Below are 461373 nucleotides of genomic sequence, written 5' to 3' on the forward strand. Positions count from 1 at the left end.
ACCTGCAATAAAACGCAAGCGAGTTTTACTGCAAACTTCCCCTACTTCCCGTAAAAAGCCGAGATCTAATGTAAGTTCCTGTTCTTTTCTGCTTCTTAAGTAGTCTAGTAACTCATCTACCACAAGCATAAGCCCTTGGTCCGGAAATGCCTCTTGGAAAAGCCCCATCATTTCCGTAAGTGCATCTTTATTATTGCGGACTTGATCTATAGACGGGAATTTAAAATCAACCCCCATATCATATAGTCCCTCTTCTAATGCTTCACATAGTATATCTCTCAGTGAAGTCCGAACGCTGCCAATTTCAGTACGAATAACTTTAAATTGCCCTTCGATTTCTTTTGCCTTTTGTGCAACACGCTCATTCTTGATATAATTGCTTGCACCGTCCATTTCAGCAATCGTTGAAATGACACTCATTAAGTGTGATTTACCTGTTCCATAATTACCGACAATGAATAATCCCTTATTATCTACTGGCCGACGGAACTGTAAATGTTCAATGACAGCTTCATTTAGCTGCTCCGCCATTCTTTCTGAAATAACATATGTATCAATTAAATGAACTGCTCGATCCTTATCATTTGCATCTGTTAATTGAATAACCGATTCAATTGGTTCAAATTGGACTAAATCACAATATTTCATTTGTCTCTTCCCCCTTTATTCCGTCACTACAATTCCATCGAATTCTTTGCACTCATAATATTCAGGATGCCCAGGCACCGCATACGCAAAACGTCGGCCGTCGTAACTGCCTTTCCATGAAACGACTAGCGTATAGTTCCTGCTAAAAGACTGTAAAAGCTGAATGACATCTTGTTTTAAGGTCGGGTCAAATAATACCTCAATATGATCCAAGCAAAGTGTTCTTCTCCCCGCATTTCTTAAGATATCGCTTAGGAGGTTATGGACTCTTCCGGCCATACGCTTACTTGGATACTCTTTTAATTTTTCACTTAACAGCAAACTAATATTTAGAAGTGGTATTCCCAAATTTTCAGCAGCGTTTTTAACAGCGATTCCTTTAGGATGCTCACAAACAAGAATCATTTTATAATATTTTGATGAGATACTACTTAACTCCTGCTCAATCTTTTTTACGAGGTCAGCACTCATTACAACACCTTCAAAGTATTTATTTCCTTCATTAAATTCTACCTAATTTCAATGATCTTTGGTATATGTGTTCAAAAAAATTATCCCAGTTCCCTATCTTTCCAATATATATCCAACCGGTTCGGACATTCAACAATCGGGAATAACAATGGACACATACACTCATGTATTGCCAAACATGCAAAAGAAGCTGCCCAGCAGTTTGAGCAGCTCATTAAGTAAATAATATGTAAATCTGACATTGTATCCATTTGGTGTCCGCTTAAATAAGCTTTGCGGATTTTAGGACAGAAAACCTTCTATTCACAACTGCAAAAAAAGCATCAAAATCCTTAATATAACTGGTTTGGCGGGACTGTGTGGGAATCGAACCCACCTGACCTGGCACGCAGGTCACAAGCGGTTTTGAAGACCGTGGGGGACACCAGTGCCCCATCCAGCCCCATTTAGAAAACAAAGGTGCCATTCCTATTAAAATCTTTAATGCATTTCCTATATTACAATAGAATATAGTATTAATCAATGAAACAGCCTAAATTGTCAATCATGCGTCATTACGACTATTCAAATTAAGCAAGCAGTCAAACAAACTATTCCCTTTCTTTTAGTGAATACTTGTCTTTTCTTCCTTAAAAATACTATAATTTATCTAACGATATTATTTGTAGGTGAAATAGAGATGCTTCATGGTTGGTTTTTATGGTTTATTCTTTTTTGGGTTGTGTTTCTCGTTGGGTCAATGGCAATCGGCGGATTCTTTATGTTCCGCAAGTTTTTAAAGAAATTGCCAAAGGAAGACGGCAAATCGGACATGGAATGGGAAGTCCATTATGTAAATGAGTCGCGTCACCTTTGGGGACCGGAAGAAAAATCGCTGCTAGAAGATTTAGTCAGTCCCGTTCCAGAGTTATTCCGTGATGTGGCAAGACATAAAATTGCCGGAAAAATTGGCGAACTTGCCCTAAAGGAAAAGGCACCCAAAATCACCGAAGATCTTGTCATTCGCGGATATATCTTGGCAACGCCAAAGCGGGATCACAAATTTTTACGAAAAAAATTATTTGAGAATCACATTGATGTCACTCCATATGAGCATTTATTCTAACCGTTCCATCCTGGGACGGTTGTTTTTATACTAAAAACACTGACCGCTGCCGATCAGTGTTTTAAAATTAGACCATTTTGATTCCATGAAGCTCTTTATAAAGCTTCATATAGGAACGATACATGGCCACCCGCCACGGTACAATCATGCTGTAGGCAAGCAGGAAGAACATCCCGCTTAACTGGCCAATATCAATGGTACTGCTTAAAATGCCCTTCAAGGCAAGACGAATCACTAATAACCCAATGAGAATAAAGATAAACGCCTTGGACCGCTTTAAATAAATATCATTGTCACGGATTTCAAATTTAGAGGTTTTGATCAGCAGGATGGAAAATAGCATTCCCACCACAACAGCCTCGAGAATTTCCATTGGCGTTAATCTAAATTGCGGCATTGTGTACATGATCGCCCCAGTCGACATAAAAATGGGCGGTAAAATTATTTTTTTCACACTTGTCGGTTTCTTCGCTGCTTTCATCCGAACAAACAGGACGAAGAAGCCCATAAAAACTGCACCTATCGAGGAAAAAACCACATAATTCATACTTTACATTCTTCCCTTATTAACGTATTTATGTTACTCATTATACTTTAAAAGCTATGAAATTGAGAAAGATTTTTACTTATTTTCTGTTCCCAAATTTTCATGAACGAAGGAATCGGATACATAAAAAGGAAAAACCATCTAACTTTACGTTAAATGGTAATGAATGGGTGAAACTATCTTACTAGTACTTAAAACCCGGTAAAACCGCCAAACAAACTTTGAAAAATATTAATAATCTTTGTCATCCAGTCAAAGTATAAGACAATTCCCATAACAATCATAATGTAGCCGCCGACTTTCATGATTTTACCGCTATGCTTCCGAATCCATTTCATCCGGCCGATAAAGAATGATAAAATTAGGAATGGTATCGCGAAACCGAGGATATAAGCGATCATATAGATCATCGCTGAGCCGGGATTCGTCGCAGCAAGCATAATAACAGCCGTTAGTATGGGGCCGGTACACGGTGTCCAGCCCGCTGAGAAGGCCATTCCGATTAACGCCGAGCCAATATATCCCGAAGGACGGTTTTTAAATTCGAAGCGGCGGTCCTTCATCAGAAATTCCGGTTTTAAGATACCTACAATCACCAATCCAAAAAAGACTATAAAGATCCCGCCAAGCTGGCGAATTAAATCTTTGTATTGGGTGAAGAAGTTACCGACAAATGAAGTGGCAAATCCCATTGCGATAAAAATAACCGAAAAACCCAATAGAAAGAAAATGGTATGTAATAGGCTGCGTTTTTGTAGTAAAGCATTTTCAGTTTGCAATTCCGCTACCGACATCCCGGTAATATATGATAAAAATGCGGGATATAATGGCAAGCAGCACGGAGAAATAAAGCTTAAAAAACCGGCTCCGAAAGCTAAAAATATATTTACATCAGACATATTAACACTCCCAATATAGTCGATACCCTTTCATTCTAACAAAACATTTACTTAAAAGATAATAATTATTATGAAAGAAACACATTTCCATTCATTTGTTCACAAAACGTTCAATAATTAAATCTTTGGTTAAAGAATTTTTTATCCGCCTCCTTTGAAATATTTTACAACTTAGGTTATACTAGTAAAATAGTAACAAAAGAGAAATGAATACTTCTTTTCATATCATTTATCATGATTTTCCAGAAAGGACATCGGCTGTGCTAAAAAATGAATTAATTGCTCTAATTGAAAAAAAACGCGCTGAATTAGTTCAGGCTGCTAATATGAACGGCTTCACCTCCACCATCGCTATCCGCCGAAGTCAAGAACTGGACCAATTAATCAACGAATATAATCGAAATTATATAAAGAAGGTCCCTTCTCAACCTATTAGTGGCTGGACAAGAACCAAACAACTCATGTAAATATCGGAAAAGCCTGGAACTTGCTCCAGGCTTTCCTTTTTAATTGGCAACATCTTCGAGATGTTCCACGCCCCCATTCTGCAGCAAGAACATTTTATGATACAATCCTCTTTGTGCCAGCAGCTCTTGATGGGTACCGCGTTCAACAATTTCTCCCTTGTGAAGAACAAGAATTAAATCGGCATCTTGAATGGTTGATAAACGGTGGGCGATGGCAATCGTTGTTCTTCCTTTACGCATTTTCGCCAACGCTGTTTGAATCGCTTCTTCTGTTTCTGTATCGATATTGGCAGTTGCCTCATCGAGAACTAGGATTTTCGGATTGGCGGCAATTGTCCGTGCAAAAGCAATTAACTGCCGCTGGCCGCTGGAAAAAGTGGCGCCCCTTTCGACCACCTTATGATCATAGCCATCCTCAAGGCGTTCAATAAATTCCTGCGCCTGAACAAACCTCGCTGCCTCCTTTACCTGTTCATCCGTCATATTACTTTGATGGAGACGAATATTATCTTTAACTGTCCCATAGAACAAAAACGGATCTTGCAAAACTAATCCCATTTTCTTTCTTAACTCACTTTTTGAATAATCGCGAATCGACTTCCCATCGATGAAAATCTCCCCCCGTTCAAACTCGTAAAATCGCATCAACAAATTAATGATGGAACTTTTGCCGCTTCCGGTATGACCCACAAGCGCGACTGTTTCCCCGGGATTAGCCGTGAAAGTAATATTTTTTAACACATCACGCTTTCCATCATAGGAAAAGCTTAAGTTGTTGAACTCAATTTTCCCGTCAGTAATTGAAACATGCGGGTCATCACTTTGAGCCGGGGCTATTTCCTCCTCATCCAATAATTTGAATACCCGGTGCCCGGCGACAATTGCTTGCTGATATAAAGATAACCGCATCATCATTTGATTAACCGGTTCAAAAAAGCGATCCAAGTAATTAATAAAGGCATAAATAACCCCAATTTGAATCGACTGGTGCATCGAAGTAATCCCAAAGTAGCTTAAAACGATTATCAAGGCAAAGATATAAATCAGGTCAATCGCCGGCCGCAGCAGCAAGCCATCTATTTTGATATTCTTCATTCCAGCATTATAATGCAACTCATTAATGTCACCAAATTCTTTGCGCAGTCGTTTTTCCTGACGAAATACTTGGATAATCGACATTCCTTGAAGTGACTCGCTTAGCTTGGCATTTAGTTGACTCAATCTTTCACGCATATCGAGATAGAATCGAGAGCTCCATTTTCGGTAAACCACCATGACCAAAAGCAGGATTGGAATAAGAATTGTACAAAAGATCGCTAATTTTACATTCAAAATAAACATCGCAATAAATATTCCGAAAAGCAGAAAACCGCTTTGAATAAAAGTAGAAATAACGGTGACAAACATATCTTTAATTGCTTCGGTATCATTCGTGACCCGTGAGACAATGCTTCCGGCAGGCGTTTTATCAAAATATTTTAAACCAAGCGCCTGTACCTTTGAAAAAACATCAATTCTCAGCTGTTGAATGATATACAAGGCAATTTCCTGAAATTTAACTAGTTGAAAAAACAGTAGGATCGCTTTGACAATTTGAATTCCCATATATGCTGATCCGAGAAGCAGCAACGGCTTAAATTCTAGTCTGCCGGGCTGGAGGTAGTCATCAATAAAAATCGCCACCAAGATTGGCAGGACAATATCGCCAATTGTCGTTAACAGCAGCAAAAAGAATGCCCAAATGATAATCCGTTTATGCGGCTTTGTATAGGAAAGCAGGCGCACTAACACCTTTCGTTGTTCACGTCCAGAGAGCTCTATTTTCTCTACCATATTAATGTCCCCCCTGCTCGACAAGTTCTTCAAGCTGTTGATGTAGGTACATATGCCTGTACCAGCCGTCCAATTCCATTAATTCCTCGTGAGTACCGCTTTCGATTATTTTTCCCTCTTCCAAAACGATAATCTGATTCGCATGTTGGACAGCACTTAGACGATGTGATGTTATGATTGTTGTTTTTCCTTCACGATTTTGTTTCAACGATGATAAAATCGCTTCCTCTGTTTTTGCGTCAACAGCTGACAAGGAGTCATCCAGAATTAAAACTTCCGGATTCATTAACAGGGCACGGGCAATTGAAATTCTTTGTTTTTGTCCGCCCGATAATGATACGCCGCGCTCCCCGACGACGGTTTGATAACCGTCGGTAAATTGAAGGATATCCTCATGAATATTAGCTATTTTTGCTGCCGCTTCTATTTCCGCCTTGTCAGCATCCGGATTGGTGAAGGCGATGTTTTCCGCTACGGTAGCTGAGAATAAAAAATGATCCTGTGGGACATAGCCGATAGCTTGGCGTAATTTATCGATCTTGTAATCTTGTAATCTTGCACCACCAAACCAAATGTCCCCTTGATAACCTTCAAATTCACGGATTAACAGCTTCAATAAGGTGGTTTTTCCCGCACCTGTTTTACCGACAATCCCTAATGTTTCTCCGCGGTTAAGTGTAAAATGGATGTCCTTTAAAACTGGGGCCGTTTCACCTGGATAGGTAAATTCTCCAATCCTGTATTCAATATCACCGTGTGGAACAAGATCCAATGCATTTTCTTGATCGATGATTTCTACTTTTTCCCTCAGCAAGGCTGAGACACGGTCATAGGAAGCACGGCCGCGTTCAACAATGTTAAATAACCAGCCAAAAGCCAGCATCGGCCACACTAACAGCCCTAAATAGGTCGTAAACGAAATGAGTTCTCCAATTGTTAGTTCACCAGCAAGGACAGACTTAGCTCCAAAGACAATCGACAAGAAAAAGGAAATCCCAACAATGATGGAAATGGTTGGATCATAAAGAGAATCAATTTTAGCAACAAGCAAATTCTTTTGAACGACATCTTCCGATTGCTTGCGGAAATCTTCAATATCTTCTTGTTCCTGTCCAAAAGTTTTGATAACTTTTATTCCCATTATACTTTCCTGGGTTTTATCGTTTAAAGAAGAAAAGGCTTCCTGCGCCTTATAAAAACTTCTATGCAGCATCGTTCCAAACCAACTGGTTAACATCGCCATAAACGGCATCGGAATTAAACAAATAAGGGTAAGTTTCCAGCTTATCGTAAAGGCCATGGCAATGATGACAAAACCTCCGGTCGAAAGCGAGTCAACCAGTGTTAGAACACCCGATCCCGCAGTCTGTTGAATCGCCGCCAAGTCGTTAGTTGCATGAGCCATTAAGTCGCCAATCCGGCTTTTTTGGTAAAACGCTGGGGACATATTTGTAAAATGATGGTATAATCTATTTCTCAAAATTTTGCTTAGCTTCACAGACGAACCAAAAATCATTATTCTCCAATAATACCTTAAGACATACATCACAAGGCCGACAGCTATGAGCACGAATACCCACTCCGCAAGCAGCTTCATCGTCATGGTTCCTTCATTAATATGATCAGCGACAATTCCAATAATTTTTGGAGGCACCAGTTGCAGCAGAGCTACCAGCAATAATAGGAAAACTCCTAATAAATACGACTTTTTTTCTTGTTTAAAAAACCAGCCTAGTTGAAAAAACACTCTCATCACAACACGCCCCCCACACAGTTGAAATCTTTGTTCTATGTAAATTAACACCATTATCAGATATTTAGTCTATCGAAGTTTAATTTTATCAAACATTAGCAAAATAATAAAGATTAAGACATGTGGTTTAAAAATGAAAAAAAGCACCCAATTGTGAGTGCTTGTCCAGTTTCCTCATTTCATTTGCTTATTCATGGCGTTCATCATTTGTCGGATCTTCTTTTCCGATGGTTTCATACCCATTTGGGGTTTTTGGAAGTACAGATATTATAATGATTTGCTAAAATAGTAAGTATTCTTCTTAGAGATAACCTTTCTTTTATACTCAATATGACTTACAACTTTAACGCTATATTCAAGCCTTTGAGCATTAGTCCATTTAAAATACATTTTTGATTTAACGACTGCCCCACTCTTTATTTTGCTATATTTTATTTCGGATGCCCTTCCAGCAAAGTACAAGACAGCACCAGTGCCTGACAATAGCTTTGTCAATGTTGATGCTTTGAGAAGTTTAAACTTTTTCTTCCCTGCAAGTCCAGTAAGAACACTTCCCATTACAAGGTCATTTCCAATAGCAATCATTTCACTATTTTCTTTTTTAATATCTGATACCTTCTTAGTCATTATTTGGAAGTACTTATATGAAGTTTGAGTTTTTGGTGCATATGTTTTGTATGCCCATTGGTGAAGTTTTGAATCCTTTGGTGGCAAAGCTGAATATCCCGAGTCTGCAGATACACTACTTGTAAAAGTGCCTACACCGGTGAATGTACTAAATGCTAGGAACGAGGGTAATGCTATTCTTCCTAACTTGTTGAATTTCATTGACACGTCACCTCTTCTATTTTTATTGCGATATTTTCCTATATATGTAAAATATCAGCAATAATAGTATACTTTTAAAATAGAAAAAAAGCAAAATTTCCCTTGTAAAATAATAACAAATTTTGCTTTTTGGTATAAAAGTACTATTATAGAAAGGCTAATAAGACTAAAATAACACCTAATACTAATTGCATATAGTCTTTACGTTTATTTTCAGAACTCACCAATGTTTCTAACCCGGTAATGATAAATAATAATCCTGCTCCAGTCATTAATAATGGACTTTTTGACATATCTCTTGTAAATAACCAGTAACACGCAACAACTATAGCAATAATAGTAACAATAATTTTAAGTATTTTAAGAATCCTCATAACGTTAAACCTCTATTAAGTGTAAGATATATTATTTCTCTTGCTCGTCTTATTTCGTCCATTTTGTAGTCCATTTGTATATTCACCACTCCTACATCATAAAATACTAATTGTTACTAATTCATTGTCCCATCTATTGGTATCTTTTATTATATCATCTACTTCATTTTCTGACCAACCACGATAATCTGCTACAGAATCAACGATTGCAGGGTTCAAACGGTCTGCCCAGTTTACTTGTAATGCAGAAATGAATCAATCATTGCCTCCAGATATTAAATTTCATCCATAATAAAAAGCCACTTTTTCTGTTGAATTTTTGGTCAATCCTTCATCAGAAAATGTGACTTATGGTATAAATTTTAAAATGAGTGAGAAGGTTTAAGCATTTTTTAGGTTTTTTCAGGGAAGGTTTCAGAATAAATGGTCTTTTCCGTTTCCATAACCCAAAATGCTGTTCCGATTAAAACGCTCAAACCCTTGATAATTAACGCTTGTCCAGTTTCCTCATTTCATTTGCTTGTTCATGGCGTTCATCATTTGTCGGATCTTCTTTTCCGATGGTTTCATACCCATTTGCATCATCATCGTCTTTAACATTTGTTCATTAATTGGTGGATTTTTCTTCAAATAGCTCATCATATATTTGCGAGCGATGAAAAATCCTAGTGCTACACCAGCAAGTAATGCCAGTATACCAACTAGAATATACATACCCATTAAACTTCCTCCTTCATGTTGTCTACCATACAACAGTGTACTAGAAAAAAAACAATTAGACAATATTTCATTTCATTGAAACAAATTTTCTTTCTTTTATTGGCTTTAACCAGCCAAAGCGCTCATGTTCGAGATCGATGGCTAAAAAGGAAGCTTCACATTTCCGCAGAACCTCAAAGAAGGCAGTCTCAGCTTCATAACTACCTTGAGCTTCCACAGTAATCAAGTCTTGATAAACTTCTAGCTTGGCCCTGCTTATTTTTCCACTTATCTCAATGGTATATGCACCACGTTCTGCTTTATAGCCCCTCATCCGGCCCAATTGTTTTTGAATCAGTTGATGAATTTTCAAAACTTCTAATTTCTTTGTTATAAAGTCGATTTGTTTATGTATAATGAATTTCAGCTCGCCGTTTGCGTTTTGATATTCTTGAAAAAGCCGAAAAAATAACCGTTCTCTTCCGAAGTAATGAGTGGCAAATTCCTCTTCAATTAAGTATAGTTGATATTTTCTCACACGGACCTCTCCTTCGCAGACAACCTTTTTTCCATTATAGAAAACAAGCAACAAAACATTTGTCTTACGGCGGCAAAAAACGACACTAATTTTGTCGAAACCAGGATGAAATCCCTATTTTTATTAATTCGCTGTCTTTACAAAGAATCCTTTAATTTTCCCAAAAAAATGAGAATGGAATTAATCCATTCTCATCGCTTCAAAACTGTTCATTATAATAGGCTCTTTACGAGCGAAACCACATTGTTTACATTAAATCCATATTCCTCCATCACCTTTTCACCAGGAGCAGAGGCGCCAAATTTATCAATCGCTAAGACAGCTCCTTCATCGCCGACATATTTATGCCAGCCGAATGAAGCACCCATTTCAATGCCAAGGCGTTTTTTCACACTCTTTGGCAAAACAGATTCTTTATACTCTTGCGATTGCTCTTCAAAGCGATCCCATGAAGGCATGCTAACGACGGAAACATGGACACCTTCACTTGCAAGGACCTTTTGCGCTTCGACTGCCAAACTTACTTCGGAACCGGTCGCTAATAATAAGGCATCCGGAGTTTCCTTATTTGCAGGGGAAACCACATATGCACCTTTAGAAACACCTTCATAAGCATTTTGATCCGTTCCTTTTAAAGTAGGCAGATTTTGGCGGGTTAATACAAGTGCCGTTGGTTTGTTAGTAGACTCCACTGCCAATTTCCATGCTGCTGCTGTTTCATTCCCATCTGCCGGACGAATTACTGAAAGATTAGGCATTGCTCTTAATGCTGCCAACTGCTCAATCGGTTCATGTGTCGGTCCGTCTTCCCCCACAGCAATACTATCATGAGTGAACACATAAGTGACAGGTAAACCCATTAATGCTGCCAGGCGAATGGCCGGACGAAGATAATCGGAGAAGACAAAGAAAGTTCCGCCAAATACCTTCACTCCACCGTGCAGGGCAATCCCATTCATCGCTGCTCCCATGGCAAACTCACGAACACCAAACCAGATATTGCGGCCTTCATATTCGCCAGGTTTAAAATCACCCGTTCCTTTTATTGTTGTTTTGTTGGAACCGGCAAGATCTGCTGAGCCTCCAATTAGGATTGGCAGGTTTTTAGCGATGCCGTTAATGACTTCACCAGAAGAAGCACGGCTTGCCAGGCTCTTTCCTTCGCTATAAACCGGAATATCTTTATCCCAGCCTTCAGGCAATTCATGTTTGATTGCCGCTTCCAGCTGGCCGGCGAGTTCTGGATATTGGTTTTTGTACTGGGCGAAAAGTTCGTTCCATTCTTTTTCCTTTTTCGCACCATTTTCACCAATTAGTTTATTGAAGTTTTCATAGACACCCTCTGGAACATAGAAATCTTCCTCAAACGTCCATTTATAGGCCTCTTTTGTCAGCTTTAATTCATCGGCACCAAGCGGAGCACCATGAACACCGGATGTGCCGGCACGGTTTGGTGAACCATAGCCAATAATCGTTCTTACCTCAATCATGGTCGGATGTTCCAAATCATTTCTTGCCTCTTCAAGAGCAGCGGCAATTTCCTCAAGATTATTCCCATCTTCAACACGAAGATATTGCCATCCATATGATTCAAAACGGCCTTTAACACTCTCGGTAAAGGACTTATCTAGATCCCCATCAAGTGAAATATCATTTGAATCATAAAGAACTACTAAGCGGCCTAATTTTAAATGGCCGGCAAGTGAAGCGGCTTCAGCAGAAACGCCTTCCATCAAGTCACCGTCACCGCAAATGCTATATGTAAAATGGTTGACCAGTTCATATTGATCCTTATTATAGACACTGGCAAGATGTCTTTCAGCCATTGCCATACCAACCGCCATGGCAATTCCTTGTCCCAGAGGACCTGTTGTAGCTTCTACTCCTTCAGTATGACCGTACTCCGGATGACCAGGTGTCTTGCTGCCCCATTGGCGAAATTGTTTTAAATCATCCATTGTCAAATTATATCCCGATAAATGCAGCAGGCTGTACAACAACGCAGAACCATGTCCTGCCGATAAAATAAAACGGTCGCGGTTAAACCAATGCGGATTTTTAGGATTGTGGTTCATAAATCTTGTCCACAAAGCATACGCCATTGGGGCTGCCCCCATCGGCATTCCCGGATGTCCGGAATTCGCTTTCTCGATTGCATCAATCGCAAGCGTCCGGATGGTCGTAATGGATAAATCATCAATAGTATTAAACATTATTTACATCCTTTCTATCCCTAGGATTATGAATACATCATTAATAATATAGTGACATAAAATTTAATTCAACAAATTACACCAATTCAGGTAGTTTGTTATTATTTTGACACAGAAATTCTTATATATGTAGAAAAAGGAATACAGCATGATTGTATTCCTGGTTAACTTAATGAAGTTTATTTTGTTTTCTTGCTTTAAGTTTGGCCGGTGTTACATCGTTCCCCAGTGGATCGATAAATGTCGCATTGGTTAACGTGTCAAGCATATTGGCCCGAAATGCTGCCAAATATTCACTTCTTAACTTTGATTGTTCTTTTGCTTCTGATTCTGTTAATCCGGTTGTTTTTGCTTTCCTGGCAAGTTCATTAATTCTTGCGATTTTCACTTTGGATAGCATTGAAGCACATCCTTTCAAAAACTGATTGCAAGAATTAATGTACTAAAAAAACTCCGTTCTGACAAGGGAAAGGATTACTCATCCTTATTTTCTATATATTCCTGATATCTTCTATGTACAGTAGCTTTTGATATCTTATAGCCGAATCCCCTCATTGTGGCGGCAATTTCAGCAAAAGTTAACCCATTTTTTCGCAGTCTGTCAATCTCTTCAATTGGGACTTCAATTTTTTCTCTCCCTGAATGCTCGCCAAGATTCTTTAAGTTTCGCTGCGGCTTATATCCATGCTCGACAGCACGCTTCATTCCCCGTTTTATCTTCACATTATGAAGCTTTCGCTGATACTCTTCCACCATTCCGACAATTTTTAATACCATTGAATCTGATTCGGAAAGCTGCAATTCTCCATTATGTGCGATGCTGTAGAGCTTGATTCCTTCTTTTAAAATACAATGCAGCAGCGCTATTTTGGCGTTGCCCCTTCCAAGCCGAGTTTCATCTCTGAATTAATACAGCTTGGACTTCGGGGTCCTTGATTCTTTCCAGCAGTTCAAGGATGCCTTCCCTGTCAAAATCATAGCCGCTTGCCTGCTCTTTAATAATTTTGTCAATTTCAAATTGATTCTGCTTGGCTAGTTGGATTAATTCTTCCTCTTGACGTGCAAGAGAAGTTTCCTGTGTTTCCTTATTCGTGCTTACACGACAGTAAATAATCGCTTTCATTGTTAATTCCTTTCTATTGTTTAGAGACGCTTGCAAGCTCAGTAGCGGCAGGAGCTTTATTTGAAACAGGTATAACAATCTTTTCGCCTGGATAAATCTGATCATCAACTTTTTCATTATGCCTTTTTACCCAGTTAACGAACTCAGCCTTTGATAGTGAATGCTGTCCGGAATACTGTCCTGCTATTTTCCAAAGTGAATCTCCTTCGGAAACAGTTACCTGCAAATAATCGTTTTGATCTTCGGATCCATGTTGAAAGGATAAAATGATGGCAAAGGAAAAGCTTAGTAAAATAAGAATAATAGCATACGAGAATTGGTTCCATAGTTTTTTCATTGAAAACACCTCTTCAAAGAATATACGTTCGCTTAATTTAGTTTTATTATAAAACGAACATTTGTTTTATGTCAATATATTTTCGAACTTATGTTTGTATTTACGGTCAGATCATGGTATAATTATGGTAACAAAATGAAGATGAGGTGCATTTTATCATGGTAAAAATATCAAAGCGGCAACGGGATATTCTTGATTTCATTAAAGACGAGGTTAAGAGTAAGGGCTATCCCCCTTCCGTTCGAGAAATTGGCGAAGCTGTTGGACTAGCCTCCAGTTCGACTGTTCATGGTCATTTGGCTCGTTTAGAAAGCAAAGGACTGATCAGACGAGACCCTACGAAGCCTAGAGCGATCGAAATTTTAGAAGTGGATGAAAATGCCCATATACCGAAAAACAAAGTAGTAAATGTACCGGTTGTCGGGAAAGTAACCGCCGGTCTGCCGATTACGGCGATTGAAAATATTGAAGAATATTTCCCGCTTCCCGAACGGCTTGCACCTTCGGAAGAACAAGTATTTATGTTGGAAATCATGGGCGAAAGTATGATTGAAGCCGGCATACTTGATGGCGATTATGTAATCGTCAAACAGCAGCAGACTGCTAATAACGGTGATATTGTCGTGGCGATGACTGAGGAAGATGAAGCGACATGTAAGAGATTTTTTAAAGAGAAGGATTATATCCGCTTACAGCCGGAGAACTCTACAATGGATCCAATTATCTTAAAAAATGTTTCCATTTTAGGAAAAGTCATCGGTGTCTATCGGCAAATTCATTAAACAGAAAAACGCCTGGCAATTATTTTAGTTGCAGGCGTTTTTTATGGGGCAATTTTGGGGCAACCTAAATTTTTACCTCGATAAATACGACCTGCCCCACAAAAGAAAAAGCCCAAACGCTTAGAGCGTCAAGGCTTTCCCAAATTAATACATGCTCATATATTGCTCACGTTCCCATGGGTGTACAACTGACCGAAACATATCCCATTCTATTTCTTTGGCATCAATAAAGCGTTCGAAGATATGACCGCCAAGTGCACTGACAATTACTTCATCCGATTTTAGGAGATCTAATGCATGTGCTAATGTAGCCGGCAGATCGATAATCCCCTCTTCTAACCGTTCCTCCTGGCTCATCACATAAATGTTACGATCAACGGCTGCTGGTGGGGTAAGATTATTTTTAATCCCATCCAATCCTGCTTTGAGAAGGACTGCCATGGCCAGGTATGGGTTCGCTGACGGATCAACACTGCGCACCTCAATCCGCGTACTTAAACCGCGGGATGCCGGAATTCGAACTAGTGGTGAACGATTTTGCGCGGACCAAGCAACGTAGCACGGTGCCTCATAGCCGGGAACCAAGCGCTTGTAGGAGTTAACAGTCGGGTTGGTTACAGCTGTAAAGCTTGGGGCATGCTTAAGGATTCCGGCAATAAATTGACGTGCCGTTTCACTCATTTGCAAATCACCCGTTTGGTCATAAAAGGTATTTTCACCATTTTTAAATAATGAAAGGTTCATATGCATGCCCGATCCCGCAACTCCAAACAACGGCTTTGGCATGAAGGTAGCATGTAAGCCATGCTTCCGGGCAATTGTTTTGACCACCAGCTTAAAGGTTTGGATTTGATCACAAGCGGTTAAGGCATCAGCGTATTTAAAGTCAATTTCATGTTGTCCGGGTGCAACTTCATGGTGGGAAGCTTCAATTTCGAAGCCCATTTCTTCCAATTCAAGGACAATATCACGACGGCAGTTTTCACCAAGATCTGTTGGCGCAAAGTCAAAATAACCGCCTTTATCATTAAGTTCTAATGTCGGTTCACCCTTATCATCTAATTTAAATAAAAAGAATTCTGGCTCAGGTCCAAGGTTGAAATCAGTGAAGCCCAGCTCCTTCATTTCTTCTAGTACACGTCTTAGATTATTGCGCGGGTCCCCGGCAAATGGAGTGCCATCAGAATTATAAATGTCACAAATTAAGCGGGCCACCTTGCCTTTTTCCGCTGTCCACGGGAATACAACCCATGTATTTAAGTCCGGATATAAATACATATCAGACTCTTCAATTCGAACAAACCCTTCAATCGATGAGCCATCAAACATCATTTTGTTTTCCAAGGCTTTTTCCAATTGACTGATTGGAATTTCTACGTTTTTAATCGTTCCCAGAATATCTGTAAATTGTAGACGGATAAATTTTACATTTTCCTCATGTGCCATCCGTCTAATGTCTTCTTTTGAATACTTTGCCATTTTCCCTTACCTCCGCTGATTTTGAGTTTAGTGAAAAAACCTTGAAAGATCGCTTTGCCGTAATGATGAGCGATTCAATCTGCCTGCGTGCAGCAATTCATTTCGCAGCAGCCTGCGCAGCTCCTCATCTGTTAAATCACGCTTAACTTTGGTTTCATGCTGTTCCTTCCCATTTGCATGCTGCTCCTTGACCAAGAAGAGCTGTTTGATGCCTGCCATGTTCACGCCTTGATCAATTAAATCTTTGATTTCTAATAATCTGTCAATATCATTCAAACTGAAAAGCCGCCTATTCCCCTCAGTTCTTGCTGGAGAAATTAATTGGTGTTCTTCATAATATCTGATTTGCCTTGCTGAGAGTTCAGTCAGCTGCATAACTGTACCGATGGAAAACAGCGGCATGGAACGGCGAATCTCCTTTCCACTCACCTTAATTTCTCCTCCCTTCAAAATTTATAATGTCATTATATTCTGTGTAAGGAAAGGTGTCAAGTTCATGTTAGAAAATCTAACATAGAAATTTTTATAAAAAGAACAGCTTGGAAAAAAGCTGTCCCATGGGTTAAGCAAGTGTAATTAATTGTTTCTCAAGTAAATCATCGATGGCCAGACAAACCGCCAGTTTTACATGTTCATATGTCAGTCCGCCCTGCACATAGGCAACATAGGGAGGGCGTATCGGGCCATCAGCAGTCAGCTCAATACTCGCTCCTTGAATAAAAGTACCAGCGGCCATAATGACATCATCTTCATACCCCGGCATATAGCTTGGCTGCGGCGTAACATAGGAATTAATCGGCGAGGCAAATTGAATGGCCTGGCAAAAAGCAATCATTTTATCGGGATCATCAAATCGTACCGACTGAATTAAATCTGTTCGCTCTGCATCCCATCTTGGCGATGAATTCATTCCCAATTTTTCAAGGAGTGCGGCTGTAAAGACTGCCCCTTTTAACGCTTGGCCAACTACGTGGGGAGCAAGAAAGAAACCTTGATACATTTCCAATAGGCTATATAGGGATGCACCGGCTTCAGCGCCAATCCCTGGGGAAGTCAAGCGATAGGAGCAAGCTTCCACCCACTTTTTCTTGCCGACGATGTAACCGCCGGTTTTGGCGACACCGCCGCCGGGGTTTTTAATCAAAGAACCAGCCATCAGATCTGCGCCTACGTGACAAGGTTCCTGTTCTTCTACAAACTCGCCATAGCAGTTGTCCACAAAAACAACCACATCCGGTTTTATTTCTTTGACGAAGCGAATCATTTCTTCGATTTGCCGGATGGTAAAAGAAGGCCTGGTGGCATAGCCTTTGGAACGCTGGATTCCAATCATTTTCGTATTTGAAGTAATTTTGGAAGCAACCTGATCCCAATCTACTTGGCCATCAGCCGTAAGTGCAACACTATCATAAGAAATGCCGAATTCCTTTAACGAACCGACACCATTTCCACGGATGCCGACGATTTCTTCAAGCGTATCATACGGCTTGCCGGTCATGTAAAGCAGTGCATCGCCAGGGCGAAGGACACCGAATAGGGCCGTCGAGATCGCATGGGTCCCGGAAATAATTTGTGGACGAACGAGTCCGGCCTCGCCGCCGAAAACATCAGCATACACAGATTCGAGCGTATCTCTGCCGATATCATCATAACCATACCCTGTCGACGGAGTGAAATGAGTATCGCTAACCCGGTTTTTTTGAAAGCTTTGTAGCACCCGGAATTGATTTATTTCCGTCCGCTGATTAATTTTTTTGTGCACCTCAGCGATTTGTTGTTCAACTTCGATTACAATCGGCTGAAGTTTTCCCCCATTTTTCAATTGTTGAAACATGATTATTATTCTCCTATCTCGGCTTGATATTTCTGTAATTGTCCAGTAATTTGATGGTCAGAAAATGAATACCCTTTACAGCAGTATACCTGTTTTTCTTCGTCAAACCTCAGTTCCCGTAAGATTGTTTCATTTTTAAGTTGTGACAGCAATTTCCCTTCCGTCGACGGAATTTGGACCTCGTATGGTTTCATCATCGCTACCATCATTTGTTCAATTTTCACCTTTAGATTGTGACGGTCCTCCTCGTTAAAGGCACTGATAAAAATGCTAGGCGAGTTGGCCGTCGGAACGAAATCAGGATGCCGGATATCCCGCTTATTATAAATAGTCAGCTGGGGAATATTTTTTACATCCAGTTCCTCTAAGAGTTTGCCAACCGTTTTTTCATGCTGATAATAATCAGGGTTGGACATATCGACAACATGAAGAATAAGGTCTGCCTCCTTCACTTCCTCAAGGGTTGAACGAAATGCGGCAATCAACGTTGTTGGCAGGTCCTGGATAAACCCGACTGTATCAGTAATCAGTGTGTGAAAACCGCTTGGTAAAATCATTTTTCGCGTCATCGGGTCAAGCGTGGCAAACAGTTGGTTTTCTTCATAGGATCGCGCTTCCGATAGACGATTAAATAAAGTGGATTTGCCGGCATTTGTATAGCCGACGATTGCCATTTGGAAGGCTTTATTCTTCTTCCTTCTTTCGCGATATCTTTCCCGATGCTGGACAATTACGGATAGCTGTTCCTTGATATCATTTATCCGGCGGCGGATATGTCGCCGATCCGCCTCAAGCTTTGTTTCCCCCGGTCCTCGGGTTCCAATTCCCCCGCCAAGACGAGATAATTCGGTTCCCTGTCCGGCCAGTCTTGGAAGTATGTATTGAAGCTGTGCCAGTTCCACCTGGAGTTTTCCTTCTTTGGAGCGGGCCCGAGTAGCAAAAATATCTAAAATAAGCTGCGTACGGTCAATAATGCGAGCATTGATTTCATGAGCTAAATTGCGCTTTTGACTTGGTGATAATTCATCATTAAAGATCACGATTTCCGCTTCTAGTTCATCAACAAGTACTTTTAGTTCTTCCACTTTCCCTTTCCCAACATATGTAGCCGGATGTGGCCTCTCCCGTTTTTGAACGACAGTAGCAACAACCTCCCCCTGTGCTGTTTCCGTTAAGGAGGCAAGCTCTTCCATGGAGTAATGAAAACGTAAATCATCCTCTAATGTTTGACAGCCGACCAGAACCGCTGTTTCCTTTGTATCCTTTTGCTCCAAACATATCCTTCCTTTCCAAAAGGTCTCTAACACATCATAACAAAAAATTCCCTGATACTCTAATACGATAAAAAACAGGTAAATTGCTATTTTTCCAAATGAATCAATTAAGAGTTTTTTATTACAACTTCTATGTTTTAATACAATATTAAACAAGAATTGTCAGCACATATCCAAACAACGCAAATAAAACGGCAGCAACTCCTGGTTAGTGATGTCCCCGAATCCTGCTTGCACGATCGAAACAGTGCTCGCATAGATTTTCTTCTTCAACTGCGTAGATGAGCACATCATCCAAACGGTCATGTGGAAGTAGCCGTTTATTCACGAAGAAAATTAATGATAAAAGGCTATTCGTGATGCGTACCGAAAAGGATCGCTTATTTTTTATATTTCGGGCTTACCAAGAATTAGCCAAAATGATATTGGTTGCATAATTAACAAACGAATTCAGAAAAATTAAAAGGTTTAAGTCAAGTGTAATACCTAACCTAAACCTTAGAGTTTTCCTAAACAAAAATCCATGTATAATAATTTGGGAAAAATTCATTGAAAGATGGTTAGTTTTTCCACCAACCGTTTACTTCATATTCACATTTTATTAGGTAATAAGATAATTGAGCACCAATGGCTATTGCATTACCTTTTACTCCTAATTTTATTAGTTTTTTAGCTGCAAGTTTATATTGTCCATCAACAATATATGTTACGATAGAAGCTATTGCATTAACTGATAGAATTTCACCAATTCCATTTTTTATTTTTTTCTCAATACAACGATCTACTTTGATATCCATTGGTGAAATAATACTTTTGTCTCCTTTAGTAGGGATTAATCTACTCTGCATTAAACTCATATCCTGTTTTAATTGTTCTAACTCTGGACTTGAACCAAAATTGTCTTCGATCATTTTAAAATCTAACGTTAATAAATTTCCATTGCTATCTTTAATCGCCGCATCTTCAAAAATAAATTCTAGCTGTTCAGCCATTTCCTGAATCTGATTTTCCTCTGCTCTGCTAATTTCCTCAGCCCTTGCAATCGTAGAAAAAGAACTTCCGAATAAAGTAAGTACAAATGTTATTAATAAAATAGTTTTTAATCTTTTTTTCATTTTAATACCAATTCCTTTCACTTACTCAAGTGATAACAATACACATTTTATCTGTTTGTGCTCCTTGAGCGTATTTTTATTAATCTTGTGTCATCGGTGTTAACTCCAATTCCCGCGAAAATGTGTGGACATTTCTATTTATGAAATAATCCGATTTGTCATGCCCCATATTTAGTGAATAACTGTAAGTAATATTTCTGATATCCTCCTCTCTTATTTTATTATCAATTAATATATTACCATATAAAACCAATTTTTCAATTATTTAATATAATTTGAAAAAAACTAGGATTATGGTAATATAAGTTTATTAGATTCAAACATTAGGCATATTGAAACTCATACAATACTGCACCAGTATAGAACTTTATCGACTCTGAATTTAAGCGTCTCATTCCCTCCCTACTTCTTAAGGAAATTTAGCTTACCAGCAAAAATCTCATCAAAAAGATGGGCATCAAGGAAAAAAACGCCACTTAAAGTAATAGTAAAAGTGGGATAATCTATACAGCAAGGTATAACAAGTAAACTTTTTATAATTTTGATTATCGAGGAGGAATAGTTTGAAAGAGCGATGTACTTCATCATTAATAATATATGGGCATAGCAAAACAAACCTACCAAATAAGTAACATGGAAAGGATTGTATTAATTTTTAGATTCTATACGTACGTAAGCTTATCGGGGATCTGATAACCTAGATTTTCTAGGAAACGTATTGCTATTTCTTCTGTTATCAGGGGGTAAGTTGGTTTTGGCCTAGACTCTATATTTTATAACTATTCTTTAAATGGCAGGTTTTATCCGGTATATGGTAAATAAAAATGAATATCTTGTATGCTATTGCAATAATCGCATTAATTCTCTTTCATTAAATTTTGTAACTTGGGCACAGCGAAAGGAATGATACTTAATATGAAGTTTCTTTATAAGAATATTATTTTATTTATATCAATATTTATAGTTTTGATTTTTTTTGATTACTATAGGGATAATACTTTTAATTGGCTTGAGAATATTATACAATCTTTACTCTTTGTTTTGATTTATAGTTTGTTTATGTGGTTGTTAGATAGTAATAAGAATAAATAATACATGAATTATTCATACTTCCTTACAAGTGGAAAATTAAAGCCCTGCCTGGAAATTCTACGCCCCTTTGGTAATAATTCAGGGGGAGATCTCTGAATTATCGGAAATACCAAACTGTGGGCTTAGAAAAACTACTGTTTTTGGGTATACTTCCCCCTTGGTCTAAAAACAGGTTTAAAAAAAATGGCTGTTTTCGTATTGTTTGTAGTTTTTGCGGATTAACAGCGACCGTTCCTTTCCCAAACCTATTAAATAGCAATAAAGTTTACGAAAACAGCTTTCATTTTTTGGGTGCATAACTAATTTAGCTGGATTCCTTGATTGGTATGCATTTTTAGGTGATCAGAGAATTTTCATGAATAATTCAGGTAATAATATAAAAATCATTAGCAAACAGATTGACCTTAACAATATGATTTCGTAAACACCGACACCAATATCGATACCTAATTATTCTTAATCCAAAGTATGGACGAAAAAATATACAATTAGTATTGATATTGGTGTAAATACAACCAGTACTTTTCCAATACCTGATACAAGTATATGGAAATTAAAGAGACATCTCATGTCTGACCATTTGCAAATGATTGAGACTTTCCCATCAAAGATTTCTGAATCCCCAGATTAATGAGAAGAAAAATGATGCTTGAGCATTATATGATAGCCAGCGCTTTTGACGCTGGCCAGTAGAATTATATCTTTTGTGTTAAAAAAAATTTGAAAGAGAATTAAGGGGTTGATCCTAACCATCTTCTTCAAATACCAGATCATTGCTCCTGATGGTCATTAAGTCATGACGGTCATAGCTGTTGAGCATTAATAGCCGCATCGCCTGGGCGCGAATCGACTTTTCAATGATATTCCGAACGTAGCGACCGTTGGAAAAACTGTTCGGACTTAAGACCGACTTTACCCAGATAAGGTGATCCTTTAACTTTTTTTCAGCCCCGTGACTTAGCATATACTCCCTTTCCACAAGCATTCGCGCCGAAATCTCCATTAGCTGATCGATATTGTAATCAGGAAAATCAATAACTAGGGGAAAGCGTGAATGGAGCCCCGGGTTCAATGATAAAAAGTAATCCATTTCCCGCGAATAGCCAGCAAGAATCAGGATGAATTCATGCTGCTTATCCTCCATATGCTTTACCAGCGTATCAATTGCTTCTTTTCCAAAATCCTTTTCTCCACCGCGTCCCAAGGAATAAGCCTCATCGATAAACAAGATTCCTCCCTGTGCCTTCTTAATCAAGTCTCTTGTCTTTTGCGCGGTATGACCGATATATTCACCAACAAGATCCGCTCGCTCCGCTTCAATTAGATGTCCTTTTGAGAGGACATTCATTTTTTGGAACAACTTTCCAATTAACCTGGCAACTGTTGTTTTTCCAGTACCGGGATTTCCTTTGAACATCATATGAAGCGCCTGCTTTTTGGCTTTTAAACCCATTTCCTCACGTTTTTTATTGACATAAATCCAGGCATAAATTTCTTTTATCATTCGTTTCATTTCTTCCATTCCAACTAATGCCTCAAGCTCCGCTTCAATTTCTTTAAGGGCCGAATGCTCAGGGGGAATGTCCTTTGGAGCAACTTGAAAGTCAGGTAAATCTTTCGTAATCGCTTTTCGTGTTTGGGAATTGAGAACAATGCTTATTTGTCCGTTGCTTTTCATGCGAATCGGTTGTTCCAAAGCTTTCACCTCTCAATCTGCGAACAACATGGCGAATTTTGCATAATCCTTCATTTTATTTGTATTCACAATTTGCTGAAATCATTATTATTTCCTAGATAAATAAAAAGAGCCCGAAAAAGGGGCTCAGGGTTCGTTCATCTATTTTATTGCTGTTCCAGTTCAAGCTGGACATTTCTTTGCGGGGCAAAGGTTGAAATCGCATGTTTAAACACTAATTGTTGTTTTCCCTCTGATTCAATTAGGACCGTAAAATTATCAAAGCCCTTAATTTGACCGCGCAATTGGAAACCGTTCAGCAGAAAAACCGTAACATGAATATTTTCTTTTCGGCACTGATTTAAAAATTGATCCTGAATATTAATCGTCGTTTTCATTATATATATCCTCCTCTTTTATCTCTACTAATATGTATTCGATTTTACTTGAAGCTTTCCTTCAATATATTGTGAAATTTCCATTTCTTTTTTTGACAAATCGTTCACATTTGTTAGATCAAACCACTTTACCTCCATTTTATTCCGAAACCAGGTTAATTGTCTTTTAGCATAACGGCGCGAGTTTTGTTTTAACTTCTCGACAGCTTCTTCAAGTGAAATTTCACCGTCCAAATATTGATATATTTCTTTATAACCGATGGCCTGGATGGATTGACAGTTCCTCAAGCCCAGCTGATACAGCTGCTTAACCTCCTCTAAAAGTCCCTCCTCCATCATGGAATCAACGCGGGCATTAATTCGTTGATATAGCTGCTCCCGGTCCATCGTCAAGCCTACAACAGCAGCGTTGTACAGAATGTCGGCAGGGCCGATGTTTTCGAACTCGTTCCTTGGCTTACCCGCTTGATAATAAATTTCAAGAGCTCGAATGACTCTTCTAACATTATTTGGATGAATCGCTGCGGCACTAATCGGATCAACTTTCATTAACTCTTGATGTAACGCTTCATGCCCGATTTCCTTTGCTCTTTGTTCAAGCTCCTGCCGTAATTTTTCATCACCGGACACATCTGAAAAGCGATAATCATAAATAACCGACTGAATATAGAGTCCCGTGCCGCCAGCTATAATCGGCAGCTTTCCTCTTCCGGCGATCTCCGCTATTTCTTCGCGAACAAGCTGTTGAAATTCAGCGACGGAAAAACTTTCGTTTGGCTCCTTTATATCAATTAAATGATGGGGAATACCTTCCATTTCATCCTTTCTGATTTTAGCTGTACCGATATCCATCCTACGGTATATTTGCATCGAATCTCCGCTGATAATTTCACCATTAAAACGTTTTGCCATTGCAACACTTAGCTTTGTTTTTCCTACAGCTGTAGGTCCGATGATGACCAGTAACTTTTGCTTTAGATTCAATCTTTTCACACTGCCTCTTGTTTATTTTCAATGGGAAAAATATTCCGTTACTCATATCGTAACATAAAATTAAAAAGCAGTTGAACATCAAATAAGTATATACAATAATTTCGGTTTCTATGCGTGATTTGATTTATTTTTACGATTCTGTATCAAAATTAGAAATCCTTTCCTGCTTGATTACATTTCCTTGACGGTTTATTTACAATCTACATTCTACCCTCAAAACCATGTTAACCTTGTTCGTATGTTATTTTGTAAAAACACGAATGTCAGCAACAAGACAATTTTTGCAAAAAAATATGAAAAAAGGTGAAAGTATGTTATCAGGATTTGATATTGGAATTGATCTCGGAACAGCAAATATTTTGGTATATAGCAAGAATAAAGGAATTGTGTTCAACGAGCCCTCGGTTGTTGCCATTGATACGGTTACAAAAAATGTCGTAGCGGTTGGCTCGGAAGCGAAAGAAATGATTGGTAAGACTCCGGAAAAAATTGTTGCACTCCGTCCCTTAAAGGATGGAGTTATTGCTGACTTTGATGTAACAACTGAAATGGTCAAGCTGGTGATGCGAAAGGCTTCAAAAAAAGCAGGGATTTCACTGCGTAAGCCGAATGTTGTCGTTTGCTCTCCGTCCGGTTCTACCAGCGTCGAAAGGAGAGCCATTCAGGATGCCATCAGAAATGCCGGTGCAAAAAAAATAACCATGATTGAAGAGCCTGTTGCTGCAGCGATTGGTGCCGGATTGCCGGTCGATGAACCAGTTGCTAATGTAGTGGTTGATATCGGCGGCGGTAATACCGAGGTGGCAATTATTTCCTTTGGTGGTGTCGTTGCCTATCATTCCATTAAAATTGGCGGTGACCGTCTCGATGATGATATTGTTCAATACGTCCGTAAAGAATACAATGTTTTAATCGGTGAAAGAACTGCTGAAAATATAAAGATAGAGATCGGCTATGCCCTTGTAGATCACGCGGAGGCCTTTATGGACGTCCGCGGTCGTGACCTGGTAACGGGTTTGCCGAAAACCGTAACTCTATCGTCCTATGAAATTAGGGATGCAATGAAGGAAGCATTACTGCATATTTTGGAAGCTGTCCGCGCGACATTAGAGGATTGTCCCGCTGAGATGAGCGGAGATATCGTTGACCGCGGGGTGATTTTAACTGGGGGCGGCTCCCTGTTAAAAGGGATGGAAGAGTGGCTAAGCAAGGAAATCTTTGTTCCCGTTCAGCTTGCCGAAAACCCGTTGGAGTCGGTAGTACTTGGTACCGGAAAAACGCTGAAATATGTAGATAAGATTGTAGCTGCAACTGCCACGAAATAAGTAGGATTGGCTTGATGAAGGACTGTTCTTCTATTTTTGGATAACGTTTTGTCCTTCATTAGCTTGATGAAAGACAGTTGTATTGTTTTTAAACATTGTTTTGTCTTTCATTCACTTAATGAAGGACAGTTTTCTGGGGTTTAACTGCAGTTTTGACTTTCATCCGCCTTTTGAAGGTCGGCTGCCTTGTGTTCAAACGCCTTTTTGACTTTCATCGGTCTTTGTGGGTCATTCCCCATGTTTTTAAGCAATGTGTCTCTCATCAATGCCATGAAAAAAAGGAAGTCCGATTACGCAAATTGGACTTCCTTTTTTAATCATTTACATCACTCGTTTGAACATCTTTTCCATCTCATAAATCGAGTAGTGGATGATGATCGGTCGGCCATGTGGGCAGGTAAAGGGATCCGACGCCTTTCGCAAATCATCGAGCAGCGTTTGAATTTCATCATTACGCAAATGGCGGTTGGCTTTAATCGAGGCCTTGCAACTCATCATGATTGCTGCTTCTTCCCGCAGTTTCTTGATGTCAACCTTTTTCATCGCTAATAACTGTTCAATCATTTCCTCGATAATCTCCTTTTCCTCACCCTTTGGGAACCATTGGGGATGAGCACGAATGATAAAGCTGTTCACCCCGAATTCCTCCAAAAACACCCCCACCTTCTCCAGTTCGGCCCGGTGTTCGATAATCTTCAAATACTCATCCGTAGAATATTCAAAAGTTAAAGGAACCAGCATTTCCTGTAATTCGGAGGCAACCTGTCCCACTTTTTCACGAAAATATTCATATTTTAACCGTTCCTGGGCTGCATGCTGATCAATGATATATAAACCATTTTCGTTTTGAGCGAAAATATAGGTTCCATGCATTTGCCCGATTGGATACATACGCGGCACACGGCTTTCCTCTTGTTTGGCTATGGTTGGTACTTCGGGTTCACCAAACGGTTGAAAATCCTCGATTGCCGGCCCGCTATGAAAAATAGGCTCCCCATTTGACCATGCCTGTTCTTGGTGATGGCTATCAACCGGATCAGGACTCGTTAATTCCAGTTCACAAAAGCCCGGTTCTTCTTCCTTTTTGCTAACAGATGTCCCCAGATTGGGCTGCTCCTCACGCAATACCGCCGCAGATTCCATCGCTGCAGACGGCTTAGATTGTGGTGTCCCTTCATTAAGATCCAAAGCGGTCTGTTCGGAAACCTCAATTTCTTTTTTCACAGAAGAATAGGCAGTTGGAATGAGGATCTTGGATTTAAATACATTTTTTATCGTTTCCGAGACCAATTGATTGAGATCAGCCTCTTTACTAATCCTCACTTCCATTTTCGCTGGGTGAACATTCACATCGACCAGCAGCGGATCCATTTCAATATTTAACAGCACAATCGGATAGCGGCCGATCGGCAGTAATGTATGATAGCCATCCTGAATGGCTTTAACAAGCGGATAATTTTTAATGAACCTGCCATTAATCATCGTCGAAATATAATTTCGCGATGCCCTAGTCACCTCAGGCATTGAGGCGTAGCCGCTGATTTTAAAATCCAATGACTCTGCAAAAATAGGAACAAGTTGCTTAGCTATACTCATTCCATAAATGGCGGCAAGTACTTGACGAACATCACCATTGCCGCTTGTTTGCAGCAGCTTCCGCTCATTATGGATTAACCGAAAGGCGACATCGGGATGGGCCAGTGCCAACCGGTTGACGAAGTCGGTAATATTCCCAAGCTCAGTATGAATTGTCTTCATATACTTAAGCCGGGCCGGAGTATTGTAGAACAAATCAGTAACGGTGATGTCGGTCCCTCTTCTGCTTGTAGTTTTTTCAAACGTGACCACCTTGCCGCCTTCGATGACCACAAGACTACCAGGCCCTTCCCCCGTGGAGGTCTTCATTTCAAGTTTGGAAACAGAAGCGATACTTGGCAGAGCCTCACCGCGAAAGCCAAGTGTGCGAATCCGGAATAAATCCGTTTCGTCTTTGATTTTACTGGTCGCATGGCGTTGAAACGCCAGCAGGACATCATTCTTCTTCAATGCCATTGCCATTATCAATAATCCGGATTTTTGCCAAACCGGCCTCTTCTACCTCAATTTCGATCACGGTACTTCCGGCATCTACGGCATTTTCCACCAATTCTTTTACAACTGAGGCGGGGCGTTCGACTACTTCTCCCGCCGCTATTTTATTAGAAAGGACATCATTTAATTGAATGATTTTCCCCATATTTTCCGCCTCCTAACTTTTCAGCCTTTTAACTTTTTGTGTAGCTCATACAACATGTTAATTGCCTGAAGCGGTGTGACATCTAATAAGTCCAGTTCGCGGATTTTATCCAGCACCTTTTTCTCCTTGGAGGAAAATTCCGGTTTCTTAACTTCCTTCGGTTCATCAAAAAAGGATAACTGGGCAGCCTGTTCAGAAAAATTCTCGACCTGTACAGCTGGTTCACTAGGTTTTACTGCTTCCTTCACGGTTGGAACCGTCTCCACTGGAGACTGTTCAAGGGCTGATAGTATTTCATTGGCGCGGTCGATTACTTCCTTTGGCAAATCGGCTAACTGGGCAACATGGATTCCATAACTTTTGTCGGTTGGACCCTGTTTAATTTTATGAAGGAACACTACCTTGCCATGATGTTCAATCGCACTGACATGAATATTTTTCAATTTACTAAGCTCTTTTTCTAAAACTGTTAGCTCATGATAGTGGGTTGAAAATAAGGTTTTCGCGCCAATTCGGTTATGAATATATTCGATAATTGCCTGTGCCAATGCCATGCCATCATAGGTCGAGGTTCCGCGACCGATTTCATCGAATAAAATTAAGCTGTTTTGCGTAGCATAAGCAATCGCATTCTTTGCTTCCAGCATTTCCACCATGAAGGTACTTTGACCGGAAATTAAATCATCAGCCGCACCGATGCGTGTAAATACCTGGTCAAAGATGGGCAGGACCGCCTCACTTGCGGGAACGTAACAGCCAATTTGCGCTAAAATCGCCATTAAGGCAATTTGCCGCATATACGTACTCTTACCGGACATATTTGGCCCTGTAATCAATAGAATTTCCCGTTCGCTGTCCATATAGCAATCATTGGGAACGTACTCCTGTGAGTTCAGCACCTTCTCCACCACCGGATGCCGGCCATCTTTAATGACGACCCGGCGCTCGGCAGAAAATTGTGGTTTAATATAGCGGCGGTCTTCACTCACCTGGGCAAAGCATTGCAGAACATCAAGCTCGCTGACGACCTTGGCAAGCGCCTGCAAGCGGGGAATATACTCCTTAACAATTTCCCGTATTTCCGTGAATAAATCATATTCGAGTTCGCTGATTTTTTCTTCTGCTTGTAAAATTAACGCTTCTTTTTCTTTTAATTCCGGGGTAATAAAGCGCTCGGCATTCGTCAGTGTTTGCTTCCGTTCATATCTGCCCTCTTCTAAAAGATGAAGGTTGGCCCTAGTAACCTCAATATAGTAGCCGAATACCCGGTTATAGCCGACTTTCAATGACTTAATTCCGGTCTTCTCCCGTTCTTCCCGTTCCAGTTGAGCAATCCATGTCTTGCCGTTGCGGCTGGCATCGCGATATTGATCCAGCTGTTCATTATATCCGTCACAAATGATGTTTCCTTCCTTTAACGAGATTGGAGGATTTTCGACAATTGCCCGCTCCAATAAGTCCGTGACTTCTTCGCACGGATCAAGACCTTCCGCCACTTCGTTCATTTTTTCATTTTTCATGTTTAATAATATTTGCTTTAACGATGGCACTTGCATCAAGGAGCGTTTCAACTGTACTAAATCGCGAGCATTGACATTGCCAAAGGCAACACGGCCAGCCAACCGTTCTAAATCATACACTTCCTTTAATTTATCCCGCAGTTCTTGACGTTCAAAATAATGGTTAAGAAATACAGCGACCAATTCATGACGATGCTCAATTTTTTCACGATCAATTAACGGCCGGTCGATCCAGTGCTTTAACATCCGGCCGCCCATCGCCGTAATCGTTTCATCCAGGAGCCATAGCAATGACCCTTTCTTTCCTTTTGAACGGATCGTTTCCGTCAGTTCGAGATTCCGTTTGGAATAATAATCAATTTTCATATACTGATGAATTTGATAGGTGGCAACGGGCTGCAAATGGTCAAGACTTCTCTTTTGGGAACGAAACAAATAATTCAGCAGCCTTGCGGAAGTTTGCTTTAATTTTTCCTGATTGAGTTGTTCCAGCAGTTGGGCAAATTGAAATTCTACGGAACTATTATCCTCAAATGAAATGACCAATACATCGCGTTCCCGCAGTTTTTGCTGCAGCTCGCCGGGAAAGTCGCTTGCAACGACAACTTCCTTAGCCCCTAAAACAGCGATCTCATTCAACACTTCTTCAAAATGATTGGAAAGCAGGGTTACTCTGTTTTCTCCGGTAGAAATATCAGTGTAAGCTAAACCATATGTCCGATCTTCAAAGGCGGTGACCGAAGCAATATAGTTGTTCTCTTTTTCGGCTAGTCCTTTGCCTTCCATCATCGTTCCCGGGGTGATTAGCTGAATGACTTCCCGCTTTACCATGCCCTTTGCTTTTTTAGGGTCTTCCATTTGTTCACAAATCGCCACTTTATAGCCTTTGGAAATAAGCTGTTCAATATAATTGGAAGCGGAATGATAAGGAACGCCGCACATTGGAATTCGTTCCTCCGCCCCGCCGTCACGTCCAGTCAAAGTAATTTCTAATTCCTGTGAAGCTTTGATCGCATCATCAAAAAACATTTCGTAAAAGTCGCCTAAGCGAAAAAATAAAAAGGCATCCGGATAATCTGCCTTAACTGATAAATATTGCTGTATCATTGGCGTGTAAGCTGTCATCATGACCCTCCACTGCTTTAAATTCTTCGAGTATCTTCGACAATCTATTATAACATAAACTGAGCTTACATTATGAGAATGAAAAATCTTCTTTAAGTGAATAGGCCGATGAGACATATAAATGCAGAAATTAATGTCGTAATATTCAGATTCAATTTCTTTCCATTACATGCTATGATTTTATTAGGGATGGTGGGCAATATGGAGTGGTTTGGCGGCAGCTATAAGGAAAATCCATTTATAATGTTTTCTGCTAATCATTTTATTATGTTAGCATTTCTCTTGATCATTTCGGCTTGGATTTTTTTATTTCGGACAAAACTAAGAGCGAAGGATTGGCGTTCTAGCGAAATTGGATTAGCGATATTGCTCACTCTTTTTGAAGTTACCTACTATGTCTGGTTGATCCGAAATAGAATCTGGCATGTCAGTGACTCGCTTCCATTAGAATTATGCAGCATTAGTTTACTTTTAACGATTATTTTGTTATTAACCAAGAAAAAATGGGTTTATGAAATTCTGTTATTCACTGGGCTATTGGGGGCAACTCAAGCATTAGTTACACCACTCTTGTATTATGATTTCCCACATTTTCGCTTTTTGCATTTCTTTTTTACTCATTTTATGATGATTTGGGTGCCGTTGTATTTTACCTGGGTGAAAGGCTATCGGCCGACCATCTGGTCTGTGGTAAAACTGCTGTTGTTTTTGAATGTGTTACTGCCGATAATCATGGCCGTTAATAAACTGGTGAACGGCAATTATATGTTTTTACGCCATAAGCCAGAGAGTGCCAGCTTGCTGGACTATTTAGGACCTTATCCTAACTATATTTTTTCGATGGAAGGACTGCTTATTGCCTTAAGTTTACTCATTTGGCTGCTATTTCGAAAAAAAGCAGGAAATAAACCGATTCGTCCAAAGGGTCTTCCCCGTTAAAAATTTTTATTTGACGTTTCCGGGCTAACTCTTTATAATAGATAACGTTCCATTAATAAGTTCATATTTGTCCTAGTAGCTCAGTTGGATAGAGCACGATCGAAATTGCTGCCCTGACTTTGCTACAGCGTACTGATCGAGCCGCTCCTTGAGTAGTCTTTCTGAGATCAGGACGACAAAGAACAAGGTATTAGTGAAACAAAAAGTTAATAAATTATTATCATGTCCTAGTAGCTCAGTTGGATAGAGCAACAGTTTCCTAAACTGTAGGTCGGAGGTTCGAATCCTCTCTGGGACGTCACTGAAACCCTTGCATTGCGAGGGTTTTTCTATTTTTTGTATTAAATTTCACTATTATCCTTCACTCCAAGTATTCTTCCCTTAGCACACACCTTGTTTTTTCTGTCCACATTTTAAAAGGTACTTGTGTTATCATAAGAGTGGGACTCTATGGGAGAGTATCAAGAATCCAAACGAGGAAACATGAAAGATATCATTTAAATAAATAAATTTAAATATGAGGAGGAATAAGAAATGACTGTAGAACAAATGTTCGAACGGCTTTTGAAGGAAATCACTGGGGTAAAGGATGATCTTGGTACTGTTAAAAATGATCTCGTTGCTGTTAAGGATGAACTTGGTACTGTTAAAAATGATCTCGTTGCTGTTAAGGATGAACTTGGTACTGTTAAAAATGATCTCGTTGCCGTTAAGGGTGAACTTGATACTGTTAAATCTCAACTCGATGAAAACACAGAATTGATAAAAGCTGTAATCCACCGACAAGAGGAAACAAACGCAAAGTTAGAATCTCTTTCAATGGATGTTCATAAAGTGCACGGCGAACTAACCTCCTTAAAAGAAGGTCAAGAACGACAAGATAAGATTCTCGAATCATTGGCCTTGCGTTCACTTGAACAAGAAACAGAACTTCGTGAATTAAAAAGAGTAAAATAAAAAAGAATTGGACCGTTCGAAAATATTATGGCATGCCCGTAGAAAGTAACTTGCACGCGTTGATGCGTGTTTTTATTTTATACAAACAACAAACAGGAGAGAAAAATTACGTAAAGAAATTTATTATAAGAAGAATTGAAAAATGGCTCATGGGGCTGTCCGATAAGTCCCTAAAATAAAGCAAGTGGAGAAAAACGACACGTTTTTCTCCACTTGCTTTTGTATTTTTTCGACTTTTATCTGAAAGTAGCTGGCGGATGCCTGCTACTTTCAGTATATTGTGGGCTAATGCCACAATCCCAAACTCGATATGCACCTTGTCGAGCCCCCGCAATGAAAATCTGCGGAACGACCGATTGCCCTTGATGTGACCGAACACACTTTCTACCTCGATTTTGCGTCGAGCGTAGATAGCGGCTTTTTCTTCACATTCAAGGGCTGTTTTTGCCTTCGCTTTCATTTCTTCGAAGACGGTATTCCAGTGAACCTGCCGATTTCCCTTTGCCTTTGTGCATTTTGCTTTCAACGGGCAACCTGTACAGTCTTCACATTCGTATATTTTGAAGCTTTGCTCATAACCGGATTGATTCTTTTTGTTTTGGTATTTTTTAAACGTCACTTTCCTTCCATTTGGGCAAATAAAGCAATCATCTTGCTCAAGATAAGTCCAGTTCTTCGCGTTTTTGATGTCATTTTTGTATTTACGCGTCTTTTCTTGCACATAGGAACCATAAGGAATGAGAAAATCAAATCGTGGTTCTTTCTCGTCTCCAATCGCATAGACATAATTTTCCTCACTTCCATAACCTGCATCAGCTATGACTGTTTTGGGCATTGGTAAAGAAGTAGATGCCAGTTTCTCCAAATGTGGGATAAAACAGCGCGTGTCTGTAGGCCGTTGATGAATGGTATAAAACAAGATAAACTGGTTTTCCGTGGCCACTTGCACGTTATACCCCGGTTTAAGCTGGCCGTTTTTCATATGATCTTCCTTCATGCGCATAAAGGTCGCATCTTTGTCCGTTTTGGAATAACTGTTACGGTCACCAAAAATTTCGTTCTGTTCCTTGTATTTAGCCAGTCGAGGTAAGAAGTTTTCTCGAATCAGCTTGAGAGGTTTCTTCCATTTACTGCGTTCTTGGCGCTTCTCCTTACGTATCTTTGTATCTGTTTCCTTTTCAATTTCTTCTGTAAGTGCTTCTACTTTTTCTTCTATTTCTTTCGCGACTGCCTCAAGGTCCTGTTCGTTGATTTCTGTATTTTGTTCAGATTTCTTTTCTTCCATTCCAGCTTCTATTTGTGTTAATTCATGTATGTGTTGTAAGGTTTCTTTGATTTTTTCTTTTAGTTGGGCTTCAAATTTGGCAGTTGATTTTTTCCAGACGAAAGAATACTTATTGGCATCTGCTTCCATCTTAGTGCCATCCAAAAAGTAGTTTTCCATGGTTATGTATTTTTCTTCCATCAATTTTAAAATCATCGCTTCGAATAACTCATCCATTAAGACTTTCATCCGCTCGCCCCGGAATTCATTGATTGTACGGAAATCCGGTTTTTGCATTGCCGCTAACCACATGGCGGGAATGTTCTCGGTTATTAGCTTTTCGATTCCCCGACAGGAGTAAGTCTTTTGTGAATAGGCAAACAGAATAATTTTAAGCATCATTTTAGGATGAAAAGAGCTTCTTCCGCCACCTTTATAATGAGAAAATAATTGTTCATCTGGGACAGCTTCGACCATTTCATCCACCACACGTGCGGGATGATTTTCTGGTATCAGTGCTTCAATATCATAAATAACTTGAATTTGACGGTTGTCATAAGGTTTGAAAGTAGGGGCTAATTGTCTTTTGGGAGTCTTTTTTTCCTCTGTCTCTGGAAGAAATGTCATTTGGGTGTTATAATTTTCAATAGTAATCATTTGATTGCTCATAAAAATCGTCCTTTCTAAATTGTTGGTTTGGTTACTTACAATTTTACAAGAAATGACGATTTTTTTGTGCAATTTTTTAGAAAAAAAATAATGAGGACTGTCCTCAAAAGTCATTTTTCAATGACTTTTTGGACAGCCCCATGATTTGACGTGGGATGGCCGTTGGACATTAGCCACGTCCCAATACTTCCTTTGCTTTTTGTAAAGCAAACTCGACAACATTGTCCATATCGTAATATTTATATTCGGCTAACCGACCGCCAAAAATGACGTTGCTCTCGGCATTCGCCAGCGCCTTATATTCTTGATATAGGGCGCTGTTTTTTTTATCATTGACAGGATAGTAAGGCTCATCGCCGCGCTTCCATTCAACGCTATACTCACGACTGATGACGGTTTTAGGCTGTGTGCCAAATTCAAAGTGCTTATGCTCAATGATACGGGTATATGGGGTCTCGCGATCAGTATAATTGACGACCGCATTGCCCTGGAAGTTGGACATGTCGACAATCTCAGTTTCAAACTGTAAACTTCGGTATTCCAAAACTCCAAATTGATAGTCAAAATAAGCATCAATCGGGCCCGTGTAAACCACCTTATCGGCAATGCTGTCCCATTTATCTTTGGCGGCCAAATAGTCTGTATTGAGTACCACTTCAATTCCTTCGATCATCCGCTCTACCATCGCGGTATAGCCGCCAATCGGTATGCCCTGATATAGAGCGTTAAAGTAGTTATTATCGTAGGTAAATCGAACCGGCAGCCTGCGGATAATAAAGGCCGGAAGTTCATGGCATGGGCGCCCCCACTGCTTTTCGGTGTAGCCGCGAATTAATTTTTCATAAATATCAAGTCCAACAAGATTAATCGCCTGCTCCTCTAAATTTTGTGGCTGCTCCACATAATTGGCACGGCGCTGCTCGTCAATTTTCCGCTTAGCTTCTTCCGGTGTTACTACGCCCCACATTTTGTTAAAGGTATTCATATTAAATGGCAAATTGTATATTTCGCCATGGAAATTGGCCACCGGGCTATTGGTATAGCGGTTAAATTCGGCAAATTGGTTAACAAATTCCCATACTGCTTTATTATTCGTATGAAAAATATGGGCTCCATATTTGTGGACCTGAATACCTTCCATTTTTTCAGTATAGATATTTCCTGCAATATGACCGCGTTTATCAATGATGAGGCAGGATTTTCCGGCTTTTTTCGCTTCATGGGCAAACACCGCACCATAAAGACCAGCACCAACAATTAAAAAATCATATTTACTATTCAATAAGATCATTCTCCAAACAAATAGTTAAGCTATTTTTTATTTTTGACTGTTAATTAAAGCCCACCATTTTTTGTGATATTTTGTATGCTCCGACAGAGATGCTGCGACCAACCCGGCCGGGTAAATTAATCATTTGTCCCATAATACCGTATTTGAGACTATGGTAAAGCAGTAAATCCTTTTCCTTAATATAGTTCCACAATTCTTTTTTCTTTTTCAGATTCTCTTTTGTTCCTGAACGTATTAACAAAATAGCAGACACGACGGTCACAATTTCCAAATGGTGGAGCAAATACTGACGAAGCTTTGGATTTTCAATACTTTCAATTTGTACCTGCTCAATCATTAACTTATTTACTTTGATCTGTTGATCGATTCTTTTGATCATGACACTTTCATGAACCGATTGGTCTTCCCTACCGATAAAATAGCGATAAAAATCGACATTGAGATAATACATTCTCTTAACATGCGGAAGCGGAACATAAACAAACAAGTTGTCTACATAGAAGGTGTGTTTTGGCAGTTCTAACCCGCAATCTCTTAATAGTTGAGTTCGGTAGATAACAGAATGCATTAAAATATATTGTCCTTTACGAAAATTCCTAATCTCATTCCAGGTAAAAACCTTTCCTTCAGGAAGAACATTTTCATATTTCATCACTTTTTTATAATGTGTACCTTCTTTTTCATAAACAAAATTGCTGATGATCATATCAACCATTTTTTGTTCCGTTACAAATTCACTAATTTTTTGCAAGAGTTTAAGATACGCTCTAGTATCTACCCAGTCATCACTATCGACGACCTTTAGATAGCGTCCGGTTGCATTACGGATACCGGCATTTACGGCTTCACCGTGTCCACCGTTTTCCTGGTGAACCGCCTTTACAATCGTGGGATATTTTTTTGCATATTCATTGGCAATTTCAGCTGTTTGGTCAACGGAACCATCATTTATAATCAACAGCTCTACGTTTTCCCCACCTGGTAGAAGCGATTCTATACAATACCTCATATATTCTTGTGAATTATAGCAAGGAATGACTACAGATAATAATTTCATATTTTCCCAACCTTTACTATTTCTATTAAATCCCTTCATTTAAGAAGGTTTCCAAATATATAAATCGAAAATTTTATTTTAAATGATTTATGTCCTATACGATTAATCCATAGGATAATAATACACCGTTTGCAAAAAAGTAACACGTTTATACAATAGAATAACAGGAAATGCATAATCTTGGAATACTTGGACTAATTTTGTTCCATAATATTATTGTACCCTTTTATATTATACTATGATATTTGGTTTTTTTGTTAGTCACATTTTACCTTTGCCTTGGCTGCTTTTTCTCGGTATACCCGATATGAAAAGTACCCACAGCCCTTTATGACACTCTCCGCTATTATGTTGGCACCAGTCGCTAAGTGATCCAATAAAATAAAACTAGCTATATCATTATAAAATGACCAGAAGTGATAAGGAGTGGTTATATGGGAGCCATTAACGGAAAGGAATTTATTGAGCGGATTGACTGGCTTCATGCAAATATTTGGCTTGACGGCAAAAAAATAGACGGAAAAATTTCTGAGCATCCCGCCTTTAGGGGACTTCTCCAAAGTAAAGCATCCCTTTACGACCTACAGCATTTACCGCACCTCAAACGCAAATTAACCTATATTTCCCCAGAAACAGGCGAAACGATTGGGCTCTCTTATTTACAACCAAAATCATGTGAAGATTTAATGAAAAGACGAACGATGATGGAAATTTGGGCGAGACATACCCATGGGTTGATGGGAAGAAGCCCGGATTATATGAATTCAGTTGTGATGGCTTTTGCCTCTTCTGCAGGCGCTTTGGAAGGCAAGGAAAACTGTTTTCCCGATAATATTCGCTCCCTGTATAAACGGGCTAGAGAAAACGACTTATCATTTACCCACACCTTTATAACTCCTCAGGTGAACCGCTCTCAGATTAATCTAGATTTTTCAACAGAGCCGATTTCGGCACGTGTAATAGATAAAAATAATCAAGGGATTATTGTAAAAGGAGCCCGCCTGTTGGCGACACAGGGCGGTTTGACCGATGAAGTGCTGGTTTATGCTGCCGGGGGATTTTTTAATGAAGCGGAGGCCTTTGCTTTCTCTATCCCTACAAATACAAATGGGTTAAAGTTTATTTGCCGGGAATCGTTTGTGGGTGGAGATTCTTCCTACAATTATCCGCTCAGCTCGCGTTATGAAGAAATGGACACCATTCTCGTTTTCGACAACGTCTTGGTTCCATGGGACCGGGTCTTTTTTTACGATAATATCGATGCGGCCAATGATTTCATCCAGCAAAGCTCTTTCCATCATTTTGCCACCCACCAGGCCGTGACAAGGCAAATCGTAAAAACAGAATTTATCCTAGGGCTGGCCGGGCTTTTGGTCGAGACAATCAATGTCAGCAGCTATCAACATATACAAGAGAAACTGTCTGAGATCATTATTGGCCTGGAAACGATGAAGGCCCTATTAATCAAGTCGGAAGTAGAGGCAGAAATAGATCAATGGGGATATATGCGGCCCAGTATGACAGCACTGCAAGTTGCAAGCAATATTTTTCCAAGAATCTATCCGCGCTTTAGTGAAATTATTCAATTAATCGGGGCAAGCGGAATGGTGACCTTGCCGACAGAAGAAGATTTTAAATCAATGATTCGAACAGATTTGGACCAATATCTTCAAGGTTCCTGTCGATCTGCTGAGGACCGGGTAAAAATCTTCCGCCTTGCCTGGGAATTGACGATGAGCTCCTTTGGTACCAGGCAAACCCAATATGAAAGATATTTTTTTGGGGACCCCATACGGCTTTCCAGTCTGCTTTACAAAACCTACCCAATCGAGCAACATATTACGCAAGTCACCGACTTTTTAAAAATTGCAGATTAACAGCACCATGTGATCTATTCACATGGTGCCAGAAACTACCTGCTTTTTGGATAGTAAGGGTCTATTATTCTCCCAAATGACATTTACCGGAATATCGAAGTAACTGGAAAGCTGCTCGCTTGACAGCATTTCTCTCGTATTTCCGGCAGCGAATACTTGTCCTTTTTTTAACAATAGGGTTTTGTTGAAAACAGGCAATATTTCTTCGACATGATGGGTGACATAAATGATCGTCGGCGCCTTCGGTTTGGCGGCAATTCTTTCGATAGATTCCAACAATTGTTCCCGGGCAATAAAGTCCAAGCCGTTTGTCGGTTCATCGAGAATGAGCAGAGACGGATCTGCCATTAAGGCCCGGGCTATTTGCACCCGTTGTTTTTCCCCCTGTGAAAGTGTTTCATATCGTCGGTTGGCATAATCGTTACATCCCAACTCCTCGAGCAATGCACCTGCCTTTTGTCTCATTTCATCAGTAGGTATTTCATAGAGACCAATGGAGGCAAATGCCCCGCTTAAGGTGACTTCAAAGGCATTATCATTTGGATATAATTTATCCTGCAATGATGAGGAAACAAAACCAATTTGCTTGCGAAGCTTCTCGCCTAAGTAAGTTTTCCCAAATTCCATCCCAAGAACGGTGATCTTTCCTCTGGTAGGAAAATGATAAGCATTTAGTAAATTTAAAATGGCGGTTTTCCCGGAACCATTTAAGCCGAATAACACCCAATGTTCTCCTTGCTTTATTTCCCAGTTAATATTTTCTAAGATCCATTGCCCGTCCCGTTTTAAAGAAACATCCTCTAGCTGTAAAACCATTGCCATTCTCCTCTCAACTGATAGAACTATATCCTATATGGTATCAAAATTTTCAAAAAATAAAAATGAAGAATCTTGATTTTTCATATATACAAGAAATACCAGCAAACACTCAGGGTTATGCTGGCATTTCTCAAACGCGAACTATTCTTTTGCTAATTGTCTGTATTTCCCACTAAAATAAATAAGCGGTTCTGAATCTTCCATATGAATGTTTGTCACTTTCCCAATAAATAGCGTGTGATCTCCCTCTTTGTGGGCAGCAGATACTTCACAGGTTATTTGCGCAATGGCACCTGGTAAAACAGGAGCATCACCAAGGCGGTTAAATACAATATTCCTGTCTTCCTGCTTCATTTGTCCGGCAAATATCATCGACATTTCTTTTTGATCAGCTGCTAGAATATTTACCGAGAACTTGTTGCTTTCTGTAATTTTACCAAGCATTTGCGCTCTTTCGTCAATCGAGATAACTACTAGTTTTGGGTGTAATGATACAGACATAAAGGCATTCGCGGTCATCCCATGAACATGACCCTCCACCTCTGTTAATACCACGGTTACTCCGGTGGCGAATTTTCCCATTGCATTGCGAAATTGACGATCATCCAATTTATATACTCCTCCTTAGCGGCAAATTCATTGTTTTACTTCTATATTATCAGAAAGGCGTGAATAAACAATTAATTTTTATTTTTCTTATGGGTGTTATGAGAAACTCTTCGTTCTCAAAATAACAAGACTAACTAAAATAAAGGAATCTCTTTATTTTTATGACCTGCCAATATACACTAGAAGAAGGACTTGAATTGGAGGTGACAAAGTGACGTTCCCTATTTTAGACACTAAAAGATTAAAATTAATTGAAATTACCCATTATCATTTGGACAGCATATTCACTATTTTATCAATGGAAGAAGTGACTAAATACTACGGAACCGATCCGTTGACATTACCGGCAGAGGCCACAAAATTAATTGATATGTATCATAAAAATTTTATCGACAAACGGGGAATCCGCTGGGGAATAAAATTAAAGGAAAACCAACAGATTATTGGTACGATTGGCTTAAATGGACTTCAGTTAAAAAACAAACGAGCTGAAGTCGGGTATGAACTCCATCCGGCGTATTGGCGGCAAGGATATACGACAGAAGCGTTAAAAGAAGTGCTTTCCTTTAGTTTTCGGCAGCTGGGATTACATCGGGTTGGAGCATTTGTTTACCCAGATAACATCATTTCTCTAAATCTCCTGCAGAAGTTCGGCTTCACCAATGAAGGTTTGCTCCGCGGCTATATGTATCAAAATAATCAATTTCATGATACTTACGTCCTGTCGTTGTTAAAGGATGAATGGGAAAATAGCCAGGAAGGCTAGCCTGGCTTTTATTCTTCAAAATAATTTTTAAATTCCTTGGGGTTCTTTGCTGCCTTGCCTTGACAATAAGGATTATGTTCAGTTACATTTTTTCTATCTATTACTTTTCAACAGGTATCGAATTATTTGTCTGGCCAAAATAGGCCTCTTGCACCTGGGGATTATTTAATAGCTCCTTTGAAGTCCCAGAAATGGCTATTTTCCCATGAGATAACACACAGCCCCGGTCGGCTACTTTTAAGGCTGCTTTTACATTTTGCTCGACAAGAATAATCGTTGTGCCCATTTCCTTTGTCAGTGTTTTTAATATGTTCATAATATCTTTAACAATTAATGGAGCAAGCCCTAATGAAGGTTCATCGAGCATCAATACTTTTGGCTTTGCCATCAGTCCTCTTCCGATTGCCAACATTTGCTGTTCCCCACCAGATAATAAACCGCCAGGGCGGTCTAACATTTGCTTTAACCGTGGGAACATGTCTACAATTTCTTTATATTCCTTATGAATCTTTTTTTTATCCTTCTTATAGCGGTGATAGGAACCCAATAACAGATTGTCTTTAACCGATAATGACGAAAAGATTTGCCGGCGCTCCGGTACTAAACAAATTCCCTTTGAAACCACTTTTTGAACGCCATATTTTGTAATATCCTCGTTTTTATATGTGATAGAGCCTTCTTTAGGTGGATAAATACCAGCTAGTGTACCAAGCAGAGTACTTTTTCCAGCCCCATTGGAGCCTACAATTGCCAACAATTCCCCTTCATTTAATTCAAAATCAATTCCCTGTAGAACATGGAGAAAGCCATGATAAGTGTGAAGATTTTCAATCTTAAGCATATACTCCCTCCTCCTCATCACCTAAGTAAGCAGCTATTACCTTTGGATTTTGATAGATTTCATCCGGAGTTCCTTCACCAATCTTGACGCCATTATCAACCACTACAATTCTGTCGGAAATCGCCATAACTGTTTCCATATCATGTTCGACAAAGATAAAGGTCATCCCAGCTTCACGCATTTTTAAAATAACATCTACCAGTTTCCAAGACTCCTCTGGATTTAACCCTGCCATCGGTTCATCCAGTAAAATTAATTTTGGATTTGAAGCGGCTGCTCTGGCTATTTCCAATAGTCTTTGATTCCCGTACGGCAATGTAACAGACAATTCGTTCGCCAAGTGTCCTATTCCGACTCTATCCAAGCATTCCATCGCTATATTCACGATCTTCATTTCCTCTTTATGAGCCGTGTGCAGTCGCAAACCAGCAGTTAATAAATTGGTTTTCATCCTTATATGGGCACCCGTCATGACATTTTCAATAACAGTCATGTTACTAAATACTTCCAAATTCTGAAACGTTCGGGTTATTCCGGTATTGGCAATCTGGTATGGTTTTTTACCAGTTAATTTTTTATTTTCAAAAAGGACTTCACCGCTTGACGGAGGCAGTACACCTGTAATCATATTAAATAACGTTGTTTTTCCTGCACCATTGGGGCCAATAATCGCTAAAATCTCCCCTTCTTTCACTTCGAACGAAACATTGTCAACAGCAATAACTCCGCCGAATTGTTTAGTTAAATTTTCAACCCTTAAAATGACCTTTTCTCTGATCATTGGTTCTCACCGCCCGAGGCAATCTGTTTCTTCCTAACTTGTAAAGAAGGTTGCTTGCCTGCTTTTTTCCTATTAAACTTGGAAAATAGCCTTTCTAATTGTGGAGCTAATCCGTGAGGCATATAAATCAAAGTCACTACTAATAACACACCGAAGAAGACAATTTCAAATTCCCCACCAGTACTTGGAAGCAAAATTGGAATATATTGTTTAAGTGTTTCACCAAGAAGCACATAAGTACAAGCCCCAATAATAGAGCCCCAGATATTTTGGGAGCCTCCAATAATCACCATAATTAAGAAATAAATAGAGGTCATAACCCCAAATAAATCAGGATTAATAAAGGAGACGTAATGAGCTAAAAGGGAACCAGCTAAAGATGAAGACATGGCACTTAATACAAACACTTGAAGCTTATAGCTCATAATATTTACCCCGACAGCATCGGAAGCAATTTCGCTTCCTTCAATCGATCTTAAAGCACGGCCAATTCTGGAATTAATTATATTCCGAGAAAAAATAATCCCAAGGATGACGAATAACCATACTAAATAAAAATATCGGGCATCACTATTGAATTCAAATCCGAAAAAACTTATGGATGGAATCCCAAAAAATCCGTTCGACCCGCCTGTTAAATCTCGAAACTCCTTGAACAAAGTAAAAACAATAATACCAAAACCTAATGTAGCCAAAGCTAAATAATGTCCTTTTAATTTAAAGGTTGGGATCCCAACTACTAATGCTACAATAGCTGCAATAATCATTCCCACCAAGATACCAAGCCACGGAGAAAGACCATAGGTTGCAGACACAATTGCCGAGGAGTAGGCCCCGATTCCATAAAATGCGGCATGGCCCAAGGAAATTTGCCCGGCATATCCAATAAGCATGGTCAATCCATTACAAACAATTGCATAAATACCAATCATGATAAATACTGCAAAAATATAGTTTGAGTTGACAACAAAAGGCATGATTCCAACGATAACGAGGAGAATGAGAAGACCAATTGGACTGCTGTTATAAATCTGTTTGAGATCTTTTTTATCCATAATCCTTTCTTCCTCCCCTAAACACGTTTTCCTGAAGCTTTTGAGAATAAACCTTCTGGCTTAAGAAATAAAATAATTAATAGTAAAGAGAAGCTGACAACATCCTTCAATCCTGAAGACCACAACCCTTCGGCAAACGCTTCTAAAATACCAATGAGGAAGGCACCCAAAATTGCGGCCGGAACATTTGTCAGACTGCCTACAACTGCCGCAACGAAAGCTTTTAAACCAATCATCATCCCCATATCGTATGTAGCACCAGAAATGGGAGCCATCACGATTCCAGCAAGAGCACCAAGCCCTGCACTTGTTGAAATAGCGAGGAGGGACATTTTCTCCGGCTTGATCCCCATTAATCTTGCGGCAAACTGGTTTACTACACACGCAGTCAAGGCTTTCCCTAGAAAGGTTTTATTGAATAAAACAAACATCATAACCAAACTGATTATCGATAACCCTATTGCCCAAATATTTTGCGGCAGCAAGACAGCATTTAAAAACTTTATCGGGGTATTATCGGTAAATGGAGGCAAGCTTTGTGGCTGAGTTCCCCAAATTAAGATAGCTATTCCCTTAAATGCTATTGATGCACCAATAGTAATGATAATTAGCGTTGGCACCGATGAATTGCGGGCCGGATAAATAGCGGTCCTTTCAAATAAAGCACCAATAACGATAACAATCGTGATACTTAAGATAATGGCTGCCCAAAGAGGCAACCCCATTTTAACAAAAGATATACTGATTAACGCACCGAACATGGCAAATTCACCTTGGGCTAAATTCAACACACCCGTTACATTGTATATAATGACAAAGCCAATAGCGATCAAAGCATAAATGGATCCGATGGTTAATCCAGAAAACAGTAGCTGAATGATCTGGCTGGAAATCTCCATAGTATCCCTCCATTTTCTTAATTTTAGGTGAATTTTGTCATCAATCGCCTTTTCTTTATAAATTTGTTCTAACCATTACTCCTCGAAAGCCCATTTACCTTCTTTAATTCTAATCATCACAAGGCTAGTGTCAGCTGTTAATCCATTATGATTTTTTTTATTGATGTTAAAGATACCATAGAGTCCAACGTACTCTCCCAAATCATTTTCAACATAATCCCTGATTACCTTAGGGTCGGCACCTTTCGCTTCAACTGCTTTTACAAGCATATAAAAGCTATCCCAAACATGTGCCCCATATAAACTTACGCCTTTATTATATTTTTCTTCATACATCTTTATATATTTTAAAAGGAGTTCTTTCTGTGGGTCCGAATCTTTTAATTGATCTGCAACAAGCAATTTTCCTCCGGGAAAAACTACATCATTGGCAACATCGCCCGCTAAAGCTATCAATTGTTCGGAACCAATTGCATGACTTCCTAAAATCGGTAATTCAATGCCTAATTCATGAATGTTTTTAATGACTACTGATGACTCCTGAACTGTTCCCCATACAATAATTGCTTCCGGATTTGCTTTTTTGACACGGGTCAGCATCGGTTTGGCATCCTTAACAGTCACTTCAAATTCATCTTCAATAACTGGTTCTACCCCATAATCAGGAGCCATTTTTTTAAACTCAGTATGCGCGCCTGTTCCAAATGAATTGGCAACATTTAACCAAGCAACCTTTTTTATACCTTTAGATTTTAAGTATTGTAGAAGTTTTTCAACGGCATGTCGATCATCCGGTGCTACCTTATATATCCATTCGCGTGATGAGCCATCATCCTTTTGGTAAATTTGATAGCTTGAAGCTACAGCAAAGAATGGTACTTTATTTTGTTCAGCCAGTGGGAGCATCGCCAGCGCATTACCGCTGATTGTACCACCAATTACAGCGCTTACCTTATCCCGTGTAACCGCTTTCTTCATCGCTAATACGGCTTCATTTTGATCCGACTTATCATCATAAGTGATCAATTCAATCTTCTTGCCATCAATTCCGCCTTCTTTATTTTGATTGTTAACCAACATTTTTAATGTCTCCAGTTCCGGTTCTCCTAAAGGTGCAGCACCGCCTGATGAAGAAAAGATTCCCGCAATTTTAACTATATCTGATTTCTTTCCATTTGAAGAGGTTTCTTTGCTAGAATTACATGCACTCAACATTAAAATACTTATTAGAAACGATACCGTAATAATCCATCTTCTTTTCATAAAAACCACCCCTTTAATTCTAAAAAATTTTTGCATTTTAAGAAAGTTAATGCCACTTTTTTGAATATAATTTATATTCCGAATTATTATTCTAAAAAAAATAACTCCTTCCTTTTGTTTTTTTAATCATTTTTATTTTGACCCGAGATCATTCTATTTTTGAAAGCAGTGATGGTATTGAATCTATGCTGGCGGACTACTTCTTCAATCTCGGCTTTAGGAGCTTTTCTCTCAATTAAACGAATGATTTTCGCATGCTCCTCAATGGATTGACGGGCTCTTTGCGGCACAAATGTAAAAATGGAGCGGCGGACACGGTCCAGCCGCAACTGTGCCTGGCGAATTTCTTCTTGCAGGAAAGAATTCCCGCACTCTTGATAAATGGTGGCGTGAAATTGGCGGTTTAATACCCCGAATTGTTCAAATTCAAACTGATGCAGTGCATCTTCCATTTGCTTGTTCAACTCTTTAAGTTTCTCAATATGTGATTCTTTAATATTTTGAGAACTTAGAGCTGTCGCATAACCATCCAATACCGCAACGACGGACAAGGTTTCAATATACTCGATCTCATTGATGACGCTGACAATCGCACCGCTATACGGTTTGTATTGAATTAAACCGTCTACCTCCAGCTGGCGAATGGCCTCACGAACGGGAATGGTGCTTGCCACCAGTTCTTTAGCGACTTGATCAATAATAATTCGCTGTCCTGGTCCATAGTATCCATCTAAAATCTGAGTTCGAAGATATTCGTAAGCGTATTGAGTTTTACTAATCGATTGGTTTTGATTATTCTGTCTCATATCCAAATCATATACTAAATCATATATGATTTCAAGAAATTTTTTTAATTCTTATATCATTTTTTAATTTTGGTAATAGTATATAGGTGGGGCTTTTAGGAATAATCTTAAGCTAAACAAATTGAAAAGGCAGCTAAGTACCTAATTGTACTTAACTACCTTTATTTACTTAATTCGTATATTTTTCCGGGTTCTTCTTCTTATCTTCTTCAGCAGAGGGGTATTTGGGATTCATGGCAAAAACAACTAACAGAAAGGGTCTATCGACACGTTTATGATAAAACGGACAGTGCGGCGTTCCTTTTGGCACAAAAATCGTCGTGTTTTTACTGAATGTATGGGCTTCCCCGCCAATATGAAATTCTATTTCTGCCCCCAGGTCATGGGGATTTTCCGGATCTGAACCAATAAAACAGAGGACCTCATCAAAATCATGTGTATGCTCCCACTCAACTGGATCCGGATCTGGAACGCTGAATCTCCAGCCAATATCCACTACGACAGGACTTCCCTCAAGGATGGTTCCATCAAGATATATCTCATCCGGGAACGTTACACCCTTTACATTGTTCATTGGATGATAGGCTACATTCTCAACCTTTGGCTCGCTAATAATATATTTACCATACTTTCCTTTAGTAGCAGTCATTTTACAATCAAACCTCCACTGCTTGATCGTTAAACTTCCAGAATTCCGATTGTGCCTTGAGAACTTTTTCAACCGCTTCTTTTTGATGTGCAGCTAAAACATCTGAAGGCAAGCCTTTTATGACTAACTCATATGGATCTTCTTCCACTTTGCTTTTTGCCCCTTTCAGTGCCTCAATGACTCTAAGGGTACAAAATGGCACATAGGCTGTACTGTAACCGCCTTCATGGCAAACAACCAAACGTCCATCACAATGGCGCTCGGCGATTTCTTTGACTGCCTCAGCCATTTTGCCGAATCCTTCTGCAGTTACCATCATTTGCGCAAGCGGGTCAAATGGGCTTGGATCCTGACCAGCAGAGACAATGATTAATTCTGGTTTAAATTGGTCAGCGATTGGGCCAACTATTTTTTCCAACGCATATAAATAGCCCGCATTTCCTGTACCTGCTGGCAAAGGAATATTAACATTATACCCTTTTCCGGCATCTTCCCCGATATGCTCTACAAAGCCCCTGTCAGGCGGGAAATTAAATTCCTGATGCAGGGAAATGAATAATACCTCAGGATCATGATAAAATGCCGTTTCAGTGCCATTCCCATGGTGGACATCCCAATCCAAAATCATAATTCGTTTTAACCCGTATTTTTCGCGGGCATAGCGGGCGGCAATGGCTACATTATTGAAGATGCAGAAGCCCCGTCCATATTCTGGTTCGGCATGATGTCCTGGCGGTCTCGTTAAAGCGTATACATTTTGCACTTCTCCAGACATTACTGCATCGACACCGGTTAAAGCACCACCAGCTGATAGAAGGGCAATTTCATAGGATCCGACACCCACGATCGCAATTTCACCAGCATCTCCGCCGTTAGCATCGCTTAATTCTTTCACCTTATCAATATATGAAGGGACATGATTTAGTTCAACTTCCTCTCTCGTGGCGGCCCTTGGAGCAATAACCTCCAGTTCCTTAATGAAACCGCTGCGCTCCAATAGATTTTTTGCACGTCTTTTTGTTTCGGGATTTTCGCTATGCGTATCGGCTTGGATCCATCCCCCCGGTCTAAGACATAAGGCGCCATTTCCCGTATCATGCCAAAAATAACTTTCATCGTAAATAAATCCTGTCTTATCACTCATGTTTCTCTTCCTCCTTCTATTTATACTGCTTCCTAAAAAAATAGTAGAATACTATCATTATAAAAAATCTACCTTCAGCCATATTGGAAAAAACGGAATGACTGCGAAATTTCTTAATAATTTAATTCCCTTTACAAAGGCCTGTATTCCTATTCTAAGTTTCTTAACTCTCAATCCATTTCAACATTCCTCTTCTGCCAATCCCTGCCGTATATCCGCCATCGATTTGAATATCTTCACCCGTGATATATTTGCAATCATCTGCAGCAAGAAAATGGATTAAGGCGGCACATTCTTCAGCTGTACAAAAACGCCCAAGCGGCCAGCAATATTGACCCATGGCTAATTCATTTTCACAGCCTTCTTGGTATAACATCGGGGTATCAATGCTGGCAGGACATATAGCGTTTACTCGTATTTTTCTGTCTGCCAACTCAAGAGCTGCGGTCTTTGTCAGCCCATTAATCGCTGCTTTTGAAGAATTATAGGGTCCATATCCAGGAAAAGTTTGTACACCGGCATTGGAAGACACATTGATAATCGATGCCTCATCCGGCATATACGGAACCGCATGTTTGATCCCGTATAAATAGCCAAAATAATTCACATCAAAAATTTCTTTGGCCGCGGCACTATCGGTGTGAATGATGTCGTTCTCCGGAATAATGATCGCCGCATTATTGACTAATACATCAATTCTTCCATACATTTCTGCCGTCGTTTTCATTAATTGGGCCACTTCTTCTTCGATACTGACATCTGTTTTTATAAAAATACAGCCCAGCTCTTTTGCAAGCTGTTCAGTTTGGCTGCTTCTGCTCGCCATAACCACCTTGGCCCCAGCAGCGGCAAATCTTTTCGTCGTTGCCAGCCCGACTCCCCGGGAAGCACCGGTGATCACACACACCTTATCTTTTAGCGAAAACATGTGCGCACCCTCCTTCCTCTATCTAACAGCTATTTATTAGCCACTAGGTCTTTCATGTCGCTATACTCTGTTTTATTCAATATTGTTGCATAAGAGCCAACAGGGAAGTTGATCACTCGTCCGACGGAGTAATCTTCATAGCCATAAATTTTTCCGTACGACCGCATAACATCAAAATCCTCCAGTACAATTCCCACGGTTGGAATGACTTTTTCATTCCACACGAATAAATAAAGATTTTCAGCAATCTGATAATAATAACAACGGTCTGTATCACATAATCCTTTTTCATTACCGGCAATACAATGCCAGCTATAGCTATGTTCATTTAAGTAAATATGTTCATACATATCCTTGGAGCTATAGACGAACTGCACTCTTTTTCCGACAAGGTCCTTCGTTTTTGGATGTTTTGTTGTGTTATCTGTAAACGGGGCATCAACGGATACATGTTCGAAATAAGTTTTTACTGCTGTTAACGGCAGTGCTTGTTCAGCCCGTTTCAACATCGGAATCAATAATTCTTCCGTGGCAGGCAAAACACCGGTAATGATCGTGGCGATTTGTTGTTTGGTTTCAAGAATGATCGATAAAGATTTGCTATCTCCAAAGGAAACAATGAAATTAATAAAATAAATATTTTCCCTTGGCTTAACGGCTGTATAACTGCAAATCATTTTTTCGTGTTTGCCATTTTCTTTTTTCGTCCATTTGAGCGTTTCTATATCAACAAAAGAAATTTCCGCTTTGCTGCCGTTTTCATAATAAAAACAGAATTGTTCGCCAATCAAATCGCTTGTCGGCTGCATCATATTTTCGCTAAATCCAACCGATAATTCTCCTACACTAATAAACTCCTGATTATTGCTGCCAATATTCATCTGCTGACACTTCCTTTCTAAAAATACCATTTTTACAGAATGTAGGAGCTGTTCCCTAACAGCTCCACACAAATTCAGTTTATAGACTTTCAAATAAAACGATCAACTTGTTTGTAATAGGTGACTCTCCAAATACGTCAATGCATAATCCAAGGCATCAACCGCCTTATCAATATCTTCCTTCGTTACGTTTAATGAAGTCCCGATTCTTAAGGTATTCGGCATCACGCCGCCAATCAGAACCCCTTTTTCAATCGCCTTAGCCCTAACAATATTGGAAGGGAAGGTGGTCGGGTCTGCTTCATGAGTGAAGTTCCGATCAATCTCCACAAAAGGAGTCATTTTATCATCTTTTACAAGCTCTACAAGCCATAGAACCCCATATCCGGCCACTTTGCCAATACAACAATGCTTTTCCTTTAAGCCTAATAACTTTTGTTCGAAATAATCCCCAACTTGTTTTGCTTTTTCTACTAAATTTCCCTCAAGAATATAATCTAAATTCGCACAGACTGCGGCCATTGCAATAGGGTGGCCGGAATAGGTGGAAACTGTCTCCCAGCGATATTGATCCATAAACTCAGCAATTTCTTTATTGACAACCACGGCGCCTGCAGGGATGGCAGAGCTTGAAATCCCCTTAGCCATTGCGACAATATCAGGTTCAACCCCATAATGTTGGTAAGCAAACCATTCACCAGTTCGGCCAAATCCTGTTAATACCTCATCAGCAATCCATAATACATCAAGATCCTTTGTCATTTGACGGATTTGTGGAATATACTCTTCCGGCGGATGCACGGAACCTGCTCCTTGAGTTACTTCGGTAATGACCGCTGCAACTTGTTCCGGCCCTTGGTTTTCAATCATTCTCCTTGTGTATTTTACACAGGCCAACTCTCCATTTTCGTCATGGCAGGATCCATATTTATGGCCAAGTGAACAACGCATACAGTTTGGTGACGGAGCTACAGCAACCACTCCGCTATCATTGCCAGGTACATGTTGCGGACGAGTACTTGGAACGGATTCTGTTACACCGCTCTTGCTTCCCTTTAATCTTGTTACGATAGAGGATCCCTTTGTCCAGCCATGGTAGGCATATTCTCTAGTTACCACTAGCGGTCTACTTTTATATAATTTGGCGATCATCAGAGCCGTTTCTACCGCTTCACTTCCTGTTGATACAAACCGCACCTTCCCTGGCCAGCTTTCATTACCAAGGACGTCCTCAATAATCAATTTTGCTGCTCTTGCCTTATAATCCGTTGTATAGGCATCTTGCAGGAAGCCATAGCGATCAAGCGCTTCTTTTATTGCATTATTAATCTTTTCGTTCTTTTGACCGGCATTTACACAATAAAGCTGATTAAAACAGTCTAACAATCTAGTGCCATCCGGCATAATCAGATAATCTCCATCCGTAGACTCAATTGGGATCGGTTGATACTCTTCTTGCGTGGAAAACGTTCGTAATATATATTTTTTATCCCACTCTTCCACCTGTTTCCAATTAATTTCTGTCATCTTAGTCCCTCCTCTAATTTTATCCAAAAGACTATTACACCCCTTCTATAAAACAATCTTAGCAAAGGCAGGAAAACACTTATTGTAAAAATCGGTCTACTAGTAATATTCAGATATCTCGCTGTTCGACTTATTAGATGCCTTGACAAATTCCTCTGAAGAGTCAGGAAGCCCTTCTAAAACTTTTTCTATCGGTGTAGTTTCAAACAATCTCTTTTTCATTGATAACTTTACCCACAATGCAGAGTAGACGATCGTAATTAAAAGGAACACGATTGCATACTTAAATATTTGACCTTTCACAACCGGATCCGGATATATATTTATCATCATATAAACGATCCCAATGATTCCAATAATCGGCAAGCTGATACCAAGTGGCGTTTTAAAAGCCCTTTTCACCTTAGGATATTTAAAGCGCATGATAATGACATTTAGATGGGCAATGATGTAGGTAATCATCCAACAAAAAGCTCCGGCTAAAATAAAAGTTGTAATCGATGCAGAGCCTGATATTCCAATCAAGAAAACAAGGAAAAGACTTGACATAAAAATAATTGCCACCCAAGGTGAGCCCCACTTATTTAACTTTCCAAATATTCGTGGCATTTGATCCCTTTTAGCCATAGAATAAAGCATTCGTGGAATGGAACAAATCAAAGTATTGATTGTACTGGCGGTAGCTAGAAAAGTAACAATCCCAATCCAAATTTGACCCGTCTTACCTAAAATAGCAGTACCTGCCTCAACATGCGGTGATCCGGACTCCGCCAAAATATCAAGGGAAACATATTGTATTGCAGCACTTCCAAAGATCCAATCGGTTACTAATATGATTAATAAACCTAAAATCATCGCTAAAGGAATATAAATCTTGGGTTTTTTAATTTCTTCAGCCATCGGACAAACAAACTCTATTCCGACAAAAAGCCAAAATGCCAATGCTGATAAACCAACAACCCCCCATCCCATCGAGTTGAATTCAAGTGATGTTTTCAAAGATTCCCCACTTCCGGTACCTGTTAAACCAATAATTCCAATAACAATTATGGAAAAAATCATCCCACCCGTTAAAATCATTTGTGACCAACTAAAAAGCTCAATACCACGTAAATTAATTAGACAGATGATAATTAAAAAAATGGTGGAAATTAATGTCGAGGACACAGAAGGGAAAAAGATGTCATGTAGAACTGTACCGGCAATATGGGCTTCTGCACTTCCAGCAAACATATTAACCAACACATATCCGCTTAATACCGACACCATACCAATGAATGGGCCCATGGTAGGAAGGGTATAATCGTTAATCCCGCCGGCACGTGGAATCATGGATGATAGCTCTGCAAACGAGAAAGCAACAAATAAATTTAAAATCATTGCAATTGCCATTGGAATGATGAATGCACCACCAGCTATTCCGAATCCTTGACCGAGTGATACCATTGCCGAAGAGGCTACCACGATCCCAACAGCAGTTGCAACAGTTGGCCATAAACCTACCGTTCGTCGTAATTGATTATTCATCATTTATAAAGACCTCCTAACGCTTATTAAAATTAAATATTTCCTTTAACTATGCTTCTTTTCTATAATCAACCCTCCTAGATAAATTTTTGGTATGATTAATAGATTAAAAATACCTAAAGATATAGTATCAAAATTCACATAAAGAATAATTGTAAAATACGGAATATTCAAAATGAAAGAATAACGAAGTTGAAAATTCAAGATTGTAACACCTTTCAACAAATACGGAACAAATAAACCAACTACAAGAATCTTCTATAAAAAAGAAGCTAGCCGTCTACATTTCGTAGACACCCAGCTTCTTTGTTACCTGATATTGCTCAAAAAGCCAATGCTCTTATATATATTTCTAATTATTAATATTTATTTACAATACTTTCCACGCCTGAATAGGCAATTTCTAAAATGTTAAGGATATCTTCCTTAGTAACCTTTGTTGGGTTAGCCATTATACTAACTTCTTCTCGCAATGTTGCTTCAGCTAATATTTCGAATTGCTCTCGTTTTACTCCCAGCTCACTTAAAGAAGGAATTTGAAGTCTCTTCGATAATGCTTTAACTTCTTCTACCGCCTTTACAGAAGCTTCAGCATCACTAAGTCCCTCCACGTTAATGCCCATTGCACGTGCAATATCTTTATTACGGCTTTGTACTTTTTCAGCTCTCGCATTAAATTCCATACAATACGGAAGCGTGGCAGCATTAGCAACACCGTGCGGAAGTCCACAATAGACACTAAGCGGGTGCGCAATCGCGTGAACAACTCCCAATAATGCGGAGTTAAAGGCATAACCAGCTAGCATACTGCCAAGAAGCATATTCGTTCTAGCCCCAATATTACTGCCGTTTTTATAGGCTTCTTCGATATTATTGTAAATTAATTCGATGGCTTTAAGAGAATTTATTTCACTTGGCACCGATGCGAAATTAGAAACATAGGACTCAATCGCATGGGTAAGGGCATCCAAACCAGTTGATGCTGTAATAGCCGGAGGAAGTCCAATCGTTAACTCTGGATCTACTAACGCAACATCTGCACCGCAGTAACGTCCGGCAATGACCATTTTCTTTTGTCTTGTAGTATCAGTAATAACTGTAACATTGGTTACCTCACTGCCTGTGCCAGAAGTAGTAGGAATAGCAATTAATGGTTTAGTTGGGTATTTGACCGTATTAATGCCATCGTACTGGTTAATGGGCCCCGGATTAGTTACTAAAATATTAATCGCCTTAGCCGCATCAATGGAACTGCCACCGCCAACTGCAACTAATGCTTCCACATTTTCACTTTTAGCTAATTCAGCGCCCTCTTGTAGAATCGTATCTGGAGGATTTGGCACGACATTGGAAAACTCGATAGCTTGAATATTGCTATCTTTTAAATAAGAAAGAATCTTGTCCACTATCCCTGCTTGCTTTACACCTTGATCATAGACGAATAAAACCTTTGAAAGTGACATTTCTGCTAATACTTGACCAATATTCTTAGAACAACCGGAACCGAATGTTACTTGACTTGGTATACTAAATTGAAATTGCATTTTTAATACTCCTTTAAAAATTTGTCTATGAATCTAATTAAATACCATACCAATTTAATCCTTCATCACTTAGATCAACCCATACATGCTTTGTTTCTGTATACATATCTAATGCTTGTACGCCTAACTCTCTTCCAAATCCACTTTGCTTTGTTCCGCCAAATGGCGCCGCACTATCCAGCATACTGAATGTATTTACATATACAGTACCGGCCTTTAAACCTCTTGCCATTCTATGAGCACGCTTCAAATCACTTGTCCATAATCCGGAAGCCAAACCGTAAAGTGTATCATTTGCCTTAGCCAATGCATCTTCTTCATCAACAAATCGGATGACAGACAATACTGGGCCAAAAATTTCTTCGCGAGCAATCTTCATCTCATTGGTTACATTTTCAAAAATAGTTGGAGTGAAGAAATATCCGTTTCCAGCTTTATGATTTCTTTCACCGCCTATGACAAGGTTTGCGCCTTCTTCCAGACCTGCAGTTACATACTGTTGAATTCTTTCTAATTGCTGTAAAGAAACCTGAGGACCCATTTGAGTTGACTGATCCAATGGATTTCCTACACGAATGGATTGAGCTTTTTTAACGAAGGCTTCCATAAATTTATCGTAAATACTTTCTTGAACGAAAAGTCTTGAACCTGCCGCACAAACTTGTCCTTGGGCAAAGAAAATACCAAATAATGAGCCTTTAACAGCATTTTCAATATTTGCATCGTCAAAAATGATGTTTGGTGATTTTCCACCCAGCTCCAAACTAATTGGCTTAATATTCTTACTAGCAGCCTGCATAATTAAACGACCTGTTGTTGTTGAACCAGTAAACGCAATTTTATCAACGTCAGGGTGGGAGGAAAGAGCTGCACCGGCAACATTACCAAAACCTGGAACAACGTTAATAACCCCATCAGGAATGCCAACTTCTTGGAAAATTTTAACCATTTCCAGAACACTAACCGGGGTCTGTTCTGCCGGTTTAATAACGATCGTGTTACCTGCTGCAAGAGCTGGAGCTAATTTCCACATGGTAAGCATCAATGGGAAATTCCATGGAACAATGGCTCCCACTACTCCAACAGGTTCTTTTAATGTATAATTTAAACGATTAGAAGGGGAAGCAAGTACTTTTCCTTCAATTTTATTGGCTAATCCTGCATAAAATTCTAAAACATCAATCATTGCAGGCATAGCAATAAACTTTGTTTCATTAATAGGAAGACCATTATCCATTGTTTCTATTTCCGCAAGCATATCTGCTTTTTCCCAAAGAGCTTGAGCAACTTTATATAGTAGGCGGCCGCGATCTCCAGGAGCCATTTCAGCCCATGGACCGCTTTCAAATGCTTTGCGGGCTGCCTTTACTGCTAAATCAACATCTTCCACACCAGCTTCAGCTACAATTGCATTTACTTCTCCAGTTGCCGGATTTAAAGATTCAAATACTTTACCAGATACTGAATCAACCCATTTTCCATCAATAAATAACTGATACTTTTTTGTCATAAATATCTCTCCTTTGGCCGTAAGTTTTATTTCATAGTTGAAATGTTTTGAAAAATCCGGTCCTTAATTCCGGTCAATTCTTAACATCCCAACTAATTTGAAAGTTTGTTATATTAAATTGCAAGAATCGTGCCACCTGAAAAAATCCGCCATCATCACTTTGAATAAAAAAGAATGCTCCAAATTGGAACAAAACTGTGTCAAATCAGAGCACAATCAGGAGAACAGTTGAAGTCAAATTTACTATCTAACTGAGCACCAACAAACATCTCTTAACTCAATTATTTTACTCCACATATTTCCACTCTTTTCCCGCTATTTAAAATCTTTGTTCATTTGGTGATAAAGACAGTAAAAATAGAAATTAATTTGTATAAGAGAAAAATAATAAAGCCTCCACTAAATTCAATAAGTGAAGGCACTGGGTTTATTTATGAATTACAGATATTTATTTTCAAGGTAGTTATCACGTTAACTCTTTAATTGTTTCTTTGCTAATGACGCCCCATCAACATTGACATCGCCTGTTCCAATGACTCTTCGCCACTGATCGGTATCTGTATATCCAACAAACTTCGTGATTTTTCCGTTCTCAATTGTCCAAACATGAGCAGCTTGCGCGTTTAGTCCTTTACCTGATTTTGTTTTACCAACATATCTCCCTAGCATAATTACAACATTTCCCGATTCGATAAATTGTTCATTCTTAACTTCGAACTCTTCAAAGTCTTCGGCAATTTTTCCGAATACACCTTCGATAATACTTTGAGCTCCAACGAATATCGTACCTATATCATAAGGAGAGTTTTCCGCTTCATGCCATTCGATATTCTGATCAAATGCTTCTAGAATAAAAGGTGTGTTACCTGATCCACTAGCCTCATAGACCGATTTAACAAAGCTTATAAGTTTCACTTAGCCACGCACCTCCATTATAGTATTTCTATTTTCAGTAATCCTTCATAAGTTTCTGGTCTTCTATCCCGAAAAAGTCGGAAGAAATACCTATTTTAAGAATAAAAACCTTAAATAGTTTTAGTTTTCATCCTTTCACTTTCGATTCCTGTTTTCTTTTTACGCGGATTTGTTTCAATTAAACCAAGTCCTATTACAGCAATTAACAAGGCTGCTATTGTTGCAATAATCATGACAATCGGCAGTCCATATACGTCTGCTGCTGCGCCTGCACCAGCAACAACGAATGCTGCTCCAAAAATTTCTCCTACACCAATAATTAGAGCACTTGTGGTAGCTTTTAAATGCGGCGGCATCGTTTCCTCTGGAATAATACTCATATAAAGAGGAGCAATTGCGCCAAATAACCCACCGAATAAAATGAGCGATCCACTTCCAATTGCAGTCGATGGAAACAAATATAACCCAAGCGGAGATAAAGCTGCAAAAACTGAAAATAAGATCAATCCCGGCTTCCTCCCAAAATAATCAGAGAACAGTGGCACTAAAATACAGGTAATAATCGTAACTATTCCCATCATAGACATTATGAAACCCATATTTTCAATGGAATGTTTACCGACTGAAGTTAAATATAATGGTGCAAATGCAGCTTGAATCCAGAAACCTGTCATAACCATAATCCCAATAAATAGACTTACAATGACGTTTCTGTATTTTAAGATTTCAGCAAAGCTAACTTTTTCCTTCTTATTTTCTACCTTACCGTCATTTATAGGCTTTACTTCATGCGCAACCTTCCATATTAACAAAGCTAAGATTAAGCTTGGGATACTCACAAGGACAAATGCTAAATGCCAATTTGTCCATGCCACAATTTGTGTAACTAATGTTGGACCGAGTGTTCCCGAAATAACGCCAACCCCTGCATTAACAATACCAACATTTCGGCCAAAATGCCCTGATAAGGAAGCTGATGCTACCAATGTGACTGCTAAAGGTAAAATTGGGCCTTCACTGGCACCAACTAAAAAGCGAACAACCAGTAAAAGCGGATAAGAAGTCGCTAAAGCTGAAATAGCAGAAAAAATTGAAGTTGAAATTACTGCTCCAATGAGTAATGCTTTTCTTATACTTGTTTTATCTGATATCATTCCAATTATTGGTCCGGCTATGGCATAACCAATTGTTTGCCACATATTAATTTGGCCAACCTGCCCATTTGTTAAACCCAATTCATTCACCAATACAGGTGTGATATAAGAAAGAGCTGTTCGATCCAAAAAGACGAATCCCCATGTTAAAAAAATAATTGCAACAATTTTTAACTCATAAGCCCGTGGATTTTTAATGACATTCCCCATTCTAATCCTCCTATTCCTATTTGTTCCAATACTCCAAAGACCTTTAATCTCATAATGGTATTGACCCCCTTAATGACAACTGATTGTTGGTGCTTACAATAATTGCAGTACCCCCCTTTTAATAGTTTAAAGCGTTCACTAACTGAAAATAAACCTATGAAGAATTGCTTATACTTAAATTATTGCAAATATTGTGCCAATCCAAAAATGCATTAAATCAACTTAATAATTCTCTAAAGTGTTCCATCTTAGAACATTATGTGTTAAAATAGAACTCGATTATTCAAACTAATCAGAATATACTAAAAATAAATTTAATGACTACTTAGATAATTATTTACATTGTTATGGAAGGGAGTACTAAAGAATTATGCTTATTCCTCAACCAAATGAGCAAGTTATTAAAGATTCCTGGAAGCGCTGTCAGGACTTAGGATTAAATCCCTATAGCCCGGCGAAGAAACAAATTATAACAAGTGGACATTTAAAAGAATTAAAACTTGAAAACGAAAAATTAATTTCCTACGCTGATCAAGTATTTGATAAGATTCATCATTTCATCAATAATTCCTATCATCGGTTCGATTTACTCGATAAACATGCACGGCTCATTTATTCTATTGGAACCTATCGGGAAACCTTTCCAGCCAACCCAGGAATCTCACATATGGGAATTTGTTGGGATGAAAAACTCCGGGGAACCAATGCGGTATCCTTATCCTTATTAATGAAAGCACCCGTTTCACTTAATGGAAAAAATCATTACCTAGAAGAGAATCGTTCTTTATTATGTGTTGCTTATCCTATTCTAGGATTAAATGGAGAGATTGTTGCGGTTATTAATCTAAGTAGCGAAACAAAAGATTTTAATCATTCCTTTCTTCCCCTATTACCGATGACTGCGAAGTCTCTCGAAGATAAAATACTTCTTGACGAAGAAAAAAAGACAAAAACTTTAATTCTTCGGGATCTACATAATATTACCAATTTTCTCTCAAAACCAATTATTACTGTAAATAGCGAGAATGAAATAATTCATGCGAACCATATTGCCCAACAAGTGCTGGGTTCGGACTGCATAGGAACAGAGTTTATTCCAAAGCGTAATCTTTCCATTGAAATTATAAGTGATTCTACCAATAAATTTTGGAAAATTGCCGCTATACAGCGGCCCTCTAAAGGTAAAACAGATGCTATCCAAAACTTTACATTTAAGGACATTAAGGGATATTGCCCTAAACTGGAACATGCAGTTAATCTTGCTAAAAAGGTTGCAGTTACAGATTTCTCTGTTTTAATTCATGGAGAAAGCGGAACGGGAAAGGAATTGTTTGCTCAATCAATTCACTCTCATAGCCCTCGTGTATCAAAACCTTTTATAGCTGTAAATTGCAGCGCAATTCCTGATAGCTTAATAGAAAGCGAGCTGTTTGGCTACGAGCCTGGCTCCTTTACGGGAGCTAATCCAAAAGGAAGTATGGGAAAATTTGAGGCTGCTAATGGAGGAACTATTTTTCTCGATGAAATAGGGGATATGTCATTAAGAGCGCAAAGCAGCTTACTGCGTGTCTTGCAGGAGAAAGTCGTAACAAGAGTGGGGGGAACAGAAAAACGACCAGTAGATGTTCGAGTTATCGCTGCTACTCATCGTAATTTTCAAGAAGAAATTAATTCAGGACGTTTTAGGGCCGATTTATTTTATCGATTAAAAGGAATTCAAATCAATTTACCTCCCCTACGGGAACGAAATGACATTATACTATTGGCAGAATACCTATTAGATGAAATTAGTAGAGGCACAAAGACATTATCCGATGAGGCTAAAGAATTAATAAAAAATTATCATTGGCCAGGAAATATACGAGAACTAAAAAGCTGCCTTATTCAGGCTTCTTTCTTAGCAGAAAGAGATATTATTCAATATTCAGATCTTCAGCTCGAAGCCGAAAATGAATTGATTATTTCAAGTACATTGAAGGATACTGAAAATATCTTAATTAAAAAAACGTTAGAAGAATGTAACTGGAATATTAAAAAAACTGCCGAAAAACTTAATATTGGCCGAAACACATTATATCGGAAAATGAAACAGTATAATATTTCCAAAAACGCAACTGTAACCTAGCCCTGAAACACCCTTTTATAAAAGTTCCTTATCTTGCCGTAAAAAGAATTTGAATACAGTATTGCTTATATAATTACTAAAGGCACAACTGGCTTATCTTTCTAGTTGTGCCTTTCAACTAATTAATCATAGCTTATTTCATATGACTTTGAGAATTGTCCGGATTTAAAAGAAAGTATTTGATGACTTTTTTTGGAGTTTATAAGGTGATGGGTAACCAAATTTCCTGAACTCATTAATCAAATGCGCCTGATCATAGTATCCATTCTCCATAATAATATCATTTACAGAATTATTATTTACTTTTAATATCATGTGTAATGAATGCTGGAATCTAATAATCTGACTAAATAATTTTGGGGAAATTCCAACCGACTCTTCAAATTTCTTACGTAAATATCTAGAGGAGTATCCGATCTTATCCGCTAATTCATTGATACTAATGTTTCCTTTCCTAGAATAGATTTTATTTAAGGCGTATCTTACGATATTGGGTGCTGACTCATTAGGAAAAAAGATACTGTCAAACATTTGATGGAACAAGGAAATTCTCTTTTGAAAGCTGTTTTCCTTGATTAATCTTTCAATTACTGATTCATTTATTGAAACGATTTCATTTAGGGGGATTTCTTGCTCAACCAATTCTTTCATCGTATAGTTTGAATTCTTAGCCATTTGTTCCGGCACAAATCTGACCCCAAAATATTCACAGCCAGTCTGAACCTTAATCCGTTTCGTTTTTAAAACACTGCCGCAGACATTTGCTGAGGGAATCTGCTTATTACATGAAATTAATATGTCAATACACCCATCTGGAATAACAGAAATTTCATTTTCAAAACCATCACATATTTGGAATTGATAAAATACAACTGTGGAATGATTTTCAATATCCATTTGCTTGTATTCTACATAGTATCCTGTATTCATTTCAAAATCTGGTTGGAATGGATAAAAGTGATTGCCTTTTGCAATTTGAAGCATACTACCTCATCCTCCTAACTCAAACAGATTAGCCTATCTGAAAATCATTATGTAAGGTAATTTTGGGGCCATTTTTCATTTTAAAAAGGCAAAACTAACGTAAAAATACTATTTGTAGTAGTATGGGAGCGCTAACATAAATTAAATCATTATATATAATTTAGATTATTCATAATTATCAGTCTATTTATTATAATGATATACTATATCAAATCATATATGATTTCAATTTGTTTTTTCAAAATAACAGCACCTTACTAATGAAGATGCTGTCAGATTATATAAATAGTTGCTTTACAAAACTGTTAGCTTTTTTTAAAGCGTTTGTGAATATTATTATGCTTGTAGGTCCCTGCCTCACTGAATTCAACCAATTCCAGAGACAAAGCCAAGTAGCGTTTTGTATAAAGGTCGAAAAAGTGATCCTTGATAACTTCAAACAATGTATCACAGGTTTCTTTTTTATCTTCCACTGAACGGCCGGCGCCGATTTTTACTGTAACATGGACAAATGCATCATCCTGAGTCCCATCTGCCACACAATAATCATGAAGTTCAATTGCCCGGGAACGAACACCTCCAATGGGAAATAAATGGCTTCTTGTAGTAAACACATGATTAATCTTTTTTAATAGATTCGAAATATCAGCTTCCGACTTAATATTGTCAGTATATTCAATAATAATATGGGGCATTCCATCACTCCTGCCCATTATAGTCCAATTTAGCAACAGCTTTTTGTAAAGAATTTGAGATATGAAATGTTTCGTCCCCTACAATCGTATTAACCAGTCTGCCAATCCCTTCAATTTCGGTTACAACTTCATCGCCAACCTTCGTATCGACCGCTCCTTCCGGTGTGCCCGTAAGAATAATATCGCCCGTATCTAATGTCATAAAGCTGCTTAAATACTCAATTAATGAAGGAATATCAAAAATCATATCCTTTGTTGATCCTTGTTGTGTCATTTCGCCATTAACATAAGTCCTTAAAGTAAGATTCATAGGATCTTTGATATCCTCTTTTTCTACAAACCATGGACCGATTGGGGTGCAAGTATCACGGTTCTTAACCCGAAGATTGGGCCGGTAATAGTTTTCCAAGTAATCACGAATAGCATAATCATTTGCAACAGTGTATCCTGCTATATAATCATAAGCATTTTCACGCTTAACTTTTCGTGCGTGACGGCCAATTACCACTGCAAGCTCGCATTCATAATGCATATATGTAGCATCAGCAGGCCTTCTTGTCTGTGCCTTGTGACCAATAAATGTTTTTGGTCCTTTTAGGAATACCAGCGGTTCCGTTGGCGGCTTGAATGCCAATTCTTTTGCATGGTCCGCATAATTTAAGCCTAGCGCAAAAACAGTTCGAGGTTTTACCGGTGGAAGCCAAATAACTTCCGTTTCTTCTACAATCCGGCCATCATTAAGCTTAAGACCGTTTTCTGCCGGGACAGCCTCATGAATGGCTCCTGCATATGCTACTCTTGCCCGTTTCATTGACAAACACCTCCCGCAATAAGGTCTTGTTCGCAAACAACATGATTATCTAAGCTGCCGACACCAGTTATTTCGATACGGATATGATCACCTGCTGTTACTAAGGGGGCATTTTCCGGAACTCCCACAAGGATAACATCGCCTGCTTCCAATGTCATAAATTCCGTTACATCTGCAATCAGCTTTGAAACGGGGCGGATCAGATTAGCAGTGGTAGTTTCTTGTTTCAATTCTCCATTAATAAATACCCTTACTCCCAATTTATCAGGATCTTTGACGGCTTCTCGTTCTACCACCCAAGGGCCGACGGGGCAAAAACCATCACGGGCCTTCTGACTAATGGCCGGGCGATATATACTGCTGTGCGGTATAGTCACATCATTCACAACTGTAAACCCTTCCACATAGTTTAGTGCATTCTCCTCGCTGACCCGAGTTGCCGTTCGACCGATTACGACCCCTAAGCAGGCTCCGACTTCCAGTTCCGACACTTCTGCTGGAAGAGGGATGGGTGCCCCATGCCCGCTAATTGTATTTATAGGTTTTATATAAAGAATCGGCGCCTTCGGCGGTTGTTTATACGGTTGTTCAAAAATAGCCTTCCCTAATGCAACCAGTTCATCTTTATAATTTAAAAGCGTACCATAAATAGTGCCCGTTACAGGTGACGCCAATTTTAATTGGCTGAGCTCATATAATTTTCCGTTATGGTTAAATATTTTATTATCCGGATTCACGTTGACCTCTTCATTAAGGCTTTTGCCGAAGAACATGACTCTCGCCTTACTCAATATGTTCACTCCTTTTCTGTTTTGTTAAAATAGCAAGATAAAAAGGAGGAGCGGGCAGAGGCAATTGTTCTACCCTATATTCCCTACACCTCATATTCAGCATCATAAAATAAATTCTGGCTTAACTTTTTCTAATTTCGCCTCGGAAATAGCAATTTGTTCACCTGTTTCAATATCTAAAAATGGCGAGGTTTCATTAAACCAGCTGTCAGGAGCTTTATGCCCCCAGAAGGTTTGACGTCTTGGATCATCCAAATCCCAGCGAATTGGTTTGAAATCTGGATCACTTGTCAAATAATCGCCATTATAAAGCTCGATGCGGTACCCATCCGGGTCCCGTAAATAAAGGAAAAAGGCGTTTGAAAGCCCGTGGCGTCCCGGCCCTCTTTCAATATTATCCCCGTAGCCAAGTGAAGCAAGAACATCACAGCAGTGAATAAGGGCTAACGGATCAGGGAGCCAGAAGCCAATATGATGGAGTTTGGGACCTTCCCCATTCATAAATGCCTGGTCATGGACACCTTGTTTGCGGTGCAGCCACGCAGCCCATATTTTCTCGTCTCCTGTAGCAGTATACTCGGAGCAAGCAAAACCTAATTCATTCATGAAAAAATTATATGCTTTCTCAACATCCGTCACTGAACAGTTTACATGGTCAATCCGCTGAATTCTTGCCCCACGGTAAAGCTCATATCGCTGCAACAGTCGCTCGGCGCCTTCCATTTTACAAAAAAACTCTAATGGCATTCCCGAAACATCATGTACATGCAAGGCTCTTCCAACTGCATGTTGACTGCCTTCCTCCAGCCATTTTGTTTTCAAACCTTTCGATTCAAAAAGAGCTGCTAACTTATCTAAATCCTCTTCCTTTACAACTTTATAACCAAGGGCATGAACCCCTAATTTATCGGATTTCTTTAATACTAAACTATGATGGACATGTTCTTCCAACCCCCGAAGATAAATATGCTGATCATCACTTTCTGTTTCAACAAAGCCTAGGGCATTTACGTAAAATTCGCGTGAGCGATCTAAATCACTTACATTAATAACAACTCTGGCAATGCGAATAATATTAAAATCCATTTAGCGACCCTCCGATTACTATTTTCATAAACTTTTCCCCAAAAATAATAATAGCTTGCGATTAATTCTTCGCTTTACCGAACTGTGGAATATAGTGATCTCCTAAAGCAACATGAATGACCTTTGGCTCTGTATAGAATTCAAAGATGGCATAGTGGCCTCCTTCTCTCCCAATTCCACTGGCCTTCGTACCGCCAAATGGAATGCGAAGGTCCCTTACATTCTGTGCATTAATCCAAATCATGCCAGCCTCTACAGCATGAGCAATACGGTGGCCTCGTTTAATATCACTTGTCCAGACAAATCCTGCCAGGCCATACTTGACATCATTTGCAGCGGCAATTACTTCTTCTTCCGTTTCAAATTCAATGACAGCCATAACCGGACCAAAAATTTCTTCCTGGCACACTCTCATGCTATTCTTTGCATTTAATAGAAGGGTCGGAGGTACAAAATTTCCCGCTTTTACTTCTTCAGGCACTATTCCCTGAACCACTTCACAGCCCTCTTCCTTCGCAAGTTCAATATAACTTCTTACCTTATCGAAGTGTTCTTTTCCAATTAGAGGCCCAAGTTCCGTGGAAGGATCCATTGGGTCACCAATCTTAATATTGGCTACTCTTTCTTTAAGTGCCGCAACGAATTTATCTTTAATATTTTTATGAAGGAAAACGCGGGCATTTGATGTGCAGCGTTCACCATTAAAGGAGAAAATTCCCCAAATCGCCGCATCAAGTGCACGATCCAAGTCAGCATCATCGAAAACAATTAAAGGAGATTTTCCGCCCAACTCCATGGAAGTCTTCTTTAATGTATCCGCTGAATTCCTAATAATGGTCGATCCGGTAGTTGTTTCACCTGTAAAGGAAATTGCTTTCACATCAGGGTGTTCAACTAGTCTGGCTCCTGCAATCTCACCAAATCCGTGGACCACATTTAATACTCCATTTGGAAGCCCGGCTTTATCAATAATTTCGGCAAGTTTGTTCGCTGTTAATGGAGATAACTCACCTGGTTTTAAAATGACTGTATTACCAGTCGCTAATGCCGGTGCTACTTTCCAAGTCTCAAGCATAAATGGTGCATTCCATGGTGTAATAAGACCAACTACTCCTAGTGGTTTATATATTGTATAGTTTAGAAACTCATTATCAACCGGATAGGCTTCGCCATGTAATTTTGCTTGAACCATTCTTGCATAAAAGCGAAAATTTTCTGCTGCACGAGCAGCTTGATTTCTTGTTTGACTAATTGGCAGGCCAGTATCCAAGGATTCCAAAGTGGCAATTTCCCCGATTTCCTCATCGATTAAATCTGCAATCCGATTAATATATCTCATCCGCTCTGCCACCTTCATGGTGCCCCATGGCCCTTTTTCAAAGGCGTATTTTGCTGCTGCTACTGCCTTATCCATATCTGCTGCACGTCCTTCAGCAACATAATTGTTTAACTGATTTGTAAAAGGATTAATATTTTCAAAGGTAAGACCGTTTTCGGCATCAACAAATGCACCATTGATATACAATTTAACATCTTCAACCCGCTTATGAATGGCCGTATCTTTTAAATCCTTTATTTGAGTATCCATCTTTTTCACGTCCTTTATTTTTGTATCAGATAAACCTCACTAGTAATCTAGGAGGTTTATCCAGCGAATAATGTATTTAACTATCTTGAAGGCTGGTGATCCGGTAATTCAATGTATTTCTTTAGCACTTCACGAATTTTATCTTGAAGTTCCTGTGTCGACAAATTCATCGGTTTACGTAATACCGGTTTTATTTTACCCATCATTCCAAGCGCAGCCTTCACTGGAGCTGGGTTAGTATCCGCGAACAAAATATCATTTAATGGCATCAGTTCATAGTGAAGTTCAAGAGCTCTTTCGTAATTTCCTGCTTCCCAAGCATTGTGCATTTCTGCCACTTGAGCCGGTACAACGTTTGCTGTGGCACTTATGGAACCTGCACCGCCTATCGTCAGCATTGGATAACATAAAAGTTCAATACCGGAATATAAGAGGAAATCTCTACCGCAATTTAATAAAACGCGGTTGACATGTTCAAAATCTTTATTAGATTCCTTAGCTCCAATAATATTTGGACAATCTTCTACTAATCTTTTGTATGTGTTAATTTCAAGATTTACTGCTGTACGTCCGGGAATATTGTAAATAATAATCGGAATATCTACTGAATTTGCAATCGTCCTAAAATGTTTATATAGGGCATGCTGTGATGGCTTGATGTAGTAAGGAACAATAACCATGGCAGCATCTGCACCGAGCTCTTGTGCGACCTTTGTTAAATGAAGTGCTTCTTGATGATTGACAGATCCGGTTCCTGGGGCAAATGGAACTCTTCCATTAATGGTTTTGGCTGCATTCTCCATAACCTGTTCCCGTTCTTTAACTGTTAAAGAGCTTGGTTCACCTGAAGTACCTGTAACTGAAATAGCGTGGCTGCCGCTTTCAATTTGCCAGTTAATCAAATCACTCATTGTTTTAAAGTCAATCGACTCATCTTCATTAAATGGGGTAATAACTGGGGCAATTGATCCTCTTAAACGTTTTTTTACATCTTCAAACATGGCCATTCCCTTCCTTTGTTTAAATTTTATATATTTTCAGACTAATTGAGGTAAAAAAATATAATACTCTTTACAAAGAGCCGATATTTTTTATACAATTAAATCATATACCAAATCATATACGATTTCAATAAAATTATTCAAAAAATCATATATGATTTTTATTTACTTTGAGTTTTTTAATCATATCCATAATTCATTGAAACCATTAAAAGGAGCCACTATTTTGGGGCTCCCTGTAGAAACTGCCTATGCTTTTTCATACCGTTTAATGGATTCAATCGGAAGCAGTTGACCAGTAAGAATGTCTTCAACTGGGACCGCTTCTTTTTTCCAGCTGTCAGGCGGGAGTGCTCCCCAGAATGTCGCCCTTTGTGGATTATCCAAATGCCACTTGATTGGTTTCCAATCAGGATCATTGGTAAAATAATCACCTGTATATAATTCAATTCTATTGCCGTCCGGGTCTCTTAGGTAGACAAAAAAGGCATTTGAAGTCCCATGTCTTCCCGGTGACCGCTCTATGTTAGCATAATAGCCTAATGAAGCAATATGATCACATGCATCTAAAATTGCTTTCGCGTCATCCAGCCAAAATCCCGTATGATGGTAGCGCGGGCCTTTTTCGCTGATAAGTGCAAGGTCATGAACGCTGGGTTTTCTATGCATCCATGCAGCCCAGATATTTTCCTCTTTCCCATGTCCGTTTACGGTAAATTCAGATGTTTTAAAGCCTAAGTGATTACTATACCAATCATACAGTTCTCCGATATTTGTAACTAAACAATTTGCATGATCAATCCGCTTAATTTTAACGTTGCCCTGGAGGTGATATTTTTGCAGCATCCGATCCGCTTTTTCCATTTCAAAGAAAAATTCAACGGGGATGCCTCCTGGATCCTGAATTCTAAGTGCGCGACCTTGTCCCCACTCTTCACTTGGGGCGACCCAGCGTTTATTCACGCCTAATTCAGTGAATAATTCATCCAGCATATCCAGATCTTGATCCTGGCTTACTCGGTAGGCAATATGTTTTAAACTGGCCTGGTTTCCTTTTGTTAAGACCAGACAATGGTGATTTGCATCCTCTAAAGCTCTTAAATAAATATGATTTTTATCCGACTCAGTTTCTATTAAGCCTAAACCTTCACAGTAAAACTCCCGCGACTGCTCTAAATCAGTCACCGTAATTTCAGCATGGTGCAAACGCACAATATCAAAATTTTTTCTTATCATTTTGATACACCCTTTCAATATGAAAATTTATTACTTTTAGAAAGAAGGATAGAACATGACCGGGAAGATACCAAAGTTATGGACTAAATCTTTTATTTTCATCGTTTTTACTACTTTTCTTTTTTTCTTCGACTTACATATGTTAAACGCAGGGTTTCCGATATTTATAACCCAAATGAAGAGTAGCCCAATACTGGGTGGAACGATGACGACTGCCTTTATGTTTGCTGCGATCGTTACCCGCCCATTTATAAGCGTATTCCTGCCAAAGCTTGAAATAAAGAAATCTATTATCTATACTTTAATAGGGATTTTTGGATGTATTTCTTTCAGTATAAATAACTATTCCATTCCCATTTTGATTTCCTTAAGAGTTTTACCAGGCATCGGCTTCGGGATAATTACTACATTACTGGCTACATTAGCTACTACCATTATTCCAAAGAAACGGCTTGGTGAGGGTATTGGTTTTTTTGGTATGGCTACCAGCTTGGGAGCCAGTCTTGCTCCAGCAGCGACAATTGCTATTTTTCATTCGTTTTCATTTCTGTACGTTCTATTATTTTCACTCATTGTCGAACTTTTGATTTTCGGATGCTTCCTATCTATGCAAACAAAGCCTTCATATACCCTAATGCCGGAAACCGTTCCAATTTCTAGAAAAGAAGCCATGATTGATTATATTTTTGATAAAAAGATATTGCTGCCATCCATTTTAGTTTTTTTCTATGCATAACATTTGGTGGAGTTTTTAATTTCATCGACGGTCTTGGTAAAGAATCCGGACTTGGTACAAAAATCTCTTTGTTCTTTCTTGTTTTTATGGTGATGATGATTATCATTAGACCTATTTCTGGCATTGTGTTTGATCGCTTGGGGCATAAAATTTTAGTTTTTCCAGCATGCTTATTTGGAATAGCTGCACTGTTACTTTTAGGAATAACAAACAATGTCACGATATTATTACTTTCCGCTTTTTTTTACGGACTTTCATATGGAGTTTTGCAACCGACCTTACAATCATGGGCGGTAAGTCAAGCCGGTCCGAATAATAAAGGAACGGCTAATGCCATGATTCTAACAGGAATGGATTTGGGTATGGCTTTAGGGTCACCGTTACTCGGATGGATTGCCGGTAAAGCGGGGTACAGTGCAATGTTCGGATATTCTTCCTTATTCCTTCTATTGCTTCTACTGGTTTACATATTTCATAGTTTTCAGTCAAAAAATATGATATCGATAGAGAAACAAAAGAAATATTTGTAGGAAAGTCCACGGCAAGACTTAACAAAACGTCTTCCTTTTTTTGTTCCTCTTAAATAATTAACTCATCGTAATCTAAATATTTGCCCATATCAAAAACTTCCTTTTGTTTTCCAAAAATTTTTTCAAGCCAAATGACTTTTACCCGTTTTTGATGGGCATTGATAAAACAATTTGATACATGTACTAATAATGAAACATAGTTATTTATTAGCGAGATTTGGTGGCAGATACCCCAATATCGTTTTCCTTCTAATTCTACGATCACTTTATACACACTAGGTGAAGGAGACCTGTATTGATCAATCAAAATTTTTAAGAACTGATGGTTTTTGTAATAGATGGAGGACTGTTGTACCTGCCCGCTTACCACATAATAATCGCCAAGAAAATGAGGAATTGTTTGGACGTTTCCTAGGGAAAGTAATTCTCGAATTGCCGTGGAACTTATTTTCTTACCTTCGTATTCCAGTTTTGAAACCATTGTTACCGAAAAATTACCTTTACCGTAGTTTGTTAACATTTCTATATCCCCTTTTCCCATTCGCCCATAATGGTAATCAAATCCAGCAACAACATGCCTGCATTTGACCCCAATAATATAATGTTCAACAAACTCTTCGGGTGAAAGGGATGAAAAGTAAGGATCAAATTGGACAACAAACAACTTTTCAACCCCCATCTCAAGAAAACGCTCTTCTTTGCTGACCATTGGCGTTAAATATCTCATCTTCAGCTTTGGATTAATAATCTCACGAGGATGCGGAAAAAAGGTCATTACGGCAAAGATGATTTGATTACGTTCAGCAATTTCCTTCGTTGTTTGCAATAATTTCTGGTGTGCCTTATGAACTCCATCAAAAAATCCTAATGCAAGGGCACATGGTGCCATTTGGTTCTTCAAAGTTTCCGAAATAGGATGCTGAATATGAATGATTTCCATCCCTTTCACCTCCTCTTAATTAATGTCAACCAGTTTGGCTATTTCACAATATTTCCCTTCATAAAATGTTAACGGATCTCCATCGCGAAGAACAAGATCCGTTACTTCACCGACAAATAGTGTATGATCCCCTTCAACATGTTGGCTATATACTTTGCAGCTAATGTTCGCTAACGATTCCCTAATGACCGGCAGCTCTCCCAAGCGGTCAAATTCAATCTCTCGTTTTTCTTTGATTTGTCCGGCAAACAGCATAGAAATTTCCTTCTGATCCTCCGACAATATATTGACAGCGAATTTTTTTGAGGCATTGATTTTACCCAGCATCTTTGCATTTTCACTAATGGAGATTAATACCAATCTTGGATTTAAGGAGACTGACATAAATGCATTGGCAGTCATACCATGAACTTCTCCATCTAATTCTGTCGTAACAATCGTTACTCCTGTTACGTATTTCCCCATAGCATTTCTAAACATACGATCATCCATTATTAAAAAAGCCTCCATTAAAAATTTTTAGATAAAATAGGGACTTCTTCATTTCATTATGGGCAATATCTTTTCAATTACGTGTCCCTACTATTCTCGTATTTTTTAGAGCTTAATCTCAGAGTCTTGTGTCAACTCGGATCTATTTAAAAAATCCTTTATACGGTCGACATACCCCTGTTTCGGATAACCATTGTATAAATTGCTTGCCATTCTTACTGGATCCCCAAAGAAGAAACGCTCATAAAGTGTTTGTCTTGATCCGAATGCACTCATACAAACATCCCATGCAAGACGGAAAAGTCTTACGCGGTTATAGGCATCACCATTTGCTGCTTGTAAATACTTATCCAAGTCAGGACGGATTTCAGAATTAAAATCGGCTTCATTTGGAATCGCCATCAAGCCACTAGCCCCCAATAGCTGCATAATTTCACTAAATCTTGGATAAATCTTAGGGAAATAGTGGCGTGCAATATTCAATGGAGTAAAGTCAGGTGTCATCACTCCCCATTTGTCAACCTTTGCATTTGCTTCTGCAGCAATCACATATGCTTTCATCGTTTCTAAGGTAATAATTACTTCAGACATCTTTTCTTGGACATGTTGAAATTGTCCAATATTAATGGTCTCAACCAGTGACTGCAGAATTCCAAGAACAAATTCCGTTTTCATGATGTTTTTAGACACAACCTGGTGGGTCATATGAACGACAGCATTACTTTCATTGTAGGCCTGGTTGCACACTCCCACATCACCCAAAGCAAAAACGCGATTCCAAGGTACAACGACATCATTAAATACGACAATCGCATCTATTTCCTCAAAACGTGATCCGAGCGGATGATCAAAATTGGACTTCCCATAATCAAAAGATTCACGACAGATAAATTTTAAACCTGGAGTATTATTTGGAATGGCAAATGCATAGGCATAGGGATTCTCCTCTTCTACTTGCTTTAATAAGGTCGATGGAAATACCATGATTTCATTTGTCATTCCGCCTTGTGTTGCTAAAAGTCTGGCTCCGCGAATGACAACCCCTTCAGATGTCTTTTTAACAATTCTTGCTGCAATATATGGATCAGACAATTGTGCAGAATTAACTGCCCGGTTCACTTGCGGCTGTATTAAGGTATGAGTTAAAGAAATGTCATTTTCCCGGCAATATTCATAGTATTCCTGCATATTTTTTGCATAAAACGGGTCCTGTTTCCCGAACATTTCTGATGCATTTCCATAGGCCATAATTCCTGTGTTAATATAGTCAGGCGAACGTCCCATCATCCCCCCATTAAATTTTGCCCATTCTTGAATCATTTTCCGTCGTTTCTCCAAGTCTTCTTTAGTACTTGGTGTAATATAGGATGTACCAACCGGGTCACCTGAGGTTGGCGATGTATACGTCATATAATCCTTCTTGTCGGGATCGTGTTGCATATCGTACAATTCAGCCTGTGACTTCATTACTCCTTTAAAAGCTGGATGCTCTGATATCTTTCCTTTTATTTGCTCCCCATCAATCCAAATGTTTGCTTGAGCTTGGTCTACTCTTTCAATATACTGTTTTCCTGTTTTTGCTGGCATTCTTTCCATTTCTCCTTTCAAATCTTTTTTTAAGCAGTTATGACCATTAGTAATTAGTAATGATATTCAAAAAGTAAAAATGTAACCGCTTAAATTATAGAATAATCTGAATTTTGCTTACAATATTACTTTAACATGTGTTATCATATATGAAAAATACAAAAAAAATTGGTTTAACATACGAAAAACATATATATAATGGAAAAGGAGGAATATAATTGGATCTAAAACAGCTTCGTTATTTCTCAACCATTGCCCAAGAAGGGCAAATCACGCGAGCGGCCAAAAAACTACATATGGCTCAGCCACCCTTAAGTCAGCAGTTAAAATTGTTAGAACAAGAACTTGGCGTTACTTTATTGGAACGTAATGGGAAAACTATTGAATTAACTGAAGCCGGAAAAATATTATTTGAAAAATCCCAAGATCTTTTACAACGATTTGAAGACACTGTTTCCGAAGTTAAAGAAGTTGGAGATGGTTTGAAAGGGCTTTTATCAATTGGTTCAGTAAAAACTTGCTTTTCTTTTATACCAGAAAGGATTAAATTTTTTCGAGAACGTTACCCATTAGTGACTATTAGGCTACATGAAGGAGATTCTTCTCTCTTAGCGAGCTATGTAAGAAACCGGGACGTAGAACTTGCTATTGTTCGTCTTCCATTAGACCTTAATGATTTTTCGGTGCTTTCACTTCCAAAAGATCGTTTTGTTTTAGTTATACCAGAGACCTGGTCAAATGTTAAAAAAATGAAATTGGAGGAGATAGCTGATTTGCCATTAATGCTTTTACATCGGATAAAAGGGGTTGGATTGTTTGAACTGGTAATCAATCGTTTTAGAAGTCGCGATTTGATTCCAAATGTTGTTTGTCAATGTCCCGATGCTGCAATGCTTCTTTCGTTAGTTAGAGCGGAGGTTGGTGCTGCCATTCTCCCTAAATACACTTTGCTTTCATTTCCAACAAATCAATTAAAAGTCATAGAAATTGAGGACAGTGCCATTGAATCAGAATCAGCAGTTATATGGCTTAAGGATCGTTATCTGTCAAAAAGTGCACTCCGCTTTATAGAGACATTTCAAAAGCAGTTATCTGAAGATGAGCAGACTTAAAAATTGAACAAATCTGTTTAATCGTAAAATGGGCTAGGGATAATTCCTGGCTCCACTTTTCCATACATGAAAAAAACTAGGAAGCAAAAACCTCCTAGTTATCATTATTCTTCTTCACCGCCGACAAGGAAATCCGGGTTTAGTTCTTCGAATTCTTCATCGTCAACATCCATTCCCCAATCTTCTTCCTCTTCTTTACAGCCATCCGGATTGACACGAACACAAACCTTTGTCTCTCCGATGACTTCGACGAGGAACTCCCTTTCTACATGGACGATAATTCTGTTGCCGTTCGGGGAAATAACCGCTTCGCAGGTATTGGGCTGCTGCAGTACTTTAGCGACAATTTCGTTATCATCCAGGCTATCGTTGTCACGATACTTTAACTTAATGACATCGGTATATTGAACACGTTCGGTAACAACCTCTGTTTTGGTATTATCATTAAAAGAGTACCAAACGTTGATGTCATAGGAGCCATGGATCTCTACTGTTTTGCCAACTTTTTTCGCGTTGTATTTATGGTTGATAACCCAACAGCCAAGTATGCTCGATGGATTATGTGCCGGGCTAATCGTATGATTGGACTGAGTATATTTACGTCCTTTCGCGACTACGGCCTTCGCAAATATCTCTCTGTATTCTCCCATTTCGCGCGAACCTCCTCATTTCTGTTTCATTTCATCCTATGCGAATGTCTAGACTAGTGTGAGTTGATTTTTTTCTAAATACTGGCTAAAAGTTTAGTCAAGACATTTTATGCAGGATAAATAGAGGTGTTCCGCTTCATCATTAGGCAGAATATGCTGGGAGATGAAAATAAACCAGGCTTTTAACAGCCTGGTTTACATGATTAATGTTCGTGGTCACAATCTCCGTGACCGTCACATGAACCGCCGCTTTTGATGCTAGCGCCAGTTTCGCCGCGCAAGACGTCGCCACCGGTAGAAATAATGATTTCGTCCGTTACCGTATTGGAAATGGTTGAAGCAATGAGTTGCAGCAGTTCATTGACTTCAAGCTGTGATTGCTTAAATTCCTGAACAATGGGGATCTCATCCAATTCCTTTTCAATTTCCGCAATTTTTTCCTCAACCTTTTTTAAAGCTTCCAGTTTGCCGTAATGCTGAAGATTGACTGCTTGTTTTTGCAGTCCTTTGATATCAGCAATTAATGTTTTCACCTTTGGATTTTCATGAATATGGGCTTCTGCTCGCTTAAAAAAGTCCACTTCATCCGTTTCCGCAATCATTCGTGCTAATTCCGCAGCACGAGCGACGATATCGTCTTTTGTATATTTCGCCACCTTATTTCACCTCAGCTGGTTCTATTTCTTCTACCATTTCTCCATTTAAAGACCAGGTTTTCGCTTCTGTAATTTTCACCTTGACAATTTTGCCAATTGCTGATTTAGGTCCGATAAAGTTTACTAGCTTGTTTTTCGTTGTGTAACCTGCAAGGACATCCGGATTGTTCTTGCTTTCCCCATCAACCAAGACTTCAACAATTTGACCCTCGTATTTTTTCATTGCTTCAGCAGAAAGCTCATTCACGAGGTTATTTAGACGCTGTAAGCGTTCCTTCTTGACTTCCATCGGAACATTGTCTTCCATTTTCGCCGCTGGTGTTCCTTCCCTAGGGGAATAAATAAACGTATACGCTGTTTCATAGCCGACTTCCCGATAAAGTGAAAGCGTCTCTTCAAATTGTTCGTCGGTTTCGTTTGGATAACCGACGATAATGTCCGTTGTTAAGGCAACATCCGGAATCGCGGCTTTGATTTTTCTGACAAGCTCTAAATATTGTTCTCTTGTATATTTTCGAGCCATAATTTTCAAGACTTCTGTTGAGCCTGATTGTACTGGCAGATGAATATGATTCATCAAGTTTCCACCCTTTGCAAGAACTTCAATCAGACGGTCATCAAAGTCGCGTGGATGGCTTGTTGTAAACCGCACCCGAGGAATATCGATTTTCCGGATTTCATCCATTAAATCACCAAGACCATATTGAATATCTTCAAAGTCTTTCCCGTAAGCATTTACGTTTTGACCTAGAAGTGTTATTTCCTTATAACCCTGAGCCGCCAGTTGACGGACCTCCTGGATAATTTCCTCTGGACGGCGGCTGCGCTCTTTTCCGCGTGTATAAGGAACGATACAATACGTACAGAATTTATCACAGCCATACATAATATTTACCCATGCCTTAATATGACCGCGGCGTTCTTTTGGAAGGTTTTCAATAACGTCCCCTTCCTTAGACCATACTTCCACCACCATTTCCTTAGACATGTAAGCTTCATTTAAAATGTATGGCAGACGGTGGATATTATGGGTTCCAAAAATCATATCAACATGTTGGTATGTTTTTAAAATTTTGGTAACAACAGATTCTTCCTGTGACATACAGCCACAGACACCAAGTAATAAGTCTGGGTTCTCCATTTTTAATGCCTTTAAATGACCCAATTCACCAAAAACTTTATTCTCGGCATTTTCTCGAATGGCACATGTGTTAAGCAGGATAACATTGGCATCCTCAGTCCGATCTGTAGGTTCATATCCCAATGCCAAAAAGATGCCAGCCATAACTTCCGTATCATGCTCATTCATTTGGCAGCCATACGTACGAATATAGAATTTCCGTCCCTTTCCCAAGCCTTTAAATTCTTCGGGGATTACAAAATCATTATGGTATTGAACTTCTTCTTTACCGCGTTTTTTAGCATCTTTTAATGAAGGCGCTGTAATGATTTTGGTAAAATACTTGCTATAATCCTTAGCGGATTTTTTGTCCGAAGAATTAGCCGTATTTACTTGCTGACTTTCTAAACGTTGTTTTTCATTCATGTATGAAAAAACTCCTTTCTTTGCAAAATAACCATTAACACAAACTTTTCATAAGCAACGTGAAAAAGGCACATCTGCACATTATAATAGTATAAAGGTTTCATTGCTTGAAAACAATAGAAAATCCCGGGACCATATCATCCCGGGACTCTCAGTATAGATAATATTACATAAATTCTGCCACTAATTTATCAAAGTGTTCTTGGTTAAGGCTTAGGTCTGCTTTTGCTAATGGAGCTTCAGAGTATCCATGAACTAACTCTTGATAAGAAGGATGCTCTTTATTTTGGTAGATAAGCCCTGTTACCAAGCCATTATGCTTCATCAATGTTTGCATGGCCATTTCACGGTTTGCGGGGTCATAGCCTTCAATATCACTTAATTTCGTTAAGTTTTCTTTAAACCAATCATACGTGTTGACTTTATTATAAGTAACACATGGACTAAACACGTTGATTAAAGAGAAACCTTTATGTTTAATCCCCGCTTCGATCAAAGCTACAAGTTCTTTTAGATCAGTTGAAAAACCTTGGGCAACAAACGTTGCTCCGGCAGTTAGCGCCATTTCCATCGGATGAACAGCTTGTTCGATGGAACCCATTGGTGTAGATTTTGTTTTAAAACCTACTGCTGAACGTGGCGATGTTTGCCCCTTTGTTAAGCCATAAATTTGGTTATCCATTACGATATAAGTAATATCGATGTTACGGCGGATGGAATGAATCGTATGAGCCATACCAATAGCATAACCATCACCATCACCGCCGGATGCAATAACGGTCAAATCACGATTGGCCATTTTTACTCCCTGAGCAATTGGCAGAGAACGACCATGGATTCCATGGAAGCCGTAAGAATTAATATATCCTGAAATACGACCGGAACAGCCAATACCAGAAATGACAGCCAAGTTTTCCGGTTCCAAGCCGACATTCGCCGCTGCCCGTTGAATCGCTGCCTGTACAGAGAAGTCCCCACAGCCAGGACACCAGTTAGGTTTTACATCATTTCGAAAATCTTTAAAAGTGGCCATTTAGAACAACTCCTTACATTTTGAATGTACTTCATGAGGCAGGAATGGATTGCCATCGTATTTAACAAATTTCGTAATTTTATCGGCATAGCCTACATTCATTTTTAAAATATTGGCCAATTGACCTGTAGCATTATTTTCAACTACCAGTACCTTCTTCGCAGAACGAACAAGCGGAAGCAATTCGTCTGTTGGGAATGGGTGAATTAAACGGACATGAGCATGGTTTACTTTCAATCCATCCTTTGCAAGCCGATCCATCGCTTCTTCAATAGCACCTCGAGTAGAGTTAAAACCAACGATTAATAAATCAGCCTCTTCATGTGGTGCATTTTTATATACAGGTGTTTTGAAATGAATATTTTCAATTTTACGTAACCGTTTATCCATTTGCTGAATCCGGTTTGCTGCCGATTCAGAAGGTTTACCAGTTTCCGCGTGTTCAACCCCGGTAACATGGTGAATACCGTTCTTCATCCCAGGGATAGTACGTGGTGAAATGCCATCCTCTGTTACTTCATAGCGTTTAAAGTAACCTTTGTTTGGAATCTCTGGAAGTTCTTCTGTCACGAGTTTACCGCGGCGAATTTCTACTTTGGAAAAATCAAGCGGTTCCACCGTTTGTTTACCAAGAGACAATTGTAAATCAGATAGAACAATAACAGGGCATTGATATTCCTCGGCAAGGTTAAAGGCTTCAGCAGTATCATAGAATGCCTCTTCAACCGTGCTTGGAGCAATCACGATTTTTGGAATTTCACCATGAGTGCTGTAAATCATTGCCATAAGGTCAGATTGTTCTTGCTTTGTCGGCAGACCAGTAGAAGGACCACCTCTTTGCGTATCAACAATGACAATCGGCACTTCGGTTATACCAGCAAGACCAATTGCTTCCGTTTTTAATGATAGTCCAGGGCCTGATGAAGCTGTCAGGGCACGAACGCCGCCGTAAGCAGCACCAATAGTCATCGTACATGCGGCAATTTCGTCCTCCGTTTGGATAACCGCACCGCCGAGTGCCGGTAATTTTTTGATTAAATATTCCATAATATCAGATGCTGGTGTAATCGGATAGGCAGCCATGAAACGGCAGCCGCCGGCAAGTGCGCCTAACGCGATGGCATCGTTGCCAATCATAAACATACGGTGTTTACCGTCTGCTTTTTCAAGCTGCATGGTTGGAACCTTACCATCCATTTTCTCTTTCGTATAGCTGAAACCAGCATTAATCGCATCCATGTTCTTGGCAACAACCTGATCCCCTTTTTTGCCAAAAATCTCACGAACTACTTCTTCAAATACGTGAATATCTAAATCCAAAATAGCTGAAGTAGCACCAATCGCTACCATGTTTTTCATTAATGAAGTTCCTAATTCTGTTGCAATTTCCGTAAATGGAACGGCATATAATGAGCTTTGCGTGTCTTCAGGTTTTTTCGGATTAAATTTTGCATCTGCAAGAATAACCCCATTGCTATGTAGCTCTTTGTAGTTTAAATCAATAGTTTCCTGGTCGAATGCCACAAGGATATCAAGGTCATCAGAAATAGAACGAACTTGTGTCGTACTTACTCTGATCTTGTTGTTGGTATGACCGCCTTTAATACGTGATGAAAAGTGACGATAACCATACAAGTAATATCCCAGGCGATTCAGTGCAATTGCAAAGATTTCCCCCGTACTTTCAATACCTTCCCCTTGTTGTCCGCCAACTTTCCATGAAAGTTGATTGATCATTAGTTACACCCCTTTGGATATGTAAAAAATAAGTAGCTTGAATCATGTATTAGAGTAGCACATTTCCGAGCAATTCGCTAAAAATTAACATAACATTGTTAAAAATAGAGAATTTACTAGAATTAAGGCCACCTCTAAACGCTTTCAATTCTAGACCTATGTTAAAAAAAATGCAACCCTTCTGCCTGAAATATTGTCTAAAATATGAATATTTTTTTATAATTTTAAATCAGCACTTTGGTTTGCGAGATTTTTAGCCTAAACAAATGGGAGAAACCTATATTCTTAAATATTTTCCCCTTCATTTTTATAGCAAATAATCCCTTCATTTTAAAACAGAAAGTTTTATTGTAGAATAATATTTTTTCGTGCAACTCGATTATTTTCCAAAATGAAAACTCGCCGACTGACGAGTCCTTAAGGATGAAGACAGAGGCGTAGTTGAATTTATGCGACATAAGAAATTATAAAATTCGGAAAAATTTTATAATTTCTTATTAACTAAAAAAGGGAGGAACCTAACCATGCATGAAAAAAACCTGCTTGTTATAAACAACCAGGCAGCCATTTTTAAATTTTTGCGTCGTGTTCTTCGCTTGGATTTTATTGTTTTTAGCGTGGCTCTACAATTAACTTTATAGCTGTGCGTTCTTCCCCGTCAATTAAAATATCGGTAAATGCCGGGACACAAATTAAATCAACTCCGCTAGGTGCTACAAATCCTCGAGCAATGGCTACTGCCTTTACGGCTTGATTCAATGCACCCGCGCCAATTGCCTGTATTTCTGCCGCACCTCTTTCACGCAGAACTCCGGCAAGTGCACCAGCTACAGAATTAGGATTAGATTTTGCTGAAACTTTTAATATTTCCATTCCTAGCTCCCCCTTGTAAAATCCCGATTCCGCATGAGCAGTATCATGAACAAATCAGGTATATATCATTCCACTCCTACTATATTCAAGAGACAATAGACATATTCCGGCTTGGACAAAAAAAGGCGTCAGACGACTATGTTTGTTTCTTACATAGTGGCTGACACCTCTATTATGAATAAAACGGATGATCATCATTAATCAGAATTGGTTCAATCTTTTTAGCAAGGCCTGTTTTGGAATCCAATTCTATCGTTACAGCGCTTAATTGGTTTCTGCCGCCAGTAGGCACCTCAAAGCGGACTGGAAGACTGGTAAGGAATCGTTTTAATACTGCAGACCTCTCCATCCCGAGAATGCCATCATACGGCCCTGTCATCCCGACATCTGTGAGATAAGCGGTTCCACCTGGCAAAATCCGATGATCTGCCGTTTGAACATGTGTATGCGTCCCGACGACCGCGGACACTTTACCATCAAGATACCAGCCGAGAGCCTGTTTTTCACTCGTGACTTCAGCATGAAAGTCAACAAAGATAAAAGGGGTCCTTTCCTTGGCAATTGAAATCAGTTCGTCCGCCTTCTGAAATGGACAATCGATTGGATTCATAAAGGTACGGCCTTGTAAATTAATGATCGCTACCTCGACTTGATTCATTTTGATAAAAACAAGTCCCTTTCCTGGTGTACTTTTAGGAAAGTTTGCCGGCCGGACTAAATACTTTGCGTCATCAATAAACTCAAAAATTTCCCGGTTGTCCCACGCATGATTCCCAAGCGTTATCGCTTGTGCACCTTGTTCGAGAAACTGACGGTAAATTTTTTTAGTAATTCCCCTTCCTCCTGCAGCATTTTCTCCATTTATAATGGTTATCTGCGGGCTATATTTTTCCTTTAATTTAGGTAAATACTCTTTTACCATATCCCTTCCTGATGATCCGACAACGTCGCCGATAAATAGTAAGTTCATCTATATACCCTTTCATTAATAAAATTAAGTTTGTTCGCATCGATCATTAGAAATAACGAAAGCGGTGCAGATGCACCGCTTATTTTGCGTATTCTACAGCTCGGGTTTCACGAATTACTGTCACTTTAATATGGCCTGGATAATCCAGTTCATCTTCAATACGCTTGCGAATATCACGTGCCAAGCGATGTGCCGCCAAATCATCAATAGCATCCGGTCTGACGATAATCCGGATTTCACGACCTGCTTGGATGGCATAGGATTTTTCCACACCCTCATAGGATTCCGAAATCTCTTCAAGTCTCTCAAGCCGGCGGATATAGTTTTCCAGCGTCTCACTTCGTGCGCCTGGTCTGGCAGCTGATAAAGCATCAGCAGCGGCAACTAACACAGCAATGATCGAAGTTGGCGCAGTATCGCCATGATGTGAGGCAATACTATTGATAACCACTGGGTGCTCCTTGTATTTTGTGGCAAGTTCCACTCCAATTTCTACGTGGCTGCCCTCTACCTCGTGGTCAATCGCTTTACCGATGTCATGGAGCAAGCCGGCACGTCTTGCCAGCATTTCATCCTGACCGAGCTCAGCAGCAAGCAAGCCTGAAAGCTGGGCGACTTCCATCGAGTGTTTTAAGACATTTTGACCATAACTTGTACGGAATTTTAACCGCCCCAATATCTTGATCAAATCTGGATGAAGGCCATGAACACCTACTTCAAAGGTGGTTTGTTCTCCCACTTCCCGAATATACTCATCCACTTCCCGGCGGGATTTTTCGACCATTTCCTCAATTCGCGCTGGGTGAATACGTCCGTCCTGAACAAGCTTTTCAAGTGCTAATCTGGCTGTTTCACGCCGAATAGGATCAAAGCCTGAAAGAATAACAGCTTCAGGGGTATCATCGATAATCAAATCAATCCCAGTTAAAGTTTCAAGGGTACGAATATTTCTGCCTTCACGTCCAATGATTCGTCCCTTCATCTCATCATTTGGAAGATTGACGACCGATACAGTCGTTTCCGCAACATGGTCAGCAGCGCAACGTTGGATTGCAAGCGATAGGATTTCTTTCGCTTTTTTGTCAGCTTCCTCTTTCGCACGATTTTCGCTTTCCTTAATCATCATCGCAGTTTCATAAGAAAGTTCTTTTTCCATCCGGTCTAAGATGATCGTTTTCGCTTCTTCGCGCGTTAAGCCCGAAATTCGTTCGAGTTCAGTTTGTTGTGTACTTACCAACTCGTCCACTTTGCTTTCCATCTCTTCAATATGCTGTTGTCTTTGGTTTAGAGAATCATCCTTCTTTTCTAAAAGATTTTCACGCTTGTTTAACGTTTCCTCTTTTCGATCTAAATTCTCTTCTCTTTGCAGTAAACGATTTTCTTGTTTTTGCATTTCAGTTCTTCGTTCACGAACCTCACGTTCTGCTTCAGTCCGAAGCTTGTGAATTTCATCCTTTGCTTCAAGCAAAGCTTCTTTCTTTAAAGCATCAGCATCACGTTTCGCATCTTCAATAATCTGTTCAGCAGCATTTTTTGCACCCGTAACTTTTGCTTCAGCAATGGATTTATGAACAAAATAGCCAACAACGGCACCGACGATAAGGCCAAGCAAAATGGAGATGATTGTAAATGGTTCCATCGTTACACCTCCTCTTGCTATGAACTTTTGATACAATTTTTTAAGTGTCGGCATGTACATTGTTTAGACTCAACATACAGCAAGCACTAAGGCTTTTCGCAATTGTAATATTACCAAAAATGTAAAATATACAATCTAATTGTAAAGGTGTACATATTCATTGTCAAGGTTTACTCCTGTTGGCACTTTGAAATATTTTGAAATTAGTATAATAAGTATGTATTGATTATTCATAACCACGTATAAATATTTATTATAAACAAAGAGCAAAACCACCTTGGGCTTTGCTCTTGCAGGTTAATCCAGTAATTCAAATTGTTCGTCATCATTGCTTTCGACGATGGTCTTTTCACTATCTAAACCATAATGCTCACGGATTTTCTGCTGGATTTCCATACGAATATCAGGATTTTCTTTTAGATAAAGCTTCGCATTTTCGCGGCCTTGTCCCAATCTTTCATCATTATAGGAATACCATGCGCCGCTTTTTTGAATAATATCCAATTCAGCACCAATATCAATAATTTCGCCTTCCTTAGATATTCCTTCTCCATACATAATATCCACTTCCGCAGTACGGAATGGCGGTGCCACCTTATTTTTGACGACTTTGATTTTTGTCTTGTTCCCCACCATGTCATTGCCTTGCTTTAATGTTTCCGCACGGCGGACTTCAAGGCGAATCGTCGAGTAGTCGAGTAGGGAGCCACCGCCTTGCCTTCTTTCGAAAGCAGGTTTGTGTCACCCTCTCGCAGAACCGTACGTGATGCTTTCACATCATACGGCTCCCCGTTTTACCTGTATCTAGAATGCCAAATCGTTATTCTTAGACTCTGATGCTTGCATTTTCTTGTGCTGGTCCAGCTTGCCTGAATGCAGTTTTCTGTGGCAGTTATTTTTTGACCCATCCGCACAAAGTACCAGTGTTTTACGATTTCTGTAAATGTGCATTAACTCCCAGAACTTTTTGTTCTTTTTATTCTTAATGTTTTTTAATTTTCTAATGTGGTGGACTTCAAACGGCCCTTTATCGTCCCCACACCATTCACACTTGTTCGCCCGCATACGCTGGACAATTTCTGTTCTGGCGTAATTGGTTACTATGTGTTTTTCATTAATGACATTAATATTGGAGTCTACATTTTCCAGTTCTTTTACAACTATAATATCTCTATAAGGGAACAATTCCGCAAAAGCAATATACTCCTTATCATCTTTACCGTTTTTTATGAAGTGCACTCCCCAATTTCCATTGTCATTCACATATGCTTTCACTTTAGTTCCATTGAATTCCATATATTTATTCCGAAGTTTACTGACTTTTGTTTTATGTTTCCCTGCAAGGGTTTTTGCAAAACTTTGACTAAACAGTTGATGAACAGAACCTAGTTTTTCTTTGACATCAAAGGCAAGTTTGTAATATTGGTATAATCCGCCAAACTCTGAGTTATACTGCCTAAGGATTTCTAAAGGGCTGTTTACTAACAGGTAAGGTCTGTGGATTGCTTTCCATCTACCGTCGTTAGTGATTTTAATCATCCTTTTATCGACTAAAAAATCCTTAATCTTATCGTGTGGCAAAGAGAGCTTGATGTTTTTTGAGTCAACCCTCTTTTTAACCATACGTCCACTATTTTTTGTCAGAGCCACTTTTCCTTCGTGTCTAGTTCCTACGAAGATATCGTATCCAAGAAATCTAACTTTCTTAGAGTTATGTGTGATCAGCGTTTTTTCTTCACTCAGGTCAAGACTAAGTTCTTCTTTTAGAAATTCACCTAGTCTTTCCTTAATCATTTTGGCGTCTTCTTTCGTACCAATGATACTAATGAGGAAGTCATCCGCGTATCTTACATATTTCAATCTTCGATAGTTTTCATCGAATTCATCCATTGCCGGTAGTTTTCTCATTTTCAGTTGAAGCTCTCTAATTTCTTTGGTTTCTTTCTCGCGTTCTTCAGGTGTTAACTCCTTTAGTTCTCTGCGGACTTTGTATATGATTTTTGACAAATACTTATAGTGTCTATCTTTTTCGGCTATTTGTCCTTGGAGGTGGGTTAAGCGATACTCGTTCCGCTCTTGAAGAAGCTTTTCAAGTTTTTCTTCTAATGCCTCTTTTTCTTCCAGAGTCAGCATTTTTAGCTTTTTCCGTCTGGCATAAATCTTATCAGCGATAAGTTTATATTCGTTGTTCGCTCTTCGTTGTCGCTTTGTAGTGTTATATTCCAAGGAAATTTGCTTTACCTTTTTATCAAGTTCATTCAGGTAAATGTTGGCCAGGATAGGCGATACAATCCCTCCTTGTGGAGTTCCTGCATACGTTTTGTGTAATTGTCTTTCATATACATAGCCAGCCTTGAGAAATTTCCTTACCAATCTTAAGAATTTCTCATCCATAATTCTTTTCCGTAAGAGTTCAATCATTTTGTTGTGGTTGATATTATCGAAGAAGCCTTTTATGTCTCCCTCGATCCACCATTTGGTTCCTGTGAACTGTTGTTTTACTTGATACAGTGCTGTGTGACAACTTCTATTTGGTCTGTAACCATGTGAGGTGTCTTCAAACACTGGTTCGTAAATGACCTCGAGAATAAAAACCATAACTTGTTGAACAAGTTTGTCGTAGAAGGCAGGTATGCCGAGCGGTCTTTTCTTTTTTGGGTCATTTTTCTTAGGGATTTCAACTCTTCTTACGGGTTCGGGTTCGTATGATTCATTCTTGATTGCTTCTATTAGAGTTTCAACATGTTTCAGTGAGAAGCCGTCAATTGTTTTGCTGTCAGTTCCTTCGGTCATATTTCCTTCTTTGGAGTAGATTTTTGCATATGCTGCTTCATAGAATTCGATATTATAGAAGTGTTTGATTAACTTATCGAAACGATATGTTTCGTCCTTGGCTCTAGATTCCAGTATCTGTAATACTTGTAATGGATTTCTCAAGGTCTCTCACCTTTTCCTTTCATTTCTTACAGATGTGTAAAACTGCTGTCCTTCGCCAGCACCCTCTCTATCTTTTAAGCGTCATTTACCACCGGTTTAAGGGGGAATGATTTATATTAATTTCCCCGTGGTCTGACATTGTAGATCAAGATGGTGTCATACATCCTTCGATGTATGTGTGGGCGGCTTTCCCGCTTCCGTATTTACGGCAATCCCTGTTAATTCAGGTTCCTCAGACTACTATGACAGCTCCGTAACCATATTGGGTATTCAGTTTCAGATAAACATAGCTAGTTTTCTCTAGCATCCCAACTTAGGTCATCCCGATGTCTCATATATTCGATAATTTAGCGATTTCTACTTAGGTTCCCGTTCGACACTATATCCCTTATAGGATTGCTCACGACTTCATTCCGTCTAACCAAACGCAAAATTCTAATACGCTGGCGTAGTCGTGTACCCTCCTGTGATAGCCTTTCGTAAGGAGGATAGCTGCGCTTACTAGCCGCAGTGTCTAGGTTTAAAGCAGTGTAGCCTTGACCATATAGAAATCTTTTTCATTTAGACATTCAGTTGCAGATTTGAAAGGCTAATCTGACTTATGCCGTTACCAGCAGGCGATACTCCCCCTTAGGTTTCCCTTTGGGATAAGCTGGTTGATGATACGAGAGACGGTTCTCGCAGTCTTTTGCAGACAATCGAAATATATGCCTCATCGGCACACAAACTTCAGCGCGCGACCCCCAGGAGTTGTCTCGGGATTTCCGAACATAACCCCTACTTTTTCCCTAATTTGGTTTATAAAGACAGCAATTGTTTTCGATTTGTTGATAGCACCTGATAGTTTACGAAGAGCTTGGGACATCAAGCGTGCTTGAAGACCAACATGGGAGTCTCCCATTTCACCTTCAATTTCAGCTTTTGGTACTAATGCTGCGACAGAGTCAATGACAATGATATCAACAGCACCACTTCGTACAAGCGCTTCAGCAATTTCAAGCGCCTGTTCACCAGTATCAGGCTGGGAAAGTAATAATTCATCAATGTTAACACCTAATTTTTGCGCATATGCCGGGTCCAAGGCATGCTCAGCGTCGATAAACGCGGCTTGTCCACCGATAGCCTGCACTTCAGCAATGGCATGAAGGGCTACGGTGGTTTTACCAGATGATTCAGGCAGTATTGTTATCACAAGGCTTTTTATCCTTGCTTCTGGAGGTCACCCTCATTATTACACGCTCTGGTGTTTTACGTGTAACTACAGCTGGTCATTTCCAGCTCAGCTCAGCGTACATATTCTCCCTCAGCTTAAACCTGTTAGGGAAGGGACACTCTTGCCAAGATTATATTCTACTTAATTGTAGGTTCACTTGGTACGCGTTACGGTGCTGGATGCTTTTTACTTCACCCAGTTACCTCGGAATTTTCTCTTATATAGAGATGTCTTCCGATTTTGCCCCTTTCATTCTATTGGTCTCCCAACAAGCGGGCGATCTTTCGTTTTACATTTGGAAAGTCGTTCTTCACATCATTTAGATATAGGAGAGACTTTCCATTAAATAAACGAATCATTCACCATAAATTTCAATTATTCTTCCCCGAGGATATCCCCCGACTCCGAGTGCTGCGTCAAGTGCCAGGGAGCCGCTTGGTACGGTTGAAATTTTTGTATCCGTCTTTTCTCCCATTTTCATAATGGAACCTTTACCGAATTGTTTTTCTATTTGTTTTAGCGCCATTTCTAACGCGGCCTTACGGTCACTCACAAATAGACCTCCTTTATAAAAAATTTATTTGATTGCTGGAATCTATGAAAATGAAACCTATTATTAATATACCTTTTTTCGTGCCATTTGTCGAGTAAAAATACGAACATTCATTCGAATCGTTTGCCGTAGGTTTTAATGGAAAAACAGCCATATTTCACAACTTCTTGCAGCTATCGCAAAGATTTTTCCTTAAAAACCGCTTTTTCACTTATTATCAGACAATTCAATAAAAAATCACAGAACACTAATCAAGTATTCTGTGATTCCTGCAATCTCTTTATTAAAAAATAACAGCCATATTTAACGGTCCGAATTCGATTGGCTTCCCTTGGACCCCCAAGGGTAATTTTTTCTACAACTGTCGGCCTGCCTTTAATCGACATGCCAATATAAACTGTCCCGACCGGTTTTCCTTCCAATGGATCTGGACCGGCAACTCCTGTAAAACTTATGCCAATGTCCGTACCAAAAATTCTCGCGGCATTCTCCGCTAATTCCTGAGCACATTGTTCGCTGACAGCGCCGTACTTTTCTAACGTCTCCTGCTTAACCTGTACAACCTGCTGCTTGATTTCATTTGCGTAACAAACAACTCCGCCCTTAAAAATCGAGCTGGCACCGGAAATTGAAGTAATTTCCTGTTGGAATAAGCCGCCCGTTAAACTTTCCGCAGCTGTAATCGTCAGTCTTTTCTTCTTTAACACTTTTGTCAATTCCTCCAAGAGTGAGGAATTGTTGTACCCATATAAAAACTCCCCTGCCCGCAGCTTGATTTTGTCTTCGGCTTCATCAAGCATGGACAATGCCACAGCTTCATCGGTATGTTTAGCGGTCAGCCTTAAGGTCACTTCACCATCGCCAGCAAGCGGGGCAATGGTCGGATTACTTTGGTTATCGATCAGATCAATAATTGCTGTTTCCAATGCAGATTCACCAATTCCAAAAAAGCGCAACACACGTGACACAATTTTATGATTGGACTCTACTTCTGCGGAAAGCACCTTGCTCCCATATTGCAAAAACATCGGTTCCAGTTCCTTTGGCGGCCCAGGAAGAAGCATATAAACATGCTGTCCCTTTTTCAATACCATTCCAGGTGCCATGCCATGATCATTTGGAAGAACTCTTGAACCCTCTATTACCAACGCTTGCTTTCGGTTATTTTCGGTCATTTGACGGTTTGTCCGTTTAAAGAAAAGCTCGATCCCAGATAATGCCGCTTCATCCATTACAAGCCGTTTTCCAAGAATGACGGGCAATCGTTTCCTTGGTTAAATCGTCTTTGGTCGGTCCGAGCCCGCCGGTAAAAATGATGATACTGGCCCGCTGTTCAGCAATTTCAATTGCCGACTCCAGCCTGTTGGCGTTATCTCCAACAACAGTATGAAAAAATACATCAATTCCTAGCCCGGCTAACTGTTGAGACAAAAATCTGGCATTCGTATTGACGATTTGTCCCAGCAGCAGTTCCGAACCCACTGCGATAATTTCAGCATTCATTCCCATTCCCCCTTGTCTAAATAGGCTTATATTGAATTTTTAAATACATGGGTGTTTTTCGCAAAATAATCCCAGCCGGACCAAATTGTAAAAAATAAGGCCACCCATAATGCTAAAATATCAAAACGGAATGGGATAAGCGCAAAAATAATATTATGTAATAAACTTGCCGAAATCGCGATAATTTGCGTCCAGGTTTTAATTTTCCCCAGCATATTAGCGGCCACAACCTCGCCTTCACCTGCGAGCAGTAAGCGAAGACCTGTGACAGCAAATTCCCGGCTAATAATAATGATGACAATCCATGATGGCGCATAAACATCATTTAGTTCAACTAAAACAATTAATGCCGACGCGACAAGCAGTTTATCTGCCAGCGGGTCCAGAAATTTCCCCATATTCGTTACCAGGTTATGTTTACGGGCATAATGACCGTCAATCCAATCGGTTGTCGAAGCGATTATAAAAATTAATGCACCGACAAAATGGGTAACGGGAATATCTGCCCCCAGCAAGTGGATTCCCCCCCAATGAAAGGGAACAAGCATTACAATTAAAAATAAAGGGATTAATAAAATTCTTGAAACGGTTATTCTGTTTGGTATATTCATTTGATTTCCTCCTAAAGCACACAAGAAACTCCGTGTGCTTTAACACATTGATAAGAAAGTGAAAAATAGCCATCAGCAGATGACTATTCGTTCTTCGGAACATATTGGATCGTAATGTTCTGCTGAACTATTTTAGCCGGATCCACTGCATACTCAAGCTTTTGGTCATTGATAAAGATTTCTGTATTAACAGCATTGCCGACAATAATATAGGCACTGCTTTCTCCTGTTAAATCAACAGTTTTACTTCCAGCTTGCTCAGTTTGTAACATCCCAGAATAAAAGGTTTTCCCTTTGCCGTTAGTAATGCTTACCCAGGTCTTCCCCTTGGAAACCAGTTTTACAACAAATTGATCAGCATTTTTCAACTCAAAGGTTGTCCTCTTGCCTTGACTGTTTACAACTGAAAGTTGTTGCTGAGTTTCCGCTGGAGTAGTGGTCGTTTCCTCCTTAGAGCCTTCATTATCACCATTATCTTGATTCTTATTTTGCGGCTCCGCTTTTTCAGTCGTCTTGGCCTGATTAAGGTTATTTTCTACCTTTACCTGTTCATTTTTATTGTTGTTTGATTCTTTTGCATCGTTACCAGCAAAATAGGGTAAAAAATAATACAAGATCCCCATTACACCAATAATAAAAACCCCAATAAGAACTTTGGGCAGGACATCAAATATTTTTGAATTCCCTTCTGTAATGGACTTATGGGTATTTACACGTGAAAGCTGCTGCGGCAATTCTTCATTAAAAGATGCCGGGATCTCACTCTTATAGGTCTCAAAGATTTCTTCAGGATTAAGTCCCAATGCCTCTGCATACTGCTTAATAAAGGCCCTGACATAGAAATTTCCGGGCATACTCGAGTAATTGCCCTCTTCAATTCCAATTAAATATCGTTTTTGAATTTTTGTGATCGATTGCAAATCATCTAAACTTAAATTTTTGGCTAAACGGGCTTCTTTTAATCGATTCCCTAATTCAGTCACTAACAAACACCTTCCAATTTATTAAAAATTAAAGTCACCAAAATCTGATCCGGAGAACATATTATGTTCATCTACAACGTCGTAAGTAATCACTTCATCCGCATAATTTCTAAGCTCAATAATATAATCGAAATCGTCAAGTGTGTATTCAGAATTTTGCACAAAAATATCGGGATGTTCAATTACTTTTACCGCCGGCATGCGCATTATTTCTCTAACTAGCTGCCAATGGCGTTCATTCGCACGTCTTGTAGAAACAATGCCATCAAAAATAAATAAATTATCGGCGTTGTACTCATCCTTAATCAGTTGGTTGCGAATCGTTTGCTTTAAAAGAGTGGAAGAAACAAATAGCCACCTTTTATTGGCACAAACACTTGCAGCAACGAGCGATTCCGTTTTTCCTACCCGGGGCATTCCACGGATGCCAATTAGTTTGTGCCCTTCCTGCTTAAATAATTCTGCCATAAAATCCACTAACACACCAAGCTCGTCCCTAACAAAACGAAAGGTTTTTTTATCATCCGCATCTCTTTGAATATATTGTCCGTGGCGGACGGCAATACGGTCACGAAGCTTCGGTTCTCTTAATTTAATTACTTTTATTGTATCCATTTTATGTAAAATTGACTCAAGCCGTTTTATTTGATCACCATCATTTGCTAACATGAGCAAACCGCGTCTACCTTGATCTACTCCGTTTATGGTTACAATATTGATAGAAAGCATTCCCAAGAGGGAAGAAATATCACCTAGCAAACCAGGGCGGTTTTTTTGAATCTCATATTCTAAATACCACTCTTTTTTCATTTAGCCCCCCTTGATAGTTTCGACAATATTTTCACTTATCCGTACCTAAACCCTATCATAAATGATTTCATGGCAAAATGAAAGAAAAAACACGATGATTCAAGTAATATTTAAAAAAAGAGAGGGAGGATGACCTCCACTCTCTTTACTGTTTCACAAGTTTAACCATTACATTAGCAATTGCCTGCTGCTCTTGTTCATCGGCAACCGACCACATGTCTGCAAGAACTCGCTGCTGCTCATTTTTGGGGTCCACATTTTCGGCAAGATAGTCCCCAATTTGGTGAGCCAGGTTGCTAATGGCCCCCTCACTCATCCCCTGACTTTGTGCATTTTCGAGCCGGTTACCAAGAAAGTCCTGCCACTCTTTCCAGTTATCTAAAACAGACATCGTTTACCCTCCTTTTGGTATGGTACAAAGTTATTTTGCGAAAAGAAGATTAGATCTATGCATCTTATCTTGTAAAATTTTTCAGCTGTACCAGCCGCCGTTAACCGCCAGTATTTGTCCGGTTATATAGCTGGCTTTGTCAGATAACAGAAACGCTGCAGCATCAGCGATTTCCGCAGGAAACCCGAGCCTTCCCATTGGAATCTCAAATGCGATCCGGTCAACCTCTTCTTGGGAAAATCCCTCCATCATGGGGGTGTCAATTGCCCCCGGAGCAATCCCATTGACTCGTATTCCGTTTAGCGCCAATTCCTTGCTTAGTGCTTTGACAAAGGCAATTTGAGCACCCTTAACTGCAGAGTAGGCCACCTCACAAGCTGCACCTGTTTGCCCCCAAATAGAGGTAATCACAATGATATTTCCCGCGCCCTTAGCTAATAATTTGGGCAATAATTCTTTTGTTAGCATAATCGGGTTTAAAACATGAACATTCATTAACGCCTCTAGATCTGCAAGCTGTAAGTCCATTAATAAGCCATATTGACTGTTTCCACCACAATGAATGATGCCATCCAATGAGAAGATTTGTGAGACAATTTGTTTATATCCATCCGGCACAGCCAAATCTGCCTGGATGGGTATATACTCTCCCCCAAATAATTGAAGCCTATCTAATAAACTATTGATCGCTTGTTCATTTTTATGGTAATGAAGATATAAATGATAGCCTTGCTGGGCTAAATGATAGGCAATCGCTTGTCCGATTCCCCCGCTTGCTCCCGTAATTAAGATGAATTTCTTCATTTCGTCCACTCTTTTCATACTTTAGCATGTAAATATTGGCAGGAAAAAGCACCGCTGTTTGCGGCGCTCGCCTATTTTTATTGATTCGGAACTACTTGACAGATAGAGAACCGTTCTTCGGCAATAACCTCCTCTGCCAATGATTCAACATCACTTAAAGTGATTTCCTCCAGTGTCGGTACGATTGCAAAAAAGTTCATTTCATTAAATGCATAGCGGGTAAACTGATTGGCAATATAATCAGGTGAGTTAACAGACCTTAAAAATGCGCCAATTTTTTTCCGCTTCGTTCTTTCCAATTGTTCCTCGGTAAAAGTTCCCCTTTTTTTAGCACTAAGCAGAATCTGTTCAATTCGCTCCGCGAGCATATCAGGATCTTTTGTATCCCCGCCAATCATCGCAAATCCAAATCCTTGTTCCTGTGTATAATCATATGAAAAAGAATCGTCCACTAAACCATCATTATATAGATTGTTATAATGTTCAGAGCTTTTACCAAATAAAAGATCGAGAAGCAGGTTCATCGTTAATTCATTTTTCAGCATTTCTGCTCCTATTTGATCGACATGGAGCGCCTTTATTCCAACTAAGCATTTCGGGGTTTGCACATTCATTTGCATCACTTGTTTTTTCTCGGCCGCTTCTGTTGGCTCTTCAGCAAATTGACGTTGTATTTCTGGCATATCCTGATAATCTTTTCTCGCTTGATTTTCACGGACCTGATTCATAATCTTGTCAGGGTCAACAGGTCCGACAATAAACAGCAGCATATTGCTTGGATGATAAAAAGTATTATAGCACTCGTACAGCCAATCCTTGGTAATATGGGATATGGATTCAATGGTACCGGCAATATCAATCCGGACAGGATGATTTTTGTATAAGTTTTGAATTAAACCAAAATATAAGCGCCAATCAGGATTATCATCATACATCGTTATCTCCTGGCCGATGATACCTTTCTCCTTTTCCACCGTTTTGTCGGAAAAATAAGGACTTTGCACAAAATCAATCAGCGTTTCCAAGTTTTTTTCAACTTCAGCCGTGCTGGAAAATAAATAGGCCGTTCTTGTAAAGGAGGTAAAGGCATTGGCTGAAGCACCCTGTTTACTAAATTGCTGAAAGACATCACCGTCTTCCTTTTCAAACAGCTTATGCTCTAAAAAGTGGGCAATTCCATCGGGTACTTTCACAAATTCACTTTTACCAAGCGGTACAAACGTATTATCTACCGAGCCATATTTCGTTGTAAAGGTAGCATATGTTTTATTGAAGCCTTTTTTTGGCAAAATATAAACTTCCAGACCATTTGCCATTTTTTCATGGTAAAGCTCTTCCTTCAACTGATCATAAGTAATTTGCTCCATTATTTGCCCTCCTCTGATCCAGTTAAGAAATAAATCGTATCCAGGTCGATTTTGCCCGCAACTTGAATGATTTCATTCCTTGTTACTTTCTCCATTTCCGTCAACCAGTCATTTATTGTGATATCTTTATGGGCTACGACATTGTGATAGAGTATTTCCAGCAAGCCTCTAGATGTATCAAGAGTTTCTAAAATTTGATTACGGATAACAGCCTTTGTCTGTGTTAATTCTTCATCCGTAAAATCGCCTTTTTTCATGGCTTCCATTTGTTCATGAATAATCCCAACAGCTTGATCATAGTTTTTTATATCGATTCCGGACATAACCATCATCAACCCTTTATGACTTTCCAGACGGCTGGCAGCATAATAAGCAAGGCTTGCCTTTTCCCGTACATTAATAAATAATTTTGAATGCGAAAACCCGCCAAAAATCCCGTTAAAAACTTGCAGCGTAAAATAATCAGGCTCGCCATATTTACTATTTGTCCGATAACCAATGTTTAATTTTCCTTGCTTCACGTTCTGCACTTCTTTAACCTCATTAACCTTGGATCTCTTCTCGACATCTTGGGTGGTGGCCATCTGCGGTGTCCGGTTATCAAATTGAAGCAGCCCGGAAACGATTTCGGTAACTTCCTCTGCTTTAACATCGCCAACTACGTATAAGTCCATTTCATCTTGTGAAAATGCCTTTTGGAAGTAAGCAAATAAATTTTCAGGGGTAATCGAATCAACATCCTCCAAGTCGCCATTCACCTGAAGCGCATACGGCTCACCTTTACACATTTCCTCAATCAGGCGAACATTTGAGTAACGCATTTTGTCATCATAGACGGATTGGATTCGCTGTTTTAACGTTCGTTTTTCCTTTTCCACGGTTTCACGGTCAAATCCATGTCCGGATGCATTGGGATTTGTTAATATTTCCGTTAATAATTCCAGTCCTTTTTTCAGTAAAGGAGTGGGGTCAGTCAAAAATTTCTCGTTGGCAATTTCAATTAAAAAGCTGATGACGTGATATTCGCCTTTTTTTGCCAAATCCACAAATAGCGTCGCCCCATATAGTTCATCGAGATAGGCCCGCAGTATGGTTGTTGATGGATATTTTGCTGAACTGCTTTGCAGCACCTGAGGAAGTAGCGCTCTTTTGGTAACATCCTCTTTTGTTAAAGGAGCTTTCATTCTCCAAACAAGCGTATTGGTCTTATATTTTTCCGTTTCAATCACATGAAGTTTATAACCCTGCATTTCCGTGATTTTTTCTGTGGCTGCAGCCATTTAGTTTCCTCCTTTAAATAGGCTCTTTATTTATGATATGTAAACATTTTTCTTTATATCTTTTCCCCTTAAATAAAAGCTATACTAATGGCTATTATTTTACAAGTTATAGGTATTAAAAAAGGACTCCCAAAAAAACCGGGGGTCCTGGTATCTTTAAGATTATCTACCGCCCTTGATGTAGTGGGTACCATCTGCTTTTGGAGCTTCGGCACGACCGATAAATCCAGTCAAAGCTAAAATGGTTAAGACATAAGGGGCAATTAACAAATAGACATTAGGGATATCCTTCAAGAACGGTAAACTTGAGCCGATAATACTGATACTTTGGGCAAAGCCAAAGAATATTCCAGCGCCAAGAGCACCGAGTGGATTCCATTTACCAAAAATCATTGCCGCAAGTGCCATAAATCCTTGTCCACTGATGGTGGCGTGGCTGAAATTGTTGGCAATAGATTGTGCATAAATAGCACCGCCGATACCGCCAAGCGCCCCGGAGATAATAACTCCTAAATAACGCATTTTGGTGACATTAATCCCCATTGTATCAGCTGCCATTGGATGTTCACCAACCGAGCGCAATCTTAATCCAAATGGAGTTTTAAAAATAATATACCAGGCAAAAATGGCGACGATGATAGCTAAAAAGGATGTCCAATACGTATCCTGGAAAAAGATTTTCCCAATAATTGGGATATCTTTTAGCACCGGAATATCAATCTTGTTGAACCCTTTACTAATAATCGCTGTTTCCCCTTTACCATACATTTGCTTAACAAGGAACATACAAAGTCCAGCCGCCAGCAAGTTGATAGCTACCCCGGAAACGGTATGATCGGCACGGAAGGTAATCGCTGCTACCGCATGAATCAAAGAGAATAACGCACCAGCAGCCATCGCCACAATTAAAGCAACCCAAGGTGTTGCATTTCCGAATGTACCAACAAATGTTAAGTTAAACACAATCGAGGTAAACGCACCAATCAGCATTAAACCTTCAAGACCAATATTAACAACACCAGAACGTTCTGAAAAAATTCCACCCAACGCAGTGAAGATAAGAGGAGCTGCCCATAGTAAGGTGGACGGAACAACAATAATTAAAATTTCCATTAAGCTCATCTTATTTCACATCCTTCTTACCGAATCTGTTAAGAACTACTCTTATGATGTAACTTGACGCCACAAAGAATACAATTAAAGCTATAATTATATCAACTAGTTCATTTGGTACACCGGCCTCAAGCGGCATGTTGAGTGCTCCAACTTTCAAGGCACCGAATAAAATGGCGGAAAAGAAAACTCCCAGCGCCGTATTACCGCCGAGCAAGGCAATCGCAATTCCGTCAAAGCCTACTCCGGTAAAACCACTTTTAACGGTGACATATCCAAAAGTACCTAAACCATCCATCGCACCTGCCAATCCGGCAAATGCCCCGGAAATAACCATGGATAGAATAATCGTTCTATTTACATTCATCCCGGCATATTGGGCGGCATCCTGGTTAAAGCCGACAGCACGCAGTTCAAAGCCTTTTGTCGTTCTTTCCAGTAAAAACCACATAATGAAACAACAGATCACTGCGATGATAATCCCCCAGTGCAGCCTTGAATAGTCCGTAATGCTTTGTAACCAATCAGATCGTAACGAGGCAGATTCTTTAATCATCCCCGTTCTATCCTTATGATTGGTCAAAACATTTTTGATTAGATAGTTTGACACATGTAAGGCTGTATAGTTCAACATAATCGTAACAATAACTTCGTGAACGCGTAAACGCGCTTTTAACAGCCCTGGAATATATGCCCAGAGAGCCCCGGCAACTGTTGCTGCGATAATCGCCAGAGGTAAATGGATAATCTTGGGAAGATCAAATGAAGTTCCTACCCAGACTGCCGCAAGCCAGCCAACGATAAACTGGCCCTCAACCCCGATATTAAATAACCCAACACGGAAGGCAAAGGCTACCGCCAATCCGGCTAAAATATACGGTGTAACCTGGCGGACAACTTCTCCAAAATAATAAACTTCCCCAAAAGCACCATTCCACAATGCGTTATAAGCGGAAATTGGATTGTAGCCGCTGACTAACATGATAATCGTTCCAACGATAATCCCCAATAAAACGGCAATAATAGGTGTGATAATCCCCTGCAAACGTTTAGACATTAGTACCAGCTTCCTTTCTGCTCGACCCAGCCATCAACAGCCCAAGTTCTTGTTCATCTGTTTCTTTAGGATCTACTACTGCCACAATTCTACCTTCATAAATAACAGCAATTCGGTCGCTGACACTCATAATTTCATTTAACTCAAATGAAACTAGTAAAACAGCTTTTCCATGATCGCGCTGCTCAATCAAGCGCCTGTGAATAAACTCAATGGCCCCAACATCCAGTCCACGGGTTGGCTGGGCTGCAATTAATAAATCGGGATTGCGATCCACCTCGCGGCCAATTATCGCTTTTTGCTGGTTTCCCCCGGAAAGTGCACGAGCCAAGACATATTCACTTGGTGTACGAACGTCAAACTCACTAATTAAGCGCCTTGCCTGATTATAGATTTCTTTAAAATTTAAAATCCCGTTTTTGGAATATGGCTTTTGATAATAGTTTTCCAGTACCATATTTTCGCCAATCGGGAAATTCAACACAAGACCATGTTTATGCCGGTCCTGAGGAATATGGCCAACACCCGACTCCATAATTTTCCTTGGTTTATGGTTAATTAACTCTTTCCCATTGACTTTAACACTGCCACTCTCCGCCTTACGCAGTCCGGTGATGGCCTCAATTAATTCGCTTTGACCATTACCGTCAACACCGGCAATGCCAACAATTTCCCCGGCACGAACCGATAAATTAAGGCCGTTTACGGCAGTAAGCCCCCTTGAATCCTTAACCACTAAATCATTGATTTCCAATACGTCTTGCTTCGGTTCAGCAGGTTTCTTTTCAACCTTAAAGACAACATCATGTCCCACCATCATTCGAGCCAGCTCGTTCGGATTGGTTTCACTTACATTAACTGTCCCAATCCCTTTTCCTTTACGAATAACAGTACAGCGGTCGGCCACTTCCATGATTTCTTTTAATTTATGAGTAATCAGGATGATAGATTTACCTTCTTTGATAAGAGTTTTCATGATTTGAATTAATTCAGTAATTTCCTGAGGGGTTAATACTGCCGTCGGTTCGTCAAAAATTAAAATTTCCGCACCGCGGTACAGCGTTTTTAAGATTTCAACTCTTTGCTGCATTCCAACTGAAATATCAGAAATCTTAGCTTGCGGGTCAACAGCTAAACCGTATTGCTCGGAAATTCTTCTTACTTCTTCTTCGGCCTTTTTAATATCAATCCGGCCGCCTTTGGTAATCTCTTTTCCCAAGATAATATTTTCGGTAACAGAAAATACATCCACTAACATAAAGTGTTGATGCACCATTCCAATACCGAGATCATTGGCGACGTTAGGGTCTGTTATTTTTACAGGCTGCCCTTTTACCCGAATTTCGCCCGCTTCCGGCTGATATAAGCCGAACAGAACATTCATCAGAGTTGATTTACCGGCGCCGTTTTCTCCAAGCAAAGCATGAATTTCGCCCTTTTTTACTTGAAGGGTAATGTTATCATTGGCGACAAAATTACCAAACTCCTTACGAATGTTCAGCATTTCAATCACATAATCCATTCATTTCTCACTCCCCATGATAAGGTGGAAATTTTGTCCATTAGTAGTAAGAGGTCAGACCTTTATGAGTTTTAAAAAAATCGGGATATGCCTCCCTCTGAAACCCTAACCGAAAAGTAGAAAGTATGAGTATTTCTGCTTTTCAGTTAAGCTTCCATATAGGCAGGAATAAGTGGGAACAACATTCCCGCTTATTCCTGAAAAACATCGTTATTTGGCTTTAAAAGTCTTTAATTCCTTAAGAGTACCTGGAACTTTTACAGCACCAGATTTAATTTTGTCTGTCCAATCTTTTATCGCCTTTTCGATATCAGCTTTGTTAGCTACGCTGCTATTAATTGGCGCTGCGGCAACACCATCTTCAGCCAGGCCGTACAAGGTAACTTTTCCGCCAGGGAAATTACCTTCTTTAGCTTTAGTGGCAATGTCTTGCACAGCTACGTCTACACGCTTAACAGCAGAGGTTAGCACAACATCTTTACCCATATCTGATTGGTCGCGGTCTACACCAATTGTCCATACGGTAGCATTTGGATTTTTAGCTTTCCGGTCATTGGCTTCTTTAAACATACCATTACCTGTAGCACCAGCGGCAGCGAAAATGACATCTACACCTGAAGAGTACATTTTAGAAGCAATGGATTGACCAAGTTCTGCCTTGTCAAATGCACCAGCATATTGAACATCAACAGTTGCTTTTGGATTAGCTGCTTGAACACCAGCTCTGAAACCAGATTCGAAGCGCTCAATAACTTCGCTTTCCACACCGCCGATGAAGCCGATTTTATTTGACTTTGTTGTCATTGCAGCAGCAACACCAACTAGGAACGAAGCTTCTTGTTCTTTAAAGAGGATGCTGGCAACGTTTGGTTCCTTTACTTCGGAGTCAACAATCGCAAAATGTTTATCTTTTTGCTGTTTGGCAATTTCATCAACGGCACCTTGCATCATGAAACCAATACCAAAGACTAGGTCAAATTTTTGCCGTGCCAATGTATTTAAGTTTGTTGAATAGTCCGAGTCAGACTTGGATTGAAGATAGGTATAACCGCCTACACCTTTTTTCATCCCGTTATCTTGACCGAACTTTTGCAGACCTTCCCAAGCGGATTGGTTGAATGATTTGTCATCGACACCGCCAACATCAGTAACCATGGCAACAGAAAAGGCTGCTTTCTTGTCTCCATTTTTAGCTGTGTCGTTCCCTTTGTTGTCATCACTCTTTCCACATGCACCTAATATTGTGCCAGCAGCGAGAACTAGTGATAGCGCCAGTCCAATTTTACGCTTTTTCAAGGTATTTACCCCCTAAATTGTTGTTTGATTAAGCAGAAGAGTTTAAAGCCAGAATTGGTTGCGTTTTCAAAAGCATACTTAAATTATACGCTTCCTTAGAACATGAAAACGGAACTTATCTGCTTTAAAGTAGTTTACCGAATAAAGGACAGCTTCATCCATTTCATCGAAATGCATTTGTTTTAAAACTAACAAAGCAGTTTCCGGATCACATTCAAGAATTGGGGAAACTTTTTCGTGATAACCAATTGGTTCGATTTCAGCGACCGCGTATGTAATTTTTCTGTTTGCCTCTTCATCCAAGACATGAAACATTGATTCCTCTCCATGAGAAAAGGTTTCCGGTAAAATGTGTGCTGGAACCTTGTCAATGCAGTATACAACAGGTTCACCATTTGCGGTCCTTACTCTCTCGATCACGACAATTTCCTCATTTTTTAAACATGAGAAACGGCGAATATCCTCCTCGGTAGGCTCTTGTTTTGATGATCTTAGGAAAATGGTCCCCGGCTTCATGCCAGCCTGTTTAATCATGTCAGTAACACTATTTAATTGTTCGATCCCTGAGGTAAATAATGGCTTAGAGTTTACAAAAGTGCCAACGCCGTGACGTCTTATAATCACATTTTCTTCTTCAAGGATTCTAAGTGCTTCACGGAGAGTTGCCCTGCTGACACCAAGCTGTTTAGCCAAATCGAATTCGGAAGGTAATTTTTCTTTTTCTTTATAAACCCCTTTTTCAATGTCATCCTTCAGGTGATCAATGACTTGTAGATATAAATGCCGGTTATCTGACTTAATAGACATCTGTTTCCTCCAGCCTTTTTCCTAAGACATCAGACCTCTGATATCATCCCTGCTAATCGAGATTAATATTACCATTTTTTCTTGGATAAATAAATAGGATTTCATGATTTTGTCGAAAAAAGGATAAAGGAAAACAGTTGTCAAAAAATCGCCATAGCGTTTTAGAAAAATCTTGATATAATCTTACTTTGTCTGCAAAAAAATTATGAACTTTGTTCCTCGTTAATTGGTTTGGACACCAGCACGGCACGAGGTTTACTGCCTTCATAGGGACCTACTACGCCGCGCGCCTCCATTTCATCAATCAGCCGGGCAGCCCGTGTATAACCAATTCGGAAACGGCGCTGCAGCATCGAAACAGATGCGGTTTGCATTTCGATAATTAATTCTACCGCTTCAGCATATAATTCATCTTCAACTGAATCTGTAATTTCCGGTAAATCATCCGGAATCATTTCTTCCTGGTATTGGGCCTTTTGCTGGGAAATGACAAAATCGACGACTGCCTCGACTTCCTCATCGGAAAGAAACGCCCCTTGGACACGAACGGGTTTCGATGCACCTACCGGCATAAACAGCATGTCACCTCGGCCAAGCAGTTTTTCCGCCCCCCCATATCCAAAATCGTGCGTGAATCGGTAGCGCTTGAGACTGCAAAGGCGATTCTAGATGGGATATTGGCCTTGATAACACCTGTAATAACATCGACTGAAGGTCTTTGTGTAGCAATAATCAAGTGGATTCCGGCCGCCCTAGCCATTTGAGCAAGACGTGTAATCGCATCTTCCACATCGCCTGAGGCCACCATCATTAAGTCGGCCAGTTCGTCGACAATCACTACAATATATGGCAGTAATGGCTGCTTATCATTCTCGTCGAGATTATGCTTTCTGATATGCTCGTTATATCCTTCAATATTTCTCGTACCAGTATAGGAAAAGAGTTCGTATCTTCGCTCCATTTCACTGACGACCTTTTTCAGTGCCTGCGATGCTTTTTTGGCATTGGTGACAACAGGCGCCAATAAATGGGGAATTCCATTATAAACATTTAATTCCACCATTTTCGGATCAATCATCATTAATTTAACCTCATGAGGCTTTGCCCGCATGAGAATACTGGTAATGATCCCGTTAATACAGACACTTTTCCCGCTCCCTGTTGCTCCGGCAACAAGTAAGTGCGGCATTTTATTTAATTCAGCATCAACCGCTTCACCAGTAATATCTCGGCCTAAACAAATTAATAATTTTGAATCGGGCTTATCATTTTGTGTGGCTTCTAATACTTCTCTTAGCGAAACCACAGCAATTTCGGAGTTAGGAACTTCTATCCCAATCGCTGATTTTCCCGGAATTGGCGCTTCGATTCGGATATCTTTAGCGGCCAGCGCCAGTGCCAAATCATCACTAAGACTGACAATTTTACTAACCTTTACGCCAACATCCGGATGAACCTCATATTTTGTTACCGCCGGTCCTAAATGAACCTGGGTTACGCGGGCTTTCACACCAAAGCTCTGGAAGGTCCGTTCAAGCTTAGCGGCATTCGCATGAATCAGCTCGTACTCTCCCGTCTGATCCGTTTTCTTCGGCAGTTTTAGCAGTTCAAATGGAGGTAATTGGTAATCAACATTTTCCACTTCGGTAAAAGTGATCGACGGTGAAAGATCATCGTCCTCTTCTTCGGGAGCAGTCTTAATCCTTTTTTGAGCTTCTGCCTGCTTAGGTTCCCGTGGCAGTTCCTCATGATATGCACGGTCTGCAAAGCTGGAAATAATCGGCTCCGGATTTGTAATTTCTTCTATAGGTGGCGGCCCTTGAGGCGGGGTTGACACCATTTCCGGCTGCTGATTTTCATGTGCTTGTCTTCTTTGCCTGCGTTCATTTTTCTTTTCTTGCTGCTTTTGCTTCCATTCTCCTAGGTCGTTCTTAAAAGCACCCCATTGATTTTTGGAAAAGTCGAAGCCCGCAGTCATCACTTTAGCGACAAGATCACCAAGCGATTTTCCTGTTAGTAAAATAAAACCGATGATAATGAAAATAAAGGCAATGATTTTTGTACCTGTTTCGGCAAAAAGATAGTGGAATAAAGCGAACAATATTGCCCCTAAGATGCCTCCACCAAGGTCGGAAGTACTAGTTTCCCCCCTAAGTTCCATCATAAACAATTCCCACGTATTTCTAATCACACTTGGATTCTTAAATTTACCGTCATTGGTTAGAAGATGAAATAAGGTTACATGGCTCAAAAGGAGGAGTGCGGATATGATAAAATAGCTTCCAACTAGTTTGAGATGAAAAAGAAAGGGGATTTTCCTTTTCCACATTAAGTAAACACTCAGTAATACGAGACCGATTAACCCGAGCATGTACCATTCGCCCATCCAAAAACGGAAAAAAAGCACGCTTGCCCTGCCGACCGCCCCAAGCTTTGCTATGGATATGATAGATAATGCTAAAATTGCCAAGGCCGACAATTCATATTGAATGGTTCGTTTCATCTTTGTTTCTCGTCTTTTAGCTTGTCTTCTCTTTTTTTGGCCATTTAATCACCTTATCATTGGATTATGGTTTCTAAAGCCGCTATAGGTTGTCCATAATGGCTTAGTTTCCCTTGAAAGGAAAAGCAGCCCGATTGGCTGCTCTTGTTCACCTAACCCGATTATACCATAATTAACATCTAGAAGAAGACTTCACCATCAAGGCTGGCAAAAGAAATTTTGGCCCCTGGGCTAACCCTCGAGTCCATATAATGCTGTGGGTCACTGCTTATATTTCTGATAACCTGTACATGGTTGCCATCCACCTGTTCTACAATCAAGGGGATCCCTTGGAAACTCGCCATTTGCTGTTTACCGAAGCTGTCCATTTCAGGGGGAAGACAAGCTCTTGTGGCATCATTGTATAAAGAATCATTGAATCAGCCCTTCTTTTTCATTTTTTCTTAAGTCTATTAATTCATTTAACTTTTTCATTGCCTGACCAATACCGCCCACTTCATCAATTAACCCGTATTTAACGGCATCGACACCAATTACGTTTGTTCCGATATCCCGCGTCAGGTTCCCTTTGGCAAACATTAAATCTTTAAAGGTTTCTTCCGTAATGTTCGAATGTTTTGTGACAAAGCTGACGACCCGTTCTTGCATTTTATCCAAGTATTCAAAGGTTTGCGGGACGCCAATGACCAATCCTGTTAACCGGACAGGATGAACCGTCATCGTAGCGGTTTCGGCAATAAATGAATAGCTGCAGGAAACTGCAATTGGAACCCCAATGGAATGTCCCCCGCCCAGAACAATGGAAACAGTTGGTTTGGACAACGATGCCAGCATTTCTGCAATTGCCAGTCCTGCTTCGACATCTCCACCCACTGTATTTAAGATGATGAGGACTCCTTCAATATTGGGATTTTGTTCGATTGCTACTAGCTGTGGGATTAAATGTTCGTATTTTGTTGTTTTATTTTGCGGCGGAAGCGCCAAATGTCCTTCTATTTGACCAACAATTGTCAGACAATGGATTTTGGAATCACTGGATAGTTGCGGTACATTGGTTTGTCCCAGCTGTTGGATCTTATCAATAATCGCGGAAGAAGGATTTTCCTCTTTCTGAGGCTCACTGCCCTCCGACGGCTGTTCGGTTGCATTTTTTTGTAAATCCTGATCCATTCTGATACTTCCTTTCCAAGCATGATATTTTTTAGTATTTACTTAGGAGCTAAATTCATGCTTAGAATTTCGCCAGAAAAAAAGCATCCGATGGCTTGAAGAGGTCACCTCTTTCGCTATCGAATGCCTATTATTTATCTATTAAATCTCCATAATAATTGGCAAAATCATTGGCCGTCTCTTTGTTTTATCAAATAAAAAGCGGTTCAATTCATCACGGATTTCCTGCTTTAAACTTGCCCAATCAAACGAGTCCTTTGCAATATTTCTTTCGACAATCTCTTTCACTAATTTCGTAGAATGATCCATCAATTTTTCCGATTCCCGTACATAAACGAATCCTCTTGAAATGATTTCCGGACCGGAGGCTATTTTCTTTTCTTGCTTTGTTAAGGTTACGACAACGATAAGAATACCATCCTGTGATAATAGTTTTCGATCCCTTAGAACGATATTGCCGACATCGCCAACACCGATCCCATCAACCAGGACATTCCCCGATGGTACTTTTCCGGTAATGGAAATTGTTCCATCCTTCCATTCAACGACATCTCCGCTATCAGGTATGCAAATTTGCTCCTCATCAAGGCCCAATTCCAGCGCGAGTTTTCGGTGTGCCATCAACATCCGATATTCACCATGAACAGGGATAAAGAATTTTGGTTGCATTAAATTGATCATGAATTTCAATTCTTCCTGACTGCCATGGCTGGATACATGAACGGTTCGTTTTCCAGAGATGACATTAGCTCCTGCCCTAAGAAGCATGTCGACTGTTTTGGCTAGAAACAGCTCACTTCCCCTCAGTGGTGAGGCAGCTATCAATACGGTATCTCCCTGCTGAATATTCAACAGTTTATGGCTTTGTTTGGCCATTTTCTGCAATGCCTCGATTGGCTCTCCTTGACTGCCCGTCATCAGTATGACCAGATCTTTATCTTCATAATCCTTGATTTCATTGATTGGAATAATTAAATCATCGGCAACCTCCAAGTAGCCTAAGTCAAGAGCAATATGATAGATGCGTTCAAGACTTTTCCCAACCACTGCGACCTTGCGCTGATTCTCTTTTGCCGCATCAAAGATGTGTTGAATCCGATTGATATCCGATGCGAAGCAGGCGGCAATAATTCTTCCTGGAGCATTATAAAAGGCGTTTGACAATTCACGGGTAACGATTGCTTCAGATGTCGTGTATCCAGGTTTTTCTGCCTCGGTGCTATCTGACAGTAAACATAAAACACCTTGTTCACCAATCGAAGCCATTTTCCTAATTTCTGGTTTATAAAGTGTTGTTGCCGCTTGGTCGAATTTAAAGTCGCCGGTATAGACAATCACACCTTCAGAAGTATGGATACAGACACCAATAGAATCAGGGATGCTATGATTCGTTCTGAAAAAACTGATGTCAGCAGATCCCATCTCAATGATATCGTTTGAATCAATCTCGATAAAATTCGCCTTCCCTTTATACTCCTGTTCCTTAAGCTTTGCAAGGGCCAGAGCCAGCGTTAATTTCGTCCCGTAAACCGGGACATTAATATTTTCGAGAAGGTATGATAATGCGCCAATATGATCCTCGTGTCCATGTGTTAAAAATATTGCTTTTACCCGATCCTTGTTTTCCCTTAAATATGTAATATCCGGAATGACCATATCAATGCCAAGCATTTCTTCCTCGGGGAACATTAGGCCGGCATCAATAACAAAAATGTCCTTGTCCACCTCGACCAGGTACATATTTTTTCCGATTTCTCCTAAACCACCAAGTGCAATGAACTTAATGGAGTTATTTTTTTTCTTTCCCACTAACTGAACCTCCTATGTTGTATATCTGATTTTTTCTATAAAACCTTTTAACTGTCTATTCCCGGCTCCTTTATCAATAGAGTGTTGTCACGTTACTAATTGGTCCGATCGAATTCAGTTATGACTATTATACTTGAAATTTGAAAATCATTACAACCATTAATCAGATACACAGTCACAACGGTGTGTTTTTAGATCGAAGTACCGCAAAATAAATGACTTTTTTTCAGTTGAAAAAGCCCGGTCCATGAAAAAAAGAGCCAACGACTGTAATTGATCGTTGGCTTCTTTTATATGATGATTAAATTTCATTTAACAGTGCGTTTAATTTTGCCCGTTCCTGCTCCGTAAGGCCTACAAGCGGAAGCCTCACTGTTCCAACATCCAAGCCCTTTAACTGTAATGCCGTCTTTACCGGGGCAGGGCTTGGAGCAGTGAATAATCCTTGCATAATTGGCAATAGTTTCTGATGAAGTTGAGCTGCCTGAAGATAATGGCCCTCAAAAAATGCTTGAACCATCTCTTGCATTTCGTTGCCAATGACATGGGAAGCAACAGAAACGACCCCTGTTCCACCAATTGAGAGCACCGGAATGGTTAAGCTGTCATCGCCGCTATAAAGCAGAAAATCATCAGCAGTATGAGCGATGATCTGAGCCATCGCACTTAAATCACCGCTTGCTTCTTTTACTGCTATAATATTTTCAACCTTGGAAAGCCGGATAATCGTCTCAGGGTGAATCGTTACCGCTGTACGCCCGGGGATATTATAAATCATAACCGGAAGTGTGGTTGCCTCTGCAATCGTTTTAAAATGCTGATACAGTCCTTCCTGATTGGGTTTATTATAATAAGGGGCTACCAGCATAATCGCATCAACACCAAGCTGTTCCGCTTTTTTGGTCATTTCAATCGATGCATAGGTATTATTGCTGCCAGTACCGGCAATAACAGGGATTCTTTTATTGACAACCTTAACCACATGGCCAAATAAAGCCAATTTTTCCTCTTTTGATAAGGTCGGGGATTCACCGGTTGTTCCCGCAACAACCAGCGATTCTGTTCCATGATCGATTAAATAATTGATCAATTTTGTCGTTTTGGCGAAGTCAATATGCCCTTTTTTATTAAAAGGGGTAACCATGGCTGTAGAGATGCGCCCAAAATGAACCATTTTCTCTTCTCCCTTCGAAAACAGCTGATCTCCCAAATCAGCCTTTTTCTTCGAATCTAGCTCTTGCGCTTTTTGTTCTTAGTCCATGTTTTTTAAAGAGGCTTCAATGTCCGAAGGTTCAATTTCAAGTGACTCTTCTTCTAATTGAAAAGCATCATGTAAGGCATTGACTGATTGAACCAAATCATCCTGCTTTACCAATACCCATATGGTTGTATGGCTGTCTGCAGACTGCAAAATGCGAATACCTTTATTGGAAAGAGCGGTGACGATTTTAAAGGTAACTCCCGGCACACCAGCAATTCCGGCACCAACGACGGAAACCTTGGCACAATGGCGTTCAACAATCGGCTCATACCCCATTTCCGTTAAAACCTTTACAGCACGATCTGTCATTTCTTCCGTAACCGTATAAACAACGCTGTTAGGAGAAATGTTAATAAAGTCGACGCTGATTTTTTCATTCGCCATTGCCTTGAATACTTCTGCCTGCAGGTAATACTGATCCTTCTTAGCTAAAACCTTTATTTGCGTGATATTGGCAACATGAGCTATGCCGGTTACAAGACGTTCTTTAATATCACTGCCACGATTATTGCGATTGATGGTAGTGACTAAAGTACCCTTCTTATCAGAATAGGTTGAACGAATCCGGATTGGTACTTTTGCCTGCATGGCAATCTCGACAGCTCTTGGATGAATGACCTTTGCCCCCTGATAGGCCATATTACAAACCTCAGTATAAGTCACAACTGATAGTGGGCGTGCATTTTCCACTATTCTTGGATCGGCCGTCATGATCCCTTCTACATCTGTAAAAATATCAATCCATTCCGCATTAAGGGCTGCTCCAAGAGCCGCAGCTGAAGTATCACTGCCGCCCCGGCCTATGGTCGTAGTATCCCCATTTTGGGCCGCACCTTGAAATCCGGCAACAACCACGACATCATGGTGCTCTAATTCCCGGAGGAGACGGTCACACTTCATTTCAACAATTTTAGCATTGGTATGGTCGCTGTTTGTCCGGAAGCCTGCCTGAGCTCCTGTTAATGCTACTGCGTTTATGCCGCTTTCAAGCAGCATATTTGTAAAAACAACACTGGAGATAATTTCTCCGCAAGACATTAATAAATCGTGTTCTCGTTTAGAAAGCTTGCCTGTATTACCGCCGATCAATGATAGCAGGGTATCCGTTGCATAGGGGTCGCCTTTCCTCCCCATTGCCGATACAACCACTACCACTTTATAACCATCGGCTAAAGATTTTTCAATATGCCTCTGTGCATACTTCCTGCTTTCCTCGTCTTTTACAGATGTTCCGCCAAATTTTTGAACAATGATTTTCATGATGACAATTAAACCTGCCTTTTTTTAAGGTTACTTGGATTTTACAATTCCTAATTCAATTAATCTTTCAGCGATTTGAACAGAGTTCCAGGCAGCACCCTTCAGAAGGTTATCCGATACAACCCACATATGAAAGCCTAATGGCTCGTCAAGATCCTTTCTAATTCTGCCAACAAAAACATCATTTTTTCCGACACAATCAGCAGGCATTGGATAAATTTGATTTTCCGGATAATCTTGTAAAACGACACCAGGGGCATCCTTTAGCAATGCTTTTATGTCATTTGCCTTGACGCCTTCAGTCTCAATTTCAAAATAAACTGATTCAGAATGACCGACTGCAACTGGCAGACGCACGCATGTTGCGGCCACTTGAAGCTCCGGTAAGTGCATGATTTTCTTTGTTTCATTGATCATTTTCATTTCTTCAAAAGTAAACCCATTTTCTTGGAACTTATCAATTTGGGGAATCGCATTAAAGGCAATTTGATAGTGTTTTTTATCAGATTTTACTGGTAAAATATTGGCTTCAACGTTATCTTTATTAATAATTGCCTTTGTTTGCTGCATCAACTCTTCAACCGCTGCAGCACCTGCACCTGAAACTGCTTGATAGGTCGAAACAAGCACTTTTTTCAGGCCGTATTTTTTGCGAATCGGTTCTAAGGCAACAACCATTTGAATCGTTGAGCAGTTTGGATTCGCAATGATCCCATTGTGTTCATAAAGATCAGCTTCATTTACCTCTGGTACAACTAATGGGGTATTTTCATCCATCCGAAACGCACTTGTGTTATCGACAACAATCGCGCCGCGTTTTACCGCTTCAGGAGCCAATTCCTTTGATACACTACCGCCGGCACTGAATAGGGCAATATCGACGCCTTCAAAGCTCTCGGGTTTTGCTTCTTGGACCGTTATTTCCTCACCATTAACCGTCAATTTTTTTCCTGCGGAACGTGCTGATGAAAGCAAGGTTAGTTTTTTAACAGGAAAATTCTCTTTAACTAATGTTGAAAGCATTTGTTGTCCAACCGCTCCCGTTGCTCCTACAACTGCAACGTGAAATCCGTTTTGCTGACTCATGTTTCGTTCCCCTTTCATTTACACTGGCTAAGTTATTTCAATATTAGAATCTATTTTTGAATGCCAGCATTCATTATCTTTATTTTTATTTCAACAGTAGGAATCATTTCTGTCTACTGTTGAATGATTATTTTATTTTAACATATTCTAATAAAGAAATAACCATTTTTAATAAAAGGTAGGGGATTATTCGTTATATTTATACTTCTCGATAATGACCGGCTGGTATTGTTTTCCTTCTATTGCTGCTTCTACCGTTTCCTTTAATAAAGTCATTTTTGCAACCAAAGAATTTGGTTTTTTAAAGGGGTCATCCTGGCCATATGGAATGAAATAAATATTTTTGGTTGCCATTAATTTCATTAAATTTACTCCATTTAGTCCCAGTGCATCATTGGTGGAAATGCCAAGAACGACCGGTTTTAAATTTCTTAATGTGGCCTTTGCTGCCATTAGCACCGGGCTATCATTAATGGCATTGGCAAATTTACTCATCGATACCCCGGTTAGGGGGGCAATTACCATACAATCAAGCGGGTACTTTGGACCTAAAGGTTCTGCTTTTACGATCGAGTCAATGGCTTCATGGCCGGTTAATTTTTCAATTCGCTGGATCCAGTCCTCTCCGTTACCAAAGCGTGTTTCAGTGTTTTTAACTGTAAAAGTAACGATCGGAATGACCTCAGCCCCATCCTGTACCAGCTTTTCAATTTCTGGAAAAACTGCATCATACGTACAATGGGAGCCTGTTAGTCCAAAGCCAATTCTTTTACCCTGTAAACTCATGAAGCATTCCCCTTTCCTTTTTTTAGCGTTTCTTGGAGCAGCTGGGTGAGAACATCCGCTAAGATTCGCCCAGCGGTTTTTGGAGCGACGATTCCTGGCAAACTTGGGGCAAGCAGCGCTTTAATACCACGTTTTTCGGCATAGCGAAAATCAGTTCCTCCCGGTTTGGAAGCTATATCAATGATGAGAGTATGCGGTGGTAATTTAGCGATCACACTTGCACTTACAATTAATTGAGGGACTGTATTGATTAAGATGTCTGTAGTGACTACTTCCTTTTCGATATCGTTTAAATGAAATGGGGAAAGTCCCATTTCCGTAATTCTGGCAAGATGTTCACTTTTTCTGGCACCAACCTTTACCTTCGCTCCCAAGGCATGAAAGGCTCTGGCGATACTCATTCCGCAACGGCCCAGCCCCAGTATGGTGACATTAGAACCATGGATGGTAAAGTCAGTATGTTGAATTGCCATCATGATCGTCCCTTCTACGGTAGGAATGGAATTATAGATGGCAACATCATCCCTTGAAAATAACTGAACAAGTTTCCTTCCGGACTGGTCAATAATCCCATCGAGATAGGGGTTGCTGATTCCGGAGTAAATCATGCAATGTTCTGGAGTCTTTGCCAGGATTTCTTTTGTCAACACTACTTTTTCGTTAGAAAATATGGTTTCTACCTGTCCTTTTAAATTCGTTCCGGCCACTGGTAAAATAACGGCATCTATCAAAGAAAAGTCAACCTCATCTATTTTTTCCTTTACAGCACCTGTGAAGGCGTGGTCAAGCTGTTCGAAGCCAATTAGAGAAATCCGGGCGTCTAATTCCGTTAACTTTCGGATTATCTCCAGTTGTCTGGCATCTCCACCAATCACGGCTATCTGCATCCCTGTCAGCATGAAAACTTTCACCTTCTTTTTAAAAACTTTTATAGGATGAACAAGCCAGTGTTTCCTTTAGAAACTCATCGAAAATATTACCCCTGCTTCATATTACTTCCTCATCATATGTAATAGCGGTTCAATCTGTGAGTTTTCCCTTTGCTGAAAAAAAATTAGCCCAAGCAAAATTCATTTGCTTGGGCTTTAGGGTATTTTATTCTTCTTCAGGTACATCAATAATGATCATTTCGGATCCTATTTTTTTTATATGATTCCATGGGACCCTAATTTCTTCCCCTTGTTTGCGAAATCCAAACCATTTTAAAGAAGGAATCAATAGTGCCTGAATTTGTCCTGTATTTTCATTAATCTCCAAGTCTGTCTGTCCAAGTATACCTAGCCGCTCTGCCTTTTTTACATCGACGATCTCTTTTCCGCTTAATTCACTCAGCCTCATTTGAAAAACCCCCCTTTCAACCTCTTTTCTATAAGTGTATCGAGGGAAGTCCTTATTTAGAATAAGAAAAGCGTAAGCGCCTTGGTCATCGCCGTACAAACTGGAGGGGCTTCGACTGAGATAAAGGAAACACGATGAACAGAGTGAATCGATGTTGACTTATCGTAGGGAGGAGACCTGAAGTTTGCTAGGCGATAGTCGCTGGAGCTGGACAATAAAGAAAAAACAGTTCGAGAAGCGAACTGTTTTTAAACTATGTTATCTGGCATTTCCTCATTAGGGCTGACAAGTGAAATAGAATATTGATCAGAAAAAATCCTTCTGGCCATCTCATTTATACCATTTTTCGTGACTTTGTCGATTAGTTCAATGATTTCATTTAATGAACGGTGACGTTTTAACAGCAGTTCATTTTTGCCGTTGCGGCTCATACGGCTATTGGTACTCTCCAAGCTCAACATTAAACTGCCCTTCAGCTGTTCTTTACTATTAGTTAACTCTTTATCGGTAATTCCATCCTGCTTTAATTTTGTTAACGTTTCCTGGATGGTGTCAAATAGTACGTTGAGCTGACTCGCTCCCGTTCCACCATAAATGGTAACAATTCCACTATCTTGATAGGCCGAATGGTAGGAGAAAACAGAGTACGCTAAACCTTTTTGCTCACGAACTTCCTGGAATAATCTGGAACTCATGCTGCCGCCTAAAATATTATTCAGGGTAATTAGACTGTAAATATCCTCATGACCGACTTTTAATCCTTCAAAGCCAATGCATAAATGAGCCTGCTCGGTTTCTTTTTTCCGGAATATTTTATTGGTGTGAAACGACGGGATATTCTCTCTTATTTCCCGTTTCTCTCCTTGATAAGATCCGAAATACTGTTCCACATCTTCAATAAAGGATTCAGGCACATTACCAGCGATTGATACGACAACATTTTCCGGAATGTATCTTTCCTGAATATATTTCCTCAGTGAGTCACCATTAAAGGTATTTAATGTTTCTTCTGTTCCTAAAATTGGATAACCTAATGGATGTTCACCATAAACAGCTTGACTGAGCAAATCATGAACAATATCATCAGGAGTGTCCTCATACATTTTAATTTCTTCAAGAACAACATTTTTTTCTTTCTTTAACTCCGTCTCCTCAAATGTTGAATGAAAGAACATATCAGCAAGCACATCTAAAGCCAATTTAGCATGTGTATCCAAAACTTTTGCATAATAGCATGTATACTCTTTAGAAGTAAAAGCGTTAACCTGACCGCCAATACTATCAAAGGATTCAGCAATTTCTTTGGCAGTTCGGGTGGTAGTGCCCTTAAAAAACATATGCTCAAGGAAATGGGAGATCCCATTCGTTTGTGGATTTTCATGTCTGGATCCGGTACCAATCCAAATACCGATCGCAACCGATCGGACCGTTGGAATTTGTTCTAATACAATTCTTACTCCATTTTTACATGTATGTTTGTTTATCATCAACTTCCTCCTGTCTATCACAGCAGATGCTTCCACCCCAATGTACATTATACCTTTTATAGCTACTTTCTCCAACTTTTAACTAATTTGTTTTGTTTATTATTATCCTTTCTTCCTTTAATAAATCAGATACCGTTCCAATTTTATAGTTTTTCTGCTTAATCAGGGTAATTAATCGATCAAGAGAAGCTGCTGTTGGTTCAGTTGGATGCATCAGAATCATGGCGCCATTATCTATTTTATTCATTACACGGTTAATGAGCGTTTCCGGTGTCGGTTTTTTCCAATCCACTGTATCAACTGTCCACATAATCGTCTTCATCTTTAATTCATCGGCTATTTTTACCGTTTCATCCCGGTAGCTTCCGCTTGGCGGTGCAAATAAATGACATTTCTTTTCAGTTGATGCTTCTATGATTTCATTTGTTTTAACCATTTGTTCTCTAGCATGGGCTGCTGTTAATTTTGCCATATCTGGATGAGAATAGGAGTGATTTCCAACCTCATGACCAGCACTTACGATCATTTTTGCCAGTTCCGGATTTTTTTTCACCCAATTGCCCTCCAAAAAAAAGCTCGCTGAGACGTTGTGTTTTTTTAAAGTGGCCAGCATATCTGATAAATACTCATTTCCCCATGCCACGTTAATGATAAACGAAACCATTGGTTTATCCGGATGCCCCCGGTAAATAGGAGAAGCCGGCAAATCATTTAAATGAACTTTGGGTCTTATTTGGGTGAAAACAAGTTTTTTTTCGTCAAAAACACCATTTTTTTTCATATTTTTATATGAAGCGCGAATATCAACCTTGATTCCATTGTATCCCGGTATAGCTTTCCAAACTCGATCTATTTTTGCATCCGAAGGCGGCTTTTCATATGTAGGTGCATTATTTTTAATGCTTTGGTAGAGCGAATCTGTCTCTTTTATTGCAGGCAGTGCTTGATGATTTAAACCAGCAACATATTGCTTCACTATGGGAGTATTGACAAACCCCCATGCAGCAATACAAAAACCAAATATAATCATTGCCTTTTTCATTCTATTTTTCCCTCCTTCCATACAAATTATGTATGACAGGGACAAGGTAGAACATAAAGTAAAAGCGCCTCGGTTACCCCCGACAAGCAAATGTTCTTCGCCCCTAAAAGTCCGCTTTTCGACTTTTGGGGGCGAAGGTTATTTGACCTCGAGGGGGTAGGCGCTTGAACTGGATTAGAACATAAAGTAAAAGCGCCGTAGAAACAAGCACAGCTTGTTCCTGCGAAGCTTATTCTCTCAGTATCTTTCCTTAGCGGTCGCTGAAAAACTAAAAAAAGCCAGAGACTTAAAAGCCCCTGACCTTCTTACTACTTCTATTTAGAAGATTAACTATGTTCTTCTGCTTTTTCCCGCTGCTCCTTTAGGACTACTTTACGGGATAAATTAACACGTCCGTGCTTATCGATTTCCGTCACTTTTACCAAGATTTCGTCGCCAAGTTTGACAACATCCTCCACTTTACCTACCCGTTCTTCGGCTAGTTCAGAAATATGAACTAAACCATCTTTTCCAGGGAAAATCTCAACAAAAGCACCAAATTTTTCAATTCGTTTGACTTTTCCGAGGTAAAGCTGGCCAACTTCAACTTCACGGACAATGTCTTCAATAATTTTCTTTGCTTTTTGATTCATGTCCGTGTCGGCAGAAGCAATAAAAATGGTACCGTCCTGCTCGATATCGATTTTTACCCCAGTCTCTTCAATAATCTTATTGATTTGTTTTCCGCTTGGTCCAATCACATCACGAATCTTATCCGGATTGATGGTCATCGTTAAAATCTTCGGTGCAAATTTCGAAAGTTCCTCTCTTGGTTTGGCAATGGTTGAAAGCATATGTTCTAAAATCTGCATTCTTCCTTTTTTCGCCTGCTGCAGAGCTTCCTCCAAAATTTCACGTGACAGCCCCTTAATTTTGATATCCATTTGTAAGGCCGTTACACCTTTAGCTGTCCCTGCTACTTTGAAATCCATATCTCCAAGGTGATCTTCCATTCCCTGGATATCAGTCAGAACGGTATAATGTTCACCAGATTTGACAAGTCCCATGGCAATTCCGGCAACAGGAGCTTTAATAGGAACACCGGCATCCATCAATGCCAACGTACTTCCACAAATACTTGCCTGCGATGTAGAGCCATTCGATTCCAATACCTCAGAGACCACCCTGATGGTATACGGAAAATCCTTTTCCGATGGAATTACTGGTTCTAAGGCACGCTCTCCCAAGGCTCCATGGCCAATTTCCCGACGGCCTGGCCCACGGATTGGACCGGTTTCCCCGACACTGAAGGATGGGAAATTATAATGGTGCATCCATCGCTTTTCTTCTTCAATTCCAAGTCCGTCCAAGATTTGTACATCACCCATCGCCCCAAGGGTACAAATACTGAGAGCTTGTGTTTGTCCCCGGGTAAATAATCCTGAACCATGGGTACGCGGCAAAACGCCTACTTGTGAGGATAATGGACGGATTTCGTCAATTTGACGTCCGTCTGGGCGAATTTTTTCAACCGTGATTAGACGGCGGACTTCTTCTTTAACAATCTTGTCCAAGATTTGTTTTACTTGTTTAAGGTCATCTTCAGTCGCTTCCTGCTCTTCGTACTTTGCCAGGATTTGATCTTTTATTTCTTTAATCGCATCCTCACGGGCATGCTTTTCCGGTACTTGAATCGCTTTAATCATGTCTGCTTCACATAATTCTCGTACTTCAGCCTCAAGCTCTTTATCGATTTCAAAAAGCGTTACCTGCAACTTTTCCTTACCGACTTCAGCAACAATATTCTCTTGAAATTCTATTAGCCGTTTAATTTCTTCATGGCCAAACATGATCGCTTCGAGCATGATTTCTTCCGGTACTTCATTTGCCCCCGCTTCGACCATGTTAATCGCATCTTTTGTGCCGGCAACCGACAGATGGATATCACTTTTCTCCGATTGTTCAACAGTCGGGTTAATGACAAACTCGTTGTCTACTCGGCCGACCACAACACCAGCAATTGGTCCTTCAAACGGAATATCTGAAACACTGAGTGCCAAAGATTATCCGAACATTGCCGCCATTTCAGGGGTACAATCTTGATCTACGCTCATTACCATGCTGATAACTTGTACCTCATTACGGAATCCGTCAGCAAATAGCGGACGAATCGGCCGGTCAATGAGGCGGCTAGCTAAAATCGCTTTTTCGCTTGGCCGTCCTTCCCGTTTAATAAAGCCGCCAGGAATTTTCCCAACTGCGTATAAACGTTCCTCATAGTTGACCGTTAACGGAAAAAAATCTAAATTTTTCGGTTCCTTCGAAGCGGTTGCTGTACTTAATACAGCCGTATCACCGTAACGGATTAAAACTGCTCCATTGGCCTGCTTGGCCAGCTGTCCAATTTCCACTGTCAGCTTGCGTCCAGCCCAATCGATGGAATATACATGTTTCTCTTGATCCATATTTTTACCCCTCTCATCTTAACTACTTTGGAGGATGATACGAAATAAATATTTCGCTGTAATCATCTACTTTTGGAAAATATAAAAAAAGCCGTTAAAAGCTTATGTTGTCATTTCAAATTAATATTAGTATGCTCCATTTAGTCCAGTCTTAAAAATATGTATATAATATTCATTTATCTTTTTTCACTAATAAAAAAGCGGGAAAATTCCCGCTTCTGTAAACTAACGACGTAGACCAAGCTTATTAATTAACTCACGGTAACGTTGAACATCCTTGTTACGAAGGTAAGTTAAAAGATTACGACGCTTACCTACCATTTTCAACAGACCACGACGTGAGTGATGATCTTTCTTATGAACGCGTAAATGGTCGTTCAAAATGTTGATTTGTTCAGTAAGGACAGCGATTTGAACCTCTGCAGATCCAGTATCATTCTCATGAGTTTTGTACTCATTGATGATTTCGTTTTTACGTTCTTGTGTCAGTGCCATCCAAGTTCACCTCCTATTATCCAAATCACCTGTTACTGAGCATGCGTTGGTGAGGCGACATGCCAAGTAAAGGTTCATTTAATACGTAGTTAAGAATACAACGTTTTCCGTCAAAATGCAAGTTCTATCACTAATAATATCCAAGATATTCTCAATTTAATCAACCTTGGTAAAAAGTGTACCCGCTTTTCTAAAGTATTCGGAAGCATTTTGTTTGTCCTTTTCAATTTGCTTGATCAAATCATCAACCCCTGAAAATTTTTGTTCTTTTCGTAGGTATAGATGCCATTCAACCACTGCCTCTTCCCCATAGATGTCCTGGTCGAAATCAAAAATGAACACTTCGATTGAAATCTTTTGGTTGTCCCTATGAAATGTTGGTTTATAGCCCACATTGCATACTCCCTGATGCCATCTATCTTTAACCTTTATTCTGACAGCATAAACTCCAACCGGGGGTATACTATATTCATCATTTAGTTCGATATTGGCTGTTGGAAACCCAAGTGTTCTCCCGCGTTTGTCTCCTTGGATGACAATCCCAGTTGTCGTATAATATCTTCCTAACAGGCTTGGAATAGAATCAATTTTTCCTTCCTTCAGCAGACCGCGAATTCTTGTCGAGCTTACTTTTTCATGGTTATCTGTATATTTTGGTACTACTGTATAAGTAAATTGCTCTCTCGAATGAAACGGCAATGTTTCCATATTGCCTTTCCCCATTCGTCCATACGTATAATCAAATCCAGCGACTACATGCTTTACATTCAAGCCGATGATATATTGATCAACAAATTCCTGAGGCAGCAAGTTGGCAAATTCCGCAGTAAAATGAACAATAAATAAATAGTCCACTCCAAGCTGTTCCATCACCTTAATCTTTTCAGATAATGGCGTTATATATTGTACCTGCTTTTTTTCCCTCGCTAACACTACCGAAGGATGCGGATCGAAGGTCATCACCGCACTGCTCATGCCCTTGTTCATTGCCTGTTTTTTTGCTTCAAGAATCACCTGTTGATGTCCCAAATGAACACCATCAAAATAGCCCAGAGCCATTACCAATGGCGGTATCTCTTGTTTCGTTATGTTTAAAGGAAACTCTAACTTCATTACTTCCAATGGAAACTCACCTTTTCTTTACCTTAACCTTTATTCTGGATTGCTCCTCAATACCTTAACAGGTTTTAATAGATCTGACTTGCTAGGATGCTTCGCATAAATAGCCAACGCCAGTCCATCTTTTGTTTCTACAACAATAGGCCCGGTACATGATTTTAAATTTTCTGGAATGGCTAGTAATACACCATTTTTCACTTTCTCTGCTACTTTATCATTTATTTTTAATTTGGGCAAATGAGAAAGCGCCGTTTCAAGCGGCTTTAAAATGGTTTCCACTTTTCCCTCTGCTGCTAATTCTTCAACTTCTTCTAAGGTAAAACAGTCCTCCAGTGAAAACGATGCCGATCGAATCCTCGTTAAGCTTGACATATGCGCCGGATAACCTAATTTTTCACCGATCATAACCGCCAACGTTCTAATATAGGTCCCTTTACTGCAGTCTACTTTAAACCTAAAACGGATCGTTTCTCCGGTCCACTTAGAACAGTTGTCCAGAAGTTGAATCGAATAAATGGTTACCTTTCTCGATGGTCGTTCAACTTCAATTCCTTTTCGAGCATACTCGTAAAGACGGACTCCTTTGACCTTCACTGCCGAAAACATCGGTGGTGTTTGAACGATTTCGCCTGTTAATGAATCGAACACCTGTAAAATATCATCACGCAAAATCGGTTTCATAACAGGTTTTTTGGCAACTATTTCCCCAGCAGCATCTTCTGTGGTCGTAGAATAGCCAATCGTTACCTCACCCTCATAAGCCTTTCCGGCATCTGTCATATATTCAGCAACCTTGGTTGCTTTTCCAATACAAATTGGGAGAACACCGGTGACTTCCGGATCCAAAGTACCCGTATGACCAATTTTTTTGGTTTTTAAGATTTTTCGTAATTGATAAACACAGTCATGACTCGTTAACCCAGCTGGTTTAAACAATGGTAAAATTCCTTCCACCATTCATTCTCTGCTCCTTTCGTCCCAAAAAAATGGATAGACGATTGTCTATCCATTTCACCTGTTCAATCGAGGTGTATCATGTCTATTGATTTTTTTCTTCCTCATTTGTTTCCACAGATTTTTCTTCTGTATGGAGTTCATGAATGAGTGATTCAATCCGATTTCCATAATCGATTGATTCATCAAATTCAAAAATGATTTCAGGTGTTTTGCGCAGCCGAATACGGTGGCCAATCTCGGATCGGATAAATCCTTTCGCCTTTGCGAGTCCTTTTAATGTATTTTCTTTCTGCTCATCATCACCCAATACAGAAATAAATACTTTGGCTTGCTGAAGATCTCCTGTTACTTGAACGTCCGTCACCGTTACAAAACCGATCCGCGGATCTTTAATTTTACGGCCGATTATGTCACTTAGTTCTTTTTTCATTTGCTCTCCAACACGATTTGGTCTATGGCTCATCACATTCACCTCTTACTTTAAAGCCATTCTATTTCGGTGATCGTTCTTTCTATTTCCGGAAACGAATCGATAAATTTTAATACATTTTGCAGCTCTTGTTCAGCCCCGATCCGCGCTTCGGAAATAGCAGCGATGCCAATTTTTGTTCGCTGCCATACATCTTGAAAGCCAACCTCAGCTGCGGAAACATTGAATTTTTGCCTAATCCGGGTAAGAATTCGCTGCAATACTGCCCGTTTCTCTTTTAAGGAATGGGCATCATAAATGATGCATTCACAGTCGGCAACGCCGATGATCATTTACGTTCCACTTCTTCCATTACAAATGCCTCAATGATGTCTTCCTCTTTAATATCATTGAAGTTTTTGATGGTAATACCACATTCATATCCTTGTGCCACTTCTTTTACATCGTCTTTGAAGCGTTTTAGGGCATCTATTTCACCTTCGAAGATAACCACGCCATTGCGGATCACGCGGACACCGCTGTCACGTGTAATCTTGCCATCAGTGACATAGGAACCGGCAATTGTTCCAACTTTGGAAACCTTAAAGGTCTGACGAACCTCGGCCTGACCAATAATTTTTTCTACAAATTCAGGATCAAGCATTCCCTTCATCGCAGCTTCCATTTCCTCAATAACCTTATAAATGATACGGTGAAGACGAACATCAACTTTTTCAGCTTCCGCAGCACGTTTAGCATTGGCATCCGGACGGACATTAAAGCCAATTACAATGGCATTGGAGGCAGCAGCAAGGGTGATATCCGATTCATTTATAGCCCCTGTACCATTATGGATAATTTTAATATTGACACCTTCTACATCGATTTTATTTAATGATGCAGCTAATGCCTCTGCGGAGCCTTGAACATCAGATTTTAGAACAACATTAAGGTCCTTCATTTCTCCTTGCTTCAATTGTTCAAATAAATTATCTAGGCTGACGCGCACTTTTTCGCCGCGCTGGGCAACCAATGCCTGCTGAGCACGAGCTTCACCAACATGACGGGCTGTTTTTTCATCATCGAAAACAACGAACCGGTCACCCGCCTGCGGCACATCATTAAGGCCGGTAATTTCGACTGGAGTAGATGGTCCAGCATCCTTTACACGCCGACCTTTATCATTTACCATTGCCCGGACACGGCCGAATGTATTACCGACAACTATTGGATCGCCAACCTTTAATGTTCCATTTTGAATTAGCAATGTAGCGACAGATCCACGGCCTTTATCTAAGCGAGCCTCAATCACAGTACCCAATGCTTTGCGGTTTGGATTTGCCTTTAATTCCGCAACTTCGCTAACAAGTAAAATCATTTCCAGCAAGTTGTCGATTCCATCGCCATTTTTTGCGGAAATAGGAACAAAAATAGTATCACCGCCCCAGGCTTCTGCCACTAAACCATATTCGGTCAACTCCTGCATAACACGATCAGGGTTGGCTGCTTCCTTATCTATTTTATTGACGGCGACTATGATTGGAACATCCGCTGCTTTGGCGTGGTTAATCGCCTCAACTGTTTGCGGCATAACCCCATCATCAGCAGCGACAACAAGAACAGTGATATCGGTAATTTGCGCTCCGCGAGCCCGCATTGTTGTAAATGCCGCATGCCCAGGAGTATCAAGAAAGGTAATTTTTTTACCGTTTTCAACTACTTGATAGGCACCGATATGCTGGGTAATTCCGCCTGCTTCGCCTTCCGTTACTTTCGTATTCCTAATCGAATCCAGTAATGTTGTTTTTCCGTGGTCAACGTGACCCATGATGGTGACAACTGCCGGCCGTTCCACTAAGGATTCTTCTGGATCAGGAGTAAAATACACCTCTAAATCGGTAGTATCAACTCTGACTTCTTCTTCGACCTCAACACCATACTCGCTGGCAATCAATTCAATGGCATCTTTATCTAAATCTTGATTGATTGTTGCCATTACACCGAGCAAGAAAAGCTTTTTAATAATTTCAGAAGGCTCTCTGTGTAATTTTTTTGCGAGTTCAGCGACCGTTAAGGATTCAGTAAATGTAATCTTTGCCGGAAGTTCTTTTTCCTTCTTCTTTTGCGGAGGAGTCTCCACTTGTTGATAGTTTTTCCGCTTATTATGATTACGATTTTGATGATGATGAGGTCTGGACTTTCCTTTATTAGACTGGAATGCTTTATTCTCTTTTGATTGGTACTCCTGATCGTGCTTCTTTCCTTCTTTACTTTTTGGTGAAGCAGCAACCTTAATCTTGCTCGGTACAGCTACGGTATCTTCTTCGTCTTCAAAAGCCTTTGGTGACGCTTTTGCTGCTACCTTTGGCTGTGCATCTGGTTTTTTCGTTTGTTTTGGCTGAGAAGGACGGCCGTTCCGTTTTGCTGAAGATGAAGAATTTGCCGGCCTTTTCGGCTTTTGATTTACCTGTTTCTTCTCTTGGGTCTTTCTTTCACTTTTATTATAGACATCATCAAGCTTTTTAATTTGAGCCTCTTCTAATGTTGCCATATGGTTTGTAACTTCTATATTCATTTCTTTTAATTTTGAAATGATTTCTTTACTTGAAAGATTGTGTTTTTTTGCATATTCATAAACGCGTAGTTTACTCATTGTTTTCACCCCCGCTAGAATTAATCGAGCAACGTTACCAGTTTCTTAGCAAATCCATCATCCAATACAGCTACAACAACGCGGGCTTCTTTGCCAATCGCCTGGCCAAGAAGATAACGATTTTCCACTATTTTTAATGGAACATTGTATGAATTACATTTATCTGTAATCTTTTTCGTCGTATTTTGTGAGGCGTCACTGGATAATAAAACGAGCTTTGCCTTTCCGCTCCGGATTTCGTTAATACTTAACTCCTCGCCCGAGATAATTTTTCGTGCCCGATTGGCCAATCCAAGCAATGATAACCATTGATTTTGTTTCATTTGGATGACCCGTTCTCCTTCTCAATTAATGAAAGCAGTTCTTCATAGATTGCATCTGTTACAGGTACTTCTAAATGATTAGATAAAATATTTTTCTTCTTCGCTAACAGAACTGCTTCCTTATCCCTTGAAAGGTATGCCCCTCTTCCCGATTTTTTTCCGGTTAAATCGATCGAGACTTCCCCTTCTTTTGTGCGAACGATGCGAACGAGTTCTTTTTTCGGTTTCATTTCACCGGTAGCCACACATTTGCGCATAGGAACTTTTCTCTTTGTGTTCACAATCATTCACCTTACCTTTAATCAAACTTTTCTTCTTCTTCAAAGTTGGAATCAATTTGATCATCAAACAACTTGATCATTTCTTCCCGTGGATAGATTTCCAGTTCACGTGCTTCCGTTTCCGACTTAATATCAATCTTCCAGCCGGTTAATTTCGCAGCAAGACGAGCATTTTGTCCTCGCTTGCCAATGGCCAGGGAGAGTTGATAATCAGGAACCACGACTGTCGTTGCTTTTTCATCCTCGTTTACAATCACATCCAGCACTTTGGAAGGACTTAAGGCATTGGCCACAAAAACAACCGGGTCATCCGACCATTTGACAATATCGATTTTTTCGCCTTTTAATTCATTTACCACAGCCTGTACCCTTGCTCCTTTTAATCCAACACAAGAACCAACCGGATCCACCTCAGGATTATCCGAATGAACGGAAATTTTTGAGCGGTCACCTGCTTCGCGGGCTACAGATTTAATTTCGACTGTCCCATCATAAATTTCCGGTACCTCAATTTCAAATAAACGTTTTAATAATCCTGGATGAGTGCGTGATACAAAAATTTGTGGTCCTTTTGTTGTCTTTTCTACTTTTGTAATAAAGACTTTAATTCGGTCATGCGGTTTATACCGTTCATTTGGCATCTGTTCATTTACTGGCAATAAAGCTTCGATTTTTCCTAAACTGACATAAATAAATTTGGAATCAAGCCTTTGAACAATTCCGGTCATGATATCTTCTTCGCGGTCGATAAATTCGGAGTAAATAATTCCTCTTTCCGCTTCCCTTACACGTTGGGTGACAACTTGCTTGGCTGTCTGTGCGGCAATTCTGCCAAAGTCTTTAGGTGTCACTTCCATTTCGACGATATCTTCTATTTGATAATTTGGATTGATACGCTGGGCATCCTCCAACGAGATTTCCAGACGTGGATCAAAAACTTCTTCTACTACCTCTTTGCGGGCAAAAACCCGCATTGAACCGGTTTCTAAATTTAAATCAATTCTAACGTTCTGAGCCTGATTAAAATTTCGACGATACGCCGAAACCAGTGCTGCTTCTATTGCTTCTATTAATACATCTCTGGAAATGCCCTTCTCTTTTTCCAGAACGGTAAGAGCATCCAATAATTCGCTGCTCATTTTTTTGTATCCCCCTAATCCTGTTATTTTTCTTTTGGGTAATCATTACGAAAAAGTGACAGCAAGCCTTGCAGCAGCGACTTTTTCATAAGGAATTTCAATGGTTTCTTTTCGGGTTTTCATTTTCATTTCGAGTTTAATCTGTTGACCATCAAATTCAAGTAAAATACCTTCAAAGCTTTTTTCACCATTAATTGGTTCATACGTTTTAACTAAAATATTTTTACCAATCGCCTTCTCAAAATCCTTTTGTTTTTTTAATGGTCGTTCAGCACCAGGAGATGATACTTCCAAAAAGTAGTTGTGTGGAATGGGATCCACTTCATCCAGTTTCTCACTAAGACGTTCACTTACCAAACCGCAATCTTCAATGTCCACACCAAGCTCTTTATCAATAAATACGCGAAGAAACCAGCTTTTTCCTTCCTTCACATATTCTATTTCCACCAGTTCTATGTCAAGCTCTTGACAAATCGGTGCGGCCAGTTCTTCGACCACTTCCGTTACTTTGCTCATGCCATACCTCCTTTTCCACCCAGACCGATCTTTAGCGGAAGCTTTATCAAAGTAACAAAAAAACCACTGTAAACAACACGAAAGAGTGGGAGAATCCCACTCTTAGATACGAGAGTAATCTTTAGTATTTCCAATAAAACTATACCATAACCATATTGTTTATGCAAATCAGAAAAGCGGAAGCACCCCTAGAATAAGGAGAGTTGGTTTTGTTCTGGCAGTGATTCCAAACAGCCCTGTTTATCCAAATATTCCAGGATGGTTTTGGACACCTTTCCACGTTGCTGCAGGTCTTCCTTTGATAAAAATTCCCCTTCTGCCCGAGCCTTGACGATATTTTGGGCGGCATTAGTGCCAAGACCTGGGATAGAATTAAATGGCGGGATTAATGAATTCCCATCAATGATAAACTCTGCAGCAGCCGATTTGTATAAATCGTAATTTTGGAAAGAGAAACCTCTCTGGGTCATTTCCAATGCCAATTCTAAAACAGTTAGCAAGCTTTTTTCTTTATTTGAAGCTTCTAATCCTTTGGCATTGATTTCTTCCATTTTGGCCCGAATCGCTTCTGGCCCACGTGTCATGATTTCAATATCAAAATCCTCAGCCCGCACGGTAAAATAGGCAGCATAGTATAAAAGCGGCAGATGAACTTTAAAATAGGCAATCCGTACCGCCATTAATACATAGGCAGCAGCATGGGCTTTAGGGAACATGTATTTAATTTTTTTACAGGAGTCAATATACCACTCAGGGACATTATTCCTGCGCATCTCCGCTTCCATTTCTTCCGTTAACCCTTTTCCTTTACGGACAGATTCCATTATTTTAAACGCAAACGAAGGTTCAAGCCCCTGATAAATCAGATACACCATGATATCATCCCGACAGCCAATCACCTCACTTAAGGTACAAGTCCGATTTTGGATCAATTCTTGGGCATTGCCCAGCCAAACATCTGTGCCATGTGACAGACCGGAAATTTGGACAAGTTCGGAAAAAGTGGTTGGTTTTGTATCTTCAAGCATTTGCCGTACAAATCTTGTCCCAAATTCAGGAATTCCAAGTGTTCCGGTTTTACACATAATTTGTTCCTCAGTTACCCCCAGTGATTCGGGACTGCTAAAGATTTTCATGACTTCGGGATCATCCGTTGGAATCGTTTTAGGATCAATTCCGCTTAAATCCTGAAGCATTCTGATTACCGTCGGATCATCGTGACCAAGAATATCCAGTTTTAGGACGTTATCATGAATGGAATGGAAATCAAAATGGGTTGTCCGCCATTCCGAATTCCGGTCGTCCGCCGGAAACTGGATCGGGGTAAAATCAAATACGTCCATGTAATCTGGAATAACGATAATTCCGCCTGGATGCTGACCGGTTGTCCGTTTAACACCCGTACAGCCGGCAGCGAGCCGTTCCACTTCGGCATTGCGGATATGCAAATTATTATCCTGTTGATACGCTTTTACATAGCCAAAAGCTGTTTTTTCAGCCACTGTGCCGATTGTTCCCGCACGGTAGACATTGTCTTCTCCAAACAACACCTTCGTATAATTATGAGCTCTTGGCTGATATTCACCGGAGAAGTTCAAATCAATATCAGGAACCTTATCCCCTTTAAAACCTAAAAAGGTCTCAAAAGGAATATCGTGGCCGTCTTTGCGATACTTCGCCCCACATTGTGGACAATTTTTATCAGGTAAGTCAAATCCCGATCCGACTGAACCATCATTAAAGAACTCTGAATGTTTGCATTCCGGACAAACATAATGTGGCGGCAGCGCATTCACTTCGGTTATTTCCGTCATTGTTGCCACTAACGAAGAACCGACAGAGCCCCTTGACCCGACAAGATAGCCGTCATCAAGAGATTTCTTGACTAATTTGTGGGCGATTAAATAAATAACCGCAAACCCATGGCCAATAATACTTTTTAATTCTTTTTCCAGCCTTGCCTCAACAATTTCCGGCAGCGGGTCGCCGTATATTTTATGGGCCATTTCATAGCTCATTTGCCGAATTTCTTCTTCCGCACCTTCAATTCTTGGTGTATATAATTCATCCTTTATCGGCTTGATCACATCTATCATATCAGCAATTTTATTTGTGTTGGTGACAACGATTTCCTTAGCCTTTTCTGCTCCTAAAAAGGCAAAGGCATCGAGCATTTCATTGGTTGTCCGAAAATGAACATCGGGAAGTTGATGACGATTGAGCGGATTGGCACCGCCCTGAGAATTAATCAGGATTTTCCGATAGATCTTATCATTTTCGTTCAAATAATGGACATTCCCGGTTGCGACAACTGGAATCCCCAGCTTGTCTCCCAAAGCGACGATGTTGCCAATAATTTGCTCGAGCGCCTTTTCATCACGGACCAGTTCCGTTTCAATCAACGGTGCATACACTTGCTTTGGCATGACCTCTAGATAATCATAAAAACGGGCAATTTCCATGACTTCCTCCGGAGGCTTTTGCATCATTCCTTCAAACACTTCACCTTTGTCGCAGGCCGAGCCAACAATAATTCCTTCGCGGTATTTTTGCAGAACTGAGCGAGGGATCCTTGGCACACGGTAAAAATATTCAACATGAGCAATCGAAATTAATTTAAATAGGTTTTTTAAACCCGCCTCTGTTTGGGCCAAAAGCGTGCAATGATAGGGTCTGGCTCGTTGATAAGCATTGCCTTTTCCCATATATTCGTTAAATTCATCATGATACAGAATCCCTTTTTCATGGGCTTCCTTTAACATTTTCATTAACAAATAACCTGTCGCCTCAGCATCATAAATGGCTCGGTGATGCTGTGTTAATTCGACATCATATTTTTTCGTCAATGTATTTAGGCGGTGGTTCTTTAGTTCCGGATGCAGGAAACGAGCCAGTTCCAGAGTATCAATGACCGGGTTGGCCGCTTTTTCAAAACCGATTTTTTGATAACCGACATTTAAGAAGCCCATATCAAACGTGGCATTATGTGCAACCAGGATTGCATCTTGAGCCCAATCACGGAACTTGGTCAGCACTTCGGAAACTTCCGGAGCATTTTCCACCATTTCATCAGTTATACTGGTCAAATTAATCGTGGTCGCTGATAAACGATGATGGGGGTTGGCAAATGATTCAAATCGGTCAATAATCTCCCCGCCTTTCACCTTTACTGCAGCAAGCTCAATAATCGTGTCATACACAGCAGAAAGTCCCGTTGTTTCAACGTCAAAGACAACATAAGTATCCTCTTCAAGCAGACGGTGAGCATCATTATAGGCAATAGGAACACCATCATCGACTAAATTGGCCTCGACCCCATAAAGAATTTTTATATCATGTTTCTTTCCAGCACTAAATGCTTCTGGAAAGGACTGGGCAACTGCATGGTCGGTAATGGCAATCGCCTTATGACCCCATTTTTTCGCCTGGGCCACAAGTGTGCTTACTGGCGTGACAGCATCCATTTGACTCATGGGGGTATGAAGATGCAGTTCAACGCGCTTTTCTCCCTCTGGTGCCGTATCCTTGCGTTCAACCGGTTTTATTTCATGAATATCGTTCGCAATCATCACGAGGTCGCGCACAAAGGTATCATTTTGAATACTGCCGCGAACCTTTACCCACATGCCTTTTTTCACACGTTGAAATTGATTGGCATCCTCTTTATCACGGGAAAACATTTTGACCATGATGGAGCTTGTATAGTCCGTAATTTTAAATGTAAGCAAGGAGCGGCCGCTTCTTAATTCACGGATTTCGGCATCAAAGATATACCCCTCAACGACAACTCGTCTTTCCTCATCAACAATTTCGATCATGCTGCGCAGATCGCTGTCATCCTTTATCGAAAGGCCAATTGAAAGCGGTCCTTCACTGGCATCGCCATTGTCTTGGTCTTTCTCGGCCCCCTGCTTTTGCATTTCTGCCAATGCTAAAAGTGCTCTTTCATGATCCTCTTGTTCCTTGGCTTGTAAGAACTGCTCATATTCATTACTGTTCGCTGCTTTTTTTACTTCCATTTCAATTGAAATTGCCGGAAACCCGAAAGACTGGAGTGTGGTTGCGATCACAGAACTATATTTCCGCTTAATCGTTAATCCTTCAGCTTCATTATGAACAGCGACTGTCAGTTTATGCCCGTTAACCAAGGGGATTTGTTCATTTAAAAGCTTTAATAGAGGGGGGGAAATGCCGTCTATTTGCTGAATACAATAACTCCAGTATTGTTGCAGTAATTCTTGAGTATACGTGGGACTTTCAACATTGAATTCATATGAAATTTTTGCAATATGCGAAAAAGTTTTCTCAAGTCTTGTAGCAAATTGAATATACACATTAAAGGGAAGGATTTTTTCAAGCAAAAATTGAAAATGCCACTTCCTCGATTTCTTTTCAACCAATAACCTTTCAATTTGCGCATTATTAAAATGCACTACAACAGCATCGTCAACCAATTGCAGCTGCTGGAGCAAGAGTTGGAATCGCTTTTTATTGCCAAGGGCATGTTCGCTCATCGTTCTCTCTCCCATCTTATCTATCTATCATTTTCTATCAAGAGATAATTATATCATATCCCGCCGACTAATTCGGTTTTATTCGACAAAATCCATCAGCCATTTTTCGCTACTCTATTTTATTTTTGCAAAAAAAAGAGAACCACTTGTAGGTTCCCATCATTGTTTCTATTTCAAGAAAAACCGTTGAATATCATTCCAGGTGACGACAAGCATCAGCAGCATAAGTAAAGCAAAGCCGATAAAATGAACCATGCCCTCTTTTTGTCTGTCAATTGGTTTCCCTCTGACTGCCTCTATCGCAAAAAACATCAGCCTGCCGCCATCAAGTGCAGGAATTGGTAATAAATTCATAATCCCTAAGTTAATGCTTAATATCCCAGCCCATTTCATTAAATAGAAGATGCCGGATTTCGCTACTTCAGCAGTAGAATTGTAAATTCCTACCGGCCCCGACAAGGCATCAATCGAAAATTGGCCAGTGATCAGCTTTCCGAGCATAACAAATATTTGTGTTGTCCAGAAATATGTTTCTTTGGCACCTGCCGTAATCGCTTGAACAGGAGATTTTTCCATTGGGCTGTAAACACCAATAATCCCCATTTTTTGACCATCTACTGTTTTTTCCTGAGGAGTTACCTGAATCTCTCTTTCTTGTCCATTACGGACGATTGAAAATTCCAGTTTTTCATTTGGATGTTTGCGGATCACATCAACCACATCTGACCAACTTGAGATCTCCGAACCATTAATACTTTGGACAAGGTCTCCTTGCTGCAGTCCGGCAGCCTTTGCGGCCCCATCCGGAGTAATAACTCCCAATTTTGGTTCATTAGTGGGGACACCCTGCAATAAGGCAATCATAATAAAGACGATAAAGGCCAAAACAAAGTTCATCATCGGACCTGCGAAAATGGTCAAAAACCTTTGTCCTAATGTTTTCGAAGCAAATTGTCTATCAATGGGAGCCAACTGTGATTCAACACCGTTTTCAACAATCACTGCCGTTGGAGCAATCGAAAAAGTGTGTAAATTTTCATGATCATCATCGGGGTATCCTTTAATCAACAGATCTTTTTCAATGTCAGCATCTTCAACTTCAATAATCCGAACATCAGGAAACTTATCCTTGTTGTTTATGATGATTTTATTTACCTGATCTTCCTTATTAAACAACAGTCCAATCCGGTATCCTGGTTTAATTTCGAGCATTTCCGGATCTTCACCGGCCATACGGACATAACCGCCAATTGGCAATAAGCGAATCGTATAGGTCGTTTCGCCTTTTTTATGGGAAAATACTTTTGGCCCCATTCCAATGGCAAATTCCCGACAAAGAATGCCGGCCCGTTTGGCAAAAATAAAGTGACCAAACTCATGAAAGAAAACCAGTGCGCCAAAAATGACAATAAAGGCAATAACTGTATTCAAAAATAAAACCACCTTTTTTTAGGGTTGGGAAGTCTCTCTAACGAAGTAGTGTATTAACATACTTTCTAGTTTCCTTATCAATTTCTTGAATCAAATCCAAACTTGGAAATTCGACTGTCTGATGCTGGTTTAACGCCTTCTCAACCAAATCTTCAATTTGTAAGAAACGAATTTTACCTTGTAAAAAGGCAGCTACCGCAGTTTCATTGGCAGCATTCAGCACGGTTGGCATCGTACCGCCGATTTTACCCGCTTCATAGGCAAATTGTAAACAGCGGAACCGCTTGAAGTCCATCTCTTGGAAATGTAATTGGCCAATCTTTGCCAGATCAAGTCGTTTTCCGGTTGCAAGCGGCAGACGGTCTGGATATGTAAGCGCATATTGAATCGGAACCCTCATATCTGGTGTCCCAAGCTGTGCTTTAATACTGGAATCATGAAATTCAACCATCGAATGGATGATGCTTTCTTTATGAAGCAGGACATCAATTTTTTCATACGGCAGGTCGAACAGCCAGTGTGCCTCAATTACTTCTAATCCTTTATTCATCATCGTTGCTGAATCAATGGTAATTTTTGCACCCATCGACCAGTTTGGATGATTCAATGCCTCTTCAACCGTAACGTTCTCTAACTCACTTCGGGTTCGGTCACGAAAGCTGCCCCCAGACGCAGTTAAGATTAACCGTTCAATATTTTTATCTTTCTCCCCTTGAAGAGATTGAAAAATCGCAGAGTGCTCACTGTCAACAGGCAGGATGGCTACATTATGTTTGCTAGCTGCCTCCATGACCAAATGACCGGCAGTAACAAGCGTTTCTTTATTGGCAATGGCAATTGTTTTTCCAGCTTCAATCGCTTTTAATGTTGGATTTAATCCGATGCTGCCGAGCACTGCATTCACAAGAATATCAGCTTTTTCATAGGTTGCTGTTTCCATGATGCCTTCTTCCCCGTATATAAATTTTATATGGGGATATTCCTCTTTTAATGTATTATAATCGATATAGTTTTGTACAGAAACAAGCTCAGGCTGAAATTCTTCGATGATTTTTCGTGTTAAAACGACATTTTTCCCCACAGACATTGCCTTTAAACTAAATTCCTCAGGGTGTTCACGAATAATATCCAGCGTTTGCGTACCAATTGAACCGGTGGCGCCCATTAAACTAATTGTCTTCAAGTATGTCATCTCCTGATCATTTAACAATTTCTTCAGCCAATATGGAAAAGAGACAGCAATGGCAGAACAAATAGGAGGCTGTCGAAACGGTCAAGGATCCCTCCATGGCCTGGTAAAATATTCCCCGAGTCTTTCACATTAAAATGGCGTTTATAGGCAGATTGCACCAAATCACCAAGTTGTCCAAAAACAGACAAAATGACGGTCATTGCAATTAATGTGATGATGGTTGCATTGATGTCGGAAAAAACACCAAACAATATGCCAACGACAACGGCCGAAATGATTCCGCCAAAGAAACCTTCCACTGTTTTATTTGGGCTGATTTCCGGCCAAAGCTTTTTCCTTCCATAGGCTCTTCCAACAAAATATGCCCCTGAATCGGTAGCCCAAACAATAAATATGGAATAAAAAATATAGACTAGTCCAGCCTCACGCGTTTGGATGAAAAAATAAAAACCAATGCCTACATAAATGGCTGATAATATCGTAAAAGCAGCATTTTCAAAATCAAAGCGGTTCTTTGTTATAACCGTATAAGATAATAATAAAAGGATTAAGGCAATGCCTATTTCTGTTTTCGAATAATAAAAATCAACCAATACCTCGTTTGGTAATAATATCGTCCAAAGCAAGATTGATGTTAAAATGCCATAAGGTGAAAATATACTTAGTTTTTTCATCCTCAATAATTCAAACAGCCCAACAGTGGCAAGCAGGTAAGTCATCAGTACAAACGGAAGCCTGCCATAAATTACGATTGGCAAAAAAAGGGCTGCAGCGACAACTGCGGTTATGATTCTTTGCTTCATTTAAATGTTCACACCTTTAATGTTTTAGAGAAGGTAACAGATGAGTTGGTGCTTCAATATTACTTTTTTGATTCAGCAAAAACAGGAACGTTATTATATACCGCCAAACCTTCGCTGGCGTTTTTGATACACCTCAACAGCTTCCAATAAGTGTTCCTCACTAAAATCAGGCCATAATACGTCCGTAAACCAAAACTCAGAGTATGCTAATTGCCAAAGCATAAAATTGCTTAGGCGAATTTCCCCGCTTGTTCGGATTAATAGATCGGGATCGGGAAATTCAGCCGTCATTAGATAAGAAGAAAATATCTGTTCCGTTAACTCTGATTCCTTGAGCTTACCATTTTGACAATCATTTAAGACCTGTTTTACGGCGTCGACAATCTCCGCCCTGCTTCCATAATTTAAAGCGAAGTTTAAAACGAGCCCATCATTGTTTTTTGTTTCTTTCATAGCTTTTTCAATTGCCCTCAGAGTATGTTCAGGAAGTTGATTTTTATAGCCCATCATTTTAACCTGAACATTATTTTCAATTAACTCGGGGAGAAAAGTCCCTAAGAACTCCTCAGGCAGCTTCATAATATAGTCCACTTCATTTTTTGGACGTTTCCAATTTTCTGTTGAAAAAGCATATAATGTCAAAGTTTTGATACCAAGATCATTGGCCAGCATCGTCGTTTTCCGAACCACTTTCATCCCTTCATGATGGCCCGCAATTCTTGGCAGTGCCCGTTTTTTGGCCCAACGTCCATTACCGTCCATTATAATCGCCACATGTTCGGGAATCGGCGATTTCTTTATCTCTTCTATTTTATCTCGGAGTATGGAAGAGTTATTTTGGTTCTTCCAAAGCCTTAATTTATTTAACATAACATTGCTCCTCCAAATAATTAATCTTTTCCTCCGAATAAAAACTTTGTTTGTAAAATCTATGTATCGGACCTGCTTCTTTTATATGGTTATATCATAACAAAAAAATCGAAAGATATCTCTAAAAAACAAATGTAATTGAGGTGATATGAATATTGTACCAATACATCTTTACCAATTAAAGGAAGTGTATGCACTTCCTCCGCTTTTCTTATCTTGTGGAGTACTCCCACTTTACCACCAATAGGAAAAAAACCCCCTAAAAAGAGGGTTTAAAAAATCGACAGTACTTAAATTTCCATAATTTCTTTTTCTTTATCCTTTGTAATTTGATCAATTTTGCTGATATGCTCATCTGTTAGCTTTTGAATATCATCAGAATACCCATGAAGAGCATCTTCTGTTATTTCTCCACTTTTCTCCAGCTTTTTCAATTCATCGTTGGCATCGCGGCGGATATTACGGATTGCAATTTTTGCTTCCTCTGCTTCTTTTTTGACTAATTTCACTAATTCCTTCCGGCGTTCTTCCGTTAATTGTGGAATAGCAAGCCGAATAACGGTACCATCACTGGAAGGATTTAAACCTAAATCAGATTTTAAAATAGCTTTCTCGATATCGCCCAAGATTGATTTATCATAGGGTTGAATAACAAGTAATCTTGCCTCCGGAGTAGAGATTCCGGCTAGTTGATTTACAGGTGTCGGCGCACCATAATAATCCACTGTAACTCTATCCAATAATGAGGCACTTGCTCTCCCGGCCCGAATGCTCGCCAGCTCTCTGGTGTAGGCTTGAATTCCCTTGGTCATTCTTTCTTTTGCCGAATTAATGACTTGTTTTGGCATTATTTTTTCCCCCTAACGATTGTACCAATTTTTTCACCCAAAACTGCTTTTTTAATATTTCCAGATTCCATAATAGAAAAAACGATGAGCGGGATATTATTATCCATACATAATGAAGAAGCGGTTGAATCCATGACCGCTAACCCTTCCTTAAGCACATCAAGGAACGATAAGTCATCATATTTCGTAGCATTAGCATCCGTCCGCGGATCTGCCGTATATACGCCATCGACATTATTTTTTGCCATCAAAATAACCTCGGCATCAATTTCGGCTGCCCGCAGTGCTGCCGTAGTGTCAGTCGAGAAATATGGATTTCCGGTTCCAGCAGCAAATATAACTACGCGTTTTTTCTCCAAATGCCTGATTGCTCTTCTTCTAATATATGGTTCAGCTACTTGGCGCATTTCGATTGAAGTTTGAACCCGGGATTCGACACCCAAATGTTCTAAACTATCCTGTAAAGCCAATGAATTCATAACCGTAGCCAGCATTCCCATGTAATCTGCCGTCGCCCGATCCATTCCCATCTCACTGCCAATTTTACCACGCCAAATATTACCGCCACCAACAACTACCGCTACCTCTACCCCAAGCTCAGCAATTTCTTTTACCTGGGTAGCGATTGATTTAATGATCGAAGGTTTAATACCAAATCCTGAATCTCCAGCTAATGCCTCCCCGCTTAATTTTAAAACAACACGTTTGTATTTAGGACTACTCATATAAACCTCCACATGGTTAGAAAAGCTTAGGGTGCCTGCATATGTACAAGAAGAACCGTCAAAAAAATTTTCAACCTTCTTGACGGCTTTTGCTTTAGGATCACATAGGGACAATAGCGCCCTCAAGCTAAACTTTTTTCATATTAAGTATTTCTTTAAAAATAGGGAACACGCATTGTGTCCCCTATTCAACTCTATTACAGTGAACAGTTTCTTAAAACTTCAGTCATGTTATTTTCAAGAAAAGTTGACTATTTTTTATTCACTTGATTCATAACTTCTTCAGCAAAATTGTCTTCGCGCTTTTCAATACCTTCGCCTACTTCGTAACGAACAAATTCACGAAGTTTGGCACCTTTTGATTCAACAAATTGACGGACTTTTTGATCCGGATTCTTAACAAAAGCCTGATCAAGGACACAAACCTCTTCAAAATATTTACCAAGACGGCCTTCAACCATTTTTTCAACGATTTTTTCTGGTTTGCCTTCATTTAAAGCCTGTTGTGTTAATACTTGACGTTCATGCTCTACTTCTTCTTGCGATACCTGATCACGAGATACATATTTAGGATTTAGGGCAGCAATATGCATCGCAACATCTTTAGCAGCATCTGCGTCAGTTGATCCTTCCAATACTGTTAAAACTGAAATCCGTCCCCCCATATGCAAATAAGCGCCAAAAGCGTCATTATCCGTTTTTGATAAAATAGCAAAGCGGCGAAGGGTTAATTTTTCACCAATTTTTGCAATCGCTGCATTAATATGATCGGCAACGGTTGCACCGTTTTCCATTGTTTGTGTTAAAGCTTCTTCAACCGAAGCCGGTTTGTTTTTCAAAAGATGCGCGGCAAGTTCTTTTACAAGAGTTTGAAATCCTTCATTTTTAGCAACGAAGTCAGTTTCAGAGTTCACCTCTAAAATAACCGCATCATTTCCCTCTGTTGAGATAGAAGTTAATCCTTCCGCTGCAATCCGGTCTGCCTTTTTAGCTGCTTTGGCAATCCCTTTTTCACGAAGGAAGTCAATTGCTTTATCCATGTCACCATTTGTTTCAGTTAGCGCTTTTTTACAATCCATCATACCAGCGCCAGTTTTTTCACGTAGTTCTTTTACCATTTGAGCAGTTATTGCCATAACAAAGTTCCTCCTTTAATATACTATGTACCCATATCTTAGCCAATCAAGCTGAAGATAAAACTTTTTCAAATGACCATTTCTTTAAAAAAAGGTGATAAAGGGTCTCCCTCTTATCACCTTTTTATTAGTTTACGTTATTAAAATTAAGCTTCGACAACAGTTTCTTCGCCTTGTTTTGCTTCCAGGATGGCATCAGCCATTTTAGAAGTTAATAGTTTAACGGCACGAATGGCATCATCGTTTGCAGGGATGACAACATCGATTTCATCAGGATCACAGTTTGTATCAACAATCCCTACGATAGGAATGTTTAATTTCTTGGCTTCAGCTACAGCGATGCGCTCTTTACGAGGGTCAATAATGAATAATGCATCTGGAAGCTGCTTCATATCTTTGATTCCGCCTAAGAATTTTTCAAGGCGTTCCTGTTCTTTCTTTAATTGGACAACTTCTTTTTTCGGTAAAACATCGAAAGTCCCATCTTCAGCCATTCTCTCAATATCCTTTAAACGACCGATACGCTTTTGAATCGTTTCAAAGTTTGTTAATGTACCGCCTAACCAGCGATGGTTTACATAGTACATACCTGAACGTTCTGCTTCTTCTTTTACTGAATCTTGAGCTTGTTTCTTTGTATCAACGAAAAGCATTGTTCCGCCATTTGCAGCAAGCTCTTTCACCCAGTTGTAAGCTTCCTCAACCTTCTTAACTGTCTTTTGCAGGTCGATAATATAGATGCCGTTACGCTCGGTGAAGATATATTTCTTCATCTTAGGGTTCCAACGGCGTGTTTGGTGTCCAAAATGTACACCAGCTTCAAGCAATTGCTTCATTGAAATAACTGACATGTAATTTTTCCTCCTAATGGTTTTGATTTCCTCCGCCTGCATCATCTTTAAACAGAAACTGCACATGGCAGCACCACCTGTTTAAATCAACCGGCGTGTGTATTCACACCATGAAATAATATAGCATAGACAAAAAAAACAATCAAGTTTAACTTTAAAAAATAAGTGTCAGGCATCATATGAAGGTTCACATGGTACCTGACACCTCTACTACTTTTTAATGAGATTTAAGTTTTTCCAGCTCTACTAGGAATTTATCATTGAGGACTTTGATATAGGTCCCTTTCATTCCAAGCGAACGAGATTCAATTACACCAGCGCTCTCCAACTTTCTTAATGCGTTGACGATCACGGAGCGGGTGATGCCGACACGGTCGGCAATTTTTGAGGCGACTAATAAGCCTTCATGGCCATTTAGCTCTTCAAAAATATGTTCTATCGCTTCCAGTTCACTATAAGATAAAGAGCTTATAGCCATTTGTACGACCGCTTTACTTCTAGCTTCTTCCTCAATTTCTTCTGCTTTTTCACGTAAAATTTCCATACCGACAACAGTAGCTCCATATTCAGCAAGAATCAGATCATCATCCATGAATTTTTCATGTAGTCTCGCCAGTATTAATGTACCCAAGCGTTCACCACCGCCGATAATCGGGACAATAGTCGTTAATCCTTCACGGAATAGGTCTCTGTTTTCAACGGGAAAAGCTGTATATTCACTTTCAACCCCTAAGTTAGGAGAGGTTTCTGTAATGCTGAATAAGCTTTGAGTGTACTCTTCAGGGAATTGACGTTCTTCAAACATTTTTTTCATGCGTTCATTTTCAATCTGTTGATAAATCGAGAAGCCTAAGAGCTTGCCGCGGCGGCTAACAATGAAAATATTCGCTTCAATTGTTTCACTTAAGGTATCTGCCATTTCCTTAAAGTTTACCGGCTTTCCAGCAGCCTTTTGTAATAAAAAATTAATTCTTCTAGTTTTTGTCAGTAAATCCATCTGTTTCTTCCTCCTAAATAACTGCAACCATTATTAATTTTTTTTAAATATTTAAGCTTGCCTTGCAAAAAAACATGGTAACTCCAATATCTTCTAGAGAATATATTGGCTTAAATCCTTATTTTTCGAGATGGCCCCAAGTTTTTCATCCACATACTGCGGTGTGATCGTGATTTTATCCAGTGTAATTTCAGGTGCCTCAAAGGAAAGATCCTCCAATAGTTTCTCGAGAATGGTGTGAAGTCTTCTGGCACCTATATTATCGGTATTTTGATTCACTTCAAAGGCAATTTCAGCAATTCTATGAATAGCATCGTCAGAAAATTCAATTTGTATACCTTCTGTTTCCAATAATGCATGATATTGTTTAATCAGGGCATTGTCAGGCTCCACCAAAATCCGATAAAAGTCTTCCACTGTCAATTTCGTCAATTCAACCCGAATTGGAAACCGACCCTGCAGCTCTGGGATTAAGTCTGATGGTTTGGCCATATGAAAGGCACCGGCAGCAATAAATAATACATGGTCAGTTTTGATTGGACCGTATTTTGTTACGACTGTAGAACCTTCGACTACTGGCAAAATATCCCGCTGTACTCCTTCCCTGGAAACATCTGCAGAAGAACCGCCAGAATTTTTACTGGCAATTTTATCGATCTCATCAATAAAAATAATTCCGTTTTGTTCGGCACGATAGATCGCTTCAGTCGTTACTTCATCCATATCAATCAATTTGGCTGCTTCCTCATTGGTCAGGACTTTTCTTGCTTCACGAACCGTTAATTTTCGTTTCTTACGTTTTTTGGGCATAAGACTGGAAAGAGCATCCTGCATATTCGTGCCCATTTGTTCAATTCCGGAGCCTTGAAGCAAATCAAACATAGAAGGGGCTTGTTCTTCTACCTCCACTGTAACGACTTCATTCTCCAATTCTCCTAATGCTAGTTTTTCTTTGACAATCTTTCGCTTTTCATGGATCGAGTAATCCTCCTGGCTGACTTCCTGCTCTGGAGAAGAATTTCCCCCGCCAAATAACATTTCCAACGGGTTTTTATAATTTGTTGCCTTTTTTGCCGAAGGAACTAGCAATTCAACCAGCCTGCTGTTAGCGTTTTCTTCGGCTCGTTCCTTCACACTTTGCATCCGCTCCTCTTTCACGAGACGAACAGCTGTTTCAGCAAGGTCACGAACCATTGACTCAACGTCACGTCCTACATAGCCAACTTCGGTAAACTTGGTGGCTTCAACTTTCACAAACGGTGCACCAACCAGCTTGGCAATTCTTCGGGCGATTTCGGTCTTACCTACCCCGGTCGGACCAATCATTAGAATATTCTTTGGAATAATTTCGTCTCTCAAGTTTTCAGTCAACAGACCTCTTCTGTATCTATTTCTCAGAGCAACAGCAACAGCCTTTTTTGCATCCTTTTGTCCAATGATATATTGATCAAGTTTTTCAACAATTTGGCGGGGGGTTAAATTGGTTGTTCTTGCCATTTTATGTCTCCTTCCATTATAACTCTTCAACAATGATGTTGTGGTTTGTGTAGACACATATATCCGCAGCAATTTCTAATGAAGCTTTTGCTATTTGCTTGGCAGATAATTGTTCCCCAGCGTATCTTTTTAGGGACCGTCCCGCGGCCAACGCATAATTTCCACCGGAGCCAATCGCAAGAATTCCATCATCAGGTTCGATCACTTCACCTGTACCGGATACCAATAGGAGATTCTCGCGGTCCATCACAATCAGCATTGCTTCCAGTTTCCGAAGCACTTTATCACTTCTCCACTCTTTTGCCAGCTCAACAGAAGCTCTTTGCAGGTTTCCGTTAAATGCCTCTAATTTCCCTTCAAACAGCTCAAAAAGGGTAAAAGCATCGGCTACCGATCCGGCGAAACCGGCTATTACCTTCCCATTAAAGATCTTTCTAACTTTTCTTGCAGTATGCTTCATCACAACCGCATTACCTAAGGTAACTTGACCATCACCCGCCATAGCACACTCGCCATTGTGGTGAATGGCAAAAATCGTTGTTGCATGAAATTGATCCATTTATGGTCCTCCCTTTTGGAGTAAATAATGTTTCTCGATTTGTTCAGTTTAACTTATGTAAAAATTCCCAAAAATATCAACAGGAAATGATCTGTTTCCACTTATCCCTAAATAAATGAAAATTAGTAACATTATCGACAAACTGTTAGCTTCATGTTCAGCCTTGAACAAAAAAAAAGCACTAATTTACCCAATGGTTCATTTGTATATTTTGAATAATCCCACAACATTTGTAAATACATTATACAGAACTTTAATAAAACTTTCACATTTACGAGCATCAAGGCAGCCAAAAGCTCTTACATCATATCACATATTATTCATCCATACAAGATATTTTACAAAAATTTCATAAAGTTCTGAATTGTCTATAGTGATGGTCCATACTTTTTTGTCTACAATCATTTAAGCCCATTTTGCATTGTACTACACGTTGCAAAAACAAAAAAGATTAAAAAGAAAAAATAGAAGAGCGGACATCTGCCCACTCTTAGCTTTGCGGTTCCTCCTTGTAGTCACACTTGATGCATTGGACCTGGACACCTTTCTTTAACTTCTTTTCTACCAAAGTCCGTCACATTTCGGACAGTTTCTTGGCAGCGGTTTGTCCCAAGAAATAAAATCACATTCCGGATAGCAACTGCAGCCATAGAACAATCTTTTTTTCTTACTTTTTCTTTCGATAATCATGCCCTTTTTACAATTAGGACAAGTAACACCAATTTCTTTGACAATCGGTTTTGTATTTCGGCAGTCAGGGAAATTACTGCAGGCCATAAACTTCCCGTAGCGTCCCATTTTAAAAACCATGGGACTACCGCAGATTTCACAATCTTCACCAGCAGGTTCATCCTTTATTTCCACTTTTTCCATTTCCTGCTCGGCTTTGGCTAGATGAGTTTCAAATTCTCGGTAAAATGCATCGATCAATTTAATCCAGGGCATTTTGCCTTCTTCCACATAGTCCAATCCTTTTTCTAATCTCGCTGTAAATTCCACGTCGATAATATCCGGGAAAAATTCTACCATTACTTCATGGACAATTTCCCCAAGCTCTGTCGGAATAAAGCGTTTATTATCAAGCGATACATAGCCGCGCTTTTGAATCGTATCGAGCGTCGGGGCATATGTAGAAGGGCGGCCGATTCCAAGTTCCTCTAATGTTTTTACCAATCTTGCTTCCGTATATCTTGGCGGCGGCTGGGTAAAGTGCTGTTTAGGTTCAAGATCTTTTTGGAACACTTCGTCCCCCTCCTTAAGGTCAGGAAGCATTTTGTTGGTTTCATCCACTTGGTCATCAGTACCTTCAACATACAGTTTCATAAACCCAGGAAATTTAATTTTTGAGCCGGTTGCACGAAAAATGGCATTGCCATTCTGCAAATCAACACTCATCGTATCCATTACCGCCTGTGCCATTTGGCTCGCTAAAAAGCGTTCCCAAATTAATTTATATAACCGAAGTTGATCTCTTGATAAGAATGCCTTTAAACTATTGGGTTCTCGAAATGTGCTGGTTGGCCGGATTGCTTCATGGGCATCTTGGGCATTTGTTTGTTTTCTCTCTTTTCTATTATCAGACTTTAGATAATTTTCTCCGTAGGCAGTCTTAATAAAGTTAACGGCTTCGTTCTGGGCCACTTCTGATATCCGGGTAGAATCGGTTCTCATATAGGTAATCAAACCGACCGTACCTTCTTTTCCCAATTCAATCCCTTCATATAGCTGCTGTGCCAGCATCATCGTCTTCTTGGCCCGGAAATTTAATTTTCTTGCTGCTTCCTGTTGCAAAGAAGACGTCGTAAACGGCGGTGCCGGATTTCGCTTTCGCTCTTTCTTGCTTACGGATACCACTTTGAATTTATGACCATCCATCTCCCGCAGGATTCTTCGTACGTCTTCTTCCGACCTTACTTCTGTTTTTTCCTCACCGATTAAAGAATGGAAGCTTGCCGTAAATTGGTCTGTCCCTTTTATGAGTTCACAATCGATGGTCCAATATTCTTCAGGAATAAAGGCCTGGATCTCTTTTTCACGGTCAATAATCAATCTTACCGCCACAGATTGAACCCTTCCGGCACTCAAGCCTTTTTTAACCTTTTTCCATAAAAGCGGGCTTATATTATAACCTACCAGCCGATCCAAGACTCTTCGTGCCTGCTGGGCGTCAACTAAATCCATATTAATTGGACGCGGATACTTAAAAGATTCCTTGATCGCATCCTTGGTAATTTCATTAAAAACAACCCGGCAGTCTGATTTAACATCCAATCCAAGACTATGCGCCAAATGCCAGGCGATTGCTTCCCCCTCACGGTCAGGGTCGGCAGCGAGATAAACCTTTTTTGCCTTTTTAGCTGCTGTCTTTAGTTCTTTTAACACTGGGCCTTTGCCGCGGATCGTAATATATTTGGGTTCAAAATTATTTTCAACATCAACCCCTGTTTGGCTTCGGGGTAAATCTCGCACATGGCCCATCGATGCTTTTACTTTATATTTTTTTCCTAAATATCGTTCAATCGTTTTTGCTTTTGCTGGCGATTCGACGATAACAAGAAAGTCAGACATTTCCATTCCTCCTCTAAGAGGGAAAATATGAAAGCTCCTGGATGATAGCCAAAAAAGCTTTTCCTTAGGTGCTTACATAGTTTAGGAAGTTTTCTAAATTTCAATTTCTAAGCTAGAAAAAAACTTTTACAAAACTCCTTATCCCAAAAGTGATTCATTCTAATTTATTTACAATATTATTTATTAGTTTTCATCTTATTCTTTTTTTCGAACATCTGTTGGAAAATGTATAACAGATTAGAAATAATTTCAACCTTTTTATACTATATTTTCATTTTTTATTCAAAAAAACGCAATTTTTTAAACGTTTTTTCATAATTTAGTTAGAGTTTTATCATAATTCTTCTAAAATATCCTCAGCTTTGGTGATCAGTTTTGCCCCTTGCTGGATTAAATCATTTGTTCCCAAGGAAAAAGGATTAAAAATACTGCCTGGCAGCGAAAATACTTCACGGCCTTCATTAACTGCAAAATTTGCTGTAATTAAGGAACCACTTTTTCGTTTGGCTTCAATAATAAATGTTCCTCTGGACAAACCGCTAATGATCCGATTCCGTGCGGGAAAGTGCCATTTTTGCGGCTTGGTATCCGGTGGATATTCTGAAAGCACCAGTTGTGTGTCCATCATTTCTAGTGCCAAATTTAAATTCTCTCTTGGATAAATATGATATAATCCCCCTGCAAGAACACCAATGGTGCGGCCGCCATTTTTTATCGCATATTGATGGGCAAGGGCGTCAATTCCTTTTGCCAGACCGCTGACAATCAGGACATTATTTTCAATTAATTGGGGGAACAGGAGCCTAATGGCATTTCGGCCATACTGTGTTGCCTGCCGTGATCCGACAACTGCCAGCTTCGGTTCTCGTTCAAGTAAGGAAATATCGCCCTTCGCAAATAAAGCCCATGGCGGTTGATAAATTTCCTTTAAATACGCAGGATATTCCTTATCAAATATCGTGATAACCTGGATATCGTTTGATTTATATTGCTGAATTTGCTCATGAATGAGTTCGGGAAAAAAGCAATCGATCGATGGGTTTGAAGAAGGAGTTTCATTTGTGGGGAAAACCATTTTTAGTTGTGCAGTTGAATGATTTGGGTGAAGCAATTCAAGCATCGGATCTTTCTGCAATATTTTCAATACATTATTCCACGAACTATTTGGATAATGAAGCAATGTTATCAGTCTTTCTCTGAATTGATTCATCAACAAGATTCCTCCATTATTTTTTATTGAGTATCTGTAATAAGCAAGCAGTGTTTGCACTACAGGGCGCTCCCGCCTAAAAACGCAGAAATAGCCCCTCTTGCTACGAGGGACTATCTGCGGTTCATTCATCGGTGTCTGCGGATTCATGACTAGCTGCGAGCCTTTAGCGCTGTAACCTTTTTTAATGAGTTTTACATTTCTCGTACAAGCCTTTTTCTTTAAGGACTTCGATTAACGTTTCTCCCATTACAGCTGGGGTTTCCGCCACTTTAATGCCGCATTCGTTCATAACACGAATTTTCTCATCGGCTGTACCTTTACCGCCGGAGATAATTGCGCCGGCATGGCCCATGCGCTTACCGGGAGGGGCAGTACGGCCGCCAATGAAGCCGACAACTGGTTTTGTCATATTTGCCTGTACCCATTTCGCCGCTTCTTCCTCAGCGGTACCACCGATTTCACCAATCATGATGACGGCATAAGTTTCAGGGTCTTCATTGAAAGCTTTTAACACATCGATAAAGTTTGTTCCATTAACTGGGTCGCCGCCAATACCGACAGCCGTTGTTTGACCAATACCAGCTTGAGTTAATTGATGTACCGCTTCGTATGTCAATGTACCCGAGCGGGAAACAACACCGACATGACCTTTTTTATGAATATAGCCAGGCATGATACCAATCTTGCATTCATCTGCTGTAATCACACCTGGGCAGTTCGGACCGACTAAGCGAGTCTTCTTTCCCTCCATATAACGTTTCACTTTCACCATATCCAAAACTGGAATATGCTCGGTAATACAAATAACAAGATCCAGTTCAGCATCGACTGCTTCGATAATAGAATCAGCCGCGAATGGTGCAGGAACATAGATAACAGATGCATTTGCTCCGGTCGCTTCTACCGCTTCTCTTACGGTATTAAATACAGGTACCCCTTCTACTTCTTGTCCGCCCTTACCTGGAGAGGTTCCGCCAACAATCTTTGTACCATATTCAAGCATTTGTTTCGTATGGAAACGGGCAGTGCCGCCAGTAATCCCTTGAACTAAAACTAAAGTATCTTTATTAATAAAAACGCTCACGTTCATTCCCCTTTCTTTCGATCCTATTTAACTAGTGAAACGATTTTTTGTGCGCCGTCTGCCATCGATTCAGCCGCAGTAATGTCTAAACCTGACTCTGAAAGGATTTTCTTACCTAAGTCAACGTTTGTTCCCTCTAAACGAACAACAAGCGGAATTGTTAGTCCAACTTGCTTTGCTGCTTCTACTACACCTTCTGCAATGACGTCACACTTCATAATTCCGCCAAAAATATTGACAAAAATACCTTTTACATGGGGATCAGAAAGGATAATTTTAAATGCTTCCGTAACCTTCTCAGCTGTGGCACCACCGCCAACATCCAAGAAGTTTGCTGGCTCGCCGCCATAATGCTTAACGATATCCATTGTCGCCATTGCCAGTCCGGCACCGTTAACCATACAGCCGATATTTCCATCTAAAGCGATATAGCTTAAATCATATTTAGATGCTTCGATTTCTTTTGGATCTTCTTCTTCAAGATCACGATATTCTAATACGTCCTTTTGACGATATAATGCATTGGAATCAAAGTTTAATTTAGCATCCAAGGCCATGACTTTTCCATCACCGGTTACAACCAATGGGTTAATTTCCGCAATCGAGCAGTCTTTGTCGATATAGGCATTGTAAAGTCCTGTCATGAACTTCACCGCCTGATTAATCAATTCCTTTGGAATATTGATATTGAAGGCCAGACGACGTGCTTGGAACGGCATTAAACCAAGAACGGGATCAATTTCCTCTTTAAAAATTTTCTCTGGTGTGTTGGCGGCAACTTCTTCGATCTCTGTACCGCCTTCTTCGGAGCCCATTAACACGACTCGGGAAGTAGAACGGTCCAAAACTAGGCCAACATAGTATTCTTTTTTAATGTCACAGCCCTCTTCGATTAATAGACGCTTTACTTCTTTTCCTTCCGGGCCTGTTTGATGTGTCACCAATGTTTTTCCTAAAATTTCGCTGGCGTATGTACGAACCTCATCAAGATTTTTCGCTACTTTAACCCCACCGGCTTTACCCCTTCCGCCTGCGTGAATTTGCGCTTTTACGACACAAACTTCCGTGCCTAATTCTTTGGCCGCTTCAACGGCTTCTTCTACCGTGAAAGCTACTTTACCATTTGGAACCGTAACTCCATATTTTCTGAGGATCTCTTTCCCCTGATACTCATGGATATTCATTTCCCATCCTCCTCAATTTTACTGTTTGCAAAAATTGACTCCGTTTTCATTTTATATGAATGAGTTTAACCTTGTCTACCATTAAGCAATAAATTATATTACTCTAGATTTTTTATCTTCAATAATCGTATATACCCCAAAAATTATTTTAAAATAAGAAATTATTATTTTTTTACTATAACAAAAAACAGGCATAATAGCCTGTTTTAAAAATATATTTATGAGAATAGATTTGGCATATAGATTTCTTTTATTGGTGAAAAAGATTTCCGGTGATAGGGGGTTATTCCGTATTTCTTAATGGCCTGTAAATGCTCCTTTGTCCCGTATCCCATATTATGTTCAAAACCATATTCGGGATAGCTCAGGGAAATTTCCTTCATTAGCTTATCTCTTGTTGTTTTAGCAACAATAGAGGCTGCGGCAATCGAAATACTCTGGGCATCTCCTTTAATAATTGATTCTGACGGATAAGGAGTCATGAGCGGCATCGCATCGATCAATAGAAAGTCAGGCTGGATATGTAATGAGGCGATTGCTGATTTCATCGCCTTCTTCGTCGCTTCATATATATTGATTTCGTCGATTTCATCAGCTTGAATCTGGGCTATACTGACTGAAACAGCTTCTCGTTTAATAATTTCCGCATATTCCTCGCGCTTTTTTTCTGATAGCTTTTTGGAGTCATCGATCCCCGGCAAGTAGAAATTATCCGGCAAAATAACGGCAGCGGCCATTACCGGACCAGCGAGGGGGCCCCTTCCTACCTCGTCCACACCGGCAATTAGTTGATATCCCTGGAACCAGAATTTTCGTTCATATTGAGTCATCTCATGAAATTTGGCTTTAAGAAACTGTTCTTCTTCCCGTAATTTCCGCCATTTATTCAGGCTTTTTTGAACACCAATCCGGCTATCTTTTTCAAGTTCAAGGATATAGGGATGAAGCTCATCCGTAATAGCTGTCAGATTCTTTTCGATTTCTGCAATCGACGGTCGTTTCATATTCGTCACCTTAACTTTTCAGATTTACAGAGTTGTTATCTCAAAATCGCCTGGTTTTTCAAACGAGATCGGTCCAAATTTTTCAGAGCGGATTTCCCGGATGACAAGTTCGGCCACTTTATCATAATCGACCATCCCGCCACCCATCAAGCAGCCTCTGAGCCTGCCTATATGTTCGAACAGCTCAACAGGGTCATCCGGCAATTCCAGAAGATGATAGCGATCCTTTAAGCGCTCGGGGTACGCTCGTTCTAAGAATTTCAAAGCATAGATGGATAAATCATGCAAATTTAATAACGTATCCTTTATCGCCCCGGTTATCGCCAATTTCATCCCAACCTCCTGGTCTTCAAACTTCGGCCATAGAATCCCGGGGGTATCAAGCAGTTCCATTTCTTTGCCAACCTTTATCCATTGCTGCGCTTTTGTCACACCAGGGGTATTGCCGGTTTTAGCAATATTCTTTTTCGCCAAACGGTTAATCAGTGTAGACTTTCCAACATTCGGAATTCCTACGATCATCGCTCGTATTGCCCGTGGTTTTACACCTTTGGCTTTCATCCGGTCAAATTTTTCCTTGAGAATTTCCCGAGAAGCAGCGGTTAGCTGCTTTAAACCTTCGCCGGTCAATGAATTAATTGTAAGAGACTGGAGTCCTTTTTCCGCAAAAAAAACTACCCACTCCTTTGTTGTCTCTTTATCTGCCATATCAGCCTTATTTAATAGAACTAGTCTTGGTTTATGTTGAATAATCTCATCAATCATCGGGTTTCGTGAAGAATACGGGATTCGTGCATCAACCAATTCAAAAATAATATCAACTAGCTTTAATTTTTCTGTGACCTCTCTCCTAGCCTTTGCCATATGACCAGGAAACCATTGGATCGTCAAGCGAATCACATCCTCCCGTCTATTTCAATTTTACAATATGGGCATCACTTATCGGCCAAAAAACAATCGTAGCCTTTCCAATTACTTTGCTCATTGGAATGGCACCAATATGACGCGAGTCTTTACTATAGCGGCGATTATCACCCATGACAAATAATTCGCCCTTTGGAACCGTTTTGCTGCCTACTGCTGTTTCTTCCAACTTGAAATCATCGGTAAGCGGACCATCCGCCACTTCGCTCTTGTATTGATCCAAATACGGTTCTTTGTAAGCTTTCCCATTAACATATAAAGTATCATTTTTGTATTCGATTCGATCACCCGGGAGCCCGATCACACGTTTAATGTAATCTTTCTTTTCGGGTGCATGAAAGACGATAATATCAAAGCGTTTTGGTTCACCAATCCGATAGCTTAATTTATTTACAATCATCCGATCTTGATCCTTTAGTGTCGGCATCATTGACAGACCATCCACTACAATCGGAGCAAAAAGAAAATAGCGAATAACTGCTGCTAAGGCTACCGCTATTAACAGTGCCTTTGTCCATTCCCAGAGTTCATTTTTCTTTTTCGTCATACATAACCCACCATTCCTACAAAAAAATATTATTGAGATTATTGTACATAACTTTATTCATTTAACACAACGGGCTTAAATTTTTAATCAAAATTTAATGTTTCGTCACCCTCAACATATGGCGGGAGAATGATATGTATGAAAAAAGAGCTTGCCCGGCAAGCTCCTTTCTTTTTCATATTAGCGAATTTCTTTAATACGAGCCTTCTTACCGCGAAGATTACGTAAGTAGTAAAGTTTTGCACGGCGAACTTTACCGCGGCGAATTACTTCAAGCTTCGCAATTTTTGGGGTGTGTAATGGAAATGTACGCTCAACGCCTACTCCATAAGAAACTTTACGAACTGTGAAAGTTTCACTGATTCCACCACCACGACGCTTTATCACAACACCTTCAAAAATCTGAATACGTTCGCGGGTACCCTCGATAACTTTTACGTGAACACGTACAGTATCGCCAGGACGGAACGCAGGAAGGTCAGAACGCAATTGTTCTTTTGTGATTTCTTCAATTAATTGATGCATCGTTTTCAACTCCTTCCAACAGATGCTCATGCACAAAAATAAGAATCGACCGTACAGCGGAACATCGTTATAAGACCAGACTGAATAAATTCAGCTAAAGTCACAAGATGTATAATACCATAATAATGACTGCCCCGCAATACTAGTTGACTTCTTTTTCAACTTCTTGGAGCCATTTTTTCTGCTGTGGGGTCAGTTCTATTTTTTCTAATAAATCCGGCCGCCTTTCCAAGGTTCGCCGCAATGCTTCTTTATTGCGCCACTCTTCGATTAATTTATGGTTCCCGGAAAGGAGCACATCCGGTACTTTCATACCGTGAAAATCAGCCGGTCTTGTATAATGAGGATGTTCTAACAATCCAGTACTAAAGGAATCCTTTATATGTGATTCAGCATTTCCCAACACTTCTGGCAATAGGCGGACAACGCTGTCGACTACCACCATAGCCGCAAGCTCACCACCGGTTAACACATAATCGCCAATCGAGATCTCGTCAGTCACGATATGCTTTCGGATTCGTTCATCATATCCTTCGTAATGACCGCAAATAAAAATAAGATGTTCTTCCTTGGCTAGTTCCTCCGCCTTTTTCTGATCATATCTGGTCCCTTGAGGACAAAGAAGAATCACTCTTGGTTTTTTACAGGCTGCCTTTTCTTTTAGGTCGGCAACAGCAGCAAAAATTGGCTGTGGCATCAGCACCATACCTGCACCGCCGCCATAAGGGTAATCATCGACCTGAGAATGTTTATTATCAGCGTATTTCCGGAAATTGACAACATTGTAGGTTACAGCTGACTTTTCCACTGCTTTTTGTAACATGGAATGCCCCAGCACTCCGGAAAACATTTCGGGAAAAAGAGTTAAAATATCAATCTGCATCATGATAATAACCCTTCCATCGGTTCAATTGTGACCGTTTTATTTTCGACATCTACCTGTTTGACGACATCTTCAATATAAGGAATTAAAATCTCTTGCCCACTCTTGGATTTCACCACCCAGACATCATTTGCCCCAGGCGTAAGAATTTCACTAATTTTTCCAATTTCTTCGCCAGAGGGGAGGAGAACATGGCAGCCAATAATTTCGTGAAAATAATACTCATCCTCTTCCAATTCCGTTAACTGCGATTCAGGCACCTTCAAAATGCCCTCACGGAATTTCTCCACTAAATTTATATCTTCGTACCCTTCAAAAGTGAGTAAATCAAAATTTTTATGTGTACGATGGTTTTGAACCGTTAATTCAAGCGGTTCAGTGGATTTAGGCAAAAACAAATATAATTTATTTCCCGCTTTATAGCGCTCCTCGGGGAAATCTGTCTTGGAAATGACACGAACTTCCCCCTTTATGCCATGGGTATTAACCACCTTGCCAACATTAAACCATTTTTCCATATGTACTTCACCTTCTATCTTATATCCTCGATAATTCCATCTTTAATCACAATCGTCGGTTGGGTTCCTGAAGTACTCCAGACATCTCCTATTTTAACTTCTATGAGCGCTTGAACTTCCTTTTCCTTTAATTCGCTTCCTAAAGGTAGGATATGCAGCTGTTCTATTTGAAACTCAATCAGCTTTATTTTTTCCTTTCGCATTTGAATCTCTTTTTCAAAATGTTTTTTGAGTGTTTGAGGCGAAAAGGTTTTTGTTCGTTCTAATCGTTTTAATTCAAAATGAAGTTGATCACATTCTTTTTGAAGCTGCTGTTTGTGGGCTTGATATTGATCAAAAAGCTGCTGCTTGCTGCTTTCGGTTAATATTTGCTTGACGACAACCGTCTGGATTAGCTGCATTTTGAGTCCTCCTCTAAACTGGGGCATTTCCTGTAGCAAAAAAGGGAGGAATCAATCCCTCCCTTTCGCCAAGATGCAAATAGCTACTCACCAATTTCCAAAAATATTTTCTTTTGTTGTGATGATCCTGCTGCATAAACAACAGTCCTAATGGCCTTTGCAACCCGCCCTTGTTTACCAATCACTTTACCCATATCGGCCTTATTTACCCATAAATGGTAAGTAATCCGGGTATCTTCCTCTTCAACATCAACATGTACTTCTTCAGGAAAATCGACAAGGGGCTTAACAATCGTCTCAATCAATTCTTTCATGGCTACTCAATTACTTACTCAATTTTGCATTATGGAATTTTTCCATAATACCTTGTTTTGAGAACAGATTACGGACTGTATCAGATGGTTTCGCACCATTTTGCAGCCATTTAAGAGCGAGTTCCTCATTGATTTCAAGTTGAACTGGTTCTGCAACCGGATTGTAGGTACCAACTGTTTCAATGAAACGTCCATCACGAGGAGAACGAGAATCAGCCACAACGATACGATAGAAAGGAGTTTTCTTTGCTCCCATACGTTTTAAACGAATTTTTACTGCCATAATTAATAGCACCTCCGAATAGTTTCACACAAGAAATAATATTAACAGATAGGTATTATGTTGTAAAGGTTTTTTTCTTTACGCTCATTATTTCCAAAAATTACTTTTTTAAAAAGGCTTGAACGGGAATTTAAAGCCGCCTTTTTTCTTTACTTTTTGCTGCATGCCCGACATTTGCTTCATCATTTTTTTCATTTCTTCAAATTGCTTGAGCAACCGGTTTACTTCAGCTACAGTCCGGCCGCTTCCCTTGGCAATCCTCCGCTTGCGGCTCGAGTTCATGAGCTCAGGGCGAAGCTTTTCATCCTTCGTCATCGATTTAATGATTGCCTCTACATGAGCGATTTGTTTTTCATCGATTTGAATATTATTTAAACCTTTGATTCTATTTGCGCCTGGCATCATTTTTAACAATTCATCAAGCGGACCCATTTTGCGGACTTGAGCAAGCTGATCTAAAAAGTCATCAAGGGTGAATGTTGCGGTCCGCATTTTCTGCTCTAGTTCTTTGGCCTTTTGTTCGTCAATATTGGACTGCGCTTTTTCAATTAGTGTCAGGACATCGCCCATGCCCAAAATTCTCGATGCCATTCTTTCCGGGTGAAACGGCTCAAGGGCATCCAATTTCTCGCCAAGACCAACAAATTTAATCGGCTTTTCCGTCACTGCCCGAATCGATAAAGCCGCCCCGCCGCGGGTATCGCCATCAAGCTTTGTTAATACAACCCCGGTAATCCCGAGCTGTTCGTTAAAGCTTTGAGCAACATTAACGGCATCTTGTCCTGTCATGGCATCAACGACAAGAAAAATTTCATCAGGCTTTGTTAATTCCTTGATTTCTTTTAACTCATCCATCAACGCCGCATCAACATGAAGCCGGCCTGCCGTATCAATCAGAACATAATCGTTATGATCCTCTTTTGCTTTCTCAATCGCCTTTCTGGCTATTTCCACCGGACTTATTTGATCCCCTAATGAAAAAACTGGCATGTTCAATTGCTTACCAAGAGTTTCCAGTTGCTTTATTGCAGCAGGGCGATAAATATCTCCAGCGACCAGCAATGGTTTGCGATTGTATTTCTTGCGCAGCAAATTGGCGAGCTTTCCAGTTGTCGTTGTTTTCCCGGCACCCTGCAGACCCACCATCATGATAACAGTCGGCGGACGGCTGGCAACGGCAATTTTACTCTGTTCGCCGCCCATAAGCGAGGTTAATTCTTCATTTACAATCTTAATGATTTGCTGTCCGGGGGTTAAGCTCTTCAGTACCTCTTGTCCGACAGCACGTTCACTGACTTTCTTAACAAAATCCTTGACGACCTTAAAGTTAACATCTGCCTCAAGAAGAGCAAGACGAACTTCTCGCATCATTTCTTTTACATCCGCTTCTGAAACCTTTCCCTTACCACGGATTTTTTGAATCGTACTTTGCAGTCGGTCGGCTAATCCTTCAAATGCCATCAGCGCCGCCTCCTAATCTAAATTCTCCAGCTCGACTATTGTATCAAGCAATTCCTGCTTTGAAGGGTTTTCCTCCAGAAGCAGCCTTTTCATTTTTTTTAAAAGTCCGGCACGCTCGTGAAATTTTTGCAGTAATAACAGCTTTTCTTCGTATTCCTCGAGCATTGCTTCCGTTCGTTTAATATTGTCATAAACGGCTTGACGGCTGACATCATACTCTTCGGCAATCTCACCAAGAGAGTAATCATCAAGATAGTAGAGAGACATATAGCTTTGCTGCTTGGGCGTTAACAACGAGTGATAGAAGTCAAACAAGTAGTTCATTCGTGTTGTCTTTTCCAGTATCATGCCCAGGTCCCCCTTTTATGTTAAGTTAAAAGCCTTTACAAAGAGTTTACACAGCGAAAATGTTTATGTCAAGAAAATGTCTTTACAATCCCGTTTACAATAATTTCTTTATATTTTTCAATTATTCTGCTTTCTCCACTTGATCGGCAAATAATCCGTAAACATATTTTTCGGCATCAAATTCCTGGAGGTCATCCATTTTCTCACCGAGACCAACAAATTTTACCGGGATATTTAACTCTTTTCGAATCGCCAGGACAATCCCGCCTTTCGCGGTACCATCCAGTTTTGACAGGACAATCCCGCTAACAGCGGTTGCTTCTTTAAAGGTTTTCGCCTGGATTAAAGCATTTTGTCCGGTAGTTGCATCAAGGACAAGCAGGACTTCATGCGGTGCTCCAGGAATTTCCCGTTCAATGACCCGCTTTACCTTTTCCAGCTCTTTCATTAGGTTAACTTTGTTTTGCAGCCGGCCAGCGGTATCACAAAGGAGGATATCGACCTTGCGTGATTTTGCCGCCTGAATCGCATCAAACATTACCGCTGCAGGATCGGAACCTTCTGCCTGTTTGATCGTCTCAACCCCAACTCTGTCACCCCAAACCTCGAGCTGTTCAATCGCACCGGCACGAAACGTATCTCCTGCTGCTAACAGAACTTTTTTTCCTTCGTTCTTAAACTTGTGTGCCAGCTTTCCAATGGTTGTCGTTTTTCCAACACCATTGACGCCGACAAATAAAATGACCGTCAGCCCGTCTTGTTGAATATTTAAATGCGCGGATTGTTCTTCACCTGAATTATATATTTCCACCAATTTTTCGGAAATGACACTTTGGACCTCCGCAGGGTCTTGAATATTCCGGCGTTTGACTTCCAGCTTTAACTCATCAATTAGCTCCATTACCGTCGCAAAGCCGACATCGGCCTGAATAAGAATTTCCTCCAATTCTTCAAAGAAGTCTTCATCCACTTTACGATATCTGGCAATCAGATCATTTACTTTCCCGGAAAAATTGGACCTTGTTTTGGTCAGCCCGTCTTTAAACTTTTCGGTCACGGAATCAGTAGATTTTGTGATTTTCTCTTTTAATTTCTTAAAAAAACTCATACCCGTCACTTCCCTTACATTAAGATTCTACCAGTTCTTTTGTATCCTCCAGACGAACAGATACCATCTTTGAAACACCTGATTCCTGCATGGTTACACCGTAGAGGACATCGGCCTCCTCCATGGTTCCCTTTCGATGAGTGATGACAATAAACTGGGTTTCGCTGCTATACCGTTTTAAATATTGACTAAAACGCTGGACATTGGCTTCATCCAGGGCTGCCTCTACTTCATCAAGAATACAGAAAGGCACAGGTCGGACCTTTAAAATCGAAAATAATAAGGCAATCGCTGTTAACGCCCGTTCTCCTCCTGACAGCAGCCCTAAATTCTGCAGCTTTTTACCAGGCGGCTGAGCAACAATTTCAACACCTGTATTTAAAATATCCTCGGGTTCCGTAATAATCAGGTCTGCTCTACCGCCGCCGAAAAGCGCGCGAAAAACAGGTTCAAAATGTTCACGAATCCCATCAAATGTTTGCTTGAAACGTTTTTTCATTTCCTCATCCATCTCGTCGATGACTTGGAAAAGCGTATCCTTTGCCTCCTGCAAATCTGTCTTTTGGACAATTAAAAACTCATAGCGTTCGGAAACGCGCTCGTATTCTTCAATCGCCCCCAGATTAACATTGCCGAGTTCATCAATGGCCAGTTTAATCAGCTTAACCTTCTTGCGCGCTTCCTCAACAGGAATTGTAAGTGGGTATTGTTCCTTTGCACCATCATAAGACAACAAATATTCTTCTCTTAAGCGGGCTAATCTGTTTTCCAGTTCTACATCCAAGCGGTTCAGTTTTACTTCCTCATCCTTTAATACAACCGTCATGCCCTTATGAAGCCGCTTGACTTCTCTAGTTTCAATTTCCAAGTTTTCCAAGGTATCTTGGAGTTCCAGTCGCTCCTGTCTTCTCGCCGTAATTAACTGTAAGGTTGCTTCTTTATCCTGCTGTTTTCTTTTAGCTGCAGCCTCCAATTGCTCCTCACCTGAGGTACTGCTCGACATTTCTGTCGATAAAAGCTCCAAATCCTCGGTAAGAACAGACAGTTTTTGTTCACTTTCCCGCAACTCTGATTCGATTGCAGCAAGCCGTTCTTTTGAATGGATATATTGCTCGTTCTTTGAAGTAAATTCAATCTTTAACTCGTTTATTTCCGTGATAAGTGTTTCTTTTGATGTCAGTTCACTCGTCTTTTGCTCTGTTAGTTGGACTATTTGTTTATCAAGTTCGGAAATTTGCGTTTGAAACATCGCCAATACTTGGGTATTGGTTTCTTTTCTTTTGGTTAACTCGCTAATTTCTTCTGAAAATTGCTCTTTTTCAAGGTCATAGATGGCTAGACGTTCATTAATATTTTTTTCTTCCAGCTCGGCTTCACGAAGATCCCCTTTTAGGGTTTGTTCTGAAAGTCTTAATTCCTCCCCGGACTTTCTTATTGCTTCAAGCTGCAATTCACCGAGACGGATTTCCTCTTTTAACGACTTAACAGTTTGCTCAAGAGATGCAGTCTTGTCCTCCATGATCGCAAGTTTCTTTGTCAGCTCTTCAAGCTCACCTTTTCTTGTTAACAATGAAGATGTTTTTTGTTTAACGGCACCGCCGGTCATCGACCCGCCGGGATTGACAACATCGCCGTCAAGCGTCACAACGCGAATGCGATACTGGAGAATTTTCGCCAATTCATTGGCACCCTTTAGGTCTGTCGTAACGACGACACTGCCTAATAGATTGTTCATGACATCGGAATATTTTTTTTCAAACTGAACAAGACTGACAGCCGTGCCAACGAAAGAGGGGTGATTCTGAATCAATGACAGTTGTGTCTGAGACAAAGACCGCCCCTTAATAACACTCAGTGGTAAAAAGGTCGCTCTGCCAAATGAATGCTGCTTTAAATACTGTATGGCCGCCCGTGCGTTCGTCTCGGTATCGACGACAATGTGCTGCAAAGAGCCACCAAGGGCAGTCTCCAGTGCTGTTCCATATTCTTTCGGAACTTGGATAAGCTCCGCAACAGCGCCGGCAATTCCTTGCAGCTTGTTGCCGCGGGCTTTCAGCACTTCTTTAACACCCTGGAAGAAGCCCGAATAATCTTCCTCCAATTCTTCAAGCATGTCCTTTTTCGATTTGGCCTGTTGCAGCAGCTGATAGGCTTGATACAAGGTTTTTTCTTGCTTTTGGAAAGTTTTTTTTAAGGCTTCCAGCTGCCGTTGTTGCTCACGAAAGCCGGCTACTTGAGCATCAAGTTTCCGGCCGGCCTCTTCCAGCCGGGTTTGTATATCAGACCTTTTCTTCTCGGCTTTTTGCCGCTCTGACAGAAACCTTGCGTTTTCCTCGTCGAGGCGGACGATTTTTCTTTTCTGCTGTTGAAATTGCTCCTCAATGTATTTCAATTCGTTTTTGGCACCAGCCTGCTTATTCAACAGTTCAATATATTCAGCCTTTAAGCTATCAATTTTTTCATCAATGTTTTCGGCAAACAACTGGAGCTTTTCCTGTTTTTGTTTTAACAGCTCCTTTAGTTTACCTACCTGTTCCTCGAGTTGTCCGACGGTTACCGCTAAAGAATCCCGATTCTCCTTTAATCCGGTAATCTTATCCGTTAATTCGGCCATGTTCATTTTTAATTGTTCTTTATTTTGTGCTGCATTTTTCCGCCGCTCTTTCAATACTTCCTTGCGCCCTTCCAGCTTTTCCAGCTCTTCGCTGGCATAAAGAAGGACGTTTTGCAGTTCCGTAATGGACTCGTCCAAAGCGGAAATTTGCTCTCTTGTTTCAATAATTTTTGCTTCTTTTAATTGAAGCTCACTAGATAGCTTCAATTCTTCCTGCTGATGGTCTTCAAACTGTTTAGTAAGGTTTTCCCATTTCTGATTTAGTTCTTCAATTTCATAGACGGTTAAAGCTACTTCAAATTTTTCAAGCTCTTCTTTTTTCTCCAAATAGTCTTTAGCCATCGAGGCTTGAATTTTCAGCGGCTCAATTTGGCTTTCCAACTCGTGAAGAATATCATGGACACGGTTTAAATTTTCTTGTGTTTCCGCCAGTTTTCCTTCTGCTTTTTTCTTGCGGTTTTTATATTTTAAGACTCCTGCTGCTTCTTCAAAAATGGTTCGGCGGTCCTCTGCCTTGCTATTTAAAATTTCTTCCACTTTTCCTTGGCTGATGATCGAAAATGCTTCCCTGCCAAGTCCGGAATCCATGAATAAGTCAACGATGTCCTTTAAGCGGCACGGCTGTTTATTAATAAAAAATTCACTCTCTCCTGAGCGGGATACCCTTCGTGTAACACTTACTTCATTGTAATCAATCGCCAGTCCTTGATCCTCGTTATCAAGCGTTAAGGTCACTTCAGCAAAATTCAGCGGTTTTCGCGTATCGCTGCCCGCGAAAATAATATCTTCCATTTTACTGCCTCTGAGCGACTTGGCTGATTGCTCCCCCAATACCCAGCGGATGGCATCCGTAATATTGCTTTTGCCGCTCCCATTCGGCCCAACGACCGCTGTGACTCCAGTTACAAAATCGACACTGATACGGTCAGCGAATGATTTAAAGCCAATAATATCCAACCGTTTTAAAAACATTCAATAATCCTCCCAAAAATGCTTAGGGATTTCTCCTCTTAAAACATTTGACCATTCTATGTTGTTTTGTTTTTAACTTTATTAAGCGATACCTCAATCAGTGGGGGGTTCCTGCCGATTTTAGGCGGGATAATGCCATTTGGGCGGCATGCTGTTCGGCCTCTTTCTTGGACCTGCCGGTTCCCACCCCTAATTCTTGTCCATTTAATGTGACCCTTGAGACAAATTCTTTATTGTGGGCAGGTCCCTTTTCCTGCAGGACCCGGTATTCAATTATACCTGTACCATCCCGCTGAACGATCTCCTGCAATTGGCTTTTAAAATCCATCACATGAGAAAAAGCACCGGCATTAATTTTCGGAAAGACAGTCTTTTCCAAAAAACTAATAACGCTGTCGATTCCTTGATCCAAATAAAGAGCGCCAATAAATGCTTCAAAGACGTCAGCCAAGAGGGCCGGACGCTCTCTGCCACCTGTCATTTCTTCCCCTTTACCAAGTAAGATTAATTTTCCAAATTCAAGTTCGTTAGCAAACTTAACAAGTGACGGCTCACATACAATGGCAGCTCTTAGTTTCGTCAACTCTCCTTCCGCCATTGTCGGATATTTTTTGAAAAGGAACTGAGAAACGGTTAGTTCTAAGACGGCATCTCCTAAAAATTCAAGTCTTTCATTATCTTCAAAAGGCTTTCTTCGATGCTCATTCACATATGATGAATGAGTAAAAGCATGTTTTAATAATTTTTCATTCGTAAAGGTAATCCCTATTTGCTCTTGAAATTTTTTAAATTGCCTTTCTATGGTCCGATTATTACCTTCATTTTCTTTCCCGTTCCAACGCATTAACGTCTCCACCTTGCAATAAATTTGAATATGCTATTGTTAGTTTAAGAAAAACTACCACAAAAAGCAAAAAAACCTGGCAGTTTCGTTTCATCGGCCAAGTTCTATTCTACATAAGAAAGCCCCGTTTGAAAACGGAGCTTTGATGTTTTGATTCTAACGAAATTACTTTTTGCTATTTATGTAGTTCACAGCATCACCTACTGTGCTAATCTTCTCAGCATCTTCGTCAGAAATTTCCATATCGAACTCATCTTCTAATTCCATAACGAGTTCCACTACATCAAGGGAATCAGCACCAAGATCATCTTTAAATGAAGCCTCAAGGGTCACTTGGGACTCGTCGACGCCTAAACGATCAACGATGATCTTTGTTACACGTTCTAATACATCTGCCATGCTCTTCACCTCCCCTCAAGCTATTATAAAGGATTTCTGTCAGAGAATAAACTATAACATTACCATTCCACCGTCGATATTTAATGTTTGCCCGGTGATATAGGCGGCATCGTCCGAGGCCAGGAAGGCAGCCGCTTTAGCAACATCTTTTGGTTCCCCTAAACGTGCCAATGGAATTTGTTTTAACATTTCTGCTTTTATCTCTTCCGGCAGTTGATCCGTCATATCTGTCGTGATAAAACCAGGTGCGATCGCATTAACAGTGATATTCCGTGAAGCGAGCTCTTTTGCGGTTGTTTTTGTCAAGCCAATCACTCCCGCTTTTGCAGCTACATAGTTGGCCTGGCCGGGATTACCGCTGACACCGACGATCGAAGCAATATTAATAATCCGCCCTTTGCGCTGCTTCATCATTTGCCTTGTGACCGCTTTTGTCACTAAAAAAACCCCTTTTAGGTTAATATTAATGACATCATCCCATTCTTCTTCCTTCATTCTCATGATTAAATTATCCTTTGTTATGCCGGCATTATTCACAAGAATATCCAGACTGCCAAAACGGTCTATCACACTTTTTACCATTTCAGTAACATTTGCTGAATCGGAAACATTGCATTTATACGCAAAAGCATCCCTGCCAAGAGCTTTGATTTCATCGACTACTTCATTTGCTTTCGCTTCACTGCCGGCATAATTTACGGCCACATTGGCACCCTGGCTTGCAAGTTCAAGGGCAATTGCCCGGCCGATTCCCCGGGATGCTCCTGTTACCAGTGCTGTTTTTCCCGTTAAACTCATCATTTTTCCTCCTTTAAGGCATGGATTACTTGCGCTGCGCTAGCTTCGTCCGAAACTGAATAGGCTGTCACTGTCTTATCGATTTTTTTTATCAACCCGGAAAGGACCTTTCCCGGACCGATTTCAATGAAAGTGTCCACACCCATGGCAATCATTTTTCGCACCGAGTCATCCCATAATACGGGAGAATACAGTTGCTCGATTAATTGATCCTTGATTTCGGCTGCGGAATTAATTGGTTCTGCAGTCACATTAGCGACAACCGGAATGCGGGCATCATGCATCTCTAGACCATCTAAAACTTCCCGCAGCTGGGTTGCAGCCGGCTTCATTAATGGAGAATGGAACGGTCCGCTCACTTCCAGCGGCAATACCCTTTTTGCACCAGCTTCTTTTGCCTTTCCTCCTGCCAATTCCACGCCTGTTTTTGAACCGGAAATGACAATTTGACCGGGACAATTTAAATTGGCCAGTGCAACAGGAGACCCGGATGCTGTAACCTCTTCGGTAACGGCTAATAGTTTATCACGCTCCAGCCCTAAAACAGCAGCCATGGAGCCTTCACCATTCGGTACGGCATTTTCCATAAATTCGCCTCTTTTTCTGACCGCATATACCCCATCTTCAAAGTTTAGTACTCCGGCAGCGACAAGTGCGGTATATTCACCAAGGCTGTGACCGGCGACAAAATCTGGAACTATTCCTGATTTTTGAAAAAAATGCAAAATCGCGATGCTTGTGGTTAAAAGTGCAGGCTGAGTGTTCACTGTTAGTGTCAGTTCCTCTTTGGGACCTTCGAAAATTAATGTGCTCAATGAACTGTTTAATGTTTCATCAGCTTTTTGAAAATAGGCCATAATATCAGGATGTTTCTCGGCAAGCTCTTTCCCCATCCCTACAGTTTGAGATCCTTGCCCAGGAAACACAAAAGCGATTTTTCCCATATGATCACTCCCTATTGTTTATTCTCTTCCACCGTTTGTTTGACCATGCCGACAACATTATTGGCAACCATTTCTCTTGTTTGTTTTACTGCACTGAAAAGCGCCTGGGCATTTGAGGAACCATGTGCCTTGATGACCGGAGCTTTTAAGCCAAAAAGCGCTGCCCCGCCGTATTCAGAATAATCCAAGGTATTTTTCAATTGCTTCAGGTTGGGTTTTAAAACGGCTGCAGCCAGCTTGCTTTTAACGCTGCTCATTAAAGCCGTTTTTAACATTTTAAACATCCCCAGAGCAGTGCCTTCAATCGTTTTTAAGACCATATTACCGGTAAAACCATCAGTAACAACAACATCGGCGACACCAGAAAGCAAATCACGCGCCTCCACATTACCGATAAAATTTACTTCTGCGGTTTTTAACAGTTCAAAAGCATGCTTCGTCAGTTCGTTTCCTTTTTTTTCTTCCGTTCCAATATTCAAGAGGCCAACCCGCGGTTCTTTAATGCCTCTGACCTTCTCACTATATATCGAGCCCATCATCGCATACTGCAGCAAATGTTCAGGCTTGGCATCGGCATTTGCCCCTACGTCTAACAATAAAAATCCCTTGCCGTCAATGGTGGGCAGCGTCGGTGCTAATGCCGGCCGATCGATTCCTTCGATTCTTCCGACCACAAATAACCCAGCTGCCATGAGAGCCCCGGTATTTCCTGCAGACAGGCAGGCATCCGCCAATCCTTCGGCTACCTGACGAGCCGCTAGCACCATCGAAGCATCTTTTTTGCGGCGCACCGCCCTGACTGGTTCATCAGTGGCCAAGATGACCTCTGTTGTATGTATCGCAGAAATTCGTTCATGTGGTGTTAATGTTTCATTTATTTTATCTTCGTCTCCGACAAGGATCAGTTCAATATCTGAAAAGGCTTCAACAGCCTTCATCGCTCCTAAAACAATTTCCTTCGGGGCATTGTCCCCGCCCATCGCATCGATTGCAATTTTCATCTGTCTCATCCTTTAGCTAGTTTTTGAACGGTACATCTCAAAGTCTCCGGTAAAGACTGGTTCATTATTCACATAACTGATTACTTCAACAAAGGTCCTGCCAATTGCCTCATCAATTTTGGTAACTCTGGCTTTGGCCACAACGCGTTCCTTCAGTTTAACCGACCGTTTAAACTGGATATTTGCCTTCGCTGTCAGGGCTAACTCATCATTGATAACCGCTACCGCCAGTGAATTGGCCTGGGCAAACAAATGATGCCCGCGGGCAATTTGATTTCGCCTAAACACATGCTCTTCCTTGACATCCAAAATGGAAATGGCACTTCGATCAGGCTCAATATCAATGATTTCACCAATCACTTCATCAAGCGGCAAGGAACGGACTTGATCTTCAAACCGCTTTTCAGCCACCGATTTTATCCGCTCACGAAGCTCAGGAATAGAAAGTTCCAATCGGTCCAGACGGATCGTTTGGACACTGACATTAAATGTTTCAGCAAGCTCCTCATCCGTTACAAAAGGATTTTCATTAATTGTGGCAGCTAATAACTTCTGCCGTTCTTTTTTGTTTCGTCGCATTTCATACACCGTCCGAGATCTTATGACTAGGTACTAAGAGTAGTATAAAATTTAAAAAGGCAGATTGCAAGAATAACTTTTATTCTTGCAATCTGCCTTCGCTTTCCGCTTTTCGATCAATCCAGCTTTTCGCCGGCTAGGATACCGGATTCCTCCAACCTTTTTCTTAAGAAACCATACTCAGGTGAGGACCAAAAATACTGCGATTGGATTAGAATGGCCGCATCATTGCGGGCAGTTTCCAAGGCACGATAATCGTGAACCATATCAGCTACCTTGAACTCTGGTATACCGCTTTGTTTCTTTCCAAAAAAGTCTCCCGGTCCTCTCAACTCCAGATCCTTTTCACTAAGCACAAAACCATCATTTGTCTCAGTCATGATTCTCATTCTTTCCTGCCCTTCCTCCGATTTAGGACTGGCCAGGAGAATACAATAGGATTGATCACTTCCCCGACCAACACGGCCGCGGAGTTGATGCAGCTGTGACAGGCCAAATCTTTCCGCATCATAAACCACCATGATCGTCGCATTTGGCACGTTCACTCCAACTTCAACCACGGTGGTTGAAACAAGGACCTGCACTTCATTCGTGCTAAAGGCTTTCATAACAGAATCCTTTTCCTCAGAGTTTAGCCGGCCATGCATTAAACCAACACGATATCGATGTTGAAAATATTGACTTAATGCTGCATGAACATCAATCGCGTTTTGAACATCCAGCTTGTCCGATTCTTCGATTAATGGACAAATGACGTAAGCCTGGTGCCCCTTGACTAATTCCTTCTCAACAAATGCAAGAACCCGTTCCAACATTTCCGGTTTCGCCCAATATGTCTCGATAGTTTTTCTTCCAGCTGGCATTTCATCAATAATGGAAACGTCCATTTCACCAAAAACCGTGATCGCGAGCGTGCGGGGAATCGGTGTTGCCGTCATAAATAAAACATCGGGATTTTCCCCTTTTTCCCGCAAAATCCGCCGTTGCGCAACGCCAAAACGATGCTGTTCATCCGTGATTACCAGCCCCAGCCGTTTAAAAGAAACCTCATCCTGAATCAGGGCATGTGTACCGATTAAAATATCGACGTTTCCATTAGCCAATTCTTCAAGAATTTCCCCTCTCCGCTTTCCTTTAATCGAGCTTGTTAACAACTCACATCTGACTGAAAAAGGCTCTAAAAGCTGCTTTAAGCCTGCGGCATGCTGTTCGGCTAATATCTCCGTTGGTGCCATGAGTGCACCCTGAAATCCTGCTGTCACAGAGGCATATAGACCGATGCCCGCTACAACTGTTTTTCCGGAGCCCACATCACCCTGTAACAGTCGATTCATCCGGTAAGGAGAGCGCATATCTGTTAAAATTTCATTGACCACCCGTTTTTGGGCATTGGTCAGTGGAAATGGCAGACTGCTAATGAACCTCTCTACGCTCTTAAGATGAAAATTCTGGTTAATTCCAGGGGAATGTTCCCGTTCAAACTTTCTTAACCCCTGCATCTTTAATTGAAACAAGAGAAATTCCTCATATACAAAGCGCCTGCGGGCTTGCTTCAGATCCTCCTGATTCTGTGGGAAATGCATTGCCCTGATAGCTTCCCGGCGGCCTTGAAGCCGATACTTTTGAAGCATCGTTACAGGCAAGGTTTCTTCAATAAAATGGCCAAATTGCTGAAAAGCAAGACGGATAAATTTTCGCATACCTTTTGTTGTTAATCTGCCTTTTAATGAATAAACAGGTTCAAAGTCATGCTGTTTCGTGTTAAAGCCAAGCTGCAGTTCATTCGCCGTAATGGTCTGGCGATGGACATCCCATTTTCCGGTCACCGTTATTGTTTCATTCATAGCAAGTTTCTTTTTCAAATAAGGCTGGTTAAAAAAGACTACCTTGATTAGATAGCGTCCGACCAAAAGTCGAAATGTCAGTTTCGATTTTTTTCCGCCATAATAGGCAAGAGAAGGCTCACTGTGAACCTTCCCTTCGACTGTCACTTTTTCTTCATGGTCGACCTCTGCTAAGTCGCGAAGGCGATAGTCCTCATAACGGTAAGGAAAATACTCTAATAAGTCCTGAATCGTAACAATTTTCATTTCAGCTAATGTTTCAGCCGTTTCCTCACCAATTCCTTTTATGACCGTTACTGATTGGTTTAGATATTGATTCACTTTTCTTTGAGCGGCATTCCAAATATTTTTGCCGCAAGCGCACGGCCTGTCGGGGTAGCCGCCAACCCTCCCTGCGCAGTTTCTTTTAATGCGGTCGGCATCGATTGACCTATTTTGTACATGGCATCAATAACTTCATCACATGGAATTCGGCTGGTAATTCCGGCTAAGGCCATATCGGCTGCCACCATAGCATTGGCTGCCCCCATGGCGTTTCGCTTCACACAGGGGACTTCCACCAGGCCAGCAACCGGGTCACAGACCAATCCAAGCATATTTTTCAACGTAATCGCCATCGCCTCAGCACATTGCTGCGGCGTTCCTCCTGCCATTTCAACAATGGCGGCAGCCGCCATTCCGGCAGCTGAACCGACCTCTGCCTGACAGCCCCCGGCGGCCCCTGAAATCGAAGCATTGTTAGCAACTACAAAGCCAAAGGCCCCGGCGGTAAAAAGAAATGAGATCATTTGCTCCCTAGTCGGGTTCAACTTTTTCTTTACTGCAAATAATGTCCCCGGTACGACACCAGCAGAACCGGCTGTTGGAGTTGCGCAAATGGTTCCCATCGCCGCATTGACTTCGTTGGTGGCAACCGCTTTACTTACCGCATCAAGAATGGTCTCACCTGTAAGGAAATTTCCTTTTTCAATATATTTTTGCAACAGAACCGCATCCCCGCCGGTTAAACCCGAATGGGATGTCACCCCTTTTATTCCTCGCTCAACCGCTTCTTCCATCACGGTCAGATTTCTTTCCATGAGAGCCATGACTTCTTCTTTTGAACGGCCGCTTACCGCTGCTTCCTGCTCAATCATGATTTCAGAGATTTTTTTATTTTGACTGACTGCCAATTCCACTAATTCGGCTACATTACGAAACATAAAATTCCTCCTTCAGCTGCCATTAATGCTTAATCTACAATCTTCGTTACTTTTAAAATATTGGGAAGCTGTTCAAGTTCCACAAGCAGCTGATCATCAATATTCTGATCTACTTCAATAGTCATGAGTGCCATTTTCCCAACATCTTTGCGGGCAACTTCCATATGACCAATATTGATTTCGTATTTGGCAAGGGTATTGGCAACGCTGGCGATCGCTCCAAAACGATCGTTATGGACGACGAGAATCGCGGGATGGTTACCAGAAAGCTTCAGCTCAAAACCATTCAACTCGATTATTTCTATTTTACCACCGCCTATTGAAATTCCGACCAATTCCAATTCCCCATTGTGATCGCCCATCATCACTCTGGCGGTGTTCGGGTGGTCTGTTACGGCATCTTCTTCGATAAAGTTAAGTTTAATCCCCCGCTCCTTGGCAATATCGAGAGCGTGAATGATCCTTTGATCATCCGTATCAAAATCTAATAAGCCGCCAACAATGGCAACATCTGTACCATGACCTTTGTATGTTTTAGCAAATGAACCATATAAAGAGATATTCGCCCATTTTGGTTCTCGGCCAAAAAGACTACGGGCCACCCGGCCTATTCTTGCGGCACCAGCTGTATGTGAACTTGATGGTCCAATCATGACAGGACCGATAATATCAAAGACACTCCTATATTTCACAAACCTTTCCTCCCTAAAGCAAATGCTGTTAATACATCTCTATTCATTTGCTTAAAAATGTCTCTACCTATTTTAAAAAAATAATGGTGGATCTCCCCTAGAGACCCACCTACTATTTTATCGATTCCCTATTCAATTGAAAAGATAAAAGAATACAACGGCTGCTGACCATTATGAATTTCAATTTCCACATCCGCATAATTTTTCCCGATAAATTCCTTTAGCTGATTCACTTCTGATTCGGTTACGCCTTCTCCATAAATGATCGTCAAGATTTCTGAATCATCATCCAACATTTGTGCTAACAAGTCTTCGGCAGCCGTCATTTTATCCTTATTTTTAACGACTATCTTTCCTTCAGCAATCCCCATGAAATCATCTTTTTCAATATCCAATCCATCTATTTGCGTATCGCGGACAGCAAAAGTGATTTGTCCTGTCTTTACATGCTTCAATGATTCCTTCATTGCCGCTTCATTTGTTTTTGCATCGGCATTGGGATTGAAGGCAAGCAGTGCTGAAAGCCCTTGGGGAACCGTTTTGGAAGGAATAACATAAATTTCCTCTTCAGCTACTTGAACCGCCTGTTCAGCCGCCATAATAATATTTTTGTTATTTGGCAAGATAAAAACCTTTCGCGCATTAACTTCCTTGATGGCCTTGACAATATCTTCCGTACTGGGATTCATTGTCTGGCCGCCTTCAATAACCGCATGGGCACCGATGCTTTTAAATAAATCTGCAATGCCCGCACCCATGGAAACCGTGACAATTCCATATTCCTGCTGTTCCTTTGGTGCAACAGGGTGGTCAGATTCTAAAGTGTTTTTGGTTCCGCCAACAATCTGGGAATGTTGCTGGCGCATATTTTCAATTTTCATATTGATTAAACTGCCATAACGCTGTCCATAATTTAAAACATTTCCAGGCTGTTCCGAATGAATATGAACTTTTACCAGTTCATCGTCGGCAATCACAAGCAGTGAATCACCCAGCTTGCTTAGATCGTTACGGAATACTTCCTCTTTGAAAGGGTTTTTCGCAATCTTTGCGTCCTCAAATTTAACCATAAATTCAGTACAGTAGCCATAAACAATATCCTCTGTGTTCATATGACTTTGAACGCTTTTATGGTGTTCGGCATTTACCAATTCATCCATCGACGGAAGAACATTGGCGTTATCAGATAGTTTTTCACCCTTTAGTTCGGCAAGAAATCCCTCATACACACATACAAGACCTTGGCCGCCGCTATCAACAACTCCTACTTCCTTTAACACCGGAAGAAGATCAGGCGTTCGCTTTAAAGAGGCTTTTGCTTCCTTTAAAACTGCTTCCATAATGACAATGATATCATCGGATTTTTCAGAGGCTTGGACACCTTTTTTGGCTGCATCTTTGGCGACAGTTAAAATAGTCCCTTCTACTGGCTTCATGACGGCTTTATAGGCAGTTTCCACCCCTGCCTCAAAGGCCTGGGCAAAATCACTTCCTGAAATAACCGCTTTATTTTCAATCGATTTTGCAAAGCCGCGAAAGAGTTGGGAAAGAATGACCCCGGAATTTCCTCGGGCTCCCATCAGTAACCCTTTTGAAAGGGCCACACCAACCTTGCCAATATGTTCTTGAACATTATTTTTAACTTCTCTTGCTCCGGAGGTCAAGGATAAATTCATATTTGTTCCCGTATCGCCGTCCGGTACTGGAAAAACGTTTAGAGCATCAACCATCTTGGCATTTGCAGCCAGATGATTCGCAGCATGGATGACCATCTCGGCAAAACGTTTTCCATCTAGTGCTGTAATTGACACAAAACTTCCTCCTTATTAAGGTTGAGTCACACGAACTCCCTGAACGTAAATATTTACCGAGTCAACGGCAAGTCCAACAGTCTTATCAAGGGTGTATTTTACCTTTGATTGCACGTTGTGAGCAATTTCGGAAATTTTCGTTCCATAGCTGACAATAATGTACATATCAATATGTATTGCCTCATTTTCCTGTCTAACAATAACACCGCGGGTGAAGTTTTCTTTCCGCAATATTTCCGTAATACCATCTTTAATTTGATTTTTGGAGGCCATACCGACGATTCCGTAGCATTCAATTGCCGCTCCTCCAGCAATCGTAGCGATCACTTCGTTTGAAATATCAATTTGTCCGTACTTCGTTTTTAATTCGATGGACATGAATCGTTCCTCCTTTGGATTTTTGCTCCTAGGCTACAGTCATTTTACTATAGTGAAAGCGATATTGGAAGCCATAGCTTTCTTTTTACTATGAGAGCATTTTTAATTAAGTATTGTCAAGGTTTTTTTCTTGAATACATTTTGTCCGGTTCAAACATCTAGGTATTTTCGCTTTTCGCTATTGTCTAGCTATAGTCCCAGGGGAGTGGCACTTTCGCTTTTCGCTATTGCATTCGTATTCGTTGTATGGTAAATTATTAAAGTATGTGAAGACTAGAAAATTGGACTGAGCCATTTTTCTATAGTACTTTGTTTCTAAACATTACTGTTTATGCTGTTGGTAGTTAAGGAGGGATAATCTATGCCACGTAAATGTGTTGTAACTGGAAAGAAAACAACCACTGGTAACGCACGTTCACACGCTATGAACGCTAATAAGCGCACATGGGGTGCTAACCTACAAAAAGTACGTATTCTTGTTGATGGCAAGCCAAAACGCGTCTGGGTTTCGGCAAGAGCGTTAAGATCCGGTAAAGTTGAACGCGTATGATTTAGCGAAACATGAGCATCCTTTTGGGATGCTTTTTTCATTCCATCCTATTATATATTATTTCCTAATTGACAAAATAAAAAGCACCCAAAAGTTATGGGTACTTCACGTTTATCGAAAGGTATTAAATCATCCTTGAGCTGAATTTTTTATTCTTTCTTATGAAACACACCAATCATCGCCCGGACAATGCCGCCTAGAAACTTCGGCAGTTTAATCGTATAAAATTTCATACTGTCCCTCCTCACCAATCTCACGTTGCTTCTCTTATCACTTTTAACTTGCAAACGTCAATATCATATTATTCAAACTGACGAAATCAGTACCACCTAACAAGCCTATTAATCATGGCTTCTTACCACTATTAATATGCCTTCGGAAAATGAAAAAGTACCATATTCACTAATAAGTTCATTACTAATACATAGTGTCGAACCAAGAGAAATATGACGATTTTTCAAGGGATATTTAAAGCCGGAAAGTGTGAGATTACTGATCTCAAGCGTCAGGGGAATAAACGAAATGTATTTTTCTGTTTCCCGTTTTTTTAATTCATACATTCCTGGTCCTTTGATAAACATCTCGTTACATCTGTCAATTAAATAAATATCTGTTGCCTGCTTGGTCTTTAACGGTTGAACAAGCAGCTGAACATTGGCAAATAAATGATCAAGCCGGCCACCGGTAGCTCCAAACAGCCGGATTGTTTTAGGTCTCTGGGCTAATGCCCAATTAAGGGCAAGCTCCGTATCTGTTTCATTCTTTATCGGCTGAAATCGTTTCAATTCTGCTACTTTCGTTTCAATCAACGCTAATTCTTCCGGTGAGACGGAATCAAAATCACCAAAAGCTATTTCCGGAGTGATGTTTCTTTTTAACAAATGAAAAACTCCGCGGTCAACACCGACCCAGATCGCCCCATCTCCTTTATATTGCTGCAAATTAGGCAAAAGGTCTTCCGGGCCCCCTGCCAGGATATTGATAACCATAACAGTACCTCTCTCCCCTAAGCAAAAAGCCGGGCATTAAAGCCGGCTCTTTAGCTGCGCAATGGCATTCGCATAGTTTTCTTGATTATAAATGGCTGAACCTGCGACGAGAACATTTGCCCCTGCTTGGGCACATTGAACAGCCGTTTCTGAATTAATGCCGCCATCTACTTCAATTTCGATGTCCAACCCTTTTGTTTCGGCCATTTGCTTGACTTGAGTAATTTTCGGAAGCACTTCCGGAATGAACTTTTGTCCGCCAAATCCGGGATTAACCGACATTAATAAAACCATGTCAATGTCACCAATAATATGCTGAATCGTATCGACCGGAGTTGCCGGATTTAACACAACGCCCGCTTTGACCCCAAACGATTTAATCGTTTGAATCGTGCGGTGCAAATGGCGGCAGGCTTCTACATGAACTGTAAGATAGTCAGCTCCTGCTTTGGCAAATGCGTCAATATACTGATCAGGGTTTTCAATCATCAGATGGACATCAAGCGGCAGTTTGGTAATGGGCCTGATGGCCTCGACAATTAACGGACCAATAGTGATATTGGGAACAAAATGTCCGTCCATTACATCAACATGAATGTAGTCGGCTCCAGCTCTTTCAACTGCTGTAATTTCTTCCCCCAGCTTGGCAAAATCGGCGGAAAGAATGGAGGGAGCAATTTTTATCATTACTAATACCTCGGCTTTCTCTCTTTAATTTCTCGTAAAAAATCAACATAGTGTTCATAACGGTATACCGGGATCTCTCCTGCCTCTACTTTCAGTTTGACACCGCATTTTGGTTCTTTCAAATGAAGGCAGCCGCGAAATTTACATTGTTCACTTGCCCGGAGAAATTCCGGAAAACAACGGGTTAGATCCTCGGCTTCGATATTGGTAAATTCCAATGAACTAAACCCGGGCGTGTCGGCCACAAGGCCGTTACCTACTTTTATTAATTCAACATGCCTAGTCGTATGCCGGCCCCTTCCCAAATGAGCGGAAATATCATTCGTTTTCAACTCTAAATCGGGCCGCAAAACATTTAACAAAGAGGACTTTCCTACCCCCGATTGACCAGCAAAGACAGAAATTTTATTTTCAAGATGCGGATTCAAACGATCTATCCCCGCTTCTGTTTCGGATGAGGTTAGAATCACTTCATATCCGGCGCCGTTATAATGCTCGGCATATGTTGAAATCTTTTGCTGCTCGTCATCATTAGTAAGATCCATTTTTGTAATACAAATCAGCGGTTTGATATGGTTAAATTCAACCAACACAAGAAAGCGATCCAGCAATCCCGGACTGAAGTCCGGTTCTACCGCTGAAAAAACCAAAATAGCTTGGTCTACATTGGCAATCGGCGGCCGCTGCAATTCATTCTTTCGCTCTTTCACTTCCAAAATGTAGCCTTCCTGGTTATTCTCAGCTTGAAAAACAACTTCATCGCCAACAAGAGGGGTGATTTTATTTTTTCGAAAAACCCCTCTGCCACGGCATTGAATGACATGATCCTGATGGAGTACATAGTAAAAGCCACTTAATGCTTTAATAATTTTTCCTTCAGGCATAGCACCCCTCCATGTGTACCATTATTTTTCCTAATAATTCCATCACTAATTTCCAGTTTAATCTATATCCGAATAGTTAATAACTTCTTCCATAAAGACCGTGTTGTCCTTCATGACCCTATAGCCGGCTTTTTTACCATACGGAATAGTTAACTCGATTTGAACCTTTTTGGTTGCATTGATGTTAAATGTTTCCGCTGGTTCTGTCATGTTTCGATTCATATCATCAATATAAATCTGTACCACTTGTTCCTTATCAGGATTTTCCGGATCAGGTTCAAAGGGAATAGTGATCTCTTTGACGACCTTTTTTGGAGGTTTCTCTCCTTTGGAGATGACAACCGTAACCTTATCGCCTTTTTTTAGCTCAGTTCCTTCTTTAGGTGATTGGGAGATGACCATTCCTGCTGGTACTTTCTCATCATATTGTTCCTGTGATGCATCCAGAGTTAGCCCAACTAATGAACAGTAGTCCTGGGCACCTTTTAAACTATACTGGGTTAAATCTTTTAAGACAATAATTTCCGGACCTAAGCTAACTTCAAATTCTAAGACGGTATCTTCCGGAACCACTTGTTCCCCTTCCGGCGGATTTTGGCTGAGTATCGTCCCCGGGGCACTATCATCGTGCTTTTCAATTTTCTTTATATCTTTAAATTTATCATCTAATAAACGAACGACATCATCATAGTTTCTGCCAACATAGTTGGATAATTCCAGTTTTTTCTTCCCGGAACTAATATAAAGCGTGACTTTTGCTTTTTCCTTAACCGTTTCTCCTGCTTCGGGGTCCGTTTTGATAACGAGACCTTCTTCTACTTCTTCACTTGTGATCTTGATTTTTTTATCAATACCTAATCCACTTTGCTTTAATTTGGAAACGGCATCGTCCAGTTCCATTCCGCTAACATTAGGAACTTTAACCTCCTTAGCAGAAAGTATTCCTGGCAAAAATAAAGCAGATAATAATCCTATGACACATAAAAAAAGAAAAATAGAAACGAGAACTAGCGGCCATTTTTTTCTTTTTTTATTTTTTTTCTCTTTCTTTTTCTCTTTCTTAGTTTTTTCGGTCGGTTTTTCAGCTGTGTTTTCAGTGCTATGAACCAAGGTTTCTTCCAGATTTTTTAATGGTTTGTCATTGGTTATTACCGGAATGGCTTTCGTGGCTTCATCATCGACAGGAATAGCAAACTTGGCTTCATTCATCCGTTCGGGATCTAGAGCAGTCTGCAAGTCCTCCTCCATTTCGTCAACGCTGTTATAGCGATGAAATGGGTCTTTCGCAGTTGCCTTTAAGACGATATTTTCGACACTTTGCGGAATACTTGGATTCCAGCGCCGCACCGACGGAGTCTCTGATTGCAGATGCTTTAAGGCGATGGATACAGCTGATTCACCCGAAAACGGCAGTCTGCCAGTTAATAATTCAAACATCACGATCCCAAGTGAATAAATATCCGACTTTCGATTCGCCATGCCGCCTCTTGCCTGCTCAGGTGATAAATAATGAACCGAGCCTAAGACTGAATTTGTTTGCGTTATCGCTGTTGCGCTCAGAGCGGTAGCAATCCCAAAATCAGTCACTTTCACATTTCCTTCATGGTCTATTAAAATATTATGTGGTTTAATATCACGATGAATAATATGATTATGGTGAGCATGTGAAATGGCAGATGTCAGCTGTTTCATGATCTCGATTGCTTTTTCCACTCTTAATGGAGAATTTTGCTGTATGTATTGTTTAAGAGTCTGCCCATCAACGTATTCCATCACAATATAATAAAGATCATTTTCTTCGCCTACATCATAAATATTAACAATATTCGGATGCGCAAGACTTGTAGCTGCTTGTGCTTCCCGGCGAAATCTCCTGATAAATTCTTCATCATTTGCAAAATCAAGCCTGAGCATTTTAACGGCTACATCACGATCAAGAATCATATCATGGGCCAGGTAGACATTTGCCATGCCTCCGCCGCCAATAATATTTAAAATTTTATAGCGCCCGCTTAATCTTTTTCCAATCATCATCCGGCATCACCCCTCACTGCCCTCAGAAAACTCCACAATTCCCAAGGTAATATTATCCTCTCCGCCGTTTTCATTGGCGAGTAAGATAAGTGTTTGGGCTTTCTCTTCAAGCGGTTCTTCATTTAAAAGGATTTTCACCATTTCATTTTCACTTACTTTGTTAGAGAGTCCGTCGGAACACAGCAGCAGGATATCTCCTTCTTCAAAAATAATCGTCTTAATATCCATTTCAACTTTTTTTTCAGTACCTAATGCCCTTAATAGGACATTTTTCCTTGGGTGATGTTCGGCATCCTCCTTGGAAATTTGCCCTGAACGGACAAGTTCATTGACAAGAGAATGATCCTCTGTAATTTGTTTAAATCCGGATTCATTTAAAATATAGCAGCGGCTATCTCCGATATTTGCTATGGTTGCAAACCGATCAGTGGTTATGGCGGCAACGATTGTTGTCCCCATACCATCACACTCTGAATTATTGGCAGCATGTTCTAAAAGAATATTGTTGACAGCGGTAATTTCCTCCTGCAACCACTTTTCAGCTGTATCTGCAGTCAAAATTTTCTCTGTTGTTTCCCATTCCTTTTTCAAATGGGAAACGCTCATTTCACTTGCGACATCGCCTGCCCGGTGACCGCCCATCCCATCGGCAACAATAGCAAGGAGACTGCCATCCTTATTGACAAAGATTCCACCGGCATCCTCGTTGTGCAGCCGTACCTTCCCTTTATCTGTTTTAAATACTGCTTTCATACCTTCACCTCGTCTCCTCTTTTCGCTCCTTTGCACGAAGCTGACCGCATGCTGCGTCAATGTCATGACCATGCTCCCGGCGAATCGTTACATTAATACCGCGATTTTTCAGTGTTTTTTCAAACGCAAAAATCTTTTCTCGCGGTGTTCGCACATAATCTCTTTCCGGCACATAGTTAACTGGTATCAGATTCACATGGCATTTTAAATCCTTTAATAAATCAGCCAATTCCTCGGCATGGTCGGTTGAATCGTTAACACCGCCGAAAAGACCGTATTCAAAGCTGACCCGGCGCCCCGTCTTATCGATATAATACCGTACTGCTTTCATTAAGTCATCAAGTTTATAAGCTTTATTAATCGGCATTAATCTCGTTCTTAATTCTGTATTTGGAGCATGTAAAGAAATAGCAAAGTTAATCTGCATGTTTTCATCAGCAAATTGATAGACTTTGGGAACGATGCCGCTCGTTGAGACGGTAATATGACGTGCACCAATATTAAGCCCTTTCTCATGATTGATGATTTTTAAAAAGGAAATCAAATTCTGATAATTATCAAACGGCTCACCAATTCCCATAACGACAACTGAACTTACCCGTTCCTCGGTTTCATCCAATGCTTTTTGCACCTTGACCACCTGGGCAACAATTTCCCCAGCCTCCAGATGCCGCTTTAAGCCGCCGAGAGTGGAAGCGCAAAAGGTACAGCCAATCCGGCAGCCAACCTGTGTCGTAACGCAGACGGAATTACCATAGTCATGCCGCATCAGAACTGTTTCAATTGAATAGCCGTCATGGAGTTCAAATAGAAATTTAATCGTTCCATCCGAAGAAGTTTGCTGCACGACAGTATTTAAGGTGGTAATTTGGAACTCACTTGCAAGCTTCTCTCTTAAGGCTTTTGATAAGTTGCTCATATCCTCGAAAGAAGTTACTCTTTTTTTATAAAGCCAATCAAACAGCTGCTCAGCCCGAAACGGTTTTTCACCGTTCTCCTGTAGCCATTTTTTCATATCATCGAGGTTTAATGAATAAATCGATCGCTTCTTGTCGTCACTAGTATTTGTCTCAGTTGTCTTAAGTTGTTCCAACTGTTACACCTCTTTTCTATCCTGTACGGTTGTTTTTTCCTTTGTTAAGGCAGCAATATAAAAACCATCAGAACCAAAATTCTGCGGAAATATTTGCAAGCCGGAGTCTTTCACCAATGGTTGGATTGCTTCGGGCATTCGCTGTTTCAACGAAGGATCCAAGCGAAATTCCCGATGATTCCGTAAAAAAGTTTCGATTGTCCCGTTATTTTCCTGTTGGTCCACAGTACAGGTACTATACACAAGAATTCCGCCTATTTTAACTAATGGAGCTACTGAATCTAACAAATCCTGTTGAATGCGGCTTAACCGTTCAACATCTTGCTCCCGCTTCGTATACTTGATATCCGGCTTTCTTCTCATTACGCCCAGCCCGGAACAAGGAGCATCAAGCAGCACACGGTCAAACGATTCCTCGTCAAAATGTCTGCCCGCCATTCGCGAGTCTAATACACGGGGGTGAATATTTGTCAAACCTAAACGGTCGGCATTATCGTGAATTAATTTCACCTTATGTTCATGAAGATCAAGCGAAAACACTTGTCCCGTTTGCTTTAATTTTTCCGCGATATGGGTACTTTTTCCTCCAGGGGCAGCACAGGCATCTAAAACCTGTTCGTTTTCTTTGATGTCAAGCGCATAGGCAGTTAGCATCGAGCTCTCGTCTTGAATCGTAAACAGGCCGCTTTTAAATGCTTGAGATGCGGCCAAATTTCCTTTTATAGAGCGTATTGCCTCGGGAATAATCGGGCTTTTTTCAATTTGAAAACCTTCTTCTTCAAGGAGTCGGACGCATTCATCCCGGGAAATTCTCAGCAAGTTGACCCGCGCTGTTTGCAGCGGAGCTGTCAAGTTGGTCTCGCACATTTGTTTCGTTATTTCATAGCCAAATTGACCAACCCATCTTCTTACAAGCCATAATGGGTGACTCGTTTCGATTGCCAGCCGCTCCAATGAATCAGGTATCTTCTCCAAAGCTGGCAGGCCTTCCCGTTGTATCGTTCTTAAGACGCCGTTAACCAATCCGGCAATCCCTTTATGCCCCCGTTTCTTGGCAATTTCAACTGCTTCATGGATCGCGGCACGGTCGGGAATTTTATCAAGAAAAACCATTTGATAAAGCGTCAGCCGTAGAAGCTGCAACACCCAATTCTCGAGTCTCTTCGCCTGTTTTAAAAATGGCGCTAAAAAGAAATCTAAGGTCATTTTTCTTTGCAATGTCCCATAAATTAATTCTGTCAAGAGCCCTACATCTTTCTGGGGAAGCTGATGCTTGTTTATTTCATTGTTGAGGAGCAAATTGCTGTATGACTGATTCTTCTCAATCGCCATAAGGAGATCGAGTGCTGTTTCTCGGACATTCTTTTTTGCTTTTGCTGTCATATTATTCTCCTAATTTACTGCCTATAGTAATTTTATCCCCCGCTCCTCGTAAAAATTGTTCACATTTCATTTTTGTTTTTCCAGCGGGTTGCAATTCGGTAATTTTAATCGCTGTTTCGTTTCCACTGCTAACGATCATTCCATCTTTTTCGATTTTCACAATGACACCCGGCTGACTTCCTGTTACCCCGTTCACTTTTTGCGCCTTCCAAATTTTATATACTTGACCATTGAAAGTGGTAAAGGCAACTGGCCATGGGTTTAAACCGCGAATGTGATTGTAGATCTCCTCTCCTGTCTTGTTCCAGTCAATTTTTTCCTGTTCTCTCTTAATATTGGGAGCAAAGGTTGCATCCGCATCTTTTTGCGGAATGGCTGTAAGAAGTCCTGCCAATAGTTTGGGCAATGTCTCTGATAAAAGTTTAGCACCAGCAGCGCTTAATTTATCATGAAGTGTTCCAACATTATCCTCCTCGTCAATCGGAACTTCCACAGTCGTGAGGATATCCCCGGCATCCAATTTTTCAGCCATATACATAATCGTAATCCCGGTTTTTTGCTTTCCTTGCAATATGGCATAATGAATCGGAGCCCCGCCGCGCAGCTCAGGGAGCAGTGAGGCATGGACATTAATGCAGCCATATTTAGGGGCTTCCAATAATTCCTTTGGTAAGATTTGGCCAAAGGCAGCAGTCACAATTAAATCTGGCTTAAGTTCCAGGATCTTCTGCAGTTCATCCGGCTGCCGGATCTTTTCAGGCTGAAATATCGGAATTCCATGCTTCAACGCTTCTGCTTTTACCGGTGGCGGTGTTAAAACCCTTTTTCTTCCCACCGGCCGGTCTGGCTGGGTCACCACTCCAATCACATCATAGCCATCTTCAATGATTTGCTTTAATACCGGGACAGAGAAGTCAGGAGTACCCATAAAAACAATTCTCGTCATTCACATTCCGCTCCTTCCAGCTCATCTTCTTCTAAATATCGGGAAACTTTTGTGGTAAATAAGATCCCATCCAGGTGATCAATTTCATGTTGAATCGCCCTGGCAAGAAAATCTTCTGCCTCAAGGGTATATGGTCTGCCTTTACGATCAAACGCTTCGATTTTTACATAATTTGGTCTCGTTACTTCGCCATATAATCCGGGAAAGCTTAAGCAGCCTTCAGGTCCTGTTTGTTCCCCTTCTTGCTTAACGATGCGGGGATTAATCATTTCAATTGTTCCCGAATCATCATCAATATCAACGATAGCAATTCGCGTATCTAAACCAATTTGCGGGGCAGCAAGACCAACACCATCAAATTCAATCATCGTATCATACATATCATCCAGCACTTTTCCTAGTTTTTTGTCAAACTTGACAACTTCTTTACATTTCAGTTCCAGGATCGCTGCTGGGTAGTTTACAATTTTACGTACCGTCAAAATAGTTCCTCCGTCTAGATTGATCTCTATATATAAAATTAATTACTTATCATTCTCACCCAGATTACATTAAGATAAACGGGTTGACGTCTATCGATACCTGTAGTCCATTTCTGGCTTCTTTCTGGTATTGATCAAGAATTTTCTTTAGAACATTTGTTAGATTCGGTTCCCGTTTGTATTTTATCAGACATTGATAGCGATATCTATTATTAATCCTGGGTATCGGTGATGCCGCCGGCCCAAGAATGACGGCTTGATTGGAAACTTGCGATCTTAGATAATTAACAATTTTCTCCGTTTCTGCAACTGCCTTCATTAATTGTTCATGGGTAACGGTGACCAACACTAAATAATAGAATGGCGGATAATGATGGATTTTTCGCATCATCATTTCCCGTTGATAAAAATAATCATAATTCTGCATCCCTGCTAATTCGATGCTATAATGCTCCGGAGTATAGGTTTGAATTACGACTTCTCCAGGCAATTGATGTCTTCCTGCCCGCCCGCTGACCTGTGTCAATAATTGAAATGTTTTTTCAGAAGAACGAAAATCCGGTAAATGCAGCATTGTATCAGCGGACAAAACACCGACTAAGGTAATGTTAGGAAAATCGAGTCCTTTAGCAATCATTTGCGTGCCTAATAAAATATCGGCCTTGCCATCGCGAAAATCCTTTAATAATTTTTCGTGGGAGCCTTTTCTTCCGGTTGTATCAACGTCCATCCGGATGACCCTTGCTTCGGGAAGAATTTTTCCCAATTCCTCTTCAACCTTTTGCGTACCAGTGCCAAAATAGCGAATATATTCACTTGAACATTCCGGACACACATTCGGTATATTGCTTTCATAACCGCAATAATGGCATTTCATCCGGTTTCCGGCCCGATGATAGGTCAGCGAGATATCGCAATTTGGACAATTCACAACGTAACCGCAATCCCGGCACATGACAAATGACGAGTGCCCCCGCTTGTTTAATAATAGGACAGACTGTTGTTTTTTTTCCAGCCGGTCCTTAAGCTTTGAAAACAGCTTGCGCGAAAACATCGATCGGTTTTCGGCACGAAGTTCTTCACGCATATCAATAATTTCCACCGGGGGCAGCGGTTTATTGTTCATCCTATTTGACAGCGTTAACAGATGGTATACCTTTTTTTGCGCCCTGGCAAATGATTCCAATGAAGGAGTGGCACTTCCTAAGACTACGGGACAGCTATAGACTTTTGCCCTTTCTATCGCAACATCTCGGGCATGATAACGCGGCATATCTTCCTGTTTATAGCTCGTTTCATGCTCTTCATCGATAATGATGATGCCAATGTTTTCAAACGGGGCGAAAATGGCCGACCTGGCTCCAACAACAACCTTGACCTCTTTCCGCTGTATTTTGCGCCATTCATCATACTTTTCCCCAGCAGATAGTCCACTGTGCATGACCGCCACTAAATCTCCAAATCTTCCTTTGAAACGGTTCACCATTTGCGGTGTTAAGGAAATTTCCGGTACGAGGACGATAGCCTCTTTCCCTTTATCGATGACATCCTGAATCGCTTGTAAATATATTTCTGTTTTTCCGCTCCCGGTTACCCCGTAAAGTAAAAATACTTCATGCCGTTTGGCCTCAATTGCCTTTAAAATAGGAGAGATTGCAGCAGTTTGAGCCTTTGTTAATGGCAATGGAGCAGTATGCTCAAAAACTCGATTTTCAAATGGGTCGCGATATACTTCCATTTCATCCTCGGAAAGCAGCCCCTTCTCAACCAACGCCTTTACAGTAGAAGGAGAAGTTTGAACGATCGTCAGCAGCTGTTTTTGTTCGACTGGATCTTGGTGCTCGATAAAGTAATCTAACACCTGCCTTTGTTTTTCCGCATTGGCCGGCAGCCTCTCCATTTCTGCCTTAATTTCAGCAGGGGGAAACAACGGTCGAATAACCTTCACCTGCTTTTTCTTAACTCTTTCTTTTACCTCATAAACAACTTCAAGATGACCTTTGGCAGCCTCACGCTGTAAAAGGGGGACTAAGCCGCTTTTTAACACCTCTTCCCACTCAAGCTTTTTATTGTCAGCAAAAATCGCTTGCAGTGAACTTGGTAAAACAGCCACTTCCTTTCCAGGGGCCAGTCGTACCTTTTTTTCATATTTTGCTTTCAGGGCAGCAGGGAGCATTGCCTGGTAGGCAAAAATTTTAAAGCATAGTGAGGTTTCGGTTAACCATTCGCCCAGATGCAATAATTCCTTATTCAAAACCGGTTCCAGATCCATTGGTGCAATAATTTCCTTTAACTGCTTAAACTCCGATTTGTCCTTTATTTCCGTCACAAAGCCTTGAATTTTTCGCGGCCCAAAAGGAACTATCACTCTCATGCCTGGTTGCATCGTTTCCGTCCAATCTTCGGGAATCAGATAATCGAATGGCTTATCTGTTTGTTTTGCCGGAACATCAACGATGACACTAGCAATTTTCATGTTTATTCAGATCCTTCAACAAAACAGTTATTTCTTCGATAATTTTTTGGGCAACGGCCGTTTTTGACATAATGGGTAATTCGCTAACAGTGCCATCCCGTTTAAACAAGGTGACAATGTTTGTGTCGGTGCCGAAACCTGCCCCCTCTGCTTTTACATTGTTGGCAACAATCATGTCGGCATTTTTTTTCTTCAGTTTTGCTTGGGCATATTCAGCTAGGTTATTGGTTTCAGCAGCAAAGCCGACCAGGATTTGCTTTGTTTTCCTTTTTCCTAATTCAAGCAAGATATCCTTTGTTCTTTCAAGCTCGATCATGACATTACCCGTTTGCTTTTTCACTTTATGGTCATAGGAAACCCTGGGACGATAGTCAGCCACAGCAGCTGTTTTAATCACAATATCCGCCTCATCAAAGACGTTCAGAACGGCTTGATACATGTCTTCAGCACTTTCGACACTGACGACGTCAATCCCCGATGGTTTTGGCAGCTGGACCGGTCCGGACACTAAAATGACGTGAGCACCTTGTTTCTTGGCTTCTTCAGCGAGGGCATACCCCATTTTGCCGCTGGAATGATTGGAAATAAACCGGACCGGATCTATTTTTTCGCGTGTCGGTCCTGCTGTAATGAGCACCGTTTTTCCCTTTAAGGGCTCGGTATTGCTGCTGACAAAATATTGCTCCATTAATGCCACTATTTTCTCTGGTTCTTCCAGCCGGCCTTTTCCGACATATCCGCAAGCCAAATAGCCTTCCCCAGGTTCAATGAATTGGTAACCATACTCATCCAATCTGGCAAGATTCCTTTTTACCGCAGGATGTTCATACATATGAACATTCATTGCCGGGGCGATCCACACAGGTGCGGTAGAAGCGAGCACTGTCGTCGTAATCATATTATCAGCAATCCCGCCCGCCAATTTTGCGATCGTATTTGCTGTTGCCGGAGCGACCAGAATCAAATCGGCCCAGTCTGCCAAGTCTATATGAGCAATCACTTGCGGATTTTTTTCATCAAAGGTATCAGTATACACTTCATTACGGGATAATGCCTGAAAAGTCAGCGGAGTCACAAATTGTGCCGCAGCTTCACTTAAAATGACTTTTACACTTGCCCCGGCTTGGACAAGTTTGCTTGTTAACGCCGCTGCTTTGTAAACCGCTATCCCTCCAGTTACGCATAATAATATCTTTTTATTCATAACCATCTTTGGATTCCCCCAGATATCAACTTTATTATCTATTATGCTGGAATAGAAAAATTTTTTCACTATTTTCCTTCTTTAATCGACAAAAATCTCAATAATACAGAAAGCTATTTTAAACCTTTTTGTAAACAAAAAAGGCTGACATTTAAGGATTCCCCTTATCGTCAGGCCTTTGTTTCGGTCCTTTATTAGTTTCATTGCAATTATTGTTCGGCAGGTGTTTCCGCTTTTTTAGCAATCCGGTAAGTCAATATGCCGCTGTTTATTTCCTCCAGTGCCTTGCCCACATGTTTATAAGAAACATACTTGGGTAATCTTTCATTCTTTTCAAGCTGCATTTGGCGGGCACGCTTGGCAGCTACTGAAACCAGTGAATATTTTGAATCAATTTTCTCTAATAAAGAATCTATCGATGGATATAACATCTTAATCAACCTCCAGCAATTTTTTGTAGATATGTTCAACTCGTTCCCTGCGGCAATGCTCTGCTACAACAATCGATTTGATCCGTTCACAAGCAAGTGTAACCTCATCGTTGACAACAACATAATCGTACAATTCCATCATTTCGATTTCTTCTCGTGCCGTCAGCATCCGATTGTGAATGATATCTTCTGTCTCAGTCCCTCTTGTCACAATTCGCTTCTTTAATTCGGAAAGACTTGGGGGCATTAAAAAAATGAACAAGCCTTCGGGGAATTTTTCACGGACTTGGCGGGCACCCTTAACCTCAATTTCTAAGAAGACATCTTTTCCTTGATTCAATGTTTGCTGAACGTAATCAACAGGAGTCCCGTAGTAGTTCCCGACAAATTCGGCATATTCCAATAGTTTATCATTTTTAATTAAATTCTCAAATTCTTCTCTAGTTTTGAAAAAATAATCAACCCCATCCACTTCACCCTCACGAGGTTTGCGGGTAGTAACAGAAATTGAGTATTCAAAAGCGGTATCAGGCTGCGAAAAGATTTCCTTCCGCACCGTCCCTTTTCCCACACCAGATGGTCCAGAAAGTACTATGAGTAATCCTTTTTCCTGCATTTCATAAATCCTACCCTTCCTCGATAGTCTCATCACGGTCCAATAAGCGGTGGGCAACCGTTTCCGGCTGGACTGCGGATAAAATAACATGATCGCTGTCCATCACAATGACCGCACGAGTACGTCTGCCATATGTAGCATCAATCAATGTCCCACGGTCCCGAGCGTCCTGGACAATTCTTTTTATTGGCGCAGATTCAGGACCGACTATTGATATGATCCGATTGGCAGAAACGATATTCCCAAATCCAATATTAACTAATTTAATCCCCATGATTACCATCCAATCATCATTAATAATATTTTGGCCGCGTCAAACTTTTTGTAAACTACTACTATTCAATATTTTGAACTTGTTCCTTTAGTTTTTCGAGTAAACTCTTCATTTCGACTACCTTTTTAGCTATATTGGCATCATTAGCCTTCGACCCAATTGTGTTAGCCTCCCGATTCATTTCCTGCACAAGGAAATCGAGCTTCCGGCCAATGGGTTCATGAACATTCAGGGTTTGCTTAAATTGCCCGATATGACTTTTTAATCTGATGATTTCTTCATTAATATCGGCTTTTTCAGCAAAAATGGCTACCTCAGTTAAAATCCTTGACTCATCTATTTGTCCGCTAACATATTCCTGCACTCTTTTTAAAATCCGCTCTTTATAAGATTGGACAACGATCGGGGCATCCTGTTGCAGATCAGTCACAATTGTTTCTAATTGAACAATGATTGCCTCAAGATCCATTTTTAGTGTTTCTCCTTCAGCCACTCGCATTTGCTTCAGTTGGGCAATTGCCTCCCCGGCAGCACGAATCACTAATTCCGACAATTCATCGTTATCAACTTCATTTTCTTCTATATGTATTAGGTCCGAACGGTTTAATAAATCATGCAGAGTGATGGACCCCTCCATCCCATATTTGGTCTGGGCTTGTTTAATAAATTGGATATATTCATCAATCAACTTCCAGTCAACCTGAATTTTTCGGGAAATAATGCCTTCCCCTTCCAAGCCGATAAACACTTCAACCCTTCCACGATGAATATGCCGATTTACGATTTTTTTAATTTTGTCTTCAATTTTTAACAGTTGCCTTGGCATCCGAATATTCATTTCACAAAAACGGTGGTTCACTGATTTAATCTCCACATTTACGGAAAAGGAATCAGATGCTGCCTTCCCTCTTCCAAAACCCGTCATACTGTTTACCATATTCACGCACATCCATTCATTGAAAAGGATATTCAGAAGAAAAATCCAAAAGGTAATAGAATGGATTCTATTACCTTTTGGATTATAACATACTTTATTTTGTTTTTCTTAATAAAAATGAACCCGCTAATAAAAAAGTTGGAATCGAGGATAAGCCAAGAATTAACAACCAATCGTCTGCCTCAATCGGCAGTGTATGAAATACCGGCTGCAACGGTGGATAATAAATGACCACCAACATTAAAACCAGAGAGGAGATGACGGCCCAAACCAGATATTGATTGCCAAATGGATTCCGTGACAAAATGGAAATTTCGCTGCGGCAATCAAAAACATGGATCAGTTGGGCCATAACAAGTGTGGCGAAAGCAACCGTTTGAGCGTATTCCAATTGCTCCGGATCATCGTGGTAAACAACCATAAATGCTATTAAAGTGACGATTCCAATCAAAAATCCCCGCGAAACCACTTTCCAGCCGAGTCCACGTGAAAAGACACCTTCATTAGGGCTTCTGGGAGCCCGCTTCATCACGTTCTCTTCCGGTTTATCGAGTCCAAGTGCCATCGCCGGCAGCCCATCTGTAACAAGATTGACCCAAAGAATTTGAATCGGCACCAATGGCAGCGGCAAGGCTAAGATCATCGCAAATAACATCACCATTATTTCACCAACATTGGAAGCAAGCAAATATCGGACAAACTTACGGATATTTTCGTAAATGTTTCTGCCTTCTTTAATCGCCGCTTTAATGGTGGCAAAATTATCATCCATTAATACGAGTGAGGAAGCCTCTTTGGCCACATCCGTGCCGGTGATCCCCATAGCAACACCAATATCAGCTGCTTTAATTGCCGGAGCATCATTCACCCCGTCCCCCGTCATCGCCACGATATGACCGCGATTTTGCAGAGCCTTAACAATTTTTAATTTATGCTCGGGTGATACCCGCGCAAACACAGATACATCTTCAACAACTGCTTCCAATTCTTCAACGGTCATTTGAGATAAGCCGTTTCCATCTAGCACTTTGCTTTTTTCTGTTAATATTCCCAGTTGAGCGGCAATTGCTTTAGCGGTAATGACATGGTCACCGGTAATCATAACCGTTTTAATGCCTGCCTCTTTACATTCTCTTACAGCATCTTTTACTTCTGGGCGAGGCGGGTCGATCATTCCTTGGATTCCGATTAAAGTGAGCGCCTTTTCCGCTTCTTGTTCACTTAAAATAATCGTATTAGCGGGAATGGATTTAAACGCTATGGCAATCGTTCTAAGAGCATTAGATGCGAGATGATTAATTGCATCCTGAACTTTGCCTTGCTTCTCCTGATTTAAAAATTGCGATCTCCCCTCCCAAAGAATCGATTCACAATTTCCCAAGATGACATCCGGAGCACCCTTTGTAATAATGAAGTTACGTCCTTGCCTGTCCTTTACATGAACGCTCATCATCTTTCGGGAAGAATCGAACGGGAACTCCTTGATAATGGTGAACTCCTCCAATAGTTTTGGTCGGGTAAAACCAGCTTTCATCGCACTGACCAGTAATGCTCCTTCAGTCGGGTCACCATCAGAGATGAAATTGTTCCTCCTCTTGGTAGATATCAGAATGATTACACAGCATTCCAAAAATTAGCATTTGTTGTAATGCTTTTTCCTCTTTAGGATTGACTTTTTGTTTATTACGATAAAAATTTCCGATCGGCTGATACCCAATCCCATCAACCGTCCAAGTATTTCCACCACTCCATAAATGGGTAACGGTCATTTTATTTTGGGTCATCGTTCCTGTCTTATCAGAACAAATGACCGATGCACAACCTAATGTTTCAACCGCCGGTAGTTTACGAACGATCGCTTTTTGTCGGATCATTTTTTGGACGCCAAGCGAAAGTGCTACCGTGACAATCGCTGGCAGTCCTTCAGGTATAGCTGCCACTGCCAACGATACACCAGCTAAAAACATCGTATAAATATCGTGGCCGCGCAGCACTCCGATGACAACAACAAGAATAGTGAGAAATAAGGCGACCGCTATTAAAATCTTGCCTAATTGTTCCAACCGGCGTTGCAGCGGGGTCTCCTGTGACTCTGCCTCTTGCAGAAGACCGGCAATTTGTCCCATCGCCGATTTCATTCCCGTTGCCATGACAACACCGATACCGCTTCCTCTTGTCACCATCGTACCCATGAAGGCGATATTTTCCATATCACCAATACCGAGATTCGGATTCGCTAAACAATCGGTATGTTTTGCTACCGGCACGGATTCACCTGTCAATGCTGATTCTTCAATTTCCAAACTATTCGCTTCAATGATGCGGACATCGGCACCAATCCGATCCCCACTGGCAAATTTCAAGATGTCACCAATGACAATTTCTTTCGAAGGCACTTTAATCCAATGCCCATCCCTGAGCACAGATACCTGTGGTGCCGATAATTCTTTCAACGCCTGAAGCGATTTTTCCGCCCGCCTTTCCTGATAAAAGCCGAGAATGCCGTTTAAAATCACGATCGCAATAATGGCAATCGCATCGATATATTCCCCCAGCAGGCCGGAAATTAAAGTTGCCGCAAGCAAAACCAAGACCATAAAATCTTTAAATTGGCTGAAGAATAGCAGTAAAGCAGATTGTTTTTCCCCTTCCGCCAACTCATTAAATCCGTAACGTTCAATCCTCATCTTGACTTCTTCTTCTGTTAATCCTGTTGAAAAGTCGGTTTCTAAGACTTTTTCTACTTGTTTGATCTCCATCTCATGGAACTTCATCCGACCATCTCACTTCCCCCTTGTATCGACTCTAGGATAATCCCTTGCTTGCCATCCTTATCCCTATAGACTGACCTCTAAAGACAGCTTATTCAGGGTCGTCCAAAAAAATGCTATATCTTAAGCATGGCGGAGTAAAATAAGACAGATTTTAAAAAAGTAGGATATAATGATGTCATGAAAGCTAATAGAAAAGGATGTTTTTGATGTCATTCGATGGTTTATTTACAAAAGCAATGGTTGAGGAGCTTTCCCGGCTGCTTAAGGGCGGCCGAATAAGCAAGATTCATCAGCCCTATAAAAATGAAGTAATCATTACAATCCGTGCCGGCGGAGTGAACCATAAATTATTGCTCTCGGCCCATCCCAGCTATGCAAGAGCACAGTTAACGACAGAAGTCTATGCAAATCCCAGTGAACCGCCGATGTTCTGCATGCTATTAAGAAAGCATATTGAAGGTCATATTTTAGAAAATTTGTATCAGATTGATAATGATCGAATTATCATTTTTGAAATAAAAGGCCGTAACGAAATTGGGGATATCACTTGCAAGCAGCTCATTATCGAAATAATGGGAAGACACTCCAATATTGTATTAGTAGATAAGGTGCGAAATCTCATTTTAGACAGTATTAAACATATCTCTTTTGCAGTAAACAGCCATCGGGCGATTTTACCAGGTCAGCCCTATATCTGCCCGCCGGCACAGGATAAACAAAATCCCTTTTTCGCAAGTGAGGAAGATGTCGTCAGAAAGCTAGATTTTAATGCTGGGAAACTGGATAAGCAGTTAGTCGAACACTTCGCTGGCATTTCTCCACTGTTTGCCAAAGAGGTACTAGTTTCAGCCGGACTGGCAAATCATACGACGGTACCGGCCGCTTTTACTCGGTTAATTGCTAGGATAGAAGAAGATAAACTTTCCCCGGCAATCATGACCACTTCTGACAAAGAAATCTTTTATTTGTTTCCGCTTGAACATGTAAAAGGAGAAGTAAAACTATTTTCTTCATTAAGTGAAATGCTTGACCGCTTCTATTTTGGTAAAGCCGAACGAGACCGGGTCAAGCAGCAAGGCCATGATATTGAAAGACTCATGATGAATGAGAAGGAAAAAAACGAAAAGAAAATTGAAAAGCTTGAGGCCACATTAAAAGAAGCCGAGGAAGCTGAGCAATTTCAACGTTATGGAGAGCTTTTGACGGCCAATCTGTATGCCGTCAAAAAAGGCATGAAAGAAATCGAGGTTCTCGATTATTATGATGAATCAGGCCGTACTGTTATCATTCCGCTTGACCCTCGAAAAACGCCGGCTGAAAATGCCCAAAAATATTTTTCAAAATACCAGAAGGCAAAAAATGCTATTTCTATCGTTAGTGAACAAATTGCACATGCCAAAGAAGAAGTGCTGTATTTTGACAGTTTACTGCAACAGGTCTCATCGGCTTCGCCTAAGGATTTACAAGAGATTCGTGAGGAGTTGATTGAAGGTGGTTATCTCCGCGAACGGCATAAACGCAACAATAGAAATAAGCAACCTACCAAGCCAGTACTTGATCAATTTCAATCATTTGATCATACCGATATCCTTGTTGGGAAAAATAATAAACAAAATGATTATTTAACGCACAAGCTGGCAGCAAGAGATGAAATCTGGCTGCATACGAAGGATATTCCTGGTTCACATGTGGTGATTCGCAGCAAACAGCCTTCTGATCAAACTATAAAAGAAGCAGCGATGCTGGCTGCTTATTTTAGCAAGGCGAGAAATTCCAGCTCCGTTCCAGTCGATTATACAAAGGTCAGACATGTGAAGAAACCGAATGGGGCGAAACCGGGGTTTGTTGTTTATGAGCAGCAGCAGACCGTTTATGTCACCCCGGATGAAGAATTAGTTCTGAAATTAAAGAAAAGCCCCTAATTTTTTTGGGGCTTTTTCCTTATTCATAGTGTTTACTCCACTCTTCCGGATCCTTGCTCCAGGACATAAGGCCTTCTTGATCATTGTCACTAATATAGCCTTTTTCTATGGCAACTTGAACCAAGGTAGAGAAATCAGTTAGCGATTGGCTGGCTATGTTTTCTTGGGCAAAGGCTTGTTTTCCTTTTTCCAGTTCATAGGTGAAAATTGAAACCGCTCCAAGGACTTCACAGCCTGCTTCCCTTAAAGCTTGAACAGCGGTAATGACACTGCCGCCGGTGGAAATTAAATCTTCGACAACGACAACTTTCTGACCAGGTACGACCTTTCCTTCAATTTGATTACCTTTCCCATGACCTTTGGCTTTTGAACGAACATAGCACATCGGCAGATTCATCAGTTCACTTACCCATGCGGCATGAGGAATCCCTGCCGTAGCAGTGCCAGCAATCATTTCTACGTCTGAATACCGTTCCTCGATTAGTGTTTTTAAACCTTTGGCAATCTCTCTTCTCACTTCAGGATATGATAATGTTAGGCGGTTATCACAGTAAATTGGCGAGCGGAGCCCTGATGTCCAGGTAAATGGTTCATTTGGTTTTAACGTTACAGCTTGAATATTTAATAAACTGTCAGCAATTTTCTGTTTCATTGTTTAACACCCTTCCATACTTCCATCCACTGTTTAAAGCTAGCAAGCGGATCTGCCGCTCTCGTAATTGAACGACCGACGACAATCGCACTAACCCCGGATTCCCTGGCAAACTCTGGTGTCGCTATTCGCTTTTGATCCTGAACTTGATCTGTTTGCATGCGGATTCCTGGGCAAACGGTTAAAAAGGAGGGTCCCAAATTTTGGCGAATTAGTCCTGCCTCCAAAGCGGAACAAACAACGCCATCCAAACCGGCTGCTTTTGTCAGTGAAGCATAATGTAAAACGGATTCAGTTAAAGAAACAGGGATCAGCTGTTCCTGATTCATCTGCTGTTGTGATGTACTAGTTAACTGGGTTACCGCAATGCATCGCGGTCGCTTTTCTCCTGCTGCTGTCCCCGCCTCCAAGCCTTCGAGCGCGGCCTCCATCATTTCCTTCCCCCTGAAGCATGAACATTAACTACATCACATTGCAGGCGGGCCAGTCCTTTCATGGCACTTTTTACCGTATTCGGAATATCATGCAGCTTAAGATCAAGAAAAATCCGATGGCCTGCTTCTTTTAACAGTCTCACAATCGCTGGGCCTTCCTGGTAAAATAACTCCATTCCTACTTTGACAAACAGCTCTTGTCCCTTAAATGGCTGTAAAAACTGCTCTACTTCCTTTCCATCTGGAAAATCAAGCGCGATGATTAGCGAATTGTCCATCCCTTTGCCAGCTCCTTCCGATACATTCTTTGATGTGTTCATAGCCTAATCGCTCTAAGACATCCGGTAAATCATCAATAATCGCTGGGCAGACCAATGGGTCAACAAGATTGGCGGTACCAACCGCTACGGCACTGGCACCAGCATATAAGAATTCAATTACATCTTCTGCCGATTGAACACCTCCCATACCGATGATCGGAAGCGAGACCGCTTGACTGACTTCATAAATCATGCGGATGGCAATCGGCTTAATCGCCGGACCGGATAGTCCACCGGTAAGATTGGCTAAAATCGGCTTACCTGTCTTTATATCCAGCCGCATCCCAACAAGTGTATTAATCATCGTAATCCCGTCAGCACCACCAGCTTCAACCGCCTGCGCCATTTCCACGATATTGCTGACGTTAGGGGAAAGCTTTACATATACCGGAACAGCGGATACCTCTTTCACTTTACGGGTCAATTGTTTGGCCACCTCAGGAATTGTTCCAAAGGCGATTCCGCCGGTTTTGACATTCGGACAGGAGATATTTAATTCAAGCGCCTTAACATTGGCGGCTTGGGAAATTTTCCTAGCCACCGCAACATAATCCTCTTCCACGGAACCAGCAACATTGGCGATAATTGGGACATCGAATTGTGACAGCCACGGCAATTCCTCTGCTATTACTTTTTCTAACCCCGGATTTTGTAATCCGATAGCATTAAGCATTCCTGCCGCTGTTTCGGCAACTCTTGGTGTTGGATTTCCAAACCGCGGTTCCAAGGTGGTGGCCTTGATCATGATCGCCCCAAGCTTACTTAAATCGTAAAACTGACTAAACTCGCGGCCAAACCCAAAGCAGCCTGATGCCGGCATGATTGGATTTTTCAACCGCAGCCCTGGCAACTCAACATTCAAGCGATTCATAATACGACCTCCCCGGCGCGAAATACGGGTCCATCACTACAAACCTTTTTATAGGAGGTATCCGCCGCGTCTCCGCTTTGGCAGACACAAGCAAAACAAGCACCGACACCACAGGCCATTCGTTCCTCCAATGACAAAAAGACTCTTTTGTCGGGAAAACCTTGTTCAATTGCCCTTAACATTGGCGTTGGCCCGCATGTGTACAAACAGTCAAAGCTCACCTCTTTAATAACATCGGTCACGAAGCCTTTTCTTCCGTACGTACCGTCGGCCGTGGTAATGAACGTCAAACCATTTTTCGAGAACTCTTTTTCATAAAATACCGCTGACTTTGTTTGAAAGCCAAGAATGTGGATCACATTCACCCCTTTGGCAACCAATTGCTTAGAAAGTTCGTACAAAGGCGGAACACCGATGCCGCCGCCAACGAGCAGCGCCGTTTCACCAACACTTACTTCTTCAATTGGAAAACCATTTCCCAATGGACCAAGGATATCAAGTTCCATTCCCGGTTCCAATTGTACCATTAAGGAGGTGCCACGTCCCTCCTTGCGGTAAATCAATGTCATTTGCTCCGTTTGCTGATTGTAAGCTGATATGCTGATTGGTCTGCGCAACAGCGGGTCAATTCCATTGGTAACGCGAACATGGACAAATTGTCCCGGTGCCCTTATGTCATCAACTAATGTTGCTTTCACCCTTAACTCATAAATATTGGCGGCGATTTCCTTCTGGCTGAGAATTTTGCATAACTCTTTTCTAATCAAGAAAAAACTGCCTCCTTTTTGTCTGCTTTCAGCGCTTCCGTTAGAAAATTCATCGATTCAATCACCTTCAGGATCGCCTCGGCGGTATCTAACGAGGTTAAGCATGGGACACCATTTTCCACGGCTTCCCGGCGGATTCTAAACCCGTCCCGTTCCGGCTGCTTTCCTTTTGTTAATGTATTGATGATAAAATGAGCTTCTCCATTATGAATAACATCTATCAAAGTCTTTCCCTCAGAACCAATTTTTTCAACACTCTTTACCGGAAGACCTGCTGCTTGCAAAAATGCTGCTGTGCCTTTTGTCGCCATTAGACGATAACCGTTGGCGGCGAATCTGGCAGCCAGCTTTAAAGCTTCTTCCTTATCCTTATCGGCAATCGTAAACAAAACCGTCCCGTGCTTTTGGATATTCATGCCGGAGGCGACTAAGCCCTTATAAAGGGCCTTCTCAAGTATCAAATCTTTGCCCATTACTTCACCAGTTGACTTCATTTCCGGTCCCAGAGTAATATCGACACTTTTCAGCTTGGCAAACGAGAACACTGGAACCTTCACATAAACTCCTGGTTTTTCGTCAACAAGTCCTTTTTTGTAGCCTTGCTTTTCAATTGGTACGCCAAGAATGGCTTTGGTGGCAATTTTCGCCATCGGCACATTCGTTATTTTACTTAAAAAAGGTACCGTTCGGCTTGAACGAGGATTGACCTCCAATACAAAAATTCGTCCCTCTGATAAAACGTATTGAATATTTAACAGTCCCACAATGTTTAACCCTTTTGCCAGTTTTTCAGTGTAGTCAACCAGCGTTTGTTTCGTCTTATCAGACAGAGTTTGCGGCGGGTAAACAGCGATGGAATCACCCGAATGGACTCCTGCCCGCTCGATATGCTCCATAATTCCCGGGATCAAGACATTTGTTCCGTCACAAATGGCATCCACTTCAATTTCCTTACCAATTAAATAATGGTCAATTAACACTGGATGCTCGGGGTTAATTTTTACGGCATTTTCCATATATTGTAGCAGTTCTTCTTCATGGTAAACAATTTCCATCGCCCGGCCGCCGAGTACATATGAAGGCCGAACAAGGACCGGATAGCCAATCTCTTGAGCGATTACCAGTGCTTCTTCCACCGATAAGGCCGTTCTCCCATTTGGCTGGGGAATGTTTAATTCCTCCAGTGCCTGTTCAAATTTATCCCGATTCTCGGCCCGGTCTAAATCTTCCAGACTTGTTCCGAGAATTTTCACGCCATGCTCCGCCAATTTCGCAGCAAGATTAATTGCCGTTTGGCCACCGAATTGAACGACGACACCTAGCGGTTGTTCTAAATCGATAATGTGCATCACATCTTCGATTGTTAGCGGTTCGAAATAAAGCTTGTCAGAAATACTGAAGTCTGTCGAAACGGTTTCCGGGTTATTATTAATAATGATCGCTTCATAGCCCGCTTCTTTAATGGCTTTAACGGAATGAACCGTGGCATAGTCAAACTCGATGCCCTGGCCAATACGGATTGGTCCTGAGCCAAGGACAATGACACTTTCCTTGCTGGTCACAATCGATTCATTTTCTTCTTCATAAGTTCCGTAGTAATAAGGCGTTTCCGACTCAAATTCAGCAGCGCATGTATCAACCATTTTGTAAACGGGGACAATTCCAGTTTGCTTCCGAAATTGGTAGATTTCTGATTCTGAACTTGCCCATAGTTGTGCAATTTTTTTATCGGTAAACCCTTTTCGCTTGGCAGCGGTCAGGATTTCAGGATCGAATGGATTTTTCGCAAGCTGTTTTTCTAGCGCAATAATCCCCTGCATCTTATTTAAATAAAATTTATCAATTTTACTCCATTGATGAATCGTTTCAATTGTGATTCCCCGTTTTAAGGCCTCGGCAAGATAAAAGAGGCGTTCATCACCTGCTTTTCTGATCCGCTTCTCAAGCAGCTCGTCATCAATCGCCTCGGCTTCATTTAATTCGAAATGATAGACACCCGCTTCAAGCGAACGGATCGCTTTTAACAGGGACTCTTCAAACGTCCGGCCGATTGCCATCACTTCGCCGGTTGCCTTCATTTGCGTCCCAAGCGAGCGGTTCCCCGATTCGAATTTGTCAAACGGCCACTTTGGAATCTTCGTTACGACATAGTCGAGAGCCGGTTCAAAACTGGCATATGTCTTTCCGGTAACAGGATTAAGCATCTCATCAAGAGTCAGACCGATAGCGATTTTCGCAGCCAGCTTGGCAATCGGATATCCTGTAGCCTTTGAAGCCAAGGCAGAAGAACGGCTTACCCGGGGATTCACTTCAATAATGTAGTAGTTGAAGCTGTATGGATCCAGTGCCAATTGGACATTACAACCGCCTTCGATACCTAATGCGCGGATGATTTTAAGGGAAACATTCCTTAATAACTGGTACTCCCGATCGCTTAATGTTTGACTGGGAGCAACAACAATGGAGTCGCCGGTATGTACACCGACCGGGTCAATATTTTCCATATTACAAACAACAATGGCATTATCATTGGAGTCGCGCATTACTTCATATTCAATTTCCTTATATCCGGCGATACTTTTTTCAAGCAAGCATTGATGGACAGGACTGCTTTTCAACCCGCTTGTGACAATTTCTTCAAGCTCCTTATCATTGGCGCAAATCCCTCCTCCCGTGCCGCCAAGTGTATAGGCTGGACGAACGATAACCGGGTAGCCAATGGCTGCAACGAATGCTTTTGCTTCTGTTAAATCATGAACGATGGCGCTGTCGGGAACCGGTTCCTGTAAATCATTCATTAGGCTGCGAAACAGTTCACGATCCTCGGCTTGTTGAATTGCCGTCAGTTTCGTTCCGAGGATTTCCACACCGCATTCTTCAAGGATCCCGGAATTTGCCAAGTCAACCGTTAAATTAAGGCCAGTTTGTCCCCCAAGTGTTCCTAAAATGGCATCCGGTCTTTCTTTGCGAATGATGCTGCTGACAAACTCAAGCGTTAACGGCTCAATATAGACGGCATCGGCAATCTCGGTATCGGTCATGATAGTCGCTGGATTAGAGTTTACGAGAATCACCCGATAGCCTTCTTCTTTAAGGGCTAAGCAGGCTTGGGTGCCGGCATAGTCAAATTCCGCCGCCTGACCTATAACAATCGGCCCCGAACCGATTACCAGGATGGAGTTTAGATCTGTGCGTTTAGGCATGGCTTACAACCTCCCGTTTATTTACGTCCATCAGTTCAAGAAACTGGTCGAATAAATTGTTCGCATCTTCCGGCCCAGGGGATGCCTCGGGATGATACTGAACGGTAAAAGCCGGATAGTCCAGATGCCTTAACCCCTCAACCGTACCGTCATTCAAGGCAATATGGGTGACAACTAATCTAGTATTGTGAATGGATTCCAAATCTACGGTGTAGCCATGGTTTTGTGAGGTAATCGTTATTTTGCCTGTATTCAAATCCTTTACAGGATGATTGGAACCGCGATGGCCAAATTTCATTTTAACCGTTTCGGCCCCGCAAGCGAGGGCAAATAACTGATGGCCCAGACAAATTCCGAAAAGCGGCACCCTTCCTAATACACCTTTCAGCATATCTACTGCTTCTGGAACATCTTTCGGATTACCTGGTCCATTAGACAGCATCAGTCCATCTGGACGTAACTGGAGAATTTCATCAGCCGATGTATAATAAGGAACGACTACAATGTCACAGCCGCGTTTATTTAATTCCCTCAAGATGCCATGCTTCATACCAAAATCAACGAGGACCACTCTTTTCCCGCGGCCCGGACTTGGATAGGCATTCTTCGTCGACACTTGTCTTACTTGGTCAATTGGCAGGTTTATCGTGCGCAATGTTTCGATCACTTCCTGAGGATCTTTTTCGATACTGCAGATAGCCCCCTTTAAGGTTCCATATTGACGAATAATTCTGGTTAGTTTGCGTGTGTCAATTCCGGCAATCCCGGGGATTTTTTTCATTTCAAAATATTCACCGACAGCAAATTCACTTCGCCAGTTTGACGGGAAATCAGCTGCTTCTTTGACAATAAAACCCTTTACGGCTGGATGAATCGTTTCAAAATCATCACGGTTAATCCCGTAGTTTCCGATTAACGGATAAGTAAGCGTGACTATTTGGCCGCAATAAGAAGGATCCGAGAGTATTTCCTGGTAGCCAGTCATTCCGGTGTTAAAGACGACTTCGCCAATGGTTTCATTGCTACTGCCAAATCCCTCACCAATAAAAATCGTCCCATCTTCTAAAATTAATTGTCTTTTCATACGGTTACACAACCTTTTTTCCAAACTATTTGGCCTGCTGCAATCGTCATTACTGGCCAGCCGCTGCATTTCCAACCGGCAAATGGAGTGTTTTTCCCCTTGGACAAAAACTCTGCCGGATTAATGACCTGTTCCTCGTTTAAATCAATTAAGACCAAATCTGCCGCTTCCCCGACCTCGATTTTTCCATAGGGGAGCCCAAAGCTTTGGGCTGGTTTAGCTGTTAACAGGGCAATTAATTGTTCAAGCGTTAAAATATTTTTCTTGACTAAATGGCTATACAACAGCGGGAATGCCGTCTCTAAGCCGACAATGCCAAATGGAGCCAGTTCCATGCCGGTATTTTTTTCTTCAACCGTATGCGGCGCATGGTCGGTCGCAATGAAATCGATCGTGCCATCCAATAACCCTTCGATTAAGGCTGCGCGGTCAGCTGCTGAACGCAAAGGCGGATTCATTTTGTAGTTTGGATCAAGACCCGGGATATCGTCTTCCGCTAATAATAAATGGTGCGGTGTCACTTCTGCTGTCACACGAATCCCCGCCCGTTTCGCATCTCTGACAACACGAACCGATTCCTTTGTGCTGATATGACAAACATGATAATGACAACCCGCGGCCTCCGCCAGTAAAACATCCCTGGCAATTTGCACTGATTCACAAACCGAAGGAATACCGTTAAGTCCATGCTTTTTTGAAAAATTGCCTTCATGGACACAGCCGTTATGAATCAGTGTATTTTCTTCGCAATGGGCCACAATTGCCATATTTTCCTTGGCTGCCAGCTGCATCGCTTGCAGCATCATGTCTGCCGACTGAACGCCTACGCCATCATCCGTAAAAGCGAAAGCACCGGCCTGCTTTAAGGCATGAAAATCAGTTAATTCTTTTCCAAGCTGCCTTGTTGTAATTGCGGCATATGGCAGGACACGAACTTTGCCGACTTCTTTTACCCTTTCTACAAGCCAGGCCATTTGTTCTTTAGTGTCAGGTACTGGGCGAGTATTCGGCATCGCCGCTACGGTTGTAAAACCGCCTCGGGCTGCCGCGAGTGTTCCAGTCGCTATCGTTTCCTTCTTCTCCCCGCCGGGTTCGCGCAAATGAACATGAAGGTCAATGAATCCAGGGGCCACAATGAGACCTGCCGCATCGACTTTACGATCAACGGCCACCTGTAAATTCGCTTCTATTTTGGAAATTGTTCCATCTTCTATTAAAATATCAGACTCTTTCCATTCACCGTCAGACGCTGCGTAACAAGCGTTTTTGATAAGCAGTTTCATTATGGAACCCTCCTTTAAGACTTTCAAGTGACCTTTTGATAACGGCCATTCTGACATATACACCATTTTGCATTTGCTTAAATATTCTCGACCTGCTGCATTCGACTAGGCTATCAGCAATTTCTACATTTCGATTGACCGGTGCTGGATGCATAATAATACTGCCTGACTTCATCCGTTTCTCCCGTTCAATCGTCAGTCCATAATGTTGGTGATAGTCGCTTGCACTAAAATTACCCTTTAGCGAGTGCCGTTCATGCTGAACCCGAAGAAGCATCACGACATCGGAATCCTCAATCACTTCATCGATTGGTTGATATTGTGCTAAATTAAAACTTGCATCATACCATTCCCGCGGGCCGGAGAAACATACTTCAGCCCCAAGTCTAGTCAGCACATCAGCATTCGAGCGGGCCACCCTGCTATGACGGATATCTCCGACAATGGCAATCTTCAATCCGGCAAATCGGCCAAATTCCTGATAAATCGTCATCAAGTCAAGCAGTGATTGGGTTGGATGGTGGCCGCAGCCATCTCCCCCATTGATGATCGGAATATCGACTTTTCCAACTAATTCATCAAAATAGCGGTCTTGCCCATGGCGGATAACAACTGCATGAACACCGATTGCTTCCAACGTTTTAACGGTATCATACAATGTTTCCCCTTTTTGAACACTGGAGGTTGCCACTTCAAATGGAATAACCTCTAATCCTAATTTTCGTTCCGCGACTTCAAAGCTGCTTTTGGTCCGTGTACTTGCTTCAAAGAAAAGATTTGCAGCAAAGGTTGCTTGTTCCGGTCTCCACTCCATCCCCTCGGCAAATCTTTTGGCATCTGCTAGAATTTGATAAATTTCCTCTACCTTTAACTCATTAGTGGTTAATAAATGATTTAGCATCTGACATCCCCCCGGTTTTTTGTTTTTTCTAAAAAAAACCCTGATCGATTGATCAGGGTGTAAAACCTTTTTTGAAAAAATCCGGATAAAGAACTCTCTTTATCGGAATTACACCCTTAAAAGCCTCACTGGACTTTATTTAAAAGGTTCATGATTATGCAGTTTGTTTATTATTTTCAGCTGTACGTTCTTCAAACAAATCATCATTGACCACCGGTCGGCCCGGAAGAATGAGGTTTAAAATGACTCCAAAAATCGCGGCCAACGCCATTCCTTGAATTTGAATATCTTTAAACGGCAGCTTTAAGATAGCTCCGCCCACACCGATAATAAGGATGACTGAGGCAATCACCAGGTTTCGTTTGTCTTCAAAATCAATTTTATTATCGACCAGCATTCTTAAACCTGAGGACGCAATGATTCCAAACAGAAGGATTGATACACCGCCCATTACCGGTGTTGGAATACTATGAATGAGCGCAGTAATTTTTCCGATAAAGCCAAACAGAATCGCAAAAATCGCAGCGCCTGCCAGTACGTAAACACTATAAACACGGGTAATCACCAGAACGCCAATATTTTCACCATAGGTTGTTTTTGGTGGTCCGCCAATCAAAGCCGAGATAATTGAGCCTGTTCCGTCACCAAGAATCGAGCGATGCAGCCCCGGTTCTTTTATGTAGTTACGGCCGACAATATCACTTAGAATAAGCTGGTGACCAATATGTTCCGAAATTGTGACAATCGCTACTGGAACCATGAGCCAAAAGATGTCCCAGGTGAAATTTACTTTGTAGCTGACAAACGGAATAATAAACTGCGGCATTTCAAACCAGTGTGCTTTTAGAACCGGTGCAAAATCGACTACACCGACAATTAATGCGTACACATAGCCAACGACAATCCCCGCCAGGATCGGGATAATGCTCAGCATTTTTTTGGCAAAAATCGAAAAGATTATCGTTGCAGCCAAGGTTACCAAGGCAACCGAGAAGTGAAGCATGCTATAATGTTGCGCAGCATTTTGGGTAGCCATATTGACAGCTGTTCCCGATACCGACAAACCAATAACGATAATAATCGGTCCGACAACAATTGGCGGCAGTAAATTCATAATCCAACGGTATCCGGCTTTCTTGATAATCAAAGCTACGGTACCATAGACAAGGCCAACAAGGAAGGTCCCAATCATTGCTGCCCCCGGACCCATCGTATCATTCATTAATTTAATCGGGACAATATAGGCAAAGGAAGAACCTAGATAGGCCGGAACTTGAAATTTAGTAATCAGCAGGAAGGCTAAAGTTCCAAGACCGCTGGATATAAGCGCGATTGCCGGATCTAGTCCGACCAAATAGGGAACAAGAATGGTTGCTCCAAACATGGCGAACAAATGCTGAATACTTAGTGTAAACCATTGACCTGCTTTTGGTTTATCTTTTACGTCTAAAATTGGCTTGTTACTCATTTTGATCTCCCCTGTTATGATAAGGTGTATTTATTTTCTTCACTTTTATAGTAAAAAACCCTCTTCGTCCAAAAAGGTCCAAAGAGGGTATGGAGCACCAATCGAATGTATTAGCGCTTCTCCCTTTGTCAGACTCACAGGACTGCATTTAAAAGGGTCATTATTTATTTATCATGGATACTTACTTGATCAACATTGTCGACTTCATTCAGTTCAACAACAATCTTCTCACTGCTGGATGTCGGAATATTTTTACCAACATAATCAGCCCTGATTGGAAGCTCACGATGACCACGATCTACCAAAACAGCCAGTTGGATTGCCGACGGCCTGCCGATATCGATCAGCGCATCCATCCCTGCCCTGACCGTTCTTCCCGTGTACAAAACATCATCTACGAGAATCACTTTTTTATTACTGATTTCAAACGGGATATCGGACCCTTTGACAAGCGGTTCATGATTATCCGTTTTGATAGTTAAATCATCGCGGTAAAGGGTTATATCCAGTTCTCCGACAGGAATTGGATTTCCTTCAATTTCTTCAATTTTGGCAGCAAGCCGCTTGGCCAAATAAATTCCTCTTGTTCTTACTCCGACCAATACACAATCGGTGATTCCCTTATTTTTCTCAATAATCTGATGGGCGATCCGGGTCATGGCCCTACCTATTGCCTGTTCATCAAGCACAATTGCTTTTTCGCTCAAACTGTATCACCTTCTTCTTTTAACATCACAAAAATACCTCCCACCGTTACAGGTGAGAGGTAAACATGCAGAGGTTGCAATAACAGAACAGATGTCCGATAACCGTTTCCTTCTCAGCCTCACGGGACTGATTTTAAAGGCTTATTAAACTATAGAAATCTTACTTTAAATTAGACAGAATGTCAATTATTTTTTTCTAAGCAAACGAAGAAGATGTTCCATATCTTCTGGAAGCGGTGCTTCAAATTCAAGATATTCTTTTGTTCTCGGATGAATAAAACCAAGTACATCGGCATGAAGTGCCTGTCCATTAATAGCTAACGTTTTCTTTGGACCATATTTGGGATCTCCGGCAAGCGGGTAACCAATATATTTCATGTGAACTCGAATTTGGTGCGTTCTTCCTGTTTCCAGCACGCACTCAACAAAAGTATATTGGCTAAACCGCTCGAGTACCTGAAAGTGGGTAACCGCATGTTTTCCTTGGTCGACTACGGCCATGCTTTGCCTGTCCTTGCTATCTCTTCCCAAAGGGGCATCAATCGTGCCATAATCATGAGGAATGATCCCATGCACAATCGCTTTATATTTTCGGGTAACCGTTTTTTCGACTAACTGGTTAACAAGGCTTTCATGGGCCATATCGTTCTTTGCAACCATTAATAATCCCGATGTATCCTTGTCGATGCGATGAACGATACCCGGTCTTAAGACTCCATTGATCCCGGACAAATCGTTACAATGAGCCATTAGACCGTTGACCAAAGTTCCTGTCATATGTCCCGGAGCAGGATGGACGACCATCCCTCTTGGTTTGTTGACCACCAGGACATCCTTATCTTCAAAATAAATGTCCAAATCCATTTGTTCGGGGATAACATCAAGTTCCTCCGGATCAGGAATAGAAATTTCAATTTGATCATCCAAACTGCATTTATAGTTTGTCTTCACGGGTCTTTCGTTCACGAGCACATGTCCATCTTTAATCCATTGCTGTACCTGTGTTCTTGACCAATCAGCATCTAAACCCGCGATGACCTTATCAATTCGCTCCCCATGCTGTTCGTCAAGGACGATGTGTTCCATTTTCTCCATATGTTTTCTCCTTTGAGTCTCTTTCGTCAAGCAGCATTTGGATCATTAGTAAGCCAACACCAATGACTAATGCAGAATCAGCAATATTAAATACAGGAAAATTATAGCCAAAAATATAGGTATGAATGAAATCAACAACTTCCTTACGAATGATCCGGTCGATAAAGTTTCCGATCGCCCCGCCTAACATTAAAGCAAGCGCTGTTCCCAACAATCGTCTTCCCTTTGCAGCTTTATGCAGATAATACATAATAGCGATGATGACCACAACGGTTATCACATAAAACAGCCACATCTGCCCTTGTAGAATGCCCCATGCAGCCCCACGATTGCGATGAGAGGTAATGTATAAAAAGTTATGAATGATTGGAATACTTTCTCCTAAATACATATTGTGCTCGACTAGCCATTTCGTTAATTGATCTAAAAGGATCACAAAAATTGCAATTAAATAATAATACACGAAGAAATACCCCCACATCCCAAAAGCTAAAACACCTCTTATGAAGACGCTTGTGCTTTCCTAGTTTCTTCTGCATTTTAGCATATTTAACGGCAAATCGACAATGTAACGTTACAAGTCTAAGGTTGAGATCGTTTTTTTATAATAGCGATTAACTATTTCGGAGTCATTCACTGATTTAACAGTAGGAATAATTTGCAATAAATTTTCTGGGAGCCATTCGCCCGTCCTTTCGCATTTACCATATTGGCCTTGTTCAAATTTACAAATGGCAGCGTTAACATCTCTCAGTTCTGATTCTAAAAGATTTGTCAACCAGTCCCTATTCTGTCTGCTCATTAATGACTGTTCAAGTTCAATTTTCGTTTGACGGAGTTCCAAAAACAATTTTTCCTGTATCGCATTCATATGTGTTTTACCTCCGTTTCATCATTTGTTTTATTTTCTCCGGGAAACTACCGCTGAAACTGCAAAACAATTGACATCACGGACAACATTTAACGGACAAGGAAAAAATTTAATGAGGCTGCTTCCGATTGTTTTGGAGCAGCCTCTCTCAGTCTGTTTAAACGAGATGTGAATAATTTTCTTTTACGACTTTTGCACAACGCGGGCATAAGGTTGGCAGGTCATGATCATGACCAATTTCAGGGGTAACGACCCAGCAGCGTTCGCAAGTTTCCCCCTCAGCCTTTGTGACAACAATCGCTGCTGTTTCCAATTTTAGCGCATGCTCCGGCGCTGCCTCGTAGAAACCAGCAACTTCAAAACCTGATACAATGAATAATTGATTTAGACTTTCCTCAATCGACTCTAACAGATCCTTGGTTTTCTCATTGACGTATAACGTAACTTTAGCCGTTAATGATTTTCCAATCACCTTCTGATTACGCGCCTCTTCCAATGCTTTTAAGACATCATCACGGAGCTTCATAAAGGCGGTCCACTTTTCCTCCAAAGCCTGAGCACCAGGAAGCTCCTGATATTCCGGCATGTCAGTTAATTGAACACTTTCTTCATCAACTCCAGGAATATATTGCCACACCTCGTCGGCCGTATGAGACAGGATTGGTGAAACCAATTTTGTTAGTGCCAATAATGATTCATATAATACCGTCTGAATCGCCCGACGTGCATGGTTATCTTGTGCTTCGATATATAATACATCTTTGGCAAAGTCTAAATAGAAGGCACTTAAATCAAGGGTACAGAAATTATTTACCGCATGATAAATACCGGAATAATCGTAATTCTCATAAGCATTACGAACCAATTTAATCAACTTATTTAATTTAACCAGAATAAATTGGTCTACCTCGCGAAGTTTTTCGTAAGGAAGTTTATCCTTTGCCGGATCAAAATCAGCCAGGTTTCCTAATAAGAAACGGAAGGTATTGCGGATTTTGCGGTAAACCTCCGCTACCTGTTTTAGAATCGCGTCAGACACGCGGACATCAGCTTGGTAATCAACAGATGCCACCCACAGACGTAAAATATCTGCTCCTAGTTGATTCATAACCTTGGCAGGAACGACAACATTTCCTAATGATTTACTCATTTTTCGTCCTTCACCGTCCAAGGCAAAACCATGGCTTAATACCCCTTTATATGGTGCCTTTCCGGTAACCGCAACGGCAGTTGATAACGATGAATTAAACCAGCCGCGGTATTGGTCAGAGCCTTCCAGGTAAAGGTCGGCAGGACGGACTAAATCATCTCTTTCAAGCAAAACGGCTTGGTGTGATGAGCCAGAGTCAAACCAAACATCCATGATATCTGTTTCTTTCGTGAATTTTCCATTTGGGCTTCCCGGATGAGTGAAGCCTTCCGGCAGCAGATCCTTTGCTTCCCGTTCAAACCAGACATTCGACCCGTATTGACGGAAAAGATTAGAAATATGATCAATCGTTTCATCGGTAATAATTTCTTGCCCATTTTCAGCATAAAACACTGGAATAGGCACTCCCCAGACACGCTGTCTGGAAATACACCAGTCTCCGCGATCACGGACCATATTGAAAAGGCGTGTTTCTCCCCAAGCTGGAACCCATTTTGTCTCTTTCACAGCCTCAAGTAATTGTTCGCGGAAATCTTTAATCGAAGCAAACCATTGAGCCGTTGCCCGGAAAATAACCGGTTTTTTCGTCCGCCAGTCATGCGGATAGGAATGGGTGATAAAACTCAGTTTTAGTAATGCTCCTTTTTCCTCCAGCTTTTGACCAATCGCTTTATTGGCATCTTCGATAAACAACCCTTCAAAACCCGGCGCTTCCCTCGTCATACAGCCTTTATCATCAACAGGACAGAGGACATCCAGACCGTATTTTTGACCTATAATAAAGTCGTCCTCCCCGTGTCCCGGTGCTGTATGGACACAGCCGGTACCAGCGTCTGTTGTAACATGTTCGCCTAACATCACTAAGGAATCACGATCATATAATGGGTGGCTGGCCACAATGTACTCTAAATCAGTTCCTTTAAGCTTCTGGACGATTTGCGGTGCTTCCCAACCGATTTCCTTTGCCGCTGATTCAAGCAGGCTTTCAGCCACTAAATATTTATGACCATTAACGGCGGCGACTACATAAGTTAAATCTGGATGGACGGAAATCCCCAAGTTTGCCGGGATAGTCCATGGTGTGGTTGTCCAGATAACGATTTCCGTATCGTGATCAAGAACGCCTTTGCCATCTTTCACCTTAAAGGCAACGTAAATCGATGGTGACCGTTTATCTTTATATTCAATTTCTGCTTCAGCAAGAGCTGACTCACTGGATGGGGACCAATATACAGGCTTTAGACCTTTATAAATATAGCCCTTTTTCGCCATTTCCCCGAAAACCTTTATTTGCTGGGCTTCATATTCCGGTTTTAAGGTGATGTATGGGTTTTCCCAATCTCCTCTGACCCCCAGACGCTTAAACTGTGTCCGTTGGTTATTAATTTGTTCATAAGCATATTCCATACAAAGTTTACGGAAATCAGCAACAGACATTTCTTTTCTTTTCACGCCTTTATTCGTTAATGCCTGTTCGATTGGCAATCCGTGCGTATCCCAGCCTGGTACATATGGCGCATGGTAACCGGTCATTGATTTATGGCGGACAATAATATCCTTTAAAATTTTATTCAAGGCATGCCCCATATGGATATCCCCATTTGCATATGGTGGTCCATCATGAAGCACAAACATGGGCCGGCCTTTTGTCCGTTCCTGTACCTTTTGATAAATGTTCATTTCTTCCCATTTCGCCTGGATTTCCGGTTCACGTTTGGGGAGATTGCCGCGCATCGGAAACTCCGTTTTCGGCATTAACAACGTATCTTTGTAGTCCATCTTTCTTCCTCCAATACTTGCTATTAAAATAGAATGGTCACTTTTTCAGAAAAGTATAAGTAATTACAACGATAAAAAAAACCCTCTCATCCCTATAGAGGGACGAGAAGGTTATTTCCCGCGGTACCACCCTGATAGACAGAACAGCTATTGTTCCACCCGCTTTTCTTATTTGTAACGTAAATAACACGCCAGTGTCTACTAGCCTTTTTTAAAGATGTTCAACACGGAACTCAAGGGTGATTTTCCAATATTCTGCTCTACCAGGCTTCCACCATCCCTGGTTCGCTAATAAAAGCATCCTGAAAATTGTACTGTCCCTATCATCGTCAGCCATTCTATTCGTAATAATCTGTTAAGAAATTATATGCTACAATTACATCATTCGTCAAGCCAGTGAATCTTCTTCTTCCTGAAGATTCAACTCTGATGCATCTACTTCATATTCCAATAAATGATCCCAATCATCGGTATTCAGCATGTCTAGCTGTGCTTCAATCAGCATTTTAAAACGGGTTCGAAATACTTTTGATTGTTTCTTCAAATCTTCAATTTCAAGCGCAATTTTTCTCGCCTTTGAAAGCGATTCATTGATAATGCGGTCGGCATTTTTTTCGGCTTCCTTCACAATAAGTTTTGCTTCCTTTTGAGCATTCCGCCTTACTTCTTCACCGGCCTCTTGGGCAATTACGATCGATTTATTTAGGGTTTCTTCAATATTTAAAAAATGGCTCAAGCGCTCATTCATGTCGGCTAAGCGTTCTTCCAGTTCCTTCTTTTCCCTGAGAACCATTTCATAATCTTTAATCACCTGGTCCAAAAATTCATTTACTTCGTCCTCGTCGTATCCTCTGAATCCTTTATTAAATTCTTTATTATGAATATCTAACGGCGTTAACGGCATGCTGCCACCTCCAACAAATCTCTGTATGTATTAGGAATTATTCGACAAGGTTTTTAAAAATCCTTCAACAAATAAATTATTTTTGCTTTCCTATAAGCATTCGCCATTTTTCTTTTTTTGTTTTTCCATCAATACGAAGAATTTTCGACCTTCCATAACCGCGAACGGAAATCAAGTCGCCTTCCCCACATGAAAATGAAGGATTTTCAATCATTGTCCAATTTACTTTGGCCACCCCATGTTGAATGAAAAGCTGCGATTTTTGTCTTGATAGATGAAAAACACTAGAAATAACAGTATCCAGGCGCAGGGAAGATACTGTTATTTCGCTTTCATCCCATATTTCCTTTAAATCGAGTGCTTGATCTAACGGTTTTTCAACAAGTTTTACACCTGCACGGCCAATGGTTTCAACATGGTTTATAATAAAACTGGCTGCTTCCGTTGCAGCTAAAAATTGAACCCGTTCATCTGCAATCAGAATATCACCAAACTTTCCGCGTTTCAGACCTAGGGACATTAGCGTTCCTAAAACCTGACGGTGTTCAATTGTCACAAATTTTTTTGGATATTCAATTTCAAATAGGCTGATTTGAAAATCTTCTTCATTGGGTGTGAGATAATCTGGATACAGTAATGCCCGTTTTCTTTCCCCATTATCGATACCGCCAAAGAAGGAATACTTCACATCACCTGATTCACCAATAATTGATTTTAAAATATGCTGCTCCCGCGGATCGAGAAAATCGGTCAGTTTGGACGCATATTGCTGCTCGACATTCTCCTTCCAATCGGTTACCTGATCAATAAATTCCCTTTCTTCTGGACGAAAATGTTGATAAATGCTCATAAGTGTATACACAACCCGGACGAAAATTAGTTATCCAATCATTTGATAGACGCTGACTAAGCCTCTTTGGGCAAAGTTTAACACAAGAAACGCCACAATTGGAGATATATCAATCATCCCAATTGGCGGAATTATTTTTCTAAACGGTTCCAGATACGGCTCACAAATCCTCGCTAAAAACCTGCCGACAGATGTATCGCGCGCATTAGGAAACCATGACATTAAGATATAAATAATTAATGCCCATGAATAGATCTGAATTAGCTGCTGCAATAGACTTATCACAAAATACATTCCCATTACCACCTCATTTTATGAATATCTTGTTCTGGAAAAAGATCAGTGATATTTCCCGACACCTCAACATTATCCGGAGTGCATAAGAAAATATTTGTCCCAATCTTCTGCATATCTCCTCCAAGGGTATAAACAACACCACTTAGAAAATCAATAATTTGCCGTCCTTGTTCGCGGTCAATCCGCTGTAAATTAACGACTACAGCGCGGTGATTCTTTAAATGGTCGGCAATTTCTGTTGCTTCAGCATATGTTCCAGGCTCCGCCAGAATAACTTTAGAAGCCTTTTGCCCATTTGATTGCTTTGGGATACTTTGAAGACTAACTACATTTTGCGTTTTTCCACCAGGCTTTGAGTTTTTTTTTGGTTCTGTTCGTTCTTCAAAACTTTCGCTGTCCTCATATTCATCATCTAAAAAGAAAAATGTTTTTAATTTAGATTTTATCGTCATCTTTTTCTCCCCTAATCATCTTCACCAACAAGTGCCGTGCCGATCCTGACCATCGTGGCTCCTTCTTCAATGGCGATTGAATAATCATTAGACATTCCCATGGAAAGTTCTGTACAGGGGGCAAAATCCAAATGTAATGCTTGAACCTGTTTGCGAAGCTCGCTTAACTTACGAAAACAATCCCGTATGATCTGTTCATCATTCGTCAATGGTGCCATCGTCATTAAGCCTTCAACACGAATATTCTCAAATGGACGAAGTGATTCAATAAAGGAAATCACCTCTTCAAGAGGCAGACCGTGTTTTGATTCCTCCCCGGAGACATTGACTTGGACAAGGCATTTTATCTCTCGTTGTGCCCGTTTATTAATCTCCTTTGCCAATGACAGGCGATCCAACGAATGAATATATTCGACTTTATCGATAATGTTTTTTACCTTTCGCGATTGTAACGTACCAATATAGTGCCAAACAGGCTTGTCCCCTAGAACCTCCCACTTACTTATGAGACCTTCATCACGATTTTCACCGAAATCAGTAAGCCCGGCATCTAATGCCTCTTTTGCTCTTTCAACCGTTACATATTTTGTAACGGCAATGATCCGAATCTCTTCAGGTTTACGATTTACTCTTTGACAGGCCTGATCAATTTGCTGCTTAATACGTTCAAGTTTTTCTGTTACTTTCATGAATGAAATCAGATCTCCTTCCAACCAATGAAACTTAACATTCTGCCTGTTTTCCCTTGATCACGGCGATGCGAAAAAAACAACTCCGAATCACAGCTGGTACATAGATTGGTCACCATAATTTGCTGGGCAGGAATCCCAGCCTTCAGCAGGATTTGCCGATTTAATGCACGCAAATCTAAAGAATATTGTCCATCATTAATTAAATTATATGGTTTTCCATCGACATCTTCTAGTATATTTTCTACTAAATTAACGACACGATTATCGACAATGTAACATTTTTCGCAAATGGAGGGACCAATTGTCACATGAATATCGCCGGGCTTAATGCCATCTTTATTCCATGCTTCAACCATTTGTCTGGCTATTTGGGCAACGGTGCCTTTCCAGCCGGCATGAAGAACCCCAATCATCCCAAAGTCAGGGGCAATAAAGTAAATCGGAACACAGTCAGCATAGCACAGCGTCAACAAGATTCCCGTTTCATTTGTATAAAAACCATCCGTTCCTTTAATCGAGTGGTCATAGGAGTCCGCGCCTTTTCCACAATCCGCTTTTGTAACTTTTTTGACCACAATATCATGGATTTGTTCGGCCCCGACCCAACGGTTTAACGGGAAGTCCAGTTCTTTTGCAACGATTAAGCGATTAGCACAAACATCAGTTACTTGATCGCCAACATGAAAACCCAGGTTTAGCGAAGCGAACTCTCCATGACTGACACCGCCGGTTTTGGTTGTAAAACCGGCAACGAGTCCGGGAAACTGCTGCATCCAAGGTTCAATTGTTAAATAGGATTGATTATCTCTAACAAAAGGTTCCATTTAAAGTACCCTCTTATGTTTTTCTATAGTTTACCATGAAAAGAAGATTCGTGCACACTATCCCTCATCGGTTGATTTTTCTTCAGCACCTTTAAATCTGACTAAAATGACATCCTGGCCAATTTTAATGATATTGTTCCAAGGAATCACGACTTCATCCTCTTTTCCGAAAAAGCCGAGCATCCTGCCATTCCCGGAAATGACAACTGCTTCAATTTTTCCTGTTGAAAGATTAATCTCAATATCGCCTATATTGCCAAGCCTCTTTCCATCCGATACATTGACAACATCCTTTATTTGAAATTCTGAAATTTTAACCATCTACATCACTCCCCAATCCGATACTTTCAATAAAATATATGATTGGCTTCAGGAATATAGCATAGAAAAAAAGCTGCCCAAATGGCAGCTTTAGCTTTGAATGTTTTTATTCATTTGTCTGATGGCTGCTTTTTCCAAGCGGGAAACTTGTGCTTGCGAAATCCCGATTTCATCAGCCACTTCCATTTGTGTTTTCCCTTGAAAGAATCGTTTTCGCAATATTAATTTTTCACGTTCATTTAATCTTCGCATGCCTTCTTTTAAAGCAATCTCTTCAATCCAATGAATGTCTTTGTTGCGCTCATCACTTAATTGATCCATTACATAAATAGGGTCGCCGCCATCATTATAAATTGGCTCGAAAAGAGAAACCGGATCTTGAATCGCATCTAAGGCAAAGACGATTTCTTCATGCGGCACTTCTAAAACTTTAGCAATCTCCTCTGCGGTTGGTTCTCTTGATGTTTCACTCATTAATCGTTCCCTTACTTGGAGGGCCTTATAGGCGATATCCCGTAAACTGCGAGAAACGCGAATGGGGTTATTATCTCGTAAGTAGCGCCGTATTTCCCCAATTATCATCGGCACAGCATAAGTAGAAAACTTTACATTTTGGCCTAAATCGAAATTATCAATCGATTTCATCAGCCCAATACAGCCAACCTGAAATAGATCATCAACAAATTCTCCTCGGTTATTAAACCTTTGAATTACGCTTAAGACAAGGCGCAGATTACCGTTGACAAGCTTTTCACGGGCAGATAAATCACCCTCTTGCATTTGCTTGAAGAGTATTCTCATTTCTTCGTTTTTTAACACTGGAAGTTTTGATGTGTCTACACCGCAAATTTCAACTTTATTTCGAGTCAATTCTGTTCCCTCCTCACAGGAGCTGCTGTACAAAAACAGTATCTCCGCAGGGAAAAAAAATATGCACCTGTCCAACCAGGTGAACAGGTGCATGATCGACCAAAATTAGTGTTAAATCATGAAATCATAAGGTATTTTTTGTGGGAAAAATTTTCTTTTCTTTGTCTAGCCTCACACCATTTTATTAAATTCCTTGCGCAGCCTTTTTATAATTCTTTTTTCAAGCCGGGAAATATACGATTGGGAAATCCCGAGCATATCGGCTACATCTTTCTGCGTTTTTTCTTCACCATTTGTCAGCCCGAAGCGAAGCTCCATAATTTGCTTTTCCCTATCGGTAAGTTGATGCAAAGCCTTCGATAGCAGCTTACGGTCTACATTTGCTTCAAGGTCCTTAGTAATAATGTCATCATCCGTGCCCAAGACATCGGATAATAATAACTCATTTCCATCCCAATCAATGTTTAATGGTTCATCAAAGGAAACTTCCGAGCGTATTTTGTTGTTCCTTCGCAAATACATCAGAATCTCATTTTCAATGCATCGCGAAGCATATGTAGCCAGTTTGATTTTCTTCTCGGGATTAAACGTATTCACTGCCTTTATCAAACCAATGGTTCCAATGCTGATTAGATCCTCTATATTAATGCCAGTATTTTCAAATTTGCGGGCAATATAGACCACCAGTCGCAGATTGCGTTCAATCAGAATCGATCTGGCTGCTTTATCACCATCAGGAAGTTTTTTTAACAACAATTCCTCTTCATCTTTACTTAAAGGAGGAGGCAATGCTTCACTTCCACCGATGTAAAAGACTTCATTCTGTTTTCAGACCCAATTTCATTAAAATTTTATACCAATAGTAGGATAGGCGAAATTTCCACTTTATCATTTCTACTCCCCCTTCTAAAATTTGTTTTTCCGAGTATAGTATATTAACCCACTTTCTCACTTTCCCTACGCTGCTTGAGTCCCGTCAGCATTTTGGGATGAACGATACATTGGAACGTGTCATCGCCAGAAAGCTGCTGCAGCGTAAATGTTACCAGCCCTTTGGCAGATACCATCTCACCATTATGTTCAATCAAGATGTTATCAGGTCTAATTGCCGCAACCAGCTGATGCTCTTGTCCAACCACACTGTAAGGCACAATTCGCAAACGGTCCTGCCATTCATCAGGTAATGGATCACTGCCCATCAAGATAGAGTCTGGTTCAACTGCCAATTTTCGGATCGGTCCCGGTAATGTTTCCAATTGATGTTTAATCGAGACAAACATCACGGGTAGTCTTGACAATGGGTCATAGAGCTGATTCCCACTATCAACAAGCCCATTAAAAGTAAACGTTTCATTTTCAATCTTTAGATGGACAACAACGATTTGTTCATAGTGAATTTTCGTCATTTCCATGCTTTCAATATTTTTTCTTGAAAAATGCCAGGCTACCGGAAAGCCAATAAGCACAAACAGCCAGCTAATTGGATCGCCGAATCCCTTCACACTGGAGAGCAGTACCTGCTCCGTAAGTTCGGCATCATATTGCAGAAAATAATGCACGCCGATTAATGATCCGCCAATTAAAAACGTTGAAACATACAATGTCATTAACGCTTTGATAAAGAAAGAAAAACGTTTATAACCAAAAGTGAGGAGCACCATGATCAACGAACATAACAATTTAGCAATCGGATGACTTGAATAGACATTTAATGGGGTAAATGATAATAAAATGATTAATGACCCTGTAAAACCCCCCAGTGCAGCTCTCCATAATCTGATTTTTCTCTTCAAAAAAATAGCAGTTAAAAAAAGAAGAAGACTATCAAAGAAAAAATTTAGCAGCCAGATAATATCTAAATAAACGACCAAGCAGCTTCCTCCCTAAACTCACTCTATAACCGACTATTATCTGTTACGCAAAAGTATAACCTACTTCCAGGCTGGAAGTGTGTCACTTTCTGTAAACAAAAAAACAGAAATTTTCACTATTCAAAACGTATTTTGTCAAACGAAAAGCGGAAGTACTGTTAAACGGACTCCAGAAATATGTCCCGGACACGTCAAAAAGGCATGATCCATTTTTGGACCATGCCTTTTAATTTCTATTCTTATCCTTATCTTCTACGATTTCGATTGCGTAAGAAGGTTGGAATATCCAATGTATCTTCCTGAAAAGTGCTATTATTAGCATTATTGCGGACTGGCTCTTGCGGTGCTTCTTCCCGCTTCTGTTCACGCTTAACATTACCGGCTGCTGCCTTATTCGTTTGTACAAAAGTTGGCCGTGTTGCTTTAGGCTGGATGACTTCTTCATTAAATCCGGTCGCAATCACTGTTACGATGATTTCATCCTTTAGGTCTTCATTGATGACCGAACCAAAAATCATATTTACTTCTTGGTCTGAGGCGGAAGCAACAATATCAGCAGCTTCCTGAACTTCGTACAGGCTTAAATTAGCGCCTCCTGAAATATTCATCAATACTCCTTGCGCTCCATCAATGGAGGTTTCAAGTAATGGTGAACTAATCGCTTTCTTAGCTGCCTCGGTTGCCCGGTTTTCGCCTGATGCCATCCCAATACCCATCAAGGCCGAGCCTTTATTTGACATAATTGTTTTAACATCAGCAAAGTCTAGGTTGATTAAACCAGGAACCGCGATTAGATCCGAAATACCTTGTACCCCTTGGCGCAGAACGTTATCAGCTTCACGGAAGGCTTCAAGCATCGGCGTGCTCTTATCAACAATCTCCAAAAGGCGGTCATTAGGAATAACGATTAAAGTATCAACCGCTTGTTTCATTGCACCAATACCACCAGAAGCTTGGTTCGCCCTTTTCTTGCCTTCAAATGTGAATGGACGAGTCACAACGCCAACTGTTAAGGCACCAAGTTCACGCGCAATTTGCGCAATAACCGGGGCCGCACCTGTCCCCGTGCCGCCGCCCATACCTGCGGTTACAAAAACCATATCGGCTCCACGTAAAGCCTCTTCAATTTGTTCCTTGCTTTCCTCGGCAGCTTTCTTACCAACCTCAGGATTGGCCCCGGCACCAAGACCACGTGTGATTTTCGCCCCAATTTGCATCCTGACTTCCGCTTTCGACAAATTTAATGCCTGGGCATCGGTATTCACGGCAATAAATTCAACACCCTGAACACCATGTTCAATCATTCGATTTACCGCATTATTGCCGCCGCCGCCCACTCCAATTACTTTTATTGTTGCAAGAGAATCTAAATTCGTATCAAATTCCAACATGAAAAATCCTCCTAATTCGTCGATATTCCTTTTCCGCCCATCTTATTCGAAAAAGTAACCAAGGAATTTTTTTACTTTTGATGACATTTTTTCTTCTGGATGTTTTTCTGCTTTTACTTTAGGTTGTTGTTTTGGCAATTTTTTTTCGGTTGATTCAGAAACGCTAGCTTGGGAACTGACTGTTCCTCCTGGCAATCTAGCATTCTTGTAGGCATATTTAATCAAACCAACCGCGGTTGTATACTGAGGTTCTCTTACACCAATATAATCCGGTCTGGCAATGCGGACAGGATTTTTAAACATATCCTGAGCAAGCTCCAATACCCCTTGCATGTTGGCTGTTCCGCCTGTTAAAACGAAGCCGCCCGGTAAATCATTTACCCCTAAACGTTTTAACTCTTTGGCAACCAACTCAAAAATCTCTTCCATTCTTGCTTCTATTATTTCTGAAACATAAAGCTGATTGAATTGTTGATGCTGATCGCTTCCAATAATCGGGACACTAAAAAACTCATCCTCCGAAGCATAATCATAGAAGGCATGTCCATATTTTACCTTTATATTTTCTGCATCCTCGGTAGAAGTATGTAAAACCTTTGAAAGATCATTCGTAATCAAGTCTCCCCCTACTGGGATCACACTTGTCGCTTTTAAAAATCCTTCTTCAAAAACGGCAATCGTTGTTGACCCACCACCGATATCGATCAGGGCGACACCAAGATTTTTTTCATCCCTCGACAACGCATAATCTCCGGCAGCAAGCGGCTGAAGAATAATGTCCGAAAAATTTAATCCAGCGCGTTCAACACAGCGAATGATGTTGGCAAGAATAGAATGGGAGCCGGTAACGAGTGTGCCATCCATTTCCAAACGAACACCAATCATTCCGCGTGGATCATGAATTTCATCTTTTCCATCCAGAATGAACTGTCTTTGGATAACCCCCATATTGACTCTTTCTGGTGGTATGGAACCCGCATAAGCGGCTTCGATTACACGCGTAACATCTTCATTGGTGATTTCCCGGTTTTGCCCGGAAACAGCCACAATTCCATGACAAGGTTGCAAGCTTATACTATGACCGGGAATTCCGACGACCACTTCGTTAATCTCTAAGCCTACCATTCTTTCCGCCTGCTCAATCGCCCGCTTAATCGAATGAACGGTATCGTCCATATCGACAATCGAACCTTTACGCAAGCCCTCTGATTCAACATTTCCAACACCAATAATATTTAAAGAGCCTTTTCCCGAGTCATTGACCATTTCACCAATGATTACTTTTACACTGGATGTACCGATGTCAAGACTAACGTATATTTCATTGCTGTTCATTCTTTGGCACCTCCTTAAGATCTCCTTTCAGTCGAACAACAATAGCTTTTAATTAAATGATAAGTTCATAAGTATATCTTATAAAATTATTCGTCACAACTGAATGATTCCCTTTAAAAATTTTCAACTTTTTTCTAACTTTTCTTTGGTCGTTGACCATTTTGTCAATAATATTCGCCTAATTACGGCAATATTTTGAAACAGTCTGACACCAAATGCAAATACTGCCGCTAAATACAAGTCTACACCAAGATGAACACCGAGAAAAGCTAAACTTGCAGCTAGTATTATATTAAAAAAGAAACCCGAGACAAATACTTTTTCATCATAAATATTTTGTAAATAGGCTCTGATTCCGCCAAATAATGTGTCAAATGCCGCTAAGACAGCTATCGACAAATAATTGGAATATTCTACAGGAATGCGTATTTCTGTTAGCAAACCTAGAATTATGCCGACAATTAATCCAACAAATGGAAGCCACATTAGGAAACGCCCCCTTCTTTCACCGGTTCCAAATAGTGGACCCGAATCGGCTGTTCAAAAGCCGGAACGATAATATTGGAAGTGGGTTTACTGATCAAAAGCCGTAAGTTTTCGATAAAAAATTCATCCCCGGCTTTTGAAACTTTCATCCGATTGTAAAGCGTCTCAGCTTTATTCTGATCATCAACAACTGCCTTAACTTCAAGCGGCAGCTTTTTAATTGCGTGTCCATCGATTTTCGTTTCTCCATTAATGTCTCTTATCACTGTCGTATTAACAACTCTTTGCCCATCAATGGAGATATACTTGGCCTCATACATATTTAATTCATTTAATAATCTCTGTAATAGTTCAGGGGAAACAACATTTGAAATCGGTTCCCCCACCTTAATACCTTCCAATACGGGCTCAATAGTGATGATAATTCCCGGTCCGGTCATCTCTTTTAAGCCTGCTTCACTTTTTAATTCTTCCAATGTATCCCGTAAAGCCTGTTCTTTGCTTTGCTTTCGTTTGGATTCATAAGCTGCCAGTTTTTCTTCGTTTAAACGCATTTCCGTCAACAAATTACTTTGGAGTTCTTTTTCTGTTAATAACGCTTCTCGAAGCTGCCAAATATCTCGTGTATCACGTTCAACCGGTTTTTTTACAGTTTGGAATTGGACGGCAATCATAAAACCAATAACAGTGGCAATGAATGTAAAACTAATCTTCCCCTTTTTCTTGTCCACATTTGTCACCTAACCTTCATTGAATAAGAAACAGAGCGCACTAACAGATACCCGTTTGATCGTCTAATATGTGGACAAAGGATTAACTGCCAATGATCGGTCCAAATGTAATGTTATTAGCCTTTTCCAGTTTAAAAACAATATTATCATTTACCAGTTGGTCCTTCACGCCGCCCGTTAAGTTTAAGGAAGAGGACAAAATATCCGGATCGCCGATAGCCGTAATCACAAATGGAGCAGGATGCGGAACACCATCAACTGTAATAACCGGCCCATTACAGACGATATAAGAATGACTTGTCAGCCTCTGTCCATTAATTCCCACCGCCGCTGCTCCCGATATGTATAGTTCATTGATCACTTTAAATACATGATGTTCATGCACCAAATAGTTGTTAACATTCCCTTCCTTTGGATCATAGGCTCCATCAGCCAGAGTAACTTTTATCCCATTTCCTTTTACCTTTACTTTTCCAATGTATAACCGGTATTTTTCAGCATCCTCAGCCAAGTTTGCAAAAACTTTCGCCTCTTTGGCAAACTCCTTTTCATATTTTTGAACTTTCGCTTGCTTTTGGTTTAACTCTTTTTGCAGCTTGCGATTTGTCTTTTCTTGTTCAATTAATTGATTTCGAAGTGCCAAAGTTTGCTTATATTGCCGGTCAGTCATTTTTGGTTTTGTATTTTGCAATTGGGTCAGATGGTAGGAAAAAGCAATGATAAACCCAAGAACCAGGCTTACAAGGGACAAAATAACATGATTGCCCTTTACCTTTATCCTATTCACCTTTTTTTCCTCCATTTCGGTATCAAACGACTTGAAGTATGAACCTACTTCCAAGTCAATAATTCCTTTTTTATTCATATCCAATTGACTGATAATGGAAGGGTAATGAGCCATTTTTTGTGAAAAGCTTCTTAACGTGGCGCTTACCTCGAAACCATCATTCATGTATAAGGAAATATGGTAAGGGTCTGTTTTTGTAGGAGTATAATGGATTTCGGAAATAGAATTGACAATTTCCTTAGGAAGAGTTTCCAAACTTTTTATCATTTCATTTAGGGCAGCACCTTCATTAAAATCGAAAAGAATCGGAGAATTGGTCGGAATAATTTCCGTTTTTTTGTCTTTAAGGACCTTACCGTTTTCCATGACAGGAAAATAATATTGTTCTTGTTTCAAGTAAGCAGTTCTCTTATATTCCTCTACCGTAATAATAATGGTGTTTGGCCAATGAATCGTAATTTCTGTTTTTTTAATTTCGGACAACTTCGCCAGTTTTTCAGCAATAACCTGCTGTTTAACATTCCAAATATTCGTTCTATTTGATAAGCTGCTGTTTCGAATGATCTCCTTATCGGAATATACTTCATTCCCTTTGACAAGAATTGATTTAACGCGGCTCAAAGGTGATTGTGTGTAGGCGATGATCACAATCATGACAAAAAACAATAGTAATAGGATCACGAGCCGTCTATTCGCCTTACGCCGCCTTTGTTCCTTTAGTTTGGGTATTCGGTCTTCAAGTGCAACGATTTTACCTTTGTCCATTTATATTCCTCCACCCTAAAAGTGGTTGCACATTTTCTTGTAAAAAAGCTTGTCCAAAATGATAAATAAAGCTGTTCTAAAAAGAGAAAACAACGGCACGATAGATCATGCCGCCAGCTATTTTTTCAGAATACGACCATTAATAATATCAGTTATTATAACACAAAATTGGTAATCCGCGGGACTATTTCTTTTACTTTCTCCCTATTATTTCGACCTCAGTTTCCATTTTTATTTGATATCTACTGTATATCGTATCTTTAACATATTGAATCAGCGCTAGAACATCATCCGCGGTAGCATTACCGGCATTAACGATAAAATTACCGTGCATCTCAGAAATTTCTGCTCCGCCGATTCTGTACCCTTTTAACCCAGCCTCCTCAATTAACTTTCCGGCATAATTTGGCAGCGGATTACGAAAAATACTTCCGGCACATGGATAGTTCCATGGCTGGGTAACTTTCCGATAATCTTTATTTTTTTGCATAATGGAAACAATTTCCTTTCGCTCGCCAGCTGAAAGTTGAAACACAGCTTCAACCACAATACCAGGACGTTTCTTCTGCAGGATAGACGTTCTGTAGGAGAACTCCATTTCTTCATTGCTAAGCCATTCCATTGAGCCATCATTGAATAAAATGTGAGCTTTTGTTAGGACTTTACTAATATCCGATCCATGCGCACCTGCATTCATATAAACAGCCCCGCCTACCGATCCAGGAATACCGCTGGCAAATTCTAATCCCGACAGTCCCTTCCGACTAATTAACGTGGATAAACTGACAAGCGAGTGACCCCCGCCAACCGTAATTTCAGTGTCGTTTATCTCTAAATGGTCCAAACCGTGACCAAGTTTAATGACCACCCCTTCTATCCCTTTATCGGAAACTAAAAGATTAGAGCCCCGGCCAATGGCGCGCCATTTTAGATGATATTTTTTAATAACATTCATTACTTTTTTTAGTTCATCAATCGAAGCTGGTTCAATAAACAAGTCTGCCGGACCACCAATTTTTATCGTGGTATGGCTGGCTAGTAGTTCATTTTCTTTTACTTTTCCAATATTTAAAGCCTGTAACTCAGCGATAATTTCGTTCATATATATCACCCTAACTTTCCATCCATTCGTATAATTTAATTTATGCAAGAAATGAAATTGGGCTACTTTTTATTTTCTTTTATCAGTTGTTCCATCACTTTATATAACCTTGAGGCAGCATCAGGAACACCCATTTTTTTAGACTTTTGCTTCATTTCCTCAATTGTTTGTTGATTTAGTAATATCTTCTCAATATGTCCAACCAGTGTATTACTGGTTAACTCTTTTTCCAGCAATAATTGCGCTGCTCCATGATCACTGAGGGAGCGGGCATTTTTCTCCTGATGGTTATTCGTTACATATGGACTGGGAATTAAGATGCTGGGAATTCCAAGTGAAGTTATTTCGGCAAGTGTTGTGGCCCCGGCCCGGGAGACAACTAAATCCATGCCCACGAGCACCTCAGGCATATTATGAATAAATGGCTTAATTACGACATTATTCGGATTGCCCACAAGCTCAGCTTCCTTTTTAACATCCTCATAGTGGACGTCACCGGTTACATAAAGTACCTGGTACGCTTTATTCGCAAATTCTGGCAGCGCCTTGACAACTGCCTCATTAATCGGCCTGGCACCGCGGCTGCCGCCAAAAATTAACACTGCTGGTTTTGTTATACTTAATCCGGCAGATAACCGTCCTTTCATTCCATCTTTTCCTGTAACTTCAGAAGCACGGGGATTTCCGGTGAAAACCGTTTTTTCGCTTGGAAAAAACTCCTTTGCCTCCTCAAAGCAAATCGCAATCTTATTTACATAACGGCTTAAGAACTTATTTGTAAGACCGGGAACACTGTTTTGCTCATGGATAACCGTCGGAATTCGCCGCTTGGCTGCAGCATATACTACAGGTCCGCAAACATAACCGCCGGTTCCGATCACAATGTCCGGATTAAAATCCTTCAGCATTTTTTTACTGTCTTGAACTCCTTTTAAGAATCGAAAGACTGTCTTAACATTCTCAAAGGAGAGCTTTCGTTTGAAACCGGTAATATGAATTGACTTAAACGGAATATTCTCACGTGGTACAAGCTTACTTTCCAGTCCATTCTGCGTACCTATATATAGAAACTCTACATTTTTATTTACCTTTTGAATTTCCCTGATTAATGCGAGTGCAGGATAAATATGTCCACCAGTTCCCCCACCGCTGACAACGATCTTCATTTCCTCACCTCAAAAACTATATGGCGCATTACACCACTATTCTAAACACATTCTACTATAAAAAGGATTGAAAAAAAGCCTATGAAAAAATAATGTTACTCATTTTTAATGAAAAACATCTAAATGTCCCTTTTTTCATAAAGAAAACTCGCCGATTGGCGAGCCTTAAAGGGCGAAGACAGAGGCGTAGTTGCACTTATGCCTAATAGGAAAGTTTTTATACTTTCCTATCGGCTAAAAAGAACCCTGCCAATAACAGGGTATTCTTCAATATCTGGAATAACGGCTAATATTCAAGAGAACGCCGATGGCCATTAACATTAATGTCAACGATGACCCTCCATAGCTTAAAAATGGCAGGGTAATCCCGGTAACCGGCATCAGGCCGGTAACAACACCAATGTTTATCATCACTTGAATGGCAACCATGGCAATAATCCCCACCGCAAGAAAGCTGCCATATAAATCAGGAGCACCTAAGGCGATGCGAATCCCCCGCCATAAAAGCAGGGCAAATAACAGGATGATAAACGATCCCCCGATGAAGCCTAATTCTTCAGAAAGAATCGCAAAGATAAAATCCGTTTGCGGTTCCGGCAAATAAAAAAACTTTTGCCTGCTCTCGCCGAGACCTAGACCAAACAAACCACCCGGACCAATCGCATAAAGTGATTGAATAATTTGAAAGCCGCTGTCCTGCGGGTCTGACCACGGATCGAGAAACGAGGTAATTCGTTTGATCCGATAAGGAGCCGACACAATGAGAGCAACAAAACCGGCCACTCCCAATAATCCCAAAAATGCGAAGTGGCTAATCCTGGCACCAGCAATAAAAATCATCACTACACATGTTCCGATCATGACCGTGCCGGTACCCAAATCCGGTTGCAGCATAATCATGGCGAATGCAAGAAAAGCAATTCCCAGAGAAGGTACGAGGCCGTTCTTAAACGAGGTAATCTGCTTTTGCCGTTCAGACAGAAATTTGGCAAGAAAAGCAATCATCGCCAGCTTCATGAATTCTGAAGGCTGAATCGAAAAAGCACCGACCCCAATCCAACTTCGCGAGCCATTTCGCACATTGCCAATTCCGGGAATAAGCACCAAAATCAACAACACGAAACAAACAATTAAAATCGCCTTTGCCCATGTTCGCCATGTCCAGTAGTTAATATTCATGATAAAAAACATCGCCAGTACACCAATAACAGCAAAAAGGGTCTGCCTTTTGGCAAAGAAAAAGGAGTCATGAAACTTATATTCGGCCCAAATTGCGCTTGCGCTGTACACCATAATAAGACCTATGGCCAGCAGTGTAAAGGTTACAAGTATTAAAATAAAGTCGGGAGCTGTTCTCTTTGTCGGCACACTATACACCTCTACTAACAAGTTTATCAGGCTAGCGCACCACCATTGTGAACAGAAAGTGGGCCAAGCCCTTACTTAAGCTTATGCACCGCTTCAATAAAAATGTCTCCCCGGACTTCAAAAGTTTTATATTGATCCCAGCTGGCGCAGGCAGGAGATAACAAAATGACATCACCTGGCTCCGAGTAGGCGAACGCCACAGGTACTGCCTTATCAACATTATCGACACGCTCTATTTTTTTTATTCCGGCCAATTTCCCAACCCGTTCCAGCTTAGGGGCAGTCTGCCCAAAGGTTATCAGTACTTTAACATTTTGCAAATAAGGGATCAGGTCATCAAATTCATTACCGCGGTCAAGACCCCCTGCAAGCAGGATCACCGGAGTGTCAAAAGCGGTAAGAGCATTGATGGTAGCAATCATATTCGTTGCCTTTGAGTCATTATAAAATTTTCTACCTGCTCGTTCGGCGACAAATTGCAGGCGGTGTTTCACCCCTGTAAATGACTTAAGCACTTGTGAAATGGCACTATTCTCTACACCTGAAAGTTTTGCAGCAGCGACAGCACATAAAATATTTTCAATATTTGTTGCTACCTTTTCAACCGCGACCACTTTTTCTCCGCGAAACCAGACCCATCCTTCACGTATATAGGCACCATTGTCGACAATCTTCTTCGTCGAAAAAGGAATAATTTGTGCTTTTGATTGACGGGCAATTTCGATCGTTTCATTTTGGTCCGCATTGACAATTAAATATTCATCTTCTGTCTGATTTTTAGTAATATTTGCTTTTGCCTTTATATAAGCTTCTTTGCTTCCGTGATAATCAAGGTGGGCATCATAAATATTTGTGATCACGGCGATTTTCGGATTAAAGGCAGCAACCCCCATCAATTGGAAGGATGATAATTCAATGACAATGGTATTTTCCCTTGTTGCTTCTTCGGCAACACCAGAAGCAACTGTGCCGATATTACCGGCAATTAATGGCTTTTTATTTCCGGCTTTCAACATCTCAAAAATTAACGTTGTCGTTGTTGTTTTTCCATTTGTGCCGGTTATTCCGATAAACGGCGCTTCGGATATTTGAAAGCTGAGCTCCACTTCCGTAATCACCGGAATCCCCTTATCCAAAGCGGTTTGGATCATTGGGTTTTCATAGGGAATTCCAGGATTTTTAACAATCAGCTCAAACCCTTCGTCGAGCAGCTCGACTGGGTGTTCTCCGCAAATCACCTTAATGCCTTGCTCCAGCAGCCCTTGAGCCTCGGGATTTTCCGAAAAAGGCTTTTTATCATTTACCGTAACAAAAGCGCCAAGCCTATGTAATAAAGCGGCAGCTGTTACGCCGCTTTTTGCTAAACCTAATACGAGAATTTTTTTATGATGATACGTCTTAATCTGCTTCAATTACAACCACACCTCGATATAGATTCCTAAAATAGCAAGGATTAATCCAACTGACCAAAAAGTAACCACAACTCTCCATTCCGACCAGCCGACAAGTTCATAATGATGATGCAACGGGCTCATTCGGAAAATACGCTTGCCAGTCATTTTAAACGAGGCAACTTGGAGAATAACGGACAGTGTTTCAATGACAAACACACCGCCAATAATAATGAGTAACAGTTCGAGCTTCGTTAAAATGGCAATCCCTGCAATTGCCCCTCCGAGCGCAAGCGATCCGGTATCGCCCATAAACACCTTTGCCGGATGTGCATTGAAAACCAAAAAACCAAGGACAGCACCAACAACAGCAACAGAAAAAATCGCAATATCCATTTGGAGCTGACTCCAGGCGAGGACGGCAAATGCCCCAAAAGCAATCGCCGCGGTGCCTGACACCAAACCATCAAGTCCATCGGTTAAATTAACAGCGTTGGAAAAGCCAACTAACCAAAAAACGATGAAAAAGACGAAAAACCAGCCTAAATCAATACTTGAATCAGTAAAAGGAATGCTGATTTCCGTTGAAAACCCTTTTTGGATATAAACTAGATAAAAGATGACCGAAATAATAATTTGTCCTAAAAGTTTTTGCTTTGAGGTCAACCCTAAGTTACGCTTCATCACGACCTTGATAAAATCATCCAAAAATCCTAATAATCCAAATCCGAGCGTTACGAATAGCAGCAAATATGTTTTTACGGTTGGTTCCGAAAACTTTCCAGTCATCACAATCGTTGTGATCACAATCGAAAATAAGATCATGATTCCACCCATTGTAGGCGTACCTGATTTTTTTTGATGCGATTTTGGTCCTTCTTCACGAATGCTTTGTCCAAATTTTAATCTTCGAAGGAAGGGAATAAAAATCGGAGAAAGCAATACCGTAATGAGAAAAGCCATGATGATCGTGAAAATAATAACTTGCTCCAGCATTTTATCCCCTCCTTTCCGAATTTTGGGCTTGAACTTTGGCAATTTTATTTAACATTACAGCAATATCATATGTCTTATTATTTTTATTAAGAAGTTTTTTGTTGATAAATTTAAAGTTTGTTCGTTCCATTTTATTATCTATTTCCCCGTTTAAATTCTCTATATAGCGTAAAAGTATTTTTCTGGTTGCTTCAGCCAAATCCGTGGTAAAAAATACTGGGAATTGATTTGGCGTATAGCGGGGCAAGCTCTTCCCCTGCTCCCAGAGGGCGGCAACAGCCCCATTTTCAATTGCCAATGACAATTCATTTGGCTGATTATTAAGCGGTATCGGTATAAATAAACCCTTTGGCTGGAGAATATTTGCCTGATCACTAACCGTCTGAAACAAAATATTCGTTTCAACCCCATGTTTCTCAGGAAATAAATCCATTAAATCGAGAAGTGCCAAATACATTTTCTTATCTCTCCTCTATTGCTCCCCTGGCAACAAGCCGATCATCAAAGTCATGAACCTCATTGCCAATAATCTGATATGTTTCATGTCCTTTCCCGGCTATTAACACGACATCTCCCGTTTCAGCCTGCTTCACTGCATAGTTGATGGCTTCCTTTCGATCAGGGATGACTAAATAATCCTCGCCTTGTACCCCTGCTTCCATTTCCTTTAAAATGGCCATCGGGTCTTCACTTCTGGGATTATCAGAAGTGAAGATTGGATTGGTTGCATACCTGCAAGCTATTTGCGCCATTAATGGACGTTTCGTTCGGTCCCTGTCGCCGCCGCAGCCAACAACAACAAATACTTTTTTCTTGGCAAAATGCTCTATTGTTTTTAACACATTCTCAAGGCTGTCAGGTGTGTGGGCATAATCGACGATCACGGTAAAATCCTGGCCGGCCTTCACAAGTTCGAATCGTCCTGCAACACCATTGACTTTTTCAATCGAAGCAATCGCCTCAAGGACAGGTATTCCGGAAACAAGTGCAGCGGAGATAGCTGCCAAAACATTGTAGACACTAAATTTCCCCAGCAGCTGCAGATGTACAGGGTATTTATCCTTTCCGACGAGTAAATCAAAGCCTGTTCCTGTTGTCGTCATTTCGATATTAACAGCCTGAATATCGGCCGGATGATCAATTCCATATGTATATACATGGGCAGCGGTGGATTTTTTAAACAGCTCTGAAGCCGGGTCATCGGCATTTAAAATGGCAAATTTGGGCTTTTTTAAGTTAAACGAATTTCCTAGCTGGGAAAATAACAAGCTTTTGGCCCGTTTGTATTCTTCCATCGTTTTATGATAATCAAGGTGGTCTTGGGTTAAATTGGTAAAAACAGCAACATCATAATCACAGCGATGTACCCTCCCCAAATCCAAGGCATGGGAAGACACCTCCATAACTGCCATCTCGACACCTTCTTCGACCATTTGCCGGAAGGTTTTTTGCAGCGTCAGACTCTCAGGAGTAGTATTTTTTGTCTCAATTGTTTTATCTGCTATTTTTGTATACATCGTACCAATAAGCCCTGTTTTTTGCCCATGATCGGCAAATATTTTTTCAATTAAATGGCTTGTGGTCGTTTTTCCATTCGTTCCAGTAATTCCGATTAAATGCAGCTGTTGCGTCGGCTGACCGTAAAAGACATCTGCCAGAACCGCGATGGCGCGGAGAGTATCTTTTACAGTAATTACCGGTACAGCAAGCTCAAGCGGCCTTTCCGCAAGTACAGCGACTGCACCGCTTTTTACAGCTGATTCGGCAAAATGATGCCCATCAACGGTATAACCTTTAATACAAACAAATAAGCTTCCCTTTTGTACCTTTCGATGATCGTTTTCAATCGATGTTATTTCCGGATTCTCTTCTGTGAAGGGAACTAAAGGATGTAAATGGGTAAGCAGCTGTTGCAATTTCATTTTTCCTCAAATCCTCTCATGACCTACATTTTGTCAAAAGATTTCAATTTATAACTTCTGACGAAAGTTTCACCTTATTTTACATGAAAAAATCTTTTTTTGCTATTTTGTTTATTGGTGAGTATATAAAAAAAGGAGGGCCTAAATTGTGCCGCCTCCCCCCTTCACCATTTCATTCCTCCGCTTTGCCAAAGTAGAGGCGAATTTTTGCTCCTTGCTTTACTTTTGTCCCCGGCTCTGGAGACTGCCTAACCACAATATCACCCTCGCCACTTGCATCTATTCTTAAATTAACGAGCTGCTGCTGAAGTTCATTCTTCTTTAGTCCAACAAAGTCAGGCAGTTCTATCAAAGGAGTGTTCGGATACTTTATTTCTTTATTAATTTGGCCTTTCCTTGGCTTCACACCCATTGCGTTCAAACTATCCTTCATGATATTACCGACAATTGGTGCACTAATTGTGCCCCCGAACGCTCTTACCCCTTTAGGATTATCAACGGCCACATAGACAACGATTTGTGGATCATCAGCCGGGGCAAAGCCAATAAATGAGACAATAAAGTTATTTTCCAGATATCTTCCGCCTTGTGCCTTTTGCGCTGTACCAGTTTTTCCACCGACCCGATAGGATTCTACAAAGGCGTTACCGCCCGTTCCTTGAGCAACTACACTTTCGAGGGCATGGCGGATTTCCTTGGAAGTTTTTTCAGAGATAACCTTCCTTTTTGCAACCGGAGTATTTCGCATAACGATTTCCCCAGTCACAGGATCAATTAACTCCTTTGCAATAAACGGCTTATATAATGTGCCGCCATTGACGGCTGCGGCAACCGCCGCCACCTGCTGAATCGGCGTTACCGAAACACCCTGTCCAAATGCAGTCGTCGCCAGTTCTACCGGTCCAACCCGATCCATATTAAATAGTATTCCTGTTCCTTCTCCTTGTAAATCAATTCCTGTTTTTTGACCAAAGCCAAAATCTTTAATATATTTAAACAATTTTTCCTTGCCTAATCTTTCTCCTAACTCAACAAACCCCGGGTTACAGGAATTTTCGACAACCTCTAAAAAGCTTTGATCTCCATGGCCGCCTCTTTTCCAGCATTTTAACCTCGCTCCTGCTACTTGAACGGAACCGGAATCATGAAAATGTTCTTTTTCCAGGTTAACTTTGCCCTCCTCCAATGCGGCGGCAAGGGTAATTATTTTAAATGTGGAACCAGGTTCGTAGGTCATCCACACCGGAAGATTGCGGTTATAGACTTCCTGCGGAACACTCTGAAATTTCGCAGGATCAAAAGTTGGCCGGCTTGACATCGCTAATATTTCACCATTATTGGGGTTCATGGCAATGGCAATAATGCCATCTGGATTATAGGTCGCTTCCGCAATATCCAGCTCTCTTTCAATAATTTTTTGAATTTTAGAATCGATGGTCAGCTTTAGATCAAGCCCGTTTGTCGGACGGTCATAATCATCGGCCATATCATTCATTCGTTCCCCTTTTGCATTGGCATAAAATTTAACCGAGCCACGTTTGCCGCTTAACTCTTTATCATAATATTTCTCCAAACCCATTAATCCCTGGTTGTCCACTCCGGCGAACCCAAGAACATGGGAAAGATAGCTGCCATTGGGATAATGGCGCTTTGAGTCTTCGCCGATATAAACACCGTCAAGACTAAGGGCCCTAATCTGTTTAGCCTTTTGATGGGAAATTTTTCTCCCTTCCTTAATCCGAACAATTCTTTCCTGTTGGGTAATCTCTCGGTAAGCCTTCTCTTTGGACATGTTTAGCACCTCGGCTAGCTTTTCAGCTGTGGAAGCCGGATCTTTGATCTGCCTAGGGACAACCCAGACGGTTGGGGCACTAATATTGGTTGCCAATGGGACCCCGTTGCGGTCAATGATTCGTCCACGCTCAGGTTCAAAAGGAATATTTCGGCTCCACGAGTCTTTTGCCCGGTCAGTCAGCATATTGCCAAGATAAAATTGTACATAACCTAAGCGAACATCGATAACTAAAAAAATAAGAACCCCAACAATCAATGCAATTAACAGACGTTTACGGACAGTTACATTGGAAACACGCATATTTTGAACGATCCTCCTTTACAGTATCGTTCATTTATATGCTTGTACTTTTTCCTATAGACCGGAATCAAGAATGACAGCAAAAAAATCCCGCATGTTTCAGCGGGATTTCCATCAATCCTGAATAACTCCATCTTTATTTTCATCTGAGGAATTTGCTTTATTTTTGACAGACTTATTGTCTGCTTGCCACTCTTCTTCAGGAGTCTTTAGGGTAACAATTAAGAAATCCCCTTGATGAACAAGTGCTTTTGGTTTAATATTTTGGGCGGTTACATACCCCTTACCCTTTGTGCTTAGTTTTAAGCCCGTTAATTGGGCTACCTTCATTACATCTCTTAATGACCAATTCGTCATATCCGGGACAGTCAAAGCACCATTTGTTCGAAGGATAACCTTCTCCCCTTCTAAAACAGTGGTTCCCGGCTTTGGAAGCTGACCGGTTACATCCTCACCCTTTCCAAGTACTTCCACTTGATAACCTTCTTCTTTTAAGGTTTTTACCGTTTCTGCTACCGATTTCCCATCAAAATCGGACAGCTTTTTAAAGACTGGCTTTTCAATATTGGATGGCTGAATGTTAAAATATTGCAGGCTATTTTGCATCACCGGATTAAAAATAGCGGAAACCGGAATCGCCCCTTGACCTGCTTCTATGCCCGTTAACCTTGGTTGTTGAACAGCCACATAAACAATTAATTTGGGATCTTCTTTTGGTGCCATTCCTAAAAATGAAAAAATATAATTGTTAGCACCGGATAAATAGCGGCCATTAGGGCCCGGAATATTGGCTGTTCCCGTTTTCCCAGCTACGCTGTAACCGTCGAGTTTATAACGTCCCCCTGTTCCTTTCGGAGAAGTGACAACCGTTTCCAGATAATCCCGAACTGTTTTGGCAGTTTCCGCAGAGATCGGAGTTGAAACAACTTCCGGGGTGGTTTCTTCAACTGTTTTTCGCGTTCTAGGGTCAACAATTTTTTTGACAATATGTGGCTTTACCATTTTTCCATCATTGGCAATCGCGGTTGCTGCCTGTATTTGCTGAATCGCGGTAATCGCCGTCCCTTGCCCATAGGCAGTCGTAATTTTCTCAATTGGATAGGTAAATTGAATTTTCCCAGATGTTTCATCAGGAAGTTCAATACCAGTAGGTTTATCAAAACCAAATTTTGATAGATACTCCCGAAGCCGGTCAAAGCCTAGTTTTTCTTTGGCAATTTTGGCAAATGCGACATTGGAAGACCGCTGGACACCTTCCAAAAAGGTAATGGGTCCCCAGCCTATATAGTTGTGATCATGGATAGGTCGATCCTTACTGGTAACCCGATAGGAACCGGACTGATAGGTTTCATTTGGATTAAATACTTTTTCCTGAACAGCTGCAGCAAGCGTAAAAATTTTCATCGTTGAGCCTGGTTCATAAGATGTTTCAATCGCCTCATTATGCCAGCTTTGATTAATGCCATCCTTTGTTTTTGGATCGAATGTTGGCCGCTGTCCCATCGCTAATATGTCTCCGGTTTTCGGATCGGCCACAATCGCGATAATTTTTTGCGGTTGATATTTGTTAACAACCTTATCCATAGCATCTTCTAAAAATGTCTGTATTTTTTTATCAATCGTTAGATAAATATCTTTTCCGTTTTGTGGCGGAGTTATGGTTTCTTTTTTATCCGGCAGCAGGTACCCCCAGACGTCGCTTTCATAATTCATTTTGCCGTTCTTCCCGGCCAATACCTTATCATATGATTTCTCAATTCCCATTTGGCCAATGGTTTTATAAGTTTTATCTTTTTGTTGAACCTGATCAACATAACCAACCACATGGGAAGCAAACACCCCATTGGGATAGTAGCGTTGCGAATCGCGTTGAAAAATGATTCCTGGCAAATGCAGTTTCTCAATCTTTGTCTTTGTTTCAAAGCTGATATCTTTTCCCGCTTTACCAAATTCAACCTGGAATTGGTTTCTCTTAATCCCATTTGTTAAGATGCGATAAATCTTTGTTTCATTCATTCTTGATAACCTTCGCCAATTCTTTGGCTGTTTTTTCCGGATCTTTGACATGTCTTGGCTTTTTCGAATCTGTCGTCATCTTTTTACTTAAGATCGCTACTAATTTATAGGATGAGGTATCTTCAGCCACAATTTCTCCATTGCGGTCAAGGATTTCTCCTCTTGACGCCTGCAAGATTTCACTGTGGCTGTATTTTTGTTGTGCTTTTGCCGCAAGAGGCTGTCCTGCTGCTTCCCCGGTGATTTGAATAGAAAAATATCTGCAAAGTACTACAAAAAAGAGCAGACCGAATATTACAAACAATATCGCTGCTCCAACATTAATATATGGTTGCTTTTTGTTCATTTTTCCGGCACTACCTTGACGTTGTTATTGTTTATTTCAAGACCCATCTTTTTAGCCTCTTTATAAATTCGTTCATATTTACTTAAATTTTTTACTTGAACCTGCAAATCGCCATTAAGTTTTTCCTGTTCATTAATCTTTGCTTCAACTTTTTGGATATCTTGGTTAATCTGATAAATTTGTGTTTGATTGGAGATAATGTGCACAGCCCCAAAACAAACTAATCCGGCAAAGGCGACACCAATAATTTTTTCCCCTGGTGTCAGCCAAGACTTTCTAATTTTTATTTGTCTTTGTTCTTGAACTGTTTGTTCCACCCGTTGCTGTTGAATTTCCCTGGCAAGATTACTCACATATTTCCCCTCCAGATTATTCTTTATAATTTTTCGGCAATCCGCAGCTTTGCCGATCTCGCTCGATTATTTCGTTCCAGCTCTTCCTCGGACGGGAGGATTGGTTTTCTTGTGATTAATTTCAAAATAGGCTTGTATTCATCAGGAATAACAGGAAGGCCTGGAGGCAAATCCGGAGTAGTGCTTGCATGTTTAAAAGCCGCTTTACAAATTTTATCCTCTAGAGAATGAAAAGTAATCACACAAATTCTTCCATTTGGTTTTAAAAGTTCAATGGCTTGATGAAGAGATTGTTCAAATACGGCCAATTCATCATTCACTGCTATTCTCACCGCTTGAAAAATCCGTTTTGCCGGGTGACCGCCTTTCCTTCTGGCAGGCGCAGGAATGGCTTCTTTAATCAATTCGACCAGTTCTCCGGTCGATTCAATCGGTTTTTTCTCTCTAGCTGCTTCAATCCTTCTGGCAATTTGTTTAGAGAATTTTTCCTCACCATAGCGAAAAAAAATGCGAACCAAGTCTTCATATGCCCAATCATTAATAACATCATAAGCTGAAAAGTGTGCGTCTTTGTCCATCCTCATATCTAAGGGCGCATCATGATGGTAACTAAAGCCTCTTTCCGGTGTATCTAATTGCGGTGACGAAACACCGAGGTCATAAAGAATACCATCTACTTTTAAAACTCCTCGGCTTTCGAGTTCTTCCTGCAAATGAATAAAATTGCTCTTAATAATTTCAAATGGATTCCCAACATTCATCAGTTTTTTTCTGGCATGTTCAATTGCGGTTTCATTCTTGATCAAAAGCATACAGCTTTCCACCCGCCGTAAGCTTTGAAAGAATCGAGGAGCTATGTCCGGCTCCACCTAATGTACAGTCGACATAAATCCCGTCTGCTTTAATATTAAGTCCATTTACAGCTTCTTCAAGTAACACAGTTGTATGATCGAACATCTTTTGTACCACCTTTTCCAATCAAATCTGTCAGAAAATATATTTCCATAACCTACCCATTAAATATCAAAGCCAATCATATTTTCTGCAATTTCCGCAAAAGACTCTTCAGACTGTGAAAAATAGTCTTCCCAAATCTGTTTGCTCCAAATTTCGATTCGATTGGAAACACCTAAAATCACACATTCCTTGTCCAATTTCGCATATTGCAAAAGTGGTGCAGGGATATTAATTCTTCCCTGTTTATCAAGTTCGCTCTCAGTTGCCCCTGAGAAGAAAAAACGAGTAAAGGCGCGGGCATCTTTTTTCGTAAGAGGTAAAGCTTTTAGCTTTTCTTCAATCAGCTTCCACTCTGATATCGGGTAACCAAACAAACATTGGTCCAAACCTCTCGTGATAATAAACATTTCACCAAGATCATCACGGAATTTGGAGGGCACTATCAGTCTGCCTTTATTATCAATGTTATGATGGTATTCACCCATAAACATACCCACTACCCCCACTTTCTAATAAAAATGTACCACATTCCCCCACTTTCCACCACCCATTTTTTTAACTATTCGCCTTGTATATAAAAAAATCCTCTTTAAAATAATATTTTTTTGAATCTTTGACGGGGACGAGTGTCTTTAAAAAAATAAAAAACCCCACATCAATTGTGGAGTTTTGGCTATAATTTAATGACCTTGTGACTGCCGTCAAAGGTATAGGTTAAGTTCATTAAATCTCTAATAAAAGTTAATCCATATTGATTTAAGTAGGCAAAGATATTCCATACTCTTTCCTGCGGATGTCCGTTCGGTCGCAAGGCTAAGTCAACACGGGAGAATTTTTTCAATATGACATCATGTTTTAATTTAACCGCTTCCTCAAGTTTTGTTTGCATGAAGGTCATTTCCTTAAGTAAAAAAGCTTCATTCTTCTTTAATAGCGGCAGCAGTCCCCGGTTTACTTCAACTGTTTTCGCCTCAATTTCCTTGTACTGCTTTACTAATTGATCCCTTGCAGCCGAAAATAACCCATCAATCTCTTTATCAACAATGGATTCGAGAAATTTGTTTCTGGCATCATTTGTGCCCGACTGAAGCACTGCAGATAGGCTTAAATTTAATTCCGCTAAATCTGTTTCCACCGATCGATCCAAGAAAGTGATATTTAATCTAGGTACAATGGGCGGCATCTTGATTTGAAAATGTTCAAAAACCTGTTTTAATTCTGCCCAATATGATATTTCTCCAGGTCCCCCAATGAAGGCAATGGTTGGAAATAACCACTCCTGCATTAACGGTCTCGTTACCACATTATTACTTAAAACGGAAGGATTACTGCTTGCCAGTTCCACTAAATCCTGTTTTGAAAAAGAAATCGCACCATTTTTCCCCACGAAACGATCGTTATCATGATTATATTCGAGCAATATCCGTTCCTGATGTTTAGTGTCATAATAAAATAGGTTTGCGGCGTGTTCACTGGAATCGATCGTAATCGGAAACCCTTGTTTTTCAATTTCCTGTTGCTGTTTTAATAATGAAGAGGTAATCGCTTCACGATGTTCAATTTGCCTGACGAGAAATTCTTTTTGCAGTTGACGAAAATCCGGATTTCCGGAATCAACGATTAAGAGTCCATCATCCTTAAACAATTCCATGATAATATTGGCAAAGAAGTCAACAAACGTAGTCGATCTATTAAGCTGCTCGATGGCAAATTCTAATAACATATTGGTATAATCTGTTTCCCCGAACATTTCGATCACTTTTTCTACCCAGGAGAGACAAACTTCCTTATCCAACTGAATATCGGACACCATTTTCTTTTGCCAAACTTTTTCCGGATAGGTCCATTTATCGATTTTCTCATTGACCGGTATATAAACGTGATTTACTTCTTGAAAATCATGATCCTCACCAGCAATCCAAAAAACGGGAATAACAGGAACACCCAGTTCTTTTTCCTTTTGTTCTGCCAATTTGATAATGGAAATAATTTTATGTATCGAATAAAGTGGCCCTGTCAAAATTCCCGCCTGTTGTCCGCCTATCACAACGACGCTATTTTGTTGTTTAAGCTTGTCAAGAGAGTTGGTAACAGCCTTTGAAGATGGGTAAGGCTTCATAAACTGTTCAATATGTTGAGCCACCTCGTTCCGCGGAAACGGGCGGTCACTTAATTCAGATAATCTGTTTAGACTTTCATTTGCATCATTATACGAATAATGAAAAAACGGCATAACGCTCGTTGATTGTTGCAAATAATTCGAAGCAAACCGGTTGGTTGCAGGTAAAGAGAGATTCAGGATCTCCATTCATGTACTTCCTTTCTGGTCAACAAATTCATTCTCCATAGAAGTATACCATTTAGCCGCGATTTTAAAAAAAACTTTGCTTCGTTTTTTAGGACGAAAAAGTAAAGAAGAGCGCACGTTCCATTAATCCATAAAGTGTTAATCCAACATACAAAATAAAGAAAAAGAGAAAAGTAAACCTCCAGAACCCCTTCATTACCTTGGTGAAATCAATTTCACCTTTCACCTTCCAGTGGACTACCACAAAAGCCATAGCAGTCACAATCATGACCAAGATGATAAGGACAAAAAATGAATGACCCCAAATCGTTTTAAGTAAAAAATGAACCGAGATGATAAAGAATATGGTTGTTAAATCAAGCGCTTTATGTACAGAATGGCGGGTATTCTTAGAGAATAATTTATAAATGATAAAAATGACAATAAACCCTAAAATCGGGATGAAAAATAGTAATGTAAGAATGGTTGAGAGGATACCAGTCAAGCTACTATCCCTCCCTTATTCGTTTCCTTACCTTTAATGAGTAAATATAGGCTTTGGCACAGTGGAGCTTCTTTTTTCTGTTTTTTGGCTTCCGCTAAAATATAACCTAAAATCGCGTTGATTTCCGTCACTCTATTAGCCTCAATATCTTTTAACATGGAGGACCGGTTGTCAGCCGTTTTCCGACAAATATCCAGTACTTGTTGGAAATATTCCGATTCGTTTTTCAGCGCTAAAATCAACGTTATTTCCTTGAATAGTTTTTCTGCCACCTGATAATAATAGAAATTATCAATAAGTGCGCCGTTATTTACCTCCAGAATGGCGGTTAAGGGGTTTATCACGGCATTAACAATTAGTTTCTTTACTAGCATCTGATTATACTGCTCCTGATATACAAAGGGAAAGTCTTTGGGAGCGGCAGCAATAAACTGCCTTAACGGCTGCAAATCACCTCTAAAAACAGCAACATTGGTAACCCCCATTCCATTATGGCTCACCGTATTGAAATTTTCTCTGGTCGCCCCATGTTCAACGGAACCGACAAATAGATTACCGTTCAAGATTGTCTCGATCTGTTGTAAATGGGCCATTCCATTTTGCAAAAATAAAAGATTTTTTGGTAAAGCTGACCATTGATTTATTTTTGCTAAAATCCCGGCAAGCTGATACTGCTTGACAGTGATAATCGATAAATCCTCTCTGGCTTGCCACTCTCCAAAAGGTAATGCGTTAACAAGATATTCCTTCCTGCCAGCCCCTTTTTTCACTAAAATACCATGTGTATTTATTTCTTTCGCCTGCGCTTTTGTTCTCGTATAAACAGTGACATCAAATTTTCTACTTAAATAGGCAGCAAATAATAAACCAATAGATCCTGCTCCAACCACGCCAACCTTCATTTGGATCCCTCTTTTAATAGCTTGTTATAAACGTATTTTACCAAAATATATCAGTATGTTGAATGGTTCAGGAAAAAATCCCTTGCCAAATTCACTTGACAAGGGATTTCTATTTTCTTTTCGTCTACTTGCGATCCTTCAAAGCCAAGCGCTTGCTTAGCTCCTACACCAATACGATTAAAGTATCTCCTTCATTGACAAAATCACCAATATTCACCTTTAACTCTTTCACTACTCCCTCCGTGCTGCTTTCAATTGGAATTTCCATTTTCATTGATTCCAACATTAACACCTCTTGGCCCGGAAGGACATCATCGCCTGTCTTGACAAAAACCTTCAATACTGTGCCAGCCATTGACGCTGTGATTTCTTTCATTATCTTCCACTCCCCTAGTTCACGAATTTTTTCGTTAAATGAAAACTCGCCGACTGACAAGTCCATATGGACGAAGACAGAGGCGGAGTTGAATTTATGCGACATAGGAGTATAAAATTTGGAAAAATTTTATACTCTCCTATTAGCTAAAAAACTTGTAGTATACTGCCCATTAAGAAAGTCATTATTTGAAAGTACCGCTAGGAATAACGGGGCATTTGTTTTAATCCCTTCTATTTTCAACTTGTGAAAAAAGCCTTCCGCTGCTGCTAATGCTTGTTTTCTTGTCTCACCATAAAAAATACATTTTGCAATCATTGGATCATAAAATGGCGTAACCGTTCCACCTTCCTGGTAACCGAAATCAATCCGGATGCCAGGTCCCTCTTCCCACTTAAAAGTAGTCATTTTACCGGGCGAAGGGAAGAAACGAACCGGATCTTCTGCATAGAGTCGAAATTCTATCGCATGGCCCGCTGAAAAAATCTCCGGCTGTAATAATGGTAAACATTCTCCTCTTGCAGCGAGAATTTGCCATTTAACCAAATCCAGCCCAGTAATCATTTCTGTGACAGGATGCTCTACTTGCAATCTCGTATTCATTTCAAGAAAATAGAAGTTTTCTTGTTCATCTACAATAAATTCAATCGTACCAGCATTTGAGTACTTTACAGCTTGTGCTGCTTTTACTGCTGTATCATACATTCTCCGGCGGACAGAGTCAGAAAGAAATGGGGACGGCGACTCCTCAATGACCTTTTGATGTCTTCTTTGAATAGAACAGTCTCTTTCAAACAGGTGAACAATATTTCCCTGCTGATCACCAAATATCTGAACTTCTATGTGTCTGGCATTAGCGATATATTTTTCGATAAATACCTCATCCGAGCCGAAATAAGTCAGGGCTCTAGATTTCGTTGACGCATATGAATTCTTAAGTGCCTGCTCATTTTCACAAAGAACCATACCGATGCCGCCGCCTCCCCCGCTTGCCTTTAGCATAATCGGATAACCAATGGTTTCGGCTAAGTTTATTGCCTCCTCCATTGATTTTAATCCCTCACCGCTGCCAGGCACTACTGGAACTCCGGCCTGTTCCATCGTTTTTCTGGAAATAATTTTATCACCCATTAATTCAATTGTTGCAGGACTTGGGCCAATAAAAATAAGTCCTGCCTCAATCACTTGTCTTGCAAATGCTGCGTTTTCCGATAAAAAGCCGTAACCCGGATGAATGGCGTCCGCTCCTTCAGCGATGGCAGCTTGCAATATTTTATCAGCTTGTAGATAGGATTTGTTAACTGGCGGTTCACCAATACATACTGCCTTAGTGGCTGCCTTTACGAAGGGCATATCTTTATCGGCTTCAGAGTATACAGCAACCGTTTCTATTCCCATCGCTTGACAAGTCTTGATAATTCGAAGGGCAATTTCTCCCCGATTGGCTATTAGAATTTTCTGCATTCTTTTTCCCCTTTCTTTTCCCCGTTGCTCTTCAGATAATAAATTTCTACACACTCACAATAATTTCCTGCATTTTTTTGAAAACGTTTCCGATGTTCCTAGAGGAAATTTCTGTGCTATTGTTATATAATTAAATTACTCCATTTTGAATAATGTGAACATGATTCACTTCATGGTATTCAACAGAAAGTAAAGATATTCAAACAATACGCGAGGTTACAGGAGGGGTAATATGGGGACAAATGTGGAAAAATTAAAAATTAACTTTAAAACACTGGAAGAATTTAAAAAATTTAAAGAATATGGAATTCAGGAACTTTCAATGCTGGAAGATCTTGAAGCAAATATGATTGACAACGATAATGAATCCCCCTTTTACGGAATCTACTTTGGTGACAAGCTTGTCGCCCGCATGAGTTTATATCAAATCGATGCAAAATTTGATCGTTATTTTTATCCACCACAAAATTATCTGGAATTATGGAAACTTGAGGTCTTACCTGATTATCAGGGAAAAGGTTTCGGCAAACAGCTGGTTGAGTTTGCTAAAAGCTTTGGAATGCCAATCAAGACAAATCCACGAATGCAATCACGAGGTTTCTGGGAAAAGATGGGGTTTGCCAGTGTTGATTATGAAATGGAGCGGGACCGTGGGGAAAATCCGCTTGTCTGGTACCCTGAGGGTGTGGAGGCGCAACATCATTAGAAAAGCGCAAGCGTCTTCGGAACAAGCACAGCTTGTTCCTGCGAAGCTTATTCTCTCAGTAGCTTTCCTTAGTGATCAGCCCCGACAAGCAAATGTTCTTCTACCCTAAAAGTTCGTATTTTGACTTTTTGGGTAGAAGGTTATTTGACCTCGAGGGGCTAGACGCTCCTCGAAAAGCTAACGCTTTCCTTCGTGCGATGTCTATTCTGCCGTAGCATTCCTTGTGGAGCTGGACATAACTAAAAGCGGACTTTTCGTCCGCTTTTGACTATTTTTCGATTCTTTCAAGATTACCGTTTTTGTCCATTTGGAATTTTACCTTCTGTTGCCTGTCATCTTCCTGAAGAACAACCATTTTTCTCGCTCTTTCCATAATTTCTATTAAGGAACGGTAATCCTCTTCAATCACCTTGAGATTTTTTGTTAGTCTTTCATTTTCAGCAGCCAAATAGTAAGTTTTCTCTTCCAAGTCTTTTATTTTCGCAACAAAATCTTCTCGTTCTCCTGCAACGATCGCTTGTGATTCTGCTTTCCGATGTAATTCTTCTAGGAAATCCATTACCTCCTGAAAGGTTATTGCCGCCTTATTTTGTTCTTCGATTACTGTTGTTAATTCTGGCTTTACCTTTTCATTTTCTGGGCCGGCTTCAGTTTCATTTGCAAAAACTGGCTGTTTCAATCGTTTTCGTTGTTTTTTAGCAAGATCAATAGCTGATTTATATTGCTTTCTCACATAAGAATTCCAGCGAAAGCCACAAGCCGCCGCAGTTCGGGTTAGCTGCTTTCCTACTTCTTCAAAAGCCTGCAGCTGGGTGCCGCCTTCACGGATATGCCTTAAGACAACTTCTGCGAGTAACAAATCCTCGTCTTGGGACCACGCATCTTGTCGGGTTTGAGACATAAGGAATATCCCTCCTAGTAGTGTTTTTATCATACATATGCTCCTACTAGAAAAGATAGACTTAAGGAAAAGTCATGTTTTCAATCTTTATGTACTTTTTTTTCCATAAATGTTTTAACATATTGGTGATGAGCTTCGCTCTCCCACAATACGGCACATCGATTGATCTCTTGCATCATTCTTTCATGCAGTTTAGATTCTTGCCACTTTTCAATCCAGATTTTCTTATACGCTTCTAATACAGCTTGCTCTTTCGCTAACATTTTTTCTAAATAAAATTCACAAGCTTCAACTGAATCCCCATCGTATAGATAATGGATAAATCCCGCTTCATATAAATACTCTGCCGTATTTAGTTCTGCATCTATTAACAGTTTCATAGCAATTGCGGCCGGTAATTTTTCGGCTAAGATGGAACCTCCACCCCAGCCGGTCGTTATCGCTTGTTTCCCTTGGACAAACCCTGCCTTGATTCCTTTCTTTGCCAAGCGAAAGTCACAGGCGGCTGCCAGTTCACAGCCTCCACCAATGGCTGTTCCATTTATTAAAGCAATTGTTGGCTTAGGTAAAGTCAACAATGAATAGAGAATATTACCCATTTTTAAAAGCATTGGCAGCGCTTCCTCTTTAGTATGAAGTGAATGAAAAATGGATAAATCTCCTCCAGAACAAAAGGCCTGTTCCCCGGCACCCGTAATCACTAGCGCCTTAATGTCAGGCCGCACTGCTTCGCTAATTGCTTGAGCCAGCCCGTCCATGACGTCATAATTAATCGCATTACGTTTTTCACTTCTGGTGATTGTAAATAATAAATATCCCTTGTCCTTTTTTTCAATTGTGTAAGCCAATTCTCCTCATCCATCCCTTCCAGAATCGTAGATTTTTTATGGAAAAAGTTGTTTTTCTTACAACAAAAGCACAAGGACAAAAGTTCCTTGTGCTTTGCAAACGAAGTTGTTATTAATCATTAACTACTTCTTTTCCTTTGTATGTTCCACAAGCTTTGCAAACGCGGTGAGCAAGTTTCATTTCACCGCAGTTTGGGCATTCTACCATACCAGGAACATTCAATTTAAAATGAGTGCGACGTTTTCTTTTTGCCGTTTTAGAAGTTCTTCTAAAAGGTACAGCCATTTCCAACACCTCCTTAAAGAGTATAAAGAAAGCATAAAGAAACAGGGTTATGTTTCTTTACTTTTTTCCTTGATTGTTATTATCAAAAAACTTAGCAAGTCCAGCTAGTCTTGGGTCAATTTTAGTTGATTCCGCGTCCTCTGAAATAACCTCCCAATCCTTTCCGGATTGTGGTGCGGCTTCCTCAGTCTCCACGTCGTCACAAAAGACTTGCATCGGTATTTCAAGTAAAAGAATTTCTCTGATGATTGGTTTTAAATCAATCACTTCTCCTTTTACTTGATGAACTTCCTCTTCAGTTCGATCAAACGAGTCTTGAAAAAGGAAGGTTTCAGTTGTTTCGACATTGATCGGGAACTTAACATCCACTAATGTACGAGAACAAGGAAGGATTAAATATCCGTCAATTTTAAAATGAAAGGTAACTTTCGTCGAATCCATATCACCATGTCCACTGATATGGATTGGCGATACTTCACGAATCGTTGGATCATCCTGCTTAAGATCATCAAACTGAATCGTTTCATCGAACAAAAATTCCTTATTACGATATTTCTGTAATTGACTGACTGTCCATTTCACTTGAATCACCCCAAGGCAACAAAGGTAATTATAGCCTTCGATAAAATTTTTGTCAATATTATTTCTTTACAGAGCAAAAAGCGCAGACGCCTTAATAAGATAACTATAGTCTATCCATCTTGCTTGTTTACAAACGCTTCCAGTCGTTCTCCGTTCCCATTAAAAATTTGTTATAATGATTATTATTTTATAAAGGAGCGAAACTATTTGAAATCTGTTGGTTTGATTGTTGAATATAATCCTTTTCATAATGGTCACGCCTTTCATTTGCAGGCATCCAAGGAAGCGGCAAATGCAGATGTTGTCATCGCGGTAATGAGCGGAAATTTCCTCCAGCGTGGTGAACCCGCTCTTGTTTCTAAGTGGTATCGAACCCGGATGGCGTTACTTAACGGAGTCGATCTTGTTTTTGAATTGCCATACAGTTTCGCCGTTCAAAAGGCTGAAACATTTGCAAATGGCGCCATTTCAATCTTGGAGGCGGCTGGCTGTGAATCTTTATGTTTCGGCAGTGAAAATGGTGATATCGCTGCCTTTTTGCGAACAGTTACTTTTCTAAATGAAAAACAGCAGCCTTTTAATGAAAAAATCAAACATTTTATCAAAACAGGTGTCAGCTACCCAAAGGCTACGGCCCTTTCCTACCAGGAGCTGGCTGACTCAGAAAACTTTTTGGATTTGGCGAAACCAAATAATATTCTCGGTTTCCAGTATATACAGGCAATCAACCGGCAAAAAAGCAAGCTACGGCCATTGACAATTTCCAGAAAAAATGCAGATTATCACGATGAGCATTTTGCCTCCGAAACGATTGCTAGCGCAACCAGTATCCGAAAGGCTATATTCGCGGAGGAATCAAAATCGGCGAATATCAAGCAATATGTACCGGAACCAACTTACCAAATATTGCAGGAGTATAAACATCATTACGGAGGCTTTCATCGCTGGGAAAATTATTGGGAGCTTCTCCAATATCAGCTTATCACATCCTCACCCGGAGAACTTAAAGAAATATACGAAATGGAAGAAGGGTTGGAAAACAGATTGACGAAAGCGGCAATTGAATCCAGCAGCTTTCAAGAATACATGGAAGCAGTCAAAACAAAACGGTATACGTGGACAAGACTGCAAAGATTAGCTGTTCATATTTTAACAAATGCAAAAAAAGAAGAATTGAAACGCAACTCTGAAAAAGCGGCTTATGTAAGACTGTTAGGAATGACTGCTGCAGGAAAGGAATATTTAAACAAAATGAAAAAACAATTTTCCTTACCACTGGTTACGAAACTATCAACCTATAATGGAACGGAGATTCAGCAAGATATTAAAGCGGCACGTGTCTATGCGATGGTTTATCCAAGTAGGCAAAGAAATAAAATGCTGCAGCAGGAATTTAAGCAGCCACCGATTTTCATCCAAAAATAAGATGGTGAGGAGACACCATCTTATTTTTTGGGAGAGAGTTTCTCTAAGTAATCAACTGCCTGATCAAAAGTATCAATTGGGATAATTTTCATTTTGGTTTTAATATCGCGGGCCGTTTTCACAGCTATCCGATAGTTGGAGTCCTTTGAACCTTTTTCATTGGGAGCAAAAAAGAGCTCCGCTCCGGCTTTATCGGCAGCAACAATTTTTTGCTCAATCCCGCCAATCGGACCGACAGTTCCATCGATATCAATGGTACCAGTTCCAGCTATATTGTACCCTTTTGTTAAGTCTTCTTTGGTCAACTGATTGTATATTTCCAATGAAAACATCAGGCCTGCAGATGGCCCGCCAATATCATCTGTCTTCACTTTCACTTTTGGCTCAACAATGATTTGTTTGTCATCGACTAATGCAATCCCAATTCCCGCCCTTTTCGGATCCTCTTTAAAAGTCTTTAGGGTTAAGGAAACGGTCTTCACGGTTTTTTTCCGTGAATAGGTGATTTTCACCTGATCGCCGGCATGCTTCGCTTCAAGATACTTAATAAACTGAGCCGACGAAGAAAAGCGCTGCCCGTCTATTTTAAAGATGCGGTCACCTGTTTTGAGAACTCCGTCAGCAGGCATTCCCGGATATACTTGAATAACATAAATTCCTTTATATTTGTAATGAACCGGCAAACCGGCTTTGCGATAGGCAACATCAATGGCATTCAGCTTTGAAGCGGCCATTAGTTGAAGCTGCCGGACATTATATTCTTCCTCTGTTTCTTGTTTGTCCAGTATCGTGTCAATCGGGTAAATTTCTTCGTATTTTCTCAGTTTCGCTTCCAGATACGAGTATATATTTGCCCTGCCCATTCGAACAGTGGTCAGCATAAAGTTTCCCTGTTCCTTATAGCCATTTTCAACTGTAATAATAGGAGCCAGCTCCTTTGCCATGCCCGGTTTTGAAACGTAATAAGGTAAAGAAAAATACATACCGCCAATTAAAACTAGGACAAGGACCAAAAAAGAAGTAATCGATATTTTTTTTCGCAAACTAAGTTCTTCCCTTCCACTGTTCGATGATCGCTTTGATTTGAGTAAGCAGTTTTTTCGTTTCTTCCTCCCCAAGTTTAATAATTTCTTCGATATTCGTAAACGCCCTTGAACTAAATTCCTCAACAGGCGGCCGGATCATGATATTAGCAGTACTTTCCTGGTTATTGATAATTTCGGTTTGCATAATGTCAATACTTTGCATGATTACATCATATATAGAAGTAATTTCTGCATTTTGCTTTACTCTCGAAACATCAACGGCAATCACAATGTCGGCTCCCATTTCTTTGGCAACGGATATCGGAACACGATCGGTCACCCCGCCGTCAACCAGAAGTCTGCCCTGATATTTTTCCGGAACAAAAATCCCCGGAATCGAGATGCTGGCTCTTACCGCTTCTGCAGCAGGGCCCTCGGTAAACACAACTTTTTCCCCTGTGATTAAATCAGTGGCAACAACCGCAATCGGGATTGAAAGTTCCTCAATATTTTTTCCATGGGTAAAAAACCTAATCAGTTCTTTGACCTTCTTGCCTGTAATAAAACCCATTTTGGGAACAGTGAAATCTAAGAAATACTTTCTCTTAAAGGCAGTGGAAAATTTATATAACCGATCAAGGTCGATTCCTGCCCCGTAAAAACAAGCGACAAGGGCCCCCATACTGCTTCCAGCAATTAAATGTATCGGTATTCCTGCATCACTTAATACCTTTATAACGCCTAAATGAGCAAATCCACGAGCACCGCCGGAACCAAGCGCTAAACCTATTTTCGGCTCCACATGAGCAACCTCCTAACGCATCCTTATCCAATATACTGCTATATTTAGGAAATCTTGTTCAATCTTATGGTCTAAAATAATCTTCTATGAGTATATTTCTTTTATATGGGGGACAGGCATTTTTGTCTGAAATATCCTCTATTTTACCATTCCGTTGATTTAAAATTCTAGTTACACACCTCATTATAATGGGGGAGGGATTAGCTTGCTTCGTTCAAAAATGAAAACCGCAATTTTAGCGATATCGGTTACGATTCTGGCAGCATCGCTGATTTTTTACCCGCAGGAGTCGCTGGAAGCCTCTAAACGAGGACTCAATATGTGGTGGAAAATTGTCTTTCCTTCCCTTCTGCCGTTTTTTATTGTTTCAGAATTACTCATTGGTTTTGGCGTCGTCAAATTTATCGGTGTCTTACTAGAGCCATTAATGAGGCCTTTTTTTCGCGTCCACGGTGTAGGAGGATTCGTTTGGGCGATGGGCCTCGCTTCCGGTTTTCCCGCCGGAGCAAAATTCACGGCGAGATTACGTGATGAAGGCGTAATTTCACAAATAGAGGCAGAGAGGCTTGTTTCGTTTACCAATTCTTCTAATCCACTGTTTATTTTCGGAGCAGTTGCTGTCGGTTTTTTTAAAAATCCGCAATTGGGATTCATTCTTGCTGTGGCCCATTATTTAGGAAATATATGTGTCGGATTGTTGATGCGGTTTCATGGAAAGGAAACATCAAGCAAGCAAAAAAGGCAGGGAGAGAAAACCAGCATTAAAGCCGCTCTTACGGCTCTCCATCAAACAAGAATGAAAGATAATCGACCAATCGGCAAACTACTTGGTGATGCCGTTAACACCTCAATTCAGACATTGCTAATGGTTGGGGGCTTTATTATCTTGTTTTCGGTTATTAATAAAATTCTATACCTTCTGCACATTACTGAAATGTTAGGAAATGTAGTGTCTATCATTTTTGCCAATTTCTCTTTTCCTGAAAAGATAAGCATTCCCTTTATTTCAGGCCTATTTGAAATTACATTAGGCAGTCAATTAATTAGCGATGTTAAAGGCGCAACACTTTTGCAGCAAGCCATGATTACAAGTTTAATCCTTGGTTTTAGTGGTTTAAGCATCCATGCCCAAGTCGCAAGCATCCTTGCACAGACAGATATCCGCTTTAAACCATTCTTTATTGCAAGAATTTTGCAGGGAATCTTCGCCAGCTTGTTTACCCTTTTGTTATGGAAACCAATTTATATTCGCCTGAGCAAAAATGAACAACCGGTAAATGCCGCCCCCGCAGATATTTTTTTAGACGGGTCCTGGGTACATCAAGCATTTCAAAAAATGACCGAAATCGGACCTTTGGTCACAATCTTTACGCTTACTCTTTATGTATGGATTTTATTCATTCGCTTAAAAAAACAAACCAATTAAAGAAAAGAGCCCGTGGACAACTGCCCATGAGCTCTTTTCACACGGTTCCGGCAAATTTTTTTCTCATTTCTTGTTCAACAATAGGCGGGACTAATGCTGAAATGTCTCCATTGTATTGGGCTACTTCTTTGACAATACTGGAACTTAGGAACGAATATTGATTGTTGGTCATCATAAAAAAAGTCTCAACATGGTCATTCAAATATCGATTCATTGATGTTATTTGCATTTCATATTCAAAATCGGAAACGGCCCGTAAGCCTCTCAAAATCGCCGTTGCCTTTACACTTTTGGCGTAATCGACCAAGAGTCCGGAAAATTGATCTACCGATACATTAGGAATCTCCTTAGTTACTTCTTTAATAAGGTTTATTCTTTCCTCTACGGTAAACAATGGATGTTTGGATGAGTTATTTAACACCACAACATATACTTTTTCGAATACCTTTGCGCCCCTGCGAATAATATCTAAATGACCGTATGTAATTGGGTCAAAACTACCAGGACAAACAGCAATGCTCGCCAAATGATTTCCTCCTTACTCCCCGCTTATTTTGAATAAATCGTCACAGCAATTATCCCATATTGCTCATGTTTTATTTGTGCCAATGAACCGACTGTATGAGGTAATTTTATATCAAAGCTATGCTCACATATGACTATTCCATTATCATTGATAATATTGTGTTTGTCCATATTTTCCATTAAAGAAACAAGCTGTTGTTTTTTATAAGGCGGATCTAAAAAAATATAATCAAACTTCATGTTTCTTTTTATCAATGCCTTTAGAGCACGGTCGGCATCCGTTCGATAAACCTCTGTGGCGTTTTCAAATCCACATGTTTTGATATTGTCATAGATGATATGGATGGCTTTTGCATCCCTGTCAATAAAAATGACTTTCTCCAGCCCTCTGCTAAGCGCCTCAATCCCTAACCCGCCGCTGCCGGCAAAAAGATCCAGGCCGCTGCCGCCTTCAAAATAAGGGCCAATCATATTAAAAATCGCTTCTTTGACCTTATCAGTTGTTGGTCTTGTTGAATTCCCCGGAACTGCCTTAAGAGGTCTGCCTTTACAAAGACCGGAAACTACTCTCATGAATACCACCACGTTTTTTTACAATATTGCCTTTCTTTAACATCCTACCATAAATCAATAAATGGAACCAAACTGATAAAAATGAGGTCTTATTTTTTGCAGAGAAAATATCGAAAAGACGTATAAGCTTTTAGGTTATGGAGATACTGATAGTAACAACATCAATTCGAGGATGTTGTTGCCAACCGCGGAGAAGACTTACGTTTCCCCATAAGTTCTTCCTCCGGTTTCTCCTCTCCCTTTGCCTTCTATCCGAAAAAGGATATAGAAGGACCCTGTAGATGTCTACAGGGTTTTTTTAATTTATAAAAAGATGAGGATTCACCTCACCTTTAAATTCCCATTTTATAATCATATTCTTTTGCTTTATCAGGGATGGCATTCTCATATTCCACTTTTAAAAAAGGTTTATAAGACGGCTCAACCTTTTTGACAAAAGAGAATGAGTTCAGCTTTTCCATTATTTCTGCAATATCATCCTGATTACAATATAATACAACATATTTAAGCTTCTTTGAGACATAATGGACATTGCCAAAACGTCTAAGCATTTTAGCATGCTTTAAAGAATAAAGCCAAACCACCAATCCTTGTCTTTGTATAAACATACCAGTTTCCCCTTCAAATCGCCATCATTTTTCATTAGTCTAGCACATTGGAATATTCTATTTCAATTAACATTTTTTAAAGAAAAGAAATCGGCTTAGCGCCGACTCTTCTCTACTGATTAACTTAGCTGCAGCTGCATCCGCCGCTGCCACAGCCGCTGCCTTGACCAGTATCAAAAAATGGGTTGCCAGTTGGGACCATAATTTGCTGAGAAACGGCCCCGCCTATTGCTTTGCTGATTTCGTCCAGCAAAGCTTGGAGATCATTTTCTGCCAATTTAAACTCGGCAACATTTGGGTCTAAGTCCATTTCCCGTTTATATTGACGAATTTCGCGCATTACCCTTTTATAATCTGGATGGTATTGGCCAAATCGTTGTACTTCTTCATAAAGCTCCTTTAGGCTGACAAAGCGCTGAATCTTCTTCTGGGTTTCTTGATCATTTTGCATTTTAGCTAAACAGATTTTGTATTGTTCGACAAGATCAGACTCGAGAACCATTTGGGCTAGGTTTTCAGCAAATTCTAATAATTGCACTCTTTCTAACGTTGCAAGCACTATTGTCCACCTCCAACCTCATTTTAACATGAAAAATGGGAGAATGCGAGTGCCCGATTATTAACGGATCGTGACCACAAACTCTTTTTCCAGACCATATGAAATATTGTTTAAATTGACAACTCCAAGTTTTACTCGATGACTTCCCTGTTTTAACCCTCTAATGATAAAGATGGGAGAATCGACCTCGGAATGCCGTTTTCCATCTATCCAAACAACGATTTTCCCAACTTTTTGGTGACGATCTTCCGACTGCCGAAAAGTAATACCAGTCACAATACACTCAACGAAAACATTATTCCCGTTAATTTTGTGCTGCGCAAATATGGTTGGAAAGGAATTTTCCCGCATCTTTAGATGATAGCCTTCGACCATTTCTATGTCCCGATTCATTATTGGTTTCATGCTTATAACTTTTACGGATCCTTTGACGTTTTCTGTTTCATGTTGAAAAGCTGCAATAAATCCAATTAACATAATAAGTAATCTTATCTTCAAGTTTATCACCCCTTATGGATGTATTGTTCGCCTCCCTTTCCAATTTTAGTCTATGGGCAAATAAAAAAGGCCACATTACCGAAAATGCGCCCTTTCTCTAATTTTGATTTTTCATTGCTTGAAACATCGAATACATCATCGAAGCCATTTGTACCCCGTTAGTAAACTTCTCCACCTGATGCGGAATGGTTTTTTTATAATAATGTAATGAGGAAATTTCCAGAGCTTGCAGATCGTAAGGATTTCTCGATAGTTTACGGTACCATTGCGGTTGTTCTCGAACAAATTGTTTTAAATCATTTTGTTGGTTGATATACTCGTAAATCTCTCTTCTCATATGTTTACGTACCTTCCTGTTCCTTTCTACTTCATTAAACTAATCCTGCCGGAATGAAAATGGATTCTTTGGTGCTTCAGGCGGTTTTACTGGTGTCCCTCCGCCAGCGGTTCCTTGAAATTGAGCAAGCAATCCTTGGACTGCTCCGACAGCCTGGCTCAGGTTGTTTAGATGGGACTGCATTTGATTGGCATCCATTTTCTTAATAGCCTCGAGAATATTGGTCATAAAGTCGCCTTTAGACTCAGAATTTTTTTTCGACTCATTTTCTGTCTCCGCTCCTAGCGTTTCCCAGCGGCCATCATCTTCCCCTAATAGATACCAATCTTCATATAATTCCTGCCACGTTGCTTTACCTTTCCTTACCTCTTGAATAATATGGGGATTATTTTTGACAAACTCTTTAAATTTAAGGACGGATGGGTGTAATTTTTTTTGCGTCATTATTCTCACCTCTGCCGTATTCGTACCTACGATACAATATGAAAAAAAGTCAGAAAGGTGAAAATCTTATATATACAAATATTTATTATTTTTCTGCTAAGTGGTAAGATGTGAAAAGAAAAAGTAATGAAAGAGGTAAATGTATGAAAGACGAATTGCGTCAGCTGCTTGAATCATGTATCGAAAGTGGCAGTGAAACCGAGCTTAATACGATTAAATTCTTGTTGGAGGCTGTTAAACAAAAGATTGAACAGCCAAATAGCAATTATCTAAGGAATTTACTTCAGATGGATATTAAAATTGATAACCAATCATGCGAAGTTACCATTCCTCTCCGTCCAGTATATAATAACAGTTTACAAATACTTCATGGGGGTGTGACAGCCACCCTGCTTGATAGTGCCATGGGTATATTAGCTAATTCTTTATTGCCTGACGGGTTCGAAGCGGTTACTAATCAATTAAATATCCACTATATTGCTCCGGGCTTCGGCGATCACCTTCGCTGCCGGGCTGAAGTCATTCACCAGGGAAAACAAACTTTAGTCATCGCCGGCGAAGCATATCGGAGTGACGGAAAACAAATTGCCTATGCAACCGGCACCTTTTTTATGATTCCACCAAAGAAAAACAGGTAACATCTTAAGAGACCTCCTAACAAAGGAAGTCTCTTATTACTGCTCTTGTTTTTGGATAAAGTTTTGCGTATAGTATTGCTGAAAAACTCCTACTCCTAGATGGGTATAATCTTCATTTAATAGGGATTCCCGATGACTTTTACTGTTTAGCCATCCTTCCACTGCAGCAGGGCCGTCCGTATAGTTTGCCGCGATGTTTTCCCCGGCAGACCGATACACAACCTTTGCATTTTTAAGCCGATCACTAAGACTGCCAAGCTTTTTAGAATTATGGGAGAAATCGTTGTTCTCGGCCATATCCTTACTATGTTCATAAGCAGCCGCTGCGGCGTTTTCATCCCAAATTAACGGTGTTAATTGATATCTAATCCTTAAAATATTCGTGATATCAAAAATTTCCTGTTCCGTTCCTCGTTCAATTAAGCTCCACTTATTTAAACTTGGAGGTTCAGCTTCAATCAATTGACCGCTGTAAACCAACTCATAAGGCCGCTGTTTAATCATTGTTTCAGCATCCAGATAGCGAATACTTGAAAGTACCCCGGTAAATTTATCAATGTATAATTGGACATAAATGTTTCCGAGCTGAACCATCGGACGAAGATTCAAGTCTGTATCATTTAGTTCAAAACGATAAGTGCTCCCTTTCATTGTGATATTAATATTCGTATCAATATATTGCGTGTTAAAGATTTCTTCAACTGGCTGGCCGATTTCAAATGGTGACACATCCAAGTCTTCCCCGAGCACGAATAAGGTTACAACACGATTATTTTCTATGCCTACCTGTAGATAACGTTGATTCTCACGATTGTAAATATACCATTGATAGCCATACATCGTTTCATTGATTCGCTGCGGCATACCTAATTCTTTTTTTACATATGAAACATTTTTGCCCATTAATAAGGACAGGCCTTCTTTTGGTCTCTCATTGGCCGCTTTTTTATTTTGTTTATAATCAGGTTTTTGTGGCAAAGATGAAGGCATTTCCAACGTATGGTCTTCTTTAATTAATACTTTATCTTCCGTTTTTTCATTACTGCTAATGTAAAAACCAACAATCAAGAATACTGTCGAAAGAATTAAAATTCTAAATAAGGCTTTCAGAGGCGATCATCCCCTCTATACTTCTTAATCTATTATATTGTATAGATAAGATCACTAGTGTTGCATTAATTTAATTTAACTATTAGGAATACTCGAAATGTTCAATTTTATTATTCTCTGCAAAGAAAAAGTCCTTTATAATGGATAGGTCAGGTGGTAATCCGTCCAAATCCAATATAAAAGGACTAGCTCATGGACAAGATTACACGAAAAACTTCATTTGGACAATGGTTTTCACCAATAAATCTTCAATTATTTGAGGAACAGGTGAAAACGATGAAATTAGATTACTATACAAAGAAATTAACGACGGAGTCGTTCCTAAAATTACTTCTTTTTGCGCAGCTACAAGAAGTGGAAAGCCTTCATGCGCTTGGAGATTACCTTTTCGATGATCAGCTTCAAAAGGAAATTGACCTTGATTCTATTAGTATTTCTCAGCTGTCACGCCGTTTAAATGGGATGAATCCTGATCTATTCCAAAGGCTTTTTCTTGATTTGGTGTCCCAAATTCATGTCAAAACACATTACACAAAACTTGTGATGCCATTAAAAATCATCGATTCAAGTACCTTGCCACTCAATTTGACGAATCATAAATGGGCAAAATTCCGCAAAACAAAGGCTGGAGTAAAACTGCATTTGCGGCTTGTATTTATGGAAAAAGGCACTTCTTACCCGGAAAAAGCCGTTATGACTACGGCAAAAGAACATGATCGTGGCCAGCTTGAAATCATGGTAGATGACAAAGAATGCATGTATGTGTTCGACCGTGGTTACTTAGATTACGAACGTTTTGACCGCATGACCGATGATGGTTACTTTTTTCTTTCAAGGTTACGTAAGAACGCTGTTATACGGGAAGTTTACAACTTTAAACTACCGGAAAATTCTTCTGTTTTATCGGACCAAATGGTGTTGATTGGAACCACACAAAATCGTGCTGAAAATTATTTTCGACTGATAAAAGTTCTGGATTCAAAAGGAAATGAACTCCATTTAATCACCAACCGTTTCGATTTGGAAGCTGATGAAATTTCAGAGATGTACAAATCACGCTGGGCCATTGAATTATTTTTCAAATGGATCAAACAGCACCTCAGCATAAAAAAGTTTTACGGTCAAAGCGAATGGGCGATTCAGAATCAAGTGTTCATTGCACTCATTGTTTTTTGCCTACATGTTCTAGCGCAAATTGAATTAAAAAGTAGTCGAAAAATCCTACAAATTAGCCGATATTTAAGGGCTGCACTATGGAAACCGGCGCATATTTGGCTTCGAAAGATTGAAGGAAAAGCTGTTCCTTAATAAGCAAATTTGTTGTCGTCCCACAGGTCTTCAGGTTTAACTGTAAATAAATTTCCAAATGGACAGAGCCACCTTTAAATGGGTATTTATCTTTTTGGCCCTAAAAAGGTGAAATATTTTAACTGAAAATTCCGATACTTTTTATGCAACACTAGTGAGATAAGATAATTATATCATTTCTAGTACTGATAGCTATAGCGATATCCTTGAAATTAGAAAACAGGTACAGAGCTGTACCTGTTGCCCATAGACCAATTTTACATTTGTGGCGGAGACGCCTGCGAGTTTTGCTCGGAAATCTGTGTAAGCGCTGCTTTTGCCTGATCATCGGTTAACTCACGAATGGCAAAATCTCCTAGTGAAACGATTCCAATTAATTTTCCATTCTCGACAACAGGAAGCCGGCGTATTTGATGATCAGCCATTAATCGGGCTGCCTCTCTTGTTGATGCCTCCGGTGAAATCGTAATCAATTGATCACTCATAACCTTCTCAACTTTTGATGATGGTGGGTTCTTTTCGGCGACACCTCTTATGACAATATCACGATCAGTAATCATTCCGACTAATTTTTCGTTATCAACAATTGGAATGGCACCAACATTTAATTCTTTCATTTTCACTGCCACTTCGTATACATTATCTAATAGAGTGCAGCACTCCACCTCATTTGTCATGATATCACGGATTTTCTCCAACTAAATCATCCCTTTTTAATAATATTTTCACGCTTTTAGCATTTCCAAACAAGATTGAATTATTCGTAAAAGGATTTCATTGCAAGTTAAGGTATTTTCATTTATTATTAAATTGATATAATTTTGCTACATAACCAAAACTTAGGGTATTAGCATTGTTAATGGGAGGGATTTTTTTATGAAATTTGAAAATACCGGTATTGAAAAATTCAAAGCTGATTTAAACCGTTTAGATGAAGTAATGCAAGAACACGGTTTAGTTCGTGCCGGTCAATGGGATTACGAGCGGGTTACATACGATCGAAAATTTGAAATGAGGGAAGGAACTTACTATCTTCGTATTCAAGGCTATGCACTTGATGGCGATGTCGACACGTTCAAAGCCACCATCCAACTCATGACTCCAATATTGGGGAAACATTATTATCCACACGGGGTTGAATATGGTGACGATGAAAACTACCCTGCTTCTCTTGTAAGCCAGTGTAAAAAAATTATTGAAGAAGTTAAAGCTGAAGTAGAAAAATTTACACTTTAAAGACAAAGACGCATGGTTTTCCATGCGTCTTTTAGCATTCAAATTTAAAACCCTAGTATCGCTTTTATAACAGAAGTCGTTTCTCCGCCATGATAAAAGACGTATAACAAAAGATAAACGGCAACTCCGGTTATAGCTGTAAAGAACCAAACAATGCTGGTAACTGGGCCGAGCTTACGGTGAAAAGACAGTTTATTTTTGTAGCCAGTATATAATGAAATAATTCCTAATACTGCGCCGATCGTTGCTAAACTAATATGAAAAATCAAAAAGATCGTGTAGTAAATTTTTATCTCATCCGGTCCGCCAAACGAAGTATTCCCAATAAAAATAGTCCGTGATGCATAAATAAGAAAGAAAATAAGGGCAAAAACAGCGGCCAAAAACATAGTTTTTCTATGCGATTCTAGTTTTCTCTGTTTTATTTGCCACCATCCCAAGGCAACTGTAAGACCGCTTAAAACAATAAATAACGTACTAATCGTTGGTAAAATCGGCAAAGAATTCATATTTTGTCCTCTCTTTTCATATTTTCTAAAATTATTGTAATGTAGTTCCCGAACTTTTTCAAATGATTCAAAGAAAAGCGCAAGCGCCTTGGTCATCGCTGTACAAACTCCTCGAAAAAGCTAACGCTTTTCCTTCGTGCGATGTTGATTCTGACGAAGCGTTCCTTGTGGAGGGGCTTCGACTGAGATAAAGGAAACACGATGCTCCTGCGCCAAGGGAGATTCGAGGAAGCAATGTTCAGCTCGTCGCAAAGCTACATGATGTTTTTTCATAGAAGCTGCTTTGTTGACTTATCGTAGGGAGAAGACCGGAAGTTTGCTAGGCGATAGGCGCTGGAGCTGGACAATTCTAAAAGTCGAATGATATAAATTCTGAATGCTGCGTAAAAAAACTCCCTGAATGTCGGGAGTTTATCTGACAGGAGTTGGATCCAATATTTGCTTGACTTCCTTTTCCGATTCTTCCTGATCTTTTCGATACCATTCGAAAAATACTTGAGCCAAAACGACAGCATAAATAATCTCCTGAATCATCTTCATCACAACGCCGCCTAGACGCTGATCGTCAAGAACGTTCATTGAACTGAACAATTCCGGACCGCTTAGATTCAAATTTGCAAACGCATCCGATCCGACACAAAGACTCATTACCTTCGCCCAAATCTCCGGATCCGAATAAGTAGCATAAAGCGGTGTATTGGCAAAAATAATCATTGCGCAAGCCGGCGTCATTAACATACCGTTAGCAAATAAAAACGCCACCTTTTTGATGCCGCTTAATGGACGGTAATCGGATATTGGACTTAATAAAGACCACCACATACACACCGCAGCAACAAATAATAGAATGGAGTAACTTCCATGGTAAAAACGATTCTGCATCACGAGATCAAAGACGGCGGGAATGTGATAAAAGGAAAACAAACCGTTAAATACAATGATCGCAATTACCGGTTTTGTTAAAACGGTAAAAACGGCCTTTACCACTCTCATTTTCAAAAGACTTTCCCATAGCCAAGGCGGGATCGCTTTTATAAATAATGGTGGGAGCAGTAGTACAAAGATGACCATTGTAATCCCATGAACATAAAACATTAAATGTCCCATTAGGTCTAATGGAGATCCCTTGATTGCGTATAGAATGATAATCGTTAATGAAAACAGCACAGCCTGTTTTATAGTGAGTGGTTCACTTTTTTCAAACTTTCCACGAAACTTGGTCGTTGTTAGAAAAAATAAAGCCGTCAGTATAACCAATATAACTAAAAAATATGGACTCCACAGGGCTTTAAATCCAAAAATATTTAGCGGCACTCTCATTTCACCTCGATTCATTGTAAGTTAAAAAGAAAATCGGCAAATAGCCGATTCTCTCATTATCTCTCAATACCGTAACGCCCACTATATTTAGAAGGTCGATTTACCACCATATAATAGTCATAAACGCCAATACTATGATTAATCCCATAAACAGACCAGTAAACAAAAACATACTCGGTGCTTCATGCCCTTTATGGCTCATATGCATGAAGTAATAAAGCTGAAAGACAACCTGAACAGCAGCCAAAAGAACAATAAACGGGATCGTAAACCATGAAGTAAATCCTTTAATAGCCACTGCAGCAAAGGCAAGTAATGTTAAGAAAATCATCAGAGTAAAGGAAACAATTTGATAACGCATTTCCTCCGCGTTTGTCTTGCGGCGATATTCAAGGTCAACTCTTGAACGATTTGAGCTTAATGGCTGATTTGTCATGTTATCCCACCATCCCCATTAAATATACTACCGTAAAGATAAATACCCAAACAACGTCGATAAAGTGCCAATAAAGACTGGCAACATAAAATTTCGGCGCGTTGTAGAGGTTTAAACCACGCTTGTAGTTCCGGATCATTAAAGCGAGAATCCAGCCGAGACCAAAGGTGACGTGCGCACCGTGAAAACCAACAAGTGAATAAAAAGCTGAACCGAAAGCACTGCTTGTAAATTTATGGCCTTCATGCACATACATGTTAAACTCATAAACCTCTAAGCCTAAGAACCCTAGCCCCAATAACACCGTTACACCAAGCCAAAGCATCATTTTCTTAAAGGCAAAATTTTTCATATGATACATTGCATATACACTTGTTAAAGAGCTTGTTAATAGCAGCATCGTGGCGACAAGCGTTAACGGTAATTCAAATAAATCCTTTGCTAAAGGTTGACTCGTATCCGGCACCTTATCTTTTAATGCAAGATAGGTAGCGAATAAAGAGGAGAATAGAACTGTCTCTCCCCCCAGAAATAACCAAAAACCTAAAAATTTGTTTTTCGCCTCAAGGGTGGCCCTTTCAGGCGCAGCAGGCCATGTTTCATACGTTAATTTTTCTTCAGCTTGCATTATGCCTTAGCCCCCTTTTCATTTCTGAGTTAATTCCTCTTTATGAATATGGTACCCATGATCGTCCTTGAATGAACGCACTAACATCGATCCAAAAGTTACAGCCAAACCAAAAATTAACAGCGGGATTGCCCAAGGCTTATCATTGACATGGTACATTGCACCGAATGCGGCAATGAATAGCCCTAAGGTAATCATAAATGGGATGAATGAAGAATTTGGCATATGAATGTCACCAATTGGTTCAGCCGGTGTCATGCCTTTTTTCCCTTCCATTTTTTCTAACCAATAAGCATCCAAGCCGCGTACAAGTGGGAGCTGTTTAAAGTTGTAATATGGCGGCGGTGAAGCAATCGCCCATTCAAGCGTTCTTCCATCTCCCCAGGGATCGTTGCCCACCTTAACATTCTTCACTTGGGTCACGACAATATTGATTAAAAGGATCATCACTCCAGCTGACATAAAGGCTGCCCCGACAGAACTGATCAGGTTCCCAGCGTCTAATCCTTGACCAGGCAAGAAAGTGAAGACACGGCGCGGCATTCCCCATAAACCCAAGAAATGCTGGATAAAGAATGTTAAATGGAAACCAATGAAGAACAGCCAGAACGTAATTTTTCCTAATGTTTCATTTAACATCGTACCGAACATTTTTGGCCACCAGTAATGAGTGCCGGCAAGAAGGGCCAAGACAACCCCACCAACGATTACATAGTGGAAGTGGGCCACAACAAAATAGGTATCATGATATTGATAATCGGCAGCAGCTGTTGCAACCATGACCCCGGTTACCCCTCCCATGACAAAGGAAGGAATAAAGGCAAACGCATAATACATTGGAGTTGTAAACTTCACGCTTCCGCCCCACATTGTAAACAGCCAGTTAAAAATTTTAATACCTGTAGGAACTCCTATTGCCATCGTGGCAACAGCGAAAATTGCGTTTGCGACAGGCCCTAAACCAGTTGTAAACATGTGATGTGCCCATACCATGAAGCCTAAGAAGCCAATTAGCACTGTTGCAAAGACCATGGATGAATATCCAAACAGCCGTTTTCTTGAAAAAGTCGAAAAGATTTCGGAGAAAATACCAAAAGCTGGAAGTATTAAAATATATACTTCAGGGTGTCCGAACACCCAGAATAAATGCTCCCAAATAATCGTATTCCCACCCATGGTGACATCAAAGAAATTAGCGCCAAACAAACGGTCAAACATCATTAATGTCAGTCCAACCGTTAACGGAGGGAAAGCAAAGAGAATCATTGCGGAAGCTACAAACGTTGTCCAAGTAAATAACGGCATCCGCATATATGTCATTCCAGGTGCCCGCATGTTGATGATCGTGACAAGGAAGTTGATTCCCCCAATTAATGTTCCAAGACCAGCGATCTGCAGCCCTAAAACATAAAAGTCAATTCCGTGTCCTTTTGAGTGAAGAGACAGTGATGCATATGAAGTCCACCCAGCATCAGGTGCACCGCCTAAAAACCAAGACAGGTTTAAGAACAGACCTCCGAAAAAGAATAACCAAAAACCTAATGCATTTACAAATGGAAATGCAACATCGCGTGCCCCAATTTGCAATGGCATTACCGCGTTCATAAAAGCAAATAACAGCGGCATCGCAGCCAAGAAAATCATCGTCGTTCCGTGCATGGTGATAATTTCATTAAAGGCTCCGGCACTGACAAAATCATTATTTGGAACCGCCAGCTGGATACGGATTAATACTGCTTCAATCCCACCCATTATGAAAAATAATCCACCTGCGATGAGATAAAGATGGGCAATCTTTTTATGGTCTACCGTTGTTAAGTAATCCCATAAAACTGCCCCAAACCCCTTTTTTTGAGCAATGGTACTCACAATTTAACCTCCCTTTCTATCCAATTCCCCTTTAATCCTGAACCTTAAGCCCCATTAAATATTCTGCTAACGCATCGAGTTGTTCATCCGTCATAGCCGGATACTTATTGGTCATTTCGTTACCTGGTTTATAGGTTTCAGGATTTTTAATCCAATTCTTTAATTCTTCTTTATTATGGTCTAAAATACCTGCAATCCTGGATCTCTCACCAAAATTTGTTAAATTTGGTGCAAGTCGCGCAGCTTCAGGTTTATCTTCAGGTGTAACAGCATGACAGCCAATACAGCTCTTATTGAAAATTTCTTGCCCTTGGGCAGCCAAATCTGTTTGTGCTTTTTCAGGTTGTTTCACAGCCTGCATATCCTTGACCCAAGTATCAAAGTCGGCACGGCTCATCGCTTTTACTTTGAAATCCATTAAAGCATGTGATGGTCCGCAAAGCTCGGCGCATTTGCCGTAGAACAAATTCCCTGCTTCATTCGCCCGCTTGTCGTCAAACACTAACCAGAACCTATTGATATTATCAGTGTTTGTGTCCAGTTTGCCGCCTACAGCAGGAATCCAAAAAGAGTGTTTAACATCCAACGACTTCAAATTAAAATACACTTTCTCATTTGTTGGAACCACAAGGTCTTGACTGGTAACAATTTTTTCATTCGGATATTCAAAATCCCACCAGTATAGATGCGAACGAACATTAATAACAAGTGCCTTTGAATTTTTCTTATCCATTTCTTTCACATCAGCGAGCTTAAAGGTAGCCGCAACTGTTGGAACAGCTAAAATTAATAGTAAAAGAATTGGAATAACTGTCCAAATAATTTCTAATGTATGACTTCCTTCCACTTGTTTAGGAATTCTGTCATCTTTTCTTCTAAAACGAAAAAAGACAATTGTAAAAATGATCAATACAACGATAATTACCCCAACCATGATCCATGTACTTAACTTCATTAGATCATATTGGATGTCTGCTACTTCACCGGCAGGCCGCAACGAAGAAAGATATGGTCGACCACATCCGGAAAGTACGAGCGCTAAAATCGCGAATAATGAAATTAGACGCCATTTTGCAAACCTTTTCATAACCCATCAAACCCCTCTTTCGCTCATAAATTCTTTATAAATGCTTGATCAAAGAAGTATGCTGCCTCTCTTTCCCTATTAATACCCCTTGCAGTTTCTTAGATTTTTCTAAAAAACTGCTTAATATAATATGAAGAATGTACCTTCTCCATATTCACGAAAGGCGCTTAAGCAAAACTAAATTAATGTAACAAGAACCATCGCTACAAAAATAATAGTTAAATATTGCAATGAGTAAACAAACATTAGTTTTGCCCACTTTATGTCATCTTTGATCTTATATCCAAAAATCCCTAAAACGAGCCAGCCTAAATTTAACAAGGTGGCCAGAATTAGAAATGGGATTCCCAACTTAACGAAAAAAAATGGAAGCGGCAATAATAGCGCCACCCAAAATAAAATGTGTAATTTCGTTGTTTTAAACCCTTTCACAACCGGGAGCATCGGTATTCCGGCAGCTCGGTACTCTTCTACCCGTCTCATCGCAAGCGCATAAAAATGCGGCGGCTGCCAAGCAAACATTAAGATAAATAAGGCCCACGCCATAATATCAAGATTGGGATCGACAGCTGCCCAACCAATCAGCGGCGGGACTGCTCCTGAAATGCTTCCGATGATTGTATTAGAAACTAATTGCCGTTTCGACCACAGGGTATAAAGGAAAACATAGCTAAAAACCCCAAGCAGTCCAATTACTGTTGCAGTTACGGAAGTAAATAATAATGACAGCGTTCCCAGTCCGATAAATAAAATACCAAGTCCCAATACTTTAACTGCGGCCACTTTACCCGTTACAGTTGGTCTTGATTTTGTTCTTTCCATTAAATGATCAATATCGCGATCCACATAATTATTAATAACACAGGAGCCTGCAATGATGAGTGAGGAGCCCGCTACGGTAAAAAGAACAAGATCCAAGTTTTCTAAAAAGCTTTGCCCGGTAAAATGAAGCGCCAGCCATAGACCTGTAAAGGTGGTAATAAGGTTAGAATTCACAATTCCAATTTTTATCAATGCCATAAAATCTTTCCAGGCAGATGTTTTATATGTGTCTGCAGAAATACTTGCTGCTCCATTCGGGGTGGCAGCCTTTGAGTTAGACATCCATTTCTCCTCCTCATGTTAATAACAATATTCTCATTTCACTGGCAACCAATACCTTTAATCATCCTACTGTCTGTGTATGTATTTTTAAAAAAAGGTCATAATTTTAACACTTTCTCTGTATATTAAATCACATTTTTTGATATTTTTGTGAACTTTTTTTGAATAATTTTTGTCTAATTTGTGAACGAAATGATTTCTGTTATAAAAATAGTGAATTTTTACTCTTTTAAACCTAATTTACACTAAATGTAAACTTAGAAGAAGAATATGGCAATTTATGAGCAGCTTCTTTTGAGCTTTAAAAAATAATTATTCTAATTAAGCATCCTACTTATATTTCTAACAAACTCCTAGCAAAGTTGCAACTATTTTCACTATAATAATAGTTAAAATAGAAAATTATTTATTTATTATCCTTTTTTTAAAAATTATAAAAAAGGGCGATTGAAATTCTGTTCTTTTCCCGAGGAATTCGTTATGATGAATAGGAGTTTTCTGATGCTTTCTGAATTATTATACTTTCAACATTAACTAAATACAAATTTTTGAATTATTGGTAAGAAGGTGAATTTTTTGCAGCGATCTTTAAAATGGTTGGCGGTTACTACCACAATAGTGATGATCTTTATTTTAATTGGTGGAGCATTAGTTACAAAAACTGGTTCCGGAATGGGCTGCGGCCGTTCTTGGCCTTTATGCAATGGTAGGTTTATACCCACTGATATCAACTCTGAATTAGTGATTGAACTGGCTCACCGCCTCGTATCCGGGGCAGGCGGGTTCATGGTTTTAATTCTATCGATATGGTCTTGGAAAGCCATCGGACATATAAGAGAAACGAAGTTTTTATCGTTTCTTTCAGTTTTTTTCTTAGTGTTGCAAGGATTAATTGGCGCTGCCGCTGTTGTTTGGGGGCAATCCGACTTTGTCCTTGCGCTCCACTTCGGCATATCGCTTATCTCTTTTGCTGCCGTGTTTTTGTTAACACTGCTCATTTTTGAGATTGATAAAAAGTTTGATGCCGAAAATGTGATGATTGACAAGAGAATGAAGTTTCATATTATTGCCATTTCCATTTACAGTTATCTAGTCATTTATACTGGGGCACTTGTCCGTCATACAAAATCTAGCTTAGTTTGCCGCGACTGGCCGTTATGCCTAAATGATAGCCCCGGCCTTCCTGACAATATGTATCAATGGGTGCAGATGGGACATCGGACAGCTGCAGCAATACTTTTTCTCTGGATTGCCTATGTTACTTATCTAGCAATCCGCTATTATAAAGACCAAAAGGTTATATATTGGGGCTGGATTATTGCATTTACCCTTGTCTCACTGCAAGTTATTGCAGGGGCATTGATTATTTTCTCAAGGCTGAATTTGTATATAGCTTTATTACATGCCCTATTTATTACTTTTCTTTTTGGTATTCTCAGTTATTTTCTTCTCCTCTTTTCAAGAGCAAAAAGATACTAAAAAAGGCTGCCGAGTTATCCCCGGCAGCCTTCTTTCTATTCCCTTACCAGTTCAATCATTAAATCTCCGGTTTGAATCGCATCACCGCTAGATACATAAATATCTTTTACCACACCGGAAAATGGTGCTTGCACCGTCGTTTCCATTTTCATTGCCTCTGTGATCATTAAGTGGTCACCACGCTCAACCTTTTCACCTTTTTCCACAACCACCTTAATGACGGTACCAGGCATAGAAGCAGAAATATGAGTTTCATTTTTCGGATCACCTTTTAGGCGGGAGACAACCGTAGCTTTAATACTTTCGTCTTTGATGATAACCTCACGCGGCTGGCCGTTCAATTCAAAATAAACGACCCTGGTTCCGTCTGCCTGTGGTTGCCCAATGGAAACAAGTTTCACAATTAATGTTTTCCCGGTTTCAATTTCCACTTCAATTTCCTCACCCAATCTCATCCCATAAAGGAATGTTGGGGTATCCAGAACAGACACATTTCCAAACTGTTCGACCGTTTTTATATATTCCAGGAAAACCTTTGGATACAGAGCATAGGAGATTACTTCAAAGTCGGTTACCTGCCGGTTCAATTCATGATATAGTTCTTCCTTTAGTTTTTCAAAATCCACCGGTTCAAGCAATTCTCCAGGCCGAACTTCCAGCGGCTTCTTCCCTTTAAGAATAACCTTTTGCAGTTCTTCAGGAAATCCACCATATGGCTGACCAAGGTATCCTTCAAATAATTCTACAACGGAATCAGGAAAATCTAGTGAAGTACCTTTTTCCAGCACATCCTGCTCTGATAACTGATTCTGAACCATAAATAGTGCCATATCACCAACCACCTTCGAGGAAGGTGTTACCTTGACAATATCGCCAAACATTTGGTTTACGCGGGAATACATTTCTTTCACGTCATCCCACTGCTCCCCTAAACCAACCGCCTTAGCCTGTTGCTGCAGATTGCTGTACTGTCCTCCCGGCATCTCATGCTGATATACTTCCGAATGAGGCGCCACCATACCGCTTTCAAAATCGGAGTAATATTTCCTAATATCCTCCCAATAATATGACAGTTTTTCAAGCGCATCGATGTTTACAACAGGTTTTCGCTCACTGCCTTCCAGGGCATAATATAAAGAATTGGCACTCGGCTGGGATGTTAGTCCTGCCATCGTACTTAAAGCTGTATCAACAATATCCACGCCACCGTCAATAGCACGGGCATAAGTGAAGATTCCGTTACCGCTCGTATCATGTGTATGAAGGTGAATGGGAATGTCGACAGTAGCTTTTAATTCAGATATCAGCCGATAAGCTGCTTCTGGCTTCAATAAGCCAGCCATATCTTTGATTCCCAAAATATGTGCACCTTGATTTTCAAGCTCTTTCGCAAGATTTTTATAGTATTCCAAGTTATATTTCGGCCTTGATGGATCTAAAATATCGCCTGTATAACAAATCGCAGCCTCGGCAATCTTGCCAGTCTGCCTGACAGCATCAATCGCTGTTTCCATTCCTTTTACCCAGTTTAAGCTGTCGAAGATTCGAAAAACGTCAATGCCCGCTGAGGCAGAGTGATTAACAAATTCTCTGATGACATTATCCGGATAGTTTTTATAACCAACCGCATTCGCACCACGGAACAACATTTGAAACAAAACATTAGGGATTTTTTCCCTTAATGTTAATAATCTTTCCCATGGATCTTCTTTCAAAAAGCGATAGGCAACATCAAATGTAGCCCCGCCCCACATTTCAAAAGAAAATAAATCCGGTAACAATTTCGCGGTAGGTTCGGCAATATGGGTGATATCCGTCGTTCTCATTCTTGTTGCCAGCAATGATTGGTGTGCATCGCGGAAAGTAGTATCTGTTAACAACACCTGTTTTTGCTGTTTCACCCAGTCAACGAGTCCTGTGGCACCATGCTTATCGAGAATTTGTTTGGTTCCTTCTTTTGTTGGATAATCATATGGTAATTTCGGCATTCTTGGTTTTTCGAAAACCGGCCGCTTCTTTTTTTCGATTCCTGGAAAGCCATTAATGGTTACGTTTCCGATATAATTCAGCATTTTTGTTCCGCGGTCTTTGCGGACAGGAAATTTAAATAATTCCGGAGTCGAATCAATAAATGAAGTATCATACTCCCCTTTTAAGAACTTTTCATGCTTAACAACGTTCTCTAAAAATGGAATATTCGTTTTTATTCCCCTGATTCGAAACTCTTGCAAATTACGGACCATTTTGGCTGCTGCATGCTCAAACGTTAACGCCCAGGTTGACAGCTTTACCAATAACGAGTCGTAATAGGGCGTAATTACGGCTCCTTGGAACCCATTTCCAGCATCAAGACGGACACCAAACCCGCCCCGGAACGATAGGCCATGATTTTCCCGGTATCAGGCATAAATTGGTTTAGTGGATCTTCTGTAGTCACCCTCGATTGGATTGCATAGCCATTTAACTGAATTTTTTCCTGGGCTGGAATGCCAATAATTGCTCCGTGTAAATCATGGCCCTCAGCAACGAAAATTTGGGTTTGCACGATATCAATGCCGGTTACCATTTCAGTAACAGTATGCTCTACCTGGATACGGGGATTAACTTCGATAAAATAGAAATCATTTCCAGATACAAGAAATTCAACTGTCCCAGCATTCACATATCCCACGTTCTTCATCAGCTTAACCGCAGCATCACAAATTTGCTTTCTTAGTCCATCTGAAAGAGAAACACTTGGGGCAACTTCAACGACCTTTTGATGCCGTCGCTGTACTGAACAGTCCCGTTCATAAAGATGAACAATGTTCCCTTGTCTATCACCGATGATTTGAACTTCTATATGTTTTGGCTTCTCAATTAATTTTTCCACATAAACTTCATCATTGCCAAATGCTGCTTTGGCTTCCGATTTTGCCCGTGCAAATGCTTCTTCCACTTCATCGCGGTTTCTGACGATGCGCATGCCTCTTCCGCCGCCGCCAAGTGCTGCTTTAATAATGATGGGAAAGCCATATGAATCTATAAATTCCAACACGTCTTGAAGGGTTTGGACCGGACCGTCACTTCCGGGAATGACCGGAATGCCGGCTTGTACTGCCTGATGTCTTGCTTTTACCTTATCACCAAACATATCCAAGTGCTTCGTTTCAGGTCCAATGAATATGATCCCTTCCTCAACGCAGCGCTTGGCAAAATGAATGTTTTCAGATAAAAAACCATAACCCGGATGAATCGCATCAGCTCCACATTTTTTGGCGATGGCGATGATCCCGTCAATATCTAAATAGGCATCAATTGGTTTTTTTCCTTCGCCGACGATATATGCTTCATCCGCCTTATAGCGATGATATGAACCGGAATCTTCTTTGGAATATATCGCAACAGTTCGAATATTCAGTTCAGTACAGGCGCGAAAAACCCTGATTGCTATTTCACCCCTGTTAGCAACTAATACTTTATTAATTTTTCTAGTCACCTTTAAAACACCTCTTTTTATATGTAATACCGCACAGGACCTTTACAAAGGTCCTGGTGGTTAATCAAATATAATAAACTTTCCCATCTCGCTGCTGTAAGCCTTTATTAGCTTGTCCCTGTTGGTTTTTGTATTTTTTTTCAAACTTTACAAACATAGAAACATTCACAAGTATTCCTGAAGCTGCTGCTAGCATAAACAATGAAGAACCTCCATAACTTACAAAAGGAAGTGTTACACCAGTGAGCGGGATTAGTCCTGATACACCGGCAAGATTGATAAACGATTGAATGCCAATCATACTGGAGATTCCGATCGCCAGCAGGCTGCCAAACGGATCCTTACATTGGAGCCCGATATAAATTCCTCTTAAGACGATGTATGAAAGTAATAGAATCACAAAGCCGACTCCCCAGATTCCCAGCTCCTCAGCAATGACAGCCATAATAAAGTCTGTGTGCGACTCTGGCAGATAGCCGAGCTTTTGAATACTTTTTCCCAGCCCTAGTCCATTAATGCCACCGGAACCAATGGCAATATAAGAGTTTGCCAGGTGGAACCCGGCACCTTGGACATATTCTTCGGCGAATGGGTTGCTCAACACAGCAAAACGACTGGCACGCTTCTCAGAAAAAATATGGTCCCTTAAAACATAGGCAAGCGGTAAAATGACAATCAGCATCATGATGACGAGCTTTGTGATATTTTTGAAATTCATCCCTGAGCAAAGAATGATCGTAGCGGCAATTGTAGCAATAATACTGGCGGTTCCATAGTCAGGCTGCAGAATAATCAAGAAGCAGATAATCAATAAATAGGCGAGCGGTGGAAGGACACCTGTATTAAATTGATTGATGTATGTCTGCTTTTTGGCATAGACAGCCGACAAATAGATAATCATACCCAACTTAACAAACTCAGACGGTTGAATTTTAAATGAACCGAATTTATACCAGCTTACGGCACCACCGGCTTCATAGCCAAACACAAACAAACCTAACAAAGTCACAATGGAGGCTGCCACAATAACAACTAAAACGTTTGTGAATTTCATAATCTTATATGGAATAGCAGCAGTCACAATAAAGATAAGGAAAAACCCCATCAGCCACAGTTTTTGTTTTTGATAGAAATAGTCGGGCGGATAGTCATATCTTTGAACCGCCCAAGCCATACTGGAGCTGTAGATCATGACTAAACCAAACGCACATAATAAAAAAATGGCGATGATTAAAGAATAATCATATGATTTCAATATTTTTTTACCCATATAAGACGTCCTCATTTTCAATATTGATTTACCATTCTATTATAATAGAAAAAGAACGCTGTGGCTTGGTTAATAATTGATTTGTTACAACATTTTAATATAGACTATCCTGTAGAGTAAAGTAAAAAATAAAAAAACTCAAACAACTCCTCGACAATTGTTTGAGTTTTCCTATTTATTTTTTTAAAAATGCATCGTGCAGCGCAGATAATTCCTTTTCTAATGTATCGATAATCGCTTTACCATCCTTACTTTCTATTAAGCCTAATCGAACAGCAAAGTCTATTTCTCGAGACAAGCCAAACATTTGTGTATCCAATACCTCTTCATAAAGAGGGCATTGAGGCATCGTGAGATTGTCCATTTGCACTTTGATAAGCTTTAAAATTTTCTCAGCGTCAGCCTGCAGCAAGGCATAGGCTTTTTCTTGGTGATTCACGATCATTTCAGACGCCAACATTGATCCCCCCATTTCAGAGCGATTATTCAACTTATCTATAAATTTTACCGTCTACAAGCGAAAATTGCAAGAAATTATGAGGCTACCCGAGCGAAAACAGTTCAGGATTTTGAATTTGTTTGAAAAAAAGCTATACTTATAATGGTTATCTAATAGGGGGGATACATATGGCAGATATTTTGATGATTTCCGGAAAGGTAAAATATACCATTACGCTTGATCCAAGCACCTGGATTTTTGACGATCGCCGGATTGATTTAACTACTTATTTCACAAAGGGAGAAGAAGAAAAGGATACGTTAGCAGAATATACAAAAGCGGTTTCGAAACATTGGGATCGTGAAATTATGGAAGGTGCCGTCTTTCCGCCGACATTAAAGACAGAAAAGAAATTTGAAAAGGAAAAGGTCCTAACCGGAACCTTTGGCATGCTTTTCAAACCATTTCTGGAAAATGCCGAACCCGAAGAAACTGCCACTGCATTAGTGATCATGACAGACGATGGGGAAACGGAACTTCCAATAGAAGAAGCATATGAAGTTATTTTGAAATTTTCCGATAACGGTAAACCATTGACTTCCACTGGACCTGTACATGTTTATTACGGGGACGGTTCCAATCAAAAGAACCCGATAAAAAATGTTCGCGGTTTTCTTGTGAAATAAGGTTGCCTAATAATTGACCGAAAATGCTAAATACTCGAAACGGGTGCGTTTAGCGCCCGTTTCTTTTTTTGAATCAAAGTAAATCTGCTGCTAATCTGGCTAAACCTGACCGTTCGCCTTTGATTAACTTTACATGCCCCGCAATCAACTGGTCCTTGAATTTTTCAACTACATAGGTTAAGCCATTGTTGTAGGCATCAAGATATGGGTGATCAATCTGTTCGGGGTCGCCCATTAAGACAATCTTACTCCCCTCGCCAACCCTGGTGATAATTGTTTTTACCTCATGCTTTGTCAGATTTTGCGCTTCATCAATAATGATAAATTGCTTAGGCAGGCTTCTGCCGCGGATATACGTTAACGCTTCGACTTCAATTGATCCCATCCCCGCCAAAATCGCATCAAGCTCGCCTGGCTTTTTCGTATTAAAAAGATATTCCAAGTTATCATAGATGGGCTGCATCCAAGGTCTCAGCTTCTCCTGTTTCTCACCGGGTAAAAATCCTAAATCCTTACCAACCGGGACGATCGGTCTCGCCACTAATAATTTTTTATACTCGTGAAAATCCTCTGTTTGCATTAACCCGGCAGCAAGGGCAAGTAAGGTCTTCCCTGTTCCTGCCTTGCCAATTAAAGTAACAAGCGGGATCTCTTTACGCAGTAACAATTCGATTGCCATTGTTTGCTGGGCATTTCGCGGGTGAATTCCCCATATATGTTCTTGATTAAGCGCTAGTTTTCTTACCTTTTTGTTCCTATGGTCAACGATACCGATGGCTGATGCTGAACTGCCCATCACATCCTTCATGATTAAAAATTGATGAGGGTAAAAGGAATGACTGGCAATTTCCGATAATGGCATTTCCCCTGTTTCGTAAAATTTTTTTAATTTTTCGAGGGAAATAAATATGATCAGATATCCAGTGTAGATTTGCTCAAAATCAACAACCCGGTCATTTAAAAAATCTTCCGCTGTAAGTCCCAGTGCATCCGCTTTAACCCTTACAAGCGCATCCTTGCTCACCAGGATGACAGGCTTTCCATTTGGCTTTTTTTGCTCCTCCAAAGATAAATTTCTCGCAACCGCGAGAATCCGGTTATCATTTGTTTTTTCCACAAAAATATCTTGTAGATCATGAAACGAACGGTGATTAAGTTCAATTCTAACGGTGCCGCCATTTTCAAGCGGAATTTTTTCATGAAGCTTACCAGCGGTCCTAAGACCATCAATTAGTCTTGATACATGCCTGGCATTCCTCCCTATTTCATCCATGTATCTTTTCTTTGAGTCCACTTCCTCCAGGACTACTGCTGGGATGACAACCTCATTATCTTCAAAGGAAAAAATGGAATACGGATCTTGTAATAATACATTTGTATCTAAGACGTATATTTTACTCAAAGCGCCGCCTCCTGCTTTACATGGTGTAGGCTTGTTACCAGCTACAAATCGATCCTTGATTAATAGGACATTGATAAAAATATATGTTTATCGGAATAAAGATAGAAGGTATTCCGCACATTAAATGTGAGCGGGGAATAATTAAATGAACTTGATCGATTGATTACAGATGTTGGAGGTTGGTGCTAAGGTGAAAAAATGGATAATAGCTATGATCGGCTGTTTTTTCCTTTCAGGATGTAATAACGATCGACATCAACAGATTGCGGAAACTGAGCACCCATCATTAGTGAATGTTAAAAACAGTTATATAGAAAGTGTTGACCGTAAATCTGGCCAGGAAATTTCCAAAAGGTTAGTGGAACTGGCGACAAGTATTCCTAATGTAAATGATGCAACTGCCGTCGTCCTGGGAAGGTATGCAATTGTAGGTATTGATGTAAATGCAAAAATTGACCGTTCACAAGTAGGTTCGATAAAATACTCTGTCGCTGAAAGCTTAAGGAAAGATCCCTACGGTGCCAACGCCATCGTTGTTGCTGATGCCGATACAACCGAGCGATTGAAAGAAATCCAAACGGATATAAAAAACGGGCGTCCAATCCGCGGTATAATGGAAGAGCTTGCGGATGTCGCCGGTCGCCTGATGCCGGAAATACCCGGTGACTTAATTACGCCAAATCCAAAAAAAGCAACGGACAAACCTGACAAAAAACTTCCTGCCAATGAAGAAAATAAGTTGGAAAAAGAACAAGAAAGACAATCTAATTTTTATAAATAATAATTGAAAAAAGCTTAGTATCACTAAGCTTTTTTCATTGCTTCCATGACTTGCCGATCTAACCGTTCTGCGGCTTTTTTATCATACGTTTTATCATATTGGACTTCCGAAATAATTTTGGAGCCATAAAACATGACATCTCTTACTTCGTTTATGGAAACTTCCACTAGGGCAAGTTTTAACGGAACATCCGGCAGCCTGTCAACTTTAATGGCTGCAACTCCTTGAATCGAATATACTGATTCATTTGCGATCAAATTAATAACGACTTGATTGTTTCTGGATATATTTTCTAAAATTTTCGAACGATTATCTACTGCAAAATAAATAGTGCAGTCATTTTTTGCTAATACCCAGGATATGGCACGAACATTAGGTCCCCCTGTTTCGTGATCAATCGTTGCTAATGTTACGAATTTTTCTTTTTGTAATTCATCAAATAAAGGCTTGATCAGCCTTGGCTCTACTTGGTTAACCATTTGAAATTACTCCCTTTTCCTGTTCTTCTTTCTGTTTAAAACAGTTATACTCATATTACTACTATGGCGTTTTTTCAGCAACTTAAACAAATGAAGTTACCATTGCCCGTGTTCCCATGATATATTATAGATATTCCTTTAAGCAAATTTTTCAAAGAGGTGCCGCTAATGCGAGTAAAATGCGTAATTTGTGATAAAATCGAAACAATTGATGACGAATCGCTGATGGCGAAACGGCTTCGTAACCGACCCATACATACATATATGTGTAAAGATTGTCATGACCGGATCAGCGAGAAAACGAATGCCAGACTGGAAACAGGAAATTTCCGTTTTTACCGTTCCCGGCCTGATAAAGATGAATGGTGAATAGAAATGCGGAAGCGCGCTGGAGCTAGACAATTCTCAAAGTTGGACAAGATAAATTCTTATTATGCAAAAACCCCAAGCTCCCACTGCAGGAGCTTGAGGTTTTTTATTCCTCAATTGGGTAGTTCGCATATTTCTCGGGCTCATGATTAATTTGGTTCAGCATAATTTCAATTAACTCCCGGGGAAACCGCGTTTTTTTACTTTCGTTTTCCAGTTCGTATGTGATAAAGTACATCACATCATCTTTCGTTACTTCAATATGGCTGACTTTATATTCCGATGCTAATATCTCATCAAAGTGACTCTTTGTTTCCTGGGCAGCAGTATCGTCCGGACGAGCATCACAAACCACTTTAATGGTTAGCCAATTATACAAAACATCCTGTACTGATCTCATTTCCCATTTCCTCCGTTACTTTGCCTCAGTCTGTTGTTTTTCCGATTGGTGACGGCGAATCCGGTAAATAATTAATATCACCGCTGCCACTAACAAACCTTCCGCAATTGGCAAGGCATAGGAGAAAAATAACAACACCAAACAGCCAACGACCAGGCAAGTGTAGATAATGATATTTTTTAAGATCGGTAATTTTTTGGCAAACCCTAAGCGATAGACGATAACCGATAAAATGACAATAAAGAAGTATTGTAACAATACCCCCGTTTCAATATCACTTTTTGTTACAGGCGAATTACCGGCAACAAGCTCGATGAAAAATCTCAGGCTTGGAGAGAAGGACTTTAATTCATCCACAGCGTGCAACCCCTTAATTAATTAGCTCATTTCAGCATATTTTTTCTTTCTGGCCAATTTTTCACGTTCACTTTTGTCCAAAATTTTCTTTCTTAAACGAATGGATTTTGGTGTTACTTCACAATACTCATCATCATTTAAATACTCCAATGATTCCTCAAGTGTCATAATCCTTGGCTTTTTAATGACAGCCGTTTGATCTTTGGTGGCAGAGCGGACGTTAGTGGCATGCTTCACCTTGGTAATATTAACACTAATATCGTTTTCCCTCGTGTTCTCACCTACAATCATCCCTTCATAGATTTCCGTTCCTGGTTCAACAAAAATGGTACCACGGTCTTCAACCTGCATTATACCATAAGTGGAGGCTTTTCCGGTTTCCATTGAAACAAGCACGCCATTGCGTCTGCCGCCGACTTGGCCGGATAACATCGGCTGATAGCTGTCAAAGGTATGATTAATAATTCCGTAGCCGCGGGTGAGTGTTAAAAATTCAGTCGTGTATCCAATTAAACCTCTTGCCGGGACATTAAAGATTAACCTAACTTGGCCATTACCGTTATTCACCATGTCCAATAGTTCCCCTTTCCGGGCACCAATCGATTCCATGACAGCTCCGGTATGCTCCTCCGGAACGTCAATTTGGACTCTTTCGACAGGCTCACAGCGGACACCATCAATTTCCTTAACAATTACCTCTGGTTTTGAGACTTGCAATTCAAAGCCTTCACGACGCATATTTTCAATTAAAATAGATAGATGCAGTTCCCCACGTCCAGAAACAATCCAGGCATCAGGTGAATCCGTATTTTCAACGCGCAAACTTACATCTGTGTGTAACTGTTCTTGCAGTCGCTCTTCAATTTTTCTCGCCGTCACAAATTTTCCTTCACGGCCGGCAAAGGGACTATTATTTACGGCAAAAGTCATTTGCAATGTTGGTTCATCAATTCTCAAAATTGGCAATGCTTCTTGATGTTCAAACGGGCAGACGGTTTCGCCGACATTAATATCCTCCATCCCAGAAACAGCCACCAAATCTCCAGCTTTTGCTTCCTGTACTTCTTGGCGCTTTAACCCAAAGAATCCAAGTATCTTTGTCACTCTGAATGGTTTAACGGATCCATCCAATTTCATTAAAGCTACCTGCTGGCCAACATGCATGGTTCCGCGGAAAACCCGGCCAATGCCGATTCTGCCGACATACTCATTATAATCAAGTAGAGCCACTTGGAATTGCAACGGTTCATCGCTATTATCCACCGGTGCCGGGATATGCTCAATGATAGCCTCATACAATACCTGCATGTTTTCATTCTTGTTTATCCGGATTAAGGCTGGCCGTTCCATTAATGGCAGATGCGTAGATAACCGGGAACTCCAATTGTTCTTCTGTCGCATCAAGTTCAATAAATAAATCGATAACCTCATCGATTACTTCAGCAGGACGGGCAAATTCACGGTCGATTTTATTTACGACGACAATTGGAGTTAGATTTTGCTCCAATGCCTTTTTAAGAACAAACCGGGTCTGTGGCATACAGCCTTCATAGGCATCCACCACCAATAAAACACCATCGACCATTTTCATAATCCGCTCAACCTCGCCGCCAAAATCGGCGTGTCCAGGTGTGTCAAGGATATTAATCCGTGTATTTTTATATTGAATTGCGGTATTTTTTGCTAGAATGGTAATCCCGCGTTCTCTTTCCAAATCATTCGAATCCATTGCACGTTCTTCTACATGTTCATTCGATCGAAATATCCCTGATTGTCTTAACAATTGATCGACTAAAGTTGTTTTTCCATGGTCAACGTGAGCAATAATCGCTATATTCCGAATATCTTCTCTAATTTTCAACGATGTTCCACTCCTATTTATAAAAAACTTGTCAGTTAGCTTAGTTTCATGCACAACTGAAACATTATACCACATAATAGTGGAAAATAAAAAAATTTTTATGTAAAATAAAAAGCAGAAAGCAAAATAAGGAGTAAACATAAAATGAAGCGTGTAAAATGGCCATTACTATTTTATGCAATTCTTGCAGCGGCCAGCATTATCGGGATTGGGATTGCGATTGCAGAAAAAAGTCTTATCGGAGTCATCAGCTGTATTGTAGCAGTTATTTTTATTATGGGAATGGGCTTTAAAACCAAAAAAAGGCTGCGGGAAAATGGGGAATTGAAAAAAGAAGCCTAAAATTCAAGGCTTCTTTTTACCAATTCCCTTTTTTTAAATATTTTTCTAAAATCACTTGATGCAATCCCGGTTTAGCTGCAAAAAGAGAATTCCTTGAAACAAAATCCAATTTTTCCCCCTTTAAATTTGTGACTACTCCTCCGAGTTCTTCTACCAGTACTGCTCCCGCTGCAACATCCCAAGGCGATAACCGCATCGAGAGATAGGCATCCACTCTACCAGTCGCAACATAAACCAACTCAAGGGCTGCTGAACCATAAGACCTTGTTCCCCGTGCATCCCTTACGAGCGGAATTAATAGCTGATGATTAATCCGATGATTCTCCATCACCCACGTGGCATTTAGAGCAATAATCGATTCCTTCACCGCTCGTTCCTTTAAAGGCTGAAGAGGCTGATCATTTAAATAGGCACCATTTCCGCGAACCGCATGATATAATTCATCGTGGACAACATCGTAAATGATTCCTACCTTCCCAATACCGTGTTCATATATTCCAATTGAGATGGCAAAGTTCCGTTGCTGATGGATAAAATTCATTGTCCCATCGATCGGATCAATTAGCCAAACAATTCCATCCAATTGTTCGATCCTGTCAGCAAATCCTTCTTCGCCCATTATTTTATGTTCAGGATATCTCTCTCTTATTTTGCTGATGAAAAATTGCTCTATTTGTTGGTCGATATCTGTTACCAAATCATTAGGATTTGATTTTGTCCGAATCGTTAAAGTCCGTTTAAAAGAGGCACGAATGATCTCGCCAGCTTCGATTACCCATTGCTTTGCGCTAGTATAAACTTCTTCCCAATTCATAAATGATCCTCCAATGAAAATTTTCCTGACTTTTTCCATCTATGTAATTTGAGGCCCTGCAAATAATACATACTTATAGCTTAATCAAAAATAAAGCTGACAGCAAATTTTTTCTCGTTTTTTTTCACACGAAACAGGCGGCCCAAGCGTCAATAATAAACGAACTCCCCCTCATTTAATGGAGTTCGTTTATATCATCAAAATGATCTCCCGCTTCATTCTATTTTGCTGCTCCTTAGCTGAATAATACTTTTAAATAATAACTCAAAAAGCTTTTAAGCGAACTAATTCCAGCCTGATTTTTTCGAGCTTTTGTTTACACAATTTAATTTTCTTTTCATCCTTTTCCTCGATTGCTTCAAATAATGTAGCTAATTCATAATCCATTTCTAATCTTAACACCGCAGTTCGTTCTCTTTCACTAACTTTTTTCAAAGAAGTGTTCATCAGTTGCTTCACATTTCTCCTCCCCTTCCCAACTTTACTGGCCTTTTATATGATTATTTACTGTATAATATGAGCCATTTTGAATTGTGGGAACAAATATGTGCATTAACCTAGAAAAGCAATTCATTTCGTCTATATTTTTTCGTATGCTACAATTATTGACATATACCTGAACGGGAGGTTGACGAAATGGAATTTTCAGGATTTACGAGAGAGGATTTTGATGTTTTTTTAGTAGAAGGCCTTGAGCCGCGGATGGACGCTTTAAAAGAGCGAATTCGTCCAAAGTTAGAATCTTTAGGTCAATATTTTGCACCAACCATCTCAGTACTAACAGGGGAAGAAATGTTTGTGCATGTTGCTAAGCACGCCAGACGAACGATTAATCCCCCAAAAGATACTTGGGTAGCGTTTGCCAATAATCGCCGCGGCTATAAAATGCTCCCACATTTCCAAATCGGACTTTGGAAAACACATTTATTTATTTGGTTCGCCGTCATTTATGAAGCACCGCAAAAAAGTGAGATTGCCGAAAAACTGCTTAAAAGGGCTGAGCAAATTTATCGCGAAATTCCCAAAGATTTTGTCTGGTCAGTCGATCATACAAAACCCGAAATGATCAAGCATCAGCAATTATCAAATGATGACTTAATTAAGATGTTGGGGAGGCTGCAATCAGTAAAGAAGGCAGAACTGCTATGCGGCTATACAATTGACCGAGAGGAAACGATTAAGCTTGGCTCGCAACCATTAATTCAACAAATTGATGAGGTTTTTCAAAAAATTGCCCCACTATACAAAATGGCGATCAGCTAATAGACGGAAAAAGGCTGTCTAAAAAGCTTTCGTGTCAGGTACCACAGCAATAATTTATGCAATACCAGTGGTGACTGACAGCATTTAGACAGCCATTTCTATTTCTTATGAATGCATCGCAATTGTATCTCCTGATTGAGCTTCTTTTGCCTTTTTGATCGTCCGATACGACGAATAGCCGCTGATTTCCTCAAATTCCCCGCAAATTTTCTTTTCCTCTGCTTTACTGGGAACTATTTCTTTAAAACGGCGATAGGCCTTCATGATTGTGTCGCGTTCAATCCCCGATTCGTAGGCCTTTTCAATTGCTTCAAAAAATTTAATAACATCGACAATTTCCGCTGTTGACCAGCTGTAATCAATTGGATATTGATATTCCATATATGCCACCTGCTAATTTTGGTTTACTATGACGGTTATTTTCCCCATTTTGTACGAATTTGTTCCGCCTCGGAAATGATTCTGTTAAATAACTCGGCTACCGTTGGGACATCTTTAATCAATCCCATTACCTGCCCTGCCCAAGCAAAGCCTTCATTCACCTTTCCGTTATATATGTACTGTTTATTCGCTTCTCCGCTGATCAACTCTTTTAGTTCTTCATAACCGCCATTGTTTTTTTCAATTTCTAATATTTTTTCAGTCCAACTGTTGGCAATCGCTCTTGCCGGGGCACCGAGAGTTCGTTTGATCACAACCGTATCGGATTCCCCTCCTTCAATTAATGCCTGTTTATATACCTCATTTGCATGCACACATTCCTTTGTTGCAATAAATCTTGTCCCCATTTCAATTCCTTCAGCACCTAAACTAAGTGCTGCCATAAGTCCGCGGCCATCACCAATTCCTCCTGATGCAATAACAGGAATTGAAACAGCATCTACCACTTGAGGAATTAAGACAATAGTGCCTATATCATCGCGCCCTAAGTGTCCGCCTCCTTCCTGACCAACTACCATAACGGCATCAGCACCAAGTTCTTCAGCTTTTATTGCCTGCCTTCTGGCTGCCACCAAGACCAGTTTTTTTATAGCTGTTCCTTCTAATTGGTCAAAAATAGGAGCCGGATTTCCTCCGGTCATCGAAACTACCGGGACCTCCTCCTCAATGACAACTTGTAAAAACTCTCTAAACGGTCTGCCATGCTGCCCAATCGCAAAATTTACACCAAACGGGTTCCTTGTCAGTTTTCTGACCTTCTTGATTTCCTCTCTCAGCAATTCTGGGCTTCCCAACGACATCGCTGTAATCTGTCCCAACCCGCCAGCATTCGAAACAGCTGCAGCTAAATCCGAATAAGCTAAATAGGCCAATCCCCCTTGTATAATAGGATACCGAATACCTAAAATTTCTGTAACCCTAGTGTTCCAGTTCATGTCAATCCCCCTTAATTTCAATAACTATTATTTCGGGATGAATGGTTATTTTTCCTGTTAGTAAGGAAAACTAATTTGAGACTTTCCAAGTTTGAGCATCATTTTATAGTAGAATTTTCTCTTAAAATGATCTATGCATTATCAAAGAATAATGCTATAATTTCACTTGTTTTTTACCAAAAAAATAATGTAAAAATTAAGAGGTGTGGTGTAAAATTGTCTCAAAATCAAACACCGTTATTTAGCGGTTTACTGGAGCATGCAAAAAAGAATCCAGTTCAATTTCATATCCCCGGACACAAAAAAGGTGCTGGAATGGATCCGGAGTTTCGCTCGTTTATCGGTGACAATGCGCTATCGATCGACTTGATAAATATCGGGCCGCTCGACGACTTGCATCATCCGAAGGGCATGATCATGCGTGCCCAGGATTTAGCAGCCGAAGCCTTTGGAGCGGACCATACCTTTTTTTCCGTACAAGGTACGAGCGGTGCGATTATGACCATGGTGATGTCTGTATGCGGCCCAGGTGAGAAAATAATCGTCCCAAGAAATGTTCATAAATCAGTCATGTCGGCGGTCGTTTTTTCCGGGGCCATTCCCGTTTTCATTCACCCGGAAATTGACAAAAATTTAGGAATTTCCCATGGGATTACGACCGAATCGGTTGAAAAAGCGTTGGAACAACACCCTGATGCCAAGGCTGTATTAGTAATCAATCCTACATATTTTGGGATTTCAGCCGATTTGAAAAAAATTGTGGATATTGCCCATTCCTACCATGTTCCAGTTCTTGTTGATGAAGCACATGGTATCCATATACATTTTCATGAAGATCTTCCATTATCAGCGATGCAGGCAGGGGCCGATATGGCCGCAACAAGTGTCCATAAGCTCGGTGGTTCGATGACCCAAAGTTCTGTTTTAAATGTTAAAGAAGGACTGGTGTCAGTTAAACATGTGCAATCCGTCCTCAGTATGCTGACAACAACATCGACATCTTATTTATTGCTGGCTTCGCTTGATGTAGCCCGAAAACAATTAGCGACAAAAGGAAAAGAACTGATTGATCGAACCATCGACTTGGCAAACTCGATCCGCAAAAGAATTAACGAAATTGATCACCTTTATTGTGTGGGTGAAGAAATATTAGGTTCAAAAGCTGCCTATGATTATGACCCGACGAAGCTGATTATTTCGGTGAAAGACCTGGGATTATCAGGCTATGAGGTTGAGAAATGGCTCAGAGAAAATCATAATATTGAGGTTGAACTGTCTGACTTATACAATATCCTTTGTATCATTACATTTGGTGATACTGAATATGAAGGGGATCTTTTAGTTAAGGCCTTAGCAGACTTGTCGAAACAAGTTGGACAACGTGCAGAAAAAATCAAGCCGGCAGAAGTTCTGCTTCCAGAAATCCCTGTGCTGGCACTGACACCCCGGGATGCCTTTTATGCAGAAACTGAAGTGATTCCCTTTGATGAATCAGAAGGAAGAATTATTGCCGAATTCGTAATGGTTTATCCCCCAGGAATACCAATCTTTATCCCTGGTGAAATTATTACAAAGGAAAACCTCCATTATATTAAGAAGAATCTCGAGGCCGGTCTTCCGGTCCAAGGACCAGAAGATGACGAGTTAAAAACAATTCATGTTATAAAAGAATATAAAGCCATTCAATAACCGTTTTACCAGCAAAAAAAAGAACAGGATTCCTAATGGGGATCCTGTTTTTATTGAATACTGACTAAATTTATTACGCTTCTTCTTCTGTATGATGGTCACAACAACAATTGCATTTTGAATAAAGAACGGTTACCTTTTCATCTTCAAAATGATCGATAGTTGAATTACAAATTTGACAGACTAGCGTACCCATCAGTCCCGATCTCCTTTTCATATGAAAATAATCCCACTACATGAAAGCGTTTAAACATCCTTTAAAAACATAATAATATATCACATTTTATTTATCAAGCCTAATTTGTATGTCACATTTAAAAAAATAAATTAAAAAAGACCTTAATAGCCTTTTTTAGTCATAATCATATTTCAATTTTTTTACTATGAGTTGTACGTTATTTTATTCAATGCTAGAATAAAAATGAATAAACTATCTGCTGGAGAGGGGATTGATGATGACTGTTAATGCCTATATAAAACTTGTGCCTTCATCTGCAAAACAAACCATTACAATTGAAGAAGTAAAGGAATTATTCCATTACTATAAAAATATTACTTCAAAAACCGGAACCCAACTGGATTGGCAATACGAGGATGCGGCTTTTCCTTACGAAATCAAAGAAACGGAGGAAGGAAAAGGAAAGTGGTTTTATTTATATTCTGATCACGAAAGATACAATGTTATTCTCCTCGGGATTGATAAGGAAACCGTTCGCAATGAAGAGGGGGAAGAAAGAGAACAAATGTACATACAGGTTGGCCTTCCAGACCAAGCAACACATGGAGACAAAGGCAAGGCCAATGAATTTTGTAAATTTCTTGCTAAAAAGCTGCAAGGAGAACTTCATTTATTTAACAAGAGGATCATGTACTTTTATCCAAGAAAATAATCTTATAAGCTCCGAATAGGGGCTTTTTTTAATGGATAAATAATGCCATTGTATAATGGATAGAGGAATAGACAACCAAACTAAAGGTTGTGATAAAGAATGTTTTTCTTAGCGATTGTGTAACCTTATTGCCAATAATAAATGCCAAATAAAAAAAGACAAAAAACATCATCACTTTATATATCAATTGATCATGCTGCGACAGCCATTCAATAAATGTATAGCCGCTCCAAATCATAAATTGCAGCAGTATTACCACATAAATCCTCAACTTCATCACCACTTAAAAAACATATTATTTTGATATATATGTTTGACTTGTGTCTTATTTTCCACTTTAGTGTTTTTATTAAGAGAGAAAATAATTCCTGTCTAAAAGAAAAATTTATTCTATTTATGGACAAAAAAAAGTCCTTTCCACTTTATTTGTGAAAAGGACTTTCATTTACTTATTTAAGAATGTGAATCGGTGTTCCCAGTGCTACTTCTGCGGCTTCCATGGTAATTTCACCTAAAGTAGGATGAGCATGGATAGTCAAAGCAAGATCCTCAGCAGTCATTCCTGCCTCAATTGCCAGTCCAAGCTCGGCTATCATATCAGATGCATTGGCACCTGCAATTTGTGCCCCGATTACAAGCCCATCCTCTTTACGCGTAATTAACCTTAAAAAACCATCAGAGCTAGCAAGTGATAACGCACGGCCATTTGCTGCAAACGGAAATTTTGCTGCCGTTACATCAATTCCCTCTTCTTTGGCCTGCTGTTCAGTATAGCCAACAGATGCCAGTTCTGGATCAGAGAATACGACAGCTGGAATACCTAAATAATCAATCTCAGAAGGAAGACCAGAAATGGCCTCAGCAGCAATTTTGGCTTCATATGATGCTTTATGTGCAAGCTGCGGGCCGGGAACAATATCACCAATCGCATAAATATTACTTACGTTGGTCCGGCATTGTTTGTCAATTTCAACAAGTCCGCGCTCATTCACTTTTACACCCGCCTGTTCAAGTCCCATTTCATTTGTATTCGGACGGCGGCCAACCATAACAAAGACATAATCTGCTTCTACTTTCTTTTCTTCACCTTTGGCTTCGTATGTTACGACAACACCATTTTCGGTTTCTTCAACCCCTTTAGCGAACGCTTTCGTAACAATCTCGGCACCCTTTTTCTTCAAGCTGCGCTTAACCAGGGATGCCATTTGCTTATCGAATACACCCATGCCTAAGATTTCTTCAGCACCTTCTAAAATCGTAACCTGAGTACCAAAGTTAGCATATGCACCACCAAGTTCCACGCCAATCACGCCGCCGCCGATGACGACCAGCTTTTTCGGAATCTCTGGTAAATTGAGTGCACCAGTTGAATCCAGAACACGTTTTGAATACTTAAAGGTAGGAAGTTCAATCGGCCGTGACCCGGTAGCAATAATGGCATTTTTAAATGAATAAGTTTGAGCCGAATCACCGTTAATGACCCGTAATGAATGGCTGTCAACAAAATACGCTTCCCCACGAACAATGTTTACTTTATTTCCTTTTAAAAGACCTTCAACACCGCCGGTTAATTTTTTGACAACACTAGCTTTAAATTGCTGAACCTTTGAAAAATCCACTGTTACATTTTCCGCTGAAATTCCAAATGCATCCGAGTGTTTTGCCGTTTCATAACGGTGGCCGGCCGCAATGATGGCTTTAGAAGGGATACAGCCAACATTTAGACAAACACCGCCCACGTATTCTCTTTCAACAACGGTCACTTTCTGTCCGAGCTGTGCCGCACGGATGGCGGCAACATATCCCCCAGGTCCCGCACCGATGACTATAGTATCTGTTTCAATTGGGAAATCTCCAACTACCATTTTATTATGCCTCCATTAGTAATAGTTCTGGGTCGTTTAATAAGCGCTTAATATGATTCAAAGCATTTTGCGCTGTCGCTCCATCAATCATCCGGTGGTCAAAGCTTAAGCTGACCGCCAACACAGGAGCTGCGACGATTTCACCATCTCTGACAATTGGCTTTTCGGCGATACGACCGATTCCCAAAATCGCAACTTCCGGATGATTAATAACCGGAGTAAACCATTGACCGCCAGCCGAACCAATGTTACTGATGGTACATGAACCGCCTTTCATTTCATCCGGAGCCAGCTTACCGTTGCGGGCTTTGTCGGCCAATTCATTAATTTCTTGGGAAATTGTAAATACTGACTTGCGGTCGGCGTCTTTCACAACCGGTACTAATAAGCCTCTTTCTGTGTCTGCGGCAATACCTATATTATAGTAGTGCTTATGAACAATTTCACCTGCAGCATCATCGATAGAGGTGTTAAGTACTGGGTACTCGCGCAAAGCACTAGTTAAAGCTTTTACGACATATGGCAGGAATGTCAGCTTAATGCCTTTTTGTGCTGCCACTTCTTTAAATTTCTTCCGATGAGCAACCAGTTTTGTGACATCGACTTCATCCATCAATGTGACATGAGGCGCAGTATGCTTTGAATTTACCATTGCTTTGGCAATTGCCTTACGGATACCGCTTAATTTCTCACGTGTTTCTGGATATTGTCCTTGCGGAATGGCGGCAGCTGGTGCGGCTTCAACAGCATCGACGACAGCTTCTTGAACAGCAGATGCAGCTGGTTGAACCGCTTGAGCACCACCGTTTAGAAATGCATCAATGTCATTTTTCATAATTCGGCCGTTATTACCGGTTCCTGCCACTAAGTGGATATCTACACCTTTTTCACGGGCATATTTTCTTACGGATGGCATGGCAATAACACGGCGGTTTGGATCTACTTCAACTTGCTGTACTGCAGCTTGTGGAGCATTTTCAGATTTAGTTTCAGGTGTTGGCGCCACTTCAGGTGTTGCTGGCTCTTCTGGCTTTGCCTCTTCCTCACCCTGGTCCCCTTTAAATTGAAGATCCTCATATCCAGGTGCATCAAAGGTAACAAGTACCTGCCCTACCGTGGCGACCGTTCCTTCTTCCACTAAAACTTCTAGTACGGTTCCTTCAACTGGAGATGGAATTTCAACAACCGATTTATCATTTTGGATTTCACAAAGAACATCATCTTCATTTACTTTATCGCCTGGCTTAATAAACCATTTCACAATTTCGCCTTCATGCAGTCCTTCACCGATATCAGGCATTTTAAATTGAAATGACACAGTGTTTCATCCTCCTAGTTTTATCAAATATTTTGAGGTCATTTTTTAGTAGTAATAGGGAAATAGAACAGCTGTCCATTTCCCTGTTTCATTAAAATGTTAGTACTTTTTTTGCTGTTTCCATTACGTCTTTGTAATTTGGCAGCCATACTGATTCTGCTTGTGAGAACGGATAGACTGTATCTGGTGCCGTAACACGTAATACCGGTGCTTCCAAGCTTAAAATAGCCCGCTCATTAATTTCCGCTACCACATTTGCCGCAACACCTGCTTGTTTTTGAGCTTCCTGAACGACGATGGCTCGGCCTGTTTTTTCAACAGAAGTGATGATCGTTTCAACATCCAGCGGACTAATCGTTCTTAAATCAACGACTTCAACAGAATATCCTTCTTTTTCCAGTTCAGTTGCCGCTTTAAGTGACTCATGCACCATTGCACCATAAGTGATAATCGACAAATCTGAACCTTCACGTTTAACATCCGCTTTCCCAAGTGGAATTGTATACTCCTCTTCCGGGACCTCTTCACGGAATGCCCGGTATAACTTTAAATGTTCAAGGAAAATTACCGGATCATTATCGCGGATAGCTGAAAGTAATAGTCCTTTGGCATCATAAGGAGTCGAAGGAACAACCACTTTTAGTCCAGGTGTTTGGGCCATTAATCCTTCTAAGCTGTCTGAATGCAATTCGGGAGTATGAACACCGCCGCCAAATGGGGAACGGACAGTGATCGGCATATGGTAATGGCCGCCCGAACGGTAACGCATCCGCGACATTTGACCAGCAATGGAATCCATCGCTTCAAAGACGAAACCAAAGAATTGGATTTCTGGAATTGGACGGAATCCTTGCAGTGCAAGTCCAATTGACAAACCGCCAATACCGGACTCGGCAAGTGGGGTATCGAATACACGCTCCTCACCAAATTCCTTTTGAAGCCCCTCAGTTGCCCGGAATACTCCGCCATTAACGCCAACATCTTCGCCAAACACTAAAGTATTCGGATCATTTTTCAGTTCAGTGCGCAATGCATCTGTAATTGCTTGAATCATTGTCATTTGAGCCATGGCTTACTTCGACTCCTTTGCTTGATAAATTTCATATTGTTCTTTTAGGTTATAAGGCATTTCTTCAAACATGATCGAAATTAAATCGGTCACCTTTTGTTTTGGAGCAGCATCCGCTTTTTTGATGGCCTCCTTAATTTCTTCCTTAGCCTGTTCAATTACTTCGTTTTCCTTCGCCTCACTCCATAAACCTTTGTTTTCAAGGAATTTACGGAATCGGACAAGCGGGTCTTTCTTTTCCCATTCGTTATCCAGTTCGGCAGTACGATAACGAGTAGGGTCATCACCTGACATCGTATGTGGACCGTAGCGGTAGGTCAGGGTTTCAATTAAACTTGGACCTTCACCATTAATCGCACGTTCGCGAGCTTCATGAGTAGCAGCATAAACAGCCAATGGATCCATTCCATCAACTTGAATTCCCGGGATTCCAGCTGCCACCGCTTTTTGTGCCAATGTTTTGGCAGCTGATTGTTTTGCAACAGGAGTCGAAATCGCAAAACGATTATTTTGGACAACAAAAATGGCTGGCGCCTTAAAAGCACCTGCAAAGTTCATTCCTTCATAGAAGTCCCCTTGCGAAGTACCACCGTCACCGGTATACGTAATTGCGACAGACTTTTTACCGTTCTTTTTCATTCCTAAAGCAACACCTGCGGCTTGTACATACTGGGCCCCGATTATGATTTGTGGAGACAAAACATTAACACCATCGGGAATTTGGTTTCCTTGGAAATGTCCACGGGAAAATAGGAATGCTTGATATAATGGCAGTCCATGCCAAATTAATTGTGGCACATCACGGTACCCCGGTAAAATAAAGTCTTCTTTTTCAAGTGCAAACTGAGAGGCCAATTGTGAAGCTTCCTGTCCGGCAGTTGGTGCATAGAAACCTAATCTTCCTTGCCGATTCAAAGAAATTGATCTTTGATCAAGAATACGGGTATACACCATCCGACGCATTAATTCTTGAAGCTGTTCATCCGTTAAAGCCGGCATTGCTGCTTCATTTACAATTTCCCCATCCTCATTAAGAATCTGCAATGTTGGAAATTGTTCTTCAACTATTTCCAACGCCTTTCTTGCATCCGTTTTTGAAGCCATCTTGTTCACATCTTCCTTTCTATTTCAATTTAATAATTGATGAAATCCACCTTAATAGGATGCCCAAAAAATATCTGTAAGCATGTAATAATGCATTCATTTGAGCTCCTTTTAAAATTCACTGCATTTTCGAAAATTAACTATAGTTAACCTTTCACAAAAAATACAAGTTAAAACACAAGAATCATTTTCTTCCAGCGGATTGTTCTGTATTATTTTTTATACCTAAAAAAATAATACAACTATCGATCTCAATATCGAGTTTACAATATTCATTTATCATCGTCAAACACTTAGCATTATAATTTTTCACTACGTTTATCTTATTAAATAAAAATAGTTCTTTTGATTACTGTTTCATTTTTTGAATGAAAACTGTTATATAAAAACGTATTAATTTCTCCCATTGTTATAATATAGAAAAATCGGCTCATGATGAGCCGATTTTTTAAGCTAATTATTTATTTGTCGCTAAGCCTGCTTTTTTGTAAAAACTAAGCTTTTTCTTGTTGTATTGTTCTGTAAGTTGATTGAATTCTTCATTGGTAGCCGAGATTGTCTTATAAATTTTGTTCAGTTTATTGACTTGTCCCTCAAGCTCCTGCAGGGGAAGGTTCTTATTTTTAAACATATCGTATAACTTTTTATCGTTTTTTAAGGCATCATTATATTCAAGACTCAGTTTTTCGTGGGCCTTATACCGTTTTGACATAATATCAGCTAACTCACTCGTAATTTTTCTTAAATCTGGGTCTTCTAATTTTCCGATAAGCGGTTTAATTTTTTTAAATTCCTGCTCTGATTCCTCTATGCTTTTAGTTTCTTTATCCATCAGTTTTTTCCTCTGGTTGACGGAAGCAATGGCTTCATTGGAAAGTTTAACAATCTGATCATACTGTTTCAATCCTAGGCGAATGATTTGATTATAAAGATTTTTTTCCTTTTTTTCTAATGTGACAAGTGGTTTTTGCTGCTGTTCAAATACCTTTTCCTTTGTAACGGTCTTCTCTAAGACATGATATATTTCCTCGACGGTTGTATTTTTCTTGGCACAGCCTGATAACATGACAAAAATTGCAATAACCGTTATAATAAAGTGACTTTTTCTGATAGTTTGCACTTTAACCCCTCCTAATCACTTTTTTACTATAGCGATGTCCGGTTTTTTTTACAATGGCCGTGTTAAGCAACCTGCTGATTTAAAAATCAACAATAACATTGCCATCCCAAAATATTAAAAGAGAATTTATAAAATTGTTTAGTAGACTAATTCATAATAAATGGAATTACAGGAGTGAACGTCATGATAACAATGGATGATATTATTCGAGATGGCCATCCAACACTTCGGAAAACAGCTGAGGAGGTTGTAATGCCACCGTCTGACGAAGATAAACAAATACTAACTGAGCTTTTGGAATTTCTCATTAATAGCCAAAATCCAGAAGTTGCAGAAAAATATGGTCTCCGCCCGGGAATTGGGCTGGCAGCACCACAAATCAATGTATCTAAACGAATGATTGCTGTTCATATCGTCGGTGATAAAGGTGAGCTTTATAGCTATGCCCTCTTTAATCCCAAAATTATCAGCCACTCTGTTGAAAGAGCCTATTTAAAATCGGGGGAGGGCTGTCTCTCCGTAGATGAATCCATTCCAGGCTATGTTCCTCGGTACGCAAGAATAACTGTAAAAGGATTCGATGTAGACGGAAAAGAAATAAAACTTCGCCTAAAAGGACTGCCAGCCGTTTGCTTTCAGCATGAGATTGACCATTTAAACGGGATCATGTTTTATGATCATATCGATAAAAACAACCCATTAAAGCCAATCGAAGGCGCAATTGAGATTGACAGCTAGACAATTTAAAAAGAGACTGTCCCAACCGGTGTCAGGTTCCATTAAATTTTATGGGGTCTGACACCCTCTCTTTTTAGACAGCCTTACACCTTCTTTAAATAAGTTTCAATTCCTTTAAACCGTTCCAAATGCCATCTTCGGACACATCACTTGTAACAAAATCAGCAAGTTCCTTCGCCTGTGGAACCCCATTGCCCATAGCAACGCCAATTCCGACTGTTTTCAGCATTTCCAAATCATTAAGTCCGTCTCCAAAAGCATACACATCTTGTAAAGCAAACCCCAGTTCCTTTATCAATTTTTTTATTCCTTCTGCCTTTGAGCCGCCTTTGGGCAGTACATCAACTGCCAATGGGTGCCAACGAATGAAATGAAAGTGATCGTACTTCGTTAAATATTGCTGCTCGTCACCTTCTTGGCAAAAAAGCAGTGTTTGATAAATTTTTCGCTTTGAATAAAATTGATCATCTTTATTTGGATGAGGAAAACCCAGCGTAGCCAAACTTTCTTGAATAAAACGATGCTTGCTGATACTTGCCTTCATGGTTTTCTCATTCATGAACACAAGCGGGTGGTTATTATTCTTGGCATCGGATAATAATTCTTCTAATCCCCCTTCCGATAAAGGATTTTCATAAATAACCTGGTTTTCAAAAACTACGTATTGGCCATTAAAACTTACAAACGAGTCTATCTCCAATTCCTCACGCAAATGTTCAAACATAAACGGAGCTCTTCCAGTTGCAATCGCCACAAAAATACCGTTCTCTTTTAATTTCTGGATTGCTTTCTTTGTACTATTAGGAAGGCTTTTTTGTTGATCGAGCAATGTTCCATCTATATCGAAAAAAACAATTTTCTTCATACAGGTCCCCTTCAATCTTGATCCAGTATCTATTTTTTCCCTTAAACCCTAAACTACATTTACCAAATTGTCAATTGGCCCTACGTTAAATTCCATGATTAACCATGAAAAAATCCGCTAATTCCTCATATACTATCTAATAAAAAAGCACGGTACACACTTCTTTCCACAAGGAATAAAAAACGTCCATTTATTTCTGTTAAAAATTTTCAACATTTTTATGATTGCTCGCTTTACTTTGGACAAGGATGGTTTAAAATAAAAGTAAGGAGATGACCCACTATGTTAAAGAAGCTAAGAAAGAAGCTCTTGAAACAGTGGAAAGATTTATTACGAAAAAAATCAATTGCCTAAAAAATTTTGAGCCCTTCAAGTTGCGAAGGGCTCCTTCCTTATTGTAAATTGATATTCAGTGATTCTTTTCAGATCGTTTTCTGCTCAGTTTGAGGAATTCAAAGAAAATAAATGAAAAAGATGAAAATGTTTTATATAATAGAAAAAGTTATATGATTAAGGAGCGGGATTGCCATGATTTTTAAAGTTTATTACCAAGAATCAATTAATGAGGTACCAGTTCGAGAAAAAACAAAAACCTTTTTCATTGAGGCTGAATCTGTAAGAGATGTTTACGCTAAAATTGGAGACCGCGGTTATAACATCGAATATATACAAGAAGTGAAGGGAGTTTATTTACAGTATGAACAACAAAACGAAGACTTTAAAGTATTGGAGATTTGATAATATATGAAATTTGTAAAGAATGATCAAGCTGCTGTTTTTGCCTTGGGAGGGTTAGGTGAAATTGGCAAGAACACGTATGGAGTACAATTCCAGGATGAAATTATTTTAATCGATGCTGGAATCAAATTCCCCGAAGATGAATTATTAGGTATCGATTACGTAATTCCTGACTATACTTATTTAATCAAGAACGAAGATAAAATAAAAGGCCTATTCGTAACCCATGGGCACGAAGATCATATTGGGGGCATTCCTTATTTACTACGGGAAATAAATATCCCTATTTATGGCGGCAAGCTTGCTCTTGGATTAATAAAAAACAAATTGGAAGAGCATGGTTTGTTACGTAACACGAAATTGATCGAAATTAAAGAAGACGATGTTATAAAGTTCCGCAAAACTTCTGTTACCTTTTTCCGAACCACTCACAGTATCCCTGATTCTTATGGGATTGTTGTAAAAACGCCACCGGGACAAATTGTTCACACTGGCGATTTTAAATTTGATTTTACCCCCGTTGGGGAACCAGCAAATCTGACAAAAATGGCTGAAATCGGAAAAGACGGTGTCCTTTGTTTACTATCAGATAGTACGAATAGCGAAATTCCTGATTTTACCATGTCTGAACGTCGTGTTGGAGAAAGTATTCAGGATATTTTCCGTAAGGTAACTGGACGAATTATTTTTGCAACTTTTGCCTCAAATATTCATCGCCTTCAACAAGTCACGGAAGCAGCCATTACAAATGGCCGGAAGATTGCCGTATTTGGACGAAGCATGGAAGCGTCAATAAATATCGGGCTTGATTTGGGCTATATAAGAGCACCGAAAGATACCTTTATCGATGCAACGCAAATTAATCGCCTACCCGCCGAAAAGGTTACCATTCTATGTACAGGAAGTCAGGGTGAACCGATGGCGGCTCTATCAAGAATTGCCAATGGAACCCACCGCCAAATCCAAATCATCCCTGGTGATACAGTTGTCTTTTCATCATCACCTATACCGGGAAATACCATTAGCGTCAGCAGAACGATTAATATGCTGTATCGAGCAGGTGCAGATGTTATTCATGGCAAATTAAGTAATATTCATACATCCGGTCATGGCGGACAGGAAGAGCAGAAACTGATGCTGCGTTTACTCAAACCAAAGTTTTTCATGCCAATCCATGGGGAATACCGGATGCAAAAGATGCATGCTAAATTGGCAGTCGACTGTGGTGTCGAAGAAGAAAATTGCTTTATTATGGATAATGGCGAAGTTTTAGCTCTTTCCGATTCAACCGCACAAGTAGCCGGAAAAATTCCATCCGGGTCTGTTTACATCGATGGAAGCGGAATCGGAGATATCGGGAATATTGTCCTTCGCGACCGCAGAATTCTTTCTGAAGAAGGTTTAGTTGTTGTTGTTGTAAGTATCAACATGAAAGAATTCAAAATCGCCTCCGGGCCGGACCTCATTTCCCGCGGATTTGTCTATATGCGCGAATCCGGCGATTTAATCAATGACGCACAAACTTTGATTACCAAACACTTAAATAAAATAATGGAACGAAAAACAAGCCAATGGTCGGAAATCAAAAACGAAATTACCGATACATTAGCCCCTTTCCTCTATGAAAAAACAAAACGGAGACCGATGATTTTGCCAATTATCATGGAAGTTTAAAATAGTACAAGCGTGAGCGCCTCGCACTAAAGGTCTGTTCCTTTTAACCTGAAGAGACAGCGCTAAAAATTACTATTAAAAAGAGAAGCGTGACCACGCTTCTCTTTATTATTCCATAACTTTTTTCTCAAAGCGATCAATGTCAGTATCCGTCCCAATGACAATTAGGACATCATTGACTTGAATCATTTCAGAGGCCTGTGGTGAAACAATAATATCTCCGCCTCTTTTAATGGCCACAATGTTTAACCCATATTTCTTGCGAATGTCCATATCCATAATGGTATGGCCGCCAAGTTTTGCGTTTGCCACGATCTCAACAATGCTATGTTCTTCTGACAGCTCGAGATAATCGACAATATTGCTTGAGATCATATTATGGGCAATCCTTCGGCCCATATCTCTCTCCGGGTGGACAACGTAGTCGGCACCGATTTTTCTTAATACCTTTTCATGGTAATCATTTTGGGCCTTTGCGGTAACAAAAGGCACTCCCAACTCTTTAAGGATTAATGTTGTTAAAATGCTTGATTGGATATCATCACCAATGGCGACAATGACATGATCAAAATTGCGGATCCCCAAGCTTTTCAATACTGCTTCATCGGTTGTATCGCCAACCACAGCATGGGAGGCAATCATCGAAAACTCATTTACCCGTTCTTCATTAATATCAATTGCCAATACTTCCATCCCTTCATCCGTTAAAGTACGGCAAATACTTCCTCCAAATCGTCCGAGACCAATCACTGCAAAACTCTTTTTCACAAGAACTCCCCCAACCGTTTCTATCCTTCATAATGTTATCATTTTAGCACCTTTTTACCGAAAACCAAAGGAATTAACGATCAACCTTTAGGTCTATTCTTGCGTTTTTTATATACAAATACGACTGCAATAATAAGCAGAAATAGCAGCGCAAGAATTGGCAGATTGCCAAAAATAAAAACCATAGCGAAGTTACAGTTTTGGAGAAATCCCATATTTATAAGCAAAAAAACTGCTCGTTTAATAAAAACGAACAGTTTAACAACTTTGTGCTTATTCTGCTTGTTCCATTTCAGCTAAAACTCGGTTTACTCGTTTTTCCAGCATCTTCATACCGCTGCCACCTGCTTGGAAGTGACGGAGCAGTCCATCTTTGTCAAATACATAATAAGCAGGAACGTACTGATTTTCGAAGGCATCTGTTAATTTATGTTCACTATCAACAAAAATTGGCTGGGTGATCCCGTATTCTGCGGCAGTCTTCTTAATCTCTTCAATATTTAGATCATTTTCTGATCTAGGCATATGGACAGCCACGACATTCAATTTATCCTTATATTGATCGCGGAATTGATTGACCTGCGGCATCGCTTCTTTACATAAATGACAGCTGATCGACCAAAAATGAATAAGGGTTGGTTTTTCACCGACCAGTTTCTCCCTTGTCAATTGGCCATTCAACCATTCAGCAGCCCCGGTTAGTTCCGGCATTGGCTCACGTAACTTCATAGGTAGCCCCCCTTATGATAGGATAGACCTAACACAATCCAGTTAGCTCTATCCGGTTAGTAACAAAATTAAACTTTTAAGGTAGCCTGTCCAGGCTTCCAGTTGGCCGGGCAAAGACCGCCGGTTTGCAATGCTTGGAGCACACGCAAGGTTTCATCTACACTGCGGCCGATATTATTATCGTGAACAACGGCATACTTTAATTCACCTTCAGGATCGATAATGAACAACCCGCGAAGTGCAACACCCTCTTCTTCAATCAGGATGCCATAATCCCGAGTTACCTGTTGATTATGGTCAGCTGCCAATGGATAATTTAATTGACCGATCCCATTATCTTTCCGATCGGTATTAATCCAAGCAAGGTGAGTATGAATTGTATCAGTTGAAACGCCGATAACAACTGCGTCAAGATCATCAAATTCTTCAAAACGATCTGACATTGCGGTAATTTCCGTTGGGCATACAAAGGTGAAATCCATTGGATAGAAGAACAGGACTGTCCATTTGTCATTCTTCATATTTTCTTCGAGACTAACTTTTCCAAATTCTTTGTTGGGCATGACCGCTTCCATTTCAAAGCGTGGAGCTTGTTTACCTACCATACGTTCCGGCATTCTAAATCCCTCCAAATATATTTAATAGGCAACGGAATTTTACCAAATTTCGCTTTATTCACGATCATTTTAGCATAATGAACCAAACCATCAAAACAATAACATTTTCAAACCCGATTAATTGCCCTTATATGTTAAATAGTCGGTCATCATTCGTACAGCCACCCCAATTGCTTCCTCATTTGGGTTTAGTTTTGCATTATGCAGACCGAATCGGGTATCGACACCAAGCCAAAACATAAAGCCGGGAATTTCTTTTAACATGTAGCCAAAATCCTCCCCAGTCATGGCCTCTCTGCATTCAACCAAGGTAATATGGGGATCCTGCCTTATAAAGTCGATAAAATCTTTGGTCAATTCTTCATGATTATAGACCTGATAATACATGGATCCATAGTCGATTTTCGCCCCACACTCAAAGCCTGCCTCAATTCCTCTGACTATTGCTTCAATTCGCTGTTTGACTTTCCCCATTGTTTCCGGTGACAAAGTGCGAATTGTGCCCTCAAGCCTTGCCTTTTCCGCGATACTATTTTGTACGGTTCCCCCGGTAATTTTTCCAATTGTAATCACTGCGCTATCTAACGGATTTATATTTCGGGAAACGATCGTCTGCAACTGTGTGACAAGGTTACAGGCGGCAATCACCATATCATTTGTTTGATGGGGAAATGCGGCATGCCCCCCCTGCCTTGGAGGTCGATAAACAATTCTGATGTATTTGCAAATAATAAGCCTTCTTTAACAGCTATTGTCCCCACCGGATACTCCGGAGCGATATGCAAGGCAAAGATCATATCTGGCATCCATTCCTGCATTTCTTTCGAATGCAGCATCGGCTCGGCACCACCCGGTCCCTCCTCTGCCGGTTGAAAAATAAACAAAAGATCATCGGCAATCGGATTATGGACAAAATGCGTAAGCAATCCTAAAGCAATCGTCATGTGGAAATCATGCCCACAAGCATGCATATTTTCTGGATGTATCGAGGAAAACGGCAGCCCAGTTTCTTCCGGTATCGGCAATCCATCAATATCGGTCCTGTAGCCAACCATTTTACTCGGATTCCTACCGGGGACCTTTACCAGTAAACCGGTCTTCCATTTTTTTATTAGAAGACGTTGTTGCGGTAAGGATTGGATGTATTTTAATAAATAAGCCTGCGTTTTAAATTCCTGAAATCCCAGCTCAGGTATTCGGTGAAGCTCTCGGCGAATTTGAATGAATGGATTCATAATTTCTCTCCTTTAAAAAGAAGCGTGGAATATTCCACGCTTTAAAGTAAAGTGATTTTATAACTGACGAAGTTCCTGCATGATTTCGGTTTTGGATTTTGTTTTTTCGTCAATGTCTTTTATTTTTCTTGCTGGTATTCCGGCAACTACCGTATATGGTTCAACATCCTGGGTAACCACGGCACCAGCAGCGACAACTGCCCCTTTACCCACGGTTACACCTTCAAGCACCACAGCATTGGCACCGATCATGACTTCATCCTCAATGACTACCGGCTTAGCCGACGGTGGTTCAATAACTCCGGCTAACACTGTTCCGGCACCAATATGACATTTCTTTCCAACGGTTGCTCTACCGCCAAGAACAACACCCATGTCAATCATTGTATTTTCGCCAATGACAGCCCCAATATTGATAACTGCTCCCATCATGATGACAGCATTATCACCAATTTCAACTTGGTCGCGGATAATGACCCCCGGCTCAATACGGGCATTAATATGCTTAGTATCTAATAATGGAATCGCAGAATTGCGGCGGTCGCTCTCAATGACATAATCTTCAATTTTGGCTTTATTGGCGTCAATTACGGCTTCAATTTCAGACCATTCACCAAATACAATTCCAGTGGGTCCATTAATAAAGGTTTTTGCATTGCTGCCAAAATCAATTCCTGCTAAATCCCCTTTAAGATAGACTTTAACCGGTGTCGATTTTTTACTATTTTGGATAAAAGAAATAATTTCATGTGCATCCATACTGCTCTGTCCCCCTATTCCGTACTAAAAAATACTTTAACAAACAAAAGCTGTGAAAACAAGAAAAAATCATCCTAGTGATGGTTAGATTCCCTAATATGTTCTTTGACAACATCGACAAACGCTTGAACCTGTTTTAATTGAAAGGCAGATTCGTATCCTAACAACCATGTATCCCTGGCAACAGGATTGTTATTTTCATCAACAAGGGGAATTTTAAAGATACTTGATCCAGCCTTCGTTAAAGTGATCGAAGGTAAAATGGCATACCCTATCCCATTAAAGGCCATTTGTTTGCACGTTTCGATTTGATCGACGACAACCGTTCTTTTCGGTGATGTTTTAAAATTTCGCAGCCACCAATCCTGGATTTCCTGGTAATAATTCGAATCACTTTTAAATTGAATAAAGGGACGGTCTGTTTCCAATACTTGTTCAGGCCTGGTAATTTCCCGATCAACCAAATATAGTGGATCGTTAAAAAGATGGATTTTGGCGCCCTTCCAATCCGGCGTTCCTCTGATAATGCCGATATGTACTTGGTCATCGTACAAACATCTTAATATTTCGCTGCTCCATCCCGTAATCAGTGATATTTTAACCTGGGGAAATTTATCGACATACTTTTTTAGCACTTCCGGCAGCCAGTTCTGTCCAACGATCGAAGCTACGGCAATTCTCAGGGTGCCGGATACACCTTCTTGAAGGGAGTAAATCGTTTCGCGTACCTTTTCTTCCTTTTTCAGTACGTCGTTGACAAAATCAATCACTAATTCACCAGCAGGAGTCAATGATAACCCCTTTTGTGAGCGAATAAATAACTTTGTCCCCCATTCCTTTTCAATTGATTGCAGCCGCTGTGACAAGGCCGGCTGTGACACAAATAACCGGTCAGACGCCTTGCGCATATTCATCTCTTGCGCCAAAACCGCCAGTAATTGAAATTCCGATAATGAGGACATTGATTCCACACCCCTTTGCAAAAGTTTAGTAAACTATACGGAACGGTCGCCATTTTTCGGTATAAACAAGATAAATAACATACTGATGACCGCAAAAATCAGAACAACATCATAAACGGTATGTAACGAATGCGTCAGCCCTTCCTGTAAGATTGCGCGAACAGAACTGGATAATTTCCCACGTTCCTCCACTTTCAACAGCTTATTTGCATCATTAACTGTTAATGAAACGTTTCGTTCATGGAAAAAATTCATCATCCGATTATTCAGGATTCCACCTAAAAGAGCTGCCCCAATGGTATTTCCCAGATTTCGCATAAACATATTTGCCGCTGTTGCAATTCCCCGCTGTTCCCAGCCGACAGTGCTCTGAATCGAAACGATAAATGCTGTTGACGTTAACCCCATGCCACAACCGATTAAAAAAGAGCCAATTGCAGCCCATAGCGGACCTGAAGATGGCAACATTGTTACAAACATGATACCGCCAAAAATTAGAAATAAACCGCCAATGATGGAAGTCTTTCGGTAGCCTATGTTTAAGAGCAGCCGTCCCGAAAGCGTTGAGGCAATCGGCCAGCCAATCGACATCGTTGTTAAAGTAAATCCAGCAATAATAGGGGTTTGTTCCATCACGCCTTGAACAAATGTCGGCAGAAAACTGGAAATCCCAATTAGCATAATCCCCGTTGTCAGCGACACGATATTAGCAATAAAAATGGATCTCTCTTTCCAGATTGAAAATGGCATCACGGGTTCTGCAGCCTGCTTTTCCCGAAAAATAAAACCAAGCATGGAGACAGCTGCAACAGTAAATAAACTTAAAGCCTGCCAAGATCCCCATGTCCAACGGCTCCCGCCTTCCACCAACAAAAACATGATAGAAGATATCGTGATCGTTAATAAGACAGCCCCGCTATAATCAATTTCATGCTTTTTCCGATGAATATTTTCATGGAGAAACAGCCATAATCCAACCAACGATAGAATTCCAAGCGGAATATTGATCCAAAAAACATACTTCCAACTGACATACTGAACCAACAGCCCGCCAATTGCCGGACCGGTAATCGCTGAAATGCCCCAAACACTGGAAAGATATCCTTGAACCTTTGCCCTTTCCTCGGGCGTATATATATCGCCAACTATCGTAGTGGCGATTGGGGTAACGGCACCGGCGCCCAATCCTTGAATCAAACGAAAAATAATTAACATCTGCATCGAACTGGCGAAACCACAAAGGATGGAACCGATTAAAAATAAAATGATCCCTACAGTAAGAATAGGTTTGCGCCCAAATAGATCAGATAATTTGCCATAAATCAAGACAGTAACAGAATTCATTAATAAGTAGGCTGAAAACACCCAGCTATATAAAGTAAATCCACCTAAATCGGCAACAATTGCCGGCATAGCCGTTGAGACAATGGTTGCTTCAATCGCCCCCATAAACATTGCCAGCATTACAGCAGCTAATACCAGAGGTTTTTTGGTCATCTTTTTATTTTGCATCGATTGATCTCGAGACGCTGCCATGATAACACCTCCAAATTCCCGCCAAAAATTACGGCTCCCTTACATTGGGAGCCTAATATTTTTCGTACAATTTAAATCTTTTCACCATTTTATTTAATTGATTCAATACTGTACTCCTAGGCAAAATTCCCTCGAAGTAACCATCTTCTGTCTCTACACAGAGAAATGGGTGATTCACAAGTAAATCAAGACATGTTTTTAATGGAGCAGAAATTTTAATCCTTGGGATAGATTTTTTCATAACCTCTTCTACCCGTTTTTTCTCCAGTTGTTCAAATTCGATTCTCTCTAATCCGAGGATGGAATCCATAATGATCGGTGTACTGATTAACCCATGAAGCTTATAATGTGGATCTAGCACAGGAATTGCGGTATATCCGCTTTTCGTTAATACCAAAAGCGCGTGTTCAAGATTATTGCCAATTTGTACATGGGCCACCCGTTCAGATGGAATCATTAATCCTTTAATCGTTAATTCTAAAAATTCTCCGCTGGGAAGACTAATCATCGTCGAAAACTCCTCAACATTTGATTTCACAGCCTTATTCTATCATAGTTAGCGGATGTCTGTGAAAAGATTACTCTAAAAACGATAAAAAAGGAACCTCAGGAGGCTCCTATTGAATTAAGTCAAAAATTTCAATTGTAATCATATCGATATTATCAAATTGATAACGTTTGGGCTTATCCTTTTCATGGTAGACTTCTAGTTCAAATGTCTCTGTTTTAGGATGAAACGTTACCTGGCACTTTCTTTCGCCGTTCACCTCAAAATAACGCTGTGCTGGTTCCCCATTAATAGACTGTTCTTGCAGATTTTTTAATCTTGTCAATATACCTTGAAGCTGTGACATAACTTCGACTCCTTTCAAACACAAACAAACTTTCTATTTGTTATGTTCTGCATTCGACATGATTCTATCCTGATGGATTTATTTTCATCACATGCCAATATTAAAAGAATAAAATAACACCTTGAATTTGTCCAAACAAAATTAAGTAAAACAGATATTTTTTTCCTAAAATCAACAAAAAAAGATCCCCAAATATTTGAAGACCTAAAAAAATGTAAGCGCAATGAACAAAATGATAAATAAAAGTAACGCAAAAAAAATCCCATATGCTAAAAAGATTGGATTTTTTATATACACATTTTTTTGAACATGATCCGCTATTGGTGAATCAAAATCACCTTCTGCCACTTTATGCTGTCTGCCAACAACCAATGTATAGATGAGTGAATAAGCGAGTATTCCAACAATCAGAATCGCTATGGTGATTTCAAATAGATTCATGAGCAGCTCCTTCTCCTTCACAATATTTATGTTTACAGTTCCACTCCATGAATCATTCTATACAGGTGTATTCTTACAATAATTGATCATGTTCAAATAGATAGTGGTAGGAAATATCAATAAACAAGTATTCGGTTCCGCTCATCGGGAAAGAGAAAGTGCGAATCGTTTCACCTGTTTCAATATCACAATATAAGTCAGACAAAATTCCCTTACGATCATTTCGCATCTTGATAATATTTTCCAAAAAGTAAGGGCGCCAGCTCCAGTTTTTATTGATATATTCTTCCTGCATATACCAGCCATTCTTACCTTTGAAAAAATTAGCCGATTTTTGGAAGCCATCCTCGTCACAAATATACATGCGAAAAGCAGCCTCATCCATTTCTTTAACAATTGCTTGAAAAAGACCTTCATGACCCAATTTTTTATTTTTTGTCACAATTTCCTGAACCTTTGCTTGAAAAAATTCAGCTGTAAAAAAGACAGCCTCCAGTTTTCTTTTCTCATACGTAATAAAATCATGGAATTTTTCTTTAAGACGGCCGCTTAACAAATCTCGTGCTACAAAATGGGCATCCGGGGGATGCAAATAAAAACCCTGATAATATTGCCCGCCATTTTTCCAGGCAAACTGTAGTTGATAGCTCATTTCGATATATTCAAATAATAAGGTTGCGCCAATTTTTCTGGCCAGGAGTGAAATCGTAAACAAGACATCATTAAAGTTCATCCCAGAGGCCTTAGATTTTAATAACTGCAAATTGATTTTCAAGATATCTGGCTCAATTTGCGCAATCCGTTCAAAATGACCGGCTCTTTCGATACCGGAAAGTGCTACTTTCAAGCCGTATGTTCGATAATATTGCAGCAGGTGATCAAATTGATCGAAATCCCCTTCATAATTGCGATCAGAAATATCAAGCACAATCCGCTTTAACTGAAATCCTTTTTTTTCAAAGGCCAATAGCTCCTCTAGAAACGGTTCGCCATTCTCATACATTAAAATTTGTGGATTACGATTTAAAAATATGCTGATATTCTCGTCGAGCTCCAGTGCTTTTTCAAGGGCCTTATGAACGATCAACAAATCCACTTCAAATTTATATTCATCAGGAACCTGATCGTCGTGAAAAAAAGGTCCCAGGCTGATAATATCATCTTCGGATTGATATCTTCCCAATACTTCATAAGCAATGATAAGCTGCTCATCGGCACTAAAAATCGGCTGGAAATAAGGAAAAACATTCTCCAAATTTGAAACAATTTCCAAAGCATCCATTATAGTACCTCCCCAAAAAAGATCTTTTTCATTATACCATACGCATTCGTAATCGTTCTCGTTCTTAACCAAAAAGCGCCGCAAAGGAGGCTATTTCTATCATCAGTCACATATACATATAGAAAACTTTTTAGTTGAAAAATTTTCCGTAATTAAAGACAATACAAATAGGTTGTATTAAAGTGCGAATAATAAACAGGCTGGTAGACAAAATGTCAAAAAAAACAACGCGGAGAACATTTTTAAAACGAACATTTGGTTTTATATTAACGATGTTCGGCTTAAGTTCAGGAGGATATTTATATGCAAACAAAATCGAACCTTCACTGCTTGACATCGAAGAGATAAAGATGACCCATCCTCTGATCCCCAAAAGCTTTGATGGGGTAAAAATTGTTCAATTCAGTGATACACATCTCGGCTTTCAATATACTCTTGAGCAATTAAACTCACTGGTAAACAAGATTAGCATGCTAGAGCCGGATTTGATTTGTTTTACCGGCGATTTAATGGACGAACCTAATAAATTTACTGACATAAATAAACTCGTACCCATTTTAAAAAAACTGCATGCTCCAATGGGCAAATTCTGTATTTTCGGTAATCATGATCACGGCGGCTATGGGTCCGATCTCTATCGAAATATTATGGAGGCAGCCGAGTTTACTGTCCTACTAAATCAAGCAGCACCTATTAAGCAAAAGGATGGGAGCAGAATTTATGTACTGGGAATTGACGATGCCATGCTGGGCAAACCTGATTTACCACAAGCGTTAAAAGATGTTCCCAATCATCATTTTAACCTGTTGTTATCTCATGCTCCCGATCTGGCCGATCAAGCGCTTCGATATCCGGTGCACTGGCAAATAAGTGGACACAGCCATGGCGGTCAAGTAAAAATTCCCTTTTACGGTGCTCTAATCACCCCGCCATTTGGCCAGAAATATCCCGAAGGACTATACAGAGTAGGGAATGAGAACGAGCTGACTTTATATGTTAATCGGGGAATAGGAACGACAAGACTCCCCTTTCGTTTTCTAGCCAAACCGGAATTAACAGTTTATACCATGAAATCAAAGGAAGCATAATTTTTATGCTTCCTTTCTGCTAATTTTTTGTTAAAAATTGTTTTTCCAGTTCAAAAGCAGGGATTGGCCTGGAATAAAAAAATCCTTGGATTTTATGACATTCTTCCTTTAAAAGAAAGTCCACTTGCCGCTTATTTTCAACACCTTCGGCAATGACTTCAAGGCCTAAACTTTTCCCCAGGTGAATAATGGTCGAGGTAATCGCAGCATTTTTCTTATCATCCATAATATCCCTAATAAATGATTGATCAATCTTTAAGCCGTCGATCGGAAACTGTTTAATATAATTGAGCGATGAGTATCCTGTTCCAAAATCATCAATAGAAATCGAAAGTCCCAACTGCTTCAATTTCTTTAATATAGGAATCGTTTCTTTCGTATCATTCATGACTCCTTCGGTAATTTCAATTTCGATCGAAGATGCCTTAATGTTGTACTGTTCGATCATAAATTGAATGAAAGGAACCAAATTGGGATGTTGGAATTGCTTGGGCGAAATATTAATGGCGACCCGATAATCACTATAACCCTTATCAGTCCAGTACTTAATTTGCTGACAGACTGTTTCAATAACCCAATAGCCAATGGAAAGAATCAGACCGGTATCTTCTGCCAGCGGGATAAATACCCCAGGTGAGATAAAACCAAATTCAGTATCTTTCCATCTTAAAAGTGCCTCAAAACTTTTGGCTTTACCGGATTTCATATCAATTTGCGGTTGATAATATACCATCAATTCATTTTTTTCAATCGCCCTGCGCAGGTGTGTCTCCAAAGTAACAACATTGGTGAAAGCTGAATTCATGTCAGTCCGGTAAAATTGATAATGGGCTTTCCCTCTCTCCTTCACCCGAAAAAGAGCCTCATCGGCATTTTTGATCAACATCTCGGCGTCCTTGCCGTCATTGGGATACATGCTAATGCCGACACTAGGTGAAATGAAATATTCTTGTGAGTTAAAGTAGAGCGACTTCGAAAATGCAGCAAACAATTTGGCGACAAACTTGCTTACTTCCTGGCGGTTAGTATTTAGTAAGAGAATACTAAATTCATCGCCCCCAAGCCGATAAATGGTGCAGTGATCATTTTGGAATTGTGACATTCTCTCAGCAACCCGCTTTAATATTTCATCACCAGCCAAATGCCCAAGGGTATCGTTTAAATATTTAAAGCGATCCAAATCAATTGAGAGCAGCGCAAATTCTTTTGTTCGCTTAGCAGCACGATAAATATTTTCATTCAAGTCTTCAAGCAACGCTCTTCGGTTATATAATCCTGTTAATTGATCATGGAAAGCCATAAATTTTATCAGTTCGATATTTTTTTCCTGCTCTGATAAATCCTTCAAAATAACATAAAGACCTGTTATTTCATGATAAACAATAATAGGTACAGTCTTCATTTGGACAGTGAGCAGCTGACCATTACAGTGACTCAATTTACAGTCAAAAGACTCCAGAGCATAACCGGAGCAGGTTCTTTCTAATAATTCCTTGAAATTCTCAATATCACGGTCATTGATAAAATCATAAATAGACCTGTTGATGATACTTTCCTCAATATATCCTGTTAATGATGCGGCAGCCGGATTTGCCTCAAGAATTTTTCCTTCAGGACTTATGATAAAAATAGCATCCAAATTATGGTCTACAATCGAACGATATCTTTGTTCGTTTTCAACAATTCTTTTTTTCTCCATCGTCCATTCTGTAACATCTCTTGTAATACCGACAATATAACAAATACGGTTCTGATCGTTATAAATTGGGGTTAGGATCGTTTCCCCATAATAATAGCCGCCGTCCTCAAGGTCAAAATGATCGTCAAAGATCATAATATCCTTTGTCTGTAATAATTTTTCATATTTTCGATGGAGGAAACCGGCAATCTCATCCGGAAGAACTTCTTGAAAGGTCTTTCCGATACATTCGATGGATAGTCTGGCCTGCCTCATTCCTGACTCATTAATAAACAAATAGCGAAATTTGGGACCATCTTCAACCTTCATCACATACACCATATCTTTGATATGTTGAAAAATGATATCAAATATAATTTTTTGGATTTTTGTATCAACCATATCTATCTCTAATTCATTTGTTAAATGGTTAAATTGGCTCATTTCATCAACCTCGGGTTATATCGTTCTGACATAATTCTATTTTACATTGAAAATGAAGCTTGAAAAGTAGTTTGGCTAAAATATTGATTATTTTACGAAAACTTTTGCAGTTGATTCCGATATACAGAACGAATGAAACAAATGATTATATAAATTCATACGGAATAGGCAATCCATATTTCTATTTTCACGAAAAAAAGGTATAATATACTTGTTTGATATAATAGAAAGGAGAACAAACTTTGAATCCCGATCAGAAACACCCTCTGAAAAGTGATAATCTAACCATCGAAAACCTCGCCCAAGCTGTCTTTATTGTTAATCGTCATGCTAAAACTGCCATTAATCCCAAATATCTGTACAAACTGAAACAGGAATCATTAAAGAAATTAATCGATGAAGGGAAAGCCAAAAAGCTGGGGCTTCATTTTTCCGAAAATCCCAAAAATAGTCAACAGCAATCTGATTGCCTGGTCCAGTGTGGCAGGTACTTATTCCACATCCCTCCAACCAAAACAGACTTTATCAACCTCCCCCACTTAGGAAAGCTCGATGGACGGGTAAGGAATCCAAAGGCTGTGATGTCGCTTAATACAGCGAAAGCAATCTTACAATCCTATACCGGAATCATGGATCAAGAGAATTCACCAAATCTCCCGCGAAAAAATCATCGAACATACCAAAAACCTGTGTTTAAAAAACTGGGTGAAAGATATTAATTCAATATTTTAGCAGCCAGGACAATTTCCTGGCTTAAATAATGGAAGGATGGACAAATTGGAACATTTAATTAATCAACGGGTCAAAGCGATCGAAATTTCTGGTATCAGGAAATTTTCTAATATGGTTGCCAATATCGATGATCTCGTTTCCTTTACTATTGGACAGCCGGATTTTCCAACACCTGAGCATATAAAAAATGCCGGGATTGAAGCAATAAATACTGATTTTACTTCCTATACGCATAATGCGGGGACCATCGAATTAAGAACAGCAGCCAGTCAATTCGCTGCTGCAAAATATGGATTGCACTATCAGCCTGAATCAGAAGTGATTGTCACGATAGGGGCCAGTGAAGCGATCGATATTGCTTTTCGAACGATTTTGACGGAAGGCTCTGAGGTGATATTGCCAGGGCCGATCTATCCTGGCTATGAACCGGTTATTCGCATGATGGGTGCGATTCCAGTACATGTTGATACCCGGGACAATCATTTTCGCTTTACAATCGAGCTGATAAAACCATATATTACGGAAAAAACCCGCTGCATCGTATTACCTTATCCGTCAAATCCCACCGGTGTCAGTTTGACCGAGGAAGAACTAAAGGAAATCGCCGCCTATCTCAAGGACAGAGACATCTTTATATTGGCGGATGAAATTTACAGTGAACTCACATATGACTATCAACATAAGTCGATTGGCTGCTTTTTAAAAGAAAAAACGATTGTGATAAACGGGCTGTCAAAGTCTCATTCGATGACCGGCTGGCGGATTGGATTTTTATTCGCGCCGGAGAATATCGCCAAGCATATTCTTAAAGTCCATCAATACAATGTATCATGTGCAAATTCAATTGCCCAAAAGGCTGCATTTGAAGCGTTGACTGCAGGTTTTGATGATGCCCAACTAATGAGGAATGAATATCAGGCAAGAAGAGATTACGTATATCAGCGATTACAATCGATGAAACTCGAGACGGTCAAACCGGAGGGGGCTTTCTACTTTTTTGTAAAAATCCCTGGATCGCTTTGTTTAAACAGCTTCGATTTTGCCCTTGATCTCGTGAAGAAAACAAAGGTTGCCGTCGTTCCGGGAAGTGCCTTTTCAGAGTTTGGCGAGGGCTATTTCCGCTTATCTTTTGCCTGCTCGATGGAAACATTAGAGCTCGGGTTAAACCGATTGGAACAGTACCTGCAAATCCGGCAATAGGAATAAAGAACCCCGCTCAGGAGCGATTATCTTGAGCGGGGTGTCTTTGTAAGACAGCTTTATTGTCCTTTATATTTTCCATTATTTTTTGCTGCCTTTACCTTCTTCGCTTTATCTTTATGGATTTTGTTCGTATCGGCTGAACCCATTTCGTGCGCAAACTCTTCGTTTAGCACTGCTGAATCAAAGCCTTTTTTATTTTTTTGCTGCGGGTCATTCTTTTTTGTCCTTTTGGCCATTATCCAACCTCCTTGTCATCCATCTAAAATTAGTGTCAGATGGAAGGAGGGATTTTATGTCTGCCAGATAAGGCCAATCATTTTTGTTCACTTTTCCAATACTTATACAGTGCTTGGGTGCCGCTATTTTCTTCGCCACTTTCTACTAATTGATCGTACAACGATTTTGCCAAAGCAAGTCCAGGTACTTCCATATTCATTTGCTCGGCTTCGTTTAGGGCAATTTTCATGTCTTTAATAAAATGCTTAATGTAAAATCCCGGTGCAAAATCGCCATTTAACATTCTTGGGGCCAGGTTTGATAATGACCAGCTCCCGGCTGCCCCGGTTGAAATGCTTTTGAGGACTGTTTCCGGGTTTAATCCTGCTTTTTCGGCGTAAATGATCGCTTCACAGACACCAATCATATTGGAAGCAATCGCAATTTGATTGCACATTTTGGTATGCTGCCCGGCTCCTGCCTTTCCTTGATAGACAATATTTGTTCCTAAAAGCTCGAGGAATGGGTGGACTGCCTCAAACGACTCATAATCGCCGCCGACCATGATCGATAACTTTGCTTCCCTTGCCCCTACATCGCCTCCGGAAACTGGTGCATCGATCGCATGAATCCCCATTTTCTTAGCCTCTTGGTAAATTTTAATTGCCAATGAAGGGGCTGAAGTAGTCATATCAATCAAATAGCTTCCGGAAACTCCATTCGAAATTAATCCATTTTTCCCGAGATATATTTCTTCTACATCCGCGGGATAACCTACCATCGTAAAAATGACTGAAGCCCGCTCTGCTACATCCTTGGGTGTGTCCACCCATAATGCTCCTTTTTCTATTAGATCTTGTGCTTTTGCTTTCGTTCTGGAATAAACGATCAATGGATACCCTGCATTGATTAAATGGGATGCCATACTTTTTCCCATTACGCCTGTTCCAATGAAACCGATCGTGACATTTTCTGTTTTAAGCATTTATATTCCCCTCACAACATATGTTTTTCTAAAGTTCTGACGAAAAATTAGTTAAATAGGCCCGTGCTAATACTTCCTTATTATTAAAAACTTCTATGGACACCGCATGATTCTGTTCTATCATGTTTTGCAGCTCTTGGATATGCAAATCCTCTTTCAACGGAATCGGATCCATAAAAATATATTTTTCACGTTTGTCCTTTACGTCCAAATATTCCCCATTTAGAACCAGGTCCTCGCCATAAACGATTTCCCGTTTGCCAATCGCGGCCGCTAACCTGTCATCATGAATCAATACCTTGACCTTGTATAATTGCTGATCTTGAATAATCTCATTATTGATCCGAAAGCGAAACTGGAGTTCATTATTTTTGGTCAGGAGGGCATCCGCATATCGGCTTACAATCGATTCATCGGAAATGAAAGCACCGCAGCCGCTTAACAGACTGGTGCCTATTATAACTATCAGCAGGACAAATACCTTATGAATATTTTTTTGCATAAAAAAACACTCCTTTATACTTTTACAATAACCAAATCAATTTGGTCATAAACGTAAATGGAGATCTCCTGCTGTCATTCATCATATGATGTTAAATAGCTTTGACCATACCACCATCTACCAATATTGCACTACCTGTTATATAGGTATTCGCCTCTGATAGAAGAAAGGCTGCAACATTGGCAAACTCTTCCGGGGTTCCATATCTTTTTAAAGGAATCTGGGCTTTCATATGTTTTTCAATTGTTTCAATATCAAGCCCTTGCTTGTCTGCATTAACTTGATCTAAATGTTTAACCCGGTCTGTTGCGATTCTGCCGGGAGCGATTGTATTAATCAGAATATCATATGGTGCTAATTCGGAAGCTAAGGTCTTCGAAAGTCCAATGATTCCTGTTCGAAAAGTATTTGATAAAATCAATCCTGGAATAGGCTCTTTTATGGAAGAGGAAGCAATGTTGAGAATCTTTCCTCCCTGTTTTTTTAAGTATGGTAATGCTTCACGAATGGTTCGTACATAGGAAAGCAAATTGAGTTCGAAGGATGCCTGCCACGCTTCATCGGTTAATTCTTCAAAGGCACCAGCCGGGGGACCTCCAGCATTATTTACAAGCAGATCGATTGTGCCGAAGGTTTCAACAGCAAATGCTATGAGCTGTTTAATATCTGAAGGAATCGTAATATCAGTTTTTTGGTAGGCTGCTTTACCGGTTCCGATTGCTTCAAGCCTGTTACACTTTTCTTTTAACTTTTCCTCTTCCCGGCCGGAAATGACGACATTTGCTCCTTCTCTAACCAGCCGTTCAGCAATTGCAAATCCCAGTCCCTGGCTTGAGGCTAAGACGACTGCAGTTTTTCCGCTTAAATTTAACTCCACACTTATCACTCCTTGTCTCATATCTACTTAGATTATACAGGATTCATCCGGAGAATTCCTCGAAAGTGATTAAAAAAAATAAACAGATCGACCTGTTATAAGTCGATCTGTTCAACCGTGATTTTATACCTGAAGCAGCAATTCCATATTAAAGGGCATTACTCTACCAAGCCTTCTTTTCTTAATGTTTCTTCTAAACTGGCGATTGCTGTTTCAGCATCACTGCCTTCAACGGAAATTTTGATATCGGCTCCCTTTGGAATGCCCAGAGACATAACACCCATGATTGATTTTAGATTAACCTTTTTACCTTTATATTCCAACATGATCTCTGAATTAAATTTACTTGATGTTTGTACCAATAATGTTGCAGGCCTTGCATGAATCCCTGTATCGGCAATTACTTTGAACTGTTTTTCGACCATCATAAATCAAACTCCTTTTCATAAATAGTAAGATAACCATTTCTCATATTTTGCCTTTGAAAATATATTTTAATCCTTAACGAAGGATAGGATAGCACTTTTTATTAAGACTAGACAACCAATAAACATTTAGCAGCGAGTAAATGAACCAATGTCTATCCCATTTTTGTATTGTACCTTATTTTTAATACTAATACTTCTACGAAAATAAAATTTTCAAAAAAACGCCACAATATCATTTTTTCCAAAGAGAAAACGATCCTTTGAACATTGTGCCGGCTGCTACTCAATCTTTTCATTTATTGGGGTGATAGCGTCTTTCAAAGCTTCTTCCACCGCTAATGTATAATCATTCTCCGTCGTTTCGGACCATCTTAATTTATCTGCCATATAGGCAATAACTTGATCTTTCCATCTTTTTGCTGTTTGAATATCAAACAAGACCGCACCTGTACGACGGTTTAAAAAGTCAATCGGAGTAGCAATCATTTCATGCTCCAGTCCGTAAACAAGTTTTGCAAATAACTCCAAGGGAAGCCCGTATTTTTCAGCATCCGCTTTATTTATCTCTAAAAGGCCGTAAACCGTATCAATATTTGATCCGTAGATTTTTACCAATTTTTCAGCCTCTTGTTTTGTCAGTCCAATTTTTATACCTTTATTGATATGGGCAGCTACAAAAGACGGGAAATTTTTTGATCCACCTACATCCCCGCCGGAAATAGGCAGATTTCTTGTTTGACATGGAGAAAGTTCTCTGCCTTCTTCCGAGTGAAACTTCGTGGCAAGCCGATCGACGACCGTTTCGGCCATTTTTCGATATCCGGTTAGTTTTCCGCCAGCAATGGTAATAAGACCTGAATTAGATTCCCAAATTTCATTCTTTTCGTGAGATTTCCGAAGCATGTTTACCCTCTTCATATATTAACGGGCGGACTCCGGCCCAACTGGATTCAATATCTGCTTCCTTTATGTGCACGTCAGGGAACATATAGTTGATCGCTTTAATAATATAGCTTCGATCACTTACCGTCACTTTCGGATTTACGGCATCTTCATTATAAAAGGTATCAGTTGTTCCCACATATGTCTTTCCGTCTCTTGGAATCGCAAACACCATCCGGCCATCAGGGGTATCAAAGTAAATAGCTTGCTTTAATGGAAAACGAGATTGATCAATTACAAGATGAACACCTTTTGACAGCTGCAACTTCTTCCCTTTTTTGGAGTGATCCATTTCTCGAAGATGATCTACCCACGGCCCGGCAGCATTGACAATCTTCTTTGCATACACTTCAAATGTTTCACCGGATAGCTGATCTTCCACAAGCGCTCCGACAACTTTCCCTTTATCATAAATCAAGTTTATGACCTTCGTATAATTGCAAGCGATTGTCCCTTTTTCAACAGCAGCCTTCATCACTTCGATTGTCAACCGGGCATCATTTGTCCGGTACTCAACGTAATAACCGCCGCCTTTTAAACCATTCTTTTTAACTAAGGGCTCTTTATTTAAAGTTTCTTCGGCCGACAGCATCGTACGCCGTTCTGATTTTTTTACTCCTGCCAAGAAGTCATACAGCCTTAAACCAATTGAAGTAGTGAACTTGCCAAAGGTACCGCCTTGGTGCATCGGGAGGAGCATCCATTCAGGAGTCGTAACGTGGGGGCCGTTTTCATAAACAATCGCCCGCTCTCTGCCGACTTCTGCCACCATTTTAACCTCAAATTGTTTTAAATAGCGGAGTCCGCCGTGAACCAATTTCGTTGAGCGGCTTGATGTTCCTGCGGCAAAATCCTGCATTTCAACGACAGCCATTTCCAGTCCTCTTGTTTGTCCATCAAGAGCAATACCGGCCCCAGTAATACCACCGCCGATGACAAGGACATCATATTCTTTTTCTTTTAATTTATTTTTAATCTCTTGACGATTTAAATTTGAAAAGTTCATTGTTCTTCCTCCTCGAGAAGTCAATCTTACAATATTAAACTTCCCTTATCCTTTTGATTAAATAGTTCTCGATAAAGAAAATTGAAATAGTTTATAGTAGGCCAAAAAGAAAAGAGACCGCAATGAACATTACCCAAAAAATGAATAATGCATTTGCGGTCTCTCCAATTTCTCTACCGTTCGCTATTAACTTAATAACAGCATATCATAAATTTATTTAATTGAAAATAACTAAAATTGCTTAAAAACTTTTTTATGTTAAATACTAAAATTATCTTATTAAACATCCGTTATCCTGCAAAGAAGGCAGCCGTCCCTACCTCGAAAAAATCAGCAAATCTTGATTACTTTTCAAATAATTTCCAAAGTTCTCGATTTGATGTTGTAATGGCCGTGGCTCCGGCTTGGATTGCCTTATTTACATCTTCAGCAGTTCGTATTAACCCTCCTGCTAAAATGGGAGTTTTCACTCGCTCTTTCACTTCTGTTATGAGCGAGGGAATTGCTCCGGGAAGGACTTCAATATAATCCGGCTGCGTTTTATCAACTAATTTATAACTTTTTTCAAGTGCAGTGCTGTCAATTAAAAATATCCTTTGAACAGCACGTACCCCTTTTTGTTTCGCCTTTTGAATGACAGCTGCTTTCGTTGAAATCAAAGCAAAGGGCTTATATTCTTGGCACAAGTACTCAGTTCCATATTCGTCACTTTTAATACCATGAATTAAATCAACATGGTAAATCATTTTCTTTCCTTTTTCCTTAGCCATTTGATTAATATTCTTTATTTGAGAAATGTGCATATCTAAAAAAACGCCGATTTCATATGTACTTTGTAAAAAATGTTCAAATTCCTTCATATTCGTCGAAGCTGGTAAAATACTTTGTCTCATAAAATCACCTGGCTTAAATTGTTATATTTCATTTGGTTCAATTGCATCACACCTTCCGGAGCTAGCTCCTCGGCTCTTTTAAATATTGAAATAAAACATCGCCACCCCGCTGCCCAATTCCACGGAAATGTTTAAAATCTTCCCTTTTCACAAGAACACGGCGAAAGTCCATAAAGTCTTCATTTTTAACATAATATTCAGATAGTTCCCCAGTCTTTAAGCGATTTAAAATATCATTCACAAAGTCTTCGTTCATGATTACCACCACCTTTGCTCCTTCATTTTATCTTAATTTCCTATCAATGAAAAATGATTCAAAAAGATTTTGTACTTGATAACGTTTTCTTTTATTTTATAAGTTTTCCAACATATAATCAGTAATATCTAGAATAATTAACGAATTTGTCAAATAAAATTCTTTACGAATACTTAAAAATGGTGCAAACTGTTATTTAAATAAGATATATGGTAGAAAAAGGAGAGAGACAGAATGAAAAAAGCAGAGGTTGGTAATATTATCGAATTTCGTGGCGGTCTGCAGGGCGTTGTTGAAAAGGTAAATGAAAACTCAGTAATTGTTGACTTAACATATATGGATAATTACCGTGATTTAGAACTGGATCAGCGAACAGTTGTAAATCATAAAAATTATAAGGTCATAAAAGAAAGCGCTTATTAAAATCCAGTTAAAAAGGCAGATAACAGTCTGCCTTTCTTTATTGGTTTTTACTTTCCCTTACCCGTTTCTTCAGCAAGCTGCTTTAATGATTTCACCTTCCCATGGGGATTTTGATCCTGTTTTCTTACAGTCCATTGCCGTTCTTGTTGACTTTTAGATTGACTCATCGTCTCACTCCTTTCCCCACTATTTTTTCCTGTTTGGCTGTTCTTATGAAAAGAATTGGTTATAATGATTGATGTCATATCCTTTTTAAAAATAATTTGGTAAAATACTTGTTATTGTATTAGGTAGGGAGTTAGCCATGATTAAAAAACTGTTATTTGACCTTCGACTTATTTTTGGACTCATTATTGCTCATATCCTTATTTATTTCTCATTCCATGATAAAGTGATTTTTTGGTATATTTTTACCGGATCCATTCTTGTATTAATCACTTATTCGATGTTTCAAGGTGATGTTGACGACGAGTCGTCGTTTCTAAAATATTTTGTTTTCGGGTTGTTTTCCGGATTGGTTTTATATGGGGTGATCTGGCTGGGATATCAATTAGTCAGCCTTTTTCCCCTTCATATTGATAGGAAAATACAGACGCTGTATAAATGGTATGGACCATCTTATTTTTGGCAATACCTTGCCCTAATTTTGGTTGCTGCGCCAGGGGAAGAACTATTTTGGCGCGGCTTCATCCAAAAACGGTTGATGCTCTATTTAAAACCTGCTGCCAGTATCCTTTTAGGGGCATGTTTATATGCATCCGTCAATATTTATTCTGGCTCATTTTTATTAATTATCACCTCGCTCATTTCAGGGATTGCTTGGGGCAGTCTGTATTTTTGGAAAAAAAGCATGCCGTTGGTTATTGTTTCTCACATTGTTTTTGATATCTTGATCTTTATCATTTTCCCTTTCTAAAAAAACAGCTGCACAAACAGCTGTTTTTTATTTTTTAAAACTTGGTTCAAACGGTTTTATCCACAATAAGATAAAAATGGACATACAAATATAGCCAAATAACGGGTACAAATGGGAAAGGAGTGTCCCATAATTAACCAGACTAATCAGGTAGGAAACAGCAAAAATAGCTGTAACTGACATCATCGTAGGGATTTCAATATATTGTTTTAATTGACGATCAAGACCAAAAATGTTCCCGATGACCGAAGTAAAAATCTCCCCATATATAACTAGAATAAAAATCCAATAAAAAAATGGGGCCAGGTTCTTCATAATAATCGCCATTGGAATCTCATACAACTCCAAATTTGGAAGCATAATTAAGGTAAAATGACTGGCAATTAAAATAACTGTTAAGCCCAAACCGCCAAGAATTCCTCCCCATTTAATCGTCCAATCATCCTTGACCTCTGTTGCCACCGGAACTAACACAGCTTGTGCCAATCCAAGATTTAAGGCGGTATAGGAAAAAGGAGCGATGACACTTTTCCAACCATCTGCTGCATGCGGGATGAATAAAAATTGCTCAATAAAATTCGGCATGCGAACTGATAAAAACATTAAAATCAGGCTGAAACTGATCATAATCGGAACAACAAATGTGTTTACCGCAAATAGTCCTTTCGTACCGATAAGCATGACAACATAGGACAGAAAAATCGTTATGAATACACCGACGTTTTTCGGCAAACCCAGCTGTTCTTCAAATACTGCACCAGCACCGGCCAGCATTACCGCACTAACACCCAGGAGCATAAAAAGCATCGAAAAATTGATGATTCTGCTTGGCCATTTTCCGAACAGATGCTCATTAAATTCCTGGTAAGATTTTGCTTCAATTTGCGCCGCCATACGCATCAGTTTTGAACCAATCATGATAAATAAGTAACCGCTCATTAATATACTAATAAAGCCAAAGAATCCAAATCGCGAAAAAAATTCCACAATTTCTTTTCCTGTGGCAAAACCTGCTCCAACAACAGTTCCAATATAAACTGCCGCTATTTGAAAGGCTTGACTCCAGTTTCTATTAGCCTTCACACCATCTCCCCCTTAACATCAAATATATGAATAAAGGGACAAACAATGACGGACATTTTTCCTTTTCTGTTAACATTTTCTTAAGACAAATAACTTGAAAGTCAAAAAAGGTCAGAGTATACTAAAGTCGTAAGGTCAAATATAGTCAAAGTCAAAATAACGAGGAGGTTATTTTATATGCTTTGTCAAAAATGCAAACAAAATCAAGCAAATGTACAATTAACTATTAATGTAAATGGACAACAAAAAAATATGAAACTTTGTCATGAATGTTATGTAAAAGAACGTCAAGCATTAGGAGCAGGTTTTGGCATGAAAATGAATCCATTTGAAGGCTTTCCATTCGAAAATATTTTTAACTTTGCTCCACTAAGCCAAGATATGAATAGTAAATTTATTCCAGAAACAGACACGAGAGCGCCGCAACATGGCGGTGGTTTTATCGATCACTTTGGTCAAAACTTGACGCAAATGGCTAAAGCGGGTCTAATCGACCCGGTCATTGGCCGAGATGAAGAAGTAAAACGGGTGATTGAAATCTTAAATCGCCGAAATAAAAATAATCCGGTCTTAATCGGTGAACCCGGTGTCGGGAAAACCGCGATTGCCGAAGGCCTTGCCTTAAAAATTGCTGAAGGTAACGTTCCGGTCAAGCTGCAAAATAAAGAAATTTATTTACTCGATGTTGCTTCACTTGTTGCCAATACCGGCATCCGTGGACAATTTGAAGAACGGATGAAGCAGCTGATTTCGGAGTTAAAAGAACGAAAAAATATTATTCTGTTCATTGATGAAATTCACTTGCTCGTAGGTGCCGGTTCAGCCGAGGGTTCAATGGATGCCGGAAATATCTTAAAACCGGCTCTTGCTCGCGGCGAGCTGCAAGTAGTCGGCGCAACAACATTAAAGGAATACCGTCAGATTGAAAAGGATGCTGCATTAGAGCGCCGCTTCCAACCGATCCAAGTCCAAGAACCAAGCATCGAAGCAGCAATTGAGATTTTAAAAGGGATCCAGAAAAAATATGAGGATTATCATGAAGTCAGCTACACAGATGAAGCAATCCGAGCCTGTGTCATGCTATCACAACGCTATATTCAAGACCGATACTTACCGGATAAGGCAATCGATCTATTGGATGAAGCCGGCTCTAAATTAAATTTAACATCTGATTATCATAGTAAAGACCAAATTGAAGGACGCTTAAAAGAGATTGCTAAAGAAAAAGAAGCAGCCCTCAAACAAGAAAACTATGAAAAAGCAGCAAAACTTCGTGATGAAGAAGCAAAATTAGAAAAAGCATTAAATCATGATTCCAGTTCTGAAAGACCTGTTGTCACAGTTTCCCATATTCAAGAAATCGTTGAAGAAAAAACCGGTATTCCGGTTGGCAAACTACAACAGGATGAACAGCTTAAAATGAAACAGCTGGAAGACAATCTCAACAAAAAGGTTATTGGCCAGGAAAAAGCGGTCCAAAAAATAGCCAAGGCAATCCGCCGCAGCCGTGCCGGTTTAAAGGCGAAAAACCGTCCAATCGGATCCTTCCTCTTTGTCGGTCCTACAGGGGTTGGTAAAACCGAGTTAACCAAAACGCTGGCGGAAGAACTATTTGGCACAAAGGATTCGATGATTCGCCTCGATATGAGCGAATACATGGAAAAACACAGCGTATCCAAATTAATCGGTTCCCCTCCAGGTTATGTAGGCCATGAAGAAGCAGGACAATTGACTGAAAAGGTGCGCCGAAATCCTTATAGCATCATTTTGTTGGATGAAATTGAAAAGGCACATCCGGATGTACAGCATATGTTTCTGCAAATTCTCGAGGACGGCCGCCTCACCGACAGTCAGGGACGAGTCGTAAGCTTTAAGGATACTGTTATTATTATGACAAGTAACGCCGGCAGCTCGTTTAAACCGATTCATGTTGGCTTTGGCGTCAGCGAGGCTGTAGAGGAAGCAAGTATTCTTGATTCATTAGGCGGATTCTTTAAGCCGGAATTTTTAAACCGCTTCGATAGTATCATTGAATTTAACGCACTTGATAAGGAGCATATCTTGCAAATTGTTGACCTGATGATCAACGAATTGATGGAAACATTAGCTGAGCAAAATATCGAATTCACGATTACCGCCGAAGCAAAAGAAAAATTAGCAGAACTTGGCTACCATCCTGCATTTGGTGCTCGTCCGCTCCGTCGGGTTATTCAGGAACAGCTTGAAGATAAAATTGCAGACTTTATCTTAGACCAACCTGACATCAAGCAGCTGGCCGCGATTGTGGAAAATGGGGAATTAAAAGTCACTGCCAAAGCTGCAGTTGTTCAATAAAAACGAAGCGAAGCCATAAAGATCATGGCTTCGCTTTTTCTTTATAGATTTTTATCATCTACAGAATTTAGATAATCTTCAATTACCCCAACCACAGACTCGATGCAGCCATCTTCAAATGGTGAAATCAAATTTGCAGCCTCTACCAGTTTGGTAAATGACATACTGCCGCCAAGCTTGCAAAGCTTCAAATAATCGGCCCAAGCTTCTTCCATATTTTCTCTGGAACGTTTCCAGAATTGGAAGGCGCAAATTTGCGCAAGGGTATAATCAATATAGTAAAATGGTGAGTTATAAATATGACCTTGGCGTTGCCAGAAGCCGCCATTTTCTAAATACTCAAAGCCATCATAATCTTTATGCGGCAAATATTTATTTTCAATCTCTTTCCATGCCTGCTTACGCTCTTGCGGTGAGCTTTGAGGATGTTCATACACCCAATGCTGGAACTCATCAACTGACACACCGTATGGCAGGAATAGCAATGCTTCACTTAAGTGTGAAAACTTATACTTTTCCGTATCCTCTTTAAAGAATAGATCCATCCAAGGCCAAGTAAAAAATTCCATACTCATCGAATGAATTTCACATGCTTCATACGTAGGCCAATAATATTCAGGAATTTCAAACTGGCGGCTTGAATACACTTGGAAGGCATGGCCTGCTTCATGTGTCAAGACATCAATATCCCCTGACGTTCCGTTAAAATTAGAAAAGATAAATGGCGCCTTATATTTTTCAATGTAGGTACAATAACCGCCGCTTGCCTTGCCTTTCTTGGCGAGAAGATCCATTAAGTTGTTTTCCCGCATAAAAGCAAAAAATTCGCCGGTTTCCTTTGAAAGCTCCTGATACATCTTCTGGCCGTTCTCAATAATCCATTCAGGACTTCCTTTCGGCACGGCATTCCCCGTTAAGTAATTTAAATTTTCGTCATAATATTTTAATGTATCCAAGCCTAAACGTTCCTGCTGCCTCTTCTTCAGCTTTGTGGCGATGGGAACAATATAATCCTTTACCTGCTGGCGGAAATTCGCCACCATTTCAGCATTGTAATCTGTCCGCATCATGCGATGGTAGGCAAGTTCAACAAAGTTTTTGTAACCAAGTGTCTGGGCAATTTCCGTTCTTACCTTGACAAGTTCGTCGTAAATCCGATCAAGTTCAGCCTCATGTTCGGCAAAAAAGCCGAATTTAGCTTCACTAGCCCGCTTGCGCATTTCCCGATCCTTTGATTCGATAAACGGGTCAATTTGAGCAAGTGTACGTTCCTCACCTTCAAACTCAATCTTGGCTGAAGCAATCAGTTTTGTGTACTCGGTTACAAGGCGGTTCTCTTTTTGCAGCTGCGGAACAATTTCAGGCTTAAAGGTTTTCAGCTGACTTTCTGCCAGGGCAAAAAGCTGAGTTCCCCATTTGGCTTCTAATTCAGGGCGAAACTTAGAATCAACCAATGCTTGATAGTACTTGGTTACTAAACCTTCTACCTCTGGGCCAATCTCATCCATATAATCCTGCTCTGCCTTGTAAAACTCATCATTTGTGTCTATGGAATGACGAATGCTGCAAAGGGTAAACATCGTTTCAAGATTATTTCTAATCTGATTAATTTCATTCATGGCGTTGCTTTGTTCTTCAACAGAAGGGGCGTTTTCAAAACGTGCTAATGCTGCATTAAATTTAGCTTTCACTTCCTCCAAGTCAGGACGTACATATGTAAAATTTTCAAAGCTCATGAATTTAGCCTCCTTTTAAATTTTTTTAATTTTCGAATCTATCTTATTATACTATCCAAAACGGATCCTTACAAAAAAAATACGACCGGACGGCCGTATTAAAATTTCCCTGCGGATAATCCTAATTTTTTCAACAATTCAATTGCAGCTGTCTTCTCTTCTTCAGTTAAACTGGACATCAACTTGTCAATTTGTTCTGCATGTTCTGGAAAAATATCCTGGATCAGTTTTTTCCCGTCATCGGAAATATGAGCATAGATGACTCTTCGATCTTTTGGACAAGCGATTCTATTCAATAGTCCCTTATGTTCAAGTTTATCGACGACATAAGTAATACTTCCGCTGGCAAGCAAAATTTTTGCGCCAATTTGCTGCAGCGGCTGATCCCCTTTATGATAGAGAAGTTCCAAAACGGCGAATTCAGTGGGATTTAACCCAGCCGCTTGAATCACTTTATTTACATGCTCATTGATCGCTTTATAGGCTCTGGAAAGGACAATAAATAGCTTTAAAGATGTTGCTGTTGATTCATTTTCCATCGTAACGCATCCTTTAAAATTTTTGAAAAGTCGTATTGAAATGAAACAAGTTTTAAATATCTCGATTTCAAAATTATTATAAAAAATTTTCGCAGGACTGTCAATTTACCATATAAGGATGCCTGATCAGGACAGTTATTTTGTGTAGCGACTGGTCCACAGGGGTTTCGGTTTTTTTATTTTCAAAGGCGAAATAAATATTTTTCAAATTAATAGTATAGTAGTAAGATATAGTAAAAGAAAATTCAGATAAGTGAGTTGAAAAGGAGACTATTATGAGCCAACAAGCGGTTTTACCCCGCCAGAAAACACCAAATACATCTGAAGCAACTATATTTAAAATACTTTTTGTGATCGGGCTGTGCCATCTACTCAATGATGCGATTCAAGCTGTCGTTCCGGCGATGTTTCCAATCTTGGAAAAATCGATGGGGCTGTCCTTCACACAGTTAGGGATTATTGCTTTCTCGTTAAATATGGTCTCTTCGGTAATGCAGCCGTTAGTCGGCTATTTTACTGACAAAAAGCCAATGCCCTTCGCCTTGCCAGTCGGTCTTAGCTTTACATTGGTAGGGGTATTAGGGATCGGCTTAGCTCCGAATTTTGCATTGATCGTCCTATCTGTTTTGTTGATTGGTCTCGGTTCTGCAGTGTTTCATCCTGAAGGATCAAGGGTTGCCTACATGGCGGCGGGAACCCGGCGGGGACTGGCCCAATCGATTTATCAGGTGGGCGGAAACACGGGACAGGCTTTGGCACCTTTGATTACCGCCCTTATTTTGGTTCCGCTAGGACAAATTGGGGCATCGTGGTTTACGATTGTGGCAGCACTGGCAGTCATTTTATTAATTTATATTGCCAAATGGTATAGTGAAAGATTGGCGGTATTCCCTGCCCGCAAACAGAGAAACAGTTCAAGCAATAGTCAGCAGGAGCGGTTATCATCGGATGTTAAAAAAGCATTGGGATTCATTTTGCTGTTAATCTTTGCCCGATCCTGGTATATCTCCGGGATGACAAACTTCTATGCCTTCTACGCCATAAAGGAGTATGCCCTGACGATTAAACAATCGCAAATTTTCTTATTTGCCTTTTTAGTATCAGGTGCGTTGGGAACATTTCTTGGTGGCCCATTGGCCGACCGATTCGGTAAGAAAACGGTCATTTCATTCTCAATGCTGGGGACACTGCCGTTATCCATTTTACTGCCATATGTTCCACCGCTGGTAGCATTCATCATCCTCATGCTTACTGGATTTATTTTAATGACCAGTTTTTCAGTAACGGTTGTTTATGCTCAAGAACTAGTACCAGGGAAAATCGGAACGATGTCTGGTCTGACTGTCGGGCTGGCGTTCGGAATGGGGGCAATTGGTTCGGTTGGATTAGGTTATCTTGCCGATTTAATAAGCTTACAAACGATGATCACCTGGCTGGGAATGCTGCCAATATTAGGTTTAACGGCCTTCCTTCTACCTTCTGATCGCAAGGTGGCAGAATTTAATAGAAAATCATCATAAGTTGAAGGGCACTGCCCTTCCTTTTTTCATCTTTGAAAAACTTTCGAAAAATTTTAATAATTAATCGCTCAATTACCGTACACCATTTCATATAATAAAGATACACCATAAAAAATAAGGAGGACCATAAATGAAAACTCCAAATTACCATGACTTTTATCAAATGGCCTTAATTCCAATAGGTAAAAGAGACAAGACAGCACTAATTGAATCTGACGCTGCAAAACCAGAATCGCCCATCACCCATTGGCTTATTGCCGTTGAAGGGGTACAGCTCCCGCAGGCAAAAATATATTTTCACTGGAAGGTTACGATTTATCCAGCTACCAGTGATGCCGACTTCAATTGGCAAACACCTTTTTACAGCTCAGAAAATATGGAAGAGATCGACAACGCGATTGTACTTGCCTCTTTATTTATCGTTTCAGCCAAAAAAGGCAACTTGACTGAAGCTGCATTATTAGAGAAAATCAGCTAATCCCTGCCTCCAATCCCCTCGCTGCTTGACCTTTCTTTTTCCCATTCCTTGTGAAAATAAGTACATATAGTATTAACCAAAAAGTGTTGTTTGCTATTTTCACAAACAACACTTTCCGTTACATATTCTACTAGAATAAGCCTGTTATTTCACCATTACTATTGATATCAATTCTTTCCGCAGCCGGCACTTTCGGCAATCCAGGCATTGTCATCATCGTACCGGTGATAGCCACAATAAAACCGGCTCCGGCAGATACTTTCAAATTTCGGACGGTAATATGGAAGCCCTGTGGTCTGCATAGTAATTCTTTATTATCCGAGAAAGAATACTGAGTTTTGGCAACACAAATCGGTAATTTTCCAAAGCCCATTTCAGTTAATACTTTTAGTTCTTTTTTTGCTTCGTTAGTAAAATCGACCCCGTCAGCGCCATAAATTTTCGAAGCAATCTTTGTTAGTTTTTCGGCAATCGAATCTTCATCATCATAGACAAATTGGAAATGATTCGCTTCATCGACAATCTGTTTTACCTTTGTTGCTAATTCCAAGCCGCCTTTACCGCCTTTAGCCCAAACATCTGCCAGAATCGCTTCAACCCCAACAGCTGCACAAGCCCGCTTCACTGCTTCAATTTCTTCCTCTGTGTCTGTCGGGAATTTATTAATGGCTACAACTAATGGCAGGCCATAATGTTCTTGAATATTTTCAATATGCTTCAATAAGTTAGGCATACCTTTGACAACTGCTTCTACGTTTTCTTTGCTTAATTCTGTCTTATTTACTCCGCCGTGAAGTTTCAATGCACGAATCGTCGCCACTAAAACGACTGCATCTGGTTGGATACCTGCTATTCTGCACTTAATGTCAATGAATTTTTCAGCGCCCAAGTCTGCACCAAAACCAGCTTCTGTTACAACATAATCAGCATATTTTAACGCCAATTTTGTGGCAATTACACTGTTACAGCCGTGGGCAATATTGGCGAATGGGCCACCATGAATAATCGCCGGTGTTTTAGCCAATGTTTGAACCAGGTTAGGGCGAATCGCATCTTTCAATAATACAGTCATTGCTCCTTCAGCCTTCAAGTCTCCAGCCGTTATGGCTCTTCCATCATAGGAATAGCCGATCACAATTCGTCTGATTCTGTCTTTCAAATCATCCAAATCACTAGATAAACAAAGGATTGCCATAATTTCTGATGCTACAGTGATATCATAACCGTCTTCTCTGGGCACACCATTTGTTTTGCCATTTAAACCATTGACAATGTAACGCAGCTGCCGGTCATTCATATCAACAACACGTTTCCAGGTAATCCGACGATTATCAATTCCTAACTCATTGCCGTGGAAAATATGGTTATCAATCATCGCAGCTAGCAAGTTATTGGCAGCACCAATGGCATGAAAATCACCGGTGAAGTGTAAATTGATATCTTCCATTGGGACTACTTGGGAATAGCCGCCGCCGGCTGCTCCACCTTTTACACCAAATACCGGTCCCAGTGATGGTTCGCGCAGGGCAACGACCACTTTTTCTCCTTGTTCATGCAATGCGTCAGCTAAACCAACCGATGTTGTTGTTTTCCCTTCTCCGGCTGCCGTTGGGGTTATTGCCGTTACCAGGATCAATTTCCCGTTTGGCTGGTCTTTCATGCGCTCCAATTCATTGATATCTAATTTTGCTTTATACCTCCCATATAAATCGATAGATTGTTCATCGATTCCTATGCTTTTGGCGATATCAGTAATCGGCAGCATCTTATTTTGGTTAGCAATTTCAATATCCGATAAAAATGCCATCTTCATTCTCCTTTATTTGTGCTACTTCCATTATAGCGAATTTTCAATTTGTTGATAAATATAATCTGCAAGTTCCGTACCTTTTACTAAAAGAGCTTTACCATTTTCAGCGTATTCATTTCTGAATCTATCATCTTTAACGCCGCCGATATTAATCAGAACATTTAACCAGCTGCCATAAAGACCTGCTTTCATTGTAAGGGCGGCTACACCTAAATCGCTGGCAGCGTTTGTATTGGATTTACCAACAGCTTTTGAAGTTAATTCAAGCCCTTCAAGAATTAATTCCATTGTATGGAAAGGAACTTTGGTTGCATATTTTAAGGCATCTTGCATTGCTGCTTTTCTTTTTTCTTTATCCTGTTCTGTTTCTTTAGGTAAAGCAAATACGGCAGATACTTTATTAAACGCTTCAGTGTCAGCATCAATGGCAGCCAGCAGCTTATCATTAAGCTCTTTCAACTCTACTAATAATGCTTTCATTTCTTCGTCATATTCGGCATATTTCTTTTTCCCAATGGTTAATTCGCATACCATTCTTGTTAAGGCAGCTCCCACGCTGCCAGCAAGAGCGGAAGCAGAGCCGCCTCCTGGAGCAGGTTCATCAGAACCAAGTTTCGCAACAAAGTCAGTAATTGTTAAATCTACTAATTTATCCATAACAATTCTCCTAATCTATTAAAAATATTAATGTGTTTGACCGGCGTTAGCAGTTTCGGCAACTGCTTCATTTTTAACCAAAGTAGCTTCTCTACGTGATTTTAGTCCAGAACGGATCATTTGAATGGCTGTATAGATAACTACTACGAAAATGACCTTCTTCAATAAATCAATTGGCATATTTTTAACCAGTAAGGCCGCAATAGCCACCCCAATTGGTCCACAAATGAGATAAGCTAATGATGCTTTACGGTGATATTGGCCTTCTTTAACATATTTTGCACCGGAGATGGTTTGCATGAACGCTGTTGCTCCTGTCATCAGCGGGTATGCAGTTAATGGAGATAAGCCTAATACGAAAGACATTGCCATAATTGGTGCATATTGACCGATTCCGAGACAAGCCGCTACACCTACAACAAAACACCAAACAAATCCGATAATTAATTTAACTCCGCGTAATCCGATCGCTACTCCGTTCATGGTGAATAGGTTAATAAAGCCGGCAAACATAAGAAATGCAACGATAAATAGAGCGATGCCCATTCCCCATTGGATTTTGATTTCAGGTAATTTTGACACGATTGCCGCACCAAAGTAAGCCCCCAGCATTGTGGCACCAATTAAAACAACGAGCGTTAAGTAGTCTACTTTTACAATGCTGATAAAAACAAATGCTTCCAAAAAAACAGATGCGGTTGTTCCTACATTCAAAGTACCAGGAATTTTTTTATCCGGCATCATTTTTCCAAGCTTAAACGTTGCGGTTGATGTTGCAAAGCTGCCGATTCCGAGTGTATCGAAAAAGTTAAAAATAGCCCCTAAAATCCCAAATGTATAGAATTTGCCTCTTGACTCATTTTCAAGGGTGCCCTCTTTTTTCGCTTTTGCATAATCTTTCATGAAGATAACTAAGTAATTAAGGAATAATAACACCAACACACCTAAAAGCACTTTAATGAACATAAATAGTTCCCCTTCCCAATTTATTAGGAAAATTCCTCAAAAAGGGGCATCTTGTAGAATGGCTTCTGATCAAAATGCCCCGGCTGAAATCATTACAATGTTGCAGGTTGAAGGTGATATTCAATAATTTGTTCAGCATCAAAGCCAATTAATCCCATGTTTTCTTCTAATACTTTCACTAATTTCACATAGTCTTTGCCATCAAATTCATAACCGAATGCTCTTGCAGCTTCTTCGACATAAACTTGTTTAACTGGTCCCACAATTTCTGTACCAATTACTTTTGTGCCGCGTTCTTCGGCTTTTTTAGCTACATAGTCACGTAACATAACAAGTGGTGTTTCCGTGCAGTTAAATACATTCATGGAAACAGCAGTGCCAGGTTTACCTTCATCTTTAAAGCCGACGCTCTTTATTGATAACCATCCGTGCTCTTCACTCTTCACTAATTTAGCAATTTCTTTGGCAATGCTGACATCTTCAGATTCTACGAACACGTTGTATGCTACTAAGCCTTCATAGTCAGCAGTAACGGTACAAGCACCCATTTTTGCATCTAATTCGCCATTAACAGATAAATCGGGTTTTCTTGTTTCATAATCTGGATGGTTTTTATCTTCCAAAATTGCTTTTAACCCTTCGTATTGACCACGGCGGATATTGGTATTTGATTTTTTGTATTCCGTGCGCGCATTTAATCCGGAGAAGTATACCGGAACCTTATAATGATCGAATAAAGATTGTCCTAATTTTTCAGCCAATGCGATCGTTTCTTCGATTGTGACATTTTCCAATGGGAAAATTGGGAATGTATCCAGTGCCCCAATACGTGGGTGATCACCTTTTTGAACTTCCATATTTACATGTTTAAAAACTTTTTCGGCCATTTTTAACATGGATTCCTCGACATGGTCCGTATCAACGATATAGGTTAAAACGGTTCTGTTGAAATTATGCTCTGGTTCAACCCCAACGATCTTAACCGATTCAACCTGTCTTACCGCATTGACAACTTCGTTAACAACATCAAGCTTTTGACCTTCACTAAAGTTTGGAACAGCTAATAAAAGTTTCTTGCCCATAATGTAACTTCCTCCTTAAGGTTTATTGCTTACACCTTGAGTCTAATTTGTAAGCGTCAACAAAACGTCTAAATGCAGCTATAGACAACTTAAATTGGGGAGATATTCAGTGACAATTTTGTGGCAGCAAGAAACTTGCAGGTTTTATTCCTTTTATACTGGAAATAATTTTGTATGGATATGAATTTCATCACTATAAGGAGCAAAACCTCTAAATAGTAAAAGACTGCCTGAGGCAGCCTTTTAGTCTTATAAAAATTTAGTAAAATCCAACTATTTCATTCTCTCTTCTAAGTAATCTTCGCACTTTTTGTCTAACGGTAGAAATAAAATATAAAGAACCAGTAATAATCAAAAAGTCATCATTAGTCATTTGATCCAAAAGCTCTGAGATGGCTCTTTCCCAGTTGTTGATGACTGCTATTTTTCTATGACAGTGCCGGGCTATTTCCACTGCACTTAAGGCAGAGTCATATTCAAATGAAGTAATCGTGATCTCTGCCTGCTTGATGTCTTCCAGTAAACGAATCATTCCTGAAACATCTTTAGTATGAATGGCGGAAAATAGAATAAAAAGTTTACTTTCTGCCGACCTATTTAATAACATTCCTTGTAAGTTGTCATGCAATCTTTCCATTCCCGGTACATTATGGGCTCCATCCACGATGACTAAAGGTCTCTCAGAAAGTATTTCCATTCTCCCTGGAATAAAGGCATTATTCAAACTTTCAGCGACTATTTTCGGTTCTACAGACAATTGACATTTTTCCATGTATAATAGATACATTTGGAGAGCCGTCCCGGCATTTTCGACTTGATGTGAACCTATCATGGAAGTACTCAAAATCGGAAATGAATGTCCGGCGTTGTTAAAGGAAAAATATTCATTAGTCAATTGTTTGGACATGATATAATCTACATAATACTCTTTATTGTAGCGGTAAATTTTCGCTCCAGTACTACGGACCTTTTTTTCAATGACATGTAATGCATTTTCTGGGAGATTGCCCGTGACTACCGTACCATTCTGCTTAATAATTCCCGCTTTTTGCTCGGCAATTTGTTCGATGGTCTGTCCCAAAATCTGCATGTGATCCAATCCAATCGTCGTAATTCCGGATACAAGCGGATGTCCAACATTTGTACTGTCCAATAACCCTCCAAGTCCTACCTCAATTACAGCAACGTCCACTTTTTTCTCGTGAAAATAATAGAACATCATTGCCGTAACAAGTTCAAACTCTGTCAGTCCAAATAAATCTTCAGTTTTATCCATTTTATCGACAATAGGCCGAAGCACATTTATTAAATAAACAATGTCTTCATCGGGAATGTGACGACCATTTATACAAATTCTTTCGTTAAACCTTTCGATATACGGGGAAGTATAGGTTCCAACTTTGAAGCCGCTGTTCATAAAAAGTTCCTTTAAATAGGTGACAGTCGATCCCTTGCCATTCGTACCGGCGATATGAACGAACTTTACATCATCTTGAGGGTTTCCTAATTGATCTAATAAATACCGAATTCTAAAGAGACCCGGCCGGGAACCAAATTGTTCCCGGGAGCGAATATAATTCATCGCTTCGTTAAATTTTTCCTCCATGTTCTTTCCTCGATTCAAATTTAATATAATTCATAAGCAGCATGTATAAAAGACCTACATCAATTGGGAATAAAATAACGTTTTTTATGATTCTTGGCACAGCGAATAAAGGACTGCCATACATGATATTGAGCCAAATTGGTGTCATTATTAAACTAACAACGATCGCCTCTAGTAAAACGGCTGCGGCTACTCTTAATAAAGTGATGTTTTTTTTATGCAGAACTAACCCGTAAATACCCCCCATCACTAAGGCATTTAACGTGAAGCCTGGGAAAAAGAACCCATTTGGTCTTAATAGGAAGCCAATCACATCGGCAATTGATGCCGCAATGCCCGCATTGATCGGTCCATATAAATAAGCTAATAAGGCGATAGGTAAAAACGCAAAACCAATTTCCATAGTAGGCCCCAACGAAAGCGTCATTTGGTTTAATACTAAATTTAGGGCAACTAATAATCCCATTGTTGTCAGTTTCTTCGTCGATATTTTGCTATAAGTTGTGGATATTTGTCTCTCTACACGCATAATAATGTTCCCTTCTTCTTTTTGTGAAATTTATTTAGTTTGCTCGTTTACTGATAGCTTGGTGAAAGAATTTTTCTTCAGTTGAGCTTACACGCTGTTCTTCATCATTTTTTTGGTAATAAGCAAGTGAATATAATCCACCTACAAGAATTGCTCCCCCTGCTGCATTACCCAACCATACCGGGATGACATTGAACAAGAAATCAATCCATGTTAATTTTCCAAGGAAAATGGCAGCCGGAATAACGAAAAAATTAGCGACAACGTGCTGAAAACCAATTAAAACAAAGATCATGACAGGAAACCAAATGGCTAAGATTTTTCCGGCAAAATCTTTGGCGCCAAAGGATAGCCATACACTGATCCCTACAAGCCAGTTACAGCCAATACCAGAGATAAACGCCTGAATAAAACTAGCATCAACTTTTGCCTGTGCCGTCATAACGGTTTTTTCAGTAAAAACACCTTCTGTTAAACCAATTACATGCCCGAATAAATAAGCAACAAAAATGGCGCCTAAGAGGTTAAAGAAAGTGACCAACAGCCAATTTATTGCCAAGTTTACAAATGAAACTTTCCTGGCAAACCAAGCAGTACCAACTACCATCATATTACCGGTTATTAGTTCACCTCCCCCGAGTAAAATAAGAATAAGGCCAATTGGGAATACACTTGCTCCAATTAAATGCGGCAAACTCCCCCATTCATGCGGCATATTTCCAGCAACCCTTATATACGCCAAGTAACCAAGTGCAATAAAAGCACCGCCTAAAAAGGCTAAAATCATAATTTTTTTATATGACATTTGCGACTTTTCAATTCCTTTTTTTACAGTAACATTCAAAATCTCATCCGGACTACAACCGTTCATCCTGAAATCCTCGCTTTCTATTGTCCTATCGCAATTCAACGACTTTATTGTAGTTGATATTCTCTAGATTTGGACATTGCTAATTTGGTTGCCTTTAGTACCTGACTGGCTAACATGGTAGTTGTTACATCCCCCACTCCTCCAGGTACTGGTGTAATATAACTGGCTTTTTCAATGACTTCATCGAAAAGTACATCACCATGCACTTTACCGGATTCATCGACTGATATGCCGACATCGACGACAACCGCTCCATTCTTAATATGGTTTTTCGTTATTAAACCTCTTTTGCCAGTTGCGGAAATGACTATATCTGCTTCCCGGGTGATTTCTTCAAGATTTTTCGTATAAATATGAGCTATCGTTACGGTCGCTCCATGATTAAGCAGCATGATGGATAATGGTTTTCCAACAACTGCACTATGACCGACAATGACAACATGAGCCCCCTGAAGGACTATTCGATAATAGGATAAAAGTTCCATCACTGCCAAAGGTGTACAGGCAAGTAAGCCATTCATTTTGCCATTCATAATTTTTCCCACATTAAATGGCGCAGTTCCTTCAATGTCCTTCTCGGGAACTATCAGATTATGATCTGTTAAATGGCTTGGAAGCGGACGAAATAAAAGAATACCATGGATGTTATCATCCTCATTTTTTTTCTTCATAAAATTTAAAAATACTTTATCTGTAATTTCTTCCGGAAAAATTGATTCATGATGGCGAATTCCTAGGTAATCAAATTTCTTTTTAATCGAATTTTCATATGTTCTTGCGTCTCCCTTCCCACCTACTCTAATAATCTCTACATTGGGAACAATCCCTTTGCTTCTCAAATAATTCATCTCGTCCTGTAGATACTCCATTTTATATTTGGCTACTTTTTTCCCCACCATTAAAACAGTCATTGCTTCACCCTCATTCTTTAATAAACTTTTATTTACTTCCAGTTTAAGACGTTGCCATCCATAGAACGTCAAAAGGATGCCAAGAAAAAAAATAAGCCTTAAATCCGTTGATTTAAGGCTTGATGCATCCCTGCTTCTAGCTAACCAAAGAGGGCTGCTCCATTAATTTTCTTTTTTTCTCTTCACATGTTGCACAATCAAAGTCAGATAAATATTTTTCGAAGGTATTAAATAGCCCTTTATCCGTTTCCATTGCATTTACAATTGATTTCTTCAGTTCAAGAAGACTGATTAATTCTTGCGGATTCCGCAGTATTTGTGCATGTTCCTCTGCTTTCATTAAATAAGATAAAGCGTTTTGATAATCTTTTTCCATTAAAAGTAATAAACACATATATATTTCAGCAATTGGCTGACTTAAATTATAAGCTAGCTTATTGTAAATACTTAATGCGCTTTGCAAGTGCTCTTTCGCTTGCGAGTAATCTTTCAAATAATAACACGCCACACCGGCATTTGTTTTAAATAAGGAGAGGCTAATCCATAAATTTTTTTCATCGCAAATAGAAATTGCTCTCTCAAAATAATGGAGAGCTCCTGCATAATCTCCATGTTCCATGCGAATAACACCGATATTACGATAACAAGCAGCTATATTCAAGCGATATTTCTCATATGTTTCGATATCCTGTGTATGAATCGAGATACTTTCACGGAAATATTCTTCTGCTTGTTTGAAATTCCTCTTTAAAAACTCATACATCCCCCAATATCGGAGCCAAATCCCATTTTTATATTTTTCTGTAGAGTTTTGTTGCATTATCGGTTCTGCCTGCGCCAATACCTGTCCCAGTACTTTCGTATCACAAGTTTGAATGGCATAAATAATTTTTTGTTCATAACCTTTTAACACAAAATCATATTGCTTTAATTTGGCAGCCAATTTAATAACCTGCTCGATCTCGATTAAACCTCTCTCATAATAGCCTCTGCGAATATTAAATCGACCATTTAAAAACAACACATTCATTTCAAAGATTGGAATTTCCTCATTTAAAGGAAAGTCGTCCTTAACCTTTTCGAGCAGAGCCATTAAACTCGTTAAGTTTTGCTCGATATGTTCTTCCCCAATATACAACTTACTAAAAGACTCATTATCGAAATTTATTGTTGGAAAACGTTCATGAATAAAATTAAGAAACGTACTCAAGCTTTTTATTCTATATCTTAATAATTCAATATCATTGCAAGCCCTTTCAAAATGATAAATAAGTTTATGATATATATTATTGTCACTCAAATTATTCTTTAAATTACATTCAAGCAATTTTCCAATGCGGTTATGCAATATCCTTTTTTTACCAGTGGGAATTTGCATATATTGAAACTCCCGTAATTTTTGATGGACAAATGAATAACAAATATCCCGCTGATACGTTATTTCCTTTAAAAATCCTTTCTCAACCAATCCTTCGGCGACTTCAATAATTTCCAATTCATCTAAATCGATAAACTCCTTTAAAACAGAAATAGAAACCTCATCATAGAAGAGTGAAGCAATTTCTACTAATTTTTTTTCAATCTCATTTAAGTCAATGAACCTAAACTTCAGTACATCCTGCATTCGCGGTGTCAGCCCATCATTGGACTGATGATTCATGATGGCATGGATGTATTCAGTTAAGAAAAAGGCATTTCCTTCCGTTTCATGATATATTTCTTCCAACAAATTACGGGTAATTTTTTCTTGTGGCAATGCCCGATCTATAAATCTTTTTACTTCATCTTCATTAAAAGCGTTAAGTTCGATCATTTTCACTTTTGCATAATGATTGATATAAACAAGGAATTTTTCCAGTTCAGAATTCATTTCATTTCTTGTTGTTAAAAAGAATAAACAATTATTCATTTCATCATTTACCAGCAAACTATCCAATAGACGCATACTCCTTGCATCCATCCAATGAATATCTTCAAAGACCAGTATTAACTTTTTTCGACTCGAGACAACTTTCAGTACTTCAACAATCACGTCTTCAATTTCAAACAATTTATGTGCTTCACTGTCATGCGTTGGTCTATTAAGCAATTCTTTCTTATAACTTTCAAATTCGGGAGCAAAAGTTCCAAGTACGTCCAATAAAGAAAGTGGTAATATCATTTTTTCTGCTTTAACCACTTTTAAAATATTGACTAAAATGGTTTTCCATGGCCGCAAAACATAATTTTCTTCAAATTTATAACAGTTGGCTTCCACGATATTCACAGTTTTATCTGTTATTTCTGTTACAAAATACTCTTTTAAGCGTGTTTTCCCGACACCCATGGCACTACGAATCAAAATGGAATGATAAGGTTCATTTTTAATAAAACTATCGTAGATATTTTTTAATAGTCTTTTTTCTTGGTCTCGGCCAATAAAGAATTTTTGGGAGATTTTAACTTTTTCTCTTTCATTCATTAAATCAAGGATTTCATTGTAAACTTTTTGAGTTTCATCGTTGGGGGCAATATCTAATTCACGGAGTAGTAAATCTGACAAGTCATTATAAATAACAATCGCATTCGAGTATTTTTGCTGTTCTTTATAACAATTCATCAATTCAATATAACCACTTTCATCATATTCGTCTAACTCGATAATCTTCCGGCAAATATTTTCTAGTTGAAAGTAATTTTTATTTTGTTTATGTTCAGTTAACTGATTCCATAGTCGCTCGCTATAAATAAAATTACATTCATCCCTAACCTTATACATCCACCGTTCAAACTCAACAGCATCTTTTACGGTCATCCCCTGTAAAAATTCACCTTTAAATACTTCGACATTGTGATCATTCTGAATAAACTCATCATAATCCGATTCAATTATTACATCGGGATTCAAACATACGGCAGAAAGTCCATTATAAGAAAATACCTCTATATCTTTAAACAGCTTCTTCAAAGTATACAAGGCGTTTCTTAAATTCTTTTTAGCAATTTTATCTTCCATATCAGCCCATAGTAAATTGGCCAACTGGTCTCTTGAAGCATATTTATTAACAACCAAATAATAAAAAAGCGCTTCCGCTTTTCCATAGGGAAAAATTATTCTTTTATTATCGACAGTTGTCCTATAGTTACCAAAAAAATGAACGATGATTTTCTCCATTATTTTATTTACTCCTCTCTACTTGATTTGAAATTCAGAGTAATAAAAATGTTGCTGGAAAAAACACTACTTATCAAGACATAGATAGGCCAAATTAATTTTAACATATGGCAATTTCAATCATTGAATGGTTATTTGAACTATTTATGAAAATTTAAACAAAGCACACCTAAAATAAAGAACTCGTCATTTTGACGAGTTCTTTGATAAGCAAATGAGTAGATAAAAACTAGCATTATGCCAACCGGAACACGATTCCATGTCCACCCTTGGGATATTCCCATTTAATGTTCTGGTATGGACAGCCGATCCGACAGCTGCCGCATTCGTGGCAGCCTTCATAGCCGACCTGCATCCGCGTACCTTCCCATTTATAAACTTCAGCAGGACAAAAGATGGTACAAATTTTATCTGGGCATTTAGTCATGCAAATGTCATGATCAAGTACAGTTAAATGAGACTTCGTATCACACTTGAATCGTAGAAGATACTGTTTTTCTTCAATATTCTTCGTTGACATTTATTTCACCGCCTTCCACGCGCGATAAAGATCTTGTATTACCCTTAAAGTTCCTCTTTCCGCTGTCACACTCTTAATAATTTCCTTTTGTTTATCGCGTTTTGGTGTCCCGTCAACCGTGAAGAATTTGCTGGCAGCCCGATTCATCATTGGTAAGTACTCTTTAAAATATTGCGGGTACTTTTCAAACGTATGAGCGGCATCCTTATATTTCTCTAAATCTTTAATAATAAAACTATTATATAGTGCTTCTCGATAACTGTTTAAACTGGTCTCACTAAAGTCTCCACGTTTTTTCGCTTCGATTACCGCCTCAGCGGCTAATAGTCCGGAATGCATTGCCATGTTCGAACCTTCACGATGGATCGCATTTACCAGTTGTGCCGCATCTCCGACGACGACCACACCATTTCCGGCCACTTTCGGAACAGAGCGCAATCCACCTTCCGGAATTAAGTGGGCTAGGTACTCAGCCGATTCTCCGCCTGCAACCAATGGCTTTACCATCGGATGATTTTTCAAATAGTCCAGCAATTCATAAGGTTTTAGCTTTGCTTTAATCATACTTGATAGCGTTGTTCCCACACCGATATTGAGACTTTCTTTATTGGTATAAAGAAAAGCGGTTCCCAGGTTCCCTTTTGTGGAGTCACCGAATATTTCGATCGTACACCCTTGATTATCTTCCAAGTTAAAGCGATCATTGATTTTGTCCTTTGGCAGATTGATCACTTCCATGACCGTCAGGGCTACTTCATCCGGGCGAAATTCTTTATGAAACCCTAATTGCTTGGATAACAGAGAGTTTACGCCATCAGCGAGAACGACAACATCAGCAAACACCTCACCATCTGGCCGGTCCGTGCGTACGCCGACAACCTTGCCGTTTTCAACCAGACATTCCGTGACAACCGTTTCATTTATGAGCAGCGCACCCGCCTCTACAGCCTTTTGAGCAAACCATTGATCAAATTTCGCCCGTAAAACAGTAAAATTATTATATGGCTCTACAGCCCACTCAAGTCCTTTATACCCAAACGAAATGACTGATTCTTTATCCATCATCCAGAAACGTTGTTCAATCACCGGTCTTTCCAGCGGCGCTTCTTTCCAAAATTCCGGTATCAGGTCTTCCAATTGCTGGCGGTATAATACCCCGCCCATTACGTTTTTAGCCCCTGGATATTCTCCTCTTTCAATGAGCAAGACATTTAAGCCATTCCGTGCACAGGTAAGTGCACATGCTGTACCGGCCGGTCCTGCGCCAACAACGATTACATCAAATTTTTCAGGCATAGCTTACTTCACCGCCTTTTTCCGTCCTCAAGCTTTTAAATTGTGCAATTAATTGAGGAACAATCTCCATCGCATCTCCAACAATTCCATATGTGGCAACATCAAAAATCGGTGCATTAGGATCCTTATTAATTGCGATAATCAATTCAGAGTTTTTCATCCCGACAACGTGCTGAATCGCTCCCGATACACCAATCGCAAAATAGATTTTAGGTGTTACGGTTTCCCCGGTTTGACCAATTTGCTGTTCATGCGGCAGCCATCCGGCCTCAACAACATCGCGTGTACCGCCAACACTGGCCCCAATGGTTTCCGCCAATTCATGAATGAGCTGAAAGTTTTGCAAATCGCCCATTCCTTTTCCACCGCAAACAATGACATGGGCATCCGCTAAATTCGTCTTTTTTGTTACGTCATTCACAATTTGTAGTACTTTTGTCCGCATTTCTTCTTCTTTCAGTGAGATTTTCTCTTCAATGACTTGACCGGATCTTTCATAATCGGGCGCTAATGCTTTCATCACTTTCGGTCTGACAGTCGCCATTTGTGGGCGGTGCTTTTTGCATAGAATGGTGGCCATGATATTTCCGCCAAATGCTGGTCTGCTGGCCTCAAGCAGCCGTTTTTCGACATCGGCATCGAGCATTGTCGTATCGGCTGTTAAACCGGTGCTTAAATCGGTGGCAACAGCACTTGCCAAGTCCTTCCCATTTGGCGTTGCCCCATAAAGAATGATTTCCGGCTTGTAGGTTTGCGCAAGGTAAATGACACCTTTCATATACGATTCAGTCCGATAATGTTTTAATACCGGATGATCGATAACATATACTTGATCAGCCCCATAAGCTATTGTCTGGTTAGCCAATGATTTGATCCCGTCTCCAAGCAAAAAGCCGGCTAAGGGAACATCTAATTTATCGGCAAGCTTTCTGCCGGCACCAAGCAATTCAAATGAGACCCCTTCAATCTTACCATCATTTTGTTCGATGAATACCCAGACTCCACGGTAATCGTCTAAATTCACGTATACCCCTCCTAAAAAACATGGCTTTTTCTAAACTAACCTTTTACCTTGATGACGTTAACGTAAATAAGTCTTTTTTCTCCATCAAGATTTCCATTAACTGACTTACTTGTTCAGATACAGATCCTTCCAGTTTTTTGCCGCCTTCAGGACGTGGAGGTGTAAACATTTTACCTACAATGGTTGGTGAGCCTTTCAGTCCAAGCTGAGTGCGGTCGACATTTTCCAAGTCATTAACCGACCAGATAATCGGTTCGTACCTTGCTGCTTTTATCATATTCGGCATGGGGGAATATTCAATATCATTTATTTCCTTTTCAACGGTTAACAGGCAGGGCATCTCAGACTGTATGAGTTCATAACCACTGGTTAATTTTCGTTTAATTAAAACCGTTTTTTCCTCTTGATTCACTTCTGTTACTTCAATAACGCTTGTAATCGGTGGAATATCCATGCGCCGCGCAATGCCCGGTCCAACTTGTCCTGTATCACCATCAATAGCATGCTTACCGCAAATGACCAGATCAATTGGCAGATCCATATTAATCCGTTCCAGCGCTTTCGATAAGGCATAACTTGTTGCGAGAGTATCGGCACCTGCAAAGGCACGGTCGGTTAATAACACCCCGCGGTCAGCCCCAATCTCAATACTTTTCTTAATGACGGCAGTTGCCTGTGGCGGTCCCATTGACAGTACCGTAATCGTACCACCGGTTTTCCTCTTAATTTTTACTGCCTCTTGAACGGCATGAGCATCGTAAGGATTCAAGATGGCTGGAGCACTGCGGCGGTCAAGTGTGTTTGTTTTAGGATTAATTTTGATGATTTTTGTATCCGGTACTTGTTTGACACATACGACGATGTGCATAAACTTCCCTCCCTCTAAGAGATAAATAGGTGTAAGCGTTTGCTTAATTAGGTTTAAAAAAGCTTTTATTAACGATATATGAGTCGCTATAAAAGCATATACCACTGGAAAGAGATTTCTTTTTATTTCATCCGGGAAAAGGCATTACCTCCTTATAAACAATGTCAGCTCGTTTTAATGTTGTAAGCAAAAATTGCTTCGTAATATGCTAAAATTCTCCTATTTTAAATATAGAAAATATCAAGATATAAACAATGATAAAAATCACAATAATATAAAAAATTATCGATAAAATTTTAGAAGAGTAGTAATTTCGATATATTATGTATTTTGAGGTCAACTAAAGGGGAAATTTGCTATGCAATTGACAAGGCCTTCATAATGGGTAATGACTAAGAATCTATTACGAAGGCCTGACTACTGCATAGATCTCGCGGATAAATTGTATGCGTTCGTTCAATACATCTTTCTGAAAAACATTAATGGTACATTCAATCATACTAGTGCTTTTGGCCAAATCATAATGGATTTTTTAATCGCAAATTTTACTTCCTCATCTGGTTCTGCAGCTTGTCCCATCATCCTATGATATTTATTGATTAATTCATCCAGTTCTTGGCTGTATTTGATCGTTTCGTCACTGGTAAATCCAAAGGTATTGGCACTTTTAATCATTAGTTCTCTTTTCACCTTTATCTCTTCGATCATTTCTGCTTGACTATTACTATATCTATACAATTTAATCCCTACCTCTTTTTTTCCTTTTGTATTCGCAAAAAATTAGATTACTTGAAGAATTATGACAGATTTTTTCTAAAAGTAAATAGCTTCGCAAAAGCAGACAAAACATTCTATTTCTTTCGTTTTTCGACAAATTCTTTAAGCTATTTTATGTTTTTTTCGACATTAACTATCAAAAAAGAGATGCCCTCAGCACCTCTTCCTTAGAACCCGTACAAGACACTATTGTTTTTCTAAAGGTTAATTTTTAACGTCCGCTTTTTTCGTTAGTTGGATCTAGTGGGAATTTAATATGAAAAATACTGCCCTTTCCTTCTTCACTTTCGATTACTATTGTTCCATTATGTTCTTCAATAATTTTATAGCTCACCATTAAACCAAGTCCTGTTCCCTTTTCTTTCGTTGTATAGAACGGTTGACCAAGTTTACTAAGTTTTTCCTTAGCGATTCCGCTCCCCTCATCCTTGATCGAAATATAGATTTGATTATTTTCAATTCTTTTAACGGTAATCGAGATGGTTCCGCCATTCGGCATAACTTCAATTGCATTTTTAATTAAATTGATAAACACTTTTTTCAATTGGTTGGGCTCGCAGAAAGCCAGTATCGGCCCTTCTTCATATGTAATATCAATCTGTACGTTATGAAGGACGGCATGGGCGTATAGTAAACCAACTGTCTCCTGCATAATTTGATTGATATCTTTTTCTTGAAATTTAATTGACTGAGGCTTGGCTAACAGCAAAAATTCATTAATAATCGATTCAATACGCTCGAGTTCCGTGGTTATTACTTGATAATACATCTCATGATTTGCCTTAATACTGCCTTCAAGCAATTGGATAAAGCCTTTTAAAGCAGTCATTGGATTCTTTATTTCATGGGCTATTCCTGCCGCAAGTTCACCGATTACATTCAAGGTTTCTGATTTTAGGAGTTGTTCCTGCATCTCGATTTTGTCGGTAATTTCCTTAAAAACAGTAAAATTTAACCCGTCTGTTATGTTAATGGTTGAATTGCACTCAATATATCTATTATTTCCATCCTTACCTTCGATCACAAACGTTGAGGTGTAAAAGTGATCCTTCAGCGTTTTTTCGATATGATAGATAATCTCCTGTATTAAATGTTCTTGTTTTATAAAGGGTTCATAGACAAATTTCCCAATTAACTGGTTTTTCGAAAGACAAAAAAGTTTCTCCCCAGCAAGATTTATGTCGACAATTCTCCCCTGATGATCCCATAGAATAAGGCCATCCATTGAATATTCAAAGACTCGTTTGTATCTTTGTTGATCCCCTTTCAAATACCATTTTTTATTCCGCTTCGTATCGACACCTTGAAGTATTGTATGCTCATGAGCATCACATCTTTTCACCCATTTCCACCCCACTTTATCCATGTCAAGCAATAATATTACGTATATTCTACATATAGCGAGAAAATTCCTTTTCGTTGCTGGCATTTTTTCACAAGCGCATTTTTCTTATTTTTCATGTATAAACAAAAACGCAAAGCAATAATCAGCTTTGCGTTTCAATAAGGTTTACAGTAATGGGTTTTCGTGTTTTGCTTTAAGGCGCTGCCATCTTTTCTCAACTTCTTGCTCGAATTCCTCTAATAATTGCTTGTTTTCTTCTTTTAGAAGGTGTTTCGTTTTACCCATATATTTTAGCCATTCCGTGAGAGGAATTCGTTTATTTTTGTCTTCCGGATTGTAGGTAATTGTCGTTACACCTTGCTCTATTTCATACAGCGGGAAGAAACAAGAATTAACAGCAGCTTCAACAATTTTTGTCCCATAACGATCATCAGATTTCCAGTTTAATGGACATGTTATCAAGATTTTTCCATACACCGTTCCAACATTTTGCGCATACCATTGTGCTTTAGCACCTTTTTTAACTAAATCCTGCGGAAATGCTTCGGAACCGGTAAATACATATGGTATATTGGTTGCTGCCATAATTTGGGCTGTGTCTTTATGATGGAAAGCTTTACCGCGCTGGGCTTTGCCAACGCCTGAAGTGCTTGTCATATGGCCAATCGGTGTGGAATAAGACATTTGCGACCCGGTATTCATATAGCCTTCATTATCATATTCCAGCATGATCAATTTATGTCCACGCAGCGCTGTTCCAATCGCTGATCCCATCCCAATGTCCATACCGCCGTCTCCGGTTACCATCACAAAGGTAGCGTCATCGGAGACCTGAATTTCTCCGCGGCGTTTTAGTTCCATAAATGCTTCAACCGTACCGGATAATGTGGCCGCACCATTTTGGAACAAATTATGCATCATCGTTTGCTTGTGGGATGTATTGGGATACCCTGTTGTTGTTACATAGGCACAGCCTGTTTGGAACAATGTGACGATATCGCCTTCGATTCCTTTAAAGAATAATTCAAGGCCGGCAAAGATACCACAGCCTGGGCATGCGCCGTGCCCGGAAGCAATCCGTTTTGGCTTCCCGGTTAAAGCACGAAGCGGCGGAATTTTAACCTTTAATTTATTGGTTGCTTCATCCATTTTAACTTCAATTAACCCTGATTTATAGACATCACCATACTGTGGTTCAATTACAGGCTTAAGTGCTTTTTCCGGATCACCGGGAACATGGCCAAAATAATCGAATGGTTTTTCGGCATAACCTTTTTCCATTGCGTCAATCGCCATATCAAAGAAAGCCTTGGCATCAGTTTCGTAAAAGTCTTTGCCACCCAAACCAAAGACACGGCTTAACACGATTGTTTTATTATGATAATCTTCCTGAAGTGCAGATTTCACCTCATGGGTTAAATTTGCCCCTTGCGCACCGTAAGAGTCGGCACGTTCCCCAACAAGCAATGCTTTAACATTCTTTAGGGCTTCACGGATTTCCTTTGCCGGGAATGGACGAATCATATTTGGACTGATAACGCCAGCCTTAATCCCTTTGGCACGGAGCTGATCAACAACATCCTTAGCTGACTCAGCCGCAGAGTTTAATAAGAATAAGGCCACTTCGGCATCTTCCATTTTATACAAGTCTAATACGTTATATTCTCTGCCGGAAAGCTTGGCATATTCGGCAGCAACTTCTTCAAAAACCTCTTTCGCATTGTAAATCGCTTCTGATTGCTGGAAGTGATTGTTAATAATATCATCGCCGAGCATATGAGCACCGATCGTAACTGGTTTTTTCAGATCTCTGATAAAATTGTAACCCTCAATTTGCGGTTCGCCAACAAACTCTTGAACGACGCGGCGGTCCTTGAAGTATTCAACACGGCGTTTTTGGTGTGATGTCCAGAACCCGTCATAAGCCACGATGACTGGAAGGCGGACTTTGGAATGTTCCGCCACTTTAAGCGCCATGATATTCATATCATATACGGCCTGCGGCGTTCTTGCAGTTAAAATCACCCACCCGGTATTTAAGCCATAATAAAGGTCTGAGTGGTCGCCCCTGATATCAAGCGGACCGCTGACTGCACGAGTTACAAGGTTTAATACCATTGGGAAACGGGTACCAGACTGAACAGGCAGCTGTTCAATCATGTATAAGAAACCATTTGCGCTTGTCGCATTAATAACACGTGCACCAGTTGCGGCAGCACCGTAGCAAATCCCTGCTGATCCATGCTCGCCATCGGCCGGAATCAGCTTAATATCATGTTCGCCGCGCGCTTTCATTTGATCCAAGTATTGTGCCACTTCAGTTGAAGGAGTGATTGGGAAATATCCCATGATATGATAATTAATTTGGGCTGCCGCCATCGCTGCCATTTCATTCCCTGATTCAAAGGTTGAAATCTGTTCAGCTGCCCCTTTTGTCGTTAATTGATCTTCCAAAATTGCCATTAGTAACTCCCCCCTGCTACATATGGAAAGTTTTGCTTAACTCGATGTTCATCCGCATAACCGAGTATTTCACGCAGATCACTAAGCGCATCGGTTGGGCATGCTTCGACACATTTTAAGCAGCCTTTACAGTATTGATAATCAATTCCTTTAAGAAACATTTGTTTTCGGCCTTTCTTGTCCTCGCCCTCTTCCCAAACAAAGCAAAAATCCGGGCAGACATTGTCACAGGCAGCACAGTTAATACATTTTTCTTGTTTAAATTCCGGCATAAAGCCTTGCCGTGATCCGCTTAAATCTTTTAAAATACTGTTAGCCTGCGCCGTAATCACACCGCCAAGCTCCTGGGTCTCATAACCAAGCAACGGCTTAGGACGAGAAAAGGCTTTTCCCACGGCTCCTTCAGGAACAGAGTAAGTTTTAAATTGAACTTCATGATAACCACGGTCAAATGTGCGAATATTTGGTTCCACTAAATGTGGGTATTTTTTTGTGAAGGTTTTTCGAATTACATCTCTCATTGACTCAGGATCGAGAAAATCACAAATCCGATAAAGCGCTCCAAGCATTGCCGTATTAACTTTCGTTTTTTCCTCAACGGCAATCCCTAAAGCATCAACGATTGCTAAAGTGCCATATTCGAGACGCAAATCTTTTCTTACTTCGTCAAAATCTCTTGTCGTATTAACGAGAACAATCCCATCGGCATTCAAGCCGCTGACCACATCAACGGTGCGGTATAAAGCTTCATGAAAAACACCAACAATATGAGGCTGTTCAATTGGGCTGTGATCACGAATTTCAACATCCGGATCACAAAAACGGATAAAACTTTTTACCGGAGAGCCTTTTTTCTCCGAGCCATATGATGAGAAATTGGATCCCTTTAAACCTAGACTTAATACCCCTGCCTCTGCAAGCATCTTTCCGGCCAAATTTGCCCCAAGCCCACCGATAGACTCTAGGCGAATTTCAAAAAATCCAAGCTCATTTTTTTTCGGCAAAATTGACATAATCACATCTCCCCCACTTTCGTTCAAAAAACTTCTAAAAAAAGTTTGAAATTTGTTCAAATATTATTCTAAGACATTTTATTTTATAAATCTGTGACAAAAATCAAACACTTATGAGATTTTTTTAAAACACTTTGTTTAATCCTTTGAAAAAGCTTTGTTTTATTGATTTTATACGCTTACAATTATTATGGAACAGAAAAATCATTGTATTATAACAGATTGGTTTACACTATAACAGATGTGTTTTTGTCTTTTCTCATCAAAATGAGCTATAATCTAAATGGTTTGAATCATGACAAAGGAGCTTTTCTATGAATGTGATCTGTGCAACCTTAAATGCCAAGTATATCCATACGAATCTTGCCATTCGCTACTTAAAAGCCTACGCAGCCCCACAATTTGACATCCACCTCAAAGAATACACGATTAAAGATCCGGTTTTGAACATTGTTTCTGATCTCTATCAGCAAAATCCTGATGTGATCGGCTTCAGCTGCTATATTTGGAACATCGAAGAAACATTAAAAGTCGTTAATATGCTAAAAAAAATTAACCCCTCCATTTCTATTGTCCTGGGGGGACCGGAAGTGACCTATGATACTGTATGGTGGATGGAAACGAATGCCGATGTCGACTTTATTGTCATTGGTGAAGGGGAACAGACCTTTAAACGCCTGCTGATGGAAATCGCAACAACGCAAGAATTCGATCAGGTTCCGGGGATTGCCTATCGTAAAGCGGGACAAATTACTGTTACTTCACCTGGACAGAAACTTGACTTAAAGGAGCTTCCATCTCCTTACCGTTTTCCAGAAGATCTTCCGCATTTAGCAAAACGGGTTACATATATTGAAACAAGCCGCGGCTGCCCGTTTACCTGTCAGTTTTGTCTCTCGTCAATCGAAGTGGGCGTCCGCTATTTTGATAGGGAAAAAATCAAGAACGATATTCGCTACCTGATGGCTAACGGGGCAAGAACGATTAAGTTTGTTGACCGTACCTTTAATATTAGCAGAAGCTATGCAATGGAAATGTTCCGCTTTCTCATTGATGAACATCTACCCGGCACAGTTTTTCAATTTGAAATTACAGCCGATATTATGCGGCCGGAAGTGATTGAATTTCTTAATCAGGAGGCGCCGGAGGGATTGTTCCGTTTTGAAATTGGGGTACAATCCACAAATGATTACACAAATGAACTTGTTAAACGCAAGCAAAATTACGAAAAACTAAAACGAACCGTCACCATGGTGAAAGAAGGGAAAAAAATTGACCAGCACCTTGATTTAATTGCCGGACTGCCGGAAGAAGACTATTCATTCTTTCGGAAAACGTTTAACGATGTGTTTGAAATGCGCCCGGAAGAGTTACAATTGGGGTTTCTTAAAATGCTGCGGGGGACTGGTCTTAGGATTAATGCTGCTGAACATCAGTATGTATTTATGGATCATTCACCTTACGAAATTTTAAGTAATAAAGTCCTTTCCTTTGATGATATTGTGCGGATTAAACAAGTTGAAGATGTGCTGGAGAAATATTGGAATGACCACAGAATGGATACGACCATTGAATACATAGTTTCAAATGTTTTTTTGACACCATTTGACTTTTTTCAGGAATTTGGTTCCTATTGGGATCAACAAGGCTGGTCGAGAATTGGCCATCAGCTGGAGGACTTATACCGGCGGCTTCATTCTTTCCTTGAAATGAAGGGAATTGAGCAATTAGAGATTGTTGAGGGATTAATGAAGTACGATTATTTAAGAAATCACAAATACAAACCAAGAAAACCATGGTGGACCCCAACATTTAATAAGGATGACAGGGCAGCTATATATAAACAGATTGCTCAATCTCCGGAGAAATTGGGGCAAAACTTCACAAATCTTCGGCTGGAAGAAAAAGAGCTATATAAGCACACAATGCTGGAGAAAATATCATTTGATTTAGAGAAATTTTTATCCACCGGTGAAATTGCTAAACAGCCTTCATGTTTGTTAGCTTACTTTGACCCCGCAAAGGAACGGACAGACATTTTCTCGTCAATAAACATACTATAGGCCGGAGAATTACTCCGGCTTATTTTCTCTGAACCTTTTTTCCTTTTTAGTCCGCCTCTTATTTTCCGCTAGAGGTTTATTATTCACATCACCGTATTCTATCGAAAATTCTTCAATCGGTATACGTGGCGGAGCTTTTCGACGTCCCTTCATTGTCACTTCTCCCCTTTTTCCCCTGCTTAGAATTGCGATTTTGAAACCGAATCGCGTTATTATTGTCGGTAAATTCAGCCGAAAATTCACTTTCTTGAATATTTTTCCGAGGGGTTTTTGTGTATTTTTCTACTGCATTAAACTCTGCCTTTCGCTTAGCCATTGAAGCTGCTCCCCTTTCTTAATGAAATTACATTTATATTGTAGGATAAAATCCAGTTTATATGCGTTGGCTAATTTTTCATTCATAAAAAAGAAGTACTGGAGAAAAATAACCGAAAAAGAGGTGACGTAGGTGAAAAAGAAGAAAGAGACTCAGCTTGAGATACCATTAAGTATCGACGAAACATTGCCACATCAAATTAACGCCCCGAGTTTCAAAGGAACAGGCATCAAAATGGAGGCTCCCTTTGTCAATCAACATGGAGTAATCATTGGTGACAGCCACTATTCGTCGGCCAATTCGCCACTTGAAAATTGGACAGTTGAGACGGATCCGGCGATTATGTCAGGGGACGAATGGGTTCATCCCACAAATGATATCGGCTGGAATACAACCGAAAATCATGAATTATTAGAAAGCAAACGAAAGCCTCAGGCTGTTCCGTTTATGCACCCGACAATAGATGTCAGTAAGGGGACGGACTAAATATCCAACTTCGAAAAACATTTCCATTAATGAAAAGGGTACAACCAATCAATAATATGTATACAGAGATAACCATTCTCTGAATGAAAAGGAGTTGAACGAAGATGGCTAATAGCAGCAATAAATTATTGGTACCAGGCATTGAACAATACTTGGACCAGATTAAATATGAAATAGCCCAAGAATTTGGGGTTCAATTAGGTTCCGATACGGTTTCCAGAGCCAATGGTTCGGTAGGCGGAGAAATTACGAAACGATTAGTACAGCAAGCCCAATCCCAGCTGTCAGGACAACACAACCGCTAAACACAAATAAACATGGAAAAAGTCCGGTTACTGCCGGACTTATTTTTCTGTTGCCGATGGCTTTTGTTTTTTGAATGAACTTGTTTGCCATGATGTTTTGAACGATCATTTGGCTTCGTTTTATTTTTTGGATGATTGGGCTGCTTTACACTGGGGTGCTTTGGATTGCTTTGGCGATGCTCCTTTTGCTTCTTCTTGTTTTTATGCTGAACCGGCTGTTTCGAGTTATTTTTTGAATGCTGTTGTTTTTTTCCGTTACTTTTCGCTGGCTCCCACTGTTTTACTTTACTTTTTGGGTGATTTTTTCTTTGTTTATCTTTTTTTGCAGGGGAATTTTTGTTCTTCTTACTTTTTTGATTGGAATATTTTTTTGATTGTCCGCTCTGTGCCACCTTTTGCTGTTTTTGTTTAGGACTGTTGAATCGCGTTTTGTCGGCCTTTTTTAATTGTCCTGGCGGCAGCTTCTTTTCAGCCTTATTGTTTAACACAATTTTGCCTTTATGATCACCGTTTGCATCCATAGCTTGTTTCTTGATTGGTCCTGGCCGCTGAGTTTCCTGGAAATCGCGCTGAATCTTCCCTCCATTTTTTCGATTATTTCGTTGCTCATTTGATTTTGCCTTATCCTTTTCATTACGATAATTAGCCTGGTATTTCCCAGCTGTTACCCCTAGCTCGTGAGCTTTTTTTAGTTCCTTTTTTGTACAAGAGAGAACAGTCAGTTCCAGGTGCTGAGAATAAATGGCATCTTTAATCTCAGAAATATTTTTTTGAAGCTTTTTTTCCGCCTCTTCCTCCATTTTTTCAATCCGAACAGTTGAGAAAATGACATGTTTATGGTTCTCCAATAAACCCTTTTTTTGCATGTTTATTAACAGAACTTTTGTTACTTCAGCAGCACTATGCTTCTTCCAATTTTTTAGCTGGGCAACCACCTTTTTCCCTTCCGGATTAAAGCCCTTTAGTTCAATAACTTGCATTTTTACGTTTACGCCAAGCTCAATGCTGGGATTTACGTCAATGGACAAATAAGCATATGCTTTGTCAGTTTGAAACATGGGTAATAAAGATCCTAAAATGATAATAAGGGCAATGGCTGCAAGCCACATTGGCTTCAGTTTGACAAATTGATTCAAACGCTTTAAAAACTGATTTTTATCAGTATTTGCGATTGGATAAAAATAAATTTCCTCGCCAAGGGTATAGGTTTGCTCCAGCTTCCTGGCCCGCAAAAACTCTCCTTCGGGGGTCAAAAGGATTAGAAAAGCATCGTCTATGTGCATGACAATTCCTTTTTTCAAGTTTCCAACACCCCCTTTAAATAATCCTTCATATAGATAAAATCACCGGATAAAATTAGTGCAATCGCAATGATGTATTTACGATTCCGTTCAATTGTTTTACGGCTTACACTAACCTTTTTTTCTAATTGCTTAATCGGCAGACGCTTTTTTTCGAGCAATAACCATTTTAATTCTTGGTCTTCCACTAATGTTTTTGCTACTAAAATGGCATTTTTTCTAGCATCGGCATGCTTCGGGGAATTCTCCAATAAATCACTGAGATTAAGGTCAAAATCCACCAATAAGCCTTGAAACCGGATAATCTCTTCTTTTCTTAATTGCTCATCATTCTTTTTATGATAATCCTCCAGAGATAGCTCATTTACAATTACATCTCCGGGAGAATCCTCCTCGTTGGGGTGGTTCATTAAGTCCATACTTAAATGTTGGTTCTTTGTTTGTTTACGAATATAGTCGATTATTCTTCTTTTAATGATAACTTCGGCAAAACTTAACAGGGAACTTCCCCGTTCCGGCGAGTATTTTTCAATCGCCTCATGAAATGCAATAAGCCCTATGCTAAATTCATCATCGGTCTCATATATATATCGTTTACACACAGAAGAAACAGTCTTAGCGATAAATGGTTTATATGCATCGATCAGCTCGTTAAGAAGAGAAGAGTTTCCTTGTTGAATTAAGGCTACAGTTTCTTCTAAAGTCAGCTTTTTTTTCTTGGCCATAAACAATAAACCTAGCATATGCTCACCTCTATTCGACCAATTATATCATACGTTTCGGTCATTTTGCGGAGGTAAGCTAGCTGCTTGTCACTAAACGGTACGTTTGCTTGTTTCATTTCTGGGGGGTTGCAAGCAAAAAATTTTTTTCATATAAAAAGGCAGGGACATTCCCCGCCTTAATCATGTTGATCCATTGGATTATACAGTTTAATATTAGGATTCTTATCTTGAAACCATCTAAGTGCGAAATCATTTTCAAATAAAAATACATAATGATCATAACGATCTTTTACTAATAAGCTTCTGGAGCTTGACAGATTTTCATCAACCACGTCGTTTTCAATCCAACGGGCAATTTTCGACCCCAAGCGTTCCATTAGAACCTCGGCATTGTATTCATTTTTCATCCGGTGCTCAAATACTTCAAATTGCAACTGGCCAACAGCACCTAATAAATATTCGTCTGTCTTGACTGTTTTATACAGCTGGATTGCTCCTTCCTGAACGAGCTGCTCAATCCCTTTGTAAAACGATTTTTGTTTCATAACATTTTTGGCTGAGACTCTTACAAATAGTTCCGGCGTAAACTGTGGTAATTTTTCAAACTGAAAATCGTTTTTTCCAGTTGTCAGGGTATCACCAATCTGATAGGTTCCGGTATCATATAAGCCAATGATATCTCCACTGACTGCTTCTTCTATAGTGCTGCGTTCTTCCGCCATAAAAGCCGTTGATTGCGACAACTTTAGCCGCTTCCCTAGGCGGGGAATATTAACGGTCATCCCCCGTTCAAATTTGCCGGAACAAATGCGGACAAAAGCGATTCGGTCACGGTGTGCTGGATTCATGTTGGCCTGAATTTTAAACACAAAGCCGGAAAACTCGTCTGAAAGCGGGTCAATTTCTCCAATAGAGGAATTTCTAGCTTTCGGTGAAGGGGCGAAGCGCAAATAAGTCTCTAGAAATGTTTGGACTCCAAAAGCCGTTAAGGCGCTGCCAAAGAAAACAGGAGTCAACGTCCCATTTGCCACCCGTTCTTCGGAAAATTCATTTCCTGCTTCATTTAAAAGCATAATTTCTTCAAGGGTTTGATCATAAAGACCAGTTGATTTCAGCTTATGCTCTCCCTCTATTTCACCCGCTTCATTTAACGGAATAAAGCGTTCTTCCTCGCTGCCCCGGAACTGTTCAACCCGATGATAATAGCGGTCATAAATTCCCAGAAACTCTTTGCCCATACCGATCGGCCAATTCATTGGATATGATTCAATTCCCAGGACTTCTTCTAATTCAGCCAAGAGTTCGAGCGGCGGTTTTCCTTGACGATCCAGCTTGTTGATAAAAGTAAAAATGGGAATTCCGCGCATCCGGCAAACTTTAAATAATTTTATTGTCTGTTCCTCAATCCCTTTGGCCGAATCGATAATCATCACGGCACTATCAACAGCCATTAGCGTTCGGTACGTGTCTTCACTGAAGTCTTGGTGTCCGGGAGTATCAAGGATATTCACTTGAAATCCATTATATTTAAACTGCATCACGCTGGATGTGACGGAAATTCCTCTTTGCTTTTCAATTTCCATCCAGTCACTCGTAGCAAATTTGCCCGTCTTTTTAGCCTTTACTGTTCCGGCATCGCGAATAGCACCACCAAAAAGCAGCAGCTTTTCTGTCAGTGTCGTTTTACCGGCATCCGGGTGAGAAATAATTGCAAACGTCCGGCGCGATAATACTTCTTTTATAAAATCGTTTTCCATTTATGGTTTCCTCTCTTTAAACAGCAATAAATTTTTTCCATAATTTTTATCTTATCTCGCAAATGGTAACTTTGCAATATCTCATTGAATGTTCAGGATTCTTTCTTTTATCCTTATACAGAAAAGAATATAATAGTAGTATATGGAACTAAACTGAAATTTCTCGGAGGAATTTGATGGATATTGATAAACTTGACCAAGCAACGCTAAATTTATTACAAAAGGCATTTGAAATTGTCCTTGAACAAAATAAGGTGCCTTATAAAAAAATTGGGATTGTCGAAGAGGCCGATCAATTCGCTTTTTTGTATGAGGCAAAAAATGGCAAGGTTCATGTTTTTAAATGGAAGAAGGCCGCATGTGTTGATGTAAGCATTGGTGTTTTGGCACAAAGTGTGCTAGCGCCGATCATCCCGCATTTACGGATGCTCTCCTAAAATTCGTCACCTATCTTGAAAAAGATAGGTGTTTTTGTTCTCATCTTCCAGTGATTACCATGCCCATTTTTCTGGAAATTGTTTTATAATAGGAGAAGACTTTGAGATGGAGGATGATCCTATTGAATCGAAGCAAAATAGTAATCTCCAAGTTTATTCCGCTTTTTGTCGCGTTTATCATAGTAGTTTCAGGAACCATTTGGGCGATTCAATCAACAAATCATGAGATTTCCATTCCATTCTCCTCTGTTGAAAAAGTAATTCAAGAGCAGCAAGGGAAAAAAATAATTCTTACAGAACATGAAGATGGCAGTCTTGAAATAGATACTGGGAAGTCACAATATGTCTCCCATATTCCCCCAAATAGCCAAATGGTAAATAAATTAGTAGAAAAATATAATATTGATTACTCTTACACAACAAGCAGCCGTTATGGAAAATGGGCATTGGCTGGTGTCCTTGTTCTTCTCGCCGGTGCCGGCTTTGTCTTACAAAAAAGAAAGGGCAGCGTTGGCCTCAATACAATGAAAAATAGTGTTGCAAAAGCAAGCCCGCTGCCAGCCATCAGCTTAAAGGATGTTGGCGGCCTCGGTGAAGAAATGAAGGAAGAAATATTACAGACACTTTCAACTTTAAAAGAGCCGGAGCAGGCAATGAAATTAGGGATCAAGCCCCCGAAAGGAATTCTTTTATATGGCCCTCCGGGAACTGGAAAAACATTGCTGGCTCAAGCCATTGCTCATGAACTAAATGCAGCCTTCTTTTCGGCCAGCGGTTCCGCGTTTAATGAACTTTTTGTCGGAGTGGGTGCGAGCCGTGTTCGGTCTTTGTTCCAAGCCGCAAGGAAGCAAACACCAGCAGTTATTTTTATCGATGAGGTCGATGCTCTTGCTGGAAAGAGAAAAGCTCATGGCGGTGAAGAAGCAGAAAAGACGTTAACCGAGCTATTAGTTCAGCTTGATGGCGGTCATTCCAATGACGGGATTCTGTTTATTGCGGCTACAAACCGAAAAGATATGCTCGATGAGGCATTTCTGCGCCCCGGAAGAATTGATTTTAGCTTTCAAGTACCGCTGCCTGATACAAAGGGAAGACGGGAAATTATTGAAATCCATACAAAAGGAAAATCTTTGGCTCCCGCGGTTTATGCCTCTTTAAATGAATTAGCCGAAAGCACCTCAGGTTTCTCCGGAGCTGAACTGCATTCATTGTTTGAAACAGCGAGCCGAAGAGCTTTGCGAAATGGGCATGATACCATTGAAAAGGAAGATCTCGATTATGCCTTAGACAGGACCATCCTCGGCAGTGCCTCACGAACCTTGCAGGATTATGAAACAAAACATCGTGTTGCCATTCATGAAGCAGGTCATGCACTTGTAGCCTCGATCACAAAACCAGGCTCTGTTCGGAAAGCAACGATCATTCCTCGGGGTGAGGCACTTGGCTATGTGGCACCAATTCCAAACGAACTTCATTTGTCCACGACAAGTGACCTGCTTGATCGTGTCGCGATGATTTTAGCCGGCGGTGTTGCCGAGAGAATCCACTTGGGTGAACATAGCATTGGTGTCAGCGGCGATGTACAGCAGGCTAAACAGATCATTGAGCAAATGGTTGATACGGGCATGCTGCAAGACGGTTTTACCTTAACGTTTAATAGCAAGGACAAAGAGACAAAAATGCAAGAATTGTTTGCCGAAGGCTTGAAAAAAGCAGAAAATCTGATCAAAACCTATCATGTCCAGTATCAACAATTAGTCGATGCATTATTTAAAAAAGAAACATTAGAGGGTTCCGAAGTAGAAAGCATTGTTTTAAATATGAACAAAACAAGGCCCGCTTGATTAGCCAAGCGGGCCCCGTTTTGTTCGCTTAATAGTAGCAAGCTGCGCCTACAATAATTAAGAGGATAAATAATACGACGATTAATGTAAAACCGCCGTAGCCTCCCCAGCCAAAGCCACCACCATAACCAAATCCACCACAACCGCCAAATCCACCATAACCAAACATGTCATTTCCTCCTTTTATATTTTAATAGAAAAAGCCACCAACAAAAGCTGTACCTACAATGATTAGTAAAATGAACAATACAACAATTAAGGCAAAACCGGCTCCGTATCCACCTGCTGCAGTCATTTCCATTACCTCCTTTATTAAAGTCTATATATCCTATTCAGGAAAGAAAAAAAGTGCAATAGACACTTATCCCAATTATCCCGATTCTCAAATTAAATCAGCCGATCGTTGCACAAAATTATTTGTTCATTTTGGTTCGATAATTGGCAGGGGCCGATCGACTAATTTGGGGGACAATGGTTCAAGAGCACAAAAACAGCTTAAATCGACAATGATACATTCTTGCGTTTTGATTAGTGAATACACTTCATCACAAAATTCCATTGGACAGCCATCGATATCTACAGGTTCAAGCAATGAAAGGACTGCGCAGCAATGATTTATGTCAAGTTTCTCCAATCTAAATACTGGTGTAATGAAACAGTTCCCGGTTACTGATCTCCCGAAAGCTTCAAAGCGACATTCCTGATTGGAAATGATAAACGGTATCGTATCATATCCGATTGATTCACAAACAAAGCGAAAACCTTTCAATGACAGTTTTTCCTGCTCCTCCAACAATTGCTGCAAATCGTGACAAAAGCAACTCTCGGTATGCTTATTCATGTCTTTTCCCCCTTCCCCATTGCTCCGCACATTACCTTATTTTAGAGTATTCGATTCACATTAGATGGTATAGGCACCTTACATATATTTCATTTCTTTCATCAATAAACATCCTTCTTTTCAATATGAACATGCGACGATCACAAATAAAAAACCCAACTTTCTTGTTGGGGCTTTACAGGATTAATTTTTCGCCTATTAAGTTCGTTTTCTTATTCGATAATTCCCATGCGGATCGCTTTGACAGCCACTTCTGTGCGATTTTGCGCTTTTAATCTTTTCATGATATTTGAGATATAGTCTCTAACGGTGTATTCACTTAAATAAAGCCTCGAGGCGGCTTCTTGAGTGGAGGCGCCTTCCGCTAACAGTTTAATGATTTCAATTTCCCTCGGTGTTAGATTAATAGCTTCCTCGAATTTATCCTGTTTTTTTATCCGCGCATCAATAAATCTTAGTAATAACTCCCCTGAGCTTTGGCCAAATTTCATCAATGCCGGGAAAAGGCTTGTATCTACCGTAAAATATTTGCCCGGTCCTTGGTCTAACACAATTCCGCCAATAATTTTCCCTTCTTCTGGAACATAGACTGGGACAATGATTAAAGAAGTTAGTTCAAACTTTTTAACATATTGTTCAGGAAACTCGTGTTTGGCATCCGGAATATAAATCGGCTGGAAATTTTTCATTTCATGCCCTTGGGATTTTAATTTCACAATACTTTCATTAAGGACGGGAATATTGGTAATTTTTTCAGCAATCGCTTGAATTTCGTCATTATTTAAATGATGGCCAAATAAACCAACCCCGACACTTTCCTCATTTGCAAATTTAAACAGAGCACACCGATCAAATGGCAAAAAATAACCGAATCCGAAACAAATATTTTCAACAGATTCCTGAAAGTTTTGCGAGCGAATAATCCATTCATTGAAAAGGATAACGGCATCTTTCCAGGCGCTTTTCATCTCCAGCCCTGTTTGAAACAACATGACCTCACTAATTTTCGAAAATAAATAATGGACCGAAGGATGTAATTTTGAGGAATATTTAATCCTTCTTTTCAACACCCTATGCACTGAATTTTCTAATAAGTTCAGATGAAAAATGAGTGATTCCGGCTCTGGCGACCGCTTAAAAACAGCAAACCATCTTGACTGAATTTCCTTCAACAATTCATGAATATCAGCTTTACCTTTGTGAAAAGTATCTAAAAAGTTCACGAGAAAGTCACTGGCAAATTCAAATACAGCAATGGTTTTCTTTTTCGTATTATTGAGCGATTGAAGGGTTAACTCCCATTCGTGTAAAAGATCCCCTTGATAGTCACTAAGCAGGGAAACGGCATCATTTAGCAAATGGTTTAAATGGGCATTCAGTGACTTAGACATATGATGATTCCCTCCTTTTCACTGGTAGTCATTTCATGGAAATCTTAATTCGCCAATATCCCGCAAAATTCCTGCTCTCTTCACAAATTATCGTTCATCTTGCACGAGTTCTCCTAAAATTTCCCTATTTTAAAGATAATTTCACTACAAATGTAGGGGTTAACCTATTTTCTGATTTATCATAAAATTATGACGAATAGTTCGTGATTTGCCAAAATGGCTACCGCTATTCAAAATTATCAAGAAATGGAGGACAAAGGATGACAGCAGAATCAGTGATCATCGGAGGACAGACAGTCAAGAAAAAACTCATCATTGCTTTGCTTGGAGGGTTTTTATTTTTAGGGGCGCTCTTGGGAACTTTCGGGCTTACCGGAATGGCCGCAGGTCTACCATTAGTAGGCGGCTTCACCGTCAGCTTTGATAAGATGGAAGGCAAAGGTTTTAAAATGTATGGCAGTGTTGCCGAAAGTGCCACGGCTGAAAAAAATCCTGTTGCTGTTAATGAAATTGACAAAGCAACGATTACCAATTTAAAAATCACCAAAAAAATCCCGTTTCTTGGCATTAATGCGGTTATTTCCGCTAGTCAACCGGTTGAGATCACCGGACTTCAACAAAAGGCAACGCTAATAAATGGTAATGCTTCATTTTCAGAGATGACTATGAAAGAAAAATACGTTGGGGACCGTGATCTAAGTAATCCTGCCACCCTTGCTGGAGCCGCCGCTGAACATTTTTCTCAAACCGCCGATACTATTACACTCACTAATGGCGTGCTGGAAACAGTCTATCTTTTCCAAAAAACCGTTAGTCTTAACGGAATGAAGGTTTCCTTTGAACCGGCCAAATAATTTCGGCATCAAGTATATCATATAAGGATGATTTGTATGAACTCAACCCCTTCAAAACGCGAAAAGTTTAAAAATTGGCGAGCAAGGCGCCCTTTCTGGGGGGCGACCTTGTCCATTTTAGCTGGGATTGTCATTTTATCGGTACCGGTACAGCTTTATGAAATTGCTGCGGTACCCGGAAGTATGGTCGTGGTTGGCCTGCTATTAGGAGGACTGCCGTTACTAATGGGCATTCTAGCCCTTATTTTCCCAAAGTTATCGACTTTGCTTGGGATTATTACAATATTTTCCGCTGTTTTATCGATTTTAGGAGCATTAGGCGGTTTCCTTGTTGGGACCCTACTAGGAATTGTCGGGGGAGCAATGCAGATTGCCTGGAAACCGGTCATCGCGAGCGCTGATTCTGGAGAACATCCGGAGCAAAAACCGGAAGCCGAGAAGGAAGTTGCCTCAGGAAAAGAATTATCTTTAGAATAATCATTGGCACTAGTTGTAATTGTAACAATAATACTTGAAAGAGCATAGTACGCAGAAACGGTGGTAGCTTTGAAACAGAAAAAAAATCCTATTAAATTCGTTATTATTATCATTTTTGCCTTTAGTTGGCTAGTCATTCCGCCCAAAAATAGTTTAGCTGTTAATTCGGTTGTGATTGGGTTCATTATTGAAGCAAGTCGAATGGAAGGTACCATCCAGGGGCTTGAATTAGTTACTGGAGAAACAATAAACGAAACAGACCGTCCAATGTTGGAAATGAATTTCGTCAATCTGAAAGCTGAAGGGTTAAAAATAAAAAAACTGGTTCAAATCGGAGGAAGTACGCTCACAACCAATATAGGTTCGGAAGGTAATGTTCAATTTAAAAGTTTAAAAGTAAAAGTGACCAACGCTACTTTCGACAATGACACATACAAGCCCGAAAATGGCAATATTGGTCTTAAAAATGTGAAACTGCTGGCACATTCGATTACAACCGGTGAGGCAGCACTGCCGCAATTTCAGTTAACATTTAATCAAGGCGGGAATGTTGAACTGGAACCAAAAAGCGAACAAGAGCTTAAAGAGATGGAGGCATTGTTAAAAAATTTGCTTAAACCAAATGAAAACGGTAAAGATCCTGATTCTCAAACTGGAAATGGTGCCAACAAGCCAGTGGTTCAGGATAATGCTTCTCAGAGTGAACAGCCATAAGGAAAAAGCGATGTGCATTAACATCGCTTTTTTTATGCCCACATGCTATTAAAATTGGATGAGCTATACGCTTTTTAATTGCCCGAGTTTTTCACAAATCGCTAAGGCCATGTCTGTAACTGCTTCTGGAAGAACGGTTTCCAGCTTGGTATTGATGGCATTTCCCATTTTACCAATTGCATTTACTTCAAGATAGCCGGTCAATCTCGTTCGATTCGAGATGAATTGCCTTAGCTTCAAAATAGCCTTGACCGAAGTATTTTTCACTCTTGCCCTTTAATGCAAAACTCACCCTTGTTGGTTCAATCCACTCTTTAATATCAATCAATAAACTGATTTTCTTTTTGATCAAACCAAGATCACTTTTAAATTCCCAGGTGGACTGTTGCTCGTTTAGTTTTTCATGATGGATGTAGTTGGGAACAAGGGGCGCCCAATTGTCCATATCCTTGACGAAATCCCAAATCACTTCGATTGGTAAGTCGACTTCAACTTGATGTTTCCCGCTCGGCATAATTTACCTCTTTCCTTTTCAAAGATAAAAGACCTTCCAATAAGTGAAGGTCTTTTTAACATATATATGATTGTTCCCGTAGTTTTAGAAGGAAAATCTTTACTTCGTTATTACCGCTTCCATTAAATACGACTGAATCCGTTCAGCGGCTTCAGAGAGACGTTCTGGCGGCTGTACCAAAGCAATTCGAACATAGCCTTCCCCCAACTTGCCAAAGGCATCACCCGGAACTACAGCCACCCCCGCCCGGTCAATCAGCTCAAAGGCAAATCTGCGCGAACTAAAGCCAGCAGGTATTTTCGCCCAAACGAACATAGTTGCGGGAGATTTTGCGACATGCCAACCGCTTTTTTCCAAACCAGCAATTAAGGCATCCCGCCGTCTTTCATACTCGCTTACCTGAGATTTAAAGAAGCTGAAATCAGATGTCAGCGCCTTTACTGCAGCTGCTTGTATTGGGTAGAAAATCCCATAATCAATATGTGATTTAAACGAAGCTAAAGCTGCCACCGCCTGCTCGTTGCCGCTAACATAAGCAATACGACAGCCTGCCATGTTAAAGGTTTTAGACAAAGAGTTAAATTCGATACCGACTTCCTTCGCACCAGGTACCGACAAAAAACTAATCTGCGGGTTATGGTCAAAAATTAATTCAGAATAGGCAAAATCATGAACGACTAAAATATTATGTAGCTTTGCAAATTCCACTACCTCTTCAAAAAACTCACGATTGGCAAGGGCAGTTACCGGATTTCCGGGATAGCTGATGATCATCATTCTTGGTTTTCTGTAATACTTCCAAGGGGATTTCATCAAGTTTTGGCAAAAAGTTATTTTCCTCCAATAATCGCATTGGATAAACCTGGCCCCCGGCAATCGTAACACTTGCTTCATAAATCGGGTAGCCAGGGTCTGGAACTAACACATAATCCCCTGGATTAATAATGGCCATTGCTAAATGGGCCAGACCGTCTTGGGAGCCCATTAACTGAAGGATTTCTTTTGACGGATCTAGATCAACGTTATACCGTTGCTTATAGAAATAGCTTACTGCCTCATAAAATTCGGGTATACCTCTTAATGTATAACCATATTTGCTTGGATCCTTTGCATATTCGGATAACGTTTCAACCACAAATTCCGGTGGTTGAAAATCAGGACTGCCGACACTTAAATCAATAACATCCAGACCATTATGAATAGCTGCCAGTTTACGGTCGACAATTTCTTGAAAAATACTTGAAGACAATTTTTGAATCTTTTTTGCTACATCGATTTTCATCATTCTTTCCCCGCATTCGAAAAATATTTACCAAATGGTTCCTAATAATAATATTTTATATTTTACCATATTTCTGATTATATCACTCACTAAACTATAAGTATTGCACCAAATTTACCATTGATTATTTTAAAGTGATAAATTAAGATAGGTAAATAGGTTTGAAAATTCAGATAAGTCAGCTGTGTTTATGGGGGTAGCTTAGGTTGAGACTGTTCCAATACGTTTTATTTTTCCTTGGTCTTACTTTTTTTGGTTTAGGCAACGCCATTGCTGTGAACGTAAAATATCTCGGACTCCATCCTTGGGAGGTTCTAAATGTTGCGCTGTATCAACATTTTGGGCTATCAATTGGCACCTGGGGAGTAATTTGCGGCCTCGTCCTGATTATCATTTCATTGTTTGTAGACCGCCGTTACATTAATATTGGGACATTTTTAAATGCTGTATCCATCGGCCCGATCATGGATTTTTTTCTTTGGTTGGATATCTTACCAAAGTCGACAAATACCTGGATTGATTACCTCATCCTATTAGCCGGAATTATTATTACCGGAATTGGCGGAGGTATGTACGTTGCCGCTGGTATAGGAGCGGGGCCGCGGGATGGTTTTATGCTATCCCTCTCGGATAGAACCCGATTATCAGTCAGCCAAGCACGAGTCATCGTTGAAAGCCTCGTGCTTGTTCTCGGATTTTTATTAGGGGGTCCGGTCTTTATTGTGACTTTCGTTTATACTTTTATTCAAAGTCCTGTCTTTCAACAAGCATTAAAGTTTTTTAAGAAAATTGTCGAATTAGTGAAAAAGAAGAAAAACAAAGCACAAGAAAGTATTGTATTATAATATTGCAAAGCCCGGACTGCTAATGAAAAGTTCGGGCTTTTTAATTGGTTGAAATCCAAATAAAAAGTCCAAGAGACCCTATCCAGCTGGATAGGGTCTCTTATTAACCAATGGCAAATGTTTACCTGCAACTAAGAAATTTTCTTTAATTCATCCGTTAACTGAAGGAATAATTCTTTATTTCCTTCTTGAAGTGTTCGGTCGATTTCCTTTAGGATCTTCTCCTTTTGGAACTGGACAAGAACATGGTTCAAAAACATTTCGGCAAATTCAGAATCGGTATAATCATTTGGCTGTTGGGGTGAATTAAGTAATTTCTTTTCCATGGAAATCAACTCCTTAAGCTTTTTTTTATTATACTAATGGTTTTTTAAAAATTCAAACATTTTGTTCAAAAAAAATTAATAATTTTTTTAGAAAAACATCTTGATTTTTAAAAATTGTTCATTTTGGTCATGTTTATGTGTAAGAATTAAATTTTTGGGAATATTAATTTCATCATTTTAGAGATTGAACTAGGAGTGAAGCGATGAATGGAACAAAATGTTGTATCCGGTTATAAACCGGTAAATAACATAGATGTTTATTATGAATTTTATCCTAATCAAGCATCCGAACAGACGATTGTTCTGCTGCATGGTTTTCTTTCATCGACATTTACATTCCGACATATGATCCCTTTACTAAAAAAGGAATTTCAAGTTTTGTCGGTTGACCTTCCCCCATTTGGAAAAAGCGCAAAATGCAGCCGATATAAATATTCCTACCAAAATATTGCCCAAACCGTTATTAAGCTGACTGAGTCATTCGGATTGCAAAAAATGATCTTAATCGGGCATTCCATGGGCGGTCAAATCGTCCTCAATATCTTACACTTGAAACAAGAAATTGCCGAAAAAGCGATCCTGCTCTGCAGTTCCGCTTATTTAAAGCGCTCAAAAATGCCGCTTATCCTTTCAAGCTATCTCCCGTATTTCCATCGCTTCGTGAAATATTGGTTTGCCAGAACCGGAGTAGAAAAAAATCTTCAAGCATCATTATATAATCACTCCATTATTAATGAGGAAATGATGAACGGCTACTTGGAGCCATTTTTACAAGATGAAATATTCGTGGCGCTAACGCGAATGATCCGCGACCGCGAAGGGGATCTCCCGGCAAAAATATTGAAACAAATCAAAACACCTTGTTTATTAATTTGGGGCGACCATGACAAGTCAGTCCCGTTGAAAATTGGCGAAAAACTGAGCAAGGATTTAACCAATTCAAAATTAATTGTATTAGAAAAAACCGGGCACGCCCTCCCAGAAGAACGGCCAATCGAGGTATATCATTATATAAAAGGATTTTTAGCAAACAATCAGACTGGCTAAGTATTAAAATGGCTGTCCCAAAAATGATCGGGACAGCCTCCTTTATTTAAACCAGCCCTTTTCTTTAAAATGGGTAATGGCTTCAATGCGATTTTTAACTTCAAGCTTATCAAGAATGATAGAAATATAGTTGCGAACCGTGCCGGTCTTAATTTTCAGTTCTTCGGCTATTTCCTTCGTATTTTTTCCATCGGCAATCAGTTCAAGTACTTCCTTTTCACGGTCCGTCAATGGATTTTCTTCACCGTATACATCATCCATCAACTCCGGTGCATAAATACGCCGGCCAGCCATGACACTTCGGATTGCTTTAGCCAATTCATCACTTGGGCTGTCCTTTAACAAATAACCGCTGACCCCAGCCTTTAAAGCCCGTTGGAAGTAGCCCGAGCGGGCGAAGGTCGTCAAAATAATCAGCTTACAGCTGAGTCCTTTCAGCTCTTCGGCTGCTTCAAGTCCACTTTTTCCAGGCATTTCAATATCCATGATACAAACATCCGGATTTAGCGCTTTAACCAGGGCTACTGCCTCTTCTCCATTTGTAGCCTGGCCGACAACCTCCATATCGTCTTCCAAATTAAGCAGTGAGCCAAAAGCTCCCAGTAGCATTTGCTGATCCTCAGCAATAACAATTCTAATCATTTTCTCCCTCCTCCTCACCCGGTTTTACATCATTAGGAACTTTAATAATTAAAGTCGTTCCTTTGGTGGTTTGCAGTTCAAGACTGCCATTAATGAACTCTAACCGTTCACGCATTCCGATAAGTCCATTGCCTTCTTCCACTTTTCCGTCTTTTTTGGAAAAACTCCCATTATCGCTGACCCTCATCACAACTTCCTTCCAGGACTGCTCAAAAGTAATCACACAATGATCCGCCCCGCTATGTTTAACGACGTTATTGACGGCTTCTTTTAAACACATACTTAAAATATTCTCGGTTAAAAGCGATATATTTTTAGGAGCAGATTCATCTTCAACCGCCAAGCTTATTTGCGCAGCTTTCATCATTTGTTTAACTCGCTGCAGTTCATCCTTCAAGCGAATTCCCCGCATCGAAGATACCATTTTTCTTACCTCACTTAAGGCAGTTCGTGCCGTTTGCTGGACATCCTTCAATTCATATTTCGCCTGATCCGGATCTTTCGTGATTAATTTTCTAGCTAAATCCGCCTTTAACCCAATTAGTGAAAGCTTTTGGCCTAAAGTATCATGAAGGTCGCGGGCAATTCGCTGCCGTTCCTCCAGTTTCACCAGTTCCGCGATCCGCTTATTGGCATCTTCGAGCTTCTCTTCCAGCTGCCCGCGCTCCTTGCGGTTATAAATGCTGAAAGGAAGCAGAATGACACTTATCCAAATAATAATAATAAAGGGCAATTGCTGCAAAAATAATTTTTCATGCATGACAATCCCATAGTTTATGGATACCGAGGTAGACAGGAGATGAATAAAATAAAGGGTAAAAAAAGCAACCCGCTCTTTAATATTTCCAAGAAAATAAGCTAGAAAAAAAGCAAAGTAAACATAACTGAAAAGGTTTGTCGCTGTGATGGAAATGGCAATTAAGATCAAGGTCCATAAATATACGGGCCAGCCTCTGGAGATAAAAGCAATCCGATAGATGATGAAAAAGGTTAAAGTCAGCAAAATTCCCAGGATGATATGGACGGTTGATGGTGCCTGAAAAATAAAGTAAAACGGTAAAATGCAAAGCACCGTCCATAAATACGGAGCAATTCCATTGCTTTTCTGAAAGGTAATATACTTTTTAAACTTTGGCACCGCTTCTTTGATCACACTAATCCCCTTCATCTTTTGTCGGTACAATCCTAGCACAAGCTTCCATGTTATTTTATTTTACTGAAAAACACTGCATCTTTAAAGCCGATAAACCTTTTTTGCTGTTCATCCCAAAGGTGGAATTTCAATGAATTTATGCTGGTTTTCAAGGTGATCGTCGGTACAGTTTGCAATGGTGGTGTCTGATTATGCGCTTCTTCTAGTTTATAATTGGGCACCCTGGGACTCAAATGATGGACGTGATGGTAACCGATATTGCCAGTTAACCATTGCAGCAGCTTAGGCAATTTATAAAAGGAACTGCCTTCCACAGCAGCTCTTACATATTCCCATTCTTGATCTCCTTCAAAATAAGAATCTTCAAACGTATGCTGAATGTAAAACAGCCAAATGCCGGCAGAACCTGAGATTAAAAAAATCGGACCTTCTACTAAAAGAAACGGTTTCCAGCCAATCGCCCAACACATACTGCTGATAATGATGACAATGGCCATATTAATAAGATACGTATTCCAGCGCTCCTTCGACCGTGCTCCCTTCCGATTAAAGCGGTTTTTAAGCAAAAACACATAAATCGGACCAAGTACAAACATCACCAATGGATTACGGTACAAGCGATATTGCCATTTTTTCAAAGGGGAAGCTTGCAAATATTCCTCCACCGTAAGCATCCAAATGTCACCGGTTCCCCGTTTATCTAAATTGCTGCTTGTAGCATGATGGACAGAGTGGTCATGCTGCCATTGACTAAAAGGAAAGAATGTGAGGATCCCTGTTAATGTTCCAAGTATTTTATTGGCAGTACGATTTTTAAAAAATGAATAGTGACAGCAATCATGAAAAATGATAAAGGTCCGCACGAGAAACCCTGCTGCGACAACAGCCAATGAAAAAGTGAGTAGATACGAAATGGAGAGACTTTTGTAACTCAAAAACCATAAAACAAAAAAGGGCACAATTGTATTAAGGATCTGCCAGACGCTCGCCAGTATATTTGACTTCTCATAAGGAGCCATTTGCTTCCTTAATAATTTTTGTTTTTCATTCATCTTTAACAATTTTCCTTCCTCTATTTGATAACTCACATTATAAAAAAAAGAAAGCAAAATTTGCAGACATACTTGTCATGTCCCAACTATGACAAATATCATAGTTGTAAGAAACCATCTCAAGCAGCTTACTTTATTAGCTGGAGAATCAAATTCAGAATTTCCCCGACTTGAAAATAGAAAATAAAAGCCAGAGAAACATTCCTGTGGCAATCACAAAACCGATTTCTACCACCGGTATTTTGTTTAGTAATATTGGGGTTTGTCCTGACAATGAGGTCCCGATAATGACCCCGGCCATAATAATACTAAAAGACAGTAACGTGATACTAAAAGAAATCCGGTTACTAATGATGTTCAGTCTTTGAATAAATTGATTCAGTTCTGGAGTTGTCAGTTCAATTTTTACTCTACCTTTTTTCATTATAGCGGATATTTCATTAATGGTTTTCGGCCATTCGAGGATCATTTCTCCATACTCATTGATTCGTCTCCAGACTTTGTCGATAATCGTTTTAGGCCGATATCGTTCCATTATTAACCGCTTCCCAAACGGTTCGGCAATTTTGATAATACTTAAATCAGGATCTAGCTTTTCGACCACACCCTCCATCGTTAACAGGGTTTTACCTAATATCGTTAAGTCTGTCGGCAATTTAATTTTATATTGAAAAGCAACTGAAAATAAATCTGTTATCGTCTGACCAATTTTCATATTCTTAAAAGATAGATCGCTATATTTTTCTCGTAAAAGGTCAACATCCATTCTTAATTGCTCGTAATTGACATCATCAGGCACCACCCCCATGGATGATATTGCCTGAAGGACTTCATCGGTATTTTGTCTCATCAACGCAATAACAAATGAGGCGACATGGTCCCGCATTTCCGGACTTAATCGGCCGACAATGCCAAAATCCAAAAAGGCAATGGCTCCATTTGGTAATACTAATAAATTTCCGGGATGCGGGTCACCGTGGAAAAAGCCATCAATTAATATTTGTTGAAGGATGGTATTGACCACTGTTTCTCCTAAGACTTTGCTGTCGTAACCTAGTTTTTGAAGCTTTTCCTCCTCATTTAGGGTAATTCCGTCGATAAATTCCATAGTTAAAACTTTCGCTGAGGTATAATCCCAGAAAACCTTGGGAATGACCACTTTTGGATTGTTTTTGAACTTGGCAGCTATTTTTTCCGTATTGCGTGCTTCCATTTCAAAGTCCAATTCCCGCCTAATCGACATGGCCAACTCGTCAACAATGTCACGAACTTGATATCTTCTTGCCCATTCTAAACGAGAATCAGCCAGCCTGGCCAATTCCTTTAAAATTTCCAAATCCGTTTCAATCAAGTGTTTCAGCTTCGGGCGTTGAACCTTAACTGCGACTTGTTCCCCTGCGGGCAGCACGGCATAATGAACCTGCCCAATCGATGCAGCGGCAATAGGGGTTTCCTGAAATTCCCTGAATGAATTCTCCAAAGAATCAGCTAACTCTTCTTCAATAATTTTTTTTACTTCAGCAAAAGGAAATGCGGAGACCTTATCCTGCAGCTTTACCAGTTCTTGAATAATGTCTAAGGGAATAATATCTGGTCTTGTACTGGCAATTTGGCCAATTTTTATAAAGGTTGGCCCAAGTTCTTCTAAAAACATTCTAATCCGTTCACCTGTCGAGAGTACCTCGATTGTCTCGCTTCCTTGGAGAAACAGCCTTTTCGGTACGGATAAAAGGTCCAGAAGCCCCAATTCCTTCATTAAATAACCGAAGCCATGACGAGTAAAGGCATTTACAATTTCACGTAACCGGCCTAAATGGCGAATTCGTTTCTTTATCATATTGACCACACTTTATCATGTTATTTATACAAACCATCTCATTCTTTTCAAGGGTTTTCAAGCCGGTTCTACATTTTTCCCAAAATGTTCAATATTTTCGCTTAATCGATCAAAGATGTTTTGAACGCTAGCTCTTAATGTGAAGTAATTGACAAACTAAAATAGTTTACCAAGAAAATGAAAAACCAGATATTTTAGCTAATCTGGTTTTTCATTCGCTTATTTTTTGGCTGCAAGCCAGGCTGCCACGGCATTAGCGTCGGCATCTGAAAGATTTTGCTTAGGCATTTGTCCTTTTCCATTGTGAATGATTTTAACAATATCATTTTTTGATAATTTTGAGCCAATTTTGTCCAAGTCAGGGGCATATCCGCTTTTTAGGTCATTCCCATGACAAGCAGCACAGGTCCCTTGAAATACTTTCTCTCCATCTGCAGCCGTATTTGTTGCCGAATCATTCTGTTCCGTTTTATTGGTGGTGTCATTATTTTTAGTCGTGTCCTTATCTGTCCCCCCTCCACAAGCGGTCAGAGAAACAAATAATATCATACAAATTGCACCATATAGCAGTTTTTTCATCCATTTCACCTCCGTTAAAATTTAGATTTTGTAACTTATTCTTGCAATATACATTTCGAAGGTAGATTAAGAAATGAAAAAAACCAAAGATAACGTAAACCCGCTATCTTTGGTCAAGAGTTTTGTGTCAAGCTCCCCAAGGAACGCTTGGCAGCATAGACATCGCACGAAGGAAAAGCGACAGCTTTTTCGAGGTGCGCCTAGCGCCTGCGCTTTTCTTGCTTATTCATATCTTAGTGATTCAATCGGATCAAGTTTAGCCGCTTTGTTTGCTGGTAAAATGCCAAAGACGACTCCGATCACCATCGAAAACAGGACGCCGCCGACAACGACTTCCCAGGATATTAAGGACGGCCAGCCGGCGAAGAGACTTACCACTTCTGATACTCCCCAGCCAAGCAATATCCCAATCATCCCGCCAATAAGAGTAAGTGTCATTGATTCGATAAGGAATTGAGTTAGCACCTGACCTCTCGTCGCACCAAGTGCCATGCGGATACCAATCTCCCGCGTGCGTTCTGTTACCGACACGAGCATGATGTTCATGACACCAATTCCGCCTACAAATAGAGAAATACCGGCAATACTGCCGATGATCAAGGTCATAATTCTAGTCACCTGACCAATTCCTTGAGCAATTTCCTCCATATTAATAACCTGATACGATTTTTCCGTATTATGCATTTTATTCAAAAGATTAGCGGCCTTCTTTCCAGCAGTTTGCAGCTGTTCCGCAGATGCCGCCTGAAGAGTGACTTGAGTATAATCACTGCTGCCATAGATAATTTTCCATGTTTGAAACGGCAGATAAATCTCCATCGAGCCAAAAGCAAGGAGACCAGTCGGCTTTTCTAAAACACCAATGATCTCAATCGGCTGATTAGCGACCAAAATGATTTTTCCAACAGCATTTTTCCCTTTAAACAGTTCTTCTTGTAATTTATTGCTAATCAGACCAACCCGGCTGCCTCCAAGAAAATCAGCTGCCGAAAAACTTCTTCCTTTTGCTACATTCAATTCATTTATTTGCAAATAGGCCTTGTTAATCCCTGTCGAAGAAATATCTACTGATTTTTCCTTGAACTTTGCTGCAGACATTTTGGTACTGGAGGCCACGACCCTTTTCACTTCTGGAATTTGTTCCAAAGCACGAATATCTTCCTGTTTAAATGGGGCCTCCAAAAATATATTCGGATTGGCACGCATTTCTTCATCAGATGGCTGGTAGAACATTTCCATTGTATTACCTGATCCGGTAATTTGAGTCTTTAGCATCGCTTCCCCGCCCTGTCCAATCGCGACAACGATAATGACGGCACCGACACCAATGATAATCCCTAACATTGTTAAAATACTGCGCATTTTATGAGCTTTTAGGGAACTCAATGCCATCATAAGATTTTCAAAAAAACTCATATGGTCTACCTCCCATCTGCCGCTGAAGCGGACTGAAGCCTTCCGTCTCTTACCATAATCGTCCGATTTGCATATTCTGCTACTTCAGGTTCATGGGTAACAACAACGATCGTAACACCCTCACTGTTCAATTCCTGAAATTGCTCCATAATCGATATGCTTGTTTTTGTATCTAGTGCTCCTGTAGGCTCATCCGCCAAAATAAGCTTTGGTTTATTGACGATTGCTCTGGCAATCGCGACACGCTGTTTTTGCCCGCCGGATAAAGCATTTGGCAGGTGATCCATTCGATCTCGCAAGCCCATTTTGGTTAACGCCTCTTCGGCCCTTTCTTGCCTTTCAGCTTTGCTCACTCCGGCGTAGATCATCGGAAGTTCGACATTTTTTAATGCGGTCAGCCGCGGCAGCAGATGAAATTGTTGAAAAACAAAACCAATCGATTGATTTCGAACCCTTGCCAGCTCATTTTCGCTATAGCCGGATACATTTTCACCGCCTAAATAATATTCGCCCGAGCTGGGTTTGTCCAAGCAGCCGATAATATTCATTAATGTTGACTTACCTGAACCAGAGGGGCCCATAATGGCGACAAATTCGCCCTCGGCAATCGTGAGACTAATATCATTTAATACGCGGATTTGTTCTTTTCCAAGGGCAAAGGATCTGGTGATGGATTCAAGCTGAATCATTTTACCGTCACTTCCATCCCATCCTTTAATTTTTTCGAACCGCTCAAAATCACAAGGTCATCCTTGGATACCCCGCTAAGAATTTCGATTTTATTTCCCGAGATAATCCCTGTCTTGACCGTTTGCTTTTGGGCTTTGCCATCCTTAATCAGAAAAACAAACGGCTGATCGCCATCATCCTGAACGGCATCACTAGGAAGAACAAAGGCGGATTTTTTCTCTGTTTCAATTTCCATAATAAGTTGGAATCCTGGCTTTAACCCGCTAACGTCACCATCAATTTTCACTTTAACCGGGTATTGGACGGCTTGACTGCCTCCTTGCGTACTTGCTTGATCCTTCTCTGGCAAAATAGAGATTTCAGTAATTTTTCCTTGCCACTTTTTATCAGGGACGGCATCTGAACGCAAGGAAACGTTTTGACCTTTTTGAACTTTTAATGTATCGTACTCTGACAAGAGCCCAGTGACAGTCATTCCCTCCAGTTTTCCAATATGTATGATTGGTTGAGCGGCACTACCTTGGCTGGAATTTGGCTCCGTTTTTTCTGCTGTTAACACGATACCATCCATCGTACTTTTCAGTTCCAAATCATTTTGCTTTTTATTAAGTAAATCCTGCTGAATCTCTGCTTGCTTCAAATCTAGTTCAGCCAGCTTCTTATCCATATCTAATTGATCATATTCTGGCTTTAACTGTTTTTTAGCTTCCTTTTTACCAACTTGTTTACTCAATGTTTCTTCTTTATCGTTTAATTGGTCAATTTGTTTTTCAATCCGGTCTATTTTTAAATAAGCTGATTCTATCGATATTTTATTTTGTTCCCTTTCGAGTTCAAGCTGTGGGTTCTCCAGCTCTGCCAAAACTGTTCCCTTCTTTACTTTCTGTCCCTCTTTAATTAGCAGTTTCTTTATTTCTCCTTTATCAGGTGAAGGATAAATCACTTGCTCTTCCTCCAGCTTTACGGTTCCGGGAATCATTAGCAGCGAAGAAATTTCCTCCTGCTTAAGCTTGACTGTTTTAACGGCGGGCCCATCGGCAAAAACCTGCCGATAGACACTAATTGCAATCATAATAATAATGACACTGACAACACTGATGCCAATCCAAAGTTTCTTTTTCATTATAGTTTCGGCGCTCCTTGGAGAGCAGTTCCGACTAAGGCGAACCCAATGCCAACCAAGAAGAAAATGATCGCAATAGTCCAAGCCAGCCCTTTGGAAAGCCCTGCTGTTTTATGAAGCCCGATTGCCGTTAAAATGGTTGACCAAATCGAAAACACTTCTATAGACCCAAGTACACCGGCTTTTTCAGAATTCAATAAACCTGCCAAACTGGTAATATATATTTCCGGATTTCCGCCAACGGCATACCTGATGGCCGTATTTAAGATAACCCCAACAGCACCGATTATCATGATATAGGTGTTCATCGAAAATAGCTGTTTAAATGAGACCGAAGAACTGCCAAATTTGGAAATAAGCAACTGAATGACACTGCTGACTAAAATCGTGATGACCGGCGTTAATACTCCTGTTACCACAACGGTTATTTTCGTAACTCCCAATGCTATTTCCGCCTGTTCTTTCGTAAGTCCTTGGTCGATTAACATTTGCACATCCATGGTTGCCGCCATAAAAAACATTCCCACTGCATAAAGAATGCTAACAATGGTAAGTGGCAGCCATTTTTTAGGATTCTCTCTAATTCTTTCAAACTGAATCCCAGGGCTGGTAAACATACCAAATAACGAAGGGCTTTCTTTCTTTTTTTGTATCTCTTTTTGTATTTCCATTTAACAACACCCCTAATTCCATTTATGTAAATCGTTACAACATGATTATACGATAAAAATACCTAATAGTTTCATTTTTTTAATAAATGTTTGATGTCTGACCTTGAATATAGAAAAATAAACTTGACCGAAATCAAGTTTATTTGCTCTGCCGCTCTAAATTTAATAGTCGTTCCTTCATATTCAGGCCGCCGCGAAAACCTGTCAGTTTTCCATCCTTTCCAATAACACGATGACATGGAACGGTCATTAATACTGGATTCGCGCCAATGGCTGCACCAACTGCCCGAACTGCAGAGGGCTTATTGATCAGGTTGGCGATATCGGAATATGATTTCGTTTCTCCATAGGGAATTTCACATAGTGCATTCCAGACAGCCTGTTGAAACTTGGTTCCATGGTAATCACTTTTAATCGTAAAGTCCTTTCGCTTTCCCTCAAGATATTCACTAAGTTCACGCGCATATGGTTGCAATCTATCGCTATCCTCTATAAGTGTACTATTGGGGATATGCTTTTTTATCCACTCTGCTAATTCTTCAAATGGTTTGTTCGGAGAACCGACATAGCAGAGGCCTTTTGGCGTTGCCGCCAGATATAGATTCCAATCTTTATAGTTCATAATTGACCAATAAATGAGAGTTTTCTCTTGTGATTTCATAACATCCTCCATTTAATTTTTTCTTATTTCCATTATACTATTTTATATGAGCAGTTTAAGATATTTCTACACATGCTGGAATGGTGATGAAATGGTTCACGATTATCAAATAATTTACGAGAAATTATATCGATACTACGGCCCACAAGGCTGGTGGCCGGCAAAGACTGCCTTTGAAATGATGATTGGGGCGATTTTGGTCCAAAACACAAGTTGGCGTAATGTGGAGAAAGCACTGAGTAATTTAAAGCCGTTCTTATCTCCTGCTAAAATTGAAAAACTATCATTTGATGAACTTGCTGAACTAATTAGACCGAGCGGTTTTTTCAAAATGAAAGCACAGCGGATAAAAGCATTTATGGAATGGTTGAAGGCCTATGAATATGATCTCAGTCAGATAAAAATGAAAGATTGTAATGAACTGCGTGATGAACTTTTAGCTGTTAAAGGGATTGGTTCGGAAACAGCCGATGTAATCCTGCTCTATGCATTTGACCAACCTGTATTTGTGGCAGATGCCTATGCCAGACGGATATTTTTTCGTCTTGGTATTAATCTGCCAAAATCATATGACTCGTTCAGATTAGAGGTTGAACGGGCATTACCAAGGGATTTGGCGATGTTTAACGAATTTCATGCTTTACTCGTTGAACATGCGAAAGAGCATTGCAAAAAAGCCCCTATTTGTGATGGATGCCCATTAGCGAGTATTTGTGATCGGAGATTGGGGTAAAACCAGCGTTATCCCTTCGCTCACAACAGCGCTCCAGCTAGTGATGATGAACAAGTTTATGTCCTGGTCAACAGCTGGTATACAAGTAAAAAGTTAGTCGAAGCCTGTCTTCAAAAAGGTTTTCAGCTGATTAGCAGTTTGCAGAGAAAATTATTGTAAAATAAACCGTCGACCTTGGCATCCAAGATAGAAGGGGCAGGCAAGCTTTCTTTGTTTAAAAGGTCAACAAACATATCAATGTGTTTGGTAGTCATATTCACTGCCGGGTGCAAAAACTTTTGAACCTGTTTCGACTGAGCGACTTGAGAAAAGGCAACTCCGATGGCTTTTCCTAGTATACTTTTCTTTAAATTAAAGTAAATATCTGTAATTTCAATGCAACTTAAAGGTCTTTTTTCCTCTAACCATCCACCTGCCAAAAAGTTATCATTTTTCACAAATTCAGCTTGTTTAGGTGGTGTAAGCACTGGAGGGCGATAGTAAAGTCCCTTTTCTAATAGAATATCTTTTGTCTTGTTGCATAGCTCGACTGCAGATGCGTTGCACCCTGTAAAATATTCACGTATATCATATCGGGTGCTTGTTGTGATAGCTCCGGCGTATCCATGACAACCATGGATAGACATAATGTTCAAATAATTCAAACATAATACATCTGAAAACAGACGTGGAGCGTTTGGTGTCCAGTCCTTTTCAGAAAATCCTACAGGAATGGGAAAACCTTCACCTGTTAAGAACTCCTTAATTTTGTCTAAATGTTTGAGACTAAGGGAAATAGCGTATTCAAAAGCACCCCTAATATCTCTATCCTCCAGATGTTCCATCATGTGATTGTGAATACAAAGGCTTGCGGTTTCATTTAGGTATTGCGACCATAGAGCTGAGATTTCAGCTGAAGTTAGTTTTGCATTATGTACAGAATCCATTTAAAGCACCTCCCTATGTTTTTAGGTTTCCTTATACTGTTCATATTATTCTTGTTGAATCAACCATTTTACAATTGATTCCTCTAAGTGTTCCTTGCGTATCACCGCCTTCATTTGTCACTACACAAATTCAAAGTAGAAAAAATACTTTGGAAAAATCGAGTTTTTGGAGGTTCGAGGGTAGGAACCGCTGAGAAATAAATACTCTTCTTTTGAGATAACAAAACATTTTTACCGATCCCATATACTTTTAAAAAGTTGGGTAAACACAGATATAGAGATTAATAGTCTTTCAGCCTTGCCAAAACTAAAATTATGTCCGGCGCCATTTCAAATGGCGCCGGACAACATACTAAACAGTTGCATTAAGACTAACATTTAAATAGAATGAACTAGAATGTCATTTTAAAAACGTTTTAAAATGATATTCACTTTAAGGTCAGCTAATGAATATTGCAGCTATTGAAGCAGCAAGAGCCGGGTCCACGGACGGGGGTTTGCAGTTGTCGCAGATGAAGTTCGTAAATTAGCTAATAACTCCAATGAGGCCATAGAAGGAGTAAATTCTAATATAAAAAATATTACAAACGAAGTATCTAAGGTTACCCAAATTACGGAAATCTTACAAAAAATAGTTGAAGAAACCCAAGTAAAAATTGATAAAACTATGGAGGAATTTAAAACTATTAAATAATAATAACGAACTTCGTTTTGCAATGAAAGAGGTTGAATTGTGAATATTTCAGCCCAAATGATTTAAGCCAATAGAATTTTTGAAAGCTGCCAATCCTATGGCAGCTTTCAAATGTTCAAAATGTTTTTAGTTTCCTAAACCCACCCGGATAGCCGGGCAATAGTAGCTGTCAGGAATGTGATGCCAATGGCAATCACTGTTGGGATCGCAAATGACATAAACGTCCACTTCTTACTTTTGGTTTCTTTATAAATATTTAATAGGGTAGTTCCGCACGGATAGTGTAATAACGAAAACAACATCATATTTAACGCCGTTAACCAGGTCCAACCGTGATCGATAAACACTTGTTTTAACTTGTCCAAATCTTCAATTTCCAGCATTGCTCCTTGAGATAAATAAACCATACGATAAATGGGGGAGGAATTGCCGTCAGATACGGTGGTACATTTAAAATCGTAAGATTTTGTACCATATCAAGTATCTGAAACTTCCACCCTGCCCCTCCTTACTCTATTTTTTTGGTCATTTAAGCTTTCACTAAAAATATGGTAATATATAGTTAATGAAAGGTGGTGAAAACAATGTCTACGATTACTGCAAAACTACAAAATTGTCATTCTTTGTTGAAGGCTTTTTGAATAACATGGGGGCTAATCTTCATAAGATTGGACAAACATCCCTCCGCAGCCACAGCAAGGGTCATATACATATCCTTTAAAAGGCTGAATCAATAAGAAAAGTACACTTATTACGGTAAAAGATATTAAAATTAGATACTAAAACGTCAAAAACGATAAAACGACCTTAGCGCCCTATGGAGTAAAGAGCTAAAGCCGCTTAGGATAGGATCATTTTTATGATAAAAATTCATTGACCAAATATTAACCATTTCCTGTTGCTCAGCGGGAAGACAATGTGAACAATTTGGGATTAATTTTGCTGTGATTTGCGGAATAGCAGTAGCATGATCGATTGCCTTTTTTATGGACGAATAAACCACTTCTTGCTCACCAATTAATAGTAATGTTTCCGCCTTTAAACTTGCAAGTTCTTCTTTAGTAAAGACTTTTGGCACTACACGAAGATGAATTTTTCCATATTTATAGCCTAACAAAAATTGCTCATATAATATTTCATTGGGGCTATTTTGCTTTGCAAACATCCAGTTATATAAATTCCGTATTGCAATTGAATTTTTAAACCATAATGCCGGAAATAATTTAAACGGGAATTTCCAATTTAATGTTGCGAAACTCATAACCGGTGCAAGTAATACTAATTTTTTGACACGTTCGGAATTTAAACTGAGTTGACAGCTAAAATATATGTAGTAACCTTAGTTGAAGTTTTTATAAAGATTACCCATTTCTATTGCTCCAACAGCTGCTTCGTAGCCTTTATTTCCTGCTTTTGTCCCTGCACGTTCGATAGCTTGTTCGATTGACTCAGTGGTTAGGACACCAAACATAATCGGGATTCCAGTTTGCATCCCTATATTTGCTACACCTTTGGCTACTTCACTGCTTACATATTCAAAATGCGGCGTAGCTCCTCTTATGACTGTTCCTAGTGTAATAATTGCATCAAAGCCACCTTGGTCTGCTAATTTTTTTGCTGCAAGAGGAATTTCAAAAGCTCCTGGTACCCACACGACTGTCACATCGTCCTCATTGACCCCATGTCTCTTAAGGGCATCTTCTGCTCCAGCCAGTAATTTGCTCGTAATAAACTCATTGAATCGCGAAACCACAATCCCAATTTTCAGACCTGTACCAATTAAGTTTCCTTCCAATACTTTTTTCATCATTATATTCCACTCCTTTAAAAAGTTAATAAATGTCCAAGTTTTTCTTGTTTTGTTTTTAAATATTGTTCATTTTCTTTTTTGGGTGGCATTTGCAGAGGAACACGTTCGACTACCTCTAAGCCGTACCCGGCAAGACCTGTTATTTTTCGCGGGTTATTGGTTAATAAACGCATCTTTTTCACTCCAAGATTTCGTAAGATTTGAGCACCAACTCCATAATCACGTAAATCGGCTTTGAAACCTAGTTTATGGTTCGCTTCAACCGTGTCGTAACCTTCTTCTTGAAGTTTATACGCTTTTAATTTATTGATGAGACCAATCCCTCTTCCTTCTTGTCTCATATACAGAAGGATGCCTTTCCCTTCCTTATTAATTTGAGAAAGAGCTGCATGAAGCTGGGGGCCACAATCACAACGATTAGAGCCAAACACATCCCCCGTTAAGCATTCTGAATGTACTCTTAAAAGGATAGGCTCTTCTGCACGAATCTCCCCTTTTACAAGGGCAACATGCTCTTTGCCATCACTTTTACTCGTAAACCCGATAGCTCTAAAGTCCCCGTATTCAGTAGGAAGACTGATTTCCACTTCCCTATCTATTAATGTGTCATGCTCAAGTCGATACTCAATTAAATCTTTGATTGTAATCATTTTTAAATCAAACTTTCTCGCAACCTCTATTAAGTCGTCCACTCGCGCCATTGTTCCATCATCATTCATGACCTCACAAATCACAGCTACTGCTTTTGATTCTGCTAATCTAGCTAAATCGATGGCAGCTTCTGTATGACCAGCACGCCGTAACACTCCGCCTTCCTTCGACACAAGCGGAAAAATATGCCCAGGTCGTCTGAAATCACTTGGAAGAGCGTCCTCATCAAGTAATTTTTGAACGGTCAATGCTCTCTCAAATGCACTAATACCTGTGGTCGTTTCAATATGATCAATACTAACAGTAAAGGCTGTCTCGTGACTTTCTGTGTTGACTTCGACCATTGGCTTTAGTTCCAGTCTGTCTGCAAATGACTCAGAAATGGGAACACAAATAAGTCCTCTGCCCTCTTTAGCCATAAAGTTAATCATGTTTGGCGTCGCAAACTCACCCAGCCCCACAAAATCTCCCTCGTTTTCACGATCCTCATCATCACAAACAATAATCACCTTTCCTGCCTTTAAATCTTCTAATGCATCCTCTATTTTATGGAATATCATGCTATTACTCCTTCCGATTTACATAAATCCATTTTCTTTGAGAAAATCCATTGAAATACTAGCTTTATGATTGTGCGGGTTTTTCCTTTCAAAAAAGGAATGTAGATACTTGCCGATCATATCAAATTCGATATTAACCTTGTCCCCAACCTTTTTCATACCAAGGACACTTTCCTTTGCCGTATGAGGGATGATCGACACGGTCAATTGATTATCGGATGTCCCAAATATAGTTAAGGAAGTGCCATCAAGTGCAATAGAACCTTTATACAGAGCAAGATGATTGAATTCATTAGGATATTGAATGTCAATATATATCGCATTTTCTTTTCGTTCTCTTTTAACAATTTGTCCAACCGTGTCAACATGGCCCGTAACAAAGTGACCTCCAAAACGTCCATTGGAACTCATGGCCCTTTCTAGATTAACGAGTGAGCCTTGCTGCAGGTGAGCTAGAGAAGTGCTGTGAAAGGTTTCGGGCATCACATCCAAAAAAAATGAAGCATGGGTAAACTCCGTTACGGTCAAGCAGACACCATTTACTGAGATACTATCTCCAAGCTTTATATCTTCTAAGACCTTCTTTGCCTTAATATTTAGGACGAGTGTGCTCCCTTGGGACTTTATCCCTTGAATGGTTCCTAATTCTTCAATGATTCCGGTAAACATTCTTCGCTTTCCTCCCCTTTAAGAGGTTTTGCCGTTATTTTTATATCTGGTCCCAGCTGTTTAATCTCTGTAAAGCGTAGTTGTTTTCCTAACTTCACAAGTTCAGGACCAATTCCTCCAACAAAAGAAAAAGCATCTCTGCCGCCAATAATTTTTGGAGCAACATAGGTAATGATTTGTTGAAAAGCATTTTCCTCGATGAATGAAGCATGAATTTCCGACCCGCCTTCTACAAGTACGGATATAATCTGCTGCTCCCCTAATGTCTTCAGTACTTCCTTCAAAGAAAGAGTGGAGCTTTCTTGAGAAATAATGGTTACATCAAGCCTTTCAAGTTCTTTTTTCTTTTCTAAATCAATCTGGTTTCCTGTAAAAATGATGGTTCTCGCAGAGCGATCTTGGACGACATTTGCAGACACTGGAATTTTTAATTTCGTGTCCAATACAATTCGAATGGGATTAATTCCACCTTGGGGTCTTCTGGTGGTTAAGAGAGGGTTATCCTGTAAGATGGTGTTGATTCCTACTAGTATTCCATCATGCTCATGACGAAGATGATGGACATCTTGTCGTGACTCAGGAGAGGTAATCCACTTACTGTCTCCTGATTTCGCTGCTATTTTACCGTCTAATGAAATGCCTGCTTTAATTGTTATGAATGGAGTGTTTGTTTGAATAAAATGAAAAAACTTTTCATTGAGCTGGATCGCTTCTTCTTGGCATAATCCCACCTCAACCTCGATACCCGCTTTTGTTAGCTTCTCAACGCCTTTGCCTGCGACAAGAGGATTTGGATCTAGAGTTGCTACAAAGACCTTACGAATGCCTGTATTGATAATGAGGTCAGCACATGGAGGTGTTTTCCCTTGGTGGCTACATGGTTCAAGTGTAACATACATAATGGCCCCCTCAGCAGAACTTCCAGCTTCATGGATAGCGTGAACTTCTGCATGGGGAGTGCCGGATTTCAAATGTGCACCAGTTCCCACCAATTGACCATTCTTCACTAACACTGCCCCTACACTCGGGTTAGGACTTGTTTGACCTAAAGTGGCGCGTGCAAGTGAAAGAGCAAGGTTCATATATTCATGATCATTCATTTCAAAAAAAATGTTCCCCTTTCATAATAAATCTCTCCAAACAAACAAATCTCCCTTACCTATTTCGGCAAGGGAGAAAAAAGCGCATAACAAATAAACGTCAAAAAATAGCATTTTTGCACAATTTGCTTTTCCTTCTCCCATCCAGACTTTTACTGTCGGCTTTGGAATTTCACCAAATCCACCGTTTTCATATGATCTATGAATCCGGGTCACGGACTAAGAGGCATGCCTCATCACCGCCGGTTGGGAATTGCACCCGACCCCGAAGGAAATCCTATTGAATTGAATAAATAATAACAAAACCAAACTAATTATACAAGAGTAAAGCTTTGTTTACTCGTCATTTTTCTAATTTTACCCGTCAAAATTGGAACTTTACCCGTCGATTTTGGTCCTTTACCCGTCCATTTTCAAAATTTACCCGTCAACTCTTTTCACTCGGACTTGCTCACGATAAGTAAATTTCTCCTTACTATATTTTCCCGAATTAGTTTCTCTACTTTTCTGTAAGAGATATTAGCAAAATCTATGGAAATAAAAGACGGTAGAAACCGCTTTATATCAACGATTCTACCGTCTTGATGACCTGTGAGGGGTTCGAACCCCCGACCTCAACCCTGTCAAGGTTGCGCTCTCCCAGCTGAGCTAACAGATCTCTTATTAAGTACATTTCTAATTATATTTAATTTCCGTACAATGTCAATATGTTTTTATCCATTTTGCCAAGTAGAATTATAATCGTTCCATTTTTTAAACAGAAAATAAGAGATCTGAAAGCCTTAAGTATCAACCTATAACTGCTAAATCGGGATCTTGGTTACCTTTTGAATATCATTTAAAATATGTTGAAATTCTTGTTCGAAAACTTCTGCCGGCAGCGGTCTTCTAAAGTAAAAGCCTTGAATATTGTCGCAATTATGCTTACGCAAGTATTGAACTTGGTCAAACGTTTCGACACCTTCAGCGGTAACCGTTAAATTTAAATTATGAGCCATATTGATAATCGTAGCGACAATAGCCTCGTTGTTTCGGTCATTTGGTATTCCCTTCATGAACGACTTATCAATTTTTACCGTATCAATCGGCAGTTGCCGCAAATAATTCAATGAACTATAACCAGTGCCAAAATCATCAACGCTAATATGAACACCCAGCTTTTTCAACTCCGATAAAATTTCAATTGAGCGTTCTAAATTCATCGACATACTTTCGGTAATTTCAAACTCTAACAATTCCGGTTGAATCCCCGTCTCATTCATAATTCTTTGAATATTGCTAATCAGGTTTGACTGCATAAACTGCCCGATTGATAAATTAACAGAAACAGGTATTGGCGGTAAGCCCAGACGCTGCCACTGAACACATTGTTGACAAGCTTGGCGGAGAACATATTCCCCAATCTGCAGAATTAGACCCGTTTCTTCAGCTAACGGAATAAAATGAATCGGTGTAATCAGGCCTTTTTTCGGATGCTCCCATCTTACTAACGCCTCAACCCCTGATATCATTTCTCGCTCCACGTCAATTTTGGGCTGATAATAAACGACAAACTCATTTCTTTCTAAAGCCTTCCGCAAATCATTCTCAAGCACAATTGGGTTGGCCATGTTGTCATCTTCATAGGTTGAGTAAATGCCATAATTATTCTTACCTTGCTTTTTAATTCGGTACATCGCCCGGTCAGCATGTCTGATTAAACTTTCAACATCTGTACCATCTTGAGGGAAGAAAGAAATTCCAATACTTGCCGAGATGTGAAGTTTGCAGCCCTGAATAATAACGGGTGCCGCTAATGCTTTCATGATCTTTTTAGCAATGTCAATCGCTTCTTCCTGCCCGCTGATATTTGCCAATAAAACAGAAAACTCATCCCCGCCGATTCGGGAAACTACATCTTTCTCAGACAAGCATGATATTAACAGTTTGCCAATATGCTGCAATAAAAAGTCTCCTGCCGCATGACCAAATGTGTCATTAACCATTTTGAAACGGTCGAGGTCGAGAAACATAACCCCAACCATTTTGTTTTGTTTATTTGCCTGTTCCAATGCCTCCTGGATACTATTTTTATATAATCGGAAATTTGGCAGTCCCGTTAAATAATCATAATAGGCCGATTTTTGTAAAGATTCATAGGCAGCAACCCGGTCAAAGGCAAGTGCAATCTGATTTGTGAAGACTGATAATTTCTCGATCACATCCGGGGAAAAATAATCCTGTTGTTGACTGGCAATATTTAATGTTCCCAGGACTTTATTTTTTGCAATAATCGGAAGAATTAATAACGAACGCAGTCCATCATAATAAAGTAACTGTTCATAATAGGACATGTTGTTTGCATGAAGACGATTTCGAACAATAACTTCCCTTTTATGAATTGCAGCATTGATCGTCTTATCGCCCATTTTCAATTCCAAAGAAGATAAATTCTCATTTTGCTCAAGTCCAAATACTTCCAACCTTTCATTATTATTAATCAGCGTAAAAGAAATTTGGTCGGCTTTTATATAATTTTTAATACTGATTAATGTTCGTTTCATAACCTCAATACTTTGGATATCATCCTCCAATACGGAGTTTGATATACTTGCCAGAACCTCAAGGATTTCCACCTTTTCCGACAGGTTCCTGGTTGCTTTTTCAATCTCATTCACTAAAATTTTTTCGTGATCATTAATCGTCTGGGCCATTTTATTAAATTCTGTGGATAATTCTTGTATTTCAACAATTTCGTGTTTAGCCCATACCTCAACATTACGCTCACCAGCTGTTAATTTTTTTGTTGCTACTATTAATTTTTGAATTGGCGCAGTCAATTTACTCGATATCAAAAAAGAAATAATCAGCGACAAAAGGGAATAAACAACCGCAGTAAAAAATGTATCGCGCAACAACCTGTCTTGTTGTTCTTCAAGAGCTTTCGTTTTTAAACCAATCTCCACTTCCCCAACATGCTCTTGAAAATATTCAAGTGGTACTTTCGTAATCATAAGATGCTGTTTATCAATGCTTGTTTCACCCTTTTGATTAATCGTGGTACCTTCCTTATCGCGAACAATGACATAAGCAATATTTGGCCGTGATTGTAGTGAATAGGTCAGCGGACTAATTTTCGAATATTCGCCTCTGAGCATATACAAGCCAATAGCCGCATTTAACGTATTTGCGGAGGTAATCCCTTCGTTTTTCAAACTATTTTCCAGTTGTGAGGACTCACGATGAAGATAGAGACCGCTAAGGGTAAGCACCCCGGTAAGAACAATGGTATTGATCGCAAACCAAATACGAAAACTTAATTTATTGATGAATTTCATGATTTCCTACCTCCTTAAGGAGGTTCTGCCACTCTTGATAGTGAGCGGCCTGCCGTGCTTGTCCATATTTTTTCGTTATGTTATTCCATTCATCAGCCGTCTGTTTTAGTGCTTCAGCAGCTGTTTTCTTATGAATCAGGGCCAAGTAAATGTTTTGATCGAGTGCCTGCATATAGTCCCATCCGCCTGGAATCATTAAATCCGCATTAGGATTGTTTAAACTGGATTTGACGGTTTCTAAGAAGTTCTGATTCATTTCTTCAGTTGGAAAAGCCCCTTTGCCAGCGATTGAAAAATGGCTGTAACGAAATGGATCATTTATCGTATCCTTTGATAAAAATGCTTTCTTGCTTATTTCTTTTGATGTAATATAACTAATAATTTTCCATGCCTTATCAGGATTGGCAGATTGTTTGGAAATCCCTAACACACGGCCAATCCAGACCCCGCCTCGAGGATTGTCAGGGGCGGCTGCGGGAACGAGCGTCCAGCCAACCTTATTTTGGACTTTCGAGCCCCAATTTTTTTTATCGTAAGAGAAGCGTGAGGTATCACTCCATTGAACCACCATCGCCAACTTTCCATGAAGAAACGCTGTATTTAAATCAATCCAGTCATACATGGAATTTGGTGGTGTCGCTCCACTGTCATTCAAATTAATTAAATCCTGTAATGCCTTCATTCCCAATTCACTTTGAATTTGGGGATGCATTTTAGAATCAAAATATTTTCCACCCATAGATAAATAGCGCTCAGCAAACCAAATATATCGTTTTGCGTCACCTCCAAAAATGGCCGTGCCAAACAAATCGATTTTACCGTCCCCATCAATATCCCTGGTCAGGAATTTGGCAATTTGATCATATTCCTTCCAGGTTTTAGGCGGAGTTAAATCTTTACCATAGGTTTTTTTATATTCATCGTTATATTTTTCAAACACATCTTTGCGGTAAAACAACAGATGTGTATCTCCGTCATAAACCATACCATAGTCATGACCGCCAAATTTCATATAGAGATTGCGATAAACCGGTAAGATGTCTTCGATTCCTTCCGTCTGTTGTATGTATGTATCCAATGGCAAAAGCATATTTCGTTCAACATACTCGGGTAATTTGGCCGGAAATAACATATAAATATCATACGTTTTATCACTGGCAAACAAAAAATCTTCGAGGTTATCATTTAATCTATCTGGGTAATGGTATTCCAAACGCACACCGAATTTTTTTTCAATATTTTTTTCCTCCATTTTAAATAAGGCTAAAGCTTGCTCAGAATCAGCAATAATGGAAATGGAAGGCAATGCAGGTTGCACATCTTTTTCATTACCGGTTGATTTAGAGGAACTACATCCAGTAATGATCAACATTATGAAAAGAAGTAACAAAAGTCGTCCGGGTTTCATCGCTAAAACCTCCATTCTATTATAGGTATATTGTACCATTTTGTATTTTTTTAAATTTACAATATAGTCATTTGTTGAAGAAATGACACAAAATTTAGTTTTTAAGATCCTATCCTCTTTACAGAAATTCGTAAATCAATTTCAAATTTGGATTTTCGATAACCTGGCTGCAGCAGTTGTTGCCAGGTCTCAGATAGTTATTTCTAATAATTGAAAAATTTGTTATAATATCAAGAAACATTTTACAATTTTGTTTGCCTTTTTCTTTCCAGGATTTCCAGCAATGTATAAAAATCTATTCTATTGGAGGTATTTCAATGAAATTTGGTGTTGTTATTTTCCCATCCAAATCTCTTCAAGACTTTGCTAATTCTTATCGTAAACGGTATGACCCGCATTATGCCTTGATTCCCCCGCATCTCACCTTAATGAGTGCTTTTGAAGCGACTGAAGAGGATGCAGCACAATTTGCCGAAAAATTGCAGCAAACCGCCCGCAATAATCACCCATTTATATTAAAAACTTCAAAAATTAGCTCTTTTTATCCTGTAAATAATGTTATATATTTAAAAGTAGAACCGGTTGACGAACTGATGAATTTGCATGCGGAAATAAATAAACAATGGGCCGAACAAAAAAACGAATATGCCTTTGTTCCCCATATTACTATCGGTCAAAAGCTCTCAAATGATGAGCATTCGGATGTATTTGGAGCGTTGCGTATGACCAAATTTAACCATGAAGAAATGGTTGACCGCTTTCATCTTCTCTATCAATTAGAAAATGCTTCGTGGACCGTTTATGAAACATTTCGCCTTGGAAAGGAATAGATTCAAGTGACAGTTAAAGTAGTCGAAACTCAGAAAGAACTTGAAGATGCCCTTAAAGTAAGAAAAATTGTCTTTGTTGAGGAACAGCTTGTACCAATTGAAGAGGAACTTGATCAATACGATGATGAAGCGGTTCATTTTGTGATGTATCATGATGAGACACCAATCGGTGCGGGAAGATTTCGCCTTGTCGATCAAGTTGGTAAGGTGGAAAGAATTTGCGTGTTAAAAGAAGACCGTAAACACGGTGCTGGAAAAGCAATTATGAATTGTATTGAGGCGTATGCCATGGACAATGGAATTGAGAAGTTAAAATTAAATGCGCAGACTCATGCTATCTCATTTTATGAGGGATTGGGCTATGAAGCCATATCCGACGAATTTATGGATGCGGGAATTCCTCATAAAACCATGATGAAAAAACTATAACACCCTTCGTTTACGCAGCAAGCTTTTTTACAAAGATCCAAAAGGCCTATTTCCAACAGGGAAATGGCCTTTTTGCTTATTTTTTATTCAGCATATTGGAAATCGTATCAAAATTAAGCTTACTGCCGTCGTTGATGATCGTTTTAACAATCTGGTCTTCCAGTTCTCTGCTGACAGGTTTGTTAGCAAGCCGAGAAACCCTCTTGATTACACTTCGGACTGTTTTTTCATCCTTAAAATTTGCATGCTGCAAAGAATTTGCTAATTCAAAAACATCTTTCATATTTACGCCGGTTTTCTTTTCTATGTTTTTAAAGAAACCATTATCCATGTTCGAAAATCACACTCCTTCATAAACTACTTTATTTTATGAAGGAAGTGAAAATTGGTGAATCACCAACAAAGAAAGGGCAGCCCTTTTTGGACAACCCTTCCCCGATTAATCGTTCAGAATTCATTAATACCAGCTTGCGCCGACAATAATTAATAGAATAAACAATACAACGATTAACACGAAACTGCCGCCGTATCCAAAACCACCGCCATAACCGAAACCGCAGCCGCCGTATCCAAACATAGAATAGTCACCTCACTTTAGTAATCTCATTTATAACATATGAAATCACTAAATAATGTGTATAGGCACGGGCAAGCTTCTCAAACGATAGAATAAAAAATGAGCATTTATCCTTTAGGCTTAAACAGAAGGGCACCAAGAAAGCCGAAGACAATGGCAGCTGAAATACCTGAACTGGTTACTTGGAACATTCCCGTTAAGACTCCAATGATTCCGTGTTTATTGGCATCCTGGAGCGCTCCGTGAACGAGTGAATTGCCAAAGCTTGTAATCGGGATGGTTGCACCTGCTCCGGCAAAATCCATTAACGGCTCATACAAACCGAATCCGTCCAGTACTGCTCCAACTACCACCAGCAAGCTTAACGTATGCCCTGGAGTTAATTTAGCGACATCAAATAACAGCTGACCTATGACACAAATGAGACCTCCAACAATAAATGCCCAAAAAAACATTGCAAACAAGCGATTCACCCCTTAATGATTCATTTCAATCGCTACAGCGTGAGCGATACATGGTATTGATTCATTCTGTTGAAAGCTAAGCGGCGATAATAAGGCACCTGTTGCCACAACCAAAATTCGCTTATATGTGCCTTTTTTCAGCTCTTTAAGTAAGTGCCCATAAAGAACGGTTGCTGAACAGGCGGCACCGCTTGCTCCAGCTTGTACTGGCTGATCTTCTTTATAAATCAGCAGACCGCAATCCAGGAATTGTCTTCGCTCCAGCTTGAGACCGCTTTTGTTAATCAATTCAAAGGCTGTATCATGACCAATTCTGCCAAGGTCGCCGGTGATAATCAAATCATAATGGGAAGGGTCCAATTGCAAATCACGGAAATGAGCCATAATTGTATCGGCTGCTGCAGGAGCCATTGCCCCACCCATATTAAATGGGTCGGTTAATCCCATATCAACTACTTTACCGATCGTTGCTGAGATCGTTACCGGAACGTTCTTCTCCGGCTCATTTGCCTGAACGAGAGCCATTCCGGATCCAGTTACCGTCCATTGGGCGGTCGGCGGCTTCTGTCCGCCATATTCCGTCGGGTAACGGAACTGTCGTTCAGCAGCAGCATTATGACTGGCGGCACCCGTCAAGACATATTTTGCCCCTTGGTAATTCACGACGAAGGATGCTAAGGCTAAGCCTTCCATTGAAGTCGAACAAGCACCAAATAAGCCAAAGTATGGTATCTGTAAGGTTCTTGCTGCAAAATTTGTTGGGGTAATTTGATTAATCAAATCCCCGGCAAATAAAAATTGGACTTGTTCTTTTTCTAAATTGGCCTTTTTTAAGGTAATTTTCGCTGCCTCTTCAATTAATACCCGATGTGCCTTTTCATAGGAGTCCTGCCCAATCCAAAGGTCTTCAAACAAAAGATCAAAATCATTTGCCAGTTTTCCGTTCGCTTCAAATGGACCTCCGGTTACCCCCGTTGCCGTAATCATTGGACGTTTGTCAAAGACCCATGTTTGATGCCCCTTTAACAATTACAATCCCCCCCAGATTTTCAGTATCGTCTTTATCAGAGCGACAACAAATGCTGAGAAAACCCCAAAAAGAATGACGGAGCCGGCAAGCTTAAACATATTTCCACCAACACCGAGAACAAAACCTTCCGTTCGATGCTCTATGCATGCCGAAATCACAGCATTGCCAAATCCGGTTACGGGTACAGCACTGCCTGCACCAGCAAACTGGCCAATCCGGTCATATACCCCAAAGCCGGTTAATAGCATCGAGAAGAATACCATTGTCGCAACGGTCGGATTCCCAACGCTCTGCTCGGTAAAATTAAAAAAATATATGTAAAAATAACTTACTGCCTGTCCGACAACGCAAAACAATCCGCCGACAATGAAGGCCTTTAGACAATTTTTTAACACTGGTCTTTTCAGTTCATGTTTTTGTTGTAATTGTTGGTAATTCTGCTGTTGTGGCGTCATTTTCTTTTGCTTGCTTGCCATCTTTTTCTTCCTTTCTTACTTCGTATTATCCGTCATATCGACAATATCCTGAAGGCGCTTTTCTGCTCTCTTTTCAGAAAATTTCTTTGCTTTTATTTTTTCCTCCAATCTGACTGCCTCAAGAAAAATTTTATAGTCACTGGAAACGGTAAATGTTTCATTTGGGTATTTCCTTTTCAGCATCTCGGTGACATTCTTTTCGATTTGTTTCATCCGGAAACGCTGTAAATGTTTAACCTTGTACACTACAAGGATATTTTTTTTACCTTTAACCACTGCTACATCATAAAGCTCAGGCAAAGAACTAACATCATCTTTAATATTTTCTCCTAAGCTTCGTTCCTGATTATCGGTAATGACGGGGCCGGGATTGGTTGTTTTTATTAATGCCAGCTGACTGTTCTTTACCTCGTTGTTTTGATTACAGGAGGTAAGCAGGAATATACAAGATACTACTAGCAAATTACGGATCATGAGCATAACAATTTCTTCCCCCTCTTCGACAAATTCAGCTATCGCTACCATATAGTTTTTTCGAGATTGTTTAAAATTATGACTAACGATCATGGAAAATATAAAAACTGCCAGAGAGATCCTGACAGTTTTTCCGCTTATTTAGATGTTTTTTTTCCACAGCCACAGCCTTGTTTCCTCAGTGAGTTTGCTGATTGACGAATCTTGGCAGTCTTTACGCCTGTCTGTTTCCTTTTCATTACCCTTCTCTCCTTTTTTGACAGTTCCTTTTCTCTTGTTAGATTATGAAAAATCGCTGGTGATGGATAAGGCATCCTCCTTAATTCTCCATAAAATATTGAAGAATTGTTTCTAAAATAGAAGCCATGGCCGCTACGGCCAGAATCACAAAAATTGGCCAGGAGTATCCCGGAAATAGAAAATATGAGCCAACAACGATAACTGCCGTCCAGATCCCAGTACACCAGTAGCAGCTAAGTAGTTCCCCAAAAAAACGTTTTGGCCCCGAAAGCTTAGGAATATAATAAATTTCCCTTTCTCCGGCCGCATTTTCCTCCTCCACTTCATCGAAAAAGGGATGGCGGATAAACTCTGTAATCTTATCAAATACCAGCAACCTTGTTAGTCTAAAACTTGCCAAAGATAAAATCATTAACTGAAAAAACGATACGTTTTCCATTAAAGATATCCTTCCTTTCACCAAAGAGACATGCTGCTCCACTAAAAAAATCGGCCAAGCTATGCGGAAAACTCGAACTCTGCCCACACCACCGTTAGGAAAACCGCCTAATTTTGCTAAATAAGGCAATTGTCCGTAACCCAAAGTGCGGTCATGAAATATGTTAGTAATGTAAGATATATTACGGATTAAGGAGGAAAAATAAATGGGTTGTGGAAAATCTCACCACGAATTTAGCAGTGGAAACTGTGTTTGCCAAGTAGTCCGGGCAATTAATGATCTCCAACAAGCCGTTGCTGCTGAAGAATGTCAGCCATGTACCAGCTGTTTTAACGAGCCGCTGGGTTCGCTTGTATCGCCTACTTCAACCACTGTAGATACACGGGTGTTTGTATTAAAAACAGCAGACGGAACGCCGTTTAATGCATTCTTTTTTGAAAACAACAATCCTACATGCGTATCAATCTACTTCCGCGTAGAAGATGTTTTTGATAACTGCTGTGCCACACTTCGGGTGTTAGCACCTGGAAAAACTGACGCTCACGGGAACTTTCACCCAGTAAATCTCGTTTCTACTTCCGGTAAAGGGGAAAGCGGCTGCTGCATTAATCTTGGAGCAGTATGTGATGTAACAGCCTTCCAAGCTACAAACGACTGTGTGACCGTAGACTTAAACTGCTTCTGCGCCATCCAATGCATCGCTGATGTCGACTTGGGAATTTGTCACTAATGAAATGGCCAGCCGGGAAATCCGCTGGCCATTTCATTTTATTTTTTTAACCCAATCATGATGATATTTTTGAGTTGATCAAGGGGGATCGTTTTTGTCGATTTATTGTGAAATTGTATCGTTATCTCGTTGTCGACAAAACCAGCAAGATATCCTTGGTAATTTTCAGTTGTGGTGTAAAATACACATGGAATTGGTGGGAGCACTTTCGGGATATTGAGTAAGTAATCAATCCTTTCTTTTACATCCATTTCATTAAATGGCTTTACCCTTTTTAAATGGGAAACAACTTTTTCGTTTGGCAGAGAACCGTCCGGAACCTGATTCTGTTTCTGATCCGTTTGTTCAATCTCTATTGGTATTGGCTCGCGGAAGATCCCTGTTTTTAACTCTTTGCTTTCTTTCCCCTGAACTGCCGCTTCCCCCTCGACAAACTCTTCTATTTCCCGCTTACTTGTATATATCTCCTGATTGTTTGGACTAAACGGTGTTCTAGTAAAAGTCTGATTGATATAAAGTAATGGGCCTTTTGTTCTCTTTTTTGCCATCTGCATCACCTCCAATTGCGTCTGCCTACACTCTATATGTATGCAAATTGCCTAATCACGTTAATGGATATATGCCACAAAAAGCAAAAGGGGACAGCTCTTTACCATTATAAAATATGGTATCCGGAATCGACATGAATATTTTCCCCGGTAATTCCGCGGGACATGTCACTAAACAGAAATACGGCGGTATCACCGACCTCTTCAGGGGTTGTTGTTCTTCTAAGCGGGGCATTTTCTTCAATTTCTTTTAAAATAGTATTGAATTCACCAATTACCTTGGCAGATAAAGTTCTAATCGGTCCGGCAGAGATAGAGTTCACACGAATCCCATCTTTGCCAAGATCAGCTGCCAAATAGCGGACACTGGCATCAAGTGACGCTTTCGCCACACCCATTACATTATAATTCTTAATAGCACGTTCACCGCCAAGATAAGTCAAGGTTACGATGCTGCCCCCCTCTGTCATTAACCCCCTTGCTTCTTTAGCAACTGCTGTCAATGAATAGGAACTGATATTATGAGCAAGCAGGAAACCATCTCTGGTCGTATTCAGATACTCGCCTTTCAGTTCTTCTGTTTTGGCAAAGGCAATGCAATGGGCGACACCGTGGATCGTTCCAACTGCTTCTTTAATTTGAGCGAAACAAGTTGTGATGTCTTCATCACTCGTTACATCACATGGGAGAACAAGGGTTCCTTCAGCCCCCAAAGAATCAGCTAACTCACGGACGCTCGACTCCAGCCGCTCGCCAGCATATGTAAAAACAAGACGGGCTCCAGCATTGTGCAAAGAGCGGGCAATCCCCCAAGCAATGCTGCGTTTATTGGCTACTCCCATGACAACGAATGTTTTTCCAGCTAAAGAAAAGTTCATAGTGAAAAATCCTCCTAGGTTATCAACTGATATTAGTACTTGGTACTAATTCTACACCAATTATTAAAAAATGAAAAGTGCAGGGTTTAGAAGCTGTCTTGTTTTGCAAAAGATCGAGCAGGAACAATGGCTTTAATAAAAGCTTCTGGAAGATTCGCTAAATTCCAATTCTCGCTTCAGTTCATCAACATATTCTTTTGAACCGGTAACAATTAAGCGGTCATACAGCTGCAACTCGGTATCGCCATGCGGTACAAGCGAATCCTTGCCGCGAAAGATTCGGACAATGATCACATCTCCAGTAAATGGAAATCTTCGTAATGACATTCCGTCAAATTGTTTATTCTTCATCACAATTTCATAAAGTCCGGTTTCTTGGTTTGTTAGTATATTCATCACATTGGGCGACTCAATTAGAGCCCTGAGCAATACTTTTGTAGACATAAACGAGGAAAACACCTCAACATGATGTTCACGTAATGACTGATCCAATTCAGGGCTTTCAATTCGAACAATCACTCGCGGGACTCCTTTTTCCTTTGCTGAAATAGCAAGCTTCGCGTTGAGTTCTTCATCACCAGTTGAAATGACAACGATCTCTGCCTGAAAGACCTCCGTGTTTTCAAGCGAATCCAAAGAATAATCCGGGATTTCCTCGATTTCAAACAGAGAACTTGAAGTTGGCATTTCTACCTTCTCCATTTTTTGGTGATAGAGAATCGGTTCATACAAGCCCGATTTTAATTCTCTCGATACAGGTAGTGTAACCTGATTTGCACCTAAAAAGGCAACTGGTATTTTTTTCTTTGCCAGCACCTCTTTTGGAAATAGCTTTTTAAAAACGATCGGCGTGAAGATGGAGGAAATCACTGCCACCAGAATCAATGTTCCTTTCATTTGTTCCGTGATAGCTCCTATCCGTTCGCCAATAGTCGCCGCCGCTATTACTAACGACAATGTCGATGTTAATAAAAAGGCAGAGGAAATGACTGTTTTTGTATCATACCAAATTTTTAAGAAATATACTGGAATTAGCTTAGAAAGTAATAAACTGATAAGTAAAAGCGGAATTAACTGCAACAATTTTTTTTCACTAAATAAGGACCAAATATCAAGTTCCACTCCTACCATTACGAAAAAAATTGGTATTAAAAAGCCATAGCCAAATGAATCGAGTTTATGGACAAGCTCTTGATTGGGTGATAACAGGGAAACAAGAACACCGGCCAAGAAGGCACCTAAAATATTTTCTGCCCCAACCGATTCGGACAATCCCACTAAAACAATGATTAAGGTAAACACCGCCCGTGTACCAATTTGCACAGTACCGGTTGACAGCGTCTCGATGAAGGTTCGGTTTTTAAAGCGTTTACCGACAAAATACAGCACAATCCCCGCTGCAAACAAAATTAACAAAAGCCATGTGTTTTCATGCTTTGGTTCATTTAACGAAACGAAAACAGTTAATAAAATCATTGTCACCAGATCGGCAATCACCGCAACCAGGAGAATAATCTGCCCGATAACTGTCTTCATTAAGTGTGCTTCTTTTAAGGTCGGCACCACCACACCCAATGAGATCGTCGAAATAATTAATGTCATTAAGAAGGCATTATCAATAAAGCCTGCCAAGACAAACAAATAGGATAAGCCAAGGGATAATACAAATATCCCGGAAAAGATAATCGAAGAAACAGCAAATGAATTCGGTTCTGTTTTACCATTTGGCAGAACATCTCGTTTTTTTCTGCCTGCGAAGGCCGAAAAATCAATTTCGAGACCGCTTAAAAACATCAGAAATATTAAGCCGAGTGTTGATAAAGTAGAAAGCCAGATATCCTCATGGACAATATTGATGCCGCTTTTACCAATAATTAAACCCATGATAATTTCCGCTACAACAACGGGAATGAAATTTAATTTCAAGCGATGTAAAATAATTGGTGTTAAAAAAGCCATTGTGACGACAATAAGCAATGAAATGATGGAAACTTGCTGTTCCATAGATCCTCCTCCTTCAGAATGATAAAAAGAGTATGATGAGAAAAAAGGTGGTTATGACATGAAAATTGATATTATCGGCGATATTCACGGCTGTTTTCAGGAATTCAAAGAACTTACCCATCGCCTTGGTTACGAATGGGAACAAGGCATCCCTCTTCATCCGAACAATAGAATGTTAGGCTTTGTAGGTGATTTAACGGACCGCGGACCGGAATCCCTACAAGTAATCGACGTGGTTTGGCAGCTTGTTATGGAACAGAAAAGGGGCATATATACACCGGGAAATCACTGCAATAAGCTCTATCGTTTTTTCCTTGGCAACAAGGTGCAGATTACCCATGGATTGGAAACAACAGTCGCAGAATATGACTCATTAACTAAACAGGAGCAGCAGTCCATTCGTAAACAATTTATCCAATTGTATGAAAACGCCCCGCTTTATGCAATCCTTGATCAGCAAAAGCTGGTTATTGCACACGCCGGAATTAAACAGGAGTATATCGGAAAACATCATGCCAGGGTTAAGCAGTTTGTCCTGTATGGAGACATTACCGGAGAAAAACATCCTGACGGCTCACCAGTCAGAAGGGATTGGGCGAAAAACTATCAGGGAAAAGCTGTTATTGTCTATGGGCATACCCCGGTGAATGAACCAAGGGTAATCAACAACACGTATAATATTGATACTGGTGCCGTTTTTGGCGGTAAATTGACGGCTTTAAGATATCCGGAAATGGAACTAATTTCTGTTTCTTCTACTATGCCATACATTGCAGAAAAATTTAAACAATTTGATTGAAAAAATAGAGGCTGACTAGATTTCTTCAGCCTCTAAACACCCCGTCATATCAGAAGGAAGCGGAGCCGAGAAGGTCATTCTCTCCCGTCTGAAGGGATGTGTAAATGTGATTTTTTTACAATGAAGTGCCTGTCTTTTGATTCCAGCGGAAACCGGGCCGCCATATAAATCATCGCCAATGAGCGGATGCCCGAGATAAGCCAAGTGCACTCGAATCTGATGGGTGCGGCCGGTCTCAAGCTTTAGTTCAACACGGGTAAAAGAACGATATCTCCTGATTACCTGGTAATGGGTACAGGCATATTGCCCATCTTCACGAACTTCCCGTTCAATAATGCTCTCTTCTTTTCGGCCAATCGGTGCGATAATCGTTCCGCTGTCACTAACAAACAAACCGTTAGCAATGGCCTCATACGCCCTTTTCAGCTGTCCTTTTCGCTGCATTAAACTAAATAAATGATGAACATGACGATGCTTTGCCACTAAGACTATTCCTGATGTATTGCGGTCTAGCCGTGTAACGATATGTGGAGCAGCGCGAAGGCCTTGTTGTTCATAATAACCAACGATGGCATTTGCCAGGCTTCCTGTGGGATGCTCCCTTGAAGGGATCGTATTCATTTCTGGCCGTTTATTCACGATCAGGAGAAATTCATCCTCGTATAAAATGTCAAGCGGCAGATCCTCTCCTTTCGCCCCTTCACTTGGAGCTTCAGGGGGAAAAATGACGGTTAATTCGTCACCTTTTTGGAGCTTGTATCTGACATTTACCGTTTCCCCATTAACAAGGATACTGCCGCCTTTAAATTTAATATCAGTCAGAGCCGTCCGGGAAATTTCTTCATTTTTTAAGAATTCTTTGATCAAGAGGCCCGCGCCGTTTTCTTCCATTACCCACTTTAGTTGAAACTGTGATGTCATTCTATTGCCTCCTAAGCAGCCTTAATCAGAAATAAAGGAATCATGCACCCTTTTCCAGAACGGGAACGGGCGGAAGCGGGCAAAGCGAATTTTTTCTTCCGGGACTCTAAATTGAATTGATTTCACGTCTTTATGCAACAGCGTCAAATGGTCAATCGTTACTTGGAAATCGGAGCGGTTGACGGGTTTGAGCATGCATGTATGATGCGCCGGTAAAATCAGCGGCGAGCCCACTGTTCTAAATACCCTATTATTAATCGAGGCCATTTCAGCGACTTGAATTGCGGCAATCGACGGATGAATAATGGCTCCTCCAAGTGCTTTATTATAGGCTGTACTGCCGGAAGGTGTAGACACACAAAGTCCGTCACCCCGGAACCTTTCAAAATGCTGACCGCGGATTTCAACATCCATAACAAGCGTACTATCGATACTTTTTACAGTGGATTCATTTAAGGCCAAATACCTCGCTTCTTTGCCGGCATGAGAGTAGCGGATAATGACCTCAAGCAGAGGATATTCAACCACTTGAAAAGGCGTTTTTGCAATCGCAATAACGAGTTTTTCGATTTCGTCAGGGGTCCAATCGGCATAGAAACCAAGATTACCCGTATGAATCCCAACGAAAGCTGTTTTACTTAACCGGCTGCTGTAGCGGTGAAAGGCATACAACAGCGTACCATCACCGCCAATCGAAATAACGATATCCGGTTGGTCCTCATCGTATGTAAGATCAAAGTCAAGTAAATATGTCCTTATTTTGTGCATCAATGTATTAGATTTTTGATCCCCTTTTGACGTAATTGCAAATTTCATTGTCAGATTCTCCTCATATGAAAAAACTTTCAACTAGCTTTTCTCTTGTTGTTGCATTTCTTTCTTTCTGGTAAAAAAGGCCTGAGCTTCTTTAATTTCTCCGCGGATTAACGACATTTCCTCATCAAGACGGAAAGCTGCCTCGGCCGCACGCTGAAGCCGCATTTGAATATCGGTAGGAAAATCACCTTTATACTTATAGTTAAGTGAATGTTCAATCGTTGCCCAGAAATTCATCGCCAGCGTTCTAATTTGAATTTCACAAAGAATTTTCTTTTCTCCACGAATAGTTTGGACAGGATACTGTATAACCACATGATAAGAGCGATAACCGCTTGTTTTTTTATGAGAAATATAATCCCTTTCTTCGATAATTTCAAAATCATTGCGATTTCTTAATAAATTCACAACAAGATAGATATCTTCAACAAACTGACACATAATTCGAAGCCCGGCAATATCCTGCATTTCCTCTTCTAATTTATCCAGTGAGATTCCTTTTTGATTTGCCTTATCAAGAATGCTGGCAATTGGTTTAACTCTTCCCGTTACAAATTCAATTGGTGAATGATCCGAGTCGAGCTCAAATTGCCCTCTCATTCCCCTAAATTTTACTTTCAGTTCATCCACTGCTTGTTTATAAGGGGCTAAAAATTGTTCCCAATGCTCCATTGAATCCACCTCGATGTCTATCATTTAAAGATTTCTTCTACTTTTTTCACCATTTCTTTCCCAGCATGACTAATACCTTTCATATTAGAAACTTCTAATTGAAGCATTGTTTCGGTTATACTGGCATGTAGGACAGGTACTCTTTGTCATCCTCTTCCCTCCAACATTGAACATGTTTATTTTAGCATAATTCCACCAATTCCCCCAAGATTTGCAGCCAGGCAAGGGGGAAAACTTTTGTGAAAGGAATGGATCAATCGTGACGCAAAATCTTGAAATTGAATTTAAAAATATGTTAACAAAACAAGAATATGAAAAATTGCTACAAACATTCCAAGTTGATAAAGGGCAGATTTTCTCCCAGGAAAATCATTACTTTGATACCCCGGAGTTTGCCTTAAAAAACATGGGCTCAGCATTGCGAATCCGCCAAAAAAATAATCAGTTTGAAATGACATTAAAACAGCCAGCGCCAATTGGTCTTCTTGAAACCAATCAAACGTTAACAAAAGAGGAAGCTTCAAAAGCAATCCAATTTGGGCTGCTGCCCTTGGGAGATATTAAGAAAATGATTGAAGAGATGGGAATAGCTTTTTCACAATTACATTACTTTGGCTCAACTATAACGAAACGCGTCGAACTGAAGTATGAAATTGGGCTGCTCGTTCTTGACCACAGCTTTTATCTGGGTAAAGAAGATTACGAACTGGAATATGAGGTGGAAGACCATTCAAAAGGGGAAGAGATGTTTCAAAAAATCCTCCAGGAATTTAAAATTCCGAAACGCAAATCGGAAAACAAAATCCACCGCTTTTATCAGGAAAAGCTGGCTCAAAACAAATAAATCATACTTTTTTCTTTTCTAAACGATCGCTTTTTACTCATTAATATCTTGATTATAGGCCTTTCTAGGCAATTAATTTGTGATATGAAAAAGGCATTGCTACAATAAAACTTAGAACGAATCAAAAAGGAGTTGTCAACGTGTTCAAAGATAATCCAACACCATTCGAGAGTCTAGGCGAAAAAAATCTTCATCGACTAGTAGATACTTTTTATGGTCTTGTTGCACAACATCCTGATCTCGCTCCGATATTTCCAAAGGATTTATCCGAAACCGCAAGGAAGCAGAAGCAGTTTTTAACACAGTATTTAGGCGGGCCCCCTTTATATACAGAAGAACACGGTCATCCAATGCTGCGCGCAAGACATATGCCGCACCCTGTAACACCAACAAGGGCAAAGGCCTGGCTGTCTTGCATGAATCAAGCGATGGACAAAGTTGGAATAACAGGAACTCTTCGGGATGATCTTTATTCCCGCCTTTATTTTACTGCCCAACATATGATTAACACCCCAGATGCGGGTGAGGAAAATGATGGTGACACTCGTGAATAACACATGGTATCCTGACTCGAAGAAGAATTGTTACAGCCACGATAAAAAGCCGATCGAAGTATACATGTTTATTGACCCGCTCTGTCCGGAGTGCTGGGGGTTAGAGCCGATTATTAAAAAGCTGCGAATTGAATATGGACGTTACTTTTCCATTAAGCATGTTCTTAGTGGACGATTGGCAACTTTAAACCTAAGCAGCAAAAAGAATTATGAACATATGGCCAGGGTATGGGAAAAAACGGCAAGCAGGTCGGGAATGTCTTGTGATGGCAGTCTATGGCATGAAAACCCAATTGATGCCCCATATAATGTTTCCCTTGCTATTAAGGCGGCTGAACTTCAGGGCAGACGCGTTGGTATAAAATTTCTGCGTAAGCTGCAGGAAGTTTTATTTTTAGAGAAACAAAACATTTCGGATATAAAAGTACTTGAGGAATGTGCCAAAAGTGTCGGATTGGATGTAAAAGAATTCATACATGATATGCATTCGGAAAGTGCCGCGAAGGCTTTCCAATGTGACTTACAAATAACAACCGAAATGGATGTTACTGAAATACCCACACTCGTGTTTTTTAATGAGAATGTTGAGGACGAAGGAATTAAGATTACCGGTTCCTACCCTTATGAAGTATACGTTCAGATCCTAGAGGAAATGCTTTTAGAAAAACCAGAAAAAGATTTACCACCGCCTTTGGAAACATTTTTAAAGATTTTTAAATTTGTTGCTTCAAAGGAGATTGCTATTGTTTATAATCTACCGATTACCCAAATTGAAAGAGAAATGAAAAAACTGCTGCTTAAACAAGTAGTGGAACAAATCCCTGCAAAATATGGTACGTTTTGGCGCTATATTGAAGATTAATCAAATGTCGGTTACAAAACTGACATTTTTTTTAGGTAAAAAAAATACCTTGCAGTTGTTATCCTGCAAGGCATTTTTTTATAAATACGAACAAAGGGGATGGGAGAAATTTTTCACGGTCAAACAAAGGGGTATATGTTTGTTGGTGATCAACTTCACATGTTTACTATAACACGATGACAAGCTTAGAACAATAAGTATGTGCCATGTTTCACATAATTGTCAAAAAGTCATAATTTCACGAGATGGACAATAGACATGATAATAAACAGTTATAAAATCATTTAAAAGGTGGCATTTCAGCCTTGAAGAAGGTACCTTATGTTATCATGATTCTATTTTTTGTTATTGCCTTTTTTCTTCACCTGCTGGCTCTGTTGAAAGTTTTCTCTTTGGTTATCAGTGTCCCCCTGTTATTTCTATCGATATTCATATTAATCATGTCCCTGAACAACAGTAAACGATTTAGGGGGTTTTAACGAAGGGGCCGGGATAATAGCTCACACCCGGCCCTTTGGTTTATTTCTCTGTTAATAACTGTTCCAGCTCAGCAAGTTTTTCTTCAAACACCTGAAGGGCATCTTGGATTGGAGCTGCACTGGTCATATCGACTCCGGCTTTCTTCAAGACTTCAATCGGATAATCGGAGCTTCCGGCACTTAAGAAATTGATATACCGTTTCACCGCCGATTCGCCTTCTTCTAAAATTTGCTTGCTTAAGGCTGTCGCCGCGCTAAATCCAGTAGCATATTGGTAGACATAATAATTGTAATAAAAATGCGGAATTCTCGCCCATTCAAGTCCGATTTCCTCATCAATCACAATCTCGTCCCCAAAATACTTTTTATTTAAATCATAGTAGATTTCTGTTAAAGCATCGGCTGTTAACGCTTCGTTATTCTGTGCTTTTTGATGAATTAAATGCTCAAATTCAGCAAACATTGTTTGGCGGAAGACAGTGCCACGGAAACCTTCTAAATAATGGTTTAACAGATAAATCCGCTTTCCGTCATCCTCCATCGTTTTTAATAAAAAATCATTAAGCAATGCCTCGTTACATGTAGAAGCGACTTCAGCAACGAAGATCGAATAATTTCCATACGGATATGGCTGCGATTTCCTTGTATAGTAGCTATGAACTGAGTGGCCGAATTCATGAGCTAAGGTGAACAAATTATTGACGTTATCCTGCCAGTTCAACAAAATATATGGATTGGTTCCATATGCACCTGAAGAATAGGCACCGCTTCGCTTCCCTTTATTTTCATGGACATCGACCCAGCGGTTTTCAAACCCCTCTTTCAGCACCTTGGCATAATCCTCGCCTAACGGCGCCAAACCTTTAAGAACAATATCCTTTGCCTCGTCATACGTAATCTCCATTTTTACATCTTTTACTAACGGTGTATATAAATCGTACATATGAAGCTCGTTTATTCCTAATACTTTTTTACGCAGCTTTACATAGCGATGCAATAAAGAGAGATTTTTATTCACCGTATTGACTAGGTTATCATAGACACTTTCGGGAATATTATTGGCCGAAAGCGCTGCATGTCTTGCTGACTGATATTTTCTTACGCGGGCATTGAAATTATTCTTTTTCACATTGCCGCTTAATGTACTGGCAAATGTGTTTTTGAAATCACCATACGTCTTGTAAACCGCTTTAAACGCATCATGCCTTACCCGGCGGTCGCTGCTTTCCAGAAAGCGTATATAGCGGCCGTGGGTGACTTCTACTTCTTCACCGTTCTCATCTTTAATGGAAGGGAATTGTAGATCGGCATTATTCAATGTCCCAAATGTATTGCTTGAGGCATCCATCACTTCTCCTGCTTCAGCTAATAGCGCTTCCTGCTCGGCACTTAGCACATGAGGCCGCTGCAGATTAATTTCCTCAATGGCATGCTCATATAGTTTTAACTCCTGTTTTTCATTCAAAAAGCCTTTTAATTTGTCCTCGTCAATCGAAAGAATCTCCGGAACAATAAAGGCCAGCGCACTGCCAACCTGGGAATAGAGATTTTTCATCCGATCATCCAATCCTTGATAAAAGGAGTTAGTCGTATCCTGATCATATCGCATATGTGAATATGTATATAGCTTGCCGATTCTTTCAAGCAATTGATCCTCAACCTGAAGGGCTTTGTAAAGTGTATCGGCACTTTCAGCTAATTTGCCCTCAAAGTCTTTAATTGACGGAATGAGACCCTTTACTGCTTGGTATTCTTTCTCCCATTCCTCGTCGCTTGCAAAAATGTCCTCCAATCTCCATGTCTCTTCAACAGGAAGTTCATTTCTTGACGGCAGTGATTTTACATTAGATTCATTGGCCATCGTTCATCCTCCATTCAAAAATAATTCGGAATTCGAAATGTATTCCAATTACATATATTCTGTTTTTTACGTCTTTTTTCCTCTTTTTATTGGAAGAAAAAATGATTCATCCTTTCATATTATGCCCATTGCTTCATTTTCATTTATTGTTTTGTGAAAATGTCATCACTTTTTGATAAAAGGCTGACCTCAACTCTTCCTTCTCGCGATTTGACCTAGGAATGATTATTGTGTGCAGCAGCTGGAAGCTGTCAATATCTTGTTGCAGTAAAATCCCGAATCGTTCCAGGACATAAAGATATTCCTTCACCGGTACCATATAATCTACCGAATCAAGCTGAGGCAAATGACGAATCATGATATTCTTCCTCGCAATTCTTCTATTTAGTTTTCCTCTTATTTCGTTAAGCTTCAAGAGATCTCCGGGCTTTTTTTCTTTTAGAACATCAAGAAGTATATAAGTTTGCCAAACGATTGCTGAGGTTTGAATGAAGAGTGAATGCGGGACAGGGAGGCCAATCTCTGCAGGTAATAAAAACAGATTCATATTTTGGGAATAGATTTCTCGTAAAAAATGATTTGTATTTGCCCTTGGATGTAAGCTCCATTGCATTTTAAATTTTTCCAACTCTCTTTCCCAGCCCGGTAACCACAGTTTCTTAAATGCAGTCGGGGGATTCAGCAGGGAAGATAAGGTTAGTTTCTCAATGGGATAAATCGAGTGTTGGACAAAGGCCTGCTTTACAGAGTAGGGAATAATCGAATCCGCGAGGTGAAAAAGCCGCTCATCAGGACAATAGGAAGGAAGATAAAACTTTCCAGTCTTGGCAGTCCGTAAAAATAAATAGTGAAAATTCGATAAAGAAAGGACATTCCTCTTTTTAAAATGAAGATGCTGATGTGAGAGGATCCAAAGCGGTTCATAGCCATTATCGCGATATGTTCTGGTTCGTTTGATAAAAATGCGTTCGGGTATTGGGGAGCATTGAAATTCTAAGGCATACCTTTGTCCTTGAAACTTGAACATGATGTCAGGCCGCTGGGCAATTTCACGATCATAATACTCTAAAATTGCCGGGATATTCTGTGAAACTAACCAGCGATATAGCTGCAGTTTGCCCTTTAGATGGTTTTCGGTTTCCCCCTCAGAAAATTCCAGGCAACTTCCCCCGCGTTTATGAGCAAAGTGAAAAATTCGCTGTTCGCCTAATTTTAGGATAACAGCCTCACCACAAACCGGACAGATAAACTCCTCTTGATTTCGGAATGCCAATAATGTTTCCTTCTTGTATTCATTTCCAAGGCAAATAATTTTACCCGTTTTGGTACGTGCGGTTAACAAATACAACTTCCTCCTTTCTGTTTAAGCAATTCGACAAAAGTCAACAAAATCCCTGCCATTGAAAAAAACCCATCAAAATAATTGACAGGTTTTTAGAGAAGCGGTGAAAGCAGCCGTGCAGTTGATTCCAGCAAACGAAAGCCTATATGTCGCTGCTCGAAGGTTTTTAAATCTATTTGTTTTGAGTATTTTAGGTCATTTATATATTCTTGAACAAGCTTTTCCGTACTTTTGGTTCGAAATAAAAAGGCATTGACCTCAAAATTTAAATGGAAGCTCCGCATATCCATATTAGAAGTTCCAATTGATGCCAGCTCATTATCAACAATCACGATTTTACTATGCATAAAGCCGCGCTCGTATTCATAAATTTTCACCCCAGCCTCTAGCATCTCCGGGAAATACGATCGTGAGGCATGAAAAACAATTCGTTTATCCGGACGGTTTGGCACAAGGAGCCTGACATCAATTCCACTTAATGCTGCCACTTTTAAAGCGGAGAAAATATCCTCATCAGGAATAAAATAAGGAGAAGCAATCCAAACCGATTCCTTCGCGGAAGCAATCATCGAGAAAAAGATGTTCTTTATGACACTCCATTCATTATCGGGTCCTCCGGCAATCAATTGAACCCCACCATGACTTTCATGATCGATTTGCGGTGATAAATATTCAGCCGTTAAAAAACTGTGATTCGTCATATAATACCAATCTTGGAGAAAAATAAGCTGCAAGCTTCTAACGGCCTCTCCTCTCAGCATTAGATGTGTATCCCGCCAAAAACCAATTTCTTTATCTCTCCCTAAATATTCGTTGCCGATATTTAATCCGCCGACAAAACCGACCGTACCGTCGATAACAATAATCTTCCGATGGTTACGAAAATTAAATTTATTATTTAAAAATGGCAATCGAACAGGACCAAAGGGAACCGTCTCAACACCGGCATTTTTTAGTTCATTTATGTAGGCCTTTGAAAGCTGCCAGGAACCAACCGCATCAAACATAAAACGCACTTTGACCCCTTGGCTGGCTTTTTCAATTAAAATATTTTTTATTTCCTGACCGATATGATCATGACGGACGATATAATATTCAAGATGGATATGATGTCTCGCCCTTTTCAATTGTTGGATAATATGCTGAAACGTTTCTTCACCATTTGTTAATACCTTTGTAGCCGTGTCGAAGGAAATTGGACTATTTCCCAGCTTCTGGGCTAGAGTAAATAACTGCCCATGATGTTCCCCCATTAAAGCTCTTTTCTCTTCACTTCTCGGGTCTTCTTCCCCTTCCACAGTCAGAAAGGCCTGTTTATCAAGAAAATATTTTTTGCGAAACATTTTTTCTTTACGGTAATTCCGACCAAAAAGGAGATAAAAAATAAATCCAACAAGGGGAAAACTGCCAAGCACGACGAGCCAAGTAATCGTTTGGGATGGGTGCCGGTTTTCTAAAAAGATGACAAAACCAATAAAAATCACCGACAACGAGATTAAGACGCTTAGAAATCCTAAAATTCCACTCTCCAACCGGTCCCGAAAGAAAAACAATAGTATGGATAGTGCTACCAAAAAAAGGATTACCCTTACTGTGTTTTTCATGCCCTCACCTACCAAAAAACTGTATATTTATAAAATATTTAAAATACCGATTTCAAACACTGAAATCGGCACTTTCATTAACTAAAATATTTACGTAACTCAGCAAAAACATTGTCAGCAATTATTTCTTTCCCATATTCTTGAATTCGATGAATCGTAAGCTGAGTTTCATACCCATATTCCAAAAGGACGCTTAAAATATCGTCGATTTCTTCTTCCTCAAATTGATCCTCCGGAAAATCGACATATAGATAGTAGTTGCCTTCAAAATGGAACAGCTTCGTCACCAAACTGTCTAAGCCTGGCCGCGAGCTTAAGCTTATTAGATCCTCAAAGTCTCTAAAGGCAATGATGAATTCCAACGTATCATCCATCGCAAAGTCATCTTCAGAATAACCGGGACTAAAATGCTGCTCCAATAATTCTTCAATTTTATCATCTGCAGGAAAGTCTTTCATTTTGCCATTTGGAATAGGCAGTTCAAACTTTTGACCATCCTTTGAAAGCTGAGCCTTTGTTACAAGTATTTCCAACCCTTTATCAAGCGCTTGAACTTGAATCCACAGTGGTCCTTCAACAGAGAACTCCTCTTCCTCATGTACTTCATCCATCATTTCCCAAAAGAGTTCTTCGCTTCGTTCGCGATTATACCAAATTTCCTCGCGGTCAAAACCTCTTTCTTCTATATCAACATAGGAAATATAAAATTTTACCGTATATTCATTGATCCGTTCAATTTCCATCTTTACCTCTCCCCCTCCATCATCCAAATTGAAGGGACAAAACCCCCAGGCAGATAATGCTTATTAGTATATACTCCCGCAAAGAGGGTTATTCCAATAGGGGCATTCCCCTTCGAAAAAATTAATACCCCTGTACTTTCATTTTATGACAAAATCGCTTTTAAGGGAAATAAAAAATCAAAATAGATAAAAACGATTAATTAGCCTATTTGCTGCCCTTTCTGAAGAAATATCAATTATAGATATTCTATACATTTTAGCAAAAAAAAGAGAAACTACAAACTAAAAACAGCCTTCTTTTATAAAGAAGGCTTGATGAATTAATTTACCATCCGTTGTGCTTCACGTAATTGATATGTCCTAACCTTTCTAGGCAGGAACCGGCGAATTTCATCTTCATTGTATCCAACCTGCAGGCGCTTTTCATCGATAATAATCGGACGTCTTAATAGGCCAGGGTTTTCTTTAATCAATTTAAATAAATCTTGGAGCGGCATCGAATCCAAATTAATGTTTAATTTTTGGAATGTTTTTGATCTGGTTGAAATAATCTCATCGGTCCCATCCTCCGTCATGCGGAGAATCTCTTTAATTTCTTCCATTGATAAAGGTTCGGAGAAAATATTTCTTTCTTTGTATGGAATTTCATGCTCTTCCAGCCAAGATTTTGCTTTTCGACACGATGTACAACTAGGTGAAGTGTATAATGTTACCATATCGTCTTCACACTCCTCTTTTATTTACAATCCATTATAAGCAATAAGTTAATTAAAATCATTTTAAATAAGTAATTTATATTATTTATTATACACCACTGTTTCAGAAAAGGGTATCTTTTTTTCAAAAAATATTCACAAACTAGCAGATGAATGAGGTTCAATCATTACATTATATTTAACGAATATTTAACGCAAAAGTTTCACTTTTTTTCTAACTTTATCGTAAAAATTTTTATGTTTATTGACCAATCTTTCTATAATGTTCGTTTCTTAATCAACATTTTTTGAGGGTCCTTGTTAGGCCTTCCATTTGAAAACTTCTTTTTACCTCATTGTTAAATACAATTAAACACGGCTGCAAACCTATTCTCAATTAAAATCCCAAAATGAAAACGCCTTCAATCTGTTTAAAACTAAAAAACTTTTCTCTTTCAATAAAGAGCAAGTTCTTTTAAAATAAGAGTATGGACTTAGTCAATAAATTGTAGAGCAACTGACGAGAATAAATGGAGGGACTGCAATGGCTGCTTATATAACTGATTTAATAGTGGTCGCCTTATTAATTATCGGAATTACTGCATTTATGGGTGACATCACAAATGGGCTGGGGAATAGACTATTTGGCGGTAAACACCGCAGTGAATATGTTGATCAAAACGCCCGCTTCCAAACCGGCTGGAAAGCGGTTGGCGGAAAGAAAAAATAAGCTAAAGGACAAAATCCAAACGATTTTGTCCTTTTTCTTTTTCCTATTCACTTTTTTTCATAACCTTTCTAACAGGTCTTACCCTTGGCTCAAACCCAGTTTTGACCCATGGTGTTCGTTGATATGTTGACTGAAAGCGATTTTTTAAACCATTAGCCAACAAGCTAAAGGAGCTGGTGATGATTAATAACAATATCAATGGTATGTATAAAATATAAGTTGTATCGCTGTAAATATTTCCCCGGGCAGCACCTACTAACCCGGAGATTTCTTTCGTAATGGATAGATAAATTTGTGAATCGCGTCTGTAAATGGTGCCACCAATAAAGATGTTCATTAAGGCAAGCTGTCCCATCAGCGCAATTACCTGGACAATTTCTAAGATAAACATCACCAAGAGAGATTCCTTTAGCTGCGGAAAAATATGCCTCCACACAAGGCGATGGCGATTTGCCCCTAAAAGCCGGGCAGCTTCAATGAAAGTTGATGTTGAGATTTCTTTCGACTTTTTTCGAACCGAAGATACAATACTTGGGATACTAACGATGGATGCAACGATAATAAAGTAGAAAACTAGAACATTAGGATCGGCATTTTCAGCAAAAGTGATTGGGCCAAGAAAGAAATACAAGATAAGAAAGAGCGGTACATAACTCCAGGCGTTTTCAAATGCTTCAAGCAATTGCGGTGTTTTCTTCCAAGTCCCGACATATAAACCAATAAGCGATCCTGTTGTCATTTTGATAAGCGTCACAGCGAACGAGATAAAAAGTGTGTAGCGTATTCCGTATAGAATCATCGACAATATGTCATATCCCGAACGGTCTGTCCCCAGCAGGAACTCCTTTGACGTAAAAGGTGGAAGCGGCGGTGCCAAGATTGTTCCATTTTCATAGCTTGTTCTTAGTGTCTCCGTCAGCGTATGCGGGGCCATTGAGGGTCCAAATATCGCAAGAAAAATAAGAATAGCTGTCAATAATATACCTGTATATAATGAATAATTAATAGAAAATAATCTATTCATAAATAAATCCTCGTTTAAAAATATAAAGTACTAATCTAATAGAAAAATAAACGATTAACGAAATCAACAGCATAGAAAAAAGACCGATAGTAATGGGTTGAAACTGATTGCTTTGAAATATAAATTTCGTTATTCCAGGGACGTTTAGCAGATATTCAATAATGAAGAGGTTACCAATTGCCAAGGAAACCACTTTTGTTAGATCCGCAATAATAAACGGTTCAATGTTTTTATAAACATGTTGAAAGTTTATGTAATTTACACGCATTCCTTTAGAAACCGCCGTACGGATATAATCTTCTCCACTTGTCTGATAGTATTGTACGGCCAGTAATTTAAACATATAAAGAGTTGGTGCTATTGCCGTTAATACCATCGGATACCATATATTCAGCGCTCCGCCATCAGGTCTTAAAGAAATTACTCTGACACCAGAAACTTCATAAATTTTTATTGCCAATACTAATGAAAACACTATTAAAATAAAATCAGGTATGGTGGATAAAATATTTAACAGCATATTAAAAAATCGCGTTACGATAAAGCGGCTTAAAAAAATCCCAAATAATAACCCTATTACTACGGCCGACAGTACCCCAATTAATAATGTAAACAAGCTGATTAGAAAATTGCTCTTAATATCTGCTGAAATGAATCTTACCTGATCTCCAAGCTGATATGTTCCTAAACTTCCGCTGGCAAGCTCCTTCATAAACTGACCATATAAATGTCCAAGCTGGCTAAAATCTAAGTAAATATTTAGCTCATAAGGGTTTACTATGAGAATTGAGGGTATGGCAGCAAGAAGGATGATCAATAAGAAAATAAAAATAGCTTGTTGAATAATTCTCATCCTTGTCCCACCTTGCCTAACTTTTTTGCTATATTTTGCTACCTTTTTATTCTCCCGTTTTACTACAATATTGTCAATAATTCTCGAAATATTTAAAAACCCTTAAATTGTATAAAATAAAACGGTCTTGAATAAGGACCGTCTTATTTTATAGCTATTAGGAATAGGATAAAATTTCCACCCGATTTTATGCTTTCCAATGTCGCAATAAATTTCAACTTTGCCTTATGAACCGCCTTAACGGACTCTCCAATCGGCAAGTTTTCATTTATATTGAGCTTTATATTGTTCAAATTCTTTTTCAGAACAGTATACTAAATGTCCAGGTGCAATTTCACGCATTTCCACTTTTTCGTTTTCTTCATAATGATGAGAGCTTGGATCATACATGATCCGCCGCCGTGTTCTTTCGGATTCAGGGTCCGGAAGTGGTATGGCCGACAACAGTGATTTAGTATATGGATGCATGGCATTTTGATAAAGATCATCAGCTGGAGCCAATTCCACCAGCTTTCCGAAATACATGACTCCAATCCGGTCACTGATGTATTTAACCATTGATAAATCATGAGCGATAAACAAATATGTGAGCCCTTTTTCACGCTGCAACCGTTTCATTAAGTTGACAACCTGAGCTTGAATCGAAACGTCCAAGGCAGAGATTGGTTCATCGGCTATAATAAATTCAGGTTCAACTGCCAGAGCTCTGGCAATACCAATTCTTTGTCTTTGACCACCGGAGAATTCGTGCGGATAACGATTGGCATGCTCTTTATTAAGACCAACAGTTTCAAGCAGCTCATAGACTCGTTCCATCCGCTCTTTCTTGCTTTTAGCCAGTCCATGGATATCAATACCCTCGGCAATAATGTCTGCCACGGTCATTCTTGGATTTAATGATGCGTATGGATCCTGGAAGATCATTTGCATCTTGCGGTTAAATTTTTTTAATTCTGCTTTTGACTTTCTCCCATGGACATTTTCTCCGTTAAATAGAACTTGTCCCCCAGTAGCATCGTATAAGCGAATAATCGTCCGTCCGGTTGTAGATTTCCCGCAGCCGGATTCACCAACAAGCCCCAAAGTTTCACCCTTATAAATATCAAAAGTGACATCGTCTACTGCTTTTACCTGATTGGGACGGCCAATATTAAAATATTGCTTTAAATGTTTAATTTCCAGAAGTTTTTCCGCCATTTATTTCCCCTCCTTCACAAGGATCGGTTTTTCAAAGGTAGAGGATAATTTCCGCATCTTCAGCTTTACTGCTTCCGGCGGTTCTACTTTAGGAGCATCTGGATGCAACAGCCAGGTCTTGGCAAAATGGGTTTCCGAAACTTGGAACATCGGTGGCTCTTGCTCAAAATCGATTGCTAATGCATATTGATTTCTTGGAGCAAAGGCATCCCCTTTTGGCGGATTTGTTAAATCCGGCGGCGTACCCGGAATAGCAGCGAGCTCCGCCTTATGGTCACTGTCCAAACTTGGCATTGATGCTAATAATCCCCAAGTATATGGATGGCGTGGGTCGTAAAAAATTTCATCAACTGTGCCAATCTCGACGATTTGACCTGCATACATAACCGCGACACGGTCGGCCACATTGGCGACGACTCCCAAGTCGTGAGTAATAAAGATAATTGACGTGTCCATTTTCTTCTGTAAATCTTTCATTAACTCCAAAATCTGTGCTTGAATGGTAACATCGAGCGCTGTTGTTGGTTCATCAGCAATGAGCAGGCTTGGATTTGCGGCAAGCGCAATCGCAATCATGGCCCGTTGCCTCATACCTCCGGAAAATTCATGCGGGTATTGATTCACTCGTTTCTCCGGCATCGGAATCCCAACAAGTCGAAGCAATTCAATTGCTCTTTCTTTTGCTTGTGAGGACTTCATATTTTGATGTTTGTGTAGAACCTCCATGATCTGATGTCCGACCTTCATGGTTGGATTTAATGATGTCATCGGATCTTGGAAAATCATACTAATATCTTTTCCACGAATTTTTTCCATTTCCTTATCTGATTTATGAACAATATCCTCACCATGGAATAAAATCTGACCACCGGTAATTTTACCAGGAGGCATTGGAATCAATTTCATAATCGTTTGATTCAAAACGGATTTTCCCGACCCAGATTCTCCTACGATCGCTAAAGTTTCGCCTTTAAAAAGATCAAAGCTTACACCGCGGACAGCTTGGACTTCTCCTCCATACACATGGAATGAGACTTTTAAATCTTTTACTTCGAGTATCTTTTCCATGTTCTCACTCCTTATTCCGTAACCGTGGATCTAACGCATCGCGCAATCCATCACCTATAACGTTAAAGGCAAAAATTGTCAATGCAATCAGTACTGCCGGGAAGAATAATCGCCACGGATAATATTGAATCGCTGCTAAACCGTCATTGGCCATCGTTCCCCAACTGGCTAATGGTGGTGTTAACCCAAGACCAAGGAAACTTAAAAAAGCTTCAGTAAAAATGGCGTTTGGGATTGTTAACGTCATCGTAACCAATATCGAGCCCATTGCATTAGGGATTAAGTGACGTGCCATAATCCTTGTGACACTTGCCCCAAGGGTTTTTGCGGCCAGCACATATTCCTGGTTCTTGAGTGATAATACCTCACCGCGAACGATCCTTGCCATATTAATCCATCCGGTAATCGTCATCGCTAAGATCATGGTGGTTAAATTTGCTCCTAATACAACCATAAACAAGATTACCAGCAGTAAATACGGAACACCATATAAAATATCAGCAATCCGCATCATAAATTCATCAACGCGACCGCCCTTGAAACCGGCAATTCCACCCCAGGTTACGCCGATAACAAAGTCAATTAAAGCGGCCATCACACCAATCAGCAATGAAATACGCGCCCCTTGCCAAGTCCGGGCAAACATATCACGCCCTAAGTCATCGGTCCCAAACCAGTGGGTTCCGGAAGGCTCCTTATTGGTATTCATTAAGTCGTTCGTCGCATAATCAAATTTTGTCATATATGGTCCAAAGATTGCCATGATGATTAGGAGAATCAGAATAATAATCCCAAACATAGCAAGCTTGTTTTTTCGAAAACGAATTCTTACATCCTTCCAAAAGGAAAGACTCGGCTTTGATATTTTTTCCGCATCAGATGCTTTTGCACCAACAACTTGGAATTTTTCTTTAGCAATTTGCTCCATTCATTATTCTCCTTTCTTCCCGCCAGCCAGTTTAATGCGCGGATCAATGAGTCCATAGGCAATATCGACAAGGAGAATGGACACCAATAATAAGATACTATAAAATACTGTAACGCCCATAATTACTGTATAATCCCGGTTAGAAATACTTAAAACAAAGTGTGAGCCTAATCCTGGAATACCAAATATTTTTTCAATAACAAAACTTCCCGTAATAATACCGGCAGACAATGGACCCATATAGGAAACCACCGGCATTAGGGCATTTCGTATTGTATGCTTCATTATCATTGCTCCACGGCTCAATCCCTTTGCTTTCGCCGTTTTAATATAATCATTGCTTAAGACCTCCAGCATGCTAGAGCGCGTTAAGCGGGCAATAAATGCCATAGGCGTTGCTCCAAGGGCTAATGCCGGCAAAATTGTGTTAGAGAAATTATCCCAACGGGCAACGGGGAGCAAACCCAATTTGATTGCAAATATATATTGTAAAAATGTTGCCATGATAAAGGAAGGAACTGATATCCCGAAAACGGCAATAATCATCGCTGTATAATCCTGCCATTTATTATGCCGTAAGGCCGCAATAACCCCTAACAGAATCCCAATTGCAACCGCAAATAGAATCGCTTCAGCCCCTAGAGCTAAGGAAACCGGAAAGCCGTCATTAATTAGGTCATTAACGGTTCGTGATTCATATTTAAAAGACGGACCAAAATCCCATTGCGCAATCCTGACTAAATAATCTCCATATTGAGCATACCAAGGTTTGTTCAGACCATAATGTGCATTTAGGCTGGCCTCAATTTCCGGAGGTAACTTTTTTTCAGATGTAAATGGGTTTCCTGGTGCAATCCTCATAAGGAAAAACGTTGCAGTAATGATGAGAAATAAAGACAGCACCATATACAGCAAACGTTTGCTAATATATTTTACCAAATGGCACACCTCCATAATTTGCTAATAGAACCAAGAAAGAAACGAAGGTATACGGGAAATTTCCCATATACCTTTGTTCTAACTTTACAATTTGGCCATTAGATTATTCAAAATGAGCCCACTTAAATTGTACGTCGCCAAGACCAGAAATAACGACATCCTTTAAGTTTTCATCTTGAACCCAAGTATTTGTGTAGAAATATACTGGTGCAACCGGCATTTCATCCATAAAGATGGCTTCGGCATCTTTTAACAATTGTAAACGTTTTGCAGGATCTGCTTCTGTTTGCGAAGCATTTAATAATTTCTTGAATTCCGGATTTTCCCAGTTTGTATCATTGTTTCCGCCCTTTTTGTCGCGGAACAATTCTAGGAAGTTAATTGGATCGTTAAAGTCACCTAACCAGCCCATACGGCCAATTTGATAATCTCCAGTATGAAGCTTCGTAATGTAAACTTTCCATTCTTCGTTTTCAAGTTTTACATTGATACCGAGTTCTTTTTTCCACATATCTTGAACTGCTTGAGCAATCTTTTGATGTCCTTCATCAGTGTTATAAGATAGCGTAATGGTCGGCAGCTTGGAAGCATCGCTTAAGCCAAGTTCTTTTAAGCCTTTAGCTAAATATTCTTTTGCTTTTGCTACATCATTATCCTTGAAATATCCTTGTTCATTTTCTTTAATCATGGTTGGCGGTACAGCAGCCATTGCTGGAATTTGCCCACCTTGGGCTACATTCTCAACAATTGCCTTACGGTTAATTGCATAAGAAAGTGCTTTGCGGATATTAACATTATTTAATGGCGGCTTTTCAGTATTAAACTTATACCAATAGGTACCTGCGATTGGTTGAGTATGGAGCGAACCATCTTTCTTTAATTGTGGCAGAAGATCATTAGGCAGCTGTCCAAGCGGCATACCAGCCCAATCGAGCTCACCATTTTTAAACATATTTAATTCTGTATTGTTGTCGTTGATCATGTCCATATTAATTTTTGTTAACTTAACAGTATTGGCATCCCAGTAGTTTTCGTTCTTTTCAAGCACGATCTTACTGTTATGCTTCCATTCAACCATTTTAAATGGACCGTTCGATGTGTATTGATCACCGGCATCTTTGTACCAATTTGGATTTGCTTTAGCAATCTTGCTGTTAATTGGTGAGTAAGTATAGAAAGCCGTTAATTCTAGGAAATATGGAGTTGGGTTTTGCAACGTAACTTCCAATGTTTTATCATCAACAGCCTTTACACCTAGTGTATCGACTTTTGCTTTACCTGTGTTGATCGCTTCACCATTCTTGATGTAGTACAATTGATATGCATATTGTGACTTATTTTTTGGATCAATTGCCCATTTCCAAGCATATACGAAGTCCTCTGCAGTAACCGGATCACCATTAGACCATTTAGCATCGCGAAGTTTAAATGTGTAGGTTTTTAGATCTTTTGAAGTGGTGATGTTTTCTGCTGCAGCAGGCTGTGGCTTACCATCTTTATCAATACGTGTTAAGCCTTCAAATGTTTGTCTAATAACACCGCCTGAAGTGGAATCATTAGCCAGTCCTGGATGTAAGGAAAACGGCTCGGTCTTAATATTAATATTAAGAACTTGTGATGTCTTCTTACCAGAATCTCCTTTTTTGTTTTTATCGCCAGTAGAGTTGTCCTTGCCGGAACATGCTGCCAAGAACATGCTTAGCACAAGCGATAGTACTAATAGCAGTGAAAGTTTTGATTTTTTCACTAGTAGACCTCCCTTTTCTATTTTCTGAAAATATATTACATTCCCTATTATACATATTTTAAAATTTTTTGTACATTACTTTTTGAAAATTAATTTGGGATGCAGCAGTTAAATTGTTAAGGAGATTTACAAAAATCCCCATACTATATTAAATTCGCCAATTGAAAATTCGGAAAATTCCCTATAAATCAACGTTTCAAAGCTATTATTCCCCCATACACAGCAAACAAAAGGAGAGATTGGTAACGTTTACAAAAACTTGGATTTTTTCCTTTTATGCTGTTATCCATTAAAATCTTCCCTATAATTGCTATTTCAATATACCATTTCCTTTGCTCGTTCAACAATAATTTTTATCCACTTGAAATAAATATGTGCTTCATTTATAATAGAACCAATTATATTTTTGAAATAATAGCGATGATAAAGAGGAGTACGTATTTGCCAACATCGTAGAGAGTTTGTGGCTGGTGGAAACAAACATGTTTGGGATACGGAATGGACTTTTGAGCTGCTTTGCTGAACCCCGCACATGAAGAAGGCAGTAGGTGAAGACGTGTTCCTTACGTTACAAGGATCCTACAGCGATGTAGGACTAAGCGACTCGAATTTCGAGTAATTAGGGTGGTACCGCGAGCCATTCGTCCCTAAATGAACGGGATGAATGGCTTTTTATATTTCTTTAGGAGGAAACAGAGGATGAAAACAATCTTTTCAGGAATTCAGCCGAGCGGAACCATTACGCTTGGCAACTATATTGGTGCACTGAAACAATTCGTTGAGCTGCAGGAAGATTTTAATTGCTTTTTTTGTATCGTTGATCAGCATGCGATTACGGTTCCGCAGGATCCGCAAACACTCAGGAAAAATATCCGCAGTTTAGCGGCTTTGTATCTTGCGGTTGGCCTGGACCCGGAGAAAGCAACCTTATTCATTCAGTCAGAGGTACCGGCACATGCTCAGGCCGGCTGGATTATGCAATGCATTTCTTATATTGGTGAATTGGAACGAATGACCCAATTTAAAGATAAATCTGCCGGTAAAGAGGCGGTTTCTGCCAGTTTATTAACATACCCGCCATTAATGGCCGCAGATATATTACTTTATAATGCTGACCTTGTTCCCGTTGGTGAAGATCAAAAGCAGCATATGGAATTAACCCGGGACCTTGCTGAAAGATTTAATAAAAAATATAATAATGTCCTCACAATTCCTGACATCAGCCTGCCAAAAGTTGGTGCCCGGATCATGTCGCTGCAAGAGCCAACGAAAAAAATGAGTAAATCCGATCCGAATCAAAAGGCATTTATTTCGCTGTTGGATGAACCAAATCAAATTATCAAGAAAATTAAAAGTGCTGTTACCGATTCTGAGGGAATTATTAAATATGATGTAGAAAATAAACCTGGTGTTTCCAATTTACTTTCGATTTATTCTATTTTGGGAGATAAACCAATTGCAGAAATTGAAGAAATGTATACAGGAAAAGGCTACGGTGATTTTAAAGCTGATTTGGCAGAGATTGTGGTAAACTATTTAAAACCTATTCAGGATAGATACTATCAGCTTGTAGATTCTAGTGAGCTGGATGAAATATTGGATCGTGGCGCTGAAAAGGCCAAGGCTGTGGCCAATAAAACACTTAAAAAAATGGAAAATGCCATCGGTCTTGGAAGAAAGAAACGTTAAAAAAAAGCCTGATCTCAAAAGGTATGGAGCATACCTTTTGACTCAGGCTTTTAGTTTACTTTTGAACCCTGCTCCATTTCCCAAAGCTTTTCGAAAAATGGCTGTCCTTTAATAATGTTTTCACAAAAGATTTCGTGTTTTTCAGACCAGCCGTATTTGATTTCCTCAAAAAGCTGATCCCAGGCCTCTGCAAAATTCATTGCTTGGATGTGGGAATAACGCTCTGGACACCATTCCGTAAACCAATACCGCACTTCTGCCTCATTATTTGATGAGAACAATTGATCAAGTGCCATAAATAATAATTGCTTTAATTGTCTCTCTTTTCTTGTTAACCCGCGCATGAGTTCCGGTTCCGGCGATAAAATATGAAAGTTTTTCTGTTTTTGCTGCTGATAAAATGAATATTTCTTTGTTTCATGAGTTGCAATCATTTCATAAACCAGCTGTTCCTGCCTCGGGATTAACCGGCTTTTCCGAATCGGAATATTGTAACCAATCGTATCGACAGCTAAAATACCGACACCGTCCGTCACAATAAAACAATAATCCAGTTGAACTCTTTCATGATTTTTTCGAAGATAAGCTTTTTGATAAATATCATCTAATAGCTGCTGTGGTAATTCTGCCAGATCATTCTCAATATAGTGGAAAAGATCTGCTTCAACTTTTAGCAGTGGTACTTGATCCAGCAGTTCAACACCATCTTCTTTGCGCCATTCATGGAAATGGCAGACATTATAACCATTCTCTTCCCCTTCAAACCAATTTACCCATACATCATGGAGATACAACATCAAACAACCCCTCACTTCAAGTAACTATTTGTCACTAAGTATGGGCAGAGGGGAGTTAAAATATTCCTCTTGATATAATTTCCGGTAAAATTGAACCAGTTACTATAATCGGAATCGTTTCAAGGCAAAAAAGAGATGATCATGGTGACCATCTCTTCTTAATGATTAATTAACTTCAGGTGTTTCGCTTGTTACACCAACATTAAACCAGCCAAGTGCGTCAATCTCATGATCAGCATTAAGACCTGTTACCCGATTGTTTACAGAATAAATAATTGAACGGAACAATGTTGGAATAACCGGCATCTCATCATTCATATAGGCTTGCCACTCATCGTATACTTTCTTACGATAGTTATGGTCAAATGCTTGTTCTGAATGACCATCAGCTAATAATTGATCGTTCTTCTCGCTTACAAAGCGGGAATAGTTAAAGTTGGCATCTCTGCCATATAATCCATAAGGGTCCACATCTGTACCAGTTCCCCATGCAGCGGCAAAAACATCCACTTTAGGGTTATCTTCTTGAACCATTTTGTAGAATGAGTTAAATTCAGCCAAACGGCCATCAACCAGCTGTACATCTAAACCAACATCTTTCCAGCATTGGATATAGAATTTAGCAAGCGGCTCGGCAATATCGCCGCCACTCATGGATAGGAAGTTAATTTTGAACTTCTTGCCTTTTGGATCTTCACGAAGGCCGTCCTTATCTACGTCCTTATAGCCTGCTTCATCTAATAATTTCTTCGCCTTTTCCGGATCATAAGTAGCACCATTGGCATTTTCATCATACCAGCTTGGGAAGGAAGGCGGAATTAAAGATGTAGCTGGGAAACGAAGCCCGTGATATAGCTTTTCACCAACCGTTTTATTATCTAATGCGTATGCCATTGCTTGGCGCAGGCGTTTGTCTTGGAATTTCGGATTATCCATCACGTTTTCGCCTTTTTTTGCATCCCAGTGGCCAAGTTTAAAGCCGATATAGTTGTAAGCTAAATCGATTTTTCCAATTAATTGGAAATTTTTCGAACCCTTTGCTGCCGCATATTGGTCTGTTGGGAATTCGGCAACATCCACTTCACCCTTCTTCATTGCTTGGAGAATAACCTTTGGGTTCACTACTTTTAACACAATGCTTTTTAACTTTGGTTTGCCGGCATAGAAGTCATCGTTGCGTTCAAACTCAACTGATTCCCCTGGAACAATCTTTTTAATCTTAAATGGTCCGAAACCAATTGGTTTTTTGTGGATTTTATCAGATTTGGCCAAGTCTTTAATCGGAACATCCCCTAAGTAATGCTTAGGCATTGCATATGACCAAAGGCCCGTTAACAAGGCTGGATTTGCTTTTTCAAACGTAATTGAAAGTGTCTTGTCATCAATAATTTTGATACCGGAAATTCTTTTCGCTTTACCGGCATGGTATTCTTTCATCCCCACGATGCTTTGCATGAGAGCATCTCCATAGCGGACACCGGTGTAATCTTTATTACCGATAACCAGAAATGAATATTCATAGTCTTCAGCCGTTACAGGCTTGCCATCAGACCAATTGACATTATCTTTGATTTTTACTGTGATCGTTTTATGATCCTTGGATAATTCATATGTGGCCGGGCCATCATTGGTCATTTCGTAGTCCTCATTAATAGTAAACAATGGGATATCAAAGAATTGCAAAACCTTGGCATCTTCATCCCCTTGATAGAATGCATAGTTTAATGTACCCTCAAATGGAGTATCATAAACTAACCCATAATTCAAGGTTCCATCCTCTACTACTTTGTTATCATTTTTCACTTCCATCGGGAACTGCCCGATGTCTTCTTTTGCTTTTTCAGTTGATGTTGTTGACTTTTTGCCGTCCTTTTTGCCGCCTGATGAGTTAGAAGAACATGCTGATAACAGCAGGCCTAAAACAACCAAGAGACTGAAGAACTTAAACAGATGCTTTTTCTTCATCAATACTTTCCCCCTTCTTTTATCCTAGTCTTTGTCTTGCATCAGCCGCACGTTTTAACGCTTGGCCAATATAATTTATACACAACATCATGACTAAAATCAGCAATGATGCAGGTAACCATATCCACCACTTGTTTTCCAGTACATCCGGATTAGTTGCATAGCTGACAAGTGTTCCTAAACTTGGTGTACTTTCCGGTAACCCAAATCCCAGATAGGTTAAACCGGATTCAATCCCAATATTTCCTGCCAAATTTAAAGTTAAGTTTACAATAATAATCGAACTAAGGTTTGGCAGCACTTCGCGGATGATGATTTTCCAATCTGGCGTGCCAAGCGTTTTCGAGGCACTGACATAATCCAGTTCTCTTTCTGCCAGAGTTTTCAACCTGATTAACCGCGCCTTACCCGTCCATAAGAATAAACTCATAATCAGAATAAAATAAAATACATTATATTTAGGTGCAATCGTAACAAAAACGATGATTAACATTAATGTTGGCAAAATTAGGAAAAAGTCGATGATCCGCATGATAATATTGTCGGTGCGGCCGCCAAAATAACCTGCAATTAAACCGACGGTAAGTCCGATTAATCCTGTCAACAAGGTAATACATAACCCAATCGTAAAGGAATTTTTCGCACCGATGATCAACTGACCTAAAATATCCCTGCCGCCATAATCTGTTCCCAGCCAGTGTTCAGCTGATGGCGGTGAATAAATGGAGAGAAAATCAACTGTGACAATTTTATCCTGATCTAACAGGAGGGATACTCCATAAACGATAATCAGGATAAGTCCTAATAGAATTAACGCTCCTAACGCCAATTTATCTTTGACAATCTCCCGCCACATTATCGAAAGTACGCCATGTTGCTTCTTCTGCTTTTTAACTTTTGGCTGCTTTTGATCTGTTAGTTCAGCTTTCATTTTTGTCCCCTCCTCGTTTGCTATTCAATCCTGATTCGTGGATCAACCGCACTTAATATGATATCTGACAGCAAAGTACCGATTAATGTCGCTAAACCAGATATCATGACCAGTGCAGTAACAACACTAAAATCGCGTTGCATAATGGAGGTGAGGAACAACTGTCCAATTCCTGGATATCCATAAATAGATTCCAAAAAGACGGAGCCGCCAATTAACGATACAATATCGTAGCCAAGAAAAGCAGCAATCGGCAATAACGAGTTTCTAAAAATATGGCGCGTATAAACTTTAGATTCACTAACACCTTTAGCTCTTGCCGTTTTAACAAAATCTTTAATCTTCGTATCAATAATTTCATTACGTAGATACTGAATGGTAACCGTTGTACTGACAATCGCACCGGACAATGCTGGTAAAATCAGGTGATTTAGCTTGCTCATATAGTAAGCAAAGGTGCCATTTTCAACACGGATATCAACACTGCCGCTTGTTGGAAACCATCCAAGCACAAAACCGAAAATAAATAACATCAACAAGGCAAAAATAAACAGTGGAGTTGCATAGGTTAAATAATTGTAGCCAACAATCATTTTATCGGCCCATGTATCTGTCCATCTGCCCCCAATGATTCCAAGCGGGATGGCAATCAGATAGCTAAGGATTAAAACAGCTGCACCTAATAAAACGGTATTCCACATTTTACCGGCTATTAATGAAGTTACTGGTGTTTGATGGATGATCGACATTCCTAAATTACCGTGAAGCAGCCCTTTAATCCATCTTGCATATTGAACATAATACGGATCATACATGCCGAGTTTTTGTTTCAATTCATGTAGTGTTTGGGCATCCATTTTCGGGTTGCTTGCCAGCTGACCTGTTAAGGCATCGCCAGGCATCGCTTTTGCTAAAAGAAAAATTAGAATACTTAAAATAAACAGCTGAGGGATCATAACCAAGATTCTGCGCAGTATAAATTTCAACATATTATAATCCCCTCTCTACGGTAATGCGACTAAATGTGTATCCGATATTGGTTTAAGATTATATACTTTTCCCTCAGCATTAAAATATTTATCATAGGAATTTTTATATTCAGAATTAATTTCCTGGCGTAATTTCATTTGATTTTCCCTGTTTTCGGGATTTATATCCGGGATCGCCGAGATTAATCTCTTTGTATAGATATGCTGTGGATTCGTATAAATATCCCGGCTCGTGCCTTCCTCGACAAACTGACCGCGGTACATGATTCCAATACGGTCACACATATGCTGAATAATGCCTAAATCATGACTTATGAAAAGATAGGTTAAATTGAACTCTTTCTGAATATCCTGCATAAAATTTAACACTTGAGCCTGTACGGAGACGTCAAGAGCCGAAACGGGTTCATCAGCAATGATCAGCTTTGGCTTTAATGTTAAAGCTCGAGCGATACCAATTCTCTGCCTTTGCCCGCCGGAAAATTCATGCGGATAATTATAGATAGCTTCGGGGTTTAAACCTACTTTTTCTAAATAAAACTGCACTTTTTTCTTTTCTTCTGCCGGAGATAGTCTTTCAAAGTTGCGTAGAGGTTCAGCAACAATATCCAGTACCCGTTTCCTTGGATTTAAAGAAGAATAGGGATCTTGAAAGATCATTTGAATGTCCTTGCGATGCTGATTGAAATCACGGCGATTCATCTTTAAAAGATCCTGGTTTTCAAATAGAACTTCCCCGGAAGTAGCTTTGATCAGTCCCATAATCGTTCTGCCGGTTGTGGTTTTGCCGCAGCCCGATTCGCCAACGAGGCCATAGGTTTCTCCCTGATTTAATTCAAAGCTGATGTCATCAACTGCTTTTACATGGGCTACTACTCTTCGAAAAAAACCACCGCGGATTGGATAATAGACTTTTAGATTGTTCACTTTAAGAAATGCCATAGTTCATATCTCCTACATCTTCATCTGAAAAGTGGAAATTTTTATAACATGTACATCTTACATAATGATTTGGACTAACTTCGCGCAATAGTGGGTTTACTTCATGTTCCTTGTCGCCAATCCATTTAATACGATCTTTAAATCGGCACCCTGATCTTGGCAAATTTTTTAGGGAAGGAACAATTCCTTGAATCACATGCAGTCGATCTTTGGTTGATGTCGATGATGGAATAGAATTGAATAGAGACCTTGTATAAGGATGTAATGGATTTTTAAACAAAGTATGAACATCTGCTATTTCGACTATTTCCCCGGCATACATGACGGCAACACGATCGGCCATTTCTGCGACAACACCAAGGTCGTGGGTGATAAGGATGATCCCGGTTTTAGTCTGGTTTTGCAGATCCTTCAGTAAATCCATAATTTGTGCCTGGATAGTTACATCCAAAGCAGTGGTAGGCTCATCGGCAATGACCAGCAGCGGATCACAGGCAACTGCGATCGCAATTACTACACGCTGACGCATACCACCGGATAACTCATGAGGATATTGTTTATAAGTTCGTTCCGGATTCGGTATTCCTACTTTTTTCAAAAGCTCAATTGTACGTTTCCTTTTTGCTTCACTGGACATATTGGTATGTACCGTCATACTCTCTTCTATTTGTTTTCCACAGGTCATTAATGGATTAAGGGCAGTTAGCGGATCTTGGAAAATCATCCCAATTTCTTTTCCTCTAACCTTATTCATTCCATTAGTGGAAAGAGATAGTAAATTTTTTCCTTTGAAATTGATCTTTCCTTCAAGCTTTGTTCTTTCTTGTGGATGCAATCCCATAATAGACATAGCCAATGCACTTTTTCCGCATCCTGATTCTCCCACAATTGCAACCACTTCATTCTCATTAACTGTCAACGAGACATCATCAACTGCTGCAAAATAATCGTCTCCGATTCGAAAGGAAGTACGGAGATTTTGAATTTGTAATAGTGGTTGATTACTCAATGTGAATCCCCCTAAACGGTTATTCTATAAAATTTTTCTCAGAAAAAAATTCCACTTTTTATTTTTTGTTTGATAATTCTTATATTTAAATAGAATTTTATTACGGAATTATTACAATTGCAAGACTTTTTTTATAACAACAGCAATTGCAAAACTTCAAATAAATAAAAAAGCCCCATTTTATGGGCTTCTCTACTGTTATATTTCCATTTTTTCGATAAAATTCGCTGCTGGAATGTTAAAAGATAGTTTTGTAGAATAATTTTCTGATTTAAAAAAATTCCTTACAATATTATACCCGGCAGCATATCCAAGCAATGCTGGTATCCTTCCACCGCCATAGAGGAGCTCATCATGAATCCTTTCTGTTTTTTTCTTACCCAGTTGTTTCTTTAGAAAATGATTCCAAAATAAGGATAATTCTCTTTCCGAATAAATATGACACCAATTAGCTACATACTCTTTGCCGCAATTTTTTAAGACGGCATATTCAGCCAGCCCTTCAATGATAATCGAGTCCAGTAATGTATAATCTTCCATCTTTTTATTTAATGCCCGAAGTCTGCATACATGATGATATTCATGAACAATGAGTGCTTCAAGTTCCTTTGGATCATCATAATGCGACAAAAACAGGAACATTTTATCCGGAAATGAAACCCCTGCTTTATTTCTTACTTCCTGTCTGAAAAAAATCCCCCCTTTTTGCTCCAAGGGAAAGATAAATATAGGTATATTAGTTCCTGACCACTTGGTTTTATATTTAAAAAATATTTTCTCGACCTGATTCCAGATATTATTTTCAATCATTGATTCCAAATTTTTCTGTGTCCGCCAACCTGGTCGGTACATCCCGTATTTTAACAGCAGATTGTATATCTCATTTGCTTTCAGCCCTTTAAAGTAGGGAAGGAGCGATTCACAGATTTTGACCGGACGGTCGAAGTCCTCTTTCAACCATTCATTTGTCCGGATAATCCCCATTTTGAGCACCCCATTTACGTTTAGTTAACTATTTTTAGTTTATGACTGAGTTAAAGGGATGTTCGGGAAGACGGAGATTTAACGGTATAGATTGAACTCCTGAAAAAAATCCCCACCCATGGCGTGTGTGAGCCTTTTGGTGGGGATTTTTTTATTCATATTTTTTAAATACGATTGTTGCGTTATGGCCGCCGAAGCCTAATGAGTTACTCATCGCTGCCTTAATTTCCTTCGGACGGGCTGCATTTGTTACATAGTCAAGATCACAATCCGGATCAGGGGTTTGATAATTAATCGTTGGCGGCAGGATACCATCCTTCATCGCCAAGACAGTAAAAATTGCTTCTACTCCCCCCGCCGCACCGAGCAAATGGCCAGTCATTGATTTCGTTGAGCTCATTGCAACTTTATAGGCATGGTCACCTAATACTTCTTTTACAGCAAGGGTTTCAAATTTATCATTATATTCCGTACTTGTACCATGGGCATTAATGTAATCAATATCCTCTGGATTTAATCCTGAATCGGTAATTGCCATTCTCATCGCCCGGGCACCTCCCTCGCCATTTGGAGCTGGAGCTGTTATATGATAGGCATCTCCAGTGGCTCCATAGCCAACAATTTCAGCGTAAATTTTAGCACCACGGGCTAAGGCATGCTCTAATTCTTCAAGAACGACAATCCCTGCACCCTCTCCAATCACAAAGCCATCACGGTTTTTATCGAATGGTCTGCTTGCGGTTTGTGGATCCGGATTGGTGGAAAGTGCCGTATTGGCACAGAAACCGGCGACAGACATCCGAGTGATTGGTGCCTCCGCCCCGCCTGTAATCATAACATCAGCGTCTCCACGCTGAATTACTTTAAAGGCGTCTCCAATCGAATTTGTTCCCGTTGCACAGGCGGTCACGGTGCAGGAATTAAAGCCTTTTGCTCCAAGGGTGATTGAAACCTGACCGGTGGCCATGTCTGGAATTAACATGGGTACGAAGAATGGACTGACACGCTTATACCCTCTTTTTTGAAAGATTTCAAATTGCTGTTCAAACGTCTCCATCCCACCAATGCCGGAACCAATCCATACTCCGACACGATGAGCATTCTCTTCATTAATCGTTAAGGTGGCATCCTTAACTGCCATAATTGCGCTGGCAACAGCAAATTGCGTAAATCGATCCATTTTTCTAGCGTCTTTTTTTTCCATAAACAGTTCCGGATTAAAATCTTTTACTTCGGCCGCAACCTTAGCCGGATATTCATCAGCATTAACCCTTGTTAAAGGACCAACCCCCGATTTACCGGCCAAAATTCCTTTCCAAGTTGTTTCAACATCGTTTCCAAGTGGTGTTACCGCTCCAACGCCTGTTACGACAACTCTACGTTTTTCCATTTGTGCATCTCCTTTACCAAGCATTTACAAAAAGTTGAATTTCACAAAGTAGTTGAACTTTACTATTTACCCCAGCGGATGGCAATGGCTCCCCAGGTTAGGCCGCCGCCAAATCCGACCATCACAATAATGTCATCATTTTTAATTCTACCTGCTTCCAAATCTTCAATGAGTGAAACCGGGATGGATGCAGCTGATGTATTGCCGTATTTATTTACAGTTTTGGACATTTTTTCTTCCGGAAGCTCTAATCTTTGTCGTGAAGCCTCCATGATCCTTATGTTAGCTTGGTGAGGGATCAGAAAATCAACATCTTCTTTTTTCAATCCCGCTTTTTCCAATACATGAATACAACTCTCACCCATTTGTCTTACGGCAAATTTAAATACTTCGCGACCGTTCATAATGATATATTCGTCTTGGTATAAATGTTTTCCTCCCGTTCCATCGGCCCCTAATTCAAAAGCCAGGATGCCGCGATTTTCCGAAACAGGACCAACGATCGCGGCTCCGGCAGCATCGCCAAATAGAACGGCAGTATTGCGGTCTGTCCAATCGGTGATTTTCGAAAGCTTCTCAACACCGACAACCAAAATATACTTATAAACGCCGGATTCAATGAATTGTTTGGCGGTTACCAATCCATACATAAAACCGGCACAGGCGGCACTAATATCCATTGCAGCCGCTTTTTTTGCTCCCAGCCGCTCTTGAATTCTACAGGCAACTGATGGGAAAGGCGAATCAGGTGTAACCGTCGCAACCAAAATTAAATCGATTTCTTCAGGCGTTATAGCTGCATTTTCAATCGCCTGTTGGGCCGCGAAAAAGGCCATATCCGAGGTATTAATATCGTCAGCTGCGATCCGCCGCTCTTCAATGCCTGTTCGTGTTCGAATCCACTCGTCGGTGGTGTCCATCATTTTTTCCAAATCATGATTAGTAAGTACTTTTTCAGGTAAATACCTGCCCATACCGACAATACCTGCTTTCATTTTTCCAACTCCTTTAAATTTAAAAACAGATCATATTCTAAGATTTAACATCAATTATTATGACTTGGTACTAATTTTATCAAATTAAACATTCATTTCGCAACTGTTTCCACTCTCCTATTTCCGCTAATGTACATTCCGATTGAGTCATTCGTTCATATTTTAATGAGTAGGATGCAGTGAAAAGGAGGACTTTTGATGGATGACAAGGAAATAAATGATCTTGAGGAGCAGATTGAGCCAGAGAATTTTGCAGGCCTGGAGGAATCGAATGATCAATATGATAAACCAGATCGACAACAGGATGTTGCCGACCCCTTTACTACTTTAATGTTTGGTCCAAAGAGAGCAGAACAGTTATCAAGACAGTTCCCCGCTCAGCAGCCAATAGACCTTCCTCCAACTAAGCAAAATGATATTGACCTGGAAGCCTTAATCGTTAATATCGATACACTAATCGAGTCTGTCCGCGGATTAAAGCCTTTATTTCAACAGGTGTACCCGCATATTGAAAAGTTCTGGAAAAAGAAATAAAGCTGCCCTATTTTTGAGCGGGCAGCTTTATGTTGTTATATCATTCAACTAGCTTTGGAGTACAAGGTTAAACTTGGTTTTTATAATAATATTTCACATGCTCCTCTTGTTTGGTAATGGCCTCAGGAAATGGGGTTAAGTTTTTCAAAGAAACTTTGCGAATTTGGGCATCAATTGGCAGGGAACGAGGGTTAACGGTTAACGCTATTTTTTCTTTTACATACGCGGCGCATTGTTCCTGATATTGTTTGCTGCCGCTTTCCAGTAGAAAATGACCTGGTTCACCTGATTCAATCAGGTCAAAAATAGCCTCCGCAACATCGGTAACATATAAAGTATCTTCAGTCCATTCCCGTTCCGATAATGAAATAGTCCCTTCCTGCGATGAGGAGATAATCGCTTGGTGAAATAGAAATACCGGCGGCTGCCACGGACCGAAAACCGCCGGAAGATAAATATATAGTGTATGATTAACGCACTCCCGCGTTTGTTCAAGAAACTCATTTATATAACAGATATTTTCGCACAATTTCTGTATTGGGATGAGGATCACCATTTTTGTATGATCTTTATTCTGTTTTACATATTGCGTTACTGGCTCAAAAACAACTTGTAATAGTGACTCTTCCTGCTCCATGTAAAGATCATATAGTGAAAAAATAACTATTTGTTCCTTATTAATATCCTCATCCATATGAATGTTTAACTGTGAGATGGAAATTTCGGTAAAATTTGCATTTCGGCCAATTTCCAGTTTTTTATCCTCCAGAAATGGATCGGACTTTGCTGCAAGAGGAATGCCGGTAACTTCAATTCCTTTATTCAATAATGATTGACAGAGCTCAAAGCCTACAAAATGATAACTACCGACAATTACGGCCTTGTCCATAAGTTTTACCTCCTCAATCTAACCTTAGTGTATCGTATGCGACTCACGAAGGAATTATTTCTACTGAGGAGGTGGGATTATAGTTCTGATTCATTTAGTTGATAAAAGTCGATGCAAATTTTTCCGATCCGTTGTTTTTTTTCAGGAACGATAAAGGTTGGGTTAGTTGTTAATGATTGCAAGAGGTTCTTATATTGTTTAGCCTGATTATAAGATCTGCCCCCTGCGAGGACATGAATAACCTTTACCGATATTTTTTCAGGGAGTTGAATCTGGTCACTCAACTGGGCAATTTTAGCTTCAAGCTCTTTTTGCTCCATTTGATAAGCTGCCGTTAGTTCTCTAATGAGTTTTTTATAAAAAAATTTATGCTCTTTTTCCTGCTCAAGTTGGTGTTTTAAAGATAAGATCGGGTTAATGAGGATGATCGACCTTATTGATTCACCCATTTTTTCAATAAGCTTTAGTGCAACAAGTGCTCCCATTCCTTCTGCTAAAATATGAATCTTGGTATTAAGAATCTCGCTGCGAATGACTTTCTCATAAACCCGCTGGGCCAGATCAACAGCATGTTGGCTTCCCCAGTGCCGACCATACAGATTCGAGGAAAAAATGGTGTACCCTGCATCTTTCAGCTCATTTAAGATAGCTTGTTTACCTTCATTTTGCGTCCAAAAGCATTTGCTCTCTTCAACAAAATGTCTTTCGTCACCAATGATGAAAACCGCAAATCCAGTAGGTCTTTCAGGGTAATAAATAATATTCCATTGGGTATCCATCATAAACGCTCGACTTTCCATCGGTAAATCTCCTTTTACATATTTCCTCACCATATTGTATGTTGGTTCACAAAAGATGTAAGGGAGTTAGCCTAATTTTTAGGATAAACCGTTGGATCTATATGTTTATTATTTTGAATGGATATGGTAATATTATAAAGGATTGAAATAGGTAGGTGAAAAATCTTGCGTTATTTTTGGACATTCTTTTGGTCGTTTTTTCTAGTTGAAATGCTTGCATACGTAGTTAGTTCGATGAAAGGTGCCGAATTTGACTTTGTAACTGCAGCTGTCATCTCTGTAGTCGTTTCGATCTTTGTTTTCATTGTGGGTGCAGTTATTCCAAATCAGCCGGTAGAAAAACATTGAACAAAAAGGTCTTCCATTTTATGATGGAAGACCTTTTTAATTGATTATTTTTTAGCTAATAAGAAAGCATAAATTCAACTACGCCTCATGAACCGTCCTAAAAGATTCGCCAATCGGCGAGTTTTCATTTATTAATTTGGATTGCCAGTTTACCATTTTCAGTAATAATCTCAACTTGCGACCCATCGTAGACATTTCCGGCAATTATTTCACGGGCAAGCATTGTTTCAATATTTCGTTGAATATAACGCTTCAATGGTCTCGCTCCATAATTTGGATCAAATCCATTTACAGCAATAAATTCCTTTGCATCCTCGGCAACCGAAATATGAATTTGCTGTTCTTTTAATCTGTTTTCGAGCTCCTTTAACATCTTGACAACAATTTTCTTAATTTCCGTTAAGGCTAATGGTTTGAACAGGATGGTCTCATCAACCCGATTTAAGAACTCTGGCCGGAAATGGGCTCTTAATTGACTCATCACCTGTGCCCTTGCCGCTTCCGAAATCTCAATTTCATTTTCTGTTCGCTCGAGTAAAAATTGTGAACCAATGTTAGATGTCATAATAATAACCGTATTTTTAAAATCTACCACCCGCCCTTGCGAGTCGGTAATACGGCCATCATCTAAAGCCTGCAGGAGGATATTAAATACTTCCGGATGAGCCTTCTCAATTTCGTCCATTAAGATAACGGAATAAGGTCTTCTTCTGACAGCTTCTGTCAACTGCCCACCTTCTTCATATCCCACATAACCAGGTGGTGCGCCGATTAACCGGGAAACGGCGTGCTTCTCCATATATTCAGACATATCAATCCTGATGATGTGCTCCTCACTGTCAAATAAAGATTCAGCTAACGCTTTGGCCAATTCTGTTTTTCCTACCCCTGTCGGTCCGAGAAATAAGAAGGAACCGATTGGCCGGTTTGGATCTTTAATTCCGGCCCGAGCCCGCAATACGGCATCGGCAACAAGATTGACGGCCTCATCTTGACCAATTACCCTTTCATGGAGAATCGATTCCAATCTCAACAGTTTTTCTCGTTCCCCTTCCACTAATTTTGCGAGCGGGATACCTGTCCATCTTGAAACAATATTGGAAATTTCCTCACCAGTAACCTCTTCCCGCAGCAGCTTATCATCCTTTTGCGCAGCCGTTTCCAGCTCTTTAAGTTCTTTCTCGGCTGTTGGAATCAGGCCGTGACGGAGCTCGGCAGCCCGATTTAAATCATATTTATCTTCCGCTTGTTCAAGTTCGCGGCGGAGTTTTTCAATTTGCTCACGTTTTTCCTGTAATTTCGTAATATTTTGTTTCTCCTCCAGCCATTTTGCCTTCATTGTATTGGCCTGTTCTTTTAAATCCGCCAGTTCTTTTTGCAAACTCACCAGCCGTTGTTTACTAACCTCATCTTGTTCCTTTTTTAAGGCCGCTTCTTCAATTTCCAACTGCATCACCCGGCGTGTTACTTCATCCAACTCTGTCGGCATCGAATCAATCTCGGTACGGATCATCGCACATGCTTCATCAACGAGGTCGATGGCTTTATCCGGTAAAAAGCGATCGCTGATATAACGGTCAGATAAAGTTGCCGCTGCGACTAAGGCATGGTCATGAATTTTTACCCCATGATGCACCTCAAATCGTTCCTTTAAGCCCCTTAAAATCGAGATTGTATCTTCCACCGTCGGTTCTTGGACTAATACCTGTTGAAATCTCCGCTCTAATGCCGGGTCTTTTTCAATATATTTTCGATGTTCATCCAGCGTTGTGGCACCAATACAATGCAGCTCACCACGAGCGAGCATCGGCTTTAGCATATTTCCGGCATCCATTGCCCCGTCTGTTCGTCCGGCGCCAACAATTGTATGAATTTCATCAATGAACAACAATATTTGCCCTTCGCTTTTTTTAATTTCATTTAAAACAGCTTTTAACCTTTCTTCAAATTCCCCTCTAAACTTTGCACCGGCAATGAGTGAACTCATATCAAGCGCAAAAATGGTTTTATCTTTTAATCCTTCAGGTACATCTTTTCTAACAATTCTTTGCGCCAAGCCCTCGACAATGGCCGTTTTTCCAACGCCAGGTTCACCGATTAACACAGGATTATTTTTTGTCTTCCGTGATAAAATTCGAATCACATTACGGATTTCCGCATCCCTGCCGATCACCGGATCCAGCTTACCCGCCTTTACCTCTGCGACAAGATCCCTTCCGTACTTTTTCAACGCATCGTATCCAGATTCCGGATTTTGTGATGTCACCCTTTGATTCCCCCTTATCTCTTTTATTGTTTTGAGAATGTCTTCGGCAGAACGGCCATAGGATTGGATGATTTTTTTTAATTCGGATTCACTTGCATTAACAGCAGCTAACAGAATATGTTCGACGGAAATATACTCATCGGAGAAATTTTTGGCAAATTCCTCAGCATTAACCAATAACTTTTGCATTTTATTAGTGATATAAAGTTTTCCCTGCTCAGCTCCACTCCCGCTAACTTCAGGCTTTTTCGCTAGTGACTTTAATAAACGTTCCTTCACTTCTTGCGAAGGGACTCCAGTTCGTTCCAATATCATGGAAATCAAGCTATCCTCTTGATCGATTAAGCACAAGAATAAATGGGCCTCATCAATTTCTTGGTGATTCTTTTTAATTGCTAATGTCTGTGCGTCCATAATCCCTTGTTGCAGCCGCTCTGTCATCCGGTTTATATCCACATTTTTCACATCCTTTGACCTTTTTTGACCTATTAACTTTATTATAGAAAATCCTCCATTAAAAGTAAAAGATAAAGCCATCCATTTTGGGATGACTTTATCTTTTTCTATCATGGTTTCCTTTGATAGGTCCAAACCCTCTCATCATTTGAGTTTTCTGGAAATGGATCTCCGGCTTTAAGCTTTATTTTTTTAGGGTTAATCACATTGCTCCCTGTATCTCCGACTTCAATATAGACACCGTTATTCGGTGCCTTGTCTCCCGGTTTAAATTGTCGATTTTGTCCCATTTTCATCCCTCCTTATTATTAACATTTGTAGTATTACCTTTTAATATCGGTCCAATAAAGGAATTTCTTTCAATTTGACTAACGAATCGACATTATTTCCTAAGAAATACTTTTTATGAAGATTATATGAATTTATTCTACAATTATTGCTATTTATTCCTTGTAAACAATATACTTATGGTAATATCATGTTAATTTCACCGAACAGTTTCATTTTCAGGCCTGATTCGTACCTGTAAAGGTGGTTAAAATTATGCAGCAGTCAATCAATGAAATTCCAGTTACACTCTCACGTCTTTTTGAACTGGTTCACTACGTTAAAAAAATGAAAAAAGGGGACTTCTTATTCCGGGAGGGAAGTCATGCTGAGGAACTATTTATTGTCCAAAGCGGTGTCCTTCAACTGAGTAAAATTATCCCCGATGGCCGGGAGCTTACTTTAAGAATGTGCAGCCATGGTGATTTTATCGGCGAGTTAAACTTGTTCTCTTCTTCGCCGCGGTATTTATTAAGTGCTCGTGTCGCCGAGAGTGGTGAAGTAGCGGTTATTATGAGAGAGGAACTCGAGAAAAAATTATCAGAGGATCTTCCCCTTTCTTTTGAATTCATCCAATGGATGAGCCTGCAATCGCGAAAAACACAAACAAAGTTTCGTGATCTTGTTTTGTACGGAAAAAAAGGGGCCTTATACTCAACCTTAATACGTCTTTGCAACAGCTATGGAATCACTGCCAGCAATGGGATAGTCATTGACTTGCCGTTGACGAATCAGGAATTAGCCAATTTCTGCGGTACCTCGAGGGAGGTAGTAAACCGGCTGCTCAGTGATTTGAAAAAACATGAAATTATCTCGATTGCAAAGGGTACGATTACAGTTCACGATGTAGAGTATTTAAAACAAGAAGTTGACTGTGAGGATTGCCCAGTAGAAATTTGTAAGATTGATTAACCTTTTTATATAAAAAATCGGCCCGAGTGGCCGATTTTTTCCTTTACCTGATTTAGTATTCTGCTACTTATTCTTATGTACAGCATCGGTACATCTCTCGACAATAAATTGTTCGGCAGATCGATCATTTATGGAAAAGCATGGAAGATCGAACCATCCTTTGACCAAATCCTTTATTTCTTCCTGCCAGTATATGACCGCCTTAATGTTTGTCAACCTATGCAATAAATCGACATCGCCGATTTCTTTTAGTAATACCACCTTCGGATATCCCGAAAACTTATGACCTTCAATCAAAATCAAATCGGGGTGGAAGAAATCTAACAGTTGTATTTGCTCTGGCAAACTTAATTCCTGTCCTTCTGCTTGAAGAAGCAAGCGGCCATCACCAGCTGCGATCGCTGCTACAGCACCGGCACTGACATGTTTACTGGAATCCTTGTGTTCCAGGACATCCGGTTTTCCGCCATGACCGTGATGTTTGATGACTGCTGTTTTTACTCCATTATTAGCTAGAGTTTCTATTAATTTCCTAATAAACGTTGTTTTCCCGCTATTTTGAAACCCAACAACTTGAAAAACAACAGCATTTACCAAGGCCATTCACTACCAGTCTGATCTTCAAGCAAGAGTACCGTAACTTCACTGCCCGCGGTAAAACCTCTCGTCCCCCCAGGCAGTATCGTCAAAGCATTAGCCCCAGAAAGGCTCATAATTATATTTGATTTATCTAATCCGCTAGGAACCACCTTTAATCTTCCATCCTCCAAATAAACGGTGCTGCGGACCAATCTTGTAAATGGATTCGCTTTTGGAAAGTCTGCTTCAAGGATTGCTTTTTCCTTTCTTAGATGTGGCTTTGGCGAACAAAGGGCGATTCGAATAACGGGTCTAACAAACAATTCAAACCCGACATAACATGCTGATGGATTGCCGGAAAGTCCAAATAACAGCTTGCCGTTATGACGGGCAACGGTTGTCACACTGCCAGGACGCATGGCTACTTTATTAAAAAGGACTTCAGCGCCTAATTTTTGATAAATTTCCGGAAGAAAGTCATAATCGCCAACAGACACTCCTCCTGTCGTAATCAGAAAATCTACTTTATCGATTGCATTCTTAACTGCCGTAAAACACGTATCAAATTCATCCGGAAGTTTACCGAAGTAACGACAGGTTCCCCCAGATCTGGCAATTTGTGCTGCAATCATATAGGAGTTACTATTACGAATTTTTCCGGGCACTAAAGGCTCATCAACTTCCAGTAATTCGGTACCGGTAGCAAATAGACCAACAAGCGGCTTTTTAGCCACTGGTACTTGGTTGTAGCCAAAAGTCGCAAGCATAGCTTGAATTCCTGGGTTAATCGATATTCCTTTTTTGACAAGTACCTCTCCCTCCTTGGCATCCTCTCCTCTGAAAGAAACGTTTTCGCCCTTTTTAATGCTGCGCTTAATAGACATAAAAGGAACTCCGTTTTTTTCGTACGTATGTGCCACTTCAAACATAACGACCGCATCGGCTCCTTCAGGCATCATCGCACCGGTCATAATCCGGACTGCCTGGTTCCTGCTGACTATTTTTGCAGAAACTGCTCCTGCACCAATGTGATCAATCACTTCGAATTCAACCGGGTTGGATATGCCCGCCCCTTCAGTGTCGATCGAACGGATAGCAAACCCATCATACGGTGATCGGTCAAAATGGGGAACATCATGGGTGGCTGTTAAATCCGCAGCCAAAAAACGACCATAACTTTCCTCAATGGGAACATGCTCAATTACTGCTTGGTGTGGAAAAGCAATAATTTTTTTTACTGCATCTGCAATTGGAATGGGTTGTCTTCTTTCAAACAATTTCATCGGCTCCTATCTCAACAGTTCAAAATCTCAATATTCATTATAACCCTATAATTTGAAAACGCTAATGGATTTCACAAAGAAGAAAAAAACATAGCAAAAGTGTGATGCCGGTCACCTTGTTTTTTACTCGTTTGGATTATGATTATGTTAGTAATTATTAAACTTTACGATTCAAAGGAGGATTTCCTAATGTCTTTTCCATTTACAGCTGATTCTTTAGTTAGAGATATAGTGAATGAATTACCTAAAACAAGCGATATCTTTAAAAAGAAGCGCATCGATTTTTGCTGTGGCGGAAATATCCCTTTATCACAGGCAGTTTCCCAACGTGGGCTTGATATCGATACAGTGCTGGAAGAATTAAAAGAAGTTTTCGAAAAATACCAAGATGAAGAAAAAGATGTAACCGTTTGGACCGATTCTAATTCTGACACCATTATCGATCATGTGATTGAAAATTATCATCGAGTATCTGAAGAAGAATTAAAGAACCTTAGCCCCTATGTGACGAAGGTTTCCCGCGTTCATGGTGATAATCATCCAGAGCTTTTAAAGGTCTATGAGCTTTTTAATGAATTCAAGAAAGAGTTACTTGAGCATATGGAAAAAGAAGAGGCAACCGTCTTTCCGTTAATTAGACAGCTTGAAAAGGGAACAATTGAAAATCGTCAAGAAGCAATCAATCAGATTGTTGAGCTTGAAAAAGAACATGACCAATGCGGTGAGATTTTAAGACAAATCCGCTCCATTACTTCCGACTATGCTTTACCGCTTGACGCTTGCGGTACCTATCGTTTAGTTTATGCCCGGTTGGAGGCATTAGAAGGATTAACCTTTATGCATGTCCATCTCGAAAATAATATTTTGTTTCCGAGATATATGTAGTGAATAATGAGCCTGCCAGTATATCTGCAGGCTCATTTTTTAACTAAAATGATAGTGAATTCTGTTTTTAGCCGCCAATGTAAGACATTTCAATTTTCTTGCGGTCGTTGTTAACCCCAGCAGTTCGTTCATCGGAATATCGGTCATCGCGTCCATTCCAAATGGTGCTAATCCGCTCAGATAATTGTTCATCCGTAGCGCCATTCCGCATAAAATTGCGGATATCATGGCCATTTCCGTTAAATAGACAAGTAAAAATCTGTCCATTGGCAGACAGTCTGGCACGAGTACAGCTTGAGCAAAAAGATTCAGACACTGAAGTAATAAACCCTACATTGATGTTCTGATCCTTGTAGCGGTAAAGTTTGGCAACTTCTCCATAATAAGCAGGAGTAACAGGCTCCAGCTCGAAATGTTGTTCTAACAGTTCATAGATTTGCCGTTTGGTGACAACATCATCCATTTTCCAGCCATTTGTCGAACCGACATCCATAAATTCAATATAACGAAGTTCTAAGCCGTTCGCTTTGCAATATTTTGCCATCGGAATAATTTCTGATTCATTTAACCCTTTCTTAACCACCATATTAATTTTGATTCGAAGTCCTGCTTGCTTTGCTGCTTCTATACCGGCAAGTACCGGACCAATTGCGACTCCTCGCCCGTTTATTTTTCCAAAAAGCTTGTCATCCAAGCTGTCCAGACTAATATTTACTCGCTGTAAACCAGCCTTCTTTAACTCCCAGGCTAATTTTGGTAAAAGGACACCATTCGTCGTTAAGGCAAGGTCAGCTAATCCGTCTATTTGGGCAAGCTTTTCTACCAGAGTTGGTAAATCCCGTCTTAACAGCGGTTCACCACCGGTCAGGCGGATTTTTTCGACCCCCAATTGAACAAATATATTGGCAGCTCTCACAATCTCTTCATATGTCAGCAAAGCACTTCGAGGTAAGAATTCAAAATCAGGACCAAACTGATCAGCAGGCATACAATATTGACAGCGAAAATTACAGCGGTCAATAACTGAGATTCTTAAATCCCGTAAAGGTCTGGTTAATTTATCCTTGATAATGGTTTTTTCCATTGAATTCAACTCCGTTATATTAAAGAAACGTGTTATCACTATTGTATCAAATGATGACAAAAAAAAGACTAATACTTTAAACACTATGATAATATTTTTATTGACTTATGATAAAAGATGGTGGGTTCTTGAGCGCCCGACCATCTTTTATTCATGATATTTCTCTTTATTGTCCTTGCTTTTCCCTTAATGCCTTAGGAATATAAACGCAGAATGGTTCACTTTCGAGGTAGTCTCCGGTCATGGCGTAGGCTCTTGACCTTGACCCGCCGCAGACATAGCGGAATTCACAAACACCGCATTTGCCCTTAAAGCCATCCGGATTTCTTAGTGCCTTGAAAATGGGGGACTCCCGATAAATTTCCGCAAGCGGAGTTTCCCGAACATTTCCAGCCTTAACCGGGAGCAAACCACTCGGATAAACATCGCCAATGTGGGAAATAAATACAAAGCCGTTCCCATCATTAACGCCTTTCGGTGCCCTGCCTAAGCCATCAATCGATCCGGTCAGCCCTTTTTCGGTTAATGCCGCTAGATAATCGATTTCGTTAGTCTTCGCTTTCGCTTCCCGCATTTTCTGCTGAATGACAACTCGACGATAGTGCATTGCTTCGGTTGTTTTAATATCAAACGAAACTTGCTTACTAAGATCATACAGCCAGCGCAGCACCTTTTCATGCTCTACCGGAGATATCATGTCAGCTACCTGCCCTCTCCCTGTTGGTACGAGGAAAAAAACGCTCCAAAGGACGCAATTTAACTCTTCCACTAATTTTGCCATTTCCTCCAGATGCTCATAATTATACCTGGAGACAACGGTATTGATCTGAATTGGCATTTCCAGCTCATGTAAATACTTTATCCTTTCGATCGTCAGGTCAAACGAGCCAGCTGTCCCGCGAAAATGGTCATGGATCTCGGCAGTGGGTCCATCTAGACTAAAGGCCCAGCGAGAAAGACCAACCTCTTTCGCTTTACGCATCGCTTCAAGCGTCACATTTGGGGTTGCACTAGGTGTCATCGAAACCCGTACCCCTTTATCGACCGCGTATTTAGCAATGTCGAATACATCCTGCCGCATCAGCGGGTCACCACCAGTAAACACAAGCAGCGGATTATTCATTTCATATATTTGATCGATTAAGTTTTTTCCTTCTTCAAAGGTTAACTCCCTGGGATCTCTTGTATATTGTGCATCGGCACGACAATGCAGACACTTTAATTGACAAGCCCGGGTCAATTCCCAAATGACAATAAACGGATCTTTATTAAAGTCCCGGCTAAAATCCATTTCAAACGCCTCCTAATACGGCTATTTCGGCCAAAATTGCCTTAATATCCAATATTATAAAGCTGTTTATGCTTGGGAAAAGTGAACTATCTCACACTTTCGCCAGATTGGGAATTCCCGCCAAAATCTGCTATCTGCGAGTTTGTAAAGCGGTTCATGTTCATGGAAACCGTTAAGTAGACAAGGAAGGAATTAAGTAAAAACAGCAGTAGAAACTGCTGTTTAGGAAATGGTTAATACCTCATATTTTGCGGCCAGTTCAATAAAATCTCCCATGCCGCTTATCTTACCGACGGTTAATTTTTCACTGACCCCATAATGGTCGGCACATGTTTTACACGCTAAAATAGCGACACCCTTTTGCTCAAGTTCTTTTAAGTGGACGGAAACGAGTGACTCTTCTGTCATCGTCAAGACCCCGCTGTTCATGCAAAAAACAGCCGCAGGAAGGTCGTCCCTTTGCTTTAAAATCGTGAAAAATGTTTCTAAAATGTTTTCTCCTAAGATTTGATCGCCCCCGCCAAGCTGATTGGAGCTGACTAAGATCACTTTATTATTCATGTAACTGTAACTCCTTAGCGAATTCCTAAAGCAATTTTTGCATAGCGTGACATCATGTCCTTATTCCATGGCGGATTCCAAACAATGTTGACATCCACATCTTTAATTTCGGGGATATCCGCCAATGCCCTTTTCACTTGATCTACGATTGTTCCAGCAAGCGGACAACCCATTGCTGTTAATGTCATCGTAACAGTCAAAATGCCTTCGTCATCCATTTCCAGGTTGTACACCAAACCTAAGTTAACAATATCTATGCCAAGCTCAGGATCAATAACAAGCTCCAGAGCCCCCATTATATTCTCTTTTAATTCCTCATTCATGTTTTCTTCACTCCTTTTATATCTATATATCCTATTATATCAAAAGAACTTTTTTCCATCACACAGATACGGTTTCCTAGCAGCTGAGTGTGAATTTTTTTACAGTCCCGATATAAAATTGTTAACATAGTGTTTAAAGGAAAATAAATTTCCTGTCAGTAGTTTAACATGAAATTGCGTTTTTTCCTAAAGCAATGCATAATGGACTAAAAGTGAGGGAGTCTTCTAATGGTACAAAGACACTTAATTGCCTTAGATTTAGATGGAACATTATTGAAAAATGATAAAACCATTTCGCCGAAAACCAAAAAGGTACTGCAAAAAGCAAAAGAAGAAGGTCATTTGGTGATGATTGCAACCGGAAGACCATATCGTTCAAGCGAAATGTATTATCGGGAATTGCAATTGGATACGCCAATTGTCAACTTTAACGGTGCCTTTACCCATCATCCGCAGCAGGCAAACTGGGGATTTTATCATGAACCGCTAGATGTAAAGGTGGCTAAAGACATCGTTGAGGCATGCAGCAGCTTTCAATTGCATAACATTATTGCCGAGGTCATCGACGATGTTTATTTTCACTATCATGACGAGAAATTGCTGGAAATTTTTAGTTATGGCAATCCGAAAATTACTACCGGAGATTTAATACGTTATCTCCATGACTCACCGACGAGCATGCTGATCCATACAGAAGAGGATCAACTGCAAAAAATTCGTGACCACTTGTCAAGCGTTCATGCAGAAGTAATTGAACAGCGCAGCTGGGCAACGCCATGGAATGTGATTGAAATTATTAAAGCTGGTTTAAATAAGGCGGTCGGATTAAAAAAAGCTGCTGATTACTATGGAATTCCGGCAGAAAGAGTGATTGCTTTTGGTGACGAAGACAATGATTTAGAAATGATTGAATATGCCGGCCATGGAATTGCGATGGGAAACGCGATTGATCAACTGAAAAATATCGCTAATGACGTCACCTTGCCAAACGAAGATGATGGGGTTGCGTCATACCTTGAAGATTTGTTAAAGCTAAAATAACTAGTTGGTCGCCATTGTTTACCTAAATGAATCGTCCTTTAATCGTGCATACTAGACTTGAGACAGCAGCGCTGTTTCAAAAGAGCTTTTAAGCATATTGGAGGGATTCGAATGGGTAGATCGAACAAATCGCGACGCTTTGTCCAGCAGGGAAAGGATTCCGTTACCAAGCATGCTGAAAGGATTCCTTACAAAATGACCTATGCTGAAGCTGAGGCTCGGAAAATGGCCAATGAAGATAACTCCTCATTTGGAGGATTTTAACAATGGGTAACCAATTATTCCAAGATGCCCGAAGATTTGTTGAGATGGCAAAATCTGCCGACCCTGCCGACCGTGAGAGTGCTGTGTCAAAAGCAAAAAATGCTCTGCGTTCTGCTTTTGCCAACTCCACTTTTGCGGAACAAAGACAGCTCCAAGAAATGCAACAAGAGCTTGATCAAATCACTTAAAGAGAAAAGCAGGTACACCCTAAAACATGGTGCACCTGCTTTTCTTCTATTATTCCTTTCGGAAGAATCCGTAAACTCCTGTTGTTTGGACAATGTTGGTAAAGGCATTTGGGTCCACTTCGTGGATCACCCTTTCCAAATCAAACAGCTCGTAACGTGTAATGACAATCATCAGCATATCTCTTGTTTCGTTTGAAAAGGCTCCCTTAGCCGGAATCATCGTGATTCCGCGGACAAGTTTGGCATGGATCGCCTTTTTCATCTCTTCCGCCTTTTTCGTAATAATAAAGGCCGTCAGTTTGGCATGACTTGTATGAATAGCATCGACCACTCTTGTTGAAGCGTATAAGAAAACAAGCGTATAAAGTGCTTTTTCCCAACCGTAAACAAATCCTGCCGTGACAATAATAACGCCATTTAAGGCAAACATATAAGGTCCTATCGGTTTATCTTTCGATCTCGATAATACCAATGCGATAATATCAAGTCCGCCAGTTGATGCCCCCCATTTTAATGTAATCCCTACTCCGACTGCAAGAATGACCCCGCCAAAAACAGCATTTAGCAAAATATCATGTGACATTTGCTTGACCGGAATCAAGTCGATAAAGATCGACGACAGGGCAACACTAATAATACTATAAATCGTAAATGATTTGCCAACCTTTTTCCAGCCTAGGATCGCAACTGGAATGTTCAGCAGGACTAATAGTAAGCCAATTGATAAATGTATTGGCGTGTAATCGGATAAAATTTTTGAGAGTAATTGGGCAATTCCGGTAAAACCACTAGAATATACATTTGCAGGTATAAGAAATAAGTTCATTGCCAGCGCCGTTAAAAAAGCACCGGTGATCACAATGGCGATTTTTTTTATTTCCAGCCACATATGAAATTCCCCCTTTATTTTCTGAGATGTTAGTTAGATAATTGTTTTTTTTACCTGAAACCGATAAACTTAAAATTATAGAAATTTCGTTGAAAGCAGGTGAGCAACATGCAAGTTAAAATTCTAGCTGACAGCGCATGTGATTTACCCAAAAGTTTTTACCAACAACATAATGTTACACTTATTCCATTAAATGTCCACATAAATGGTGAAGAATATGAAGATGTTAAAAACATTGATCCTAAAACCGTTTATACTGCGATTCGCAATGGGATCGTCCCGAAAACATCGCAAGCCTCTCCACTCTTATTCGAACAAGTTTTTACAGAGATGGCGAAAAAAAATGAAGATGGTATCTATATTGCTTTTTCCTCACAATTGTCGGGAACATATTCTACCGCTGTTATGATTCTTGACCAAGTCAAGGAAAAATATCCGAACTTTCACTTAACCATTATTGATACAAAATGTGCCTCATTGGGACAGGGACTTATTGTTATGGAAGCGGCAAGACAGGCAGCCGCCAATGTCCCTAAAGAAGAGATTGTCGAGGATATAAAATTTAGAGCCCTTCATATGGAACATCTCTTTACCGTGGAGGATTTAGATTATTTGGCAAAGGGGGGCAGACTCTCAAAAGCATCGGCCTTTCTGGGAGGTTTATTGAATATTAAGCCCATCTTAAATGTCGAAGATGGAAAGCTTGTTCCGATTGAAAAAATTCGTGGTCAAAAGAAGGTGTTTCGCCGGATCATTGAACTGATGAAAGAACGCGGCAGCAACCTTGATCAACAAATAATCGGCATCAGCCATGCTGATACCGAGGAAACAGCGCTTGAAGTAAAAGCGATGATTGAAGCGGAATTTCATCCTAAAGAAGTTTATGTTTCCTCGATTGGCGCTGCCATCGGTGCTCATACCGGTGCAGGAACAATCTCGATATTCTTTTTAAATCAACTTGCATAAGAAGCCTTGATTAAGGGTGACAAGTAAAGGAGTGAGGCGGTACCTCACTCCTTACTTATGGTCGGTCTTTTTCGAGTACTGATTTTTCCCGGCTTGGCGGTTTTTTTCGCGAATCATATTTTTTTCATGACGTAATGCGTTGTTGTCCTGTGCCTTCTTATCATTATCTGACGTATGTGGCAAAACGACCTACCCCTTTCAAATGCTGTCAATATTAGTGTCTGTCATTTTGAAAAAGGATATGTGCCGGACTTTAACTATTTTTCTTTTCATATGTCCAGCTGCCTTCTTGATATACTTTTCCTTCTTTCATCAATTTTCCCAATGCCCGTTTGAAAGCTGCCTTGCTTAAACCAAAACGTTCCTTTATATCCTCCGGCATGCTTTTATCCGTATAAGGCATGGCTCCATTTCTGCTCATCAAATATTCATAAATACGGGCGGCATCCAATTCCAGCGAATCCTGTTTACGGGCAAGGAGTGACACATTAATCGTTCCATCTTCTTTAATATCAATAATTCGCCCCTCCACCTTTTCACCGAGACGAGGTTCTTGGTTTCGTTGTGATTCATGAATGAAGCCCTTAAAGCCTTCAAGCGTATAGATCCAGCTGCCTACTTTAGCTGTTCGGTAAATATACCCCTGAACATTTTTATTAAAGCTTGACCGCGTTGCTTTTGTGGAAATCGCTTGAATCACTTGATCACTGGCAAGCTTTGCATATAAGAGATAACTGCGGTTTACTCGAAGGGTAATGTAGAGCATATCGCCCGCTTCCGGCCAGACTGATTTATGAACCGGAAGATCATCCTTCCCCAGCAAAATATCCTTTTGCAAACCAATATTCAAAAACACACCAATATCCGGTTTTACATCCGTCACCTTCACCCATGCATAGTGTCCGATGGAGACCTCAGGAATCACAGTTGAAGCTGTAGGTCTCCCTTCAGAATCGACATAAAGAAAAACCTCAACTTGTTGCCCCTCTTCCAATTGTTGATCCGTTTCATTTTTATGTAATAAAACATCTTCATTTCCATCTGTTAAAAAATAGCCGAAGGGCGCTTTACGTGCCACAGTTAAAATGGTAGTTTGACCGACTAATTCTTTTAATGTCAATGATAACTCCCCTTTCCTTTTGGAGCTTTCTTTAGGTTGTAAAACTAGTGCTTATTTTACTATAATGAAGCCATGAAGGGAAACTTTTACGGATGAAAGTTGTTATAATGTGCTAAAAAATGGAGGGCTGGCCATGGCAAAAGATAGTTCATTTGATATTGTATCGAAAGTGGATTTTTCCGAAGTCACCAATGCAATTACACAAACGATGAAGGAAATTACTACCCGTTATGATTTTAAAGGCAGTAAAAGTGAAGTTTCACTTGATAAAGAAGAGCTTGTTCTGATTTCCGATGATGAATACAAAATGGAGCAGCTAAAGGACGTTCTTCTTAGTAAATTAATTAAAAGAGGCGTGCCCATCAAAAACCTTGATTATGGCAAAATCGAGAAAGCTTCCGGAGGCACAGTCCGGCAGCGGGCAAAGCTTGTCCAAGGGATTGACAAAGAGAATGCCAAGAAAATTAATACAATCATTAAAAACAGCGGCCTAAAAGTGAAAAGCCAACTGCAGGATGATCAAATCCGTGTCAGTGGCAAAAGCCGCGATGATCTGCAAAAAATTATTTCCTTAGTTCGTGATGCCGACTTAAGTATCGATGTTCAATTTATTAATTATCGGTAAGAAAAGCGCAAGCGCCTTCGGAACAAGCATTAGCTAAAATTGGCAGCGGTGAAAGTTCACCACTGCCTTTTTTTAATCAACTATCGTTCGATTTCTTCTTTTAAGAATAAATAATAAAAATACCAGGAATAAGACAACAACCAGCACTAATGATCCAATAAATGGTATATTTATCCCTGTTTTTTCGGCAAGGACGTAAAGCTCGGAAATGTCCCGATCGATAATGAGCACATATTGATCATTATGGCTGCGCACTAGGTCTCCATTCAACAAACCGCGCAGTTCTTTACCACCTTCAAGCTGCTCAGTTGTCAAGGTAACCTTTTGTGATTTAGTCGTATTATTAATCGCAATGACGGTTGTTTCCCCTTTATAAATTCTCTTATAAACCATCAGTCCATTTTGGTTATAAAGCATTTCAAACGTTCCCCGCGTTAAAGAGGGCAGCTGATTTCGCAATTCACTAATTTTACTGATGTAATCGATCAGTTCTTTTTCTGCCCGAAAATTCATCGGCTGTCGATTATCGGGAACTTCACCGCCATTTAATGCAATATCCGTCCCATAATAAATGAACGGAATACCAGGCGTTGAAAATAAATATGTTAACGCCGTTTTCCAACGGGTACCTGGAAACTGCCGCTTTTTGACAATATCGCGGGTAAATCTCGCCGTATCTTCAGTGTCCAAAAAATTTACTGTAACATTTACTGATTGGTCCTTTGCAGCATCTGTATATTCTTCCGGTAGCGGCTGATTAGTCGCAGCAAAAACTTTGCGGAGCTCTTGACTGCGAGTAAAATCTAATACCGTATCCAAGCCGGCGTTTCGATAGCTTTTCAGATCGATAACCGTTGCTTTTGCAGGAATTCCCATTAGAAAGAAATCCGTTTTTTCTTGTTTCATAGCAGCCGAGAAATCCTTCCAAAAGCTTACCGGCACATAATTTACCTCAGGGAGGGTATAGCCGTCAATATTTGTTTCTTTTATCCACCATTTCGCCGCGTCGAGCAAATATTGTTTGACCTCCGGATTTTCCTGATTTAAATCAGGTAACCCATCAGCCCAGCCATTTTCCGCCTCTTGTTGATTATTCCAGTTTACAGTACTTTTTTTCGGATGGAACCAATTCTGTTTCCCTGCATCACTCACCCATGGATGGCTTGTAGCAACATTATTGGTGACAAAATCAAGTAAAACTTTCATTTTCCGCTTATGAGCTTCCTTTACAAGCTGCTTGAACGTTTCAAGTGACCCGAAATGCTCGTCCACTTTATAAAAATCCGTGACCCAATATCCGTGATAGCCATTTTTGGCATTAGCGAAAATGGGTGTTAAGCGAATGGCCGTAAAGCCCATGCTCTGTATGTAATCTAGTTTATCGATAATTCCCTGTAAATCGCCGCCATTATACGCTAACGGTTCTCTTGTATTGACTCCGAAATCATTTTTCGTATCACCATCATTAAAGCGGTCAATCATAATGGAATAAATCGATTCATCCTGCCACAAACGGTCTTCTTTCTTAATTTCTGCATTGGCAGGAATGGCTGAAACTAATAACAGGCATATGAAAATAGGAATCATTCGTTTGAACATTCATTTACCCCCTCTTCCCTACAACCATTTTAATCTATGAAAGTAGTTATTCCAAATTTTATCTTCTTTTCTCCAGACTGCCCATTTTATATAGGCTACTAACATAACAAAGTATCAGAATGGCGAAAATCGGAATATTTTAAGATAGGGGAAATTAACTTGAATATTAAACATTCAAATGAGATTTTATCAATCGGCTGACAATTGCGGCCCCTCCTTTGCACTTGCCACAAACAAAATTTTCCAACTACGATGGGTTATAAAATTCCAGGAAGATGTCTAAAAAGAAAAATGAAACATCTGACATGGAGGTTAACGATGAATCGACAACAACGAATGCACCTTTATGATATACAAAACAGGGCCTATACAGAAGGAACTGTTGAACAAATAAATGATCAGTGGATTTTTTTTGATGAGGAAACGGAAGAAGCTGTCATGTTGGAAGATTTTCTCCAGCAGGAGATGGAAATATACCGGATGAATCGTTGGAAAAAAGGTATTTTATATGAAGCAGGAAAAATCCGCATTGGTAATGAGGTTATGATGCTTCGTGATCATGATCGTGTTAGAATTAGAAAGCATTTAATCTATTCACTAGAAAGGCTTTTAGAAGGAATCAACGATGATGCGTTTATCCAATTCGTCACGACGTTAAATTCATTAAATTTTTCCATTTTTGATTGTATTTATTGTTACAACCATTTATCTTTTCTATCCGATGAAAATCGTAAGGATGGAGTAAATTTTATGGTCTTCGATAATCAAAATGAAATTTGTAATGTACAGCACCATTTTTGTTATTATGAAAAAATAAATGACCGCTTTGAATTCACGATTAATACAGGTAAACGATTGATTATTGAAAAATTAATTTCCTAAAAAGAGAAGCTGTCAGATGGGAACCTCCATTTGACAGCTTTTTATTTTTTATACAGGATAAAAAATGGACATTGGCAGCTTCACAAAGCCTAAATATAATACAAGCGCCCAGGCAATCACAAATTGGAACCAAAAAACGGAGGTCCTGCGTTTATTGGCAACTCGACTGAGAATGATTTCAAACAGACCAATAATCCATAAACCCACGACTGCTTTTAATATATACATCGCATTGATATTAGTTAATTTGAAGAGAAGCCCAACACCTGTAGCAACAATAATCAGATAAAGTACCCGTAAAATCATTTGCACCATTTTTGCCCCCTTCGTCTTTCCGTTAGACAGGAGAATAAGGGCAACAATAAATAATATAAGCGCTAACGCCCATGCAGTGACATGTCCATGTATCATATATTTTCCTCCTATGTAATAGTTCGAGACTATCATATCATAGGATTCTAAAAATTTCGAAGAAAAAGCAATTAATTACAGTGATAATGCTATTAATGATATTTATTAATGTTCGATCTCATTTACGAGGGTTCCGATTTTTTCAATTGTAATTTCCATTTTATCCCCTGGCTGTAAAAACTTTGGCGGTTTAAAGCCTTTCCCTACACCGGCAGGAGTACCAGTTGCGATGATATCTCCTGGTTCAAGCGTCATTCCTGCTGATAAGACAGAAATAATTTCTTCAACCGAAAAAATGAAATGCTTTGTATTGGAACTCTGTCTTACTTCTCCGTTTATTTTTGTTTCAATGTTTAAATCATTAGGATTATCAATCATATTTTTATGAACAATCCACGGTCCCAGGGGCGCAGTTGTGTCCAAACTCTTACCGATAAAAAATTGCTTATGCCTTGATTGCAGGTCTCTGGCGGTCACATCATTTAGAATGGTATAGCCAAAAACGTGGTCCAATGCTTCTTCGCGTTTAATGGCCCTTCCTTTTTTACCAATGATAACAGCCAATTCACCCTCATAATCAAGCTGTGATGTTACGTCCTGATGATTTAACACCACCGCATTCGGACCGATGACTGTCGTCGGTGCCTTTGTAAAGACCATGACATGTTCAGGGATATCAGCTGCACTTCCCAATTCAATCGCATGCTCAGCATAATTTTTACCTACACAAAAAATATTTTTCGCTGGTCTTGGAATCGGGGCAAGTAATGTTACCTCCTCGATCGGGAGATAAAAAGAAGCGGCTCCTTCCTGTGTTTGTACCCAATCGAGCAGTTGACTGACCTGATTAATAAACTCTTCTCCGGCGGCAATACAGTCAAGCATTGATGCTGGGAAACGCTTTTTCCCCGTTCTCGCCGCCTCTGCTTGATGTAGCACGAGGATCTTCTGCAGATCGTCATCAAGTAAGCCAACAAAAATTTCTGCCTCTTTTTTTGCCGTTACAAACTTCATATGAATCCCCCTTGATAAAATAGCTTCTTATTTAGAATAAAGGATATGAGACAATCTAACAAATATATTTTTTGGGCTAATTAATCACATTACTTTCGCCCATACATAGGATATGAATAGAAATATAAGGGAAGGGTGTTATTTATGCCAGCCATTGTAGGAGTAGCTCAGGTGATCACTCTTGGCAACAGTTCGGTTTTTCATATTGGCGATGTCTATAAAATTATGCCTTTCTCAAATGCAAAGACATTTTCGGGCGCAGGTTCCTTTAATACTGGTGAACGTTTGCGCGTCGATAATAACTTGAGCTCGACCAACACATTTGACCCGGATATGATTGACCAAAATAATGCTTTCAATATGTAATTTCTGGGTGGGCTGAAAATGAATTTTTATATCCAGCAGTCGATTCATATTAATACCATAAAAATTGGCGGTGTCACAAACTCTTCTGTCATTCAAATTGGCAGTGCCGGTATCATTAAACCGCAAGCAAACCTGTTTAATACCGGCGGCTTTCTCAAATCAGCACCGACTGCTATTAAACAGTATGGGCTGACCCCTCCCACCCTACAAGAAATACCTTCTGTTCCATTGCAGGCACCTGTAAGGACTGCAGGAAAGGTAAACAGCAGTTAAGCGCCACGAAACGGCCCGAAAATAGATCGTGAATGGGGTGATCGACATGACTCAGGATCTTTACCAATACCTTCAATGGCTGCAGATGTGTATGCAAACACAGGAACAAAGAATTTCAGCACTTGAACAAACTATTCTTAAACTTCAGCAACAAATCAAGAATTTAGATGAGAAAAAGGCCATCCACGTAGACAGAATCGAGTATAAATTTGATCAATTAAAGGTAGAAACACTAGAAGGAACATTGAATATTGGCCTTAATCCAAATGATATGTCAGCAATTGAAGACTTTGCCGTACAAAATCAAACACTAGCCACCCCTTTTTCACCTGAAACAAACATGCGAAAATCGATGAAAATAGAAGAAGCGATTTATCAATATTTAGAGACGGAATTACCGCAAATGATTGAAAATAATCAAAGAAAATTATCCATTCCACCGAACGAATCCTATTTATCCTTCATTAAACAGGATATTATTAAACAGCTTCCCGCCAGAATTGATTATCATCTGAAAGCTAGTCAAGCAAGTGAGCAGCAAGTGACTGATGAGCAAATTATTGAATTATTAAAACAGGAAATTGAGAATGGCGTCTTTGTATTTCTAAATAATCTGCCAAATCATGTGAAAGGAATGAAAAATGAATGATCTTTGAAGTTTACAACCGCAATCTTTGTGTCGATAACATTAATATTACCGGGGTTGCCAGCTCCTCGATGGTCTTTGTGGGGGATACTGACACGATTCAACTCGCTTCCATTTTTGACACTCCGCCGGAATCCTTAATTATTGGACCATTTGTTCCGCTCGCACCGGAAGTGAGATAAGTATGCTCGGTAGAACATCCGTTGTTGACAAGGCCAAAGTATTTATTGTTTCTTATTCTTCCATTTTTCAAATTGGTGACTCTCATTATATCTATAAATTATCACGTGCACTAGCGGTTCAACGGGAGGCTGAAATATTTTTGGGAGATGAAGGAAATTTTGCAGCCTTTCAAACCTTTACCCGCCCCATTTCCCCGCCTCCCATTGATGAATCTATTTCAATTGCTCACCATCACTTATCTCCAATCATCAAGGTTAACAATATCAATATCATCGGAATTTCTTCTGCCTCAATGCTTAATATCGGCAATAGTCATCATGTTGCAATGGAAGCAAGAATTAAGCATATACGCCAGCTTTTACCTACTGGGCATGAACAGGATATCGGGTAACCGCATATGTTACTGTATGGCTTATATCGGATTTTATCCCGCCTTAACGGGCAGTAAGACCCCGAGAATCCCCAGTTACAAGGAATCTAGGCGGGGGATCAACTGCCCGTAAAGGTCCGATTGGTTCAACTAACCATCAGTGGGGGATGAAGAAAACCCCACTGATGGAAGTTTCACTTTATCCAAAAAGGATGTTGTTTTATGCCAGCAATAATCGGTCCTGTACAAATTGTGAATGTTAGCGGTGGGGTGGTTCAATTTGGCGATACCTTATATATTTCACCAAAAACGTCAACTAAAACGTCTGCTGGGTCTGGAGGCTTTAATACCGGCGGGGTGATCGTGGCGAATAACGGATTAAGTGCAACAAATGTACTTGATGCAAACGTAATTGACCAGCCAATAGCGGGAAATAATTAAATAAAAACTTGCCGGTTGGCGAGTCCGTAAACACGAAGACAGAGGCGCAGATAGATTTCCTTTTAGCCACAAAAGAAGACTGACTCAAAGAGTCAGTCTTCTTTATCTTTTCTCAGAATCGAGTTTGATGATATGGGCTCCGTCAAAGAAAAATAAATACCTTTCCGTCACATTTCGTTTCCAAATTTTCTCGATAGCTTTTGTATATAAGTCAATTTGCACCTTATAGCGCGCTTCCAAAATCGGTTTTGCCTGGTCAAAGCCACCCTTAAATCGGTCGGTAATGCTGTCCGATTTATAATCGATGATCACAAGACCTTGTTCATCCTCAATCATACAATCGATAATCCCTTGAACAAAAATGGATTCATCATCTTCCTGCCAATCATGGTAAACCTCATCAGCCTTTAGAGACAAGGTAAACGGCACTTCACGATGAACCGCATGAGCGGATAAGTATCTTTTTCCTAAATCTGTTTGGAAAAATTGCTCGATTAATTTGCCATCAATAACTTGAGCCTGCTCCTCAGTTAATAATTCTCGATCCACCATTGCCCTGATTTGTGCGGAAATGGCCGCTTCATTTACAGGTCTGGTCAAATCAAGATGCTGCATCACCATATGCATGGCTGTTCCCCGTTCAGCTGGACTCAAGGTCTTTTCCTGCATAAATTTGGGACGTTTGAGAATCGGCTTTTTATACTTTCTAATAAGATCTGTCCCACTCTGTTCGTCTGCCATTTCCCGTTGACGTTTTATTTCGGAAACAGATTGTTTCGACCGATGCGTTGCCGCACTGCGAAAAGGATATTTCCACGAGAGTCTTTCGTTTATTTCCTTGGCAAACGTTGAGGTCAGCGGGATTGTTTGTTCTTCCTTAACTAAGCGAATAAAATCATTCTCCTGTAAGTCATCCTCGATTTCCTGTTCCTTAATCTCGGCGGCTGCCGTCATAATAATTTTCCAGGTTGAAGGATGCTTTCTAATCTCTTCCGGAACAAGCTCATACATTTTTTCAGTAATTCTTAATACCTCACAGTCTTGATGACGCACCAGTGCAGGGCCAATCCAATCAAGATAACTGGCAACAGCTGCGCGCCTGTAATCCTTCAGCAGCCATTCTTGATGATTGACATCCTCATTCCATTGCCCCATCGTTTTTGCGGCATCTTTAAGCGTTGCAGTCAAATAGAGTTTTTCCTTCGCCCTGGTCAGCGCCACATATAAAACACGCATTTCCTCGGCCAGCATCTCCATTTTCTTTTTACGTTTAAAAGCAAGTTGCGGTAACGATGGGTAGGAGATCCGCTTTTCCACATTTACATACTTGGCGGCAAAGCCGTACTCTTTATCAAGCAAATACGGTTGCTTTAAATCCATCATGTTAAATTTCCGCGCCATTCCTGCAATAAATACAACCGGAAATTCCAGACCCTTACTGCTATGAATGGTCATAATCCGGACTACATCTTCTTGCTCCCCTAAGGCACGAGCCGCCCCAAGATCATCGCCTCTATCAATCATGCGTTCGATAAATCTTAAAAAACGGAATAAGCCCCGAAATGATGTTTGTTCATAGGCTCTCGCCCTGTCATACAGAGCCCGTAAGTTTGCCTGGCGCTGTTTTCCACCTGGGAGCCCTCCGACAAAATCATAAAATTTCGTATCTCGATACAGCTGCCAAATTAATTCTGAAAGTGAACCTTGACGGGCCATGGTACGCCATTGTTGTAAAGCTGTATAGAATTGGCAGACCTTATCATAAAAGGCTTGTTCTGCTTCATTCGTTTTATCAAGGCAAAAGGAAGCGACCGCATCCCAAAATGAACCGCGCTTTTGATAAAGCCGGATTCTTGCCAGCTCTTCCTCATTTAAACCGACAATGGGCGAACGCAGAACGGAAGCCAGCGGAATATCCTGAAATGGATTATCTATGACTCTCAATAATGACAGCATGATGGCAACTTCAGTCGCTTGAAAATATCCGGTTGATAAATCAGCATAAACCGGGATACCTTGCTGCTTAAACTCTTCGATAATTTGCGGCGCCCAGGTAAATGAGCGAAGTAGAATCACGATGTCACGATATTTCAGCGGCCTTTCCGACTTTGTTTTCGGATTATAAACAGGGGCCCCATCCGCCACCAAATCCTTTATTTTTGCCGCAATTACCCTTGCTTCCAGTTGGGACTGTTCAAGATCAGCCTTATCAAACACATCTTGTGCCGCTTCGGCTTCCGATTCGTTCTCTGTCTCTTCCAGCGTATCCTCCTCTTTCTGATCAATCAAAATAAGCTCAATTGGAAATTGTTCGTCTTCAGGATATGGCGCCCCATTTCGCAATTCTGCCGCTTCGTCATATTCGATTTCGCCCACTTTTACGCCCATTATTTGTTTAAACAAGTAATTGACGCCTTCGAGTACTTCTTTACGGCTGCGGAAATTACGTGCTAAATCAATTCTTAGCCCTGATGCATCCCCATCAGGCCGGAAGCGATTATATTTCGATAAAAATAAATTCGGTTCGGCCAAACGGAAGCGATAAATTGACTGTTTCACGTCCCCGACCATGAAAAGATTTCCTGCTGCCTCCTCATCTTTCGCAATTAGTTTTAAGATTGTTTCCTGAACCATGTTCGTATCCTGATATTCATCAACAAACACTTCTTTAAATTGCCGCCGATACGAAAGGGCAGCCTCTGATGGGATAAATTCCCCCTCGGAGGTAACTTCTTTTGTTAAAATCTCAAGGCAATAATGCTCCAAATCAGCGTAATCGACAAGCCCCTTTTCCTTTTTGGCGCTTTCAAAGCGCTTGGAAAATTCTTTCACCAGATTCGTTAGCGTTGCGATTAACGGGTACATCTCTGTCATGTCGCGCAAAAAGCTTTCCGGTTTGCGGGAAAATAATTCCGTCTGTAGCATCTGAACTTTTTTCTTTGCCTGCTCTCGCAGCTTCTGTGCCTTTGCTGTCAGTTCTTCATGATACTCCCCTTTTTTTAACCTTTTTGCCGTCGAAAAGGTCACGCTTTGCATCGCTTGATAAAGGGTTTCCCAAGAGTCCTGTTTGGCTTTGATTAACGTATCAATAATATGCAGATCATCCAAGAAGTTTTCCGCCCTTGGTGCCGGTCCGTCCGGAAGCTTGGTGATTTCTAAGCCCTGGATGATCATTTCCCGGGCAGCTTCCAGCTGTAATCCAATATCAAACCGGAGGGCTTGAGTAAATGGCAGTTCTTCCATATTTTTAATGTTAGAAACATTATACATTTCTGCTATTTTGTTTAAATATTTTCGCGGCTCCGGGTTCGCTTGGGCAAAATCATATATCGTCTGAACAATCGTCTCTAAAGCGGCATCACTGCGATCGTTCGTGAAAGCATCCACCAAGCTGAAAAATGCCTCGTTATCCTGCTTCCCATATTCAGCTTCAAACAGCTCATCGATAACTTCATTCTCTCATGAGTTGTGCCTCTGTGACATCAGCAATCCGAAATCCCGGATCAACATCTATTAAATAATAATACTTGCGAATGACCTCCATGCAAAAAGAGTGAAGGGTAGAAATAGAGGCCTTATTTAATAAACTCAGCTGCTTTCTCAAATGACGGGAATGGGGATCATTGTCAATCGCTTTTTCCAGCGCCTCACCGATCCGGTTTCGCATTTCTGCCGCCGAGGCGTTCGTAAAGGTAACGACTAACAATTCATCCACATCGATCGGGTCGGCTTGAGAAAGGATTTTTTGGATAATTCTTTCGACAAGAACTGCCGTTTTTCCAGAGCCGGCAGCAGCAGCGACAAGAATATCTTTATCTTTTGCCATAATCGCTTTCCATTGGTCGTCCGTCCAGGTTACATTTTCAGGCTTTGCCGGAATAACCATATTACTCATGCTGTGCGGCCTCCTTTCTTATCTTCTCTATAACGCTATCCTTAGAATGCGCCGTGAGGATTCGGTAATGATTGGGTTCAATCGATTCATCAAATTGGCATACCGATTTGAAAGGGCAGAAGGTACAAGGTGTTTTGTTTTTCAATTTATACGGGGAAATATTCGTCTCTCCGTCAATGATGGCATTCCCAGTTTTCTGATAGATTCCTCGTACATACTTCCTAAGATCGGCAAATTCCTCTAGTGTGGCAACCTTTGATTTTTTCGATAACTGTCCATCCTTTTTGATCCCGGCAGCAATAACCTGTGAATCCCCGGAATCCAGGGATTGATCCATTAACCGAATAACATCAGGGTCACTCACCATTAAGCCGTTCATTTTAAATTTTTTCAGAATCTCCGTTTCAATTTCATCGTTTGTCAACATTTTGGTCGCATTCACAAACGGATTGTGAACATGAAAATATAGGACACCGGCCGGATTTGCCTTTATCTCTACCAATTCTTTTGAATGAGTTATGACAATATCAAGATAGGTCAACATTTGCAGAGCCAGCCCATAATAGACCTCGGTTAAATTGACATCCTTTTCACTTGATTTATAGTCAACGACCCGTAAATAGATATTATTATCCTCTGCCTTGGCCTGGTCAACCCTGTCAATCCTGCCGGCTAATTCCATCTTCTTTCCATTTTTCAAAGCAAAGGATAACGGCGGCAGTTTCCCTTTTGGACCAAAGCTTAATTCCAACCCAATTGGTGAAAAGCCGCTTACCTTCGCATGTTCACTTAGGACGAGCGAGGCACGGGTAATAATTTGTTCAAGCTTCCGTCTAATATAATGATGGCGCTGAGAGCTTAGGAGAATTTCATTTTGCAGCTTTGGCGCCAGTGTTTTAACCGCTTCTTTGGCCAATTCCTCGCATTGCTGTCTAGTGAGTCCCGCCCAGGACAGCTTCTGCTCATTGACGATATCGGCAATTTGCTTCAAGGCGGCATGAAATAATTCCCCGATATCAGGGGCTTGCAGTCGAAATACTTGTCTCTCCCTTAACTTCAGGCCATGCTGAGCAAAATGGGAGAAGGCACAGGAGTTATAGAGTTCCATCCTTGAAACACTTGCTTGGATTGTTTCTCCATATAATTCTTCTGCTGTTTTTTGGGAAAGCTTAACAGTCTGATTCGTGTAAAAAAGACTTGAGAATACTTTTTGTGCCTGTTTTCCCCCTGGACTTGCGATGTAATAGTTGTACACATCCCACCACAAATCAGAAATAGGGTAATTTCGCTTTTTCAATTGCAGCTGTGCATTTAAATAAGCGAGTGTAGTGGTTTCATTAGCGACAAAGCTTAGCTGCTCTGCCTCTGAAAGTTCCGAAGGGTCGGTAACATAAAAATGCTCGACTGCATCGGGAAACATGTCTTTTAATCTTTTAATATAAGATGAGGGTATTAATGATTTTCCTTCTTCATTTGCAAGCGGATAACTGACATACAGTAATTCAGACGGTGCCGTAAAGGCTTTATAGGCTAAAAAGTTTTCATCCAATAAGCGAATTTTGCTGCTCGGAGCAAGGGTAATGCCATTGATTAACAGCATTTCACGATCTTCGTCTGATAATATTCCTTCATCGGAAACCTTTGCCGGCAAAACTCCCTCATTGATGCCCACCACAAAGACAACTTTCATCTCATTTAGCCTTGATTTTTCTAAATCACCGACTAATACCTGGTCAAGGGCAGGTGGAATAAGGGAAAAATGTAATGATTCAAACCCGGCCTCAAGGATGTCGGCAAATGACTTTAATGACACCTGGTCATCTCCTAAAACCTCCACATATTGATCGAGAAGATCGATGACAGCATTCCAAACTTGTTCATGCTCCCGGGCTTTAATCAGATTGCCAGACTCTTCAGCAGCCATTTTCCAGCTTTCCAATTTTGTCGGAATATCTAATTCCTCTAAAAATAAATAAATGGCTTCACAAAGTTTTCGCCCTGTATCGGCCCGTTTCAGGCGTCGTGATAACCGCATTAACGGTGCCGTAATCATCAGTTTTAATTCATTTAACTCTTGTTCCCATGCTTTTTCCGCATCTGTCTGGACTTTTGCTTCCATTTCCAGGCCTCTGATGTTCCGATATACCCAGCGATCCTTGCTTGTCCATTTGCGGCCATTTATTCCGTAAGCCAAAACATAGTTTTCAAGCTTGTCCATTTTCTCACGCATATCCCTGATAGTTCCATCAAGCGGATAAATTAATTCCGTTTTGATCATCCGAAATATCGGTTCATAGCGCCAATAAGAATAAATTACTTCAAGGCTGGAACGGATTAATTCAATTAACGGGTGATTAAGCATCGTTCTTTTTTGATCGATAAAATAAGGGATTTGATAATCATTAAAAACAGGCTCGACAATCTCATGATAATCGCCGCCATTCCTGATTAGTATTGCAATATCACGGTAGCGGTACCCTTTTGTCCGAACCAATTGACGCATCTCGCGGGCAATTCCCTCGATTTCGGCACGCCGGTTAACCGCTTGACAAAGATGGATGTCAGTTTCACCATGAAAGGCTTGAACAGGACGATCATCAAATTTCTGCTCTAAATGCCTTAGTGATGGGCTGTTCCATTTTTTTGGTTGTTGTAAAAATACTGGCTGTTCCAGTTCAATCTCAAATTCATGGGTGATGTCAAAAAGGATATGACAAGTTTCATTTGATGCCCGAAATAAATCCAGTTCATCCTGGATCCTGGCAAAAGCTGATTCATCTGTGGTCATAGCAACGGATACTCTGTTGCAATGCTTGGCCAGCTCGCCAATGATTTGATATTCTTGCGGTGAAAAATGATCGAAACCATCGAGATAAATTTCTGCATCACGTAAGTAAAGAGAGGCTGCTATTTTTTCAGCGAGCAGGCGAAAATAATCTTCGGAATCAACATATTTTCCAAAGATTTGATCTTCAAATTCTCGATAAATTAATTCTAAATCATGCAGTTTATCTTCCAATGCCTTGGAAGCTAAATGTTCTTCAGAAAGTTCTAACCCACCGGTCAGTTCCTCCGGTCTGATGCAATAACGCTTGAATTCCGTCACCATTTGCTCTAATTGTTCGATAAATCCGGTCTTGTCGACAGCCCGTTGAAAGAGCTTCAATTCCTCTTTCCGCTCGTCAATAATTTTGCGGAGCAGCATATTTATTCCAACATTGCTTAGATGCAGCCTGCTTATGCCGCCGGTTTCCTGGAGAATTCGCCATGCCAGCCGTGAAAAGCTGTACACCTGTGCCCGAATCATACCAGCGATGGACGGATCGGTTGCCAGAAGGTATTCTGATTGAAATGTCATCTGTTCTGGAACGATATATATTAGCGGCGGACCCTCCGGATTTTCAATTAGTTTCCTGCGGATCTCGTTGTGGAACATTGTGGTTTTACCACTTCCGGTACGCCCGATTACCATCCTTAATGACATGTGCAAACCTCACTTTCTCTTCATCAATTGTCTACCTTTTATTTTAACACAAATAAGCACAAATGTTTGGATTTGTGCGAAATAGATTATAGCCAGAACTGGAAAAATTCTTTTAAACTTAATTTTTTGCACCCCAAATGCGGAAAAAAACACGATATTGCTATCGTGTTATTGTTTAAAAATGAACATCCATTTCATTTAGCGGCCAGTATCGGAGGTCGACTTTACCAACCACTTGACTGATAGAGATAAAACCGAAGTGACGACTATCCCAGCTTCCTAAACGATTATCACCAAGAACAAATAATTTCCCCTCAGGAACCGTATCCTCACCAGTAATTTCCTTCAAACTGAAGTCACCTGTTATCTTTACGCCAGGAGATTTTTGTTTATAAGCATTTAAATATGGCTCATTCATTTTCCGGCCATTAATATACAATTGATCATGACGATATTCCAATTTATCACCCGGCAGCCCAATAATCCGTTTAACAAAATCTTCTTTTGCATTTGCGTGAAAAACAATTACATCAAAACGTTTAAGGTCGCTGACTTGATAACCAAACTTGTTCACCACCAGCTTGTTACCGTCTTGCAGCGTCGGCATCATCGATTCACCTTCGACAACATAATTGGAAAAGAAAAATGCACGAATAAAGATAAAAATAATAATTCCAATGGCGAATGCTTTTAGCCATTCCCATCCTTCTCTTTTCCATTTACTCTTCATCAAAGCCCCCTCCGTTTCGCGATCTCATTGTTTTTCTCTGTTTCCCCATTTTGTCCTCCTGAATAATTCCGATTTAATCTGGCTTCGATTCTTTTTCCAACAAACCAAAGAATAAATATCACCACCAATACTTTAGCTGTTTGCAGCGGCTGGGTGATCAAAGCACGAATATCATAGCCGATATAACTGATGGTAAAAATCATCACCATTTTTCCAATACAGACTGCGAGTATGTACTGGGCGCGGCTAATTTTGGAGAGACCGGCGACAATGTTTACCACAGCTGAAGGAGTAAACGGAAAACATAGCAATAAAAATAGCGGACCAAAGCCATGGCGTTCCACCCAATCCATAAGCTTGGAGACTTTCGGATGTCTTCGCAAAAAGGCCAAAAGCCTTTTTTGTCCGTACTGCCTGACCAGTGAGAAAACAAGCACAGCCCCAATACAGGCCCCGAGCCAGGAATATAAAAATCCTAACCAGAGCCCGAAGGCATTGGCATTTGCCATTACAAAAACAAACAAAGGGAGAAACGGAAAAAAGGCTTCAAGCACTGGCAGCAATATTCCCGGTAGTGGTCCAAGAGTACGATATTCCTGTATGAGATTCATGATATTTTCTAGTGTAAACCAATCCTTTAAGATTTCAAAATCCATCCGTTTTCTCCTCTTTTTAACTCTATTTTAAAGACAACCTTGCGATTATTTTGTAATAAATTGGTGAAGAGCTTGTTTATTTTTTTCAACATTTATATCAAGGACTAGCCCTTCCCCTGGTATCCGCGGCTCGGTAAAGCTATTGTCAACAGGAATCCTCAGCGTATCTACTTTTCCGCTTTTGTCAGATAAGAAATCTTTACCCATAAATAAAATATCCGAGGTCTTCATATTTGTATTGACGTAAGGAGTCACAACACCAATTAATTTTGGAAGCTGGGCAATCGTTTTGAAGCCGCTTAATTGGTCTTTTATCGCTCTCACCGTCTTTTGCTGCCGTTCAACACGACCGAAATCACTCATGGCATCATGACGAAAACGAACATAACCAAGTAATTGTTTTCCGTTTAGTCTTTGCCGGCCGGGTTCTAGCGTTACACCGATGTTTCTCTTCATTTCTTTCTCCACATCGATTTCGACACCATTCGGGAATGCCTCGTCAATCAGCTGCTCAAACCCTCGAAAGTCAACAATTGCATAGTACTGCGAATCAAGATCAAAATTTTGCTTAATCGTTTGTCTAAGTAGGTCCGGTCCTCCATAAGCAAAGGCGGCATTAATTTTATGTTTGCCGTGTCCCGGAATCTCGACATAGCAATCCCTCATAATGGAAGTAAGTTTAAATGTTCCTTTCTTCTGATTAAAATGCGCAATCATGATGGTGTCAGAGCGGGATGTTTCTTTTCCCCGCGCATCGCTTCCAAGCAGCAGGATATTGGTATCCCCATATTGATCCTTTTGACCATTGAAGGAATAATTAACCTTTGAAGGATTAGTCTGCAATTTTTTTAATGATTGGTTTACTCCTTGCTTGTATTGAAAATAGGAATACCCAATTCCCACACCAAGCAACAGTAAGAAAATAAGCAAAATTTTGGTCCATCGCCTTTTTTTCTTTACTTGATGTTTATCCGATCTCATGATTAATCACCTATCCGTCCAATGTAATTTTATTTTACTATATATTTGACTATATTTAGGCTTACAAGGTTTCTTTTTTTTCATTTTTCCCTTTTTAGTATCCCGCTATTTATAGCAGCATCCTAATGAAATAATTGGATATAATTAAAAATGCCCGCTATTAAGCGGACAATCATTAGGGAGGTGCTCTCTTTTAAAACTGGCAACAGGGGGTTCAGAGGGAATTAGCTGAGGCTAAACAATACATGAAAAAACATAAGATGAAAGTGATCGAAACAAAACGGGACGATGCTTTTACTATGTATTTGTTTATTGATCAAGGCTACGAAGGAAAATCACAATTACTTTAATCCAAGAATCCGCAATAAGGTTCAAGAGTTAATGGAGGCCTATTTTCTGAAAAAACATCTGTCCCGCAAGGTAAGAATTATTGCCCCTTTGAAAAAATATCTTCCCTGTACAGGCTGGAGCTTTCCGATGCCTGCGATGATTTTGGGCCATGCAATAAATAAAATGACTTTTTCTGATTGTTTTCAATTCTTTGCAACAGCTTTGTCTCTAATAAAGCTGTTCGCAGCATTTGCGTTTCAATTGTCCCAAAGGAAACCGGAAAAATATGCGATTGTTTGTTTTGGAAAGTAATGAGCGTTTGATGTGGTCCAAGACGGCGGTAATTCTCAACATGCTTATGAGCAATCCAAATACATTCGGGACGGGTTGGTGATGTCGTTGGGAAAAAGAAAAGATGGTTTGTTGGCTCTATTGCAATTGGAATTTTTCGATTATAACCAATTAATAGACTGGTACCTTTCTTTCTGCTCTCATAGCTAACCCCAAAATAGTTACAGTTTTTCTTAATAAGATCGAGCGGTTTAAAAGGAGATAAATATTCATCGTCAACTTCCATCACCTTAGAATACAGTTTGCTGCCATACTCAACAGGCAAAATAAATAACGTGCAGGAATTAATTTCATAATCCTCAATCCGATTCAACCTTTTCAGCTCCTTTTTCTTTATCCATCGACCATATCTTACCACTATTACCTATTCATTTCCTCCTGATTTCTTTTTGTTGCTAAATTATTCACAAATTGATTTTTGCAAAATTTGAAATATTAATCCTAAAATTTCAAAAACCCCATATAATTTAAAAAAGCAACAGAGGTGATTTTCATGAAAGAAAAGTCATATGGCGAATTAATGAAAATTGCTGCTATGAAACGCAACCAGAAAAAGGATAATTTTGTCCAAAATCTTTACATCGAAATACTCCTATCAGAAATTCAGCTTACCAGTGAAAGAGAAAGGATATTACAGAAAATTGACGCGGCCATTGACAACCGGGACAAAAAATCATTTCTGCAATTAACCGATCAGCTCAAAGAAATTAACAAAAGATTTGGAACCTGAAACCGTCGACATGACGGTTTTGGTTTGTTAATAGAAAAGCGCAAGCGCCTTCGGAACAAGCCCAGCTTGTTCTTACGAGGCTTATTCTCTCAGTAGCTTTCCTTAGTGGTCATCCCCGACAAGCAAATGTTCTTCTATCCTAAAAGTCCGTTTTTTGACTTTTTACCCGAAACAAACAGAAAACAAGCTGAAGACAAAAACGTCTTCAGCCTATTGTTCTTTATTCCGTTGTTGGATCTCATATTCCTCCAGCTTAGCAATGCGGTCAAGCATCGGCGGATGGGTATAGCGGAAAATTTTCACCAGCAGCGGCGGGTTCACTTGACTTAATCCCGAGCGGGTTAATTCCTGAAATGAGGTAATCGCGGCATTTGGATTTTTCGTCATCTCAATGGCGTATCGGTCGGCCCTTGTTTCCTGATAGCGTGAGGCCAGGTTCGTAAACGGGCTGGCTGTAAATAACAGGATGGAGAGAATCATAAAAAATAATGGCAGTGACTGGATATCACCGACATCGTTAATTTTTAATTCTTTACCCCAGCGGTCAACAGCCCAATTCATAATCCTATAGATTAAATACAAGCCCAGCAAGGAAAGCAACAGATAGCCGCCCATCCCCCAATAGATATGCTTTTCCACATAATGGCATATTTCATGAGCCATGATAAATAAAATTTGATTATCTGACAGCTTATTTAAAGTAGTATCCCAAAGCACTATTCTAGCGTTCCCGCCAATACCGGTGACATAAGCATTCATCGCATTTGTTTTTTCTGCCATGTTGACTTCAAAAACATGCTCTGCAGGAATCTGAGCCTTATGCGCAAGTGTTAATATCTTTGCTTCCAGTTCCTTGTTTTTCAATGGATAGAAATCATTATATAATGGGTCGATTAACACCGGCTGAACAAACATCATAAAAATGGTAAATGGCACCGAAAGAAGCCATCCGTACAGCCACCAGCGTTTGTTGCTCTTTTTCATCAACCAGTACAATACCGGCACAATTATTAACCATGTTCCAAAATGAATCCAAAAATCGATTAATTCATCTTTCATCCAAGAAGGGAAGCTTTGAGTTGAAATATGATAGGTTTTTGAGAAAGAATAACTGATATAGTTCAGTGGGAACGTGGCCATAAAAGCAAAAAGCGATAGCCAAAAAAGATAAATGGCTGTCTGAACAATCTTATACTTGGCTGAACTGGCAGCCCAGCGCTTAAACACCCTTGAGAAGCCGAATAATAAAATCAGAAAGTACAATACCCATTCGAACGGGGTACTTAAGAAAAACAGCAGATTTTTTATTTTCGAATACTCTTCACTTAAGCTAAGTTCCCGGCCATTTAGAAAAGTGGCTGGATCTGCTTTTGTGCCTTGATATTCAAATGGCAGCTTAGGCTCGGCAAAATAAAATAAATACCAATAAAAAAACAGTCCGTATAGGACATATCCCAGAACGGCGAAAACTCCCATTTTTCGCACCATGCTTTGTCCCCCCTTTTGTACAACCTCTTTATACTTAGTTTAGTTAAAAAACCAAGAATTAGAACATAAAAAAAAGCCAGTGAAAACACCGGCTTACATGAAATAGGAATATACTGTTAGAACAGTGATTGAACTCAAAACAACAAAGATAACATTAGCACCTAAATAAGAAGCAAGGAATGCGGTGCATGCGCCTAAAACGCCATACCAGAGATCGTCCTTTTGGATAAAAATAATGGCGGGAAAAATAAGTGCGCCAAGCGTAGCATAAGGCACATTTTTTAGCACTCCTTGAACAAACGGCGGCAGTTCTTTTCCTTTAAACAGCAGGAACGGCAGCATCCGGGGAATATAGGTAACAAGTCCCATACCAATGATCATCCAAATGATTTCACTCTTCATCGTCAACCCCCCGATAGCGTTTTTTGAGCACTTCTGCGATTTCGATGATGATACTTGATAAAAGCGTCGCTGTGACAATTGCCCAGCCTTGAGCCATGATCTCGTTTATTGTCAAAATGGAATTAAAGACGGCGCCAAGCACAGCCAAAAAGACCACTTTCATGCTTACTTTCATCGATGGTACCAAAAGACCAATAAACATCGCATATAATGCCACTCCCATACTTTCCTGTAAGGTTTGCGGCAGGCTTGTCCCAATCAAATGGCCTACACCCGAAAAAACCACCCAGCTGGAGTAGGCGACAAAGTTAAGACCCAGCATAAAGCCAGTGGTAATTGGCCCATCTTTTGTCGCCGCAACAGAAAATGTTTCATCAGTAATCCCGAAGGCATAAATAATCTTATTTATGAGTGGATCATCATCAGATTTCTCATTTAAGGTTGCGCTCATTAAAAAATGTCTAATATTTACAATAAAAGTCGTTAAAATAATTTCAAAAACTCCTGTCCCGTAGGCAATAAGGCTTAGTGATATGTATTGGGATGCACCGGCAAAGACAATCATGCTCATTAAAACCGTTTCCGTAAGCGAAAGTCCGGAAGTTTTCGCGAGCAATCCAAACGTCAAGGCTATCGGAAAGTAACCAATTCCGATACTAATACCTGATTGAAGCCCTTTTTTAAATTGAGACGAGTCTTTTTCCATGACCAAATCGGCCAATCTACTCCCCCCTTTTCTTCTGTCTCATTTAAAAATAAATTTTAACAAATTTTCAGAATAAAAGGAACAAAAAAGCACCACAGTATCAAGGACTGTGGTGTGGCAAAATTTTATACTTCTTTCAAAAAAGGCAAGCCTTTTAAAAAATTTAATTAGTTTCCAACAGTATGGGTTACCTGTTTCTTTAGGGCGCGTCTGAGAATTTTCCCGGTAGTATTTTTCGGGAGCTCTTCCAAAAACTCAATGGTGGATGGAACCTTGTATTTTGCCAGATGTTCCCTACAGTATTCCAACAGTTGATCTGAAGTCAAATCTGGGTTTTTACTGACAACATAGGCACTGACTACCTCCCCCTGATTGGGGTCGGGAACACCAAGAACAGCTACCTCCACGACGTCCTTATGATTATAGATCACTTCTTCTACTTCACGTGGATAGACATTATATCCGCCGACAATGATTAAATCTTTCTTTCGGTCAACGATATAGAAATAGCCTTCCTCATCCATTCTCGCCATATCACCAGTATAGAGCCATCCGTCTTTTATGGCTGCTTGCGTTTCTTCCGGCATTTTATAATAACCCTTCATCACATTGGGACCGCGCACAATGAGTTCGCCCACTTCCCCTACAGGGACCTCTTCGCCAAGTTCATTGACGACTTTATTCTCGACATGAAGAATCGACGTTCCAATCGATCCAGGCTTTCGCGGGCGATCTAACGGATTAAAACAAGTTACTGGTGATGCCTCAGATAAACCATACCCTTCGGAAATCACAACATTGAATTTTGCTTCGAAATTCTTTAATAAGGCGACTGGAAGGGATGCCCCACCGGAAATACATAAGCGGAACGTTTTTAAATCCTCGGCATTCCCATCAGGATATTGATACAGAAAATTATACATGGTTGGTACGCCGGCAAAAACAGTAGCTTCATATTTCTTCGTGATACGAAAAATTTCTCTAGGACTAAATTTCGGAACGATTAATATCGTTGCCCCGCTTAACAATGGTGCATTTAATGCCACCGTTAAACAAAATACATGGAACATTGGCAAAGTTGTAATAACGCGATCATCATTGTTCATCCTCAGATAATGACCAACATCCTGGGCATTGCTGAATAAATTTTTATGGGTCAGCATGGCTCCCTTCGGTTTTCCAGTCGTCCCCGAGGTATAAAGGATGAGCGCTGTATCCTCATCTTGGAGCTCAGGTCCTTGGTAGCTCAAATCACCGGAGTCAACGACTGCTGTAAACGATTTCACTTTTGGGTAGATTGAAAGCTGCTCTACCCCAGGCTGCCCTAATCCATTATGCTCCGTTTCACAGATAATATAATGCTCGACTTTCGGCAATTGGCTATGGACCTTTTCTGCCAACGGAATCATCATATCAAGTCCAACCACTACTTTGACGTCTCCATTGTGTAAGATATAGCCGATTTCATCTGCCGTATAGATTGGATTTACCGGAATTACAGTTGCCCCTGCCCGTAATGCCCCGTATAAGCTGATGACAAAATGTGGTGAGTTCCCCAGCAATAGTGCAATATGGTCCCCTTGTTTTACCCCCAGTTTCTCAAGACCTGATGCAAACTTCGTGATTGCCCCATCCAATTCAGCATAGGTACAAGGCTTATCCAAAAAGTAATA

Annotated in this window: 443 protein-coding genes, 3 tRNA genes, 24 pseudogenes, 1 riboswitch and 2 other annotated features (2 of these 473 only partly in view); of the genes and pseudogenes, 80 read left to right on the top strand and 390 right to left on the bottom strand. The window is 40.0% G+C overall.

Features of this window, described 5'->3' with window-relative positions; all coding sequences use genetic code 11:
* From RCG24_RS07615 to RCG24_RS07625, 3 genes are all read right to left on the bottom strand, one after another.
* On the bottom strand, window positions 1-648 hold the 5' portion of the coding sequence (locus tag RCG24_RS07615; RefSeq protein WP_308078802.1) for a DUF6079 family protein. 2289 nt of this gene lie to the left of the window's left edge; 648 of the gene's 2937 nt are visible here — the first part of the coding sequence; the start codon lies at window positions 646-648; its stop codon lies beyond the left edge, outside the window.
* 15 nt (window positions 649-663) lie between these two features.
* Window positions 664-1119 carry a BREX-3 system P-loop-containing protein BrxF gene (gene brxF / locus RCG24_RS07620; RefSeq protein ID WP_202653998.1) on the bottom strand — a complete coding sequence of 152 codons (456 nt, stop codon included), beginning with the start codon at window positions 1117-1119 and terminating at the stop codon, window positions 664-666.
* A 347-nt stretch (window positions 1120-1466) separates the two neighbouring features.
* Window positions 1467-1563: transfer RNA gene (locus RCG24_RS07625), tRNA-Sec, on the bottom strand.
* Window positions 1564-1798: 235 nt separating this feature from the next.
* Between RCG24_RS07625 and RCG24_RS07630 the strand changes: the two genes are divergently transcribed.
* Window positions 1799-2224, top strand: coding sequence for a DUF2621 domain-containing protein (locus RCG24_RS07630; RefSeq protein WP_308078803.1), 426 nt, complete (start codon window positions 1799-1801; stop codon window positions 2222-2224).
* Window positions 2225-2291: 67 nt separating this feature from the next.
* Here RCG24_RS07630 and RCG24_RS07635 read toward each other — a convergent pair whose 3' ends face one another.
* Together RCG24_RS07635 and RCG24_RS07640 are read right to left on the bottom strand one after the other, a co-directional pair.
* The gene (locus RCG24_RS07635; protein ID WP_202653996.1) at window positions 2292-2771 is read right to left on the bottom strand and encodes a CcdC family protein; all 480 of its coding nucleotides are present in this window, start codon (window positions 2769-2771) and stop codon (window positions 2292-2294) included.
* Window positions 2772-2962: 191 nt separating this feature from the next.
* The gene (locus RCG24_RS07640; RefSeq protein ID WP_202653995.1) at window positions 2963-3670 is read right to left on the bottom strand and encodes a cytochrome c biogenesis CcdA family protein; all 708 of its coding nucleotides are present in this window, start codon (window positions 3668-3670) and stop codon (window positions 2963-2965) included.
* Between the two features lie 206 nt (window positions 3671-3876).
* Between RCG24_RS07640 and RCG24_RS07645 the strand changes: the two genes are divergently transcribed.
* A complete protein-coding gene (locus RCG24_RS07645; RefSeq protein WP_235888021.1) occupies window positions 3877-4137 on the top strand; it encodes an aspartyl-phosphate phosphatase Spo0E family protein in 261 nt (86 codons plus the stop codon).
* A gap of 39 nt (window positions 4138-4176) precedes the next feature.
* Here the strand turns inward: RCG24_RS07645 and RCG24_RS07650 are convergent, their stop codons facing one another.
* The 12 genes and pseudogenes from RCG24_RS07650 to RCG24_RS07705 form a co-directional block, all read right to left on the bottom strand.
* Window positions 4177-5970, bottom strand: coding sequence for an ABC transporter ATP-binding protein (locus RCG24_RS07650; protein WP_308078804.1), 1794 nt, complete (start codon window positions 5968-5970; stop codon window positions 4177-4179).
* A gap of 1 nt (window position 5971) precedes the next feature.
* Complete coding sequence (locus tag RCG24_RS07655) at window positions 5972-7723, bottom strand: ABC transporter transmembrane domain-containing protein (RefSeq protein WP_308079137.1); 1752 nt, start codon at window positions 7721-7723, stop codon at window positions 5972-5974.
* Between the two features lie 174 nt (window positions 7724-7897).
* Window positions 7898-7969: pseudogene (locus tag RCG24_RS07660) on the bottom strand (YneF family protein); the annotation flags it as partial.
* A gap of 21 nt (window positions 7970-7990) precedes the next feature.
* Window positions 7991-8551: a hypothetical protein gene (locus RCG24_RS07665; RefSeq protein ID WP_308078805.1), complete on the bottom strand. Its 561-nt coding sequence runs from the start codon at window positions 8549-8551 to the stop codon at window positions 7991-7993.
* Between the two features lie 146 nt (window positions 8552-8697).
* Window positions 8698-8925: a hypothetical protein gene (locus RCG24_RS07670; RefSeq protein ID WP_308078806.1), complete on the bottom strand. Its 228-nt coding sequence runs from the start codon at window positions 8923-8925 to the stop codon at window positions 8698-8700.
* A 96-nt stretch (window positions 8926-9021) separates the two neighbouring features.
* Complete coding sequence (locus RCG24_RS07675; protein ID WP_308078807.1) at window positions 9022-9144, bottom strand: hypothetical protein; 123 nt, start codon at window positions 9142-9144, stop codon at window positions 9022-9024.
* Between the two features lie 288 nt (window positions 9145-9432).
* Window positions 9433-9645 (bottom strand): YneF family protein, encoded by a 213-nt coding sequence (locus RCG24_RS07680; RefSeq protein WP_202653993.1) that lies wholly within the window; start codon window positions 9643-9645, stop codon window positions 9433-9435.
* Window positions 9646-9712: 67 nt separating this feature from the next.
* Window positions 9713-10162: a sporulation inhibitor of replication protein SirA gene (gene sirA, locus RCG24_RS07685; protein ID WP_308078808.1), complete on the bottom strand. Its 450-nt coding sequence runs from the start codon at window positions 10160-10162 to the stop codon at window positions 9713-9715.
* A 212-nt stretch (window positions 10163-10374) separates the two neighbouring features.
* A complete protein-coding gene (tkt, locus tag RCG24_RS07690) occupies window positions 10375-12375 on the bottom strand; it encodes a transketolase (protein ID WP_202653991.1) in 2001 nt (666 codons plus the stop codon).
* Window positions 12376-12544: 169 nt separating this feature from the next.
* Window positions 12545-12775 carry a DUF896 domain-containing protein gene (locus tag RCG24_RS07695; protein WP_202653990.1) on the bottom strand — a complete coding sequence of 77 codons (231 nt, stop codon included), beginning with the start codon at window positions 12773-12775 and terminating at the stop codon, window positions 12545-12547.
* A gap of 74 nt (window positions 12776-12849) precedes the next feature.
* A pseudogene (locus RCG24_RS07700) lies at window positions 12850-13498 on the bottom strand (recombinase family protein).
* Between the two features lie 13 nt (window positions 13499-13511).
* Window positions 13512-13835 carry a cell division suppressor protein YneA gene (locus RCG24_RS07705; RefSeq protein WP_202653988.1) on the bottom strand — a complete coding sequence of 108 codons (324 nt, stop codon included), beginning with the start codon at window positions 13833-13835 and terminating at the stop codon, window positions 13512-13514.
* 158 nt (window positions 13836-13993) lie between these two features.
* Here RCG24_RS07705 and lexA point away from each other — a divergent pair, with 158 nt between their 5' ends.
* Window positions 13994-14617 (top strand): transcriptional repressor LexA, encoded by a 624-nt coding sequence (lexA, locus tag RCG24_RS07710; protein WP_202653987.1) that lies wholly within the window; start codon window positions 13994-13996, stop codon window positions 14615-14617.
* A 144-nt stretch (window positions 14618-14761) separates the two neighbouring features.
* Here the strand turns inward: lexA and glnA are convergent, their stop codons facing one another.
* The 8 genes from glnA to miaA all read right to left on the bottom strand — a co-directional run bounded on the left by glnA (window position 14762) and on the right by miaA (window position 24468).
* The gene (gene glnA / locus RCG24_RS07715; protein WP_202653986.1) at window positions 14762-16096 is read right to left on the bottom strand and encodes a type I glutamate--ammonia ligase; all 1335 of its coding nucleotides are present in this window, start codon (window positions 16094-16096) and stop codon (window positions 14762-14764) included.
* A gap of 27 nt (window positions 16097-16123) precedes the next feature.
* Window positions 16124-16525: a MerR family transcriptional regulator gene (locus RCG24_RS07720; RefSeq protein ID WP_374049132.1), complete on the bottom strand. Its 402-nt coding sequence runs from the start codon at window positions 16523-16525 to the stop codon at window positions 16124-16126.
* 133 nt (window positions 16526-16658) lie between these two features.
* On the bottom strand, window positions 16659-17930 hold the full coding sequence (locus RCG24_RS07725; protein WP_308078809.1) for a methionine gamma-lyase family protein: 1272 nt from the start codon (window positions 17928-17930) through the stop codon (window positions 16659-16661).
* A 5-nt stretch (window positions 17931-17935) separates the two neighbouring features.
* Complete coding sequence (hflX, locus tag RCG24_RS07730; protein WP_308078810.1) at window positions 17936-19204, bottom strand: GTPase HflX; 1269 nt, start codon at window positions 19202-19204, stop codon at window positions 17936-17938.
* A 560-nt stretch (window positions 19205-19764) separates the two neighbouring features.
* Window positions 19765-20340, bottom strand: a complete 576-nt coding sequence (locus tag RCG24_RS07735) for a hypothetical protein (protein WP_308078811.1) — start codon at window positions 20338-20340, stop codon at window positions 19765-19767.
* Window positions 20341-22156: 1816 nt separating this feature from the next.
* Complete coding sequence (gene spoVK / locus RCG24_RS07740; protein ID WP_202653982.1) at window positions 22157-23107, bottom strand: stage V sporulation protein K; 951 nt, start codon at window positions 23105-23107, stop codon at window positions 22157-22159.
* Window positions 23108-23253: 146 nt separating this feature from the next.
* The gene (gene hfq / locus RCG24_RS07745; protein ID WP_202653981.1) at window positions 23254-23484 is read right to left on the bottom strand and encodes an RNA chaperone Hfq; all 231 of its coding nucleotides are present in this window, start codon (window positions 23482-23484) and stop codon (window positions 23254-23256) included.
* Between the two features lie 27 nt (window positions 23485-23511).
* Window positions 23512-24468: a tRNA (adenosine(37)-N6)-dimethylallyltransferase MiaA gene (gene miaA, locus RCG24_RS07750; protein WP_202654332.1), complete on the bottom strand. Its 957-nt coding sequence runs from the start codon at window positions 24466-24468 to the stop codon at window positions 23512-23514.
* Between the two features lie 320 nt (window positions 24469-24788).
* Between miaA and mreBH the strand changes: the two genes are divergently transcribed.
* The gene (gene mreBH, locus RCG24_RS07755) at window positions 24789-25802 is read left to right on the top strand and encodes a rod-share determining protein MreBH (RefSeq protein ID WP_202653980.1); all 1014 of its coding nucleotides are present in this window, start codon (window positions 24789-24791) and stop codon (window positions 25800-25802) included.
* A gap of 140 nt (window positions 25803-25942) precedes the next feature.
* On the opposite strand, the gene RCG24_RS07760 is transcribed toward mreBH, so the two are convergent.
* From RCG24_RS07760 to mutS, 4 genes are read right to left on the bottom strand one after another with little or no spacing between them, the layout of a single operon-like run.
* Window positions 25943-26074: a hypothetical protein gene (locus tag RCG24_RS07760; protein WP_308078812.1), complete on the bottom strand. Its 132-nt coding sequence runs from the start codon at window positions 26072-26074 to the stop codon at window positions 25943-25945.
* Between the two features lie 49 nt (window positions 26075-26123).
* On the bottom strand, window positions 26124-27860 hold the full coding sequence (mutL, locus tag RCG24_RS07765; protein WP_374049133.1) for a DNA mismatch repair endonuclease MutL: 1737 nt from the start codon (window positions 27858-27860) through the stop codon (window positions 26124-26126).
* A complete protein-coding gene (locus RCG24_RS21265) occupies window positions 27835-28038 on the bottom strand; it encodes an ATP-binding protein (RefSeq protein ID WP_374049134.1) in 204 nt (67 codons plus the stop codon). Before RCG24_RS21265 ends, mutL begins: the two co-directional genes overlap by 26 nt.
* 20 nt (window positions 28039-28058) lie before the next feature.
* Entirely contained in the window at window positions 28059-30683 is a 2625-nt protein-coding gene (gene mutS, locus RCG24_RS07770; RefSeq protein ID WP_202654331.1) for a DNA mismatch repair protein MutS, read from the bottom strand.
* 189 nt (window positions 30684-30872) lie between these two features.
* Here mutS and RCG24_RS07775 point away from each other — a divergent pair, with 189 nt between their 5' ends.
* The 3 genes from RCG24_RS07775 to RCG24_RS07785 all read left to right on the top strand — a co-directional run bounded on the left by RCG24_RS07775 (window position 30873) and on the right by RCG24_RS07785 (window position 32579).
* Window positions 30873-31622, top strand: coding sequence for a YwaF family protein (locus RCG24_RS07775; protein ID WP_308078813.1), 750 nt, complete (start codon window positions 30873-30875; stop codon window positions 31620-31622).
* A gap of 224 nt (window positions 31623-31846) precedes the next feature.
* Window positions 31847-31920: transfer RNA gene (locus RCG24_RS07780), tRNA-Arg, on the top strand.
* Between the two features lie 236 nt (window positions 31921-32156).
* On the top strand, window positions 32157-32579 hold the full coding sequence (locus tag RCG24_RS07785; protein ID WP_202653977.1) for a hypothetical protein: 423 nt from the start codon (window positions 32157-32159) through the stop codon (window positions 32577-32579).
* Window positions 32580-32685: 106 nt separating this feature from the next.
* Here RCG24_RS07785 and RCG24_RS07790 read toward each other — a convergent pair whose 3' ends face one another.
* The 3 genes from RCG24_RS07790 to RCG24_RS07800 are packed head-to-tail and all read right to left on the bottom strand — an operon-like array spanning window position 32686 to window position 36860.
* On the bottom strand, window positions 32686-34626 hold the full coding sequence (locus tag RCG24_RS07790; RefSeq protein ID WP_308078814.1) for an IS1182 family transposase: 1941 nt from the start codon (window positions 34624-34626) through the stop codon (window positions 32686-32688).
* A 55-nt stretch (window positions 34627-34681) separates the two neighbouring features.
* Complete coding sequence (glf, locus tag RCG24_RS07795) at window positions 34682-35794, bottom strand: UDP-galactopyranose mutase (protein WP_368857083.1); 1113 nt, start codon at window positions 35792-35794, stop codon at window positions 34682-34684.
* Window positions 35795-35843: 49 nt separating this feature from the next.
* Complete coding sequence (locus tag RCG24_RS07800) at window positions 35844-36860, bottom strand: glycosyltransferase family 2 protein (protein ID WP_202653975.1); 1017 nt, start codon at window positions 36858-36860, stop codon at window positions 35844-35846.
* 434 nt (window positions 36861-37294) lie between these two features.
* On the opposite strand from RCG24_RS07800, the gene hpaB (RCG24_RS07805) reads away from it, so the two are divergent.
* Complete coding sequence (gene hpaB, locus RCG24_RS07805; protein WP_202653974.1) at window positions 37295-38737, top strand: 4-hydroxyphenylacetate 3-monooxygenase, oxygenase component; 1443 nt, start codon at window positions 37295-37297, stop codon at window positions 38735-38737.
* A gap of 18 nt (window positions 38738-38755) precedes the next feature.
* On the opposite strand, the gene RCG24_RS07810 is transcribed toward hpaB (RCG24_RS07805), so the two are convergent.
* Together RCG24_RS07810 and RCG24_RS07815 are read right to left on the bottom strand one after the other, a co-directional pair.
* Window positions 38756-39553 (bottom strand): ABC transporter ATP-binding protein, encoded by a 798-nt coding sequence (locus RCG24_RS07810; RefSeq protein WP_202653973.1) that lies wholly within the window; start codon window positions 39551-39553, stop codon window positions 38756-38758.
* A 144-nt stretch (window positions 39554-39697) separates the two neighbouring features.
* Window positions 39698-40165 (bottom strand): flavin reductase family protein, encoded by a 468-nt coding sequence (locus tag RCG24_RS07815; RefSeq protein ID WP_202653972.1) that lies wholly within the window; start codon window positions 40163-40165, stop codon window positions 39698-39700.
* 211 nt (window positions 40166-40376) lie between these two features.
* Between RCG24_RS07815 and RCG24_RS07820 the strand changes: the two genes are divergently transcribed.
* Window positions 40377-40931, top strand: coding sequence for a GNAT family N-acetyltransferase (locus RCG24_RS07820; RefSeq protein WP_202653971.1), 555 nt, complete (start codon window positions 40377-40379; stop codon window positions 40929-40931).
* 100 nt (window positions 40932-41031) lie between these two features.
* On the opposite strand, the gene RCG24_RS07825 is transcribed toward RCG24_RS07820, so the two are convergent.
* The 16 genes from RCG24_RS07825 to RCG24_RS07900 all read right to left on the bottom strand — a co-directional run bounded on the left by RCG24_RS07825 (window position 41032) and on the right by RCG24_RS07900 (window position 58565).
* On the bottom strand, window positions 41032-41772 hold the full coding sequence (locus RCG24_RS07825) for an ABC transporter ATP-binding protein (protein ID WP_308078815.1): 741 nt from the start codon (window positions 41770-41772) through the stop codon (window positions 41032-41034).
* Window positions 41765-42553: an ABC transporter ATP-binding protein gene (locus RCG24_RS07830; RefSeq protein ID WP_308078816.1), complete on the bottom strand. Its 789-nt coding sequence runs from the start codon at window positions 42551-42553 to the stop codon at window positions 41765-41767. The genes RCG24_RS07825 and RCG24_RS07830 overlap by 8 nt, the downstream gene beginning before the upstream one ends.
* A complete protein-coding gene (locus RCG24_RS07835; protein WP_308078817.1) occupies window positions 42550-43608 on the bottom strand; it encodes a branched-chain amino acid ABC transporter permease in 1059 nt (352 codons plus the stop codon). The genes RCG24_RS07830 and RCG24_RS07835 overlap by 4 nt, the downstream gene beginning before the upstream one ends.
* 17 nt (window positions 43609-43625) lie before the next feature.
* A complete protein-coding gene (locus tag RCG24_RS07840) occupies window positions 43626-44507 on the bottom strand; it encodes a branched-chain amino acid ABC transporter permease (protein WP_308078818.1) in 882 nt (293 codons plus the stop codon).
* Between the two features lie 75 nt (window positions 44508-44582).
* Complete coding sequence (locus RCG24_RS07845) at window positions 44583-45770, bottom strand: ABC transporter substrate-binding protein (protein WP_308078819.1); 1188 nt, start codon at window positions 45768-45770, stop codon at window positions 44583-44585.
* A 122-nt stretch (window positions 45771-45892) separates the two neighbouring features.
* Window positions 45893-46576, bottom strand: coding sequence for a GntR family transcriptional regulator (locus RCG24_RS07850; RefSeq protein WP_308078820.1), 684 nt, complete (start codon window positions 46574-46576; stop codon window positions 45893-45895).
* A gap of 169 nt (window positions 46577-46745) precedes the next feature.
* Complete coding sequence (locus RCG24_RS07855) at window positions 46746-47225, bottom strand: hypothetical protein (RefSeq protein WP_308078821.1); 480 nt, start codon at window positions 47223-47225, stop codon at window positions 46746-46748.
* Window positions 47226-47232: 7 nt separating this feature from the next.
* Window positions 47233-48369 (bottom strand): class II histone deacetylase, encoded by a 1137-nt coding sequence (locus RCG24_RS07860; protein WP_308078822.1) that lies wholly within the window; start codon window positions 48367-48369, stop codon window positions 47233-47235.
* Between the two features lie 163 nt (window positions 48370-48532).
* The gene (locus RCG24_RS07865) at window positions 48533-49297 is read right to left on the bottom strand and encodes an SDR family NAD(P)-dependent oxidoreductase (RefSeq protein WP_308078823.1); all 765 of its coding nucleotides are present in this window, start codon (window positions 49295-49297) and stop codon (window positions 48533-48535) included.
* Window positions 49298-49326: 29 nt separating this feature from the next.
* Window positions 49327-50178, bottom strand: a complete 852-nt coding sequence (locus tag RCG24_RS07870; protein ID WP_308078824.1) for a molybdenum cofactor biosynthesis F family protein — start codon at window positions 50176-50178, stop codon at window positions 49327-49329.
* Between the two features lie 102 nt (window positions 50179-50280).
* Window positions 50281-51705, bottom strand: a complete 1425-nt coding sequence (locus tag RCG24_RS07875; RefSeq protein WP_308078825.1) for a class-III pyridoxal-phosphate-dependent aminotransferase — start codon at window positions 51703-51705, stop codon at window positions 50281-50283.
* A 99-nt stretch (window positions 51706-51804) separates the two neighbouring features.
* Window positions 51805-53235 (bottom strand): APC family permease, encoded by a 1431-nt coding sequence (locus RCG24_RS07880; protein WP_308078826.1) that lies wholly within the window; start codon window positions 53233-53235, stop codon window positions 51805-51807.
* Between the two features lie 356 nt (window positions 53236-53591).
* Entirely contained in the window at window positions 53592-54776 is a 1185-nt protein-coding gene (locus RCG24_RS07885; protein WP_308078827.1) for an iron-containing alcohol dehydrogenase, read from the bottom strand.
* Between the two features lie 37 nt (window positions 54777-54813).
* Window positions 54814-56286, bottom strand: a complete 1473-nt coding sequence (locus tag RCG24_RS07890; protein ID WP_308078828.1) for an aldehyde dehydrogenase family protein — start codon at window positions 56284-56286, stop codon at window positions 54814-54816.
* A gap of 471 nt (window positions 56287-56757) precedes the next feature.
* A complete protein-coding gene (locus tag RCG24_RS07895; RefSeq protein ID WP_308078829.1) occupies window positions 56758-57201 on the bottom strand; it encodes a nuclear transport factor 2 family protein in 444 nt (147 codons plus the stop codon).
* Window positions 57202-57311: 110 nt separating this feature from the next.
* Window positions 57312-58565, bottom strand: a complete 1254-nt coding sequence (locus RCG24_RS07900; protein WP_308078830.1) for an MFS transporter — start codon at window positions 58563-58565, stop codon at window positions 57312-57314.
* A gap of 370 nt (window positions 58566-58935) precedes the next feature.
* Here RCG24_RS07900 and RCG24_RS07905 point away from each other — a divergent pair, with 370 nt between their 5' ends.
* A complete protein-coding gene (locus RCG24_RS07905) occupies window positions 58936-60690 on the top strand; it encodes a sigma-54-dependent Fis family transcriptional regulator (protein WP_308078831.1) in 1755 nt (584 codons plus the stop codon).
* Window positions 60691-60855: 165 nt separating this feature from the next.
* Here RCG24_RS07905 and RCG24_RS07910 read toward each other — a convergent pair whose 3' ends face one another.
* From RCG24_RS07910 to hpaD (RCG24_RS07945), 8 genes are all read right to left on the bottom strand, one after another.
* The gene (locus RCG24_RS07910; RefSeq protein WP_308078832.1) at window positions 60856-61674 is read right to left on the bottom strand and encodes a helix-turn-helix domain-containing protein; all 819 of its coding nucleotides are present in this window, start codon (window positions 61672-61674) and stop codon (window positions 60856-60858) included.
* A 305-nt stretch (window positions 61675-61979) separates the two neighbouring features.
* Window positions 61980-62369, bottom strand: a complete 390-nt coding sequence (locus RCG24_RS07915; protein WP_308078833.1) for a 5-carboxymethyl-2-hydroxymuconate Delta-isomerase — start codon at window positions 62367-62369, stop codon at window positions 61980-61982.
* A 4-nt stretch (window positions 62370-62373) separates the two neighbouring features.
* Window positions 62374-63180 (bottom strand): fumarylacetoacetate hydrolase family protein, encoded by an 807-nt coding sequence (locus RCG24_RS07920; protein ID WP_308078834.1) that lies wholly within the window; start codon window positions 63178-63180, stop codon window positions 62374-62376.
* Window positions 63177-63971, bottom strand: a complete 795-nt coding sequence (locus tag RCG24_RS07925; protein WP_308078835.1) for a fumarylacetoacetate hydrolase family protein — start codon at window positions 63969-63971, stop codon at window positions 63177-63179. The genes RCG24_RS07920 and RCG24_RS07925 overlap by 4 nt, the downstream gene beginning before the upstream one ends.
* 102 nt (window positions 63972-64073) lie before the next feature.
* On the bottom strand, window positions 64074-65057 hold the full coding sequence (gene hpaD / locus RCG24_RS07930) for a 3,4-dihydroxyphenylacetate 2,3-dioxygenase (protein WP_308078836.1): 984 nt from the start codon (window positions 65055-65057) through the stop codon (window positions 64074-64076).
* Between the two features lie 61 nt (window positions 65058-65118).
* Window positions 65119-66645, bottom strand: a complete 1527-nt coding sequence (gene hpaE, locus RCG24_RS07935; protein WP_308078837.1) for a 5-carboxymethyl-2-hydroxymuconate semialdehyde dehydrogenase — start codon at window positions 66643-66645, stop codon at window positions 65119-65121.
* An 80-nt stretch (window positions 66646-66725) separates the two neighbouring features.
* Window positions 66726-67646, bottom strand: coding sequence for a 2,4-dihydroxyhept-2-ene-1,7-dioic acid aldolase (gene hpaI / locus RCG24_RS07940; protein WP_374049135.1), 921 nt, complete (start codon window positions 67644-67646; stop codon window positions 66726-66728).
* Window positions 67647-67895: 249 nt separating this feature from the next.
* A complete protein-coding gene (hpaD, locus tag RCG24_RS07945) occupies window positions 67896-68882 on the bottom strand; it encodes a 3,4-dihydroxyphenylacetate 2,3-dioxygenase (RefSeq protein WP_308078839.1) in 987 nt (328 codons plus the stop codon).
* A 55-nt stretch (window positions 68883-68937) separates the two neighbouring features.
* Between hpaD (RCG24_RS07945) and RCG24_RS07950 the strand changes: the two genes are divergently transcribed.
* Both RCG24_RS07950 and RCG24_RS07955 read left to right on the top strand, forming a co-directional pair.
* Window positions 68938-69618 (top strand): MFS transporter, encoded by a 681-nt coding sequence (locus RCG24_RS07950; RefSeq protein ID WP_308078840.1) that lies wholly within the window; start codon window positions 68938-68940, stop codon window positions 69616-69618.
* 23 nt (window positions 69619-69641) lie between these two features.
* Window positions 69642-70148 carry an MFS transporter gene (locus RCG24_RS07955; RefSeq protein ID WP_308079139.1) on the top strand — a complete coding sequence of 169 codons (507 nt, stop codon included), beginning with the start codon at window positions 69642-69644 and terminating at the stop codon, window positions 70146-70148.
* A 49-nt stretch (window positions 70149-70197) separates the two neighbouring features.
* Here the strand turns inward: RCG24_RS07955 and RCG24_RS07960 are convergent, their stop codons facing one another.
* The 3 genes from RCG24_RS07960 to hpaB (RCG24_RS07970) all read right to left on the bottom strand — a co-directional run bounded on the left by RCG24_RS07960 (window position 70198) and on the right by hpaB (RCG24_RS07970) (window position 73167).
* On the bottom strand, window positions 70198-71088 hold the full coding sequence (locus RCG24_RS07960) for a cytidyltransferase (protein ID WP_308078841.1): 891 nt from the start codon (window positions 71086-71088) through the stop codon (window positions 70198-70200).
* A 15-nt stretch (window positions 71089-71103) separates the two neighbouring features.
* Complete coding sequence (locus RCG24_RS07965) at window positions 71104-71580, bottom strand: flavin reductase family protein (RefSeq protein WP_308078842.1); 477 nt, start codon at window positions 71578-71580, stop codon at window positions 71104-71106.
* Window positions 71581-71685: 105 nt separating this feature from the next.
* Window positions 71686-73167 (bottom strand): 4-hydroxyphenylacetate 3-monooxygenase, oxygenase component, encoded by a 1482-nt coding sequence (hpaB, locus tag RCG24_RS07970; protein ID WP_308078843.1) that lies wholly within the window; start codon window positions 73165-73167, stop codon window positions 71686-71688.
* A gap of 218 nt (window positions 73168-73385) precedes the next feature.
* Between hpaB (RCG24_RS07970) and RCG24_RS07975 the strand changes: the two genes are divergently transcribed.
* Window positions 73386-74279: a LysR family transcriptional regulator gene (locus tag RCG24_RS07975; protein ID WP_308078844.1), complete on the top strand. Its 894-nt coding sequence runs from the start codon at window positions 73386-73388 to the stop codon at window positions 74277-74279.
* Window positions 74280-74383: 104 nt separating this feature from the next.
* On the opposite strand, the gene RCG24_RS07980 is transcribed toward RCG24_RS07975, so the two are convergent.
* The 88 genes and pseudogenes from RCG24_RS07980 to RCG24_RS08415 form a co-directional block, all read right to left on the bottom strand.
* Complete coding sequence (locus tag RCG24_RS07980) at window positions 74384-74929, bottom strand: outer spore coat protein CotE (RefSeq protein WP_202653969.1); 546 nt, start codon at window positions 74927-74929, stop codon at window positions 74384-74386.
* Between the two features lie 203 nt (window positions 74930-75132).
* Entirely contained in the window at window positions 75133-75585 is a 453-nt protein-coding gene (locus tag RCG24_RS07985) for a YlbF/YmcA family competence regulator (protein ID WP_202653968.1), read from the bottom strand.
* A 1-nt stretch (window position 75586) separates the two neighbouring features.
* Window positions 75587-77131 carry a tRNA (N6-isopentenyl adenosine(37)-C2)-methylthiotransferase MiaB gene (gene miaB / locus RCG24_RS07990; protein WP_202653967.1) on the bottom strand — a complete coding sequence of 515 codons (1545 nt, stop codon included), beginning with the start codon at window positions 77129-77131 and terminating at the stop codon, window positions 75587-75589.
* A gap of 166 nt (window positions 77132-77297) precedes the next feature.
* Window positions 77298-78164: a 2-oxoacid:ferredoxin oxidoreductase subunit beta gene (locus RCG24_RS07995; RefSeq protein WP_202653966.1), complete on the bottom strand. Its 867-nt coding sequence runs from the start codon at window positions 78162-78164 to the stop codon at window positions 77298-77300.
* Window positions 78165-79901 carry a 2-oxoacid:acceptor oxidoreductase subunit alpha gene (locus tag RCG24_RS08000; protein WP_202653965.1) on the bottom strand — a complete coding sequence of 579 codons (1737 nt, stop codon included), beginning with the start codon at window positions 79899-79901 and terminating at the stop codon, window positions 78165-78167.
* Window positions 79902-80513: 612 nt separating this feature from the next.
* The gene (gene spoVS, locus RCG24_RS08005; protein WP_038541258.1) at window positions 80514-80774 is read right to left on the bottom strand and encodes a stage V sporulation protein SpoVS; all 261 of its coding nucleotides are present in this window, start codon (window positions 80772-80774) and stop codon (window positions 80514-80516) included.
* 172 nt (window positions 80775-80946) lie between these two features.
* Window positions 80947-81744, bottom strand: a complete 798-nt coding sequence (locus RCG24_RS08010; protein ID WP_202653964.1) for a TIGR00282 family metallophosphoesterase — start codon at window positions 81742-81744, stop codon at window positions 80947-80949.
* Between the two features lie 79 nt (window positions 81745-81823).
* The gene (gene rny, locus RCG24_RS08015; RefSeq protein ID WP_202653963.1) at window positions 81824-83383 is read right to left on the bottom strand and encodes a ribonuclease Y; all 1560 of its coding nucleotides are present in this window, start codon (window positions 83381-83383) and stop codon (window positions 81824-81826) included.
* Window positions 83384-83680: 297 nt separating this feature from the next.
* A pseudogene (locus RCG24_RS08020) lies at window positions 83681-84097 on the bottom strand (DNA recombination/repair protein RecA); the annotation flags it as partial.
* Between the two features lie 90 nt (window positions 84098-84187).
* Entirely contained in the window at window positions 84188-86320 is a 2133-nt protein-coding gene (locus RCG24_RS08025) for a reverse transcriptase/maturase family protein (protein ID WP_202653962.1), read from the bottom strand.
* A 724-nt stretch (window positions 86321-87044) separates the two neighbouring features.
* Window positions 87045-87497, bottom strand: a pseudogene (locus RCG24_RS08030) (DNA recombination/repair protein RecA); the annotation flags it as partial.
* A 391-nt stretch (window positions 87498-87888) separates the two neighbouring features.
* Window positions 87889-88086 carry a hypothetical protein gene (locus RCG24_RS08035; protein WP_374049136.1) on the bottom strand — a complete coding sequence of 66 codons (198 nt, stop codon included), beginning with the start codon at window positions 88084-88086 and terminating at the stop codon, window positions 87889-87891.
* A gap of 251 nt (window positions 88087-88337) precedes the next feature.
* A pseudogene (locus RCG24_RS08040) lies at window positions 88338-89589 on the bottom strand (competence/damage-inducible protein A).
* A gap of 26 nt (window positions 89590-89615) precedes the next feature.
* Window positions 89616-90200 carry a CDP-diacylglycerol--glycerol-3-phosphate 3-phosphatidyltransferase gene (gene pgsA / locus RCG24_RS08045; RefSeq protein ID WP_202653960.1) on the bottom strand — a complete coding sequence of 195 codons (585 nt, stop codon included), beginning with the start codon at window positions 90198-90200 and terminating at the stop codon, window positions 89616-89618.
* A gap of 83 nt (window positions 90201-90283) precedes the next feature.
* Window positions 90284-91183: a helix-turn-helix domain-containing protein gene (locus tag RCG24_RS08050; protein WP_202653959.1), complete on the bottom strand. Its 900-nt coding sequence runs from the start codon at window positions 91181-91183 to the stop codon at window positions 90284-90286.
* A gap of 21 nt (window positions 91184-91204) precedes the next feature.
* Window positions 91205-91993, bottom strand: a complete 789-nt coding sequence (locus RCG24_RS08055; protein WP_202653958.1) for a DUF3388 domain-containing protein — start codon at window positions 91991-91993, stop codon at window positions 91205-91207.
* A 145-nt stretch (window positions 91994-92138) separates the two neighbouring features.
* Window positions 92139-92384 (bottom strand): DUF3243 domain-containing protein, encoded by a 246-nt coding sequence (locus tag RCG24_RS08060; protein ID WP_202653957.1) that lies wholly within the window; start codon window positions 92382-92384, stop codon window positions 92139-92141.
* A gap of 81 nt (window positions 92385-92465) precedes the next feature.
* Window positions 92466-93188, bottom strand: coding sequence for an elongation factor P 5-aminopentanone reductase (gene ymfI, locus RCG24_RS08065; protein ID WP_202653956.1), 723 nt, complete (start codon window positions 93186-93188; stop codon window positions 92466-92468).
* Window positions 93189-93265: 77 nt separating this feature from the next.
* The gene (gene yfmH, locus RCG24_RS08070; RefSeq protein WP_308078845.1) at window positions 93266-94555 is read right to left on the bottom strand and encodes an EF-P 5-aminopentanol modification-associated protein YfmH; all 1290 of its coding nucleotides are present in this window, start codon (window positions 94553-94555) and stop codon (window positions 93266-93268) included.
* The gene (yfmF, locus tag RCG24_RS08075; RefSeq protein ID WP_308078846.1) at window positions 94555-95835 is read right to left on the bottom strand and encodes an EF-P 5-aminopentanol modification-associated protein YfmF; all 1281 of its coding nucleotides are present in this window, start codon (window positions 95833-95835) and stop codon (window positions 94555-94557) included. The genes yfmH and yfmF overlap by 1 nt, the downstream gene beginning before the upstream one ends.
* 162 nt (window positions 95836-95997) lie before the next feature.
* The gene (locus tag RCG24_RS08080) at window positions 95998-96957 is read right to left on the bottom strand and encodes an ABC transporter permease (RefSeq protein ID WP_202653953.1); all 960 of its coding nucleotides are present in this window, start codon (window positions 96955-96957) and stop codon (window positions 95998-96000) included.
* A 1-nt stretch (window position 96958) separates the two neighbouring features.
* Complete coding sequence (locus RCG24_RS08085; RefSeq protein WP_202653952.1) at window positions 96959-98005, bottom strand: ABC transporter permease; 1047 nt, start codon at window positions 98003-98005, stop codon at window positions 96959-96961.
* Window positions 97998-99527 (bottom strand): ABC transporter ATP-binding protein, encoded by a 1530-nt coding sequence (locus RCG24_RS08090; RefSeq protein ID WP_308078847.1) that lies wholly within the window; start codon window positions 99525-99527, stop codon window positions 97998-98000. Before RCG24_RS08090 ends, RCG24_RS08085 begins: the two co-directional genes overlap by 8 nt.
* A 210-nt stretch (window positions 99528-99737) precedes the next feature.
* Window positions 99738-100823, bottom strand: a complete 1086-nt coding sequence (locus RCG24_RS08095) for a BMP family lipoprotein (RefSeq protein ID WP_202653950.1) — start codon at window positions 100821-100823, stop codon at window positions 99738-99740.
* A 78-nt stretch (window positions 100824-100901) separates the two neighbouring features.
* Entirely contained in the window at window positions 100902-101630 is a 729-nt protein-coding gene (locus tag RCG24_RS08100) for a GntR family transcriptional regulator (protein ID WP_202653949.1), read from the bottom strand.
* Window positions 101631-101833: 203 nt separating this feature from the next.
* Window positions 101834-104133, bottom strand: a pseudogene (locus tag RCG24_RS08105) (DNA translocase FtsK).
* A gap of 179 nt (window positions 104134-104312) precedes the next feature.
* Window positions 104313-104501 carry a YlzJ-like family protein gene (locus RCG24_RS08110; protein ID WP_308078848.1) on the bottom strand — a complete coding sequence of 63 codons (189 nt, stop codon included), beginning with the start codon at window positions 104499-104501 and terminating at the stop codon, window positions 104313-104315.
* A gap of 43 nt (window positions 104502-104544) precedes the next feature.
* Window positions 104545-105303 (bottom strand): ClpP family protease, encoded by a 759-nt coding sequence (locus RCG24_RS08115; RefSeq protein ID WP_202653946.1) that lies wholly within the window; start codon window positions 105301-105303, stop codon window positions 104545-104547.
* A gap of 141 nt (window positions 105304-105444) precedes the next feature.
* Window positions 105445-107112 (bottom strand): ribonuclease J, encoded by a 1668-nt coding sequence (locus RCG24_RS08120; protein WP_202653945.1) that lies wholly within the window; start codon window positions 107110-107112, stop codon window positions 105445-105447.
* A gap of 301 nt (window positions 107113-107413) precedes the next feature.
* Window positions 107414-108286: a 4-hydroxy-tetrahydrodipicolinate synthase gene (dapA, locus tag RCG24_RS08125; RefSeq protein WP_202653944.1), complete on the bottom strand. Its 873-nt coding sequence runs from the start codon at window positions 108284-108286 to the stop codon at window positions 107414-107416.
* A 78-nt stretch (window positions 108287-108364) separates the two neighbouring features.
* The gene (gene dapG / locus RCG24_RS08130) at window positions 108365-109633 is read right to left on the bottom strand and encodes an aspartate kinase (protein WP_202653943.1); all 1269 of its coding nucleotides are present in this window, start codon (window positions 109631-109633) and stop codon (window positions 108365-108367) included.
* 30 nt (window positions 109634-109663) lie between these two features.
* Window positions 109664-110719 carry an aspartate-semialdehyde dehydrogenase gene (asd, locus tag RCG24_RS08135; protein ID WP_308078849.1) on the bottom strand — a complete coding sequence of 352 codons (1056 nt, stop codon included), beginning with the start codon at window positions 110717-110719 and terminating at the stop codon, window positions 109664-109666.
* A 186-nt stretch (window positions 110720-110905) separates the two neighbouring features.
* Window positions 110906-111505 (bottom strand): dipicolinate synthase subunit B, encoded by a 600-nt coding sequence (gene dpaB, locus RCG24_RS08140; RefSeq protein WP_202653941.1) that lies wholly within the window; start codon window positions 111503-111505, stop codon window positions 110906-110908.
* The gene (gene dpaA / locus RCG24_RS08145) at window positions 111502-112404 is read right to left on the bottom strand and encodes a dipicolinic acid synthetase subunit A (protein ID WP_308078850.1); all 903 of its coding nucleotides are present in this window, start codon (window positions 112402-112404) and stop codon (window positions 111502-111504) included. The genes dpaB and dpaA overlap by 4 nt, the downstream gene beginning before the upstream one ends.
* 196 nt (window positions 112405-112600) lie before the next feature.
* Window positions 112601-112843, bottom strand: a complete 243-nt coding sequence (locus RCG24_RS08150; RefSeq protein WP_202653939.1) for a YlmC/YmxH family sporulation protein — start codon at window positions 112841-112843, stop codon at window positions 112601-112603.
* 248 nt (window positions 112844-113091) lie between these two features.
* The gene (locus tag RCG24_RS08155) at window positions 113092-114330 is read right to left on the bottom strand and encodes a M16 family metallopeptidase (protein WP_308078851.1); all 1239 of its coding nucleotides are present in this window, start codon (window positions 114328-114330) and stop codon (window positions 113092-113094) included.
* An 82-nt stretch (window positions 114331-114412) separates the two neighbouring features.
* A complete protein-coding gene (locus RCG24_RS08160; RefSeq protein ID WP_308078852.1) occupies window positions 114413-115372 on the bottom strand; it encodes a polysaccharide deacetylase family protein in 960 nt (319 codons plus the stop codon).
* A gap of 326 nt (window positions 115373-115698) precedes the next feature.
* Window positions 115699-117816, bottom strand: a pseudogene (gene pnp, locus RCG24_RS08165) (polyribonucleotide nucleotidyltransferase).
* Window positions 117817-118041: 225 nt separating this feature from the next.
* Entirely contained in the window at window positions 118042-118311 is a 270-nt protein-coding gene (rpsO, locus tag RCG24_RS08170) for a 30S ribosomal protein S15 (protein WP_202653935.1), read from the bottom strand.
* 156 nt (window positions 118312-118467) lie between these two features.
* Window positions 118468-119433: a bifunctional riboflavin kinase/FAD synthetase gene (gene ribF / locus RCG24_RS08175; protein ID WP_374049137.1), complete on the bottom strand. Its 966-nt coding sequence runs from the start codon at window positions 119431-119433 to the stop codon at window positions 118468-118470.
* Window positions 119434-119463: 30 nt separating this feature from the next.
* Window positions 119464-120384 (bottom strand): tRNA pseudouridine(55) synthase TruB, encoded by a 921-nt coding sequence (truB, locus tag RCG24_RS08180; RefSeq protein ID WP_202654329.1) that lies wholly within the window; start codon window positions 120382-120384, stop codon window positions 119464-119466.
* A gap of 85 nt (window positions 120385-120469) precedes the next feature.
* A complete protein-coding gene (rbfA, locus tag RCG24_RS08185) occupies window positions 120470-120850 on the bottom strand; it encodes a 30S ribosome-binding factor RbfA (RefSeq protein ID WP_202653934.1) in 381 nt (126 codons plus the stop codon).
* 17 nt (window positions 120851-120867) lie between these two features.
* Window positions 120868-121146: a DUF503 domain-containing protein gene (locus RCG24_RS08190; RefSeq protein ID WP_202654328.1), complete on the bottom strand. Its 279-nt coding sequence runs from the start codon at window positions 121144-121146 to the stop codon at window positions 120868-120870.
* Window positions 121146-123449: a translation initiation factor IF-2 gene (gene infB, locus RCG24_RS08195; protein ID WP_202653933.1), complete on the bottom strand. Its 2304-nt coding sequence runs from the start codon at window positions 123447-123449 to the stop codon at window positions 121146-121148. Before infB ends, RCG24_RS08190 begins: the two co-directional genes overlap by 1 nt.
* A gap of 20 nt (window positions 123450-123469) precedes the next feature.
* Window positions 123470-123772, bottom strand: a complete 303-nt coding sequence (locus tag RCG24_RS08200; RefSeq protein ID WP_202653932.1) for a YlxQ family RNA-binding protein — start codon at window positions 123770-123772, stop codon at window positions 123470-123472.
* Window positions 123769-124053 (bottom strand): RNase P modulator RnpM, encoded by a 285-nt coding sequence (gene rnpM, locus RCG24_RS08205; protein WP_202653931.1) that lies wholly within the window; start codon window positions 124051-124053, stop codon window positions 123769-123771. The genes RCG24_RS08200 and rnpM overlap by 4 nt, the downstream gene beginning before the upstream one ends.
* A 17-nt stretch (window positions 124054-124070) precedes the next feature.
* The gene (gene nusA, locus RCG24_RS08210) at window positions 124071-125192 is read right to left on the bottom strand and encodes a transcription termination factor NusA (protein WP_308078853.1); all 1122 of its coding nucleotides are present in this window, start codon (window positions 125190-125192) and stop codon (window positions 124071-124073) included.
* 45 nt (window positions 125193-125237) lie between these two features.
* Window positions 125238-125708, bottom strand: coding sequence for a ribosome maturation factor RimP (gene rimP, locus RCG24_RS08215; RefSeq protein WP_308078854.1), 471 nt, complete (start codon window positions 125706-125708; stop codon window positions 125238-125240).
* Between the two features lie 188 nt (window positions 125709-125896).
* Window positions 125897-130222, bottom strand: coding sequence for a PolC-type DNA polymerase III (locus RCG24_RS08220; RefSeq protein ID WP_202653928.1), 4326 nt, complete (start codon window positions 130220-130222; stop codon window positions 125897-125899).
* A gap of 168 nt (window positions 130223-130390) precedes the next feature.
* On the bottom strand, window positions 130391-131653 hold the full coding sequence (rseP, locus tag RCG24_RS08225; protein WP_202653927.1) for an RIP metalloprotease RseP: 1263 nt from the start codon (window positions 131651-131653) through the stop codon (window positions 130391-130393).
* A gap of 37 nt (window positions 131654-131690) precedes the next feature.
* Window positions 131691-132836 carry a 1-deoxy-D-xylulose-5-phosphate reductoisomerase gene (gene dxr, locus RCG24_RS08230; RefSeq protein ID WP_308078855.1) on the bottom strand — a complete coding sequence of 382 codons (1146 nt, stop codon included), beginning with the start codon at window positions 132834-132836 and terminating at the stop codon, window positions 131691-131693.
* A 32-nt stretch (window positions 132837-132868) separates the two neighbouring features.
* Entirely contained in the window at window positions 132869-133648 is a 780-nt protein-coding gene (locus RCG24_RS08235; protein WP_202653925.1) for a phosphatidate cytidylyltransferase, read from the bottom strand.
* Window positions 133649-133741: 93 nt separating this feature from the next.
* On the bottom strand, window positions 133742-134518 hold the full coding sequence (locus tag RCG24_RS08240; protein ID WP_202653924.1) for an undecaprenyl pyrophosphate synthase: 777 nt from the start codon (window positions 134516-134518) through the stop codon (window positions 133742-133744).
* A 290-nt stretch (window positions 134519-134808) separates the two neighbouring features.
* A complete protein-coding gene (gene frr, locus RCG24_RS08245) occupies window positions 134809-135366 on the bottom strand; it encodes a ribosome recycling factor (protein WP_202653923.1) in 558 nt (185 codons plus the stop codon).
* Entirely contained in the window at window positions 135366-136091 is a 726-nt protein-coding gene (gene pyrH / locus RCG24_RS08250) for a UMP kinase (RefSeq protein ID WP_308078856.1), read from the bottom strand. The genes frr and pyrH overlap by 1 nt, the downstream gene beginning before the upstream one ends.
* 251 nt (window positions 136092-136342) lie before the next feature.
* A complete protein-coding gene (gene tsf, locus RCG24_RS08255) occupies window positions 136343-137227 on the bottom strand; it encodes a translation elongation factor Ts (RefSeq protein WP_202653921.1) in 885 nt (294 codons plus the stop codon).
* A 146-nt stretch (window positions 137228-137373) separates the two neighbouring features.
* Complete coding sequence (rpsB, locus tag RCG24_RS08260) at window positions 137374-138078, bottom strand: 30S ribosomal protein S2 (protein WP_308078857.1); 705 nt, start codon at window positions 138076-138078, stop codon at window positions 137374-137376.
* Window positions 138079-138295: 217 nt separating this feature from the next.
* A complete protein-coding gene (codY, locus tag RCG24_RS08265) occupies window positions 138296-139075 on the bottom strand; it encodes a GTP-sensing pleiotropic transcriptional regulator CodY (protein ID WP_202653919.1) in 780 nt (259 codons plus the stop codon).
* Between the two features lie 93 nt (window positions 139076-139168).
* Entirely contained in the window at window positions 139169-140572 is a 1404-nt protein-coding gene (gene hslU / locus RCG24_RS08270; protein WP_202653918.1) for an ATP-dependent protease ATPase subunit HslU, read from the bottom strand.
* 16 nt (window positions 140573-140588) lie between these two features.
* Entirely contained in the window at window positions 140589-141131 is a 543-nt protein-coding gene (gene hslV / locus RCG24_RS08275) for an ATP-dependent protease subunit HslV (RefSeq protein WP_202653917.1), read from the bottom strand.
* 490 nt (window positions 141132-141621) lie between these two features.
* Window positions 141622-143699, bottom strand: a pseudogene (topA, locus tag RCG24_RS08280) (type I DNA topoisomerase).
* Window positions 143700-144033: 334 nt separating this feature from the next.
* Complete coding sequence (gene dprA, locus RCG24_RS08285; RefSeq protein WP_308078858.1) at window positions 144034-144909, bottom strand: DNA-processing protein DprA; 876 nt, start codon at window positions 144907-144909, stop codon at window positions 144034-144036.
* 184 nt (window positions 144910-145093) lie between these two features.
* The gene (sucD, locus tag RCG24_RS08290) at window positions 145094-145996 is read right to left on the bottom strand and encodes a succinate--CoA ligase subunit alpha (protein ID WP_202653914.1); all 903 of its coding nucleotides are present in this window, start codon (window positions 145994-145996) and stop codon (window positions 145094-145096) included.
* A gap of 23 nt (window positions 145997-146019) precedes the next feature.
* Window positions 146020-147180: an ADP-forming succinate--CoA ligase subunit beta gene (gene sucC, locus RCG24_RS08295; RefSeq protein ID WP_202653913.1), complete on the bottom strand. Its 1161-nt coding sequence runs from the start codon at window positions 147178-147180 to the stop codon at window positions 146020-146022.
* 218 nt (window positions 147181-147398) lie between these two features.
* Window positions 147399-148184, bottom strand: coding sequence for a ribonuclease HII (locus RCG24_RS08300; protein ID WP_202653912.1), 786 nt, complete (start codon window positions 148182-148184; stop codon window positions 147399-147401).
* A 24-nt stretch (window positions 148185-148208) separates the two neighbouring features.
* Window positions 148209-149075 (bottom strand): ribosome biogenesis GTPase YlqF, encoded by an 867-nt coding sequence (gene ylqF, locus RCG24_RS08305; RefSeq protein ID WP_202653911.1) that lies wholly within the window; start codon window positions 149073-149075, stop codon window positions 148209-148211.
* 19 nt (window positions 149076-149094) lie between these two features.
* On the bottom strand, window positions 149095-149655 hold the full coding sequence (gene lepB / locus RCG24_RS08310; RefSeq protein ID WP_202653910.1) for a signal peptidase I: 561 nt from the start codon (window positions 149653-149655) through the stop codon (window positions 149095-149097).
* Between the two features lie 180 nt (window positions 149656-149835).
* Window positions 149836-150180 (bottom strand): 50S ribosomal protein L19, encoded by a 345-nt coding sequence (gene rplS, locus RCG24_RS08315; protein WP_202653909.1) that lies wholly within the window; start codon window positions 150178-150180, stop codon window positions 149836-149838.
* Window positions 150181-150322: 142 nt separating this feature from the next.
* The gene (gene trmD / locus RCG24_RS08320) at window positions 150323-151063 is read right to left on the bottom strand and encodes a tRNA (guanosine(37)-N1)-methyltransferase TrmD (protein WP_202654327.1); all 741 of its coding nucleotides are present in this window, start codon (window positions 151061-151063) and stop codon (window positions 150323-150325) included.
* Complete coding sequence (gene rimM / locus RCG24_RS08325) at window positions 151063-151581, bottom strand: ribosome maturation factor RimM (protein WP_202653908.1); 519 nt, start codon at window positions 151579-151581, stop codon at window positions 151063-151065. The genes trmD and rimM overlap by 1 nt, the downstream gene beginning before the upstream one ends.
* Before the next feature lie 14 nt (window positions 151582-151595).
* Complete coding sequence (locus RCG24_RS08330; protein WP_202653907.1) at window positions 151596-151982, bottom strand: YlqD family protein; 387 nt, start codon at window positions 151980-151982, stop codon at window positions 151596-151598.
* 83 nt (window positions 151983-152065) lie between these two features.
* Window positions 152066-152296 (bottom strand): KH domain-containing protein, encoded by a 231-nt coding sequence (locus RCG24_RS08335; protein ID WP_202653906.1) that lies wholly within the window; start codon window positions 152294-152296, stop codon window positions 152066-152068.
* A 10-nt stretch (window positions 152297-152306) separates the two neighbouring features.
* A complete protein-coding gene (gene rpsP / locus RCG24_RS08340; protein ID WP_202653905.1) occupies window positions 152307-152579 on the bottom strand; it encodes a 30S ribosomal protein S16 in 273 nt (90 codons plus the stop codon).
* A 108-nt stretch (window positions 152580-152687) separates the two neighbouring features.
* Window positions 152688-154040, bottom strand: a complete 1353-nt coding sequence (gene ffh, locus RCG24_RS08345) for a signal recognition particle protein (RefSeq protein WP_202653904.1) — start codon at window positions 154038-154040, stop codon at window positions 152688-152690.
* Between the two features lie 12 nt (window positions 154041-154052).
* Window positions 154053-154385: a putative DNA-binding protein gene (locus RCG24_RS08350; RefSeq protein ID WP_202654326.1), complete on the bottom strand. Its 333-nt coding sequence runs from the start codon at window positions 154383-154385 to the stop codon at window positions 154053-154055.
* A 124-nt stretch (window positions 154386-154509) separates the two neighbouring features.
* Complete coding sequence (ftsY, locus tag RCG24_RS08355; protein ID WP_202653903.1) at window positions 154510-155496, bottom strand: signal recognition particle-docking protein FtsY; 987 nt, start codon at window positions 155494-155496, stop codon at window positions 154510-154512.
* Window positions 155497-155515: 19 nt separating this feature from the next.
* The gene (gene smc / locus RCG24_RS08360; protein WP_308078859.1) at window positions 155516-159082 is read right to left on the bottom strand and encodes a chromosome segregation protein SMC; all 3567 of its coding nucleotides are present in this window, start codon (window positions 159080-159082) and stop codon (window positions 155516-155518) included.
* 97 nt (window positions 159083-159179) lie between these two features.
* Window positions 159180-159926, bottom strand: a complete 747-nt coding sequence (gene rnc, locus RCG24_RS08365; RefSeq protein WP_308078860.1) for a ribonuclease III — start codon at window positions 159924-159926, stop codon at window positions 159180-159182.
* A gap of 165 nt (window positions 159927-160091) precedes the next feature.
* Window positions 160092-160325 (bottom strand): acyl carrier protein, encoded by a 234-nt coding sequence (acpP, locus tag RCG24_RS08370; protein WP_202653900.1) that lies wholly within the window; start codon window positions 160323-160325, stop codon window positions 160092-160094.
* A gap of 51 nt (window positions 160326-160376) precedes the next feature.
* Window positions 160377-161123: a 3-oxoacyl-[acyl-carrier-protein] reductase gene (gene fabG, locus RCG24_RS08375; protein WP_202654325.1), complete on the bottom strand. Its 747-nt coding sequence runs from the start codon at window positions 161121-161123 to the stop codon at window positions 160377-160379.
* Entirely contained in the window at window positions 161123-162067 is a 945-nt protein-coding gene (gene fabD / locus RCG24_RS08380) for an ACP S-malonyltransferase (RefSeq protein ID WP_202653899.1), read from the bottom strand. Before fabD ends, fabG begins: the two co-directional genes overlap by 1 nt.
* Window positions 162068-162078: 11 nt before the next feature.
* Complete coding sequence (plsX, locus tag RCG24_RS08385; protein ID WP_202653898.1) at window positions 162079-163068, bottom strand: phosphate acyltransferase PlsX; 990 nt, start codon at window positions 163066-163068, stop codon at window positions 162079-162081.
* Window positions 163069-163080: 12 nt separating this feature from the next.
* Window positions 163081-163647: a transcription factor FapR gene (gene fapR, locus RCG24_RS08390; RefSeq protein WP_202653897.1), complete on the bottom strand. Its 567-nt coding sequence runs from the start codon at window positions 163645-163647 to the stop codon at window positions 163081-163083.
* A 116-nt stretch (window positions 163648-163763) separates the two neighbouring features.
* A complete protein-coding gene (gene recG, locus RCG24_RS08395; RefSeq protein WP_202653896.1) occupies window positions 163764-165812 on the bottom strand; it encodes an ATP-dependent DNA helicase RecG in 2049 nt (682 codons plus the stop codon).
* Window positions 165809-166693, bottom strand: a complete 885-nt coding sequence (sdaAA, locus tag RCG24_RS08400; protein ID WP_202653895.1) for an L-serine ammonia-lyase, iron-sulfur-dependent, subunit alpha — start codon at window positions 166691-166693, stop codon at window positions 165809-165811. Before sdaAA ends, recG begins: the two co-directional genes overlap by 4 nt.
* Window positions 166694-166722: 29 nt before the next feature.
* Window positions 166723-167385, bottom strand: a complete 663-nt coding sequence (sdaAB, locus tag RCG24_RS08405; protein ID WP_202653894.1) for an L-serine ammonia-lyase, iron-sulfur-dependent subunit beta — start codon at window positions 167383-167385, stop codon at window positions 166723-166725.
* 128 nt (window positions 167386-167513) lie between these two features.
* Window positions 167514-169196 carry a DAK2 domain-containing protein gene (locus RCG24_RS08410; RefSeq protein WP_202653893.1) on the bottom strand — a complete coding sequence of 561 codons (1683 nt, stop codon included), beginning with the start codon at window positions 169194-169196 and terminating at the stop codon, window positions 167514-167516.
* Between the two features lie 15 nt (window positions 169197-169211).
* Window positions 169212-169574, bottom strand: coding sequence for an Asp23/Gls24 family envelope stress response protein (locus tag RCG24_RS08415; protein ID WP_202653892.1), 363 nt, complete (start codon window positions 169572-169574; stop codon window positions 169212-169214).
* Between the two features lie 361 nt (window positions 169575-169935).
* Between RCG24_RS08415 and rpmB the strand changes: the two genes are divergently transcribed.
* Window positions 169936-170124 (top strand): 50S ribosomal protein L28, encoded by a 189-nt coding sequence (rpmB, locus tag RCG24_RS08420; RefSeq protein ID WP_007087786.1) that lies wholly within the window; start codon window positions 169936-169938, stop codon window positions 170122-170124.
* Between the two features lie 149 nt (window positions 170125-170273).
* Here rpmB and spoVM read toward each other — a convergent pair whose 3' ends face one another.
* The 17 genes and pseudogenes from spoVM to RCG24_RS08505 all read right to left on the bottom strand — a co-directional run bounded on the left by spoVM (window position 170274) and on the right by RCG24_RS08505 (window position 188087).
* The gene (gene spoVM / locus RCG24_RS08425; RefSeq protein ID WP_199417578.1) at window positions 170274-170357 is read right to left on the bottom strand and encodes a stage V sporulation protein SpoVM; all 84 of its coding nucleotides are present in this window, start codon (window positions 170355-170357) and stop codon (window positions 170274-170276) included.
* 108 nt (window positions 170358-170465) lie between these two features.
* On the bottom strand, window positions 170466-171113 hold the full coding sequence (locus RCG24_RS08430) for a thiamine diphosphokinase (protein ID WP_202653891.1): 648 nt from the start codon (window positions 171111-171113) through the stop codon (window positions 170466-170468).
* A 36-nt stretch (window positions 171114-171149) separates the two neighbouring features.
* Complete coding sequence (gene rpe / locus RCG24_RS08435) at window positions 171150-171800, bottom strand: ribulose-phosphate 3-epimerase (protein ID WP_202653890.1); 651 nt, start codon at window positions 171798-171800, stop codon at window positions 171150-171152.
* Window positions 171801-171802: 2 nt separating this feature from the next.
* Window positions 171803-172684 carry a ribosome small subunit-dependent GTPase A gene (rsgA, locus tag RCG24_RS08440; RefSeq protein ID WP_202653889.1) on the bottom strand — a complete coding sequence of 294 codons (882 nt, stop codon included), beginning with the start codon at window positions 172682-172684 and terminating at the stop codon, window positions 171803-171805.
* A 57-nt stretch (window positions 172685-172741) separates the two neighbouring features.
* Window positions 172742-174718, bottom strand: a complete 1977-nt coding sequence (gene pknB / locus RCG24_RS08445) for a Stk1 family PASTA domain-containing Ser/Thr kinase (protein ID WP_202653888.1) — start codon at window positions 174716-174718, stop codon at window positions 172742-172744.
* Window positions 174719-174724: 6 nt separating this feature from the next.
* On the bottom strand, window positions 174725-175471 hold the full coding sequence (locus RCG24_RS08450; RefSeq protein ID WP_202653887.1) for a Stp1/IreP family PP2C-type Ser/Thr phosphatase: 747 nt from the start codon (window positions 175469-175471) through the stop codon (window positions 174725-174727).
* Between the two features lie 4 nt (window positions 175472-175475).
* Window positions 175476-176564 (bottom strand): dual-specificity RNA methyltransferase RlmN, encoded by a 1089-nt coding sequence (rlmN, locus tag RCG24_RS08455; protein WP_202653886.1) that lies wholly within the window; start codon window positions 176562-176564, stop codon window positions 175476-175478.
* Between the two features lie 3 nt (window positions 176565-176567).
* The gene (gene rsmB / locus RCG24_RS08460) at window positions 176568-177947 is read right to left on the bottom strand and encodes a 16S rRNA (cytosine(967)-C(5))-methyltransferase RsmB (RefSeq protein ID WP_308078861.1); all 1380 of its coding nucleotides are present in this window, start codon (window positions 177945-177947) and stop codon (window positions 176568-176570) included.
* Window position 177948: 1 nt separating this feature from the next.
* On the bottom strand, window positions 177949-178893 hold the full coding sequence (fmt, locus tag RCG24_RS08465; RefSeq protein WP_202653884.1) for a methionyl-tRNA formyltransferase: 945 nt from the start codon (window positions 178891-178893) through the stop codon (window positions 177949-177951).
* Entirely contained in the window at window positions 178890-179375 is a 486-nt protein-coding gene (gene def, locus RCG24_RS08470) for a peptide deformylase (RefSeq protein ID WP_308078862.1), read from the bottom strand. Before def (RCG24_RS08470) ends, fmt begins: the two co-directional genes overlap by 4 nt.
* 64 nt (window positions 179376-179439) lie before the next feature.
* On the bottom strand, window positions 179440-181851 hold the full coding sequence (gene priA / locus RCG24_RS08475; RefSeq protein WP_202653882.1) for a primosomal protein N': 2412 nt from the start codon (window positions 181849-181851) through the stop codon (window positions 179440-179442).
* Window positions 181838-183061: a bifunctional phosphopantothenoylcysteine decarboxylase/phosphopantothenate--cysteine ligase CoaBC gene (gene coaBC, locus RCG24_RS08480; protein ID WP_202653881.1), complete on the bottom strand. Its 1224-nt coding sequence runs from the start codon at window positions 183059-183061 to the stop codon at window positions 181838-181840. Before coaBC ends, priA begins: the two co-directional genes overlap by 14 nt.
* Window positions 183062-183264: 203 nt before the next feature.
* Entirely contained in the window at window positions 183265-183486 is a 222-nt protein-coding gene (rpoZ, locus tag RCG24_RS08485) for a DNA-directed RNA polymerase subunit omega (protein ID WP_202653880.1), read from the bottom strand.
* Between the two features lies 1 nt (window position 183487).
* Window positions 183488-184102 carry a guanylate kinase gene (gmk, locus tag RCG24_RS08490; protein ID WP_202653879.1) on the bottom strand — a complete coding sequence of 205 codons (615 nt, stop codon included), beginning with the start codon at window positions 184100-184102 and terminating at the stop codon, window positions 183488-183490.
* 10 nt (window positions 184103-184112) lie between these two features.
* Entirely contained in the window at window positions 184113-184376 is a 264-nt protein-coding gene (gene remA, locus RCG24_RS08495; RefSeq protein ID WP_202653878.1) for an extracellular matrix/biofilm regulator RemA, read from the bottom strand.
* Between the two features lie 61 nt (window positions 184377-184437).
* Window positions 184438-185313 (bottom strand): YicC/YloC family endoribonuclease, encoded by an 876-nt coding sequence (locus RCG24_RS08500; RefSeq protein WP_202653877.1) that lies wholly within the window; start codon window positions 185311-185313, stop codon window positions 184438-184440.
* A gap of 94 nt (window positions 185314-185407) precedes the next feature.
* Window positions 185408-188087, bottom strand: a pseudogene (locus RCG24_RS08505) (calcium-translocating P-type ATPase, SERCA-type).
* 206 nt (window positions 188088-188293) lie between these two features.
* On the opposite strand from RCG24_RS08505, the gene RCG24_RS08510 reads away from it, so the two are divergent.
* Entirely contained in the window at window positions 188294-190009 is a 1716-nt protein-coding gene (locus RCG24_RS08510) for an Rqc2 family fibronectin-binding protein (RefSeq protein WP_308078865.1), read from the top strand.
* A gap of 19 nt (window positions 190010-190028) precedes the next feature.
* Here RCG24_RS08510 and pyrE read toward each other — a convergent pair whose 3' ends face one another.
* The 47 genes and pseudogenes from pyrE to RCG24_RS08745 form a co-directional block, all read right to left on the bottom strand.
* Window positions 190029-190661, bottom strand: a complete 633-nt coding sequence (gene pyrE / locus RCG24_RS08515) for an orotate phosphoribosyltransferase (RefSeq protein WP_308078866.1) — start codon at window positions 190659-190661, stop codon at window positions 190029-190031.
* Window positions 190658-191373: pseudogene (gene pyrF, locus RCG24_RS08520) on the bottom strand (orotidine-5'-phosphate decarboxylase). Before pyrF ends, pyrE begins: the two are co-directional and overlap by 4 nt.
* The gene (locus tag RCG24_RS08525) at window positions 191345-192286 is read right to left on the bottom strand and encodes a dihydroorotate dehydrogenase (protein WP_202653872.1); all 942 of its coding nucleotides are present in this window, start codon (window positions 192284-192286) and stop codon (window positions 191345-191347) included. Before RCG24_RS08525 ends, pyrF begins: the two are co-directional and overlap by 29 nt.
* The gene (locus RCG24_RS08530) at window positions 192283-193053 is read right to left on the bottom strand and encodes a dihydroorotate dehydrogenase electron transfer subunit (protein ID WP_202653871.1); all 771 of its coding nucleotides are present in this window, start codon (window positions 193051-193053) and stop codon (window positions 192283-192285) included. Before RCG24_RS08530 ends, RCG24_RS08525 begins: the two co-directional genes overlap by 4 nt.
* Window positions 193050-196256, bottom strand: a complete 3207-nt coding sequence (carB, locus tag RCG24_RS08535) for a carbamoyl-phosphate synthase large subunit (protein ID WP_308078867.1) — start codon at window positions 196254-196256, stop codon at window positions 193050-193052. The genes RCG24_RS08530 and carB overlap by 4 nt, the downstream gene beginning before the upstream one ends.
* Complete coding sequence (locus RCG24_RS08540) at window positions 196249-197340, bottom strand: carbamoyl phosphate synthase small subunit (protein ID WP_308078868.1); 1092 nt, start codon at window positions 197338-197340, stop codon at window positions 196249-196251. Before RCG24_RS08540 ends, carB begins: the two co-directional genes overlap by 8 nt.
* Complete coding sequence (locus RCG24_RS08545) at window positions 197337-198623, bottom strand: dihydroorotase (RefSeq protein WP_308078869.1); 1287 nt, start codon at window positions 198621-198623, stop codon at window positions 197337-197339. Before RCG24_RS08545 ends, RCG24_RS08540 begins: the two co-directional genes overlap by 4 nt.
* Window positions 198583-199524, bottom strand: a complete 942-nt coding sequence (locus RCG24_RS08550; protein WP_202653867.1) for an aspartate carbamoyltransferase catalytic subunit — start codon at window positions 199522-199524, stop codon at window positions 198583-198585. The genes RCG24_RS08545 and RCG24_RS08550 overlap by 41 nt, the downstream gene beginning before the upstream one ends.
* A gap of 154 nt (window positions 199525-199678) precedes the next feature.
* Entirely contained in the window at window positions 199679-200992 is a 1314-nt protein-coding gene (locus RCG24_RS08555; protein WP_202653866.1) for a solute carrier family 23 protein, read from the bottom strand.
* A gap of 164 nt (window positions 200993-201156) precedes the next feature.
* Window positions 201157-201699, bottom strand: a complete 543-nt coding sequence (gene pyrR / locus RCG24_RS08560; protein ID WP_202653865.1) for a bifunctional pyr operon transcriptional regulator/uracil phosphoribosyltransferase PyrR — start codon at window positions 201697-201699, stop codon at window positions 201157-201159.
* Between the two features lie 186 nt (window positions 201700-201885).
* Window positions 201886-202794, bottom strand: coding sequence for an RluA family pseudouridine synthase (locus tag RCG24_RS08565; RefSeq protein ID WP_202653864.1), 909 nt, complete (start codon window positions 202792-202794; stop codon window positions 201886-201888).
* Entirely contained in the window at window positions 202766-203257 is a 492-nt protein-coding gene (lspA, locus tag RCG24_RS08570; RefSeq protein ID WP_202653863.1) for a signal peptidase II, read from the bottom strand. Before lspA ends, RCG24_RS08565 begins: the two co-directional genes overlap by 29 nt.
* Window positions 203258-203368: 111 nt before the next feature.
* The gene (locus RCG24_RS08575; protein WP_202653862.1) at window positions 203369-203665 is read right to left on the bottom strand and encodes a hypothetical protein; all 297 of its coding nucleotides are present in this window, start codon (window positions 203663-203665) and stop codon (window positions 203369-203371) included.
* Window positions 203666-203822: 157 nt separating this feature from the next.
* On the bottom strand, window positions 203823-206594 hold the full coding sequence (gene ileS, locus RCG24_RS08580; RefSeq protein WP_308078870.1) for an isoleucine--tRNA ligase: 2772 nt from the start codon (window positions 206592-206594) through the stop codon (window positions 203823-203825).
* Window positions 206595-206689: 95 nt separating this feature from the next.
* Window positions 206690-206930: a binding site (T-box leader), on the bottom strand.
* 52 nt (window positions 206931-206982) lie between these two features.
* A complete protein-coding gene (locus RCG24_RS08585; RefSeq protein ID WP_202653860.1) occupies window positions 206983-207498 on the bottom strand; it encodes a DivIVA domain-containing protein in 516 nt (171 codons plus the stop codon).
* A gap of 76 nt (window positions 207499-207574) precedes the next feature.
* A complete protein-coding gene (locus RCG24_RS08590; protein WP_202653859.1) occupies window positions 207575-208348 on the bottom strand; it encodes a YlmH family RNA-binding protein in 774 nt (257 codons plus the stop codon).
* A 30-nt stretch (window positions 208349-208378) separates the two neighbouring features.
* Window positions 208379-208642 carry a YggT family protein gene (locus RCG24_RS08595; protein WP_202653858.1) on the bottom strand — a complete coding sequence of 88 codons (264 nt, stop codon included), beginning with the start codon at window positions 208640-208642 and terminating at the stop codon, window positions 208379-208381.
* A gap of 5 nt (window positions 208643-208647) precedes the next feature.
* Window positions 208648-209097, bottom strand: coding sequence for a cell division protein SepF (locus tag RCG24_RS08600; protein WP_308078871.1), 450 nt, complete (start codon window positions 209095-209097; stop codon window positions 208648-208650).
* Window positions 209098-209108: 11 nt separating this feature from the next.
* Entirely contained in the window at window positions 209109-209786 is a 678-nt protein-coding gene (locus tag RCG24_RS08605) for a YggS family pyridoxal phosphate-dependent enzyme (RefSeq protein ID WP_308078872.1), read from the bottom strand.
* Window positions 209787-209794: 8 nt separating this feature from the next.
* Window positions 209795-210613 carry a peptidoglycan editing factor PgeF gene (pgeF, locus tag RCG24_RS08610; RefSeq protein ID WP_308078873.1) on the bottom strand — a complete coding sequence of 273 codons (819 nt, stop codon included), beginning with the start codon at window positions 210611-210613 and terminating at the stop codon, window positions 209795-209797.
* Window positions 210614-210670: 57 nt separating this feature from the next.
* Complete coding sequence (locus tag RCG24_RS08615) at window positions 210671-210934, bottom strand: YlmC/YmxH family sporulation protein (RefSeq protein ID WP_202653854.1); 264 nt, start codon at window positions 210932-210934, stop codon at window positions 210671-210673.
* 90 nt (window positions 210935-211024) lie between these two features.
* Window positions 211025-211837, bottom strand: a complete 813-nt coding sequence (sigG, locus tag RCG24_RS08620; protein WP_374049138.1) for an RNA polymerase sporulation sigma factor SigG — start codon at window positions 211835-211837, stop codon at window positions 211025-211027.
* A gap of 138 nt (window positions 211838-211975) precedes the next feature.
* Window positions 211976-212696, bottom strand: a pseudogene (sigE, locus tag RCG24_RS08625) (RNA polymerase sporulation sigma factor SigE).
* Window positions 212697-212739: 43 nt separating this feature from the next.
* Window positions 212740-213675 (bottom strand): sigma-E processing peptidase SpoIIGA, encoded by a 936-nt coding sequence (spoIIGA, locus tag RCG24_RS08630; RefSeq protein WP_308078874.1) that lies wholly within the window; start codon window positions 213673-213675, stop codon window positions 212740-212742.
* Window positions 213676-213920: 245 nt separating this feature from the next.
* On the bottom strand, window positions 213921-215066 hold the full coding sequence (gene ftsZ, locus RCG24_RS08635; RefSeq protein ID WP_202653850.1) for a cell division protein FtsZ: 1146 nt from the start codon (window positions 215064-215066) through the stop codon (window positions 213921-213923).
* Between the two features lie 42 nt (window positions 215067-215108).
* The gene (ftsA, locus tag RCG24_RS08640) at window positions 215109-216401 is read right to left on the bottom strand and encodes a cell division protein FtsA (protein WP_202653849.1); all 1293 of its coding nucleotides are present in this window, start codon (window positions 216399-216401) and stop codon (window positions 215109-215111) included.
* Window positions 216402-216524: 123 nt separating this feature from the next.
* Complete coding sequence (locus RCG24_RS08645) at window positions 216525-216887, bottom strand: small basic family protein (protein WP_202653848.1); 363 nt, start codon at window positions 216885-216887, stop codon at window positions 216525-216527.
* Window positions 216887-217618 carry a DUF881 domain-containing protein gene (locus RCG24_RS08650; protein ID WP_202653847.1) on the bottom strand — a complete coding sequence of 244 codons (732 nt, stop codon included), beginning with the start codon at window positions 217616-217618 and terminating at the stop codon, window positions 216887-216889. The genes RCG24_RS08645 and RCG24_RS08650 overlap by 1 nt, the downstream gene beginning before the upstream one ends.
* 82 nt (window positions 217619-217700) lie before the next feature.
* A complete protein-coding gene (locus tag RCG24_RS08655; protein ID WP_308079142.1) occupies window positions 217701-218420 on the bottom strand; it encodes a DUF881 domain-containing protein in 720 nt (239 codons plus the stop codon).
* A 48-nt stretch (window positions 218421-218468) separates the two neighbouring features.
* Window positions 218469-219170, bottom strand: a pseudogene (locus RCG24_RS08660) (cell division protein FtsQ/DivIB); the annotation flags it as partial.
* A 193-nt stretch (window positions 219171-219363) separates the two neighbouring features.
* Window positions 219364-220272 carry a UDP-N-acetylmuramate dehydrogenase gene (gene murB, locus RCG24_RS08665; protein WP_202653844.1) on the bottom strand — a complete coding sequence of 303 codons (909 nt, stop codon included), beginning with the start codon at window positions 220270-220272 and terminating at the stop codon, window positions 219364-219366.
* 62 nt (window positions 220273-220334) lie between these two features.
* A complete protein-coding gene (gene murG, locus RCG24_RS08670; RefSeq protein WP_308078876.1) occupies window positions 220335-221438 on the bottom strand; it encodes an undecaprenyldiphospho-muramoylpentapeptide beta-N-acetylglucosaminyltransferase in 1104 nt (367 codons plus the stop codon).
* A 267-nt stretch (window positions 221439-221705) separates the two neighbouring features.
* Window positions 221706-222806 (bottom strand): stage V sporulation protein E, encoded by a 1101-nt coding sequence (gene spoVE, locus RCG24_RS08675; RefSeq protein WP_202653842.1) that lies wholly within the window; start codon window positions 222804-222806, stop codon window positions 221706-221708.
* A gap of 71 nt (window positions 222807-222877) precedes the next feature.
* Window positions 222878-224218 carry a UDP-N-acetylmuramoyl-L-alanine--D-glutamate ligase gene (murD, locus tag RCG24_RS08680; protein WP_308078877.1) on the bottom strand — a complete coding sequence of 447 codons (1341 nt, stop codon included), beginning with the start codon at window positions 224216-224218 and terminating at the stop codon, window positions 222878-222880.
* Window positions 224219-225193: a phospho-N-acetylmuramoyl-pentapeptide-transferase gene (gene mraY, locus RCG24_RS08685; RefSeq protein WP_202653840.1), complete on the bottom strand. Its 975-nt coding sequence runs from the start codon at window positions 225191-225193 to the stop codon at window positions 224219-224221. It abuts the gene before it with no gap.
* A gap of 1 nt (window position 225194) precedes the next feature.
* Window positions 225195-225650 carry a hypothetical protein gene (locus RCG24_RS08690; protein ID WP_202653839.1) on the bottom strand — a complete coding sequence of 152 codons (456 nt, stop codon included), beginning with the start codon at window positions 225648-225650 and terminating at the stop codon, window positions 225195-225197.
* Window positions 225651-225654: 4 nt separating this feature from the next.
* Window positions 225655-227115: a UDP-N-acetylmuramoyl-L-alanyl-D-glutamate--2,6-diaminopimelate ligase gene (locus RCG24_RS08695; RefSeq protein ID WP_202653838.1), complete on the bottom strand. Its 1461-nt coding sequence runs from the start codon at window positions 227113-227115 to the stop codon at window positions 225655-225657.
* 172 nt (window positions 227116-227287) lie between these two features.
* Window positions 227288-229210, bottom strand: a complete 1923-nt coding sequence (locus RCG24_RS08700; RefSeq protein ID WP_202653837.1) for a stage V sporulation protein D — start codon at window positions 229208-229210, stop codon at window positions 227288-227290.
* 114 nt (window positions 229211-229324) lie between these two features.
* Window positions 229325-231572 (bottom strand): annotated as a pseudogene (locus tag RCG24_RS08705) (penicillin-binding protein).
* A complete protein-coding gene (ftsL, locus tag RCG24_RS08710; RefSeq protein ID WP_202653835.1) occupies window positions 231569-231925 on the bottom strand; it encodes a cell division protein FtsL in 357 nt (118 codons plus the stop codon). The pseudogene RCG24_RS08705 and the gene ftsL overlap by 4 nt, the downstream one beginning before the upstream one ends.
* Before the next feature lie 23 nt (window positions 231926-231948).
* A pseudogene (gene rsmH, locus RCG24_RS08715) lies at window positions 231949-232882 on the bottom strand (16S rRNA (cytosine(1402)-N(4))-methyltransferase RsmH).
* A 59-nt stretch (window positions 232883-232941) separates the two neighbouring features.
* On the bottom strand, window positions 232942-233373 hold the full coding sequence (gene mraZ / locus RCG24_RS08720; protein ID WP_202653833.1) for a division/cell wall cluster transcriptional repressor MraZ: 432 nt from the start codon (window positions 233371-233373) through the stop codon (window positions 232942-232944).
* Window positions 233374-233555: 182 nt separating this feature from the next.
* Window positions 233556-235190, bottom strand: a complete 1635-nt coding sequence (gene bshC / locus RCG24_RS08725) for a bacillithiol biosynthesis cysteine-adding enzyme BshC (protein ID WP_308078878.1) — start codon at window positions 235188-235190, stop codon at window positions 233556-233558.
* An 88-nt stretch (window positions 235191-235278) separates the two neighbouring features.
* Window positions 235279-235674 carry a DUF3397 domain-containing protein gene (locus RCG24_RS08730; RefSeq protein WP_202653831.1) on the bottom strand — a complete coding sequence of 132 codons (396 nt, stop codon included), beginning with the start codon at window positions 235672-235674 and terminating at the stop codon, window positions 235279-235281.
* Complete coding sequence (locus tag RCG24_RS08735) at window positions 235671-236576, bottom strand: 2-dehydropantoate 2-reductase (RefSeq protein ID WP_308078879.1); 906 nt, start codon at window positions 236574-236576, stop codon at window positions 235671-235673. Before RCG24_RS08735 ends, RCG24_RS08730 begins: the two co-directional genes overlap by 4 nt.
* Window positions 236577-236739: 163 nt before the next feature.
* Window positions 236740-236952 (bottom strand): acetyl-CoA carboxylase biotin carboxyl carrier protein subunit, encoded by a 213-nt coding sequence (locus tag RCG24_RS08740; RefSeq protein WP_202653829.1) that lies wholly within the window; start codon window positions 236950-236952, stop codon window positions 236740-236742.
* A 129-nt stretch (window positions 236953-237081) separates the two neighbouring features.
* The gene (locus RCG24_RS08745; RefSeq protein WP_202653828.1) at window positions 237082-238416 is read right to left on the bottom strand and encodes an acetyl-CoA carboxylase biotin carboxylase subunit; all 1335 of its coding nucleotides are present in this window, start codon (window positions 238414-238416) and stop codon (window positions 237082-237084) included.
* Window positions 238417-238648: 232 nt separating this feature from the next.
* Between RCG24_RS08745 and RCG24_RS08750 the strand changes: the two genes are divergently transcribed.
* Window positions 238649-239122, top strand: coding sequence for an N-acetyltransferase (locus RCG24_RS08750; RefSeq protein WP_202653827.1), 474 nt, complete (start codon window positions 238649-238651; stop codon window positions 239120-239122).
* Between the two features lie 268 nt (window positions 239123-239390).
* Here the strand turns inward: RCG24_RS08750 and RCG24_RS08755 are convergent, their stop codons facing one another.
* The 4 genes from RCG24_RS08755 to RCG24_RS08770 form a co-directional block, all read right to left on the bottom strand.
* Window positions 239391-240023 carry an RsfA family transcriptional regulator gene (locus tag RCG24_RS08755; RefSeq protein ID WP_308078880.1) on the bottom strand — a complete coding sequence of 211 codons (633 nt, stop codon included), beginning with the start codon at window positions 240021-240023 and terminating at the stop codon, window positions 239391-239393.
* 80 nt (window positions 240024-240103) lie between these two features.
* Window positions 240104-240871 (bottom strand): enoyl-CoA hydratase/isomerase family protein, encoded by a 768-nt coding sequence (locus tag RCG24_RS08760; RefSeq protein WP_202653825.1) that lies wholly within the window; start codon window positions 240869-240871, stop codon window positions 240104-240106.
* 112 nt (window positions 240872-240983) lie between these two features.
* Window positions 240984-241157 (bottom strand): 50S ribosomal protein L32, encoded by a 174-nt coding sequence (rpmF, locus tag RCG24_RS08765; RefSeq protein ID WP_042456138.1) that lies wholly within the window; start codon window positions 241155-241157, stop codon window positions 240984-240986.
* Window positions 241158-241214: 57 nt separating this feature from the next.
* Window positions 241215-241739: a YceD family protein gene (locus RCG24_RS08770; RefSeq protein WP_202653824.1), complete on the bottom strand. Its 525-nt coding sequence runs from the start codon at window positions 241737-241739 to the stop codon at window positions 241215-241217.
* Window positions 241740-241946: 207 nt separating this feature from the next.
* On the opposite strand from RCG24_RS08770, the gene RCG24_RS08775 reads away from it, so the two are divergent.
* Window positions 241947-243164, top strand: a complete 1218-nt coding sequence (locus tag RCG24_RS08775; RefSeq protein WP_308078881.1) for a nucleotidyltransferase — start codon at window positions 241947-241949, stop codon at window positions 243162-243164.
* Between the two features lie 20 nt (window positions 243165-243184).
* Here the strand turns inward: RCG24_RS08775 and RCG24_RS08780 are convergent, their stop codons facing one another.
* Both RCG24_RS08780 and RCG24_RS08785 read right to left on the bottom strand, forming a co-directional pair.
* The gene (locus RCG24_RS08780) at window positions 243185-244207 is read right to left on the bottom strand and encodes a SepM family pheromone-processing serine protease (protein ID WP_306792933.1); all 1023 of its coding nucleotides are present in this window, start codon (window positions 244205-244207) and stop codon (window positions 243185-243187) included.
* Between the two features lies 1 nt (window position 244208).
* Window positions 244209-244991 carry a patatin-like phospholipase family protein gene (locus tag RCG24_RS08785; protein ID WP_202653822.1) on the bottom strand — a complete coding sequence of 261 codons (783 nt, stop codon included), beginning with the start codon at window positions 244989-244991 and terminating at the stop codon, window positions 244209-244211.
* 205 nt (window positions 244992-245196) lie between these two features.
* On the opposite strand from RCG24_RS08785, the gene ylbJ reads away from it, so the two are divergent.
* The gene (gene ylbJ / locus RCG24_RS08790) at window positions 245197-246417 is read left to right on the top strand and encodes a sporulation integral membrane protein YlbJ (protein ID WP_308078882.1); all 1221 of its coding nucleotides are present in this window, start codon (window positions 245197-245199) and stop codon (window positions 246415-246417) included.
* Between the two features lie 37 nt (window positions 246418-246454).
* Here the strand turns inward: ylbJ and coaD are convergent, their stop codons facing one another.
* From coaD to RCG24_RS08825, 7 genes are all read right to left on the bottom strand, one after another.
* A complete protein-coding gene (gene coaD, locus RCG24_RS08795) occupies window positions 246455-246943 on the bottom strand; it encodes a pantetheine-phosphate adenylyltransferase (protein ID WP_202653821.1) in 489 nt (162 codons plus the stop codon).
* Window positions 246944-246966: 23 nt separating this feature from the next.
* A complete protein-coding gene (gene rsmD, locus RCG24_RS08800; RefSeq protein ID WP_202653820.1) occupies window positions 246967-247515 on the bottom strand; it encodes a 16S rRNA (guanine(966)-N(2))-methyltransferase RsmD in 549 nt (182 codons plus the stop codon).
* Between the two features lie 332 nt (window positions 247516-247847).
* Window positions 247848-248123: a YlbG family protein gene (locus RCG24_RS08805; protein WP_202653819.1), complete on the bottom strand. Its 276-nt coding sequence runs from the start codon at window positions 248121-248123 to the stop codon at window positions 247848-247850.
* A 124-nt stretch (window positions 248124-248247) separates the two neighbouring features.
* A complete protein-coding gene (locus RCG24_RS08810) occupies window positions 248248-248682 on the bottom strand; it encodes a YlbF/YmcA family competence regulator (RefSeq protein WP_202653818.1) in 435 nt (144 codons plus the stop codon).
* Window positions 248683-248742: 60 nt separating this feature from the next.
* The gene (locus tag RCG24_RS08815; protein ID WP_202653817.1) at window positions 248743-249180 is read right to left on the bottom strand and encodes a hypothetical protein; all 438 of its coding nucleotides are present in this window, start codon (window positions 249178-249180) and stop codon (window positions 248743-248745) included.
* A 97-nt stretch (window positions 249181-249277) separates the two neighbouring features.
* Window positions 249278-249517, bottom strand: coding sequence for a YlbE-like family protein (locus RCG24_RS08820; RefSeq protein WP_202653816.1), 240 nt, complete (start codon window positions 249515-249517; stop codon window positions 249278-249280).
* 39 nt (window positions 249518-249556) lie between these two features.
* Window positions 249557-249961: a YlbD family protein gene (locus RCG24_RS08825; protein WP_202653815.1), complete on the bottom strand. Its 405-nt coding sequence runs from the start codon at window positions 249959-249961 to the stop codon at window positions 249557-249559.
* A gap of 143 nt (window positions 249962-250104) precedes the next feature.
* On the opposite strand from RCG24_RS08825, the gene RCG24_RS08830 reads away from it, so the two are divergent.
* The gene (locus tag RCG24_RS08830) at window positions 250105-250599 is read left to right on the top strand and encodes a PaaI family thioesterase (protein WP_202653814.1); all 495 of its coding nucleotides are present in this window, start codon (window positions 250105-250107) and stop codon (window positions 250597-250599) included.
* Between the two features lie 36 nt (window positions 250600-250635).
* Here RCG24_RS08830 and RCG24_RS08835 read toward each other — a convergent pair whose 3' ends face one another.
* A complete protein-coding gene (locus RCG24_RS08835) occupies window positions 250636-251667 on the bottom strand; it encodes a CAP domain-containing protein (RefSeq protein ID WP_308078884.1) in 1032 nt (343 codons plus the stop codon).
* Between the two features lie 234 nt (window positions 251668-251901).
* Here RCG24_RS08835 and RCG24_RS08840 point away from each other — a divergent pair, with 234 nt between their 5' ends.
* Complete coding sequence (locus RCG24_RS08840; RefSeq protein WP_308077077.1) at window positions 251902-253017, top strand: IS4 family transposase; 1116 nt, start codon at window positions 251902-251904, stop codon at window positions 253015-253017.
* 257 nt (window positions 253018-253274) lie between these two features.
* Here the strand turns inward: RCG24_RS08840 and RCG24_RS08845 are convergent, their stop codons facing one another.
* A complete protein-coding gene (locus RCG24_RS08845) occupies window positions 253275-253715 on the bottom strand; it encodes a CBS domain-containing protein (protein WP_308078886.1) in 441 nt (146 codons plus the stop codon).
* Between the two features lie 178 nt (window positions 253716-253893).
* Between RCG24_RS08845 and RCG24_RS08850 the strand changes: the two genes are divergently transcribed.
* A complete protein-coding gene (locus tag RCG24_RS08850; RefSeq protein WP_202653812.1) occupies window positions 253894-254253 on the top strand; it encodes a YugN family protein in 360 nt (119 codons plus the stop codon).
* Between the two features lie 44 nt (window positions 254254-254297).
* Here RCG24_RS08850 and RCG24_RS08855 read toward each other — a convergent pair whose 3' ends face one another.
* The 7 genes and pseudogenes from RCG24_RS08855 to cyoE form a co-directional block, all read right to left on the bottom strand.
* The gene (locus RCG24_RS08855) at window positions 254298-254762 is read right to left on the bottom strand and encodes a DUF420 domain-containing protein (protein ID WP_202654321.1); all 465 of its coding nucleotides are present in this window, start codon (window positions 254760-254762) and stop codon (window positions 254298-254300) included.
* A 411-nt stretch (window positions 254763-255173) separates the two neighbouring features.
* Window positions 255174-256097 (bottom strand): cytochrome c oxidase assembly factor CtaG, encoded by a 924-nt coding sequence (ctaG, locus tag RCG24_RS08860; protein ID WP_308078887.1) that lies wholly within the window; start codon window positions 256095-256097, stop codon window positions 255174-255176.
* A gap of 85 nt (window positions 256098-256182) precedes the next feature.
* A complete protein-coding gene (gene ctaF / locus RCG24_RS08865; RefSeq protein ID WP_202653810.1) occupies window positions 256183-256518 on the bottom strand; it encodes a cytochrome c oxidase subunit IVB in 336 nt (111 codons plus the stop codon).
* A gap of 1 nt (window position 256519) precedes the next feature.
* Window positions 256520-257146 carry a cytochrome (ubi)quinol oxidase subunit III gene (locus RCG24_RS08870; RefSeq protein ID WP_202653809.1) on the bottom strand — a complete coding sequence of 209 codons (627 nt, stop codon included), beginning with the start codon at window positions 257144-257146 and terminating at the stop codon, window positions 256520-256522.
* A pseudogene (gene ctaD / locus RCG24_RS08875) lies at window positions 257146-259015 on the bottom strand (cytochrome c oxidase subunit I). The gene RCG24_RS08870 and the pseudogene ctaD overlap by 1 nt, the downstream one beginning before the upstream one ends.
* A 31-nt stretch (window positions 259016-259046) precedes the next feature.
* Window positions 259047-260102, bottom strand: coding sequence for a cytochrome c oxidase subunit II (gene coxB, locus RCG24_RS08880; RefSeq protein ID WP_202653807.1), 1056 nt, complete (start codon window positions 260100-260102; stop codon window positions 259047-259049).
* Window positions 260103-260279: 177 nt separating this feature from the next.
* On the bottom strand, window positions 260280-261206 hold the full coding sequence (gene cyoE / locus RCG24_RS08885) for a heme o synthase (protein WP_202653806.1): 927 nt from the start codon (window positions 261204-261206) through the stop codon (window positions 260280-260282).
* 576 nt (window positions 261207-261782) lie between these two features.
* Between cyoE and RCG24_RS08890 the strand changes: the two genes are divergently transcribed.
* Window positions 261783-262685, top strand: a complete 903-nt coding sequence (locus RCG24_RS08890; RefSeq protein ID WP_202653805.1) for a COX15/CtaA family protein — start codon at window positions 261783-261785, stop codon at window positions 262683-262685.
* A 35-nt stretch (window positions 262686-262720) separates the two neighbouring features.
* Here RCG24_RS08890 and pyc read toward each other — a convergent pair.
* From pyc to RCG24_RS08905, 3 genes and pseudogenes are all read right to left on the bottom strand, one after another.
* Window positions 262721-266163, bottom strand: a pseudogene (pyc, locus tag RCG24_RS08895) (pyruvate carboxylase).
* Between the two features lie 64 nt (window positions 266164-266227).
* The gene (locus tag RCG24_RS08900; RefSeq protein ID WP_308078889.1) at window positions 266228-267433 is read right to left on the bottom strand and encodes an FtsW/RodA/SpoVE family cell cycle protein; all 1206 of its coding nucleotides are present in this window, start codon (window positions 267431-267433) and stop codon (window positions 266228-266230) included.
* 175 nt (window positions 267434-267608) lie between these two features.
* On the bottom strand, window positions 267609-267890 hold the full coding sequence (locus RCG24_RS08905) for an Fpa/YlaN family protein (RefSeq protein WP_202654320.1): 282 nt from the start codon (window positions 267888-267890) through the stop codon (window positions 267609-267611).
* Window positions 267891-268060: 170 nt separating this feature from the next.
* Here RCG24_RS08905 and RCG24_RS08910 point away from each other — a divergent pair, with 170 nt between their 5' ends.
* Window positions 268061-268558: a molybdopterin-binding protein gene (locus RCG24_RS08910; protein WP_202653802.1), complete on the top strand. Its 498-nt coding sequence runs from the start codon at window positions 268061-268063 to the stop codon at window positions 268556-268558.
* A 73-nt stretch (window positions 268559-268631) separates the two neighbouring features.
* On the opposite strand, the gene RCG24_RS08915 is transcribed toward RCG24_RS08910, so the two are convergent.
* Window positions 268632-269960: a PhoH family protein gene (locus tag RCG24_RS08915; protein ID WP_202653801.1), complete on the bottom strand. Its 1329-nt coding sequence runs from the start codon at window positions 269958-269960 to the stop codon at window positions 268632-268634.
* Between the two features lie 190 nt (window positions 269961-270150).
* On the opposite strand from RCG24_RS08915, the gene RCG24_RS08920 reads away from it, so the two are divergent.
* Window positions 270151-270741: a YhcN/YlaJ family sporulation lipoprotein gene (locus RCG24_RS08920; RefSeq protein ID WP_374049139.1), complete on the top strand. Its 591-nt coding sequence runs from the start codon at window positions 270151-270153 to the stop codon at window positions 270739-270741.
* Between the two features lie 23 nt (window positions 270742-270764).
* Here the strand turns inward: RCG24_RS08920 and RCG24_RS08925 are convergent, their stop codons facing one another.
* Entirely contained in the window at window positions 270765-271220 is a 456-nt protein-coding gene (locus RCG24_RS08925; RefSeq protein ID WP_308078890.1) for a pyridoxamine 5'-phosphate oxidase family protein, read from the bottom strand.
* A gap of 168 nt (window positions 271221-271388) precedes the next feature.
* Here RCG24_RS08925 and RCG24_RS08930 point away from each other — a divergent pair, with 168 nt between their 5' ends.
* A complete protein-coding gene (locus RCG24_RS08930) occupies window positions 271389-271589 on the top strand; it encodes a YlaI family protein (protein WP_202653799.1) in 201 nt (66 codons plus the stop codon).
* 106 nt (window positions 271590-271695) lie between these two features.
* Here the strand turns inward: RCG24_RS08930 and RCG24_RS08935 are convergent, their stop codons facing one another.
* The 3 genes and pseudogenes from RCG24_RS08935 to typA form a co-directional block, all read right to left on the bottom strand.
* Window positions 271696-271989: a hypothetical protein gene (locus RCG24_RS08935; RefSeq protein ID WP_202653798.1), complete on the bottom strand. Its 294-nt coding sequence runs from the start codon at window positions 271987-271989 to the stop codon at window positions 271696-271698.
* Window positions 271990-272004: 15 nt separating this feature from the next.
* Window positions 272005-272316, bottom strand: coding sequence for a YlaH-like family protein (locus RCG24_RS08940; RefSeq protein ID WP_202654318.1), 312 nt, complete (start codon window positions 272314-272316; stop codon window positions 272005-272007).
* Between the two features lie 51 nt (window positions 272317-272367).
* A pseudogene (gene typA / locus RCG24_RS08945) lies at window positions 272368-274207 on the bottom strand (translational GTPase TypA).
* Window positions 274208-274351: 144 nt separating this feature from the next.
* Here typA and RCG24_RS08950 point away from each other — a divergent pair.
* Window positions 274352-274549 carry a YlaF family protein gene (locus RCG24_RS08950; protein WP_308078891.1) on the top strand — a complete coding sequence of 66 codons (198 nt, stop codon included), beginning with the start codon at window positions 274352-274354 and terminating at the stop codon, window positions 274547-274549.
* Window positions 274550-274565: 16 nt separating this feature from the next.
* On the opposite strand, the gene RCG24_RS08955 is transcribed toward RCG24_RS08950, so the two are convergent.
* Together RCG24_RS08955 and RCG24_RS08960 are read right to left on the bottom strand one after the other, a co-directional pair.
* A complete protein-coding gene (locus RCG24_RS08955) occupies window positions 274566-275363 on the bottom strand; it encodes an inositol monophosphatase family protein (protein WP_308078892.1) in 798 nt (265 codons plus the stop codon).
* Between the two features lie 264 nt (window positions 275364-275627).
* Window positions 275628-275822 (bottom strand): hypothetical protein, encoded by a 195-nt coding sequence (locus RCG24_RS08960; protein WP_202653794.1) that lies wholly within the window; start codon window positions 275820-275822, stop codon window positions 275628-275630.
* 177 nt (window positions 275823-275999) lie between these two features.
* Between RCG24_RS08960 and RCG24_RS08965 the strand changes: the two genes are divergently transcribed.
* Complete coding sequence (locus RCG24_RS08965) at window positions 276000-276626, top strand: YktB family protein (RefSeq protein ID WP_308078893.1); 627 nt, start codon at window positions 276000-276002, stop codon at window positions 276624-276626.
* Window positions 276627-276731: 105 nt separating this feature from the next.
* On the opposite strand, the gene RCG24_RS08970 is transcribed toward RCG24_RS08965, so the two are convergent.
* Both RCG24_RS08970 and RCG24_RS08975 read right to left on the bottom strand, forming a co-directional pair.
* Window positions 276732-277007 (bottom strand): UPF0223 family protein, encoded by a 276-nt coding sequence (locus RCG24_RS08970; RefSeq protein WP_202653792.1) that lies wholly within the window; start codon window positions 277005-277007, stop codon window positions 276732-276734.
* A gap of 35 nt (window positions 277008-277042) precedes the next feature.
* Window positions 277043-278002: an NAD(P)H-dependent flavin oxidoreductase gene (locus RCG24_RS08975; RefSeq protein WP_202653791.1), complete on the bottom strand. Its 960-nt coding sequence runs from the start codon at window positions 278000-278002 to the stop codon at window positions 277043-277045.
* A 216-nt stretch (window positions 278003-278218) separates the two neighbouring features.
* Between RCG24_RS08975 and RCG24_RS08980 the strand changes: the two genes are divergently transcribed.
* Entirely contained in the window at window positions 278219-279691 is a 1473-nt protein-coding gene (locus RCG24_RS08980) for an aminotransferase class I/II-fold pyridoxal phosphate-dependent enzyme (protein ID WP_308078894.1), read from the top strand.
* Window positions 279692-279764: 73 nt separating this feature from the next.
* Here RCG24_RS08980 and RCG24_RS08985 read toward each other — a convergent pair whose 3' ends face one another.
* Window positions 279765-279887: a GapA-binding peptide SR1P gene (locus RCG24_RS08985; protein WP_202653789.1), complete on the bottom strand. Its 123-nt coding sequence runs from the start codon at window positions 279885-279887 to the stop codon at window positions 279765-279767.
* 259 nt (window positions 279888-280146) lie between these two features.
* Here RCG24_RS08985 and RCG24_RS08990 point away from each other — a divergent pair, with 259 nt between their 5' ends.
* Window positions 280147-280581 carry a DUF1885 family protein gene (locus tag RCG24_RS08990; RefSeq protein ID WP_202654317.1) on the top strand — a complete coding sequence of 145 codons (435 nt, stop codon included), beginning with the start codon at window positions 280147-280149 and terminating at the stop codon, window positions 280579-280581.
* 28 nt (window positions 280582-280609) lie between these two features.
* On the opposite strand, the gene RCG24_RS08995 is transcribed toward RCG24_RS08990, so the two are convergent.
* The 6 genes from RCG24_RS08995 to RCG24_RS09020 form a co-directional block, all read right to left on the bottom strand.
* Complete coding sequence (locus tag RCG24_RS08995; protein WP_306792931.1) at window positions 280610-280858, bottom strand: hypothetical protein; 249 nt, start codon at window positions 280856-280858, stop codon at window positions 280610-280612.
* A gap of 172 nt (window positions 280859-281030) precedes the next feature.
* Window positions 281031-282446 (bottom strand): dihydrolipoyl dehydrogenase, encoded by a 1416-nt coding sequence (lpdA, locus tag RCG24_RS09000; protein WP_308078895.1) that lies wholly within the window; start codon window positions 282444-282446, stop codon window positions 281031-281033.
* A gap of 4 nt (window positions 282447-282450) precedes the next feature.
* Window positions 282451-283764 (bottom strand): dihydrolipoamide acetyltransferase family protein, encoded by a 1314-nt coding sequence (locus tag RCG24_RS09005; protein WP_308078896.1) that lies wholly within the window; start codon window positions 283762-283764, stop codon window positions 282451-282453.
* A 91-nt stretch (window positions 283765-283855) separates the two neighbouring features.
* Entirely contained in the window at window positions 283856-284833 is a 978-nt protein-coding gene (locus RCG24_RS09010; protein WP_308078897.1) for an alpha-ketoacid dehydrogenase subunit beta, read from the bottom strand.
* A 3-nt stretch (window positions 284834-284836) separates the two neighbouring features.
* Window positions 284837-285937 (bottom strand): pyruvate dehydrogenase (acetyl-transferring) E1 component subunit alpha, encoded by a 1101-nt coding sequence (gene pdhA, locus RCG24_RS09015; RefSeq protein WP_308078898.1) that lies wholly within the window; start codon window positions 285935-285937, stop codon window positions 284837-284839.
* A gap of 457 nt (window positions 285938-286394) precedes the next feature.
* Window positions 286395-287057 (bottom strand): YkyA family protein, encoded by a 663-nt coding sequence (locus RCG24_RS09020; protein ID WP_308078899.1) that lies wholly within the window; start codon window positions 287055-287057, stop codon window positions 286395-286397.
* Between the two features lie 183 nt (window positions 287058-287240).
* On the opposite strand from RCG24_RS09020, the gene def (RCG24_RS09025) reads away from it, so the two are divergent.
* Complete coding sequence (gene def / locus RCG24_RS09025) at window positions 287241-287795, top strand: peptide deformylase (protein ID WP_308078900.1); 555 nt, start codon at window positions 287241-287243, stop codon at window positions 287793-287795.
* Window positions 287796-287889: 94 nt separating this feature from the next.
* On the opposite strand, the gene RCG24_RS09030 is transcribed toward def (RCG24_RS09025), so the two are convergent.
* On the bottom strand, window positions 287890-288660 hold the full coding sequence (locus tag RCG24_RS09030) for a Cof-type HAD-IIB family hydrolase (RefSeq protein ID WP_308078901.1): 771 nt from the start codon (window positions 288658-288660) through the stop codon (window positions 287890-287892).
* A gap of 528 nt (window positions 288661-289188) precedes the next feature.
* Here RCG24_RS09030 and RCG24_RS09035 point away from each other — a divergent pair.
* Complete coding sequence (locus RCG24_RS09035) at window positions 289189-289398, top strand: DNA-dependent RNA polymerase subunit epsilon (RefSeq protein ID WP_308078902.1); 210 nt, start codon at window positions 289189-289191, stop codon at window positions 289396-289398.
* 6 nt (window positions 289399-289404) lie between these two features.
* A complete protein-coding gene (rnjA, locus tag RCG24_RS09040) occupies window positions 289405-291072 on the top strand; it encodes a ribonuclease J1 (protein ID WP_202653780.1) in 1668 nt (555 codons plus the stop codon).
* Between the two features lie 108 nt (window positions 291073-291180).
* Here rnjA and RCG24_RS09045 read toward each other — a convergent pair whose 3' ends face one another.
* From RCG24_RS09045 to RCG24_RS09095, 11 genes and pseudogenes are all read right to left on the bottom strand, one after another.
* Entirely contained in the window at window positions 291181-291840 is a 660-nt protein-coding gene (locus RCG24_RS09045) for a potassium channel family protein (RefSeq protein WP_202653779.1), read from the bottom strand.
* A gap of 273 nt (window positions 291841-292113) precedes the next feature.
* Window positions 292114-292569 carry a TlpA family protein disulfide reductase gene (locus RCG24_RS09050; RefSeq protein ID WP_308078903.1) on the bottom strand — a complete coding sequence of 152 codons (456 nt, stop codon included), beginning with the start codon at window positions 292567-292569 and terminating at the stop codon, window positions 292114-292116.
* A gap of 68 nt (window positions 292570-292637) precedes the next feature.
* The gene (locus tag RCG24_RS09055; protein WP_308078904.1) at window positions 292638-293186 is read right to left on the bottom strand and encodes a peroxiredoxin; all 549 of its coding nucleotides are present in this window, start codon (window positions 293184-293186) and stop codon (window positions 292638-292640) included.
* 117 nt (window positions 293187-293303) lie between these two features.
* A pseudogene (locus RCG24_RS09060) lies at window positions 293304-294421 on the bottom strand (N-acetyldiaminopimelate deacetylase).
* A 57-nt stretch (window positions 294422-294478) separates the two neighbouring features.
* Window positions 294479-295180 (bottom strand): 2,3,4,5-tetrahydropyridine-2,6-dicarboxylate N-acetyltransferase, encoded by a 702-nt coding sequence (gene dapD / locus RCG24_RS09065; protein ID WP_202653775.1) that lies wholly within the window; start codon window positions 295178-295180, stop codon window positions 294479-294481.
* Window positions 295181-295254: 74 nt separating this feature from the next.
* Window positions 295255-296142 carry a transcriptional regulator CcpC gene (locus RCG24_RS09070; RefSeq protein ID WP_202653774.1) on the bottom strand — a complete coding sequence of 296 codons (888 nt, stop codon included), beginning with the start codon at window positions 296140-296142 and terminating at the stop codon, window positions 295255-295257.
* A 33-nt stretch (window positions 296143-296175) separates the two neighbouring features.
* A complete protein-coding gene (locus RCG24_RS09075) occupies window positions 296176-297678 on the bottom strand; it encodes an MDR family MFS transporter (RefSeq protein WP_308078906.1) in 1503 nt (500 codons plus the stop codon).
* A 52-nt stretch (window positions 297679-297730) separates the two neighbouring features.
* On the bottom strand, window positions 297731-298186 hold the full coding sequence (gene cbpB / locus RCG24_RS09080) for a cyclic-di-AMP-binding protein CbpB (protein WP_308078907.1): 456 nt from the start codon (window positions 298184-298186) through the stop codon (window positions 297731-297733).
* A gap of 109 nt (window positions 298187-298295) precedes the next feature.
* Entirely contained in the window at window positions 298296-298532 is a 237-nt protein-coding gene (locus RCG24_RS09085) for a YkuJ family protein (RefSeq protein ID WP_202653771.1), read from the bottom strand.
* Window positions 298533-298736: 204 nt separating this feature from the next.
* The gene (locus tag RCG24_RS09090; protein WP_202653770.1) at window positions 298737-298973 is read right to left on the bottom strand and encodes a hypothetical protein; all 237 of its coding nucleotides are present in this window, start codon (window positions 298971-298973) and stop codon (window positions 298737-298739) included.
* A gap of 73 nt (window positions 298974-299046) precedes the next feature.
* Window positions 299047-300255, bottom strand: coding sequence for an EAL domain-containing protein (locus tag RCG24_RS09095; RefSeq protein WP_202653769.1), 1209 nt, complete (start codon window positions 300253-300255; stop codon window positions 299047-299049).
* A 212-nt stretch (window positions 300256-300467) separates the two neighbouring features.
* On the opposite strand from RCG24_RS09095, the gene RCG24_RS09100 reads away from it, so the two are divergent.
* Window positions 300468-301343, top strand: coding sequence for a metallophosphoesterase (locus tag RCG24_RS09100; RefSeq protein ID WP_308078908.1), 876 nt, complete (start codon window positions 300468-300470; stop codon window positions 301341-301343).
* A gap of 19 nt (window positions 301344-301362) precedes the next feature.
* Here the strand turns inward: RCG24_RS09100 and RCG24_RS09105 are convergent, their stop codons facing one another.
* Window positions 301363-303465 carry a sensor domain-containing protein gene (locus RCG24_RS09105; RefSeq protein ID WP_308078909.1) on the bottom strand — a complete coding sequence of 701 codons (2103 nt, stop codon included), beginning with the start codon at window positions 303463-303465 and terminating at the stop codon, window positions 301363-301365.
* Window positions 303466-303707: 242 nt separating this feature from the next.
* Here RCG24_RS09105 and RCG24_RS09110 point away from each other — a divergent pair, with 242 nt between their 5' ends.
* Together RCG24_RS09110 and RCG24_RS09115 are read left to right on the top strand one after the other, a co-directional pair.
* Window positions 303708-304184 (top strand): YkyB family protein, encoded by a 477-nt coding sequence (locus RCG24_RS09110; protein WP_202653766.1) that lies wholly within the window; start codon window positions 303708-303710, stop codon window positions 304182-304184.
* Between the two features lie 58 nt (window positions 304185-304242).
* Window positions 304243-305397 carry an aminotransferase A gene (locus RCG24_RS09115; RefSeq protein WP_308078910.1) on the top strand — a complete coding sequence of 385 codons (1155 nt, stop codon included), beginning with the start codon at window positions 304243-304245 and terminating at the stop codon, window positions 305395-305397.
* Between the two features lie 59 nt (window positions 305398-305456).
* Here RCG24_RS09115 and RCG24_RS09120 read toward each other — a convergent pair whose 3' ends face one another.
* From RCG24_RS09120 to RCG24_RS09155, 8 genes and pseudogenes are all read right to left on the bottom strand, one after another.
* On the bottom strand, window positions 305457-305636 hold the full coding sequence (locus RCG24_RS09120; RefSeq protein WP_202653764.1) for a hypothetical protein: 180 nt from the start codon (window positions 305634-305636) through the stop codon (window positions 305457-305459).
* 77 nt (window positions 305637-305713) lie between these two features.
* A complete protein-coding gene (locus RCG24_RS09125; protein WP_202653763.1) occupies window positions 305714-306601 on the bottom strand; it encodes an NAD(P)-dependent oxidoreductase in 888 nt (295 codons plus the stop codon).
* Between the two features lie 28 nt (window positions 306602-306629).
* Window positions 306630-307103, bottom strand: coding sequence for a hypothetical protein (locus RCG24_RS09130; RefSeq protein ID WP_202653762.1), 474 nt, complete (start codon window positions 307101-307103; stop codon window positions 306630-306632).
* 91 nt (window positions 307104-307194) lie between these two features.
* Window positions 307195-307980 (bottom strand): SDR family oxidoreductase, encoded by a 786-nt coding sequence (locus RCG24_RS09135; protein ID WP_308078911.1) that lies wholly within the window; start codon window positions 307978-307980, stop codon window positions 307195-307197.
* A gap of 158 nt (window positions 307981-308138) precedes the next feature.
* Window positions 308139-308405, bottom strand: a complete 267-nt coding sequence (locus RCG24_RS09140) for a phosphocarrier protein HPr (RefSeq protein ID WP_308079145.1) — start codon at window positions 308403-308405, stop codon at window positions 308139-308141.
* Window positions 308406-308687: 282 nt separating this feature from the next.
* Window positions 308688-310356 (bottom strand): annotated as a pseudogene (locus RCG24_RS09145) (glycerol-3-phosphate dehydrogenase/oxidase).
* Window positions 310357-310700: 344 nt separating this feature from the next.
* The gene (locus RCG24_RS09150; RefSeq protein WP_202653759.1) at window positions 310701-311249 is read right to left on the bottom strand and encodes a glycerol-3-phosphate responsive antiterminator; all 549 of its coding nucleotides are present in this window, start codon (window positions 311247-311249) and stop codon (window positions 310701-310703) included.
* Window positions 311250-311310: 61 nt separating this feature from the next.
* On the bottom strand, window positions 311311-311505 hold the full coding sequence (locus RCG24_RS09155) for a hypothetical protein (RefSeq protein ID WP_202653758.1): 195 nt from the start codon (window positions 311503-311505) through the stop codon (window positions 311311-311313).
* A 234-nt stretch (window positions 311506-311739) separates the two neighbouring features.
* On the opposite strand from RCG24_RS09155, the gene RCG24_RS09160 reads away from it, so the two are divergent.
* Complete coding sequence (locus RCG24_RS09160) at window positions 311740-311928, top strand: YkvS family protein (RefSeq protein WP_202653757.1); 189 nt, start codon at window positions 311740-311742, stop codon at window positions 311926-311928.
* A gap of 47 nt (window positions 311929-311975) precedes the next feature.
* Here the strand turns inward: RCG24_RS09160 and RCG24_RS09165 are convergent, their stop codons facing one another.
* Window positions 311976-312095: a DUF6254 family protein gene (locus RCG24_RS09165; RefSeq protein WP_235888009.1), complete on the bottom strand. Its 120-nt coding sequence runs from the start codon at window positions 312093-312095 to the stop codon at window positions 311976-311978.
* A gap of 137 nt (window positions 312096-312232) precedes the next feature.
* Here RCG24_RS09165 and RCG24_RS09170 point away from each other — a divergent pair, with 137 nt between their 5' ends.
* Window positions 312233-312844, top strand: a complete 612-nt coding sequence (locus RCG24_RS09170) for a CPBP family intramembrane glutamic endopeptidase (RefSeq protein ID WP_235888008.1) — start codon at window positions 312233-312235, stop codon at window positions 312842-312844.
* Between the two features lie 27 nt (window positions 312845-312871).
* Here the strand turns inward: RCG24_RS09170 and RCG24_RS09175 are convergent, their stop codons facing one another.
* Window positions 312872-313927 carry a YkvI family membrane protein gene (locus RCG24_RS09175; protein WP_308078912.1) on the bottom strand — a complete coding sequence of 352 codons (1056 nt, stop codon included), beginning with the start codon at window positions 313925-313927 and terminating at the stop codon, window positions 312872-312874.
* Window positions 313928-314104: 177 nt separating this feature from the next.
* On the opposite strand from RCG24_RS09175, the gene RCG24_RS09180 reads away from it, so the two are divergent.
* A complete protein-coding gene (locus RCG24_RS09180; RefSeq protein WP_308078913.1) occupies window positions 314105-316261 on the top strand; it encodes an ATP-dependent Clp protease ATP-binding subunit in 2157 nt (718 codons plus the stop codon).
* A gap of 41 nt (window positions 316262-316302) precedes the next feature.
* Here RCG24_RS09180 and RCG24_RS09185 read toward each other — a convergent pair whose 3' ends face one another.
* Together RCG24_RS09185 and RCG24_RS09190 are read right to left on the bottom strand one after the other, a co-directional pair.
* Window positions 316303-317997 (bottom strand): M3 family oligoendopeptidase, encoded by a 1695-nt coding sequence (locus RCG24_RS09185; RefSeq protein WP_202653754.1) that lies wholly within the window; start codon window positions 317995-317997, stop codon window positions 316303-316305.
* A gap of 98 nt (window positions 317998-318095) precedes the next feature.
* The gene (locus tag RCG24_RS09190; RefSeq protein ID WP_202653753.1) at window positions 318096-318536 is read right to left on the bottom strand and encodes a MarR family winged helix-turn-helix transcriptional regulator; all 441 of its coding nucleotides are present in this window, start codon (window positions 318534-318536) and stop codon (window positions 318096-318098) included.
* Between the two features lie 275 nt (window positions 318537-318811).
* On the opposite strand from RCG24_RS09190, the gene RCG24_RS09195 reads away from it, so the two are divergent.
* Together RCG24_RS09195 and RCG24_RS09200 are read left to right on the top strand one after the other, a co-directional pair.
* The gene (locus RCG24_RS09195) at window positions 318812-320056 is read left to right on the top strand and encodes an MFS transporter (protein ID WP_202653752.1); all 1245 of its coding nucleotides are present in this window, start codon (window positions 318812-318814) and stop codon (window positions 320054-320056) included.
* A 130-nt stretch (window positions 320057-320186) separates the two neighbouring features.
* The gene (locus RCG24_RS09200; protein WP_202653751.1) at window positions 320187-320534 is read left to right on the top strand and encodes a hypothetical protein; all 348 of its coding nucleotides are present in this window, start codon (window positions 320187-320189) and stop codon (window positions 320532-320534) included.
* A gap of 130 nt (window positions 320535-320664) precedes the next feature.
* Here RCG24_RS09200 and RCG24_RS09205 read toward each other — a convergent pair whose 3' ends face one another.
* From RCG24_RS09205 to RCG24_RS09285, 17 genes are all read right to left on the bottom strand, one after another.
* Window positions 320665-322341: a formate--tetrahydrofolate ligase gene (locus RCG24_RS09205; RefSeq protein WP_202653750.1), complete on the bottom strand. Its 1677-nt coding sequence runs from the start codon at window positions 322339-322341 to the stop codon at window positions 320665-320667.
* Between the two features lie 30 nt (window positions 322342-322371).
* Window positions 322372-323001 (bottom strand): cyclodeaminase/cyclohydrolase family protein, encoded by a 630-nt coding sequence (locus RCG24_RS09210; protein WP_202653749.1) that lies wholly within the window; start codon window positions 322999-323001, stop codon window positions 322372-322374.
* A gap of 27 nt (window positions 323002-323028) precedes the next feature.
* On the bottom strand, window positions 323029-323967 hold the full coding sequence (locus RCG24_RS09215) for a sulfite exporter TauE/SafE family protein (RefSeq protein ID WP_202653748.1): 939 nt from the start codon (window positions 323965-323967) through the stop codon (window positions 323029-323031).
* A gap of 92 nt (window positions 323968-324059) precedes the next feature.
* Window positions 324060-325049, bottom strand: coding sequence for a hypothetical protein (locus RCG24_RS09220; RefSeq protein ID WP_308078914.1), 990 nt, complete (start codon window positions 325047-325049; stop codon window positions 324060-324062).
* A gap of 259 nt (window positions 325050-325308) precedes the next feature.
* Window positions 325309-326655, bottom strand: coding sequence for a bifunctional folylpolyglutamate synthase/dihydrofolate synthase (locus RCG24_RS09225; RefSeq protein ID WP_202653746.1), 1347 nt, complete (start codon window positions 326653-326655; stop codon window positions 325309-325311).
* Window positions 326639-327184: a folate family ECF transporter S component gene (locus RCG24_RS09230; RefSeq protein WP_202653745.1), complete on the bottom strand. Its 546-nt coding sequence runs from the start codon at window positions 327182-327184 to the stop codon at window positions 326639-326641. Before RCG24_RS09230 ends, RCG24_RS09225 begins: the two co-directional genes overlap by 17 nt.
* Window positions 327185-327218: 34 nt before the next feature.
* Complete coding sequence (locus tag RCG24_RS09235; RefSeq protein ID WP_308078915.1) at window positions 327219-328055, bottom strand: formate/nitrite transporter family protein; 837 nt, start codon at window positions 328053-328055, stop codon at window positions 327219-327221.
* 44 nt (window positions 328056-328099) lie between these two features.
* Window positions 328100-329038: a bifunctional 5,10-methylenetetrahydrofolate dehydrogenase/5,10-methenyltetrahydrofolate cyclohydrolase gene (locus RCG24_RS09240; protein ID WP_308078916.1), complete on the bottom strand. Its 939-nt coding sequence runs from the start codon at window positions 329036-329038 to the stop codon at window positions 328100-328102.
* 64 nt (window positions 329039-329102) lie between these two features.
* The gene (locus tag RCG24_RS09245) at window positions 329103-332120 is read right to left on the bottom strand and encodes an AAA family ATPase (RefSeq protein ID WP_308078917.1); all 3018 of its coding nucleotides are present in this window, start codon (window positions 332118-332120) and stop codon (window positions 329103-329105) included.
* A gap of 235 nt (window positions 332121-332355) precedes the next feature.
* Window positions 332356-332640 carry a ferredoxin family protein gene (locus RCG24_RS09250; protein ID WP_202653741.1) on the bottom strand — a complete coding sequence of 95 codons (285 nt, stop codon included), beginning with the start codon at window positions 332638-332640 and terminating at the stop codon, window positions 332356-332358.
* Window positions 332641-333936, bottom strand: a complete 1296-nt coding sequence (locus RCG24_RS09255) for an FAD-dependent oxidoreductase (protein WP_202653740.1) — start codon at window positions 333934-333936, stop codon at window positions 332641-332643. It abuts the gene before it with no gap.
* The gene (locus RCG24_RS09260) at window positions 333929-334960 is read right to left on the bottom strand and encodes an electron transfer flavoprotein subunit alpha/FixB family protein (protein ID WP_202653739.1); all 1032 of its coding nucleotides are present in this window, start codon (window positions 334958-334960) and stop codon (window positions 333929-333931) included. Before RCG24_RS09260 ends, RCG24_RS09255 begins: the two co-directional genes overlap by 8 nt.
* A 43-nt stretch (window positions 334961-335003) precedes the next feature.
* A complete protein-coding gene (locus tag RCG24_RS09265) occupies window positions 335004-335828 on the bottom strand; it encodes an electron transfer flavoprotein subunit beta/FixA family protein (RefSeq protein WP_202653738.1) in 825 nt (274 codons plus the stop codon).
* Window positions 335829-336323: 495 nt separating this feature from the next.
* Window positions 336324-336566: an aspartyl-phosphate phosphatase Spo0E family protein gene (locus RCG24_RS09270; RefSeq protein ID WP_202653737.1), complete on the bottom strand. Its 243-nt coding sequence runs from the start codon at window positions 336564-336566 to the stop codon at window positions 336324-336326.
* A gap of 250 nt (window positions 336567-336816) precedes the next feature.
* Window positions 336817-337947, bottom strand: coding sequence for an ATP-binding protein (locus RCG24_RS09275; protein ID WP_308078918.1), 1131 nt, complete (start codon window positions 337945-337947; stop codon window positions 336817-336819).
* A 168-nt stretch (window positions 337948-338115) separates the two neighbouring features.
* On the bottom strand, window positions 338116-340413 hold the full coding sequence (locus tag RCG24_RS09280) for a transketolase C-terminal domain-containing protein (protein WP_202653735.1): 2298 nt from the start codon (window positions 340411-340413) through the stop codon (window positions 338116-338118).
* On the bottom strand, window positions 340413-341426 hold the full coding sequence (locus tag RCG24_RS09285) for a 2-oxoacid:acceptor oxidoreductase family protein (protein ID WP_202653734.1): 1014 nt from the start codon (window positions 341424-341426) through the stop codon (window positions 340413-340415). Before RCG24_RS09285 ends, RCG24_RS09280 begins: the two co-directional genes overlap by 1 nt.
* Window positions 341427-341740: 314 nt before the next feature.
* Between RCG24_RS09285 and RCG24_RS09290 the strand changes: the two genes are divergently transcribed.
* Window positions 341741-343489, top strand: coding sequence for a B12-binding domain-containing radical SAM protein (locus tag RCG24_RS09290; protein ID WP_308078919.1), 1749 nt, complete (start codon window positions 341741-341743; stop codon window positions 343487-343489).
* Between the two features lie 112 nt (window positions 343490-343601).
* On the opposite strand, the gene RCG24_RS09295 is transcribed toward RCG24_RS09290, so the two are convergent.
* Window positions 343602-343805, bottom strand: coding sequence for a hypothetical protein (locus RCG24_RS09295; protein ID WP_202653732.1), 204 nt, complete (start codon window positions 343803-343805; stop codon window positions 343602-343604).
* Between the two features lie 132 nt (window positions 343806-343937).
* Here RCG24_RS09295 and RCG24_RS09300 point away from each other — a divergent pair, with 132 nt between their 5' ends.
* Together RCG24_RS09300 and RCG24_RS09305 are read left to right on the top strand one after the other, a co-directional pair.
* Window positions 343938-344291 carry a DUF3905 domain-containing protein gene (locus tag RCG24_RS09300; protein WP_202653731.1) on the top strand — a complete coding sequence of 118 codons (354 nt, stop codon included), beginning with the start codon at window positions 343938-343940 and terminating at the stop codon, window positions 344289-344291.
* A 104-nt stretch (window positions 344292-344395) separates the two neighbouring features.
* Window positions 344396-344596: an alpha/beta-type small acid-soluble spore protein gene (locus RCG24_RS09305; protein ID WP_202653730.1), complete on the top strand. Its 201-nt coding sequence runs from the start codon at window positions 344396-344398 to the stop codon at window positions 344594-344596.
* Here the strand turns inward: RCG24_RS09305 and RCG24_RS09310 are convergent.
* From RCG24_RS09310 to RCG24_RS09320, 3 genes are all read right to left on the bottom strand, one after another.
* On the bottom strand, window positions 344593-345897 hold the full coding sequence (locus RCG24_RS09310; RefSeq protein ID WP_308078920.1) for an anti-sigma factor domain-containing protein: 1305 nt from the start codon (window positions 345895-345897) through the stop codon (window positions 344593-344595). The two genes, RCG24_RS09305 and RCG24_RS09310, sit on opposite strands and share 4 nt — an antisense overlap.
* Window positions 345894-346640 (bottom strand): RNA polymerase sigma factor SigI, encoded by a 747-nt coding sequence (sigI, locus tag RCG24_RS09315; protein ID WP_202653728.1) that lies wholly within the window; start codon window positions 346638-346640, stop codon window positions 345894-345896. The genes RCG24_RS09310 and sigI overlap by 4 nt, the downstream gene beginning before the upstream one ends.
* Before the next feature lie 158 nt (window positions 346641-346798).
* Entirely contained in the window at window positions 346799-348379 is a 1581-nt protein-coding gene (locus RCG24_RS09320) for a peptide chain release factor 3 (protein ID WP_308078921.1), read from the bottom strand.
* A 176-nt stretch (window positions 348380-348555) separates the two neighbouring features.
* On the opposite strand from RCG24_RS09320, the gene RCG24_RS09325 reads away from it, so the two are divergent.
* Together RCG24_RS09325 and RCG24_RS09330 are read left to right on the top strand one after the other, a co-directional pair.
* Window positions 348556-348816, top strand: coding sequence for a hypothetical protein (locus RCG24_RS09325; RefSeq protein WP_202653726.1), 261 nt, complete (start codon window positions 348556-348558; stop codon window positions 348814-348816).
* A gap of 122 nt (window positions 348817-348938) precedes the next feature.
* Window positions 348939-350660, top strand: a complete 1722-nt coding sequence (locus RCG24_RS09330; RefSeq protein ID WP_374049140.1) for an AAA family ATPase — start codon at window positions 348939-348941, stop codon at window positions 350658-350660.
* Window positions 350661-350688: 28 nt separating this feature from the next.
* On the opposite strand, the gene RCG24_RS09335 is transcribed toward RCG24_RS09330, so the two are convergent.
* From RCG24_RS09335 to RCG24_RS09350, 4 genes are all read right to left on the bottom strand, one after another.
* Complete coding sequence (locus RCG24_RS09335) at window positions 350689-350829, bottom strand: YjcZ family sporulation protein (RefSeq protein WP_202653725.1); 141 nt, start codon at window positions 350827-350829, stop codon at window positions 350689-350691.
* Window positions 350830-350850: 21 nt separating this feature from the next.
* Complete coding sequence (locus tag RCG24_RS09340) at window positions 350851-350955, bottom strand: YjcZ family sporulation protein (protein WP_202653724.1); 105 nt, start codon at window positions 350953-350955, stop codon at window positions 350851-350853.
* Window positions 350956-351081: 126 nt separating this feature from the next.
* Window positions 351082-351501 carry a CotY/CotZ family spore coat protein gene (locus RCG24_RS09345; RefSeq protein ID WP_202653723.1) on the bottom strand — a complete coding sequence of 140 codons (420 nt, stop codon included), beginning with the start codon at window positions 351499-351501 and terminating at the stop codon, window positions 351082-351084.
* Between the two features lie 212 nt (window positions 351502-351713).
* Entirely contained in the window at window positions 351714-352892 is a 1179-nt protein-coding gene (locus RCG24_RS09350; protein WP_202653722.1) for a response regulator transcription factor, read from the bottom strand.
* 260 nt (window positions 352893-353152) lie between these two features.
* On the opposite strand from RCG24_RS09350, the gene RCG24_RS09355 reads away from it, so the two are divergent.
* The 3 genes from RCG24_RS09355 to RCG24_RS09365 all read left to right on the top strand — a co-directional run bounded on the left by RCG24_RS09355 (window position 353153) and on the right by RCG24_RS09365 (window position 354937).
* The gene (locus RCG24_RS09355) at window positions 353153-353746 is read left to right on the top strand and encodes a DUF6230 family protein (RefSeq protein WP_202653721.1); all 594 of its coding nucleotides are present in this window, start codon (window positions 353153-353155) and stop codon (window positions 353744-353746) included.
* 36 nt (window positions 353747-353782) lie between these two features.
* Entirely contained in the window at window positions 353783-354223 is a 441-nt protein-coding gene (locus RCG24_RS09360; protein ID WP_202653720.1) for a DUF6114 domain-containing protein, read from the top strand.
* Window positions 354224-354292: 69 nt separating this feature from the next.
* Complete coding sequence (locus tag RCG24_RS09365) at window positions 354293-354937, top strand: hypothetical protein (RefSeq protein ID WP_202653719.1); 645 nt, start codon at window positions 354293-354295, stop codon at window positions 354935-354937.
* A gap of 63 nt (window positions 354938-355000) precedes the next feature.
* Here the strand turns inward: RCG24_RS09365 and RCG24_RS09370 are convergent, their stop codons facing one another.
* The 4 genes from RCG24_RS09370 to RCG24_RS09385 form a co-directional block, all read right to left on the bottom strand.
* Window positions 355001-355141, bottom strand: coding sequence for a hypothetical protein (locus tag RCG24_RS09370; protein WP_308078922.1), 141 nt, complete (start codon window positions 355139-355141; stop codon window positions 355001-355003).
* On the bottom strand, window positions 355125-355451 hold the full coding sequence (locus RCG24_RS09375; RefSeq protein WP_308078923.1) for an SRPBCC family protein: 327 nt from the start codon (window positions 355449-355451) through the stop codon (window positions 355125-355127). The genes RCG24_RS09370 and RCG24_RS09375 overlap by 17 nt, the downstream gene beginning before the upstream one ends.
* A gap of 99 nt (window positions 355452-355550) precedes the next feature.
* Entirely contained in the window at window positions 355551-356264 is a 714-nt protein-coding gene (locus RCG24_RS09380; RefSeq protein ID WP_374049141.1) for an aminotransferase class I/II-fold pyridoxal phosphate-dependent enzyme, read from the bottom strand.
* Window positions 356176-356736, bottom strand: a complete 561-nt coding sequence (locus RCG24_RS09385; protein ID WP_308078924.1) for an aminotransferase class I/II-fold pyridoxal phosphate-dependent enzyme — start codon at window positions 356734-356736, stop codon at window positions 356176-356178. Before RCG24_RS09385 ends, RCG24_RS09380 begins: the two co-directional genes overlap by 89 nt.
* 203 nt (window positions 356737-356939) lie before the next feature.
* Here RCG24_RS09385 and RCG24_RS09390 point away from each other — a divergent pair, with 203 nt between their 5' ends.
* Window positions 356940-357578: a YczE/YyaS/YitT family protein gene (locus RCG24_RS09390; protein WP_202653717.1), complete on the top strand. Its 639-nt coding sequence runs from the start codon at window positions 356940-356942 to the stop codon at window positions 357576-357578.
* A gap of 131 nt (window positions 357579-357709) precedes the next feature.
* On the opposite strand, the gene RCG24_RS09395 is transcribed toward RCG24_RS09390, so the two are convergent.
* Complete coding sequence (locus RCG24_RS09395; RefSeq protein WP_202653716.1) at window positions 357710-357904, bottom strand: IDEAL domain-containing protein; 195 nt, start codon at window positions 357902-357904, stop codon at window positions 357710-357712.
* A 207-nt stretch (window positions 357905-358111) separates the two neighbouring features.
* Here RCG24_RS09395 and RCG24_RS09400 point away from each other — a divergent pair, with 207 nt between their 5' ends.
* Entirely contained in the window at window positions 358112-358951 is an 840-nt protein-coding gene (locus RCG24_RS09400; protein WP_308078925.1) for an alpha/beta fold hydrolase, read from the top strand.
* Between the two features lie 42 nt (window positions 358952-358993).
* Here RCG24_RS09400 and RCG24_RS09405 read toward each other — a convergent pair whose 3' ends face one another.
* The 10 genes from RCG24_RS09405 to RCG24_RS09450 form a co-directional block, all read right to left on the bottom strand.
* Entirely contained in the window at window positions 358994-359593 is a 600-nt protein-coding gene (locus tag RCG24_RS09405) for a response regulator transcription factor (protein WP_202653714.1), read from the bottom strand.
* Window positions 359586-360761: a sensor histidine kinase gene (locus RCG24_RS09410; RefSeq protein ID WP_202653713.1), complete on the bottom strand. Its 1176-nt coding sequence runs from the start codon at window positions 360759-360761 to the stop codon at window positions 359586-359588. Before RCG24_RS09410 ends, RCG24_RS09405 begins: the two co-directional genes overlap by 8 nt.
* Before the next feature lie 35 nt (window positions 360762-360796).
* Entirely contained in the window at window positions 360797-361798 is a 1002-nt protein-coding gene (locus RCG24_RS09415; protein WP_202654311.1) for a Delta(5) desaturase DesA, read from the bottom strand.
* Between the two features lie 154 nt (window positions 361799-361952).
* Entirely contained in the window at window positions 361953-363635 is a 1683-nt protein-coding gene (locus RCG24_RS09420) for an ABC1 kinase family protein (protein WP_308078926.1), read from the bottom strand.
* Between the two features lie 219 nt (window positions 363636-363854).
* Entirely contained in the window at window positions 363855-364214 is a 360-nt protein-coding gene (cccB, locus tag RCG24_RS09425) for a cytochrome c551 (RefSeq protein WP_308078927.1), read from the bottom strand.
* A gap of 222 nt (window positions 364215-364436) precedes the next feature.
* Complete coding sequence (locus RCG24_RS09430; RefSeq protein WP_202653710.1) at window positions 364437-365630, bottom strand: ABC transporter permease; 1194 nt, start codon at window positions 365628-365630, stop codon at window positions 364437-364439.
* A gap of 5 nt (window positions 365631-365635) precedes the next feature.
* Complete coding sequence (locus RCG24_RS09435) at window positions 365636-366319, bottom strand: ABC transporter ATP-binding protein (RefSeq protein ID WP_202653709.1); 684 nt, start codon at window positions 366317-366319, stop codon at window positions 365636-365638.
* Complete coding sequence (locus RCG24_RS09440) at window positions 366316-367443, bottom strand: efflux RND transporter periplasmic adaptor subunit (protein WP_202653708.1); 1128 nt, start codon at window positions 367441-367443, stop codon at window positions 366316-366318. Before RCG24_RS09440 ends, RCG24_RS09435 begins: the two co-directional genes overlap by 4 nt.
* Complete coding sequence (locus tag RCG24_RS09445) at window positions 367443-368114, bottom strand: YknW family membrane protein (RefSeq protein WP_202653707.1); 672 nt, start codon at window positions 368112-368114, stop codon at window positions 367443-367445. The genes RCG24_RS09440 and RCG24_RS09445 overlap by 1 nt, the downstream gene beginning before the upstream one ends.
* 139 nt (window positions 368115-368253) lie before the next feature.
* Window positions 368254-368775, bottom strand: coding sequence for a methylated-DNA--[protein]-cysteine S-methyltransferase (locus tag RCG24_RS09450; RefSeq protein WP_202653706.1), 522 nt, complete (start codon window positions 368773-368775; stop codon window positions 368254-368256).
* A gap of 46 nt (window positions 368776-368821) precedes the next feature.
* Here RCG24_RS09450 and RCG24_RS09455 point away from each other — a divergent pair, with 46 nt between their 5' ends.
* A complete protein-coding gene (locus RCG24_RS09455) occupies window positions 368822-369508 on the top strand; it encodes an endonuclease III domain-containing protein (RefSeq protein ID WP_308078929.1) in 687 nt (228 codons plus the stop codon).
* Between the two features lie 122 nt (window positions 369509-369630).
* On the opposite strand, the gene RCG24_RS09460 is transcribed toward RCG24_RS09455, so the two are convergent.
* Complete coding sequence (locus tag RCG24_RS09460; RefSeq protein ID WP_308078930.1) at window positions 369631-370434, bottom strand: DUF3231 family protein; 804 nt, start codon at window positions 370432-370434, stop codon at window positions 369631-369633.
* A 455-nt stretch (window positions 370435-370889) separates the two neighbouring features.
* On the opposite strand from RCG24_RS09460, the pseudogene RCG24_RS21270 reads away from it, so the two are divergent.
* Together RCG24_RS21270 and RCG24_RS21275 are read left to right on the top strand one after the other, a co-directional pair.
* Window positions 370890-370970: pseudogene (locus RCG24_RS21270) on the top strand (methyl-accepting chemotaxis protein); the annotation flags it as partial.
* A gap of 8 nt (window positions 370971-370978) precedes the next feature.
* Window positions 370979-371128: pseudogene (locus RCG24_RS21275) on the top strand (chemotaxis protein); the annotation flags it as partial.
* Between the two features lie 134 nt (window positions 371129-371262).
* Here RCG24_RS21275 and RCG24_RS09465 read toward each other — a convergent pair.
* The 10 genes and pseudogenes from RCG24_RS09465 to RCG24_RS09510 form a co-directional block, all read right to left on the bottom strand.
* Window positions 371263-371547 (bottom strand): annotated as a pseudogene (locus RCG24_RS09465) (ferrous iron transporter B); the annotation flags it as partial.
* 234 nt (window positions 371548-371781) lie between these two features.
* Window positions 371782-371901, bottom strand: coding sequence for an N-6 DNA methylase (locus tag RCG24_RS09470; RefSeq protein WP_202654310.1), 120 nt, complete (start codon window positions 371899-371901; stop codon window positions 371782-371784).
* 14 nt (window positions 371902-371915) lie between these two features.
* Window positions 371916-372389, bottom strand: a complete 474-nt coding sequence (locus tag RCG24_RS09475) for an alpha/beta fold hydrolase (protein WP_308078932.1) — start codon at window positions 372387-372389, stop codon at window positions 371916-371918.
* Window positions 372390-372467: 78 nt separating this feature from the next.
* The gene (gene ribE, locus RCG24_RS09480) at window positions 372468-372935 is read right to left on the bottom strand and encodes a 6,7-dimethyl-8-ribityllumazine synthase (RefSeq protein WP_202654309.1); all 468 of its coding nucleotides are present in this window, start codon (window positions 372933-372935) and stop codon (window positions 372468-372470) included.
* A gap of 17 nt (window positions 372936-372952) precedes the next feature.
* Window positions 372953-374146 (bottom strand): bifunctional 3,4-dihydroxy-2-butanone-4-phosphate synthase/GTP cyclohydrolase II, encoded by a 1194-nt coding sequence (locus tag RCG24_RS09485; protein ID WP_308079149.1) that lies wholly within the window; start codon window positions 374144-374146, stop codon window positions 372953-372955.
* Window positions 374147-374167: 21 nt separating this feature from the next.
* Window positions 374168-374818, bottom strand: coding sequence for a riboflavin synthase (ribE, locus tag RCG24_RS09490; RefSeq protein ID WP_308078934.1), 651 nt, complete (start codon window positions 374816-374818; stop codon window positions 374168-374170).
* Window positions 374791-375918 (bottom strand): bifunctional diaminohydroxyphosphoribosylaminopyrimidine deaminase/5-amino-6-(5-phosphoribosylamino)uracil reductase RibD, encoded by a 1128-nt coding sequence (gene ribD, locus RCG24_RS09495; RefSeq protein WP_202653700.1) that lies wholly within the window; start codon window positions 375916-375918, stop codon window positions 374791-374793. The genes ribE (RCG24_RS09490) and ribD overlap by 28 nt, the downstream gene beginning before the upstream one ends.
* 128 nt (window positions 375919-376046) lie before the next feature.
* A riboswitch (FMN riboswitch) is annotated at window positions 376047-376195 on the bottom strand.
* A gap of 308 nt (window positions 376196-376503) precedes the next feature.
* Window positions 376504-376576 (bottom strand) — tRNA-Val (locus RCG24_RS09500).
* A gap of 145 nt (window positions 376577-376721) precedes the next feature.
* Window positions 376722-379235, bottom strand: coding sequence for an EAL domain-containing protein (locus RCG24_RS09505; RefSeq protein ID WP_308078935.1), 2514 nt, complete (start codon window positions 379233-379235; stop codon window positions 376722-376724).
* Window positions 379219-380643 (bottom strand): ABC transporter substrate-binding protein, encoded by a 1425-nt coding sequence (locus RCG24_RS09510; RefSeq protein ID WP_308078936.1) that lies wholly within the window; start codon window positions 380641-380643, stop codon window positions 379219-379221. Before RCG24_RS09510 ends, RCG24_RS09505 begins: the two co-directional genes overlap by 17 nt.
* A 317-nt stretch (window positions 380644-380960) precedes the next feature.
* Here RCG24_RS09510 and RCG24_RS09515 point away from each other — a divergent pair, with 317 nt between their 5' ends.
* Both RCG24_RS09515 and RCG24_RS09520 read left to right on the top strand, forming a co-directional pair.
* Window positions 380961-381473: a YjcG family protein gene (locus tag RCG24_RS09515; protein WP_308078937.1), complete on the top strand. Its 513-nt coding sequence runs from the start codon at window positions 380961-380963 to the stop codon at window positions 381471-381473.
* 6 nt (window positions 381474-381479) lie between these two features.
* On the top strand, window positions 381480-381902 hold the full coding sequence (locus RCG24_RS09520) for a GNAT family N-acetyltransferase (RefSeq protein WP_308078938.1): 423 nt from the start codon (window positions 381480-381482) through the stop codon (window positions 381900-381902).
* Between the two features lie 76 nt (window positions 381903-381978).
* Here RCG24_RS09520 and RCG24_RS09525 read toward each other — a convergent pair whose 3' ends face one another.
* The 7 genes from RCG24_RS09525 to RCG24_RS09555 form a co-directional block, all read right to left on the bottom strand.
* Window positions 381979-382233 carry a sporulation-specific transcription regulator SpoVIF gene (locus tag RCG24_RS09525; protein ID WP_202653695.1) on the bottom strand — a complete coding sequence of 85 codons (255 nt, stop codon included), beginning with the start codon at window positions 382231-382233 and terminating at the stop codon, window positions 381979-381981.
* 126 nt (window positions 382234-382359) lie between these two features.
* Window positions 382360-382479 carry a YjcZ family sporulation protein gene (locus tag RCG24_RS09530; RefSeq protein ID WP_202653694.1) on the bottom strand — a complete coding sequence of 40 codons (120 nt, stop codon included), beginning with the start codon at window positions 382477-382479 and terminating at the stop codon, window positions 382360-382362.
* Between the two features lie 107 nt (window positions 382480-382586).
* On the bottom strand, window positions 382587-382943 hold the full coding sequence (gene spoVAE, locus RCG24_RS09535) for a stage V sporulation protein AE (protein ID WP_202653693.1): 357 nt from the start codon (window positions 382941-382943) through the stop codon (window positions 382587-382589).
* 12 nt (window positions 382944-382955) lie between these two features.
* Window positions 382956-383972 carry a stage V sporulation protein AD gene (gene spoVAD / locus RCG24_RS09540; RefSeq protein WP_308078939.1) on the bottom strand — a complete coding sequence of 339 codons (1017 nt, stop codon included), beginning with the start codon at window positions 383970-383972 and terminating at the stop codon, window positions 382956-382958.
* Window positions 383973-384449: a stage V sporulation protein AC gene (gene spoVAC, locus RCG24_RS09545; protein ID WP_202653691.1), complete on the bottom strand. Its 477-nt coding sequence runs from the start codon at window positions 384447-384449 to the stop codon at window positions 383973-383975. It abuts the gene before it with no gap.
* Window positions 384450-384464: 15 nt separating this feature from the next.
* Window positions 384465-385016 (bottom strand): YhcN/YlaJ family sporulation lipoprotein, encoded by a 552-nt coding sequence (locus tag RCG24_RS09550; protein ID WP_308078941.1) that lies wholly within the window; start codon window positions 385014-385016, stop codon window positions 384465-384467.
* Window positions 385017-385242: 226 nt separating this feature from the next.
* Window positions 385243-385602 carry a DUF1360 domain-containing protein gene (locus tag RCG24_RS09555; protein ID WP_202653690.1) on the bottom strand — a complete coding sequence of 120 codons (360 nt, stop codon included), beginning with the start codon at window positions 385600-385602 and terminating at the stop codon, window positions 385243-385245.
* 205 nt (window positions 385603-385807) lie between these two features.
* Here RCG24_RS09555 and RCG24_RS09560 point away from each other — a divergent pair, with 205 nt between their 5' ends.
* Entirely contained in the window at window positions 385808-386332 is a 525-nt protein-coding gene (locus tag RCG24_RS09560) for a CotY/CotZ family spore coat protein (RefSeq protein ID WP_202653689.1), read from the top strand.
* Between the two features lie 38 nt (window positions 386333-386370).
* Here the strand turns inward: RCG24_RS09560 and RCG24_RS09565 are convergent, their stop codons facing one another.
* The 3 genes from RCG24_RS09565 to RCG24_RS09575 all read right to left on the bottom strand — a co-directional run bounded on the left by RCG24_RS09565 (window position 386371) and on the right by RCG24_RS09575 (window position 389762).
* A complete protein-coding gene (locus tag RCG24_RS09565; protein WP_202653688.1) occupies window positions 386371-386880 on the bottom strand; it encodes a CotO family spore coat protein in 510 nt (169 codons plus the stop codon).
* Window positions 386881-386987: 107 nt separating this feature from the next.
* Entirely contained in the window at window positions 386988-387758 is a 771-nt protein-coding gene (gene fabI / locus RCG24_RS09570) for an enoyl-ACP reductase FabI (protein WP_202653687.1), read from the bottom strand.
* A 132-nt stretch (window positions 387759-387890) separates the two neighbouring features.
* On the bottom strand, window positions 387891-389762 hold the full coding sequence (locus RCG24_RS09575) for a monovalent cation:proton antiporter family protein (protein ID WP_202653686.1): 1872 nt from the start codon (window positions 389760-389762) through the stop codon (window positions 387891-387893).
* 58 nt (window positions 389763-389820) lie between these two features.
* Between RCG24_RS09575 and prpE the strand changes: the two genes are divergently transcribed.
* The gene (gene prpE / locus RCG24_RS09580) at window positions 389821-390561 is read left to right on the top strand and encodes a bis(5'-nucleosyl)-tetraphosphatase PrpE (RefSeq protein WP_202653685.1); all 741 of its coding nucleotides are present in this window, start codon (window positions 389821-389823) and stop codon (window positions 390559-390561) included.
* Between the two features lie 15 nt (window positions 390562-390576).
* Here the strand turns inward: prpE and RCG24_RS09585 are convergent, their stop codons facing one another.
* Genes RCG24_RS09585 through RCG24_RS09595 form a run of 3 tightly spaced genes read right to left on the bottom strand, consistent with a single transcriptional unit; the run spans window position 390577 to window position 392970 of the window.
* On the bottom strand, window positions 390577-391482 hold the full coding sequence (locus RCG24_RS09585) for an RluA family pseudouridine synthase (protein WP_202653684.1): 906 nt from the start codon (window positions 391480-391482) through the stop codon (window positions 390577-390579).
* Window positions 391483-391503: 21 nt separating this feature from the next.
* Window positions 391504-392298, bottom strand: coding sequence for an NAD kinase (locus RCG24_RS09590; protein WP_308078945.1), 795 nt, complete (start codon window positions 392296-392298; stop codon window positions 391504-391506).
* Between the two features lie 33 nt (window positions 392299-392331).
* Window positions 392332-392970 carry a GTP diphosphokinase gene (locus tag RCG24_RS09595; protein WP_235888046.1) on the bottom strand — a complete coding sequence of 213 codons (639 nt, stop codon included), beginning with the start codon at window positions 392968-392970 and terminating at the stop codon, window positions 392332-392334.
* Window positions 392971-393229: 259 nt separating this feature from the next.
* Between RCG24_RS09595 and RCG24_RS09600 the strand changes: the two genes are divergently transcribed.
* The 3 genes from RCG24_RS09600 (at window position 393230) to RCG24_RS09610 (ending at window position 395230) form a co-directional block, all read left to right on the top strand.
* Window positions 393230-393814, top strand: coding sequence for a CYTH domain-containing protein (locus RCG24_RS09600; RefSeq protein WP_202653682.1), 585 nt, complete (start codon window positions 393230-393232; stop codon window positions 393812-393814).
* A gap of 140 nt (window positions 393815-393954) precedes the next feature.
* On the top strand, window positions 393955-394368 hold the full coding sequence (locus RCG24_RS09605) for a globin domain-containing protein (protein ID WP_202653681.1): 414 nt from the start codon (window positions 393955-393957) through the stop codon (window positions 394366-394368).
* Complete coding sequence (locus tag RCG24_RS09610; RefSeq protein WP_308078946.1) at window positions 394361-395230, top strand: ClpXP adapter SpxH family protein; 870 nt, start codon at window positions 394361-394363, stop codon at window positions 395228-395230. Before RCG24_RS09605 ends, RCG24_RS09610 begins: the two co-directional genes overlap by 8 nt.
* A gap of 519 nt (window positions 395231-395749) precedes the next feature.
* Here RCG24_RS09610 and pepF read toward each other — a convergent pair.
* The 5 genes from pepF to spxA all read right to left on the bottom strand — a co-directional run bounded on the left by pepF (window position 395750) and on the right by spxA (window position 401975).
* The gene (pepF, locus tag RCG24_RS09615; protein WP_202653680.1) at window positions 395750-397570 is read right to left on the bottom strand and encodes an oligoendopeptidase F; all 1821 of its coding nucleotides are present in this window, start codon (window positions 397568-397570) and stop codon (window positions 395750-395752) included.
* A gap of 139 nt (window positions 397571-397709) precedes the next feature.
* Window positions 397710-398912: a competence protein CoiA gene (locus RCG24_RS09620; protein WP_202653679.1), complete on the bottom strand. Its 1203-nt coding sequence runs from the start codon at window positions 398910-398912 to the stop codon at window positions 397710-397712.
* Between the two features lie 92 nt (window positions 398913-399004).
* Window positions 399005-400516: a cardiolipin synthase gene (gene cls / locus RCG24_RS09625; RefSeq protein ID WP_308078947.1), complete on the bottom strand. Its 1512-nt coding sequence runs from the start codon at window positions 400514-400516 to the stop codon at window positions 399005-399007.
* A 77-nt stretch (window positions 400517-400593) separates the two neighbouring features.
* The gene (mecA, locus tag RCG24_RS09630; RefSeq protein WP_202653677.1) at window positions 400594-401259 is read right to left on the bottom strand and encodes an adaptor protein MecA; all 666 of its coding nucleotides are present in this window, start codon (window positions 401257-401259) and stop codon (window positions 400594-400596) included.
* A gap of 320 nt (window positions 401260-401579) precedes the next feature.
* On the bottom strand, window positions 401580-401975 hold the full coding sequence (spxA, locus tag RCG24_RS09635; RefSeq protein ID WP_202653676.1) for a transcriptional regulator SpxA: 396 nt from the start codon (window positions 401973-401975) through the stop codon (window positions 401580-401582).
* 523 nt (window positions 401976-402498) lie between these two features.
* Between spxA and RCG24_RS09640 the strand changes: the two genes are divergently transcribed.
* Complete coding sequence (locus RCG24_RS09640) at window positions 402499-402684, top strand: hypothetical protein (protein WP_202653675.1); 186 nt, start codon at window positions 402499-402501, stop codon at window positions 402682-402684.
* Between the two features lie 43 nt (window positions 402685-402727).
* On the opposite strand, the gene RCG24_RS09645 is transcribed toward RCG24_RS09640, so the two are convergent.
* The 7 genes from RCG24_RS09645 to RCG24_RS09675 all read right to left on the bottom strand — a co-directional run bounded on the left by RCG24_RS09645 (window position 402728) and on the right by RCG24_RS09675 (window position 410389).
* Entirely contained in the window at window positions 402728-403708 is a 981-nt protein-coding gene (locus RCG24_RS09645) for an ABC transporter permease (RefSeq protein WP_202653674.1), read from the bottom strand.
* Complete coding sequence (locus RCG24_RS09650) at window positions 403701-404561, bottom strand: ABC transporter permease subunit (RefSeq protein ID WP_202653673.1); 861 nt, start codon at window positions 404559-404561, stop codon at window positions 403701-403703. Before RCG24_RS09650 ends, RCG24_RS09645 begins: the two co-directional genes overlap by 8 nt.
* 264 nt (window positions 404562-404825) lie before the next feature.
* Window positions 404826-405758 carry an ABC transporter ATP-binding protein gene (locus RCG24_RS09655; RefSeq protein WP_202653672.1) on the bottom strand — a complete coding sequence of 311 codons (933 nt, stop codon included), beginning with the start codon at window positions 405756-405758 and terminating at the stop codon, window positions 404826-404828.
* A complete protein-coding gene (locus tag RCG24_RS09660; protein ID WP_202653671.1) occupies window positions 405759-406826 on the bottom strand; it encodes an ABC transporter ATP-binding protein in 1068 nt (355 codons plus the stop codon). It lies immediately after the preceding gene.
* 4 nt (window positions 406827-406830) lie between these two features.
* Complete coding sequence (locus RCG24_RS09665) at window positions 406831-407754, bottom strand: ABC transporter permease (RefSeq protein WP_202653670.1); 924 nt, start codon at window positions 407752-407754, stop codon at window positions 406831-406833.
* A gap of 3 nt (window positions 407755-407757) precedes the next feature.
* Complete coding sequence (locus tag RCG24_RS09670) at window positions 407758-408693, bottom strand: ABC transporter permease (protein ID WP_202653669.1); 936 nt, start codon at window positions 408691-408693, stop codon at window positions 407758-407760.
* Window positions 408694-408796: 103 nt separating this feature from the next.
* A complete protein-coding gene (locus RCG24_RS09675) occupies window positions 408797-410389 on the bottom strand; it encodes a peptide ABC transporter substrate-binding protein (RefSeq protein ID WP_235888044.1) in 1593 nt (530 codons plus the stop codon).
* 462 nt (window positions 410390-410851) lie between these two features.
* Window positions 410852-411092 (top strand) — a binding site (T-box leader).
* Window positions 411093-411139: 47 nt separating this feature from the next.
* On the opposite strand from RCG24_RS09675, the gene trpS reads away from it, so the two are divergent.
* Window positions 411140-412129: a tryptophan--tRNA ligase gene (gene trpS, locus RCG24_RS09680; protein WP_202653667.1), complete on the top strand. Its 990-nt coding sequence runs from the start codon at window positions 411140-411142 to the stop codon at window positions 412127-412129.
* A 50-nt stretch (window positions 412130-412179) separates the two neighbouring features.
* Here trpS and RCG24_RS09685 read toward each other — a convergent pair whose 3' ends face one another.
* The 9 genes from RCG24_RS09685 to RCG24_RS09725 form a co-directional block, all read right to left on the bottom strand.
* Window positions 412180-412926: a YjbA family protein gene (locus RCG24_RS09685; protein ID WP_202653666.1), complete on the bottom strand. Its 747-nt coding sequence runs from the start codon at window positions 412924-412926 to the stop codon at window positions 412180-412182.
* Between the two features lie 165 nt (window positions 412927-413091).
* Window positions 413092-414891, bottom strand: a complete 1800-nt coding sequence (opp4A, locus tag RCG24_RS09690; RefSeq protein WP_308078951.1) for an oligopeptide ABC transporter substrate-binding protein — start codon at window positions 414889-414891, stop codon at window positions 413092-413094.
* Between the two features lie 19 nt (window positions 414892-414910).
* Window positions 414911-415822, bottom strand: coding sequence for an ABC transporter permease (locus RCG24_RS09695; RefSeq protein ID WP_308078952.1), 912 nt, complete (start codon window positions 415820-415822; stop codon window positions 414911-414913).
* Between the two features lie 20 nt (window positions 415823-415842).
* Complete coding sequence (gene opp4B / locus RCG24_RS09700; RefSeq protein WP_202653663.1) at window positions 415843-416811, bottom strand: oligopeptide ABC transporter permease; 969 nt, start codon at window positions 416809-416811, stop codon at window positions 415843-415845.
* 15 nt (window positions 416812-416826) lie between these two features.
* Complete coding sequence (locus RCG24_RS09705) at window positions 416827-417753, bottom strand: ABC transporter ATP-binding protein (protein WP_202653662.1); 927 nt, start codon at window positions 417751-417753, stop codon at window positions 416827-416829.
* Window positions 417740-418762 carry an ABC transporter ATP-binding protein gene (locus tag RCG24_RS09710; protein ID WP_308078953.1) on the bottom strand — a complete coding sequence of 341 codons (1023 nt, stop codon included), beginning with the start codon at window positions 418760-418762 and terminating at the stop codon, window positions 417740-417742. The genes RCG24_RS09705 and RCG24_RS09710 overlap by 14 nt, the downstream gene beginning before the upstream one ends.
* A gap of 198 nt (window positions 418763-418960) precedes the next feature.
* Complete coding sequence (locus tag RCG24_RS09715; RefSeq protein ID WP_308078955.1) at window positions 418961-419746, bottom strand: DUF2268 domain-containing putative Zn-dependent protease; 786 nt, start codon at window positions 419744-419746, stop codon at window positions 418961-418963.
* A gap of 151 nt (window positions 419747-419897) precedes the next feature.
* On the bottom strand, window positions 419898-421136 hold the full coding sequence (fabF, locus tag RCG24_RS09720; protein WP_202653659.1) for a beta-ketoacyl-ACP synthase II: 1239 nt from the start codon (window positions 421134-421136) through the stop codon (window positions 419898-419900).
* Window positions 421137-421198: 62 nt separating this feature from the next.
* A complete protein-coding gene (locus RCG24_RS09725) occupies window positions 421199-422131 on the bottom strand; it encodes a beta-ketoacyl-ACP synthase III (protein ID WP_308078957.1) in 933 nt (310 codons plus the stop codon).
* A 198-nt stretch (window positions 422132-422329) separates the two neighbouring features.
* On the opposite strand from RCG24_RS09725, the gene RCG24_RS09730 reads away from it, so the two are divergent.
* On the top strand, window positions 422330-422665 hold the full coding sequence (locus tag RCG24_RS09730; RefSeq protein ID WP_202653657.1) for a hypothetical protein: 336 nt from the start codon (window positions 422330-422332) through the stop codon (window positions 422663-422665).
* Window positions 422666-422732: 67 nt separating this feature from the next.
* Here RCG24_RS09730 and RCG24_RS09735 read toward each other — a convergent pair whose 3' ends face one another.
* Together RCG24_RS09735 and RCG24_RS09740 are read right to left on the bottom strand one after the other, a co-directional pair.
* Complete coding sequence (locus RCG24_RS09735; RefSeq protein ID WP_308078958.1) at window positions 422733-423554, bottom strand: hypothetical protein; 822 nt, start codon at window positions 423552-423554, stop codon at window positions 422733-422735.
* A 77-nt stretch (window positions 423555-423631) separates the two neighbouring features.
* A complete protein-coding gene (locus tag RCG24_RS09740; RefSeq protein ID WP_202653655.1) occupies window positions 423632-424354 on the bottom strand; it encodes an alpha/beta fold hydrolase in 723 nt (240 codons plus the stop codon).
* A 165-nt stretch (window positions 424355-424519) separates the two neighbouring features.
* Between RCG24_RS09740 and RCG24_RS09745 the strand changes: the two genes are divergently transcribed.
* A complete protein-coding gene (locus tag RCG24_RS09745) occupies window positions 424520-424702 on the top strand; it encodes a YjzD family protein (RefSeq protein ID WP_202653654.1) in 183 nt (60 codons plus the stop codon).
* A gap of 124 nt (window positions 424703-424826) precedes the next feature.
* Here the strand turns inward: RCG24_RS09745 and clpB are convergent, their stop codons facing one another.
* Together clpB and RCG24_RS09755 are read right to left on the bottom strand one after the other, a co-directional pair.
* Window positions 424827-427424, bottom strand: a complete 2598-nt coding sequence (gene clpB / locus RCG24_RS09750; protein ID WP_308078959.1) for an ATP-dependent chaperone ClpB — start codon at window positions 427422-427424, stop codon at window positions 424827-424829.
* A gap of 110 nt (window positions 427425-427534) precedes the next feature.
* Entirely contained in the window at window positions 427535-427714 is a 180-nt protein-coding gene (locus RCG24_RS09755) for a YjzC family protein (RefSeq protein ID WP_202653653.1), read from the bottom strand.
* A 253-nt stretch (window positions 427715-427967) separates the two neighbouring features.
* On the opposite strand from RCG24_RS09755, the gene RCG24_RS09760 reads away from it, so the two are divergent.
* Window positions 427968-428663, top strand: a complete 696-nt coding sequence (locus tag RCG24_RS09760; RefSeq protein ID WP_202653652.1) for a Crp/Fnr family transcriptional regulator — start codon at window positions 427968-427970, stop codon at window positions 428661-428663.
* A gap of 63 nt (window positions 428664-428726) precedes the next feature.
* Here RCG24_RS09760 and mobB read toward each other — a convergent pair whose 3' ends face one another.
* Both mobB and glp read right to left on the bottom strand, forming a co-directional pair.
* Window positions 428727-429266: a molybdopterin-guanine dinucleotide biosynthesis protein B gene (mobB, locus tag RCG24_RS09765; protein ID WP_308078961.1), complete on the bottom strand. Its 540-nt coding sequence runs from the start codon at window positions 429264-429266 to the stop codon at window positions 428727-428729.
* Window positions 429254-430519, bottom strand: a complete 1266-nt coding sequence (gene glp, locus RCG24_RS09770; RefSeq protein WP_308078962.1) for a molybdopterin molybdotransferase MoeA — start codon at window positions 430517-430519, stop codon at window positions 429254-429256. Before glp ends, mobB begins: the two co-directional genes overlap by 13 nt.
* 195 nt (window positions 430520-430714) lie before the next feature.
* On the opposite strand from glp, the gene ric reads away from it, so the two are divergent.
* Window positions 430715-431410 (top strand): iron-sulfur cluster repair di-iron protein, encoded by a 696-nt coding sequence (gene ric / locus RCG24_RS09775; RefSeq protein ID WP_308078963.1) that lies wholly within the window; start codon window positions 430715-430717, stop codon window positions 431408-431410.
* Window positions 431411-431477: 67 nt separating this feature from the next.
* Here the strand turns inward: ric and moaA are convergent, their stop codons facing one another.
* From moaA to RCG24_RS09795, 4 genes are all read right to left on the bottom strand, one after another.
* On the bottom strand, window positions 431478-432494 hold the full coding sequence (gene moaA / locus RCG24_RS09780; protein WP_308078964.1) for a GTP 3',8-cyclase MoaA: 1017 nt from the start codon (window positions 432492-432494) through the stop codon (window positions 431478-431480).
* Between the two features lie 166 nt (window positions 432495-432660).
* Window positions 432661-433785 (bottom strand): TIGR04053 family radical SAM/SPASM domain-containing protein, encoded by a 1125-nt coding sequence (locus tag RCG24_RS09785; protein ID WP_308078965.1) that lies wholly within the window; start codon window positions 433783-433785, stop codon window positions 432661-432663.
* A gap of 222 nt (window positions 433786-434007) precedes the next feature.
* Window positions 434008-434346 (bottom strand): DsrE family protein, encoded by a 339-nt coding sequence (locus RCG24_RS09790; RefSeq protein ID WP_202653646.1) that lies wholly within the window; start codon window positions 434344-434346, stop codon window positions 434008-434010.
* A 14-nt stretch (window positions 434347-434360) separates the two neighbouring features.
* A complete protein-coding gene (locus RCG24_RS09795; protein WP_202653645.1) occupies window positions 434361-434669 on the bottom strand; it encodes a metal-sulfur cluster assembly factor in 309 nt (102 codons plus the stop codon).
* Between the two features lie 228 nt (window positions 434670-434897).
* Here RCG24_RS09795 and RCG24_RS09800 point away from each other — a divergent pair, with 228 nt between their 5' ends.
* From RCG24_RS09800 to RCG24_RS09810, 3 genes are all read left to right on the top strand, one after another.
* Window positions 434898-435710 (top strand): Cof-type HAD-IIB family hydrolase, encoded by an 813-nt coding sequence (locus tag RCG24_RS09800; RefSeq protein WP_202653644.1) that lies wholly within the window; start codon window positions 434898-434900, stop codon window positions 435708-435710.
* Window positions 435711-435821: 111 nt separating this feature from the next.
* Window positions 435822-435974: a hypothetical protein gene (locus RCG24_RS09805; protein ID WP_202653643.1), complete on the top strand. Its 153-nt coding sequence runs from the start codon at window positions 435822-435824 to the stop codon at window positions 435972-435974.
* Between the two features lie 2 nt (window positions 435975-435976).
* Window positions 435977-436162: a DUF3813 domain-containing protein gene (locus RCG24_RS09810; RefSeq protein WP_202653642.1), complete on the top strand. Its 186-nt coding sequence runs from the start codon at window positions 435977-435979 to the stop codon at window positions 436160-436162.
* 49 nt (window positions 436163-436211) lie between these two features.
* On the opposite strand, the gene RCG24_RS09815 is transcribed toward RCG24_RS09810, so the two are convergent.
* Entirely contained in the window at window positions 436212-437051 is an 840-nt protein-coding gene (locus RCG24_RS09815) for a YitT family protein (protein WP_202653641.1), read from the bottom strand.
* A gap of 108 nt (window positions 437052-437159) precedes the next feature.
* Between RCG24_RS09815 and RCG24_RS09820 the strand changes: the two genes are divergently transcribed.
* Complete coding sequence (locus RCG24_RS09820; RefSeq protein ID WP_308078967.1) at window positions 437160-438017, top strand: DegV family protein; 858 nt, start codon at window positions 437160-437162, stop codon at window positions 438015-438017.
* A 51-nt stretch (window positions 438018-438068) separates the two neighbouring features.
* On the opposite strand, the gene RCG24_RS09825 is transcribed toward RCG24_RS09820, so the two are convergent.
* Together RCG24_RS09825 and RCG24_RS09830 are read right to left on the bottom strand one after the other, a co-directional pair.
* A complete protein-coding gene (locus RCG24_RS09825) occupies window positions 438069-438200 on the bottom strand; it encodes a DUF3941 domain-containing protein (protein WP_133371656.1) in 132 nt (43 codons plus the stop codon).
* Window positions 438201-438270: 70 nt separating this feature from the next.
* Entirely contained in the window at window positions 438271-439137 is an 867-nt protein-coding gene (locus tag RCG24_RS09830) for a CvfB family protein (RefSeq protein WP_308078968.1), read from the bottom strand.
* Window positions 439138-439270: 133 nt separating this feature from the next.
* Between RCG24_RS09830 and RCG24_RS09835 the strand changes: the two genes are divergently transcribed.
* Window positions 439271-439762, top strand: coding sequence for a YajQ family cyclic di-GMP-binding protein (locus RCG24_RS09835; protein WP_202653637.1), 492 nt, complete (start codon window positions 439271-439273; stop codon window positions 439760-439762).
* A gap of 72 nt (window positions 439763-439834) precedes the next feature.
* Here RCG24_RS09835 and RCG24_RS09840 read toward each other — a convergent pair whose 3' ends face one another.
* Window positions 439835-441361 carry an alpha-amylase family glycosyl hydrolase gene (locus RCG24_RS09840; RefSeq protein WP_308078969.1) on the bottom strand — a complete coding sequence of 509 codons (1527 nt, stop codon included), beginning with the start codon at window positions 441359-441361 and terminating at the stop codon, window positions 439835-439837.
* A 318-nt stretch (window positions 441362-441679) separates the two neighbouring features.
* Here RCG24_RS09840 and RCG24_RS09845 point away from each other — a divergent pair, with 318 nt between their 5' ends.
* Entirely contained in the window at window positions 441680-442243 is a 564-nt protein-coding gene (locus RCG24_RS09845; RefSeq protein ID WP_308078970.1) for a DUF2777 domain-containing protein, read from the top strand.
* Window positions 442244-442291: 48 nt separating this feature from the next.
* On the opposite strand, the gene RCG24_RS09850 is transcribed toward RCG24_RS09845, so the two are convergent.
* Both RCG24_RS09850 and RCG24_RS09855 read right to left on the bottom strand, forming a co-directional pair.
* Window positions 442292-442654, bottom strand: coding sequence for a YisL family protein (locus RCG24_RS09850; RefSeq protein ID WP_308078971.1), 363 nt, complete (start codon window positions 442652-442654; stop codon window positions 442292-442294).
* Between the two features lie 105 nt (window positions 442655-442759).
* Window positions 442760-443668: a fumarylacetoacetate hydrolase family protein gene (locus RCG24_RS09855; protein ID WP_308078972.1), complete on the bottom strand. Its 909-nt coding sequence runs from the start codon at window positions 443666-443668 to the stop codon at window positions 442760-442762.
* Window positions 443669-443812: 144 nt separating this feature from the next.
* On the opposite strand from RCG24_RS09855, the gene RCG24_RS09860 reads away from it, so the two are divergent.
* The 6 genes from RCG24_RS09860 to RCG24_RS09885 all read left to right on the top strand — a co-directional run bounded on the left by RCG24_RS09860 (window position 443813) and on the right by RCG24_RS09885 (window position 445947).
* On the top strand, window positions 443813-444034 hold the full coding sequence (locus RCG24_RS09860) for a spore germination protein (RefSeq protein WP_308078974.1): 222 nt from the start codon (window positions 443813-443815) through the stop codon (window positions 444032-444034).
* A gap of 18 nt (window positions 444035-444052) precedes the next feature.
* On the top strand, window positions 444053-444307 hold the full coding sequence (locus RCG24_RS09865; protein ID WP_308078975.1) for a spore germination protein GerPB: 255 nt from the start codon (window positions 444053-444055) through the stop codon (window positions 444305-444307).
* Between the two features lie 46 nt (window positions 444308-444353).
* Window positions 444354-444956, top strand: a complete 603-nt coding sequence (gerPC, locus tag RCG24_RS09870; RefSeq protein ID WP_202653630.1) for a spore germination protein GerPC — start codon at window positions 444354-444356, stop codon at window positions 444954-444956.
* Window positions 444953-445135, top strand: a complete 183-nt coding sequence (locus RCG24_RS09875; RefSeq protein ID WP_202653629.1) for a spore gernimation protein GerPD — start codon at window positions 444953-444955, stop codon at window positions 445133-445135. Before gerPC ends, RCG24_RS09875 begins: the two co-directional genes overlap by 4 nt.
* A gap of 2 nt (window positions 445136-445137) precedes the next feature.
* The gene (locus RCG24_RS09880) at window positions 445138-445527 is read left to right on the top strand and encodes a spore germination protein GerPE (RefSeq protein ID WP_308078976.1); all 390 of its coding nucleotides are present in this window, start codon (window positions 445138-445140) and stop codon (window positions 445525-445527) included.
* Window positions 445528-445728: 201 nt separating this feature from the next.
* On the top strand, window positions 445729-445947 hold the full coding sequence (locus tag RCG24_RS09885; protein ID WP_202653627.1) for a spore germination protein: 219 nt from the start codon (window positions 445729-445731) through the stop codon (window positions 445945-445947).
* A 102-nt stretch (window positions 445948-446049) separates the two neighbouring features.
* Here RCG24_RS09885 and addA read toward each other — a convergent pair.
* From addA to RCG24_RS09910, 5 genes and pseudogenes are all read right to left on the bottom strand, one after another.
* Window positions 446050-449842 (bottom strand): annotated as a pseudogene (addA, locus tag RCG24_RS09890) (helicase-exonuclease AddAB subunit AddA).
* Window positions 449835-453326 (bottom strand): helicase-exonuclease AddAB subunit AddB, encoded by a 3492-nt coding sequence (gene addB / locus RCG24_RS09895; protein WP_308078977.1) that lies wholly within the window; start codon window positions 453324-453326, stop codon window positions 449835-449837. Before addB ends, addA begins: the two are co-directional and overlap by 8 nt.
* Window positions 453327-453501: 175 nt before the next feature.
* Window positions 453502-454056: a signal peptidase I gene (gene lepB, locus RCG24_RS09900; RefSeq protein WP_308078978.1), complete on the bottom strand. Its 555-nt coding sequence runs from the start codon at window positions 454054-454056 to the stop codon at window positions 453502-453504.
* Complete coding sequence (locus RCG24_RS09905; protein WP_202653623.1) at window positions 454056-454712, bottom strand: TVP38/TMEM64 family protein; 657 nt, start codon at window positions 454710-454712, stop codon at window positions 454056-454058. Before RCG24_RS09905 ends, lepB (RCG24_RS09900) begins: the two co-directional genes overlap by 1 nt.
* 45 nt (window positions 454713-454757) lie before the next feature.
* Window positions 454758-455693 carry an LCP family protein gene (locus RCG24_RS09910; protein ID WP_308078979.1) on the bottom strand — a complete coding sequence of 312 codons (936 nt, stop codon included), beginning with the start codon at window positions 455691-455693 and terminating at the stop codon, window positions 454758-454760.
* Between the two features lie 212 nt (window positions 455694-455905).
* On the opposite strand from RCG24_RS09910, the pseudogene RCG24_RS09915 reads away from it, so the two are divergent.
* Window positions 455906-456101 (top strand): annotated as a pseudogene (locus RCG24_RS09915) (hypothetical protein); the annotation flags it as partial.
* Window positions 456102-456120: 19 nt separating this feature from the next.
* Here the strand turns inward: RCG24_RS09915 and RCG24_RS09920 are convergent.
* A complete protein-coding gene (locus RCG24_RS09920) occupies window positions 456121-456687 on the bottom strand; it encodes a competence protein ComK (RefSeq protein WP_235888004.1) in 567 nt (188 codons plus the stop codon).
* Window positions 456688-456867: 180 nt separating this feature from the next.
* Here RCG24_RS09920 and RCG24_RS09925 point away from each other — a divergent pair, with 180 nt between their 5' ends.
* Window positions 456868-457104 carry an IDEAL domain-containing protein gene (locus tag RCG24_RS09925; RefSeq protein WP_202653621.1) on the top strand — a complete coding sequence of 79 codons (237 nt, stop codon included), beginning with the start codon at window positions 456868-456870 and terminating at the stop codon, window positions 457102-457104.
* 210 nt (window positions 457105-457314) lie between these two features.
* On the opposite strand, the gene RCG24_RS09930 is transcribed toward RCG24_RS09925, so the two are convergent.
* The 4 genes from RCG24_RS09930 to RCG24_RS09945 form a co-directional block, all read right to left on the bottom strand.
* Complete coding sequence (locus RCG24_RS09930) at window positions 457315-458592, bottom strand: M48 family metallopeptidase (RefSeq protein ID WP_202653620.1); 1278 nt, start codon at window positions 458590-458592, stop codon at window positions 457315-457317.
* A gap of 93 nt (window positions 458593-458685) precedes the next feature.
* Entirely contained in the window at window positions 458686-458994 is a 309-nt protein-coding gene (locus RCG24_RS09935; protein WP_202653619.1) for an AzlD domain-containing protein, read from the bottom strand.
* Window positions 458984-459715: an AzlC family ABC transporter permease gene (locus tag RCG24_RS09940; RefSeq protein WP_308078980.1), complete on the bottom strand. Its 732-nt coding sequence runs from the start codon at window positions 459713-459715 to the stop codon at window positions 458984-458986. The genes RCG24_RS09935 and RCG24_RS09940 overlap by 11 nt, the downstream gene beginning before the upstream one ends.
* A 152-nt stretch (window positions 459716-459867) precedes the next feature.
* A protein-coding gene (locus tag RCG24_RS09945) for a fatty acid--CoA ligase family protein (RefSeq protein ID WP_202653617.1) crosses the window boundary here: on the bottom strand, window positions 459868-461373 show its 3' portion. 57 nt of this gene lie beyond the right edge of the window; the window shows 1506 of its 1563 coding nt (coding positions 58-1563); its start codon lies beyond the right edge, outside the window; its stop codon occupies window positions 459868-459870.

This window comes from Neobacillus sp. OS1-32, assembly GCF_030915425.1.
Classification (GTDB): Bacteria; Bacillota; Bacilli; order Bacillales; family Cytobacillaceae; genus Neobacillus; species Neobacillus paridis.

What these genes read in the sequence shown, in the direction of transcription:
- hpaB (WP_202653974.1), top strand. Translation starts at nt 37,295, where the DNA reads ATGGGAGCCATTAACGGAAAGGAATTTATTGAGCGGATTGACTGGCTT.
- spoVM (WP_199417578.1), bottom strand. Translation starts at nt 170,357, where the DNA reads ATGAAATTTTATACGATTAAACTGCCGAAGTTTCTAGGCGGCATTGTC.
- RCG24_RS09395 (WP_202653716.1), bottom strand. Translation starts at nt 357,904, where the DNA reads ATGGAAAAGAAATTACTTAATTCACCCCAACAGCCAAATGATTATACC.
- fabD (WP_202653899.1), bottom strand. Translation starts at nt 162,067, where the DNA reads ATGGGAAAAATCGCTTTTGTGTTTCCTGGGCAAGGATCTCAAACTGTA.
- RCG24_RS09400 (WP_308078925.1), top strand. Translation starts at nt 358,112, where the DNA reads ATGGAACAAAATGTTGTATCCGGTTATAAACCGGTAAATAACATAGAT.
- rsmB (WP_308078861.1), bottom strand. Translation starts at nt 177,947, where the DNA reads ATGACAGCAAAAGCAAAAAAGAATGTCCGAGAAACAGCACTCGATCTC.
- RCG24_RS08750 (WP_202653827.1), top strand. Translation starts at nt 238,649, where the DNA reads ATGGGGACAAATGTGGAAAAATTAAAAATTAACTTTAAAACACTGGAA.
- RCG24_RS07870 (WP_308078824.1), bottom strand. Translation starts at nt 50,178, where the DNA reads ATGAATATTGGCAGCAATAATCAGGAGTTTATTAGTGTAGGAGAATTA.
- addB (WP_308078977.1), bottom strand. Translation starts at nt 453,326, where the DNA reads ATGTCATTAAGGATGGTAATCGGGCGTACCGGAAGTGGTAAAACCACA.
- RCG24_RS08575 (WP_202653862.1), bottom strand. Translation starts at nt 203,665, where the DNA reads ATGAATGCGATACAGGAAAAATTGTTTTTGGAACTCCGTCAAACGAAA.
- RCG24_RS08220 (WP_202653928.1), bottom strand. Translation starts at nt 130,222, where the DNA reads ATGAGCGAACATGCCCTTGGCAATAAAAAGCGATTCCAACTCTTGCTC.
- rpsO (WP_202653935.1), bottom strand. Translation starts at nt 118,311, where the DNA reads ATGGCACTGACACAAGAACGTAAAAACGAAATCATCAATGAGTACAAA.
- pyrH (WP_308078856.1), bottom strand. Translation starts at nt 136,091, where the DNA reads ATGAGTAGTCCTAAATACAAACGTGTTGTTTTAAAATTAAGCGGGGAG.
- gmk (WP_202653879.1), bottom strand. Translation starts at nt 184,102, where the DNA reads ATGCAGGAAAAAGGATTACTCATAGTACTTTCTGGACCATCTGGTGTG.
- RCG24_RS08700 (WP_202653837.1), bottom strand. Translation starts at nt 229,210, where the DNA reads ATGCGTGTTTCCAATGTAACTGTCCGTAAACGTCTGTTAATTGCATTG.
- RCG24_RS09255 (WP_202653740.1), bottom strand. Translation starts at nt 333,936, where the DNA reads ATGCCTGAAAAATTTGATGTAATCGTTGTTGGCGCAGGACCGGCCGGT.
- RCG24_RS09905 (WP_202653623.1), bottom strand. Translation starts at nt 454,712, where the DNA reads ATGGATTTTGAAATCTTAAAGGATTGGTTTACACTAGAAAATATCATG.
- RCG24_RS08600 (WP_308078871.1), bottom strand. Translation starts at nt 209,097, where the DNA reads ATGACGATAAAATCTAAATTAAAAACATTTTTCTTTTTAGATGATGAA.
- hslV (WP_202653917.1), bottom strand. Translation starts at nt 141,131, where the DNA reads ATGGATCAATTTCATGCAACAACGATTTTTGCCATTCACCACAATGGC.
- coaBC (WP_202653881.1), bottom strand. Translation starts at nt 183,061, where the DNA reads ATGGTTATGAATAAAAAGATATTATTATGCGTAACTGGAGGGATAGCG.
- RCG24_RS07960 (WP_308078841.1), bottom strand. Translation starts at nt 71,088, where the DNA reads ATGGAAATCATTCATATTCAGCATCCTATTTCGGAAACTTTGAAGAAC.
- RCG24_RS09230 (WP_202653745.1), bottom strand. Translation starts at nt 327,184, where the DNA reads ATGCGTGTAGAGAGACAAATATCCACAACTTATAGCAAAATATCGACG.
- RCG24_RS07980 (WP_202653969.1), bottom strand. Translation starts at nt 74,929, where the DNA reads ATGGGAGAATACAGAGAGATATTTGCGAAGGCCGTAGTCGCGAAAGGA.
- RCG24_RS09320 (WP_308078921.1), bottom strand. Translation starts at nt 348,379, where the DNA reads ATGGAAAACGATTTTATAAAAGAAGTATTATCGCGCCGGACGTTTGCA.
- rny (WP_202653963.1), bottom strand. Translation starts at nt 83,383, where the DNA reads ATGGAACCATTTACAATCATCTCCATTTTGCTTGGCCTTATCGTCGGT.
- ctaG (WP_308078887.1), bottom strand. Translation starts at nt 256,097, where the DNA reads ATGAATCGAGGTGAAATGAGAGTGCCGCTAAATATTTTTGGATTTAAA.
- RCG24_RS08975 (WP_202653791.1), bottom strand. Translation starts at nt 278,002, where the DNA reads ATGAACTGGAACACTAGGGTTACAGAAATTTTAGGTATTCGGTATCCT.
- RCG24_RS09730 (WP_202653657.1), top strand. Translation starts at nt 422,330, where the DNA reads ATGGATGACAAGGAAATAAATGATCTTGAGGAGCAGATTGAGCCAGAG.
- RCG24_RS08160 (WP_308078852.1), bottom strand. Translation starts at nt 115,372, where the DNA reads ATGAAAAAGGCAATGATTATATTTGGTTTTTGTATTGCTGCATGGGGG.
- mecA (WP_202653677.1), bottom strand. Translation starts at nt 401,259, where the DNA reads ATGGAAATTGAACGGATCAATGAATATACGGTAAAATTTTATATTTCC.
- RCG24_RS07905 (WP_308078831.1), top strand. Translation starts at nt 58,936, where the DNA reads ATGCTTATTCCTCAACCAAATGAGCAAGTTATTAAAGATTCCTGGAAG.
- ileS (WP_308078870.1), bottom strand. Translation starts at nt 206,594, where the DNA reads ATGGACTACAAAGATACGTTGTTAATGCCGAAAACGGAGTTTCCGATG.
- RCG24_RS09695 (WP_308078952.1), bottom strand. Translation starts at nt 415,822, where the DNA reads ATGAAAGCTGAACTAACAGATCAAAAGCAGCCAAAAGTTAAAAAGCAG.
- RCG24_RS08010 (WP_202653964.1), bottom strand. Translation starts at nt 81,744, where the DNA reads ATGAACTTACTATTTATCGGCGACGTTGTCGGATCATCAGGAAGGGAT.
- RCG24_RS09090 (WP_202653770.1), bottom strand. Translation starts at nt 298,973, where the DNA reads ATGAATCTATTTGAAATCACCATAGCGATTCTGATTGTTGGAATACTC.
- RCG24_RS09555 (WP_202653690.1), bottom strand. Translation starts at nt 385,602, where the DNA reads ATGGAAAACGTATCGTTTTTTCAGTTAATGATTTTATCTTTGGCAAGT.
- sigI (WP_202653728.1), bottom strand. Translation starts at nt 346,640, where the DNA reads ATGCTAGGTTTATTGTTTATGGCCAAGAAAAAAAAGCTGACTTTAGAA.
- yfmH (WP_308078845.1), bottom strand. Translation starts at nt 94,555, where the DNA reads ATGGAGCAAATTACTTATGATCAGTTGAAGGAAGAGCTTTACCATGAA.
- hpaE (WP_308078837.1), bottom strand. Translation starts at nt 66,645, where the DNA reads ATGGATACTCAAATAAAGGATTTAAAAGATACGGCCATTCATAAGCGG.
- RCG24_RS09760 (WP_202653652.1), top strand. Translation starts at nt 427,968, where the DNA reads ATGCAGCAGTCAATCAATGAAATTCCAGTTACACTCTCACGTCTTTTT.
- RCG24_RS08055 (WP_202653958.1), bottom strand. Translation starts at nt 91,993, where the DNA reads ATGAAAAAAGAGTGGTATTTAGAATATGAGATTCAAAAAAACCGCCCT.
- RCG24_RS08825 (WP_202653815.1), bottom strand. Translation starts at nt 249,961, where the DNA reads ATGACGCAAAAAAAATTACACCCATCCGTCCTTAAATTTAAAGAGTTT.
- RCG24_RS08955 (WP_308078892.1), bottom strand. Translation starts at nt 275,363, where the DNA reads ATGAATTGGGAAGAAGTTTATACTAGCGCAAAGCAATGGGTAATCGAA.
- RCG24_RS07655 (WP_308079137.1), bottom strand. Translation starts at nt 7,723, where the DNA reads ATGAGAGTGTTTTTTCAACTAGGCTGGTTTTTTAAACAAGAAAAAAAG.
- ftsA (WP_202653849.1), bottom strand. Translation starts at nt 216,401, where the DNA reads ATGAACAGCAATGAAATATACGTTAGTCTTGACATCGGTACATCCAGT.
- RCG24_RS09295 (WP_202653732.1), bottom strand. Translation starts at nt 343,805, where the DNA reads ATGGCTAAGCGAAAGGCAGAGTTTAATGCAGTAGAAAAATACACAAAA.
- smc (WP_308078859.1), bottom strand. Translation starts at nt 159,082, where the DNA reads ATGTTTTTAAAACGGTTGGATATTATTGGCTTTAAATCATTCGCTGAC.
- RCG24_RS08925 (WP_308078890.1), bottom strand. Translation starts at nt 271,220, where the DNA reads ATGGTTAACCAAGTAGAGCCAAGGCTGATCAAGCCTTTATTTGATGAA.
- RCG24_RS07840 (WP_308078818.1), bottom strand. Translation starts at nt 44,507, where the DNA reads ATGGAGATTTCCAGCCAGATCATTCAGCTACTGTTTTCTGGATTAACC.
- RCG24_RS07950 (WP_308078840.1), top strand. Translation starts at nt 68,938, where the DNA reads ATGACCGGGAAGATACCAAAGTTATGGACTAAATCTTTTATTTTCATC.
- RCG24_RS09820 (WP_308078967.1), top strand. Translation starts at nt 437,160, where the DNA reads ATGCAAGTTAAAATTCTAGCTGACAGCGCATGTGATTTACCCAAAAGT.
- RCG24_RS08820 (WP_202653816.1), bottom strand. Translation starts at nt 249,517, where the DNA reads ATGAGAAGAGAGATTTACGAGTATATCAACCAACAAAATGATTTAAAA.
- RCG24_RS09665 (WP_202653670.1), bottom strand. Translation starts at nt 407,754, where the DNA reads ATGGAGCAAATTGCTAAAGAAAAATTCCAAGTTGTTGGTGCAAAAGCA.
- RCG24_RS07850 (WP_308078820.1), bottom strand. Translation starts at nt 46,576, where the DNA reads ATGAGACAGAATAATCAAAACCAATCGATTAGTAAAACTCAATACGCT.
- RCG24_RS09590 (WP_308078945.1), bottom strand. Translation starts at nt 392,298, where the DNA reads ATGAAATTTGCAATTACGTCAAAAGGGGATCAAAAATCTAATACATTG.
- RCG24_RS09525 (WP_202653695.1), bottom strand. Translation starts at nt 382,233, where the DNA reads ATGGATAATGGTTTCTTTAAAAACATAGAAAAGAAAACCGGCGTAAAT.
- RCG24_RS09800 (WP_202653644.1), top strand. Translation starts at nt 434,898, where the DNA reads ATGGTACAAAGACACTTAATTGCCTTAGATTTAGATGGAACATTATTG.
- RCG24_RS08950 (WP_308078891.1), top strand. Translation starts at nt 274,352, where the DNA reads ATGAAGCGTGTAAAATGGCCATTACTATTTTATGCAATTCTTGCAGCG.
- RCG24_RS09085 (WP_202653771.1), bottom strand. Translation starts at nt 298,532, where the DNA reads ATGTCACAGCTTCAAGGTATATTGACAAGATTAAAAAATCTGCAAGAA.
- RCG24_RS08965 (WP_308078893.1), top strand. Translation starts at nt 276,000, where the DNA reads ATGGAATTTTCAGGATTTACGAGAGAGGATTTTGATGTTTTTTTAGTA.
- ftsY (WP_202653903.1), bottom strand. Translation starts at nt 155,496, where the DNA reads ATGAGTTTTTTTAAGAAATTAAAAGAGAAAATCACAAAATCTACTGAT.
- tsf (WP_202653921.1), bottom strand. Translation starts at nt 137,227, where the DNA reads ATGGCAATAACTGCTCAAATGGTAAAAGAACTACGTGAAAAAACTGGC.
- rpmF (WP_042456138.1), bottom strand. Translation starts at nt 241,157, where the DNA reads ATGGCTGTACCTTTTAGAAGAACTTCTAAAACGGCAAAAAGAAAACGT.
- RCG24_RS09875 (WP_202653629.1), top strand. Translation starts at nt 444,953, where the DNA reads ATGATCTTTGAAGTTTACAACCGCAATCTTTGTGTCGATAACATTAAT.
- RCG24_RS08510 (WP_308078865.1), top strand. Translation starts at nt 188,294, where the DNA reads ATGTCATTCGATGGTTTATTTACAAAAGCAATGGTTGAGGAGCTTTCC.
- gerPC (WP_202653630.1), top strand. Translation starts at nt 444,354, where the DNA reads ATGACTCAGGATCTTTACCAATACCTTCAATGGCTGCAGATGTGTATG.
- RCG24_RS09505 (WP_308078935.1), bottom strand. Translation starts at nt 379,235, where the DNA reads ATGAAATTCATCAATAAATTAAGTTTTCGTATTTGGTTTGCGATCAAT.
- RCG24_RS07910 (WP_308078832.1), bottom strand. Translation starts at nt 61,674, where the DNA reads ATGCTTCAAATTGCAAAAGGCAATCACTTTTATCCATTCCAACCAGAT.
- RCG24_RS09740 (WP_202653655.1), bottom strand. Translation starts at nt 424,354, where the DNA reads ATGGAAAGTCGAGCGTTTATGATGGATACCCAATGGAATATTATTTAT.
- RCG24_RS07645 (WP_235888021.1), top strand. Translation starts at nt 3,877, where the DNA reads ATGAATACTTCTTTTCATATCATTTATCATGATTTTCCAGAAAGGACA.
- RCG24_RS09935 (WP_202653619.1), bottom strand. Translation starts at nt 458,994, where the DNA reads ATGAAGAGTGAAATCATTTGGATGATCATTGGTATGGGACTTGTTACC.
- plsX (WP_202653898.1), bottom strand. Translation starts at nt 163,068, where the DNA reads ATGAAAATTGCAATCGATGCGATGGGCGGGGACAATGCCCCGAAGGAA.
- RCG24_RS09385 (WP_308078924.1), bottom strand. Translation starts at nt 356,736, where the DNA reads ATGATGAAAATCGATGTAGCAAAAAAGATTCAAAAATTGTCTTCAAGT.
- RCG24_RS07800 (WP_202653975.1), bottom strand. Translation starts at nt 36,860, where the DNA reads ATGAAATTATTATCTGTAGTCATTCCTTGCTATAATTCACAAGAATAT.
- RCG24_RS07635 (WP_202653996.1), bottom strand. Translation starts at nt 2,771, where the DNA reads ATGAATTATGTGGTTTTTTCCTCGATAGGTGCAGTTTTTATGGGCTTC.
- opp4A (WP_308078951.1), bottom strand. Translation starts at nt 414,891, where the DNA reads ATGAAGAAAAAGCATCTGTTTAAGTTCTTCAGTCTCTTGGTTGTTTTA.
- spoVS (WP_038541258.1), bottom strand. Translation starts at nt 80,774, where the DNA reads ATGGAAATATTAAAAGTTTCAGCAAAATCTAATCCTAATTCTGTAGCT.
- moaA (WP_308078964.1), bottom strand. Translation starts at nt 432,494, where the DNA reads ATGGAAAAAACCATTATCAAGGATAAATTAACCAGACCTTTACGGGAT.
- RCG24_RS07890 (WP_308078828.1), bottom strand. Translation starts at nt 56,286, where the DNA reads ATGACAAAAAAGTATCAGTTATTTATTGATGGAAAATGGGTTGATTCA.
- rplS (WP_202653909.1), bottom strand. Translation starts at nt 150,180, where the DNA reads ATGCATCAATTAATTGAAGAAATCACAAAAGAACAATTGCGTTCTGAC.
- RCG24_RS09455 (WP_308078929.1), top strand. Translation starts at nt 368,822, where the DNA reads ATGAGCAGTTTAAGATATTTCTACACATGCTGGAATGGTGATGAAATG.
- RCG24_RS08605 (WP_308078872.1), bottom strand. Translation starts at nt 209,786, where the DNA reads ATGAAAGTAACAGAAAAACTTGAACGTATTAAGCAGCAAATTGATCAG.
- RCG24_RS08595 (WP_202653858.1), bottom strand. Translation starts at nt 208,642, where the DNA reads ATGTATTTTGTGATAAGTCTATTGCAGCAGCTAATTCAGATCTATTCA.
- fabI (WP_202653687.1), bottom strand. Translation starts at nt 387,758, where the DNA reads ATGAACTTTTCTTTAGCTGGAAAAACATTCGTTGTCATGGGAGTAGCC.
- RCG24_RS09345 (WP_202653723.1), bottom strand. Translation starts at nt 351,501, where the DNA reads ATGAATAAGCATACCGAGAGTTGCTTTTGTCACGATTTGCAGCAATTG.
- hpaD (WP_308078836.1), bottom strand. Translation starts at nt 65,057, where the DNA reads ATGGATTTTAATATTATTCGCATTGCCAGAGTTGTTATTAATGTAAGT.
- rnc (WP_308078860.1), bottom strand. Translation starts at nt 159,926, where the DNA reads ATGCGTTGGAACGGGAAAGAAAATGAAGGTAATAATCGGACCATAGAA.
- RCG24_RS09290 (WP_308078919.1), top strand. Translation starts at nt 341,741, where the DNA reads ATGAATGTGATCTGTGCAACCTTAAATGCCAAGTATATCCATACGAAT.
- RCG24_RS09575 (WP_202653686.1), bottom strand. Translation starts at nt 389,762, where the DNA reads ATGGAACAGCAAGTTTCCATCATTTCATTGCTTATTGTCGTCACAATG.
- RCG24_RS09475 (WP_308078932.1), bottom strand. Translation starts at nt 372,389, where the DNA reads ATGAGTTTCGCAACATTAAATTGGAAATTCCCGTTTAAATTATTTCCG.
- miaB (WP_202653967.1), bottom strand. Translation starts at nt 77,131, where the DNA reads ATGAATGAAAAACAACGTTTAGAAAGTCAGCAAGTAAATACGGCTAAT.
- mraZ (WP_202653833.1), bottom strand. Translation starts at nt 233,373, where the DNA reads ATGTTTATGGGTGAATACCATCATAACATTGATAATAAAGGCAGACTG.
- RCG24_RS07725 (WP_308078809.1), bottom strand. Translation starts at nt 17,930, where the DNA reads ATGTTTCAACAATTGAAAAATGGGGGAAAACTTCAGCCGATTGTAATC.
- rpmB (WP_007087786.1), top strand. Translation starts at nt 169,936, where the DNA reads ATGCCACGTAAATGTGTTGTAACTGGAAAGAAAACAACCACTGGTAAC.
- RCG24_RS08545 (WP_308078869.1), bottom strand. Translation starts at nt 198,623, where the DNA reads ATGAAACTGCTTATCAAAAACGCTTGTTACGCAGCGTCTGACGGTGAA.
- RCG24_RS08855 (WP_202654321.1), bottom strand. Translation starts at nt 254,762, where the DNA reads ATGAATTCTTTGCCGATTTTACCAACGATTAGTACGTTATTTATTGTT.
- RCG24_RS09350 (WP_202653722.1), bottom strand. Translation starts at nt 352,892, where the DNA reads ATGTCTAAGTCACTGAATGCCCATTTAAACCATTTGCTAAATGATGCC.
- RCG24_RS09165 (WP_235888009.1), bottom strand. Translation starts at nt 312,095, where the DNA reads ATGAGTCAATCTAAAAGTCAACAAGAACGGCAATGGACTGTAAGAAAA.
- frr (WP_202653923.1), bottom strand. Translation starts at nt 135,366, where the DNA reads ATGCCAAAACAAGTCATTAATTCGGCAAAAGAAAGAATGACCAAGGGA.
- RCG24_RS09435 (WP_202653709.1), bottom strand. Translation starts at nt 366,319, where the DNA reads ATGATTCAGCTTGAATCCATCACCAGATCCTTTGCCCTTGGAAAAGAA.
- RCG24_RS08080 (WP_202653953.1), bottom strand. Translation starts at nt 96,957, where the DNA reads ATGAGCTTAATGGAAATTTTAATTATTGTTGTTCCGTCCACCTTACTA.
- RCG24_RS08755 (WP_308078880.1), bottom strand. Translation starts at nt 240,023, where the DNA reads ATGTCTCAAACCCGACAAGATGCGTGGTCCCAAGACGAGGATTTGTTA.
- RCG24_RS09075 (WP_308078906.1), bottom strand. Translation starts at nt 297,678, where the DNA reads ATGGCAGCGTCTCGAGATCAATCGATGCAAAATAAAAAGATGACCAAA.
- RCG24_RS08805 (WP_202653819.1), bottom strand. Translation starts at nt 248,123, where the DNA reads ATGTTTATACAAAGACAAGGATTGGTGGTTTGGCTTTATTCTTTAAAG.
- RCG24_RS07790 (WP_308078814.1), bottom strand. Translation starts at nt 34,626, where the DNA reads ATGACTTTTGAGGACAGTCCTCATTATTTTTTTTCTAAAAAATTGCAC.
- RCG24_RS07845 (WP_308078819.1), bottom strand. Translation starts at nt 45,770, where the DNA reads ATGAAAAGAAGATGGATTATTACGGTATCGTTTCTAATAAGTATTTTA.
- RCG24_RS09560 (WP_202653689.1), top strand. Translation starts at nt 385,808, where the DNA reads ATGGGTTGTGGAAAATCTCACCACGAATTTAGCAGTGGAAACTGTGTT.
- RCG24_RS08150 (WP_202653939.1), bottom strand. Translation starts at nt 112,843, where the DNA reads ATGAGGCTGAGTGAATTAAGCGGAAAAGAGATCGTCGATGTAAAAAAG.
- lexA (WP_202653987.1), top strand. Translation starts at nt 13,994, where the DNA reads ATGGTAAAAATATCAAAGCGGCAACGGGATATTCTTGATTTCATTAAA.
- RCG24_RS09865 (WP_308078975.1), top strand. Translation starts at nt 444,053, where the DNA reads ATGAATTTTTATATCCAGCAGTCGATTCATATTAATACCATAAAAATT.
- RCG24_RS09160 (WP_202653757.1), top strand. Translation starts at nt 311,740, where the DNA reads ATGAAAAAAGCAGAGGTTGGTAATATTATCGAATTTCGTGGCGGTCTG.
- RCG24_RS08645 (WP_202653848.1), bottom strand. Translation starts at nt 216,887, where the DNA reads ATGTGGCTTCCATTTGTTGGATTAATTGTCGGCATAATTCTAGGTTTG.
- RCG24_RS09510 (WP_308078936.1), bottom strand. Translation starts at nt 380,643, where the DNA reads ATGAAACCCGGACGACTTTTGTTACTTCTTTTCATAATGTTGATCATT.
- RCG24_RS09185 (WP_202653754.1), bottom strand. Translation starts at nt 317,997, where the DNA reads ATGAGCTTTGAAAATTTTACATATGTACGTCCTGACTTGGAGGAAGTG.
- RCG24_RS08990 (WP_202654317.1), top strand. Translation starts at nt 280,147, where the DNA reads ATGACTGTTAATGCCTATATAAAACTTGTGCCTTCATCTGCAAAACAA.
- RCG24_RS09675 (WP_235888044.1), bottom strand. Translation starts at nt 410,389, where the DNA reads ATGTTCTTGGCAGCATGTTCCGGCAAGGACAACTCTACTGGCGATAAA.
- RCG24_RS08200 (WP_202653932.1), bottom strand. Translation starts at nt 123,772, where the DNA reads ATGAAACAAAATCAATGGTTATCATTGCTTGGATTGGCCAATCGGGCA.
- RCG24_RS09640 (WP_202653675.1), top strand. Translation starts at nt 402,499, where the DNA reads ATGGCTGCTTATATAACTGATTTAATAGTGGTCGCCTTATTAATTATC.
- RCG24_RS08995 (WP_306792931.1), bottom strand. Translation starts at nt 280,858, where the DNA reads ATGAAGTTGAGGATTTATGTGGTAATACTGCTGCAATTTATGATTTGG.
- hfq (WP_202653981.1), bottom strand. Translation starts at nt 23,484, where the DNA reads ATGAAAACGACGATTAATATTCAGGATCAATTTTTAAATCAGTGCCGA.
- lpdA (WP_308078895.1), bottom strand. Translation starts at nt 282,446, where the DNA reads ATGGTAGTTGGAGATTTCCCAATTGAAACAGATACTATAGTCATCGGT.
- RCG24_RS08110 (WP_308078848.1), bottom strand. Translation starts at nt 104,501, where the DNA reads ATGGACAGCTTCGGTAAACAGCAAATGGCGAGTTTCCAAGGGATCCCC.
- RCG24_RS09725 (WP_308078957.1), bottom strand. Translation starts at nt 422,131, where the DNA reads ATGAAAGCAGGTATTGTCGGTATGGGCAGGTATTTACCTGAAAAAGTA.
- RCG24_RS09450 (WP_202653706.1), bottom strand. Translation starts at nt 368,775, where the DNA reads ATGAAATCACAAGAGAAAACTCTCATTTATTGGTCAATTATGAACTAT.
- codY (WP_202653919.1), bottom strand. Translation starts at nt 139,075, where the DNA reads ATGGATTTACTGACAAAAACTAGAAGAATTAATTTTTTATTACAAAAG.
- RCG24_RS09120 (WP_202653764.1), bottom strand. Translation starts at nt 305,636, where the DNA reads ATGGCCAAAAGGACAAAAAAGAATGACCCGCAGCAAAAAAATAAAAAA.
- RCG24_RS08985 (WP_202653789.1), bottom strand. Translation starts at nt 279,887, where the DNA reads ATGGGTACGCTAGTCTGTCAAATTTGTAATTCAACTATCGATCATTTT.
- RCG24_RS08525 (WP_202653872.1), bottom strand. Translation starts at nt 192,286, where the DNA reads ATGAATCGCTTGAATGTTGAGTTGCCAGGGCTGCGGTTGAAAAATCCA.
- RCG24_RS07630 (WP_308078803.1), top strand. Translation starts at nt 1,799, where the DNA reads ATGCTTCATGGTTGGTTTTTATGGTTTATTCTTTTTTGGGTTGTGTTT.
- RCG24_RS08590 (WP_202653859.1), bottom strand. Translation starts at nt 208,348, where the DNA reads ATGAGCATTTATCAACATTTTCGTCCAGAAGAAAGGGAATTTATTGAT.
- RCG24_RS09245 (WP_308078917.1), bottom strand. Translation starts at nt 332,120, where the DNA reads ATGGAGAAAATCATCGTTCATTTTTTTGGTAACTATAGGACAACTGTC.
- cbpB (WP_308078907.1), bottom strand. Translation starts at nt 298,186, where the DNA reads ATGATTAGTCTTCCCAGCGGAGAATTTTTAGAATTAACGATTAAAGGA.
- RCG24_RS09380 (WP_374049141.1), bottom strand. Translation starts at nt 356,264, where the DNA reads ATGAAATCCCCTTGGAAGTATTACAGAAAACCAAGAATGATGATCATC.
- RCG24_RS09105 (WP_308078909.1), bottom strand. Translation starts at nt 303,465, where the DNA reads ATGAGCCAATTTAACCATTTAACAAATGAATTAGAGATAGATATGGTT.
- rsgA (WP_202653889.1), bottom strand. Translation starts at nt 172,684, where the DNA reads ATGCCTGAAGGAAAAATTATTAAAGCATTAAGTGGCTTTTACTATGTA.
- rbfA (WP_202653934.1), bottom strand. Translation starts at nt 120,850, where the DNA reads ATGAGCCATAGACCAAATCGTGTTGGAGAGCAAATGAAAAAAGAACTA.
- cls (WP_308078947.1), bottom strand. Translation starts at nt 400,516, where the DNA reads ATGAAAAACACAGTAAGGGTAATCCTTTTTTTGGTAGCACTATCCATA.
- RCG24_RS09195 (WP_202653752.1), top strand. Translation starts at nt 318,812, where the DNA reads ATGAGCCAACAAGCGGTTTTACCCCGCCAGAAAACACCAAATACATCT.
- RCG24_RS09215 (WP_202653748.1), bottom strand. Translation starts at nt 323,967, where the DNA reads ATGTTCATTAAAGTGCTTTTAGGTGTGTTGGTGTTATTATTCCTTAAT.
- RCG24_RS09035 (WP_308078902.1), top strand. Translation starts at nt 289,189, where the DNA reads ATGATTTTTAAAGTTTATTACCAAGAATCAATTAATGAGGTACCAGTT.
- RCG24_RS09660 (WP_202653671.1), bottom strand. Translation starts at nt 406,826, where the DNA reads ATGGAAAAGATACTCGAAGTAAAAGATTTAAAAGTCTCATTCCATGTG.
- RCG24_RS08155 (WP_308078851.1), bottom strand. Translation starts at nt 114,330, where the DNA reads ATGATAAACAAACATACATGTAAAAATGGAGTAAGAATTGTATTAGAA.
- RCG24_RS09705 (WP_202653662.1), bottom strand. Translation starts at nt 417,753, where the DNA reads ATGGCATTTCTTAAAGTGAACAATCTAAAAGTCTATTATCCAATCCGC.
- RCG24_RS09885 (WP_202653627.1), top strand. Translation starts at nt 445,729, where the DNA reads ATGCCAGCAATAATCGGTCCTGTACAAATTGTGAATGTTAGCGGTGGG.
- RCG24_RS08090 (WP_308078847.1), bottom strand. Translation starts at nt 99,527, where the DNA reads ATGGATTATGTGATTGAAATGCTGAACATTCGTAAGGAGTTTGGTAAT.
- ymfI (WP_202653956.1), bottom strand. Translation starts at nt 93,188, where the DNA reads ATGAAGAAATTCATCTTAATTACGGGAGCAAGCGGGGGAATCGGACAA.
- RCG24_RS07810 (WP_202653973.1), bottom strand. Translation starts at nt 39,553, where the DNA reads ATGGTTTTACAGCTAGAGGATGTTTCTTTAAAACGGGACGGGCAATGG.
- RCG24_RS08335 (WP_202653906.1), bottom strand. Translation starts at nt 152,296, where the DNA reads ATGAAAGAATTGATTGAGACGATTGTTAAGCCCCTTGTCGATTTTCCT.
- RCG24_RS07670 (WP_308078806.1), bottom strand. Translation starts at nt 8,925, where the DNA reads ATGAGGATTCTTAAAATACTTAAAATTATTGTTACTATTATTGCTATA.
- sucC (WP_202653913.1), bottom strand. Translation starts at nt 147,180, where the DNA reads ATGAATATCCATGAGTATCAGGGGAAAGAGATCCTCAGAAAATATGGA.
- RCG24_RS09050 (WP_308078903.1), bottom strand. Translation starts at nt 292,569, where the DNA reads ATGAAGTTACGTGAGCCAATGCCGGAACTAACCGGGGCTGCTGAATGG.
- rpoZ (WP_202653880.1), bottom strand. Translation starts at nt 183,486, where the DNA reads ATGTTATATCCATCGATAGATTCTTTATTAGAGAAAATTGATTCAAAA.
- ftsZ (WP_202653850.1), bottom strand. Translation starts at nt 215,066, where the DNA reads ATGTTGGAATTTGATACGAATTTAGATTCTCTTGCAACAATAAAAGTA.
- RCG24_RS09810 (WP_202653642.1), top strand. Translation starts at nt 435,977, where the DNA reads ATGGGTAACCAATTATTCCAAGATGCCCGAAGATTTGTTGAGATGGCA.
- hpaD (WP_308078839.1), bottom strand. Translation starts at nt 68,882, where the DNA reads ATGATAAGAAAAAATTTTGATATTGTGCGTTTGCACCATGCTGAAATT.
- RCG24_RS07855 (WP_308078821.1), bottom strand. Translation starts at nt 47,225, where the DNA reads ATGACTGCTACTAAAGGAAAGTATGGTAAATATATTATTAGCGAGCCA.
- RCG24_RS07835 (WP_308078817.1), bottom strand. Translation starts at nt 43,608, where the DNA reads ATGGATAAAAAAGATCTCAAACAGATTTATAACAGCAGTCCAATTGGT.
- RCG24_RS09125 (WP_202653763.1), bottom strand. Translation starts at nt 306,601, where the DNA reads ATGCTTAAAACAGAAAATGTCACGATCGGTTTCATTGGAACAGGCGTA.
- RCG24_RS07865 (WP_308078823.1), bottom strand. Translation starts at nt 49,297, where the DNA reads ATGTTTTCGCTAAAAGATAAGGTGTGTGTGATCACCGGTGCTTCCCGG.
- RCG24_RS09325 (WP_202653726.1), top strand. Translation starts at nt 348,556, where the DNA reads ATGGATATTGATAAACTTGACCAAGCAACGCTAAATTTATTACAAAAG.
- def (WP_308078900.1), top strand. Translation starts at nt 287,241, where the DNA reads ATGATAACAATGGATGATATTATTCGAGATGGCCATCCAACACTTCGG.
- RCG24_RS07775 (WP_308078813.1), top strand. Translation starts at nt 30,873, where the DNA reads ATGGTGGGCAATATGGAGTGGTTTGGCGGCAGCTATAAGGAAAATCCA.
- yfmF (WP_308078846.1), bottom strand. Translation starts at nt 95,835, where the DNA reads ATGGCTGCAGCCACAGAAAAAATCACGGAAATGCAGGGTTATAAACTT.
- mutL (WP_374049133.1), bottom strand. Translation starts at nt 27,860, where the DNA reads ATGGCAATGGCATTGAAGAAGAATGATGTCCTGCTGGCGTTTCAACGC.
- RCG24_RS09585 (WP_202653684.1), bottom strand. Translation starts at nt 391,482, where the DNA reads ATGACATCACAGTTTCAACTAAAGTGGGTAATGGAAGAAAACGGCGCG.
- rsmD (WP_202653820.1), bottom strand. Translation starts at nt 247,515, where the DNA reads ATGAGAGTAGTTTCCGGTCTTTGTAAAGGCAGACCTCTTAAGGCAGTT.
- RCG24_RS08870 (WP_202653809.1), bottom strand. Translation starts at nt 257,146, where the DNA reads ATGCAAGCTGAAGAAAAATTAACGTATGAAACATGGCCTGCTGCGCCT.
- RCG24_RS09335 (WP_202653725.1), bottom strand. Translation starts at nt 350,829, where the DNA reads ATGTTTGGTTATGGTGGATTTGGCGGTTGTGGTGGATTTGGTTATGGT.
- RCG24_RS07920 (WP_308078834.1), bottom strand. Translation starts at nt 63,180, where the DNA reads ATGAAACGGGCAAGAGTAGCATATGCAGGAGCCATTCATGAGGCTGTC.
- pyrE (WP_308078866.1), bottom strand. Translation starts at nt 190,661, where the DNA reads ATGAAACAGAAAATTGCTGACAGTTTATTAAATATTCAAGCTGTAACG.
- RCG24_RS08060 (WP_202653957.1), bottom strand. Translation starts at nt 92,384, where the DNA reads ATGTCTGTTTTAGATAACTGGAAAGAGTGGCAGGACTTTCTTGGTAAC.
- RCG24_RS07825 (WP_308078815.1), bottom strand. Translation starts at nt 41,772, where the DNA reads ATGCTTAAGATTGAAAATCTTCACACTTATCATGGCTTTCTCCATGTT.
- RCG24_RS08450 (WP_202653887.1), bottom strand. Translation starts at nt 175,471, where the DNA reads ATGAAAGCAGTATTTAAAACAGATAAAGGGAAGGTACGGCTGCACAAC.
- RCG24_RS09190 (WP_202653753.1), bottom strand. Translation starts at nt 318,536, where the DNA reads ATGGAAAATGAATCAACAGCAACATCTTTAAAGCTATTTATTGTCCTT.
- RCG24_RS09150 (WP_202653759.1), bottom strand. Translation starts at nt 311,249, where the DNA reads ATGAGACAAAGTATTTTACCAGCTTCGACGAATATGAAGGAATTTGAA.
- RCG24_RS08430 (WP_202653891.1), bottom strand. Translation starts at nt 171,113, where the DNA reads ATGGTTATCAATATCCTGGCAGGGGGCCCGGAAGACCTTTTGCCTAAT.
- RCG24_RS08500 (WP_202653877.1), bottom strand. Translation starts at nt 185,313, where the DNA reads ATGGTAAACAGTATGACGGGTTTTGGAAGAGGGAAGGCAGCATCTGAT.
- RCG24_RS09880 (WP_308078976.1), top strand. Translation starts at nt 445,138, where the DNA reads ATGCTCGGTAGAACATCCGTTGTTGACAAGGCCAAAGTATTTATTGTT.
- fabF (WP_202653659.1), bottom strand. Translation starts at nt 421,136, where the DNA reads ATGGAAAAACGTAGAGTTGTCGTAACAGGCGTTGGAGCGGTAACACCA.
- asd (WP_308078849.1), bottom strand. Translation starts at nt 110,719, where the DNA reads ATGAGTCAGCAAAACGGATTTCACGTTGCAGTTGTAGGAGCAACGGGA.
- RCG24_RS09845 (WP_308078970.1), top strand. Translation starts at nt 441,680, where the DNA reads ATGAATCGACAACAACGAATGCACCTTTATGATATACAAAACAGGGCC.
- trmD (WP_202654327.1), bottom strand. Translation starts at nt 151,063, where the DNA reads ATGCAGATTGATATTTTAACTCTTTTTCCCGAAATGTTTTCCGGAGTG.
- RCG24_RS07760 (WP_308078812.1), bottom strand. Translation starts at nt 26,074, where the DNA reads ATGGCATTGATGAGAGACACATTGCTTAAAAACATGGGGAATGACCCA.
- dapD (WP_202653775.1), bottom strand. Translation starts at nt 295,180, where the DNA reads ATGGATGCACATGAAATTATTTCTTTTATCCAAAATAGTAAAAAATCG.
- RCG24_RS09375 (WP_308078923.1), bottom strand. Translation starts at nt 355,451, where the DNA reads ATGCCGAGCGGGAAACATCAAGTTGAAGTCGACTTACCAATCGAAGTG.
- hpaB (WP_308078843.1), bottom strand. Translation starts at nt 73,167, where the DNA reads ATGCCAGCAAAAACAGGAAAACAGTATATTGAAAGAGTAGACCAAGCT.
- RCG24_RS09445 (WP_202653707.1), bottom strand. Translation starts at nt 368,114, where the DNA reads ATGGAAATACAAAAAGAGATACAAAAAAAGAAAGAAAGCCCTTCGTTA.
- opp4B (WP_202653663.1), bottom strand. Translation starts at nt 416,811, where the DNA reads ATGTTGAAATTTATACTGCGCAGAATCTTGGTTATGATCCCTCAGCTG.
- RCG24_RS08735 (WP_308078879.1), bottom strand. Translation starts at nt 236,576, where the DNA reads ATGAAGGTTGGCGTGGTTGGAGCAGGATCTATTGGTTTATTATTTGCT.
- mutS (WP_202654331.1), bottom strand. Translation starts at nt 30,683, where the DNA reads ATGACAGCTTACACGCCAATGATACAGCAATATTTATCAGTTAAGGCA.
- RCG24_RS08615 (WP_202653854.1), bottom strand. Translation starts at nt 210,934, where the DNA reads ATGGTTAAAATTTCAGAATTTCAAATAAAGGATGTTGTCAATGTATCG.
- cccB (WP_308078927.1), bottom strand. Translation starts at nt 364,214, where the DNA reads ATGAAAAAACTGCTATATGGTGCAATTTGTATGATATTATTTGTTTCT.
- RCG24_RS07860 (WP_308078822.1), bottom strand. Translation starts at nt 48,369, where the DNA reads ATGAGTGATAAGACAGGATTTATTTACGATGAAAGTTATTTTTGGCAT.
- RCG24_RS09910 (WP_308078979.1), bottom strand. Translation starts at nt 455,693, where the DNA reads ATGAGATCGGATAAACATCAAGTAAAGAAAAAAAGGCGATGGACCAAA.
- RCG24_RS09235 (WP_308078915.1), bottom strand. Translation starts at nt 328,055, where the DNA reads ATGAACGGTTGTAGTCCGGATGAGATTTTGAATGTTACTGTAAAAAAA.
- RCG24_RS09285 (WP_202653734.1), bottom strand. Translation starts at nt 341,426, where the DNA reads ATGTCAATTTTGCCGAAAAAAAATGAGCTTGGATTTTTTGAAATTCGC.
- RCG24_RS09815 (WP_202653641.1), bottom strand. Translation starts at nt 437,051, where the DNA reads ATGTGGCTGGAAATAAAAAAAATCGCCATTGTGATCACCGGTGCTTTT.
- RCG24_RS09415 (WP_202654311.1), bottom strand. Translation starts at nt 361,798, where the DNA reads ATGAATGAAAAACAAAAATTATTAAGGAAGCAAATGGCTCCTTATGAG.
- RCG24_RS09100 (WP_308078908.1), top strand. Translation starts at nt 300,468, where the DNA reads ATGTCAAAAAAAACAACGCGGAGAACATTTTTAAAACGAACATTTGGT.
- hslU (WP_202653918.1), bottom strand. Translation starts at nt 140,572, where the DNA reads ATGGCAAGAACAACCAATTTAACCCCCCGCCAAATTGTTGAAAAACTT.
- RCG24_RS09855 (WP_308078972.1), bottom strand. Translation starts at nt 443,668, where the DNA reads ATGAAGTTTGTAACGGCAAAAAAAGAGGCAGAAATTTTTGTTGGCTTA.
- RCG24_RS07995 (WP_202653966.1), bottom strand. Translation starts at nt 78,164, where the DNA reads ATGGCCACTTTTAAAGATTTTCGAAATGATGTAAAACCTAACTGGTGT.
- acpP (WP_202653900.1), bottom strand. Translation starts at nt 160,325, where the DNA reads ATGGCAGATGTATTAGAACGTGTAACAAAGATCATCGTTGATCGTTTA.
- trpS (WP_202653667.1), top strand. Translation starts at nt 411,140, where the DNA reads ATGAAAACAATCTTTTCAGGAATTCAGCCGAGCGGAACCATTACGCTT.
- prpE (WP_202653685.1), top strand. Translation starts at nt 389,821, where the DNA reads ATGAAAATTGATATTATCGGCGATATTCACGGCTGTTTTCAGGAATTC.
- RCG24_RS09795 (WP_202653645.1), bottom strand. Translation starts at nt 434,669, where the DNA reads ATGAATGAGGAATTAAAAGAGAATATAATGGGGGCTCTGGAGCTTGTT.
- murG (WP_308078876.1), bottom strand. Translation starts at nt 221,438, where the DNA reads ATGAAGATCGTTGTCAGCGGTGGGGGAACTGGTGGACATATTTATCCT.
- ctaF (WP_202653810.1), bottom strand. Translation starts at nt 256,518, where the DNA reads ATGACAAATCAGCCATTAAGCTCAAATCGTTCAAGAGTTGACCTTGAA.
- rnjA (WP_202653780.1), top strand. Translation starts at nt 289,405, where the DNA reads ATGAAATTTGTAAAGAATGATCAAGCTGCTGTTTTTGCCTTGGGAGGG.
- RCG24_RS09645 (WP_202653674.1), bottom strand. Translation starts at nt 403,708, where the DNA reads ATGAATAGATTATTTTCTATTAATTATTCATTATATACAGGTATATTA.
- RCG24_RS09785 (WP_308078965.1), bottom strand. Translation starts at nt 433,785, where the DNA reads ATGGATTTTAGCCGGGACTTTAATAAAGATCCGTTTATTGTCATTTGG.
- mraY (WP_202653840.1), bottom strand. Translation starts at nt 225,193, where the DNA reads ATGCTGGAGCAAGTTATTATTTTCACGATCATCATGGCTTTTCTCATT.
- remA (WP_202653878.1), bottom strand. Translation starts at nt 184,376, where the DNA reads ATGGGGATTAAATTAGTTAATATTGGATTTGGGAATATCGTTTCTGCC.
- RCG24_RS07640 (WP_202653995.1), bottom strand. Translation starts at nt 3,670, where the DNA reads ATGTCTGATGTAAATATATTTTTAGCTTTCGGAGCCGGTTTTTTAAGC.
- ribD (WP_202653700.1), bottom strand. Translation starts at nt 375,918, where the DNA reads ATGAATGATCATGAATATATGAACCTTGCTCTTTCACTTGCACGCGCC.
- ribE (WP_202654309.1), bottom strand. Translation starts at nt 372,935, where the DNA reads ATGAAAAAAGTATTGGAAGGAAACTTAATTGGTACAGGTCTGAAAATT.
- RCG24_RS09170 (WP_235888008.1), top strand. Translation starts at nt 312,233, where the DNA reads ATGATTAAAAAACTGTTATTTGACCTTCGACTTATTTTTGGACTCATT.
- RCG24_RS09180 (WP_308078913.1), top strand. Translation starts at nt 314,105, where the DNA reads ATGCTTTGTCAAAAATGCAAACAAAATCAAGCAAATGTACAATTAACT.
- RCG24_RS09265 (WP_202653738.1), bottom strand. Translation starts at nt 335,828, where the DNA reads ATGCACATCGTCGTATGTGTCAAACAAGTACCGGATACAAAAATCATC.
- pgeF (WP_308078873.1), bottom strand. Translation starts at nt 210,613, where the DNA reads ATGGAACCTTTTGTTAGAGATAATCAATCCTATTTAACAATTGAACCT.
- RCG24_RS09140 (WP_308079145.1), bottom strand. Translation starts at nt 308,405, where the DNA reads ATGGTCGAAAAACAGTTCAAAGTAATTGCCGATACAGGGATTCATGCA.
- RCG24_RS09655 (WP_202653672.1), bottom strand. Translation starts at nt 405,758, where the DNA reads ATGGCGGAAAAACTTCTGGAAATTAAACATTTAAAGCAATATTTTAAT.
- pgsA (WP_202653960.1), bottom strand. Translation starts at nt 90,200, where the DNA reads ATGAATATACCAAACAGAATAACCGTTTCAAGAATTTTATTAATCCCT.
- RCG24_RS08565 (WP_202653864.1), bottom strand. Translation starts at nt 202,794, where the DNA reads ATGGAGAAAATGGAACACATCGTCCTTGACGAACAGCATGGGGAGCGA.
- RCG24_RS09755 (WP_202653653.1), bottom strand. Translation starts at nt 427,714, where the DNA reads ATGGGACAAAATCGACAATTTAAACCGGGAGACAAGGCACCGAATAAC.
- pdhA (WP_308078898.1), bottom strand. Translation starts at nt 285,937, where the DNA reads ATGGCTTCAAAAACGGATGCAAGAAAGGCGTTGGAAATAGTTGAAGAA.
- RCG24_RS09095 (WP_202653769.1), bottom strand. Translation starts at nt 300,255, where the DNA reads ATGGATGCTTTGGAAATTGTTTCAAATTTGGAGAATGTTTTTCCTTAT.
- RCG24_RS08840 (WP_308077077.1), top strand. Translation starts at nt 251,902, where the DNA reads ATGGACAAGATTACACGAAAAACTTCATTTGGACAATGGTTTTCACCA.
- rimM (WP_202653908.1), bottom strand. Translation starts at nt 151,581, where the DNA reads ATGGAAAAATGGTTTAATGTTGGCAAGGTGGTTAATACCCATGGCATA.
- RCG24_RS09360 (WP_202653720.1), top strand. Translation starts at nt 353,783, where the DNA reads ATGAACTCAACCCCTTCAAAACGCGAAAAGTTTAAAAATTGGCGAGCA.
- RCG24_RS09460 (WP_308078930.1), bottom strand. Translation starts at nt 370,434, where the DNA reads ATGGATTCTGTACATAATGCAAAACTAACTTCAGCTGAAATCTCAGCT.
- RCG24_RS09055 (WP_308078904.1), bottom strand. Translation starts at nt 293,186, where the DNA reads ATGCCGGAACGTATGGTAGGTAAACAAGCTCCACGCTTTGAAATGGAA.
- spxA (WP_202653676.1), bottom strand. Translation starts at nt 401,975, where the DNA reads ATGGTAACATTATACACTTCACCTAGTTGTACATCGTGTCGAAAAGCA.
- RCG24_RS09565 (WP_202653688.1), bottom strand. Translation starts at nt 386,880, where the DNA reads ATGGCAAAAAAGAGAACAAAAGGCCCATTACTTTATATCAATCAGACT.
- fapR (WP_202653897.1), bottom strand. Translation starts at nt 163,647, where the DNA reads ATGCGACGAAACAAAAAAGAACGGCAGAAGTTATTAGCTGCCACAATT.
- RCG24_RS08690 (WP_202653839.1), bottom strand. Translation starts at nt 225,650, where the DNA reads ATGTATTTGGCACTTCTCGATTTAATGGATTTATTTCCTGAGAAACAT.
- mreBH (WP_202653980.1), top strand. Translation starts at nt 24,789, where the DNA reads ATGTTATCAGGATTTGATATTGGAATTGATCTCGGAACAGCAAATATT.
- RCG24_RS09440 (WP_202653708.1), bottom strand. Translation starts at nt 367,443, where the DNA reads ATGAAAAAGAAACTTTGGATTGGCATCAGTGTTGTCAGTGTCATTATT.
- RCG24_RS09790 (WP_202653646.1), bottom strand. Translation starts at nt 434,346, where the DNA reads ATGAATAATAAAGTGATCTTAGTCAGCTCCAATCAGCTTGGCGGGGGC.
- rpsB (WP_308078857.1), bottom strand. Translation starts at nt 138,078, where the DNA reads ATGTCAGTTATTTCAATGAAGCAATTGCTTGAAGCTGGTGTACATTTT.
- RCG24_RS07705 (WP_202653988.1), bottom strand. Translation starts at nt 13,835, where the DNA reads ATGAAAAAACTATGGAACCAATTCTCGTATGCTATTATTCTTATTTTA.
- RCG24_RS08100 (WP_202653949.1), bottom strand. Translation starts at nt 101,630, where the DNA reads ATGTCTATTAAGTCAGATAACCGGCATTTATATCTACAAGTCATTGAT.
- RCG24_RS09410 (WP_202653713.1), bottom strand. Translation starts at nt 360,761, where the DNA reads ATGAAGGGGATTAGTGTGATCAAAGAAGCGGTGCCAAAGTTTAAAAAG.
- lepB (WP_308078978.1), bottom strand. Translation starts at nt 454,056, where the DNA reads ATGAAGAGTAAATGGAAAAGAGAAGGATGGGAATGGCTAAAAGCATTC.
- RCG24_RS08115 (WP_202653946.1), bottom strand. Translation starts at nt 105,303, where the DNA reads ATGGATCAGGATTTACAAAAAAATGCAACCGAACAGCCGTCGGAGGGC.
- fmt (WP_202653884.1), bottom strand. Translation starts at nt 178,893, where the DNA reads ATGACGAGAATTGTTTTTATGGGTACTCCTGACTTCTCTGTCCCGGTA.
- RCG24_RS07875 (WP_308078825.1), bottom strand. Translation starts at nt 51,705, where the DNA reads ATGACAGAAATTAATTGGAAACAGGTGGAAGAGTGGGATAAAAAATAT.
- RCG24_RS09405 (WP_202653714.1), bottom strand. Translation starts at nt 359,593, where the DNA reads ATGATTAGAATTGTTATTGCTGAGGATCAGCAAATGCTACTGGGAGCT.
- dprA (WP_308078858.1), bottom strand. Translation starts at nt 144,909, where the DNA reads ATGAATCAATTCAGAGAAAGACTGATAACATTGCTTCATTATCCAAAT.
- RCG24_RS08850 (WP_202653812.1), top strand. Translation starts at nt 253,894, where the DNA reads ATGAAATTTGAAAATACCGGTATTGAAAAATTCAAAGCTGATTTAAAC.
- RCG24_RS08970 (WP_202653792.1), bottom strand. Translation starts at nt 277,007, where the DNA reads ATGGAATATCAATATCCAATTGATTACAGCTGGTCAACAGCGGAAATT.
- RCG24_RS09840 (WP_308078969.1), bottom strand. Translation starts at nt 441,361, where the DNA reads ATGTTCAAACGAATGATTCCTATTTTCATATGCCTGTTATTAGTTTCA.
- fabG (WP_202654325.1), bottom strand. Translation starts at nt 161,123, where the DNA reads ATGAGTTTAACGGGAAAAACAGCACTGGTAACAGGAGCATCCCGGGGA.
- RCG24_RS07695 (WP_202653990.1), bottom strand. Translation starts at nt 12,775, where the DNA reads ATGCTATCCAAAGTGAAAATCGCAAGAATTAATGAACTTGCCAGGAAA.
- RCG24_RS08830 (WP_202653814.1), top strand. Translation starts at nt 250,105, where the DNA reads ATGAAAGACGAATTGCGTCAGCTGCTTGAATCATGTATCGAAAGTGGC.
- dapG (WP_202653943.1), bottom strand. Translation starts at nt 109,633, where the DNA reads ATGAAAATCATTGTTCAAAAATTTGGCGGAACATCTGTAAAAGACGAG.
- RCG24_RS09225 (WP_202653746.1), bottom strand. Translation starts at nt 326,655, where the DNA reads ATGGAGGAAAAATTTAACGAAGCGATGAATTATATTCGCTCCCGGGAA.
- RCG24_RS09430 (WP_202653710.1), bottom strand. Translation starts at nt 365,630, where the DNA reads ATGAGTTTTTTTGAAAATCTTATGATGGCATTGAGTTCCCTAAAAGCT.
- RCG24_RS09835 (WP_202653637.1), top strand. Translation starts at nt 439,271, where the DNA reads ATGGCAAAAGATAGTTCATTTGATATTGTATCGAAAGTGGATTTTTCC.
- RCG24_RS09130 (WP_202653762.1), bottom strand. Translation starts at nt 307,103, where the DNA reads ATGCAAAAAAATATTCATAAGGTATTTGTCCTGCTGATAGTTATAATA.
- RCG24_RS08900 (WP_308078889.1), bottom strand. Translation starts at nt 267,433, where the DNA reads ATGGGTAAAAAAATATTGAAATCATATGATTATTCTTTAATCATCGCC.
- RCG24_RS09250 (WP_202653741.1), bottom strand. Translation starts at nt 332,640, where the DNA reads ATGTCAACGAAGAATATTGAAGAAAAACAGTATCTTCTACGATTCAAG.
- RCG24_RS08240 (WP_202653924.1), bottom strand. Translation starts at nt 134,518, where the DNA reads ATGTTAAATAAATTAAGGCTTTGGAAGAACCAAAATAACTCTTCCATA.
- coxB (WP_202653807.1), bottom strand. Translation starts at nt 260,102, where the DNA reads ATGAAAAGGTTTGCAAAATGGCGTCTAATTTCATTATTCGCGATTTTA.
- RCG24_RS21265 (WP_374049134.1), bottom strand. Translation starts at nt 28,038, where the DNA reads ATGGGGAAAATCATTCAATTAAATGATGTCCTTTCTAATAAAATAGCG.
- mobB (WP_308078961.1), bottom strand. Translation starts at nt 429,266, where the DNA reads ATGGCCTTGGTAAATGCTGTTGTTTTTCAAGTTGTTGGGTTTCAAAAT.
- RCG24_RS08235 (WP_202653925.1), bottom strand. Translation starts at nt 133,648, where the DNA reads ATGAAGCAAAGAATCATAACCGCAGTTGTCGCTGCAGCCCTTTTTTTG.
- pepF (WP_202653680.1), bottom strand. Translation starts at nt 397,570, where the DNA reads ATGGCCAATGAATCTAATGTAAAATCACTGCCGTCAAGAAATGAACTT.
- RCG24_RS07880 (WP_308078826.1), bottom strand. Translation starts at nt 53,235, where the DNA reads ATGATGAATAATCAATTACGACGAACGGTAGGTTTATGGCCAACTGTT.
- RCG24_RS09030 (WP_308078901.1), bottom strand. Translation starts at nt 288,660, where the DNA reads ATGAAGAAAATTGTTTTTTTCGATATAGATGGAACATTGCTCGATCAA.
- RCG24_RS08740 (WP_202653829.1), bottom strand. Translation starts at nt 236,952, where the DNA reads ATGAAAGAAATCACAGCGTCAATGGCTGGCACAGTATTGAAGGTTTTT.
- RCG24_RS08910 (WP_202653802.1), top strand. Translation starts at nt 268,061, where the DNA reads ATGGCAGATATTTTGATGATTTCCGGAAAGGTAAAATATACCATTACG.
- RCG24_RS08000 (WP_202653965.1), bottom strand. Translation starts at nt 79,901, where the DNA reads ATGATCAATCAACTTTCATGGAAAGTTGGCGGACAACAAGGGGAAGGT.
- glnA (WP_202653986.1), bottom strand. Translation starts at nt 16,096, where the DNA reads ATGGCAAAGTATTCAAAAGAAGACATTAGACGGATGGCACATGAGGAA.
- RCG24_RS09850 (WP_308078971.1), bottom strand. Translation starts at nt 442,654, where the DNA reads ATGATACATGGACATGTCACTGCATGGGCGTTAGCGCTTATATTATTT.
- RCG24_RS09155 (WP_202653758.1), bottom strand. Translation starts at nt 311,505, where the DNA reads ATGAACGAAGACTTTGTGAATGATATTTTAAATCGCTTAAAGACTGGG.
- RCG24_RS09515 (WP_308078937.1), top strand. Translation starts at nt 380,961, where the DNA reads ATGAAATTTGGTGTTGTTATTTTCCCATCCAAATCTCTTCAAGACTTT.
- RCG24_RS08085 (WP_202653952.1), bottom strand. Translation starts at nt 98,005, where the DNA reads ATGTCTAAACGTTTGCAGGGGATTATCACACCTATTATTGCCGTTTTA.
- RCG24_RS08655 (WP_308079142.1), bottom strand. Translation starts at nt 218,420, where the DNA reads ATGGAGGAAAAAAAGGTGAATAGGATAAAGGTAAAGGGCAATCATGTT.
- RCG24_RS09650 (WP_202653673.1), bottom strand. Translation starts at nt 404,561, where the DNA reads ATGAGAATTATTCAACAAGCTATTTTTATTTTCTTATTGATCATCCTT.
- rpsP (WP_202653905.1), bottom strand. Translation starts at nt 152,579, where the DNA reads ATGGCAGTAAAAATTCGTTTAAAACGTATGGGAGCAAAGAAAACTCCT.
- RCG24_RS07680 (WP_202653993.1), bottom strand. Translation starts at nt 9,645, where the DNA reads ATGGGTATGTATATTCTAGTTGGTATACTGGCATTACTTGCTGGTGTA.
- RCG24_RS09010 (WP_308078897.1), bottom strand. Translation starts at nt 284,833, where the DNA reads ATGGCTCAAATGACAATGATTCAAGCAATTACAGATGCATTGCGCACT.
- tkt (WP_202653991.1), bottom strand. Translation starts at nt 12,375, where the DNA reads ATGTTTAATACTATTGATGATTTATCCATTACGACCATCCGGACGCTT.
- RCG24_RS09860 (WP_308078974.1), top strand. Translation starts at nt 443,813, where the DNA reads ATGCCAGCCATTGTAGGAGTAGCTCAGGTGATCACTCTTGGCAACAGT.
- RCG24_RS08935 (WP_202653798.1), bottom strand. Translation starts at nt 271,989, where the DNA reads ATGAGATCAGTACAGGATGTTTTGTATAATTGGCTAACCATTAAAGTG.
- carB (WP_308078867.1), bottom strand. Translation starts at nt 196,256, where the DNA reads ATGCCTAAACGCACAGATCTAAACTCCATCCTGGTAATCGGTTCGGGG.
- RCG24_RS08540 (WP_308078868.1), bottom strand. Translation starts at nt 197,340, where the DNA reads ATGAAAAGACAATTAATTTTAGAAGATGGGACGATTTTTATTGGTGAG.
- pknB (WP_202653888.1), bottom strand. Translation starts at nt 174,718, where the DNA reads ATGATGATTGGAAAAAGATTAAGCGGGCGCTATAAAATTTTAAATATT.
- RCG24_RS08300 (WP_202653912.1), bottom strand. Translation starts at nt 148,184, where the DNA reads ATGAAACGACCGTCGATTGCAGAAATCGAAAAGAATCTGACAGCTATT.
- RCG24_RS08330 (WP_202653907.1), bottom strand. Translation starts at nt 151,982, where the DNA reads ATGCAGCTAATCCAGACGGTTGTCGTCAAGCAAATATTAACCGAAAGC.
- ric (WP_308078963.1), top strand. Translation starts at nt 430,715, where the DNA reads ATGTCTTTTCCATTTACAGCTGATTCTTTAGTTAGAGATATAGTGAAT.
- RCG24_RS09280 (WP_202653735.1), bottom strand. Translation starts at nt 340,413, where the DNA reads ATGGCAATTTTGGAAGATCAATTAACGACAAAAGGGGCAGCTGAACAG.
- RCG24_RS07915 (WP_308078833.1), bottom strand. Translation starts at nt 62,369, where the DNA reads ATGCCCCATATTATTATTGAATATACTGACAATATTAAGTCGGAAGCT.
- dapA (WP_202653944.1), bottom strand. Translation starts at nt 108,286, where the DNA reads ATGGTTCATTTTGGGCGCATCTCTACAGCCATGGTTACCCCTTTTAAT.
- RCG24_RS07900 (WP_308078830.1), bottom strand. Translation starts at nt 58,565, where the DNA reads ATGGGGAATGTCATTAAAAATCCACGGGCTTATGAGTTAAAAATTGTT.
- RCG24_RS08585 (WP_202653860.1), bottom strand. Translation starts at nt 207,498, where the DNA reads ATGCCGTTAACGCCGTTAGATATTCATAATAAAGAATTTAATAAAGGA.
- RCG24_RS08550 (WP_202653867.1), bottom strand. Translation starts at nt 199,524, where the DNA reads ATGCTAAATCATTTATTAACCACTAATGAGTTAAAGGTAGAGGAAATT.
- rimP (WP_308078854.1), bottom strand. Translation starts at nt 125,708, where the DNA reads ATGAGCAAAGTAACGGAAGTGGTCGAAGAACTGGCCGCACCGATTTGT.
- RCG24_RS09715 (WP_308078955.1), bottom strand. Translation starts at nt 419,746, where the DNA reads ATGGGGATTATCCGGACAAATGAATGGTTGAAAGAGGACTTCGACCGT.
- RCG24_RS07830 (WP_308078816.1), bottom strand. Translation starts at nt 42,553, where the DNA reads ATGATCAGAGAAAAGGTCATTTTAAGGGTTGAAAATTTAACTAAACAA.
- ffh (WP_202653904.1), bottom strand. Translation starts at nt 154,040, where the DNA reads ATGGCATTTGAAGGATTAGCCGACCGACTGCAAAGTACGATTCAAAAA.
- RCG24_RS09200 (WP_202653751.1), top strand. Translation starts at nt 320,187, where the DNA reads ATGAAAACTCCAAATTACCATGACTTTTATCAAATGGCCTTAATTCCA.
- RCG24_RS09305 (WP_202653730.1), top strand. Translation starts at nt 344,396, where the DNA reads ATGGCTAATAGCAGCAATAAATTATTGGTACCAGGCATTGAACAATAC.
- RCG24_RS09210 (WP_202653749.1), bottom strand. Translation starts at nt 323,001, where the DNA reads ATGGATAAATTAGTAGATTTAACAATTACTGACTTTGTTGCGAAACTT.
- RCG24_RS09550 (WP_308078941.1), bottom strand. Translation starts at nt 385,016, where the DNA reads ATGATCGTTAGTCATAATTTTAAACAATCTCGAAAAAACTATATGGTA.
- RCG24_RS07965 (WP_308078842.1), bottom strand. Translation starts at nt 71,580, where the DNA reads ATGGATGATCGTATGTTTAGAAATGCTATGGGGAAATACGTAACAGGA.
- lepB (WP_202653910.1), bottom strand. Translation starts at nt 149,655, where the DNA reads ATGACGAAAAAGAAAAATGAACTCTGGGAATGGACAAAGGCACTGTTA.
- RCG24_RS09220 (WP_308078914.1), bottom strand. Translation starts at nt 325,049, where the DNA reads ATGGGCAAGAAACTTTTATTAGCTGTTCCAAACTTTAGTGAAGGTCAA.
- priA (WP_202653882.1), bottom strand. Translation starts at nt 181,851, where the DNA reads ATGAAAATTGCTAGTGTCATCGTTGATGTTCCGGCAAAACAAACAGAT.
- dpaB (WP_202653941.1), bottom strand. Translation starts at nt 111,505, where the DNA reads ATGAGTTTACAGGGTAAAAGAATTGGCTTTGGACTAACAGGCTCCCAT.
- RCG24_RS09205 (WP_202653750.1), bottom strand. Translation starts at nt 322,341, where the DNA reads ATGGCATTTTTATCGGATATTGAAATTGCTAACCAAAATAAGATGCTG.
- RCG24_RS09070 (WP_202653774.1), bottom strand. Translation starts at nt 296,142, where the DNA reads ATGTCCTCATTATCGGAATTTCAATTACTGGCGGTTTTGGCGCAAGAG.
- RCG24_RS09805 (WP_202653643.1), top strand. Translation starts at nt 435,822, where the DNA reads ATGGGTAGATCGAACAAATCGCGACGCTTTGTCCAGCAGGGAAAGGAT.
- RCG24_RS09930 (WP_202653620.1), bottom strand. Translation starts at nt 458,592, where the DNA reads ATGGTGCGAAAAATGGGAGTTTTCGCCGTTCTGGGATATGTCCTATAC.
- RCG24_RS09340 (WP_202653724.1), bottom strand. Translation starts at nt 350,955, where the DNA reads ATGACTGCAGCAGGTGGATACGGAGCCGGTTTTGCCTTAATTGTTGTA.
- RCG24_RS07885 (WP_308078827.1), bottom strand. Translation starts at nt 54,776, where the DNA reads ATGCAATTTCAATTTAGTATACCAAGTCAAGTAACATTCGGTTCCGGT.
- RCG24_RS08695 (WP_202653838.1), bottom strand. Translation starts at nt 227,115, where the DNA reads ATGAAATTGCAACAGCTGCTTACCCATTTACATCCTTTAGTTCCCTTC.
- nusA (WP_308078853.1), bottom strand. Translation starts at nt 125,192, where the DNA reads ATGAGCAGCGAATTATTGGATGCTCTTACCGTTCTGGAAAAAGAGAAG.
- RCG24_RS09735 (WP_308078958.1), bottom strand. Translation starts at nt 423,554, where the DNA reads ATGGACAAGGCCGTAATTGTCGGTAGTTATCATTTTGTAGGCTTTGAG.
- ribE (WP_308078934.1), bottom strand. Translation starts at nt 374,818, where the DNA reads ATGTTTACCGGAATCATTGAAGAATTAGGAACCATTCAAGGGATAAAG.
- sdaAA (WP_202653895.1), bottom strand. Translation starts at nt 166,693, where the DNA reads ATGTTTCGTAATGTAGCCGAATTAGTGGAATTGGCAGTCAGTCAAAAT.
- RCG24_RS09595 (WP_235888046.1), bottom strand. Translation starts at nt 392,970, where the DNA reads ATGGAGCATTGGGAACAATTTTTAGCCCCTTATAAACAAGCAGTGGAT.
- RCG24_RS09420 (WP_308078926.1), bottom strand. Translation starts at nt 363,635, where the DNA reads ATGATAAAGAAACGAATTCGCCATTTAGGCCGGTTACGTGAAATTGTA.
- RCG24_RS08555 (WP_202653866.1), bottom strand. Translation starts at nt 200,992, where the DNA reads ATGAGTAACAAGCCAATTTTAGACGTAAAAGATAAACCAAAAGCAGGT.
- dpaA (WP_308078850.1), bottom strand. Translation starts at nt 112,404, where the DNA reads ATGCTGACAGGGATGCAGATAGCCGTGATTGGTGGAGATGCCAGACAA.
- infB (WP_202653933.1), bottom strand. Translation starts at nt 123,449, where the DNA reads ATGAGTAAACTACGCGTTTATGAATATGCAAAAAAACACAATCTTTCA.
- spoVAC (WP_202653691.1), bottom strand. Translation starts at nt 384,449, where the DNA reads ATGGCAAGCAAGCAAAAGAAAATGACGCCACAACAGCAGAATTACCAA.
- RCG24_RS07785 (WP_202653977.1), top strand. Translation starts at nt 32,157, where the DNA reads ATGACTGTAGAACAAATGTTCGAACGGCTTTTGAAGGAAATCACTGGG.
- hpaI (WP_374049135.1), bottom strand. Translation starts at nt 67,646, where the DNA reads ATGTTTGAAGATGTAAAAAAACGTTTAAGAGGATCAATTGCCCCAGTT.
- RCG24_RS07665 (WP_308078805.1), bottom strand. Translation starts at nt 8,551, where the DNA reads ATGAAATTCAACAAGTTAGGAAGAATAGCATTACCCTCGTTCCTAGCA.
- RCG24_RS08415 (WP_202653892.1), bottom strand. Translation starts at nt 169,574, where the DNA reads ATGTCCATCGAATTAAAAACGAAGTACGGACAAATTGATATTTCAAAC.
- rpe (WP_202653890.1), bottom strand. Translation starts at nt 171,800, where the DNA reads ATGATAAAAATTGCTCCCTCCATTCTTTCCGCCGATTTTGCCAAGCTG.
- RCG24_RS08930 (WP_202653799.1), top strand. Translation starts at nt 271,389, where the DNA reads ATGCGAGTAAAATGCGTAATTTGTGATAAAATCGAAACAATTGATGAC.
- brxF (WP_202653998.1), bottom strand. Translation starts at nt 1,119, where the DNA reads ATGAGTGCTGACCTCGTAAAAAAGATTGAGCAGGAGTTAAGTAGTATC.
- cyoE (WP_202653806.1), bottom strand. Translation starts at nt 261,206, where the DNA reads ATGTCTAACTCAAAGGCTGCCACCCCGAATGGAGCAGCAAGTATTTCT.
- RCG24_RS07650 (WP_308078804.1), bottom strand. Translation starts at nt 5,970, where the DNA reads ATGGTAGAGAAAATAGAGCTCTCTGGACGTGAACAACGAAAGGTGTTA.
- murB (WP_202653844.1), bottom strand. Translation starts at nt 220,272, where the DNA reads ATGAACGAAATTATCGCTGAGTTACAGGCTTTAAATATTGGAAAAGTA.
- RCG24_RS08745 (WP_202653828.1), bottom strand. Translation starts at nt 238,416, where the DNA reads ATGCAGAAAATTCTAATAGCCAATCGGGGAGAAATTGCCCTTCGAATT.
- RCG24_RS09355 (WP_202653721.1), top strand. Translation starts at nt 353,153, where the DNA reads ATGACAGCAGAATCAGTGATCATCGGAGGACAGACAGTCAAGAAAAAA.
- RCG24_RS09925 (WP_202653621.1), top strand. Translation starts at nt 456,868, where the DNA reads ATGAAAGAAAAGTCATATGGCGAATTAATGAAAATTGCTGCTATGAAA.
- RCG24_RS09685 (WP_202653666.1), bottom strand. Translation starts at nt 412,926, where the DNA reads ATGTTGTATCTCCATGATGTATGGGTAAATTGGTTTGAAGGGGAAGAG.
- bshC (WP_308078878.1), bottom strand. Translation starts at nt 235,190, where the DNA reads ATGGAGATCCTGAATCTCTCTTTACCTGCAACCAACCGGTTTGCTTCG.
- RCG24_RS09530 (WP_202653694.1), bottom strand. Translation starts at nt 382,479, where the DNA reads ATGTTTGGATACGGCGGCTGCGGTTTCGGTTATGGCGGTGGTTTTGGA.